The organism is Bradyrhizobium huanghuaihaiense (genome assembly GCF_025200885.1).
Lineage (GTDB): Bacteria > Pseudomonadota > Alphaproteobacteria > Rhizobiales > Xanthobacteraceae > Bradyrhizobium > Bradyrhizobium huanghuaihaiense.
Genome location: NZ_CP104172.1, coordinates 6,693,656 through 7,146,651, shown reverse-complemented (window position 1 = coordinate 7,146,651; position 452,996 = coordinate 6,693,656). Strand labels below are relative to the sequence as shown.

At 64.4% G+C, this 452,996-nt stretch carries 424 protein-coding genes, 2 tRNA genes, 8 pseudogenes and 1 riboswitch (2 of these 435 running past the window's edge); of the genes and pseudogenes, 239 read left to right on the top strand and 195 right to left on the bottom strand.

Features of this window, described 5'->3' with window-relative positions; translation table 11 throughout:
• From N2603_RS33775 to N2603_RS33740, 8 genes are all read left to right on the top strand, one after another.
• On the top strand, positions 1 to 422 hold the 3' end of the coding sequence (locus N2603_RS33775) for an MFS transporter (protein ID WP_260385529.1). 832 nt of this gene lie to the left of the window's left edge; the window shows 422 of its 1,254 coding nt (coding positions 833–1,254); its start codon lies beyond the left edge, outside the window; its stop codon occupies positions 420 to 422.
• Between the two features lie 42 nt (positions 423 to 464).
• Complete coding sequence (acuI, locus tag N2603_RS33770) at positions 465 to 1,451, top strand: acrylyl-CoA reductase (NADPH) (RefSeq protein WP_260385528.1); 987 nt, start codon at positions 465 to 467, stop codon at positions 1,449 to 1,451.
• Positions 1,452 to 1,564: 113 nt separating this feature from the next.
• Complete coding sequence (locus N2603_RS33765; protein ID WP_018648777.1) at positions 1,565 to 2,164, top strand: hypothetical protein; 600 nt, start codon at positions 1,565 to 1,567, stop codon at positions 2,162 to 2,164.
• Between the two features lie 163 nt (positions 2,165 to 2,327).
• Complete coding sequence (locus N2603_RS33760) at positions 2,328 to 2,561, top strand: DUF6894 family protein (protein ID WP_018648776.1); 234 nt, start codon at positions 2,328 to 2,330, stop codon at positions 2,559 to 2,561.
• A gap of 229 nt (positions 2,562 to 2,790) precedes the next feature.
• Positions 2,791 to 4,533 carry a methyl-accepting chemotaxis protein gene (locus tag N2603_RS33755; protein WP_260385527.1) on the top strand — a complete coding sequence of 581 codons (1,743 nt, stop codon included), beginning with the start codon at positions 2,791 to 2,793 and terminating at the stop codon, positions 4,531 to 4,533.
• Between the two features lie 201 nt (positions 4,534 to 4,734).
• The gene (locus tag N2603_RS33750) at positions 4,735 to 6,468 is read left to right on the top strand and encodes a methyl-accepting chemotaxis protein (RefSeq protein ID WP_260385526.1); all 1,734 of its coding nucleotides are present in this window, start codon (positions 4,735 to 4,737) and stop codon (positions 6,466 to 6,468) included.
• Between the two features lie 198 nt (positions 6,469 to 6,666).
• Positions 6,667 to 8,637, top strand: coding sequence for a methyl-accepting chemotaxis protein (locus N2603_RS33745; protein WP_260385525.1), 1,971 nt, complete (start codon positions 6,667 to 6,669; stop codon positions 8,635 to 8,637).
• Between the two features lie 283 nt (positions 8,638 to 8,920).
• Positions 8,921 to 10,609, top strand: a complete 1,689-nt coding sequence (locus N2603_RS33740; RefSeq protein WP_260385524.1) for a methyl-accepting chemotaxis protein — start codon at positions 8,921 to 8,923, stop codon at positions 10,607 to 10,609.
• A gap of 63 nt (positions 10,610 to 10,672) precedes the next feature.
• Here the strand turns inward: N2603_RS33740 and N2603_RS33735 are convergent, their stop codons facing one another.
• The 6 genes from N2603_RS33735 to ygfZ all read right to left on the bottom strand — a co-directional run bounded on the left by N2603_RS33735 (position 10,673) and on the right by ygfZ (position 17,393).
• Complete coding sequence (locus tag N2603_RS33735; protein WP_260385523.1) at positions 10,673 to 13,390, bottom strand: DUF2339 domain-containing protein; 2,718 nt, start codon at positions 13,388 to 13,390, stop codon at positions 10,673 to 10,675.
• Positions 13,391 to 13,441: 51 nt separating this feature from the next.
• A complete protein-coding gene (locus N2603_RS33730) occupies positions 13,442 to 14,410 on the bottom strand; it encodes an NUDIX hydrolase (protein ID WP_260385522.1) in 969 nt (322 codons plus the stop codon).
• Positions 14,411 to 14,630: 220 nt separating this feature from the next.
• The gene (locus N2603_RS33725) at positions 14,631 to 15,137 is read right to left on the bottom strand and encodes a tyrosine phosphatase family protein (RefSeq protein ID WP_260385521.1); all 507 of its coding nucleotides are present in this window, start codon (positions 15,135 to 15,137) and stop codon (positions 14,631 to 14,633) included.
• A 146-nt stretch (positions 15,138 to 15,283) separates the two neighbouring features.
• Positions 15,284 to 15,898, bottom strand: a complete 615-nt coding sequence (locus N2603_RS33720) for an HD family hydrolase (protein ID WP_260385520.1) — start codon at positions 15,896 to 15,898, stop codon at positions 15,284 to 15,286.
• The gene (locus N2603_RS33715) at positions 15,895 to 16,521 is read right to left on the bottom strand and encodes a DNA-3-methyladenine glycosylase I (RefSeq protein ID WP_260385519.1); all 627 of its coding nucleotides are present in this window, start codon (positions 16,519 to 16,521) and stop codon (positions 15,895 to 15,897) included. Before N2603_RS33715 ends, N2603_RS33720 begins: the two co-directional genes overlap by 4 nt.
• Positions 16,518 to 17,393 (bottom strand): CAF17-like 4Fe-4S cluster assembly/insertion protein YgfZ, encoded by an 876-nt coding sequence (gene ygfZ / locus N2603_RS33710; protein ID WP_260385518.1) that lies wholly within the window; start codon positions 17,391 to 17,393, stop codon positions 16,518 to 16,520. Before ygfZ ends, N2603_RS33715 begins: the two co-directional genes overlap by 4 nt.
• A 96-nt stretch (positions 17,394 to 17,489) precedes the next feature.
• On the opposite strand from ygfZ, the gene N2603_RS33705 reads away from it, so the two are divergent.
• The 5 genes from N2603_RS33705 to N2603_RS33685 all read left to right on the top strand — a co-directional run bounded on the left by N2603_RS33705 (position 17,490) and on the right by N2603_RS33685 (position 21,737).
• Positions 17,490 to 18,824: a dihydroorotase gene (locus tag N2603_RS33705; RefSeq protein ID WP_260385517.1), complete on the top strand. Its 1,335-nt coding sequence runs from the start codon at positions 17,490 to 17,492 to the stop codon at positions 18,822 to 18,824.
• A 302-nt stretch (positions 18,825 to 19,126) separates the two neighbouring features.
• Positions 19,127 to 19,996, top strand: coding sequence for a sulfurtransferase (locus tag N2603_RS33700; RefSeq protein WP_260385516.1), 870 nt, complete (start codon positions 19,127 to 19,129; stop codon positions 19,994 to 19,996).
• Positions 19,997 to 20,096: 100 nt separating this feature from the next.
• On the top strand, positions 20,097 to 20,786 hold the full coding sequence (locus N2603_RS33695) for an RNA polymerase sigma factor (RefSeq protein ID WP_260385515.1): 690 nt from the start codon (positions 20,097 to 20,099) through the stop codon (positions 20,784 to 20,786).
• Positions 20,787 to 20,876: 90 nt separating this feature from the next.
• Positions 20,877 to 21,407 carry a DUF4142 domain-containing protein gene (locus N2603_RS33690; protein WP_260385514.1) on the top strand — a complete coding sequence of 177 codons (531 nt, stop codon included), beginning with the start codon at positions 20,877 to 20,879 and terminating at the stop codon, positions 21,405 to 21,407.
• A 9-nt stretch (positions 21,408 to 21,416) separates the two neighbouring features.
• A complete protein-coding gene (locus tag N2603_RS33685) occupies positions 21,417 to 21,737 on the top strand; it encodes a cupredoxin domain-containing protein (protein ID WP_260385513.1) in 321 nt (106 codons plus the stop codon).
• 208 nt (positions 21,738 to 21,945) lie between these two features.
• On the opposite strand, the gene N2603_RS33680 is transcribed toward N2603_RS33685, so the two are convergent.
• From N2603_RS33680 to N2603_RS33660, 5 genes are all read right to left on the bottom strand, one after another.
• A complete protein-coding gene (locus N2603_RS33680) occupies positions 21,946 to 22,212 on the bottom strand; it encodes a hypothetical protein (RefSeq protein ID WP_018648760.1) in 267 nt (88 codons plus the stop codon).
• 277 nt (positions 22,213 to 22,489) lie between these two features.
• Positions 22,490 to 23,422: an IS110 family RNA-guided transposase gene (locus N2603_RS33675; RefSeq protein WP_260384990.1), complete on the bottom strand. Its 933-nt coding sequence runs from the start codon at positions 23,420 to 23,422 to the stop codon at positions 22,490 to 22,492.
• 192 nt (positions 23,423 to 23,614) lie between these two features.
• The gene (locus tag N2603_RS33670; RefSeq protein WP_018648759.1) at positions 23,615 to 23,992 is read right to left on the bottom strand and encodes a TIGR02301 family protein; all 378 of its coding nucleotides are present in this window, start codon (positions 23,990 to 23,992) and stop codon (positions 23,615 to 23,617) included.
• Between the two features lie 44 nt (positions 23,993 to 24,036).
• Positions 24,037 to 24,471: an NUDIX hydrolase gene (locus N2603_RS33665; RefSeq protein ID WP_260385512.1), complete on the bottom strand. Its 435-nt coding sequence runs from the start codon at positions 24,469 to 24,471 to the stop codon at positions 24,037 to 24,039.
• Positions 24,472 to 24,475: 4 nt separating this feature from the next.
• Positions 24,476 to 24,976 carry a hypothetical protein gene (locus N2603_RS33660; protein WP_018648757.1) on the bottom strand — a complete coding sequence of 167 codons (501 nt, stop codon included), beginning with the start codon at positions 24,974 to 24,976 and terminating at the stop codon, positions 24,476 to 24,478.
• Positions 24,977 to 25,039: 63 nt separating this feature from the next.
• Here N2603_RS33660 and N2603_RS33655 point away from each other — a divergent pair, with 63 nt between their 5' ends.
• Entirely contained in the window at positions 25,040 to 25,804 is a 765-nt protein-coding gene (locus tag N2603_RS33655) for an SOS response-associated peptidase (protein ID WP_260385511.1), read from the top strand.
• Positions 25,805 to 25,914: 110 nt separating this feature from the next.
• Here N2603_RS33655 and N2603_RS33650 read toward each other — a convergent pair whose 3' ends face one another.
• The 6 genes from N2603_RS33650 to N2603_RS33625 all read right to left on the bottom strand — a co-directional run bounded on the left by N2603_RS33650 (position 25,915) and on the right by N2603_RS33625 (position 31,838).
• Positions 25,915 to 27,108, bottom strand: a complete 1,194-nt coding sequence (locus N2603_RS33650) for a CaiB/BaiF CoA transferase family protein (protein WP_260385510.1) — start codon at positions 27,106 to 27,108, stop codon at positions 25,915 to 25,917.
• A 36-nt stretch (positions 27,109 to 27,144) separates the two neighbouring features.
• The gene (locus N2603_RS33645; protein WP_260385509.1) at positions 27,145 to 28,074 is read right to left on the bottom strand and encodes a glycine/sarcosine/betaine reductase selenoprotein B family protein; all 930 of its coding nucleotides are present in this window, start codon (positions 28,072 to 28,074) and stop codon (positions 27,145 to 27,147) included.
• Between the two features lie 296 nt (positions 28,075 to 28,370).
• Complete coding sequence (locus N2603_RS33640) at positions 28,371 to 28,952, bottom strand: NUDIX hydrolase (protein ID WP_260385508.1); 582 nt, start codon at positions 28,950 to 28,952, stop codon at positions 28,371 to 28,373.
• A gap of 10 nt (positions 28,953 to 28,962) precedes the next feature.
• Positions 28,963 to 29,409: a GNAT family acetyltransferase gene (locus N2603_RS33635; protein ID WP_260385507.1), complete on the bottom strand. Its 447-nt coding sequence runs from the start codon at positions 29,407 to 29,409 to the stop codon at positions 28,963 to 28,965.
• Entirely contained in the window at positions 29,406 to 30,833 is a 1,428-nt protein-coding gene (locus tag N2603_RS33630) for an FAD-binding oxidoreductase (RefSeq protein ID WP_018648751.1), read from the bottom strand. Before N2603_RS33630 ends, N2603_RS33635 begins: the two co-directional genes overlap by 4 nt.
• A gap of 15 nt (positions 30,834 to 30,848) precedes the next feature.
• Entirely contained in the window at positions 30,849 to 31,838 is a 990-nt protein-coding gene (locus tag N2603_RS33625) for an L-threonylcarbamoyladenylate synthase (protein ID WP_026312969.1), read from the bottom strand.
• A 68-nt stretch (positions 31,839 to 31,906) separates the two neighbouring features.
• On the opposite strand from N2603_RS33625, the gene N2603_RS33620 reads away from it, so the two are divergent.
• From N2603_RS33620 to N2603_RS33605, 4 genes are all read left to right on the top strand, one after another.
• A tRNA-Pro gene (locus N2603_RS33620) sits at positions 31,907 to 31,983 on the top strand.
• A 268-nt stretch (positions 31,984 to 32,251) separates the two neighbouring features.
• Positions 32,252 to 34,039, top strand: a complete 1,788-nt coding sequence (locus tag N2603_RS33615; RefSeq protein ID WP_260385506.1) for a sensor histidine kinase — start codon at positions 32,252 to 32,254, stop codon at positions 34,037 to 34,039.
• Positions 34,036 to 35,394, top strand: coding sequence for a sigma-54-dependent transcriptional regulator (locus N2603_RS33610; RefSeq protein WP_260385505.1), 1,359 nt, complete (start codon positions 34,036 to 34,038; stop codon positions 35,392 to 35,394). Before N2603_RS33615 ends, N2603_RS33610 begins: the two co-directional genes overlap by 4 nt.
• A 283-nt stretch (positions 35,395 to 35,677) precedes the next feature.
• Positions 35,678 to 36,949: an MFS transporter gene (locus N2603_RS33605; protein WP_260424320.1), complete on the top strand. Its 1,272-nt coding sequence runs from the start codon at positions 35,678 to 35,680 to the stop codon at positions 36,947 to 36,949.
• Positions 36,950 to 36,983: 34 nt separating this feature from the next.
• On the opposite strand, the gene N2603_RS33600 is transcribed toward N2603_RS33605, so the two are convergent.
• Positions 36,984 to 37,310, bottom strand: coding sequence for a hypothetical protein (locus tag N2603_RS33600; RefSeq protein ID WP_260385504.1), 327 nt, complete (start codon positions 37,308 to 37,310; stop codon positions 36,984 to 36,986).
• Between the two features lie 203 nt (positions 37,311 to 37,513).
• Positions 37,514 to 37,738: a hypothetical protein gene (locus tag N2603_RS33595; RefSeq protein ID WP_018648745.1), complete on the bottom strand. Its 225-nt coding sequence runs from the start codon at positions 37,736 to 37,738 to the stop codon at positions 37,514 to 37,516.
• A 235-nt stretch (positions 37,739 to 37,973) separates the two neighbouring features.
• On the opposite strand from N2603_RS33595, the gene N2603_RS33590 reads away from it, so the two are divergent.
• From N2603_RS33590 to N2603_RS33570, 5 genes are all read left to right on the top strand, one after another.
• Positions 37,974 to 38,927, top strand: coding sequence for an N-carbamoyl-D-amino-acid hydrolase (locus N2603_RS33590; RefSeq protein ID WP_260385503.1), 954 nt, complete (start codon positions 37,974 to 37,976; stop codon positions 38,925 to 38,927).
• A 555-nt stretch (positions 38,928 to 39,482) separates the two neighbouring features.
• Positions 39,483 to 40,103: a TetR/AcrR family transcriptional regulator gene (locus N2603_RS33585; RefSeq protein WP_425248936.1), complete on the top strand. Its 621-nt coding sequence runs from the start codon at positions 39,483 to 39,485 to the stop codon at positions 40,101 to 40,103.
• Between the two features lie 52 nt (positions 40,104 to 40,155).
• Positions 40,156 to 41,349, top strand: a complete 1,194-nt coding sequence (locus N2603_RS33580; protein ID WP_260385501.1) for an MFS transporter — start codon at positions 40,156 to 40,158, stop codon at positions 41,347 to 41,349.
• Between the two features lie 162 nt (positions 41,350 to 41,511).
• Positions 41,512 to 41,931 carry a hypothetical protein gene (locus N2603_RS33575; protein ID WP_026312966.1) on the top strand — a complete coding sequence of 140 codons (420 nt, stop codon included), beginning with the start codon at positions 41,512 to 41,514 and terminating at the stop codon, positions 41,929 to 41,931.
• A 138-nt stretch (positions 41,932 to 42,069) separates the two neighbouring features.
• Positions 42,070 to 42,279 carry a hypothetical protein gene (locus N2603_RS33570; RefSeq protein ID WP_018648741.1) on the top strand — a complete coding sequence of 70 codons (210 nt, stop codon included), beginning with the start codon at positions 42,070 to 42,072 and terminating at the stop codon, positions 42,277 to 42,279.
• Positions 42,280 to 42,521: 242 nt separating this feature from the next.
• Here N2603_RS33570 and N2603_RS33565 read toward each other — a convergent pair whose 3' ends face one another.
• Positions 42,522 to 43,499, bottom strand: coding sequence for a LysR family transcriptional regulator (locus N2603_RS33565; RefSeq protein WP_260385500.1), 978 nt, complete (start codon positions 43,497 to 43,499; stop codon positions 42,522 to 42,524).
• Positions 43,500 to 43,619: 120 nt separating this feature from the next.
• Between N2603_RS33565 and N2603_RS33560 the strand changes: the two genes are divergently transcribed.
• The 9 genes from N2603_RS33560 (at position 43,620) to N2603_RS33520 (ending at position 52,801) form a co-directional block, all read left to right on the top strand.
• Positions 43,620 to 44,657, top strand: coding sequence for a class 1 fructose-bisphosphatase (locus N2603_RS33560; protein ID WP_260385499.1), 1,038 nt, complete (start codon positions 43,620 to 43,622; stop codon positions 44,655 to 44,657).
• A gap of 13 nt (positions 44,658 to 44,670) precedes the next feature.
• On the top strand, positions 44,671 to 45,546 hold the full coding sequence (locus N2603_RS33555) for a phosphoribulokinase (protein WP_211401688.1): 876 nt from the start codon (positions 44,671 to 44,673) through the stop codon (positions 45,544 to 45,546).
• Positions 45,547 to 45,562: 16 nt separating this feature from the next.
• Positions 45,563 to 47,581 carry a transketolase gene (tkt, locus tag N2603_RS33550; RefSeq protein ID WP_260385498.1) on the top strand — a complete coding sequence of 673 codons (2,019 nt, stop codon included), beginning with the start codon at positions 45,563 to 45,565 and terminating at the stop codon, positions 47,579 to 47,581.
• Between the two features lie 12 nt (positions 47,582 to 47,593).
• Positions 47,594 to 48,679, top strand: coding sequence for a class II fructose-bisphosphate aldolase (fba, locus tag N2603_RS33545; protein WP_260385497.1), 1,086 nt, complete (start codon positions 47,594 to 47,596; stop codon positions 48,677 to 48,679).
• Positions 48,680 to 48,715: 36 nt separating this feature from the next.
• The gene (locus N2603_RS33540) at positions 48,716 to 50,176 is read left to right on the top strand and encodes a form I ribulose bisphosphate carboxylase large subunit (protein WP_260385496.1); all 1,461 of its coding nucleotides are present in this window, start codon (positions 48,716 to 48,718) and stop codon (positions 50,174 to 50,176) included.
• Between the two features lie 12 nt (positions 50,177 to 50,188).
• A complete protein-coding gene (locus N2603_RS33535; protein WP_260385495.1) occupies positions 50,189 to 50,596 on the top strand; it encodes a ribulose bisphosphate carboxylase small subunit in 408 nt (135 codons plus the stop codon).
• Positions 50,597 to 50,695: 99 nt separating this feature from the next.
• Positions 50,696 to 51,631: a CbbX protein gene (gene cbbX, locus N2603_RS33530; protein WP_260385494.1), complete on the top strand. Its 936-nt coding sequence runs from the start codon at positions 50,696 to 50,698 to the stop codon at positions 51,629 to 51,631.
• Entirely contained in the window at positions 51,628 to 52,365 is a 738-nt protein-coding gene (gene rpe, locus N2603_RS33525; protein ID WP_260385493.1) for a ribulose-phosphate 3-epimerase, read from the top strand. The genes cbbX and rpe overlap by 4 nt, the downstream gene beginning before the upstream one ends.
• Positions 52,366 to 52,606: 241 nt before the next feature.
• The gene (locus tag N2603_RS33520; protein ID WP_260385492.1) at positions 52,607 to 52,801 is read left to right on the top strand and encodes a hypothetical protein; all 195 of its coding nucleotides are present in this window, start codon (positions 52,607 to 52,609) and stop codon (positions 52,799 to 52,801) included.
• A gap of 19 nt (positions 52,802 to 52,820) precedes the next feature.
• Here the strand turns inward: N2603_RS33520 and N2603_RS33510 are convergent.
• Positions 52,821 to 53,656 (bottom strand): annotated as a pseudogene (locus N2603_RS33510) (universal stress protein).
• A 206-nt stretch (positions 53,657 to 53,862) separates the two neighbouring features.
• On the opposite strand from N2603_RS33510, the gene N2603_RS33505 reads away from it, so the two are divergent.
• The gene (locus N2603_RS33505) at positions 53,863 to 55,404 is read left to right on the top strand and encodes a Do family serine endopeptidase (RefSeq protein ID WP_260385489.1); all 1,542 of its coding nucleotides are present in this window, start codon (positions 53,863 to 53,865) and stop codon (positions 55,402 to 55,404) included.
• Positions 55,405 to 55,648: 244 nt separating this feature from the next.
• Complete coding sequence (locus N2603_RS33500) at positions 55,649 to 56,011, top strand: hypothetical protein (RefSeq protein WP_026312964.1); 363 nt, start codon at positions 55,649 to 55,651, stop codon at positions 56,009 to 56,011.
• 12 nt (positions 56,012 to 56,023) lie between these two features.
• Here the strand turns inward: N2603_RS33500 and N2603_RS33495 are convergent, their stop codons facing one another.
• Positions 56,024 to 56,299: a DUF6496 domain-containing protein gene (locus N2603_RS33495; protein WP_260385488.1), complete on the bottom strand. Its 276-nt coding sequence runs from the start codon at positions 56,297 to 56,299 to the stop codon at positions 56,024 to 56,026.
• 90 nt (positions 56,300 to 56,389) lie between these two features.
• Complete coding sequence (locus tag N2603_RS33490; RefSeq protein WP_018648725.1) at positions 56,390 to 56,584, bottom strand: DUF3072 domain-containing protein; 195 nt, start codon at positions 56,582 to 56,584, stop codon at positions 56,390 to 56,392.
• Between the two features lie 115 nt (positions 56,585 to 56,699).
• Here N2603_RS33490 and N2603_RS33485 point away from each other — a divergent pair, with 115 nt between their 5' ends.
• Both N2603_RS33485 and N2603_RS33480 read left to right on the top strand, forming a co-directional pair.
• A complete protein-coding gene (locus tag N2603_RS33485; protein ID WP_260385487.1) occupies positions 56,700 to 56,921 on the top strand; it encodes a hypothetical protein in 222 nt (73 codons plus the stop codon).
• A gap of 18 nt (positions 56,922 to 56,939) precedes the next feature.
• Positions 56,940 to 57,116, top strand: a complete 177-nt coding sequence (locus tag N2603_RS33480) for a hypothetical protein (RefSeq protein WP_260385486.1) — start codon at positions 56,940 to 56,942, stop codon at positions 57,114 to 57,116.
• A 120-nt stretch (positions 57,117 to 57,236) separates the two neighbouring features.
• On the opposite strand, the gene N2603_RS33475 is transcribed toward N2603_RS33480, so the two are convergent.
• Both N2603_RS33475 and N2603_RS33470 read right to left on the bottom strand, forming a co-directional pair.
• On the bottom strand, positions 57,237 to 57,464 hold the full coding sequence (locus N2603_RS33475; RefSeq protein ID WP_260385485.1) for a hypothetical protein: 228 nt from the start codon (positions 57,462 to 57,464) through the stop codon (positions 57,237 to 57,239).
• 95 nt (positions 57,465 to 57,559) lie between these two features.
• The gene (locus tag N2603_RS33470) at positions 57,560 to 57,829 is read right to left on the bottom strand and encodes a hypothetical protein (RefSeq protein WP_018648721.1); all 270 of its coding nucleotides are present in this window, start codon (positions 57,827 to 57,829) and stop codon (positions 57,560 to 57,562) included.
• Between the two features lie 139 nt (positions 57,830 to 57,968).
• On the opposite strand from N2603_RS33470, the gene N2603_RS33465 reads away from it, so the two are divergent.
• Positions 57,969 to 58,190 (top strand): hypothetical protein, encoded by a 222-nt coding sequence (locus tag N2603_RS33465; RefSeq protein ID WP_260385484.1) that lies wholly within the window; start codon positions 57,969 to 57,971, stop codon positions 58,188 to 58,190.
• Here N2603_RS33465 and N2603_RS33460 read toward each other — a convergent pair.
• Positions 58,187 to 59,677, bottom strand: a complete 1,491-nt coding sequence (locus N2603_RS33460) for an HWE histidine kinase domain-containing protein (RefSeq protein ID WP_260385483.1) — start codon at positions 59,675 to 59,677, stop codon at positions 58,187 to 58,189. The two genes, N2603_RS33465 and N2603_RS33460, sit on opposite strands and share 4 nt — an antisense overlap.
• Before the next feature lie 13 nt (positions 59,678 to 59,690).
• Positions 59,691 to 65,987: a HAMP domain-containing protein gene (locus N2603_RS33455; protein ID WP_260385482.1), complete on the bottom strand. Its 6,297-nt coding sequence runs from the start codon at positions 65,985 to 65,987 to the stop codon at positions 59,691 to 59,693.
• A gap of 278 nt (positions 65,988 to 66,265) precedes the next feature.
• On the opposite strand from N2603_RS33455, the gene N2603_RS33450 reads away from it, so the two are divergent.
• The gene (locus tag N2603_RS33450) at positions 66,266 to 66,565 is read left to right on the top strand and encodes a hypothetical protein (protein ID WP_260385481.1); all 300 of its coding nucleotides are present in this window, start codon (positions 66,266 to 66,268) and stop codon (positions 66,563 to 66,565) included.
• Positions 66,566 to 66,571: 6 nt separating this feature from the next.
• Here N2603_RS33450 and N2603_RS33445 read toward each other — a convergent pair whose 3' ends face one another.
• Positions 66,572 to 67,078, bottom strand: coding sequence for a DUF4142 domain-containing protein (locus tag N2603_RS33445; protein ID WP_260424319.1), 507 nt, complete (start codon positions 67,076 to 67,078; stop codon positions 66,572 to 66,574).
• A gap of 93 nt (positions 67,079 to 67,171) precedes the next feature.
• On the opposite strand from N2603_RS33445, the gene N2603_RS33440 reads away from it, so the two are divergent.
• From N2603_RS33440 to N2603_RS33430, 3 genes are all read left to right on the top strand, one after another.
• A complete protein-coding gene (locus N2603_RS33440) occupies positions 67,172 to 67,366 on the top strand; it encodes a hypothetical protein (RefSeq protein ID WP_260385480.1) in 195 nt (64 codons plus the stop codon).
• Between the two features lie 118 nt (positions 67,367 to 67,484).
• On the top strand, positions 67,485 to 67,616 hold the full coding sequence (locus tag N2603_RS33435; RefSeq protein ID WP_018648714.1) for a hypothetical protein: 132 nt from the start codon (positions 67,485 to 67,487) through the stop codon (positions 67,614 to 67,616).
• Positions 67,617 to 67,696: 80 nt separating this feature from the next.
• Complete coding sequence (locus N2603_RS33430) at positions 67,697 to 67,903, top strand: hypothetical protein (RefSeq protein ID WP_260385479.1); 207 nt, start codon at positions 67,697 to 67,699, stop codon at positions 67,901 to 67,903.
• A gap of 159 nt (positions 67,904 to 68,062) precedes the next feature.
• Here N2603_RS33430 and N2603_RS33425 read toward each other — a convergent pair whose 3' ends face one another.
• Complete coding sequence (locus tag N2603_RS33425) at positions 68,063 to 68,311, bottom strand: hypothetical protein (protein ID WP_260385478.1); 249 nt, start codon at positions 68,309 to 68,311, stop codon at positions 68,063 to 68,065.
• Between the two features lie 172 nt (positions 68,312 to 68,483).
• On the opposite strand from N2603_RS33425, the gene N2603_RS33420 reads away from it, so the two are divergent.
• On the top strand, positions 68,484 to 68,642 hold the full coding sequence (locus tag N2603_RS33420; protein ID WP_018648711.1) for a hypothetical protein: 159 nt from the start codon (positions 68,484 to 68,486) through the stop codon (positions 68,640 to 68,642).
• 148 nt (positions 68,643 to 68,790) lie between these two features.
• Here N2603_RS33420 and N2603_RS33415 read toward each other — a convergent pair whose 3' ends face one another.
• The 7 genes from N2603_RS33415 to N2603_RS33385 all read right to left on the bottom strand — a co-directional run bounded on the left by N2603_RS33415 (position 68,791) and on the right by N2603_RS33385 (position 73,908).
• Positions 68,791 to 69,273 carry a DUF3147 family protein gene (locus tag N2603_RS33415; RefSeq protein ID WP_260385477.1) on the bottom strand — a complete coding sequence of 161 codons (483 nt, stop codon included), beginning with the start codon at positions 69,271 to 69,273 and terminating at the stop codon, positions 68,791 to 68,793.
• Positions 69,273 to 69,620 (bottom strand): DUF3147 family protein, encoded by a 348-nt coding sequence (locus N2603_RS33410; protein ID WP_260385476.1) that lies wholly within the window; start codon positions 69,618 to 69,620, stop codon positions 69,273 to 69,275. The genes N2603_RS33415 and N2603_RS33410 overlap by 1 nt, the downstream gene beginning before the upstream one ends.
• Complete coding sequence (locus N2603_RS33405; RefSeq protein ID WP_260385475.1) at positions 69,617 to 70,192, bottom strand: phosphatase PAP2 family protein; 576 nt, start codon at positions 70,190 to 70,192, stop codon at positions 69,617 to 69,619. Before N2603_RS33405 ends, N2603_RS33410 begins: the two co-directional genes overlap by 4 nt.
• 71 nt (positions 70,193 to 70,263) lie before the next feature.
• Positions 70,264 to 71,154, bottom strand: a complete 891-nt coding sequence (locus N2603_RS33400) for an SDR family oxidoreductase (protein ID WP_018648707.1) — start codon at positions 71,152 to 71,154, stop codon at positions 70,264 to 70,266.
• A 103-nt stretch (positions 71,155 to 71,257) separates the two neighbouring features.
• The gene (locus tag N2603_RS33395; protein ID WP_260385474.1) at positions 71,258 to 71,809 is read right to left on the bottom strand and encodes a DUF4142 domain-containing protein; all 552 of its coding nucleotides are present in this window, start codon (positions 71,807 to 71,809) and stop codon (positions 71,258 to 71,260) included.
• A gap of 80 nt (positions 71,810 to 71,889) precedes the next feature.
• The gene (locus N2603_RS33390; protein WP_260385473.1) at positions 71,890 to 72,117 is read right to left on the bottom strand and encodes a hypothetical protein; all 228 of its coding nucleotides are present in this window, start codon (positions 72,115 to 72,117) and stop codon (positions 71,890 to 71,892) included.
• Between the two features lie 3 nt (positions 72,118 to 72,120).
• Complete coding sequence (locus N2603_RS33385; RefSeq protein WP_260385472.1) at positions 72,121 to 73,908, bottom strand: thiamine pyrophosphate-requiring protein; 1,788 nt, start codon at positions 73,906 to 73,908, stop codon at positions 72,121 to 72,123.
• Between the two features lie 133 nt (positions 73,909 to 74,041).
• On the opposite strand from N2603_RS33385, the gene N2603_RS33380 reads away from it, so the two are divergent.
• The 4 genes from N2603_RS33380 to N2603_RS33365 all read left to right on the top strand — a co-directional run bounded on the left by N2603_RS33380 (position 74,042) and on the right by N2603_RS33365 (position 77,580).
• The gene (locus N2603_RS33380; protein ID WP_018648700.1) at positions 74,042 to 74,416 is read left to right on the top strand and encodes a PRC-barrel domain-containing protein; all 375 of its coding nucleotides are present in this window, start codon (positions 74,042 to 74,044) and stop codon (positions 74,414 to 74,416) included.
• 23 nt (positions 74,417 to 74,439) lie between these two features.
• Positions 74,440 to 74,598 (top strand): hypothetical protein, encoded by a 159-nt coding sequence (locus N2603_RS33375; RefSeq protein ID WP_167526369.1) that lies wholly within the window; start codon positions 74,440 to 74,442, stop codon positions 74,596 to 74,598.
• Between the two features lie 193 nt (positions 74,599 to 74,791).
• Entirely contained in the window at positions 74,792 to 75,970 is a 1,179-nt protein-coding gene (locus tag N2603_RS33370) for an HlyD family secretion protein (RefSeq protein ID WP_260385471.1), read from the top strand.
• Complete coding sequence (locus N2603_RS33365; RefSeq protein ID WP_260385470.1) at positions 75,967 to 77,580, top strand: DHA2 family efflux MFS transporter permease subunit; 1,614 nt, start codon at positions 75,967 to 75,969, stop codon at positions 77,578 to 77,580. Before N2603_RS33370 ends, N2603_RS33365 begins: the two co-directional genes overlap by 4 nt.
• Before the next feature lie 146 nt (positions 77,581 to 77,726).
• Here N2603_RS33365 and N2603_RS33360 read toward each other — a convergent pair whose 3' ends face one another.
• Positions 77,727 to 78,191: a winged helix-turn-helix transcriptional regulator gene (locus N2603_RS33360; protein WP_018648696.1), complete on the bottom strand. Its 465-nt coding sequence runs from the start codon at positions 78,189 to 78,191 to the stop codon at positions 77,727 to 77,729.
• 161 nt (positions 78,192 to 78,352) lie between these two features.
• Between N2603_RS33360 and N2603_RS33355 the strand changes: the two genes are divergently transcribed.
• From N2603_RS33355 to N2603_RS33335, 5 genes are all read left to right on the top strand, one after another.
• On the top strand, positions 78,353 to 79,090 hold the full coding sequence (locus N2603_RS33355; RefSeq protein ID WP_260385469.1) for an SDR family oxidoreductase: 738 nt from the start codon (positions 78,353 to 78,355) through the stop codon (positions 79,088 to 79,090).
• Positions 79,091 to 79,153: 63 nt separating this feature from the next.
• Positions 79,154 to 80,155: an NAD(P)H-dependent flavin oxidoreductase gene (locus N2603_RS33350; RefSeq protein ID WP_260385468.1), complete on the top strand. Its 1,002-nt coding sequence runs from the start codon at positions 79,154 to 79,156 to the stop codon at positions 80,153 to 80,155.
• Positions 80,156 to 80,262: 107 nt separating this feature from the next.
• Positions 80,263 to 80,685, top strand: a complete 423-nt coding sequence (locus N2603_RS33345) for a hypothetical protein (RefSeq protein ID WP_260385467.1) — start codon at positions 80,263 to 80,265, stop codon at positions 80,683 to 80,685.
• 308 nt (positions 80,686 to 80,993) lie between these two features.
• Entirely contained in the window at positions 80,994 to 82,568 is a 1,575-nt protein-coding gene (locus tag N2603_RS33340) for an alkaline phosphatase D family protein (RefSeq protein WP_260385466.1), read from the top strand.
• 147 nt (positions 82,569 to 82,715) lie between these two features.
• Positions 82,716 to 83,534 carry an aldo/keto reductase gene (locus N2603_RS33335; protein WP_260385465.1) on the top strand — a complete coding sequence of 273 codons (819 nt, stop codon included), beginning with the start codon at positions 82,716 to 82,718 and terminating at the stop codon, positions 83,532 to 83,534.
• Between the two features lie 70 nt (positions 83,535 to 83,604).
• Here the strand turns inward: N2603_RS33335 and N2603_RS33330 are convergent, their stop codons facing one another.
• Together N2603_RS33330 and N2603_RS33325 are read right to left on the bottom strand one after the other, a co-directional pair.
• Positions 83,605 to 83,835, bottom strand: coding sequence for a hypothetical protein (locus N2603_RS33330; RefSeq protein ID WP_026312958.1), 231 nt, complete (start codon positions 83,833 to 83,835; stop codon positions 83,605 to 83,607).
• Positions 83,836 to 83,988: 153 nt separating this feature from the next.
• On the bottom strand, positions 83,989 to 84,441 hold the full coding sequence (locus N2603_RS33325; protein WP_260385464.1) for a hypothetical protein: 453 nt from the start codon (positions 84,439 to 84,441) through the stop codon (positions 83,989 to 83,991).
• 157 nt (positions 84,442 to 84,598) lie between these two features.
• On the opposite strand from N2603_RS33325, the gene N2603_RS33320 reads away from it, so the two are divergent.
• Entirely contained in the window at positions 84,599 to 84,871 is a 273-nt protein-coding gene (locus N2603_RS33320; protein ID WP_018648688.1) for a helix-turn-helix domain-containing protein, read from the top strand.
• Positions 84,872 to 84,879: 8 nt separating this feature from the next.
• Here the strand turns inward: N2603_RS33320 and N2603_RS33315 are convergent, their stop codons facing one another.
• Together N2603_RS33315 and N2603_RS33310 are read right to left on the bottom strand one after the other, a co-directional pair.
• On the bottom strand, positions 84,880 to 86,112 hold the full coding sequence (locus tag N2603_RS33315) for an aminotransferase-like domain-containing protein (RefSeq protein ID WP_260385463.1): 1,233 nt from the start codon (positions 86,110 to 86,112) through the stop codon (positions 84,880 to 84,882).
• A gap of 86 nt (positions 86,113 to 86,198) precedes the next feature.
• A complete protein-coding gene (locus tag N2603_RS33310; RefSeq protein WP_018648686.1) occupies positions 86,199 to 86,726 on the bottom strand; it encodes a DUF3124 domain-containing protein in 528 nt (175 codons plus the stop codon).
• 67 nt (positions 86,727 to 86,793) lie between these two features.
• Here N2603_RS33310 and N2603_RS33305 point away from each other — a divergent pair, with 67 nt between their 5' ends.
• The 4 genes from N2603_RS33305 (at position 86,794) to N2603_RS33290 (ending at position 92,225) form a co-directional block, all read left to right on the top strand.
• The gene (locus N2603_RS33305; protein WP_260385462.1) at positions 86,794 to 88,524 is read left to right on the top strand and encodes a cation:proton antiporter; all 1,731 of its coding nucleotides are present in this window, start codon (positions 86,794 to 86,796) and stop codon (positions 88,522 to 88,524) included.
• A 189-nt stretch (positions 88,525 to 88,713) separates the two neighbouring features.
• Entirely contained in the window at positions 88,714 to 89,790 is a 1,077-nt protein-coding gene (gene ribB / locus N2603_RS33300) for a 3,4-dihydroxy-2-butanone-4-phosphate synthase (RefSeq protein WP_018648684.1), read from the top strand.
• 130 nt (positions 89,791 to 89,920) lie between these two features.
• Complete coding sequence (locus tag N2603_RS33295; protein ID WP_018648683.1) at positions 89,921 to 91,135, top strand: acyl-CoA dehydrogenase; 1,215 nt, start codon at positions 89,921 to 89,923, stop codon at positions 91,133 to 91,135.
• Between the two features lie 166 nt (positions 91,136 to 91,301).
• The gene (locus N2603_RS33290; protein ID WP_260385461.1) at positions 91,302 to 92,225 is read left to right on the top strand and encodes an MBL fold metallo-hydrolase; all 924 of its coding nucleotides are present in this window, start codon (positions 91,302 to 91,304) and stop codon (positions 92,223 to 92,225) included.
• Positions 92,226 to 92,361: 136 nt separating this feature from the next.
• Here the strand turns inward: N2603_RS33290 and N2603_RS33285 are convergent, their stop codons facing one another.
• Positions 92,362 to 93,216, bottom strand: a complete 855-nt coding sequence (locus N2603_RS33285) for a DUF1499 domain-containing protein (RefSeq protein ID WP_260385460.1) — start codon at positions 93,214 to 93,216, stop codon at positions 92,362 to 92,364.
• Between the two features lie 212 nt (positions 93,217 to 93,428).
• Positions 93,429 to 95,057: a fatty-acid--CoA ligase gene (locus N2603_RS33280; RefSeq protein WP_260385459.1), complete on the bottom strand. Its 1,629-nt coding sequence runs from the start codon at positions 95,055 to 95,057 to the stop codon at positions 93,429 to 93,431.
• A gap of 65 nt (positions 95,058 to 95,122) precedes the next feature.
• Between N2603_RS33280 and N2603_RS33275 the strand changes: the two genes are divergently transcribed.
• The gene (locus N2603_RS33275) at positions 95,123 to 96,205 is read left to right on the top strand and encodes an extensin family protein (RefSeq protein ID WP_260385458.1); all 1,083 of its coding nucleotides are present in this window, start codon (positions 95,123 to 95,125) and stop codon (positions 96,203 to 96,205) included.
• Positions 96,206 to 96,241: 36 nt separating this feature from the next.
• On the opposite strand, the gene N2603_RS33270 is transcribed toward N2603_RS33275, so the two are convergent.
• Positions 96,242 to 96,928 (bottom strand): L,D-transpeptidase, encoded by a 687-nt coding sequence (locus N2603_RS33270; RefSeq protein WP_018648678.1) that lies wholly within the window; start codon positions 96,926 to 96,928, stop codon positions 96,242 to 96,244.
• Positions 96,929 to 97,254: 326 nt separating this feature from the next.
• Between N2603_RS33270 and N2603_RS33265 the strand changes: the two genes are divergently transcribed.
• Positions 97,255 to 98,232 (top strand): magnesium transporter CorA family protein, encoded by a 978-nt coding sequence (locus tag N2603_RS33265; protein ID WP_018648677.1) that lies wholly within the window; start codon positions 97,255 to 97,257, stop codon positions 98,230 to 98,232.
• 205 nt (positions 98,233 to 98,437) lie between these two features.
• Entirely contained in the window at positions 98,438 to 98,671 is a 234-nt protein-coding gene (locus tag N2603_RS33260; protein ID WP_080648185.1) for a hypothetical protein, read from the top strand.
• Between the two features lie 277 nt (positions 98,672 to 98,948).
• Here N2603_RS33260 and N2603_RS33255 read toward each other — a convergent pair whose 3' ends face one another.
• The 3 genes from N2603_RS33255 to pdxH form a co-directional block, all read right to left on the bottom strand.
• Positions 98,949 to 99,218 carry a hypothetical protein gene (locus N2603_RS33255; protein WP_260385457.1) on the bottom strand — a complete coding sequence of 90 codons (270 nt, stop codon included), beginning with the start codon at positions 99,216 to 99,218 and terminating at the stop codon, positions 98,949 to 98,951.
• A 217-nt stretch (positions 99,219 to 99,435) separates the two neighbouring features.
• Positions 99,436 to 100,188, bottom strand: a complete 753-nt coding sequence (locus N2603_RS33250) for an SDR family NAD(P)-dependent oxidoreductase (RefSeq protein WP_026312957.1) — start codon at positions 100,186 to 100,188, stop codon at positions 99,436 to 99,438.
• Between the two features lie 50 nt (positions 100,189 to 100,238).
• On the bottom strand, positions 100,239 to 100,880 hold the full coding sequence (gene pdxH / locus N2603_RS33245) for a pyridoxamine 5'-phosphate oxidase (RefSeq protein WP_130370227.1): 642 nt from the start codon (positions 100,878 to 100,880) through the stop codon (positions 100,239 to 100,241).
• A 113-nt stretch (positions 100,881 to 100,993) separates the two neighbouring features.
• Here pdxH and N2603_RS33240 point away from each other — a divergent pair, with 113 nt between their 5' ends.
• Together N2603_RS33240 and N2603_RS33235 are read left to right on the top strand one after the other, a co-directional pair.
• On the top strand, positions 100,994 to 101,401 hold the full coding sequence (locus N2603_RS33240; protein WP_018648671.1) for an RT0821/Lpp0805 family surface protein: 408 nt from the start codon (positions 100,994 to 100,996) through the stop codon (positions 101,399 to 101,401).
• 108 nt (positions 101,402 to 101,509) lie between these two features.
• The gene (locus tag N2603_RS33235; protein WP_260385456.1) at positions 101,510 to 102,472 is read left to right on the top strand and encodes a J domain-containing protein; all 963 of its coding nucleotides are present in this window, start codon (positions 101,510 to 101,512) and stop codon (positions 102,470 to 102,472) included.
• A gap of 324 nt (positions 102,473 to 102,796) precedes the next feature.
• On the opposite strand, the gene N2603_RS33230 is transcribed toward N2603_RS33235, so the two are convergent.
• Positions 102,797 to 103,567 carry an anti-sigma factor family protein gene (locus N2603_RS33230; protein WP_260385455.1) on the bottom strand — a complete coding sequence of 257 codons (771 nt, stop codon included), beginning with the start codon at positions 103,565 to 103,567 and terminating at the stop codon, positions 102,797 to 102,799.
• A 100-nt stretch (positions 103,568 to 103,667) separates the two neighbouring features.
• Positions 103,668 to 104,156, bottom strand: coding sequence for a sigma-70 family RNA polymerase sigma factor (locus N2603_RS33225; protein ID WP_011085414.1), 489 nt, complete (start codon positions 104,154 to 104,156; stop codon positions 103,668 to 103,670).
• A gap of 172 nt (positions 104,157 to 104,328) precedes the next feature.
• Between N2603_RS33225 and fabI the strand changes: the two genes are divergently transcribed.
• The 4 genes from fabI to N2603_RS33205 all read left to right on the top strand — a co-directional run bounded on the left by fabI (position 104,329) and on the right by N2603_RS33205 (position 108,282).
• A complete protein-coding gene (fabI, locus tag N2603_RS33220; protein WP_018648668.1) occupies positions 104,329 to 105,144 on the top strand; it encodes an enoyl-ACP reductase FabI in 816 nt (271 codons plus the stop codon).
• A 12-nt stretch (positions 105,145 to 105,156) separates the two neighbouring features.
• Positions 105,157 to 105,756 (top strand): histidine phosphatase family protein, encoded by a 600-nt coding sequence (locus N2603_RS33215; RefSeq protein ID WP_260385454.1) that lies wholly within the window; start codon positions 105,157 to 105,159, stop codon positions 105,754 to 105,756.
• Positions 105,757 to 105,923: 167 nt separating this feature from the next.
• Complete coding sequence (aroC, locus tag N2603_RS33210) at positions 105,924 to 107,012, top strand: chorismate synthase (protein ID WP_260385453.1); 1,089 nt, start codon at positions 105,924 to 105,926, stop codon at positions 107,010 to 107,012.
• A gap of 79 nt (positions 107,013 to 107,091) precedes the next feature.
• A complete protein-coding gene (locus N2603_RS33205; RefSeq protein ID WP_260385452.1) occupies positions 107,092 to 108,282 on the top strand; it encodes an adenylate/guanylate cyclase domain-containing protein in 1,191 nt (396 codons plus the stop codon).
• A 74-nt stretch (positions 108,283 to 108,356) separates the two neighbouring features.
• On the opposite strand, the gene N2603_RS33200 is transcribed toward N2603_RS33205, so the two are convergent.
• Genes N2603_RS33200 through N2603_RS33170 form a run of 7 tightly spaced genes read right to left on the bottom strand, consistent with a single transcriptional unit; the run spans position 108,357 to position 113,574 of the window.
• The gene (locus N2603_RS33200; protein ID WP_260385451.1) at positions 108,357 to 109,661 is read right to left on the bottom strand and encodes an FAD-dependent oxidoreductase; all 1,305 of its coding nucleotides are present in this window, start codon (positions 109,659 to 109,661) and stop codon (positions 108,357 to 108,359) included.
• A gap of 35 nt (positions 109,662 to 109,696) precedes the next feature.
• Positions 109,697 to 110,785 (bottom strand): ABC transporter substrate-binding protein, encoded by a 1,089-nt coding sequence (locus tag N2603_RS33195; RefSeq protein ID WP_260385450.1) that lies wholly within the window; start codon positions 110,783 to 110,785, stop codon positions 109,697 to 109,699.
• Positions 110,786 to 110,832: 47 nt separating this feature from the next.
• Positions 110,833 to 111,138 (bottom strand): ATP-dependent Clp protease adapter ClpS, encoded by a 306-nt coding sequence (gene clpS, locus N2603_RS33190; RefSeq protein ID WP_018648662.1) that lies wholly within the window; start codon positions 111,136 to 111,138, stop codon positions 110,833 to 110,835.
• 45 nt (positions 111,139 to 111,183) lie between these two features.
• Positions 111,184 to 111,525 carry a DUF190 domain-containing protein gene (locus N2603_RS33185; RefSeq protein ID WP_018648661.1) on the bottom strand — a complete coding sequence of 114 codons (342 nt, stop codon included), beginning with the start codon at positions 111,523 to 111,525 and terminating at the stop codon, positions 111,184 to 111,186.
• Positions 111,526 to 111,527: 2 nt separating this feature from the next.
• The gene (gene crcB / locus N2603_RS33180) at positions 111,528 to 111,953 is read right to left on the bottom strand and encodes a fluoride efflux transporter CrcB (RefSeq protein ID WP_018648660.1); all 426 of its coding nucleotides are present in this window, start codon (positions 111,951 to 111,953) and stop codon (positions 111,528 to 111,530) included.
• 6 nt (positions 111,954 to 111,959) lie between these two features.
• Positions 111,960 to 112,349, bottom strand: coding sequence for a fluoride efflux transporter CrcB (crcB, locus tag N2603_RS33175; protein ID WP_026312954.1), 390 nt, complete (start codon positions 112,347 to 112,349; stop codon positions 111,960 to 111,962).
• A gap of 16 nt (positions 112,350 to 112,365) precedes the next feature.
• Positions 112,366 to 113,574 carry an MFS transporter gene (locus N2603_RS33170; protein ID WP_260385449.1) on the bottom strand — a complete coding sequence of 403 codons (1,209 nt, stop codon included), beginning with the start codon at positions 113,572 to 113,574 and terminating at the stop codon, positions 112,366 to 112,368.
• A 95-nt stretch (positions 113,575 to 113,669) separates the two neighbouring features.
• Positions 113,670 to 113,745, bottom strand: a riboswitch (Fluoride riboswitch).
• 328 nt (positions 113,746 to 114,073) lie between these two features.
• On the opposite strand from N2603_RS33170, the gene N2603_RS33165 reads away from it, so the two are divergent.
• Both N2603_RS33165 and N2603_RS33160 read left to right on the top strand, forming a co-directional pair.
• On the top strand, positions 114,074 to 114,943 hold the full coding sequence (locus N2603_RS33165; RefSeq protein ID WP_260385448.1) for a DUF1194 domain-containing protein: 870 nt from the start codon (positions 114,074 to 114,076) through the stop codon (positions 114,941 to 114,943).
• Between the two features lie 171 nt (positions 114,944 to 115,114).
• Positions 115,115 to 115,750: a hypothetical protein gene (locus tag N2603_RS33160; RefSeq protein ID WP_260385447.1), complete on the top strand. Its 636-nt coding sequence runs from the start codon at positions 115,115 to 115,117 to the stop codon at positions 115,748 to 115,750.
• 37 nt (positions 115,751 to 115,787) lie between these two features.
• Here the strand turns inward: N2603_RS33160 and N2603_RS33155 are convergent, their stop codons facing one another.
• Entirely contained in the window at positions 115,788 to 116,561 is a 774-nt protein-coding gene (locus N2603_RS33155) for an enoyl-CoA hydratase/isomerase family protein (protein ID WP_260385446.1), read from the bottom strand.
• A gap of 148 nt (positions 116,562 to 116,709) precedes the next feature.
• Entirely contained in the window at positions 116,710 to 117,351 is a 642-nt protein-coding gene (locus N2603_RS33150; RefSeq protein ID WP_260385445.1) for a carboxymuconolactone decarboxylase family protein, read from the bottom strand.
• 132 nt (positions 117,352 to 117,483) lie between these two features.
• Here N2603_RS33150 and N2603_RS33145 point away from each other — a divergent pair, with 132 nt between their 5' ends.
• Positions 117,484 to 117,867 (top strand): bleomycin resistance protein, encoded by a 384-nt coding sequence (locus N2603_RS33145; protein WP_260385444.1) that lies wholly within the window; start codon positions 117,484 to 117,486, stop codon positions 117,865 to 117,867.
• Positions 117,868 to 117,897: 30 nt separating this feature from the next.
• Here N2603_RS33145 and N2603_RS33140 read toward each other — a convergent pair whose 3' ends face one another.
• On the bottom strand, positions 117,898 to 118,956 hold the full coding sequence (locus N2603_RS33140) for a class I SAM-dependent methyltransferase (protein WP_260385443.1): 1,059 nt from the start codon (positions 118,954 to 118,956) through the stop codon (positions 117,898 to 117,900).
• Between the two features lie 221 nt (positions 118,957 to 119,177).
• Between N2603_RS33140 and N2603_RS33135 the strand changes: the two genes are divergently transcribed.
• Positions 119,178 to 119,777 (top strand): hypothetical protein, encoded by a 600-nt coding sequence (locus tag N2603_RS33135; RefSeq protein WP_260385442.1) that lies wholly within the window; start codon positions 119,178 to 119,180, stop codon positions 119,775 to 119,777.
• Positions 119,778 to 119,782: 5 nt separating this feature from the next.
• Here N2603_RS33135 and N2603_RS33130 read toward each other — a convergent pair whose 3' ends face one another.
• From N2603_RS33130 to N2603_RS33095, 8 genes are all read right to left on the bottom strand, one after another.
• Positions 119,783 to 121,030, bottom strand: a complete 1,248-nt coding sequence (locus tag N2603_RS33130; protein ID WP_260385441.1) for a class I SAM-dependent RNA methyltransferase — start codon at positions 121,028 to 121,030, stop codon at positions 119,783 to 119,785.
• A complete protein-coding gene (locus N2603_RS33125; protein WP_260385440.1) occupies positions 121,023 to 121,757 on the bottom strand; it encodes a TlyA family RNA methyltransferase in 735 nt (244 codons plus the stop codon). Before N2603_RS33125 ends, N2603_RS33130 begins: the two co-directional genes overlap by 8 nt.
• A gap of 27 nt (positions 121,758 to 121,784) precedes the next feature.
• Positions 121,785 to 122,339 (bottom strand): nucleoside 2-deoxyribosyltransferase, encoded by a 555-nt coding sequence (locus N2603_RS33120; protein ID WP_260385439.1) that lies wholly within the window; start codon positions 122,337 to 122,339, stop codon positions 121,785 to 121,787.
• A gap of 184 nt (positions 122,340 to 122,523) precedes the next feature.
• A complete protein-coding gene (gene dxs, locus N2603_RS33115; protein WP_260385438.1) occupies positions 122,524 to 124,452 on the bottom strand; it encodes a 1-deoxy-D-xylulose-5-phosphate synthase in 1,929 nt (642 codons plus the stop codon).
• A 584-nt stretch (positions 124,453 to 125,036) separates the two neighbouring features.
• Complete coding sequence (locus N2603_RS33110; RefSeq protein WP_061021206.1) at positions 125,037 to 125,288, bottom strand: exodeoxyribonuclease VII small subunit; 252 nt, start codon at positions 125,286 to 125,288, stop codon at positions 125,037 to 125,039.
• 74 nt (positions 125,289 to 125,362) lie between these two features.
• Positions 125,363 to 126,292 carry a histone deacetylase family protein gene (locus N2603_RS33105; protein ID WP_260385437.1) on the bottom strand — a complete coding sequence of 310 codons (930 nt, stop codon included), beginning with the start codon at positions 126,290 to 126,292 and terminating at the stop codon, positions 125,363 to 125,365.
• A gap of 134 nt (positions 126,293 to 126,426) precedes the next feature.
• Positions 126,427 to 128,082: a bifunctional metallophosphatase/5'-nucleotidase gene (locus tag N2603_RS33100; protein ID WP_260385436.1), complete on the bottom strand. Its 1,656-nt coding sequence runs from the start codon at positions 128,080 to 128,082 to the stop codon at positions 126,427 to 126,429.
• A gap of 273 nt (positions 128,083 to 128,355) precedes the next feature.
• Complete coding sequence (locus tag N2603_RS33095) at positions 128,356 to 129,114, bottom strand: enoyl-CoA hydratase-related protein (protein ID WP_018648643.1); 759 nt, start codon at positions 129,112 to 129,114, stop codon at positions 128,356 to 128,358.
• Between the two features lie 306 nt (positions 129,115 to 129,420).
• On the opposite strand from N2603_RS33095, the gene N2603_RS33090 reads away from it, so the two are divergent.
• Entirely contained in the window at positions 129,421 to 130,659 is a 1,239-nt protein-coding gene (locus N2603_RS33090; RefSeq protein ID WP_260385435.1) for an MFS transporter, read from the top strand.
• A 106-nt stretch (positions 130,660 to 130,765) separates the two neighbouring features.
• Here N2603_RS33090 and N2603_RS33085 read toward each other — a convergent pair whose 3' ends face one another.
• Entirely contained in the window at positions 130,766 to 132,544 is a 1,779-nt protein-coding gene (locus N2603_RS33085; protein ID WP_260385434.1) for an acyl-CoA dehydrogenase family protein, read from the bottom strand.
• A 261-nt stretch (positions 132,545 to 132,805) separates the two neighbouring features.
• Between N2603_RS33085 and N2603_RS33080 the strand changes: the two genes are divergently transcribed.
• Positions 132,806 to 132,880 (top strand) — tRNA-Gln (locus tag N2603_RS33080).
• Positions 132,881 to 133,388: 508 nt separating this feature from the next.
• On the opposite strand, the gene N2603_RS33075 is transcribed toward N2603_RS33080, so the two are convergent.
• From N2603_RS33075 to N2603_RS33040, 8 genes are read right to left on the bottom strand one after another with little or no spacing between them, the layout of a single operon-like run.
• Positions 133,389 to 134,177, bottom strand: a complete 789-nt coding sequence (locus N2603_RS33075; RefSeq protein WP_260385433.1) for a 3-hydroxybutyrate dehydrogenase — start codon at positions 134,175 to 134,177, stop codon at positions 133,389 to 133,391.
• A gap of 60 nt (positions 134,178 to 134,237) precedes the next feature.
• A complete protein-coding gene (locus N2603_RS33070; protein ID WP_260385432.1) occupies positions 134,238 to 135,029 on the bottom strand; it encodes an acetoacetate decarboxylase in 792 nt (263 codons plus the stop codon).
• Between the two features lie 29 nt (positions 135,030 to 135,058).
• The gene (locus N2603_RS33065) at positions 135,059 to 136,231 is read right to left on the bottom strand and encodes a DUF3734 domain-containing protein (RefSeq protein WP_260385431.1); all 1,173 of its coding nucleotides are present in this window, start codon (positions 136,229 to 136,231) and stop codon (positions 135,059 to 135,061) included.
• 39 nt (positions 136,232 to 136,270) lie between these two features.
• Entirely contained in the window at positions 136,271 to 136,870 is a 600-nt protein-coding gene (locus N2603_RS33060) for a PepSY domain-containing protein (protein WP_260385430.1), read from the bottom strand.
• Positions 136,871 to 136,893: 23 nt separating this feature from the next.
• Entirely contained in the window at positions 136,894 to 137,193 is a 300-nt protein-coding gene (locus tag N2603_RS33055) for a hypothetical protein (RefSeq protein WP_260385429.1), read from the bottom strand.
• 40 nt (positions 137,194 to 137,233) lie between these two features.
• Positions 137,234 to 137,452 (bottom strand): hypothetical protein, encoded by a 219-nt coding sequence (locus N2603_RS33050; RefSeq protein WP_260385428.1) that lies wholly within the window; start codon positions 137,450 to 137,452, stop codon positions 137,234 to 137,236.
• A 19-nt stretch (positions 137,453 to 137,471) separates the two neighbouring features.
• Complete coding sequence (locus N2603_RS33045) at positions 137,472 to 137,627, bottom strand: hypothetical protein (protein ID WP_260385427.1); 156 nt, start codon at positions 137,625 to 137,627, stop codon at positions 137,472 to 137,474.
• Positions 137,624 to 137,824: a hypothetical protein gene (locus N2603_RS33040; protein WP_260385426.1), complete on the bottom strand. Its 201-nt coding sequence runs from the start codon at positions 137,822 to 137,824 to the stop codon at positions 137,624 to 137,626. The genes N2603_RS33045 and N2603_RS33040 overlap by 4 nt, the downstream gene beginning before the upstream one ends.
• A gap of 150 nt (positions 137,825 to 137,974) precedes the next feature.
• On the opposite strand from N2603_RS33040, the gene N2603_RS33035 reads away from it, so the two are divergent.
• Genes N2603_RS33035 through N2603_RS33025 form a run of 3 tightly spaced genes read left to right on the top strand, consistent with a single transcriptional unit; the run spans position 137,975 to position 139,397 of the window.
• A complete protein-coding gene (locus tag N2603_RS33035; protein WP_260385425.1) occupies positions 137,975 to 138,229 on the top strand; it encodes a hypothetical protein in 255 nt (84 codons plus the stop codon).
• Positions 138,226 to 138,744, top strand: a complete 519-nt coding sequence (locus tag N2603_RS33030; RefSeq protein ID WP_260385424.1) for a hypothetical protein — start codon at positions 138,226 to 138,228, stop codon at positions 138,742 to 138,744. Before N2603_RS33035 ends, N2603_RS33030 begins: the two co-directional genes overlap by 4 nt.
• Positions 138,745 to 138,752: 8 nt before the next feature.
• Entirely contained in the window at positions 138,753 to 139,397 is a 645-nt protein-coding gene (locus N2603_RS33025) for a TetR/AcrR family transcriptional regulator (protein WP_260385423.1), read from the top strand.
• Positions 139,398 to 139,432: 35 nt separating this feature from the next.
• Here N2603_RS33025 and N2603_RS33020 read toward each other — a convergent pair whose 3' ends face one another.
• Positions 139,433 to 140,086: a TetR/AcrR family transcriptional regulator gene (locus N2603_RS33020; RefSeq protein WP_260385422.1), complete on the bottom strand. Its 654-nt coding sequence runs from the start codon at positions 140,084 to 140,086 to the stop codon at positions 139,433 to 139,435.
• 208 nt (positions 140,087 to 140,294) lie between these two features.
• Here N2603_RS33020 and N2603_RS33015 point away from each other — a divergent pair, with 208 nt between their 5' ends.
• The 5 genes from N2603_RS33015 to N2603_RS32995 all read left to right on the top strand — a co-directional run bounded on the left by N2603_RS33015 (position 140,295) and on the right by N2603_RS32995 (position 147,519).
• The gene (locus N2603_RS33015; RefSeq protein ID WP_260385421.1) at positions 140,295 to 141,164 is read left to right on the top strand and encodes an ATP-binding protein; all 870 of its coding nucleotides are present in this window, start codon (positions 140,295 to 140,297) and stop codon (positions 141,162 to 141,164) included.
• Positions 141,161 to 142,282 carry an efflux RND transporter periplasmic adaptor subunit gene (locus tag N2603_RS33010; protein ID WP_260385420.1) on the top strand — a complete coding sequence of 374 codons (1,122 nt, stop codon included), beginning with the start codon at positions 141,161 to 141,163 and terminating at the stop codon, positions 142,280 to 142,282. Before N2603_RS33015 ends, N2603_RS33010 begins: the two co-directional genes overlap by 4 nt.
• Entirely contained in the window at positions 142,279 to 143,355 is a 1,077-nt protein-coding gene (locus N2603_RS33005; RefSeq protein ID WP_260385419.1) for an efflux RND transporter periplasmic adaptor subunit, read from the top strand. The genes N2603_RS33010 and N2603_RS33005 overlap by 4 nt, the downstream gene beginning before the upstream one ends.
• Positions 143,352 to 146,501, top strand: a complete 3,150-nt coding sequence (locus N2603_RS33000; protein ID WP_260385418.1) for an efflux RND transporter permease subunit — start codon at positions 143,352 to 143,354, stop codon at positions 146,499 to 146,501. The genes N2603_RS33005 and N2603_RS33000 overlap by 4 nt, the downstream gene beginning before the upstream one ends.
• A gap of 841 nt (positions 146,502 to 147,342) precedes the next feature.
• Entirely contained in the window at positions 147,343 to 147,519 is a 177-nt protein-coding gene (locus N2603_RS32995; RefSeq protein ID WP_018645227.1) for a hypothetical protein, read from the top strand.
• Positions 147,520 to 147,527: 8 nt separating this feature from the next.
• On the opposite strand, the gene N2603_RS32990 is transcribed toward N2603_RS32995, so the two are convergent.
• Together N2603_RS32990 and N2603_RS32985 are read right to left on the bottom strand one after the other, a co-directional pair.
• Positions 147,528 to 147,917, bottom strand: coding sequence for a hypothetical protein (locus N2603_RS32990; RefSeq protein WP_260385417.1), 390 nt, complete (start codon positions 147,915 to 147,917; stop codon positions 147,528 to 147,530).
• Positions 147,918 to 148,297: 380 nt separating this feature from the next.
• A complete protein-coding gene (locus N2603_RS32985) occupies positions 148,298 to 149,107 on the bottom strand; it encodes a LuxR C-terminal-related transcriptional regulator (protein WP_260385416.1) in 810 nt (269 codons plus the stop codon).
• A gap of 545 nt (positions 149,108 to 149,652) precedes the next feature.
• Here N2603_RS32985 and galE point away from each other — a divergent pair.
• Both galE and N2603_RS32975 read left to right on the top strand, forming a co-directional pair.
• The gene (gene galE, locus N2603_RS32980) at positions 149,653 to 150,729 is read left to right on the top strand and encodes a UDP-glucose 4-epimerase GalE (protein ID WP_260385415.1); all 1,077 of its coding nucleotides are present in this window, start codon (positions 149,653 to 149,655) and stop codon (positions 150,727 to 150,729) included.
• A gap of 238 nt (positions 150,730 to 150,967) precedes the next feature.
• On the top strand, positions 150,968 to 151,906 hold the full coding sequence (locus N2603_RS32975; protein WP_260385414.1) for a glycosyltransferase family 2 protein: 939 nt from the start codon (positions 150,968 to 150,970) through the stop codon (positions 151,904 to 151,906).
• Between the two features lie 16 nt (positions 151,907 to 151,922).
• On the opposite strand, the gene N2603_RS32970 is transcribed toward N2603_RS32975, so the two are convergent.
• Together N2603_RS32970 and N2603_RS32965 are read right to left on the bottom strand one after the other, a co-directional pair.
• A complete protein-coding gene (locus N2603_RS32970; RefSeq protein ID WP_260385413.1) occupies positions 151,923 to 153,143 on the bottom strand; it encodes a glycosyltransferase family 2 protein in 1,221 nt (406 codons plus the stop codon).
• A gap of 9 nt (positions 153,144 to 153,152) precedes the next feature.
• Complete coding sequence (locus N2603_RS32965; protein ID WP_260385412.1) at positions 153,153 to 154,433, bottom strand: WecB/TagA/CpsF family glycosyltransferase; 1,281 nt, start codon at positions 154,431 to 154,433, stop codon at positions 153,153 to 153,155.
• A gap of 525 nt (positions 154,434 to 154,958) precedes the next feature.
• On the opposite strand from N2603_RS32965, the gene N2603_RS32960 reads away from it, so the two are divergent.
• From N2603_RS32960 to N2603_RS32950, 3 genes are all read left to right on the top strand, one after another.
• Entirely contained in the window at positions 154,959 to 155,951 is a 993-nt protein-coding gene (locus N2603_RS32960) for a hypothetical protein (RefSeq protein WP_260385411.1), read from the top strand.
• A gap of 67 nt (positions 155,952 to 156,018) precedes the next feature.
• Positions 156,019 to 157,638 carry a tyrosine-protein kinase domain-containing protein gene (locus tag N2603_RS32955; protein ID WP_260385410.1) on the top strand — a complete coding sequence of 540 codons (1,620 nt, stop codon included), beginning with the start codon at positions 156,019 to 156,021 and terminating at the stop codon, positions 157,636 to 157,638.
• Positions 157,635 to 158,912 (top strand): polysaccharide biosynthesis/export family protein, encoded by a 1,278-nt coding sequence (locus N2603_RS32950; protein WP_260385409.1) that lies wholly within the window; start codon positions 157,635 to 157,637, stop codon positions 158,910 to 158,912. The genes N2603_RS32955 and N2603_RS32950 overlap by 4 nt, the downstream gene beginning before the upstream one ends.
• A gap of 102 nt (positions 158,913 to 159,014) precedes the next feature.
• Here N2603_RS32950 and N2603_RS32945 read toward each other — a convergent pair whose 3' ends face one another.
• Together N2603_RS32945 and N2603_RS32940 are read right to left on the bottom strand one after the other, a co-directional pair.
• The gene (locus N2603_RS32945) at positions 159,015 to 160,055 is read right to left on the bottom strand and encodes an acyltransferase family protein (protein WP_260385408.1); all 1,041 of its coding nucleotides are present in this window, start codon (positions 160,053 to 160,055) and stop codon (positions 159,015 to 159,017) included.
• Positions 160,056 to 160,171: 116 nt separating this feature from the next.
• Positions 160,172 to 161,665 (bottom strand): oligosaccharide flippase family protein, encoded by a 1,494-nt coding sequence (locus tag N2603_RS32940; RefSeq protein ID WP_260385407.1) that lies wholly within the window; start codon positions 161,663 to 161,665, stop codon positions 160,172 to 160,174.
• Positions 161,666 to 162,051: 386 nt separating this feature from the next.
• On the opposite strand from N2603_RS32940, the gene N2603_RS32935 reads away from it, so the two are divergent.
• Positions 162,052 to 162,717, top strand: a complete 666-nt coding sequence (locus N2603_RS32935) for a class I SAM-dependent methyltransferase (RefSeq protein ID WP_260385406.1) — start codon at positions 162,052 to 162,054, stop codon at positions 162,715 to 162,717.
• Positions 162,714 to 164,054 carry a glycosyltransferase family 4 protein gene (locus N2603_RS32930; protein WP_260385405.1) on the top strand — a complete coding sequence of 447 codons (1,341 nt, stop codon included), beginning with the start codon at positions 162,714 to 162,716 and terminating at the stop codon, positions 164,052 to 164,054. Before N2603_RS32935 ends, N2603_RS32930 begins: the two co-directional genes overlap by 4 nt.
• A gap of 69 nt (positions 164,055 to 164,123) precedes the next feature.
• On the opposite strand, the gene N2603_RS32925 is transcribed toward N2603_RS32930, so the two are convergent.
• Entirely contained in the window at positions 164,124 to 165,398 is a 1,275-nt protein-coding gene (locus N2603_RS32925; protein WP_260385404.1) for an O-antigen ligase family protein, read from the bottom strand.
• Positions 165,399 to 165,731: 333 nt separating this feature from the next.
• On the opposite strand from N2603_RS32925, the gene N2603_RS32920 reads away from it, so the two are divergent.
• Both N2603_RS32920 and N2603_RS32915 read left to right on the top strand, forming a co-directional pair.
• Complete coding sequence (locus tag N2603_RS32920) at positions 165,732 to 166,580, top strand: exopolysaccharide biosynthesis polyprenyl glycosylphosphotransferase (protein ID WP_260385403.1); 849 nt, start codon at positions 165,732 to 165,734, stop codon at positions 166,578 to 166,580.
• Positions 166,581 to 166,880: 300 nt separating this feature from the next.
• Positions 166,881 to 167,597 carry a hypothetical protein gene (locus N2603_RS32915; RefSeq protein ID WP_260385402.1) on the top strand — a complete coding sequence of 239 codons (717 nt, stop codon included), beginning with the start codon at positions 166,881 to 166,883 and terminating at the stop codon, positions 167,595 to 167,597.
• A gap of 224 nt (positions 167,598 to 167,821) precedes the next feature.
• On the opposite strand, the gene N2603_RS32910 is transcribed toward N2603_RS32915, so the two are convergent.
• The gene (locus N2603_RS32910) at positions 167,822 to 168,133 is read right to left on the bottom strand and encodes an inorganic diphosphatase (RefSeq protein WP_260385401.1); all 312 of its coding nucleotides are present in this window, start codon (positions 168,131 to 168,133) and stop codon (positions 167,822 to 167,824) included.
• Positions 168,134 to 168,360: 227 nt separating this feature from the next.
• On the opposite strand from N2603_RS32910, the gene N2603_RS32905 reads away from it, so the two are divergent.
• The 4 genes from N2603_RS32905 (at position 168,361) to N2603_RS32890 (ending at position 170,011) form a co-directional block, all read left to right on the top strand.
• The gene (locus N2603_RS32905; protein WP_260385400.1) at positions 168,361 to 168,636 is read left to right on the top strand and encodes a DUF305 domain-containing protein; all 276 of its coding nucleotides are present in this window, start codon (positions 168,361 to 168,363) and stop codon (positions 168,634 to 168,636) included.
• Between the two features lie 84 nt (positions 168,637 to 168,720).
• A complete protein-coding gene (locus tag N2603_RS44990; RefSeq protein ID WP_018645204.1) occupies positions 168,721 to 168,948 on the top strand; it encodes a con-10 family general stress protein in 228 nt (75 codons plus the stop codon).
• A gap of 439 nt (positions 168,949 to 169,387) precedes the next feature.
• A complete protein-coding gene (locus tag N2603_RS32895) occupies positions 169,388 to 169,588 on the top strand; it encodes a hypothetical protein (RefSeq protein WP_260385399.1) in 201 nt (66 codons plus the stop codon).
• Positions 169,589 to 169,603: 15 nt separating this feature from the next.
• A complete protein-coding gene (locus tag N2603_RS32890; RefSeq protein WP_260385398.1) occupies positions 169,604 to 170,011 on the top strand; it encodes a hypothetical protein in 408 nt (135 codons plus the stop codon).
• A 238-nt stretch (positions 170,012 to 170,249) separates the two neighbouring features.
• Here the strand turns inward: N2603_RS32890 and N2603_RS32885 are convergent, their stop codons facing one another.
• Positions 170,250 to 171,233: an AraC family transcriptional regulator gene (locus N2603_RS32885; RefSeq protein WP_260385397.1), complete on the bottom strand. Its 984-nt coding sequence runs from the start codon at positions 171,231 to 171,233 to the stop codon at positions 170,250 to 170,252.
• A gap of 798 nt (positions 171,234 to 172,031) precedes the next feature.
• Here N2603_RS32885 and N2603_RS32880 point away from each other — a divergent pair.
• Together N2603_RS32880 and N2603_RS32875 are read left to right on the top strand one after the other, a co-directional pair.
• Positions 172,032 to 173,207: an OpgC family protein gene (locus tag N2603_RS32880; RefSeq protein ID WP_260385396.1), complete on the top strand. Its 1,176-nt coding sequence runs from the start codon at positions 172,032 to 172,034 to the stop codon at positions 173,205 to 173,207.
• 202 nt (positions 173,208 to 173,409) lie between these two features.
• Positions 173,410 to 173,631: a hypothetical protein gene (locus N2603_RS32875; RefSeq protein ID WP_260424318.1), complete on the top strand. Its 222-nt coding sequence runs from the start codon at positions 173,410 to 173,412 to the stop codon at positions 173,629 to 173,631.
• Between the two features lie 173 nt (positions 173,632 to 173,804).
• Here the strand turns inward: N2603_RS32875 and N2603_RS32870 are convergent, their stop codons facing one another.
• The 4 genes from N2603_RS32870 to N2603_RS32855 all read right to left on the bottom strand — a co-directional run bounded on the left by N2603_RS32870 (position 173,805) and on the right by N2603_RS32855 (position 177,137).
• Complete coding sequence (locus N2603_RS32870) at positions 173,805 to 174,668, bottom strand: aldo/keto reductase (protein ID WP_260385395.1); 864 nt, start codon at positions 174,666 to 174,668, stop codon at positions 173,805 to 173,807.
• 86 nt (positions 174,669 to 174,754) lie between these two features.
• On the bottom strand, positions 174,755 to 175,573 hold the full coding sequence (locus tag N2603_RS32865; RefSeq protein WP_260385394.1) for a DUF3108 domain-containing protein: 819 nt from the start codon (positions 175,571 to 175,573) through the stop codon (positions 174,755 to 174,757).
• Complete coding sequence (locus N2603_RS32860) at positions 175,573 to 176,502, bottom strand: NAD(P)-dependent alcohol dehydrogenase (RefSeq protein WP_260385393.1); 930 nt, start codon at positions 176,500 to 176,502, stop codon at positions 175,573 to 175,575. Before N2603_RS32860 ends, N2603_RS32865 begins: the two co-directional genes overlap by 1 nt.
• A gap of 20 nt (positions 176,503 to 176,522) precedes the next feature.
• Positions 176,523 to 177,137 (bottom strand): FMN-dependent NADH-azoreductase, encoded by a 615-nt coding sequence (locus tag N2603_RS32855; RefSeq protein WP_260385392.1) that lies wholly within the window; start codon positions 177,135 to 177,137, stop codon positions 176,523 to 176,525.
• Between the two features lie 121 nt (positions 177,138 to 177,258).
• Here N2603_RS32855 and N2603_RS32850 point away from each other — a divergent pair, with 121 nt between their 5' ends.
• Positions 177,259 to 177,852, top strand: coding sequence for a TetR/AcrR family transcriptional regulator (locus tag N2603_RS32850; RefSeq protein WP_260385391.1), 594 nt, complete (start codon positions 177,259 to 177,261; stop codon positions 177,850 to 177,852).
• Between the two features lie 77 nt (positions 177,853 to 177,929).
• Here N2603_RS32850 and acnA read toward each other — a convergent pair whose 3' ends face one another.
• The 3 genes from acnA to N2603_RS32835 all read right to left on the bottom strand — a co-directional run bounded on the left by acnA (position 177,930) and on the right by N2603_RS32835 (position 182,942).
• Positions 177,930 to 180,599, bottom strand: coding sequence for an aconitate hydratase AcnA (gene acnA / locus N2603_RS32845; RefSeq protein WP_260385390.1), 2,670 nt, complete (start codon positions 180,597 to 180,599; stop codon positions 177,930 to 177,932).
• A 21-nt stretch (positions 180,600 to 180,620) separates the two neighbouring features.
• Entirely contained in the window at positions 180,621 to 181,940 is a 1,320-nt protein-coding gene (locus tag N2603_RS32840; RefSeq protein ID WP_260385389.1) for an MFS transporter, read from the bottom strand.
• 117 nt (positions 181,941 to 182,057) lie between these two features.
• Positions 182,058 to 182,942 (bottom strand): GntR family transcriptional regulator, encoded by an 885-nt coding sequence (locus N2603_RS32835; protein ID WP_018645191.1) that lies wholly within the window; start codon positions 182,940 to 182,942, stop codon positions 182,058 to 182,060.
• A gap of 301 nt (positions 182,943 to 183,243) precedes the next feature.
• Here N2603_RS32835 and N2603_RS32830 point away from each other — a divergent pair, with 301 nt between their 5' ends.
• From N2603_RS32830 to N2603_RS32765, 14 genes are all read left to right on the top strand, one after another.
• Positions 183,244 to 184,314: a lactonase family protein gene (locus tag N2603_RS32830; protein WP_260385388.1), complete on the top strand. Its 1,071-nt coding sequence runs from the start codon at positions 183,244 to 183,246 to the stop codon at positions 184,312 to 184,314.
• A 321-nt stretch (positions 184,315 to 184,635) separates the two neighbouring features.
• The gene (locus N2603_RS32825; RefSeq protein WP_026312337.1) at positions 184,636 to 185,286 is read left to right on the top strand and encodes a response regulator; all 651 of its coding nucleotides are present in this window, start codon (positions 184,636 to 184,638) and stop codon (positions 185,284 to 185,286) included.
• 155 nt (positions 185,287 to 185,441) lie between these two features.
• Complete coding sequence (locus N2603_RS32820; RefSeq protein ID WP_260385387.1) at positions 185,442 to 187,211, top strand: hybrid sensor histidine kinase/response regulator; 1,770 nt, start codon at positions 185,442 to 185,444, stop codon at positions 187,209 to 187,211.
• A gap of 552 nt (positions 187,212 to 187,763) precedes the next feature.
• Complete coding sequence (locus N2603_RS32815; RefSeq protein ID WP_018645186.1) at positions 187,764 to 188,495, top strand: sulfite exporter TauE/SafE family protein; 732 nt, start codon at positions 187,764 to 187,766, stop codon at positions 188,493 to 188,495.
• 293 nt (positions 188,496 to 188,788) lie between these two features.
• Positions 188,789 to 188,977 (top strand): hypothetical protein, encoded by a 189-nt coding sequence (locus N2603_RS32810; protein ID WP_260385386.1) that lies wholly within the window; start codon positions 188,789 to 188,791, stop codon positions 188,975 to 188,977.
• Positions 188,978 to 189,087: 110 nt separating this feature from the next.
• Positions 189,088 to 190,356 carry an NHLP bacteriocin system secretion protein gene (locus tag N2603_RS32805; protein ID WP_260385385.1) on the top strand — a complete coding sequence of 423 codons (1,269 nt, stop codon included), beginning with the start codon at positions 189,088 to 189,090 and terminating at the stop codon, positions 190,354 to 190,356.
• Positions 190,357 to 190,368: 12 nt separating this feature from the next.
• The gene (locus N2603_RS32800; protein WP_260385384.1) at positions 190,369 to 192,594 is read left to right on the top strand and encodes an NHLP family bacteriocin export ABC transporter peptidase/permease/ATPase subunit; all 2,226 of its coding nucleotides are present in this window, start codon (positions 190,369 to 190,371) and stop codon (positions 192,592 to 192,594) included.
• The gene (locus tag N2603_RS32795) at positions 192,591 to 195,497 is read left to right on the top strand and encodes an NHLP bacteriocin export ABC transporter permease/ATPase subunit (protein WP_260385383.1); all 2,907 of its coding nucleotides are present in this window, start codon (positions 192,591 to 192,593) and stop codon (positions 195,495 to 195,497) included. Before N2603_RS32800 ends, N2603_RS32795 begins: the two co-directional genes overlap by 4 nt.
• A 12-nt stretch (positions 195,498 to 195,509) precedes the next feature.
• Complete coding sequence (locus N2603_RS32790; RefSeq protein ID WP_260385382.1) at positions 195,510 to 196,073, top strand: cyclic nucleotide-binding domain-containing protein; 564 nt, start codon at positions 195,510 to 195,512, stop codon at positions 196,071 to 196,073.
• A 278-nt stretch (positions 196,074 to 196,351) separates the two neighbouring features.
• Positions 196,352 to 197,767, top strand: a complete 1,416-nt coding sequence (locus tag N2603_RS32785; protein WP_260385381.1) for a radical SAM family RiPP maturation amino acid epimerase — start codon at positions 196,352 to 196,354, stop codon at positions 197,765 to 197,767.
• Between the two features lie 22 nt (positions 197,768 to 197,789).
• Positions 197,790 to 198,035 (top strand): hypothetical protein, encoded by a 246-nt coding sequence (locus tag N2603_RS32780; RefSeq protein WP_018645179.1) that lies wholly within the window; start codon positions 197,790 to 197,792, stop codon positions 198,033 to 198,035.
• A gap of 179 nt (positions 198,036 to 198,214) precedes the next feature.
• Positions 198,215 to 198,418, top strand: coding sequence for a hypothetical protein (locus tag N2603_RS32775; protein ID WP_260385380.1), 204 nt, complete (start codon positions 198,215 to 198,217; stop codon positions 198,416 to 198,418).
• A 77-nt stretch (positions 198,419 to 198,495) separates the two neighbouring features.
• Positions 198,496 to 198,669 carry a hypothetical protein gene (locus tag N2603_RS32770; RefSeq protein WP_260385379.1) on the top strand — a complete coding sequence of 58 codons (174 nt, stop codon included), beginning with the start codon at positions 198,496 to 198,498 and terminating at the stop codon, positions 198,667 to 198,669.
• 50 nt (positions 198,670 to 198,719) lie between these two features.
• Positions 198,720 to 198,908, top strand: coding sequence for a hypothetical protein (locus tag N2603_RS32765; RefSeq protein WP_260385378.1), 189 nt, complete (start codon positions 198,720 to 198,722; stop codon positions 198,906 to 198,908).
• Between the two features lie 186 nt (positions 198,909 to 199,094).
• On the opposite strand, the gene N2603_RS32760 is transcribed toward N2603_RS32765, so the two are convergent.
• Positions 199,095 to 200,678: a winged helix-turn-helix domain-containing tetratricopeptide repeat protein gene (locus N2603_RS32760; protein WP_260385377.1), complete on the bottom strand. Its 1,584-nt coding sequence runs from the start codon at positions 200,676 to 200,678 to the stop codon at positions 199,095 to 199,097.
• A gap of 113 nt (positions 200,679 to 200,791) precedes the next feature.
• Here N2603_RS32760 and N2603_RS32755 point away from each other — a divergent pair, with 113 nt between their 5' ends.
• Positions 200,792 to 202,177 (top strand): FAD-binding oxidoreductase, encoded by a 1,386-nt coding sequence (locus tag N2603_RS32755; protein WP_260385376.1) that lies wholly within the window; start codon positions 200,792 to 200,794, stop codon positions 202,175 to 202,177.
• Positions 202,178 to 202,201: 24 nt separating this feature from the next.
• Positions 202,202 to 203,386 carry an MFS transporter gene (locus tag N2603_RS32750; protein ID WP_260385375.1) on the top strand — a complete coding sequence of 395 codons (1,185 nt, stop codon included), beginning with the start codon at positions 202,202 to 202,204 and terminating at the stop codon, positions 203,384 to 203,386.
• Here N2603_RS32750 and N2603_RS32745 read toward each other — a convergent pair.
• The 5 genes from N2603_RS32745 to N2603_RS32725 form a co-directional block, all read right to left on the bottom strand.
• Positions 203,383 to 204,063 (bottom strand): SDR family NAD(P)-dependent oxidoreductase, encoded by a 681-nt coding sequence (locus N2603_RS32745; protein WP_260385374.1) that lies wholly within the window; start codon positions 204,061 to 204,063, stop codon positions 203,383 to 203,385. The two genes, N2603_RS32750 and N2603_RS32745, sit on opposite strands and share 4 nt — an antisense overlap.
• Positions 204,064 to 204,067: 4 nt before the next feature.
• Positions 204,068 to 205,282: a sialidase family protein gene (locus N2603_RS32740; RefSeq protein WP_425249014.1), complete on the bottom strand. Its 1,215-nt coding sequence runs from the start codon at positions 205,280 to 205,282 to the stop codon at positions 204,068 to 204,070.
• Complete coding sequence (locus N2603_RS32735) at positions 205,279 to 206,715, bottom strand: sodium:solute symporter family protein (protein ID WP_260385372.1); 1,437 nt, start codon at positions 206,713 to 206,715, stop codon at positions 205,279 to 205,281. Before N2603_RS32735 ends, N2603_RS32740 begins: the two co-directional genes overlap by 4 nt.
• 251 nt (positions 206,716 to 206,966) lie before the next feature.
• Positions 206,967 to 208,217 carry a multidrug effflux MFS transporter gene (locus N2603_RS32730; protein WP_260385371.1) on the bottom strand — a complete coding sequence of 417 codons (1,251 nt, stop codon included), beginning with the start codon at positions 208,215 to 208,217 and terminating at the stop codon, positions 206,967 to 206,969.
• A gap of 103 nt (positions 208,218 to 208,320) precedes the next feature.
• Entirely contained in the window at positions 208,321 to 209,673 is a 1,353-nt protein-coding gene (locus N2603_RS32725) for a glycosyltransferase (RefSeq protein ID WP_260385370.1), read from the bottom strand.
• Positions 209,674 to 210,052: 379 nt separating this feature from the next.
• On the opposite strand from N2603_RS32725, the gene N2603_RS32720 reads away from it, so the two are divergent.
• From N2603_RS32720 to N2603_RS32690, 7 genes are all read left to right on the top strand, one after another.
• Positions 210,053 to 211,003 carry a c-type cytochrome gene (locus N2603_RS32720; RefSeq protein WP_260385369.1) on the top strand — a complete coding sequence of 317 codons (951 nt, stop codon included), beginning with the start codon at positions 210,053 to 210,055 and terminating at the stop codon, positions 211,001 to 211,003.
• 431 nt (positions 211,004 to 211,434) lie between these two features.
• Positions 211,435 to 212,160 carry a response regulator gene (locus N2603_RS32715; protein ID WP_260385368.1) on the top strand — a complete coding sequence of 242 codons (726 nt, stop codon included), beginning with the start codon at positions 211,435 to 211,437 and terminating at the stop codon, positions 212,158 to 212,160.
• Positions 212,161 to 212,344: 184 nt separating this feature from the next.
• Positions 212,345 to 212,965, top strand: a complete 621-nt coding sequence (locus N2603_RS32710) for a DUF1127 domain-containing protein (protein ID WP_260385367.1) — start codon at positions 212,345 to 212,347, stop codon at positions 212,963 to 212,965.
• Positions 212,955 to 213,122, top strand: a complete 168-nt coding sequence (locus N2603_RS32705; protein ID WP_260385366.1) for a hypothetical protein — start codon at positions 212,955 to 212,957, stop codon at positions 213,120 to 213,122. The genes N2603_RS32710 and N2603_RS32705 overlap by 11 nt, the downstream gene beginning before the upstream one ends.
• A gap of 42 nt (positions 213,123 to 213,164) precedes the next feature.
• Positions 213,165 to 214,148, top strand: coding sequence for a cytochrome-c peroxidase (locus tag N2603_RS32700; protein ID WP_260385365.1), 984 nt, complete (start codon positions 213,165 to 213,167; stop codon positions 214,146 to 214,148).
• Complete coding sequence (locus N2603_RS32695; RefSeq protein ID WP_260385364.1) at positions 214,145 to 216,646, top strand: two-component system VirA-like sensor kinase; 2,502 nt, start codon at positions 214,145 to 214,147, stop codon at positions 216,644 to 216,646. The genes N2603_RS32700 and N2603_RS32695 overlap by 4 nt, the downstream gene beginning before the upstream one ends.
• Before the next feature lie 125 nt (positions 216,647 to 216,771).
• Complete coding sequence (locus N2603_RS32690; protein ID WP_145831959.1) at positions 216,772 to 217,062, top strand: hypothetical protein; 291 nt, start codon at positions 216,772 to 216,774, stop codon at positions 217,060 to 217,062.
• Positions 217,063 to 217,107: 45 nt separating this feature from the next.
• Here the strand turns inward: N2603_RS32690 and N2603_RS32685 are convergent, their stop codons facing one another.
• From N2603_RS32685 to N2603_RS32670, 4 genes and pseudogenes are all read right to left on the bottom strand, one after another.
• Positions 217,108 to 218,256, bottom strand: coding sequence for an amidohydrolase (locus N2603_RS32685; RefSeq protein ID WP_260385363.1), 1,149 nt, complete (start codon positions 218,254 to 218,256; stop codon positions 217,108 to 217,110).
• 285 nt (positions 218,257 to 218,541) lie between these two features.
• Positions 218,542 to 219,629 (bottom strand): annotated as a pseudogene (locus N2603_RS32680) (mandelate racemase/muconate lactonizing enzyme family protein).
• Positions 219,630 to 219,776: 147 nt separating this feature from the next.
• Positions 219,777 to 220,970 (bottom strand): M20/M25/M40 family metallo-hydrolase, encoded by a 1,194-nt coding sequence (locus N2603_RS32675; protein ID WP_018645162.1) that lies wholly within the window; start codon positions 220,968 to 220,970, stop codon positions 219,777 to 219,779.
• 105 nt (positions 220,971 to 221,075) lie between these two features.
• Positions 221,076 to 222,323 (bottom strand): MFS transporter, encoded by a 1,248-nt coding sequence (locus N2603_RS32670; RefSeq protein ID WP_260385362.1) that lies wholly within the window; start codon positions 222,321 to 222,323, stop codon positions 221,076 to 221,078.
• Positions 222,324 to 222,509: 186 nt separating this feature from the next.
• Here N2603_RS32670 and N2603_RS32665 point away from each other — a divergent pair, with 186 nt between their 5' ends.
• A complete protein-coding gene (locus N2603_RS32665) occupies positions 222,510 to 222,848 on the top strand; it encodes a hypothetical protein (RefSeq protein WP_018646125.1) in 339 nt (112 codons plus the stop codon).
• 109 nt (positions 222,849 to 222,957) lie between these two features.
• On the opposite strand, the gene N2603_RS32660 is transcribed toward N2603_RS32665, so the two are convergent.
• From N2603_RS32660 to N2603_RS32640, 5 genes are all read right to left on the bottom strand, one after another.
• Entirely contained in the window at positions 222,958 to 223,497 is a 540-nt protein-coding gene (locus tag N2603_RS32660; protein ID WP_260385361.1) for a hypothetical protein, read from the bottom strand.
• A 182-nt stretch (positions 223,498 to 223,679) separates the two neighbouring features.
• Entirely contained in the window at positions 223,680 to 224,048 is a 369-nt protein-coding gene (locus tag N2603_RS32655) for an avidin/streptavidin family protein (protein ID WP_018646127.1), read from the bottom strand.
• Positions 224,049 to 224,063: 15 nt separating this feature from the next.
• On the bottom strand, positions 224,064 to 225,578 hold the full coding sequence (locus N2603_RS32650; protein ID WP_260385360.1) for a CYTH and CHAD domain-containing protein: 1,515 nt from the start codon (positions 225,576 to 225,578) through the stop codon (positions 224,064 to 224,066).
• Between the two features lie 111 nt (positions 225,579 to 225,689).
• Positions 225,690 to 225,959, bottom strand: a complete 270-nt coding sequence (locus tag N2603_RS32645) for an HGGxSTG domain-containing protein (RefSeq protein ID WP_260385359.1) — start codon at positions 225,957 to 225,959, stop codon at positions 225,690 to 225,692.
• Positions 225,956 to 226,558: a hypothetical protein gene (locus N2603_RS32640; protein WP_260385358.1), complete on the bottom strand. Its 603-nt coding sequence runs from the start codon at positions 226,556 to 226,558 to the stop codon at positions 225,956 to 225,958. Before N2603_RS32640 ends, N2603_RS32645 begins: the two co-directional genes overlap by 4 nt.
• Before the next feature lie 454 nt (positions 226,559 to 227,012).
• Here N2603_RS32640 and N2603_RS32635 point away from each other — a divergent pair, with 454 nt between their 5' ends.
• Positions 227,013 to 227,996 carry a Bug family tripartite tricarboxylate transporter substrate binding protein gene (locus N2603_RS32635; RefSeq protein ID WP_260385357.1) on the top strand — a complete coding sequence of 328 codons (984 nt, stop codon included), beginning with the start codon at positions 227,013 to 227,015 and terminating at the stop codon, positions 227,994 to 227,996.
• A 303-nt stretch (positions 227,997 to 228,299) separates the two neighbouring features.
• Here N2603_RS32635 and N2603_RS32630 read toward each other — a convergent pair whose 3' ends face one another.
• Together N2603_RS32630 and N2603_RS32625 are read right to left on the bottom strand one after the other, a co-directional pair.
• Complete coding sequence (locus tag N2603_RS32630) at positions 228,300 to 229,208, bottom strand: IclR family transcriptional regulator (RefSeq protein ID WP_018646132.1); 909 nt, start codon at positions 229,206 to 229,208, stop codon at positions 228,300 to 228,302.
• 191 nt (positions 229,209 to 229,399) lie between these two features.
• Positions 229,400 to 229,861, bottom strand: a complete 462-nt coding sequence (locus N2603_RS32625) for an NUDIX hydrolase (protein ID WP_260385356.1) — start codon at positions 229,859 to 229,861, stop codon at positions 229,400 to 229,402.
• A gap of 96 nt (positions 229,862 to 229,957) precedes the next feature.
• Between N2603_RS32625 and N2603_RS32620 the strand changes: the two genes are divergently transcribed.
• Positions 229,958 to 231,052: a DUF1236 domain-containing protein gene (locus N2603_RS32620; RefSeq protein WP_260385355.1), complete on the top strand. Its 1,095-nt coding sequence runs from the start codon at positions 229,958 to 229,960 to the stop codon at positions 231,050 to 231,052.
• A gap of 48 nt (positions 231,053 to 231,100) precedes the next feature.
• Here the strand turns inward: N2603_RS32620 and N2603_RS32615 are convergent, their stop codons facing one another.
• The 4 genes from N2603_RS32615 to N2603_RS32600 form a co-directional block, all read right to left on the bottom strand.
• On the bottom strand, positions 231,101 to 232,063 hold the full coding sequence (locus N2603_RS32615) for a lytic transglycosylase domain-containing protein (RefSeq protein ID WP_260385354.1): 963 nt from the start codon (positions 232,061 to 232,063) through the stop codon (positions 231,101 to 231,103).
• Between the two features lie 200 nt (positions 232,064 to 232,263).
• On the bottom strand, positions 232,264 to 232,539 hold the full coding sequence (locus N2603_RS32610; RefSeq protein ID WP_018646136.1) for a hypothetical protein: 276 nt from the start codon (positions 232,537 to 232,539) through the stop codon (positions 232,264 to 232,266).
• Positions 232,540 to 232,616: 77 nt separating this feature from the next.
• Positions 232,617 to 233,474: a VOC family protein gene (locus N2603_RS32605; protein ID WP_260385353.1), complete on the bottom strand. Its 858-nt coding sequence runs from the start codon at positions 233,472 to 233,474 to the stop codon at positions 232,617 to 232,619.
• 146 nt (positions 233,475 to 233,620) lie between these two features.
• Entirely contained in the window at positions 233,621 to 234,811 is a 1,191-nt protein-coding gene (locus N2603_RS32600) for a urate hydroxylase PuuD (protein WP_260385352.1), read from the bottom strand.
• A gap of 237 nt (positions 234,812 to 235,048) precedes the next feature.
• Here N2603_RS32600 and N2603_RS32595 point away from each other — a divergent pair, with 237 nt between their 5' ends.
• Positions 235,049 to 236,380, top strand: a complete 1,332-nt coding sequence (locus N2603_RS32595) for a PQQ-dependent sugar dehydrogenase (RefSeq protein ID WP_260385351.1) — start codon at positions 235,049 to 235,051, stop codon at positions 236,378 to 236,380.
• Between the two features lie 182 nt (positions 236,381 to 236,562).
• On the opposite strand, the gene N2603_RS32590 is transcribed toward N2603_RS32595, so the two are convergent.
• Positions 236,563 to 237,363: an SDR family NAD(P)-dependent oxidoreductase gene (locus tag N2603_RS32590; RefSeq protein ID WP_260385350.1), complete on the bottom strand. Its 801-nt coding sequence runs from the start codon at positions 237,361 to 237,363 to the stop codon at positions 236,563 to 236,565.
• A gap of 249 nt (positions 237,364 to 237,612) precedes the next feature.
• Between N2603_RS32590 and N2603_RS32585 the strand changes: the two genes are divergently transcribed.
• Genes N2603_RS32585 through cyoD form a run of 4 tightly spaced genes read left to right on the top strand, consistent with a single transcriptional unit; the run spans position 237,613 to position 241,463 of the window.
• Entirely contained in the window at positions 237,613 to 238,446 is an 834-nt protein-coding gene (locus tag N2603_RS32585) for a cytochrome ubiquinol oxidase subunit II family protein (protein WP_260385349.1), read from the top strand.
• On the top strand, positions 238,436 to 240,436 hold the full coding sequence (gene cyoB, locus N2603_RS32580; protein ID WP_026312478.1) for a cytochrome o ubiquinol oxidase subunit I: 2,001 nt from the start codon (positions 238,436 to 238,438) through the stop codon (positions 240,434 to 240,436). Before N2603_RS32585 ends, cyoB begins: the two co-directional genes overlap by 11 nt.
• Positions 240,436 to 241,077 (top strand): cytochrome (ubi)quinol oxidase subunit III, encoded by a 642-nt coding sequence (locus N2603_RS32575; RefSeq protein WP_260385348.1) that lies wholly within the window; start codon positions 240,436 to 240,438, stop codon positions 241,075 to 241,077. The genes cyoB and N2603_RS32575 overlap by 1 nt, the downstream gene beginning before the upstream one ends.
• The gene (cyoD, locus tag N2603_RS32570; RefSeq protein ID WP_260385347.1) at positions 241,074 to 241,463 is read left to right on the top strand and encodes a cytochrome o ubiquinol oxidase subunit IV; all 390 of its coding nucleotides are present in this window, start codon (positions 241,074 to 241,076) and stop codon (positions 241,461 to 241,463) included. Before N2603_RS32575 ends, cyoD begins: the two co-directional genes overlap by 4 nt.
• Before the next feature lie 213 nt (positions 241,464 to 241,676).
• On the opposite strand, the gene N2603_RS32565 is transcribed toward cyoD, so the two are convergent.
• Complete coding sequence (locus N2603_RS32565; protein WP_260385346.1) at positions 241,677 to 242,465, bottom strand: thermonuclease family protein; 789 nt, start codon at positions 242,463 to 242,465, stop codon at positions 241,677 to 241,679.
• Between the two features lie 202 nt (positions 242,466 to 242,667).
• Here N2603_RS32565 and N2603_RS32560 point away from each other — a divergent pair, with 202 nt between their 5' ends.
• From N2603_RS32560 to N2603_RS32545, 4 genes are all read left to right on the top strand, one after another.
• The gene (locus N2603_RS32560) at positions 242,668 to 244,266 is read left to right on the top strand and encodes a GMC family oxidoreductase (protein ID WP_260385345.1); all 1,599 of its coding nucleotides are present in this window, start codon (positions 242,668 to 242,670) and stop codon (positions 244,264 to 244,266) included.
• A gap of 197 nt (positions 244,267 to 244,463) precedes the next feature.
• Positions 244,464 to 244,913: a hypothetical protein gene (locus tag N2603_RS32555; RefSeq protein ID WP_260385344.1), complete on the top strand. Its 450-nt coding sequence runs from the start codon at positions 244,464 to 244,466 to the stop codon at positions 244,911 to 244,913.
• A gap of 103 nt (positions 244,914 to 245,016) precedes the next feature.
• Positions 245,017 to 246,036 (top strand): S1C family serine protease, encoded by a 1,020-nt coding sequence (locus tag N2603_RS32550; RefSeq protein ID WP_260385343.1) that lies wholly within the window; start codon positions 245,017 to 245,019, stop codon positions 246,034 to 246,036.
• A 58-nt stretch (positions 246,037 to 246,094) separates the two neighbouring features.
• Positions 246,095 to 247,819 (top strand): FAD-dependent oxidoreductase, encoded by a 1,725-nt coding sequence (locus N2603_RS32545; protein WP_311740720.1) that lies wholly within the window; start codon positions 246,095 to 246,097, stop codon positions 247,817 to 247,819.
• A gap of 255 nt (positions 247,820 to 248,074) precedes the next feature.
• Here the strand turns inward: N2603_RS32545 and N2603_RS32540 are convergent, their stop codons facing one another.
• Complete coding sequence (locus N2603_RS32540) at positions 248,075 to 251,551, bottom strand: indolepyruvate ferredoxin oxidoreductase family protein (protein ID WP_260385342.1); 3,477 nt, start codon at positions 251,549 to 251,551, stop codon at positions 248,075 to 248,077.
• A 166-nt stretch (positions 251,552 to 251,717) separates the two neighbouring features.
• Here N2603_RS32540 and N2603_RS32535 point away from each other — a divergent pair, with 166 nt between their 5' ends.
• From N2603_RS32535 to N2603_RS32525, 3 genes are all read left to right on the top strand, one after another.
• A complete protein-coding gene (locus N2603_RS32535) occupies positions 251,718 to 252,683 on the top strand; it encodes a hypothetical protein (RefSeq protein WP_260385341.1) in 966 nt (321 codons plus the stop codon).
• A gap of 320 nt (positions 252,684 to 253,003) precedes the next feature.
• Positions 253,004 to 253,702, top strand: coding sequence for a cysteine hydrolase family protein (locus N2603_RS32530; protein ID WP_260385340.1), 699 nt, complete (start codon positions 253,004 to 253,006; stop codon positions 253,700 to 253,702).
• 10 nt (positions 253,703 to 253,712) lie between these two features.
• The gene (locus N2603_RS32525; RefSeq protein WP_260385339.1) at positions 253,713 to 255,365 is read left to right on the top strand and encodes a regulator; all 1,653 of its coding nucleotides are present in this window, start codon (positions 253,713 to 253,715) and stop codon (positions 255,363 to 255,365) included.
• A 53-nt stretch (positions 255,366 to 255,418) separates the two neighbouring features.
• Here the strand turns inward: N2603_RS32525 and N2603_RS32520 are convergent, their stop codons facing one another.
• The 10 genes and pseudogenes from N2603_RS32520 to N2603_RS32475 all read right to left on the bottom strand — a co-directional run bounded on the left by N2603_RS32520 (position 255,419) and on the right by N2603_RS32475 (position 264,758).
• Positions 255,419 to 256,243, bottom strand: a complete 825-nt coding sequence (locus N2603_RS32520; RefSeq protein ID WP_260385338.1) for a carbohydrate ABC transporter permease — start codon at positions 256,241 to 256,243, stop codon at positions 255,419 to 255,421.
• Positions 256,240 to 257,178, bottom strand: a complete 939-nt coding sequence (locus N2603_RS32515; protein WP_260385337.1) for a carbohydrate ABC transporter permease — start codon at positions 257,176 to 257,178, stop codon at positions 256,240 to 256,242. Before N2603_RS32515 ends, N2603_RS32520 begins: the two co-directional genes overlap by 4 nt.
• On the bottom strand, positions 257,175 to 258,500 hold the full coding sequence (locus N2603_RS32510; RefSeq protein ID WP_260385336.1) for an ABC transporter substrate-binding protein: 1,326 nt from the start codon (positions 258,498 to 258,500) through the stop codon (positions 257,175 to 257,177). The genes N2603_RS32515 and N2603_RS32510 overlap by 4 nt, the downstream gene beginning before the upstream one ends.
• 79 nt (positions 258,501 to 258,579) lie before the next feature.
• A complete protein-coding gene (gene soxA, locus N2603_RS32505; RefSeq protein WP_260385335.1) occupies positions 258,580 to 259,359 on the bottom strand; it encodes a sulfur oxidation c-type cytochrome SoxA in 780 nt (259 codons plus the stop codon).
• Positions 259,356 to 259,673, bottom strand: coding sequence for a thiosulfate oxidation carrier complex protein SoxZ (gene soxZ / locus N2603_RS32500; protein WP_260385334.1), 318 nt, complete (start codon positions 259,671 to 259,673; stop codon positions 259,356 to 259,358). Before soxZ ends, soxA begins: the two co-directional genes overlap by 4 nt.
• Positions 259,673 to 260,140 (bottom strand): SoxY-related AACIE arm protein, encoded by a 468-nt coding sequence (locus N2603_RS32495; protein WP_260385333.1) that lies wholly within the window; start codon positions 260,138 to 260,140, stop codon positions 259,673 to 259,675. The genes soxZ and N2603_RS32495 overlap by 1 nt, the downstream gene beginning before the upstream one ends.
• Positions 260,141 to 260,147: 7 nt before the next feature.
• Positions 260,148 to 260,543, bottom strand: coding sequence for a sulfur oxidation c-type cytochrome SoxX (gene soxX / locus N2603_RS32490; protein ID WP_260385332.1), 396 nt, complete (start codon positions 260,541 to 260,543; stop codon positions 260,148 to 260,150).
• A gap of 234 nt (positions 260,544 to 260,777) precedes the next feature.
• On the bottom strand, positions 260,778 to 262,061 hold the full coding sequence (locus tag N2603_RS32485) for an NAD(P)/FAD-dependent oxidoreductase (RefSeq protein WP_260424316.1): 1,284 nt from the start codon (positions 262,059 to 262,061) through the stop codon (positions 260,778 to 260,780).
• A gap of 48 nt (positions 262,062 to 262,109) precedes the next feature.
• On the bottom strand, positions 262,110 to 264,296 hold the full coding sequence (locus N2603_RS32480; protein ID WP_260385331.1) for a xanthine dehydrogenase family protein molybdopterin-binding subunit: 2,187 nt from the start codon (positions 264,294 to 264,296) through the stop codon (positions 262,110 to 262,112).
• Positions 264,297 to 264,307: 11 nt separating this feature from the next.
• Positions 264,308 to 264,758 (bottom strand): annotated as a pseudogene (locus tag N2603_RS32475) ((2Fe-2S)-binding protein).
• Between the two features lie 268 nt (positions 264,759 to 265,026).
• Between N2603_RS32475 and N2603_RS32470 the strand changes: the two are divergent.
• The gene (locus N2603_RS32470; protein WP_018646167.1) at positions 265,027 to 265,281 is read left to right on the top strand and encodes a hypothetical protein; all 255 of its coding nucleotides are present in this window, start codon (positions 265,027 to 265,029) and stop codon (positions 265,279 to 265,281) included.
• Positions 265,282 to 265,309: 28 nt separating this feature from the next.
• On the opposite strand, the gene N2603_RS32465 is transcribed toward N2603_RS32470, so the two are convergent.
• Positions 265,310 to 265,489, bottom strand: a complete 180-nt coding sequence (locus N2603_RS32465; protein WP_260424450.1) for a hypothetical protein — start codon at positions 265,487 to 265,489, stop codon at positions 265,310 to 265,312.
• Between N2603_RS32465 and N2603_RS32460 the strand changes: the two genes are divergently transcribed.
• From N2603_RS32460 to N2603_RS32435, 6 genes are all read left to right on the top strand, one after another.
• Complete coding sequence (locus N2603_RS32460; RefSeq protein ID WP_260424315.1) at positions 265,488 to 266,369, top strand: radical SAM/SPASM domain-containing protein; 882 nt, start codon at positions 265,488 to 265,490, stop codon at positions 266,367 to 266,369. The genes N2603_RS32465 and N2603_RS32460 overlap by 2 nt on opposite strands.
• A 48-nt stretch (positions 266,370 to 266,417) precedes the next feature.
• Positions 266,418 to 268,364 carry a RiPP maturation radical SAM C-methyltransferase gene (locus N2603_RS32455; RefSeq protein WP_260385330.1) on the top strand — a complete coding sequence of 649 codons (1,947 nt, stop codon included), beginning with the start codon at positions 266,418 to 266,420 and terminating at the stop codon, positions 268,362 to 268,364.
• On the top strand, positions 268,361 to 269,521 hold the full coding sequence (locus N2603_RS32450) for a radical SAM protein (protein WP_260385329.1): 1,161 nt from the start codon (positions 268,361 to 268,363) through the stop codon (positions 269,519 to 269,521). The genes N2603_RS32455 and N2603_RS32450 overlap by 4 nt, the downstream gene beginning before the upstream one ends.
• Positions 269,518 to 270,933: a hypothetical protein gene (locus N2603_RS32445; RefSeq protein ID WP_260385328.1), complete on the top strand. Its 1,416-nt coding sequence runs from the start codon at positions 269,518 to 269,520 to the stop codon at positions 270,931 to 270,933. The genes N2603_RS32450 and N2603_RS32445 overlap by 4 nt, the downstream gene beginning before the upstream one ends.
• A 22-nt stretch (positions 270,934 to 270,955) precedes the next feature.
• Positions 270,956 to 271,795: an aKG-HExxH-type peptide beta-hydroxylase gene (locus tag N2603_RS32440; protein WP_260385327.1), complete on the top strand. Its 840-nt coding sequence runs from the start codon at positions 270,956 to 270,958 to the stop codon at positions 271,793 to 271,795.
• 188 nt (positions 271,796 to 271,983) lie between these two features.
• A complete protein-coding gene (locus N2603_RS32435) occupies positions 271,984 to 273,600 on the top strand; it encodes a B12-binding domain-containing radical SAM protein (protein WP_260385326.1) in 1,617 nt (538 codons plus the stop codon).
• A 4-nt stretch (positions 273,601 to 273,604) separates the two neighbouring features.
• Here N2603_RS32435 and N2603_RS32430 read toward each other — a convergent pair whose 3' ends face one another.
• Entirely contained in the window at positions 273,605 to 274,993 is a 1,389-nt protein-coding gene (locus N2603_RS32430) for an MFS transporter (RefSeq protein WP_260385325.1), read from the bottom strand.
• Positions 274,994 to 275,158: 165 nt separating this feature from the next.
• Between N2603_RS32430 and N2603_RS32425 the strand changes: the two genes are divergently transcribed.
• Positions 275,159 to 276,220, top strand: a complete 1,062-nt coding sequence (locus tag N2603_RS32425; RefSeq protein WP_260385324.1) for an isocitrate/isopropylmalate dehydrogenase family protein — start codon at positions 275,159 to 275,161, stop codon at positions 276,218 to 276,220.
• A gap of 233 nt (positions 276,221 to 276,453) precedes the next feature.
• Positions 276,454 to 276,807: a UBP-type zinc finger domain-containing protein gene (locus N2603_RS32420; protein ID WP_260385323.1), complete on the top strand. Its 354-nt coding sequence runs from the start codon at positions 276,454 to 276,456 to the stop codon at positions 276,805 to 276,807.
• A 346-nt stretch (positions 276,808 to 277,153) separates the two neighbouring features.
• Here N2603_RS32420 and N2603_RS32415 read toward each other — a convergent pair whose 3' ends face one another.
• On the bottom strand, positions 277,154 to 277,606 hold the full coding sequence (locus tag N2603_RS32415) for a hypothetical protein (protein WP_260385322.1): 453 nt from the start codon (positions 277,604 to 277,606) through the stop codon (positions 277,154 to 277,156).
• Between the two features lie 227 nt (positions 277,607 to 277,833).
• On the opposite strand from N2603_RS32415, the gene N2603_RS32410 reads away from it, so the two are divergent.
• Entirely contained in the window at positions 277,834 to 278,835 is a 1,002-nt protein-coding gene (locus N2603_RS32410; protein ID WP_260385321.1) for an ABC transporter substrate-binding protein, read from the top strand.
• Between the two features lie 175 nt (positions 278,836 to 279,010).
• On the opposite strand, the gene N2603_RS32405 is transcribed toward N2603_RS32410, so the two are convergent.
• Positions 279,011 to 279,934: a LysR family transcriptional regulator gene (locus N2603_RS32405; protein ID WP_260385320.1), complete on the bottom strand. Its 924-nt coding sequence runs from the start codon at positions 279,932 to 279,934 to the stop codon at positions 279,011 to 279,013.
• A gap of 106 nt (positions 279,935 to 280,040) precedes the next feature.
• Here N2603_RS32405 and N2603_RS32400 point away from each other — a divergent pair, with 106 nt between their 5' ends.
• Entirely contained in the window at positions 280,041 to 280,736 is a 696-nt protein-coding gene (locus N2603_RS32400) for an alpha/beta fold hydrolase (RefSeq protein ID WP_260385319.1), read from the top strand.
• A gap of 64 nt (positions 280,737 to 280,800) precedes the next feature.
• Here N2603_RS32400 and N2603_RS32395 read toward each other — a convergent pair whose 3' ends face one another.
• Both N2603_RS32395 and N2603_RS32390 read right to left on the bottom strand, forming a co-directional pair.
• Positions 280,801 to 281,073, bottom strand: a complete 273-nt coding sequence (locus tag N2603_RS32395) for a hypothetical protein (RefSeq protein ID WP_260385318.1) — start codon at positions 281,071 to 281,073, stop codon at positions 280,801 to 280,803.
• Positions 281,074 to 281,666: 593 nt separating this feature from the next.
• The gene (locus N2603_RS32390) at positions 281,667 to 281,831 is read right to left on the bottom strand and encodes a hypothetical protein (RefSeq protein ID WP_260385317.1); all 165 of its coding nucleotides are present in this window, start codon (positions 281,829 to 281,831) and stop codon (positions 281,667 to 281,669) included.
• Positions 281,832 to 282,181: 350 nt separating this feature from the next.
• Here N2603_RS32390 and N2603_RS32385 point away from each other — a divergent pair, with 350 nt between their 5' ends.
• The gene (locus tag N2603_RS32385; protein ID WP_018646837.1) at positions 282,182 to 282,415 is read left to right on the top strand and encodes a DUF3551 domain-containing protein; all 234 of its coding nucleotides are present in this window, start codon (positions 282,182 to 282,184) and stop codon (positions 282,413 to 282,415) included.
• A gap of 348 nt (positions 282,416 to 282,763) precedes the next feature.
• Here N2603_RS32385 and N2603_RS32380 read toward each other — a convergent pair whose 3' ends face one another.
• A complete protein-coding gene (locus tag N2603_RS32380; protein ID WP_260385316.1) occupies positions 282,764 to 283,171 on the bottom strand; it encodes a hypothetical protein in 408 nt (135 codons plus the stop codon).
• 494 nt (positions 283,172 to 283,665) lie between these two features.
• Here N2603_RS32380 and N2603_RS32375 point away from each other — a divergent pair, with 494 nt between their 5' ends.
• Positions 283,666 to 284,010: a hypothetical protein gene (locus N2603_RS32375; RefSeq protein ID WP_260385315.1), complete on the top strand. Its 345-nt coding sequence runs from the start codon at positions 283,666 to 283,668 to the stop codon at positions 284,008 to 284,010.
• 79 nt (positions 284,011 to 284,089) lie between these two features.
• Here the strand turns inward: N2603_RS32375 and N2603_RS32370 are convergent, their stop codons facing one another.
• A complete protein-coding gene (locus N2603_RS32370) occupies positions 284,090 to 285,133 on the bottom strand; it encodes a medium chain dehydrogenase/reductase family protein (protein WP_260385314.1) in 1,044 nt (347 codons plus the stop codon).
• A gap of 177 nt (positions 285,134 to 285,310) precedes the next feature.
• On the opposite strand from N2603_RS32370, the gene N2603_RS32365 reads away from it, so the two are divergent.
• The gene (locus tag N2603_RS32365; protein ID WP_260385313.1) at positions 285,311 to 285,622 is read left to right on the top strand and encodes a hypothetical protein; all 312 of its coding nucleotides are present in this window, start codon (positions 285,311 to 285,313) and stop codon (positions 285,620 to 285,622) included.
• Between the two features lie 158 nt (positions 285,623 to 285,780).
• Here the strand turns inward: N2603_RS32365 and N2603_RS32360 are convergent, their stop codons facing one another.
• On the bottom strand, positions 285,781 to 286,023 hold the full coding sequence (locus N2603_RS32360; protein ID WP_260385312.1) for a DUF1127 domain-containing protein: 243 nt from the start codon (positions 286,021 to 286,023) through the stop codon (positions 285,781 to 285,783).
• Positions 286,024 to 286,194: 171 nt separating this feature from the next.
• Between N2603_RS32360 and N2603_RS32355 the strand changes: the two are divergent.
• The 5 genes and pseudogenes from N2603_RS32355 (at position 286,195) to N2603_RS32335 (ending at position 295,250) form a co-directional block, all read left to right on the top strand.
• A pseudogene (locus tag N2603_RS32355) lies at positions 286,195 to 287,761 on the top strand (winged helix-turn-helix domain-containing tetratricopeptide repeat protein).
• Positions 287,762 to 287,888: 127 nt separating this feature from the next.
• Positions 287,889 to 289,742: a caspase family protein gene (locus N2603_RS32350; RefSeq protein ID WP_260385311.1), complete on the top strand. Its 1,854-nt coding sequence runs from the start codon at positions 287,889 to 287,891 to the stop codon at positions 289,740 to 289,742.
• Positions 289,743 to 290,187: 445 nt separating this feature from the next.
• Positions 290,188 to 291,822 (top strand): flavin-containing monooxygenase, encoded by a 1,635-nt coding sequence (locus tag N2603_RS32345; RefSeq protein WP_260385310.1) that lies wholly within the window; start codon positions 290,188 to 290,190, stop codon positions 291,820 to 291,822.
• Positions 291,823 to 291,891: 69 nt separating this feature from the next.
• The gene (gene acmB / locus N2603_RS32340; RefSeq protein ID WP_260385309.1) at positions 291,892 to 293,085 is read left to right on the top strand and encodes a methyl acetate hydrolase AcmB; all 1,194 of its coding nucleotides are present in this window, start codon (positions 291,892 to 291,894) and stop codon (positions 293,083 to 293,085) included.
• 200 nt (positions 293,086 to 293,285) lie between these two features.
• Positions 293,286 to 295,250: a sigma-54-dependent Fis family transcriptional regulator gene (locus N2603_RS32335; protein ID WP_260385308.1), complete on the top strand. Its 1,965-nt coding sequence runs from the start codon at positions 293,286 to 293,288 to the stop codon at positions 295,248 to 295,250.
• A gap of 40 nt (positions 295,251 to 295,290) precedes the next feature.
• Here the strand turns inward: N2603_RS32335 and N2603_RS32330 are convergent, their stop codons facing one another.
• Complete coding sequence (locus N2603_RS32330) at positions 295,291 to 296,034, bottom strand: SDR family NAD(P)-dependent oxidoreductase (RefSeq protein WP_260385307.1); 744 nt, start codon at positions 296,032 to 296,034, stop codon at positions 295,291 to 295,293.
• A 138-nt stretch (positions 296,035 to 296,172) separates the two neighbouring features.
• Between N2603_RS32330 and N2603_RS32325 the strand changes: the two genes are divergently transcribed.
• The 5 genes and pseudogenes from N2603_RS32325 (at position 296,173) to N2603_RS32305 (ending at position 302,399) form a co-directional block, all read left to right on the top strand.
• A complete protein-coding gene (locus N2603_RS32325) occupies positions 296,173 to 296,943 on the top strand; it encodes a methyltransferase domain-containing protein (protein ID WP_260385306.1) in 771 nt (256 codons plus the stop codon).
• Between the two features lie 209 nt (positions 296,944 to 297,152).
• Positions 297,153 to 298,154, top strand: a complete 1,002-nt coding sequence (locus N2603_RS32320; RefSeq protein ID WP_260385305.1) for a DctP family TRAP transporter solute-binding subunit — start codon at positions 297,153 to 297,155, stop codon at positions 298,152 to 298,154.
• Positions 298,155 to 298,308: 154 nt separating this feature from the next.
• Positions 298,309 to 298,740, top strand: a pseudogene (locus tag N2603_RS44765) (TRAP transporter small permease); the annotation flags it as partial.
• Between the two features lie 303 nt (positions 298,741 to 299,043).
• A complete protein-coding gene (locus N2603_RS32310) occupies positions 299,044 to 300,285 on the top strand; it encodes a TRAP transporter large permease (protein WP_425249013.1) in 1,242 nt (413 codons plus the stop codon).
• 185 nt (positions 300,286 to 300,470) lie between these two features.
• On the top strand, positions 300,471 to 302,399 hold the full coding sequence (locus N2603_RS32305) for an alkyl/aryl-sulfatase (protein ID WP_260385304.1): 1,929 nt from the start codon (positions 300,471 to 300,473) through the stop codon (positions 302,397 to 302,399).
• Between the two features lie 177 nt (positions 302,400 to 302,576).
• Here N2603_RS32305 and N2603_RS32300 read toward each other — a convergent pair whose 3' ends face one another.
• The gene (locus N2603_RS32300; protein WP_018646853.1) at positions 302,577 to 303,647 is read right to left on the bottom strand and encodes a glycosyltransferase family 4 protein; all 1,071 of its coding nucleotides are present in this window, start codon (positions 303,645 to 303,647) and stop codon (positions 302,577 to 302,579) included.
• A gap of 272 nt (positions 303,648 to 303,919) precedes the next feature.
• On the opposite strand from N2603_RS32300, the gene N2603_RS32295 reads away from it, so the two are divergent.
• From N2603_RS32295 to N2603_RS32280, 4 genes are read left to right on the top strand one after another with little or no spacing between them, the layout of a single operon-like run.
• The gene (locus N2603_RS32295) at positions 303,920 to 305,683 is read left to right on the top strand and encodes an ABC transporter ATP-binding protein (protein ID WP_260385303.1); all 1,764 of its coding nucleotides are present in this window, start codon (positions 303,920 to 303,922) and stop codon (positions 305,681 to 305,683) included.
• Between the two features lie 57 nt (positions 305,684 to 305,740).
• Positions 305,741 to 307,945 (top strand): amylo-alpha-1,6-glucosidase, encoded by a 2,205-nt coding sequence (locus N2603_RS32290; RefSeq protein ID WP_018646855.1) that lies wholly within the window; start codon positions 305,741 to 305,743, stop codon positions 307,943 to 307,945.
• 23 nt (positions 307,946 to 307,968) lie between these two features.
• On the top strand, positions 307,969 to 308,502 hold the full coding sequence (locus N2603_RS32285; RefSeq protein ID WP_260385302.1) for a PRC-barrel domain-containing protein: 534 nt from the start codon (positions 307,969 to 307,971) through the stop codon (positions 308,500 to 308,502).
• A gap of 23 nt (positions 308,503 to 308,525) precedes the next feature.
• Positions 308,526 to 309,839, top strand: a complete 1,314-nt coding sequence (locus N2603_RS32280; protein ID WP_260385301.1) for an MFS transporter — start codon at positions 308,526 to 308,528, stop codon at positions 309,837 to 309,839.
• Between the two features lie 39 nt (positions 309,840 to 309,878).
• On the opposite strand, the gene N2603_RS32275 is transcribed toward N2603_RS32280, so the two are convergent.
• The 4 genes from N2603_RS32275 to fixL form a co-directional block, all read right to left on the bottom strand.
• A complete protein-coding gene (locus tag N2603_RS32275; RefSeq protein ID WP_260385300.1) occupies positions 309,879 to 310,574 on the bottom strand; it encodes a helix-turn-helix domain-containing protein in 696 nt (231 codons plus the stop codon).
• A 103-nt stretch (positions 310,575 to 310,677) separates the two neighbouring features.
• Positions 310,678 to 311,100 carry a response regulator gene (locus N2603_RS32270; RefSeq protein ID WP_018646859.1) on the bottom strand — a complete coding sequence of 141 codons (423 nt, stop codon included), beginning with the start codon at positions 311,098 to 311,100 and terminating at the stop codon, positions 310,678 to 310,680.
• A gap of 73 nt (positions 311,101 to 311,173) precedes the next feature.
• Positions 311,174 to 311,791 (bottom strand): response regulator FixJ, encoded by a 618-nt coding sequence (gene fixJ, locus N2603_RS32265; protein ID WP_018646860.1) that lies wholly within the window; start codon positions 311,789 to 311,791, stop codon positions 311,174 to 311,176.
• 3 nt (positions 311,792 to 311,794) lie between these two features.
• A complete protein-coding gene (gene fixL / locus N2603_RS32260) occupies positions 311,795 to 313,312 on the bottom strand; it encodes a sensor protein FixL (RefSeq protein ID WP_260385299.1) in 1,518 nt (505 codons plus the stop codon).
• 208 nt (positions 313,313 to 313,520) lie between these two features.
• On the opposite strand from fixL, the gene N2603_RS32255 reads away from it, so the two are divergent.
• The 10 genes from N2603_RS32255 to ccoS all read left to right on the top strand — a co-directional run bounded on the left by N2603_RS32255 (position 313,521) and on the right by ccoS (position 323,194).
• Positions 313,521 to 314,354, top strand: a complete 834-nt coding sequence (locus N2603_RS32255; RefSeq protein ID WP_260385298.1) for a universal stress protein — start codon at positions 313,521 to 313,523, stop codon at positions 314,352 to 314,354.
• Between the two features lie 37 nt (positions 314,355 to 314,391).
• Positions 314,392 to 314,817: a CBS domain-containing protein gene (locus tag N2603_RS32250; RefSeq protein WP_018646863.1), complete on the top strand. Its 426-nt coding sequence runs from the start codon at positions 314,392 to 314,394 to the stop codon at positions 314,815 to 314,817.
• 475 nt (positions 314,818 to 315,292) lie between these two features.
• Positions 315,293 to 316,942: a cytochrome-c oxidase, cbb3-type subunit I gene (ccoN, locus tag N2603_RS32245; RefSeq protein ID WP_018646864.1), complete on the top strand. Its 1,650-nt coding sequence runs from the start codon at positions 315,293 to 315,295 to the stop codon at positions 316,940 to 316,942.
• A 12-nt stretch (positions 316,943 to 316,954) separates the two neighbouring features.
• Entirely contained in the window at positions 316,955 to 317,689 is a 735-nt protein-coding gene (ccoO, locus tag N2603_RS32240) for a cytochrome-c oxidase, cbb3-type subunit II (RefSeq protein WP_018646865.1), read from the top strand.
• 13 nt (positions 317,690 to 317,702) lie between these two features.
• Positions 317,703 to 317,867, top strand: a complete 165-nt coding sequence (locus tag N2603_RS32235; protein WP_018646866.1) for a cbb3-type cytochrome oxidase subunit 3 — start codon at positions 317,703 to 317,705, stop codon at positions 317,865 to 317,867.
• Positions 317,868 to 317,873: 6 nt separating this feature from the next.
• Positions 317,874 to 318,746, top strand: coding sequence for a cytochrome-c oxidase, cbb3-type subunit III (ccoP, locus tag N2603_RS32230; protein ID WP_260385297.1), 873 nt, complete (start codon positions 317,874 to 317,876; stop codon positions 318,744 to 318,746).
• A gap of 111 nt (positions 318,747 to 318,857) precedes the next feature.
• Positions 318,858 to 320,324, top strand: a complete 1,467-nt coding sequence (gene ccoG, locus N2603_RS32225; protein ID WP_260385296.1) for a cytochrome c oxidase accessory protein CcoG — start codon at positions 318,858 to 318,860, stop codon at positions 320,322 to 320,324.
• A gap of 13 nt (positions 320,325 to 320,337) precedes the next feature.
• Entirely contained in the window at positions 320,338 to 320,823 is a 486-nt protein-coding gene (locus N2603_RS32220) for a FixH family protein (protein WP_018648250.1), read from the top strand.
• Between the two features lie 11 nt (positions 320,824 to 320,834).
• A complete protein-coding gene (locus tag N2603_RS32215; RefSeq protein WP_260385295.1) occupies positions 320,835 to 323,027 on the top strand; it encodes a cation-translocating P-type ATPase in 2,193 nt (730 codons plus the stop codon).
• On the top strand, positions 323,027 to 323,194 hold the full coding sequence (gene ccoS / locus N2603_RS32210; protein WP_008138466.1) for a cbb3-type cytochrome oxidase assembly protein CcoS: 168 nt from the start codon (positions 323,027 to 323,029) through the stop codon (positions 323,192 to 323,194). The genes N2603_RS32215 and ccoS overlap by 1 nt, the downstream gene beginning before the upstream one ends.
• On the opposite strand, the gene N2603_RS32205 is transcribed toward ccoS, so the two are convergent.
• Complete coding sequence (locus tag N2603_RS32205; RefSeq protein ID WP_260385294.1) at positions 323,184 to 324,392, bottom strand: MFS transporter; 1,209 nt, start codon at positions 324,390 to 324,392, stop codon at positions 323,184 to 323,186. The genes ccoS and N2603_RS32205 overlap by 11 nt on opposite strands.
• Positions 324,393 to 324,507: 115 nt before the next feature.
• The gene (locus tag N2603_RS32200; protein ID WP_260385293.1) at positions 324,508 to 324,990 is read right to left on the bottom strand and encodes a cupin domain-containing protein; all 483 of its coding nucleotides are present in this window, start codon (positions 324,988 to 324,990) and stop codon (positions 324,508 to 324,510) included.
• 15 nt (positions 324,991 to 325,005) lie between these two features.
• Between N2603_RS32200 and N2603_RS32195 the strand changes: the two genes are divergently transcribed.
• The 3 genes from N2603_RS32195 (at position 325,006) to N2603_RS32185 (ending at position 326,309) form a co-directional block, all read left to right on the top strand.
• Entirely contained in the window at positions 325,006 to 325,179 is a 174-nt protein-coding gene (locus tag N2603_RS32195; RefSeq protein WP_158646912.1) for a hypothetical protein, read from the top strand.
• Positions 325,180 to 325,226: 47 nt separating this feature from the next.
• Positions 325,227 to 325,511, top strand: a complete 285-nt coding sequence (locus N2603_RS32190; RefSeq protein WP_260385292.1) for a hypothetical protein — start codon at positions 325,227 to 325,229, stop codon at positions 325,509 to 325,511.
• 81 nt (positions 325,512 to 325,592) lie between these two features.
• A complete protein-coding gene (locus N2603_RS32185; RefSeq protein ID WP_260385291.1) occupies positions 325,593 to 326,309 on the top strand; it encodes a peroxiredoxin-like family protein in 717 nt (238 codons plus the stop codon).
• A 24-nt stretch (positions 326,310 to 326,333) separates the two neighbouring features.
• Here N2603_RS32185 and N2603_RS32180 read toward each other — a convergent pair whose 3' ends face one another.
• Complete coding sequence (locus tag N2603_RS32180) at positions 326,334 to 327,221, bottom strand: LysR family transcriptional regulator (RefSeq protein ID WP_026312855.1); 888 nt, start codon at positions 327,219 to 327,221, stop codon at positions 326,334 to 326,336.
• A gap of 181 nt (positions 327,222 to 327,402) precedes the next feature.
• On the opposite strand from N2603_RS32180, the gene N2603_RS32175 reads away from it, so the two are divergent.
• From N2603_RS32175 to N2603_RS32165, 3 genes are all read left to right on the top strand, one after another.
• Positions 327,403 to 328,227, top strand: coding sequence for a 3-hydroxybutyrate dehydrogenase (locus N2603_RS32175; RefSeq protein ID WP_260385290.1), 825 nt, complete (start codon positions 327,403 to 327,405; stop codon positions 328,225 to 328,227).
• Between the two features lie 70 nt (positions 328,228 to 328,297).
• Positions 328,298 to 329,440 (top strand): patatin-like phospholipase family protein, encoded by a 1,143-nt coding sequence (locus N2603_RS32170; RefSeq protein WP_260385289.1) that lies wholly within the window; start codon positions 328,298 to 328,300, stop codon positions 329,438 to 329,440.
• 93 nt (positions 329,441 to 329,533) lie between these two features.
• Entirely contained in the window at positions 329,534 to 330,478 is a 945-nt protein-coding gene (locus N2603_RS32165; protein WP_260385288.1) for an oxygenase MpaB family protein, read from the top strand.
• A gap of 280 nt (positions 330,479 to 330,758) precedes the next feature.
• Here N2603_RS32165 and glgA read toward each other — a convergent pair whose 3' ends face one another.
• Entirely contained in the window at positions 330,759 to 332,174 is a 1,416-nt protein-coding gene (gene glgA, locus N2603_RS32160) for a glycogen synthase GlgA (RefSeq protein WP_260385287.1), read from the bottom strand.
• Between the two features lie 196 nt (positions 332,175 to 332,370).
• Between glgA and N2603_RS32155 the strand changes: the two are divergent.
• From N2603_RS32155 to N2603_RS32115, 9 genes and pseudogenes are all read left to right on the top strand, one after another.
• Positions 332,371 to 333,565: pseudogene (locus N2603_RS32155) on the top strand (CaiB/BaiF CoA transferase family protein).
• 134 nt (positions 333,566 to 333,699) lie between these two features.
• Complete coding sequence (locus N2603_RS32150; protein ID WP_260385286.1) at positions 333,700 to 335,235, top strand: ABC transporter substrate-binding protein; 1,536 nt, start codon at positions 333,700 to 333,702, stop codon at positions 335,233 to 335,235.
• 7 nt (positions 335,236 to 335,242) lie between these two features.
• On the top strand, positions 335,243 to 336,193 hold the full coding sequence (locus tag N2603_RS32145) for an ABC transporter permease (protein WP_018648238.1): 951 nt from the start codon (positions 335,243 to 335,245) through the stop codon (positions 336,191 to 336,193).
• The gene (locus N2603_RS32140; protein ID WP_260385285.1) at positions 336,180 to 337,052 is read left to right on the top strand and encodes an ABC transporter permease; all 873 of its coding nucleotides are present in this window, start codon (positions 336,180 to 336,182) and stop codon (positions 337,050 to 337,052) included. Before N2603_RS32145 ends, N2603_RS32140 begins: the two co-directional genes overlap by 14 nt.
• A complete protein-coding gene (locus tag N2603_RS32135) occupies positions 337,049 to 338,041 on the top strand; it encodes an ABC transporter ATP-binding protein (RefSeq protein ID WP_260385284.1) in 993 nt (330 codons plus the stop codon). Before N2603_RS32140 ends, N2603_RS32135 begins: the two co-directional genes overlap by 4 nt.
• Positions 338,038 to 339,009: an ABC transporter ATP-binding protein gene (locus N2603_RS32130; RefSeq protein WP_260385283.1), complete on the top strand. Its 972-nt coding sequence runs from the start codon at positions 338,038 to 338,040 to the stop codon at positions 339,007 to 339,009. The genes N2603_RS32135 and N2603_RS32130 overlap by 4 nt, the downstream gene beginning before the upstream one ends.
• Positions 339,010 to 339,086: 77 nt before the next feature.
• Positions 339,087 to 340,154 carry an alcohol dehydrogenase gene (locus N2603_RS32125; protein WP_260385282.1) on the top strand — a complete coding sequence of 356 codons (1,068 nt, stop codon included), beginning with the start codon at positions 339,087 to 339,089 and terminating at the stop codon, positions 340,152 to 340,154.
• 114 nt (positions 340,155 to 340,268) lie between these two features.
• The gene (locus N2603_RS32120) at positions 340,269 to 341,348 is read left to right on the top strand and encodes an isocitrate/isopropylmalate dehydrogenase family protein (RefSeq protein WP_260385281.1); all 1,080 of its coding nucleotides are present in this window, start codon (positions 340,269 to 340,271) and stop codon (positions 341,346 to 341,348) included.
• A gap of 10 nt (positions 341,349 to 341,358) precedes the next feature.
• Complete coding sequence (locus N2603_RS32115) at positions 341,359 to 341,775, top strand: ASCH domain-containing protein (RefSeq protein ID WP_260385280.1); 417 nt, start codon at positions 341,359 to 341,361, stop codon at positions 341,773 to 341,775.
• A gap of 92 nt (positions 341,776 to 341,867) precedes the next feature.
• On the opposite strand, the gene N2603_RS32110 is transcribed toward N2603_RS32115, so the two are convergent.
• The 5 genes from N2603_RS32110 to N2603_RS32090 form a co-directional block, all read right to left on the bottom strand.
• A complete protein-coding gene (locus N2603_RS32110; RefSeq protein WP_260385279.1) occupies positions 341,868 to 342,155 on the bottom strand; it encodes a hypothetical protein in 288 nt (95 codons plus the stop codon).
• Between the two features lie 175 nt (positions 342,156 to 342,330).
• Positions 342,331 to 343,146 carry an enoyl-CoA hydratase gene (locus tag N2603_RS32105; protein WP_018648231.1) on the bottom strand — a complete coding sequence of 272 codons (816 nt, stop codon included), beginning with the start codon at positions 343,144 to 343,146 and terminating at the stop codon, positions 342,331 to 342,333.
• A gap of 121 nt (positions 343,147 to 343,267) precedes the next feature.
• Positions 343,268 to 344,617 carry a L,D-transpeptidase family protein gene (locus N2603_RS32100; RefSeq protein ID WP_260385278.1) on the bottom strand — a complete coding sequence of 450 codons (1,350 nt, stop codon included), beginning with the start codon at positions 344,615 to 344,617 and terminating at the stop codon, positions 343,268 to 343,270.
• Between the two features lie 404 nt (positions 344,618 to 345,021).
• Positions 345,022 to 345,393, bottom strand: coding sequence for a helix-turn-helix domain-containing protein (locus N2603_RS32095; RefSeq protein ID WP_020608151.1), 372 nt, complete (start codon positions 345,391 to 345,393; stop codon positions 345,022 to 345,024).
• 30 nt (positions 345,394 to 345,423) lie between these two features.
• Complete coding sequence (locus tag N2603_RS32090; RefSeq protein WP_018648228.1) at positions 345,424 to 346,470, bottom strand: LysR family transcriptional regulator; 1,047 nt, start codon at positions 346,468 to 346,470, stop codon at positions 345,424 to 345,426.
• A 484-nt stretch (positions 346,471 to 346,954) separates the two neighbouring features.
• Here N2603_RS32090 and N2603_RS32085 point away from each other — a divergent pair, with 484 nt between their 5' ends.
• Both N2603_RS32085 and N2603_RS32080 read left to right on the top strand, forming a co-directional pair.
• Positions 346,955 to 347,221, top strand: a complete 267-nt coding sequence (locus tag N2603_RS32085) for a hypothetical protein (RefSeq protein WP_018648227.1) — start codon at positions 346,955 to 346,957, stop codon at positions 347,219 to 347,221.
• Between the two features lie 203 nt (positions 347,222 to 347,424).
• The gene (locus tag N2603_RS32080; RefSeq protein WP_260385277.1) at positions 347,425 to 348,156 is read left to right on the top strand and encodes a cytochrome c biogenesis CcdA family protein; all 732 of its coding nucleotides are present in this window, start codon (positions 347,425 to 347,427) and stop codon (positions 348,154 to 348,156) included.
• Between the two features lie 48 nt (positions 348,157 to 348,204).
• Here N2603_RS32080 and N2603_RS32075 read toward each other — a convergent pair whose 3' ends face one another.
• The 7 genes from N2603_RS32075 to N2603_RS32045 all read right to left on the bottom strand — a co-directional run bounded on the left by N2603_RS32075 (position 348,205) and on the right by N2603_RS32045 (position 355,216).
• Positions 348,205 to 348,891, bottom strand: coding sequence for an HAD family hydrolase (locus N2603_RS32075; RefSeq protein WP_260385276.1), 687 nt, complete (start codon positions 348,889 to 348,891; stop codon positions 348,205 to 348,207).
• Positions 348,892 to 349,091: 200 nt separating this feature from the next.
• Complete coding sequence (locus N2603_RS32070) at positions 349,092 to 350,009, bottom strand: MBL fold metallo-hydrolase (protein ID WP_260385275.1); 918 nt, start codon at positions 350,007 to 350,009, stop codon at positions 349,092 to 349,094.
• Between the two features lie 90 nt (positions 350,010 to 350,099).
• A complete protein-coding gene (locus N2603_RS32065) occupies positions 350,100 to 351,305 on the bottom strand; it encodes an NAD(P)/FAD-dependent oxidoreductase (RefSeq protein WP_260385274.1) in 1,206 nt (401 codons plus the stop codon).
• 121 nt (positions 351,306 to 351,426) lie between these two features.
• Entirely contained in the window at positions 351,427 to 351,708 is a 282-nt protein-coding gene (locus tag N2603_RS32060; RefSeq protein WP_018648222.1) for a hypothetical protein, read from the bottom strand.
• A 97-nt stretch (positions 351,709 to 351,805) separates the two neighbouring features.
• Entirely contained in the window at positions 351,806 to 352,765 is a 960-nt protein-coding gene (locus tag N2603_RS32055) for a helix-turn-helix domain-containing protein (protein ID WP_035668320.1), read from the bottom strand.
• Between the two features lie 304 nt (positions 352,766 to 353,069).
• The gene (locus tag N2603_RS32050) at positions 353,070 to 354,527 is read right to left on the bottom strand and encodes a sensor histidine kinase (RefSeq protein WP_260424313.1); all 1,458 of its coding nucleotides are present in this window, start codon (positions 354,525 to 354,527) and stop codon (positions 353,070 to 353,072) included.
• 347 nt (positions 354,528 to 354,874) lie between these two features.
• Positions 354,875 to 355,216: a DUF1236 domain-containing protein gene (locus tag N2603_RS32045; RefSeq protein WP_018648219.1), complete on the bottom strand. Its 342-nt coding sequence runs from the start codon at positions 355,214 to 355,216 to the stop codon at positions 354,875 to 354,877.
• A gap of 138 nt (positions 355,217 to 355,354) precedes the next feature.
• Between N2603_RS32045 and N2603_RS32040 the strand changes: the two genes are divergently transcribed.
• The 4 genes from N2603_RS32040 (at position 355,355) to N2603_RS32025 (ending at position 358,875) form a co-directional block, all read left to right on the top strand.
• Entirely contained in the window at positions 355,355 to 355,588 is a 234-nt protein-coding gene (locus N2603_RS32040; RefSeq protein WP_018648218.1) for a hypothetical protein, read from the top strand.
• 372 nt (positions 355,589 to 355,960) lie between these two features.
• Entirely contained in the window at positions 355,961 to 356,959 is a 999-nt protein-coding gene (locus N2603_RS32035) for a TRAP transporter substrate-binding protein (protein WP_260385273.1), read from the top strand.
• Between the two features lie 84 nt (positions 356,960 to 357,043).
• Positions 357,044 to 357,559, top strand: coding sequence for a TRAP transporter small permease (locus tag N2603_RS32030; protein ID WP_260385272.1), 516 nt, complete (start codon positions 357,044 to 357,046; stop codon positions 357,557 to 357,559).
• Positions 357,556 to 358,875 (top strand): TRAP transporter large permease, encoded by a 1,320-nt coding sequence (locus tag N2603_RS32025; protein ID WP_260385271.1) that lies wholly within the window; start codon positions 357,556 to 357,558, stop codon positions 358,873 to 358,875. Before N2603_RS32030 ends, N2603_RS32025 begins: the two co-directional genes overlap by 4 nt.
• Positions 358,876 to 358,922: 47 nt before the next feature.
• On the opposite strand, the gene N2603_RS32020 is transcribed toward N2603_RS32025, so the two are convergent.
• A complete protein-coding gene (locus N2603_RS32020) occupies positions 358,923 to 360,197 on the bottom strand; it encodes a serine hydrolase domain-containing protein (RefSeq protein ID WP_260385270.1) in 1,275 nt (424 codons plus the stop codon).
• 162 nt (positions 360,198 to 360,359) lie between these two features.
• On the opposite strand from N2603_RS32020, the gene N2603_RS32015 reads away from it, so the two are divergent.
• The 4 genes from N2603_RS32015 (at position 360,360) to N2603_RS44985 (ending at position 362,553) form a co-directional block, all read left to right on the top strand.
• Entirely contained in the window at positions 360,360 to 361,277 is a 918-nt protein-coding gene (locus N2603_RS32015; RefSeq protein ID WP_260385269.1) for a dioxygenase family protein, read from the top strand.
• 79 nt (positions 361,278 to 361,356) lie between these two features.
• Positions 361,357 to 362,049 carry a helix-turn-helix transcriptional regulator gene (locus N2603_RS32010; RefSeq protein ID WP_260385268.1) on the top strand — a complete coding sequence of 231 codons (693 nt, stop codon included), beginning with the start codon at positions 361,357 to 361,359 and terminating at the stop codon, positions 362,047 to 362,049.
• Positions 362,050 to 362,134: 85 nt separating this feature from the next.
• Positions 362,135 to 362,389, top strand: a complete 255-nt coding sequence (locus tag N2603_RS32005; protein ID WP_260385267.1) for a hypothetical protein — start codon at positions 362,135 to 362,137, stop codon at positions 362,387 to 362,389.
• Positions 362,317 to 362,553, top strand: coding sequence for a nuclear transport factor 2-like protein (locus tag N2603_RS44985; RefSeq protein WP_425249012.1), 237 nt, complete (start codon positions 362,317 to 362,319; stop codon positions 362,551 to 362,553). Before N2603_RS32005 ends, N2603_RS44985 begins: the two co-directional genes overlap by 73 nt.
• A 41-nt stretch (positions 362,554 to 362,594) precedes the next feature.
• Here the strand turns inward: N2603_RS44985 and N2603_RS32000 are convergent, their stop codons facing one another.
• Positions 362,595 to 364,328, bottom strand: coding sequence for a bifunctional protein-serine/threonine kinase/phosphatase (locus N2603_RS32000; RefSeq protein ID WP_260424312.1), 1,734 nt, complete (start codon positions 364,326 to 364,328; stop codon positions 362,595 to 362,597).
• A 60-nt stretch (positions 364,329 to 364,388) separates the two neighbouring features.
• On the bottom strand, positions 364,389 to 365,228 hold the full coding sequence (locus N2603_RS31995) for a formate/nitrite transporter family protein (protein WP_260385266.1): 840 nt from the start codon (positions 365,226 to 365,228) through the stop codon (positions 364,389 to 364,391).
• A gap of 677 nt (positions 365,229 to 365,905) precedes the next feature.
• Here N2603_RS31995 and N2603_RS31990 point away from each other — a divergent pair.
• The 11 genes from N2603_RS31990 (at position 365,906) to N2603_RS31940 (ending at position 379,651) form a co-directional block, all read left to right on the top strand.
• Positions 365,906 to 367,225: a CmpA/NrtA family ABC transporter substrate-binding protein gene (locus N2603_RS31990; RefSeq protein ID WP_260385265.1), complete on the top strand. Its 1,320-nt coding sequence runs from the start codon at positions 365,906 to 365,908 to the stop codon at positions 367,223 to 367,225.
• A 61-nt stretch (positions 367,226 to 367,286) separates the two neighbouring features.
• Positions 367,287 to 368,183, top strand: a complete 897-nt coding sequence (gene ntrB / locus N2603_RS31985; RefSeq protein ID WP_260385264.1) for a nitrate ABC transporter permease — start codon at positions 367,287 to 367,289, stop codon at positions 368,181 to 368,183.
• A 13-nt stretch (positions 368,184 to 368,196) separates the two neighbouring features.
• Complete coding sequence (locus tag N2603_RS31980; protein ID WP_018648209.1) at positions 368,197 to 368,991, top strand: ABC transporter ATP-binding protein; 795 nt, start codon at positions 368,197 to 368,199, stop codon at positions 368,989 to 368,991.
• 337 nt (positions 368,992 to 369,328) lie between these two features.
• Positions 369,329 to 370,720 (top strand): MFS transporter, encoded by a 1,392-nt coding sequence (locus N2603_RS31975; protein ID WP_260385263.1) that lies wholly within the window; start codon positions 369,329 to 369,331, stop codon positions 370,718 to 370,720.
• A gap of 178 nt (positions 370,721 to 370,898) precedes the next feature.
• Complete coding sequence (locus N2603_RS31970; RefSeq protein ID WP_026312849.1) at positions 370,899 to 371,327, top strand: globin family protein; 429 nt, start codon at positions 370,899 to 370,901, stop codon at positions 371,325 to 371,327.
• 10 nt (positions 371,328 to 371,337) lie between these two features.
• The gene (locus N2603_RS31965; RefSeq protein ID WP_260385262.1) at positions 371,338 to 372,555 is read left to right on the top strand and encodes an NAD(P)/FAD-dependent oxidoreductase; all 1,218 of its coding nucleotides are present in this window, start codon (positions 371,338 to 371,340) and stop codon (positions 372,553 to 372,555) included.
• 1 nt (position 372,556) lies between these two features.
• The gene (locus tag N2603_RS31960) at positions 372,557 to 375,262 is read left to right on the top strand and encodes a nitrate reductase (protein ID WP_260385261.1); all 2,706 of its coding nucleotides are present in this window, start codon (positions 372,557 to 372,559) and stop codon (positions 375,260 to 375,262) included.
• 364 nt (positions 375,263 to 375,626) lie between these two features.
• On the top strand, positions 375,627 to 376,523 hold the full coding sequence (locus N2603_RS31955; protein ID WP_260424311.1) for an SMP-30/gluconolactonase/LRE family protein: 897 nt from the start codon (positions 375,627 to 375,629) through the stop codon (positions 376,521 to 376,523).
• 19 nt (positions 376,524 to 376,542) lie between these two features.
• Positions 376,543 to 377,382: an aldo/keto reductase gene (locus tag N2603_RS31950; protein WP_260385260.1), complete on the top strand. Its 840-nt coding sequence runs from the start codon at positions 376,543 to 376,545 to the stop codon at positions 377,380 to 377,382.
• A 188-nt stretch (positions 377,383 to 377,570) separates the two neighbouring features.
• Positions 377,571 to 378,512, top strand: a complete 942-nt coding sequence (locus tag N2603_RS31945; RefSeq protein ID WP_260424310.1) for a DMT family transporter — start codon at positions 377,571 to 377,573, stop codon at positions 378,510 to 378,512.
• Between the two features lie 59 nt (positions 378,513 to 378,571).
• Positions 378,572 to 379,651 (top strand): zinc-binding dehydrogenase, encoded by a 1,080-nt coding sequence (locus N2603_RS31940; RefSeq protein WP_260385259.1) that lies wholly within the window; start codon positions 378,572 to 378,574, stop codon positions 379,649 to 379,651.
• 165 nt (positions 379,652 to 379,816) lie between these two features.
• On the opposite strand, the pseudogene ppk2 reads toward N2603_RS31940, so the two are convergent.
• Both ppk2 and N2603_RS31930 read right to left on the bottom strand, forming a co-directional pair.
• Positions 379,817 to 380,736 (bottom strand): annotated as a pseudogene (gene ppk2, locus N2603_RS31935) (polyphosphate kinase 2).
• 276 nt (positions 380,737 to 381,012) lie between these two features.
• A complete protein-coding gene (locus tag N2603_RS31930) occupies positions 381,013 to 381,474 on the bottom strand; it encodes an Lrp/AsnC family transcriptional regulator (protein ID WP_018648199.1) in 462 nt (153 codons plus the stop codon).
• Positions 381,475 to 381,607: 133 nt separating this feature from the next.
• On the opposite strand from N2603_RS31930, the gene N2603_RS31925 reads away from it, so the two are divergent.
• Together N2603_RS31925 and N2603_RS31920 are read left to right on the top strand one after the other, a co-directional pair.
• Positions 381,608 to 383,971 (top strand): transketolase, encoded by a 2,364-nt coding sequence (locus N2603_RS31925; protein WP_260385258.1) that lies wholly within the window; start codon positions 381,608 to 381,610, stop codon positions 383,969 to 383,971.
• Positions 383,972 to 384,274: 303 nt separating this feature from the next.
• Positions 384,275 to 385,705 (top strand): aldehyde dehydrogenase family protein, encoded by a 1,431-nt coding sequence (locus N2603_RS31920; protein WP_026312847.1) that lies wholly within the window; start codon positions 384,275 to 384,277, stop codon positions 385,703 to 385,705.
• Positions 385,706 to 386,060: 355 nt separating this feature from the next.
• Here the strand turns inward: N2603_RS31920 and N2603_RS31915 are convergent, their stop codons facing one another.
• Entirely contained in the window at positions 386,061 to 387,038 is a 978-nt protein-coding gene (locus N2603_RS31915; RefSeq protein ID WP_260385257.1) for an SMP-30/gluconolactonase/LRE family protein, read from the bottom strand.
• Positions 387,039 to 387,127: 89 nt separating this feature from the next.
• Between N2603_RS31915 and N2603_RS31910 the strand changes: the two genes are divergently transcribed.
• From N2603_RS31910 to N2603_RS31900, 3 genes are all read left to right on the top strand, one after another.
• Entirely contained in the window at positions 387,128 to 387,952 is an 825-nt protein-coding gene (locus tag N2603_RS31910; protein ID WP_260385256.1) for an NAD-dependent epimerase/dehydratase family protein, read from the top strand.
• A gap of 242 nt (positions 387,953 to 388,194) precedes the next feature.
• Complete coding sequence (locus N2603_RS31905) at positions 388,195 to 388,491, top strand: hypothetical protein (protein WP_260385255.1); 297 nt, start codon at positions 388,195 to 388,197, stop codon at positions 388,489 to 388,491.
• Positions 388,492 to 388,686: 195 nt separating this feature from the next.
• Positions 388,687 to 389,301, top strand: coding sequence for a hypothetical protein (locus tag N2603_RS31900; protein ID WP_051123066.1), 615 nt, complete (start codon positions 388,687 to 388,689; stop codon positions 389,299 to 389,301).
• 107 nt (positions 389,302 to 389,408) lie between these two features.
• On the opposite strand, the gene N2603_RS31895 is transcribed toward N2603_RS31900, so the two are convergent.
• On the bottom strand, positions 389,409 to 390,239 hold the full coding sequence (locus N2603_RS31895) for a potassium channel family protein (RefSeq protein ID WP_260385254.1): 831 nt from the start codon (positions 390,237 to 390,239) through the stop codon (positions 389,409 to 389,411).
• 25 nt (positions 390,240 to 390,264) lie between these two features.
• Positions 390,265 to 391,170: a transglutaminase family protein gene (locus tag N2603_RS31890; RefSeq protein WP_260385253.1), complete on the bottom strand. Its 906-nt coding sequence runs from the start codon at positions 391,168 to 391,170 to the stop codon at positions 390,265 to 390,267.
• A gap of 187 nt (positions 391,171 to 391,357) precedes the next feature.
• On the opposite strand from N2603_RS31890, the gene N2603_RS31885 reads away from it, so the two are divergent.
• The gene (locus N2603_RS31885) at positions 391,358 to 391,621 is read left to right on the top strand and encodes a GlsB/YeaQ/YmgE family stress response membrane protein (protein WP_026312844.1); all 264 of its coding nucleotides are present in this window, start codon (positions 391,358 to 391,360) and stop codon (positions 391,619 to 391,621) included.
• A 22-nt stretch (positions 391,622 to 391,643) separates the two neighbouring features.
• Positions 391,644 to 391,898: a hypothetical protein gene (locus N2603_RS31880; RefSeq protein ID WP_260385252.1), complete on the top strand. Its 255-nt coding sequence runs from the start codon at positions 391,644 to 391,646 to the stop codon at positions 391,896 to 391,898.
• 176 nt (positions 391,899 to 392,074) lie between these two features.
• Here the strand turns inward: N2603_RS31880 and N2603_RS31875 are convergent, their stop codons facing one another.
• The 4 genes from N2603_RS31875 to N2603_RS31860 all read right to left on the bottom strand — a co-directional run bounded on the left by N2603_RS31875 (position 392,075) and on the right by N2603_RS31860 (position 395,910).
• Entirely contained in the window at positions 392,075 to 393,010 is a 936-nt protein-coding gene (locus N2603_RS31875; RefSeq protein ID WP_260424309.1) for a hypothetical protein, read from the bottom strand.
• Between the two features lie 267 nt (positions 393,011 to 393,277).
• Complete coding sequence (locus N2603_RS31870; protein WP_260385251.1) at positions 393,278 to 393,841, bottom strand: hypothetical protein; 564 nt, start codon at positions 393,839 to 393,841, stop codon at positions 393,278 to 393,280.
• A 36-nt stretch (positions 393,842 to 393,877) separates the two neighbouring features.
• Positions 393,878 to 395,053, bottom strand: coding sequence for a TAXI family TRAP transporter solute-binding subunit (locus N2603_RS31865; protein WP_260385250.1), 1,176 nt, complete (start codon positions 395,051 to 395,053; stop codon positions 393,878 to 393,880).
• A 173-nt stretch (positions 395,054 to 395,226) separates the two neighbouring features.
• Positions 395,227 to 395,910: a GntR family transcriptional regulator gene (locus N2603_RS31860; RefSeq protein ID WP_260385249.1), complete on the bottom strand. Its 684-nt coding sequence runs from the start codon at positions 395,908 to 395,910 to the stop codon at positions 395,227 to 395,229.
• Positions 395,911 to 396,084: 174 nt separating this feature from the next.
• On the opposite strand from N2603_RS31860, the gene N2603_RS31855 reads away from it, so the two are divergent.
• The 4 genes from N2603_RS31855 to N2603_RS31840 all read left to right on the top strand — a co-directional run bounded on the left by N2603_RS31855 (position 396,085) and on the right by N2603_RS31840 (position 400,904).
• On the top strand, positions 396,085 to 397,800 hold the full coding sequence (locus N2603_RS31855; protein ID WP_260385248.1) for an IlvD/Edd family dehydratase: 1,716 nt from the start codon (positions 396,085 to 396,087) through the stop codon (positions 397,798 to 397,800).
• 55 nt (positions 397,801 to 397,855) lie between these two features.
• Complete coding sequence (locus tag N2603_RS31850; protein ID WP_260385247.1) at positions 397,856 to 398,851, top strand: TRAP transporter substrate-binding protein; 996 nt, start codon at positions 397,856 to 397,858, stop codon at positions 398,849 to 398,851.
• A 137-nt stretch (positions 398,852 to 398,988) separates the two neighbouring features.
• The gene (locus N2603_RS31845) at positions 398,989 to 399,567 is read left to right on the top strand and encodes a TRAP transporter small permease (protein WP_260385246.1); all 579 of its coding nucleotides are present in this window, start codon (positions 398,989 to 398,991) and stop codon (positions 399,565 to 399,567) included.
• The gene (locus N2603_RS31840; protein WP_260385245.1) at positions 399,564 to 400,904 is read left to right on the top strand and encodes a TRAP transporter large permease; all 1,341 of its coding nucleotides are present in this window, start codon (positions 399,564 to 399,566) and stop codon (positions 400,902 to 400,904) included. Before N2603_RS31845 ends, N2603_RS31840 begins: the two co-directional genes overlap by 4 nt.
• On the opposite strand, the gene N2603_RS31835 is transcribed toward N2603_RS31840, so the two are convergent.
• Both N2603_RS31835 and N2603_RS31830 read right to left on the bottom strand, forming a co-directional pair.
• Positions 400,864 to 401,406, bottom strand: a complete 543-nt coding sequence (locus tag N2603_RS31835) for a histidine phosphatase family protein (protein ID WP_260424308.1) — start codon at positions 401,404 to 401,406, stop codon at positions 400,864 to 400,866. The two genes, N2603_RS31840 and N2603_RS31835, sit on opposite strands and share 41 nt — an antisense overlap.
• 57 nt (positions 401,407 to 401,463) lie before the next feature.
• Positions 401,464 to 402,258: an enoyl-CoA hydratase/isomerase family protein gene (locus N2603_RS31830; RefSeq protein ID WP_260385244.1), complete on the bottom strand. Its 795-nt coding sequence runs from the start codon at positions 402,256 to 402,258 to the stop codon at positions 401,464 to 401,466.
• Positions 402,259 to 402,487: 229 nt separating this feature from the next.
• Between N2603_RS31830 and N2603_RS31825 the strand changes: the two genes are divergently transcribed.
• Positions 402,488 to 403,708: an NAD(P)/FAD-dependent oxidoreductase gene (locus N2603_RS31825; RefSeq protein ID WP_260385243.1), complete on the top strand. Its 1,221-nt coding sequence runs from the start codon at positions 402,488 to 402,490 to the stop codon at positions 403,706 to 403,708.
• Positions 403,709 to 404,012: 304 nt separating this feature from the next.
• Here N2603_RS31825 and N2603_RS31820 read toward each other — a convergent pair whose 3' ends face one another.
• Both N2603_RS31820 and N2603_RS31815 read right to left on the bottom strand, forming a co-directional pair.
• Complete coding sequence (locus N2603_RS31820) at positions 404,013 to 404,918, bottom strand: ribokinase (protein WP_260385242.1); 906 nt, start codon at positions 404,916 to 404,918, stop codon at positions 404,013 to 404,015.
• Positions 404,919 to 404,936: 18 nt separating this feature from the next.
• Positions 404,937 to 405,830 (bottom strand): sugar kinase, encoded by an 894-nt coding sequence (locus tag N2603_RS31815; protein WP_260385241.1) that lies wholly within the window; start codon positions 405,828 to 405,830, stop codon positions 404,937 to 404,939.
• 205 nt (positions 405,831 to 406,035) lie between these two features.
• Here N2603_RS31815 and N2603_RS31810 point away from each other — a divergent pair, with 205 nt between their 5' ends.
• The 9 genes and pseudogenes from N2603_RS31810 to N2603_RS31770 all read left to right on the top strand — a co-directional run bounded on the left by N2603_RS31810 (position 406,036) and on the right by N2603_RS31770 (position 415,683).
• The gene (locus tag N2603_RS31810; protein ID WP_260385240.1) at positions 406,036 to 406,884 is read left to right on the top strand and encodes a VOC family protein; all 849 of its coding nucleotides are present in this window, start codon (positions 406,036 to 406,038) and stop codon (positions 406,882 to 406,884) included.
• Between the two features lie 153 nt (positions 406,885 to 407,037).
• Positions 407,038 to 407,745, top strand: a complete 708-nt coding sequence (locus tag N2603_RS31805) for a TetR/AcrR family transcriptional regulator (RefSeq protein ID WP_260385239.1) — start codon at positions 407,038 to 407,040, stop codon at positions 407,743 to 407,745.
• Between the two features lie 354 nt (positions 407,746 to 408,099).
• Positions 408,100 to 408,909 (top strand): ABC transporter permease, encoded by an 810-nt coding sequence (locus tag N2603_RS31800; RefSeq protein ID WP_260385238.1) that lies wholly within the window; start codon positions 408,100 to 408,102, stop codon positions 408,907 to 408,909.
• A gap of 52 nt (positions 408,910 to 408,961) precedes the next feature.
• Positions 408,962 to 409,954 (top strand): ABC transporter substrate-binding protein, encoded by a 993-nt coding sequence (locus tag N2603_RS31795; RefSeq protein ID WP_026312842.1) that lies wholly within the window; start codon positions 408,962 to 408,964, stop codon positions 409,952 to 409,954.
• A 151-nt stretch (positions 409,955 to 410,105) separates the two neighbouring features.
• Positions 410,106 to 410,948 (top strand): ABC transporter ATP-binding protein, encoded by an 843-nt coding sequence (locus N2603_RS31790; RefSeq protein ID WP_260385237.1) that lies wholly within the window; start codon positions 410,106 to 410,108, stop codon positions 410,946 to 410,948.
• 4 nt (positions 410,949 to 410,952) lie between these two features.
• Positions 410,953 to 412,351 (top strand): annotated as a pseudogene (locus tag N2603_RS31785) (hypothetical protein).
• Positions 412,348 to 413,499: a Gfo/Idh/MocA family protein gene (locus N2603_RS31780; RefSeq protein WP_260385236.1), complete on the top strand. Its 1,152-nt coding sequence runs from the start codon at positions 412,348 to 412,350 to the stop codon at positions 413,497 to 413,499. Before N2603_RS31785 ends, N2603_RS31780 begins: the two are co-directional and overlap by 4 nt.
• A 130-nt stretch (positions 413,500 to 413,629) precedes the next feature.
• Entirely contained in the window at positions 413,630 to 414,820 is a 1,191-nt protein-coding gene (locus tag N2603_RS31775; RefSeq protein ID WP_260385235.1) for a dihydrodipicolinate synthase family protein, read from the top strand.
• On the top strand, positions 414,820 to 415,683 hold the full coding sequence (locus N2603_RS31770) for a sugar phosphate isomerase/epimerase family protein (protein WP_260385234.1): 864 nt from the start codon (positions 414,820 to 414,822) through the stop codon (positions 415,681 to 415,683). Before N2603_RS31775 ends, N2603_RS31770 begins: the two co-directional genes overlap by 1 nt.
• 107 nt (positions 415,684 to 415,790) lie before the next feature.
• On the opposite strand, the gene N2603_RS31765 is transcribed toward N2603_RS31770, so the two are convergent.
• Together N2603_RS31765 and N2603_RS31760 are read right to left on the bottom strand one after the other, a co-directional pair.
• Positions 415,791 to 417,296: an adenylate/guanylate cyclase domain-containing protein gene (locus tag N2603_RS31765; RefSeq protein WP_260385233.1), complete on the bottom strand. Its 1,506-nt coding sequence runs from the start codon at positions 417,294 to 417,296 to the stop codon at positions 415,791 to 415,793.
• 101 nt (positions 417,297 to 417,397) lie between these two features.
• A complete protein-coding gene (locus N2603_RS31760) occupies positions 417,398 to 418,153 on the bottom strand; it encodes a hypothetical protein (protein WP_260385232.1) in 756 nt (251 codons plus the stop codon).
• Between the two features lie 360 nt (positions 418,154 to 418,513).
• On the opposite strand from N2603_RS31760, the gene N2603_RS31755 reads away from it, so the two are divergent.
• Entirely contained in the window at positions 418,514 to 418,834 is a 321-nt protein-coding gene (locus tag N2603_RS31755) for a hypothetical protein (protein WP_260385231.1), read from the top strand.
• Positions 418,827 to 419,060, top strand: a complete 234-nt coding sequence (locus N2603_RS31750) for a hypothetical protein (RefSeq protein WP_260385230.1) — start codon at positions 418,827 to 418,829, stop codon at positions 419,058 to 419,060. The genes N2603_RS31755 and N2603_RS31750 overlap by 8 nt, the downstream gene beginning before the upstream one ends.
• A 75-nt stretch (positions 419,061 to 419,135) precedes the next feature.
• On the opposite strand, the gene N2603_RS31745 is transcribed toward N2603_RS31750, so the two are convergent.
• The 7 genes from N2603_RS31745 to N2603_RS31715 all read right to left on the bottom strand — a co-directional run bounded on the left by N2603_RS31745 (position 419,136) and on the right by N2603_RS31715 (position 427,597).
• On the bottom strand, positions 419,136 to 419,357 hold the full coding sequence (locus tag N2603_RS31745) for a hypothetical protein (protein WP_145831289.1): 222 nt from the start codon (positions 419,355 to 419,357) through the stop codon (positions 419,136 to 419,138).
• Between the two features lie 143 nt (positions 419,358 to 419,500).
• Positions 419,501 to 420,064, bottom strand: coding sequence for a hemerythrin domain-containing protein (locus tag N2603_RS31740; protein WP_260385229.1), 564 nt, complete (start codon positions 420,062 to 420,064; stop codon positions 419,501 to 419,503).
• 228 nt (positions 420,065 to 420,292) lie between these two features.
• The gene (locus tag N2603_RS31735; RefSeq protein ID WP_260385228.1) at positions 420,293 to 421,789 is read right to left on the bottom strand and encodes a Spy/CpxP family protein refolding chaperone; all 1,497 of its coding nucleotides are present in this window, start codon (positions 421,787 to 421,789) and stop codon (positions 420,293 to 420,295) included.
• 597 nt (positions 421,790 to 422,386) lie between these two features.
• Complete coding sequence (locus tag N2603_RS31730) at positions 422,387 to 423,574, bottom strand: 6-phosphofructokinase (RefSeq protein ID WP_260385227.1); 1,188 nt, start codon at positions 423,572 to 423,574, stop codon at positions 422,387 to 422,389.
• A 90-nt stretch (positions 423,575 to 423,664) separates the two neighbouring features.
• Entirely contained in the window at positions 423,665 to 424,810 is a 1,146-nt protein-coding gene (locus N2603_RS31725; RefSeq protein WP_018648161.1) for a fructose-1,6-bisphosphatase, read from the bottom strand.
• Between the two features lie 123 nt (positions 424,811 to 424,933).
• Entirely contained in the window at positions 424,934 to 426,148 is a 1,215-nt protein-coding gene (gene rocD / locus N2603_RS31720; protein WP_260385226.1) for an ornithine--oxo-acid transaminase, read from the bottom strand.
• A 228-nt stretch (positions 426,149 to 426,376) separates the two neighbouring features.
• Positions 426,377 to 427,597 (bottom strand): cytochrome P450, encoded by a 1,221-nt coding sequence (locus N2603_RS31715; protein ID WP_260385225.1) that lies wholly within the window; start codon positions 427,595 to 427,597, stop codon positions 426,377 to 426,379.
• Between the two features lie 105 nt (positions 427,598 to 427,702).
• Between N2603_RS31715 and N2603_RS31710 the strand changes: the two genes are divergently transcribed.
• From N2603_RS31710 to cnbZ, 9 genes are all read left to right on the top strand, one after another.
• Entirely contained in the window at positions 427,703 to 428,245 is a 543-nt protein-coding gene (locus tag N2603_RS31710; protein WP_211401435.1) for a phosphonopyruvate decarboxylase, read from the top strand.
• Positions 428,242 to 428,832 (top strand): thiamine pyrophosphate-dependent enzyme, encoded by a 591-nt coding sequence (locus N2603_RS31705; protein WP_260385224.1) that lies wholly within the window; start codon positions 428,242 to 428,244, stop codon positions 428,830 to 428,832. The genes N2603_RS31710 and N2603_RS31705 overlap by 4 nt, the downstream gene beginning before the upstream one ends.
• Positions 428,833 to 428,973: 141 nt before the next feature.
• Positions 428,974 to 429,675 carry a TetR/AcrR family transcriptional regulator gene (locus N2603_RS31700; protein WP_260424307.1) on the top strand — a complete coding sequence of 234 codons (702 nt, stop codon included), beginning with the start codon at positions 428,974 to 428,976 and terminating at the stop codon, positions 429,673 to 429,675.
• 1 nt (position 429,676) lies between these two features.
• Positions 429,677 to 430,870 (top strand): efflux RND transporter periplasmic adaptor subunit, encoded by a 1,194-nt coding sequence (locus tag N2603_RS31695; RefSeq protein ID WP_026312835.1) that lies wholly within the window; start codon positions 429,677 to 429,679, stop codon positions 430,868 to 430,870.
• Between the two features lie 68 nt (positions 430,871 to 430,938).
• On the top strand, positions 430,939 to 434,034 hold the full coding sequence (locus N2603_RS31690) for a MexW/MexI family multidrug efflux RND transporter permease subunit (RefSeq protein WP_018648154.1): 3,096 nt from the start codon (positions 430,939 to 430,941) through the stop codon (positions 434,032 to 434,034).
• A 150-nt stretch (positions 434,035 to 434,184) separates the two neighbouring features.
• Positions 434,185 to 436,767 carry a sensor histidine kinase gene (locus N2603_RS31685; RefSeq protein ID WP_260385223.1) on the top strand — a complete coding sequence of 861 codons (2,583 nt, stop codon included), beginning with the start codon at positions 434,185 to 434,187 and terminating at the stop codon, positions 436,765 to 436,767.
• On the top strand, positions 436,764 to 437,153 hold the full coding sequence (locus N2603_RS31680; protein WP_018648152.1) for a response regulator: 390 nt from the start codon (positions 436,764 to 436,766) through the stop codon (positions 437,151 to 437,153). The genes N2603_RS31685 and N2603_RS31680 overlap by 4 nt, the downstream gene beginning before the upstream one ends.
• Positions 437,150 to 438,400 carry an adenylate/guanylate cyclase domain-containing protein gene (locus tag N2603_RS31675; protein WP_260385222.1) on the top strand — a complete coding sequence of 417 codons (1,251 nt, stop codon included), beginning with the start codon at positions 437,150 to 437,152 and terminating at the stop codon, positions 438,398 to 438,400. Before N2603_RS31680 ends, N2603_RS31675 begins: the two co-directional genes overlap by 4 nt.
• Before the next feature lie 9 nt (positions 438,401 to 438,409).
• Positions 438,410 to 439,156, top strand: coding sequence for a 2-amino-5-chloromuconate deaminase CnbZ (gene cnbZ / locus N2603_RS31670; protein WP_260385221.1), 747 nt, complete (start codon positions 438,410 to 438,412; stop codon positions 439,154 to 439,156).
• A gap of 137 nt (positions 439,157 to 439,293) precedes the next feature.
• Here the strand turns inward: cnbZ and N2603_RS31665 are convergent, their stop codons facing one another.
• The 12 genes from N2603_RS31665 to N2603_RS31610 form a co-directional block, all read right to left on the bottom strand.
• The gene (locus tag N2603_RS31665; RefSeq protein WP_018648149.1) at positions 439,294 to 440,184 is read right to left on the bottom strand and encodes an ABC transporter permease; all 891 of its coding nucleotides are present in this window, start codon (positions 440,182 to 440,184) and stop codon (positions 439,294 to 439,296) included.
• Positions 440,185 to 440,188: 4 nt separating this feature from the next.
• On the bottom strand, positions 440,189 to 441,130 hold the full coding sequence (locus N2603_RS31660) for an ABC transporter permease (RefSeq protein ID WP_018648148.1): 942 nt from the start codon (positions 441,128 to 441,130) through the stop codon (positions 440,189 to 440,191).
• A gap of 157 nt (positions 441,131 to 441,287) precedes the next feature.
• Positions 441,288 to 442,799, bottom strand: a complete 1,512-nt coding sequence (locus N2603_RS31655) for an ABC transporter substrate-binding protein (RefSeq protein ID WP_260385220.1) — start codon at positions 442,797 to 442,799, stop codon at positions 441,288 to 441,290.
• A gap of 24 nt (positions 442,800 to 442,823) precedes the next feature.
• Positions 442,824 to 443,924: an ABC transporter ATP-binding protein gene (locus N2603_RS31650; protein WP_260385219.1), complete on the bottom strand. Its 1,101-nt coding sequence runs from the start codon at positions 443,922 to 443,924 to the stop codon at positions 442,824 to 442,826.
• A complete protein-coding gene (locus N2603_RS31645) occupies positions 443,924 to 444,913 on the bottom strand; it encodes an ABC transporter ATP-binding protein (protein ID WP_260385218.1) in 990 nt (329 codons plus the stop codon). The genes N2603_RS31650 and N2603_RS31645 overlap by 1 nt, the downstream gene beginning before the upstream one ends.
• Positions 444,910 to 445,620 carry a DUF1028 domain-containing protein gene (locus N2603_RS31640; protein ID WP_260385217.1) on the bottom strand — a complete coding sequence of 237 codons (711 nt, stop codon included), beginning with the start codon at positions 445,618 to 445,620 and terminating at the stop codon, positions 444,910 to 444,912. Before N2603_RS31640 ends, N2603_RS31645 begins: the two co-directional genes overlap by 4 nt.
• A 9-nt stretch (positions 445,621 to 445,629) precedes the next feature.
• Positions 445,630 to 447,435: a gamma-glutamyltransferase family protein gene (locus N2603_RS31635; protein ID WP_260385216.1), complete on the bottom strand. Its 1,806-nt coding sequence runs from the start codon at positions 447,433 to 447,435 to the stop codon at positions 445,630 to 445,632.
• Between the two features lie 87 nt (positions 447,436 to 447,522).
• Entirely contained in the window at positions 447,523 to 448,512 is a 990-nt protein-coding gene (locus N2603_RS31630; RefSeq protein ID WP_018648142.1) for an ABC transporter ATP-binding protein, read from the bottom strand.
• Entirely contained in the window at positions 448,509 to 449,495 is a 987-nt protein-coding gene (locus N2603_RS31625; RefSeq protein ID WP_260385215.1) for an ABC transporter ATP-binding protein, read from the bottom strand. The genes N2603_RS31630 and N2603_RS31625 overlap by 4 nt, the downstream gene beginning before the upstream one ends.
• A 13-nt stretch (positions 449,496 to 449,508) precedes the next feature.
• Entirely contained in the window at positions 449,509 to 450,477 is a 969-nt protein-coding gene (locus tag N2603_RS31620; RefSeq protein ID WP_260385214.1) for an ABC transporter permease, read from the bottom strand.
• Between the two features lie 10 nt (positions 450,478 to 450,487).
• Complete coding sequence (locus N2603_RS31615; protein ID WP_026312834.1) at positions 450,488 to 451,468, bottom strand: ABC transporter permease; 981 nt, start codon at positions 451,466 to 451,468, stop codon at positions 450,488 to 450,490.
• A gap of 104 nt (positions 451,469 to 451,572) precedes the next feature.
• A protein-coding gene (locus tag N2603_RS31610; RefSeq protein WP_260385213.1) for an ABC transporter substrate-binding protein crosses the window boundary here: on the bottom strand, positions 451,573 to 452,996 show its 3' portion. Its footprint extends 172 nt past the window's final position; the window shows 1,424 of its 1,596 coding nt (coding positions 173–1,596); the start codon falls outside the window, past its right edge — the gene reads right to left on this strand; it ends in the stop codon at positions 451,573 to 451,575.

Below are 452,996 nucleotides of genomic sequence, written 5' to 3'. Positions count from 1 at the left end.
TCGGCTCGCTCAGCGTCGGCTATCTCCAGAACAATCTGCCCAAGCGCTACATCCTCTCGACCATCTATTTCACGCGTGCGCTTGCGACGCTTGCCTTCATCTCGTTCCCGATCACGCCGTTCTCGGCGATTGCGTTCGGCGCGATCTCCGGCCTGACCTGGCTGTCGACGGTGCCGCCGACCTCGGCGCTGGTGGCGCTGATGTTCGGCACGCGCTGGCTTGCGACGCTCTATGGCTTCGCCTTCGTCAGCCATCAGGTCGGCGGCTTCCTCGGCGTCTGGCTCGGCGGTATCGTGTTCGAAAAGTTCGGTTCCTATACGCCGATCTGGTGGCTCTCGATCCTGTTCGGCGTGCTCTCGGCGCTGATCAATCTTCCGATCGTGGAGAAACCCGTTCAGCGGGCGGTTGCGCAGCCAGCCTGATCGGCTAAACATCCCCGACAAACAAAGTCAGGGAGTTCAGTCGTGGCCACATTCAAGGCGATCCGGATCGACAAGGCGGACAAGGGCACCACCGCGCAGCTCGCGCAGTTCGACGAAGCCGAGCTGATGGACGGCGACGTCACCGTGCGCGTCGAATGGTCGACGCTGAACTACAAGGACGGCCTCGCGCTGACGGGCAAGGCGCCGGTGGTGCGCCGCTTCCCGATGATCGCCGGCATCGACTTCGCCGGTACGGTCGAAGCATCCTCGCATCCGCAATGGAAGGCCGGCGACAAGGTCGTCTGCACCGGCTGGGGCATGGGCGAGACGCATCTCGGTGCCTATGCCGAGAAGGCGCGGGTGAAGGGCGACTGGCTGGTCGCCCTGCCGCAGGGCCTGTCGGCACGCGACGCCATGGCGATCGGCACGGCCGGCTTCACCGCGATGCTCTCGGTGCTGGCGCTGGAGAAGCACGGTCTGTCGCCGAAGAGCGGTCCCGTGGTGGTGACGGGCGCAGCCGGCGGCGTCGGCTCGGTCGCCACCGCCGTGCTGTCCAAGCTCGGCTACCACGTCATCGCCTCGACTGGCCGCGCGGCGGAAGCCGACTACCTGAAAGAGATCGGCGCGGCGGAGGTCATCGACCGCAACGAGCTATCGGCCCCGGCCAAGCCTCTCGCCAAGGAGCGCTGGGCGGGCGGCGTCGACAGTGTCGGCTCGACCACGCTGGCGAATCTCCTGTCGATGACGAAGTACGGTGGCGCGATCGCCGCCTGCGGCCTGGCGGCCGGCATGGACCTGCCGTCTTCCGTCGCGCCTTTCATTTTGCGCGGAGTGTGCCTTCTCGGCATCGATTCCGTGATGTGCCCGATCGAGCCGCGAAAAGCTGCCTGGCAGCGTCTGGCTTCGGATCTGGACCGGACGAAACTATCTGAAATCACTCAGGAAATTTCGCTCGACGAGGTCCCGGGATGGGGTGCGAAAATCCTGGCCGGCCAGGTCCGCGGCCGCGTCGTGGTAAAAATTCTCTAACGGCGTTCAGACTTTACCAACCAAGCTGCTTCAATGTTGCCTTGGTTGGTATGGTAAGCAGCGGGTAAAGAGATAAGGCATCGCCCGCTGCGGGGGTTGGTTCGGAGTAGAGCATGCTTGCGCGTATTGTGTTGGGGGCTGTCACGGCGGCAGCGACGTTTGCGCCGGCCATTGCTGGAAGCATGAACGCCGACGAGGCGCGCCGCTTCGTCGCCGGCAAGGTATTCGCCTTCACCTGTTTCGACGGCACCCGCGGCGCGGGCCGCATCCTCGATGACCTCGGTGCTGCCGGCGCCGTGCAGTTCTCGGGCTCAGGCCCGGTGAAACATCTCCGCCTGCCCGGCAACACCCTCCAGATCCGCGGCCAGAACGTCTGCGCCTCGATCAAGGGCATTCCGTTCGAGCCCTGCTTCAACCTGGAAAAGACCGACGAGCGCAGCTTCCGCGGCTCGGTATCGGGCATGGGCTTCGCCTATTGCGACTTCCATCACCAGGGCGGCAATCAGATGCTGATGGCGCGCGCGGTGGCGCGTCCGCGTTCGCTGCGCTCGTCGGAGCACACTGGTTCGGTCGCCTCCTCGAGCACCGAGGTTGCCGCGCGCGTCGAGACGCCGCGTGTCGAGAGCAGCCGGCTCGAGCCGGTGAAGGCCGAAGCGAAGTCGGAGCCCGCCAGGAACGAAGGCCCGCTGGAGCTGCGTCGCTCCACCCAGTGAGCCGGCGGCGCGGGCCAATCCGCGTCTTGCCGTTGCATATGTCGATCGAACATCAAGCCGCGCGCGCCGTAGTCATACGGACGGCGGCTTTCATGCGTTGGTAGCTGTTCGCGTCCCAGTTTGCGTACGGCCGGGGGACGCGGCCCTAGACAAGGGTTCAACGATGTCGCTGTACTTCTTCCGCATCAGTACCGGTCGCTACTCCGGCGCCGCCGATCAACCCTACGAGTTCGACGATCGCGCCGCCGCGTGGACCGAGATGACCGAGGTTTGCGCCAATCTGCTCGGCGGGATCGCGCGCAGCATGAAGCCGAATGCGAAGTGGAGCATGGAGCTGCTCGACGAGAACAAGGAGCCGGTGTTCCGCATCAGCATCGTGGGCGAGACGGTGAGCTGACGAGACTCAACAACGGGAGGGTCCGTTAACGGACGTATTGTCCGCAAATCCGCGAAGTGCAAATTCACTGCACGCGAAAAGTGTGCAGGTCCCGTGGTTTGAGTAGTTTTTTCAGTATTTCTACCCAGCGCCGGGCGCTCTCACTTAACGTTAATGAGGAACCTCGCGGTTAGCCTTCCCGGGCTGTTCACGCGCATCGGCGTGGCAATGCGTATCCGGGATTGCTTCAATGTCGTTCATTCAGAACCTGCGAATTGGCACCAAGCTCGCCGTCACCTCCGCGCTGACCATCGCCCTCGTCGCGCTGATGATCTTCCTCCAGACGAGCGGAGGCACTGAAGTCCAGAGGCTCAGCAACGCCGCATCGGGACAGCAGGCGATCGCGCAAAACGCCGCTGAGGCGAAGGCGTCGGTGCGCGGGATGCAGATCGGCATTCGCGACATCCTGACCTCGTCCTCGCCGGCCGAGATGCAGAAGGCCGTCACCTATTTCGGCGATCGCCAGACGGCGGCGCTGAAATTCGCTGGCGAGATGGCAAAGCTGTCGCACTCGCCTGAGAACCAGAAGCGGATCGATCGCCTGACCGTGCTGATCGGCAATTTCGGCAAGGGCGAGCAGCAGATCGAAGCCATCCGCAAGCAGGAGCTCGCGCTCGACGGCAAGAAGGACGGCGAAGCAGCGGCGGAGCACGCCAGGCTCGCGGCCGAGGTCAACCGCATCCGCAAGGAAACCCTGGCGCCGATCAACGAAGAGATTTCGGAACTGACCAACGAGATCATCAATCTTGCCAAGCAGAGCAGCGCCGCAGCGCGTGCGGAGGCGGAAGCCGAGGCCGCCTCCGTTGCCCGGGTGTCGCTCGTCACGGGCGTGCTGGTCGCGCTGGTTCTGATCGGAGCGTGCATCTTCTCCGTCTTCAGCATCGCCCGGCCCATGCGCGCGCTGACGTCGGCGATGGAGAAGCTCGCCGGAGGTGATTTCTCGGTGATTCTGCCGGGCCTCGGCCGCAAGGACGAGGTCGGCGAGGTCGCGGGCGCCGTCGAGAAATTCAAGATCGTGTCCGAGCAGAAGGCGCGCGAGGAAGCCGAAGCCAAGATGCGGCAGGATCAGGTCGCAGCCGAGCAGCGCAAATCGGAGATGCGCAGGCTCGCCGACAGTTTCGAGGGCGCCGTCGGCGAGATCGTCGGGACGGTGTCATCGGCCTCGACCGAGCTCGAGGCGTCCGCCACGACGCTCACCTCGACCGCCGAGCGCACGCAGCAGCTCACGACCGTGGTCGCGGCAGCCTCGGAGGAAGCCTCCACCAACGTGCAGTCGGTGGCCTCGGCCACGGAAGAGCTGTCGTCCTCGATCACGGAGATCAGCCGGCAGGTGCAGGAATCCGCACGTGTCGCGAGCGAAGCCGTCGGGCAGGCGCGCACCACGACCGAGCGCGTCAGCGAACTGTCCAAGGCGGCAACGCGCATCGGCGATGTCGTCGAGCTGATCAACACCATCGCGGGCCAGACCAATTTGCTGGCGCTCAATGCGACGATCGAGGCGGCGCGCGCCGGCGAGGCCGGCAAGGGGTTTGCGGTGGTTGCATCGGAGGTGAAGGCGCTCGCAGAGCAGACCGCGAAGGCAACCGGCGAGATCGGTCATCAGATTGCAAGCATCCAGACCGCGACCGAGCATTCGGTCGGCGCCATCAGGGACATCAGCGACACCATCGAAAAGCTGTCGGAGATTTCCTCGACGATCGCGGCCGCGGTGGAAGAGCAGGGCGCGGCAACGCAGGAAATCTCCCGCAACGTGCAGCAGGCCGCGCATGGCACCCAGCAGGTGTCGTCCAACATCACCGACGTGCAGCGCGGCGCGAGCGAGACCGGATCGGCGTCCTCGCAGGTGCTGTCCGCGGCGCAGATGCTGTCCGGCGACAGCAACCGTCTGAAGCTGGAGGTCGGCAGATTCCTGCAGACCGTGCGGGCCGCCTGACCTTCCCATCTTCGCGTGTGGTTAACTTGTTAAGCTCGCATTCCGTGCTGAATCTCAAGGGGTTTTCGCACTAATTCAGTATTTGGACGGTGGCCGTGTTAACCAATTTGGAATGGCTAAGGCCCACCTTTTTGGCAAGAGCGATCAACGCCAGTGACCGCCGACAATGATTCGGCTGCGCATTCCTCTGAGGAAACACCAATGTTGAGCCTCGTTCGGAATTTGCGGATCGGGACCAAGCTGGCGATCGCGTCGACGCTCGGCATCCTCCTGGTCCTTTGCATCATCGCAAGTCAACTCGTCGGCAACGGCAATGTGCGAAATTCCAACAAGGCCGCGGTCGCGCAGCTCGAGCTGGCTCGCGAGGCGGTGGAAGCCAAGCTTGCGGCGCGCAGCATGCAGCTCGCCGTCCGCGATATCCGGCTCGCCAGCAAAGCGGCCGAGCTGCAGAAGGCCGGCGATGCTCTGGTCGACCGATCAAAATCGCTGAACGACATCGCCGATTCAATGCTCAAGCTGTCTCACTCCGAGGAGAACGGCGCGCGGATCCAGAAGCTGAAAAGCCTGTCTGCGGGCTATCTCAAGGGCGCGCAGCAGAACGCCGCCATTCGCGGCGAGGCGATTGCCCTCGCGGCGACGGACGCCGCCGGCGCTGCCAAGCTCTCCGAGGAAGGTGTGCGCCTGGCGCGCGAGGTGACGCTGCCGATTGCCGCCCAGCTCGACACGATCACGAGCGAGATTGCGGATCTTGCCAGGCACAAGAGCGAGGAAGAACTTGCCGCCGCGGCGCAGGAGATGTCCGCAAGCGAACGTCTCGGCACCGCGGTCGGCATCTGCACGATGCTCATCCTCATCGGCTCCTGGCTGATGTCATTCTTCACCATCGCGCGGCCGATCCGCGCGCTGACTGTTGCGATGGACAAGCTCGCCGGCGGCGACTTCTCCGTGGTGCTGCCCGGGCTCGGCCGCAGGGACGAGGTCGGCGGCGTCGCCGCGGCCGTCGAGAAGTTCAAGATCGTGTCGGAGCAGAAGGCGCGCGAGGAATCCGAGGCGAAGGTCAGGCAGGACCAGGCCGCAGCCGCGCAGCGCAAGGCAGAGATGCACAAGCTCGCCGACGGTTTCGAGGCCGCGATCGGCGAGATCGTTGATACGGTGTCATCGGCTGCGACCGAGCTGGAAGCTTCGGCATCGACGCTCACCTCGACCGCGGAACGCGGCCAGCAGCTCACCACAATGGTTGCCGCGGCTTCCGAGGAGGCGTCCACCAACGTGCAGTCGGTGGCTTCGGCCACGGAAGAATTGTCGTCGTCGATCACCGAGATCAGCCGGCAGGTGCAGGAATCCGCACGCGTGGCGAGCGAAGCCGTCGGCCAGGCGCGCACCACGACCGAGCGCGTCAGCGAACTGTCCAAGGCGGCGACGCGCATCGGCGATGTCGTCGAGCTGATCAACACCATCGCAGGCCAGACCAATTTGCTGGCGCTCAATGCGACGATCGAGGCGGCGCGCGCCGGCGAGGCCGGCAAGGGGTTTGCGGTGGTCGCATCGGAGGTGAAGGCGCTCGCAGAGCAGACCGCGAAGGCAACCGGCGAGATCGGTCATCAGATTGCAAGCATCCAGACCGCGACCGAGCATTCGGTCGGCGTCATCAGGGACATCAGCGACACCATCGAAAAGCTGTCGGAGATCTCCTCGACGATCGCGGCCGCGGTGGAAGAGCAGGGCGCGGCAACGCAGGAAATTTCCCGCAATGTGCAGCAGGCGGCGGAGGGCACCCATCAGGTGTCGTCCAACATCACCGACGTGCAGCGCGGCGCGACCGAGACCGGCTCGGCATCCTCCCAGGTGCTGGCGGCGGCGCAGTCGCTCTCCGGCGACAGCAACCGTCTCAAGCTCGAGGTCGGGAAATTTCTCGGGACGGTGCGGGCCGCCTGAGGGCGGCGTCCAAGCAGAAACAGGCTACAACCGCCGCGCGTGGCAGCGCGGCTGCTTGCGCGTACGCATGCTGCGGCGCCACGACGAATGCGGCGCAGGGTTAACTTTCCGGAAAAGCGACGCAGTCATGATGCCCGCGATTTTCCGGGGCTGAGTCGCCCTGCCTGTATTGCGTCCCGAGCGTATTGGAGCACATTGATGAGCGGCCTCTCCATCCGCCTGACCCACAAGGTCATGGCGATCGGACTATTCGGTCTTGTCGGACTTGCCGCCTTCGGCGCGATCTACGAGATCGGCAGCCTCTCCCAGGATGCCTCCCGCGCCGTCGCAAGCCGCGCCCGCGCGATCGCCGACCTCGACAAGCAGCTCTCGATCGACATGCTGGAGGCCCGTCGTAACGAGAAGAATTTCCAGCAGCGCCGCACCGAGAACCACGCCAAGGCGCATGCCGAGCTGATCGGGCCGATCAACCGCGATTTCGACGAGGTGGAGCGGCTGATGGCGGCCGCCGGCATCGGCGCACTGTCCGAGAAGATGAAACAGGCCCAGGACGGCTTCAAGCGTTACGCGTCCGACTTCGCCGCACTGGTGGCAGCCGAGACCAGGCTCGGGCTGAACGAGACGCTCGGCCTGTCCGGCTCGCTTCGCGGCGCGGTGCACGACATCGAGGCCAAGCTGAAGGAGATCGATGATCCCAGGACGACGACCTGGATGCTGATGATGCGCCGGCACGAGAAGGACTTCATGCTGCGGCGCGACCCCAAATACATTGCCGAGGTGAAGAAGGCCAGGGTTGAATTTTCCAAGGCGATAGAGGTCGTCGCAATTCCCACAGTGGTGATGAACGACATCACGGCCAAGCTTCAGAAATACCAGTCCGAGTTCGCGGCCTGGGCCGAGACCGCACAGCAGAGTGCGGCTCTCGACGCCGCCATGATGAAGACCTTCCGCGAAATCGAGCCTGCGATGGTCGAGGTGCGGACCGCCGTCGATGCCATGTACAGGCAGGCTGACGCGGCCGAGGCCGCGACCCGCGAGGCCGTGCGCTTGTGGATGGCCGTGGCCTTCGGCATCACCGTCGTCGTGCTCGCCGTGACCGGCCTTCTGCTCGGACGTTCGATCTCGAAGGCACTCGGTGCCATGGTCGGTGCGATGACGCGGCTTGCGCGCGGCGAGCTCTCGATCTCCGTTCCCGGCGTCGGGCGCAGGGACGAGATCGGCGAAATGGCCGGCGCCGTCGAGGTGTTCAGGACCACCATGGCGGAGGCCGAGCGGCTGCGCGTTGAACAATCGGAAGCGGATGCGCGCGGACGCGAACAGCGCAAGGCCGACATGCGGCGGCTTGCCGACACGTTCGAAGGCGCGGTCGGCGAGATCATCGAGACCGTGTCGTCGGCGGCAACCGAGCTCGAGGCCTCCTCCGACACGCTGACGCAGGCCGCCGAACGCGGCAACGGGCTCGCAACCGCCGTGGCGGCGGCCTCGGAGGAGGCGTCAGCCAACGTGCAGTCGGTGTCGTCGGCGAGCGAGGAGATGACCTCCTCGATCTCGGAGATCAGCCGCCAGGTTCAGGAATCGGCGCGTGTCGCCGACGTCGCGGTCGGACAGGCCGAGCGGACCAACGCACGCGTCGCCGAGTTGACGAAGGCGGCGAGCCGCATCGGCGACGTGGTCGAGTTGATCAACACCATCGCCGCCCAGACCAACCTCCTGGCGCTGAACGCGACGATCGAGGCGGCGCGTGCCGGCGAAGCCGGCAAGGGATTTGCCGTGGTCGCGACCGAAGTGAAGGCGCTGGCCGAGCAGACGGCGAAAGCCACGGGCGAGATCAGTCAGCACATCGGCGCGATCCAGACCGCGACGGAAGACTCCGTCGGCGCGATCAAGGAGATTGGCGACACCATCGCGCGGATGTCGGAGATCTCGTCGACCATCGCCGCCGCGGTGGAGGAGCGGGGCGCGGCGACGCAGGAGATCTCTCGCAACATCCAGCATGCCGCGCACGGCACGTCCGAAGTCTCGGCGAATATCGGCGACGTCCAGCGCGGTGCCGGCGAGACCGGAGCCGCCTCGGCGCAGGTGCATTCGGCCGCCCAGTCGCTATCGCGGGAGAGCAACCGGTTGAAGGGCGAGGTCGCGCGTTTCCTGGAGTCGGTACGGGCGGCTTGACGATGTCGGCGCTGCCGTTCCGATGTTGCATTGCGGTGTGCTGGTGCGGCGCCGCGGGATATCTGCGCGGCCGCAACAACTGGTTGCGGAAAAAATAACGCGGACGGGATCGCCCCGTAGTTTCACGTAGGTTCCTGTTAACGCCTGTTTGCGACTATGTGCGCAATCCTACCGGATAAGAACCAGCCAGCATTGTTGGAATGACTTCCGTCCTGTCGTCGGTCGTGACGATGGCGGCGCGGGGTGGTTTGCGCGTTGCTAGGTCTCATCGGGATTTGTCGTGATGTCGAAGTTGTCGATCGTCTTCAAGCTTCTGACCGTGTTGTCAGTCCTCGTGCTCTCGCTCGCCGGCGTCGGCGTGACGGCGATCGGCACCATGCAGAACATCAATGCCCACACGGTCGAGATCGCGGAAAGCTGGCTGCCGAGCGTGCGTGCGCTCGGCTCGCTCCGCGCCGACATCAACGAGCTGCGCGTCGCGCTTCGCCTGCACCTGATGCAGGAGAGCGCCGAGGGCAAGGAGGCCGCCGAGAAGCGGCTCGCCTCGCTGCAGGGACGCATCGAGAAGACCCGCAAGGTCTACGAGCCCTTGATCACCTCGTCCGAAGAGCGTTCGCTCTATGAGCAGTGGACCAAGGCCTGGGCCGAATATCTGAACGGCGTGCAGGAGGTGATGGCGCTGTCGCGCAAGAGCATCGGCCGCTTCCCGACCGATGCCAATGAGATGTTGCAGACCAAGGTCGCGAAGATGGCCCAGGCGGCCGATCCGCTGCTGCAGAAGGGCATCGAGCTCAACAACAGCGGCGCCGAGCTGGAGACCAAGCAGGCGGCGGACAGCTATGCGCTGATCTTCCGGGTCCTGGTCGGCATCATCGTGTTCTCGGTCGTGGTTGCGATCGGCGCGGCCTATTATCTCGTGCGCGACGTCTCGCGTGGCATTGCTTCGATCATCAAGCCGATGCAGTCGCTCGGCGAGGGCGATCTCTCGGCCGAGGTGCCGCATCGCGGCGAGAAGACCGAGATCGGATCGATGGCGGATGCACTGCAAATCTTCAAGGAAGCGCTGATCGCCAAGCGCGCCGCCGACGAAGCAGCCCGGCTCGACGCCGAGGCCAAGATCGAGCGCGGCCGCCGGGTCGATGCCATCACGAGCAAGTTCGAGGCGATGATCGGCGAAGTCGTCGGCACCGTCTCCTCTGCCTCGACCGAGCTCGAGGCGTCGGCATCGACGCTCACCAGCACCGCGCAGCGCGGCCAGGAACTCGCCACCGTCGTCGCGGCGGCCTCCGAGGAGGCCTCCACCAACGTCCAGGCGGTCGCCTCCGCGTCGGAAGAGCTGTCGTCCTCCATCACCGAGATCAGCCGCCGCGTGCAGGATTCGGCGCGGATGGCGGCGGAAGCGGTCGAGCAGGCGGGGCGGACCAACGAGCGCGTCAACGCGCTGTCGCAGGCGGCCTCCCGCATCGGCGACGTCGTCGAGCTCATCAACACCATTGCGGGCCAGACTAACCTGCTGGCGCTGAACGCCACCATCGAGGCGGCGCGGGCGGGCGAAGCCGGCCGCGGCTTCGCGGTCGTGGCGTCCGAGGTCAAGGCGCTCGCCGAGCAAACCGCGAAGGCGACCGGCGAGATCGGCGCGCAGGTGTCCGGCATCCAGGCCGCGACGCAGGAATCCGTCAGCGCGATCCAGGAGATCGGCGGCACCATCGAGCGGCTGTCCGAAGTGTCCGCGGCGATCGCCGCCGCCGTCGAGGAGCAGGGCGCCGCGACGCAGGAGATCTCGCGCAACGTCCAGCAGGCCTCGCTCGGCACGCAGGAGGTCTCCTCCAACATCACCGACGTGCAGCGCGGCGCGATCGAGACTGGCGAGGCCTCGGTCGAGGTGCTGTCGGCAGCGAAATCGCTGGCGACCGACAGCACGCGTCTCAAGGTCGAGGTCGCGCAGTTCCTGGAATCGGTCCGCGCGGCCTGATCCTCATGAGCATGATCCGGAAAAGTGTGAAGCGGTTTTCCGAAAAGATCATGCTCAAGCGATTTAGCTGCCCGTCTGCGGAGCCGGCGGCGGTGCGACCTGCCGCCGGAACAGGATGCGCTGGTAGAGCCAGCCGATCGCGACCAGCACGACGCCGAGGCACATGAACGACAGCGCGCGGTAGACGCCCGTCAGCGTCGACATGTCGATGACGAAGGCCTTCAGGATCGTCAGCGCGATGACGGCGGCGGACGCCAGCCGTGCCCGTTCCGAGTTGACGAGAATGCCGACCCCGAGCAGCACCACGCCGAAGGCGAGCCAGCCGATCGAATAGGTGTATTGCTCGGCGCCGGTCGTCGGGCCGCTGGAGAGGATCGGGCCGTGATAGAAGCGGCGGATCTCCAGCGTGACATAGGCGAGTGCGAATACCAGTGCGCCGCCGGCAATCGTGTTGGCGTAGACCTTGCCGCGCTCGCCAACCACTGCATAGGACAATAGCAGCATCAGCACCGCCGGCAGCGCATAGCCGAGCAGCAGCAGGTTGAACACCGCACCGCCGACGTCGATGCGCCAGATCAGCGGGTTCTCCAGGATGAAGAGGCCGAACACGCTGATGAGGCCGGCGATCGCCGTCAGCACGATCGCGCCGACATTGTGCACGATGCTGCGGCTGCGCAGCCGCAGGCGCTCCAGCCCGATCGCCATGGCGAGCGCGATGCAGACCTGCAGCGCGCATTCGAGCAGCGACGGCGCCGACGTCATCTGGCCGCCGGTGGCGAAATGACGGATTTCCACGAAGGCGAGCAGCGCCGTGAACAGGATCGCGGCCGCCTCGACCACGCGCAACGGCGCATCGTCGGCGCGGCGACGCAGAAAGATGCTCGCGCCCCAGAACGAGGCCGCCGGCAGGCCATAGCCCCACAGCAGCCAGTTGAAGATCGGCGTCGTGCCGACCGCATCGCCGACGATGCGCGGATCGTAGACGATGCGTGCGGTGACGATCGCGGCGAAGATCGCAGCTAACCGGCGCAGCACCGGGATCGGCCGCTGCAACGAGATCCAGGCGGTGCCGAGCGACATCAGCGCAAGCGCGATCGTGAGCCAGCCCTTCTCCAGGGCGAAGGTCAGCGCCAGCGCCAGCGCGCCGAGCGTACCGGTTGCGAACAATGCGATCGAGGTGGCAACACCCGGTCGTTCTTCGCGGCGCATCAGCGCTTCGGTCGCAGCGCCAAAGGCCGCGGCGAGCAGGACGGCGAGGATCGCAAACGGGATCGAGCGGTCGAGATGGGCGATGCGCGCATAGAGCGCAACAAGGAGCGCGATCGGCGTGGCGACGCCCGCCGCCGACCACACCACCGGAATGATCGCCGAGTTCGACCGGCCCTGCGCGAAGAAGCCCGCGACGCCGAAGCCGGCGGCGAAGATCGCGGCCGTCACCAGATGCAGCGTCACGGAGCTGTCGGTCGCGACAGGGCCGACGCCCGGCATGGGGCCGCCCGGCAGCACCAGCATGTCAGGGTTGGCGCGCACCGCCCATTCGGCGAACACGATGAACACGGTCGCAGCAGCTGCGCCCAGCGAACCGGTCGCCGCAGGCGCGCGCCAGGCGACGAACAGCGTCCCGCCGACCAGGAGCGCGAAGGCGATCAGCGCGAGATCCGCATGCGCGCTCGACAGCACGACCAGCATCGCGCCGAACAGATAGGCGCCGAGCGCGCCCGACGACACCGGCTCGATCTCGCCGTCCTCGATGGTCGGGCCGAACATGAGGCCGCAGACGACGAGCAGCGCGGCAAGCACGAAGCCGGCGATGACATGGAAGGCGTGCGGCGCGACCTGCACCTGTTCGGTATCGAGCCCCGGGAAGATCCAGAGCACCGCGAAGGCGATTGTCGTGACGGCAAGCCAGCGCCACAGCCGGATACGGGCGAGGCCGAAGCTCGCGGCGGTGACGATGGCGAGATAGATGTAGAGCGCCCAATAGTCCGGCTTGCCGCTGGAGACGAGGATCGGCGTCACGAAGGCGCCGACCACGCCGAGGCCGGCGAGCGCGGGCCCGTGCAGGAGCGCGGCGGCAAGCGTGCCCATCGCAACGATGCCGAGCAGCACGAAGGCGGTTGCCGGCACCAGGAAGCCATAAAGCGCATAGGCCGCATAGATGGTGGCGAACGCCACCGCCGTTCCGGCCGCGGTGAGGATCGCCGGGATGTTGGCGATCGGCAGAGCCGCGATGGTGGAGATGCTCTCCTTGCGCCGCGTCCATTCACCAGCGCCGAGCAGCGCGAGTGCGAACAGGCCGCCAAGGAAGACGCGCACGCCGGGGCCGACGAGGCCGGCCTCGATCGAATAGCGCACCATGAAGAAGCCGCCGAGCGCCAGCGCGAGGCCGCCGATCCACACCACCCAGCGCGTGCCGAGGCGCTCTTCGAACCCGGGCGCGGCCTCCGGCATCGGAGGCGGCGCATCAGTGGCCGTGCCCGGTTCGAGCGGGGGCGGTGCAGCCTCCTCGGTGACGAGCGGAGACGGCGTGGGTTCGGCTTCCGGCGCAAGCGGCGGCGGCTCGGCGGTGGGCGTGGAGGCGGGCGTTGCGGGCGTTTCAGCCTGCACCTGCGCGGGCATCAGCGGCGGCGGTTGTACAACAGGCCGCTGCGCATAAAACTTCTCTTCGAGCAAGTTCAGCCGGCGGCGCAACTCGGTCGCCTGGCTGGACGCCTTGATCGCGATTAGGAAGGCGATGATCGCAATGATCAGCGCAAAGACGTCGAACGGGCCGTCGAGCATGAAGCCTCCAGGCAACCGGCGGGCAGGGGCCGGTACCACTGATATCAGGATCTAGCGCCGGGAGCGCACACGCAAGCCCGGCGCGGGCCGCTCCTGGAGCACCTCGCGGCGGAAGCGGTAGAGCGCTGCCGGCCGTCCGCCCGTCTGTGTCGACATCACCCCGGTCGGTTCGACCAGGGCTTCCGCTTCGACCAGGCGGCGGAAATTCTGTTTGTGCAGATGCCGGCCGGAGATTGCCTCCACCGTATGCTGCAATTCCGTGAGTGTGAACTCGGCGGGCAAAAGTTCAAAGACCACAGGACGATACTTCAGTTTCGCGCGCAGCCGCGCGATTCCCGTGGCGAGAATCCGGCGGTGGTCGAACCGCATCGAGGTCCCGAGCGCCGGCAGCGACTTGCGCGCTAATGCCGCAGGACGGCCGTCGCGCCGCGCCTCCTCGATCAGCCCGGCCTCGTAGAGCAGCTCATAGCGGTCGAGCACGCGCTCCTCGTCCCAAGGCGCGCCGTCGAGGCCGAAATAGAACCGCACGCGATCCTTGCGCGGCAATGCGCGGGTCGTCTCCGGCGTCTCCTGCTCCGCCCAAGCTGTCAGCGCGGGGATGATGTCGCGGGCGATGATCGCGGGCGGCTCCTCGCGCCAGTCCTCCCAGGGCAGGAAGCGGTACCAGGGCTCGAAGCTCGCGCCGTTGGCTGCGAGCTCGCCGCCCGCGGCGCGCGTGAGTGCGAGATAGCCGATCGAGACCATGTGTGCGCCGGTGTCGCCGGCCTCGGCATGACGGCCGCGATCGCCGAAGGTGTAGAGCTGCTCGACATAGCCGAGCCGCAGGCCCGCCTGCTCCTCGACCCAGGCGCGCAGGCCGATCTCGAAGGTGCGATGGCTCAGCGCATCGAACGGTCCGAACGGCAGGCCGGCCAGCCCATCGCTGCTGTGCGCGGTGAGGATCAGCGGCTCATGATCCTCGATCGCGACGATCGCAGCGGTCAGGCCGATCTCGATCGGCGTCAGCAGCGTCTCGCTCATGCGGCTATTGTCGCGGCTGTTGCGAGAAGAATGTCTTCGTTGGTTGAGCCGGTCGCTCCGCGGGCTCGCTGCGACCTCTCCCGCTTGCGGGAGAGGTCGGCGCGTAGCGCCGGGTGAGGGTTTTCTCCTCTAAGGGATTGTCCCGTTGCCGAGACACCCTCTCCCCAACCCTCTCCCGCAAGCGGGAGAGGGGGCGCACCCGCATTGTGGCGCGCAGCCGTCATTCGAGCTCGATCACGAACGGGCGGCCCTCGATCATCATCGCGCCCGGGCCCATCTCGTCGAGCGCGCGCAGCATGCGGCCGTTGCGCCCCAGCGCGCGGTCGGCGAGGCCGACGATGCGCCGGTTCGGCGAGGCGATCGGCGAGGCGGCGCGGATCTTCTTCGCGATCTCGATTTCGTCGCGGTGCGGATTGAGCGCGCAGACGGCGGCGAAGGCGCTCGCGGTGGAGCGGCTGATGCCGGCATAGCAATGCACCACCAGCGGCGCGCTGCGGTCCCAGCCGCGCACGAAGTTCAGCACCTGCTCGATGTGCGTCTCCGACGGCGCGACGAAGCCGTCCATTTCCTCAGTGATGTCGTCCATCGACACCTTGAGATGGTTGGCCGGCAGCACGGATACCGGACGCGCCACCTGCTCGACATTGGCCATCACGGTCAGCACGTGGCTGGCCCTGGTGAGGCGGACGGTTTCGGGAAGCGCAGCGAGGGAACAGACGTGGATCATGGCGGACCTTTTTGCCGGCGATTATAGCGAGCGCTTGTAGGGTGGGCAAAGGCGCATCGCGCCGTGCCCACCATCTCGCAGTTGCGCGCATCGCGCCTGGTTTGGTGGGCACGCTTCCGCTTTGCCCACCCTACGAAGGGATGACGCTACGCAAACACCGCGCCAAACCGCTCCAGAAACTGCTTCTCCGCCCGCGCCGCGGTCCAGGGCGTGAGGTAGTCGCGCCGGACGCTGTCGGAGAGGCCCGGATCCTTGCCGAACAGGCGCCGCGCCTCGCTCTCGCTGAAGCCGGCAAGCTCGGTCGCCTCGAGGTAAGCCGCGCCGCGGTCGGCGGCCTTGATGGCCTGCGTGATCTCGTCCGCCAGCACCGGCGGCAGGCCGAAGCGGATGTGGATGGCGCCGAGCAGGCGTTTCTCCACCGCCTTGTAATGGCCGTCGAGCACCGCCTTGAATGGCGAGATCATGTCGCCGATGACATATTCGGGCGCATCGTGCAGTAGCGCAGCGAGCCGCATGCGCTGGTCCACGCGCGGCATTTCGTGCCGCATCACGGTTTCCACCAGCAGCGTATGTTGTGCGACCGAGAAGATGTGTGCGCCGGTGGTCTGCCCGTTCCAGCGCGCCACGCGCGCCAGTCCATGGGCGATGTCGGCGATCTCGACATCGAGTGGCGAGGGATCGAGCAGGTCGAGCCGGCGGCCCGACAGCATGCGCTGCCAGGCGCGGGACTCTGCGCCGCGTGAAGTTTTCTTGGCCGTCATTTGGCCTTGAGGCGCGGCTTGCGCTGCGTCTTGCCGCAGATTGCGTGGCAATGGCAGTCGACCAGGTGGTCGTTGACCATGCCGGTCGCCTGCATGAACGCGTAGACGATGGTCGGGCCGACGAATTTGAAGCCGCGCGCGGACAGCTCCTTGGAGATCTGTACCGACAGCGGCGTCGAGGCCGGCACGCTTCCCGTGGTCTTGAAATGGTTGACCTTGGGCTTGCCGCCCATGAAGTCCCACAGCAGTTTTGAGAAGCCCGGGCCCTTCTCCATGATGTCGAGATAGGACTTCGCGCTGAGGATGGCGCCGTCGATCTTGGCGCGGTTGCGCACGATGCCGGCATCGTTCATCAGCGCGTGGACCTTCTTGGCATTGTAGCGCGCGATCTTCTCCGGCTGGAAATCGTCAAAAGCTTTGCGGAAATTGTCGCGCTTGCGCAGGATCGTGATCCAGGAGAGGCCGGCCTGAAAGCCGTCGAGGATCAGTTTCTCGTAGAGCGCGCGGTCATCATACTCAGGCACGCCCCATTCAGTGTCGTGATAGGCGACATAGAGCGGATCTTCGCCGGGCCAGGGGCAGCGGGTCTTTCCGTCGGGATGCAGGCGGGGGGCTCGACTCATGCTGTGGGCTGCTTGGAGGGAAGGCGGACGATTTCGGGTTCGGCAAGCGTCAGGGTAAGGCCGCCGGCGGTGAGCGGCTGGCCGGCATCGAGCGCGTCGGCGACGCGGTCGATGCGCACCAGCGCAATGCCCTTGCCTTGTGCCGATGAGCCCATGGTGCCGACCGGCTTGTCCCCGGCCATCACGCTGACGCCGACTTCCGGCGAGATATCATCGAGCAGCACCTTGACGCTGCGCGTGCGCGCGGTGCCGCGATGCTGCATGCGCGAGACGACCTCCTGGCCGACATAGCAGCCCTTGTCGAAATCGACGCCGGCAAGCCGGTCCATGTTGGTCTCATGCGGGAACGCATCGCTATACATGAAATCGAGCCCGCCGCGGGGCACGCCGAGCGCGATGCGGTGCGCCTCGTAGTCGGTCGCATCGACCAGTTCGGCGCCGATCAGGTCGGACAGCTTTTGCGTGAGATCCTCGGGGATCAGGATGCGAAGGCCGAGCGCATCGTTGCGCGGATCGGCGAAGGCGAGGTCTGGCTGCGCCGCAAGCTGGCCGTCCCAGGCCGCGAGCACGCCGAGATCGAGGTTTTCCACCGTGACCTTGGCGCGCAGCTTGTAGAATTTCAGCTTGGTGGCGAGGGTGTCCGCCAGCGCCTTCGGGCAATCGATCAGGAACCCGCCGCCATGACCGGCCGGCGCCTCCGTGATCAGGAAATCGGCGATGATCTTGCCCTGCGGCGTCAGCAGTGCGCCGAATCGCCCCAGCCCCGGTTTCAGCCTGTCGACATCGGTCGTGATCAGGCCGTTGAGGAAGTTGCGCGCATCCTCGCCCGCGACCTTGACCACGCCTCGGTCGGGAAGAAACGCTGATTTCATGCGAAAATCTCTTGCGACATGTTGCTCCGGAACGTAAGCCCGCAAGGCATAAACGACAAGACCTCGAGCCCTGCGCTTGGGGATGAGAGAGGCCCCATGACCCAGCGTTTCGATGTGATCTTGAAGGGCGGCACCGTTGTCAACCAGGACGGCGAGGGTGTTCGCGATATCGGCATCACCAATGGCCGCATCGCGGAGCTGGGCCCGCTGTCGCAAGGCTCCGCCGCCGAGGTGATCGACTGCAAGGGCCTGCACATCCTGCCCGGCGTGATGGACACGCAGGTGCATTTCCGCGAGCCTGGGCTGGAGCAGAAGGAAGACCTCGAGACCGGCTCGCGCAGCGCCGTGATGGGCGGCGTCACCGCCGTGTTCGAGATGCCGAACACCTCGCCGCTGACGGTGACCGAGGCCACCTTCACCGACAAGGTGAAGCGCGCCCATCACCGCATGCATTGCGATTTCGCCTTCTTCATCGGCGGCACCCGCGAGAACGTGCAGGACCTGCCGGTGCTGGAACGCGCGCCGGGCTGCGCCGGCGTCAAGGTGTTCATCGGCTCCTCGACCGGCGCGCTGCTGGTCGAGGACGACGAAAGCCTGCGCCGCATCTTCCAGGTGATCCGTCGCCGCGCCGCCTTCCACGCCGAGGATGAATACCGCCTCAACGAGCGCAAGTCGCTGCGCATCGAGGGCGATCCGCGCTCGCATCCGGTCTGGCGCGACGAGACCGCGGCGCTGATGGCGACGCAGCGCCTGGTCAAGCTCGCGCGCGAGACGGGCAAGCGCATCCATGTGCTGCACATCTCGACCAAGGAAGAGATCGAGTTCCTGCGCGACCACAAGGATGTCGCATCCTGCGAGGCGACGCCGCATCACCTCACCCTGGTCGCGCCCGAATGCTACGAGCGGCTCGGCACGCTCGCGCAGATGAACCCGCCGGTGCGCGGCGCCGATCACCGCGCCGGCATCTGGCGTGGCATCGACCAGGGCATCATCGACGTGCTCGGCTCCGATCACGCGCCGCATACGCTGGAAGAGAAGCAGAAGACCTACCCGGCCTCGCCCTCCGGCATGACCGGCGTGCAGACGCTGGTGCCGCTGATGCTCGACCACGTCAACGCCGGCCGTTTGTCGCTGGCACGGTTCGTCGACCTCACCAGCGCTGGCCCCGCGCGTCTCTACAACATGGCCTGCAAGGGCCGCATCGCCGCGGGCTACGACGCCGACTTCACCATCGTCGATTTGAAGCGCAGCGAGACCATCACCAACAAATGGGTGGCGTCCAAGGCCGGCTGGACGCCCTATGACGGGGTCCGCGTGACGGGCTGGCCCGTCGGCACCTTCATCCGCGGCCGGCGCGTGATGTGGCAGGGCGAGCTGGTGACGCCGTCGCTAGGCGAGCCGGTGCGGTTTTTGGAGACGTTGAAACAGTAGGGGGTAGAAGCCCATTCGATCCGTCATCCTGAGGTGCGAGGCACGGGACGCAACGCGTCCCGTGGAGAGCCTCGAAGGATGCACGGCCACGCTGCGACCACGCGGAGAGAGCCGGGCCGTCGCCCTTCGAGGGCCGCTGAAGAAGCGGCCACCTCAGGGTGACGGATTGAGTTTTGAGTGTTCGCTTGCAAGTGCAGCAGGCCGTAGCCCGCATGAGCGCAGCGACATGCGGGTTTTCACTTTGCGAGGTTCCCGGGTTTCGCTACGCTCACCCGGGCTACGCTTTGCAGCGCGAGGTGACAATGTCCCAACCGACACCCCTCATCACCACCGAGCAGCTCGCCGCCATGCTCGGCGATCCCAATCTCCGCCTCTACGACTGCACGACCTACAACCAGCCCGTCCCGCCCGGCAGCGATGTGCCCTATCGCGCGGTGCCCGGCGACAAGACGTTCGCAGCCGGCCACATTCCCGGTGCCGATTTCCTCGACCTGCAGGGCGAATTCTCCGACACCTCCGCGCGGCCGCTCTACATGATGCCTGACGTGGCCCAGCTCGAGGCCGCCTTCGGCCGCCATGGTCTGGATGCATCCAAGACCATCGTGCTCTACAGCATCGGCAGCATGATGTGGTCGACGCGGTTCTGGTGGATGCTGCGCGCCCTCGGCGTCGATGCTCGCGTGCTCGACGGCGGCCTCGACAAATGGAAGGAGGAAGGGCGGCCGATCGAGACGGGCGTACCGAAGGGCTACCCGGCCACGACCTTCAAGGCCACGCCGCGCGCGGGCTTTTTCGTCGACAAGGACACCGTGAAGGCGCGGATCGGTGATCCCTCGACGGCAATCGTCAACGCGCTTTTACCGCAATATCACCAAGGCCTTGAGCCGAGCCGCTACGGCCGGTCCGGCCGCGTGCCGGGCAGCGTCAACGTACCCGCCCCAACGCTCGTCAATGCCGACAAGACGCTGACGAGCCTTGCAGATGCAGAAGCAAAGTTCGCGGCCCAGGGCGTCACGCGCGACAAGACTGTGATCGTGTATTGCGGCGGCGGCATCTCCGCGACGATCGACCTCTTGCTGCTGACGCAGCTCGGCTACGACAAGCTGACGCTGTACGACGGTTCGATGGGCGAATGGGCGAGGGACCCGTCGCTGCCGATCGAGACGGATTAGGGCCTTTCTTACCCTCCAGGGGAGGGTAAGAAAGTCAGGAACCTTTCGCCCTAGCCTGCATCGAATGTCCGGAACGAACCGAAACAAGCAGGTGACCGCCATGCCACGGACCGCAGCCGGCCTGTCCGCCGGCGCCAGAACATCGGAAGCCGTACTGATCGACCGCGCGAGGGGCCATGACGAGGCCGCGCTGCGCGAGATCATGCAGGTCAACAACCGCAGGCTATACCGCCTCGCGCGCGCAATTCTGCGTAGCGACAGCGAAGCCGAGGATGTGGTGCAGGAAACCTATGTGCGCGCCTTCACCCATCTCGACGGCTTCCGCGGTGAGTCCGGCCTGTCGACCTGGCTGTCGCGCATCGCCATCAACGAGGCGCTTGGCCGATCGCGAAGCGCGAGGCCGCATGTCGAGCTCGGTTCGGTGTCCGAAGCCGCGCTCGAGGCGCAGATCATCAAATTTCCCGTCTCTCCCGCAGGCGATCCGGAAAGGACCATGGCCCAACGTGAAATCCAGCGCGTCGTCGAACGCGCCATCGACGAGTTGCCGGATGTTTTTCGCATGGTGTTCGTCGCACGCGTCATGGAGGGCATGAACATCGAGGAGACGGCCAAGTTGCTCGGCGTGAAGCCCGAGACCGTGAAGACGCGGCTGCACCGCGCCCGCACCATGCTGCGTGACAACGTCGAGAAGGAGATCGGCCCGGTGATGATGGATGCCTTCCCGTTTGCCGGCTGGCGCTGCGAGCGCCTGACCGAAGCGGTGCTGAAGCGGCTCGGTGTCGGCGGCTGAAATTTTCCGGGAACGTTTGCGCGAAACGCCCATCCAATTCCTGTGAAGCAACGCACCGGCAAAACGTCCGGCAGCACAGGAGGTCAAACCATGTTCATCCGTTGGAGCGCGGCGGTCGCCGCGGCAATTCTGCTGTCGAGTCCCGCGCTGCACGGCGCCAAGGCCGCCGACAAGCCGACCGATCCGCAGATCGCCCATATCGCCTACACCGCCGGCGTGATCGATATCAACGCCGCCAAGCAGGCGCAGAAGAAGGCGAAGAACAAGGACGTCAAGGCGTTTGCCGAGGACATGCTGCGCGACCATGAGGCGGTCAACAAGCAGGCGCTGGCGCTGGTCAAGAAGCTGAACGTCACCCCTGAAGACAACGACACCAGCAAGGCGCTGTCGAAGCAGGCCAGCGACAAGCTGGCCGAGCTGGACAAGCTGAGCGGCCCTGCCTTCGACAAGGCCTATGTCGCCAACGAGGTTGCCTACCACAAGGCGGTCAACAGCGCGCTGGAGACCCAGCTGATTCCGTCCGCCAGTAACGCTGAGCTGAAGAGCCTGTTGCAGACCGGCCTGAAGATCTTTCAAGGCCATCAGCAGCACGCCGAGCATGTCGCGGCCGAGCTGAAATAGGGACATCGGATGATGCCGGGACGCCTCGCTTCGATCGCGCTTGCGGTCATCTTCCTGTCGATATCAGTCCCGGCGCGCGCCGCGACGATAGAGATCACGATGGAGAATCTCGTGATCGCTCCGGCTGAGGTATCGGCGAAGGTCGGCGATACCATCATCTGGATCAACAAGGACGTCTTCGCCCACACCGCCACCGCGAAGAACGGCGATTTCGACGTGACCCTGCCGCCGAAGAAGTCGGCGACATCAGTCGCGAAGAAGGCGGGAACGGTCGAGTATTACTGTCGCTATCATCCCAACATGAAAGCGACGCTCAAGATCGAGCCCTGACGCAGGAGGGAGCATATTCCCGGCTCTGTCGGGAACATCTCCCGCTCATCGCGAGACTAATGCTTGTCCGCGGCAGACGGCTTCCGTGCGATAAAGGCGGCAGACTTCGCGACCTTGTCGCCAAGATCTTGTCGCCAAGACCTCGTCGCAAAGTCATTCATCCGTCAACTGGCCCCGCCTGCGTGGCGGGGTCATTTTTGGAGTGTGCTTATTGCCGGGATATGTCGACGGAGAATTCGCCGTTGCGGATACGGCCCGGAAAACCCTCGACGAATTTTGCCACCGCATCCTCGCCATAGGTGCCGACGAGCTCGGCGAATGCGGCGAACAGGCTCGCCTGCGCCAGGCAGTCGCCGTCGACGCCGTCATGGCGCGCTTCGGCCCAGGCCTCGTTGAGATAGCTCAGGGCTGCCTGCTTCTGCTCGTGATCGGGCAGCGGCGCGCGGTCGGGGGCGTATGAAATCGGCTGGCTCATGAAACTCGATCAGGGCTGGGGCGCGTCCACGGCGATGCGCTGCACGAGAGGTGTAGCACGCGCATTAACGTCCGCTAGGCCACATCTTTAGGAACGGTTAACGGCTGTGAACAAAGTCGATGACAGGGTTCCGGGTCGGATGCTCCGAAGCCAAACCCTCACGGTGAGGAGCGTGCGACGCACGCGTCTCGAACCATGGAGGCCCCGCTGCTGCAGCCGGGCCTTCATCCTTCGAGACGCGCGCAAAGGGCGCGCTCCTCAGCGACTGTGTTCTTCGTCAAGCGGTTTGCCATGGTTTTCGGTCCCTGAGCATGGCGTTGAGGGTGGTCAGGAGCTTGCGGGCAACGGCGATGAGGGCGACCATTTTCGGCTTACCGGCGCTGACCAGGCGGCGATAGAAGACCTTGAGCTGCGGATGGCACCGGATCGCCGAAAGAGCGGCCATGTAGAGGGCCGCCCGCAGGGCGGATCGGCCTCCGCCGATCTTGCTCCTGCCCTTCCATCGGCCGGACTGGCGGACGAACGGGGCAAGTCCGGCGAGGCTTGCGATCTGGCGCCGATTGAGCGCGCCAAGCTCGGGGACTTCGGCAAGGAGGGTGCGCGCGAGTGTGTTGCCAACACCGGGAAAGCTGATCAGCAAATCCTCCTTGTCCCGCCAGACCGGCGAACCGCGCACCAGTGTGTCGATGTCGTTGTCGATATCCGGCAGTTCCTTCTCGAGCAGCTTGATGTGGCGAGCAAGGCCCTTGCGGATGCGGACGTTCTCAACCCGTTGCTCGCGCTGGCGTTCGGCGACGATCATCTCAATGATCTGCCGTCGGCGAGCGACCAACTCGGCCAGCAGCCGCGCCTGCTGATCCGGGACGGGGCGCAAGGCCGGCTTCACCGCCTCGACGAACCTTGCGATCACTGCCGCATCGATCGGATCCGATTTGGCGCGCTGACCGATGGCCTGTGCGAAATGCCGGATCTGGGCCGGATTGATCACCACCAGCGGCAGCTGGGCGCCGGCCAGTGCCGCGGCGACGACGGTCTCGAAGCCTCCCGTCGCCTCCACCCCAACCAGCGTCGGCGAACAGCTCAGAAGGCGCGCAACAAGTTCTTCCAGGCCCTTGCCATCGCGCGCTACGGCAAACACTTCTCCGATCGGACGGACATGCACGTCCAGCCGGTCCTTCGACACATCAATGCCAACATAGATCGCGTCCATCTGCACCCATCCTTGCGCAACCGGGCTCGCCAGGCGGCCCCCGCGACTGTTCGGGTTCAATGGAACAACGGACGGGGCGCCGCGCTGAGGAACGGGCTTCAAGGCCCTTGGATGAAGCGGTCTCCCGTCCGTTACCGCATCGGACACTCTATCCGATCCAGTGAGTCGTGACTTACAAGGATGAGGAGACACTCAGTTCGCGTAGCGCGCGGTGAGATCGCGCGAGATCTTCGAGCCTTCCTCGATATAGCGGCGGATCGCCACCGTCGCGGCGGGCGTGCAGCTCCGGTAGGTCTGCTGGAAACCGTTATAGCCGCGGTTGAAGCCGGCGATCATGCGGGTGCGGCGCTCTCCGGATGGGGTTTCGGCGTCGATCAGCGCCTGCATCTCGGTGCGCCATTTGTTGCCCTCGTTGGACCCGCAGATGCCGCGCAGATAGTGCAGCCCGCCGAGGATCTCGGCCAGCCGCTGCAGTTCGCCGTCAAACGGCGCCGCCACGTCCTGGGCCCGGGCGGGCGGGCAGGCACAGGCGAGAATCAGGGCGAAAATGGCCAGAAATCGCGTCGACATCGACGGTGTATGCCCCCTCGGGACGGCGGGCGCAAGGCGGGCCGTCAGGCCCCGATCAGCCGGTGGGCGGACTGGATGACCTCCTCCAGCCCCCCGGTCAGCTTGAGGTCGCGGAGGCTCGCCAGGGAGTCCGGGGCGATCCAGCGGTAATCGTCGAGCTCGTCGTTCAGGACCGGCTCCCGGGCCGCCCAGCGGGCGGCAAAGGACATGATCAGATAGTGGCCGGCGCCGGGTGCGGCCGGCAGCACCTCGCGCCATCCGGCTAGCCCAATGATCTCGATACCGAGCCCGGTCTCCTCGTCGACCTCGCGCTTGACCGCCTGGTGCAGCGATTCGCCGAACTCGACCCGGCCGCCGGGCAGCGAATAGAAGCCTTTTGCGGGCGAGCGGGCGCGGCGGGTCAGCAGCACCTTGCCGTCGCGAAAAATCGCGGCACTGACCGCGATCTGGGGATGGCTGGGCTGGACGACCGCGGACATGGCACTAGTTCGCCATGATCGTATCGACGTCGGCCTCGGCGCCGCCATTGATGATGCCGCCGCAGGCCGCGATCAGCGGCTTGACCCAAAGGGTGGCCTGCTCGGCGAGGCGCACGCGGGTCGTGTCCTTCTCGACCTCACGCATGGCCGAGCCGACCGCGGTCAGGATCGAGGTCATGGTGTCAGTGATATGGTCGAACTGGGCGCGCACGTTGGGATCGGCCTTCTCATAGGCCTCGATCGCGAGGTCCCGTGCCTTGAAATTGGACGCGGTGAAATGTTCAGCATAGGACAGCGGCGACCAGGTCAAAAAATCTTCGGCGCATTCCGGCATATCAGGGACCATTTCGAGCAGCATCACGGCTTCATTGAAATGGTTGAGATAGTCAGTGGCAAGCCCGGTCCGCGGGTTGATGTTGGCCACGCGCAGCCGTTCGGCCCAGGCCGCAGCCTCGGGGCCCGTCTGTACATGCGTCCGCGCGGGTTGGGTGGCCGTTGAGCTCATCTGCCGCAGTGTTAACGTTCGGGGTTAAAAGGACCTGAACGGACCCTATATAGGCCCTCAAGGATGTGTGGACGCTTCGTCATAACTTCGGCCCCCGCGGCTTTGCGGCAACTGTTCGGCTATGTCGAGCAGCCGAATTTCCCGCCCCGGTACAATGTCGCCCCGACGCAACCGATTCCGGTCGTTTTGGTCGAGAACGGCGCGCGCCATTTCCGCCTGATGCGCTGGGGCCTGCTGCCGTCCTGGGTCAAGGAACCCCGCGGATTTACGTTGCTGATCAACGCCCGGTCCGAGACCGTGCTGGAGAAGCCGGCGTTCAAGAAAGCTATACGCCGGCGCCGCGGCCTGATCCCGGCGGACGGCTATTACGAGTGGAAATCGGAGGGCGGCCGCAAGCAGCCGTTCTTCATCCACCGCGCCGACGGCGAGCCGCTCGGCTTTGCCGCGGTGTTCGAGACCTGGGTCGGGCCGAACGGCGAGGAGCTCGACACGGTCGCGATCGTCACGGCCGCAGCGGGCGAGGACTTGGCGGCACTGCATGACCGTGTGCCCGTCACCATCAGCCCGCGCGATTTCGAGCGCTGGCTCGATCATCGCGGCGACGAGGTTGATGCGATCCTGCCGCTGATGAGGCCCCCACGCATCGGCGAATTCGCCTGGCACCCCGTCTCCACCCGCGTCAACCGCGTCGCCAATGACGACGAGCAGCTGCTCTTGCCGATCAGTGCGGAGGAGATGGAGGCGGAAGCCGGGGCCGTGAAGCCGAAGAAGACGGTGCGAAAGGTTGCCGCGGCGTCGTCAGATGACGGGCAGGGGTCGTTGTTCTAGCTGCGGTGCCGTAGGGTGGGCAAAGGCGCAACGCGCCGTGCCCACGATCTCTCTCCTCAATGCGCAATGGTGGGCACGCTTCGCTTTGCCCACCCTACGGCAGCGGAGTTCTAGACAACCTCCCTTGCCCTCAGTGCCCCAATCTCCGCTGCATCGAACCCCAGCTCGCCCAGCACCGCATCCGTATCCGCGCCCAGCTCCGGCGCCATGCGATCGAGCCTGCCGCCGCCATGCGCGAGCTTGAACCCGCTGCCCGCAAAGCGCAGGCGGCCATAGGGTGTGTCGAGCTCCTGGATCGCGCCGCGCGCCTTGATTTGCGGATGGTCGATCACCTCCTCGACCTTCCAGATGCTGGCGCAGGGGGCGCCGGCGTCTTCCAGGATCGTCTCCCATTCGCGCGCCGGCCGTTTCGCCAGCGCCTCCTCGATGATGGCGCGCAGGGCCGGCTCGTTCTCGTTGCGCGAGAACCAGTCCGAAAAGCGCGGATCACTCAGCGTGTCCTCGCGTCCGAGCGTGGACATCAGCGCGCGGTACTGCTTCTCGTTGTTGACGGCGAGCAGGAGGTGGCCGTCGCCGCATCTGAACAAATTCGCCGTGGTCCTGCGGCTCACCGCCTGGTTGCCCGAAAGCTGCTGGCGATGGCCGGCGACCGACCAGTCGGCGATCTGGCCCGAGAGGAACGCCATCGTTGCCTCCAGCATGGAGACGTCGATGAGCTGTCCCTTGCCGGTGCGGTCGCGCTGATACAGCGCGCTCGACACGCCGAACGCGGCGGTGGCGCCCGAGAGCACGTCGCACACGGCAAAGCCGGCGCGGGTCGGCCCCGTTTCAGGATGGCCGGTGATCGCCATGATGCCGGACAGCGCCTGCATCTTGCCGTCATAGCCGGGCCGCAAACGGTCCGGGCCGGTCTGGCCGAAGCCTGACACCGCGCAATAGATCAGTTTTGGATTGATCGCGGAGAGCGCCTCATAACCGATGCCGAGCTTGTCCATCACGCCCGGGCGGAAGTTTTCCATGACGACATCGACCTGAGCGGCAAGCTTCTTCACGATGGCGATGGCATCGGGCTTCTGCAGGTCGAGCGTCAGGCTGCGCTTGTTGCCGTTGATCGCCTGGAACGCCGGCGCCAGCCCGCGCTCGGCCCATTCGCGGGAGAGCGGCGTCCGGCGCATGTCCTCGCCCTCGCGCCGCTCGACCTTGATGACGTCCGCGCCCAACAGCGCGAGCTGGTAGCTCGCATAGGGGCCGGCCAGCACTTGCGTGAAATCCAGGATCTTCACGCCCTCGAACGGTCGCGTCACGTCGCTCTCCCTTGGCTTGTTTCTTGTCGGAGGACGTCAGGCGGCGCGGTTGCCGCGCGCGATCTCCTTCTGCTTGTCGAATTCGGCGCGGCGGCGTGCGAGCTCTTCCGGGGAGAGCTGCGCGACGTTGTTGTAGTCGAGCTTCCAGGCGGCGTCCTCGCTCCAGCGCAGCGGCGACTGCATGGTGGTTTGCGGCCCGCTCGCGGTCTCCAGAAGCTTCAGCGCGAGCTCCAGCGTCTGTGCCTGCGAGGCGACGTCGTGCGGCTTGCCGGCGGAATTGCCGAGCGGGAAGTCCGAGAACAGGAAGCGTGGCACGGCGGCGTGCTCGATGATGTCCTTGGCGCAGCCCATGATCACGGTCGGAATGCCGTTCCGCTCCAGGTGCCGCGCCACCAGCGCGGTGGTCTGGTGGCACACCGGGCAGTTCGGCACCAGCACGGCGCCATCGACCTTGTCGGCGAGGCAGCGCGAAAGAATCTCCGGCGCGTCGGTGTCTAGCGTGACGCGATGGCTGCGGTTGGTCGGTGCGCCGAAGAAGCGTGGTGCCACGTCACCGATGCGTCCGGCGGCGGACGCTTTCAACAGCTGTGGCAGCGGAAACCAGGTGCCGCTGTCGGTTGCCGAGGTGTGCTTGCGGTCGTAGCCGATGTGGGAGATGCGCAGGTCGTGCTGTTGCGACGTGTCGCCGTCATAGACCTGATAAAACTTCGCGCTGCCGTTATAGGCTGCGCCCGGCCCCTGGTCGCCCTTGGTGGGATCGTAAGGTGCAGCGGTGGTGATGATGGTGACGCGCGATTTTGCCAGCGGCTTCTTCAGCGGCTGGAACGGCGCCTCGGTGTAATGCGCCCAGCGATACGGCGTGGTGTAGCCGATCGCCGCATAATAATCGCGCGTGCGCTGCATGTAAGGGACGGGGGAGTCATAGTCGGGCGCAAAGCCGAATTCGTCGTCGCGCGGAGCGGACATGGGGCGCGTCTCCTGGTTCTTGGTTGGCGATAGACTAGAGATAGTTTTGGGGTTGCTCAACGGGGGGAGCGGCGGCGCAGGTCAGAATTGCAGATGAGGATGGTGCGGCGAGGACGGTGCCGCTTACCCTCCCCTGGAGGGGGAGGGTCGGCTCACATGGAGCGTTAGCGAAATGTGAGACGGGGTGGGTGACGGTCTCTCCACATCCAACAGTGTCCGAGTGGAGAGATCACCCCACCCCGCTCGCGCTGCGCGCGATCGACCCTCCCCCTCCAGGGGAGGGTGAAGAGCGTCATCTACCGGAACACATGCAGCGCCACGTATTGCAACAGCATGATCGCCTTGGCGTCGATGATGCGGCCGTCGGCTATCATCGCCAGCGCCTCGTCGATGGACAGCTCGAGCACCTCGATGTCCTCGCCCTCGTGTTCCAGGCCGCCGCCGTCGCTGACCCGCATCTCCGGCTCGTACTCGGCGACGAAGAAATGCAGCTTCTCGGTCACGGCGCCGGGGCTCATGAAGGCCTCGAACACCTTGTGGACGTGGTGCAGGCGATAGCCGGTTTCCTCCTCGGCCTCGGCGCGGATGCGCTCTTCGGGCGAGGCATTGTCCAGCACGCCGGCCGCGGCCTCGATCAGGAGGTCGTCGTAACCGCGGATGAAGGCCGGCAGGCGGAACTGGCGCACCAGGATCACAGTGCACCGGGCAAGGTTGTAGGGCAGCACGGCGGCGGCGTTGTCGCGCTCATAGGTCTCGCGGTGCTGCGTCTGCCACGCGCCATTGGCGCGGCGGTACTCGAACGTCGTGGTCTTCAGCGGCGTCCAGTTGTCCGAGAGCACGCGGACGTCCTTGATGCGGACGCGGTCGGAAATGGTCATTGGCCCGATCTCAGTTGCTTGGCGTGGTCGCGCGGCCGTCGAGCCACTTCTGGAACATCACGGAGGTGGACAGCTCGAAGCCGAGCGAGCCATAGAATGCATTGGCTTGCGCGTTCTCGCGCCGGACCAGGAGCTGCAGCTTCGAGATTCCAGCCGCGCGCAGCCAGTCCTCCGCTGCAGCCATGACCACGCGTCCATAGCCGCGCTTCTGGCTGTCAGGATCGACCGCAACATAATAGACCCAGCCGCGATGGCCGTCATGGCCGACCATGACGGTCGCGACGATCCCGTCAGCCTCGCGGCCGACCAGCACAGTCGAATTCTCCCGCCGCCGCGCCAGCGCGATGTCGGCATGCGGGTCGTTCCAGGGCCGCGTCAGGCCGCAGCGCTGCCACAGCGCAACCACCTTCTCGACGTCGGCTTCCTTGATTGCATCGATGGTAAGAGACACGCTCACAGCACCTTCCCCGGATTCATGATGCCGAGCGGATCGAGCATCGCCTTGATCGACCGCATCAGCTCGATCGCGGTCTTGTCCTTCACCTCGGGCAGCTCGTCGCGCTTGAGCACGCCGATGCCATGCTCGGCCGAGATCGAGCCGCCCATGCGCAGCACGATCTCGAACACCACGGCGTTCATCTCGTGCCAGCGCGCCAGATAATCGGCCGTGTTGGCGCCGATCGGCTGGCTGATATTGTAGTGCAGATTGCCGTCGCCGAGATGGCCGAACGGCACCGGCCGCGCGCCGGGGATCAGCTTGACGACGGCGGCATCGGCCTCCGCGATGAAGGCAGGCACGGCGGCGACGGGCACGGAGATGTCGTGCTTGATCGAGCCACCCTCCGGCTTCTGCGCCGCCGACATCTCCTCGCGCAGCTTCCAGAAATTGTTGCGCTGGGCGAGGCTGGCCGCGATCACGGCGTCGTCGACGATCTCCTCTTCCATGGCGCGGCCGAGGATCGTCTCCAGCGGCGTGCGGGCATCGTCGCCGGGAGAGGACAATTCCATCAGCACGTACCAGGGATGCTTCTCGGCAAGCGGATCGCGCACGTCGATGCCGTGGCGGACCGAGAAATCGACCGCCATCTCCGACAGCAATTCAAAGCTCGTCAGCGCGTTGGCGGCTTCGCCTTGCGCGATCGTCAGCAGCTTCAAGGCCGCCGCCGGCGATTTCAGTCCGACATAGGCGGTCTCGACCGCCCGCGGCTTCGGAAACAGCTTCAGCGTCGCCGCCGTGATGATGCCGAGCGTGCCTTCCGCACCGATGAAGAGGTTGTGCAGATTGTAGCCGGTGTTGTCCTTCTTCAGCTTCGACAGCACGTTGAGCACGCGCCCGTCGGCGAGAACCACTTCCAGCCCCAGCGCCATCTCGCGCGCGACACCATAGGCGAGCGCGGCGGTGCCGCCGGCGTTAGTCGACAAATTCCCGCCGATGGTGCAGCTGCCTTCGGCGCCGAGCGACAGCGGAAACAGCCGGTCGACGTCGGACGCCTTCTGCTGCGCGATTTGCAGCACCACGCCGGCCTCGCAGGTCATGGTGTTGGAGGCGGTATCGACCTCGCGGATCTTGTCGAGGCGCCGCAGCGACACCACCACCTCGCCATTGTGCGGCGTCTGGCCGCCGACGAGCCCGGTGTTGCCGCCCTGCGGCACCAGCGCAATTCTGTGTTCAGAGGCGAGCTTGCAGATCGCGGCGACTTCCGCGGTCGAGCCCGGGCGCAGCACCAGCGGCGAGCGGCCGTGGAACAAGTTGCGCTCCTCGGTGACGTAAGGCTCGATGTCGGTCGCATCGGTGATGGCGTGGCGCTCGCCGACGATCTTGCGGAATTGTTCGATCAGCTCGGGCGCGAGCGGAGGTGGGGCAGTTTTGTTGATGTTCATCTCGTCTCTTCGCTCTTATCGTGCCACCGCAGCGCGCCGCAGTCGGTCATTGATCGCTTCCCCCAGCCCTTCCTCGGGGATCGACATGACGGCGATCGCCTTCGGCGCCTTCGCATCCAGGCTGCGAAGATAGCCGAACAGATTGGCGGCGGCTTCATCGAGATCACCGGCGGGCGACAAATTCATGACAGCCGCGGCAGCATCAATGCCGGGCAGGCGCGAAGGTCCGAACGCGAGCAGCGCTTCATCAGGCGCAACGTCCTGCGCGCGGAGCCGCACATTGGCGCGTGGCGCGTAATGCGAGGCCAGCATGCCCGGCGCCAGCGGCTGGCTGTCGTCGCTGCCGGCCTCCACAGGCGGTCGCGCCAGGGCTGCGCCGAGCACCGCCTCGATCCGCTCACGCGACAATCCTCCGGGCCGAAGCAGCATCGGCGCATCGAAGCAGCCGACAATCGTCGATTCGACGCCGACGTCGACCGGCCCGCCGTCGACGATGAGGTCGATCCGCCCCGCAAGGTCGCTTTCAACATGGGCGGCCAGCGTCGGTGAGACGTGGCCGGAGATGTTGGCGGACGGCGCCACCACCGCTCCGCCAAAGGCGCGCAGGATCGCCTGCGCCACCGGGTGGGCGGGAATGCGGATCGCGACGGTGTCGAGACCTGCAGTGGCGAGATCCGCCACCGGACAGTCGTCCGTCTTCGGCACCACCAGGGTCAGCGGCCCCGGCCAGAATGCCTCCGCAAGCTTCAGCGCGCGGGCGTCGAACCGGCCGATCCGGCGCGCAGCGGCGATGTCCGCGACATGCGCGATCAGCGGATTGAAGGCGGGCCGCCCCTTGGCGCCGTAGATATGGGCGACCGCACTGGCATTGGCGGCGTCCGCGCCGAGCCCGTAGACCGTCTCGGTCGGGAACGCGACCAGCCCGCCGGCCGCGAGCGTCCGGGCGGCGGCCCCGGCGGCGGCCTCGCCGGCCGGTAAAATCAGCGTTTCAAGACCCGTTTTCACAGGGACAAAATTCCTCATCTCGGCCGCTTGCGGTGCGCCAAACCCGACGCTATAAGCCGCCTTCTTGTCGGAGTGTGGCTCAGCCCGGTAGAGCACTGCGTTCGGGACGCAGGGGTCGCAGGTTCGAATCCTGCCACTCCGACCATTCTTCCAAAAGTCGACGTTTTCCAGAGACTTGGCGGACCGGCCGCCGGCGCCTCGGAGCGCCTTTTTGCAACGATTTTCGGGACGGGTCCACGGCCGATTTGGGTCGGCAGGGCCGCTTGCCGATGCGGCATGGCTCCGCAAGGCGATTAGGGTGCAAGGCGGCCGAGTGGCCGGCTCGGCGATCCGCCGGAGCCCCCTCGTGTTCGCAGCCGCGCCACAGGCCCTGCCTGTGCTACCTAGCGATATCGCCTCGATCCGGAGCCCCGATGCAACGCCCCCGTCCAGCCCTGCCGCGATACGTGCTGATCGGCATAGCCGCGCTTGCGGCCATCGCGGCGGCGGGCTGGCTGGCCTACGTCCTCGCGCTGGATGCCGCCTTTGCGCGCATGGAGCGGGAGGCCAATGACCGGCTTGCGCTGATTGCCAGTACCTTCGATGCGACTGTTGCGCGCTATCGCTATTTGCCGGCGGTTCTGTCGCTCGCCGATCCCATCCGCGAGCTCTATCGCGACCCCCATGACGCATCGGCGTCCGCCGCCGCCAACCGCTACCTTAAATCGCTCAATCAGGGAGCCCGGTCCGCCGAGCTCTATGTTCTCGACAGCACCGGCCTTGCGCTCGCGGCAAGCAATTTCGACCTGGATTCGAGTTTCGTCGGACACAATTACGGGTTCCGCGCCTATTTCATGGACGCCATGCGAACCGGCGAAGGCCATTACTACGCCGTCGGCGCCACCACGGGACAGCCCGGCTATTTCCTGTCGCATCGGATCATGGAGGGCGGCAAGACCCTCGGCGTCGCCGTGGTCAAGATCGATCTCAGTGCGCTCGAGGCGGACTGGGCAAGTGCCGGCGATCTCGTCGCGATGGAGGATGAGAATGGCGTGATCTTCCTCGCCAGCCGCGAGGACTGGAAATACCGTCCGCTGCTTCCGATCCCCGCGCAGCGGCTCGCAGAACTGAATGCCGCGCAGCAATTCGGTCAGGCGATCGACCCAGCTCCGGTCTTCGTGCCCAAAGGCGACCGGGAACGCGTTCAGATCGGTCGCGCGCGCGGCCGAGGCAATGTCGAGCTCGGGGACTACGCCCTTCAGGTCCGGCCGCACGATCAGGGCTGGCGGCTGCTCCTGTTCTCGGACGTCGCGGATGCTCGGCGCAATGCGTCGACCGTCGCGATCGCGAGCGTCTTCGCCCTGATCGCCTCTCTGCTGGTCGTGCTGGTGGCCTATCAGCGGCGGCAGGTCGTCCGGGCGAAGCTCGATGCGCATGACGTGCTCGAGCGGCGCGTGGCCGAACGCACGGAAGAGCTGCGCCGGACCATGGAAAGCCTGGTGCAGAGCGCCAAGCTTGCCAGCCTCGGTCAGGCGCTCGCCGGCGTCGCGCACGAGATCAACCAGCCGCTCGCGGCGCTGATCACCTATGTCGCGAGCAGCCGCGTTCTGCTCCGCCGCAACGAGGTCGATCGTGCCGCCGCCAATCTCGACCTGATGTCCTCGATCGCCGAGCGCATGATGGCGCTGATCGATCACCTCAGGATGTTCGCGCGGAAGGAGACCGGCACGCGCAGCGCCGTCGCGCTCGCGCCCGTCATCGACAATGCGATCCGCCTGCTGCAATACCGGATCGACAACGAGCATATCGAGGTGGTGCGCTCCGCGCCTGCCGAGCCGCTTCATGGTCTCGCCAATCCGATCCGGCTCGAGCAGGTCGTCGTCAACCTCCTGTCGAACGCGATCGATGCGATGCGCGATCGCGAGCGGCGGGTCCTCGGCGTCACACTCGGCCGCCACGACGACAGCGCCGTGATCGAGGTCAGCGACACCGGTGCGGGCATCCCACCCGAGCATATCAAGTCTCTGTTCGACCCGTTCTTCACGACCAAGGAGATCGGCGAGGGGCTTGGTCTCGGGCTCTCGATCTCGTACGGAATTGTCAGGGAATTCGGAGGAGATATCCTGGTGGACAGCACGCCGGGCAGGGGCTCGACTTTCAAGGTCGTCATTCCGGTCATGGACGTCGCGCTAGCCTCGCCACATCAGGAATTGCACGCATGAGCGGGTCCGTGCTCGTCGTCGACGACGAGGAGATCGTCCGCAATTCGGTGCGGCAATGGCTGGAGCTGGGCGGCTTCACGGTCCGGGCCGCCGCCGGCGCGGATGAGGCCATTCGCCTCGTGACAGAAAGCCCGCCCGATGCCGTGCTGACCGATTTTCGCATGCCGCACCGATCCGGACTCGATTTGATGCGCGACGTTCACCGCGCCGATCCTGACATTCCCGTCGTGCTGCTGACCGCGCATGGCGATGTGCCCCTGGCGGTCGCTGCGATGCGCGAGGGCGCCTACGACTTCCTGCAGAAGCCTCATGATCCCGAGCTCCTCTCCGCCGTCATGACGCGCGCCATCGAGCGGCGGCAGCTGAAGCTGCAGCTTCGCCAGCTCTCGGATCGCCTTGCCGCCCCCGGCGCGATCGATGCCCGCCTGGTCGGGCTGTCGAAGGCGATGGTGGCGGTACGGGCCAGCATCCTCGAGCTTGCCGGTCACGATCGCGACGTGATCGTCACCGGCGAGACCGGAACCGGCAAGGAGGTGGTGGCGCGGGCCCTGCACGATTTCGGTCCGCGTGCGAAGGCGCCCTTCGTCGCCGTGAACTGTGCCGCGATCCCGGCCGAGCTGTTCGAGAGCGAATTGTTCGGCCATGAGGCCGGCGCCTTCACCGGGGCACGGGGCGCCCGCATCGGGAAGTTCGAGCACGCCAGCGGCGGCACGCTCCTGCTCGACGAGATCGAGAGCATGCCGCTGCCGTTCCAGGCCAAGATCCTGCGCGCCCTCCAGGAGCGTACGATCGAGCGCGTCGGCTCCAACAAGCTCCTGCCGGTCGACGTTCGCGTCATCGCGGCGGCGAAGGGTGATCTTGCGACCGAAAGCCGCCAGGGGCGCTTCCGTTCCGATCTCTACTTCCGCCTCGCGGCAGCGGAGATCAACCTGCCGCCGCTGCGCGAGCGCGGCAACGACGTCCTGCTGCTGTTCGAGCATTTCGCCGCCGCCGCCGCCAAGGGCGCGGGCCGCACCATGTCGTCGCTGCGAGCGAACGATCTCGATGCGCTGCTCGCCCATGACTGGCCAGGCAATGTGCGCGAGCTGAAGAACGTTGCCGAACGCTACGCGCTGGGGCTCGCGGCGACCGGCCGCAGCGTGGCCGAGATCCTGCGGCGTGGCGAACCGGGGGCGCCGCAGCGGACGCTCGCCGACCGCGTTGCGGCCTATGAGCGCGCGCTGATCGAGGCCGCCTTGCGCGAGCACGATTGGTCGATTGCCGCCGTCACCGAGGAGCTCGGCGTTCCGCGCCGGACCCTGAACGAGAAAATGGCGAAATACGCCCTGGCGCGGCCCGGCCGCAAGGAATCCTGAGCCGTCGGCGATCGGCGGAAATCCGCCGATGTCGGCATTCGCGTCGGCGGATTCCTGCCGACGTTTTGGCCCTCGCGAGGCCGTCCTCCTCGAAAATCTGCGCAATTCCCGGCAATTCTCCGCGTTTCCGCGCGCCGCTCGCGATTGGCACAGCCGTTGCTGAAGGAGCGCCGAAACCATCCGGTTTTCCAATAAATCTGCGGAGGACGTCGTGAGTTCACAGGAAGCCTCAATTCAAACCATCGGCGCACCCGTCACGGAGACGCGCGCGGATAGCCTCGACATGAAGCGCCGGCTGCGGGCGATCTTCGTCGGCTCCGTCGGCAATCTCGTCGAGTGGTACGATTTCTACGCCTATGCGGCGTTTTCGCTCTATTTCGCCAAGGCGTTTTTTCCAGACGGCGATGAAGTGGTGCAACAGCTCAACGCGGCCCTGCTGTTTGCGGCGGGCTTCCTGGTGCGTCCCCTCGGCGGCTGGCTGTTCGGCCATCTCGCCGATCGCTACGGGCGGCGCAACGCGCTGACGCTGTCCGTCGTGATGATGTGCTTCGGGTCGCTGATCATCGCGGTGACGCCGACCTACGCGTCGATCGGGCTGGCCGCTCCCGTCATCCTCGGCCTTGCGCGCGTCCTGCAGGGCCTGAGCCTCGGCGGCGAGTACGGCACCAGCGCCACCTATCTCAGCGAGGTCGCGGACGAGAAGAATCGCGGCTTCTATTCCAGCTTCCAGTATGTGACGCTGATCGGCGGTCAGCTCTGCGCCATCCTCGTGCTGCTCCTGCTGCAGAAGGTGTTTCTCTCGACCGAGGAGATCCGCGCCTGGGGCTGGCGCGTGCCGTTTGCGTTCGGCGCCGTGCTCGCGGTCGTCGCCGCGCTGATGCGCAGCAACCTTCATGAGACCGATGCCTTCAAGAGCAGCCAGGCGACGGTCAAGAAATCCAGCTCGATCCGTATGCTGCTGAACTATCCGCGCGAGCTGATGCTGGTGGTGGGACTGACCATGGGCGGCACGGCGGCCTTCTACACCTACACCACCTATATGCAGAAATTCCTTCGCCTCTCGGTGAAGCTGACGGACGACCAGACCACCATGGTGACGGCAGGAAGCCTCGTCTTCGCGATGATGCTCCAGCCGATCTACGGCGCGATCTCCGACCGCATCGGGCGGAAATGGCTCCTGATCGGATTCGGCGTGTCTGGCACGCTGTTCACCATTCCGCTGTTGACGACGCTCCAGACGACGCATGATGCGTTCTCGGCCTTCCTCCTCATCGCCGCGGCCTGGATGATCGTGTCGGGCTACACGGCGATCAATGCGGTGGTGAAAGCCGAATTGTTTCCGACCAGCGTGCGGGCGACCGGCGTCGGGGTGCCCTATGCGCTGACCGTCTCGATCTTCGGCGGCACCGCGGAATCGATTGCGCTCTGGTTCAAGTCCATCGGTCACGAAAGCTGGTTCTACTGGTATCTGACCGGCTGCATCGCGGTGTCGCTGCTGGTCTATCTGACCATGCGTGACACCAAGACCATGTCCGCAATGGATCGCCACGAATAGGGCCTAGGCGCTGGTGCCGGCGGTGTGGACGTCCTCATCGCCGCGCCACCAGCACGCCCAGCAGGAATGCCACCATCAGCGACGGCAGTGGTGCCTCGCGCACCATGCCGCGCACGATGTCCGTCCAGTGCTGCTCCGGGACGAGTCTTGGCGACCTGACTTCGGGCATCGGCGGGATGTCCCAGTGTGATGCGAGCTCAGCGATCTCGCTTTGCGCGAGCTGGACGCCGTCGCGGATGCGGAAGATGGCGGCTTCCGATCGCTCGCGCGGGCCGAGCGACATCAGCGTCGCGATCGCGGTGCGCAACGTCATCTCGCCGAAACCCTGCAGCCTTACCGACTCCTCGGGGTCCGACGTCATGTGATCATCCCTCACAGCGCGAAGTGGCGCGCGATGGTGAAGGCCGCCGTCGCGCACAGGATCAGCGTGGATACCGCGCCGGCCACGCCGCGCGCGAGATGGGCTCGCGTCAGGTGCCTGGTCATGATCTTGCTCCATGCTCAGCATGGAAATGACGGCGAGCAAGGTTGGTTCCCTGCGCAACGCGCGAATCGCCAGGCCGCCTACTTCCGCAGCAGTTCGCTCAGCGCCGCCGTCGCCTCTGCGCAGCGGATGTCGTCGATCTCGCGCGACAGGCTGAGCGCGCTCGATCTCAGCTCTTCGAGCTTCCAATTCTCCGGATTCTGGTTTTCGAGCTGGCTGAGACGCTTGTTGAGGTCGTCCAGCCTGGATTGGAGCTGCCCGATGCTGGCGGCCCCATTCACTTTCCAAACGCGTTGTGCGCGCATCGTTATTCCCCTGATCGTCTCACGGCGTTGTGAGAGCGGTTCGTGGCCGCAATGGGAGTTTCTTTTGTCGGGCTTCAGACGGTGGGGAACCGTTGCAGATTGGCAACGGAAGTTCCTCGATTGGTCGGCCGGGCCGACTTGCTCTTGCGCGGCGCGCGTCGCAGGCGCGGAATCTGCATGTGTGCGGGCACGACGGCGCGGGCAGCGCACGTCCGAAAGAACGAAGGACAGACGTGTGGCGAGATTTGTGAATGTGGCGGCCGGCCAACTCGGCCCGATTGCGCGAGCCGAGACCAGGACGGAGGTGGTGGCGCGGCTGATCGCGTTGATGCGCCAGGCAAAGGCCAATGGCTGCGACCTGATCGTCTATCCCGAGCTCGCGCTGACCACCTTCTTTCCGCGCTGGTATTTCGAGGATCAGGCCGAGATCGACAGCTTTTTCGAGCGCGAGATGCCGGGGCCGGAGACGCGAGCCCTGTTCGATCTCGCCAGTGAGCTCGGCATCGGATTCTACCTCGGCTATGCCGAGCTGACGGCAGAGGCCGGTATCGTCAGGCGCTACAACACCTCCATTCTCGTCGACAAGAGCGGCGCGATCGTCGCGAAGTACCGCAAGGTCCATTTGCCCGGCCATGCCGAGCACGAGCCGTGGCGCGAATTCCAGCATCTGGAGAAGCGCTATTTCGAGCCCGGCAGCGGCTTTGGCGTCGTCGGTGCATTCGGCGGTATGATGGGAATGGCGATCTGCAACGACCGCCGCTGGAGCGAGACCTATCGCGTGATGGGCCTGCAGGGCGTCGAGATGGTGATGATCGGCTACAACACGCCGGTACACAATCCGCCCGCGCCGGAGCATGACGACCTCTCGCTGTTCCACAATCACCTGGTGATGCAGTCCGGCGCCTACCAGAACGGCACCTTCGTGGTCGGCGTCGCCAAGGCCGGGGTCGAGGAGGGCGTCGACCACATCGGCGGCAGCTGCATCATCGCGCCCTCGGGCGAGATCATCGCGCGCTGCACGACCAAGGGTGACGAGCTCGCGCTCGCCCGCTGCGATCTCGATCTCTGCAATTCTTACAAGCGCACCACGTTCAATTTCGACGTTCATCGCCAGCCGCGGGCCTACGGGATGATCGTGGAGCGCAAGGGCGTGACGACCATGGCGGACGGGACGCCGGTGAAGGGGTGATGCGCTCTCTCTTGTAGCCCGGATGAGCGCAGCGAAATCCGGGGCCGCTCGCCCGGCATTTGGCACTGTCATCGCCCGGCTTGACCGGGCGATCCAGTACGCCGAGACAGTTGTGGCCTACCCGAAAGGCCACGGCGTACTGGATTCCCCGCCTTCGCGGGGAATGACGGCGGTATTTCGAGGACGAAGCCGTTGCCACACACTCCGTCATTGCGAGCGCAGCGAAGCAATCCAGAGTCTTTCCGCGGAGAGATTCTGGATTGCTTCGCTGCGCTCGCAATGACGATGAACCAGTGAGTGCACTCTATGACCGTCACTCTGAGGTGCGCGCTCCGCGGCGCACGCGCCGTGGAGCAAGCCTCGAAGGGCGACGGCCCGGCTGTATCTCGGCCGCTCATCCTTCGAGGCTCCTGATGGGGCGCTCCGCGCCTCATCAGTCGCGCCTCAGGGCGACGGGGTTGGCGGTTCCCAGGCTGCAAACCGGCCGCTCCGTACTTCTACCCAATCACAACCACGTGTCTTTATTCGGAAACGATCATTCCCTATTATGCCGCAATGCAAAAAGCCGTCCGCCGATCGCAAGCCAGCGTCCGTCCGCCAGGTCGTCCCCGGGAGTTCGACATGGATACCGCGCTCGACCGCGCCCTTCGGGTGTTTCGCGAGCGCGGCTATCACGCCACCTCGATCGGCGATCTCACCTCGGCGATGCGGCTTGCCACCGGCAGCGTCTACAAGGCGTTTCGCGACAAGCATGCCGTGTTCCTCGCCGCCTTCGAGCGTTACACCGGCTTGCGCCAGGAGCAGACCCGCAGCGCCGCGGCGCGCGGGGAGAATGGCCGCGAGCGGCTGCGCAACGTGCTCCTATCCTATGTCGAACATTCCCAGGGCATCGAGGGGCGGCGCGGCTGCCTCGTGGTCGGAAGCGCGGTGGAATTGTCGGCGGTCGATCCGGCGATCCGGGCACGCGTCGAGGCCCAGCTCAAGACTAATGAAGATTTCATCGCCTGCCTCATCCACGAGGGCCAGGCCGACGGCTCGATTCCGGGCCATGTCGATGCCGGCGACACCGCGCGGCTGATGATCTGCATCACGCAGGGCATGCGCGTCGTCGGCAAGGCGCGCCTGCCGCTCGACGGGCCCCGCCTCGTCGGCGTCGCGATGAAGCTGCTTGCCTGAATTCAGATCCTATTAGGGAATGATTGTTCCCGATTATCGGAGACCCACGTAAATGACGATGAATGCCACGATCGAGACCGCGCCCGAGCCGGATGCAGTGTCGCAGCGCCTGACCTTCGTGCTTGCCGCGGCCTGTGGCATGATCGCCGCCAACATCTATTATGCGCAGCCGCTGATCGCCCCGATCAGCGCCGCGCTCGGCCTGTCGCATGCGGCGGCGGGGCTGATCGTGACCATGACCCAGATCGGCTATGGCGTGGGGCTGCTCTTCATCGTGCCGCTCGGCGATCTCGTCGAGAACCGCGCGCTGATCTGCTCGGTCATCATGCTCGGCGCCGCGGCGCTGCTCGCCGCCGCGTTTTCGATCCATGCGCTGCCCTTCCTGATCGCGGCGCTGTTCATCGGCCTCGGCTCGGTCGCGGTGCAGATCATCATTCCCTATGCCGCGCATCTCGCGCCCGAGGCCATCCGCGGCCGCGTCGTCGGCAACGTCTCGACCGGCCTGATGCTCGGCATCATGTTGGCGCGTCCGGTGTCGAGCTTCGTCACCGCGGCCTCGTCCTGGCATGCGGTGTTCTTCGCCTCCGCCGCCCTTATGATCGTGCTCGCCACCGTGCTGTGGATGACGCTGCCGAAGCGCAAGCCGGTCGTGCGCATGCATTACGGCACGCTGCTGCTGTCGATGCCGCACCTCGCCCTGCACACGCCGCTGCTCCGGCGCCGCGCGCTCTACCAGGCCAGCCTGTTCGGCTGCTTCACCCTGTTCTGGACGGTCGCGCCGCTGCAACTTGCCGGCGCGTTCGGCTTTACCCAGACCGGCATTGCACTGTTCGCGCTTGCCGGCGTCGCCGGGGTGTTCGCAGCTCCCATCGCGGGCCGGCTCGCCGATCGCGGCCATAGCCGCATCGCGACGCTGGTTGCGATGCTGCTCGCGGCCGCGGGCTTCCTCGCGACCTATATCGGCGCGCCCGGCTCGATGCTGAACCTCGCTGGCCTGGTCGTGGCCGCGATTGCCATCGATATCGGCGTGCAGGGCAACGTCGTGCTCGGTTTCCGCGCCATCTTCGCGCTCGGGCACGAGCATCGCAGCCGCCTCAACGGCCTCTATATGGCGACGTTCTTCGCGGCCGGCGCTGCCGGCTCCGCGGTCGGCGCCTGGGCCTTCGCGCAAGGCGGCTGGCCGCTCGCATCGGCCATTGGCCTCGCTCTGCCTGTCGCGGGCCTGCTCTATGCGGCCACCGAGTAGCGGCCGGCCGGGACGGACATTGTGCGATGCCGGTGTTTACCAAGCCGCGGACATGCGGCCCTGCCATGCCGTGTGTGCCGCAATTTCCATCTCGCGGATGGGTTGCAGTTGTAGTACTTTCGTCGCAATCGGACCTGGTTAACGGGCGGCAGGGGGAGGCTGATGAGGCGTGCGGGGCTGTTTGGCGTACCGCGGGTACGGTCATGGTCGTGGCAGGCGTTTCTGCTGGGACTCGTCGTGGTCGCAGCGTCGGCCCTGCTTCAGGGCATCTGCGTCGCGCTCGGCGCAAAGCTCTATTTCGCCGCGTTCGTGCCCAGCCTGTTCGTGCTCGCGCTCGTCGCGGGCGTGCCGGCGGCGACATTCGCCGCGCTGCTCACCATTCCGCTGGTGTGGTGGGCGTTCATACCGCCGTTCTTCGAGTTCACCCCCCTGACCAGCGCGAATGCCGATTCCATCAACCTGTTCTGCCTGCTCGCCGTGCTCCTGATCGGCCTTGCCGATCTCTGTCGCAAGACGATGATGATCAACAGCCGCGGCGGGCTGAAGCCTTCGGGCAAGAGCGCGGCAACGAATTCGCAATAAATCGGCGTTGCGAGAGCGGGTACGTTGCGCACGCGCAACAGTCCGGCAACCATGCGCGAGCTTGCCGGGCGCCGCTAACTTTTCGAAAAAGATTTGGCCGCAATTTCTCCCCCGGGAATGACGAGGGAGTTTTTGGACATGAACGGCCAGATCAACGGACACGCCATCTTGGAGAACGTGCGCCGCTATCGCGGCATCGCATCGCTCTATCGCCAGACCGCCGCATTCCGCCCGGGCCAGAGCTGGTCGCTGCTGGAGCAGGCGAGGGAGTGGGAGGCACGGGCGCTGTCGGAGCTGGAAGCCTATTTCGCCGCGCGCATCGACTACGCCGCTCCGCTTGCGGCCTGATCGTTCACCGCGCAGGACGGGGCGCGATCGGCCCGGCTGGGGGCGGGCGACCCGGGGCGACCACGGAGTTGTCTCGATGCCCGCTTGTGCTAGCAACATCCCGATCGAGATCTCCTCTAGGGAGGGCGGGGGCGAGCGATGACCACATTCAACCGCATCTTCACCACAGAGCGCCTGCTGCAGATCATCGTCATTCTGGCGGCGACGATCGCGATGAAGCTGATGGCATAGCCATCGGCGGGCTACGGCCCGCCAAGCTCGGGCACGACGGGCAGATAGTTCGACCCTTCGGAACCAAGAAAATCGAACATAGCCTGCGCCGGCGGCAGCAGCACCTTGTCGCTGCGGCGGATCACGTACCACTGGCGGACGATCGGCAGTCCGGCGACATCGAGCACGATGAGCCGGCCCTCGGCGAGCTCATGCGCGACCGTGTGGGCCGAGATGAAGGCGATGCCGAGCCCGGCGATCACCGCCTGCTTGATGGTCTCGTTGCTGCTCATCTCCATGCCGATGATCGGCTCGAGGTCCGACCTCTGGAACATGCCCTCCATCAGCGTCCGCGTGCCCGAGCCGGGCTCGCGGGTGAGGAAGGTCTCGTGCACGAGGTCGGTCAGGCTGAGGCCGGAATCCTTCTCCAGCCAGTGCCCCTTGCGCGCGACGATGACGTGCGGATTGCGTCCGAGCTGACGGACGTCGACGCTGACGTCGGCCGGTGGCCTACCCATCACCGCGAAATCGAGGTCGTAGCCGTGCATGGCCTCGCGGATCTCCTCGCGATTGCCGATGGTGAGCTTGATCTCGATCTTGGGATGCCGCTTCGAGAACGCCGCGATGGCATGCGGCACGAAATATTTCGCGGTCGAGACCGCGCCGAGCTGCACCGTGCCGCCGGTCCGCCCCGCCAGCAGGTCGAGCGCGCCCTGGCAATCCATGATCGCGGCTTCGACCCGCTCGGCCAGCGCCAGCACCTCCTTGCCCGCCTCGGTCAGCAGCATGCCGTCGCCGGTCCGCTGCACCAGCGGCAGGCCGGCGAGGTCCTGAAGCTGCCGCAGCTGCTGGGTCACGGCGGGCTGCGTCAGCCCGAGATGGCCGGAGGCCGCCGTCACGCTGCCCTTGGCCGACAATGCCGCGAGCGAGCGAAGCTGCCGGATCGTCAGATGCCGGAGCTGGGCTGCCGCATGGCCGGAGCCATTATAAGAAAATTCTTTGGCGCTCATTATGAATAGAAATTTTCCTTATTAAGCCGCCCCTGTCAATCTCCTGATGCCGGGACTGACCGCACCGACCTCCAGCGTGGAGGGCAATGGATGCGGCGCCGGCCCAGGGGATGGACGCAGATGACCGGGCAACTCAGGCTGGACGACCACCTTCAACGGTATTCAGAGACCGCACCGCACGCGCTGGCCGTGGCGGCCGCGGTCGATGCCATCGCGGCGGCGGCGATCGAGATCGCCGACCTCATCGCCACCGGCGATCTCGCGGACGCATCGGGCCTGACGACGGGCCGCAACAGCGACGGCGACGTCCAGCGTGATCTCGACGTGCAGGCCGATGCGATCCTGCGCCGCTGCCTCGGCAGGCTGCCGGTCGCGGCGCTGGCGTCGGAGGAGATGCGCGAGCCGCAGATCGGCGACCGCGACGGCCGCATCTGCGTCGCGATTGATCCGCTCGACGGCTCCTCCAACATCGACATCAACATGACCGTCGGCACGATCTTCTCGATCCTGCCTGCACCTGATGATCTCACGCTCGCCTTCCATCAGCGCGGCTCGGCGCAGCTCGCGGCCGGCTTCGTCACCTACGGGCCGCAGACCTCGCTGGTGCTGACGCTCGGCGATGGCGTCGACATCTTCACGCTCGACCGCAAGGCGGGCTGCTTCCGCCTCGCGCGCAGCGCCGTGCAGATCTCCGAGGCCTGCGAGGAGTTCGCGATCAACATGTCGAATCGCCGTCACTGGGACTCGCCGGTGCGCGCCTTCATCGACGAATGCCTTGCCGGCGTCGAGGGGCCCGCCAACCATAATTTCAACATGCGCTGGATCGGCTCGCTGGTCGCGGAAGCCTACCGCATCCTCACCCGCGGCGGCGTGTTCCTCTATCCCTCCGATGCGCGGCCCGGCTATGGCGACGGCCGCCTGCGCCTCACCTACGAGGCACACCCGATGGCGATGATCATCGAGCAGGCCGGCGGCTCGGCCTCGACCGGGCGCGAGCGCATCCTCGACCTCTCCGCGCAGAGCCTGCACCAGCGTGTGCCGCTGATCATGGGCTCGAGCAACGAGGTGCGGCGCGTCGAGGAACTGCATTGCGATCCGCTGCTGGTTGCCAGCGTCTCGGCGCCGCTGTTCGCGCGGCGCGGATTCTTCCGACTCTGAGCGAGGTGAACGCATGTCCAGGAAGCACCCGATCATCTCGATCACCGGCTCCTCCGGTGCCGGCACCACCTCGGTCAAGAAGACGTTCGAGCAGATCTTCTTCCGCGAGAAGGTCAACGCCGCCTACATCGAGGGCGACGCCTTCCACCGCTATGACCGCGCCGAGATGCGCACGCAGATGGCGAAGGAGGCCGAGCGCGGCAACAAGCACTTCAGCCATTTCAGCCCCGAGACCAATCTGTTCGAGGAGCTGGAACGTGCCTTCCGCGACTACGGCGAGACCGGCACCGCGGTGACGCGGCACTACGTCCACGACGCCGAGGAATCGGCGCTGCATGGCGCCGCGCCCGGCACCTTCACCGACTGGAAGCAGCTGCCGGAGAACTCCGACCTGCTGTTCTATGAGGGTCTGCACGGCGCCGTCGTCACCGACAAGGTCAACGTCGCGCGCTATGCCGATCTCAAGATCGGCGTCGTGCCGGTCATCAATCTCGAATGGATCCAGAAGCTGCACCGCGACCGCAGCGCGCGGGGCTATTCGACCGAGGCCGTCACCGACACCATCCTGCGGCGGATGCCCGACTACATCCATTACATCTGCCCGCAATTCACCGAGACCGACATCAACTTCCAGCGCGTGCCGACGGTGGACACCTCCAACCCGTTCATCGCGCGCTGGATCCCGACGCCGGATGAATCGATGGTCGTGATCCGCTTCAAGAACCCGCGCGGCATCGACTTCCCCTATCTGCTGTCGATGTTGCCGCAGAGCTGGATGTCGCGCGCCAATTCGATCGTGTGCCCCGGCGCGAAGCTCGATCTGGCGATGCAGCTCATCCTGACGCCGCTGATCATGCAGCTGATCGAGCGCAAGCGCAGCCTGAAGTGAACGAGGAGAAAATCCGATGAACATCTCCGTCCACGCCGAAGCCGACCTCACGGCGGTTACGCACAACGATCTCGCCAATGCCGTCCGCTTCCTCGCGGTCGACGCCATCGAGACCTCGCAGTCGGGCCATCCCGGCCTGCCCATGGGCATGGCCGATGTCGCAACCGTGCTGTTCTCGCGCTTCCTCAAGTTCGACTCGGCGCATCCGAACTGGCCGGACCGCGACCGTTTTGTCCTCTCGGCCGGCCACGGCTCGATGCTGCTTTATGCACTGCTGCACCTGACCGGTGGCGATGTCAGCATCGACGACATCAAGGCGTTCCGCCAATGGGGCTCGAAGACGCCGGGCCATCCCGAATACGGCCACACGCCGGGCGTCGAGACCACGACGGGACCGCTGGGGCAGGGGATCGCGACCGCGGTCGGCATGGCGCTCGCCGAACGCATGGCCAATGCGCGGCATGGCGACGGGCTCGTCGATCACTACACCTATGTCATCGCGGGCGATGGCTGCCTGATGGAGGGCATCAGCCAGGAGGCGATCTCGCTTGCAGGCCATCTCGGACTCGGCCGGCTGATCGTGCTGTTCGATGACAACGGCATCTCCATCGACGGTCCCACCTCGCTTGCAACGTCGGACGATCAGCTCGCGCGTTTCGCTGCCTCCGGCTGGTCGGTGCGCCGCGTCGACGGGCATGATCCCGAGGCCGTTGCGCAGGCGATTGCGGAGGAGCGGGAGACCGCAAAGCCGTCGTTGATCGCCTGCCGCACCATCATCGGCTATGGCGCGCCTGATCGGCAGGGCACCGAGAAGGCGCACGGCGCGCCGCTCGGCACCGAGCAGACGACCGCGGCGCGCCGCACGCTTGGCTGGGACTATCAGCCCTTCGTGGTGCCTGTCACGATCCAGAAGGCCTGGCGGATGATCGGGCAGCGCGGGCAGGTCGATCGGCTCGCCTGGCTCGATCGCTACGAAGACGCGACGCCAGAGCAGCGTGACCTGTTCGTCGAGGGCAAGGCCGTCGCGCTGCCGGCCGCCTATGCACTGGCCGCGGCGAAATTGCGCGAACGCTTTGCAAGCGAGCGGCCGAAGCTTGCGACGCGGCAGGCCTCGCAACAGGTGCTCGACGGCATCGCCGGAACGATTCCCGGCCTGGTCGGCGGCTCCGCGGACCTGACCCATTCGAACCTGACGCATGTCAAAGCGCAGGCCCCGGTCAAGAGTGGTGCGTTTGCCGGCGACTACATCCATTACGGCATTCGCGAGCACGGCATGGCTGCGGCGATGAACGGCCTCGCGCTGCATGGCGGCTTCATCCCCTATGGCGGCACGTTCCTCGCGTTCTCCGATTACAGCCGGCCCGCGATCCGCCTTGCGGCCCTGATGCGGCTGCGCGTCATCCATGTGATGACCCACGACTCCATCGGCCTCGGCGAGGATGGCCCGACGCATCAGCCGGTCGAGCATCTCGCGGCGCTGCGGGTCATTCCCAACCTGCTGGTGTTTCGCCCGGCCGACGCAGTCGAAACGCTGGAGGCCTGGGACTGCGCGCTCGAAGCGGAAGATCGCCCCTCGGTGCTGTGCCTGTCGCGGCAGGCGCTGCCGACCTTCCGCAGCGACGTTCGCGGCAGGAATCGCGTCGCACGTGGCGCCTATCTCATCGTTTCGCCTGACGGCGGCCGCGACGTGACGCTGATAGCGACCGGCTCGGAAGTATCGATCGCCCTGGAAGCTGCGCGTCTGCTGGCGACCGAACACATCCGCGCGGCCGTGGTCTCGGCGCCGTGCTTTGCGCTGTTCGAGGAGCAGCCCGAGGATTACCGCGCCTGCGTGCTCGGCACTGCGCCGCGCGTCGGCATCGAGGCAGCCGTGGCCGGCGATTGGCATCGCTGGATCGGCGCCGACGGTGAATTCGTCGGCATGCGCGGTTTCGGCGCCTCGGCGCCGGCGCCGGTGCTGTACCGCGAATTCGGCATCACACCGCAAAGCACTGCGGAAGCGGCCCGCCGGGCGATCGCCCGCAAGAGCCAATAAGGAGGACGACCCTTGGCCCGTATCACCCTTCGCCAACTGCTCGATCACGCCGCGAACCACGGTTACGCCGTGCCGGCGTTCAACATCAACAACATGGAGCAGGGCATCGCGATCATGCAGGCGGCGGCCGAGGTCGACGCGCCCGTCATCATCCAGGCCTCGCGCGGCGCGCGCAGCTATGCCGGCGATCTCATGCTCTCGCACATGATCGACGCGCTGGAGCGGACCTATCCGGACATCCCGCTCTGCATGCACCAGGACCACGGCAATGACGAGGCGACCTGCGCCTCGGCCATCGCCCACGGTTTCACGTCGGTCATGATGGACGGCTCGCTCAAGGCCGACGCCAAGACCGCGGCTGACTATGACTACAACGTCGCGATCACGCGCCGCGTCGTCGATCTCGCCCATTGGGTCGGGGCCTCCGTCGAAGGCGAGCTCGGCGTGCTTGGCTCGCTGGAGCATGGCGGCGGCGAACAGGAGGATGGTCATGGCGTCGAGGGCAAGGTCAGCCACGACCAGCTGTTGACCGATCCCGATCAGGCCGTCGATTTCGTTCGCGCAACGAAAGTCGACGCGCTGGCGATCGCGATGGGCACCTCGCACGGCGCCTACAAGTTCAGCCGCAAGCCTGATGGCGACATCCTGGCGATGCGGGTGGTCGAGGAGATCCATCGCCGGCTGCCGAATACGCATCTCGTCATGCACGGCTCCTCCTCGGTGCCGCAGCCACTCCAGGACATGTTCAACCAGTTCGGCGGCGAGATGCCGCAGACCTGGGGCGTACCGGTGGAAGAAATCGTCCGCGGCATCAAGAGTGGCGTGCGCAAGGTCAATATCGACACTGACTGCCGGCTGGCGATGACCGCGGTGTTCCGGAAAGTCGCCGCGCAATCACGCTCGGAGTTCGATCCGCGCAAATTCCTCAAGCCGGCGATGGATGCGATGCGCGAGCTGTGCCGGGAACGGTTCGAGCAGTTCGGCACCGCAGGCCACGCCAGCAAGATCAAGGTGGTCCCGATGAGCGAGATGGCGCGCCGCTATCGCGCCGGCGAGCTCGATCCACGCGTCGACGCCCGCGAGTCCGTAGCAGCCTAATCAATCAGAGAGCAGAGAAAAGAGCAGGAGAGAGACATGAACGCACATGCAGGCACAGTCCGCGGCAAGGAACGCTATCGCTCCGGCGTGATGGAGTACAAGCGCATGGGCTATTGGGAGCCTGACTACACGCCAAAGGACACCGACGTCATCGCGCTGTTCCGCGTCACGCCGCAGGAGGGCGTCGACCCGATCGAGGCGTCAGCCGCCGTCGCGGGCGAATCCTCGACCGCGACCTGGACGGTGGTCTGGACAGACCGCCTGACAGCCGCGGAAAAGTATCGCGCAAAATGCTATCGCGTCGATCCGGTGCCGGGCACGCCAGGCTCGTACTTCGCCTACATCGCCTATGATCTCGACCTGTTCGAGCCAGGTTCGATCGCCAACCTTTCGGCCTCGATCATCGGCAACGTGTTCGGCTTCAAGCCGCTGAAGGCGCTGCGCCTCGAGGACATGCGCTTTCCCGTCGCCTATGTGAAGACGTTCCAGGGACCGGCGACCGGCATCGTGGTCGAACGCGAGCGGCTCGACAAGTTCGGCCGGCCGCTGCTGGGCGCAACGGTGAAGCCCAAGCTCGGTCTGTCCGGCCGCAACTACGGCCGCGTGGTCTACGAGGCGCTCAAGGGCGGGCTCGACTTCACCAAGGACGACGAGAACATCAACTCGCAGCCCTTCATGCATTGGCGTGATCGCTTCCTCTATTGCATGGAGGCGGTGAACCGCGCGCAGGCCGCTTCCGGCGAGGTGAAGGGCACCTACCTGAACGTCACCGCGGGGACGATGGAGGACATGTACGAGCGCGCGGAGTTCGCGAAAGAGCTCGGATCGTGCATCGTCATGATCGACCTCGTGATCGGCTACACCGCGATTCAGTCCATGGCCAAATGGGCGCGGCGCAACGACATGATCCTGCATCTGCATCGCGCCGGTCACTCGACCTATACGCGGCAGAAGAGCCACGGCGTGTCGTTCCGCGTCATCGCCAAATGGATGCGGCTTGCCGGCGTCGACCACATCCATGCCGGCACGGTGGTCGGCAAGCTCGAAGGCGATCCCAACACCACGCGCGGCTATTACGATGTCTGCCGCGAGGAGTTCAATCCGACCAGGCTCGAGCACGGCATCTTCTTCGACCAGTCCTGGGCGAGCCTGAACAAGATGATGCCGGTCGCCTCCGGCGGCATCCATGCCGGCCAGATGCATCAGTTGCTCGATCTGTTAGGAGAGGACGTCGTGCTGCAGTTCGGCGGCGGCACCATCGGCCATCCCATGGGGATCGCGGCCGGTGCGATCGCCAATCGTGTGGCGCTGGAAGCGATGATCCTCGCCCGCAACGAGGGCCGCGACTACGTCCACGAAGGTCCGGAGATCCTGGCGAAGGCAGCGCAAACCTGCACACCGCTGAAGTCCGCGCTCGATGTCTGGAAGGACGTCACCTTCAACTACCAATCCACGGACACGCCGGACTTCGTGCCGACGGCGCTGGAAACCGTCTGAGGAGTTTTGACAATGAAACTAACCCAGGGCTGCTTCTCGTTCCTGCCCGATCTGACCGACGACCAGATCACCAAGCAGGTGCAGTATTGCCTCAGCAACGGCTGGGCGGTGAACATCGAGTTCACCGACGACCCGCATCCCCGCAACACCTATTGGGAGATGTGGGGCCTGCCTATGTTCGACCTCCAGGACGCCGCCGGCGTGATGATGGAGCTCGCCGAGTGCCGCCGGGTGTATGGCGACCGCTATATCCGTATCAGCGGCTTCGATTCCAGTCATGGCTGGGAATCGGTGCGGATCTCCTTCCTCGTCAACCGGCCGCCGCAGGAAGCGGAATTCGAGTTGGTGCGGCAGGAAGTTGGCGGTCGCGCGATCCGCTACACCACGGTGCGGAAGCCCGCCGCCCACGCCGCGCAATAGCCATTCTCCCTCCGCGCGGAGCACTCCCTGCTCCGTTTCCTTGGCGGACCACTGCTTCGCCGCTCCCCTCGCGGCGAAGCCCTTTTATTCGAGGTGCCGATGCTCGATGTCCCCCATGCAACGACGACCGATCCAAGCGAGACCCATTTCGATCTCCGCAAGGAGGCCGAAGCCGCCGGGATCACCGATACGCTGCAGCAGCTCGATCAGGAGCTGATCGGGCTCAAGCCGGTGAAGAACCGCGTGCGCCAGATCGCCTCGCTGCTGCTGATCGAGCGCATCCGGCAGCGCGCAGGCCTTGCCGCCGCGCCGCCGACGCTGCACATGTCGTTCACGGGCAATCCCGGCACCGGCAAGACAACCGTGGCGCTGCGCATGGCCAAGATCCTGCACGGCCTCGGCTTCGTCCGGCGGGGGCAGGTGATCTCGGTGACGCGCGATGACCTCGTCGGCCAGTATATCGGCCACACCGCGCCGAAGACGAAGGAGATCCTGAAGAAGGCGATGGGCGGCGTGCTGTTCATCGACGAGGCCTACTATCTGCATCGTCCCGACAACGAGCGCGACTACGGTCAGGAATCGATCGAGATCCTGCTCCAGGTGATGGAAAATCAGCGCGAGGATTTGGTCGTGATCCTCGCCGGTTACGGCGAACGGATGACGAGCTTCTTCGCCTCCAATCCCGGCTTCCGCTCGCGCATCGCGCACCACATCGACTTCCCCGACTATGCAGAGGCCGAGCTGCTCGTCATTGCCGAGTTGATGCTGAAGGAGCGAGGCTATCGCTTCTCGGCAGCGGCACGCGAGGCGTTCGAGAAATACATCGCCCTGCGCCGGACCCAGCCGTTCTTCTCCAACGCCCGCTCGATCCGCAATGCGGTCGATCGCATCCGCCTGCGGCAGGCCGACCGCCTGGTGTCCGACCTCAACCGCATGCTCGATGTCGCCGATCTCGAGACCATCGATCCGGCGGATGTCCTTGCAAGCCGCGTCTTCAGCGGTGGTCCGGTTGCGGAAAGGAGCGTGAAGGCATGACCAGCGAGATCCTTATTGCGCCCTCGATCCTGGCTGCGGATTTCGCGCGTCTCGGCGAAGAGATCGCGGCCATCGATGCGGCCGGCGCCGACTGGATCCATTGCGATGTCATGGACGGACATTTCGTCCCGAACATCAGCTTCGGGGCCGACGTCATCAGGGCGATCCGGCCGGTGACCAAGAAGGTCTTCGACGTGCATCTCATGATCGCACCGGTCGATCTCTATCTCGAGGCGTTCGCAAAAGCCGGCGCTGACGTCATCACTGTTCACGCCGAAGCGGGGCCGCATCTCGACCGCTCGCTCCAGGCGATCCGCGCGCTCGGCAAGAAGGCCGGCGTCAGCCTGTGTCCCTCGACACCGGAGAGCACGATCGAATATGTGCTCGATCGTCTCGACCTTGTGCTGGTGATGACGGTCAATCCGGGCTTCGGCGGCCAGGCCTTCCTCGAATCCCAGCTGGAAAAGATCCGGCGCATTCGAAGCATGATCGGCGACCGGCCGATCCGGCTCGAGGTCGATGGCGGCATCACGCGGGACAATGCTGCCGCGGTTGCCGCCGCCGGTGTCGATACGCTGGTGGCGGGCTCCGCCGTGTTCCGCGGCAAGGGCGGCGCCGATTATGCCGCCAACATCGCCGCCATTCGCGCAGCTGCTGAGGCGGGATGGGGTCCGAAGCTGCAACATAGTTCCGCGCAGTCGAAGCGCGTGAGCGAAGCAGGTCGTATCCGGTAGACTACGGGAGGCGCAAGCATCGAAAGCTTCGCCGTTCCGGTTGTCCCAAGGCGCCGCCTCTACGCCTAGCGCATTGAGGCGAGAGATCCGCGCGGGCGTTTGGAACTAAAAATCTTGCCGGAGCTTCTCGAAGATTAATCTAGGTTAAGCGCGTTCTGCACGCAGCAAATGTTTTGCATAAACGCCATCGGCCTGACGCAAATCAGGCCCAATAAGCCCAGTGAATGCGAGGGAGGGTCTCATGGAGAACGTACGTCGCTACCGGGCGTTGGCGTCCCTCTGTCGTCAGCAGGCCGCCTACAGGCCGCTTCAAAACTGGGAACTCCTCGGCCAGGCCGAACATTTCGAATATCTCGCCGAGGTCGCGCTGAAGGCGCATTTCGACGCATGCAATGCACACCGTGACGAGGATGCAGAGGCCCCCGTCGCGGCGTGAGAGCGTCGGGCCGGCTTCGCTAATGCGACATCAGCGTCGGCACCGTCATGGCCTCCAGCATGGCGCGGGTAACGCCGCCGAGAAAGCGCTCCTGCCAACGCGAATGGCCGTAGCCGCCCATCACCAGCAGATCGAGGTTCTCGTCGGCGCCAGCGACAGGATGGTCGGCTGAATCTGGGAGCGGGCGGCTGAGAGGCCGACCGTGCGGGTCGACAGGCCCCGCCGGCCGAGATGCCTCGCCAGTTTGCTGGCCGACACCTCGCTCGGCACTGCGTCGGCTTCGTTGATCGTGATGAGCACGATCCCTTCGGCGCGCGCCAGGAATGGTGCTGCGTCGCGCATCGCGCGGGCGGCGACGCGGCTGCCGTCCCAGCAAATGCCGATCCGCCGCGCCTTGAAGGCGCCACGGAAGGTGTAGGGCAGGAACAGCACCGGGCCGCCGGCCTGGAACAGGATTTCGCCAGGCACGTCGTTGTCGAACGAGCCTTGCGCCGGATCGGGCTGGAGCACGATGCTGAGGTCGTGCAGCCGCGCCATTTCGCCGAGCGAGCTGGCTGCATCCGCGGGGATCGCGCCGAGCGGATGGCAGGTGCAGGAAATGCCGGCGTTGGCCGCTTCGCTTTTGAACACCTCGAGCGCGGCCTCGGCCCGCTCCAGGGCGCGCTCGCGCTCCAGCTCGAACACGGCCGCCACGGCGGCACCGCCGTCCAGGACGTAGGCTGCGCTGCTCGCGACATAGCCGACCGCGACCGCGTCGAGATGGGCGTTGAGATGCGCCGCGAGCGAGATCGAGCCGTCGATCACGGCGCGCATCGGCCGCTCGGTCGGGATATGGACGAGAATGTCTTTGTACATGGCGCGCCTCCGATCGACATCGTTCGACAGCGCAGTCTTCCACTGCGCGGTGGGGCGGCCTTGAGCTGCATCAACGTGCCGCCGCGATTTTGGTCGGCCGGCCGTAACACCTTTGCCAAGATTTAATCACGTGGACGGAACGCCGTAAGGTGGCAACGACCATGTTGGGGGCAAGGCGACATCTGACCCAACATGGACATTTCGACATGAACGATCGCGTCAATTCCGACACCACCACGACCGGGAAGATCCTGAGGCCGCGCCGGCTTGCGCTGCTCGGCACCGTGGCCGCGCTTGGCGTGGCCGTGCTGGCCGGCTCTCCCGGTTTCACGCAGTTCGGCGTGACCTCCCTGGTCTCGCCCGCGCACGCCGCGGAAAGCGCTACGACCCCGCCGGGCTTCGCCGACCTCGTCGCCAAGGTCAAGCCCGCCGTGATCTCGGTGCGGGTCAAGATCGACCGCGACAACGACAAGAACGCGATGCTGCAACAGAACCGGATGGATTCCGACGAGGACTCGCCGTTCGACCAGTTCTCGCGGCAGTTCGGCTTCCGCGGCCCGGGTGGCATGAACGGCATGCCGCGCCAGCGTCACCAGATGGTCACGGGCGAAGGCTCCGGCTTCTTCATCTCCGCCGATGGTTACGCCGTGACCAACAATCACGTCGTCGATCACGCCGAGTCTGTGCAGGTCACCATGGACGACGGCACGACCTACACCGCGAAGGTGGTCGGCACCGATCCGAAGACCGATCTCGCGCTGATCAAGGTCGACGGCAAGAAGGACTTTCCCTTCGTCAAATTCGCCGAGCAGAAGCCGCGGATCGGCGACTGGGTAGTGGCGGTCGGCAATCCCTTCGGCCTCGGCGGTACCGTGACCGCCGGCATCGTCTCGGCCAGCGGCCGCGACATCGGCAACGGGCCCTATGACGACTTCATCCAGATCGACGCGCCGATCAACAAGGGCAATTCCGGCGGCCCGGCTTTCGACATGAACGGCAACGTGATCGGCGTGAACACCGCGATCTTCTCGCCGTCGGGCGGCTCGGTCGGTATCGGCTTCGACATCCCGGCGACGACCGCAAAGCTCGTCGTCGCGCAGTTGAAGGACAAGGGTGCTGTGACGCGCGGCTGGCTCGGCGTGCAGGTGCAGCCGGTGACCGCCGACATCGCCGACAGTCTCGGCCTGAAGGAGGCACGCGGTGCGATCGTCGACAATCCGCAGGACGGCAGCCCGGCGGCCAAGGCCGGGATCGAGGCGGGCGACGTCATCACCGGCGTCAACGGCACCGCGATCAAGGACTCCCGCGATCTCGCCCGCACCATCGCGACGCTGGCACCGGGCACGTCCGTGAAGCTCGATGTCTTCCACAAGGGCGGAAGCAAGACGGTGACGCTCACACTCGGCGAGTTGCCGAAGGAGCGGCAGGCGAACGGTAAAGCCGATGAGGGCAAGGTGCAGCCGGAGAAGGGCACGCCGCGCCTCGGGCTTAGCCTCGCGCCGGCCGGCGAGGTGCAGGGCGCCGGCCAGAAGGGCGTCGTCGTCACCGAGGTCGATCCGCAAGGGCCGGCAGCGCAGCGCGGCATCCAGACCGGCGACGTCATCCTCAATGTCGGCGGCAAGCCCGTCGCCAATGTCGGTGACGTCCGCGCTGAATTGGCGCAGGCAAAATCGTCCGGCAAGAACAGCGTGCTGCTTCAGGTGAAGGGCGCGGAGGCGACCCGGTTCGTCGCCGTGCCGCTCGCGTAAGCCTCTCGTTCTGAACGGCAATTCAAAAGGCGGCCCGCGGGCCGCCTTTTTTCGTACCGGCGTGAAAGATACCCACAGGTCGACGATAACATTCTCGTTAACGGCAGTATTGGTGACGGATTCGTCCGAAAAAGCCGCGTTCGCTCGTCAGACTTTGGAGTCCATATTACCTGCAGGGGGTGGAGTTCCGAACGTCCGGCTGCTTTGTGGAACCGGCCGGTGTTCGCATTTGATCGGTGCCGACATGGATCGATTGAAGCTCTCGCTGAGACGTGCGCTGCTCGTGGCGCCGCTCGTGCTGTCGGCTGGAAGCGCCCTCGGGCGCGATGACGGCCGCTACGCGGATTCACCGCTCAAGCCCTGGTTCGACAGTCTGCGCAGCCATCTCGGCCCGTGCTGCTCGGATGCAGATGGATTTGCCGTCTCGGATCCCGATTGGGAATCGCACGACGGGCATTATCGCGTGCGTCTCGACGGTCAATGGGTGGATGTGCCGGATGAAGCCGTCATCACCGAACCGAACCGGGCGGGGCGCACCATGGTCTGGCCGGTGAAGACGGCGTTCGGGATTTCGATTCGGTGCTTCATGCCGGGCAGCATGATCTGACGGGCGACAGCGTCACCGCTTGCTGGATTTGCGCTTCGATTTCTTTGCCGCTTTCTTGGCCGTCTTCTTCTTGGACGTCTTTCGTTTGGACGCTTTCTTCGGGACTTTTTTGCCCTTCTTGCGGGCCTTCGAGAGTCCAATCGCGATCGCCTGCTTGCGACTCTTCGCGCGTCCGCCGCGACCACCGCGTCCGCTCTTCGCGGTGCCCTTCTTGTAGCGGCGCATTTCGCTTTCGACATCGCTGCCGGAGCTGCGTGAGTAACGTCGTTTCTTTGCCTTGCGTGCCATGCGTTTTCTCCCTTGGCCGGGGAAAACCGCTCGACACAGGCATGGTTCCGAAAGCGCGTCGGCAACGCTCCGGATGATGAATGACGCAGGCTAGAATGAGTTTGCGAGCTCGATCTCCGCTTCGAGCACCTGGATGCGCCGCGCGGCTTCGGCGAAGGATAGATCTCGCGCATATTGCGCAGGCTGATACGCCTCTTCGCTCAGCCGCTTCAGCTTCAATCCCTGCGCCCGGGACATTTGCTCCATGAGAAACGCCTTGGCGTCGTATTTACCCTGAACCTGCATGTCCGCTCTCCATTCTGAAATCGCGACTTGACTATATGTTCTTATTTTGTTCTAACAAGCCATGGACAACAGAATTAATGAAATTCGACGTAAAATCAGCGCCTTGAGGTTGGAGATGGCCAACGTTGAGGCATCCGTGCGCGACCTCGTCGATCGGGGGCGCGACTGCACGGAAAAGGCCCTGGCGCAGATGGACCTGCGCCGGAAAATCAACCTGTTGATCGGCGAATGGAGAGCTGCTGGCGGTGGCCACGTCCTGCCGGATGTCCGCGATCGTGTACGGCTTCGTCCGCTGAAGAAAGCCGCAGATCCCGCGCGGACGATCGCGCGCGGCTGAGAGCTTTAGGAGCGCGTCATGGAGGAAGACCCGGACACGTACCGGATCCTGAAACTGCGCGCCGAGATTCTCGAACTGGGCTCCGCGATCCGGCAATTGCAGCGCGAGGGTCTCGACGACGCCGCGGCCCAGCTCCTGATTGCGCGCAAGCGGGCGCAGCTCGACCATCTCGTGAAGACGCGGGCGGCGAGCTGAATATCGTTGACACCGGACGCAGCTAACGCGTCTGCCAGCGTGTGGCTTGAGAGAGATCGTATCGAACAACCAAAGCGAGAAGGCCCCGCGAACGCGAGGCCTTCGATGCACGACTGCGCCTTACTTGGCGGTGCCTGTGCCCTTGGTCATCGTGCCGCCCTGATCGGAGCCGGGGCCAGAGCCGCCCTGGCCGGAGGCATCGGGACTCTTGCTCTTCGTGTTGGCGCCAGTCGTCTGAGAGGTCGACGATTCATGTTTCGCCTTATGCGACTTGGCCTGCGCGGCAAACGGTGCAGCGGCGAGGCCGCTTGCCAACATCACGGCGAGAGCGAGCTTGGTCGTCTTCATGTGCGGGAACTCCCTGAGTTAAATTGACGCAGGCAGCCAACTGCCGTTGGTCACAGGAGTTCCCGACAAAGTAGACCCGCGTTTTCACGCGCGCTTCAAAATTCCTTGTCCTCGTCGATGATGAACACGACGCCCGTGAGCGTCGCACCGATCGCGAACGTCGTCACCAATGTGAGGGCGAAGACCAGAATTGCTTGGCTTCCGCCGTGATTGAGTAGATTGGCGACCGCCGGATTGGACAGAGTGAGCGCGAGACCGAATGCGAGCCCGAGAGCTGCGCCCATCATCGCATGCGTCACGAGCTTGATGACGCCAGTGGGAGAGAGCAGGCTCGGTGGCTTCTTGGGTGTCTTGTTCGCACGCATGGAACCAACCCTCGATTGCACATGCAACGCGCGCGATGATCGCGGGTTCCACTCGCATGAAGGAATTGTCATCCGCCGCTTCATCCGGCGTTCATGCCGGGCTTGCGAGGATGAAGTCCATCAACATGGGACACTCGATATGGGTAAGGTCGTCTATCTCTATCGCTCGCTGGCCTATCGGAATGCGGCCGCCGACATGTTGCGCAAGGCGCGCAAGTTGCCGCGCGGTGCGGAACGAAGCGCAGCCCGCCGCTATGCGACGGCGCTGCGCGATCTCGCGCAAACGGAAGCCTGGCTCGAAGGACGCGTCGCCGACGAGCCTCGCTCGATCCTGCGCACGAAGATCGCCGCGTCCGGTTAGCCCGACGCGCGCTGCAGCTCGGGGGAGGTGTCGGCGTCGAACTTGCCCTGCGCTACCGAGGCAGGGGTCTTGCGGGTCAGCGGCACGTCCAGGCGGCACAACAGGCCCTCGGCCCGCCAATCGAATTGTGCCCGTCCACCGAGCTGGGACTCGACGCTCGCAAGCAGGCTTCGCGTACCGAAACCGCGAGACTTCGGTGTCCTCACCAGCGGGCCGCCGGATTCCTCCCAGGTCAGCGTGAGGTGGTCTTCCTCGACCTGCCAGCCGATCAAGAGCCGGCCCGATCGCGTCGAGAGCGCGCCATATTTGGCGGAGTTGGTGAAGAGCTCGTGCAACGCCAGCGCCAGCGTCTGTGCCGTCGCAGGGACCAGCTGAACCTCGGGACCAGCCAATCGGATCTGGTCGCCGAGCGAATAGGGTGCAAGCTCCTCGTCGATCAGCTTGGAAAGCTCGGCGCCCTGCCAGCTCGACAGCGACAGGATCGTGTGCACGCGCGCCAGCGCATTGATGCGTCCCTCGACGGCGTTGACATAGGCCTTGACCTCGTCGGCACGGGTGAGGCGCACGATCGATTGCGCCAGCGCCAGCGCATTCTTGGCGCGATGATCGACTTCCCGCGCCAGCAGGTTCTGCCGCTCCTCGGCACGCTTGCGTTCGGTGATGTCAACGGTGACGCCGCTCACGCGGACCACGCGGCCGGCCTGATCCACCGTCGCGGCCGCTGTGCCGACGCACCAGCGCACCTCACCGTCGGGGCGGCTGACGCGAAATTCCCCTTCATAGGCGCGCGCGCCGCTATTGAAGGCGGCAATGGCCTGGCCGAACCGGTCGACATCATCCGGGTGCAGCAGTGCCTGGATGTTCGCCGAGGTGACGTTGAAGGTCTCCGGCGTCACGCCGAAGATGCGGTACTGGCCTTCGTCCCACATCCAGTCGCCGTTGATCCAGTCCCAGTCCCAGGATCCCATCTTGCCGGCGGCGATCGCCATGCTGCGGCGCTGCTCGCTCTCGCGCAGCTTGGCGGTGGAGTTCTCCAGTTCCGCCGTGCGGGCGCGGACACGGTCCTCGAGTTCCTGGTTCAGCCGTTCGAGCTCGCGGGTCTTGCGGTAGAGTTCGGAAAACACCTTGATCTTGGCGCGCAGCACCTCCGGCACCACGGGCACCGGCACGTAGTCGACCGCACCCATCTCGTAGCCGCGCAACCGGTCGATGTCGCTCACTTGAATGGCCGAGATGAAGATCATCGCGGTCTTCTGGAAGCGCGGATGTTCCCGGATCATCGCCGCGAGCTCGAAGCCGTCGAGCTCGGGCATGCAGACGTCGACCAGGATCACCGCGATCTCGGTCTTGAGCAGCACCTCCAGTGCCTCGCGACCGGACGATGCGATCACGAGGTTCTCACCGAGATCCTTCAAGATCACCTCATAGGCGAGCAGCTTGGCCGGCTGGTCGTCGACGAGGAGGATATTGACCTTTTCGTGGTCCATTCGCGGATCCAGCTCAGCGGTGCAGCCACATGCGGATCGCAAGCAGCAATTGATCGGTGTTGACGGGTTTTGCGAGGTAGTCGGAGGCACCGGCTTCCAGGCATTTCTCGCGGTCGCCTTTCATCGCCTTGGCGGTCAGTGCGATGATCGGAAGGCGGGCGAAGGCCGGGTTCTCGCGGATCACGCCGATGGTCTGATAGCCATCCATCTGCGGCATCATGATGTCCATCAGCACGATGGCGATTTCCGGATTGGATTCGACCAGCGTCACGGCTTCGCTGCCTGTGGTCGCCGTCAGCACCTTCATGCCGCGCCGTTCCAGCACGCTCGACAGCGCGAAGATGTTGCGGGCGTCGTCGTCGACGAGCAGCGCGGTCTTGCCGATCAGGTCCTCGTCGGAACTGTTCAGCTTCTCCAGCATGCGCTGCTTCTCGACCGGAAGTTCCGTGATCACGCGGTGCAGGAACAGCGCGGTTTCGTCGAGCAGACGTTCCGGCGATTCCACGCCCTTGACCACGATGCTGCGCGCCATGGTGTGCAACTCGGCGTCTTCCTCCGCCGAAAGCTCGCGGCCGGTGAAGACCACCACCGGCACGTTCGAGAGCGCCTCGTCGTTGCGGATCTGGTCCAGCACCTCGAAGCCGCTCATGTCGGGTAGGCGGAGGTCGAGCACCACGCAATCGCAGGGCGCTTCGCGCAGCATCGAGAGTGCGCCGGCGCCGGTGTCGGTCGCCACGATCTCGATGTCGTCGTGATGCAGCAGCTCGCGGATCGAGAGCTGCTCGGCCTCGTTGTCCTCGACGATCAGGAGCCGCTTGCGCCGCGGCCGCGCATATTCCTTGATCTGCGTCAGCGCCGCCGCGACGCCTTCGGTCGTCGTCGGCTTGTTGACGAACGAGAAGGCGCCGCGCGCCAGCGCATGCTGGCGGTCCTCGTCGAGCGTAATGATCTGCACGGGGATGTGGCGGGTCAGCGGATTGTGCTTGAGCTGGCTCAGCACCGTCCAGCCGAGCATGTCGGGCAGGAACACGTCGAGCGAGACCGCGCGGGGCTGGTACTGCTTGGCAAGTTCCAGCGCCTCCGCACCGCGCGCGGCGACTAGCACCTTGAAGCCCTTATCGCGTGCGAGATCGACCAGCACCCGCGCATAATGCGGATCGTCCTCGACGATCAAGAGGATGCTGTCGCCGGGCTCGAGGTTGAGACGGTCGTCGGGCAGCTGCTCGATGACGCGCTGCTGCTCCGGCGCGGCCGGCTGCAGCGCCGGTGGCTGACTGTATTGCTGCGGCGACGGGGCGGCGCGCGGCGCCAGCGTCGGTCCGGAATATTTCAGCGGCAGATAGAGCGTGAAGGTCGAGCCCTTGCCCGGCGCGCTGCGCAAATGGATTTCGCCGCCGAGCAGGCTCGCGAGCTCGCGGCTGATGGCAAGGCCAAGGCCGGTGCCGCCATATTTGCGGCTGGTGCCGGCGTCGGCCTGCTGGAACGCCTCGAAGATCAGCTTCTGCTTCTCCAGGGGAATGCCGATGCCGGTATCCGACACCTCGAAAGCGATCACGGCCGGCGCGGAGTTCAGCACCGGGTGATCGGTTCCCCAGCCGCCGAGGGCGGCCTCGACCTTCAGGCGCACTTCGCCGTCGGCGGTGAACTTGAAGGCGTTGGAGAGCAGGTTCTTCAGAACCTGCTGCAGGCGCTTGGAGTCGGTGACGATGCTGCGCGCGAGGTTCGGATCGACGTCGATCTTGAACGAGAGGCCGCGGTTCTCCGCCTCGTGCCGGAACGGACGGCCGACGGTCTCGAGCAGGTTGGCGGTCAGGATCTCCTCGGCATCCACCGTGACCGTGCCGGACTCGATCTTGGAGAGATCGAGGATGTCGCTGATGAGGTTGAGCAGGTCGGTGCCGGCGCCGTGGATGGTGCGGGCGAACTCGACCTGCTTGGCCGTGAGGTTGCCGTCCGGATTGTCGGTGAGCTGCTGACCGAGGATCAGGATCGAGTTCAACGGCGTGCGCAGCTCGTGACTCATATTGGCGAGGAATTCGGACTTGTACTTCGAGGTCAGCGCGAGCTCGGTCGCCTTTTCCTCGAGCGCACGGCGGGCCTGCTCGATCTCCTGGTTCTTGCGCTCGACCTCGACGTTGCGCTCGGCGAGCTGCTGCGCCTTCTGCTCGAGCTGGTCGTTGGTCTGCTGCAATTCGCGCTGCTGGGTCTGGAGCTCGCCGGCGAGCTGCTGCGACTGCTTCAGCAGGCCTTCGGTCTGCATCGTCGCCTCGATCGAGTTGAGCACGATGCCGATGGAGTCGGTGAGCTGTTCGAGGAAGGTCATCTGCGAGGTCGTGAAGGAGGCGAGCGAGGCGAGCTCGATCACCGCCTTGACCTGGCCTTCGAACAGCACCGGCAGCACCACGAGGTTCTTCGGGGCGACGCGGAACAGCGCTGAATTGATCGGCACCACGTCGCTCGGAATGTCCGCAACGACCCGCGGGCGCCTGTCGAGCGCGCACTGGCCGATCAGGCCCTCGCCGAATTGCAGTACGCGTTGATAGGGATAGACGCCGTCGCCGGCGTAGGAGGCGAGCAGCAGCAGCTGCGGATTGTCCTCGCTCTCGATCTGGTAGATCACGCCGGTGTGGGCGTTCACCAGCGGCGACAGCTCGGTCAGCAGCAACCGGCCCACGGTGGCGAGGTCGCGCTGGCCCTGCAGCATGTTGGTGAATTTCGCGAGGTTGGTCTTCAGCCAGTCCTGCTCGGTGTTCACGTCCGTCGTCAGACGGAGGTTCGTGATCATCGTGTTGATGTTGTCTTTCAGCTCGGCCACTTCGCCGCGGGCATCGACCTGGATCGACCGCGTCAGGTCGCCCTTGGTCACGGCGGTCGCCACTTCCGCGATCGCGCGGACCTGCGAGGTGAGGTTCGCGGCCAACAGATTGACGTTGCCGGTGAGGTCCTTCCAGGTGCCGGCAGCGCCTGGCACGTCGGCCTGGCCGCCGAGGCGCCCTTCGACGCCCACCTCGCGCGCCACCGACGTCACCTGATCGGCGAAAGTCGCGAGCGTTTCGGTCATGTTGTTGATGGTATCGGCGAGCGCGGCGACCTCGCCCTTCGATTTCACCGTGAGGTTCTGCTTGAGGTCGCCGTTGGCGACTGCCGTCACCACCTTGACGATGCCGCGGACCTGCTCGGTCAGGTTCGCCGCCATGAAGTTCACGGTGTCGGTGAGATCCTTCCAGGTGCCGGCGACGCCGGGCACCTGGGCCTGGCCGCCGAGCTCGCCCTCGGTGCCGACTTCACGGGCGACGCGCGTAACTTCGCCGGCGAAGGCGTTGAGCTGGTCCACCATGGTGTTGATGGTGTTCTTCAGCTCGAGGATTTCGCCCTTCACGTCCACGGTGATCTTGCGGGACAAGTCGCCGCGCGCCACGGCGGTGGTCACTTCGGCGATGTTGCGGACCTGCGTGGTGAGGTTCGCAGCGAGCAGGTTGACGTTGTCGGTGAGGTCCTTCCAGGTGCCGCCGACGCCAGGCACGACGGCCTGGCCGCCGAGCCGGCCCTCGGTGCCGACCTCGCGCGCGACGCGCGTCACTTCGGCGGCGAAGGAGCGGAGCTGCTCGACCATGGTGTTCAGCGTATCCTTCAGCAGCAGGATCTCGCCGCGTACGTCCACCGTGATCTTCTTCGAGAGGTCGCCGCCGGCAATCGCGGTTGCGACCTCGGCGATGTTGCGGACCTGAGCCGTCAGGTTCGACGCCATGAAGTTGACGTTGTCGGTAAGGTCCTTCCAGGTGCCGGCGACGCCGGGCACCTCGGCCTGACCGCCGAGCTTGCCTTCGGTGCCGACCTCGCGCGCGACGCGGGTGACTTCGCCGGCGAAGCCGTTGAGCTGGTCCACCATGGTGTTGATGGTGTTCTTGAGCTCGAGGATCTCGCCCTTCACGTCCACGGTGATCTTGCGGGACAAGTCGCCGCGCGCCACGGCGGTGGTCACTTCGGCGATGTTGCGGACCTGCGCGGTGAGGTTGCCCGCCATCGAGTTGACGCTGTCGGTGAGGTCCTTCCAGGTGCCGGCGACGCCGGGCACGTTGGCCTGGCCGCCGAGGCGGCCTTCGGTGCCGACCTCGCGCGCCACGCGCGTCACCTCGCCCGCGAAGCGGTTGAGCTGGTCGACCATCGTGTTCAGCGTGTCCTTGAGCTGAAGGATCTCGCCGCGGACGTCCACCGTGATCTTGCGCGACAGGTCGCCGCCGGCGATGGCGGTTGCGACCTCGGCGATGTTGCGGACCTGGGCGGTGAGGTTGCCCGCCATCGAGTTGACGTTGTCGGTGAGGTCTTTCCAGGTGCCGGCCACGCCCGTCACCTGGGCCTGGCCGCCGAGCTTGCCTTCGGTGCCGACCTCGCGCGCGACGCGCGTGACTTCGCCGGCGAAGGCGTTGAGCTGGTCGACCATGGTGTTGAGCGTTTCCTTCAGCTGAAGGATTTCGCCCGACACGTTCACGGTGATCTTCTTCGACAGGTCGCCCTTCGCGACGGCGGTCGCGACCTCGGCGATGTTGCGGACCTGGCCGGTCAGGTTGGAGGCCATCGAGTTGACGGAGTCCGTCAGGTCCTTCCAGGTGCCGGCAACGCCGCGCACCTGCGCCTGGCCGCCGAGCTTGCCTTCAGTGCCGACCTCGCGCGCGACGCGCGTCACTTCCCCGGCGAAGGCGTTGAGCTGGTCCACCATGGTGTTGATGGTGTCCTTCAGCTCCAGGATCTCGCCGCGGACGTCCACGGTGATCTTCTTGGACAGGTCGCCGCCGGCGACCGCCGTCGTCACCTCGGCGATGTTGCGAACCTGTGCGGTCAGGTTCGACGCCATCGAGTTGACGCTTTCCGTGAGGTCCTTCCAGGTGCCGGCGACGCCGAGCACGTTGGCCTGGCCGCCGAGCCGCCCTTCGGTGCCGACCTCGCGCGCCACGCGCGTGACTTCGCCGGCGAAGGCGTTGAGCTGGTCGACCATGGTGTTGAGCGTTTCCTTCAACTGAAGGATTTCGCCCGAGACGTTCACGGTGATCTTCTTCGACAGGTCGCCGCCGGCGATGGCGGTCGCGACGTCGGCGATGTTGCGGACCTGCGCGGTCAGGTTCGACGCCATGAAGTTGACGTTATCGGTCAAGTCCTTCCAGGTGCCGGCGACACCGGGCACCTGGGCCTGGCCGCCGAGCTTGCCTTCGGTGCCGACCTCGCGCGCGACGCGCGTCACTTCCGAGGCGAAGGAGTTGAGCTGGTCCACCATGGTGTTGATGGTGTCCTTCAGCTCCAGGATTTCGCCGCGCACGTCCACCGTGATCTTGCGCGACAGGTCGCCGCGCGCCACGGCGGTGGTGACGTTGGCGATATTGCGGACCTGCGCGGTGAGGTTACCGCACATCGCGTTGACGGAGTCGGTCAAGTCCTTCCAGGTGCCGGCGACGCCGGGCACAATCGCCTGACCGCCGAGCTTGCCGTCGGTACCGACCTCGCGCGCCACGCGCGTCACTTCGGAGGCGAAGGAGCGGAGCTGGTCCACCATCGTGTTGATGGCTTCCTTGAGCTGAAGGATCTCGCCGCGGACGTCGACCGTGATCTTCTTCGACAAGTCGCCGTTGGCGACCGCGATCGTCACCTCGGCGATGTTGCGAACCTGGTTGGTCAGGTTGTTCGCCATCGAGTTGACGCTCTCGGTCAGATCCTTCCAGACGCCGGTCACCTCCGGCACCTGGGCCTGGCCGCCGAGCTTGCCCTCGGTGCCGACCTCGCGCGCCACGCGCGTCACCTCGGAGGTGAACACGCCGAGCTGCTTGATCATGGTGTTGACGATGTTCGCCGACTGCAGGAACTCGCCGCGGAGCGGACGGCCGTCGACGTCGAGCTTGACGGTCTGCAGCAGGTCGCCTTGCGCCACCGCCGCAACCGCCCGCGTCACCTCGCGGGTCGGCCACAACAGGTCGTCGATCAGCGTGTTGACGGAGCCTTCCATGTCCGCCCAGGATCCGGAGGCGAGGCCGAACTTCACGCGCTGCCGGGTCTTGCCCTCGCGCCCGACCACCTGGCCGACCAGCTCCAGCTGCTGCGCCATGCGCTGGTTGGCGGCGATGATTTCATTAAAAGTGTCGGCAATCTTGCCATCGATGCCGAGATAGTCGCCGCTCATGCGCACCGAGAAATCGCCGCTGCGCATCGCTTGCAGCGCGAGCAGCAATTCCGGCCGGGAGTCCGGATCCGACATTCCGTTGGTTTTGGGTTTTGGGACGCGACGACCGGAGCGTGATGCAGTTCCGGGATCGAGGTCGCTCATTCTGATTCCCCCGCAGGCGTCGGCCGAATCTGCGGCAAGACGCAATTGATCAAACTAGAGCGTCAGCCAAATTCGAAATCAAGCGCCAAGGTTGCGGCGCCCGGAAAATGGAACCTGCTCTGCTCAGCCCGGCCAAAATAACGACGGTTGATGGCATTGGTTCCATTTCGGTTCCTGAAAAGATTTCGCGCTTTCGGGGACGTGGAGCGGGCTGCTGCTGGCGCCTCTTCGGAACGGAGCGCCAACCTTTCCGGTTAGCGGGGACAGGGAGAGAGCAGATGCAGATCAAAGCAGGATTCACCGCGGTCGCTGTCACCATATTGCTCGCCGGTTCGGCCTTCGCGCAGGGTGAACCCAGCGGCCGCGGGTCAGTGACCGGCGATCCCGCCGCAAGCTCCGCCGCCCCGCAGGCGGATCCGCAGACCACGGGAAGCGCGGCCAGGTCCAACCCCAGCGGCAGCGGCACGTCGACATCGGGCGGCAAGGACGACAATGGGGATGCGGGCAGGGACAAGATGCCGGAGAGCGACCGCACGGTGCGACCGGAAAGCCAGCAGCATCATCCGAACGACAAGTGAGGGCGGCTACTTGTCCGCCATGGTGCGCCCGGCGTCCTTGACCTGCGAGCGCAGCCTGGGCAGCTGTTCGCGCGCGAACGCCGCAAGCGCCGCATTGTCGGGCGCCGTGAGATAGCGTTCGAGCAGGGCGATGGTGGATTCATATTGAGGGATCTGCGCGGCATAGAAAGTCCGGACATAGGCCGGCCCATCCGAGCTGTCGGGCTCGGCGAGGCCGGCGCTCGCGGTCTTGCCGATACGGGGCTCGGCGCCGATCGCCGCCTGAATATCCTTGAGGGTCTTGTCGCGTTTGGCAGCTTCTTCGGCGCGCAGGGCGGCAAGGTTCTTCACCTCCGCATTGCCCTTCAGGTCGGTGCTCTCCAGAAGGCTCTGCTGAAAGCGGCCGAACGCGTAGAGGCCGCTGATGACGTCAATGGCCGTCGGCGCGCGGTTATCAGGCTTTTGCTCGCCGGTGCTGTCGGCCAGCGCTGCGCTGCCAATGAACACCAGGGTGATCGCGACAAGAACTCGCATCCATGACAATGACCGGTGCCGTGCGAAGTTCCCGCTCGTTAAGATCCGGCAAGGACAGTTGCGATGCAGGAGTTCCGTCCCCACGTCTTCCCCATGAAACAGTCTGACGTTTTCAGGGATAACGCCGAGAACTGCCTGCAGCTCGCAGAGCGCGCGGAAGGGCAACCCGCCTACAAGCGCTATTCGCGGATGGCGGATGCCTGGACGGCGCTCGCAAGGGAGCAGGACTGGCTCGATGGCGAAATCCCGCCCGTGACGGTCCGCATCCCCCAAAACGAGGAGGCATAGGCGGCTCACGTCTTCGTTTATCCGCGTGTGAGACGCCGCACGGAACGCAAGCGATCAATCCGGGATCATCCGGGAACAGTCGATCGCGTGGATTTTGATTCCAGAAGGAGTTTTCGCAATGGCTCCACGTCTTGCCCTTCTTTCACTCATTCTCGCCTTTGGCGTCTCGGTCGCGTTCGCGACGGTGACGACGGTACGGCAGGTGCAGCTCGAGAAGGCGTCCGCTGCGGTTCATGCCGCGCATAGCTAGCACTGTTGCTCGCGCCCGGAACATTCGGCGCTGACCTGCGTAGCCGCTTCGATACATCAAGAGAGAAGCGGGAGCATATCATGGCCCATTCCGACCACGGCATCGTCAAGGACAAGCGCGCGGAGGAGCAGCCGCGCGACAAGCAGCGCGCCCAGACGGTGCACAAGACGGACCCGAAGGGCTCGCCGTCGCGCGAGGCGACGCGTGATCCCAAACTCACCGACAAGAACAAGACGCCGGGCTCCGGCGTGATGCCGGACGATTCCGGCGACGCGCCGACGGGCTAGAGGATGGTCCGCTAGAGCGTTCTCGCAAGGAACGAATCCGCGCGCGAAGAGTCGACCGATTGCTTCCGGTTGGCATGCCCCCGGTGCGCCGGAAGCAATCTCCAAGGACGGCCCTGGCACCCACCGTGCCGGGGCCGTTTTGCCTTGCGAGGGCTGTGATCAATCTTCCTTGCTGCCTTCCGGGTCGGTTTGAGTGTGGCCTTCTGGCCCGCGGCCGAACACGCCGAAATTGCTTGACTTCGCACCGGCAGCCGCGTCGACGCCCACTGCTGCCAGCCCAAACTTGAGCAGCTCGCGGACCGCTGCAGCGCGTGTCGGCATGCGGTGCTTGAACCGGAAATCGTCAACTGCGGCCAGCTCTTCCGGCGAGAGCATGACCTGAAGGCGCTCGGCGCGAAGATCTTTCATGGTCGATCACGCAAAATGAGTAAGTTGAGTAGTCTGCTCAACAAACGAACTTGACGACAGTTCCACAAGAGTCGGCGAACTTGCCAAATGAGTAGAAATAATCAATAAAATCAATAAGTTATATTGAAACGAGTCGCGTGCTGGCGCATTCTCCTGCAAAGGGAGATTGGCCATGACGGATGAGGTCAGGTTACCCCGCAAGCTTTCCGAAGAGCCAGAAGCGCCCAAGCCGGTGCGGCCGAGCCATCAGAAGGTCATCGATCAAGTCGAGCGCTGGGCCAACAGCCCGGGCCTGCAACCCCCGAGGACGGACGATGCGAAGACGGTCTGAACCCCACACATTCGAACAACGTCTCGACGCGCAGAGGCTGCGGCTCGAGCACGAGCTTGCAAGCCTGCCGGTCGGCGTTCAGCGGGATTTCGTTGCCGCGCGCATCGAGCAGCTTCATGCCGCCGCCGAGATGTTTGAATTCCTGAAGCTAAGGGACGCTTCGACGCCGCGCTGATCGCGACCAGGATTCGGACGACCGGCGACGCGAGACGGTGCGAAATTTCCGTCTCATCCACCACGCCGAGACTGAAACCACGGCCCAGGCGAAGATGGCGGCAATGAAGGCCGCCGCGCTGCTCACGGGGACCGTGACGTAGAAGACGGCGGCGAACGCAGCAAGGCCGATGCTTCCCAAGCCGGCGCCGGCGGCGTCGAGCGCTGCGGCCTCTTGCCCACGCCGGCGGCCGTCGAAACCTGCCTTCTCCTTGGCCCGGCGCTCATGACTTTCGATCAGCGTTGCACTTGCGCAGAAGATGGCGGGAAGGGCAAGGAAGAGCCCGCCTATGGAGGTGCCGAAGCTCGCGCCCATGATGCCCGCCAGCACTGTCGCCAGTCCGCCGAGCACGAAGCGGATGGCGTATTCGTACCAGCGCGTCTGCTTCAGCGCTGATGGGGACAGCGTGACCAGCATCAGGCGGCACCTCCGAAGCTTGCGAGCAGGCCGAAGGCGACGACCAACCATACCGCGAAGGCGAGAATGGTGGCGGGCAGCGCGGCAAGACGAAACCGCATCAGCAGATGGCACACGGCGACGCCGTAGCAGGCAAGCGCGATCGCGCCGTAGATCATGGTCCAGCTTTCGGACGCGGCATAAGGTCCGCCATGCTGCACGATCGCAATAGCGAGCGTGGCGAGTGCGACCGACGGCGCGGCGCCGAGAAGGCCGGCAAAACTCTTTGGCCGCAGCATGTCGCCAAGGATTGCGAAAGCTGAAACGATTACGCCGCCGGCGATGAAGCGCACGATGTATTCGGTCATGGCTGCACCCGCTTGTGGTGCCGGCGCCTTGTCAGTGTGAGCGGCCTGAGAAGTCGTTCGACGACAATGCCGAGCGAGAAGCCTGCCAGCACATCGCTTGCCCAGTGCGCCAGCAGCACGACGCGCGTCAGCGAAAGCACAACCGTGATGACGCGTACCGTGCGGCGCGGACCCGTCGGCAGCAGTCCGGCGGCCGAGGCGAGTGCACCCATGTGCATGGCGTGGCCGGAGGGGAAGGCATCCCGCGCTCGCCCGGAGAAGGGAACGCCATTCCGATGACCGCGAACGGTCATGCGGTCAGGTCTTGTCTGGTCGAATATGGATTTCAGCGCGTGCGGAATCATGGCAGTCACCAACGTCACTGCCAGAATGTGATTGGCGGCAGGACGTGCCTGCGGACGCCGCAATTGGGCGTAGAGCCATCCTGCAGCGGCAAGTGCCAGAAGCACGTGCTCGTCGGCCGCCCAGGTCAGCGTCTGCGCTGCCTGCTCCAGCCCTGAATTGGTGTGGTCGGCGATCTCATTCGCGATCGCTGTATCGATCCGAGTGGGTTTGACTGTTACGACTGCCATCGGTCCGCGGTTGGTGCAATGTCCTCCATGACACGATTGTAAAGCTTGGGTGACGATGATCGTTCCTGCGGCTAGGGCTGTCCCGATCCGCCTGCAGCGCCATAGACCTGACCGGTCGCGTAGCTCGCATCGGCTGCGGCAAGCTGCACGTAGATGGAAGCGAGTTCGGCAGGCTGGCCGGGGCGGCCGAGCGGCGTCATGCCGCCGAACTTTTCGAGCTTCTCCATCGTCGCGCCGCCGGAGACCTGGAGCGGCGTCCAGATCGGACCGGGTGCGACGCCGTTGACGCGAATGCCCTTCGGACCCAGCTGCTTGGCGAGCGATTTCACGTAGTTCATCGTCGCGGCCTTGGTCTGCGCGTAGTCGTAGAGTTCCGGGGACGGGTCGTAGGCCTGCTCGGACGTCGTGCCGATGATGCACGAGCCCGGCTTCAGGTGCGGCAACGCCGCCTTGATGATCCAGAAGGGGGCATAGATGTTCGTCTTCATCGTCGCATCGAAGTCCTCGGACGAGACGTCGAGGATCGACTCGCGGGTCTGCTGCCGTGCGGCGTTGCAAACGACGATGTCCAGGCCGCCGAGGCCCTGCACGGCTTGCTCAACCAGCTTCCTGCAGAAATCCTCGTTGCGGAGGTCGCCGGGGATGGCGAGCCCGATGCGTCCCTCCTTCTTGATCAGCGCGATCACGTCCTGTGCATCGGGTTCTTCGTTCGGGACATAGTTGATGGCGACGTCGGCGCCTTCGCGTGCATAGGCGATCGCAGCGGCACGGCCCATGCCGGAATCGCCGCCGGTGATGAGGGCCTTGCGGCCGGCGAGGCGGCCGGAGCCCTTGTAGCTGGTCTCGCCATGGTCCGGCCGCGGCTCCATCTTGCCGGCAAGGCCGGGCCAGGGTTGCGACTGCTTCTTGAACGGCGGTTTCGGGTAGCGGCTGACGGGATTTGTCGACTTTTGCTCGGCCATGGGGCGGGTTTCCTGGTCTCCGCGGTTTTGCGCTCTCAACGTGCGGAGACCAGGCATCGTTGCAAAACGAGAGGGCGCCGGCAGAGCTGGCGCCCTCGAGGTATTACTTCGACTGGCCGACGCTCGGTGCCTTGCCGAGTTCCTTCGCCATCTGGAGATGGTGCTTGAGCGCAAGCAGCGTCTTGCCGGCCCAATCCTTCAGCTCGGCGTTGTCGCCGCCTTTGGCGTACCGCTCGAACAGCGACACTGCGTCTTCGTGCGCGCTGACCTGGTAGGAATTGTAGTCGGAGCTGAAGTCCTTGCCGTTCGCGCCCTTGAGCTTGTCGAGCTTGCTCTGGTGCGAGCTGTCGAGCGCCGTCGGCAGCGTCGCCTGGACCTTGCCGTTGCCGACCAGACCCTTGAGTTCGCTGCTGGTCTTGGTGTGGTCGGTCACCATCTGCTGCGCGAAGGATTTCTCCTGCGCGTTGCCCTTTTGCTCGGCGAGCTTGCTCGACTCGATCTCGAACATGTCGCTGATCGCGACTTCCTTGACGAAGTCGGCGGTTGCAGGCGCGACGCCGAGCGCCGAATTGACGCCGGTCTTCTCGCCGAGCGACTGGGCGAGCGCAGGGCCTGCGAGAAGCACGCAAGCAAGGGCAATGGCGGTTCGCTTCATGGTCCGGTCCTCTGAATTGGCGGCACGGCCGCTCGCCGCGCACGTTTGCGCCGATCAACCCGGGATCGGGACCGAGGTTCCTAATCGGTCGGATTGCGGCCGGTGCGCGGGTTGATCGGATCGGTCGGCTTGCGCCGCAGCCTTTCCGGCAGGAACGGCTCGCCTGGTGCAGCCGACGGCTCTGCGCGCACGTCCGCATGATGCTGTGCGCGCTCGTGCGGCGTCTTGTTGTCGTTGAAGTGCTGTTTCACGTCGACGCCGTCGACGGGGTCGTTGACGCCGTGCTGGATGTCGCGAAAGTCGCTCATGGTTCACTCCTTTCCGGGCAGGATCGTCTCGAGCACCTGCCTTGCTGCACCCTTGATGACGCTGCTTTCGTTCGGATCGCCCTTCATCAGCGCCAGCGAGAAGTTCTTGGCCTGCTGCAGGGTGATGTGCGGCGGCAGTGGCGGCACCTCAGGATCGGTCTTCACCTCCAGCACCACGGGCATCTCGCTCGCCAGCGCCTGCTCCCAGGCAGAGCCCAGCAGCTGCGGGCTGTCGACGTAGATGCCGCGCAGCCCGATCAGCTCCGCAAAGCGCGAGTAGGACACATTTGGAATCTGTTGCGATGCCTCGAACTTGGGATCGCCGTTGATGATGCGCTGCTCCCATGTGACCTGATTGAGGTCTTCGTTGTTGAAGACGCAGACGATGAAGCGGGGATCGCGCCATGAACGCCAGTATTTGGCCGCGGTGATCAGCTCGGCCATGTTGTTCATCTGCATGGCGCCGTCGCCGACCAGCGCGATCACGGGACGGTCGGGATGGGCGTATTTCGCGGCCAGTGCATAAGGAACTGCCGCGCCCATCGAGGCGAGGCCGCCGGACAGCGAGGCCGTCATGCCGCGTCGCATCTTCAGGTCCCGCGCGAACCAGTTGGCACATGAGCCGGAATCGCTGGTGATGATGGCGCGGTCGGGCAGGCGCGGGGACAACTCCCAGGCAACGAGTTGCGGATTGACCGGCGTGGCGGGCTGATGCGCACGATCGTCCAGCGTCTTCCACCATCTGGCGACGTCGTCCTCGATACCCCCGCGCCAGGCACCATCGGTCTTGGGCGCGAGTCGCGGCAGCAGCGCGCGAAGCGTCTCGGCAGCATCGCCGACGAGGCCGACTTCCATCGGAAAGCGGATCGACATCATGGTGGCGTCGATGTCGATCTGCACGCCGCGGCAGCTGCCTTCTTTCGGCAGGAATTCGGCATAGGGAAAGGCGGAGCCGACCATCAGCAGCGTGTCGCAGTCCGTCATCATGTTGTAGCTGGGCTCGGTACCGAGCAGGCCGATCGAGCCCGTGACCCACGGCAAATCGTCGGGCAACGCGGCCTTGCCGAGCAGGGCCTTGGCGCAGCCCGCTGACAGACGGTCGGCAACCGCGATCACCTCGTCGGTGGCGTGAAGCGCGCCAGCGCCGATGAGCATCGCGACCTTCTTGCCGGCGTTGAGCACCTCCGCGGCACGGTCGAGCTCGTCCTCGCGCGGCGTGACACGCGGCGCACTGTAGCCGACACCGGAATGCAGCGTGCCATGCGCACGGGGCGGACCTTCGTAGGGTTCTTCCTGGAGATCGTTGGGCAGGATGAGCGCGGTCGGGGTCCGCCGGGCGAGCGCGGTCCGCATCGATCGATCAACCAGATGGCGCACTTGCGCAGGCGAAGATGCCTGCATGACGTAGGCGCCGGCGACATCCTTGAACATCGAAACGAGATCGAGTTCCTGCTGGTAGCTGCCGCCGAGCGCGTTGCGCGCCTGCTGGCCGACGATTGCGAGCACCGGCTGGTGATCGAGCAGCGCATCGTAGAGCCCGGTGATGAGATGCGAGGCACCGGGCCCCGAGGTTGCGATGCAGACGCCGAGCTGGCCCGAGAATTTCGCGTATGCGGTCGCCATGAACGCCGCCATCTCTTCGTGCCGCGCCTGCACGAAGCCGATCTTGCCTTCCGCGCGGTTCGTCGCGCCGAAGACGCCGTTGATGCCATCGCCGGGATAGCCAAAGATATGACGCACGCCCCATTGATGCAGGCGCTGGACGATGAAGTCGGAAACGGTCTGGGACATCGCGCATGGCCCTCTGTGAAGCTCAGAGAACCGCCGGTTTTCTGCGATGTTCCTGACCTGCCGGAGGAACATGAGCCGGAACGATCGCACGCCTGTCCGGTTGGTTCTCACATTGGCTGAGTGGAGAATTGCAATGTTGAATCAAGGCGAGCTGGACCGCAGCGAGATGGGTCGGCTGATCGGCAGTGACAAGGTCGAGGGAACATCGGTCTACGGTGCCGATCGCAACAAGATCGGTTCGATCGAGCGCGTGATGATCGACAAGATCAGCGGCAAGGTTTCGTACGCCGTGCTCGGGTTCGGCGGATTTCTCGGCCTCGGCAACGATCACTATCCGTTGCCCTGGCAGTCGCTGAAATACGACACGGAGCTCGGCGGCTACGTCACCGGCATCACGGCCAAGGAACTGGAAGGCGCGCCGAAATACGGCGCGAGGAGCGATTGGAACTGGAGCGATGAATCCGCCGTTCGCGGTATCAACTCGTACTACGGTGTTCCGTTCGCGTAAGGCGGTTCACGGAAGGAGATCCGATGAGCAAGGAACGGCCCAACGACGATCCCCGGCAGCAGACTGACTGGGGATCCCACGCCCAGACGGACAAGCCCTGGAAGGGGAATCCGGAGAAGGAGCAGGGATCGGGCAAGGAGAAGCCCGATCTCGAGAAATGGCACGAGACGAAGACGCACTAAGTGCTCTTCCTATGGGACATTCGCGACGAGCGCGGCACGGTGAGTGCCGCGCTTGTTATTTGACTCCTTGCAATCACGAATGGCGATGACGCTCTCGGGTTGCGGAACCATGCCTCAGTGCCAAGGTTAGGCTGGCGGCGCGAAAGCTCGCTTTGCCGTTCCGCGCCGCTCAATCCCGAGAAAGGTGTGCACCGTGGATGCTCAAACCCGGGAGCGTGGGGCGCGCGCGGAGCAGCCGTTGCCGCCCCGGACCGAGGAAGCTCCGAAGCACTCTCCGGATCAGGGGAGTGAAGCCAAAGGTCAGTCGACGGAACAGTCGGGCAAGCCGGCGAATTCGCCATCGCTGCGCGAGCGGCTCCGCGCGCACTGGCTGGTTGCCACTGTCGGCACGATCGTGTTGATCGCCGCACTCGTCGGCGGTCTGCTCTACTGGCTTGACGTGCGTCACTATGAGTCGACGGACGACGCCTTCGTGGCCGCGCGCAGCTTTTCCGTGGCCTCCAAGGTCGGTGGTTACGTGACCGATATCCCGGTCACGGACAACCAGCACGTCAATGCGGGCGATCTGCTGGCCAAGATCGACGAGCGCGATTACCGCATCGCAGTCGACCAGGCCACGGCGCAGGTTGCGGCCTCTAGGGCCAACATCGCCAATGTCGAAGCGCAGATCGATTCGCAGCAAGAGCAGATCAAGCAGGCTCAGGCGCAGCTCGAACAGGCCCAGGCCCAGCTCCAGTTCTCGCAGGAAGAGTTCAAGCGCGCGGAAGATCTGGTCGAGAAGGGCGCCGGCACGGTGCAACGCCAGCAGCAGACTCGCTCCGATCTTCAGGCGCAGCAGGCCAATACCGAACGTGCCAAGACCGCGGTGACGGCCGCGCAGCTCGGGATCAAAACGCTGCAAGCCCAGCTCGAAGGCGCCAAGGCGCAGCTCGAGCAGTCGCAGGCGCAGCTCGATCAGGCCAAGCTGAATTTGCAATACACCAGCGTCGTCGCGGCGCAGTCCGGCCGCGTGGTCAAGCTCTCGGGCACCAGAGGCACCTTCGTCACGGCGGGCCAAAGCCTGATGATGTTCGTTCCCGACCAGGTCTGGATCGTCGCAAACTACAAGGAGACCCAGCTCAACGACATGCGGCCCGGCCAGCCGGTCGAGATCCGCATCGACGCCTATCCGGGCCGCAAGCTGGCCGGTCGTGTCGACTCCGTGCAGCCCGGTTCGGGCACCGCGTTCAGTCTGCTGCCTGCGGAGAACGCCACCGGCAACTACGTCAAGGTGGTGCAGCGCGTGCCTGTGAAGATCATGGTCGACAACTGGCCGGCCGATCTGCCCGTCGGTCCCGGCATGTCGGTCGTGCCCTGGACCAGGGTGCGATGAGCGACGTCGCGCAAGGTGGCGCGTCCGGCTGGTCACCGGAGCGCTCGGCGGCCGGCGGGCACAATCCCTACCTGATCGCTTTCGTGGTCTCGATCGCGACCTTCATGGAGGTGCTCGACACCACCATCGCCAACGTCGCGCTGCGGCACATAGCCGGCGGGCTTGCGGTGGGCATCGACGAGAGCACCTACGTCATCACCAGCTATCTCGTCGCCAATGCCATCGTGCTGTCGATCTCTGGCTGGCTCTCGACCGTTATCGGGCGCAAGCGCTTCTACATGATATGCGTGGCGACGTTCTCGGTTGCCTCGCTTCTGTGCGGCTTCGCCTGGAATTTGCAGTCGCTGGTGCTGTTCCGCATCCTGCAGGGCCTCGGCGGCGGCGGCATGGCCACCAGCGAGCAGGCGATCCTCGCCGACTCCTTCCCGCCGCACAAACGCGGCCAGGCTTTTGCCATCTACGGCGTCGCCGTGGTGGTTGCGCCGGTGATCGGCCCGACGCTCGGCGGCTGGATCACCGACACCTATAGCTGGCACTGGGTGTTTCTGATCAACGTGCCGATGGGGCTGCTCTCCCTGTTCCTGGTCGGCACGCTGATCAAGGAGCCGTCGGGGGCGGAGGCGGAGAGGGAGAAGCTGCTGAGCAAGGGTCTGCGCGTCGACTATATCGGCTTCCTGCTCGTCGCGATCGGGCTCGGCTCGCTCGAGTTCGTGCTCGACGAAGGCCAGCGCAACGACTGGTTCGGATCGACCATGATCGTCGTCTTCGCGCTGCTCGCCGTCGTCTGCCTGCTCGCGCTGATTCCGTGGGAGCTGACGCGCGAGGATCCCATTGTCGACATTCGCCTGCTCGGTCGGCGCCAGTTCGGCGCCTGCTTTCTGGTGATGCTGGGAACCGGCGCGGTGCTGATCTCGACGACCCAGCTGCTGCCGCAACTGCTCCAGACCGAGCTGAACTACACGGCAATGCTGGCCGGCCTTGCCTTGTCACCCGGCGGCATCGCAACCCTGGTGCTGATGCCCGTGGTGGGCCGCCTCGTCAGTGTGGTGCAGCCGAAATACCTGATCATGTTCGGTGCCGCCATCGCCGCCTTCTCGATGTGGCATCTCACCGGCCTGACCGGCGACATCACCTATGGCTACGCGGCACTGTCGCGCATCTTCCTCGCGCTGGGGCTGCCGTTCCTGTTCCTGCCGGTGACGACTGCATCCTATGACGGCGTGCCGCCCGACAAGACCAACCAGGCCTCCGCGCTGATCAACGTCGCCCGCAACCTCGGCGGCTCCATGGGCGTCGCACTGGCGCAGACGATCTTGGCGCAGCGCCAGCAATTCCATCAGAGCCGCCTCGTCGAGCACGCCGCGCCGTCCGATCTCGGCTACCAGCAGACCATCGACGCCATGACGCGCTACTTCCAGGCGCAGGGCTCGAATGCGAGCGATGCGGCAGCGCAGGCGGTCGCATGGGTCGGCAAGACGCTACAGCAGCAGGTCGACCTGCTTGCCTATATCGATGTGTTCTGGACGCTCGCGATCGTCGCGGTGCTGATGATCCCCACGGCGGCAGTATTGCGCCCGATCGACTTGAGGGCGCCGGCAAGGGGGCATTGAGGCCCCCACTGTCGTCCTGGCGAAAGCCAGGACCCATACCGCGGAATCTATCGATGGCGCATGGTCTTCGTACCGAACACCCGGTCTTCGCCAAAGTTCTCCCTGGGGTAATGGGTCCTGGCTTTCGCCAGGACGACATCGAGAGTTCACCCCACCGCTTCCCTCTGCCCCGGACCCGCATGCACATGAACCTGCTTGGCATGCAGTACCTCGCCGCATTCCGAGCACACCATCACGGGGTCGAACAGCTTGCCGCAATTCTTGTGCTCATGCAGCAGGGGGCGGCCGCGCTCGTCGCCCATGTGGGTGTCGCCCCAATGCACCATGGCCATGATGATCGGGTAGAGGTCGAGGCCTTTCTGGGTGAGGATGTATTCGTAGCGCTTGGGCGCCTCGGAATAGGGGACGCGGCGCAGGATGCCGAAGCGGACCAGCTTCTTCAGCCGCTCCGAGAGCAGGTGTCGTGTGATCTGGAGCGAGGACTGAAACGCCTCGAACCGGCGCACGCGCAAAAAGCATTCGCGGAGGATCAACAGAGTCCAGCGATCGCCGACCACCGCGATGGTGCGGGACAGCGAGCAGGGCTCCTCGTCCAGCGTATCCCACTTCATGATCCGGTCTCCGGCGCAGGGCTAGTCAGTCAGAAAAAGGAACTGACTTGAACGATCAGCGAAATTTCCAGATCAGGCTAGCATCCAGTTGGGAAATTTGACAGTTCTATTTTAGAACTATAGCCTCCTATCCAATCACACGCTCAGCGGAGGAGGCGACCTTGCCCAAGCGAAACGCGACAGCCGCCGTGATCGGGGCCGGCGATTTCATCGGCTCCGAGATCGCGAAAAAATTCGCCGCCGAAGGATTTTCGATCTTCGCCGGCCGCCGCAACGGCGACAAGTTGGCGCCGCTGGTGCAGGACGTCGAGGCGTCAGGCGGCGAGATCCACGCGCGCTCGCTCGATGCGCGCAAAGAGGATGAGGTCATCTCGTTCCTCGAGGACTCCGACAAGCACGCGCCACTTGAAGTGTGCATCTTCAACGTCGGGGCCAACGTCAATTTCCCGATCCTCGACACCACCGAGCGCGTGTTCCGGAAAGTGTGGGAGATGGCCTGCTATTCCGGCTTCCTCGCCGGGCGAGAGGCGGCGCGGCTGATGCTGCCGCGCGGCGGCGGCAACATCTTCTTCACCGGTGCGACGGCCTCTTTGCGCGGCGGCAGCGGCTTTGCCGCCTTCGCGAGCGCCAAGTTTGGCCTCCGCGCGGTGGCGCAGGCGATGGCGCGCGAGCTCGGGCCGAAGAACATTCACGTGGCCCATCTCATCATCGATTCCGGCGTCGACACCGAATGGGTGCGGCAGCGCCGGCTCGAGGCGCTCGGGCCGAACGCGCTCGACAATCCCGATCTCCTGATGCCGCCGGCGTCGGTCGCGGACGCGTATTGGCAGCTCTACCAGCAGCCGAAGAGCGCCTGGACCTTCGAGATGGAGATCAGGCCGTTCGGAGAGAAATGGTGACCGCGACGCAGAAGTCCGGCTAGACTGATCCCAATCCAAGCAAAATTCCGGGAGGAGCTTTACGTGAAGACCGCGATTACCGAACTGTTCGGCATCGAGCACCCCATCATCCAGGGCGGCATGCATTTCGTCGGCTTTGCCGAGCTGGCGGCCGCAGTCTCGAATGCCGGCGGGCTCGGTATCATCACGGGTCTCACACAGAAGACGCCGGAATTGCTGGCCACGGAGATCGCGCGCTGCCGCGATATGACCGACAAGCCGTTCGGCGTGAACCTCACCTTCTTGCCGACCTTCTCGGCGCCGCCTTATCCGGAATATATTGCGGCCATCGTCGAAGGCGGAATCAAGGCGGTGGAGACCGCGGGCCGCAGCCCCGAACAATACATGCCGGCGCTGAAAGCGGCCGGCATCAAGGTGATCCACAAATGCACGTCGGTCCGCCACTCGCTGAAGGCCGAACGCATCGGCTGCGACGCCGTCAGCGTCGACGGCTTCGAGTGCGGCGGCCATCCCGGCGAGGACGACATCCCCAACATGATCCTGCTGCCGCGCGCGGCGGAGGAATTGAAGATCCCGTTCGTCGCTTCGGGCGGCATGGCCGACGGACGCAGCCTCGTCGCGACGCTGTCGCTGGGCGCGGCCGGCATGAACATGGGCACGCGCTTTATCGCGACCAAGGAAGCCCCGGTGCATCAGAACGTGAAGAATGCGCTTGTCGCGGCCACCGAGCTCGACACGCGCCTGATCATGCGCGCTCTGCGCAACACCGAGCGCGTGCTGAAGAACGCCAATGTCGATCGCCTGCTCGAGATCGAGCGCGAGAAAGGCGCCAAGCTCACCATCGACGACATTCACGACCAGGTCGCGGGCGTCTATCCCAGGATCATGCTGGACGGGCAGATGGACGCGGGTGCCTGGAGCTGCGGCATGGTCGCCGGCCTCATCCACGACATCCCCTCCTGCAAGGAACTCATCGATCGCATCATGGACGAGGCGGAAACCATCATCCGAGGCCGCCTGATGGGGTTCCTGGATGGGACGGGTGCGACGCGAAAAGTCGCCTGACACCGTCAAACTTCTTAACCACGGCGGCAACCGGCCGCTGGAATTGCGCGCGACGCCTCCTAAATAGGGGTAAATTACCCCTTAATAATCAATTTCAGGAGGCGTCCGTGGTCCTGAAAAGCGTTCCTTTTGCGGTTGCCGTAGCCCTCGCCGTCGTTGCGTGGGGCGGCATCGCGCGCGCTGACGACTACAAGCCTGACGAATATCTCGGTCTCGATCTCTCCAAGGCCGTGCTGTCGCCGAAGCGGCTCGGGCCCGAGACGCAATTCGCACCGGTCGCGCTCGAGGCGAAGGGCGGCAACGAGGCGCAGGCGCGTGTCGAGCCGATGGACGTGCCGAAGAAGATCGCAGCCGAACGCGTGCATGCGCCCGAGCCGAAGGTCGCGCATACCAGGAGCACGCAGCCCCGTGGCGCCGCCCGCGCCAAGCTCGCGCATCGCCGCGGCAATCCGCTCGACGCCCAGGCGATGGACACGCGCATTCAGACTTGGCCGTGCCGTACCGGCGGCATCTGCAACTGGAAGCGGTAGGCGCGACAGCGCGCCCTCTTCACCTCGCCCCGCCTGCGGGGAGAGGTCGGATTGCATCGAAGATGCAATCCGGGTGAGGGGGACTCTCCGCGAGTCCAACTCTCACCGTCCGCGCGGCGACTCCCCCTCACCCCAACCCTCTCCCCGCAAGCGGGGCGAGGGAGCGCACCTGCACGCGGCTGCGCTATTCGCGCTCAATGCACCGTCATCCCCGCGTCGCAAAACCGTAGGCGCGGAGTCAAGAAACCGTAAGCTGGGAGTCAAGGAGCGCAGGCACCTTCCGTCGCGATTCGACGAAAGTCTCCTGAATGGCAACGCTCCGCGCCCCGCGCGCATGGACCCGGCGGCAATTCCTGGTCCGCTCGACTTCAAGCCTCGCCGTCGCCGCGCTCGGCACGCTCGCAACGCCCCGCATCAGCCGCGCCGCCGACCGCCCCCAGATCGCGGGCGGCATCCAGTCTGGCGACGTCTCGGATGGCTCTGCCGTGGTCTGGGCGCGCGCGGATCGGGCCGCACGGATGCATGTGGAGTGCTCGACCACAGAGAGCTTCAAGGCCATCATTGCGTCGGCCTCGCGCGACGCTCTGCCGGATGCAGATTTCACCTCAAAACTGCTGCTGGATGACCTGCCGCCCGGGCAGGACATCTTCTATCGCGTCCGCTTCGACGACATCGCCACCGGTATCGCCGGTGAAAGCCGCACCGGCCATTTCGGCACCGCGCCGGCCTCAGGCCGGTCGATCTCGTTCCTGTGGTCCGGCGACACCGCGGGGCAGGGCTGGGGCATCGACGTCGCGCGCGGTGGCTATCGCAGCTACCGCACCATGCTCGACAATCGCCCCGATTTCTTCATTCACTCCGGCGACCACATCTACGCCGACTGCACGATTCCTTCCGAGCAGAAGCTGCCGAACGGCCAGATCTGGCGCAACATCGTCACGGAGGAAAAGGCCGAGGTCGCGCACACGCTGGTGCAGTTCCGCGGCAATTACAAATACAACCACCTCGATGAGCACTTTCGCGCCTTCCACGCGCACGTGCCGATGTTCGCGCAGTGGGACGATCACGAGGTCACCAACGACTGGTCGCCGTCCGGCAGCTACGACGATGCGGGCTTCGAGGACGACGGCACGCCGCGCCTGGTCGCGAGCGCCCGCCGCGCATTTTTCGACTTCATGCCGATCCGCGACATCGGCGCGCGGCAGGGCCGGGTCTATCGCAAGATCGCCTACGGCCCGCTGCTCGACGTCTTCATGATCGACATGCGCAGCTATCGCGACGACAGCTGGAACAAGGGCGAGGATCGCCGCGGTTGGATTCTCGGCGCCGAGCAGCTCGCCTGGCTGAAGCGCGAGCTTGCCGCCTCACGCGCGACCTGGAAGGTGATCGCGGCCGATTTGCCGATCGGCCTGATCAGCCTCGACGCGGTCGCGCTCGGCGATGGTCCACCGGACCGGCGCGAGCACGAGATTGCCGATCTGCTCTCTTCCATCAAACGCGACGGCATCCGCAACATCGTCTGGCTCACCGCCGACATGCACTACACCGCCGCGCATTATTACGATCCCAACAAGGCGCAGTTTCAGGACTTCGAGCCGTTCTGGGAGTTCGTCTCCGGCCCGCTGCATGCCGGCACCTGGGGTCCGAGCGAGCTCGACAACACCTTTGGTCCTGTGGCGATGTACCAGAACGGCTGTAGCGCGGCGCAGGGCGAGAATCTCGCGCCGTGCTTCGGCCTGCAATTCTTCGGCCGTGTCGACATCGACGGCCGCAGCGGCGTGATGACCGTGACCCTGAAGGACGTCGACAATCGCGACCTCTGGTCGGTCGACATCGTGCCGCAGCCACAGGCGCGTCCGGCGGTGGTTGCGCAGCACTCCTGAGGTGCGCTAACCCGATCTTGATTGGCCGCCCCGCGTCGTCCGCGCTATGCTGGCCGTTCCCGCCACCTCTTTTCCATCACCGAAGAGTCTGCTCACGCGGTATCGCCGCGTGCATCCGGCGGGTTGAAATACGTCAGGAGCCTGTTCATGGATTATCTGAAGACACAGGGCATCAGCATGCCCAAGCTCGGCCTCGGTACCTTCCGCATGCAGGGCGATGCCTGCCGGGCGGCGGTCGAGAGCGCGCTCGCGATCGGCTATCGCCACATCGACACCGCCGAGATGTACGCCAACGAAGAGGCGATCGGCGCCGCGCTTGCCGCAGCCCGCCTGCCGCGCGCCGAGCTGCACGTCACGACAAAGGTCTGGCACGAGAACCTCAATCCCGACGCGATCCGCCGTGCCTTCGACGCCAGCCTGACGAAGCTGCGGCTCGATCATGTCGATCTCTATCTCGTGCACTGGCCGTCGAAATCCGCGAACTGGGGCGCGGTGTTCGAGACCTTGATGAAGCTGAAGGAGGAGGGACGCACGCGAGCGATCGGCGTTGCCAACTTCACCACCGCACTGCTCAAAACAGCGGTCGAGGACATCAAGGCGCCGATCGCCTGCAACCAGATCGAATATCACGCGATGCTCGATCAATCGAAGGTGCTGGCCTATCTCAAGCCCAAGTCGATCCCGCTGGTCGCCTATTGCCCGCTCGCGCAGGGGCGTATCGCGTCGGACCCGGTGCTGGCCGAGATCGGCGCCAAACACAATGCGACTGCGGCACAAGTCGCGCTGAAATGGCTGCTCGACCAGGACGGCGTCGCCGCGATCCCGAAGGCCTCGCGCCGCGAGAGCCAGCAGGCCAATCTCGATGCGCTGAAGATCACGCTCGACGCGGCCGACCGCAAGAAAATCGCGGCGCTGGCGAAGGACAGGCGCTGCGTCAATCCGGGTTTTGCGCCGGCGTGGGATTGATTCCGCCGAACGTTTCGAGCACGCAAAGAAATGGCCCCGTGAGGGGCCATTTCCACGTTTGCGTTGCGCATTAGTCCCAGTGGTGATGGCGATGGCTGCGCTTGATCACGACGACCCGATCGCCATGATGACGCCAGCCACGATGCCAGCCGTGGTCACGATGCATGCCGTATTCGGCACGTGCGGCGTACGGGCCGTGGTGATGACCACGCTTGATCACCACCGTCTCCGCGCTCGCCAGCGTCGGCGCTGCGATCGCGAGCACGCCAAGAGCGGCAACCACATAACCAAGCTTCTTCATGATGTCCTCCTCCAATCGAATGCCCATTTAAACTGCGCATTCGGGTGAACGTTCCGGAGGAATCGCAGGAGAATTCTGAACGGATGTTCAGACAGAGCACGGTTTGGAAAAGTGTGGAGCGGCTTTCCGAAAGATCATGCTCAAACGGAATGCTCAATCGCAGCGCTGCTGCGCGGGCGTCGGCACGCCCGTGGCGACGTATTTGCCGTCCCTGATCGTGTACTCGCCGCGCTCACTGCGATTGTAGATCGCGCGCAGGCTGCCGTCCTTGCCCAGCAGCAGCCCGAATTCGCGGGCCTGATGCAGCGAGGGGAAGTACACCATCACATTGAGCAGACCTTCGGCATTGACGGTGGCGGACACGACCTCGTTCTCGTCCCTGGCATCGCCGAAATTGCGCCGATACATCACCCGGCCGTCCGTCCGGATCTCGTAGGTCAGGAGCGCGCCTTTGTCGCGGTCTGGCCGGGCCGCGCAATCGACCGCCCATGAGCCGAGCAGGCCCCATTGCTCGACAGTCGCCGCAAGCGTATCCGCGCGCGCCAGGGGTATGAAAGCAACCCATAGCAATGCAGCCGTGGTCCAGCGGCTCAAACAACGCATCATGTCCCGAAAAGCCCCGCCTCGAAGAATTCCAAAGTTTAGCATCCCGGGCGCGGCCGTCCACGCCAGCTGCCGATCGCGCGCGAATTTGATCCGCGTCAATGAGGCCGGCCGTGGCGGGGGTAGGATGGCAGCTCCGAAGGCGAACGTGGATACACCAATGCTGAATCAAGTCATGGATTTTGCGGGCGAAGTGCTGCCGGGGAGCTGCGCCGTGCCGCCCTATTCGGAGACCGCGTTTCTGGCCGAGCTGGGCGATCGCCTGAGGTCCTCGCGCACCCGCTGCGACCTTTCGCGCCGTGAGCTGGCCCGCCGCTCCGGGATTTCCGAGCGCTACATCGCCCAGATCGAGGCCGGCAAGGGTAACGTCTCGATCGTCCTGCTGCTGCGGCTGGCCTCCGCGATCCACAGCAGCCAGCCACAGGCGGCCTGACGCTCCCTTCAGGCCCGCTTCTCTACATTGGCGCTGCGCGCCGGCACGCCGAACTCCCTGCGGCAGACCTCGGCCAGCACGGCGATGCCTTCGCGGATCTGCTGATGCGTGGGGCTTGCAAAGCAGAGCCTGAGGCGTGAGCTCGAATGGCTCTTGTTGGTCGACCATTCCGGTCCGGGATTGATCGAGACGCCGGCGGCCAGTGCAGCCTGATAGAGTTTGAGCGTATCGACCTGCTCGGGCAGCTTCACCCAGAGGAAGATGCCGCCCTTGGGCTCCTCGAACTCGGCGGCCGTGCCGAACTGCTCGTTCAGGGCTTCCATCAGCGTGTCGAGCTTGGTGCGCAGCGCCTTGGTCAGGGCCGGCACGTGGGTCGAGAAATGCGGCCTGCAATAGGCCGCCAGCACCATCTGCTCGAGCGCCCCCGAGCCGGCATCCGTCTTCAGTGACAGCATCCGCGACATCACACCCCAGGGTGCGACGATGAAACCGACGCGCAGCGCCGGCGCGATCGATTTCGAGAACGAGCCGATATGGATCACCCCGCCGTTCGGGCTCATCGCGTGGATCGCCGGCGGCCGCTGGCCCGACCAGACCAGGTCGGCATAGCAATCGTCCTCGAAGATCGGAACGCCGTATTCGGCCGCGAGCCGCACCAGCTCCGCGCGGCGGCTCTCCGGCATGATGCTGCCGGTCGGGTTCTGCACCGTCGGGATGGTGTAGATGTATTTCGGGCGGATGCCGCGGCTTTTCAGATCGGCCAGAGCCGTCGCCAGCGCGTCCATGCGCATGCCGTCGCTGTCGAGGGGAATGCCGACGACGTTGACGCCGAGCCGCGCCAGGCGTGTCAGCGAGCCCTGATAGCTGTCCTGCTCGAAGATCACGGTGTCGCCGCGCGTCAGCAGCGTGTTGTTGACGAGGTCGAGTGCCTGGAGTGATCCCGAGACGATCAGGAGATCGTCGACCGTGCAGTTGATGCCGGCATCGCGCTTCAGTTTTGTCACCAGGAATTCGCGCAAGGGAAGGTAGCCCTGCGGGCCGTGCGCCAGACCGTAAGTGGCGAGCGAGCGGCCTTCGCGCCGCAGCACCGTGTTGGTCGCCTCGATCAATTCGTCGAGCGGCACTTGCTCGGAATCATTGTTACCCCCGACAAAGCTGTATTTGGCAAGGCCCGTCCAGCGCGCAGTCGGGGCCGGCAGCCCTGCGGGAAACAGGGGGGCGAAATCGAAGCTGGACGTCATGGGAGCGTTCCTCGTCTTGTTTTTGTTGAGCCGGCCGGCGTTGCGCCGGCGGCCTTACGTCTTGCGGCCGTCCGGGGCGGACGGTCTTATTTCTTTCCAACCGTCCGGGTCGGACGGCCCTGGCTGATGAAAGCGTAATGCGCATTGGCGACGCCGCCAACCATCAAGGCCTCGACCGCCGGCTCGGCGATCTCGCCGGTTGAGGCCCAGTCGACGATGAAATTGGCGCCGGTGCCGCCGCGCACGTCGTCGGTCGGGATGAAGATCGAGACGGTGGCGAGGGGCCTCAAGGCCACCGGCGCCTTCAGATAGCTCTCGACCTGCTTGCCTGCGGTGTCGAAATAGGCGATGCGTTTGAGCACCAGGGCTTGCGTCTCGGAGGCGTTGTGGACGCTCAATGTCACCGAGAAATCGACGCGCAGCTTGCCCTGGCTCATCGCAACGCTGGAATAGGCCGGCACGTAGAACCCGCCGGAGACGGCGAGTTCCTCCTTCGGCAGCGCAGTGAGCGAATCGGCAAAACTCTGCTCGATATTGACCTTGGGTTGCGCCGCGGCCGGCAAGACGGACGCGAATGGACCCAGCAGGGCTATCAACCAGAGCACGAACCGCATGTGACGAATTGCTCGCTTGCCGCGCTGCACTCGGTCACTAGGGTGCGGCAAAACGGACCAATTTGGCATGCATGAGCTTATTCGCGACATCACTCTCTGTATCCTGTTTGCCTGGATGCTGGGCCTGCTGGCCCATTTCTCGCGGCAACCACTGATCCTGGCCTACCTTATCGCTGGCTTCTGCATAGGTCCATTCGGTGCTGGCTGGGTCAAGTCGCAGGAATCGATCAGCGTCATCTCCGAGCTCGGCCTGATCTTCATGCTCTTCATGATCGGCCTGGAGATCGACCTGAAGAAGATCGTGCGGGCGGGAAAGGTGATCCTGTTCGCGGCGGGAGGCCAGCTCCTCGGCGGCTGCCTGCTCGGCGTGCTGTTCTTCATCGGCATCGGCCTGTCGCTTGGTGGCGGGCATTTCGACGCGATCTATCTCTGCGTCGCCTGCGCGCTGTCGAGCACGGTCATCATCGTCAAGGTGCTCTACGAGAAGCGCGAGCTCGACACGCTGCCGGGGCGAATCACGCTCGGCGTGCTGGTGCTCCAGGACATCTTCGCGATCCTGTTCCTGGCGGTGCAGCCGAGCCTTGCCAATCTGGAAGTCACCGTCATCCTGCTGTCGATCGGCCGCGTCGCGGTGCTGGTCGCCGCCGCCCTGCTGATCAGCCGTTATGTGCTGCCGCGCCTGTTCCATCAGATCGCCCGCCGTCCCGAGCTGATCCTGCTGGGTGCGCTGGCCTGGTGCTTCCTCGTGGCCGAGACCGCCGAGCGGCTGTCGCTGTCGCGCGAGATGGGCGCCCTGATTGCCGGCGTCTCGCTTTCGACCTTTCCTTACGCGCTCGACGTCACCGCCAAGGTCACCACGCTGCGGGACTTCTTCATCACGCTGTTCTTCGTTGCGCTCGGCATGACCATTCCGGTGCCCGGCCTCTCGGTGATCGGTATGGCGCTGATGATCGCGGCGTTCACGGTGGTGAGCCGGCTCGTCACCACCTTTACGCCGCTCTACCTGATGAAGCAGGGGCTGCGCGCGAGCCTGCTGCCGGCGCTCAACCTCGCCCAGATCTCCGAATTCTCGCTGGTGGTGATCCAGACCGGCGTCTCCGACCACCATATCGCAGCCGAGACGGCGAACGCGGCCTCCTTCGCCTTCGTGGTGCTGGCTGTGCTCTCAACCTTCGTGATGACCCGCAGTGACGAGATCACCCGCTGGGCGATCGGCCCGTTGAAGCGGATCGGCCTGCGCGATCTCGATCACGGCAACGGCCACGCCGAGGAGAGCCACGAGGCCGGGCATGGCGAGGCCCGCCGCATCGTCATCCTCGGCTTTTTCCGCGCGGCGAGCGCGCTGCTGGCGGAGATCGAGCGGCAGGCGCCGGTGCTGCTGGAGCAGATCACGGTGGTTGATTTCAACCCCAATGTGTACCAGACGCTGCTGTCACGCGGCCTGCACGTGATCTATGGCGACATCAGCAGCGCCGACACGCTGCTCCATGCCGGCGTCGGCAAGTCCGAGATGATCATCCTCAGCGTGCCGGACGCGCTTCTGAAGGGCGCCAGCAACGAGAAGCTGGTCCGTCACGTCCGCACTCTCAATCCGACTGCCATGATCGTTGCCACGGCCGACCTGTTGTCCGATGTGGGCGAGCTCTATGCGGCCGGCGCCAGCTACGTCACCGTGACCCGGCTCAGCGATGCTCATGAGCTGTTTACCGTGATCGAGGCCGCCCAGGCCGGCCTGCTCGCCGACAAGCGCGCCGAGCTCGATCTGCGGCTCGGCGAGCGGCGCGAGGTGCTGCCCTGACGGCGCCCGGCCGTCTTCCGTCCGGGCTTGGTGCGCCTATATCCCTGGTATCTTCGGTGCAAGCCTGAGGCTCGCGGGCCGGCCCGCCGTCAGGCATATGCGGTTGCGTCCAGGACACTAGCGCTTGGAGCCAAGTCCGGCTAAGGCGTCCGGCAAGCCTCCGGCCCCATAACCGATAGAGATTGGGACATGCCCGATACCGTCCAGGAAGTCTTGCAGGCCTTTGCCAGGGGCGAGCTCGTCGTCGTCACCGACGACGAGGACCGCGAGGGCGAGGGCGATCTGATCGTCGCCGCCTCGCTCTGCACGGCCGAGAAGATGGCGTTCATCATCCGCCATACCTCCGGCATCGTCTGCGCCCCCGTGACCACCGAGGACGCCCGCCGCCTGCGGCTCGATCCGATGGTCGCCCACAACGATTCCGCGCACACCACAGCGTTCACGGTCTCGATCGACTACAAGCCCGACGGCGGCACCGGCATCTCGGCCGAGGAGCGCGCCTCGTGCTGCCGGGCGCTCGCCAATCCCAATGTCGGCGCGCATGACTTCGCCCGGCCGGGCCACATCTTCCCGCTGATCGCCAAGGATGGCGGCGTGCTGCTGCGCTCCGGCCATACCGAGGCCGCCGTCGATCTCTGCAAGCTCTCCGGCCTGCCGCCGGTCGGCGTCATCAGCGAGCTGATGAACGACGACGGCAGCGTCATGAAGGGCGAGCAGGTCGCGCAGTTCGCCGCCAGGCACAAGCTCAGGCACGTCACCATCGCGGACATGATCGCCTACCGCCAGGCGCGCGAAAAGCTGATCGAGCGGGTCTCGACCTTCGTCATCGACAGCCCGATCGGCCCCTTGCAGGGTTATGCCTACCGTTCGCCGTTCGATTCCATCGCCCACGTCGCCTTCGTCTACAACGGCGTCGGCGACGGCAAGAACGTGCTGACGCGCTTCCACAAGCCGAACATCGTCAAGGACACCTTCACCGGCCACAAGCGCATGGCCGCCGTGCTCGAGCATTTCAAGAAGACCGGCCGCGGCGTGCTGGTCTATTTGCGCGACGGCGCCGCCGGTGTGCCCGTGTCCCCGCTTCCGGACGAGACCTCGACCGAGGCGGACCGCAACCGCCAGTGGCGCGAAATCGGCGTCGGCGCGCAGATCCTGCGCGATCTCGGCGTCACCTCGATCCGGCATCTCACCTCATCGGTCCACGACTACAAGGGCCTGTCGGGCTTCGGCATCGAGATCGTCGCCAACGAGCAGCTCGAGACCTGACACGCCGTTTCCGGGTCCGCAGCGTTGCGTGACCCGGAATGACGAAGCAAGGATGCAATTGCACTTGTTGCCGCGGCGCTTTAATTTGTCGGGCAATTTCTAGACGGAACCAGACGCGAAAGGACGTTTCATGAGCGTGCGCCCTCAGGCCAAGGACAAGCCGGCTGCGGCTTCTTTCCAGTGGGACGATCCGTTCCTGCTCGACGAGCAACTGACCGAAGACGAGCGCATGGTGCGCGACACCGCGCGCGCCTACGCTCAGGACAAGCTGCTGCCCCGCGTCTCCAAGGCCTATCTGGAAGAGACGACGGACCGCGAGATCTTCAACGAGATGGGCGAGCTTGGCCTGATCGGCATCACGCTGCCCGAGGAATATGGCTGCGCCAATGCGAGCTACGTCGCCTACGGGCTCGTCGCGCGCGAGATCGAGCGGGTCGATTCCGGCTACCGCTCGATGAACTCGGTGCAGTCCTCGCTGGTGATGTACCCGATCTACGCCTATGGCGACGAGAACCAGCGCAAGAAGTATCTGCCGAAGCTCGCCAGCGGCGAGTGGGTCGGCTGCTTCGGCCTGACCGAGCCGGACGCCGGCTCCGATCCGGCCGGCATGAAGACCCGCGCCGAGAAGGTCTCGGACGGCTATCGCCTGACCGGCAGCAAGATGTGGATCTCGAATGCGCCGATCGCCGACGTGTTCGTGGTCTGGGCCAAGTCGGCGGCGCACGACAACCAGATCCGCGGTTTCGTGCTGGAGAAGGGCATGAAGGGCCTCTCCGCGCCGAAGATCGGCGGCAAGCTCTCGCTTCGCGCCTCCATCACCGGCGAGGTCGTGATGGACGGGGTCGTGGTTCCCGAAGATGCGCTGCTGCCCAACGTCTCCGGCCTGAAAGGCCCGTTCGGCTGCCTCAACCGCGCCCGTTACGGCATCTCCTGGGGCGCGCTCGGCGCGGCCGAGGACTGCATGCATCGCGCCCGCCAGTACACGCTCGACCGCAAGCAGTTCGGCAAGCCGCTGGCGGCGACCCAGCTGGTGCAGAAGAAGCTCGCCGACATGGAGACCGAAATCGCGCTCGGCCTGCAGGGTTCGCTTCGCGTCGGCCGCCTGATGGACGAGGGCAAGTTCGCGCCCGAGATGATCTCGATCATGAAGCGCAACAATTGCGGCAAGGCGCTCGACATCGCCCGCGTCGCGCGCGACATGCATGGCGGCAACGGCATCTCGATCGAGTACCACGTGATGCGCCATGTCCATAACCTCGAGACGGTCAACACCTACGAGGGCACCCACGACGTCCACGCCCTGATCCTGGGACGCGCCATCACGGGCATCCAGGCGTTCTTCTGAGCCCGCGCTCTTCGGCTGTGGCTAGTTTGCTCCCCTGTCATCGCCCGCGAAGGCGGGCGATCCAGTATCCCAGAGACCTCGCCTTCGCCACAGACGCCGCGACGTACTGGATACCCCGCCTTCGCGAGGTATGACGAAGAGTGTGGCGGTACGTACAGGAAGTCTCATGTCCGACAACGACGACGTCCCGTTCAACCGGAACTTTCCACTTCAGCCTGGCGTCGTCGAGGAAGTCCGTCCCGGCGTGCGGCGCGTGCTCTGTAACAATCCGAGCCCCTTCACCTTCACCGGCACAGTCAGCTACATCGTCGGCACCGGCAACGTCGCGATCATCGATCCCGGCCCTGATGATGCGGCGCATGCGGCCGCGCTGCTCGATGCCGTGCGCGGCGAGACGGTGAGCCACATCTTCGTCACCCACACCCATCGCGACCATTCACCGAACACTGCGCGGATCAAGCAGGCGACCGGCGCGCCGGTCTATGCCGAAGGCCCGCACCGCGCCTCGCGCCCGCGCTTCGAGAGCGAGAAGCACAATCCGGAATCCGGCGTCGATCGCGATTTCGCGCCCGACATCAGGATCGCGCATGGCGATGTGGTTGAGGGTGCCGGCTGGCGCCTCGAGGCGGTGGCGACGCCCGGCCACACCGCCAACCACCTCGCCTTCGCCTGGCCGGAGCGGAAATTCAATTTCGTCGGCGACCATGTGATGGGCTGGTCGACCTCGATCGTGGCGCCGCCCGACGGCTCGATGATCGACTACATGGACTCGCTCGACCGTCTCGCCGCGCGCGAGGAGGATCTCTATTTCTCCGGCCACGGCCCCGAGATCCCCGACGGCCCGCGCTTCGTGCGTTTCCTGATCCGCCACCGCAAGGCGCGCGAGGCCTCGATCCTGCACCGCCTCGCCAAGGGCGAAGCCGATATCCCGACCATGGTGCGCGCGATCTATATCGGCATCGATCCGAGGCTGACGACGGCCGCCGGCTATTCCGTGCTGGCGCATCTGGAAGATCTCGTCGCCCGCGGTGTGGTGGCAACCGACGGCGATCCCGTGATCACCGGGACGTACCGGATGGCGGGCGCCTAGCCCTCGTTATTCCGGGGCGCGCACCAGCGCGAACCCGGAATCCACGGGCCGCAGTGTTGGTGGATGAATGGATTCTCTGATGCGCAAATGCGCATCATAGTTCGATGCTGCGCATCACCCCGGAATGACACCAGGGCTATTTCTTCACCGTCTTCGCCGGGGCCTTCGGCGGCGCGACCGGGGTCTTCTTCACCGGCTTGAGCGCGTCCGCATCGGCGGCGGTGTTGAGATCCTCGATGAATTTTTTCACGCGTGCGGCATTGCTGCCGAGATCGCTATCGAAATAGCGCGAGGCGGAGCGGATATCGACGCGGGAATCCTCGCCGTCGGGCACGACCCTGATGGAAATGTCCTCGCGCAAGCCCATGATGGGCGTGCGGGCCACCGCCTCGATGCGACCCATGCGGCGCGGCGGCTGCGGCGCGCGCTCGTCGATGACGAGCCATTTGCGCTTGTTGACCAGCTGCAGCGCGATCGCATAGGCGCGATCGACCGGGATCTCGAGCTCGATCGGCTCGATATCAGGATAAAAATGGCGCTGCTGCTCGGCCGAATAGAGGCCGGCATAGACGGCCGTATTGGCGCCGTCACCGGCGCGCAGCCGCGCCAAAGCGTCGAAGCGGGGCGGGTCGATCGGGTCGGTGGTGATGTCGTGGATCGCCGGCAGCTTGCGGTATTGCAGGGCGAGATAGGCGGGGTAGGCGAGGATCGCGCCATCGATCAGGAACGCGAGCAGGATGCGCGCCATGCCGCGCGAGCCGTTCTGCCAGATCGCGGCGAAGCCCGCGAGCCCGAACAGGATCGAGAGCCCGGCGATCGCGAGGCCCCCGAAGAAGGTGACGAGCGCCGGCTTCGGCTCCAGGAAGCCGAAGCGGACGACGAGGATCGACACCAGGACGGCCACCACCGCGAACACAGCGAGATTTCGCGCCCAGCTGGCGAGGCTGGACACGGGCTCCGTCTGGTAGGGAGCGGAAAACCTGCGGGCCATCGGGTGAAGCTCTGCCGGGGTCTTGGAGGCGGTGCCGGCCGATCTGGCGCGACGATGGGCCGTTGAGACCACGGCCCGGCGGCAAATTCAAGGGAGACCGGACTGTTACGGCCCGTCATTCCGGGCGCCCGAAGGGCGAACCCGGAATCTCGAGATTCCGGGTCTGGTCCTTCGGACCATCCCGGAATGACGGTGCGTGGTGCTTCGCCCGGCTACGCCGCCGCGTTCGGGAAGCGGTAATCCTTGAACTGGTCGCGCAGCGCCGTCTTCAGGATCTTGCCGGTCGCGGTATGCGGGATGCCGTCGACGAAGGCGACGTCGTCCGGCATCCACCATTTGGCGATCTTGCCGTCCATGAATTTCAGGATGTCCTCGCGGCTCGCCTGCTGGCCCTGCTTGAGCTGCACGATCAGGAGCGGCCGCTCGTCCCATTTGGGGTGGAACACGCCGATCACGGCGGCTTCCGCCACGGCCGGATGGCCGACCGCGAGGTTTTCGAGGTCGATCGAGGAGATCCACTCGCCGCCGGACTTGATCACGTCCTTGGAACGGTCGGTGATCCGCATATAGCCGTCCTCGTCGATGGTCGAGACGTCGCCGGTGTCGAAGAAGCCTTCCTCGTCGAGGATGTTGGCGTCGACGCGGTAATAGGCCTTGGCGACGGCGGGCCCGGAGACCTTGAGGCGGCCGAAAGTCTTGCCGTCCCAGGGCAGCTCCTTGCCGGCATCGTCGGTGATCTTCATCTGCACGGCGAAGGGGGCATAGCCCTGCATCTGCAGGACGTCGAGCTTGGCATCGCCGGTTGCGTTCTGGAACGGCGGCTTCAGCGCCGCGACGCTGCCGATCGGGCTCATCTCGGTCATGCCCCAGGCGTGGCGGACGCTCGAGCCCATGTCGAGGAAGGCCTTGATCATCGAGCGCGGCATCGCCGAGCCGCCGCAGATCACCATCTTCAGCTCCGGCAGCTTCAGATTATTGGCGGCCATGTGCTGGAGCAGCATCAGCCACACCGTGGGCACGCCGGCGGTGTGCGTCACCTTCTCGGTCGAGAGCAGCTCGTACACCGAGGCGCCGTCGAGCTTGGCGCCGGGCATCACCAGCTTGGTGCCCTGCGAGGGCGCCGAGAACGCGATGCCCCAGCTGTTGGCGTGGAACAGCGGCACCACCGGCAGCATCGTCTCGGAGGCGCTGGTGCCGAGCGCGTCGACATTGTTGGCCATCAGCGCGTGCAGCACGTTGGAGCGATGCGAGTACAGCACGCCCTTCGGGTCGCCCGTGGTGCCCGACGTGTAGCACATCGCGGCCGCCGTGTTCTCGTCAAAGTCCTTCCATTTGAATTTGCCGTCGGCCTGCGCAATCCAGTCCTCGTAGGCCACCGCATTCTTCAGCGTGGTCTGCGGCATATGCGCCTTGTCCGTGAGCACGATGTAGCGCTCCACGCTTGGCAGCTTGTCGGCGATCTTCTCCAGGATCGGAACGAAGGTGATGTCGGTCATCACGATGCGGTCCTGCGCATGGTTGATGATCCAGGCGATCTGCTCGGGGAAAAGGCGGGGATTGACGGTATGGCAGATGGCGCCGATGCCCATGATGCCGTACCACACCTCGAGATGGCGCCAGGTGTTCCAGGCGATCGTAGCGACGCGGTCGCCGAGCTTGATGCCGTCGCGCTCCAGCATCTGGGAGACCTTGAGCGCGCGCTTGTGGATCTCGGCATAGTTGGTGCGGTGGATCGGTCCCTCGACCGATCGCGTGACCACCTCCTGCTTGCCATGAATCCTGGCGGCGTGTTCGATGATCCGGTGGCAGAGCAGGGGCCAGTCTTGCATCAAACCAAGCATTCCGACGTTCCTCCGAGAAGTCGCTGGGCGCGTTTTTGCTCTCAGCGTTGGGCCAATGAATTGTCATGAATTTTAGCCTGCCGGACTTTCGCCGCAAATGGTCTTGTCGCGGCTATATGTCCGCCGGCGCGGCAATGGTTACCGTCGCGCTGGGGCTGACGCTTGTGCTGACGGAGCGGGCAGAGGCGCGAAAATATGCTTCCCCGCTGGATATCTTTGGCATTGCTGCACCACGGCCGCGTGCGAAGGTTCATTCCGCCAGGATCCCGCTCCCGAAACCACGCCCTGAGGAGGCCCCGAAAGCGTCGGACGAGGCCCCGCCGCAGGTGGAGGGCAAGCCGTCCCCGGACAAGCCGGGTGACACCAGGCCCGCCGAAGCCGCGCGACCGCCCGAGAAGCAGGTCTCCGCCTGCCGCCTTGCGCTGACCGAGGAGATCGCGATCGCACCTTCCATCCCGGATATCCGCGGCCCCGGCGCCTGTGGCGGCGAGGATCTGGTGCGGCTCGAGGCCATCGTGCTGCCGGACAAGCGCAAGGTGACGGTGAAGCCGGCGGCGATCCTCCGCTGTACCATGGCCTCCGCGATCGCCGACTGGGTGCGCAAGGACATGGTGCCGCTGGCCGCGAGCCTCGGCACGACCATCAGCGATCTCGACAATTTCGACAGCTTCGAATGCCGGGGCCGCAACCGCATCGCCGGCGCGATGCTGTCCGAGCACGGCAAGGCCAACGCGCTCGACGTCCGCGCCATCAAGCTCGCCAATGGGCAGTCGATCGGCCTCACCGACCGCACCATGTCGCGCGACGTTCGCGAGCGCGTGCTGCATTCGGTCTGCACACGCTTCTCCACCGTGCTCGGGCCGGGCTCGGACTGGTACCACGAGGACCATATCCATCTCGATCTCGCCCAGCGGCGCAACGATTACCGGATCTGCCAGTGGAACGTCTGGGATCCCCTGCCGCAGGTCGCGCCGCTCTTGCCGGCGGAGCGTCCCGAGGAGGCGCCGCCGCGCGAGGTCGCGGCCAAGCCCGGGGCAAAGGAAGGCGCTGATGACGAGGCCGCGGAGAAATCCCCCGCGCCTGAGGACAAGACGGCACCCGAGAAGAAGGCTCAGCCGCACAAGCCGGCAACAAAAAAGCGCCGGTAAGACCGGCGCTTTTGGATGTCAGAGGTCAGGAGGCGATCAGTAGCTGCCCGCCTGGCCGGTTCCGCCGGCGCCGAGCGCCAGCCGGGAATTGTAGGGCGAGTCGCCGTGCTTCGGCTCGAGCACGACCACGATCGTGCCGACCTTGACGCGATCATAGAGATCGATCGCGTCCTCGTTGGTCAGGCGGATGCAGCCTGACGAAATCGAGGCGCCGATATATTCCGGCTGGTTGGTGCCGTGGATGCGGAACAATGTGTCTTTCCCGCCGGAATAGAGGTAAATCGCGCGAGAGCCCATCGGATTGTCCGGGCCGGGTGCGACATAGGTCGGCACGCCCAGGCGCGAAATTTCGCCGGGGGTGGGGTGCCAGGCCGGCCACTCGGTCTTGCTGCCGACCTTGGCGATGCCCGACCAGGCCATGGCCTCTTCGCCGACGGTGATGCCGTAACGGATCGCCTTGCCGCCATCCTGCACGTAATAAAGATAGTGATTGTCGGAATCGACCACGATCGAGCCCGGCGATTCCTTGCGGTGGTACTCGACGATGGCGCGGCGGAACGGCTCCGCGACCGGGGTGTTCTCGTACCGGACCTTGGCGAGCAGTTCCTTGTCCTTCGGCTTGAATGCCTTGGTGTCGGTCGCCTCGAAATGCGTGGCCTGCATGCAGCCCGACAGCATCAGGCCCGCGGCCAAAATTCCCAACTTAACTTTCAGCGACGACATGATTTGGTTCCAATCAAAACAATACCGTGCGGAAGGCCCAAGCTTACCGCCCAAGTTCCTCGACTCCGTTAAGCCCATTATCGTTGAAATCTGCCACAATTCCAGCGCTGAAGGCCTTTTCCCGCGCTGCGAGACCCAAGCTGTGGCTTTTCTGCCGCAAGTTTTGCGACGCTGTGGGGGATTTTTGGCAAAGGAGGTCCGAACTGTCGATTTCGCGCCACAGTAGCGCCACAAATGCAAACCCTCCGTTAATGTTGTTGTCATCGTGAACCTGTCAGAATCGCGCTAAAGGCTGTCATTCTGTCGCAGGTTCTCTGGAGTTGTTCATGTTTTCGGTGTTTGTTCCCTCCGAGTCCTCCCTCAAGAAGGCGGTGATCGAGGATCTGACGGTGCTGCCGGAGAACGCGGTCTGGATCGACCTCGTCAACCCCTCAGCCGCCGAGGACAAGGCCGTGGAGCGGCTGGCGGGCATCGCCATCCCGACTCGAGAAGACATGCAGGAGATCGAGATCTCCAGCCGGCTCTATATCGAGAACGGCGCGCGCTACATGACCGCGACGCTGATGTGCCACTCCGATACCGACATGCCCCGGACCACCGCGGTGACCTTCATCCTCGGCGACCATCGCCTGGTGACGGTGCGCTACGACCTGCCGAAGCCGTTTGCGCTGGTCGAGGCCAAGCTCGCCCGCTCCTGCACGCCGTCCATCACCGGCGAGATGGTACTGATGGAACTGCTGGATGCCGTGATCGACCGCTGCGCCGACATTCTGGAGCGCTGCGGCGCCGAGATCGACCAGGTCTCGCACGACATCTTCGAGCCCGAAAGCGAGCGCCACGGTCACGCCAAGCAATATTCCCAGATCCTGATCTCGATCGGCCGCAAGGGGGATTTGACCTCCAAGGTCCGCGAGAGCCTGGTCTCGATCGGCCGTGTCGCCGCATTCCTCTCGGCGGTGGTGGAAGGCGTCAAATGGTCGAAGGACATGCGCGAGCAGCTCAAGACCATGCAGCGCGACGTCGTCTCGCTGACCGACCATGCCTCCTATCTCTCCAACAAGATCACCTTCGTGCTCGACGCCATGCTCGGTGTCGTCAATCTCGAGCAGAACAACATCATCAAGCTGTTTTCGGTCATGGCCGTTGTCCTGATGCCGCCGACGCTGATCGCCTCGATCTACGGCATGAACTTCAAGGCAATGCCGGAACTCGAATGGGTGCACGGCTATCCGATGGCGCTGGTGATGATGTTGATCGCCGCCATCGTCCCGTACTGGATCTTCAAATGGAAGAAGTGGCTGTGATCTCGTCCGCTCTCGGAAAATAGCTACCGAGACCTTACGCTGGTCGCAGAGACACGGCGCATCGTGTCGCAGAATAGAGCGGGTTTGCGGCGTCGCGGTGATGCGTGTTTGCTGCCCCAATTCCTCCGGTAAAATTTGAGCGGTGGGCTGAACGTTTGCGCGAAACTTGTCTGCGATAAGTAGTGCGTAGCCGCGAGGAACAGCCATGGTTGAAAAACACATAACGTCGCCCCGCAACGTCATCGATCTGGCGAACTATCGTCAGGTCCTGGCGAGCGGCAAGGCGTCGTCGATGTCGGCACGCCTGTGCCGGCACTGTGGTGCTCCGCTGCTCGATGGCGAGAACGACGACGACTGCTCGACTGCATTCAATGCCGCAGCTCCAAGTGCTGCAGCTCCAAGGCTGCGCGATCGGTCGCGTCGGATTCGAGTCGATTGAGGAACGGAAGGAAGGGCGGGCGATCCAGGTCTTGCGGCGGCGTTGTCTGGATCGCCTCGCTTTCCGCCTTTCGCGGCAAATCACCTAGCGCTGTATGATCTGCGCCGTCGAGACGATGGTCTCGGCGATGGCGCCGTCGCGGCTGAAGGGAGCCAAGTGCCTTTCGGCATCACGCAGCACGACCTCGACGTTGTCGCTCATGCGTCCTCATCATGGCGTTTGCTGCACTCTACCCATTCGCGAGCTGTCGTAAGCCCATCAGTCCTTGAATACGGACTTATGCCAACATCTGCTCGTCTGCGAACCATGCTTCGTTCTGCTGCGTGCGGAGTCCCCGCAAGCACCTCATGTCGAGGCCGTACCGAGTCAATAGTCCAATTAGCTCCCGAAGACTGAGGTCTTCGACGGGGTCTTCTAATGTCACCTCCAAGCCTCTTGGACTTCCGACAAAGTCCTTCACTGCATCAATGGATTTCAGCCAGTGAAAGAAGCTGTCTTCATCACCGTTCGAAAAGAACGGGGCCGGTTCCCTAATTGCGATCTTCATCGTCGATCCTACAAAAGCTGCCGAGATCGGAGAACGACGCTGCCGCCTCTTACTCCGTCATTGCGAGGAGCGAAGCGACGAAGCAATCCAGCGTCTTTCGGCGGCGGCAATCTGGATTGCTTCGCTGCGCTCGCAATGACGAGTGGAGCCTGCGCGCATCACACTTCGCTCTCGTGCCCGGACGTAGCGCAGCGCTCCAGTCGCCGCGAAGCATCGCCTACACGTGCTGGCCGCCGTTGATGTGGATCTCGGCGCCGTTGACGTACGAGCTGGTGTCCGTGCACAGCACATAGATGATCTTGGCCACTTCGTCCGGTGTGCCGAGCCGGTGCATCGGGATCTGCTGATCGACGATCTTCTCGGTGCCCGGCGACAGGATCGAGGTGTCGATCTCGCCCGGCGCGATCGCGTTGACGCGCACGCCGACGCGGCCGAAGTCGGATGCCATCTCGCGCGTCAGCGCGGCGAGAGCTGCCTTCGAGGTGGCATAGGCAGCGCCCGCGAAGGGATGCACGCGCGAGCCCGCGATCGAGGTGACGTTCACGACCGACCCCTTGGCCGCCTTCAACTCCTCGATCAGTCCGCGCGCGATCATGATCGGTGCGAAGAAGTTGACGTGGAAGACATGCGTCCAAGTGTCGAGATCGGTGTCGACCGAGCCGAGCCGCGAGCCGCCGGGGCCCTTCGGCGAGATCGCGGCGTTGTTGACCAGCGCATGCAGCGCGCCGCCTTCGAGCCGGTTGCGGATCTCGTTGATCGCGCGTGCAGTGTCCTCGGGGTCGCCGAGGTCGACCTGGATGTGGTCTTCAGGGCCCGCGTCCCACGGGCAATCCTCCGGAAACGCATGCCGCGAGCAGGTGATGACGCGCCAGCCCGCCGAGGAGAAGCGGATCACGGTGGCGTGGCCGATGCCGCGGCTCGCTCCGGTCAGGAGCAGCGTACGACGCGGCAGGTTGGACGAATGCGGCATGGACATCTTTCAGGTCGGCCCAAAGCTCGAGATGAGGCTCAGGACAAGGCTCAAGGATACATCCGCGTCTTGGACCATGGCTGGCCGGCGGCGTCACGACGAAATTCGATGCGGTCGTGCAGACGGAATGGGCGGTCGTGCCAGAACTCGATGCGCACCGGCGTGATGCGCCAGCCGCTCCAGCCCGGCGGCCGCGGCACTTCGCCGATCACGTACCTGGCCGCCACTTTCGCGATGGCTTGCTCGAAAGCGAAGCGGCTCTCCAGCGCTTCGGATTGCTTGCTCGCCCAGGCGCCGATCTGCGCCTGCTTCGGCCGCGTCGCGAAATAGGCGTCCGCCTCGGCATCGGTGACTGGCGTCACGTTGCCGCGGATGCGGACCTGACGGCGCAGCGACTTCCAGTGAAAAAGTAACGCTGCCTTAGGATTTGCGGCGAGTTCACGGCCTTTCTGGCTGGCGATGTGGCTGTAGAAGACAAAACCCTCGGTATCGAAGCCCTTCATCAGCACCATGCGCACATCGGGCAGCCCGTCGGGATCGACGGTTGCGAGCGCCATGGCGTTCGGATCGTTCGGCTCGCTCTTGATCGCCTCGTTCAGCCAGGCCTCGAACAGCGCAAATGGCTCGTCGGCGGCGGTGAAATCACCGGATGTTAAGGGTGTCTGGTGTTTCATCGAGGTCGTGTCGGTCATGTCTGGAGTCCGAGTTGCGTCCCGCGGCCCAAAACGCGTTGTTGTCCGCTACCGCCCTATATAGGACATGGGGACGCGTTGGCCTATCGGCGATCCGCCCGTCCAGCCTTGTCATGACGATCATTCTGATCGGGCTGGGTGCCGGCGGCTGCAGCTTCTCCCGCGGTGACAAGAGTGCCTATGCCAAGGCCGACGACAGCGACCTCACCGGCTCGATCATGCGGTCGGCGAAAGACACCGCGCCGACGGAGACCGATCTCGCCTTCGCCCGCAACGCCGCCTCGGACGTGCTGAGCAAGGGCGACAAGGATTCCAGCCAGCACTGGGAGAACCCGGAGACTGGGGCGCGAGGCTCGGTGACGCCGATCGCGCAGTCCTATGCCGCCGAGGATGGCCGCAAGTGCCGAGATTTCCTGGCGAGCTACGTCAACGGGAACACGGAAAGCTGGCTCCAGGGCGCCGGTTGCCAAAGCAGTCGTGGCCGTTGGGAGATTCATACGCTAAAGCCGTGGCGGAGCTAGGAATCGGCGCGCGCCCCTAGTTGCAAAAATGCCACTCTCTCCCCACATCACCCGGAGTGGGGCGGGGAGCCCTTTGAACAATTCGAATTCTTGAAGGAGACGTGACGGATGCGCGACCCCTATGAGGTCTTGGGGGTGCCGCGGAGCGCCAATGCTGCCGCGATCAAGAGCGCCTATCGCAAGCTTGCCAAGAAGCACCATCCCGACAGCAACAAGGACGATCCGAAGGCGGCCGAGCGCTTCTCCGAAATCAACTCGGCGAACGAGATCATCGGCGACGAGGACAAGCGCAAGCAGTTCGACCGCGGTGAGATCGACGCCGAGGGCAAGCCACGCTTCCAGGGCTTTCCGGGTGGCGGCGGGCCGCGCGGCCGCGCGGGTCCCGGCGGGTTCGAGAGCTATACGTTCCGCTCCGGCGGCGGACCCGGCCAAGGCGGCGGCGCCTTCGAGGACATCCTCAACAGCATGTTCGGCGGCGGGATGCGCGGTGCGCGACCCGGGGCCGGCGGCGGTGCCCAGTTCGAATTCGACACCGGCGGGGTCGGGCTCGATCTCGACGTCAACGTCGCCATGTCCGTTTCGCTGGAAGAATCCGTCAAGGGTGGCGAGAAGCGGGTGCGGCTGCCGACCGGCAAGGAGCTCAACGTCAAGATTCCGGCCGGCGTCACCGAAGGCCAGCAGATCCGGCTGCGGGGGCAGGGCGAGAGCGCCCAGGGCCATCCGCCCGGCGATCTCCTGATCACCATCAGCATCGCGCCGCACCCGTTCTTCAAGGTCGAGGGCGCGGACCTCAGGATCGACCTGCCGGTCACGCTCTACGAGGCGGTGCTCGGGGCCAAGGTCCGCGTGCCCACCCTCGGCAATGCGGTGGAGCTTTCGGTCCCGAAAAACACCTCCAGCGGCCGAACCTTCCGTCTCAAAGGTAAGGGCTTGCCGAAATCTGGCGGAACCGGGGATCTCTTCGTCACCATCAGGATTATGCTACCGGACGGGAACGACGCCGAGCTTGAAGCATTGATGGAAAAGTGGCGGGACCAGCACCCCTACAATCCACGTAGCGGGCTCGGTTAGGGCGCGATCGAACTGAAGGGGTTTTCCTGGAAGCCGAAAGCATCGTCCACGAGATGATGCTCATCATACGCCTGAGGCGTGATAGCGCTTCTCGGCTCGCATGCTCGACGTGTCGGCTGTCCGGCGGGGCAGCCGATAAAAAGGTGCGGCCTCGAGAGGGGGACCAGCGCGGTACCAAAAACCCCAATCGAGGCCGCCCGCGTCGATCGGCGGATCGAACGCTACTCATAATCGCGTGAACACCCGGTGCGATAATGAGACACGCCCGTGTCTTGATTCCAAATTTTCAATGACGGAATCGAGGCACCGCGCCTGTGCAGTTGTCTAGGTGCCGTTCTTCTCTGCTTGGTCGTAGACGGCCTGCGCCACCTTGGTCAGCCGGTCGCGATCACCGCCGCCGCTGACGACATAGCCGACGCCGCGCTCAGCCCAGAACAGCGCGCCGTCCTTGTCCGTCCTGGCATAGCGCATTTGCGTCGCACCATTCTCGGTCTTGGCCGAGTAGATCGTGTACCGCTCGCCCGAGGCGCCCTCATACATCAGGAACGACGCCGGCCCGTTCGGCCCCGGCAGCAGCCGGCCGCCGACCAGCTTCAGCCCGCTCGCCTCCAAATTCGGCGCGAACACGGTCCAGCCGCAGCGCCTGGTCAGCCAGGCCTGCAAATGATCGCGCTCGTTGCCGCCGACTTCGACGGGGTGACGGACCTCGACGACATAGAGGCGGTGGGCGTCGAGCGCGTCCGCCGTAAAGCTCTGGAAGGTCGAAGGCGCGTTGGCTGCACCATGCGCCACCCAGCCGGCGGTGCCGCCGGCGACGAAGGCCACCAGCACAGCCGCGGCGGCGCCATAGAGCCATTGCCGGGGACGGCGCTCCAGCCGCTCGAGCTCCAGCCGTGCCGGCACCGGCTCTTGGGCGACCGAGTCGTAACGCGCGTGCAGCATCTCGGCCATGGTCCGCCAGGACTGCACCCGCTCGGCGTCCTCCGGGTGGGCGGCAAGCCAGGCCTCGACATCGGCGCTTCGCTCGGCCGGCAGCTCGCCGTCGACATAGGCGTGGAGCTCGTCCTCGGTGATGGGAATGTTGCGGTCGTTCATATCGGTCGTCTCTGGCTCTGCGGCCCAAAAAATCCTTCGTGGCTCAACTTCGTCCGCTTCGCCCTGCGGGCGGATATTAAGCGATGCATCAACCCGGCCATCATTTCACCCGCCTGAGCGCCGGGCGCTCACCCTCCAGCGAAGCTTTCACGTGGGCTCTCGCCCTTGCCAGGCGCGACATCACGGTGCCGATCGGCACGCCCTGGATGTCGGCGACCTCGCGGTAGCTCATGCCCTCCAGCATCACCAGCAGCAGCACCGAACGTTGCTCCTCGACCAGCGTTGCCAGCGCCTTCTCGATGTCGCGGCCCTCGGCTTCGGTCCCGCTGGCGTCGGGGTTGTTCTCCGTCAGCTGCATGAATTGCGGCCGCCTCGCCAGCGAGCGCCGCCGGTTCTTGTTGAGGTTGGTCAGGATCGTATAGAGCCAGCTCCTGACGTCGCCTCCGAGAAACAATCGCTCCGAACGGAGCGCGCGCACCAACGTGTCCTGCACCAGATCGTCGGCCGCATCCGCATCGCGCGTCAGCGCGCGGGCGTAGCGGCGCAACGCCGGGATCATGGCTTCCACACTCTGGCGAAACGCACTCATGCCGTCTTTGATGTCCTGCCGTTCGGCGCAAGCGCCACAATCATCATAACACCCGAATGGAACGGCTATTCCGGCGCTCGAAACAGCGTTAACGCCGCGTATTAGGGCTGTACCGCAGGGGAGGGCTGGTGTACCTCCAGACCTCAACGAGAGCTCGACGGGACGTTCAAAAATGGCGCAGAATTCAGGTCTGATGCAAGGCAAGCGCGGGGTGATCCTCGGCGTTGCCAACAACCGCTCGATCGCCTGGGGCATTGCCAAGGCATGCCACGCCGCCGGCGCCGAGCTCGCCTTCACCTATCAGGGCGATGCGCTGAAGAAGCGCGTCGAGCCGCTTGCCGCCGAGATCGGCGGCCTCGTGCTCGGCCATTGCGACGTCACCGACGCCGCGACCATCGACGCGGTCTTCGCGGTGCTGAAGGAGAAGTGGGGCAAGATCGACTTCCTGGTGCACGCGATCGCTTATGGCGAGCAGCTCGACGGCCGCTACGTGGACACCACGCAGGAGAATTTTTCGAAGTCGATGCTGATCTCCTGCTATTCGTTCACGGCAGTGGCGCAGCGTGCCGAGAAGCTGATGACCGATGGCGGCTCGCTGATCACGCTCTCTTATTACGGCGCCGAGAAGTGGATGCCGCATTACAACGTGATGGGCGTGGCGAAAGCGGCGCTGGAAGCCAGCGTGCGCTATCTCGCCGCCGATCTCGGCGAGAAGAACATCCGCGTCAACGCGATCTCGGCAGGTCCGATCAAGACGCTCGCCGCGTCCGGCATCGGCGATTTCCGCTATATCCTAAAGTGGAACGAGACCAACGCGCCGATGCGGCGCAACGTCTCCACCGAAGACGTCGGCGGCAGCGCGCTGTATTTCCTCTCCGACCTCTCGCGTGGCGTCACCGGCGAGGTGCATCACGTCGATTCCGGCTACCACGTGCTCGGAATGAAGCGCCCGGACGCGCCGGACATTTCGCTCGGTGGGAAGGACTAGTTCTTATCTGCAATGCCCGGGCCTACGATCTATTATCTTCGCCACGGCGAGACCGAGTGGAATGCGCTCGGGCGGCTTCAGGGCACCAGGGACATTCCGCTGAATGTGCGCGGCCGCAATCAGGCCGTGCAGGCCGGCGGCGTTTTGGCCGATCTGTTCAGGCGTGACGGGCGCGACAAGGCCGCGCTGCCTTACGTGTCGAGCCCGCTCGGCCGTGCGCGCCAGACCATGGAACTCGCGCGCGGCAAGCTCGAGCTGCCGGTGGCCGGCTATACGCTCGACGATCGTCTGCGCGAGATCGGCTACGGCGCCTGGGAAGGGCTGACGTTGGCCGAGAGCGAGGCGAAGGATCCAGACATCTATGCAAGGCGCCTCGCCGACAAATGGACCGTGGGGCCTGCGGGCGGGGAAACCTATGCCGACGTGCAGGTCCGCGTGCGGGCCTGGTACGACCAGCTCCGGACCGATACGGTCGCGGTGGCCCATGGCGGGACCTGCAGGGCCCTGATGGTGTCCCTGGGGCTGGAGACCCCCGCCAGCGCCGCCGAGCTCTATATCGAGCAAGGCGCCGTCTACGTGTTCCGCGACGGGCGGCTGGAGAAGTTTAGTTAGGCCGCTCCCCCGTCATGCCGGGGCGGTGCGTAGCACCGAACCCGGAATCTCGAGATTCCGGGTCTGGTCCTGCGGACCATCCCGGAATGACGGGAACATCGTTTGACCGGTTCTGCCTTGCGCGCTACCACGCAATGTAATTTGTCAACGCTAGGCGGCAGTTCGGGATGTCCTTCAACACCTTCGGCCACATGTTCCGCGTCACCACCTTCGGCGAGAGCCACGGGGTGGCGATCGGCTGCGTGGTTGACGGCTGCCCGCCGATGATCCCGCTCAGCGAGGCCGACATCCAGCGGGATCTCGACCGCCGCCGTCCCGGCCAGTCACGCTTCACCACCCAGCGCCAGGAGCCGGACCAGGTCAAGATTCTGTCCGGCGTGATGGCGCATCCGGAGACCGGCGTGCAGGTGACGACGGGCACGCCGATCGGTCTGCTGATCGAGAACACCGATCAGCGCTCGAAGGACTATTCCGAGATCAAGGACAAGTTTCGTCCCGGTCACGCCGACTTCACCTATGAGGCGAAGTACGGCCTGCGCGACTATCGCGGCGGCGGCCGCTCCTCGGCGCGCGAGACCGCGATGCGCGTTGCCGCCGGTGCGATCGCGCGAAAGGTGCTGCCCGACATCAAGGTGCGCGGCGCGCTGGTGCAGATCGGCCCGCACAAGATCGACCGCGAGAAGTGGGACTGGGACGAGATCGCAAAGAATCCGTTCTTCTGCCCGGACAAGGACAAGGCTGCGTTCTTCGAGACCTATCTCGACGGTATCCGCAAAAGCGGCTCCTCGATCGGCGCGGTGATCGAGATCGTCGCCGAAGGCGTACCTGCAGGTCTTGGCGCACCGATCTACGCCAAGCTCGATTCCGATCTGGCAGGTGCGATGATGTCCATCAACGCGGTCAAGGGCGTCGAGATCGGCGCCGGTTTCGGCGCGGCCGAGCTCACCGGCGAGGAGAACGCCGACGAGATGCGCACCGGCAATGACGGCACGCGCTTCCTCTCCAACCATGCCGGCGGCGTTCTGGGCGGCATCTCCACGGGACAGCCGATCGTGGTGCGTTTCGCGGTGAAGCCGACCTCGTCGATCCTCCAGCCGCGTCTCACCGTCGACCGCAAGGGCGCCGACACCGAGATCTTCACCAAGGGCCGCCACGACCCCTGCGTCGGCATCCGCGCCGTCCCCGTCGGCGAAGCCATGATGGCCTGCGTGCTGGCCGATCATTTCATCCGGGACCGCGGGCAGGTCGGCCGCTAGCGCCGGTAGGGCCTTCACGCCGCGGTACCAGCCCACCGCGCAGCTTGACGTCCGCACAACTTCGTCCGCAAATGCGGACATGGAAACCTCCGAGCTCCACCGCATCACCGACTGGCTGATCGACGGCGCGAGGTCGTCCGGAACCCCGGCCGAGATGATCGCCGACGTCTGTGAGCATCTGGTCGAGGCCGGCCTGCCGCTGTGGCGGTTCGGCATCTTTATCCGCACGCTCCATCCGGAGATCTTTGGCCGCAACTTCATCTGGCGGCAGGGCGAGGAGGTCGAGATCGGCTCCGTCGATTTCGAGATCCTGGAGACGCCCGAATTCGCCAAGAGCCCGCTGCGGATCGTGTTCGAGCAGGGGCTGGAGGTCCGCGGACGCATCGACGGTCGCGACAACGAGCGGTTTCCGTTTCTCGACGACATGCGGGCCGAAGGGGCGACCGACTATATCGCAGTGCCCATGCCTTTTCTCGACGGCTCGGTCCATGCGACCAGCTGGGTGACACGGCATCCCGGCGGTTTCAGCGATGACCACGTCGCGGCAATCCGCTCCATCGTGACGCCGCTCGCGCGCGTCGCCGAGATCATCAGCCTGCGCCGTACCGCCGAGATGCTGCTCGACACCTATGTCGGCAACCGCGCCGGCGCGCGCATCCTCGGCGGCCAGATCCGCCGCGGCCACAACGACACCATGCAAGCCGCGATCTGGCTCTCGGATCTGCGCGGTTTCACCGCGCTGTCGGACCGCCTGCCCGCCGAGACCGTGGTCGAGATCCTCAACCAGTATTTCGATTGCCAGGTCACCGCGATCCGCGGCCATGGCGGCGAGGTGCTCAAATTCATGGGCGACGGCCTGCTCGCGGTGTTCCCGATCGACGAATATGTAGGCGATGCCGCCCATGTCTGCACGCGCGTGCTGGAGGCTGCGCGCGAATCCCGCGCCAGCGTCGAGGCGCTCGCCTTTCCGGTCGGCGACATCGTCGAGCGCTTCCGCTTCGGCGTTGCGCTGCACGTCGGCAACATCCTCTATGGCAATATCGGCGGCGGCAACCGGCTCGACTTCACCTGCATCGGCCCCGCCGTCAATCTCGCCGCACGGCTCGAGAAGATCGCAGGGAGGCTCGGCCGCACCGTCGTGGTCTCGGAAGTCTTCGCCAATGCCTGCCGCCACGACTGGCGCGCGCTCGGCGAATTTCCGATCGCCGGATTCTCAAAGGCGCAGCGCGTCTACGGGCTCGGCGAAGAGACGCCGGTGGTGATGGCGTGAAGGCGTTCAGGCCGACGATCGCGCCGGTCGGCTGAGCAGAGAGCTACACTCACCGCTCTTGGCTGCTGCGCACCTCAGTCCGTCCGCTCCAGATTGTCGCGCACGCGCCACTTCAGCGCTTCGATGTTGATCTGATGCACGCTGCCGCTGCCGGCGAGGTCGAGCGCGTGCGCAGCGGCAGCGCCCATCGCCATGCAGGGGCCCATCACCCGAACGCTGGAGAGTGCCGCCTTGTCGGCATCGATGCAGCGGCCGGCGGCGACGATGTTGTCGGCTTCCTGCGGCGTCAGGCTGCCGAAAGGGACATAGTGGACGTGGTCCTTGTCGAAGACGTGCCAGTGATGGCCGGAGCCGTGGTCGTGCAGTTCGATTGGCCACGCCGTGCGGCCGATGGCGTCTTCGAATTTGGTGCCGGCGCGGACGTCGTCGACCGACAATTGCTGGCGGCCGACGATCCACCGCGTCTGTCGGATCCCGGGAAAGCCATAGGCGCGGATACGCGCCTTGCCGAAGCAGGCGGAGAATTCGTTCTTGAGGAAGGCGAAGGCGCGGTCGGCCTGGTCCTTGCCCTCGATGCCCTTGCGGCTCGCCTCCAGCGGCTCCAGTGGCGTCTCGACATGGGTCATGTTCATGGCGGCAACGCCGCGTCCGGGAATGACGAAGGACAGGCCCTCGCGCCGCAACAGGCCGTAGTCGCCGGCCTTCTCTCGCATGCGCGCCGGCAATTCCTCCCGGCTCGGCACCTTGCTCTCGTCGATATTCTCCACGATCAGCATTTGCGTGCCGTAGATCGGGCCGTCATCCGGCTCGCGGCAGGCAAAGCCCGCCTGCCACACCAGCGCGGCGTCGCCGGAGGCGTCAACGAAGCCGTTCGCCTCGACCTCGACGTCACCGTAGCGGGTGGAGAGATCGATCCCGGTCACGCGCCGGCCGGCGACGCGGACGTTGCGCATGACGGCGCCGACGATCACGGTGACGCCGGCGGCAAGCATCGCCTTCTCGACCCAGCGTCCGAGCGCGACCTCGTCGTAATAGACAACGGTGGTGTGCGGCCCGCGGCGGTAGAACAGCGCGTTCTCCTGCGCACCGAGGTCGCCCAGCAGATCGTCCGCGATGCCGTGGGTGAACTGGTAGCCGTCGCTGCCGTTCGAGAACAGGCCGCAGAACGTGCCGATAATGGAGTTGACCGCCTGGCCGCCGAGCGCGGGCAAGCTGTCGACCAGCACCACCTTGCGCCCGGCACGCGCGCCCTCGATCGCCGCCGACATGCCGGCCGCACCCGAGCCGACTACGCAGATGTCGGCGACGACGCGCGACGGCTTTTGGCTCGCGGCACGCCGGACGATTTTGGTGCCCGCGGTGACTTCGCTCGCGCTCATGGGTAGCTCCGTGTTCTTGTTGTCGTTGTCATCAGTCATTTCGACGCCGTCGGCCGGTCCGGGACGAAGGATTTGTCGATGATCTTCTCGGCATCGATATCGGGTTCGACCATCTTCTGGCGCTTGAACCAGGCGATCTGACGAGCGATGTCGGCGCTGTCGAGCGCGGGATCGACGACCGACAGCCCGATGCGGAGCTGCTCGACCTTCTGCTCGGTGTATTTGGAGATGATCGCAAGCATCGCGTCACCTTCCTCGCTGCGGACGAATTTGCCGTCCGCATCGCGTTTCAACAGTACGCGCGCATAGTCGTCGGCGCCGCGACGATAGACGGCCAGCACCTTCTCGACCAGCTTGCGGTTCTTCTCGATCGTCGCGGTCGAAGCCACGACGCAGCCGAGCATCCAGGGCGTCTCGTCGCCGACGAAGCCGAGCACGATCGCGTCGCCGGAGGCGACCACCGGGCTGATCGTGGTCGCGGCGGTGAGCGCCGCGTCGAGCTGGCCGCCCTTGATGGCCGCGGCGACATTCGGCAGCGATTGCAGTGGAACGACCCGGACGGATGTTACTTCGAATTTCAGCTTGTCGGCGATCAGGCCGAGCGAATAATGGAAAGTCGAACCGACTTGCGTGATGCCGACGGAATGGCCGGGCAAGTCCTTCAGCGTCTTCAGGCCCGAATCATAGGCGCGCTTGGAGGCGACGTAGGCCGTGTTCTGGAAGCCGGATGCCTCGCGCGCCGTGCCGGCAACCACCTTCAGTCCGCCCTTGCCCGCGAGGTTGTAGAACGCGGCCGTGAAGCCGGTGAAACCGATGTCGATATCGCCGGAGATGCTGGCTACCGCGATCGGCACGGCGGCATCGAAGAATTTCAGATCAGCCTCGATCCCTTCCTGCTCGAAATAGCCGCGCTCCTTAGCGAGGAACAACGGGGCTGCCGAGGAGAGCTTCAACAGCCCGATGCGGACTCGTTCGGCCGCTTGCGCCGTGCCAGTGGCGAAGAAGGTGATCGTTGCCAGCGTCAGGACCAGTCGGCCTCTTGTCACGAAGCTTCTTATTGATATGCCCACTTCCGTCGTTTCCCCGCTTTGCTTGTTGTCCGGCCTGCGCCGGTTTTGCGGCATTGTCGGCGATCTCCGGCGGGAATGCAAAGTCGGGAAGCGCGGGCGGCCTACTCCTCCGGCTCGGTCGTGAACAGCAGCGGATAGCCCTTGGCGCGGCCGGCGTCGGTGGCGCGGGTGGCCTTGGTCTCGGCGACGTCCTTGGTGAACACGGCGACCACGCAGGTGCCCAGCTTGTGCGCGGTGATCATCACCTTGTAGGCCTGATCCTCCGTCATGCGGAATTCGGCCTTCAGCACCATGGTGACGAATTCGCGCGGCGTGTAGTCGTCGTTGATCAGGATGACCTTGTGCAGCTTCGGCCGCTCGACCTTGGTCTTGGTCCTGGTTTTCGGCTTGGTGACGGTGTCGTTCATTCCGCCTCCTGGACACGGCGGGCTCGGGTTTCCGGCCGGAAGCGATCAGCTCGCGGCCTTCTCACCATATTGCAGGACCTGCACCTTCTCCAAGGTGATCAGCCCGCTCGACATCATGCTGTCAAGGATGGGCAGGAATGCGTTGATGTTGTCCTCGCTGTCGACGATCTCGATCAGCAGCGGCAGGTCTTCCGAGAGGCGCAGGATTTTCGAGGTGTGCAGCCGGCTCGACTTGCCGAATCCCATGGGGCCACGCAGCACGGTCGCGCCGGCGAGGTGCAGCTCGCGCGCCCTCATCACGATCATTTCATAAAGCGGTTTGCCGTCATAATGGTCGCTCTCGCCGATGAAGATGCGGAGCGAAACTGCCTGATTGGGAATTTGCATGGTCAGCTCCTTTTCAAGCGGTTGTAGCGGCTCGCCAGCATATGCCCGGCCCATACCGACACCAGCCAGCAGACGACGGAGGACGCGACATAGGCGAGCGCGGTGTATTTCATGCCGCCATGGAACAGACGGAAGGTTTCCAGGCTGAAGGCCGAGAAGGTGGTGTAGCCGCCGCAGAACCCGGTCATGACGAATTGCCGGTGCTCGGGCCGCGCCAGCACACGGCCATCCGGGCCGGTCAGCGTTGCGTAGAAGCCGATGATCAGCGAGCCCGTGGCATTGATGAACAGCGTCGCGGTGGGGAAGGCGGGCCCGGTGTCGAGCAGAAGGGACACGAAATAGCGCGCCAGTCCGCCAAGGATGCTGCCGAAGGAAACCCAGGCATAGAGCACCGCACTGCGCCAGCGTTCGGTGGAAGGGGAGCCCATCAGCCTCTAGCCTCCCAGACGATCGGCAAGCAGGAAGCCGCAAGTCACGGCAGTGAGGCACAGCCCGACCGAGAAGACGACATTGCCGAGCGCATGCAGGGCCTCGCCGTTGCGGGCGAGCGTCAGCGTTTGCAGGCTGAACGAGGACACCGTGGTGTAGCAGCCGAGGAACCCGGTCACCGCGAACAGCCAGGGGTTGGGCGCGGCGAAGACCGAGTCCGGATGCGTTGCCAGCGCGCCGAAAATGCCGATCAGGAAGGCGCCAGTGACGTTGATGGTCATGGTGCCCCACGGAAACGTCTCACCCAGGCGCCGTGCGATTGCGCCGGAGACGAAGTAGCGCGCGCAGCCGCCCAGCACGCTGCCGATCATGATCGCGAGCACTCCACTCAGCACGATGAACCGCCTCCCGTCATTGCTTGCCCTCCGTTGCGAGACCGTTGCCGATGGCGAGCAGCCCCGCGAGCGACACCAGTACGAAGCCGAGCCCGGCCAGGAACGTACCGGCCGGGCCATAGGCATCCCACAGTGCGCCCGCGATCACGCTCGCCGCCAGCAGCGCAAGGCCGGTGAACAGGTTGAAATAGCCGAATGCGGTGCCGCGCAGGCTGGGCGGTGCGGCATCGGCGACGAGCGCCGAGAGCAGGCCCTGCGTCAATCCCATATGCAGTCCCCACAGCACGACGCCGAGCGCGAGGCCACCAAGGCTCGGCAGCAGTGCGAGTGCGAGATCGGCGCCGGCGAGGAAGACGAGGCCGAGCGCGAGCAGGCCGGTGCGGTTGATGCGGTCCGACAGCACGCCGGCCGGATAGGCCGAGAGCGCGTAGGCGATGTTCATCAGCACCAGCACCGCCGGCACCCACATCGCATTGAGGCCGATGTTCTGCGCGCGCAGGATCAGGAAGGCCTCGCTGAAGCGCGCGAGCGTGAACACGACGCCGACCGCGACGACGCGCCAGTACACCGATCCGAGCTGCCGCATCGCGGCGGTGTTGAGCGGGTTCTTCGCGGGCTCCCGGCTCGGGTCCGGCTCCGGCTCGTTCACGGCAAAGGCGATCAGGCCGAACGAGAGGAAGGCCGGCAGCACGGCGAACCAGAACACGAGGGCAAAATTGTCCGCCGTCCACCACATCAGGCCGATCGCGACGAGCGGCCCGACGAAGGCGCCGATGGTGTCGAGCGATTGCCGCAGGCCGAAGCTCGCGCCGCGCAGGCCGCGAGGGGCGATATCGGCGATCAGTGCATCGCGCGGCGCGCCGCGGATGCCCTTGCCGACGCGGTCGATGAAACGCGCCGCCACCAGCCATCCGACGCTGGGCGCGAGCGGGAACAGCGGCTTGGTGAACGCGGCGAGCCCGTAGCCGAGCGCGGCGAGCAGCTTGCGGCGGCCGAGCCAGTCCGACAGCGCACCGGAGAAGATCTTGGTGATCGAGGCGGTGGCCTCCGCAATGCCCTCGATGAAGCCGACCGTGAGCGTGGACGCCCCGAGCACGGTGACGAGATAGACCGGCAGCAGCGCGTGGATCATCTCGGAGGAGATGTCCATCAGCATCGAGACGAAGCCGAGCACCCAGATTCCCCTGGGCAACCCGCTGGGCGCAGCCTTCGGAGTCGTCGTCACGCCTTCTCCTTCTTCCGCTTTCAGGCAACAAAAAACCCGCCATCGGCGGGTTTGTCCATGCTCCCGCCAAAGGCGGAGGCTCAATGATTGCCCCACCTCAAGCAGGAGTCATCAGCCCACTACGGTCAAGCCGCCGGGCGGTTGTCGGGGGACTCCATCCCCATCTGTGCGGCCAGCCTAGCATGGAAATCGCGCCGGACAAGTGGGCGGGGTGCGTGTCTCCACGCTCGCCACTGTCATTCCGGGGCTCGCGAAGCGAGAACTCTGGCGCGCCCTTGCGCGCCTGAGAATCTCGAGATTCCGGGTTCGGCTCTTCGAGCCGCCCCGGAATGACGGAGCCTGTGGTCGCACGTGTTCCGGTGACGCAAGCGCGGCAACACGGCGGCAGCTTTGCGTAGCGCACACAAATTCCTAACTCGAATGTGAAGCGCAGGCGATCTTCGCACTTTGCGGCAAGGCGATTGCATGTCACCATCGCATCATACGACGGGAGACTGCGATGCGCTTGCTGTTCTCGATCGGGGCTGTGCTGGTGGCCGGCGTGCTTGCCGGGGGGGACGTCGCGGGCATAGCGGCACCAGGGCCAAAGTTTGAACCGCCCAGGAGCGAGCCGCAGCGGCTGGCAGCCGACAAGGATGCGCAGGCGGTCGATGTCGAGCTCATCCTCGCCGTCGACGTGTCCTACTCCATGGACATGGACGAGCTGGCGATCCAGCGCGAAGGCTACGCGCAGGCGATCCAGTCGAAAGAGTTTCTCCAGGCGCTGAAGATGGGTCCGAACGGGCGGATCGCGGTGACCTATTTCGAGTGGGCCGCCTCCACCGACCAGAAGATCATCATTCCCTGGCGGCTGGTCGACGGACCGGAGACCGCGGACGCGGTTGCCGCCGAAATCATGAAGACGCCGATCCGGCGCGCCTCGCGCACCTCGATCTCCGGCGCAATCACCTTCGCGATGCCGCTGTTCGACGAGGATCCCTATCGGGGCTTGCGCCGCGTCATCGACATCTCGGGCGACGGTCCCAACAACAATGGCAGCCCGGTCACGGTGGCGCGCGACGCCGCGCTCGAGAAGGGCATCGTCATCAACGGCCTGCCCATCATGGTCAAGGAGCCGTCCTATTCGACCATGGATATCGACAATCTCGACTACTATTACGAGGACTGCGTCGTCGGCGGTCCCGGCTCCTTCGTCATCGCGATCAAGGACCGCGACAAGTTCAAGGAGGCGATCCGCACCAAGTTGCTGATGGAGGTTGCCGGCCGCACGCCGGAGCGCCCCGTGGTGCGCGTTGCCGACAAGGACAAGGAGCCGCGCGTCAACTGCCTGATCGGCGAGAAGATCTGGTCGGACCGCTGGGGACGCTAGATGCCCACCCCAGGTGAGACTTTTTGCCCGTCTCATCCGGCGGTTGAATTTAACCGCTCGTTAACCGGCGCGCGGGCCTAATCGGATTGTTTCTGCTTGTTTCCGGCCGTCTTCCTGGCTGGTCGGCAAGTGAACGTAAGCGGGGTGTCAGACCCGTATCCGAGCAACCCGATGGCCATCGTCACCTCGAGCACCAGCCAGATCTCGCCTGCCAACGAGCGGGTCTTCCACCAGAGCAGGCTGCTCGGTGAGTGGAAGGGCAATTGGGTCGGCAACAACCAGGATGTCAGCTTCAAGGTCGTGAACATCCGCGGTGCCCGGGCGCAGGTCGAGTACACCCATAACGGCCACACCGAGCGCGGCTTTGGCGAGGTCCAGGGCTCGCTTATCACCTTTGGCGGGGTCACGGTCGGCACCAAGGACGGCAAGAACATGGTGCTGTTGTTCTCGGTGGGCGGTGCCGGCAAGCAGACCGCGAATCTCGAGAAGCAGGACCCGCCGGCGTCCGACAGCCGCCTGATGGGCAGCTGGGGCGGCTATTCCAGCGATAACGGCAAGAGCGCGAGCTTCAAGGTGCTCTCCGTCAACGGCAAGGAGGCGCAGGTCAGCGTCACCACCGACGGCATCACCCGCCAGGGCACCGGCTACGTCTACAAGAACGTCATCATGTTCGGGCAGGCGCAGATCGCGACCGACGACGGCAAGAACGGCAAGGTCATCTACCAGGTCGGCTCCAAGTCCTTCATGGTGCCCGTGACGAAATATCCGCCGGCGGATTCATCGTCGTCTGTCGACAAGACCGCCTGAACGCGCCGCCCTCGCGAGGCGCGGCGACGGGCGCCCCTCACCAGTTTGGCGCCCGCTTCTCCACGAACGCCCTCAGGCCCTCCTGCGCCTCGTCCGACGTCGCGACGTTGCAGAAATCGTCCACGGCACTTGCAATGCTGCGCCGATAGTCGAGATCGATCTGGCGCATGAAGGCGGCGCGTCCCATACGCAGCACCGCGGCCGATTTCGCCGCGAATTGCGCCGCGAGCCTCTCGGTTTCCGCCTCGAGTTCGGCATCGGCGACGACGCGGTTCACCACGCCGAGCTCGCGCGCCTCCGCGGCGCTGAAGACGTGCCCGGTGAACAGCAGCTCGAAGGCGCGGTGGCGTCCGACGATGCGCGGCAGATGCGCATAGTGGATGGCGGGAATCACCCCGACATCGATCTCGGGATAGCCGAACGTCGCACTCTCGGATGCCAGCACCACGTCGCAGGACACCGCCATGGTCATGCCGCCGCCGCGCGCAGCGCCTCCGACCGCGGCGATCGACGGCTTTCCGAGGCTGTACTGGGCGTCGTAGAGGTCGATGTAAAGCGCCTGAAGGAATTCGCGGATCTGGGCGCCTGATTTGCCAAGCAGGATGTCGAGGTCGAGCCCCGCCGAAAAGCGTTTTGCGATCGCGCTCGCCAGCACGACAACGCGCGCATCGCTATCGTCGGCAGCGCGGCGGAGCGCCGCCACCACCGCACGGATGACCTCGAGGCTCAGCGCGTTGACAGGTGGCCGGCGCAGCGTGATGCGCGCGATGTTGCCGACGCGTTCGTAAGTGACGGGAGTGTCTGATGTCACAAGGGGACTCCGTATTCAAGATGAACAGTGTCTGCGTCCACATCGTCATTGCGAGCGCAGCGAAGCAATCCAGGGTCTTTCCGCAGAACCAGTCTGGATTGCTTCGCTACGCTCGCAATGACGGCACTGGAAAGAGTGGCGCGAGCCGCTACTTCGCAGCCAGCGGCGGCAGCGGCGGCACGCTGTCGTTCGGCGCTTCGGCCTGCATGGTGATCAGCGTCATAGAGACCAGGTCGTAATAGCCGATCAGGCCGATGATATCCATGATGCCGCGCTCGCCGAATTTCTGCTGCGCGGCGCGGTAGATCTCGTCGGACACGTTCTTGTCGCGATAGAGCGCCATCGCAAGATCGTAGAGCGCGGCCTCGTCGTCCTTCATCGCCGTCGGCCGCACGCCGTTGGCGACGTCCTTGGCGACCGCAGGATCGAGGCCGGCCTTCATCGCCAGCGGATAATGCGCGAACCATTCGTATTGCGCCGTCCATTGCCTTGCGGTGATCAGGATTGCGAATTCGCTGAGTCGCGCCGGCAGCGACGAATTCCAGCGCAGATAGTCCGACATCGCCGAGAGCTTTGGCGCGAGCTCGGGGTTGCGGATATAGGCGCGGTAGGGCGGGTTGGTGAACTTGGCATTGCGCGGCGGCACCGCGATCGCGTCCGCCCATTCCTTCTGCGGCGGCGTCAGCTCGTCCGCCTTCAACGGCACGAAGCGGGTCGGCTCGGCGGCATGGCCGGCTTCCGGGATTGCCGTAGTGACCAGGACAGCCAGTGCCAGGCCAAGATATCGCATCGTCATCCTCCCATTCCGGCGGACTCGCTCCGCCTTGTTCGACCGCCAGCTTACGTTGCGGTTCGGCCCGTGCAAGACCTCGGCACGCATGCTAGGTTGCGCGCTGGAGATCGCTCGCGAGATGGAGGATTGATGACCAACGAACATCCGATGATGGCCGGCGCCGCCACCGTATTCGTCGTCTCCGACATCGCAGCCAGCCTCGCCTTTTACCGCGACGTACTCGGCTTCGAGGTCACCTTCGAATACGGCCAGCCGCTGTCCTATGTCTGCCTTTGCTGCGACGAGGTCGGCCTGCATCTGCTCGCGGCATCCAGAACGAAACGATTAGCCGGGCAGGGCGGTCTCTGCATTTTCGTTCGGGATGTCGACCAGCTCTATGCCGAAGTGTCAGCGCGCGGCGCCAGGCTGCTCAACCGGCCGGAGGACCGCGACTACGGCATGCGCGATTTCGACGTCGTCGATGCCGACGGCAATCAGCTGACATTCGGTATGGGGACGGACGCCGCGGCCTGACGTCGTCGGCCGCGCGCGCCCGGCGTTGAATCAGATCCGCGCCTCGAGGATCAGATTGAACGGCGTCTCGGCGGCGCGGCGGAAGCGCGACAGGCCGCCTTCGCGCGCGACCTTGCGCAACCGCGCTTCGCCCGCCTGTGCACCCAGCGCGAGGCCCACCTCCTGGTCGAGCGAGGCCGGCGTGCAGATCATGGTCGAGGCCGCATAATAGACGCGCCCCACCGGATTGAGGTTGTCTTCGAGGCGATCGCCCGCGAACGGCTCGACCAGCATGCAGGTGCCGTCCTTGGCCATGGTCTCGCGCACGTGGCTGATGGCGCCGACGGGATCGCCCATGTCATGCAGGCAATCGAAGAAGCAGACGAGATCGTACCCCTCGGCGGGATAGCTCTTGGCCGAGTGAACGGCGAAGGAGACCCGGTCGCCCAGCTTTGCCTCGTTGGCCGCCTTCCGTGCCGCCTCGATCGAGCCCTCGTGATAGTCGAAGCCGTAGAAGCGCGAGTTCGGGAAGGCCTCCGCCATCAGCCGCGTCGAGACGCCGTGGCCGCAACCGACATCGGCGACCTTGGCGCCGCGCTTCAGCTTGTCCACGACGCCGTCGAGCGCAGGCAACCACTCCTGCACCAGATGATGCATGTAGCCGGTGCGGAAGAAGCGGGCGGTGCCGCAGAACAGGCACTCGCTGCGCCGGTTCCAGCCGACGCCCTTGCCGGTCTTGAACGCGTCCGTGATCTTCGGCTCGTCGAGAAACGCCGCGGCAATGACATTGCCGACCGCGCCGAGGAAGACTGGGCTGTCCTGGTCGGCAAGCGCCATCGCCTGCTCGGGCAGCATCGAGAATTTTCCCGAAGCGGCATCATATTCGACGTAGCCGGACGCCGCCTGGCTCGAGAGCCATTCGCGGACATAACGCTCTGTCGTTCCGGTGGCGCTGGCGAGCTCGGCGGAGTTCATCGGCCCCTTGGCGGCGAGGGCGCGGTAGAGGCCGAGCTTGTCGCCCAGCAGGACCAGCGAGGCGTTCATCGCCGCCCCCACCTCGGTGATCATCTTGCCCATAAAGGCATTCAACCTGTCGGAATTGACCTCCATGATAGCCTCCATGCAATGACGGGCATTTTCAAAGGTCTGCGCAATCAAAGCGCGGGCGCGAGCTTGCGCGCGTCCCTTAAATGGGTCAATCCGACGCGGAGGAGGTTCAACGCGTCAGGAAGAGGTGATCGGGAACTGGATGAGGGCATCACTGGCACCGCGTTGCTGGTATTCGCACGCTCCTGGGCGTATAATTTACGAACTTTTTGACGGTCGCCTGAATGCCCAGCCTTGCACGTTCCTGTGGTCTTGCAACTCTCTTGATGCTCTGCTTCGGTGGAGCCCCCACTCATGCGCAGGTCGCACCCCTGAGATATTGGATCCCGGGTGGGGCCTTCGGCTATGGCGGCAGCGATGGCCAGAGCTCCGACACCTACGGCAATTTTCCGAGCTTCAATGCCGCCGACGCAGGCGGGCGTGCCAACTTTGCCAACGGCTTCTTCGTCGGCAGCCAGCGTGGCAACCTGAATTGGAGCGGCCTCAGTCAGACTGGCCTGGCCGGTAATTTCAGCGCGCTCTCCTATGACAGCACGCAGTTCGGCTACAACACCAAGACTGCGGGCGGCATGCCCGTCACGTTCTTTGCCGGTTTCGACACGCTGAAATATGGCAACGGCATCGGCAGCTCGATTGCGCCGCTGACATCCAGCACAGCACCGGGATACAGCGGGTTCGCTGGCGTCGAGTTCAAGCCGACCTCCAACCTCAGCCTGTCGTTCGGGGCCGGGTTCATCCAGCAGGACTCGGGCCGCATGGACAGCGATATCAGGTCGAACATGCTGCCCGGTGAGTCACCGGCGCTGAGTGGACTTCGGCGCTAAGAAAATTATCGCGTGAACTTCGCGACCAATTCCACATGCGGCGTGTGGCGGAACTGGTCGACCGGCACGACGCTCTCGATCTTGTAGCCGCTGTCGATCAAGAGCCGCGCGTCGCGGGCGAAGGTCGCGACGTTGCAGGACACCGCCACCACGACGGGAACCTTGCTGGCGGCGAGCTTCAGCGCCTGCGCCTGTGCGCCCTGGCGCGGGGGATCGAACACCACGGCGTCGAAGTCGCGCAGCTCCGGCGGCATCAGGGGACGACGGAACAGGTCGCGCGGCTCGCACCTGATCGGCTTGAGCCCCGGCGTGCGCGCAGCCTTTGCGAGCGCTGCAATCGCGCCGGCATCGCTGTCATAGGCGGTGATGCGCGCCTTTTCGGCGAGCCGTAGCGCAAACGGTCCGACGCCGCAGAAGAGGTCAAGAACCTCCTTGGCCTTGCCGATGCGCTCGGCGACCAGCGCGGCCAGCGTCTCTTCGCCGGCGACGGTGGCTTGCAGGAACGAGCCCGGCGGCAGCGTCACCTCGGCGCGGCCCATTCGCACGGTCGGGGCGAGACGCTGCAGCACCAGCTCGCCATGCCGTGTCAGCCGCGCCAGGCGATGCTGCTCGGCGATGCGCGACAATGCCGTGACGAGCGGCGTCGGCAGCGGGCCGGAGCCGCGCACGTCGACGTCGAGGCCGTTGAGGGTGGCAGTGACCTGGATGTCGAGCGGCTTGGTCACCGGCATTTTGGACGTCAGCGGCTCTGCGATCGCCCAGGCGGCATCGAGCGCGCCCTCGAGTGCGGGATCGAGGATCGGGCAGCGATGGATCGGGATGACGTCGTGCGAGCTCGTCGCGGAAAAGCCGACCTTGAGGACGTCATGCGTGCCGAACCGGCCATGCAGCGTGATGCGCCTGCGCCCCGCACCATGGGCGTCGACCAGCGGCGCCACCTTGCAATCGAGGCCGGCCTGCGCCAGCGTCTCCACCACGGTGCCGCGCTTCCAGGCGTGATAAGGCTCCGCGGCCCAGTGCTGGATGGCGCAGCCACCGCAGACCCCGAAATGCGGACAGAACGGTTCGATGCGCTCGGGGCTGGCGACGTCCACCGCCAGCAGCTTGCGGCGGTCGGGATGGTGTCCCGCGACGTGATCGACCTCGACGGTCTCGCCTCGAAGCGTGTAGGGCACATAAACCGCATCGCCCGTGGTGAGCGAGACGCCGTCGCCGCGATGGCCGACATGATCTATGGTCAAGCGCTCAACCACGGCGCGCGCCCAGGAAGAATTCGATATTGCCATCGCCGCCCGCGATCGAGGAGGGAAACACCTCGATGTCGGTGCAGCCGAGCGAGGCTGCAAACGCAGCGATGTCGTCGCAGATCTCCCGATGCACGGCGGCATCGCGGATGATGCCCTTCTTGTTGTGCTTCCTGTCAGCCTCGAATTGCGGCTTGATCAGCGCCAGCAGGCTCATGGGCGCGGCCGCAAGCGACAGCGCCACGGGCAGCACTGTCTTGAGCGAGATGAAGCTGACGTCGATGACGACGACGTCCGGCCGCGCCGGTAGGCGCTTGCCGTCATAACTGCGGACGTCGGTCTCCTCCATCGACACGATTTTGGGATGACCGCGCAGCGAGGGATGCAGCTGGCTGGTGCCGACATCGATCGCGAACACCAGGCTCGCGCCGTTGGCCAGCAGCACTTCGGTGAAGCCGCCGGTGGAGGCACCGACATCGAGGCAGACGTGGTCCTCGATCTCGATCGGGTAGCGCTCCAGCGCGCCGGCGAGCTTGACGCCGCCGCGCGAGACGTAGGGGTGTGCGGGCTCGGCCTGGATCACCGCGTCCTCGGCGATCGTCTCCGACGGTTTTGTCACCTGCTTGTCGTCGGCGGTGACGAGCCCGGCCTCGATGGCCGCGCGTGCCCGTGCCCGGCTCTCGAACAGGCCGCGCTCGACCAGCAGAACATCCGCGCGCTTGCGGGCAGGGGGCATAATCTCTCCGAGGGGCGACTGAAGCGCTTATGTAGCGATCAATCGCGCGGCCGCCATCCGGACGCAAGTCTCGAACGCGGCAAGATCGTGCCAGACGTCGATGGGCATCGTGGCCGGCGTCACCAGCGGGCAGCCGTGCAGCTCCAGCGCATGGATCATCATGAGGTTCTCGACGAGGCCGAAGTCCTCGACCGTCAACCCCTGGGCATCGACCAGCCGCCCGTCCTCGGAGGTGACCTCCATGAAGCGACCGACACGGTCGGCATAGACGGCCCCATCGTTGGAATAGGCCAGGCAGAATTTGCGGCGGCCGGCCATGTAGCCAAGCTCGTAGACGGTGCCGGGATCGGCGCCCGCGCCGCGGAACGGAGTAAGGTTGGCGATGATGGCATCGGCCGCATCCATCATGGCCTCGTTGCCACAAAAGATCTGCCGCGAGGCGTCGGGCGCGGTGAGGTCGATGGCGTTGTCGAGGGGATAAAGGCCGGTAAGCCCGTGCGCCGCACAGATCGCAGCCTTGCGGCGGCCGATGTCGACTGCATCCGGCAGGAACACGTCGGGACCTGCCAGATAGATTTTCATGGAGAGAGAACCGGAAAATTTGGGTCGAGGTGCAAGCCACAGCGTGCGGTCTGCTCCCTCTCCCGCTTGCGGGGGAGGGTTTGGGGAGGGGGTGTCTCGGCAATCGAGAACCCCCGAGGGGCGAAAACCCTCCCCCGACGCTTCGCGTCGACCTCTCCCGCGAGCGGGAGAGGTGAACTCACGATCAAGCCAGCTTGACCGTCTCGGCCTTCACGTCCTTGCCGAGCGCTTCGAACACCTTGGCAACGATGCCCTTGGCGTCGAGACCGGCGCGACCGTACATCGCGGCGGGCGTGTCGTGGTCCTGGAACACGTCGGGCAGCACCATCGAACGGAACTTGACCATGCCGCTGTCGAGCGCGCCCTGGTCGGTCAGGAACTGCGCCACATGCGAGCCGAAGCCGCCGACCGATCCTTCCTCGATCGTGATCAGGATCTCGTGGTCGCGGGCGAGCTTGAGCACCAGCTCGGTGTCGAGCGGCTTCATGAAGCGCGCATCCGCGATCGTGGTCGACAGGCCATGGGCGGCGAGCTCGTCGGCCGCCTTCTCGCATTCGGCGAGGCGTGTGCCGAAGGAGAGCAGGGCGATCTTGCTGCCCTGGCGGATCATGCGGCCCTTGCCGACCTCGAGCGGAATGCCGACTTCGGGCATCTCGATGCCGCGGCCTTCGCCGCGCGGATAGCGCAGCGAGCTCGGGCGGTCGTCGATCGCGACCTGGGTCGCCACCATGTGCACGAGCTCGGCTTCGTCCGCCGCCGCCATGATCACCATGTTGGGCAGACAGCCGAGATAGGCGTTGTCGAACGAGCCGGCATGCGTTGCGCCGTCGGCGCCGACGAGGCCGGCGCGGTCGATGGCGAAGCGCACGGGCAGGTTCTGGATCGCGACGTCATGCACGATCTGGTCGTAGCCGCGTTGCAGGAAGGTCGAGTAGATCGCGCAGAACGGCTTGTAGCCTTCGCTGGCAAGACCTGCGGCGAAGGTCACCGCGTGCTGCTCGGCGATGCCGACGTCGAAGGTGCGGTCCGGGAAGGCCTTGTTGAAGATGTCGACGCCAGTGCCCGACGGCATCGCCGCGGTGATGGCGACGATCTTTTCGTCCTTCTGCGCTTCCTTGACGAGGCTCGCGCCGAACACGTTCTGATAGGCCGGCGCATTCGGCTTGGCCTTGGCTTGCGTGCCGGTCGCGACGTCGAACTTGACGACGGCATGGTACTTGTCGGCGGAAGCTTCCGCCGGGCCGTAGCCCTTGCCCTTCTGGGTCACGACGTGGACCAGGATCGGGCCTTCCTCCATGTCGCGCACGTTCTTCAGCACAGGCAGGAGGTGGTCGAGGTTGTGGCCGTCGATCGGGCCGACGTAATAGAAGCCGAGCTCCTCGAACAGCGTGCCGCCGTCCATCATGAAGCCGCGCGAATATTCCTCGACGCGGTTGGCGCGGTTGGCGATGATCTTGGGCAGGCGCTTGTTGATCTGCTTGGCCGCCTCGCGCAGGGTGCGGTAGGTCTTGCCGGAGTAGAGCCGCGACAGATAGGCGCTCATGGCGCCGACCGGCGGCGCGATCGACATGTCGTTGTCGTTGAGGATGACGATCAGGCGCGAGTTCATCGCACCGGCATTGTTCATGGCCTCATAGGCCATGCCGGCCGACATCGCACCGTCACCGATCACGGCAATAACGTTGTTCTTGCCGCCGGAGAGGTCGCGCGCCACGGCCATGCCGAGGCCGGCGGAGATCGAGGTCGAGGAATGCGCCGCGCCGAACGGATCGTAGTCGCTCTCGCTGCGCTTGGTGAAGCCGGACAGGCCGCCGCCGGTGCGCAGCGTGCGAATGCGGTCGCGCCGGCCGGTGAGGATCTTGTGCGGATAGGCCTGGTGGCCGACGTCCCAGATCAGGCGGTCGCGCGGCGTATCGAAGACATAATGGATCGCGGTGGTGAGCTCGACCACGCCGAGGCCCGCGCCGAAGTGACCGCCGGTCACCGAGACGGCGTCGATGGTCTCCTGCCGCAGCTCGTCGGCGACCTGGCGAACCTGCTCGATCTTGAGCTTGCGCAGGTCTTCCGGCGTCCGGATGGTGTCGAGAAGCGGCGTCTTACTGTATGCGTTCACGGCGATTTCCAATTTGTCAGCGCCGGAAGATCGTTCCGGTGCGCGATGGGTTTGCACAATATCGGCGCAGCGCGAGTCCTTAAACCGTCGGAGCCACCTGCATGGGGCAAGGCCCCGTCTTCAAGCTTAGGTGAGCTTAGGTGCGCTCCGGTTCAGTCTCTGTGATCCCTGTCACTTAGATCGGCTTCGTCCGTCCCAGCCAATTTCATTAGCAATTTGAAGCGCTTGTCGTTGGTAATCAGTGCCCACGCAAGGCTTACAAAAAGCCACACTCCGCGCAGCTTTACACCAAAGCTTGGGCCAAAGCCAACCCGCTGGGCCGATTACGGGCATGCACGTGCAACCCCCGGGCCAGAGTGGTTAATCGCGGCGCTGACAGGGGGTTCCAGACTTGCCCGGTTCCGGGGCAGTATTTTTGAGCGGAAGCAACCGCTTTTTCGTCGGATTCGAGGGCCGGGTGGCCCTCCGGAGACGGTTCCCAGATCCTTATCCCGGGTCGGCCTGCCGCGCCCGAGGAATCCAGCGGCGTGCGATCATGAAAAAATGCAGGCTTCAGATGCCCGAACGCGGGCTCGACGTCTGCCTTACTGGACGTCGAGCGGTGCGGTTCCGGTGGGCTGGCCGCTGGCATCGGTGGTGATCTTGTCGACTCGGGCCTCGGCCTGGCGCAACAGTTCCTCGCAGCGGCGCTTCAGGGCCTCGCCGCGCTCGTAGATCGTCACGGATTCCTCGAGCGGCACCTTGCCGTCCTCGAGCCGCTTCACGATCGTTTCGAGTTCCTCGATCGCGCGCTCGAAGGTGAGCCTGGAGACGTCGACTTGGGTGTTTTCGGCCATATCCGTTTCCGATTGCCCGATTTGCATGCCCCACAGTGAAGGCGGGTTTTGCGGGCTTAATGTGGCGAGTGCTTTCAGGCGCCCATCAGGGCGCCGACATGCGCCGTAACAGATTCTTTCAGTCCTTGCAGGTCATAGCCGCCCTCGAGCACCGAGACAACGCGGCCCCCGGCAGACTTGTCGGCAAGGTCCATCAGCTTGCGCGTCACCCAGGCGTAGTCTTCGGCGCGCAGGTTCAGCGAGGCCAGCGGGTCGCGGTAATGCGCATCGAAGCCGGCCGAGATGATGAGCAGCTCGGGGCTGAATTTTTCGAGCTGCGGCAGGATCAGATTCTCGAATGCGGAACGGAATTCCGGCCCGCCGTCTTCTGACGCCAGCGGCGCGTTGACGATGGTGTCGTGGTCGCCGCGCTCGCTCTTCGCACCTGTGCCCGGAAACAGCGGCATTTGGTGCGTCGAGCAGTACATCACGGTCGGGTCCGACCAGAAGATGTCCTGCGTGCCGTTGCCGTGGTGCACGTCGAAATCGACGATGGCCGCGCGCTCGATGCCGTATTTGCGCTGCGCATGGCGCGCGGCGATCGCGACATTGTCGAAGAAGCAGAAGCCCATCGGCTTGCCGATCTCGGCGTGATGGCCTGGCGGGCGCACTGCGACGAAAGCGTTGCGGTGCTCGCCATTCATCACCGCTTCGGTCGCCGCCACCGCGCCGCCGACGCCGCGCATCACCGCTTCCCACGTGCCCGGGGACATCGAGGTGTCGCCGTCGATATAGACCTGGCCGCTGGTCGGCGCGATGTGGCGCAGCTCGGTGACGTAATGCTCGTTGTGGCACAGCGTGACGAGATCGAGATCGCCCTCCGGCGCCTGGTCGCGTACCAGGAACTGGAAGCGCTCATGCGACAGCGCTTCCTCCACCGCGCGCAGGCGGTCGGGCCGTTCGGGGTGTCCCGGCGGCGTGACGTGGTCGAGGCAGGCCTTGTGGGAAAGAAGAAGCGTGCTCATCAGGTCGGGCTCACTGGGAATGGGCTCTTGACGTCGCTTGGCCCATCCGGCGCCAAAACGCAATGCCAAACCCAATCTATGTGCTTGGATGGGAATGGCAAAGGGTTGTCCCGTTCCGGCCCGTTTGATCCGGATCAATTCACGCGCAGGATGCGGCTCAGTGGCAGCGGTCCAATCGGCCCGTGCGCCCGGAAAAAGGCGAACAGCGCATCGGCGTCGTAGCCGCCATATTGCGGCGCCGCGCCCTGCTTGGCGACCGCGAATCCGTCACCGCCGACGGCGAGGTAGTCGTTGAGGGTGACGCGGTAGCCGCTGGCCTGCTCGATCGGCCTGCCGCTGAGCGTCATCTTCTCAGCCATCACGCGTTCGCCGAACGGCTTCGAGCCGTCCCAGGTGTAACTGAACCCGTTCGAGACCTGAAGAATCCGCGGCCGCTTCGGGTCGAGCCATTGTTGTTCCAGCATATCCTTGAGCTGGCTGCCCGTGAGCGTCATGGTGACGAGGCGATTGCGAAACGGCTGGCTGGCGAAGACATCGCCGAACGTTATCGCGCCGTTCTCCTTCGGAACGATATCGGTGCGGATTCCGCCGGGATTGGTGAGCGCGATGACGGCGCCGCCATCCTTGGCGTCCCTGGTCGCTGCGAGCTGCGCATCTGCAATGATGTCGCCGAGCGCGCTTTCGCCGGCCTCGTTCGGAACGCGCGAGAGCGTCTGCGTCACCGACCCCGCCGGCCGGTTGGCGATCGGCGCGGACAGCTTGTCATAGGCGTCGATCAATGCGGTCTGTTCCGGGTCCTTCGCGAGCGAGGCATTGGCGACGATGACGTTCTCGCCCCTCGCGCTGACGATGTCGCGGGTTACAGGATCGAGCTTGAGGTCGATCGCCGTGACCAGCGTGCCGTATTTGTCGCCGCTGGTGACGAGCCGGCCGTCGATATCGCAGACATAGGCGCGATGGGTGTGGCCGCTGACGACGACGTCGACCGCGCGATCGAATTTTTTCACGATGTCGACGATGGGCCCCGTAATGGCGGGACATTCGTTGTAGTCGCCTGCGGGCTCGCCGCCCTGGTGGATCAGCACCACGATCGCCTCGACGCCGCGCGCCTTCAGTTGGGGCACCAGCGCGTTCACCGTCTCGGCCTCGTCGCGGAATTCGAGCCCGGCAATGCCTGATGGCGAGACGATGCCCGCGGTCTCCTTCAGGGTCAGCCCGATGAAGGCGACGGGGATGCCGTCGAACTCCCTGATCTCGTAGGGCGGCAGCACGGTCTTGCCGGTCGCGGTCTCGATTGTGGAGGCCGCGAGATAATGGAATTTGGCGCCCGTGAACGGATGCGGTCCCTGGCAGCCGTCAAGCGGATGGCAGCCGCCGTTCTGCATCCGCAAGAGCTCTGTCTTGCCCTCGTCGAATTCGTGATTGCCGACCGAGGTGATCGCAAGCCCCATCATCGAGAGCGACTCGATCGAGGGCTCGTCGTGGAACATCGCCGACAGGAACGGGCTCGCCCCGATCAAATCGCCGGCGGCAACGAAGATCGTGTTCTTGTGCCCTTCGCGCAACTGCTTGACCAGCGTCGCCATGTACTCGGCGCCGCCGGCCGTGACCATCACCTTCCTGCTCTTGTCTTCGGGATCATTGATGCGGATGCCGCCGGGCGGCGGCCGCAGATTGCCGTGGAAATCATTGATCGCGAGAATGCGCAGCTCGACGGGGGCGGCGGTCTGGGCAGAGGCGGGAAGGGCGCAGGTCAGCGCGAGTGCGGCAAGGATGGATCGGTATTGCATGGAGCCAGACTAGTCGTTCGACACGAAGATTTCACGAAGCATTGTCGTGAGCGTACCGGCCTTCTTCCCGGATGACGGATTCTGTCCCGACCGCACTATCGTAGGGTGGGCAAAGCGAAGCGTGCCCACGGCTTCTATTGCGGTTTGCGGATAGATGGTGGGCACGGCGCAAGGGCGCCTTTGCCCACCCTAACGAGCTTTTTGTTGAAGCCCGCGCGTGCCGCACACTCCCACCCGCCCCTTGAGGGAGGGTGACAGCCGCGCCGCTACACCTCACCGCTTCTTCCTGTTCGCAAACGCGTTGAACGCAGCCACGGCGTCGTCCGATTTCAACCGCTCGCCGAACAGATGGGCCTCCTGGTCGATGCGGCGGGTCAAACCCTCCGGCGGGGTGCGCAGCAGTTTGCGCGAGGTCGCGACTGCGTCGGCCGGAAGCCGGCAGATCTCGCGCGCCACCTTGCGCGCCTCGACTTCCGTGTGTCCCGGCGAGACCACGCTGTTGACGAAGCCCGCGGCTTCGGCTTCCGCGGCGGTGAAGGTCCGCCCCATCACCAGCATCGCGAAGGCGCGCTGGTACCCCATCGTGTTCGGCATCAGGAGGCTGGCCGCGCCGACCGGCACGAGCCCGAGCTTGATGTAGGGCGCGGAGAACGTCGCGGCTGTCGAGGCGAGCACGTAGTCGCAATGAAACAGCATCACGGTGCCCATGCCGATCGACGCACCGTCAACGGCTGCGATGATCGGCTTGGTGTTGAGGGCGAGCGAATAGAGAAACTTGGCGCCGTTCGACAGCGTCTCCGGCCGCGCCGTGTCGGCATGGAGAAAATCGTCGATATCATCGCCGGCGGTAAACACGCCGGAACCGCCGGTGATGATCATGCAGCGAATATCGGGATTGTTCTGCGCGGTGTCGATCGCGTGGCTCATCTCCCGGTACATGTCCTGGGTGATCGCGTTCTTCTTGCCCGGACGGCGCAGCGTGATCACGCGCGTTCCACGCTCTTCGGTGACGACGATATTGCCATTCGGCATAAGGACCCCCTGGGCTCGCCGCGACGCGTGACTTTGGCGAGTCTCGCAAACATCAGCCTACATCATCTTGCAGGCGTGCCAATCCGCCCGCGCGACCTTTTCGAAAGCGATTCCGTGAGACCGGCGGATGACACCGCTGTCATGACTGTCTTCCGTCCGGGAGCCGCAGCGCGTCGCGCCGGTTGTATTGTCTTGCACGCTCCATTGCGCATTGCAACAATTGGCTACAATGTTTTGTTTGAAAAACCAGTGGTTGTGAGGCACGATCGTGCCTTCTGCCGTTCCACTTGGCCGACTGCGCGATTGATGGTTGCCGCAACGAGCGTTGACGAATCTTCGCTGTCCTACCGTGGCTGGCGCGTCGTGCTGGCCTGCTTCCTGATGGCCTTCTTCATGTTCGGCTTCGGCCTCTACGGCCAGGGCGTCTATCTCGCCGAGCTTCAGCGCGCCCATGGCTGGCCGGGCACGCTGGTCTCCGCGGCCAGCACCTTCTCGTTTCTGTTGACCTCCGTCCTCGTCATTTTCACCGACGATCTGCTTGCACGCATCGGGCTGCGCTCGCTGATCCTGTGCGGGCTTTCCGCGCTGGGCGCCTCGACCGTGCTGCTGGCGCTGATGCAGACGCCCTGGCAGCTCTATCTCGCCTATGCGCTGATGTCGGTCGGCTGGACCGGGATGGGCACCGTGGTGATCGCGACCGTGCTGAATTCCTGGTTCGACCGGCGCCGCGGCCTTGCGCTCAGCCTCGCCTTCAACGGCGCGACCTGCGGCGGCATCATCCTCGTTCCGCTGCTGCTCTCGCTGACCGGCAGCATCGGCTTCCGTTCGGCGATGCTGGTGGCAACGATCGTGATGGTGGTGCTGGTGCTGCCGGTGGTCGTCGGCTTCATCGGTTGGCCTGCCGGAATCTCGCGGGCATCGGATGGACGACCATCCGGTGCCGGCACAGGCGCGCCGGCCCAGTCGCGCAAGGCACTGCTCGCCAATGCGGCGTTCTGGACCATGGTGCTGCCGATCGCGATCGCGCTGCTGGCGCAGATGGGATTCATCATCCACCAGGTGACGTTCCTCGAACCGCTGATCGGTCGCGCCAATGCTGGCCTTGCGGTGACCATCATGGCCGCGATGGCGGTGGTCGGGCGCCTGTCGCTCGGCCTGTTCGTCGACCGGCTCGATCCGCGGCTTGCCTGTGCGGCGTCGATGACGAGCCAGGCCGCCGCCCTCTTCGTGCTTTTGCAAAGCACGAATCCGACCGTGCTGCTGGCGTGCTGCGCCGTCTACGGCTTCTCGATCGGCAACATGATCACGTTCCCGCCTTTGATCATCCAGCGAGAGCTCGGCTCCGCCGCCTTTGCCGCCGCGATGGGATTGGGCACCTCGATCAGCGGCGTCGTCAGCGCCTTCGGCCCGGGCATCGTCGGCCTCGTGCGCAGCTTTACCGGCACCTATACGACGGCGTTTGCGATGTGTGTGGTGCTGGATCTGGTGGCGGCGGGAATCGTGCTGTGGCGGCCGGGGAAAAGAGCCGATGTCACAGCTTCGTAGCCCGGATGGAGCGCAGCGCAATCCGGGACCATTGTATCCGCGGTGAAGCTTTCCCGGATTTCGCTACGCTCCATCCGGGCTACGATGTCGCGTTTGCCGCGCCCCCTTACCCCAGCAACACCGCATCCGCCGCCGCGACCGAGTCCGCGCTTTCCGTCACGGTGCGCTCGAGCGCGCCGGCCTGCACACTGATGTTCTCGGCGAAGAAACGCGCGAGCGAGACGTAGCGCGCGGCGTCGGTATTGCCGTCGGCTTTCGCGGCAAGCGCCTCGGACGCCAGCATGCAGCCGCCGAGCGTCGAGCCGAACTGCTGCAGATAAGGCGTCGCGCCGGCCAATGCCTCGTTCGGTGCCGAGGTGACGCGCTCCAGCAGCCACTTGCTGGTGCGCGTCAAGGCCTCCAGCGCCTCGCGCAGCTTGGTGCCGGTGGTGCCGAAGGCGGGATCGTTGGAGGCTTCGACCCGCTTCACGACGGCCGAGAGCTCGTCGAGCAGCGCCCACACGGCAGCACCGCCATTGGCCGCCAGCTTGCGCGTGACCAGGTCGATCGCCTGGATGCCGTTGGTGCCTTCATAGATCGCGGTGATACGCGCGTCGCGATAATGCTGCGCGGCGCCCGTTTCCTCGATGAAGCCCATGCCGCCATGCACCTGCACGCCGAGATAGGCGACCTCGTTGCCGATGTCGGTGGAATAGCCCTTGGCCATCGGTGTGAGCAGCGCCGCGCGCGCGGCGGCGTCGGCGCGCACCTTCGGATCCTTGGCGCGCAGGGAGACGTCGAGCGCGACGGCGGTGGCGTAGCAGATGGTGCGCGCGGCGGCGGTCTGCGCCCGCATCCGCATCAGCATGCGCTTGACGTCGGGATGCACGAAGATCGCGTCCGAGCCTTCGCCCTTCTTGCCGACCGCGCGGCCCTGCTTACGCTCCTGCGCATAGGCGAGCGCCTGCTGATAGGCGCGATCGGCGACACCGACGCCCTCGAGGCCGACGCCGAGGCGGGCCTGGTTCATCATCGTGAACATGCAGCGCATGCCCTGGTTCTCTTCGCCGATCAGGAAACCGATCGCGCCGCCATGATCGCCCATGGTCATGGTGCAGGTGGGCGAGGCATGCATGCCGAGCTTGTGCTCGACGCCAGAGGCAAAGATGTCGTTGCGTGCTCCGAGCGAGCCGTCTGCATTGACCATGAATTTCGGCACGAGGAAGAGCGAGATCCCCTTGGTCCCCGCGGGCGCGTCGGGCAGGCGCGCGAGCACGAAATGCACGATGTTGTCGGTCATGTCGTGCTCGCCATAGGTGATGAAGATCTTCGTCCCCTTGATGCGATAGGTGCCGTCGGTCTGCTTTTCGGCGCGGGTGCGCAGCGCGCCGACATCGGAGCCGGCCTGCGGCTCGGTCAGCTGCATGGTGCCGGTCCATTCGCCGGTGACGAGCTTTTCGAGATAGATCGTCTTCAGTTCGTCGCTGCCGTGGTCATCCAGCGCCTCCATCGCCGAGGCCGTCAGCAGCGGGCAGAGGCCGAAGGCGACGTTGGCGGCGCTCCAGATCTCGGTGCAGGCGGCGTTGATCGCCATCGGCAGGCCCTGGCCGCCGAAATCCTCGGGTCCCGACACCGCGTTCCAGCCGCCCTCGGTCCAGCGCTTGTAGGCATCGGGCCAGCCCGGCGCGGTCGTGACCTTGCCGTCGTCGAGCTTGATACCGTGCTCGTCGCCGATCTTGTTGAGCGGTGCCAGCACGTCGGTTGCGAACTTGCCGGCCTCCTCGAGCACGGCGGCCGCAATGTCGGCGTCGAAATCGCCGTAATGGCCGGCTTCCACCGCCGCCTTCAGGCCGGCGCCATGATTGAGCGACAGCAGCATGTCAGAGATCGGCGCGCGGTAGGTCATGGTTCACTCCCCGGGGACTGGTCTTGGCCGCGGTATTCCCATGAATTGCCGACGGTCTCAACTGCCCCGAGGCTGAACGGATCGGCTCCGGAACAGCGCCTCCGCCCGGACTCTATTATATAGAGTGTGGCGCCGCCGATCCCGTGGCTGTGGTATTTTGCCCCTCCAGGCGGTTGAAATGCCGTGCCGCACCCTATAGACCGACTGCGACCCGAGGGAATCTGCGGTAGCCGGTTCTTCCGCCGTCTCGAGGTCGCCTGATGGGGCGTAGCCAAGCGGTAAGGCAGCGGATTTTGATTCCGCCATTCGGAGGTTCGATCCCTCCCGCCCCAGCCAGATCTCCTGCCCAGCCTGAAATTGCTCACGAAACCGGCCTGGCTGGGGAGCTGATGTCGGTGAGCGACCGTGCTGGACGCGCTGCTAGCCTACACCCGTGACAATTGGCGCCTGTCGCTAACAAGGGCCTGCGCGCGGACTGGCTTCCAGGCTCGGCGAGAGCCACACGCTGTCCATCCCGACGCTCGCCGCCGTGTCGGCGATGGAGCAGGGCGGGCCGTCGGACCCGCATCTCGCGGCGCAGGTCCTTTCCCCGGCCCTGCGCACCTCGCCGTTTCATCGCCTGCCGGCGCGCGGGACCGGAAGCGATCGCTGCATAGAGGTCGCTCGGGACAATCAGCTCGGCACCGCAGGGCAGCACATCCGCATTGAAGATCTCCCCGCATACGCGCAGGACCTTGGCCAGGTGTTATCTTCCGCAGGATTGAGCTGGAAGCGGCGCTTGGTCGTTGAACCGGCTGACTTCTTTGAGAGGAGAGATGATTGAAAGGTCCGTGATTGCAAGCGGCTACGCAGCCGTCCAGCCTCCATCCATCGGGAGGTTGGCGCCCGTGATCTGGGCGGCGTCGTCGCTGCACAGGAACAGGGCGAGCGAAGCGACCTGCTCGACAGTGACGAACTCCTTGGTCGGCTGCGCTGCGAGCAGGACATCGCTGATCACCTCATCTCTTCGCATGCGGCGGGCGGCCATCGTGTTCGGAATCTGCTTCTCCACGAGCGGCGTCCAGACGTAGCCGGGGCTAATGCAGTTGCAGGTGATCTTCGACCGGGCGAGCTCCAGCGCCACGGTCTTGGTGAGTCCTGCGATGCCGTGCTTGGCTGCGACATAGGCCGATTTGAAGGGCGAGGCGACCAGCGAATGCGCCGAGGCCATGGTGATGATGCGGCCCCAGCCGCGCTTCTTCATGGCTGGTACCGCCGCACGGATGGCATGGAAGGCGGCGGACAAGTTGATGGCGATGATCGCATCCCACTTCTCGGCGGGAAAGTCCTCGATCGGCGAAACGTGCTGGATGCCGGCGTTGTTGACCAAGATGTCAACGCTGCCGAAGCTTGCCTCTGCGAGTGCGATGAGCCCGGCGACCTCACTAGGCTTCATCATGTCCGCAGGCGAGTAGATCGCTTTGACAGCGAAGTCGCGCGTGATCGCGGCGCGCGCCGCCTCGATGTCTGCGAGCGCTCCCATGCCGTTGATCACGACGTTAGCGCCCGCACTGGCGAACGCCCGCGCGCAGGCGAGGCCGATGCCGCTCGTCGAGCCAGTGACGACAGCCGTCTTACCGTTCAGAATTCCCATCTCGTGCACTTTCCTTGTAACATAGCAACCAGAACCGAGCTGCGCGGTGCGCATTATGACTTAGAAGACCAGCGCTCTCTCGCCGGCTCGTATCGAGCCGCGAGCCGGCTGGCGTAGATAGTCGTGCACCACCGTCCCGAGACCGAGCGTGAGGTCGGCGCGGATGTGGACGGCTGAGACGATCTCCAGAACCGGCAGTTCGGCGACGGGCGCCAAGGCGTGTGGCGTCAGGTCCAGGGCCGCCGGCCCGGTCCATGCACCTTTCAGCACGATATCCTCGAGATGATATTGAACGAGCTCGCAGATCCGGGGGCTGCCGTCGACGTGCGGAATGATCTTGAGCAGGAAGTTCGGCTCGTTAAGCGTAGCCTTGACCTTCGCGAGATCGGCCTCGCAATGCTTGTAGCCCATCGTCCCCGTGGCGACCCGGAGCGGGCCGTAATCCAGCGTGCCGATCAGCGTGTCGATCTCGGTTCGCAACGTCGGCTGCGCGAGCTTTTTCGGGAAGCCCCATAGCTCGCGACCGCCCGCAATGGGTCCTTCGTCGTTGAGGAACATGCAATGAGTATAGCCGCCCTTGCGTCCGCGGAAGGAGACGGGAATGACCTGTCCGCTTTCCGTATAGTCGCCAAAGCCGTTGGAATCGGGCATCCGGATGAACTCGTATTTGACGAGAGCTTCTCGCTCGTCGACCTCGAGCGGCCCCGGAACGACGGCTCGAAGCTTGGCCGGATCGGTGCGGTAGGTGATGATCAGGTATTCGCGATCGACGAACCGGTAGGGCCCGGGCGGATAGGCCGGGCTGGTCAGCGGCATGGCGAAAGCACGTTGTTTCACATCAGTCTCGCGCATTTGCGTTCTCTCCAGGCGATGAGATTGGGCTACTCGCGGCCGTCATGTTCGAGATCGAAGGTGAAGACCCCGTCGGGGCTCGAAGGTCGAGCGAGCACCTCGGGATGGCGCAGGGTGCGCAGTGCATCGTGATAGCCGGCTTGCCAATGGTCCTGCATCGACAGGCGCGAGAACTCGTAATCCTTAGAGTGCCCCTCGTGATTACGCGCGCGATAGATCAGGTGGACGATGCTGTAGACGTTCCGCGAGACAGCCGTGCTGAGCAGTTTCACGGTCTCATGCTGACTGAGATCGTCGGGCAGCCTCCCCAATAGATCCGTGAGTGCGCGCCGCAGGCGCTGCACATGCTTGAACTGGTCGGTGCTGGCGCGCGTGCGGCTCGAATACTGGATTTCCTTGTGCCGCGTGACGACCTCAGCCATGTTGCGGGGAAGTTGACCGCGGGCGCTCCAGAGGTCGACCTGGAATGCGAGTATGTCTTGCGGGGCATCCGATTCGATCACCCATTGCAGCGGCGTGTTGGAAACGAGACCGCCGTCCCAATAGTGCTCGCCCTCGATCTCCACCGCCGGAAAGCCCGGCGGCAGCGCGCCGCTCGCCATGATGTGCTCCGGCCGGATCGTATGCGTGGTATTGTCGAAATAGACGAAATTTCCGGTTCGGACGTTGACCGCGCCGGCGCTGAAGCGCGTCAGCCCGGCATTGATACGATCGAAGTCGACCAGGCGCTCCAGCGTGGTCTTGAGCGCGCGCGTGTCATAGATGCTGGTCGCATCGCTGGCGCCGCCGGGCTGCAGCCAGGGCAGGACGGGACGGGCGGAAAAGAATCCCGTGGCGCCGCACGTGGCCGCCAGACCGGCGCTCATCTGGTTGATGAGGTTGCGCGTATTGTCGCTCCGCGTCCAATCCAGGAAAGGATTGCCGGACCAATCCCAGGGCGCGGTCGAGGTGACCTGGGTCCAAAAATCGCGCAGGCGGTCAACACGGGACTCGGGCGGATTGCCGGCGATGATGGCGGCATTGATGGCTCCGATCGAGATGCCAGCAACCCAGTCGGGATGAATGCTGGCTTCGGCCAGGGCTTCGTACACGCCCGCCTGGTACGCGCCAAGCGCACCGCCGCCTTGCAATAGCAGCGCGATGCAGTCGAAAGGAAGCTGCCGTTGTGCGGAAGAAAGCTGTGATCGAGGCTGGAAGTTCATGGCGAGTGTGCTCTTTGGTTGCTGATGAACATGCTCGTGTTAATGGCGACTGGTGTCTTGCTTTCCGACCTTCGGAGGCTCGAGCAGCACCTCTTTCAAATTGTCCCCGGAGGCGACGACGATCACGAAGTTGAGTTTGCCGTCCTGTCGGATCAGTCCGCCGGCCAGCGCGCTGCCGGCTGCCGCTTTCTCGGCGACCTCTACGGCATCGGACAATTCCGGCTTGATCCATTTCAAGGCGACAATGTTGGCGAGGTCTTCCCGATCGAGCTCCTTCAGCGACGACGTCGTCTCTTTGCCCGTGATACTTCCGGTATTTGCGTCGATGGCGTTCTCCCACACGTGCTCATTCCGGATCGTGCGAACGCGGTAGACGGGCGGGCCGTCCACCTCGAAGCTGATGTCGGCCGTCTTCGAGCCGTCATGCAGGCGCTCTGCGATCGTCATCGCCCGGCTGAGCGGGATGCGGGTGGCGCGGAACTCTGTGAGCACGCGTTGGATAGCGGCCGCTTCGGTCTGGCCCTGCGCGCTCGCGCTTCGGCTGTCTGCATCCGCAGATTTTTGAACGTCGGCGACGGCGGCGGTCGCGGTGAGCGTGGCGGACCACATGATCAGGGCAAACAAATGCTGCTTCGACATTGGATTAATCTCGGTCTGGTTGGTCAATCGCCTGCGAGGGCCGTGTGAGCGACAAAGATCTCCTTGTCGGAGAGCGTGGGCGGCGACTGGTTGGTATCGATCACGACGCGCTCCGGCCCCTTCACGTCAGAGTGGATGCGGATCGGAGGCCGCGCAGGATCCGGCTCCGCGAAGCGGCTTGGCAGTTGGGCCGGGAGCGCCCAACTGGTCACCCAAAGCAAGCAGAGCAGGGCGCCGCCGACCGACAGAAAATAGCCGCGCAAGGGAAGGGTGGTGTCGGTCGATCGGCTCGCGCGCATGAACATTGCGGATCGTCGGCTCATGACGTGCGGCTCCTGAAAACGGAATCTGTCCGTATCATCGTCAGATACTCCACGGGCGCGGATGCCGACGCGCACGTTCGGCATCGAGATAGCCGCGCTCGTCGAGCCATTCGGTCGGACAATAGGCTGCGGCCTTCGGATTAATCGTGAGTCCGTCACGCTGGAGCGCTGTTCGTGTTCCGGTCACACCAGTCCACACGACCTCGCCGCTGGTCGGGTCCACTTCCATCCCATCAAAGACTTCGATGAAGTTCAGCATCTCAGACACCGGTGCTCGCTCACGCCGTGTGCGTGAGGCGGTCGACTTCGTCGGGCGTAACGCCTCTGCGCGCGAGTTCGGACTCGATCACGTCGAACACGCATTCGACCGGCGCGATCCAGACGTTGACCCAGTAGATGATGCAGTCGCGGGCGATCAGCAGGGCCGGTGTCATGCGACCGTCCTCCGATCCAGTTGAACAGTGCCGGTCTGGCCTGTGACGAGCGTATGAGCCCACGCGATCATCGCGATCGTGATGCCAAGCAGGAGGCTCAGGGCCACGAGGCACAAGGCGACAATCGCGTTCAGCGATGCGGCGGCGAGGCCGGGCAACGGATTTTCGCGCATCAACGCGAACAGCAGTGTTGACATTCCGCGTCTCCTTAATAAAATACACCGTATAGTTCATATAAATCACGCGATGGCCGGAGTCAAGACGAGTGCGTCACAAGCGCGTGTGCAGACCGAGGGGCGAGGCCCCGCCAGGTTCACCAGAAGTCTCGAGCAGAGAAAGGATCTGACATGACGAAATCGATGCCGGCGTTGTTCGCAGCGGCCGTAGTCGCGCTTGGCAGCGCAGCAGCTTTTGCCCAGGAGAACCGGGGGACACCGGAGCAGCGGGCGGCCTGCACGCCCGACGCCTTTCGTCTGTGCAGTGCCTACATTCCCGACCCATCGGGAGTCGAAGCCTGTCTGCGGCTAAGGAAGTCGGATCTGAGCGAAGGCTGTAAAGCGGTCTTCGAGCAGGCATCCACCGGATCAAGCAAGGGCAAATGAAGAGCGAAGTTGCGGCTGATGTGCCCGGCGCTGCCCTGAACCACATCCGCACTGCGACAGGAGACAGGAGCGAACTTATGAGCACGGTGTACATACCGGCCCTGGCTGCCTTCGGCGGCTCTGCGGTCGGTGCGGTCTCGACCATCGTCAGTGGATGGTTTAGCGGACGACGAAGGCGTCGCGAGCGTCATCATGCCCGCTCGTTCACGAAGCGCGAACAATTGTACCATAGCTTCATCGAGGAGGCGTCGCGGCTCTATGCCGATGCCCTGGTCAATGATCAGGCCGAAATCCCGCAACTGGTCAGCCTCTATACGCTGGTCGGACGCATGCGGATCTTGTCGAGCAACGACGTCGTTCAGGCCGCCGAGAGAGCCGGGCACCTGATCATCGAAGCGTATCTGTCGCCAAATCGCACATTCGTCGATCTCCCCAGATTCATCGAGGAAATGGATCCCTTGCGCGATTTCGGAGAAGCCTGCCGCCGCGAGCTGATGAACCTTCCGGCGCACTGAGAGACGTTATGCGCGAGCAGATTGACGACCGAATGACGAGCGCCCGCCGCAAGATCGTGCAGGCCGCCATCCATCTCTATAACGAGATGGGCCACACCAAGACCACCGTCGCCGACATCGCGCGGAGCTTGTCGATGTCCTCAACCAACGTCTATCGATTCTTTCCCTCAAGACGGGCGATCGAGGAAGCTGTGGTGGAGGAGGTGCTCGAGGAGACAGTCAGTGTGGCGGCTGAAGCGGCCCGCGGCAGTGGGCCAGCGTTACGGCGCCTGGCCGCAATCCTGAAGGCCATCGCCGACTGCAATGAAGGTCGACCGGCGAAGCATCGACGACTGCAAGACCTGATAACTCTGGCCGTCCGTCAGAACTGGACGGTCGTCCTCACCTACGACGACAGGATCCGAGGGCTGGTGCGACCGATCATCGGCGCTGGGCAAGCACGCGGAGAACTGCAGGGCGGCAGTCCGATGGCGCTGACCTGCTGCCTGCTGGAAGCCATGGATGTCCATCTCAATCCTTCGCGGGTCGGGGCCGCGACGCTGCGGCCAAGCTTCGACGAGATGTTGAGATTTTGTACGGGCGCTTTACGTCGCGCGCCATTCCTGCAGCCGGCCGAGATGACAGCCCACGTGCAGCTCAAGGCTGCCGGCTAATGCGAATGCTTCCAAGCCACGTCTAAAGAAGACAGCTAGTACGACCAGTCTGTCTCGCAGGCTGCCAGGAAAAAGCCGACGCGCTCGCGCACGAAGCCGGGAAGCTCCTTCTTCAGGTCTTTCGGCGTCTCGCCGACGAGCGACCGGAACAGCATCGGTAGCAGAATCAGGTCGAGAAAGATCTGCGCGGTAGCGCGGCTTCGCTTGGCGCTGAAAGGGCCCCTCGGGGTGCGAGCGAGCTTCTGCGTGGCGTCGTCCAGCAACTGGGACACTGCGGCCAGGGAGCGATCACGCGCAGCGTCGTGAACGTTGCGGCTCAGGTCGGGGAACCGCTGCGATTCCGCGATCGTCGCGCGCACCATCCCGAGCGATTCCTCGACCACTCTCTCGACGATGGCTGTCCCAAGGCTCATCAACTTGTCCTCGATGGTGCGGCCCTCGGGCGAGAAGCCCTCGAAGTCCGTCAAGCCGTCGATGGTGCGGGCCACCACCGCCGCGAACAGCGCTTCCTTGCCGGGGAAGTGGGCGTAGATCGTCGGCTTGCTCGCAGGAGCGAGCTCGGAAATGTCGTCGATGCTGGCGCTGCGGTAGCCCTTCTCCAGAAACAGCTGCTGGGCCGCATCGAGAATGCGCTCCTGTGCGTCGCCGGCAAGATCCTTGGGCGGTCTGCCTCGCTTCGTCTTCTTCATTCTTGAACCTCCGAAATCACGAGTCTGTGCGCGTTGCTTTCCCACTTGACATGGCTCGCGAAGAAAGGCAACAAAAAGAAAATATACGGTATAGTTTATTATTGCGTCAGGCTGCACGTTCCCGAGCTTGGCGAGCGCCCCCAAACAATCGGGGTCGCACAGGTGAAGCCTTCTACCCCGATCGTCCGAGCCCAATGAGGAGAATGTCGTGACTGTTTTGAGCCCAGCCCCGTCCGGCTTGCAGGAGGGCGTGCTGCTACGCGAGCTGAATCGCAGGGTCACCAACGGCGTTGCCTTCGCCATCGACCTGATCTCCGCCGCCGCCATCCGGGTCGAGGGGGCGGAAGCCAAGTGCGCGCTCAGCGATGTCGTCGAGCTGCTGCATGGCTACGCCGATCTGCATCGTGCGTTGGCCATGCCTCCGGGTGAAACGCTGATCCAGGCCGCGACCTACATTCGCAAACTGGGCTGTGCCACGCGCCGGGCACTCCTGGACCGGATGAACATTCAGCTGGCATTCGCGACCCAGTCCCTCGCGCTTGAGCCGGAGCGCTGTTGGCATCTGGGGCTGATCGTCCATGAGCTCGTGATGCACGCGGCAAGACACGCCTGTTTCGACGCCCGGGCCGGGCAGATCAGGATCAAGCTGACGCGTACCGGTGCGCTGGTGAACTGCGTGATCCTGGACAACGGCTCGCGTCCCGCGCGGGAGACTTCCGACCGCGAGTTGCGAATTGCCAGGGATATCGCGCGGGCGCTCGGCGGCCGGATCGAGCAGGGTTTCGGCGCCGAATTCACCTCGATTGTCCTCTCGTTCCCGCTGACCGAGCGCGAACGGGGCGCAAACTGTTCAATCGCAACGCGCCAGATGAGGGCTCCGCGCCGCACGAGAGCCACCGCTTCGAACGAAGCAGTGCTCACGGCAAGCGCAGAGGCCGATCAACGTGGGCCCCCCGTTGAGACAGATGCCTTTGCGGGACTACTGCGCCAACAAGAACGCGAAATGGTCGTCCCCCGCCAATCCGCCGATGCGCTTGGCGGGCTGTTGTCACCTTCCCATCATACGGACGCGCCATGACAAACCGATCTCCCAATCCGATCCGTCTTCTTCGAACGCCACATGCAGCGAAGTGCGTCGCAGCGGCCGTGCTTGTCAGCATTGCGCTGGCCGGTTGCAACGATCACGCGGCGCAGACGACCACACGGGCCACGCTGGTCCGAACCACGATCGTACAGCCGCGCGACCGGCAAGCCTCCCTCACGTTGACAGGAGAAGTCCAGGCGCGCTTCCGTGCCGATCTTTCCTTCCGCGTCAGCGGACGGGTGATCGCTCGCACCGTGGACGTTGGTGCTCACGTCAACAAGGGCGACGTCCTCGCCCGGCTCGATCCGGCCGAGCAACAGGCCGATGTCGATGCTGCGACGGCGGCAGTGGCCTCGGCCGAAGCCCAGCTGCGCGTGGCGAAGGCAACGTTCGAGCGGCAGAAAGCGCTGATCGCAAGCGGCTTCACCACCCGGACCGTTTACGACCAGGCCCAGGAAGGTTTACGAACCGCAGAGGGCGTGCTGGAAGCGGCCAAGGCGCAGCTTGGCACTTCGCGGGATGCGCTTGGCAATACCGTCCTGCGCGCTGAAGCCGATGGTGTCATTACCGCACGAAATCTCGAGGTCGGCCAGGTCGTTCCGGCTGCCCAACCCGTGTTCTCGCTTGCTCAGGACGGGGAGCGGGATGCCATCTTCGAGCTCTACGAATCCGTCTTCTTTGGCCAGACCGACAGCCCCCGCGTGATGCTCGCGCTGGTCTCCGATCCCGGCGTGGCAGCAGCGGGTGAGGTCAGAGAGATTTCACCGGCCATCGACGCGAAGAGCTCCACGATCCGCGTCAAAGTGTCCATCGAGAACCCGCCGGCTGCGATGACGCTGGGCAGCGCCGTCGCGGGAACGGTGAAGGCGACAGCTCAGAAGGAGATCACCTTGCCTTGGAGCGCGCTGATGGCCGCGGGCACGAAGCCTGCCGTCTGGACCGTCGACCCGAAAACGCAGACAGCGTCGCTGAAGCCCGTCACGGTCGGCGCTTATGAAGCCGGTCAGGTGCTGATCAAGGCAGGCCTCGAGCCCGGCGAGCGCGTCGTCGTCGACGGCGGCAAGCTTCTGAGCGTCGGCCAGTCAGTCACTGAAGAGGGAGGTCAGTCATGAAGCGACAGGTCATGATGATCGCTGGCACGCTCGCGGCGGCCTCGTTGTTCACCGGATGTCAGCAGGAGACGAACGCGCCGGAGCCCATGCGCCCCGTGCTCTCGATGGTGGCCAGGCCGAACAGCGGTGACAGCACGGTTGCCGTCGGCGCCGTCGAGCCGCGCTACAAGACCAACCTTGGCTTTCGCGTGCTCGGACGGCTGACTTCGCGTCCGGTCTACGTTGGCGACATCGTCAGCGAAGGACAAATCATCGGGACGATTGACCCCGCCGCACTCGATCTCGCCGTTCGCGCGGCCAAAGCTCAGCTTGCGAAGGCCGAGGCGCAGCTTGCGACGGCCAAGGCCACGGAGGAGCGGCAACGAACGCTCATCACGAGCGATGCGACTACGAGGCAGTCGCTGGACAATGCGGAGCAGGCCCGCGCCGGCGCCGAAGCAAGCGTTGCGCAAGAGCAGGCGAACCTGACCAAGGCGATCGAGCAACTCGGCTATGCCCAGATCAAGGCCGACTTCGGCGGCGTCGTCACCGCCGTCGGCGCGGAAGTCGGCCAGGTGGTCTCGCCCGGTCAAACCGTGGTGACGGTTGCGCGGCCGGACATTCGGGAGGCGGTCGTCGATATCGGGGAAGACCTCCCTGTCCCCCTCGAAGCCGGTCTTCCGTTCAGCGTCAGTCTGCAGCTTCTTCCCGCCGTTCAGGTCGAAGGCAGGATTCGCGAAATCGCGCCGCAAGCCGATGCGGTGACACGGCTGCGGCGCGTCCGGATTGCGCTCGACAATCCGCCCGAAAGCTTCCGTCTCGGCGCGACCGTCATGGCAAAGCTCGGCAAGCACCAGCGCAAGGACTTGCGCCTGCCCGCATCAGCTGTGCTCGCCAGGGATGGCGTCGATTTCGTCTGGGTGGTCGATCCGTCCGCCGGCACCGTCTCTCTGCAGAAGATCGATGGTGTCGCCGACCCGGCGGGCATCCGCGTCACCGGCGGGCTTGCTGCAGGCACCCGCGTCGTCACCGCCGGAATTCACAGCCTCAAGCCGGGACAGCACGTCCGCTTCGAACAGGATCAAGAGCCATGAAGTCGTTCAACCTCTCCGACTGGGCGCTCGGCCATCGCTCGCTCGTCTGGTATTTCATGATCGCCTTCATGGCGGCCGGCCTGTTTGCCTATCTCCAGCTTGGGCGACAGGAGGACCCTGACTTCACCATCAAGACCATGGTGATCCAGGCGCAGTGGCCAGGCGCCTCGCCCGAGGAGATGACGCGCCAGGTTACCGACCGGATTGAGAAGAAGCTGGAGGAGCTGGAATCGCTCGACTACACCAAGAGCGTGACGGTCGCGGGTCAGGCCACCGTCTTCGTCTACTTGCGCGATTCGACCAAGGCGGCCGACGTCAAGCCGACCTGGGTGCGCGTCCGCAACATGATCGCGGACATCAGGGGCGATTTTCCACAAGGGGTGATCGGGCCAGGCTTCAACGATCGCTTCGGCGATGTCTTCGGCAATGTCTATGCCTTCACCAGCGACGGCTTGAGCCAGCGACAGCTCCGCGACCAGGTCGAGGACATAAGGGCCAAGGTGCTGACGGTGCCCGATGTCGGCAAGGTCGACATTCTCGGCGCACAGGACGAGGTCATCTATCTCGAATTTTCTACCCGCAAGATCGCAGCCCTCGGCCTCGATGTCCACGCCATCATGAATTCGCTCCAAGGCCAGAATGCGGTTGCGCCCTCCGGCGTGTTCCAGGAGGGGCCGGAGCGGATCAGCGTTCGCGTAAATGGTCAGTTCACGTCGGAGGCCAGCCTTAAGGCAGTCAATCTCCGCATCAATGATCGCTTCTTCCCGCTGACCGATGTTGCCACCATCACGCGCGGCTACGCCGATCCGCCGTCGACCCTGTTTCGATACAACGGTCAGCCCGCCATCGCGCTCGCGATCGGCATGAAATCCGGTGCCAATTTGCTCCAGTTCGGCGAGGCGCTGAAGGAGGAGATGACCAGGATCATCGCCGACCTTCCGATCGGCGTCGGTGTCCACCTCGTTGCCGACCAGCCGGTCGTGGTCGAACATGCTGTATCGGGCTTCACCGAAGCGCTATTCGAGGCCGTGATCATCGTGCTCGGCATCAGCTTCCTGAGCCTGGGCTTGCGCGCGGGGCTCGTGGTCGCCATCGCTATTCCGCTCGTGCTCGCGATCACCTTCGTCGTGATGGCCTATTGCGGCATCTCGCTGCAACGCATTTCGCTGGGGGCCCTGATCATCGCGCTTGGCCTGCTGGTCGACGACGCCATGATCGCGGTCGAGATGATGGTGGCGCGGCTCGAGATCGGCGATCCCCTCGAAAAGGCGGCAACCCACGTCTATACGTCGACCGCATTTCCGATGCTGACGGGAACGCTTGTCACCGTGGCCGGCTTCATCCCGATCGGGCTCAACAGCAGCAACGCCGGCGAGTTCACCTTCACCTTGTTTGTGGTGATCGCGGTATCTCTGATCGTCTCTTGGATCGTGGCCGTATTGTTCACGCCGCTTCTCGGTGTCACCATCCTGCCGGCCAGGATGAAAGGACATCACGAGCAGAAGGGCCGCCTGGCGCAGATGTTCGCGCGCCTGCTCCTATTCTGTATGCATCACCGCTGGAGCACTGTCGCCGTGACGGCTGGCGCTTTCTTTCTCGCCCTGTTCGGGTTGCAGTTCGTGCAACAGCAGTTCTTCCCCTCGTCCGACCGTGCCGAGCTCGTGATCGATTGGAACCTGCCGCAGAACGCTTCGATCACGGAGACCAATACGCAGATGGCTCGCTTCGAGCGCGAGCAGCTGCAGGGCAATGTTTCGGTCGAGCACTGGTCCACCTTTGTCGGCACCGGTGCGCCGCGCTTCGTGCTGTCGTTCGACCTGCAGACTGCCAACACCTGGTTCGGCCAGCAGGTGATCGTGACCAAAGGCGGCATCGCCGCGCGCGACCGTCTCAAGTCGCAGTTCGAGGACTATCTGAGGACGACGTTCCCGGGCACCGACACCTACGTCAAGCTGCTCGAGGTCGGCCCTCCCGTGGGACGTCCGGTGCAATACCGCCTGAGCGGCCCCGACATCGCTGGGGTCCGCGACCTCTCGCAGAAGCTTGCAGGCGTCATTCGCAGCAGTCCTGACCTCGGCAACGTGGTGTTCGACTGGATGGAGCCGGCGCGCGTCGTCAAGGTCGATGTGCTCCAGGACAAGGCGCGCCAGCTCGGCGTGACCTCGGAAGACATCGCCACCACCCTGAACTCGGTGCTCCAGGGCTCGCCGATCACGCAGGTACGTGACAGCATCTATCTCGTCAATGTCACGGGACGAGCGACCGCGCCGGAACGCGCCTCGATCGACACGCTGCGCGACCTGCAGATGACCGGGCTCGGCGGCCAATCGGTGCCGCTGGGGGCCGTCGCCAATCTGCGCTACGAGCTGGAGCAGCCCGCGATCTGGCGCCGCGCGCGGATTCCGACGATCACGCTGAAGGCCGCCGTCGTCAGCAACGTTCAGCCGAAAACGGTCGTCGACCAGCTGGCGCCGAAAGTAGCGGAATTTGCAAAGCAGCTGCCCGCGGGCTACGCGATCAAGATCGGCGGCTCGGTGGAGGAGAGTGCAAAGAGCCAAGGGCCGATCATCGCCGTCGTTCCGCTGATGCTGTTCGTCATGGCGACCGTGCTGATGGTGCAGCTGCAGAGCTTTTCGCGCCTGTTCCTGGTGTTCGCGGTCGCGCCGCTCGCCCTGATCGGCGTCGTCATGGCCATGCTGCCGAGCGGGTCGCCGCTGGGCTTCGTTGCGATCCTCGGCGTGCTCGCCCTCATTGGCATCCTGGTCCGAAACTCCGTGATCCTGATCGTGCAGATCGAGGATCTAAAGAAGGAGGGGAGGCCGGCCTGGGATGCGGTCGTGGAAGCAACCGAGCACCGCATGCGGCCGATCCTGCTCACGGCCGCCGCCGCAAGTCTGGCGCTCATTCCAATCGCGCACGAGATTTTCTGGGGCCCGATGGCCTATGCCATGATGGGCGGCATCATCGTCGGCACGCTCCTGACGCTCCTGTTTCTGCCGGCGCTCTATGTGGCGTGGTTCAGAATCCGTCCTGACCGTGCAAGTGGATCGCCTGCCCATGAACCCGAAGCTGATGCGCAGGAAGCGCCTGCCGAACAGACCGCCACTCACCACGCACCTGAGCCTGAGCTCGAGGTCCAGATCTAGCACGGAGACGACGATGCTTTCGAAGACGCTATCAACCTTTGCGGTCGCTGTGACTGTCGCAGCGAGTCCGCTCGTCCCCACTACTGCGTTTGCGCAATTTCCGCCGCCGCCACCGATGGCACCGCCCGGGCCGCCTCCGATGGCGCCCGCGAATCCGCCAACATTTGCAGGTCCCCCTCAGCCCGGCCCTGTCGCAGGCCCGGGCCCCCGGCTCGGTCCGGCAGCTGGGCCGCGCGCGGATCTCGCCGCGCGAGATGTCGGCGGCGGGCCGACAGTCTTGAACGCACCGCGGACGATGGCAGTCAACATCGGCAGTGCCGGCGCCTATCGCTATGGTGGAGCGCACGGATATGGATATGGCGCGCGTGCGGCATCATATGCCGGCGCATACGCGGCCGGCGCTTACGCCGGATACGCCTATGGCGGCGCGCGCTCCAGCTACTACTCGAGTAGTGACTGCTATTATGCCTATAGAGGACATCGCAGATATCGCGTCTGCGATTAGCCTAGTTTCTTTCAAGATTCCTCTTCACTGCGTAACGACGGGCTATTGATCCAGATCGCGTTAAGCACACGGTGGGTCGGGCTGTTGCTATTGCGCGGCCCGACTTCGTTTCTGGGCCGCCCTGGATGATTTGCTTGGTCATGCCAACAGGACAGCGAAACTGACCGACATCATCTCCTTTCGTTAGCGCCAGCCGTTGCGGCCTTTTCGTCTGCGTCGTAAATCGAACGCCGCGGCAAGTTTGGACCGGCATGATTATATTCGATAACAATGATCGCCATGAACTAATCCGGCAAATATCTTCGCCTTCCTTTTTGTAAAGAGTAGGGGCGTCCAATGATCGGTTTCCAAGCTAAGCTGGAACGTTTTGAAAGCCTCGCTGCCGAATGCGAGTTGATCGCCAAACGAGTGCAGGGAAGTAAACGCGAGCTGTATCTGCGTGCAGGTCAACACTACCGTGATCTGGCAAACGACGTGCGTGCCTTGATTGCGTCATTCGACATCGCCGCGTAGGAGGAAGATCACCCGACGCGACTTTTGCGCGGCCCCATCCATTTTGCTTGGACTTGGTAGAGTTCTTTGGTCGCAAGCGTAAACACCTTCGCTTCATAGGTCTTGATCGTCTTGCTCGGATCGCGCGTGGCGACCAGCTCCATTAACCAACTCAGACGAGGTGCTACGGAAAGCTCGTCAGGATGAAACAGCTCTCCACGTCGCGGAGGGGCTAAAATCGCTTGGCCTGAAGCCGCCGAGCTAGCGTGCTTATTGGGCGCAAACCCTCGCCTGAGATATGCCGCGAAAGAGCGGAGCAATGCCGCATAAATGCGGAGAACGTCCGAAGGGAGTTCGATGAAGCTGCATGGCTGGACATCGCGGCCGACTGGTTGAAGCTGACGGAAGCCATCGAACAAGAGGACCGTCCGAAATCGCAGCAGTCGGGTCGCCTCGGTGATCAGCGGAAACCGTCCTGGTGGCCGTAGCGTGTCAGGAGCCGATGCGCTTGGCCTCACGATGCACCATTCGCCGTATCTTTAGTGCTTGATTCATGCGGTCCGTCGGAGTCGGCCCGGGACTGTTCGTGGCGGGTGAGGGGATGCAAGGGCCCGAACGGCCGCGCCGGCATCAAATCCGCCCCGGCCGTTCACGGCCGGTTCCGGCCCGTAATGTCGGATATTCCGTTCTAGCGCTTCGCTCGTGCCTTCAGGAGGGGAAAGGAAGAGAGCGGTAGCCTCCCTCGAATCCTCGCTCGGACCACGGTTCAGTCCGTTCCTATAATTCATCAGCTTACGGTTCAACAGGCGCGACGCTGAACGGGATTGTTGCCATCCGGCGAGAGCAAGTCGGAAACATCACTTGGCAAACCGTCCAGGCTGTCGAAAATTCGGTGATTAAGCGCCCAGAACGCTGCCTGAGTGCGATTGCTCGCTCCAATCTTCCGAAAGATAGTCTTCACATGCGCCTTGACCGTCGGTTCGGCAATTCTGAACAATCGTGCAACGTGTTTGTTAGAATCTCCCCGAACAATCCGCGCGAGGATTGCAACTTCCCGCGCTGAAAACAGCTTGCCGGGATCCGTTCCATTTTGAGCATGCAGCGGCGCGTCATTGTGGATATCATTGTGACCGTGCATGTCGTTTTGGACAGAAGCCGTTCTTGGCTCTTCAGACTTGGGCCGGAGATCCAGGGACGCGAGACGGGCGTCGACGACGATAAGAACCCCGCTGACGACCGCGTGCAGCGCGCCCACGAGCCCGCTTGGTGTGATCGAATTGAACAGCGCACCATTTGCACCATCGTCGAGCGCATCAGATAAGCACTCCGAGCTATTTTCGTCGCCAACAGCCACAATAAGGGCGGACGGATACTGAGCTCGAATTCTTCTGCAGAGAGAATCGTGCCTGTGCCCAACGCCGACAATGAACAGAAGCGGCCCGTCGGACGGGATTTCGGCAAGATCGTTCAGTTCTACTTCGCATCCTTGTGGTCGAAAACGAGTCCTCGATAGGATGAGCCGGAGGCCCTCGCGGAAGAGGCCGTCGCTCTGGAGAATAAAGGTAGGAACAATCGGCTCACTCGACATATTCGGTACCTGGTTAGTCACCGGTCTTTCACCAAGCTTTCCAGCTACGAATGCGCGCGGCCTTCCTACTGCTGATTGCTGCCGTCGCTATAAATTCCTTCTGCCAAAATGACTCTGGCACAGTCGGCTGTTGCTAGAGCGGCACAAATAACTTAAGTTAAAAGCACTTAAATTCGTTCAAAGACCACGAATAAAGTGAGATGGGGCAGATTGTTCCAATCAAACGAACTAGTCCTTTCGGACTGCCAAGCCTGGCCTAACAGCGCACTAAGGTTACGCAGCCTGCGCCAAACGATCTTAAGTCGTGTCGCCCCGCCGCTGGTGTTCTCGTCGAGTTGCCACCATTGCGTGACCGATCGACTTCCGATCCAGACGGATCATCCACAACATCCAATCTATCCTTACGGCTGCTCGAAGCTTGATGTCGAGCGGATGCTTGGAGATCTCGGGCGGACTCACCCCGTGCAGTCCATCAGAAGTAGCTCATAAAGCCCAAAATCTCCACGCCCCGTGGGCGCGACTTGCAAGTAACGTGGTGTCGCATTGCACGGAGGCCGGTTGAGCGAATGCCGAAGCTGTCCGAGACGGTCTTGGTGACTGGAGGTGCCGGTTACATCGGGGCCCACGTCTGTATCGCATTGCTGGACGCCGGGCTCGACGTCGTCGTGCTCGACAACCTCTCCAACAGCAACAAGGCCTCGCTCGAGCGGGTGCAGTCTATCTGTGGGCGTTCGCTCGTCTTTCGGCACGCCGATATCCGCCATGAAGAAGTGATTTGCGATGTCCTTCGCTCCTGCGGAGTGACCGCGGTCATTCACCTTGCAGGATTGAAGGCCGTCGGCGATTCCAACGTACGGCCCCTGAGCTATTACGAGACCAACGTTTTGGGAACGATGCGGCTGGTGTCGGCAATGAAGAGGGCGAATGTAAAGACGCTCGTCTTCAGTTCGTCCGCGACCGTTTACGGGATACCTAAATACTTGCCGCTCGACGAGAAGCATCCCCTCTGTCCGACCAATCCGTATGGCCGCACAAAGCTCGTTATCGAAGAGATGCTGAAGGATCTCTGCGGGTCCGACGACGATTGGCGGATCGCCAATCTGCGCTACTTCAATCCGGTTGGCGCACACGAAAGCGGGCTGGTCGGAGAAGCCCCGCTGGGCCTTCCCAACAACCCGCTCCCGTTTGTGGCGCAGGTGGCGATTGGACGGAGGGAGAAGCTGCAGATCTGGGGAAACGACTATGACACGCCTGATGGCACCGGAGTCCGCGACTTCATTCATGTGGTCGATCTCGCATCCGGGCATTTGAGCGCCTTGCGCCACCTGAGACAGCCTGGTGTGCTCACGGTCAATCTTGGCACGGGGAACGGCAGCAGCGTTCTGGACATCGTTCGTACATTTGAAGCAGCGAGCGGGCGTTCAGTTCCCTATGAAGTCAAGGAGCGTCGGGCTGGCGATGTCGCCGCCTGCTATGCCGACCCGACCTTTGCGATGGAGGCTTTGGGCTGGAAGTCGATCCGATCGTTGGAACAGATGTGCGCGGACCATTGGCGTTGGCAATTGCAGAATCCGGACGGTTACCTTGGCAGCGAACTCCCCAAGGTCCGGGAGCGATCCAAGCATCTCCGCCGTCACGGCTGAGGTGTGCGCGCCTGAGGTATTCGAAAGGCTGACGCCTGTTCGCGTACATAAAAACGTAGAAGGATCTGAGCGGCCGGTCGTCGCGCGGCGCAATTTGTCCCTGAGAACTAGTGCGACGTGAGGAGGACATCGCTGCTTGTTCTGGCAACGGCATGCCCTAATGTACCATGGGTTATTCGACGTGGCCTAGGCGGTGCTTTCGTTGCAGGCTTGAACGTAGAGGCATGTGGGGTCGGTGATGACACGGCAGACGCCGTTGGTATCCATCGTAATTCCTTTGTACAACAAGGCTGACTTCATCTTGAGGACGGTCGCTTCGGCGGCGAGTCAGCTAGATGTCGCTTTTGAGATCATAGTTGTCGACGACGGATCGACGGATGATGGTGCCAAGCTGGTTCACAACGCGGGCCTCGAGGGCCTATTTCTCATCGCGCAGGAGAATGCGGGGGTTTCCGCAGCCCGAAACCGTGGAATGACTGCCGCGCGCGGGAAGTGGATCGCATTTCTTGATGCCGACGATGTGTGGTCATGCGACCATCTTGCCACCCTGTTGAAGGCAATTGATGGCAGCGATGCGATTGCCGCTTTCAGCAATGTTCGGCTCCAAAGTCACGCCAGCTGCCCATTGATTCATCCGAGCCTCGCGGCCCAGAGAGTAGAGAATTACTTCTCCTTCGCGCTCCGCAGCGGTGGCTATCCGATCAGCTCTAGCTCGATCATCGCTCTCAAGGACGAGTTGGTTGCGGCCGGGCTGTTCGCTGAGGGAATCTCAACGGGCGAAGATATCGATATGTGGTGCAGGCTTGCGTGCCAAGGTGCCTTTTTCTACACCGCCAAGCTTACGGCGACCTACAACGACGCTCGCTCGCATACGCGCTGCAGTACGGCAGGCACGGTCGTGCGGCCGTTCCCGGTTCGGAGGCTGCACGACTTGATAGCAAGCGACGAGTTGGATCCTCGATTGGCCGAAAGCGGCAAACGTTATGCGAATTTCCTCATGCTTGAGTATGCGCGCCAGTTGCTTGACAGCGGCCAGTATGGCGATGCTCGAGCAGTCCTGCTCGGGGAATGCGTGCCTCGCTACGATCCAAAACGATTTCTGAAGCGCTTGATCAGAACTACGTCGTTTGGACAGACCCTTTTTGGGTTAGGTCAAACCCACGCTCGACAGGCCTGAGAGACCACCGATCCAACTATCGATGAGTATAGTGTGTATCTCGAACAGTCGTCTGCGACCGATCAGCCCTGAGCCACTTGGTCTTGTGACCGCAGGCCAAATCCACGGCAGAGCGAAGCACCATCACGACGTGCCGTGGCACTTGCTTGATTTCCTCCATGCCGATGAGATCGCGTCCGCAGAGGCACCACGCTATTGCGAGAGGAAACGAGAAAAGGACCATGTCGACGGCTGCAAGACCAAGCGGAACAGTCGATCCGATACCAATCATGCAGCTGAAGCACAGCACTGCGAGAGCCACGTTGGCGACAGCAAGCAGGCCGAGAGGTGGAACGGCGAGATCGGCAGCAAGTGCCAACAAGCCGATATCCCGCCGCCGTAGGCCGTGATACACCAGTCGCGGCAAGTGGCTGTTCATGAGCCCAAAATGCCCGTGCATCCAGCGCTGCTTTTGCTGGTCGTGAGCGCGTTGCGCGTCGGGAAAGTAGCTTGTCACGCGGACTCCTGGGAAGAACCGAGGAGCGTATCCCTTTATCGCGAGTTCCAGTCCGAAATACTTGTCCTCAGTCAGATGCCCGGTTGCGAGAAGCTCGGGCTCTGCCATGCGCCAGGGCAGGGCCATGCCCGTTCCGAGCAGATGGTAAGGCAGGCCAAGCCGTGCATAACCGCGCGGCCGGAGATCGTTCCTGACGCGCCATGCGAACTCCGCCAAGCGCGGTGGAGCGGGTCTGTCAGGGTTCGGAATCATGAAGTCCAGGCATTGCAGCGGGGCGTCTGCGGCGGCACATGCTCGGGCCAGCACCTCAACGCCATGAGGGCTGATCTCGCAGTCCGCATCGATGAATACGATGACTTCGGGGGGGCTTGCGTTCAAGTAGCGAAGACCGGCGGCGAGGGCAAAGCCCTTGCCACAGCACCATGGCTCGTCTCGAACCAGAACCTCGGCACCGGCAGCTGCAGCGATTGCCGCCGTGGCATCGGTACAATTGTCGGCCACGACCAGGAGGCGATCGTTCCGCGTCAAATGCATCTTGATCCGAAGAAGAGTTGCTTCGATATCCTGCTCTTCGTTGTGCGCTGGGATCAATACCGCGATCGTCGGGCGGCGCGACGACAGAACGTATGAAGGGTCGCGCGGGAAGAGCCCAGCGGCTGCCTGGATCGCGAACGCGATAGTGGCAAGAGCCAAAGCGGCGGCAGCAAAGCCAAGAGTATAGGTCACAATTACAGCAAGCACGACCACATCTCAGTGACGGTGAGGATTGATCCAGGCTGCGCCACAGGCGTCTAAAGTCGACTGCCAAAGCCTTCGGACGGCTGGCTTACCTGCCGGGTGCAGCCGGCGCGCGGTTTGTCGAAGTTCAATCTGGCGGTCGCCGGCATGAAGCAGGTAGCCGCAACCATGCAGACGCAGAATTCTTTGGATTGGTTTATTGGATGCACGAAGCACGAAGCCTGCACGCATTCGTCGTTGATATCCATATGCGAGGAGAATCTGTCCGAGGAAGCCGGCGTCGGCATACGTCACGCCATCCAGATCAATCTCGAGATTGCCTCGCGTTCGTGTAGCCTCCGACAGAGCCTCGCGAACCGGGGCGATGTTGTCGTTGGTCCAGGCGCCGATAAACTCGATAGTATAGGTCGCGTCTCGTTGACGACGTCGCAAGCAGGCGGCCGAGAGTTGTGCGGGTGAGGGTTTGTGCAGGCGGTATTCGGCGAGGCAAGGCAAAATGTGACCAAATAGCACCGAGGTCAGGACCATGAGGTCTTGAGCATACCGTGTCCAAAGAGCCGGTTCTTCCTTCACCCGCCATAGCCATTCGAGGCCATGCTTCCTAAAGAAGATGGGTGCACGCGTGATACTTCCAGCGACAAAATTGACCGTGGCGCCCAGGTTGCAGATGATCGGCGGCGCAAGCGAACCCTCGTTACGACTGGTCCATAGGAGGCCCTTCCGAGCTCCAATACTGATGATCAGTAAGTCAGCACCGGCTCCATTGATGACGTCGAGAATTCCCTGATCGCTCATTGATTCAACGGAGCCGAACCCGGGCGCGTAAACGCCGGCGCAACGTACGCCAGAGGTGCCCTCATTAAGTCGCCGGCGAACTCGCTGACCGATGTCATGGGTTGCACCAAGGAAGAACGCGTTAAATCGCTCGTCGGTTTGGCGCATCAATGAATCGAACAGGTCCGATCCGCATGCGCGATCGGGAACGGAGATGCCGAGAGCGCGTGCAAACCAGACAAGAGGCATTCCATCGATCATCGAAAGATCGCTGGCGAGCACAGCATCTCTAAAGTCCGGATCGGACCGTGCCAGTCGCAGAAAGTTCGCATTGGGCGTGACGATGTTGCAACTGCGGGCCGCCTTGATGGACGCAGCAACCTTTTGCGTGACCTCCTCGATTGTCACCACATCGCATAACAATCCCTGGATACAAAAAGCACGCCGCGAAAAGTCGGGCTCAAGCGATCTTGGCGAATGAAGGCTTGCCCTCCCGCCCGTCTGAACGGCAATCGGCATGCTACCTCGCACATCGCAGCCCGCCCCGAACAACACGAACCATTCCGTCGGCCAAGTGCGGATCAGCCGCCCCGTACCTGCTCTCGGTTACGAGACGAGCGTTGGATCCGAATTCGGTTGGTTAGAGTAGGCGAGGCCAGCTGAAGCAGAAGTGCCCGCACGGATATGACAGCGACACATGGTGAGTAGTTCACAGCGATGTCGACTAGCCGTATTACGTTGACGCATCAGCCGGACAATGGGTGAGCTGTTGAGGTGAGCCGGTTGCCACCTTAAGCGATCTTCGAACGAACTAGTCAATTTGGACCGGTTGCCCTTATTCGGCCAGTCGGCATGATTGCCCCAACTGCGCGCGGGCGGAGGCAACGGAAGTCGCGTCGAGAGAGCCTGGTCATGCATGGCCTAACATCGCGCCTCTATTTCTTCGCAAGCGCTTTACTCATTGTTGCTGTCTGCGCTTGTGCGTTGGCGGGCATGGCAGGTTGGAGCCGAGCGACGCTGCCCACGTCAAAGGATCGTCCATCCTTGATCATGGTGCCGGATCGCGAATTCGCCGCCGAGAGCTACGTCCACCGGCGACTGGCGACGGATGCTCCTCGTGATGCCCATTCGGACGCCTGGGTGGCTGATCTACAGCGACAGATCACGAGGCACTACGGTGTCGCGTCGGTGAACATTGATCGATATGCGCCCCCGCTCTACGTTGTCGGCGCCGGTCAACCTACGGTTCGTGTCAGGGCGGAGCGAGTTGATGATCCGGCATGGCGATTCGAGCCGCTTCAACAGCAATGGGAACAGGTTCCGCTTCCCGATCATTTCCAGCCATCAGCCGGCACCGACCAGGAAGCGATTGTGTATCAGCCTTCGACAGGTCGGTACTGGGAGTTCTGGGTGATGGAAAAAAGCGGCCGCAAGACCGTTGATTCCATCGGACGAACTGTCGATGAGTGGCGGGCCGCATGGGGAGGCAAGATCGACGACCTTGCAAGAAATCCCGGCTATTTTCCAACGACGGTTCAAGGCTACAAGTTCGGCACGACCGCAACGGGACTAGCCTTGCTCTCGGGTCTGATCACGATTGCTGAGCAGCGCCAAGGCGCAATCGATCATGCGGTTCACTTCGCCCTGCCGCAGACGCGCCGATTGGTGTGGGCGCATCCAGCTCAGCGAACGGACGGCGGAGAGGTCGATCCCAACGCGATTCCTCAGGGAACGACGTTCCGTCTTCCTGACACCCTCAATCTCGATCAAATCGACATGGATCCGTACGCGCGTATGGTGGCTCGCGCAGTGCAGCGATACGGAATGGTGGTGCGCGACACGGCTGGCACAGTGGTGCTTTACGCTGAGAACCCGCTGGCGACGGGGCCCGATCATCCATACTTCGGCGCTGGCGGCATTCTGCGGTGTCCATCGGAGCAGGCCCAAGCATCGTGCTATCCCGACAGCAATAACCGGCTTCGCGGGTTCCCCTGGGACAAATTGGAGGCCGTCCAGGCGACACTGCATGAGCAATAGTGCCGTGCCAGGCGACCCTCCGCGGGATATCGGGAGCACGCTCGACGCGGAGTTTCGAAGACGTCAAATGGAGTTTCGATCGATGCTCGATTCGACCAACAGCAGACGTTCTATCTTCGATGCAGGCGAGGATCGATCAGCCATGGGTGAGCCATGGCGCGATGGAGTTGATCTCAGGATCCTCCTGACCAAGGTTCGCCAGCAAAAGCGGAGAATGCGTCGCTCTGTGCTGGTCGGCTCCATTATAGGATTGGTCGGGGGTATGTCTTACGACCTGGTTCGAATTCCCGCGTACTCGGCCTCTTCCGAACTGCTGATTTCGAATACGACGCTGCAACTGTCGGGGCCGGACGCAGTCGTAACGCAGGTTCTTGTCGAGAACTCGCTCATTCAAAGCGCGATCGAGATGTTGAAGGCCAGCAAAGTCCTTGACAGAGTGATCGACAGGATGGGGGTGGACAATATCGAGCAGGTGTTGCCAAAATCGGGCTCGATTCGTCGTTTTGCATCATGGTTGACATCTGCCTCCGATCGGGAGTCCTCACGAAGGCAAGCCGCGGCCGCGCTCGTGAGATACAACACGAGCGTCAATCGCGTCGGTGCCAGCCAAGTCATTTCTGTTCAAGGAAGGGCCTTAAACGCAGAGGATGCCGCCAGGCTTGCCAACGAGCTGGCGGCAGCGTTTGTCCAGGAGCAGAACGACACAAACGCGGTTGTAACGACAAGCGCGGCATTACGAGAGCGAATTAGGGTGTTGGGCCCGACAGCTCGGATCATCAGCGAGGCGGTGGCACCGAACTCAAGGGATGGACCGGCCTTAGGCATCGTGTTGGGATTGGCGGCTGCCTTGGGCGGTGTTCTGGGCATGACGATCCAGCTTGCGTTGATATCATTTGGTAGACGCGTGTGCAGCGCCGAGCAGCTCGTTGCCGCTACAGGCGTTGAATGCTTCGGGTACCTGCCTCGAAGAAGGCGCGGCGGAACTATCCCGCGCTATGGCGGAGGAGCTGATTTGGCCTCTGTCTTGGGCGGGTCGATCTTGCGTCGCGCGCGCTTGGCGATCCTTGAACGGTCCGAGAGGAATCCTCATTTCGTCGGCGTCACTTCGGTTGGGTCCGGTGAGGGCAAGACGTTCCTTGCCCGGAGCTGGGCCAGGTTGATCGCACACGATGGCTCGCGCGTTCTTCTTGTTGACGCATCTCACGGCGCGGCGGTTTCTGCCAAGAGCGTTCGTCCAGCTAAGGGCAAAGGCCTCCATGAATTGCTCCGGGGCGAGGCCAATCTGGTCGACGTGGTCCAGGGAGACAGCGGTCACAATTTGCACTTCTTGCCAAGTGGAGGAGCCGTCTGCAGTCTCGACATGCTGTGGCTCGGTTTCGTCGAACTCATCAATGGCGGTCACGATCCCCTTTACGATTGGATCGTTATCGATCTACCCCCACTCGCAACCCCCGCTGACGTGCGCTCCGCTGGCCAAATCGTCGATGACTTCCTGATCGTGGTGGAATGGGACCGCACGTCGGAGCGGCAGCTCGAACAGGCTTTTCGTGACCTCGGACCCATGCGCGAGAGAATTCGTGGAACTGTTATCAACAAGACGCCGTGGAGTTCGTTCGATTCCGTGACGCTGGAGCAGGCGGCTCGTCGAGCGTCGAGGCCGAAATGGAACGATCAGAGTGTGCCATGACCATGAGAACATTCGGTTCGATCACGTTGCTTCTTTGCGCCGCGATGACGGGTGCCGTGACATCTGCTGTTGCACAAGAGTATCGGCTTGGAGTCTCCGATCGACTGAAAATCAAGGTGCAGGAATGGCCCGATCTGAGTGGGGAATACATAATAACGCCGGACGGCGTCGTCTCCTTGCCGCTGATTGGAAACGTCAACGTTGTAGGTCTGCGTCTCGACGATCTCGCACAGCAGATATCTGACCGCCTGCAACGTCGCTCGGAGAAGGCGGAACGGCCCTTCGCTGCAGTTGAAATCATCCAGTATCGTCCATTCTCCATTCTCGGAGATGTTCAGCGACCCGGCGAGTACCCATTTCGTCCGGGGCTTACCGTTATTCAGGCGATCAGCGTCGCTGGCGGATACTATAGACCCGAAGTCGGCCTTTTGCGGCTGGATCGCGACATTGCCCTCGCCAAAGGCGATATCCGAACGCTTGTACAGAAGCAGAATCGTCTCCTGGCCCGGGAGGCTCGCCTGACGTCCGTAATTGCGGGGCGCGAGGATATCTCTCTGCCTGCAGAACTTCGGGACCAGCAGGATAATCCGGCCATCGCGGCCATCGCGGAAAGCGAGCACGCGGCCCTTGCCGTCGAATACGGCACCATACGTTCGGAAACGGCAGCGCTCGAAGAAGTCAAGACGCTCTATCAGCAGGAGATTCGTTCACTCCGCGGCCAGATCGAGGCATTGAGCCAAGAGGATAGCACCATCCAAACGCAATTGAGGGATATGCGCTCGCTCTCGGCGAGGGGGCTAGCGCTCATGCCGACCCTGTTCAATCTGGAACGAGCGGCCGCGCAGATATCGAACGAGAAAATGAACATGCAGACTGCGATCGTGAGGGCTGAGGAAAATATTGCACTGGCGGAGCAGCGGCTTCGTGAACGCACCTTTGAGAGGAGCCGCTCCAACACACGTGATCTGCAACAAACCAGGGATGAGATCGCAGATGTTCGGGCACGGATCAGGACGGCAGGAGACCTGCTGACTGAAGCGCAAATCAGCGCGCCGGCCGAGGCGCGCGAGCGTCTCGCGGAGAAAACGCAGCGGTCCGGCTTCATTTTGATTCGAAAGGATGGCGAAACGACGCGAGCGCTGATAGCGGAAGAAACCACTCCGTTAATGCCGAACGACATCGTCAAGATCCCAATGGGCGGATCCAAACTGTATGATTTGAGCGGGTCCATCAATCTGACCCGGGTCGAAAGCGGAGAACAGCCGGACAAGTGAGGCTGCGACTGGAGAGGGCTGTGCGGCCTATTCGTCCAAAGAAAACATCGACCACTGCAGGCGAGTGCTCCCATCCGACCCGGCGAGAGCTACGACGCAAGATCACGGTGCCGGGAAATTGTGCGGCTGCCCTATGGGCTGTGCCGTCTGTGCGCGCCTTGAACGAAGCCAGCGCCGCGTGGTTTGTAGCCATGCGCGTTCCCAATAGAAGGTCGACATGTGGGCCGCGACCACCGTGAAGATGACGCCGACAGGCCTTTTCAGCAGATATCGCTCCCAGATGCTTCCGTCGTTCCACCATCCGTGAGCCGTCAGCGGATGGATCACGTAGAGCGCATAGGAGGTAGCTGCAACGTAGCGAAGCCCTCGGCTGCCCAGGATCGCCATCAGACGATTGGGCGGCTGGGATATTGTTGCCCAGAGCAGGAGGCCCGTCGCATAGGGTCGAACATATTGCAGCCATTCGCTCTGCGGATGTGAAGTGGAGGCCCAGGCCCCCGCTGCCAGGATCCAGACGAGGAGGGAATAGGTGGAGGTGCCAAAACGGACTATCGGCAATGTTGCAACGCACGCACCAACAAGAATTTCGTCAATGCGCAGATGCGTTGCCACGGCAATGTGAGCGCCTTCCGCGATGCGGATCGCGGTGATTGCGGCACAGCAGGGCCAAACGAGCAACAGTGCCCGCCGACCGCCCGCAGCCGTAAGGATTGTCACAAGCGCGTAGAAATGAACCTCGACGCAAAGCGACCATAGATGCTCGGTGACCGGCAGCATCTGGTCCAGTCTGTAGTTGATGATGAAGCTCAGGTGGGAGAGAAGCGCCCCTTTGCTTAAGCCGAACAGGATGACAACCAGCAGAATATAGAGATAGGCGAGTGGCAGGATACGGGCGATCCGCTTTACGACGAATTCAAGGATCGTGGCGGTTCGAAGTGTGCTGACGATCAGATAGCCAGAAAGGGCAAAGAACAGGCTCATCCCCATGGGACCGGCGGTCGAATTCAGATTGAGAGACTTGGGCCCGAGCGGAAGCAGATGCGTTGCCAAGACGAGCAGGATGCTGATTGCACGAAGGCCATCGAGGGCCGGAATGCCCTCAACCGGTTCGGCATGTCGCTCGGCCGGAACGTGGGCCTTCATCTTTGACGCCTGCCGGCGGCCTGCAGACGGTCTAGGCTGCAACAGGCGTAATCGTGATCTGTCGGATTCGTCGGAAATTTCGCGGTTGAGTGGTTGATCTCTTTGCGGTCGCATGATCAACCACGTTCGGTTTGGTGTGGCTGCGGCCATGATCGGGGAAAAGTGCCCAGCCGTGATGGAAACAGGAGGCTCTGGCGGAGGCCGCCGAGGTGAAGTGACAATTCGTGCCGCACGAGGAAAACTGCGGCTACCCAGATCAGTCCCGACACCATGCTGGATGCAATAAAGCCGAGTATGATTTCGACGGGCCGATCGGGAATTAGATGCCTAAAAGCGAGCGGGACCGGCATGGTGACCAAAGTGACTGCCAAGCTTCGGCCCCAGGCCCCGAACAGTAAGCCTGGCAAAACGCCGATCGCGGATTTGATAGCGCTGAAGTAGCAGATTACAAAAAAGATGCTGCTCAAAACCAGGCTCCAGACGGCGGCGCCGAGTCCCAGTGTCAGGCCGATCGCAACCGCTACTATCGTGAATACACATATCGCGGCTTCGGAAGTGAAAAGCAGCTGTTGACGGCGTTTGACGACAAGTATGTCATACTGGGGAGCAACGGCCAGTGTGAGCGCGTGAGCGACGGCGACAGGCAGCATCAAAGTCCCGGCTGTTGTCCAAGCGGCGCCATAAATCGCTCGCACAAGCGGTTCGGACCATATCGCGAGCACCGCATAGACGGGCCACGCCAGGCCTGTAATCGTTTCAACAAGTCGACGGTAGATCGGCGCTAGACTAATGCCCTTGCCTGCGCGGTCGCCGAGGCTCGGAAGCAGCGGCCGGGCAAGGCCGAGGACCAGCCCATTTCGAACGAAAGAAACCAGATTTTGGGCACGAGCAAACAGGGCGGCGTCGGCGAGGCCCAGCGCGCGCCCGATCAGCAGTTCCGGGGCAGACGTTGCGGTGCAACCGACGAAGAGTGCCGCCGAAGTCCAGCTAGCGAAAGCAAGCAGACGTCGAGTGCCTCTCAGCATCGGCCGAAGGCGTATGGCATCGGGCCGGAATGCGAACGTGGCCAATGCTGTGATGAGAGCAGCCGCGAAATAGCCCCATGCCAACGCGGCTGCGCCGTATCCGAGTGCGGCAAGGGTGATGGAGATCAAGCTTTGCGAGATGGCCGCGGTGATCCCGACCACGAGGAGGGCGCCGAAGCGCATCGCGCGCATCAGGCGCATGGTCGCTGGAAAGGCGAAGGCCGGACCAAGCTGCGCGATAGCCACGATCCTCAAAGTTTCGCCGAGAGCCGGATCGCGATAGAAGTCCGCGAGTGGACCGCTTAGCCCGATGAATAGCAGCATTAGACAAGTGGCGATCGTCAGCGTTAAACCATAGGCTGTCTTCAAGAGGTCGTCGTCAAGTTCGGGCGCACTGACAACATATGATCCGATCGCAGACTCTTTGAGTCCGGTAACCACGCCAATGGCGGCTATTGCGACGGTGTAAGACCCTGCCTCCCGGGGCGTGAGCAGGTGCGCAATCACGACGCCGGTCGCAAAGTAGACCAGCACCGTCGTATTCTGCTGCAACGTTGAACTGAGCATCGCCTCGCGCAGACGCATGATCGAGGTGCCCTCATCCTGCCTCTCGCAAACTCACTGAGCCGCTTGACGGGTGACGCGCGGCAAAGTGATTGCGAAGTCTGAAATGGAGGACAGTTCCGATAAAAGAATAGAGCAATTGCCGGGCCACATCGAGCGAACGCCTTAGCCTCGCCGATCGCGTCTCTTCGAGCGTGCCGCAACCCGCGCTCGGAAAGTTTGCTTGCGTCATCTCCACAGCCGGTCCCGGGTCACTGCCACATTGTGCACGATAGTCGGCGCTGGAGGTGAGGGGTCAATGACCTATCGGAACTAGTCCGTATTTCCGCTGAGCGAGGCGTGTGCCTCAGCGAGACGAGTGTTACGGTTCAACGCCCCCGGTAGCGATCGGACGACCGAAACGCCACATGCAGCCGCCTCAAGTCATCCAGCGCGTATTTCCCTCGCGATTGCGCAAAGGCGTTCGCGACATGGTCAAAGCGGCGCTTCCGAAGCAACTCGCGCCAGGCGTCTGCCGTGTGTCGCCGCGGCTCATGGACGAAGAATATACCTGCGGACGATGGGAGTATCTCAACGATCTCGAGGAAATGGCACGCTATGCGGTGATCGCGGGATATTGCAGGCACATTGGAGACATCTCGAGCGTGCTCGATCTCGGATGCGGTATCGGCTTGCTGCGTGCTTGGCTTCGACCAGCAGAAGTTATCGATTACGTCGGCGTTGACTTTTCCACTGTCGCAATCGAGATGGCGAGGATTCGGTGGACGGACGAGTCCACGAAATTCATCGCGACGGATATCGCGACGTTTGTGCCGGATCGCAAATTCGACGTGATAGTCCTCAACGAGGTTCTCTATTACTTCGAACGGCCGGACTGGATCCTGAGGCGGGTTGCGGCGTTCCTGAAAGAGAATGGAAGGCTTGTCATCTCCCTTTGGGAGTCACCGGAGTCCCGACTGGCATGGCGACGCTCGCGCAACAGCGTGCATATTCTCGATGAAGTGCAGGTTCGGCACCGGTCGGGGCTGTCCTGGGAAATCCGCCTTTGTCGGCCGCGCCTCGTGGCGACATGAGCAACTCGATCAACGCGGAGTTCAACATGCAGTTAATATCGGGCCCGTCGAAGAAGCCGTCGCCCAGCGTCTCGAACCGCATGCCGACTGTCCTCTACCTGATCAATCAATATCCGGCGATCAGCCACACTTTCATCAAGCGCGAGGTTCTTGCGCTCGAACGTCTGGGAGTCGCCGTGGTCCGTGTGGCCGCCAGGGGTGGCAAGGAGTTGGTCGATCCCGGTGACCTAGCTGAGGAGAAGCGCACGATCTATCTGCTGCAACGCCCGTTCGCCTTGCTTCGGGCCACGATTTCATCGCTCCTCTTGCGGCCCCGCGGCTTCGGCAAGGCGCTGCTGACGACGTTGCGCATGATGCGCAGGAGTGATCGCGGGCCCTTGCTGCATGCGTTCTATTTTGTGGAAGCGTGCGGCGTCGCTTCCATTGCTCGCGACGCGGGGGCGACCCATCTTCACGCGCATTTTGGAACCAATCCCGCCGAGCTCGCGCTGATTGCGTCCCACCTCTCGGGTCTTTCATATAGCTTCACGGTCCATGGCTGCGGCGAATTTGACAAGCCGGAGTTCCTAGCGCTGGAGGCCAAGATCGAGGCGGCTGCATTCGTCGTTGCGGTGAGCTACTACGGGCGCGCTCAACTTTATCGGTGGTGTAAACTCTCGGATTGCTGGAAAATCAAGCTAATCCGATGTGGCATAGACGAACAGTTTCAGGCCATGTCCGAGGTGGAGCGCTGCGAAGCGCCGCGCTTTGTTTGCGTCGCGCGGTTCTCTCGCGAAAAGGGCCTCGATATTCTGATCAAGGCCGCCGCGGCCATGGTAGCCAATGGGCACAAATTCGAGGTGATCATCGTTGGTGATGGCGAAGGCCGCAAGGAATTTGAAATACTGGTCGCTGCTCTCGGGCTCAGCGGGACCGTACGCCTGCGCGGCTGGCTGAACAATGCTGATGTTCGGCGCGAAATCATCGGTGCTCGCGCGCTCGTCGTTTCAAGCCTCGCTGAAAACCTTCCGATCGTCATAATGGAGGCCATGGCGCTGCGACGCCCGGTGGTGGCGACGCAAATCGCCGGCATTCCGGAGCTGGTCATCCCGCGCGAGACCGGTTGGCTGGCTGCGGCGGGGGCACCAGAGGCGCTCGCTGCGGCCATGACGGAGTGTCTCCTGGCGCCGCGCGAGCAACTGGAAGCGATGGGACGGAAGGGACGCGAACGGGTTCTCGCATTGCACGACGTTGACCGAGAGGCTGCGGGCCTGGCCGATCTGTTTGCAACGAGCGTATCGCAACAGAACGATATCGTGATTGCGGAGGACCGACATCTCTCAGCTGCGGTGCGGTAGCGAACGAGAGTGTACGATGCGCTCGTGAGACCGCCGCCTGCACTGCGCCCTCTGGCCGCAAACGATCGATCAGGCGACTGCGAACCGTGCCTGCGATGTGTGAGCCGCTAGTCGTGCGGAAGCAGCAATAGTGCCCATTATGAACCAGAAGAACCATTGGAATTGGAGGTAATCGAGAAGATTGTCAGAGTAGCACATGACTATGTATCCAGCGCACAACAACGACATCGTCAGAGCGCCTCGAAAGTCTCTGCTCCATGTGGACAATACCTCGAGCACCACCGTCCCCCAAAGAAGACCGAAGCTCGCCAGGCCCGCCATACCCATCTCGAAATAGATCTGCAGGATTGCATTGTGGGGGCCGATTCTGACCTCCCCATCGCCGCGGGAGAAGAACAAGGGGACGTAGGCTTTATACGAGTTCAGCCCATAGCCATTGAGACCCGGTGGATTGGCCGTCAACCATTCAAGGGTGTCATTCCATAGTACTTCGCGCCAAGCAAGGGAGTTGAGCTGCTCGAAGCCGACTGCAACCGTGCCCGATTTCAGATCGGATAGGCGTTCACCAACGGCAGGAAAAAGAAGCAGGACAGGGAGACAGAGAATCGCAAGAAGCCAGCGTCTGTCCACCAAGACTGCGTATCCCGCCGTGATGATCACCATCGAGAGCCATGCGCTACGAGCCTTCGTCAGAAGCAACAGAAACAGCAGGAAGCCGGCGTAGGCAAGAACTGCGCGGCGCCTGATCGGAGAAAGTGTAAAGTTTGCGGAACAAAGCATATAGAGGATCACGGTCACGACGCTGACAATGTAGAAGGCGTAAATATTCGGATGGGTGAACGTGCTTTGCAGGCGTTGCTCGCCGGTCAAGATGTCCGGTTGCATCGCCAGTTCCAGCAATGCGAAGATCGACGGTACGGCGGACGAACATAGCGCCACGACGAGGCATTGGGTGGCCATCTTTTTGGTTCTGACGAGCGCATATGGAAGCGTAAACACGGCTGCGTAGGTGAACAACGCCAGGAGGTCTCGCAATCCGCCGCTTGGATCTGGAGCGTGGACGAGCGACGCGGCGGCTGTGAGAAGAACACTTGCCCAAGCCAGGAGGGGGGCCGACAGGACAATCCCGGGAACATGAATGATGGTGACAATCGCAATTGCGATCACCAGAGCGTTGATCGCCGCACCAGGCCCGGTCTGTTGTTCGGATGCCGCTTTCAGCCAGTCGAAGGCTCGGTCACAAGCGGGACGAACGAGCATGACGGCCAGCATCATTTGGCGGACACCCAGAATACGCGTCAAGGAGAGCAGAAGGCCGGTTAGGGCCAGGATGATACCGGTCAAAGTATTTCCTCCGGCTGGTATCGGGGGTCCACGGAACGGTGTCCGAAGACCCTGCATATCCTGTTGGGCGGATCAGCATTCATCATTAGGCGCTGCGTCGCCTCCGGCCCGCAATCACTCGAAAGTATCGGCAACAGCGCATCGGATTTAGCGCCGATGAATTCTGGCGAGTCCTGCGGCCCGTATGTATCGTGCATTCGCATGGCTACACGAGGTACGGTCAACTGTAGCGGGTGGTCGCGCAGCAATTTTGCATGAAGAGTTCACTCGGCGACAGAGTGGGGATAGCTTCCCGGAGCAGGACTCGGTATCGCCTCTCGAATGAGAAGCACGATGCCAGAACTCGGTGTTCATCGCTCTCGCGCGCCTCTCAGCGTGCCGTTCGTGGACGATAGCGCGGCTGATGATCGCGCGGTTGATATTGTGTATCGCGCGGGTGCGATCGAGGCGGTCGCCGAAGATCTTGGGTTGGTTTCAATTGTCGAACTGCGGTCCGCGAGGTCGGACGCTACTCTGCGCTCAGAAAGCAGAGTCAGACAAGATCGAACGAGTCGCGCCAGTCCCTCTGCAGCGCGGGCAGGGTGGAGTGATCCAAATTGTAGAACTAAGAGAATATTCGACGTTGTTGTTACTTTGATCGCAATTATTGCGTTGATCGCGGTCTTCGTTGTCGTCGCGATGGCGGTAACCCTGGATAGGCCCGGTCCGGTGTTCTTCCGTCAGTGGCGCGGTGGGCGCGATGGTCAGCGCTTTCAAATCTGGAAGTTTCGAACGATGACATGTCTGGAGGACGGGAACGATGTTCGACAGGCTAGTCCGAACGATGCCCGTGTTACGCGGGTTGGACGTGTCCTTCGGAAGACCAGTATCGACGAGCTGCCGCAACTTCTCAATGTGCTCCGTGGTGACATGTCCCTCGTTGGGCCGCGTCCCCACGCACTGGCTCATGACGCGATCTATTCGAGATTGATAACCGAATATGCGGAACGACAGTCGGTGAAGCCAGGGATCACCGGTTGGGCGCAAGTCAACGGATGTAGGGGGGAGACGCGAGACATCGCTGCCATGGAAAGGCGCGTCAAGCGAGATCTCCAGTACGTCCGACACTGGTCGCTGCGGTTCGATATCGTCATCATGTTGAAGACCGTGAGAGTGCTGCTGCGACCCAGCAATGCCTATTAAGTCTTAAGGTTGGCTGCTTCGGTCGGGAAGGCAGGTAGTGGCTTGGTGCGCCTTGCCGTGCGCGAACCGTCTGGATTCCCACCTATCCCGCAACTCGTCGACGGAGATGGTCGCCTTGTCGCCGCACCTGCAGATGCGCGCCCCGCACGGTCCCACCGCTCTGGTTAGAGCCCCCGTCGCGAGACATCATGGCCTTTGATTTCCTTTGCGCTGCCCGCCCTTATTTTGCTGAGTGCACCGGCCGTTAACGGTTGGTTTAGTTCCCGGCATGATCATTTGGCGACCACAAGGGACCCGAGCATGCAATTGCACCATGCGAATACCTTGGAGAGGATCGAGACGGCCGCGGATCACGACACTGGCGAGATCGCGATGTGGCCTGTCACTCTTGACCGCTTGGATTTCTCGACGTCCGATCGAGATGAGGTCCTGGCGCTCCTTCGGCAAGGCAATTGTTCAAAAGGCACTCTTTCGGTCGTCTTGGTCGCGTTGGCTGGCGGCGTTGGACTGGGTTGGGCTGGTGCTTTGTTCGCTCCTGCAGCTATCTCAGCTCTCAATCCAATTGCTTCGATGGAAGCGGCTTCGCGCCGCATGCCGAGCATTAAGCCAGTCAGCAAGGTCGAAAGCAACCGAAAGACGGCATCAGCATCAAGCTCGCGAACGCCGCCTGGTTTTGGTGGATCCTCCACGTTCACCTCAAGCCTTGGCCCGAAGCCTCTGGCCAAGGCATCGAGTGTTGCGCAACTGGCGGATGGGCTCGAGCAGGACATGTCGATAACAGGCTCGGTCCAGCCTACGGGGCCTCTCCTGCCGGTCCCCGAGACAAGGCCGACGACTATTGTGGGATGGGCAGTCCTCGATGTTCGCGCCGGAACGGCCGTGCTCGAAGGGCCCGATGGGATTCGAATGGCAGCACGGGGCGATGAAGTCCCGGGCATCGGGCGAATCGACTCCATCGTGCGCTGGGGCAATCGTTGGATCGTTGCTACGCCAAGTGGGTTGATCTCGACGCCGTAGGCGTGAAGGCTTGCAACGAAAAGCATGACATAGATTCGGCCGCCACTCACCAAGTCCGAAGCGGCTATCTCATTCCGGGCGGCCAGTTCTTCGACTGCCGAACTCATCCTGTTAAGCGCAGCGACGTTGCCATGAAGGGCGATGGTCCAAGACCCTGAGGTCCTGACCCAGTTGGGCCCCCAGTGACGGCCCGAATGTCTGCCAATGATGCCCGGTCTGTCGGCTCAGCGGGCCAGCCGTTTGATGGTCTTGGTCGCTCGGTTGGGGCCATGCCATCCAAGAAACTTCAGCTCCTTGTTTTCCAACGCGTTCGTCGCACGAAAGAACTGTTCAAGATCATCGCGCGCATGGGAAGGGAGATCGCGGATATCCTTGAGATTGGTTTCGAGCGGTGATCGGTCGGGCACAGCAAAAATGCGATCGTTTCGCTCCGACTTGCCCTTCTTCTTCTCGACTTCGAGAATGCCAACCGGACGGCGTCTTCGCTCGCCATTTTGATCCTCCTCCAGGTGCCCCACAATGAATGTATTGGGCATCCATCCGTTCCTGCAAATGGCGGCGCGCGGTTCGTTGCAGCCCAACGGCGGGACAGCTTCTCAGGTGCTGATGTCGTGATCTTTGGTGCGCCGGACGCGACGCCGCATGTGCCAAGCCGCGCCAGCCATGCCGCCAGCGCTCCCTCGGCTCTTCGCGAGAGCCCGCAGAAAATTGCGAAAGATCCGTCGATTTGGGACCGGTCTGCTCCAGCGCGGAGCGTGCGGCGATGCCGGGCTATTTGACGACGGCACAAATGGCGGAGGTGCGGCAAGCGGACGATGGGACGTTTGACGCCGTCTTTATCCATCTGATGAGCCTGCATCATGCGGGGGCCGTCCAGATGGCGGAAGATGAGTGGCATTCTTCCGGCGATCCACGCTTGCGTCTGATGGCGCACGCCATCCGACATGAGCAACAGGGCGAGATCGCCTTGATGAAGAATGTTGGCGGCATCGAAGCCGTGCGCCAGGCAACACGCAATATGCTGGCGAATAATCTCTGACCAACCTTCATCTTTGTCCGAGGAACGAGCCGCGGGTGTTGCGATTAGCCTCCATGGGCCGGGCAACAATGAAGGAGAAAACAGATGGCAGATGAACAGCGCGGTGGCTCCGGAAATTTCGCCAACGATCCGCAGCGTGCCTCGGAAGCCGGCAAGAAGGGTGGCGAGCACAGCCGCGGCCAGCAGGGTCAGCAGACGCAGGGCGGACAAAAGCCCGGTCAGCAAGGCGGCAGCTCGTCGGACAATCCCGGCAACTTCGCCAATGATCGCGACAAAGCCAGTGAAGCCGGGCGCAAAGGCGGTCAATCCTGAGAACGTTCCGCAATGAACCAGCGAGGCCAGGACGTCGACAGGATGTCCTGGCCTCATTTCTTTCACAGCTCTTCTTCAAGGCCTTCGCCCGCCCCGCTGCTACGCACCGAACTTCAAAGGTCGCTTGGCCGCCATCTGCCGAAGCTGATCCATGCGGCACTGCGCCGGCTTCTTGTCAGGTCGCCGGCGGATGATCTTCGTGCAGGGCCGAAGCCGATCGCCGTTATGTGATCGTAGGACACGTCAACGACGTAGGTTGAGAAGTTCTGAAGGTTGTGCCGGGAGGCCCGTGAATAGCCGATCTTCCAGGGCCGTCGACAATCACAACGTCTTCCAAAGAAGGCTAGACTAACCGACCTCCGGCGATCGTTAACATTTTTGAATCGCATTGCGCGAGAACGCGGTTATAGTGAGACTTTCCCTGCTTTGGGGGCAATTCATGTTTGATACGGCAACCACCGCGCTTTTGCGCGCGGTCCTCGACGAAGTCTGTGAAAGCGTTTCGCATTGCGAGATCGGAGCGCGTACCCATGTCGCCTCGAAGATTTTGGAGGCGGCTACCAGAGGCGAGGTGTCGCCCGACGAGCTCAGGCAGGTGGGTCGGGACGCCCTTTCACACGCGCCTACGATGTGGCGCTGATAGGTCGAGGCGCGCGTGAATTTCCAGGTCACGGTGCTGAAGATCCTGGTGAGCTATCCGGATGGCTTCGCCGTGATGGAGGATCTCAAGCGCGACATGGCAATCCTGGCAACCAGCGGCCGGGATTGGGCCGATCGGACCAGGCGACTGGCGGCGCGCGTGCCGGACCTCGACATCTTCTCCCAAGGGCTGGTGGACCGGGAAAGCGGCGGCTGGAAGATTACCGCGAAGGGGCGGGCTGTGCTGGAATTCATGGAATCCCGTCTAGCGGCGCCGGAACCGATCCAGGCGCCTTCGGTCGAGGAGGTAGTGCCAGCGGCGGTTCCTCCGCTGCGGCAGCCCGCGGATCGTGCCATGAGGCGCCGCGAACGCCGCGAACGTCGTCGCGAGGCGCGCGAACGGGCGAGGGCGAACGCCTCCTGAGACGAAATTGAAGAAAAGCCGCCAGCGGAGCTCGGCGGCTTAGCCGCTGACCTGTGCACCACATCCTAACACCAGGCAGCGGCGAAGAGAGGAGGGCGCGAGCAGAACCCACCCGGTATAGCTAGCCGCGACCGCTCCGCCGCCCAAACTACACGCGAGCACCTCGCATTTGAATGGGGGCCATTTTTCTCCGGCGAGAGTGCCGTTCAGGACGCAGGGTGCCCGGGGCCTGTCAGTTCTATGCTCGGCCGTGATCCCTGCCGGCGTAACGAACCCCACGCGGCGAATCGCCGAAGCGAGCTCGGAACAGGCGATTGAAATGCGAAACATCCGAGAAGCCTACCTCCAGCGCGATATCGGAAATTAGCTGCGCGCTGACGCGCGCCTCGGTTAACAGTTTGAACGCAAGTTGGAGACGTAGCTCATTCACGTGCCCGGTGAACGATGATCCTGATAACGCCATCAGGCGCTGCAGATACCGAGGTGAAATGCCTTGGCGATGAGCGACCTCCTCGACGCTAAGCCCAGGCTTCTGAAAGTGTGCCGCGATGTAGTCGAGTACGGCGCTGTGGCGCGCGGTCACGACCGCACTCGTATCGCTGTCGCCCAAGGGAGCGCACTCGCTGACCGCGAGCGCAACAAGATCACAGGTGTGGGCTACGACCGCATCACGCAGCTTGGGGGCCGCCAGAGCCCCCTCCTTAAATGCTGACTTCAGATAGGCCATGAGGAGGCGGAGTGGTTCATTTCGCTGAGGAATCGGCCGCATGGCGAGGCTCTCGATATCTGTCACGCGCTGCGCAAGCGCCTCGCGGGGTACCGCCAGACCAAATAGCATTCCGTCGATATAGGTGACGGTAGCGGGCTCCGAATGCAGAATCGAGGTTGCGTCGCCCGCGAAAAGATCGATGTCCCGGCCGCGCTGCGACAAACGACTTTTGCCGGGTAAGCAGACGATGAGGCCGATCGAGTCGTCGCCGTCAGCAACGCTCGCCCGCAAGCGCTTGAAGCGCATGGGAGAGCCTTTCAGTGCGAGCGTGCGTAGACCCTGGAGCGCCTGCAATGTTGCGTCGGCTTGAAACGGAACGTTCGTTAGAGGTTCGATATCGACGTGAACTATTCCCCGCACAAACCTCTCGCGCCATAGTGGAAGTCGCATCCGCTCCGGATGCTCGCGCGTCGAGAATCGATGCGATACGAAATTGGCTGCGTCCGTAGACATGGGGACCTCCAGCCTTGATAAGCCACTGGGTCAAAACGCTGCGGCGGTCAGCTGCCGGTATCCGTCTTTTGCAATTCGCGCACCGACCGTCTCCTCAGGTACGCAGGATTCCAAGAAGCTACTTCATTTGTCTGCTAGTCTCATTCACCTGTGATTGATGCTGATGTGAACTGGATCACGTGGCGACCAGAAAATTACGGCAATTTTTGATTGCAAATGCCGCGTGCAAATATCTCCTTTAAAGGAAGATGATTGTAATGGCTCTATTTCAAATTGCTGCCATCGGATCCGGTTTGAACGTCCCTGGCAGGCTGCAAGGCCAGATCCAACTTTATTACACTGCTCGCGACTGATCGGGTTCATCGGCCCCGCGGGCAGAAGTTCCGCAGAACAACACTGTCCTCTGATCCGATTTCCTATCGTGCCTTGATCGCCGCATCACCTTTAAGGTTCGTCGGACCCAAATTACTTCCCGGCACTGTTCCTTTTTGGCTGCCGATGAACTGGTCGAAATCTGTCGCATGGGACGTCGACCGTGGTGATCAGGAAGAGGTTCGATCATGTCCACCATACTCGACATGCTTTATCGCGAGTACTGCCGGGCCCGCCTCACCGAAATGCGAAAGCAGCTTTTGATACGGGGCGTTGACGACAAAATCCTGGCAGCGCCTTGGGAGGACGATGATCCTCCCGACCCTGGCGCTCGAAGGAGTAGCCGGGCGACGAAGGAGTCTCCATCATCCATCGGGTAGCTGGAGCGCGTTGTCGACCCCATGAGGCGCGAGCGCGGGCCAACAGATGGACGATCGAACTCAAACCTCGACACGATTGTTCGGCGAAACTCCGCCGGAGTTCAGAGCGGACGGCCGCGATCTGCGCATCGATGTCTGCCGCGGGATCGCGTTATGGTGGATCTTTCTCGATCATGTTCCCAATAACATCGGGAGCTGGCTGACACCGCGCAACTACGGCTTCTGCGATGCCGCCGAGATCTTCATGTTCCTCTCGGGCGTGACCTGCGCGCTGGCCTACGGCAGGGCGCGTGAGCGCGAGGGCTGGAGCGGCATGATCGGCCGTTCGCTGCGCCGGGGATGGGACATCTACGCGGCGTTTCTGCTGCTTACACTCGCTTGCGCCATCCTGGTCTACCTTGCGGGCAGCGATGATCTCGCCGACGGGAGCAATACGCGAATTCTGCTCGAACGTCCGGGCGCGACGCTTGCGCACGCCGCAATCCTGCAATACCGGCCTGTCAACACTGACATCCTGCCGGTTTTTGTGATTTTTCACGTGCTGTTCGCGCCGCTGCTGTGGCTGCTGCTGCGAGCGCCGAACGTCACGCTTGGGGTGTCCTTGTTGCTCTACGCGGTCGTGCACGTCTTTGGTTGGAGAGTTCCCGCCTGGCCCAACGGCGTCTGGTTCTTTAATCCGCTGGCTTGGCAGTTTCTGATTGTGTTGGGCGCATGGTGCGTCATTGAGGGAGAGAGATTCCGGCCGTGGGTGATGTCGCGCTTGACGCTTGTTCTGGCCGTTCTCTATCTAGTTTTCGGCCTGGTCCTTGCACAGAGTTGGAGCATCGAGCCGCTGGTCTCGCAAAGTTTGAGGGACCTGCCATTTCCACTGGATAAATCGAATCTCAGTCCGATACGGCTGCTGCATTTTGTGGCTCTTGCAATGGTGGCGCTACGATTCATTCCGCGGAATTGGGAGGGGCTTTCGACGCCGGTGCTGAGCTGCGCGAAGTGCTGTGGCGAGAATTCGCTGCCGATCTATTGTCTCGGCGTCCTTCTGGCGCTCGCCAGCCAGCTTACGCTGCTCGATTTCTCGGAGGGGCTTGCGATGCAGATCGTGGTTAGTGTTGCCGGAGTGCTGACGATGATCGGCGTCGCGCGGTTACTGAACGCGATCGGCATCCAGTGCGAACGGAAGTCAGCGGGGACGCAGTCGATCGGGAAAGGTCCCCCGGTTCGCTGAACTGGTAGAGCAGCCGAAGAGGCTTCTGACTCGCATTTTCGCTACCAGCTTCAGATGCTGGCGGACAGTTACATGACGTTGGCAAAGAGTACTTCGTCTTGGAGCGATCCGGCAAGGTCCTTGAGATATTGGAGCGATCCCGAAAGAAGTCTGACATGTCGGTAAAGCGCCAGCCTTCACCTTTGGTTCTACCATCGGAAAACTGAAGGAAGGCCCAACTCGCGACGCCGCGCCCGCGTGGCTGACCTCCGGAGGTGCGGAGGCGAAAGGATGCATCAAGGGAGCTATCGTCGGGGGTGTCGCCGGCCACATGGCCGGCCGCGGCAAGCTTGGTGCTGCGGCCGGCTGCGTGATCGGCCATCACGAAGCGAACAAGTCGGATCCGAACAAGGCCAACGCACAGCAGCCGGCCCGCCAGAAGTGAACGGTTCAACCGGTCGATGCTCGAACAGGCGGGTATCGCGACGTTTGTTCGGTTGAGCCGCGATGCCTCCCCGGCTGGGGAGCTGCTGCACAGCTCTGCCAGCCGAGCCGGAAGAGGGGTGGTTGAGCCGCCTCGACCGGAGCGGATTGACCGAATGTGACGCGCTGATTGTATCAGGCGAGATCGGCAAGGTCTTCCTCGGTGAGGAAGATATCGCCGGCGCCCATGTTTTCTTCCAGATGAGCAATGGACCCGGTGCCCGGGATCGCGAGCATCATCGGCGATAGGGCCAGCAGCCATGCCAGGGCGATCTGGTTGGTGGTCGCCTTGTGCCGGGCCGCGATCCGGGCGAGCCGATCATCGTCAATTTTCGTCGTCCCGCCGCCAAGCGGGAAGAAGGGACTGAAGGCGATATTTTCGGCTTCGCACGACTTCAAGAGGGCAACGTCTCCTCGCTGGGCGATGTGAAAGTTGTTCTGCACGGCGACAACGGGGGCGATCTTGCGCGCCTCCTGCAGATGGTCCTCGTCGATATTGCTAAGACCCAGGTGACGGATCAGCCCTTCTTCGCGCAGGGCAGCGAGAGCTTCGAACCGTTCAGCAACGGACTCTCCGTGGGGTGGGGCCATCGCGCCGATGCGGAGATAGACGATATCGAGCCGATCCAGTCCGAGGGTCTCAAGATTCTCCTCGACCAGTTGTCGCATCTCGGCGCCGGTGCCTGCCCGGAAGCTGCCGTCCGCGCCGAAGACAGGCCCCACCTTGGTCGCGATCACCAGATCCGAGGGATAAGGATGAAGCGCTTCGCGGATCAGGCTGTTCGCGCGAACCGTCTTGTCGCTGCTGTAGTAGAACGCGGCGGTGTCGATGAGGTTGACTCCAAGTTCGACGGCACGACGCAGCACGGCGCGGCCCGTGGCAGGATCTCGGGCTGGCCCTCGGAATCCGTTGGCAGAAAGGCGCATGGCGCCAAAGCCGATCCGGTTGACGGTCGTGTCACCGCCGATGAGGAAATTCGTCGTTTTGGTTGATGGCATTTTTTACTCTCTCGATATTTGTCCGACGACGCAGTCGTCGCGAACGTTGCGTTTGATGGATTCCGGCGTTGTCAGTTCCCAGCGGGTCAACGTCCGTCGATGCTGTATTCATCGAGCTGGACGCTGCCCGTTCCCAGGGGCAGCGGCACCGTCGCGGATATCAGCAGGGCATAGGGAATGCCCTGCAAAGCAGCCAACCGGACCGTGATCCCCGTGTTGGACATCATAAACCTCGTCGTGGTCGCGTCCGGATTGTGACCTGCGAGCGGCTTGTAGCGAACCGAGCAAACCGTAACGGGACCCTTGTACGCGCGAGACTTGACCTGCTCCGATCCTGCATAAGTAAACTCCAGGTCCGAGCGTGCCGCTCCCGTGAAAAGGCGCACGGTCCGTCTGCACATCGACGGGTCAAGATCTCCTCCGTTCTGTTGCACCGGCATGATGAGTGCACTGAGGGGATCGACGACGTTCCTTCTGTGCTCTTCCGTCAGCGGAATCCTCGGACCATCGGTCTCGATCGGCGGGTCGATTTCGGCAGCTGTGATGTTGCCGGCAGCTGATGCCACGCGGATCGTGCGTGTCTCGGCTCCAGCCTGGCTGAGCGAAAAAGACGACGGCAGGATCTGTCCGTCCTTCAATATTCCATCAGCTTTCATGCTCAAACGGTACGGCCTTGCGACGGCTGCAATGCCGCTCAGATGCGCGGTGAGATCGGCCTCGTAGCTCGTGGGACCGATGTTGCTTGTCGTCATGAGCTCGCCAACCCGGACTCCGAGATACGACAAGGAATATTTGGCGCGAACCGTGGCCGCATCCGATGCCGGTATCTGGATTGTCAGACTTGATGCCACCAGAAGCGCGCGGAACGCGCTTCGTTTGGCGGGCAAGGCGAGCCGCTTCGCCATCATAGCGCGAGGACAATTCGGCCGGGCCCGCGAAAGCCGGACTCCGCGTTTGCAATCGCGGTGAGGGCCTCGCTGAATGGCTTCTCGAGGCCGATCGTCGGCCGCAACACACCCTCATGCGCAAACTGGGCGATCTCCGGGAGATGCTCGGTTCCCATGGTCGCGAAAGCCATCTTGTAATGCCCGGACAGCATTCCACGGAGGACTCGTCCTGGAGTGGGATTGATGTCGACGAACACGCCTCCACGGTTGAGCATGGCAAGCCCTTCACTCACGGACATCGTTCCCGCCGTATCGAAGATCGCATCGAACTTCCCGGCGCTTCGGTAGGAGGAGCTGTCAGCGTAATTGAAGACCGGGTCGACGCCCGCGGCCCTGGTCTTTGGCATGGCGGCCTTGCCACACGAGCCAGACACCGTCGCGCCGCGCGCCAGCGCCAATTGCACCGCGAACGCGCCGACGGCTCCGCTACAGCCGTTGATGAATAGGCGCGATCCGCTGCGGGCTTGTGCCTTGTCGATGATTGCAGCCCAGGCCGTCGTCGCCGGGATCGGAAGGCAAGCAGCTTCGCCGAAAGAGAGCTGCGGCGGCTTTCTTGTCAAATATCGGGAGTCGACCACGATGGACTCGGCAAAAGCGCCGGCGTTCTTGAAGTCCATCGTGCCGAAGACGTCGTCTCCAAATTTTACGTTCGTCACGTCATCGCCGACCGCCTCAACGGTGCCGGCGTAGTCAGACCCGACCCCTTTCGGAAACGTTCTGCCGATGATCAGTTTCATGGCACCCTGACGGAGCTTCCAGTCGAGGGGATTGATGGCGACTGCCTTCACCTTGACGCGCACCTGGTGGCGTTCGAGCGGCGGCGGAACGTAGTTGCCGAAATACATTTGTTCCGGACCGCCGAAGCGATCGTACTGAACTCTCTTCATGGCGGGCTCTCGGTTCTGCATCAGTGTGAGGCCACAAGGCTTTCGATCTCGGCCGAGGCCGCCGCCATGGCGGCATTGCGGCTTTCCGGGCTGATGCCGAGACCTTCCGCACGGATCGCGGTAACGTCGCTGACGCCGAGGAAGGTGAAGAACCCTTTGAGATACTTCTCCTGATGATCGAGCCCGGCGGCCGGCTGACCCTCGCGATAGAAGTTGCCGCGCGAGGACGCGATGATCACGCGTTTGCCCTTTGCAAGCCCTTCGACACCGTTGGGGGTGTAACGGAAGGTCTTGCCCGCGACCGCCACGCGATCGAGCCAAGCCTTGAGCTGCGAGGGCAGGGAGAAATTGTACATCGGCGCGCCGACAACGACGACATCGGCGTCAAGGAAGTCGTCGAGAGCTTTCGCATTTCGCGCCGCGTTCTCTTTTGTGGCGGCATCCTCGGGTGTTGAGCCTCGCTGAGCCAGCAACTCCGCACCGGTCAGATGCCCGATTGGCTCGGCCGCAAGATCGTAGCGGATGACCTCGGTGGCGGGATTGAGAGCGGTCAATCGCTTGACGATGGAGTCGGAGAGCCGCCGGCTGGCCGAATGATCGCCAAGGATGCTGGCGTCGACATGCAGAAGTTTCATAGTCCGTGTCCTTTCAAATGGTCCCGCGATGGAGCTTCCGGAAATTTACAGTCTGTGTAATTTAAAATATTACAGTGACTGCGAATTTACAAGGGGTGTGGTTTTTGGTATTCGAAATGCCATGGAAAACGAATCGACGGCTCCGGAGGGATGGCGCGAGCAGAAGCGTCGTGAGACGCGGCAGCGCATTGCCGAAACCGGGCTTAATCTCTTTATCGCCAATGGATATGAGGCGACGACGCTGGAAGCGATCGCGGCGGCTTCCGGCATATCTGCGCGAACATTCTTCTATTATTTCAGGTCGAAGGAAGACATTCTGCTCGCCTGGCAGCAGGGATTGCCGGATGCCGTCCGCGCGGCGATCCTTGCAGAATCGCCGGAGCAGCGACCCCTTCACCTCGTGCGCAACGCCTTCTTGAAGCTGGCGGTGCAGTTCAGCTCCGAACAAGCCGTGGCCATCGATCGCATTTTGCGTTCGACCGAGCAGCTTCGGGCGAGCAATCAGGCGAAGTTCTTGTTGATGGAGAAAGCGGTTCTTGAAGCTCTATCCGAACACTGGCCGCAGGCGCGCCGACGCAAGGCGCTCCAAGTCGTTGCGATGGCCTCTGTCGGGGCGATGCGTCTTTCCGTTGACGCATGGGGCGACGAAGCAGGTCAAAAGCCGCTCGCAAGCTTCATCAAACAGATGTTTTCCGCGTTGGAGACCGAGCTCTAGCAATTGCGCAAGCACGCGTCGTACGAGACGTCGTGTTATTCCGAGACATCGATAGGCTCGTCGGGAGGACCACAAACTCAGCCGACGATACCATCCGCAAGAAGCCGCTCGATGCAGACCCGCTTGCCGGAATGAGACATGGCATTGCGCAGGATGAGCGGCAGCAAGCCGCCTGCACGAAGAATTGCGCATTCCAGATTGGTTTCGATCGCAGCCGTCGCGACAAACCGTCCGGTTTCCACGCCGTTCCGCAGGATACGCACGGCGACGATTGCGCGTGGGGCGATCGTCTCCGCCGAAGCCTCGATCTCGATGCCGTCGTCCGGCCGGAGGTCCAGGTCCTGCGGACGACGATCGGCAGGCAGGCGAAGCGGCAGGATTCCCATGCCGATCAGGTTGGAGCGGTGGATGCGCTCGAAGCTCACGGCAAGGACCGCACGGACACCGAGCAGCGCAACGCCCTTGGCGGCCCAATCGCGGGAGGAGCCCATACCGTAGCGCTCGCCGGCCACGATGACGACGGAGCGGCCTTCGTCCGCGTAACGCTCCGCCGCGCCCCGCAGAGACACACGCTCGCCTGAGCCGGCGTGAATCGTTGTTCCCGGAGCGATATTCGGGCCAAGCAGGTTGCCTACGCTCTTGTTCGTGAACAGTCCGCGGAGCATCACCTCCCAATTGCCTCGGCGGGAGGCGAAAACGTTGAGGTCGCGGGAGTCCTCGCCGCGAGCGACGAGATACTCGGCCGCTTCACTGTCCGCCGCGATCGCGCCAGCTGGCGAGATATGATCGGTGGTGATGTCGTCTCCAAGCACCAGCAAAGGCGCCGCCTGGTAGCGACCCAGCCGCGTGCCGGTACCGAGCCCCGCAAAAGGCGGTCGCCGGATATAGGTGGACGCGTCATTCCATGGAAATAGCGCTGTGCCGGGAGCTTCGAAAGCCGCCCACTCGGCGCTTGCTTCGGCTGCATCATAGGCATCCGCGTAATCGCCGGCGTTCTGTGCCAGCGTCAAGGCCTCGTCGATCTCCTGGCCCGTAGGCCAGATATCGGCGAGGCGGATGTCTAACCCGGCGGCATTGCGGGCGATGGGATCATGCAGGATGTCGCGACCAACGTCTCCGGCGAGTGCAAAGGCAATCACGAGCGGGGGCGATGCCAGGAACGCAAGTTCGATCTGGCCGTGCACGCGGCCGGGAAAATTGCGATTTCCTGACAGCACCGCGACGGGAGCGAACTCGCGGGCCTGCATGGCCTTGGCCATGGCGGGCGCGAGCGGTCCCGAATTGCCGATGCAGGTCGTGCAACCATAGCCGACAATGCCGAAGCCGAGCGCTTCCAGATCGGCGAGCAGGCCGGCACGTTGCAGATAGTGCTCTGCTGCGGGCGATCCCGGCGCAAGCGACGTCTTGACCCATGCCGGAGGTTTCAGTCCCAGTCGTCGCGCCTTGCGCGCAACGAGCCCTGCGGCGATCAGGAGCCGTGGATCGGACGTGTTGGTGCAGCTAGTGATCGCGGCAATCGCCACGGCGCCGTCGGCCGGCTCATCCGTGTCGGACCGATCCGGCACGGGCGTGCCGGCCTTGTTCGTCAGCACAGGCGCCAGCGCGTCGGCCGCCTTGCCGGCGGAAATACGGTCCTGCGGTCGGCGGGGCCCGGCCAGGCTGATCTCGATCTCGCCGAGATCGATCGAGACAGTCTCGGTGTAGCGAGGCATCGCGTCCGGATCGAGCCAGAGCCGCTGGCGACGTGCATAGGCCTCGATCAGCTCGAGCTGAGCAGGCGAGCGGCCCGTTTGCGCCAGATATTCGAGCGTGCGCGCATCGATGGGGAAGTAGCCGGAATTGGCGCCGAACTCCGGCGTCATGTTGGCGACGACGGCGCGCTCGCCGGCGGAGAGGCTCGACACGCCCGGTCCATGGAATTCGACGAAGCGATCCGCAAGATCGATCCGCCGCAGCCGCTCCGTGACGGTGAGGGCAAGATCGGTCGCAAGCACACCCTCGCGCAGCCGCCCCGTGAGGCGGACGCCGACCACGTCGGGCACGCGCATCGTGACCGGCATGCCGAACATCACACTCTCGGCTTCCAGTCCGCCAACGCCCCAGGCCAGCACGCCGATTCCGTTGATCATCGGCGTGTGGCTGTCGGTGCCGATCAACGTGTCCGGGACAGCCCATGCCGTCCCATCGCGCTCGAACGTCGTGACCACGCTTGCAAGCCGCTCGAGGTTGAGCGTGTGCATGATGCCGGTGCCCGGCGGATGGATGCGGACATTGTCGAGCGCGGCGCTCGCCCACTTCATGAACCGATACCGCTCGCCGTTGCGCTTCATCTCATGCGCCATGTTGAGTTTCACCGCGTCGGGGCGAGCGAATACGTCGACGCCGATCGAGTGATCGGTCGAGACGTCGACCGGCAGCACCGGATTGAGCCGCCGGGGATCGCCCCCGGCTTCCGCGAGCGATGCGCGCAGGCCCGCGATGTCGACCAGCGCCGGGCCGCAGGTGGTATCGTGCATCAGGACGCGCGAGGGCTGGAATGCGATCTCACGGTCGCTGCGGCCATGCGCCAGCCAGCCCAGGATGGCATCGATTGCCGATTGCCGATCCTCACGGCCGTTGCGCAGCACGTTCTCGAGCAGGATGCGCAGGATCACGGGCAGGCGAGGGAGCTCGTCGCGTGCAACAGTCGCGATATCGGCGATGCAATAGGCTCGTGCGCCACTGACGAACGTCGCGAATTCAGTCATCCCTGTATCCTGTCTGTCCGGTCAAGCAGGTTGCTCGGCCGGTTGCGTCTGCGCCTTGCCCTGGTTCTCCATCCTTGCGAACCAGGTCATCAAGAACGAGACGAACAGCAGAGCGCTGAGGAGCAGAAGCCCGCCATAGGTGCTGCCGGTCGCGTCCTTGATGGCGCCGATCGCGTAGGGCCCGGCGAAGCCGCCGAGATTGCCGATCGAGTTGATCGCCGCGATGGAGACGGCGGCGGTCGAGCGCGTGAGAAACAGGCCGGGCAGCGACCAGAACGGCGACTTGAAGGCGTAGATCCCGGCCAGCGATAGCGAGATCAGCGCCATCGCGATGGCCGGCTGAACCACCAGTCCCGAGAGCGCGAGCGCCACGGCGCCGAGCAGCAGCGGAATGGCCGAGTGCTTCTGCCGCTCGCCGGTGCGGTCGGAATTGCGTGACCACAACACCATCGCGACCGTGGCGAAGGCGTAAGGCAGCATCGCGACAAGGCCGACCTCGAAATTGGTCAGCGATGCGGACAGCCCCTTGATGATCTGCGGCATCCACAGGCCGATGCCGAGATTGCCGACCTGATAGATGAAGTAGATCACCGACAGGAACAGCACCTTGGGATTGGTGATCGCCGCAATGATTCCGAGATGTTGCACGTTGCCTCTCGCGGCGTGATCCTTGCGCAGCTCCTCGCTGAGCCAATCGCGCTCTTCCTTGGAGAGCCATTTGGCCTGCTCGGGGCGATCGGTCATGACGAAGTAGTTGATGACGCCGGCAATGACGGCGGGGCCGCCTTCCAGTAGCAGCATCCAGCGCCAGCCGCTGAGGCCGAAGCCGCCCACATGATCCATGATCCAGGTGCTGAGCGGCGCGCCGATCAGGTACGATACGGGAATGGCCGCCGTGAACAGCGCCACCATCGTCGCCTGCTCCTTGGCGCGGAACCAGTAGGTCAGATAGATGATGATGCCGGGAAAGAACCCGGCTTCGGCAACGCCGAGCAGGAAGCGCAGGACGTAAAGCTGCATCGCGCTCTGCACGAAAGCGCTCGCGGTTGCCACGAGGCCCCAGCTGATCAGGATCCGCGAGATCCAGATGCGCGCGCCGTATTTGTTGAGGGCGACGTTGCTCGGCACCTCGAACAGGAAATAGCCGATGAAGAAGATGCCGGCGGCAAAGCCGAAGGCCTCGCTCGACAGCGCGAGCTCCTTGTTCATCTGAAGTGCCGCATAGCCGATATTGGCGCGGTCGAGATAGGAGATGACGTAAAGGCCGAAGCAATAGGGCACGATGCGCCAGAACACCTTGCGCATGGTGGATTGCTCGACCGTCGCTGCGGTTGCGGACATTTGGCGTTCCCTTGCTGCGTTTCCGTGGGGCTTGTCGGGCAACGCCAACCTCCCCGAAAGGCGGGCGCCTTGCGGGCAGTTATGCATTTTATAATATAAAATGCAATACGGCCGAGTTTAGACCTTCGGCACCTTGATCAGGCCGGCGCCTTCGATGTGCACGCGAAGGAAGTCCGAGGCCTCCTGCCGCAGGCCTTTTTCCAGCAATGTCAGGATGTTGATGTGCTCGCGGCACTGGATGGGAAGGCGGCTGCGGTCCACGGTGATGCGGTACTCCACCAGCCGCCGCAGGCGGTTCACGCGCTTGACCGCATCGACGAAAAACGGATTTCGTGCACAGCCGACCAGCATTTCGTGGAACTCGGAGTTGGCGGCGAATATCTCGGAGCGCGAGGCGCGTTTGTAGCCGCCGTCGAGCAGCCATTGCTGCTGCTCGCGCGCCGCTGCGAATGCCGCCGGGTCGATTTCGAAGCTCGGCAGCAGCAGGGCTTGCGGCTCAAGAGCGACGCGCAGCTGATAGCCCTGCTGATAGCTTTCGCGCGACGTGAGAAGAGGGCCAAAGGCCCAGCCATTGCCGGGCAGGCGCTCGATCCAGCCTTCATCCGCGATTTTCGTGAGAATCTTCAGGAGCCGCGTGCGGGAGAGGCCATAGCGGCGCATCAGCTCGTTCTCGCTGACCTTGTCCGGAAGCTTTCCGGCAAGCCGGTCTTCGGCAATGGCAAAGTACCACTCGTCCTCGCGCTCCGGCTCGGCATCTTCCGCATCCGGCAGGTCGGGAAGCTCGGCTGCGCTCTTGACCAAAAAGAAGCCGCGATTGGGCTCGGAACGGACGACCTTCATCTCTTCCAGGATTTGCAGTGCCGCGTTGATCGGGGCGCGCGACACCCGGAGCGCGTCCGCCAGCGTCTGGCTCGGCAGATGCTGCTCGGCCTGCAAGCCGTTGGCGCGGATGTAATCGAGGATCCGTGCGGTCATCTGGGTCGCGAGATTGGGACGTGGCATGGGGGGCGACTCGGGTTGCTCCTGACCTGACGAGATGTCGCGCACCGGCGCGGCCTGCACAAGCGGGGCGCGGTCCTTGCGTCTCGTCCATAATTGTGTTTTAAAAAATAAAAAGCAATAATGGGAGGGAGCCGTGACGCCTGGAAATTCTGTTGCGCATCGCGCGCGATCGCTCCGTATCGATGGCGCGCGCCTGTCGCGGCGCATGTTCGCGCGCCTCATCGCCGCCGGCGCCCTGACGACCGCATGGCCCGGCGCATCGGCATTATCTCAGACACCGAAGTCTCACCCGGAGGACCGCATGCCCGAAGGCACTCGCTCATTCGTCTATGTCGGGGCGCGCACCACGAAGGAACGCAACGCCCGCGGCGACGGGCTCAACGTCTATGCGATGGATAATGCAACGGGCGCCTGGCGGCACATCCAGCTGCTGGGTGACCTCGTCAATCCGTCGTTCCTCGCCTTCGATCGGACGCGTCGCTTCCTCTACACGGTGCATGGCGATCTCAGCGACATCACGGCGATGGCGATCGATCCTGTGAGCGGCAAGCTCACGGTGATCAACCGCCGGAGCACGGAAGGAAAGAATCCCGTCCATCTCGCCATCGACCCGAGCAACCGGTTCGTGGTGGTGGCCAATCACATCACCTCCACGCTTGCGCTGCTGCCGCGAAACGAGGACGGCTCGCTCGGCGCCGTGATCGATCTCGTCAAGCTGGAAGGCAAGATTGGGCCACATCGCGTCGAGCAGCCCTTTGCCAAGCCGCATCAGGTCGAGTTCGACCCCTCGGGTGCTTTCATCGTGGTGCCCGACAAGGGGCTCGATCTCGTCTTCACCTACAGGATCGATGGCGAGAAAGGGAAGCTCGTGCTGGCCACCAAGCCGGTGCCGACGCGCGAAGGCGCGGGTCCCCGTCACGTGGCGTTTCACCCCGGCGGGCGGTTCGCCTATGTCGTCAACGAGCTGGACTCGTCCGTCACGGCCTATCACTTCGATGCCGCAACCGGCGCGCTTGCACCGTTCCAGATCGTGTCGGTGGTGCCGGACACCTACGCCGGAAATAGCCGGGCGGCAGAGATCACGGTGTCGGCAGACGGACGCTTTGTCTATGCGTCCAATCGCGGCGATGACAGCATTGCAGCCTTCACGATCGAGCCGGCGAGTGGCAGGCTTTCGCCCATTGGCTGGACGCCGAGTGGTGGCAAGACGCCGAGGTTCTTCGCGCTGGCGTCATCGGATGAATTCCTGTTCGCGGCCAACGAGGACACTAACACGATCAAGTTGTTCAAGCGCGACGGCGCCAGCGGCCGCCTGGTTGCGACGGAGCAGTCTGTCCAGGTGGGAAGCCCGGTTTGCATTCTCTTCCGGTAAGATCGATCCGGCACTCAACCCCAATACACGGCCCAAGCCGCGCATCCCCGAGTGCTGCGATCATAGCGGTTAATTGCCTGCTCGCCGTAGAATAAGGATATCGGGGCGTGGCGGGCCCTTGTGCTGCGAGGATGCGCGCCGCCACTTCGCCGCGCAATCCGGCTACCACACCTCGCACATCGCGTACAACCAGGGGTGGCGCGATCACCGCAGAATTGCCCAGGCGATCACATCCGGCAAATGGATTTGTGGACCCGATCCTTGATCGGAGTTGATTGATGCCCTAATACTGTTACTGACGGGCAACACAGGTGCGGACCGGTGCGGACGATCATTGCTGACGATCACGCGATCATGCGGGAAGGTCTGAAGCAGCTTCTGTCGACCGTGGACGAACTCATTGTCAGTGGAGAAGCAGCGGACGCAGAGGCTGTTCACCGGCTGCTGAACGAAAGCCCCGCCGATCTTCTCATCCTCGATCTCGGCATGCCGGGTGTGAGCGGTTTTCAATTCATAGCTCACCTGAGAACCGCTTGGCCGGAGCTGCGGGTACTTGTCCTCACCGCCAATATCGAGCCGCGTTCCGTTCGAGCAGCCTTTTCCGCGGGCGCAAACGGCTATCTGACCAAGAGCGGCGATCCATCCGAGCTCATCGCTGCGATCGATGCCATCAGAAAAGGCCATGCCTATGTGGCGGAGGAGGTTCGCTTTGCGGTGGACCACCATGACGGCCCGAGCGAAATCCCGGAGCCCTCGGCAGCGATCATATCTCCGGTCACGCTGACGAGACGTGAGCGGCAAATCCTGGCGATGATCCCTCACGGCGTCACCAACCGCGACATCGCCAGCCGTCTCGGCATCAGCCTGCTCACCGCGAGAAAACATCGCGAGAATCTTATGCGGAAGCTCGACCTGCACAATGGTGCAGAACTGACCGCCTACGCGGTCCGTCTCGGCCTTCCGGCGGGCTAGAGCATGATCCGGAAAAGTGGGCGCCGGTTTTCAGAACTATTTCATGCTTAGATGAAGCGACATGGCCGGATGACGATCAGGAAAAGCCATCACGCTCCAGCGCAGTGAAAGTTGTGAGCGGAGCCGCCGCACTTGCCGGCGCGCGGAGAGTTTCGATGCAGGAAGACAAGATACGCGAGGCGCTCGTAGAGCTTCTGTATCGCAATGCCTATGGAGTAGTGGCTTCCAACGTCCTCATCTCCCTGGCGGCGGCATACGTGATGAGGAGCACCGTACCGCCGAGCTGGTTGGTCGGATGGCTCGGTGCGCTCTATCTGCTCACCGCCATACGCGTCTTTGCGGCGCGCCGGTTCTTCAGCCGGAATCGAGAGCCAGCGTCTGTGTCGCGATGGGCGTGGCTCGCGGCCGGGTTTTCCTGCGTGTCGGGACTGCTGTGGGGAATGCTCGGCTGGGTTGGGTTCGTTCCCGAACAGCCCGCTCCTTTCTTATTCACCATTGTTGCCTTGACCGGTCTGGTCTGCGGCACGGTTCCGTCGCTCTCGGCCTTTCCGCCGGCTCTCGTCGGCTCGATCATCGCGACGGTGCTGCCGGTGATGGTGCGCTCCGTTATCAGTGGAGGTGATAATTCCGGCGCATATCTCGCCCTGCTTACGGGGCTTGTGGCCATCAATCTCTATTATTGCCGCACGACGCACCGCATGCTGCGTGAGTCCATCAGGTTGCGCTTGGAAAATGTCGAGCTGGTTGGCCACCTCCAGGAAGAACGCGACCGCGCGCAAGCCGCCGATCATGCGAAAACGCGCTTCCTCGCGGCCGCCAGTCATGATCTGCGCCAGCCGATCCACGCCTTGAGTTTGCTGATCGCCACGCTCGCGACGCTGGGTCGCCGCGGCGCCGTCCAATCCGGCGATGCGCGCGATCTCGCCGGCAAGGCAAAGTCCATCGTCGGAAACCTCAGCGCCCTTCTGAACGGACTGCTCGACATCTCGCGGCTCGATGCCGGCGTCGTCACTGTTGCGAAGGAGACGGTGAATCTCTCCCAGCTGTTCAACCAGCTCAGCACCGAATTCGCCCCGGAGGCGAAGGATCGCGGCCTTGACTGGCGGGTCGTTGAAAGCCGCCTTCACGTGGACAGCGATCCCATGATGCTGAAACGGGTCCTGGGCAATCTGCTGTCGAACGCCTTTCGATACACGGGATCCGGTGGCGTCCTGCTCGGTTGCCGCAGGCGCGGTGCTGCGGTGGAAATCCAGATTTGGGATACCGGCCCCGGCATCCCCGCAGATCAGCAAGCGATGATCTTCGAGGAATTCGTGCAGTTGCAGAACCCGGCGAGGGATCGCACACAAGGCCTTGGCCTCGGCCTCGCCATCGTTCGCCGCACTTCCGCACTGCTGCACCATCCGCTGAAGCTGGCCTCCATCGTCGGCCGCGGCTCGATGTTTTCCGTGACGGTTCCGCAAGCCAGTGCCGTGGCGCCTCCCTCGCCCGATCAACGCGCGCCCCCCGCAGACATCACCATCAGCATCATGGTCGTGGAAGACGAGGGGGATGTTCTCGATATCATGGTGCAGTTGCTCACGCTGCAGGGACATCGGGTCTATGCCGGCCGATCTGCCGCCGAGGTGCAGCGGATTCATGCGGAGGCGATGGCGGCCGGCGATGCGCCCGTCGATCTGATCGTCGCCGACTACCGCCTCGGAGATGGCGCGACTGGTCAGGACGCAATCGAGGCTCTTTGCGGCTATATCGGCCGGTCCTTGCCTGCCGTTATCGTGACCGGCGATACCTCGCCGGCGCGGATCAAGGAAGCCACCGCCAGCGGTCATCGTATTCTTCACAAGCCGATCACCGGCGAGCAATTGCACGAAGCGATCATTGCAGCCTGTGTAGATCGCAAGCAATCAATCGATAGCGACTGCTGAAAGCATGTGCAGCTGCCGCCAGATTGGCGATGATGCGGCCGCGGTTGAGATTGTGTCGCGGCGCTGGTCTCACACCGTGCCGCCACCTGCAGTAGGCTGGGCCTTTTCGACATCAACCTCCTGACCGACACCGAAATACGACATCTGCCGTATCGCTCGCGAATCAACCCGGCGATATCTTTCTCCTCAATTGAACGCGTTTGCGCACCCGCCGATCTTGAATCCGGCAGGTGGGAGCACGGCTGCGCCATCAACAGAGCCTGTCAAGACGAGCAGCTTCGCTTCGAACGGTTACAGGAAGGTCATTTGGATATGGCAATTGCCGATAGCTGCCACGCCCGGCGACCATCGTCGCCCCTCAAGGCGTGGACAATCGCTGTCCTCGCGGGCTTCGGCATTTTGCACGTCGTCGCAGGAGACATGCTGCATCACGCGCCGAGTGTTCGCCCCGCCGAAACGGCAACAATGGCGATCCACTACGACTAGATGGACTGGCTGTTGTCACGCGCGTGAGCATAGACGCCCTCACGTTGTTTTCCAGAAAGCAATGCCATGTCGGACATAGCGGTTTATTTGGTGCTAAGCGGGGCGGTTTTTGCAGGTGCGTTCGTTTCCGGCCTTTCCGGATTTGCGTTCTCGGCGGTCGCCGGCGCCATCCTGCTGCACGTGTTTCCGCCCATGGAAGCCGTGCCTTTGATGATGGCCTGCAGCATCACCGTGCAAGCGGCCAATCTGTATGCGCTACGCAAGAGCATGCAATGGAAAACCAGCCTGGTTTTCATCGCTGGTGGACTATTGGGCATTCCGATCGCGATCTATCTCCTGCAGAACGTGGATACAGGCGTTTTCAGACTTGGGTTTGGAACGCTCGTATCGCTTTACGCGGCATATGCCTTGGTGCGGCCGACGGCTGCCTACTTGCGTCAGATGGACAGCCGGAGCAGGAACGCGCTGGTCGGATTTGGTGGCGGGCTGGTCGGCGGCTTGACAGCGATGCCCGGGGCACTTCCTGCGATCTGGTGCGACATCCACGGTCTCCCGAAAAATCAGCAGCGCGGTCTGGTTCAGCCCTACATCGGCGTCATGCAACTTTTCGCCCTCGCTCTCATGCTTTCGCACCAAAGCCTCTCGTTGAAGGTCTTGATCGACTTTGGCATTTCTCTGCCCGCCTTGGCTGCGGGAACGGCTGTAGGCATCGTGCTGTTCGGACGGGTCAACGAGGCGGCCTTCAAACGAATTATCCTGGGCTTGTTGCTGTTTTCGGGACTTTGCCTCGTGATCTAGACGGGGCCCTCGTGATCTCACACCGCGCCGCCACCTGTGGCGGCGCAGGTCGTTTCGACATTGGCCTCCTGACCGACGACAAAATACGACATCTGCCGTATCGCCCAGCGAAGCAGATAAAGATATGAAGCCTGGTCGTGGTGCGAATTTCGTCTCGGGCATTTGCGTGAGTGGATAGTAGGTGAACCGCCGAAACGGTTTTCCGTAGCGCTCGAAGCATTCTCGAGAAAGACTCGAGCGCAATGTTGGAACGTCATTGTGAAGCTTGGCATTGATGAAACTGGAGATGGAATATGAGCAATACGCAGGACACCAATTCGCAAGGGCAGGCCGAGTCCAGCGAGAGCCTCAAGGACGCTGTGCAGAACAAGATCGCCTCCACGCCGGCGAAGGATGCACTCGGCGACGGCTCGCTGGACGATGTGTCGGGCGGCCTTTGGCCATACGTTATGAGCTCCACTACATACAATAAAGCCATCTGACCACGACCGATGGTCCCGCGGGCGGGTGTCGCCGGCAAGATCTGCTTGAAAAAGCGCAACTATTCCTGCCAAATCCAGCGGAGCAGGGGTCCGCGCTGGCGGGGGGCTGTATGAAACGGGGGACGGAACGAATCTTTCGGGAAGCGGCGATCGAGCGGCTTTCGAATCCCGAGCAGCTTGATCATGTCGTCGGCGTGACGCGCCCGTTCGACTGCGTAGCCGCGGCGGCGCTGGCGCTCGGCCTTGTCGTGCTCATCGCCTGGAGCGTGCTGGGCCGCATTCCGACCCGCGTGTCCGGCGACGGCATCTTGCTCAGCAGCGGCGGTCGCCTGGTCGACGCGGTATCCGCGGTCAGCGGCAAGCTCGCCGCCCTCGAGATAGGCATCGGCGACACGGTGCGCCGCGATCAGGTGATCGCCCGCGTCGCTCAGACCGAGACCGAGCAGCGGCTGCAGCAGGCGAGGGACGTGCTGCGCGAGCGCGAGCGCGAGCATGCCGAGCTCGTCGGTGCGATCTCGCGCGAGATCGACGCCAAGCTTGCAAATTACACGGCTCAGGAAGCGGGCCTCGCCAACGTGATCGCCGCCGCCGAGAAGCGCTCGGTCTACCTCACCGACGAGGTGGCCAAGCTCGAGCCTGCCGCGGCGAGCGGAATCGTGACGCGCAAATATCTCGAGGACCGTCGCGTCGAGCTGAACAACGCGCGCGAGCGTATCACCGACGCCAGGAACGACATTCTCAAGCTCAATGCGCAGCGGCTGGATCTGCAGAGCCAGCGCGAGCGCGACCGCCTGCTGTCCGAGTTCAAGATCAACGATGCGAAGCGGACGGTCGAGCATCTTGGGGCCGAGCTGGAACGGGGATCGCGGATCCTCAGTCCCGCCGACGGCCGTGTCGTCGAGCTCAAGGTGTCCGCCGGCGCCGTGCTTGCCGTGGGCACGTCAGTCATCGAGATCGAGACCGCAGGGCAGGTCCTGGAGGCAACCGTCTACATGCCAGCGGACCGCGGCAAGACCATCAGGCCGGGCATGGAGGTTCGTATCGAGCCGAACACCATCAAGCGCGAGGAGTACGGTGCGATCGTCGGCAATGTGGTTGCGGTCTCGGATTTCCCCGTGACGCCGCAAGGCATGCTTGCGGACCTGCACAACGATGCGTTGGTCAAGCGCTTCTCGCAGGACGGCGCGCCCTATGCGGCGAAGGTCGCGCTGGCGCGCGATCCCTCGACCTTCAGCGGGTATCGCTGGACCTCGGGCAAGGGGCCACCGATCCCGCTCTCGAGCGGTACGCTGACCCGCGCCGAAGTCACGACGCGCGAGCAGCCGCCGATCGATCTGGTGATCCCGTTGATGAAGCGGCTGAGCGGAATCGGCGGTTAGGATCGCCAGCACATGACCGCATCGCGCCAAACCGACGCCCAGCCGCCGCTCCTCGATCGCCTCGGCAACTGGATCGGGCGTATCCCGCTGCCAGGGCGGCGGCGCTGGGTGACGCCCACGGTATTCCAGATGGAAGCGCTGGAATGCGGCGCCGCCTCGCTTGCGATGATCCTGGCCTATCACGGTCGGTGGGTGCCGCTGGAAAAGTTGCGCGAGGCATGCGGCGTCTCCCGCGACGGCAGCAAGGCCAGTAACGTTCTGAAGGCCGCGAGAGCCTTCGGATTGACGGCTAAGGGCTTCAGGAAAGAGCCCGCAACACTCCACGAGTTGCCGATGCCGTCGATCATCCATTGGAACTTCAACCACTTCGTGGTGCTGGAGAGGCTGGATTCGAACTACGCTTATGTCAACGATCCCTCGACGGGACGCCGCAAGGTCGGTCACGACGAGTTCGACGCCGCCTTCACCGGCGTCGTGCTGGCGATCGAGCCGGGACCCGAATTCGAGCCGGGCGGGCGCGAGCCGGATTTTCTTCCGCTGCTGGTACGGCGGCTGGCGAATTCGTTGTGGGCGGTGCTGCTGCTGGTTGGGCTCAGCATGGCGCTCGTGGTGCCCACCATCCTGGTCCCGACATTCGCGAAGATCTTCGTCGATGACGTCCTGATCCGGCATGTCGAGGGCTGGTTCACGCCCTTGCTGATCGGCATGGCGATCACGGCCGCGGCGCGGGCGCTGATCACGGCGTTTCAACAGTCGCTGCTGCTGCGCATCCAGACCAAGCTGACGGTGACGATGGTCAGCCAGTTGCTGTGGCACGTCCTGACGCTGCCGATGGAGTTCTTCACCCAGCGTCATTCGGGTGATCTCGCCAACCGCATCGCCGCCAGCGAGCAGATCGCCCAGCTGCTTTCCAACGGCGTGGCTGCCAATGCGCTGAACCTGATCTCGATCGTCTTCATCGCCGTCACGATGGCGTTCTACGACGGTCTCTTGGCCGCGATCAGCATCGCTATGGCCCTGCTCAACGTCGTCGTCCTCAGGCTGGTCGCCCGCCAGCGCGAGGATCTCAACCGCAAGCTGGTCATCGAGCGCGCCAAGCTGAACGGCAGCACCATCGAGATCATCCGCACCATCGAAACGATCAAGGCCGGCGGCCTGGAAGACGATGCCTTCGCGCGCTGGGCTGGGTTTCAGGCCAAGGTGCTGAACGCCGAGCGCGAGCTCGGCGTCTACGCCACCTTCCTCGACGTCTGCCCGATCTTCCTGACCGGATTGACCACCGCGATCGTGCTCGGTGTCGGCGGCTTGCGCATCGTCGACGGCGCGCTGACCATCGGCGGCCTCGTTGCCCTGCAGGCGCTGCTCGCGAGCCTGGTCGAGCCGGTCAACGCGCTTGTGCAGCAGGCCTCGGCCTTCCTGGCGATCAAGGGCAATCTGTTCCGGATCGAGGATGTCTTCAACTATCCCACGCGTCCGCTGGTGCCAATCGAGCGCGCGCCTGCGCGCATGCCCGCGAAATTGTCGGGACGGGTCGAGCTGAAGGACGTCTCGTTCGGCTATTCCGCGCTCGAGCCGCCGTTGATCGAGGATTTCTCGCTGCTCGTCGAGCCCGGCCGCCGGGTGGCGCTGGTCGGCGGATCGGGCAGCGGCAAATCCACCATCGGCCGGCTGATCAGCGGCCTCTACCGGCCGTGGTCCGGCGACATCCGCATCGACGGCTGGTCGCTGGCCGAGATCCCTCAGGAGATCTTCACCAACTCCGTCGCCTATGTCGATCAGGAGATCCTGCTGTTCGAAGGCACGGCCCGCGACAACCTCACGCTCTGGGACGACACCGTGGCGGAGGCGGGCGTGTCCCGGGCGCTCAAGGATGCGCTGGTCCACGAGGAGGTGGCGGTCCGCGCCGGCAATTACGATTGCCACGTCGCCGAGGACGGCAGGAATTTCAGCGGCGGCCAGCGCCAGCGGCTCGAGATCGCACGCGCGCTGGCCGGCAATCCCTCCGTGGTGATCCTCGACGAGGCGACCTCGGCGCTGGACCCGATCGTCGAGAAGGCGATCGACGACAATCTCCGGCGCCGGGGAAGCACCTGCATCATCGTCGCGCACCGGCTCAGCACGATCCGCGACTGTGACGAGATCCTGGTGATGAGCAACGGACGCGTGGTGCAGCGGGGCACGCATCAGGAGCTGCTCGCCGAGGGCGGTGAATATGTCCAGCTGGTGTCGGGCGAATGAGCAGCGCCTACCAGCCGCCGTCGCTCGAAGCCGTGCCTCGCCACCGGATCACGGCGTCCACGCCAGTGGCGCTCGAGAGCCATCGGCCGTTGCCGGTCGACGACGTCGATCTCGTCCTGCATGTCGTGCGCGGCTATGTCGACCTGTTCGCCGTCAGGCAGGGCGCAAACGGCGAGCCGAGCCGGCGGCACCATCTGTTCCGGATCGAGCAGGGCGGCGTGGTTTTCGGCCTGCCCGCGATCAGCGATCCGAGCGGGGCACCAGCGGCGGTGGTGGCGGTCGGCGGTCTCGACACCGAGATCGTGATCGACCACCGTGGCCGTTTCGGCGATCGCAACGCCATCGACGCCTGGGCCGCGCGCGTGTCGGACATCATCGCGGCGTCTCCTCCGGGCGCGGTCGTGCAGCAGGCGGCGATCGGCTCGCGCCATGCCCTGGCATCCGGCGACGTTCTGCGGCTCGCCGGCCGGCATGTCGGCTGGATCGAAATCGTGCATGGCACCTTCGGCGTGATGGAGATGCCGGAGTCCCATGGCGCGCGAGAATGTCCCATTCCGATGCCGCCGGGAACGTGGATCGTCGCCCGCGAGGAGGCGACGCTGGAGGTTCGGGAGAGCGCGGCGTTTCCGTTCGACGAGATCTGGGCCGCGCTCGATCGATTTCACGCAGGCGTCATGGCGAGCCTGTGTCGCAAGCTCGACGAGGAGGCTCGTGCCGAGGCTGAGCGCCTGCGCCTGCGATCGGATCTCAACCGGCTGCGGACCACCGGCATCGTCAGCCGCCTCGCCGGCATCATCGCTGCCGGACCCGGATCGTTGCAGGCCGGTGCGGTCGGCGCGAGCGGTCTGCTCACCGCCTGCCGTGAGGTCGCGGACGTCATGGGCATTTCGCTGAAGGCTCCGCCCGGCATGCTGACCGACCGCGACGATCTCGCCGACGCCATGCGGATCGCGCGGGCCTCGCGGGTGCGCGCACGACGCCTGTTGCTGCGGGCCGACTGGTGGACCAACAGCTCCGGCCCGTTCGTCGCATGCCTCGGCGAAGAGCGGCGGGCGGTCGCTGTATTGCCGGCGGCGGGCGGCCGCCACATCATCGTCGATCCCGCGACCGGAGCGCGCCGCGAGCTGACGCGCGCGATCGCCGCCGAACTCGCCCCCGAGGCGGTGATGTTCTATCGCCCGCTGCCGTCGCGCGCCCTGGGGATCCGCGATCTCCTGACGTTCGTCGCCGCGACCGTCCGGGCCGATGTCCTGCGGATCACGCTTGCCGCCCTCTGCCTCGGCCTGCTCGCATTGGCGAGCCCGCTGGTCGTCAAGCTGCTGATCGATTCCGTGCTCCCGCACGCCGAGGCTGACCAGGTCCTGATCTGCACCATCGCACTCATTGTCGTCACGCTGGTGTCAGGCGGGTTTCAGTTGATGCAGGGCATCGCCATGCTCCGGCTGGAGAGCCGGCTGGACTTTGCCTTGCAGTCGGCGATCGTCGACCGCCTGCTGCGGATGCCGGCCGCCTTCTTCCGTGACTTCTCCGTCGGCGATCTCGCGGACCGGGCGCTCGGCATCGAAGCCGTACGCAGCATCGTCACCGGCCGGGCGGTTCGCGGCTTTCTGGCGCTGATCTCCTGCGCCTTCAGCTTCGCCGTGATGCTGTACCTCGATCTCAGGCTGGGCATGGTCGCCGCTGTCCTCGCAGGGCTGCGCGTTGCCATGGTAGTGGCGATCAACCTCGCCCGGCTGCCGAAGGAGCGCGCCAGCCTTTATCTGCAGGGGCGGCTGGAGGGACTGGTCCTGCAGTTTCTCACCGGCGTCGGGAAACTGCGGATCGCCAATGCGACCATGCACGCGCTCGCGATCTGGGTCGAACGCTTCTGCGAGCAGAAGCGCAACTTCATCGCCTCGCAGCGGCTGGGAAACCTCCAGAAGAGCCTCGAGGCAGCGTTTCCCGCGCTGGCGACGCTGCTCATCTTTGCCCTCGCCGAGAACGTGTCGAGCCTCAGGCTGCAGCATGATCTCGGCACGTTCCTGGCGTTTTACGCGGCGTTCGGGCTTGCGCTCGCTGCGATCGGCGAGTGGGCGGCGGCGATCGGGGAGCTGCTGGTCGCAATCCCCCGGATCGAGCGGCTGAAGCCGATCATCGCGGCGGCGACCGAGATCGGCGACGACCGCAAGTCGGTCGGCGAGATCAGCGGCGCGATCGAGTTTGCCAACGTCTCGTTCCGCTACGGCGACAGCGGGCCGCTGATCCTCGACGATGTCAGCCTCAGCGTGCGCAAGGGCGAATATCTCGCCATTGTCGGCCCCTCGGGCAGCGGGAAGTCGACGCTGTTCCGGCTGCTGCTCGGATTCGAGAAGCCGGCGTCCGGCGTCATCTTCGTCGACGGCAAGTCGCTCGAGACCATCGACCTTGGACTGCTGCGCCGCGATGTCGGCGTCGTCCTGCAGAACTCCAGGCTCGCCTCCGGCAGCATCTATGACAACATCTGCGGCGCGGCCCAGCTGTCGATCGACCGGGCCTGGGAGATCGCGCGGCTGGCGGGACTCGACCGCGACCTCGAGGCCATGCCCATGGGCATGCAGACCCTGGTCGCGGAGGGCGTCAGCACGCTGTCGGGCGGCCAGCGCCAGCGATTGCTGATCGCGCGGGCGCTCGCGCATCGGCCGCGGCTCCTGCTGATGGACGAGGCCACCAGCGCGCTCGACAACCAGTCCCAGGCCATCGTCAGCGATTCGATATCGCGGCTCAATCTGACCCGCATCGTCATCGCGCACCGGCTCAGCACGGTTCAGTCGGCGGATCGCATCGTCGTGCTCGACGGCGGCAGGATCGCGCAGACCGGCACCTTTGCCGAGCTGATGGCGCAGCCGGGCCTGTTTGCGGATTTCGCGGAACGTCAACTGGTCTAGGGGGCACCGATCATGCGCAAGGTCCTTTTCATCTTCGGCGTGCTGAACGATTCCGACATCGACTGGATGGCCCGCGCCGGCGCCCGCCGGAGCATCAGGCAACGGGAGGTGCTGATCCAGGAAGGCGTGGCAACCGATGCGATCGTCCTGGTGCTGCAGGGACGCATGGCCGTCAGCGTCGCCGGGGCCGGCGAGATCGCCCAGGTCGGCGCGGGCGACTTCGTCGGCGAGATGTCGCTGGTTGATTCAGCGCTACCGTCCGCGACCGTGGCGGCAAAGGTCGAGTCGGTTGCACTGTTCCTGGACAAGCAGATGCTGCTGCGCAAGCTCGTGGCCGACAACGCCTTCGCCAGCCGCTTTTATCGCGCGCTCGCCATCCTGCTGTCGGACCGCCTGCGTGCCACCGAGCGCCGGATCGCCTACGGTGAGCAGGACAGCGGTCTCGGTGACGAGACGACGCGTTTGAAGGACGAGCTTGATCCTGCGGTGCTCGACCAGGTGTCGATCGCGGGGGAGAGATTTGACCGTCTGCTCAAGCTTGTCGAGCACGTCGCGATGAAAGACGCCAGATCCTGAGGTCGAAGGCTGGGCCTTTTCGAGATTTCCCCCTTGCCCACGACGAAATACGACATCTGCCGTATCGCCCGCAAATGAATGCAGCGGTACCTTTCACGTTCAAGCGCATGAGCCAAAGAGCAACTCGAGAAACCATTTTCCCACTACCCGCATGCACCTTATAGTTTAGTTAATATAAACTGAAAGCGTAGATTGTTTAGTGGCGGACGGTGCTCATGAACTCTTCGGCCGTATTGATCCCAACTGATTTTCAGGCGCCAGACGAGACGTCCGAGAGGATGAAGCAGCTGTTTGAATTGGCCGGCCTGCAGCCTCCGGCGACCGATGACGTCACCCCGTTCAGCGATATCAAGCGTTTCGAGGAACGCTGGCATGCGGACCCGAAGTTCAGGTCCGCCTATGCCCAGAACCCGGACTGCGTTGGCGCGACATTCGGTTTGCGAGTCGATCCCGAGGTCGTGCGCCCGATATGGGACCCGGAGTATTCCGGCCGCGATGAATCTGCTTCTCTGCAAGTTTGGGTCCGGTACCGCGACTTCCAAAGGCGAGGATCGAAACATCTCCTGGATGCATGCGCTGCGGGCCAGCCGGCCGATCCGCGCTTTGTCCGCTGGCGTCAACGCCAGATTTATCGGGCGAACCTGGAGATCGGCGTGTCACTTACGCCCAACCCGCACATTCCGGCGAGCTTCGAACTGTCGCGCGGTTGCTCTGTCGGATGCTGGTTCTGCTCGTTGTCGCCGCCAAAGCTCGACGATGTATTCCAATACACGCCTGAGCACGCCCGGCTTTGGCGCGAAATCCTCAAGGTTATCGGCGTGTTGGCCGGCCCAGCGGCCCGGCGGACCATCTGCTATAGCGGTACGGAGCCTTTCGACAACCCACATTACGAACGCTTCGTCGCCGATTTCGTCTCTGCCTTTGGTGACGTGCCATTCACAAGCACGGCGATTCCAACGCGAGATGTCGAGCGCACCAGGCGCCTGCTCGCGACCTCACCGGCCTATCGGGTGCGCTTTTCGGTCCTGAGCGTTGGCGCACTTGCGAAGATTCACGCCGCCTTCTCGCCGGAGGAGACACTTCCTGTTCTGTTCGGCCTGCGCAACGAGGGAGCAACGGACGCTCGATACGTGAATTTTGCGGGCCGGGCCCGTGACAACGTGGCCAGGTATCGCAAGTATCAGCCCGGCCCGCCCGTGATCAGCACGCCGTCCTGCGAGTCTGGCTTCAAGTTCAACCTGACGGAGCGCACCATCAGGCTGGTCAGCCCATGCGCGCCTGATCATCGCTGGCCGATGGGATACCGTGTTTACGACGAGGCAAGCTTCGAGACGGGCGGCGATGTGGCGCGGATCGTCGAAGGTATGATGTCTCGTCACATGACGAGGACAGTAAGCGATTTGCCCGTTCTGCGCTTTCCGAGCCATCTGCGATGCGAATCGATCAGTACGGGATTTGCTCTGATCGGACGGCGTTTGCGACAACGTTTCGAAGATACATCCGACATGCCCTCAATGGCACGGCTTGGAGAATTGATTGCTTCGGGAAGGCACAACGCAAGCGCCATTGTAACCCTTCTCGATCGGGAGTGCGGCGTCACGCGAGAGACGGCTACGGCTACGCTGGAAGAACTATTCCATCTTGGTGTGCTGGAGGAGGACCCGCGAGAACCAGACAGGCTTTTGTCAAATTGAACCGGAAGCCACGGAGAAGATCATGAAAATCGACCAATGGACCAAATTTCTAATGAGTGTTGCCGGTGATGCATCCGCGGAAGCCATCATTCGCAGTGGCGACACCAGGCAGATCATCGGCCTCGCGAAAATGAAGGGGTTCGAATTCACCGAGATGGATATCGACGACGTTCGCGGTGGGGATGTGTCCGGGGGGCTCACCGACGAGACTCTTGAAGAGATTACGGGTGCGATGCTGGTCAATGGCGGAAAATTGATGGTGCGGTAGTTGGACCAGGGGTTCAGAGCGGAGGTCTCGGGCGATTGCGCTTTAGTGCGTGGAGAGCGACCAGAGACGGGGCTACGAAACCGTTTTTGGTACCTGTCGAAATGTTCCAGAAATGAGCTGAGCGTACGGTTTCAACCCAGGGTATAGCCGATCAGCATTTGCGAAGGTGGAGATTGAATATGACAGGCGGGCAGGACACCAATTCGAACGCGCAAGCCGAACCGGGCGAGAGCCTCAAGGACAGAGCGCAGAACCAGGCGTCCCAAATCTCGGCGACTTCTGACGCACTCGGCGACAGCTCGCTGGAGGATGTGTCAGGCGGCACTTGGCCGTTCAGCAGCACTGCGACTGCCGCCAATAGCGTCTACGGCAAGGGGGGCTGACCTGGAAAGCACCTGAATCCAACGGCGGCTTGAAGTAGCAGCGGCTAGCAATCAACATTGATGAAAGTGGGTTGAACATGACCAGCAAGCAGGATGCGCATTCGAAGGTGGGGGCAGAAGCTCGCGACAGCCTCGGGGACAACGATCAGAGCAAGCCGTCCCGGATTTCGTCTCAAAAGGATTCTCTCAGCGACAGCTCGCTGGACGAGGTGTCCGGCGGTCGCGTGCCGCCGCGCAACGACGGCGGCTGAGAAGCGTTCGCGTAAAATTGCATGGTTTTGTCTGGAAACGGAGATTGAATATGACGGGCAAGCAGGACGCGACCGCCAAACAGGACGCCATACCCGGCGAGAGCCTCAAGGACGCCGTGCAGAACACCATCTCTTCGACGCCGGAGAAGGATGCCGTCGCCGATGGCGCGCTGGACGACGTGTCGGGCGGCCTTTGGCCGGCCGTCATGACCGGCAGCACATACAACAAGACGATCTGATCTTGGCCTGGCCGCAGCGCAGCTAAGCCCTATGATTGTGCGACGATGCTCATTTTCGGGACGGGCTACGCCGAAAAATGCGCGCATCGCGCGACAGCTCAGCAGTTCGTTGTGTGAGTACGGGTTGGCCGCCCATCAACAGATGGCGGCGCACACGTGACCCGAGTTTCAGGACGTTCCGCGCCGCTATGCGACATCGGCGCGCCCGTCACTCAGGCCGGCCTTGCGTAAGCCGTCGAGGAAATGGTCGCGGTCGATGGGGTCTCGATACCTGGCGGCGCGCGTCCGGGCGAGTTCGAGCGTGTTGACCGGCAGCGCTTCACCGCGCTCAGTCAATTCCAGACCTCGCTCACGAATGAAGGCACGCACCTGGACGTCCGCCTCACTCGGTCGATCGGTTTGCGCGTAGCACGCTGCAAGGAGCGCGTGGGACCAGCGATCGCTAGATCGCGCCTCCCTGAGCACCTTGATCGCCTGTTCGTAGTCGCGCGCCGAATAGAGCGCCAGCGCGTGATACCAGTGGTAGATATTGGGTGGAAACGGGTTGAGGCGTTTGGCCGATCTGATCCATGTGAGCGCGTCCCGCCAATGTCCCCAATAGACCAGGATGTTGGCAAACGCGGCGGCGACGTCGGCATCGTTCGGGTTCAGCGCCAGAGCCCGCTTGAAATGAGTTTCGGCCTCCTGGTCACGGTTTTGCAGGAAAAGAAGCTGGGCGAAGACGCCGTGCGACCAGGCATCGTTCTCATCGAGATCGAGCGCGATCTCGATCTCGCGACGCGCATCATCCAGCGAAGGCGCGGCGGGTGATTCCAGAAACGCGGCGCAGACGATCGTCCAGGCGATATTGGTGTGAGCCCGGGCATAGGCTGGATCGAGCCCGACGGCTCTTGTGAAGCAACCTCTCGCATCGTCCATGCTCGTCACGGTCAACTGACGCCAGCGCTCGTTCCCCAACAGGACGAGATCATAGGCCGTGATGTTCGAGGTCTGTTTGCCCCTTGCGATCTCGCGGCCTGCGTCCTCGACGCGGCCGGGCAGCGCCGAGACGATCCTGCCGACGATTTCGTCCTGGATGGCGAAGATGTCTTCGAGCTCGCGGTCGTAGCGCTCCGTCCAAAGGGAGAAGCCGCTCGCGGCGTCCAGAAGCTGGACGGTCACCCGCACCCGTTTCTCGATCCGGCGTGCGCTCCCTTCCACCACATAGCGTACGCCGAGTTGGCGGCCGACCTCCCTGATGTCGGACGACCGTGCGCGGTAGACGAAGCTGGAATGGCGGGCCACGACGAACAGCGAGCGGAAACGCGACAATTCCGTAATGACGTCTTCCGTGACTCCGTCGGAAAAGTAATCCTGTGCCGGATCGCCGCTCAGGTTCGAGAACGGCAGCACGGCGATCGACGGTTTGTCGGAGGGAGCAGACGGGAGCAGCGTTTGCCGGCTGCCATCGAACAGGGCCGCTGCCGGCGGGCCGACATAGCGGTAACCGCGGCGCGGCAGGGTCTCGATCCAGCCACTGCCGCCTTCGAAGTCTGCGAACGTCCGGCGCAGCGCCGCGATCTGTACGGTCAGATTGCTTTCCTCGACAGCAAGCCCCGGCCAGGCCGCCTCCATCAGCGCGTCCTTGGCAACCGGTTTTCCAGCCTGCTCCAGCAGCAGCCGAAGCAGTGAGACCGCTCGCCCGCCGAGAGCCAGCGGTTCGGCGTCGCGAAACAGCGTGCCGGCGTCTGTCTCGAGACGAAAGGGACCAAACTCGTAGATCGTCGCCATGGCCTAGAGACACCATTTTTGGCGAAATTTGCAACTTTTTCCGGTTCGATTCAGGAAACGACCCGGCGCTCCGTGAGATGATCGCAGGGCATCAGCGGCGAGGAGCAAATCGGATGGAGCAGCCGGACAGCGATCTGATGGGCCAATCGCACGCCGAACCCTGGTCCGCCCTACAGCTGCGGCTCAAAGGCAAGGTGGTCCTCAAGGGGGACGCCGGCTACGACGAGGCGCGCAAGGTCTGGAATGGCGCCATCGACAAGAAGCCGGCCGTGATCGCCTACTGCGCGGATGCGCAGGATGTGGTTGAGGCCGTGACGTTCGCGAGATCCCACCGTTTCCGGGTGGCCGTTCGTAGCGGAGGCCACAATGTCGCTGGTCTCTCGGTCTGTGATGGCGGCATGGTCATCGACCTGTCGCGGATGAAACGCATCGACGTCGATCCGGTCCGTCGCACCGCGCGCGCAGAGGCAGGCCTCGATCTCGGCGAGTTCGATCGTGCCACGCAGGCGCACGGTCTGGCGACGACCATGGGGGTCAACAGCGACACCGGCATCGCCGGGCTCACGCTCGGCGGCGGCTTCGGCAAGCTCGGGCGAAAATACGGGCTGACCTGCGACAACCTGATCGCAGCTGAAGTGGTGACAGCCGAAGGGAAGATCTTGAGGGCCAGCGCGACCGAACATTCCGACCTGTTCTGGGGCCTCCGAGGCGGCGGCGGCAACTTCGGCATCGTGACTGCGTTCGAATACCGACTGCATTCCATCGGCACGTCATTGCTCGTCGCGTCGGCGCTTCATCCCTACGATCAGGCGCGCGAGGCCATGCGATTCTACGATGAGTTCGCCAGAAACGCTGCCGACGAGGTCAACGTCGATGCGGCCCTCGTCACGCTGCCGTCGGGCGAGCGTTTCTTCAGTATCGCCGGTTGCCATGTCGGCTCGCTTCTTGACGGCGAGCAAGCCCTTTCACCGATCGTCGAGTTCGGCTCGCCCGTCGAGACGCGCCTCGCAACTGTGCCCTATCTCGAGATCCAGTCGGGCGGCGATGCCTTGTTTCCGCGGGGACGTCGCTATTATTGGAAGGCGCAGTTTCTGCGCGAGATCGGTGCGGGTGCAATCGATGCGCTGCTCGACGCCTATGCGAGAGCGCCCAACACGTCGTCGCTATTGGTCTTCCAGCACGTCGGCGGCGCAATCGCGCGCGTTCCAGCGTCCGACTCGCCCTATGCAAACCGCGATGCAGCGTTCGACTGCTTTCCGGTCGCGATCTGGGACGATCCGGCCGGCGACGACGCGAATATGCGTTGGGCGCGGGAGCTGTGGAGCGCCGTCAGGCCCTATTCGACCGGCGGCGTCTACGCCAACAATCTCGGCGATGAGGGCGAGGATCGCGTCCGCGACGCCTATGGCGAGAATTATGCACGCTTGGCCGCGCTCAAAGCCAAATACGACCCGACCAATTTCTTCCGCTTGAACCAGAATATCCCGCCGACGACATAATTGAGGGCATCGGAGCGATCCCAAATGCGAAGCCGCTGGACCATTCTTGCTGCTCTGTTCGTCGCTCGTGCCACCATCGCCTTTCAGTTCCAGAGCGTCGCCGCCGTCGCGCCACAGCTCAGCCAAAGCCTGAGCGCGAGCCTGGCCGATATCGGCGTTCTGATCGGGCTCTATTTTGCGCCGGGCGCCGCGCTGGCCCTGCCTGGCGGCGCGATCGGCCGTCGCTATGGCGACAAGGTGACGGTCCTCGCCGGGCTCCTGATGATGCTGGCCGGTGAACTGCTGATGACCACGTCGACGTCCTGGAGCGTGCAGATCGCGGGTCGGCTGACTGCCGGCGTTGGCGGTGTTCTCCTGAACGTTCTGATGACCAAGATGGTCGCGGACTGGTTTGCCGGCCGGGAAATCGCCACCGCGATGGCCATTTTCATCAACTCCTGGCCGGCCGGCATCGCGCTCTCTCTGATGCTTCTGCCAGCAATCGGCACAGCGCTCGGGCTCCATGCCGTCAATCTTGCCGTCGCAGGGCTGATCCTGATCGGGCTCTGCGTCATCGCCTTGGTCTATCGCGCGCCTGATGCGGCCGTCGCGGCGGACGGCGAGCGCGGCAGCCTGACTGCCGACACGATCTGCGCCGTGATTGCCGCTGGCTTGGTCTGGTGCCTCTACAATATCGGCTTTGCGATGATCTTCAGTTTCGGTCCGTCGATGCTTGTCGAGCAGGGCTGGTCCGGTGCCGCGGCCGGATCGACCGTCAGTATCGTGCTCTGGCTCGCCGCCCTCTCGGTTCCGCTCGGCGGCTTCCTCGCCGATCGGACCAGGCGCGGCGAGGCCATCCTCGTGACGGGCTGCATTGCCTTCGCCGTCCTGACGCTTCTTCTGTCGCGAAGCGGCATGGTGCTTCCCATCATCGTTGCGCTTGGAATTCTCTGCGGCCTGCCTGCCGGGCCGATCATGAGCCTGCCCGCGCGCGTGCTCGACCAGACAATGCGGCCGATCGGAATGGGACTATTCTACACGGTCTTCTACGCCGGCATGCTGGCCGGACCGGCCATCGGAGGCAAGCTCTCGACGTCGTTCGGCTCCGCGGGCGCCGCGCTCGACTTCGGCGCCGTAGCGCTCCTGGCTTGTCCCGTCGTGCTGTGGCTCTTCCGCCGTATCGTCGCCGGTCGCTATCGGTCGGCCGGGAGCGTTCGAGCTCCAACTTAGAGCGAGCTGCCGCCGCAGATGACGAGTTGCTGTCCGGTGATGGCGGCCGCTTCCGTCGAGAGCAGGAAGGCGACGGCGCTGGCGACTTCCTCCGGGCGAATGAAGCGGCCGATCGGCGGCAGTCTCGGCGTGACATTGGCGCGCGAGGGATCCTTCAGCATCGGCGTCTCGGTTGCGGCAGGGGCGACGACGTTGACCGTGATGCCGCGAGGCGCGAGCTCGAGCGCCCAGGACCGCGCCAGCGCCACCAGCGCCGCCTTGGTCGCGGCATATTGCCCGCGGCCCGCGGCGCCCGACGCGGTGCGGCTGCCGATGAAGACGATGCGTCCTCCGTCCGGCAGGCGCGGCGCCAGCGCGTCGGCGAGGCGCCCGGCGACGTCGACATGCAGCCGCCACATCGCCGCGCCGTCGTCATGGTCGAGCGATCCGAGCGGGCCGACCTTGAGCAGCCCCGCGGCATGAACCAGCGCAGTCGGCGCGATGCCTGCCAAGGCGTCGGCAATACTGTCGACATCATCGAGGTCGAGCGACAGATGATCGAACGCCGGATGGTCGAACGTCGCAAGACGGCGGCTGATCCCGGTGACGCGCCAGCCGTCGCGCAGCAGCTGCTCGACGATTGCGGCACCAATCCCCGAGCTTGCGCCCGTCACCAGCGCGTGAGGCCTCTCGTCCATGGCCTCAGCCCCGTGCGGCGCGCGTCACCCATGGCTCGGTCACGCGGACATATTTGATGGCGCGGCGGTGGAAGGTGAAGGCCATGTGGATCGCGCCGTCGGCGGTCTGTTTGACGGACGGGTAGGACAGCTCGCGATTGGTCTGGTCGCGCGAATTGTTGGTCATGCAATAGCCGTCGCCGGTCTCGACATCGCGCCTGGTCCAGCTCCGTCCGCGATCGGCGGAGACCGCCAGCGTCATCGGCGCCCGCGGCGCGCCCCAGAACGCGGTGCGGCCGTCTGCCTTGCTGCCGTCGCCGGCGAGCACCGGTGGAAGATCATCCTCGATCTCGTCGTACAGCGAAAGGCGGCGCCCGGTCGCGTCCCTGGCGCTGGAATCGTTGAAGACGAGCGCGAGATGGCCGTTGCCGAGCCGCGTGAGCTGGATCGAGGAATTGTTGTTGGGAAGCACGGTCGGCGTTGGCGCCGACCAGGTGCGGCCGTGATCGGAGGACCTGCTCTGGTAGATGTTGTCCGCCCAGCGGCTGCGGAACATCGCCAGCAGCGAGCCGTCGTCGAGCCGCGCGATGCTCATATGCACGCAGCCGCGGCTGCCGGGCACGTCGACATCGCGCCAGGTCTTGCCGGCATCCGACGAGATCTTCACCGCGCTGGTGTCCTCGTCGCCGTTCCACTTCCGGCCCGGCGTGCTGTGACAGTAGAACACGGGCAGCAGCCAGTCGCCATTGTCGAGCACCACGATCGGCTGGCGGATGAAGGTGCCGCGGCCGCGATGCTCGGGAAACAGCGTCTCGATCGGGCCCCATGTCTTGCCATCGTCGCGGGAGATGCGGCGGCGGATCAGGGCGGTGTCTTGGTTGCCCGCGAGCTGCGCCGTCCACATCAGCCACAGCGCGCCGTCGGGGGCGGGAAACAGCACCGGGTTCTGCTCCGAACGTCCCGCATCGTCCGAGAGCTTTTCGGCCCGAGACCATTGCGTGGCGCCGCGGGGCAGGCGCGAAAAATAGACCGAGATGTCCGACATGCCCTCCTGCGTGCCGCCGAACCAGACGCAGGCGAGATCGCCGTTGGCGAGCGGCATCAGATTGGCGGCGTGGTTCTGCACGCAAGGCGAGGGAATGAAGGCGTCGAACCGGTCGGGATCGCCGGCGGCCTGGCGAAGGATGCCGTCGGCGGCGATCTCGATGTCGGTGCTCACGATCTCGGTCGCGACGGTCAGGTCGAAGTCCTTTCCACGAATGCATTGGGTTGCGCCGCCTGCGGCGCCTGGTTAGCGGCAGGAGCGCGGCCCAGCACCATGCGCTCGATCGCCATCACCGCCAGCGGCGTTGCGGCCGCGACGTACATGTTGTCGATGCCGAAGGGGTTGCCGAGCATGTACCAGACCGTGGTCGAAACCGCCGCGCCGATCAGGCCGGCGGTGGCGCCGCGGTTGCTGGCAAACAGCGGCAGGTAGAAGCCCATCATCGCAACGATGGTGATCGACAGCCGCAGCGCGCGCGTGAAGAACGACAGTTTCAGGATCTCCGGAATGAAGAACACGAACACCAGCGGCACGATGCCGATCACCACCGAGAACACCCGCGTCATCTTCAATTCGCGTTCCGGCGTGGGCTTCCAATAGGGGACATAGAAGTCGCGCACCACCAGCGAGGCGATCGCGAGCGCGACGGTGCAGACGCTGACGAAGATCGAGGCGACCAGCGAGGTCGTCACGAAGGCGGAGGCGAGCGGCGGCATCTTCTCCAAAAACACCGGCAGCGCGTAGAGGCTGTTCATGTCGGGGTAGAGATATTTCGCGGCCACCCCGATCAGCGCGAGCAGGAAGCCCAGCGGCAGGCAGAACGCCGCCGCATAGAACGTCGCCCTGCGGGCGTCGTCCGCGCTCGGGGTCGAGGAGATCGCCTGCACGATGAACTGCGTCGAGAAGATCGCGCCGACCGTGCCGAAGGTCCAGGCGAAGATGGTTGTGAAGCCGATCTTGCCGTCCCAGGTGAAGTAATAGGCCGGCAGCTTGGCCTGGATCGGCGCGATGCCACCGGTCAGCGACATCGCGACCGCGAAGATGATGAGGATGCCGACGACCTTGAAGGCGCTGTGCAGGATCGTCACCCAGGCGACGCCCTTCAATCCGCCGAACACGTAGTAGAAGGTCGAGACCACCGCGATGATGCACATCGCGACCGGCAGGCTGACATGCAGCGCGGTGGCGATCGCGGCGGCGCCGCTGACGTAATTGCCGACATTCACCAGCAGCAGCGCGTAGATCATGATCACGGACACCGTGAGCATGGTCGACTTGCCGTATTTCTGCGCGATCGCGGCGGAGATGGTGTATTCGCCGGAATTGTAGAGCTTCTTCACCATCACGAGGCCGAACAGCAGGAAGCCGATCGAGGCGCCGAGCACGGCCCACCCGGCCGCCATGCCGGACTGGAACGCTTCCTGCGCCGTGCCGACGGTCGACTTGGCGCCGACGAACTCGGACATCATCAGCACGCCGACGACCACGGCCGGCATGGCGCGGGCGGCGGTCATGAACTGGTCGCTGGTTCGGCTGCGCAGCTTGAGCGTGAGCCAGGATGTGAATGCGATGTAGACGACGATCATCGCGACGATGAGCGTGCTGTCGCCATTGAGGATGGCTTGCATCGGTGACGTTTCCTCCGGTGACGCGGATGCGGTGTTGTGAGCCCGCCTTGCGCAGATTTGCGTTGTTCGGAATGCGAACAATTGTTCTATAAGCTCATTAGACCTGCGCGGACGCGATGCGTCAAGCGCACGTGCCAAGCATGGCGGCGGATGCGCCCCATTGGGAGTGCATTGCCGCAGCATGTTCAAAGGGTTGCAGAGAGCAGACCAGGGACTTGCCGGAACCGGGAATGCGCCGCCAGTCGAACGGCTCAGGAGTGCGTCGGGCTTCGGATTGCCGCGCCGGCATCGATCGTCCGGGATTGCAGACGACGGTCGGCGGGACGCGCGACCAGAAGATAAAGACCCAGGGCGAGGAGCGACGACGCAGCCATGACCGCCGTCATCGACAGCGCGGTCCGTCCGTCGAACCGCGCCGCCACCAGTCCGCTCGATACGGCACCTGCGATCAGTTGAATGCTCCCGGCTGCCGCGCTGACGGCGCCGGCGATGTCGGGGAGGTGCTGCATCGTCGCGCTCATCACGTTCGGCACGCTCAGTCCGAAGCCGAGCGCCACCGCCATCAGCAGCACGACGACGAAGGCCGTCGGCATCCAGCCGGCCAATGTCATCGCGAGCAGGGCGACGCTGGCCCCCGACGACAGTGTCAGCCCGGTCGCGAGCATGTGGTGCGAGGATATCCCGCGCCGGCCGAGCTGGCCGTCGAGGAAGGCGCCACCCATCACGGACGCCGAGCAGGCACTGAAGATCAGTCCGTATTGCGCGGGCGAGAGCCCGACGGCGCCGACGAAGAACAGCGAGGCGCCGGTGACGTAGGCAAACACCGTCGCGCCGCCGGCGGCGCCGACCAGGATATAGGCGAACGACACCGGATGGGTCAGCACCCGGCGGTAGCTGTCGGTCACGGCGGACGGAACGAGGCGCGCGGAAGCTGCGAACGTCGCGGTCTCGGCGAAGCGAAACATCACCGCCACCAGCAGCATGAAGCCGATCGCGGCCTGGATCGCATAGATCGATCGCCAGCCGGCCGCGGCCAGCAGGGCGGCGCCGGCCGTCGGTGCAATGACTGTCGCGACGTTGACCGCGACCATGACGTTGGCGATCTTGCCGCGCGCGGCGTTGCCGTCGAACAGATCGCGAATGATGGCAAAGGTCGTAGCCGTCGCGGCGGCGCCGATCCCCTGGAAGAAGCGGCACACCAGCAGAAGCGGCAGCGAGGTGGCAAGCGCGCAACTGATGCTGGCGGCGACGAACAATGCGAGTCCGAATGCCAGGACCGGCTTGCGTCCGAGGCGGTCGGAGACCGGTCCGTAGATCAGCGGCGCCGTGGCGAGGCTGAGCATGAAGGCACTCATCGTCAGCCCGACGTCCGAGGCGCTCGTGCCCAGCGTGGCGCCGGTGGCTGCCAGTGCCGGCAGATTGATGTCGATGCCGGAATACGGCACGGCCGCGAGAGCGCCGAGCAGCACCGTGAATGCAAAGGTATCTGGTTCGATCCGCATGGACGACGATCCCAAGGCGACTATCCGAAGGCGTGAGGCGAAGTTTCACGAGGCAATGGAGCGCGGTCGCGCCGCGCTCCATCATTCCCTCGAGCGGCAGCGATCAGGCGCGCCGGCCGGCACGCCGCCCCTGGCTCGCAGCGGTCGCGCGCAGGCGTGAGACCTCGGTCTCGTCGGTCACGAGCTCGTTGATGATCCGGACGATCTCCGCGCGCGTATCGATCTCGGCGAATTCGTCCGCGATCCGCGTCGCGCGCCGCTGATAGCGCGGCTGGTCGAGCACCGCCCGCACCGCATTGCGTATGGCTTCCGGCGTCGGCTCGTTGGTCCCGAGGTCGATGCCGACGCCGGACCATGCGACCCGCGCGTTGACGTCGGCCTTGTCCTCGGTCAATCCCGCTGTGACCAGCGGGATGCCGAAGCTCATGGCCTGGTTTACGCTGCCATAGCCGCCATTGGTGACGAGCACGTCGACGTTCGGCAGCAGCCATTCGAACGGCAGATAGCGGGCGAGACGCGCGTTGGACGGCACCTTGCCGGGGATGGCGTTGACCGGACGGCCGCCTGCGGTCGCGATCACCAGGATGTCGGGCTCGTCGGCAAGCGCTGCCAGCGTCGGGGCGACCAGCAGGTTGAAATTGTGGTTGGCCACCGTTCCCTGCGTCACCAGGACGACCTTGCGCGAACCGTCGAGATCCTCGGCCCATGGCGGCGGCGGGACCTGGTTGGCAATGATCGGCGGCGTGCCGACGAAATGCACGGACGACGGAATCTCGCGGGGAAATTCGAAGCTCGGCACGGACAATTGCAGATAGGCATCGGCAAGGGCGACCACCGAATGGAACAGCGGCATCGATATCGGCCCGACGCCGAGGGACTTCAGGGCCCGGTTCAGCCGCAGCGACACCGGTTGATCGACGGCCGCATCGAACTCCCGTGCCTTGGCAGCGTATTGATCGCGCTGTTCGATGGTCTGTGCCGGCGGCAGGCCGAGGAAATTCGGCGCGCCGTCCTCGCGTGCCCAGTGCAGGAACGAGGTTCCGCAGAGCGCGATCGGCGGCCGCTGCGAGCGCGGTCCGAGCAGCATCGGCAGCACGCCGAACAGCATGTCGTCGCCGACGATGATGTCGGCGGGAAATTGCCGTAGCGCCTGCAGCAGGCCCTCGTGCTGGGCGGGGACGGCGTCGACGAAAAAGCGCTCGCAGGCAATGCGGAACCACTCGAGTCCCGGCGGGATGGACTTGAGCTCGGGGACCAGGGCGAAGACGTCGTTCGGATCGAAATCCGCCCCCTCCGGAAGCGGAAAGAACTTGACGCCGCTGGCCTCGACGCGGGCACGAAAGGCGGTGCCCGTCATGAAGGCAACCTCGTGGCCTTCGGCGACGAGGACCTGCGTGATCGCCAGCATCGGATTGAGATGACCCGTCGCAGGCGTCGAAGCGATAAGAATCTTCATGGGAGATGACCTCTTGATGATCGATGCTCGGTCGCCAACAGGGCGGCCGCTCGATGAGCAGAGGCAATTGAGGGTATCGCCGTTACACCGAGGCTTCCGATGATCGTCAAATGGTTACGCCGGAAACGCATCGTGGCGCGGCCAAGGCCGACGCCGAGCGGCAGGGATGGTGCCGTCGCGCAAGCGTTACAGTTGTAACGCGAGCGGTCGCTCGTGAAACGGGGCGGTAATGCCGCGCTCGTAATCCGGCAAGGCGCCGTTTGGCGCGCCGCGGGCATTCAGCGGCGGTCTGAGTCGAAGTTGATTATCGACGGTCGGGATATCGCGCGAATTTGACCGCGCCGAATTCGTTGAGGCAGCATTTTTTGAGGAGAACGCCATGCAGAATATTGTCGCCCTGGCTGCAATGGTCGCTGTCGTTGTGCTCCTGGTCTGGTCGGGCGTTCGCGCCTGGCAGACGAAGAATTCTCTGTTGAAATGGTGCGGCGTGGTTCTGGCGGCACTGCCGGCCATTGCGCTGTCCGGCGTGAGCGCGCTGATGGCTGCCGGCATTGTCAGGCAGCACTCGCGTTCCGCGCCGGTCCCCTATCTCGAGGTCGGGGCGACACCGGAGCGGATTGCCCGCGGCAAGGCGGTCGCCGACAGCTTCTGCGCCGGATGTCACTCGAACAGCGGCGTGCTGTCGGGTGGCGGCGACGTCGGCAGGGACCTCCCGCTTCCCATCGGCTCCTTCGTGCCCGCGAACCTGACCCCTGCAGGAGCGTTGAAGCATTGGTCCGACGGCCAGATCTTTCGCGCCATTCGCAATGGCGTCGACGCGCGCGGGCGATGGCTCGCGATCATGTCCTTCACCAATGCCGGCCGGCTCAGTGACGAGGACACCCATGCCGTGATCGCCTATATCCGCAGCCTGCCCGCGAGCGGCGTGCAGACGCCGGAGCCTCCGGATCGCTTCAGCCTGCTGGGTCTGGCAATGCTCGGCGCCGGACTGCTGCCGGATGCCAAGCCGGTGTTCACCGGTGTGATCATTGCGCCGCCGAAGGGGCCGACGGCCCGTTACGGCAGGTACCTGCTGTCCTATCAGGATTGCCGTGAATGTCACGGCAAGGATCTCGCAGGCGGCGTGCCCGGACAATTGCCGCCGCTCGGGCCCGACCTCGGTGTCGTCAGGGAGTGGAGCCAGGCGCAGTTCATCGCCACCATGCGCACGGGTGTCGATCCGAACGGACACCGGCTCAGCGAGCAAATGCCGTGGCGACCGATCGGGCGGATGGACGACGACGAGCTCGCTGCGATCTATCAGTATCTCGTGGGTCTGACCCGCTCCTGACGCATCCCGGCGAATGATCCGTGCGGCCGGTCTCGCCCGGCTGCACGTTCGCGACTTGCGTGCACGCTGAACGCACGCGGGCATGGCGCGCGGCTGCAGGCCAACGCCGCGCCCCGGGAAGGTGCACGCGGGTCGAGTTGCCGTCAGCGACGCGGCCCGTCGTCAAGGTCAAACAGTCCCTTCGTCACCGGCGAACAGTCATGCAGGCGCAGAGACTGGAATCGCTCAAAAGTAGCATTAGCTAGGATCACAATGCTTCACGTCTGCGATATCCAGCGCACTTGGCCGCAGAAATACCGGGTTACAGCGTCATCAAGGCGCTATGGACGCCGTCGCGCACAGCGAGGTTTTGGCAGTCCCCTGTACTATTCGAGTGATTGCAAATCTTATGATGCGACTCTGTTGGTGACGACAGATTTTGAGAGAGAAGTATGCTTGCAGATGTTGGCCACATCGTCGTCGTCGACGACGATCCCACCTTGCGACAGATGGTGATCAGATATCTGGAGGAACACAACGTCCCGACCAGGGCGGCGTCCAGCAGGTCTGAACTGAATCACTATCTCGAAGCCAGTCAGCCCAGCCTGATCATTCTCGACCTTCGCCTCGGTCAAGAGGACGGTCTGGATCTGCTGCGGGAAATCCGCTCGCATTCAGACGTGCCCGTCATCATCACGACCGGTCACCGCCCCGATGAGATCGACCGCATCGTCGGGCTCGAGCTCGGCGCCGACGACTACATCATCAAGCCGTTCTCGCTGCGGGAACTGCTGGCGCGTGTCCGGGCGGTGTTGCGGCGACAGGAGATGGGCCGGGCCGCGCGCGCCCGCGACCCCGAGCGCGGAGGCTATCGCTTCGGCGGATGGAAGCTGGAACGCCGCGGCCGCAAGCTCATCGATCCCAGCGAAGCGCCGGTTGCGCTCAGCAAGGGGGAGTACGCCCTGTTGCTGGCCTTTCTCGAGGCGCCGCAACGCCCGCTGACCCGCGAGCATCTGCTTCAGGCGACCCGTATCCATGAGGACAACTTCGATCGCAGCATCGACGTTCAGGTGCTGCGGCTGCGGCGCAAGCTGGAGGCTGATCCGAGTACGCCGCGCGTTATCCAGACCGAGCGCGGCGTCGGCTATGTCTTCGCGGTTCCCGTAGAACCGTTCTAGAGCATGATCCGGACCCGAAGGGGCGCGCCCGCGCAAAGGACGCAGCGACTTTCCGAAAAGGTCACGCTCAGGCAGAAGCGCGGCCGCCGGATTGCAACTGTAACCCCTTTGCCGATGACGGTGATTTCGCTGTAACGCCGGCCTTGCACATTGCCTCCCACGAACAGCGTGTGGGAGATTTACGATGAAGACGCATTCTCGCAGTGTGGTCCGTTCCGTTCGGCCGGATGACGCGGAGCCCGGCGGGCAGGGGCGGGTCGCCTGGTCCGATGGCCGCGGCATGGCTCGTCTCGGTCCTGACCGTACCACGAGGCTGGGCCACGCGGAGACCCGTTCGCCCCCGACGCTGCAAGCTGCAGCGCCGGGCTCGCAGGTCAGCCTGTTCCGCTCGGTGGCCTTTGCCTTCATGGAAGGGTTTGCCCTCTATGGCGCCGCATTGCATCCGTCCGCTTCCATGCCGGTTCACGCAATCCTCGCGGCCCGGCGGGAGTGGGAGCCGTACCCGGAAGCCGACGAGCCGGCGAAGCCGGTGCAGAACGGCGATGGCCGCGGAACCTGCAGCAGCGGCAACGTCGTCAAGTTCGATCGCGTCCTGCCGCCCGACGTACAGCCGGAGCGGCGCTGGAGCTGGCTGCGGTCGGCCGGTGAAACGCTGACGGTTCTGCTGGCGCATTTGCGCCGGGAGCGCGAGATCAGGAGGGCCGTTGCGGCCTTGACGGAACTCGACGACCGGACATTGCGCGATCTCGGCATCCGCGGCCGATCGGACGTCGAGCGGATGGTGAGGTACTGTCGTGATTGCTGACGTGGTCTACCTCGCCTTCGCCGGGCTGGGCGTGTGCCACGCTGCCTGCCGCTCGATGGTGTCGGACGGCTTCAAGGCCGGCATGTTCGGCCTGCGTCCCCTCGTCTGGCGATGGTCACGTTCACGAAATCATCGCGCTTCCATCAAAAGCCGTTGAGCGGACGCCGTCGCTTCCGCTCCCACCCCCATATGACTGGCAGTGCGACTATTGGCTGGATTTCGTGGAGCCGGGCCAGGCGCCGGCTATCGGGGCGGGGTGATCGCGATCTGCGCGGTCTTGCTGTGCTGCCTGGAAGTCACGCCCGCGCCGTCGCAGTCGCCGCCGGCACCGGTGCTCGACCGCGGCGAGCCGATCACGCCGATTCCGCCGCCCCCCGCCGTCGATCCGCTGAAGGCGGCGCTCGGCGAGAGGCTGTTCGGCGATCGCCGGCTCTCGCACGATAATTCCCGCTCCTGCCAGTATTGTCACGATATCGCGACCAACGGCGCGAGCCAGAGGCGGCACGATGTCGATCTCGACGGGGTGGAGCTCGCGCTCAACACGCTCACCGTCTTCAATTCGACGCTCAGCTTTCGTTTCAGCTGGGAAGGAAAATTCCGCACCGTCGAGGCTGATATCAAGGCATCGCTGGAAAGCCGGCACACGATGGGCAGCAGCGCGGCGGAGATCTCCGCAAAGCTCGATGCCGATCCCGACATGCGCGATCGTTTCGTGGTGGCCTATGGTCGGCGCCCCGACGGCCGCGACGTTGTCGACGCGCTCGCAAGCTATCAGCGCACGCTGCTCACGCCGGGCGGCAGGTTCGATCGCTGGCTGGAGGGCGATGATGCAGCCTTGTCGGCCGAAGAACTGGACGGCTACCGCCTGTTCAAATCGCTGGGGTGCTCGGCCTGCCACCAAGGCGTCAACGTCGGCGGCAATCTGTTCGAGCGGCACGGCATATTCCACCCGCTGGCGTCGCCCGAGCCGAAAATCCTGCGCGTGCCGAGCCTGCGCAACGTCGCGACGACGGCCCCCTATTTTCATGACGGAAGCGCGCCGACGCTGGAGGACGCGGTTCGCAAGATGGCGCTGGCGCAGTTGAACGCAACGCTGACGGACCGGCAGGCCAGGGCGCTCGTCGCCTTCCTCAACAGCCTGACCGGTACCTGGCGCGGTGCGCCCGTCGGTGGCTCGCCATGAGATCAGCTCCTGCCGTTGTCAGTGTCGCGTTCGTGCTCGCGCTTCTCACCTGGCTCTTGTTGAACGGGCTGAACGTCAATTCGGCGCGTTATGACAGCCAGCTGGAGGCGCTCGGGGATTTCACCCGGTTCGAACGCGGGATGACCAGGGAAGTCCTCACCGCGCGCGCCGGCCTGTCGCGCAATTACGACGCGCTGGTGCAGATGGTGAATGCCTATGACGATGCCTTGACGCGGCTGCGCGACACGGCGGGCCTCGACGCCGAGCAGACGAGGGCCATCGACGTCCTGTCGGCGCGGGCCGGCCGGCAGGAGAGCCTGATCGAGCGGTTCAAGAGCAGGAATGCGCTGCTGCAGAACTCCTTTGCCTATTTCGGCCTGTTCAGCGACAAGCTGGCCGAATCGGACTCCCGGCCGCTGGTGACGGCCGCCTCCGCGCTGGCGGCCGCCATGCTGCGCCTGACGCTCGATACCTCGGACGCCGCTGCGCGCCAGGTCGAGGACCGGCTGGAAGAGCTGGCGCAATTGCAGCCGCCGCCGGTGGAGAAGGATTCGGTCCGGGCGCTGCTGACCCACGGACAGATGCTGCATGATTTGCTGCCCGATATCGACACCATCCTGAAGACGCTCGTCGCCGATTCCAGCAACCGCGAGCAGGATGCCATGCTGGCGGTCATCCTGAAACGCCAGCACGCCGCGCGCGCCTCGGCGCGCAAGACGCGTTTGCTGCAATACATCACCTCGCTGCTGCTGCTCTCCGGCATCATCTATTTCGGCATGCTGCTCCGCAAACGGGCCATGACGCTGCGCCGCCGCGCCGCGTTCGAGCATGTGATCGCCAACATCTCGATGCTGTTCATCAATTCGAGCAGCGAGCGGATCGCCGCGGATGTCGAGATGGCGCTCCACCAGCTGGCCGGATGTATCGGCGCGGACCGTGCCTATTTTGTCTGCGAGGTCGGCGCGACGACGCACAGCTATCGGTGGTCCCGCGACGGCGTCGGGTTCGAACAGGGCTGGCCGCAACGGGTGCTGAGCCTCGCGGCGCGATCCGACGGCGGCGACGACGGCATCGTCTACATCCCCAAGGTGAGCGCATCGCATCCCCACGAGGCGATGAACCTGCTCGCCGAAGCCGGCGTGAGCGGCTGGCTCTGCATCATGTCGGCCCAGAAAAGCCGCGATGGCATTCTCGGCTTCGACGCCCTGCATGGAGGCGCACTCAGATACTGGTCTGAGGTCTCGCTGTTTCGCATGGCTTTCGATGCGATTCGCAACGCGATCAGGCGGGCCCGGCTCGAGGGCGAGAAGGAGCGTCTCCAGGCGAGCCTGCAGCAGGCGCGCCGCATGGAGACCATCGGAACCTTTGCCAGCGGCATCGCCCACAACTTCAACAACATCGTCGGTGCAATTCTCGGCTACGCCGAAATGGCCGACGCGCGGATCCCGTCGGGAAGCCGGCCCGCCGCGAGCCTCGCCGAGATCCGCCGGGCCGGCGAGCGGGCGCGCGAGCTGGTCGAGCAGATTCTCAGCTTCGGCCGCCGCGGCGAAGGCCGGCGGGAGAGCGTATGCGTCAAGACCCTGATCGACGAAACCAGGTCGCTGCTCGCCGCGTCACTGCCTTCGTATGTCAGGCTCGAGGTGAGCGAGGTGGCCGAAGCGTCCGTCGTGACCGGGGAGCCTGGCCAATTGCAGCAGGTGATCCTGAATCTCTGCAACAACGCGGCGCAGGCGATGAAGGAGCCCGGCCGCATCGAGCTCCGCATCAAGACATGCGATCTCGCAAGTCCGCTGCCCGTCGGGCGCAGCGACGTCGGCCCTGGCCGCTTCATCGTCATTTCCGTCACTGATCCCGGGCCCGGCATGGACGAGGCGACGCTGGAGCGGATCTTCGAGCCGTTCTTCACCACCCGCCCGGACGGCAACGGCCTTGGGCTCGCGACGGTGCGCGAGATCGTCGAGCAACATGGCGGCGCGATCGCGGTGCGGAGCCGGCCGGGCGCCGGCACGCGTTTCGACGTCTGGCTGCCATCGGGCGAGTCCGACGAGCCGCAGCCGCCTTCGCACGGCTCCGATCCGGCGCTCCTTGGCGCCGGCGAAACCGTGCTCGTGATCGACACCGATCGCCACCGCCTGTTGCGCTATGAGGAGATCCTCGCGGCGCTGGGTTATGAGCCCGTCGGCTTCACCAGGCTGGCGGAAGCCATCACCGCCTGCCGGGCCGCGCACGCCCGCTTCGACGCGGCACTGGTGTGTCATCTGCCCGGAGGCTCCTCGCTCGATGTCGCGGCGGCGTTGCATGATGCCGCGCCGGCTCTGCCGATCATCCTGGCGGCGCCCTCGACACGCGATCTGGCGATGCCCTCGCTCGAGACGTCGGGCATCACCGAGCTCGTGCATCATCCGCTGGTGTCGGCGGAGCTCGCCGGCGTGCTGGCGCGGAGCCTTGCCTCGTCCGCGACGGGCGGCAGATCGAGGCGAATAGCCGGAGTTTCCTGAAGCATGATCCGCAGGCGGTTTCAGCCGTAACGCGATAGCGTCGCGGGCGACATGGCCGGGTAGCCGGCATCTCCTATCCAGCACAGGCGCGGCTTCGCAAATGTCACCGCGATAGGAGAAGAATGATGTCGATCAGACTTGGTGTGACCATCGTCGCAGCTACGGTATTGTTCTGGCCGGTTTCGAGCCTCAGGGCGGGAGAAGGCGCGCGCGCAGGCGCTCGCTCGACGATCGTCCCGCCCGGCAGTCTCGCCCCGACAAGGTTCGCGGACCTGTTCCGGCAAGCTCCCGTCGGACACCGGCAGCCGCGGCCCAGCGACTTGCTCGCGCCTGTGCAGGCCTTGCCCGTCGACGCCGAGCTGCGACGTCTCGACGAGGAGATCGATCGCAAGCTGGTCATCTGTCGCGGCTGTTGATCATGCGGAAGGGCGGCGAGCATCAGGCCCGCCGCCCTCCGCATGCTAGTTCGCGCTCAGCGCCGTCTTGGCGACCTCGGCCATCCAGCTGGAGGCGACGGGAAGGATGGCGTCGTTGAAATCGTAGCGCGGGCCGTGCAGCTCGGCGCCGTCGCGCAATTCGCCGTTGCCGATCCAGACGAAGGCGCCGGGGCGGTGCTTGAGGTAGAAGGCGAAGTCCTCGCCGGCCATGCTCGGTGCGAGGTCGCGGCGAACGCGCGCCTGCACCTTCTCCGCGGCGAGGCGCGCCAGATCGGCCTCGGCCGGCGTGTTGATCACCACGCCGACGCCCATGACGATCTCGGGCGTGACCTTGACGCCGAAGCTCGTGGCAATGCCGGCGCAGGCCCGTTCGATCCCGCCCAGGATGGTGTCCTTGATCTCCTCGCGATGAAACCGCAGGGTGCCGCGGATCACCACTTTGCCCGCGATCTGGTTCGGCGCGGTGCCGCCCTCGATCGTGCACAGCGAGAGCACCGCGGTGTCGAGCGGATCGACGCTGCGCGACACGATCGACTGCAGCGCCACGATCAGATGGCCCGCCGCCATCACCGGATCGCGCGTCAGATGCGGCATGCCGGCGTGTCCCGCATGGCCTTCGATGGTGATGGTGACGCGTCCGCCGGAGGCCATGACGACGCCGTCATGGACCGCGATGCTGCCGGCCTGAAGGCCCGGCCAGTTGTGAAAGCCGAACACCCGCTGCATCGGAAAGCGCTCGAGCAGCCCGTCTGCGACCATCGTGCGCGCGCCGCCATAACCTTCCTCGGCCGGCTGGAAGATGAAGTGGACCGTGCCGCTCCAGTCGGTATCGGCGGCGAGCAGCGCGGCTGCGCCGAGCAGCGAAGCGGTGTGCCCGTCATGGCCGCAGGCATGCATCACGCCGGGACTGGTCGAGGCGTAGGGCAGGCCGGTGTCCTCGGTGATCGGCAGCGCATCCATGTCGGCGCGCAGGCCGACGCGGCCCTGCGCCGATCCGCGCGTCAAGGTCGCGACGATGCCGTGGCCGCCGACATCAGCCTCGAAGGGAATGCCGAGCTCGGTGAGCTTGTCCTGCACGAAGGCGGCGGTCGCCTTCTCCTGGAGGGACAGTTCGGGGTGGGCATGCAGATGCCGGCGCCACGCGGTCAGTTTCTGGTGCAGTTCGGGTGTCAAGGCAGGGGATCTTTCGCTGGGAGGGCCGGCTTGCAGCCAGCATAGCCGAATATCGGGCCGCCGCATCAGGCGCCAGCGAATGCCCCGCGTGCAGCAATGCGCGTTTGCTTGGCGTGCGCGATCAAGCCGGACAGCTTGCAGCAAAGGCGCTGCGCTCCCTCCCCCGCTTGCGGGGGAGGGTTGGGGAGAGGGTGTCTCCGCATCGGGATTGTCCCACTGCGGAAAGAGCCCTCACCCGCGCCTTCGGTGCGACCTCTCCCGCAAGCGGGAGAGGTGAGCCCACTCCTACGCCGCCAGCTTCGCCAGCCCCTTCCAGTCGAAGCCGATGCCGTGGCCCGGACGGTCCGGCGCCAGTGCCTTGCCGTCCTCGAGCACCAGCGGGTGCTCGATATATTTGTCGAGGCCAAAACCATGCGCCTCCAGATACGACCGGTTCGGGCACGCCGCGAGCAGATGCACCGTGATGTCGTGCGCGCCGTGGCTGGTGACGGGCAGGTTGAAGGCCTCCGCCAGCCGCGCGATCTTCATGAAGGCGGTGACACCGCCGCAATTGGTGACGTCGGGCTCGGGATACGACACCGCGCCACTGGCGATGTAGTTCTTGAACTCCCACAGCGAGCGCAGATTCTCGCCCGCCGCGATCGGCACAAGCCCTCCTGCATGATGCGGGCATGGCCCGCGACGTCGTCAGGAATGATCGGCTCCTCGAGCCAGGTGAGATCGTAGGGCTGGAAGGCGCGGGCGGCGCGGATGGCTTCCTCGACCGTCCATTTCATGTTGGCGTCCGCCATCAGCGGAAAGCCGTCGCCGAGATGCTGTCGCATGGCGGCGACGCGCCCCACGTCGGATTTCAGGTCGGGCCGGCCGACCTTCATCTTGATGGCGCGAAACCCCTTCGCGAGATTGCCGTCGGTCTGCTTCAGGAGCGCCTCGACGGAGAGATCGAGGTCGATGCCGCCGGCATAGCAGGGCACGCGCGCATCGAAGCCGCCGAGCAATTGGTACAGCGGCAGCTTCGCGCGCCGCGCCTTCAAATCCCACAGCGCGATGTCGAGCGCGGAGAGCGCCAGCACGGTCGGCCCGCCGCGCCCGCCGTAATGCAGCGCCCACCAGACATGATGCCAGATCGCTTCGGTATCGTCGGCCTCGCGCCCTTCGACCAGCGGCGGAATCTCGCGTCCGAGGATGTCGGCGACAGCCCCGCCATTGCGCCCGACCGTATAAGTGTAGCCGACGCCTTCAGCGCCATCGGCATCGCGGATGCGGCAGGTGATCAGCTCGAACGCCGCGATCTCGCCATGCGTGGAGTCGGACAGCGTGACGGGGAGGGGGATCCGGTAGAGTCCGGTCTCGATGCTTGCGATGCGTGCCATGTGGCCTCCCTTTCTTTTTTCGTAGGGTGGGTTAGCCGAAGGCGTAACCCACCTCTTTACTTTCCGCGCGGGCAGAGAAGTGGTGGGTTACCCTGGCGGTTTGCGCTTCGCGCAATCCGCGGCGCTAACCCACCCTACGAATCCAGCTCACCGCATCGTCGCGACCTGCAGCGCCAGCGCACACGCCCGGTCGTATTCGTCGAGATTGATCCATTCGTCGACCGTGTGCGCCTCGTTCTGGCCGGCGCCGAAGGTCACGGTCGGAATGCCGTGGCGGACCATCCAGTTGGCGTCGAGGCCGCCATTGGCGGCGCGCACGTTCGGGGTGCCGCCGACGGCAGCCACCGCCTCGATCGCGCGTTTGACGACCGGCAGGTTCTCCTTCATGCGGAACGGATAATAGTCGGTCTCGGCCTTGAACTTGACCTTGCCGGACTTGCCTTGTGCGTTCGTCACCTTCTTGGCCGCCTTCTCGAACGCGGCCTTGTAGGCCTTGGTGATCTCCTTGAAGAATTTTCCGTCATGGCTGCGGCATTCGCCGCGCACATGGACGTAGTCGGTGACGACGTTGGTGGCATCACCTGCGGGGCGGCCTTCGCCGCCGGTGACGGGGCCGACATTGCTGGTGCCTTGCTGCTTGCCCTTCACCACCTTGCCGAACCAGCCGCCGGCCTTCACCTCGGCGAGCGCGAGGGCCATGATCATGGTCGAGGAGATGCCGCGCTCGGGCGCGACGCCCGCATGCGAGGCGCGGCCGAAGATCTCGACGGTCCAGCGGTCGGCGCCGACGGCGCCGATCACGACGTTGGAGGCCGAGCCGCCATCATAGTTGAACGCCATCACCGGCGAGCCGAGCTCGTCCAGCTTGACGTGGCGCGCGCCATAGAGCCCGCTCTCCTCGCGCACGCAGAACAGCAGCGTGATCGGCGGATGATCGAGCTTCTGTTTTGCCAGTTCGGCGGCCAGCGTCACCAGCACGCCGCAGCCGCAGCGATTGTCGCCGCCGAGCGCGGTCCTGGCCTCGTTGACGATCTTGCGTCCGGATTTCTTGGGCTTGGCGCCGGCGCACAGCGGCACCGTGTCCATGTGGGTCATGAACATGATCCGCGGCTGGTTGTGCAGTGCGCCGCGGCCGGGAAGGTCGACGATGAGGTTGCCGGTCTCTGTCGGCACGGGAATGCGCGTGTTGGCATCGTCGAGCCGGATCGCCTTTGCCGGCACGCCGGCCTGCTTCAGCGCGGCGGTGAGCTCACGCCCGATCGCCGCCTCCTGTCCGGTGACGCCCTCGACGGCGAGGAAGCGCATGAGACGATCGGTGGCGGCTTTGTGGTCGACAGGCATGGACTGGAATTCCCTTGATGCGCGAATGCGTAGGATGGGTAGAGCGCAGCGAAACCCATCAACTCAACGAACGCCGCTGATGGGTTTCGCTTCGCTCTACCCATCCTACGAATGCGACGAGGTATAAGTCAAAAAGATCAGCACGCCGAACGCCAGCGCGGCCGCCATGAACAGCAGCACGGCCGGCAGCCCCGCGAGCGCCGCCACCGCGCCGGTGACGGATTGCATCAGCGCGGTGCCGAGAAAGAACGCGAGGTTGACGGCCGCGAGTGCCTTGCCTGCGACCTGCGCGTCGACGAGCTGCCTGGACATGCCGAACAGCAGCGGCTGGGCGGAGGTGAAGAGGCCGATCAGCACGAACAGTGCCAGATCGTAGGACGGCGGCATGACGTTCACGCCGAACAGCCATGCAACGGGAAAGTGCGGCGCTCCCAGTGCCATCAGCGCGAGCAGCAGCGCCGCGACCGCGTGCGTACCGGCAACCAGTTCGCGACGGCGGCCGAGCCTGCGGTCGATCATGCCGACCAGCAACGGGCCCACGATCATCGCCAGCGTGAACGCACCGAGCTGGTTGCCGGCCTCGATCCGCGTCAGTCCCTTGATCTCCATCAGCCATGGCCCGCCCCACAGGCCGCGGAGCACCAGCGTGCTCGCCAGCGACACCAGCGCCAGCGCGATCACGCCGCGCAGCGGCCGCGACAGGCCGAGCCTGACCACCTCGATCATCTGCGACAGCGGCGAGGAGTCGTCCTTGTGCTCGGCCGGCTGGCTCGGCACCAGCACGAACACCGCGAGCGCGACGAGAATGCCGCCGAGAGCTGAGATCCAGAACCCGGCGCGCCAGCCGAAATTGTCGATCACGAAGGCGAGCGGGCTCGATGACAGCAGCATGCCGATATTGCCGATCGACAGGATCGCGCCCGACCACAATCCGAACCGCGCGGCGGACAATTGCTTGGCCGCGAGCGTCATCGGGCACATCAGCATGCCCGAGGTCGCGACGCCCAGCATGAACTGCCCGACCGCAAAGCTCGCAGGTCCCGTCGCAAACCCCGAGGCCACCGCGCCGAACACGGTTCCCGCCAGCAGGCCGAGCGACACCGGCCGCACGCCGAACCGGTCCATCGCCGCGCCGACCGGGATCTGCGAGGCCGCGAAGGCGAAATGATAGACGGAGGTCAGGCTCGCCAGCGCCTGCGGCTCGATGCGGAAATCCGCCGCCATCAGGTCGAGGCTGACAGCCGGAATCGTGCGCAGCAAGGTCGAGAGCATGTGCCCGCAGGCGAGCGCTACCAGCGCGAAGATCAGCGCGCGGCTGGCATCGCCCGCGTCGTCGGTCGCAGCAGTCCCCATCAGCGTTCCGTCCCGGCAATTTTACTGTGGCGTTACACGATCGGAACGGCCGTGCCAAGCCGGGGCGATGGCCTGGACACGCCTCTGGCGCTCTGCGTGATCAAATGTCTCGCGAGGGCGCGCAACAGCCGCTTGCCTCGGTTACCCCTTTGTGTTGGCATGCCGAGATCGACCGGGAGAAGCGTCATGCAAGGATATGTCGCTCGCGCCAACATCGACCACTATATTGGCCTTCTGAACGGGAACGATCTGCCGCCTCATAACCGGGACACGATCCTCAAGCTGCTGATCGCGGAAGAAGACACGCTCAGCCATGACCTCGAGCATCTCGAATTTGCGGAAAGCCGGGCGGCGAGCGGCCGCCAGCGGCTGAACCATCTGATGGGCCTGCGCAGCGCTTTCGCGCCCGGCACGACCGAGCGTGCGCAAGCCGACCGGCTGCTGGTCAACTTCGAAAGGCTCCAGACGCTGCTGGACGAGCTCTGTCATCGCCTGCGCGACAAGGTGAGCTCGCGGGGCGTCTAGAGCATGATCCGGAAAAGTGTGAAGCGGTTTTCCGAAAAGATCATGCTCAAACAATAACCTAGAGCGCGATGACGAATCGTCGCAATCTCATCGCGCTGTAGGCGCCCGCTCACCCGACCCGCGGATTCACCACCGCATAGCCGCGCAACGATCGCGCGTGAATGCGGGTGGCACGGCCTCCTGAATTGCCGTCATACGCCATCCACACGTCTCCGCCGACATGCTGCTCCAGAACGAAGACGTGTCCGTGCCGCGCGGCGACCATCCCGGGCGCCGGCGAGGTCCGCGGAAAGCGCAGCCAGTTCGCAGCCAGATTCAATCCCGGCACGATGTGGCCAAACACGCGGATCGACGCCGCGCAACCGCAGAAGGAGCGCGGGCAGCCGGATGGACGGCCGCCGACGACCTGGGCTGCGCCTTCCGTTGTCGCAACCCGCATGACGGCAACGCGACCCGTCACCTCTTGCGGCGCGCGAAGGCGCGATGCCGTCGTGCGCATGTTCGAGCCGGCGAAGTCGCAGGGCATGATGACGTTGCACTCGGGCGGCGGCGCCGCGCGGAGGGATCGCGCGGGGCGCGCATCGGCAGCGCCCGATGAAATCGCGACAATACAAGTAAAAGCAAACGCAAACGCAACATGACGGCGCATCGCAGGTCTCCAGGTTCATGAAGCCTGCCCCGCCGCAGAGAAGGAACAAAATCCTGGACCAAAATACGACGGCGAACCCGGGTGAAATGAGGCTCTTTTGTGACCCCAGAACGCAAGTTAAGTGAAGGCCGGGCGGACGCTATCACGTCAGCTCGCGCAGCAGCTCCAGGGGAAGGCGAACGCTATGCCCGCTCGAAAGTGTCGACGTTGGTTGTCACGGCGCGCCACCAGTTCAACGGCTTGAGCTTGGCGGGATCACCCTCGCTGGCGGCACTCAGCGCCTGGTCGGCGACCACGAACCAGGCGGTCTCCATTTTCCCGTGACGCAACAATCCCGTGTACGAAACGACGCGGTCGCCCGTCGCAGACGAGCCCACGGCGACAAAGCCGATGCAATTGCCCCGATGAAACCCGGTGACCTGCACCGTTTGTCCGTAGAAGCCGCTGTCTTCGAGCGCCGTCTCGAACGTGCCTTCGATGCGCTCCTCCGTCTCGCTGATGATGCGAAGGAGGGAGCCGAACTGATTTCGCCAACTGCCGACCCATGACATCCCGGTTCTCCCGCGTCACTTGCCCGGCGCGACGCGCAGCCGGTGCAGTCGATGCAGCTCGCCGGCGGCGTCCTTCATCAGGCCGTGCGCCGCCTCGCGCTCCCGGCCGACGATGAACCCCGACGCGAAGGCCTGGGCGCGCCGGTTGGCCGGCGGCGCCGCCAACGCCGTCTCCGTCGCCAGCTCGCGATGCGTCATGAAGTCGTTGAGCGATCCCAGCGCGGACTGAATCGCCTTCAGCTGGCCGGAGAGGTTTGCGAGCTGCCCCTGGTCGCGATCGCTGTAGAGACTCCCAAAGAAGTCGACGGCGTAACGGATCTTCTTGATCCTGATCCGCAGCTTGTGACGCTGCATCGGGTCGAGATCGTCCAGATGCTTGCCCTGCTTGCGCGCCGTCCTGATCCGGCGGTCGAGCACCGCGGCGGCGTAAGCAGCAATCGACCGATTATCGTCGGCGGGGGACTGTCCGGTCTCGATCCACTCGATCACGTCGATCAGCAGGCGGCGGTAGCGGGGCGATTCGACCGCCTCGCGGGCGCGCGCAAAGGCGGCCCTCCGCTCCGCGGAAAACTTCTTGGCGATCGCGCGAGCGCCGCGTTTCGGGACGCCTTGGCCCGCGATCGGCAGAATGCTTTCCGTGAGGAAGACGTCGACCTCGCGCGCCGGCGCCAGCTCGCCCGTGAGCCATTTGAGCTCGGTCTTGATCCGCTCCGTGCTGGCGCGCGGCAGGGTGTCGGAGAACAGCGAGATCGCGGCCCGCAGGCGCCGCAGGCCGACGCGCATCTGGTGGACACCTTCCGAATCCATGTCCCGCACCGGATCGGCATTCGCCGTGATCTGGCGAAGCGTCGAATGCGCGATCACGCCGAAGGCATTGCGCGGCGAGAGCTCGCATTTGAGCTCGATCGGCTCGGCGTGCTGCGCGCCCGCGCTGTTTCCCGTCACGAGTTGGAAGCCTCGCTCGGCTTTCGAGCGCAGATCGAGCTCGGCGCCCGTCCTGCGTTCGAGATTGCGCGCCAGCCGAAACAGATCGGCGACCTGCCCGGATTTCAATTCCAGCTCGAACTCGGCAACCGGCCGCGAGCGCCGCCCGGCGCCGATGCGGCCACGGTCGACGGCGAGCTCGATCTGGCTCTTTCGCACCCGCCTCGCCTCGGTGGTGCGATGGACCTCGGTCCGAAACACCGGCCGCAGCCTGCGCGGAAGTTTTTTGGATGCGAGGTCCGCAAGAGGGGTGTTCTTGATCTTCTTGAAGTCGGGCCTTGCGCCCGCGACCTCATGCTCCCATTCGCCGCGCGTCACGGTTCCGGAGCCGCCCGCCTTCACGGTCTGGACGTAGCGATCGCCAATCTTGCGGACGCGGAGCGTGAGACCATGTCGCTTGAGCTTCTGCTTGCTCGTGTCGTAATAGGTCGACACCAGATCCTGCTCCGACCGGTCGCCGCGTCGTCCGCTCGAAGCGGCGGCGCGCAAGACGGATGACAGCTTTCGCGGCGCAAGGCGGAATTTGAGTTCCGTTTCGGCATTCATCGGGCATGCTTCCGTTGCCCATTCAAGTGGCGCCAGTGCGAGAAGTTCCGTTTGCAACGGGCATTTCGAATCCCGCGACGTCCGCCCGTGATCCACGCCGGCCGGACGCCATCACGTCAAGTTCCGCAGCAGCTTCAGCGCGTCATCCAGCAAAGAACCGATCTGCTTTCGCTCATCGATCGCTTCCCCAGTGAATAGTCCATGCTTGCGCGCATTGCGGTTTCCGAGCGGCGCGCCACATCCCGGTGTGCCGCCGTGCATGCGGCATCGCGCCTTGCCGTGCGCGGCCGGCGAGCGGCACGCGGCGCCATCGCGCGTCCTGGCGCCGCAGCGGGGGCTGGCCCGCATCGGGATGGTGTTGCGCGTGTGGCCGCCGGTCATGCGACTGCACCCTGCCTTCCGTCGTTCGAGCCGGCTTCCGCGACGATCATGTTCGCATGCTGGGTGAGGTTGCCGACGATCGCCTTGCCGCCGTCCTGGACCGACAGGTTCTGCACGGTGATCGCGCGCTCGCCGCTGTTGCGATGGCGGCTCAGGGCCTCGGTCTGCGCAGCGAAGGTGCGGGCCAGCCGGGTCAGGGCGCGCGTGGCGCTTTCCTGTTGCGCAAGGTCGTCGATGAAGGCCAGGCGGCAGGCGGAGCGCATCGCCATGGCGTGGACTGCCACCATCTGCGCCGCGAGCATCGCCTCGATGGAATCCCTGGGGGCGATGCTCTTCATCATCGAGACCATGAAGGCGAGATTGGCCTCGTCCGGCTTCTGCCCGATCGCGCTCGCCTTCATGAGCTGCTTCAGGATGCCGTGCAGCGCGTCGCGGTCGACCGCGCCGAGGGCATCGGCGAGCAGGCGCTCGCCGGCCTGCTGATCGGGGTGGTCGATCGCAATGCGCCGTCGATGCAGCCTGATCCGCGGGCTTGCAGGTCTGCCGTAGCCGTTCGCCGCGATGGATGTCGTGCCGTTGCGTTCCGGAGCTGTCGTCATGTCGATGTGTCCCTTGCCGGCGCAGGCGCGTGGGCCCGCCGTGAGCGGAGCCCATCGCGCTTTGCGCGGCAGTTGCGATTTTCAGATGTGGATGAGGGGTTTACGCGGAGCCGCGGCCTGGCGCCCATGTCGGGGCGGGATGGAGGCTTGCGGTTATCGCGATCATGCCATTCTGCCACTGTTTTGCCCGACGGGTCAAATCGATTTCGAAAAATCAGAAAGCGTGGGTCTGCCTCGCAAGTCCTTGATGCGACTGGGGCCGGCTACTGTGCATGGGGTTGTTTTCGCACTTTTTTTGTTGAGACCGCTCCTCACGTGCCGCGCGGCGGAATTGCCTGGCATCGGGCGGATGCAAACGCGATTGCGAAATCCGGTGTGGCCGCTCATCATGGTCCTCGCATGCGCCGCACCAACAAACATGCACAAGCGGCGCACGAGGTTGGGGAGAGAACGAATGCAACGAACGGCCCGCCTGCTGGCGCTCATCGCCGGACTCTGCGCCGCGGCGCTGACGACCGAGGCCCTCGCGCAGAAATATCCGTCGCGGCCGGTGAAGATCTTGGTCGGCTTCAGCGCCGGCGGCCCGGTCGACGTGGTCGCGCGCATCGTCGGCGATCGTCTCGCCAACAAGCTTGGACAGCCCTTCGTGGTCGAGAACCGTGCCGGCGCCAACGGCATGATCGCGGCCGAAGGCGTCGCGCGCGCCGACGCGGACGGCTACACCATGCTTGCCTGCAACTCCTCGACCATCACGCTGAACAAGACGCTGTTCAAAGACATCCGCTACGATCCGGAAAAGGACTTCGCGCCGCTCACCACCGTCGTGTCGGCACCGCTGGTGCTGGTGGTCAATCCGGAGAATCCAAAGACCGCCGACATCAAGACCGTCGCCGATCTCGTCGCGGCGGCGAAGGCGGCCCCCGGCGCGCTCGCCTATGGCTCGGGCGGCAACGGCAACCTCGCCCATCTCGCCATGGAGCTGCTCGCCCAGAAGGCCGGCATCAAGCTGATCCACGTGCCCTATCGCGGCGGCGCGGCGTCCGAGGTCGGCATCCTCGCGCAGGAGGTCTTGGCGGTGTTCGATCCGCTCTCCGCCGTGCCACTGGTGAAGGCCGGCAAGCTGCGCGCGCTCGCGGTGTCCTCGGCCGAGCGGTTGCCGGCGCTGCTCGACGTGCCGACCGTCGCGGAGGCAGGCTATCCCGGCTTCGACATCTCGTTCTGGGTCGGCTTCTTCATGCCGAAGGCGACGCCTGCGCCGATCCTGCAGACGCTGCACCAGGAGATCGTCACGGCTGCCAAGGATCCGGCGGTCGAAGAGAAGCTCGGCTCGCAGGGCGTCGTCAGCGTGCTGAGCCCTGCCGACTACGCCGCCAAGATCGCAAAGGAGACGAAGGAGCTTGCCGAGGTCGTCGCTGCCGCGAACATCAAGGCGGAGTAGGGCGCCGGTGGCGCTGCGGGCTCACCTCTCCCGCTTGCGGGAGAGGTCGGCGCGTCCCGGGCGATGCGAAGCATCGTCCCACGCGCCGGGTGAGGGTTCTTTCCTCCTGGGGGGATTGCCCCGTTGTGGAGACACCCTCTCCCCAATCCTCTCGGCGCGAGCGAAGCTCGTCGCGTCCCGCAAGCGGGAGAGGGAGCCCAGCTCCTTCGCGGCAACGATCACAGCCACAAAATCTGCTTGCTGGAGGATGATCCCGAACGCCATTGCCAGTGTCGACCGGCAAAATCGCCGCCTGCGCGGGGTTCAGACTTTTTTGGCGAACGCCTTCTGCGCACGATCCTTGGCGCCGAACTCGACCGAGAGGCGGTCGGCGGCGGCTTGCACGATCTGCGCGCCGTCGTGCAGCGCCTGGTTGGAGAGGCGCCAGATCGGGCCCGAAATCCCGAGTGCGCCGATCACCTGTCCGGTGAAGTCGGTGACCGGCACGGCAACGCAGCGCACTTCCGGATTGAACTCGCCGTCGTCGAAGGCGACGCCGGTGCGCTGCACCTCGGCGATCTCGCGCATCAGCACGGCGGCATCGGTGATGGACTTTGGCGTCGACGGTTTCAGCTCGGCATGATCGAGGAATCGCTTCAGTTGTTCGGGACGGAGCGAGGCCAGGATGATCTTGCCGAGCGCGGTGCAGTGTGCCGGGCGCACCACGCCGACGCGGTCGGTCAGCTGGAACGCGCCGGGGCCGCTGGTGCGCGCGATGACGACGACGGCATCGCCCATCCGCACGGCAAAATGGCTGCTTTCGCTGGTCTGGCGCGACAGCTCCTCCAGCACCGGCGTTGCGACATTGACCATCTCGATCTCGTCGAGCGCGGATGCGGCGAGCGCGAACAAGGGGCGCCCGATGCGGTAGCGCTTGTTGTCTTTCTCCTGGCGCAGATAGCCGAGCGAGACCAGCGTCTTTGCCAGATGGAAGGTGGTGGAGTTGTGCAGGCCGACGAGCTTGCTGAGTTCTGCGAGGCCAATGCCCTCGCGATGCCGCGCGACCTCTTCGAGGATCGAGAAGGCGCGTCCAAGCGACTGCACGCCGCCGCCGCGCTGCTTGTCGTCGGACTCGACATCGCCCTCGGCGCGCGGAGCAGGGACCAGTTTGGCAATCGCCGCCTTGCGCGGGCTTGCAGGCTTCTCGGTCGTGGGCTTGGTGCGCGATTTCAAGGACAGGCCCCCTTCTCGTGAATCGTCGTGACTCCGTTGTTGCTACACTAGCACGCAGCCGGCGCGACCGTCGGCACGGCGCCCGGTGTTTCCTCGGGACGTAGGCTATCACAGTATAAATTGACGTACAGCATCACGAGATGACCTCGACGGTGACGGACGACGACAAGCCGGTGTGAGCGGCGCGCGGCCTATCCGTCGCCGACCAGCTGCGCAAGGCGTTCGAGCAATGGGCGTTGTCCTGCGTTGATCTTTTGCTGCGCATCTTCGACCGTGAACCATTCGGCGCGGTCGACTTCCGGAAAGTGCTGCCGCTTGCCGCTGCGCGGCGGCCATTCGATCTCGAACGTGTTGCTGCGAATGCTGCCGACGTCGATATCGAGCTCGGCCGCGAACGCGGTGACGATCTTGCCGCCGCGCTGCCTGATCTGACCAAGCGCGATCAGCGGATTCGTCACCTCGAGTCCCAGCTCCTCGGCAAACTCCCGCCGGGCGGTGATCTCGGCGTCCTCTCCGTCCGCGTACTCGCCCTTCGGGATCGACCATGCGCCGAGGTCCTTGTTGCGCCAGAACGGCCCTCCGGGATGCACGAGCAGAACCTCGATATGGTGGCGCTTGCGGTAGGCGATGATCCCGGCGCTCTTCGATGGCATCGCAAGTTCCCTGCAGCCTTGGGTCGGGAAAAACTGGAACCGAGCTTCCCAGCGCCGGTTAGTAGCCAAAGTTGAACCGGACAAAGGGAGACAAGCATGATCCGACTGTTGGCAACAACCGCACTGGGGCTGGTGCTGGCAAGCGCCGCCTTTGCGCAATCGCCGAGTACGAACACGAAGCCCGAGCAGACGCCGCAATCCCAATCGAATTCCGCCGCTCCGTCCACCGCCGCGCCGTCAGGCGCTGCTGGCCCGCAGCAGTCCACATCGCAGCCGCAGCAATCACCGACATCGGCGCAGAACGCACAGAGCGCCACACCGCCTGCCAACACCGGCTCCGGCACCTCAAACGCTGCCAACAGCACCGACACGTCCTCGCGGCCGCAAAGTGGGGCCGCAAACTCAAGCACGACCGGAAACCAGCCTGCGACCCAGCAGAGTGCCAATCCACCGGCAACGAACCAAGCGCAGGATCGCTCCAATCCGCCGTCGGCCAACAGCAACCAGGCGCAGCAGGCGCCCGGCGGGACCGGAACCAACCAGGCTCAGCAAGCGCCGAATGCACCAGCGAGCAACCAGGCCCAGGGCGAGCGGTCGGGAACCAGTTCACAGGCTGCCGCCGACGTCAATCTCAACCGCCAGCAGGAAACCAAGATCAGCGCTTCGATCTCGCACCTGAACGTGCGGCCGCTGACGAATGTCAATTTCTCACTGAACGTCGGCACGGTGGTGCCTCGTGACGTGCACCTGTCGACGCTGCCGCCTGATGTCGTCGAGATCGTGCCGCAATATCGCGGCTACAGCTTCGCGCTGGTGAAGGATCAGATCGTGGTGGTCGATCCTGCGAGCTACAAGATCGTGACGGTCCTTCCGTATTCCGGACAGTCCACGGCGACGACGACCACGCGCGAGCGCAGCGCCAGCAAGTTCTCGGATCGCGATCGCGAGGCGATCCGCAAGCATGCGAAGACCCGCACCGAGGGGCGCAGCGAGGCGCGGACCACCGGCAGCACGGCACGCACCGAGATCCATGTCGGCGACCGCGTCCCCGAGACTGTCGAGGTCGAGGAATTCCCGAGCACGGTCTATCGCGACGCGCCAGACCTGCGGGAATATCGCTATATCCATCGCGATACGCGCACCTACGTCATCGAGCCTCGCGAACGTCGCGTGATCGAGGAGATCGACTAGTCTGAAAAATCCCGGGAAGCCGCTCAACCGAGCGGCTTCCGGCTCGCATCAGCTCGAGGAACGCTCGCGCGATGCTACACGGATGGCTCGGGCCTTGGCGCTCTTTCCGGCCGCGCGCGCCGCAATCATGCTTCGCGCCTTGCCGTGGACTGAGGCGCTCTTGCGCAGCAGGGACGCAAACCGCTTGCGCGCACGGTTTGCCGAGAGGCGCGCCGCCAGGTGCTCGGCCCTGCGCATGATGGTGACGACGGACGGCGTCAGGTTCACCGGAACCCAGGCAACGTCCTTCGTCTTGGAGAGGCTGCCGATGCCTTCGCATGGCGCCTCGCGCGGCAGGTCGATCCTGATTGCGAGGGCCTCCGAGCGTTCGGTCCAGTCCTCAGCCCGGGTGCCGGTGATGATGCGGACATAGTCACGCGTCTCGCGCGGCAGCTCGCTCTCCCTGGCGAGCCATTTCTGGATGCGACCAGGCCCAGCGTTGTAGGCGGCCGCGGCGAGACCGAGATTGCCGAAATCGTCGCGGAGCTTGCGCAGAAACTTTGCCGATGCCGGCAGCGCCTTCATGGCATCGAAGGGATCATCGAGTCCGACTTCGGCGGCCGTGTCCGGCATGAACTGCGCGACGCCCTGCGCGCCGGCCGAGCTGACCTCGCTGGAACGAAAGCGGCTCTCCTGCCAGAGCAGGCGCGCGAAGAACGGCACGGGAATGCCGCTGGCCTCAGCCGCTTCCCTCAGCGCGTGACAGAATCGGTCGGTTGGCGAAGGCGGGGCCTGCACGACGGTCTCGACGGTGTGCGCCGGTTCGATCGTCTCCTCGTAAGCCGCGCGTGCATTCGCCAGCTCAATGGCCTGCACGCTCGCGAGGAAGAGGTCGACGAGGGGAACCAGCGAAGGCGCGCGATCCTCCTTGGGAGCTGCGTGGTCGAGGCTTGGCGTTTGCCAGGACGGCGACGAGCCGACGTCGCACATCAGAATCAGGAACGCAGCGCAAGCCGCGACGAGAAATCGCATCTCGGTAAGAGTCCTCGAACTGTGGGGGAACGACCGGCGCCTGCGCCGGTGACGAGGACTTCATTAACCGTAATTGCGGCGAAGCTGCGATTCCGAAGGGCGCACGGTGTTAGTACGGTGTTCCCGCCGCAGACCGATGCACCATCGGCCCGCGGATCTACGGGAACCGCGACGCTGTCACGCTAGTGTGCGCAGAGCGCTTACGCCTTGGGGAAATCCTTGCGCATCGCGATCTCGGCGGCATCGCCGGGCGACAGCACGGTCTGGTCGAAGGCGGCCTGCGGCTTCGTCATGATGTCATAGAGCGAGATGCCCTTGATCGGCTTGTCCATGAGCTCGCGGACGCAGTCGGCGAGCGTGCCATTGTAGACGAGATAGGGCGGGCCCCGATCCTTCTGCCGCTCGCCCTTCAGCGACGGCCACTTCTTCAGCTCGGCCGGCGCGTCGTAGGCGATCGGCGATCCCTCTTTGAACATGCGTCTGGTCCCGGCGACTTGGATGGCCTGGAATCCTAGAGCCGCCGGGTAAACACACGTTAAAGAATTAGTTCAAATCAGCCGGCAATGAAGGCGAGCAGGGTGCCGTTGGCTTTGGCCGGCGGCACGCAGATCGCGGTCCCGCTGCGCACCGCGGCTGACCCCAGCGCTTTCTCGGTCGCTGCGAGATCGCCGCTGACCAGCACCAGGGCCGCACCGCCGCGCTCGGAGAGCCCCGCGAGCGGGACGCCGGGATAGCGCTTTCCGAGCTGGTCCAGCGTCAGATAGACGAAATCGGCGCGCTCGCCACCGGAGGGCACGGTCACGGCGCCGTCGGCCTCGGCCTTCGGCTCGCGGTCGATCAGCCGGCCGAGATGGGCGGCGTCCTTCGCCGGCTCCGGCGTTGCGATCAGCGTCTGCTTGATTCGCGTGGCCGCATTGGCGTGCTTCATCAGCTCGGGGATCCACACGGTCTCGCGGGTCTTGTGCTGGCAGGCGAAGATGCGCACGCCGCCCGGCGCCTCCGCGGTCGGCCACATGAAGGTGCGGAATTTCGCCGCCGAGATCGTACCGTCAGGCAGCGTGACGGGGCGTTCGAAATCGGTCGGGCCGATCGGCGTCAGGCCGCGGGCGCGGATCTCCTCCGCGCCGGCTGCGGAATCGATCGCAGTGAAGGCGATGCGCTCGATGCCCTCGCCATGCCGCTCGACGAAGGCGCGGGCGGGTGCATTGTGCTCGGTCGCCACCAGCACGCCGAGCAGCTCCATATAGTCGGGGTCGAACATGATGGTGTAGTTGCCAGTGCCCATATGTGCGCTGTGCGTGCCGCGCGGGGAGATGGTGAAGCCGAGCTGGCGATAGTTCTCGGCGGCCTTGTCGAGATCCTTCACCATGACCACGGCGTGGTCGATACCGATGACGTTTTTGAGGGCCACTGTTCTTTCCCCGAATGCAAACTGACTTGGACAGCGACCCAGGGCCGCTGGTCCTGTCTACGCCGGATAGGCGGTCAAGTCATTTTCAATTCCGTGGGAGATGCGGAATTTCATTTCGCGAAATGCGCGATCGACGCATGACGGCCTCAGCGCGCCTGCTCGATATAGGCTGCGAGGACGGCGCGCTCCTCGCTGGTCATCTCGGTGATGTTGCCCGGCGGCATTGCATTGGACCAGGCGGCGACGCGGCCGATCAGGCGAATGTTGCGCTGGATGTGCTCGGGCGCATCGAGCAAAATGCCTTTTGGCGCGGTGACGATGCCGGCCCAGACCGGTTCGGCCGCGTGGCACATGCTGCAGCGGGACATCACGATCTCCTCGACATTGGCGACCGTGACCGGCGTCGACAATGCGCCCGTCTTCACCTCGCGCGGACCGGCGGCGGACAGGAAGAGGATCGCGATCACGCCCACGGCGGCCACGCCCCACACCCACCATGGCGATTTGCGCCCGGCATGCCCCTCGTTGAAGAAGTGACGGATCACCGGGCCCAGCGCCAGGATGAGCGCGACGATGATCCAGTTGAATTTTGTCGCGTAGAGCAGGGGATAGTGGTTGCTGATCATCAGCACGACCACGGGCAGCGTCAGATAGTTGTTGTGGACCGAGCGCTCCTTGCTGGCCTTGCCGAGCTTCGGATCGGGCGCCTGTCCCGCGACCAGCGCCGCCACGATCTTCTTCTGGTTCGGGATGATCAGCGTGAAGACGTTGGCGACCATGATGGTGCCGATGATCGCTCCGATCTGGTTGAAGGCGCCGCGGCCGCTCAGCACATGGGTGAAGGCATAGGTGAGTGCGACCAGGAACAGATAACCGCCAATGGCGAAAGGCAGCTCGCGCTGTGCCAGTCCGCTGCGGCAGGCGGCCTCGTAGAGCAGCCACGCCAGCGCCAGGCTGCAGAAGCTGAACAGGCCGGCCTGGAACGGCGTGAGATCGAGGATCGACTTGTCGACCAGGAACAAATCGGCCTCGAGATAATACACCACGACCATCAGCGCGAAGCCGGATAGCCAGGTGGTGTAGGCTTCCCATTTGAACCAGGTCAGCTCGTCGGGCATCTGGGTGGGCGCCACCAGATATTTCATGATCCGGTAGAAGCCGCCGCCATGGACCTGCCAGGCCTCGCCCTGCACGCCGTCCGGCAGGTCAGACCTCGGCTTCAGGCTGAGATCGAGGGCGATGAAGTAGAAGGAGCTGCCGATCCAGGCGATCGCCGCCACCACGTGCAGCCAGCGGAGCAGCAGGCTCGCCCATTCCGATATGATGGATCCCCACATGATCACCCCATCAGGTGCGACATTGACGCCGCAGCTTTGATGACCGCAACCGGCGGCCGTCGCCCCTGCAATGTGTCGCACCGATCAGCCGCATTTTCCAGTATGATGGGCTGCGGCTGATGCACATCGTGCGGGCATGAGCTGATGTGGGATTCGGCAGGCGTTTGACCTGCCGCAGAACGTTTGCGGGTCGACCAACGTTGACGTTGGCGACGTGCAGGCCGGGAGGATGGCGACGTGAAGAACAGGATTTCGTCCGTGGCGATGTCCGCGGGGTTGCTGGTCGTTGTTGCGTCTGGCGTGCAGGCCGACCCGGTGCTGCAGGGCAAGGACGCCTATGGCGATTGGCGGGCCGACAAGCCCGGCGCGGTCAGGCTAATCCGGCCGCAGGACCTCGCCAGGCCCAATGCGACGCCGTCGGTTGCCAGCTTCTCGCGCGTGGTGCCGCGGCCTTCGCAGGCATCGCTCCTGGTGCCGGCCGGCTTCAAGATCGAGCTGTTCGCCGAAGGCTTGCGCGCGCCGCGCATCATCAGGGTCGCGCCGAACGGCGATGTCTTCGTCGCGGAAACGCGGGCCGGCACCATTCGCGTGCTGCGCACTGGGGAGGGCGGCAAGGTCGCGACCAACGAGGTGTTTGCGAGCGGCTTGAAGCAGCCGTTCGGCATCGCCTTCTTTCCAAATGGCGACAACCCGCAATGGGTCTATGTCGCCAACACCGACAGCGTCGTCCGCTTTCCCTATCAGGCCGGCGATCTCAAGGCGCGTGGCAAGGCGCAGACGATCGTGGCAAGCCTGCCGCATGACGGCGGCCATTCCACGCGCGATATCGTCTTCACGCGGGACGACAAGCGCATGCTGGTGTCGGTGGGTTCGCTCAGCAATGTCGCCGAGGGCATGGGAACGCCGCCGGGCGGAATGGGTGCCTGGTCGAAAGCGCAGCCGCTCGGCGCGGCCTGGGCGAGCGAGACGGAGCGCGCCACCGTGCTGGCCTTCAATCCCGATGGCAAGGAGCGGAAGATCTACGCCACCGGCATCCGCAACTGCGTCGGGCTCGCGGTCCAGCCGCAGACCGGTCTGCCCTGGTGCTCGACCAACGAGCGCGACGGCCTCGGCGACGATCTCGTGCCCGACTATGTGACGAGTGTGAAGGAAGGCGCGTTCTACGGCTGGCCGTGGTTCTATATCGGCGGCAATGAAGACCCGCGCCATGCCGGCGCGCGGCCTGATATCAAGGACAAGGTGACGGTCCCCGACGTGCTGATTCAGCCGCACTCGGCCTCGCTCGGCATGACGTTCTACCAGGGCTCGCAGTTTCCGACTGAATACCAGAACGATGCTTTCGCCGCCGAGCACGGCTCCTGGAACCGCTCCAAGCGTACCGGCTACAAGGTGATCCGCATCCGGATGAAGGACGGCAAGCCGACCGGCGAGTATGAGGATTTCGTCACGGGGTTTGTGCTGAGCGACACGGAGGTGTGGGGGAGGCCGGTCGGTGTTGCCGTGGCGAAGGATGGATCGCTGCTGGTGTCGGAGGATGGCAACGGCACGATCTGGCGGGTGACGCACTGATCTTACCCTCCCCTGGAGGGGGAGGGTCGATCGCGCGCAGCGCGAGCGGGGTGGGGTGATCTCTCCGCACGGAAACTGTTGGACGGGGAGGGACCTTCACCCCACCCCGCTACGCATTGCGCTACGCTTCATGCGTAGCGACCCTCCCCCTCCAGGGGAGGGTAAGAGCAGCATGCTCGCTTCTACCCCCGCCTCACGCTGGCGCCGCCATCCACCGGCAGCGTCACGCCCGTGATGAAGCCCGCCTCGTCCGACGCCAGAAACAGCGCGGCGTTCGCGACGTCCCAACCCGTTCCCATCTTCTTGCGCAGCGGCACCTTGCTGTCGCGCTCGGCTTCGACCTCGGCGCGGGTCTTGTGCCATTCGCGGGCGCGGGTATCAACCGCCATCGGCGTGTTCATCAGGCCGGGAAGGATGACGTTGGCGCGGATGCCGTATTCGGCGTTCTGGTAGGCGAGCTGTTCGGTGAAGGCAATCATCGCCGATTTGGTCGCCTTGTAGGCGACATAAGGATACGTCGTGATCGCCGCCATCGAGGAGATGTTGATGATGGCGCCGCTCCTTTGCGCGCGCATGATCGGGATCACCTCTTTCGCTGCGAGGATGCAGCTCTTCAGGTTGATGGCGACGACGCGGTCGAAGGCCTCCTCGGTGAGTTGAAGCAGCTCGGCATCGCCGCCGGACAGGCTGACGCCGACATTGTTGTGCAGCACGTCAATCCGGCCCCAGCGCATTTGCGCGTCCGCGACCATTGACTTGATGTCGGCTGACTTGGTCACGTCGGCCTTGAAGGCCGCGGCGGTACCGCCTTTTGCGGTGATCATCGCAACCGTTTCCTGCACCGACTCCAGGTGGTGATCGACGCACAGCACCTTGGCGCCTTCGCGCGCGAAGGTCAGCGCGGTGGCGCGGCCATTGCCCATGCCTTCGCCCGGGCTCTGGCCGGCGCCGACGACGATGGCAACCTTGTCCTTCAAGCGCATTTCAGCTCACTCCCTGGATCGGTACATCTCATTATTTTCGTGCAGATTAGCAATCGACCAGACCGGCGAGAAGGGCGCCGCTCCTGCGTTCATGTCATTGACATCACATGGAATTGCATGCTGCGGCCGGCTCAACGGGCATGGCTCCCCTTGCGGTTCAGGAACCGTTCCGAAGTCGCGGCGTTTGTTGCGGAGCCTTTTCCGCGCTAGGCTCCCTCCCGGGGCTTCCCAATCGCCAGTGGCTTGCCGATGAATCTGCTCGACCCACAAGGGCCCGTGGCTGCGGCCAACAGCACCATCCTGGGCGATTCCGTCTTCATCATGCTCGTGATCGTGGTGCCGACCATTGTCGCGATCCTGGCCTTTGCGTTCTGGTTTCGCGCATCCAATACAAAAGCGCGCTTCCAGCCGGACTTCGTCTATTCGGGCCGCGTCGAAATGGTGGTGTGGTCGATACCTGCGCTGACCGTCATCCTGCTCGGCGGCGTCGCCTGGATCGGCTCGCACCAGCTCGATCCCGCAGCGCCCGTGCCGGGGACCGGCAGTCCGGTTCGCATCCAGGCCGTCTCGCTCGACTGGAAATGGCTGTTCATCTATCCGGACCAGCGCATCGCCACCGTCAACACGCTGACGGTGCCGGCCGGCGCCGAGCTGAATTTCCAGCTGACGTCGTCGAGCGTGATGAACACGTTCTTCATCCCGCAGCTCGGCAGCATGATCTACACCATGAACGGCATGGTGACGCGGCTGAACCTGCGCGCGGACAACGAGGGCAAGTTGCAAGGGCTGTCGGCGCATTTCTCCGGCGACGGTTTTCCCGACATGATGTTCGACGTCAACGTGATCTCGCCGCTGGCGTTTCCCGACTGGGTCGCGACCACGGCGAAGAGCGATGCCGTGCTGAACGAGGCCAGCTACAAGGCATTGATGCAGCAGGGCATCGAGCGGGGCCGGCCGACCTACCGCCTGGAAGACCCGCGTCTGTTCGACCTGATCGCAACCCAGCACATTCCGCCAGGGCCCGGCCCCGAGCTGATATCGGCTGCCGGCCGCGCACATAGTGGAGGTCACGATGCTCGGTAAGCTCGACTGGTCGGCCATTCCGTTCGACCAGCCGATCCCGCTCGTCGCGGGCGCGGTGGTGCTGGTTGCGATCCTCGCCGTGCTGATCTGGGTCGTGGTGAAGGGACATCTGCCTTATCTCTGGGATGAATGGATCACCAGCGTCGATCACAAGCGCATCGGCGTCATGTACATCCTGCTGGCCTCGGTGATGCTGCTGCGCGGCGGCAGCGACGCCATCATGATGCGGATCCAGCAGGCGGTCGCCTATCAGTCGCAGGGCTATCTGCCGCCGGAGCACTACAACCAGATCTTCTCGGCGCACGGCACCATCATGATCTTCTTCGTGGCGATGCCGTTCGTGATCGGGTTGATGAACCTCGTCGTGCCGCTCCAGCTCGGCGTCCGCGACGTCGCGTTTCCGACGCTCAATTCGGTCGGCTTCTGGCTGACCGCGACCGGTGCGCTGCTGGTCAATATCTCGCTGGTGGTCGGCGAGTTCGCACGCACCGGCTGGCTCGCGTTTCCGCCACTCTCCGGACTGTCCTATTCACCCGGCGTCGGCGTCGACTATTACGCCTGGTCATTGCAGATCTCCGGCGTCGGCACGCTGGTCGCCGGCATCAACCTTGTCACGACGGTGCTGAAGCTGCGCACCAGGGGCATGAACTATCTGCGCATGCCAATGTTCTGCTGGACCACGCTGGCCTCGAACCTCTTGATTGTCTCAGCGTTCCCGATCCTCACCGCGACGCTGGCGATGCTCTTGCTCGACCGTTACCTCGGCTTCCACTTCTTCACGAACGAAGCCGGCGGCAACGTCATGATGTTCATGAACCTGATCTGGGCCTGGGGACATCCGGAGGTCTACATCCTCGTGCTGCCGGCCTTCGGCATCTTCTCCGAGGTGGTGTCGACCTTCTCGGGCAAGGCGCTATTCGGCTATCGCTCGATGGTACTCGCGACCATGGCGATCTGCGTCGTCTCCTTCATGGTCTGGCTGCACCATTTCTTCACCATGGGCGCGGGCCCGGATGTGAATGCCATCTTCGGCATCGCCAGCATGATCATCGCGATACCGACCGGCGTGAAGATCTACAACTGGCTGTTCACGATGTATGGCGGCCGCATTCGGTTCGCGACGCCCATGCTGTGGTCGGTCGGCTTCATGGTTACCTTCATCATCGGCGGCTTGACGGGCGTGCTGGTCGCGGTGCCGCCGGCGGACTTCATGCTCCACAACAGCATGTTCCTGGTCGCCCACTTCCACAACGTCATCATCGGCGGCGTGCTGTTCGGGGCCTTTGCCGGCTTCGAATACTGGTTCCCGAAGGCATTCGGCTTCCGCCTCGACGAGCGCTGGGGCAAGGCCGCATTCTGGTTCACCTTCACAGGCTTCTACGTGACCTTCATGCCGCTCTACATCGCCGGCATGCTCGGCATGACCAGGCGCCTGCAGCATTACGACGTCGCGGCCTGGCGGCCGTGGATGATCGTCGCGGCAATCGGAATGGCCGTGCTGTCGATCGGGGTGATCTGCCAGATCATGCAGCTCGTGGTCAGCATCCGCAATCGCGAGGCGCTACGCGATCGCACCGGCGATCCCTGGGACGGCCGCTCGCTGGAGTGGGCGACCTCGTCGCCGCCGCCGGTGTTCAATTTTGCCTTCCATCCGGATGTTCGCGGTGAGGATGCCTATTGGGATATGAAGACCCGCGCACAGCAGCAATCGTTCGAGCACGACGTGCCCGAATATCAGGACATCGAGATGCCCCGGAACTCGCCGACTGGATTCATCTGCGCGTTCTTTGCCTCGATCATGGGCTTTGCGCTGATCTGGCATATCTGGTGGATGGTGATCCTGGGCGGCCTCGGCGCGTTCGCGACATTTGTCGTGTTCGCCTGGCGCGACCATGACGAATACGTCATTCCGGCCGAAGAGGTCGCCCGCATCGATCGGATCAATCTCGAGGAGCGGCGCAGCCTCGTCAGCATGGCGGGAGCGGTCTGATGTCTATGACAGCAGCCGTTGGCCGTGCGCACGCCGATCCCCATCACATCGGGGTCGTCATCGAGCATCCCGGGCCCGCATCGAAGCGGATCGTCACTGCCTACGGTTTCTGGGTCTTCCTGCTCTCCGACATCGTGATGTTTTCCTGCTTCTTCGCGGCCTATGCGGTGCTGTCCGGCCAGACCGCCGGCGGCCCCAGCGGGGCGGAGATCTTCGAGCAGCGGAACGTCGCGATCGAGACGGTGTGCCTGCTGCTGTCGAGCTTCACATGCGGCATGGCCAGCATTGCCGCCGACGTGCGCAACCGGTTCTGGTTCTATCTCGGCATGGCCGTGACCTGCGTGCTCGGCGTGATCTTTCTCGTCATCGAGTTCCGCGAATTCGCCGATCTCGTCGCGCGCGGCTATGGCCCCTCGCGCAGCGCCTTCCTGACGTCGTTCTTCTCGCTGGTCGGCTGCCACGGCCTGCACGTCTCCGCCGGCGTGCTCTGGCTGCTCACCATGATGGCCCAGGTCTTCGCGAAAGGCTTTCGCGCCGACGTGTTGCGGCGGATGATGTGCTTTGCGCTGTTCTGGCACGCACTCGACATCATCTGGGTCGGGGTGTTTTCCGTCGTCTACCTGCTTGGGGGTGCCCCATGAGCGATCAGACGCATATTCCAACCGGGCACGATCTCGCGCCGGGCGAGGAAGAGCAGCACAGTGTCGGTGAGCGGATTCTGGGCTACGTCGTCGGTCTTGTTCTGGCGCTGTTGCTCACGGCGACCTCGTTCTTCATCGCCGGCACCGACCTGGTCTGGCAGCCTTCGATCCCGGTTGCGCTGATCGTGCTGGCGATCGCGCAGATGGGCGTGCACCTGGTGTTCTTCCTGCACATCACCACGGGCCCTGACAACACCAACAACGTGCTGGCGCTGGCGTTCGGACTGCTGGTCGTCTTCCTGTTGGTCGGCGGCACCGTCTGGATCATGTCGCATCTGAACGGGAACATGCCGCCGATGGACCAGATCATGCGGATGCGGACGTAGGGACCCCCAAAAAGAAGAGCCGCTTGTTGTGACAAGCGGCCCAAGTCTAGGGAGGAAACGCCCGAGCAAAGACAATCCGATGAGGATCGTCTGCCAAGGAAGCGCTCGCGCAAAGCGCGTGCGCACTTTGATAAGTGCAGCAACTCCCGCCGAAGTTCAATTCCGGATCAATACGGTCTCGGACTACCACTCACGCGTGCGTGAAGGAATTTTTCACTTTGGCCGGCGGCAATTATAGGCCTTGCGGAACCCGGCGGCCTGGGCGTCGTCCTCGGAGCAGAACCAGCGGTCCGGCTTGGTGGTTGCGGGATAGCTCGGGCAGCCCCGCAAATGATAGATGCCGATATTGCCGGTGACGCGGGCGCGCACCGCGAGCTTGCCCTTGATGCTGCAGCTCGGCGGCATCGTCAGCTCGTCCGGGAACAGCACGGCGCGGATCTCCTTGTCGCGGTCGGAGCGGCAGGCGGCGCCCAGCAGCGCACCGTCCTTCTTGCCGCTGCGGAATTCTTGCGGCGCAACAAAGCAGCCCTTCCAGATCCCGGCAGAGGCGGTCTTCGCCTCGGCCGCCGCCGGCTTGACGTTCGCCTTGATCGGCTCGCGAGCGATGGCATAGCCGAGCTTGACCAGCTGCTCGTTCAAGGTCGCCTTGTCGCCCTCGGCCGTGCAGATGGCGCGGTGGCGTTTGCCAAAACTCTTTTCCGGCCCGACATCGTCGCAACGCACGGAGCGCTTGTTGATCAGCTTCGCCAGCTGGTCGCGGGCCTCGATGCCGCAGGTCCAGGGATCGGCGTGATCGTCGATGCAGACCTGGTCCAGTTCGGGCGCGTCGACGCCGTCGAGCCGGTAAGTGACGTCGCCGAGCTGGATGGAGTTGCCGTCGCGGGCCGTCGCGGCAGCGGTCAGGGCGGAGGCCGGCTCGGAAGACGCCAGAACTCCGGACAAGACAAAAAACAAAACGAGCGCAAAAGCGCGGGCGGCGGCAAAGAAATTTCGAAAGGACATGCGGTCTCGCTATCGATGGCTCGTGCGTCCTGTTCCTAGCATCCGGACGTGGCGATACCAATGGTCTGCGCCCTGCGAAGTGCGACATTCCGGGCCGGCGGCTTTACTCGGCCGCAGCTCTGACCCTATCGTTTGCCGGCCTCGCGGAGCGCGAAAGGCCGAATCGCCCGGTAAGCGGCGAGGGGGGGAGGACAAGGTTGCGATGAAAGACTCCGTGGACGTCCTGATCATCGGCGCCGGCGCATCGGGCGCGGCGGTGGCGTGGTCGCTGGCCGAAACCAAGATGCACATCGTCTGCCTGGAGCAGGGCGGCTGGATGAACCCGGCGGAATATCCCAGCACGGGCCGGGACTGGGAGGCCAAGTTCTACGGGGAGTGGTCGTCGAGCCCCAACGTCCGTGGCCGGCCCGAGGACTATCCGATCAATGACGACGATTCGCCGATTAAGGTCGTCAACTACAATGCGGTCGGCGGCTCGACGGTGATGTACACCGCGCACTGGCCGCGGCTGCATCCCTCCGATTTCAAGGTGAAGACGCTCGACGGCGTCGCCGACGACTGGCCGATCGACTACGACGCGCTGACGCCGTTCTTCGAAGAGAACGACCGCATCATGGGCACGTCGGGTCTATCCGGCGATCCGCTCTCGCCACTGACGCACCCGCCGATGCCGCAGCAGCCGATGGGATTGTCCGGCGCCATCATCGGCAAGGCCATGAACGAGCTCGGCTGGCACTGGTGGCCGTCGGACACGACGGTCGCGACCATGGACTATGAGGGCCGGGCGCGGTGCATCAATCTCGGCCATTGCACGCCGGCCTGCGCGCAAGGCGCAAAGTCCTCCACCGACATCACCTATTGGCCGCATGCGATCCGCGCTGGCGTCGAGCTGCGCACCCATTGCCGGGTGCGCGAGATCACCACCGACGAGAATGGCATGGCCTCGGGCGTGGTCTATTACGACAAGGACGGTGTCGAGCAGTTTCAGCCCGCGCATGTCGTTATCATCGCCTGCAACGGCGTCGGTACGCCGCGGCTGCTGCTGAACTCGGCGTCCGGCCGCTTCCCGAACGGCCTTGCCAATTCGTCCGGCCTCGTCGGCAAGAATTTGATGTTCCACCCCTATGCGCAGATCTACGGCTATGTGAAGGAGCCGACCGACTCTAACCGCGCGCCGCCGACCTGCCTGTGGAGCAAGGAATGGTATGACACCGACCTGTCGCGCGGCTTCGTGCGCGGCTACGGCGTCCAGTTCGTGCGCGGGGCAGGGCCGGTGTTCGAGGCCGTCGTTAGCGAGCAGAAGGGCATTCTGCCCTGGGGCGAGGATCATCATCGCGTCTTCCGCAAGCTCAACGGCCATCGCCTAGGCTTCTCCGCGATCTGCGAGGACCTGCCGGAGGAGCACAATCGCGTCACGCTCGATCCGGTTCTGAAGGACAGCCACGGCATTCCCGCGCCGAAGATCGACTACACGATCAGCGAGAACAGCCGGAAGATGATGGAGCATGCGCTGGCGCGCGGCCGCGAGTTTCTCGAGACGGCGGGAGCGAGTGACATCTGTGTCAACTCGCCGATCCCGTGGGGCGGCTGGCATTTGCTCGGCACGGCGCGGATGGGCACCGACCCCGAGTGCTCCGTCGTCAACGAATGGGGCCGCTCGCACGACGTGAAAAACCTCTTCATCGTCGACGGCAGCATCTTCGTCACCTCCGGCGGGGTGAACCCGACCTCCACCATCCAGGCCCTCGCGCTCTACATCGCCGACCAGATGAAGCAGCGCCTCGCCAATTTGTTCGATTGATCATGATTGCATTCAAACGCAGCCGCGCGCTCCCTGCACCTCTCCCGCTTGCGGGAGAGGTCGGCACGAAGTGCCGGGTGAGGGCCTCTCCTCTGGGGGAGCCCCTCTGTGGAGACACCCTCTCCCCAACCCTCCCCCGCGAGCGGGAGAGGGAGCGCACCGTCTTTGCGGCGGGAAAGAACCAATGAGAGCACGCCATGACTGATCAGTTCACCCTCACGCCGCGGCAGCGCCAGAACTTGCGCGCCATCGCCGCGATGATCATTCCACCGAGCGAGGAATATCGCGTCCCCGGCGCGGATGACGAGATCATTCAAGCCGACATCCTCGCAACGCTTGGCCGGGACACCAGGCCGGTCGCGGCGGCGCTCGACCATCTGGCGCGGCTTGCGGGGATGCCGCTCGCCGACCTCGCGCCCGACGCGCGCGACGGCGTCGCGCAGCAGTTCCGCAGCTCGGGCAGCGTGCCGGCCGCAACTCTCGTCCGCGTCGTCCTGCAATGCTACTACCGCGACGACCGCGTGCTGCGTTCGCTCGGGCTGGAGCTGCGCGCGCCATTCCCGAAGGGCCATGTGCTGCCGGACGGCGACTGGTCCCTGCTCGACCCGGTCAAGGCGCGGGCGGGCACGTTGCGGCGGGCGCCCTAGCCAGTTGGGCAGTCCACTGGGCAGCCCAGCCCTGCGCTCCAGACGGATCCCTTGCGCTGGAGGGAACAGGCCACCATCTGTGTGAGCCTCAAGGACTCCTACCATGCTGGATTTCACATCAGATATCGCCGGTGACGCCCCGTCATCGCGAACGGCGGCGGCTGCCCCGGCTGACGACCGGGCGCTGCTGGACGCCTATTCCAATGCCGTGATCGACGTCACCGACCGCGTCGGCCCTGCCGTCGTGCGCGTCGAGACCGGACCAAAAGTGCCGAACGGCCGCGAGCGCGGCGGGCTGGGCTCGGGCATCGTGATCTCGCCTGACGGGCTCGTGCTCACCAACAGCCACGTGGTCGGCACGTCGAAGGAGATCCGGCTGCGGGATGTCGAGGGCCATGTCGGCGATGCCCGGGTGCTCGGCGTCGATCCCGACACCGATCTTGCGCTGCTGCGTGCCAATGGCGTGCGCGATCTGCCCTATGCCGCGCTCGGCAATTCCAAGACCTTGCGGCGTGGCCAGCTCGTGATCGCGATCGGCAACCCGCTCGGCTTCGAGTCGACCGTGACCGCCGGCGTGGTTTCGGCGCTCGGGCGCTCGATCCGTTCAGTGAGCGGGCGCACCATCGAGGACGTGATCCAGACCGATGCCGCGCTCAATCCCGGCAATTCCGGCGGGCCGCTGGTCTCCTCGAAAGCCGAGGTGATCGGCATCAACACGGCCATCATCAACGGCGCGCAGGGCATCTGCTTTGCGGTCGCCAGCAACACCGCGCAATTCGTGCTGTCGGAGATCATCCGCCACGGCTATGTCCGCCGCGCCTATATCGGCGTCGCCGGGCAGACCGCGCCGGTCCCGCGGCGCCACGCGGTCGTGGCCGGCGTCGAGAACAAGATGGGCGCGCTGTTGATGCAGATCGAGCCGGACGGCCCCGCGGCGAAGGCGGGCCTGTTGCCCGGCGACGTCGTGATCAGGCTCGATGGCGTCGAGATCAACGGCGTTGACGATCTGATCCGCGTGCTCGACCGCGACCGGATCGGCCGGCGGCTTGCCATGGACGTGCTGCGGCTCGGCCGTCTGCGGGCGATCGACATCGACCCGGTCGAGCGCAAGCCAGCCCGCTAGCTGCCGGCCGGTCGGCGGGGTATGACGGTGTCATGCCCAGCTTTCGGACACTTGCCGCATGATGCCGGCGCACGAGATCTACGACGTCATTGTCGTCGGCGCCGGTGCCGGTGGCATGACGGCGGCGGCCGTTGCGGCCGCAGAAGGCCTGCGCGTGCTGGTCATCGAGAAGACCGCTTTTGTCGGTGGTACTACCGCGTGGTCCGGCGGCATGGTCTGGATTCCCGCCAATCCCAAGATGAAAGAGGCAGGGCTCTCGGACAGCATCACAGACGCCGTCCGGTATCTGTCGAGCACGGTGCCTGAAGCTGCCAATGCCGGGCTGCGCGCGGCCTTTCTCGCGCGCGGGCCGGAGGCGGTCGCCTGGCTCGAAGCCAACACCGAGGTGCGGCTCCAGCCCGTGAAGGTCTATCCGGACTATTATCCGGAACGGCTGGGTGCAACATCGGGCGGCCGCGTGCTCGAGCCGGTGGCTTTCGACGGCACGCGGCTTGGTCGGGCTTTCGCGCGGCTACGACCGCCGCTGCCGGAGTTCACGCTGTTCGGCGGGATGATGGTCAACCGGCTCGACATTCCGCATCTGCGGCGTGTCGGAAAATCGCTGCGCTCGACCCTGCGCGCGGCGCGGCTTGTTTCTGCATACGCGTTGCAGCGGCTGCGCAGCCCGCGCGGCACGACGCTGCATCTCGGCAATGCGCTTGCCGCGCGGCTATACGTCTCGCTGCTGGCGCGGCAGGTCGAGATCCTTTTCAGCGCCGATGTCGAAGATCTGTCGATGCAAGGCGATCGCGTCGCGGGCGTGGTGATCCGCCACGGCGCCCGTGATCGTCTGATCGCAGCGCGACGCGGCGTGGTGCTGGCGACCGGTGGCTTCTCGCATGACGCGACGTTGCGCAAACGCTTCTTCCCGCCTGCCGCCGGATTCGTCTCGGCGACCAACACAGCAGGCACTGGTGATGGGCTTCGGCTTGCGTCGACGGCCGGTGCTGCCCTCAACACGGACGTGACCAGCCCGGCCTATTGGGTGCCCGCCTCGCTGTTCCGCCGCGCCGACGGCAGCCGCGGCGTGTTTTCGCACACGGTGACCGACCGCGCCAAGCCCGGCGTGATCGCCGTGAATGCGGCGGGCCGCCGCTTCGTCAACGAGGCGCTGTCCTACCACGAGTTCGTGCTCGCGATGCTGCGTGATGGCAATGGCGAGCCGGACCGGCCGTTTTACCTGATCTGCGACCGCGCGTTCCTGTGGGCTTATGGTCTCGGTCGCATCAAGCCGTTCAAGCGCAGTGTTCGGCGCTATGTGGCGAGCGGCGAGTTGGTCGAGGCGCCTGACATCGCGCGGCTGGCGGCGGAGATTGGCATCAAGCCGTCGACGCTCTCGGCGACGATTGCGAGCTACAACGAAGCTGCTAAGGAAGGGCGCGATCCCGAATTCGGCCGCGGCAGCACCGCCTATCAGCGCCACCTCGGCGATGCCGCGCACAAACCGAACCCCTGTGTTGCGCCGATCGTGCGCGCGCCGCTCTTCGCGATGCGCATCTATCCGGCCGATCTGGGCACGGCGATCGGCATGAAGGTGGATGCGCAGGCCCGCGTGCTGCGCGAGGACGGCACGCCGATCGCGGGCCTCTACGCCTGCGGCAACGACATGGGCTCGATCATGAACGGCAATTGTCCGGGGCCGGGGATTACGCTGGGACCGGCACTCACGTTCGGATACATCGCGGGACGGCATCTGGCGGAGGGGGCGGTGATAGCGCCGAGTGCCGCGAAGGCGTCGCTCTAGCAATTATCACCGCTGTCATGCCCTGCGAAGGCGGTGCATCCAGTACGCCGCGGCTTCTCGATTCAATCACAACCGTCTCGGAGTACTGGATCGGCCGCTTCGCGGGCGATGACAGCGCGTGTGAGGCGAGCGCGTGCCACAATCTCCGTCATTGCGAGCGCAGCGAAGCAATCCAGATTTTGGCCGCAGTGGCAGTCTGGATTGCTTCGCCGCAAGAGCTCCTCGCAATGACGCGGACAGAGTGCGTCCGATCCGCTACTCCGCCGCCGCCGCAAAGCGGCTGTTCTCCAGCTCCGCTTCCAGCCGCGCCGTTTCGGCCGCCGCCAGCTTGATGTTGGCTTCCTTGACGTGGCCGAAGCCGCGGATCGTCTCGGGCACGCGCGCGAGCCGTGCCAGCAGCGGGATCTGCTCCGCCTTCAGCCCGGCGACCCGCCCATCGATCATCGCCAGATAATCCTCGATCAGCTTGCGCTCGGTTCGCCTCTCCTCGGTGCGGCCGAACGGATCGAACGCGCCGCCGCGCAGGAATTTCAGCTTCGCCAGCACGCGGAAGCCATGGACCATCCAGCCGCCGAACTCCTGCTTCTGAAGATGCCCCGTCGCCTTGTCGCGCTTGGCGAAGATCGGCGGTGCGAGGTGGTACTTCAACGTGAAGTCGCCGTCGAATTTTTCGGACACCTTCTTCGCAAAGCTGCCGTCGGTATAGAGCCGCGCGACCTCGTACTCGTCCTTGTAGGACATCAGCTTGAACAGGTTCTTCGCGACCGCCTCGGTCAGTTCCGTCGAAGCCGGCGCGGCGGCTGTCTCCGCCTTGCGCACCTTGGCAACCGCGGCGAGATAGCGATCGGCGTAGGCCTTGTCCTGATACCCGGTCAGGAACTCCGCGCGCGTCGCGATGATGTCGTCGAGCGATTTCCCCGGCGCTGCGGCCCGGGCCTTGAACTGCAGCACGCTGCGCACCCGCGACATGTCGTGGGCGGCAAGGCGGCCCCAGGTGAAGGCGAGCTTGTTCATCTCGATCGCGGCGCCGTTGATCTCGATGGCGCGGTGCAGGGCCTCCAGCGACAGCGGGATCGCGCCCTTCTGGAAGGCGAAGCCGAGCATGAAGGGATTGGTCGCGATGCTGTCGCCCATCAGCGCGGCGGCGATGCCCGTGGCGTCGATGATGTCGAGGTTCTTGTCGCCGACGGCGTCGCGCAGCACGGTCTGCATCGTGCCCATCTCGAAATCGAGGTCGGGATTCTGCACGAAGCTCGCGGTCGGCTGCAAATCGGCGTTGATATAGGCCTTGGTCACGCCGCGCTCGGCGCGGCTCAGCGCAGTCGGCCCGGCCGAGACGATCATGTCGCAGCCGAGGATGACGTCGGCGCCGCCAGTGGTGATGCGGACCGCCGAGATGTCCTCCGGCTTCGGCGCGATGCGCACGTGGCTCATCACCGCGCCGTTCTTCTGCGACAGGCCGGTGAAGTCCAGCGCCGAGCAGCCGCGGCCGTCGACATGGGCGGCCATGCCGAGCAGGGCGCCGATGGTGATGACGCCGGTGCCGCCGATGCCGGTGACGAGAATGTTGTAGGGTCCGTCGAGCTCACGCGCGGGCGGCAGCGGCAGATCGGCGAACAGCTGCCCGGAATCGACCGCCGAAGTCCTCATGCGCTTGAGCGAACCGCCATGGACGGTGACGAAGCTCGGGCAGAAACCTTCGACGCAGGAAAAGTCCTTGTTGCAGTTCGACTGGTCGATCTGGCGCTTGCGGCCGAATTCGGTTTCGAGCGGCTGTACCGAAACGCAGTTGGAGGCCTGCGAGCAGTCGCCGCAGCCTTCGCAGACCAGCTCGTTGATGAAGGCGCGCTTGGCGGGATCGGGATAAAGGCCGCGCTTGCGGCGGCGGCGCTTTTCCGCCGCACAGGTCTGGTCGTAGATGATGACCGTGAGACCCTTGATGTCGCGCAGCTCGCGCTGCACGGCGTCGAGCTCGCGGCGGTGATGGATGGTTGCGCCTTGCGGGAAGTAGTTGCCTTCAGGGTATTTGCCGGGATCGTCCGAGACGATCGCGAGGCGCTTGACGCCCTCGGCCCAGACCTGATGCGCGATCTGCGCGACGTTGAAGGCGCCTTCGGCCGGCTGTCCGCCGGTCATCGCGACGGCGTCGTTGTAGAGGATCTTGTAGGTGATGCTGATGCCGGCGGCGGAGGCGGCACGGAGCGCCAGCAGGCCCGAATGCGTATAGGTGCCGTCGCCGAGATTCTGGAAAATGTGCGTCTCGGTGGTGAAGGGCGACTGGCCGATCCAGTTCACGCCCTCGGCGCCCATGTGCGAGATCAGATCGGTGCGGCGGGTCGGCATGCTCAGGGCCATGCCGTGGCAGCCGATGCCGGCCATCGCGCGGCTGCCCTCGGGCACGCGCGTCGAGGAATTGTGCGGGCAGCCCGAGCAGAAGAAGGGCGTGCGCGCCAGCTTGATCGGCGCGCTCGTGGTGACGGGATTGTCGAATGCTTCGAGCCGCGCCAGGCGCTGCTCCAGCACCGGGCTGTGATGGCCGAGCTTGCGCAGCCGCGCGACGAGGGCGGAGGCAACGATCGTCGGCGTCAGTTCGCCTTCGCTCGGCAACAGCGGCGCGCCGCGCTCGTCGCGCTTGCCCGTGACCGTCGGACGCTTTGAAGCGTCGATGTTGTAGAGGATGCGCATCAGCTGGTCTTCGATGAAGCCACGCTTCTCCTCGACCACCAGCACGTCCTGCAGACCTTCGGCGAAACGCCTGGCGCCGCTTTCCTCCAGCGGCCAGGTCAGCGCGACCTTGTAGATGCGAAGGCCGAGGTCTTGCGCGTCCTTGTCGGTGATGCCGAGATCGGCGAGGGCCTGGCGCAGATCGAGATAGGCCTTGCCGGTCGCGACGATGCCGAGCCGCGCAGGTTTTGAATCGAGCACGATGCGGTCGAGCTGGTTGGTGCGGGCGAAGGCCTGCACCGCTTCCATCTTCGGCCCGAATAGGCGCCTCTCGGCGTCCAGCGGCGGATCGGGCCAGCGGATGTTGAGGCCGCCGGGCGGCATCTCGAAATCGTCCGGCAGCTTGATCTGGATACGCTCGGGATCACTATAGATCGACGCCGAACTCTCGACGGTCTCGCTGATCGCCTTGAAGCCGACCCAACAGCCGGAGAAGCGCGACAGCGCGAAACCGTAGAGGCCGAGGTCGAGATAGTCCTGCAGCGTGGCGGGATTGATCACGGGGATCATCGCCGCCGCGAACACCTGCTCGCTCTGGTGTGCCAGCGTCGAGGATTGGCAACCATGGTCGTCGCCGGCGAGCGCGAGCACGCCGCCATTGAGAGAGGTGCCGGCCGCATTGGCGTGCTTGAGCGCATCGACCGAGCGGTCGACGCCGGGGCCCTTGCCGTACCAGATGCCGAACACCCCATCGACCTTGGCACCGGGGAACAGGCCGACCTGCTGGCTGCCCCAGACCGCGGTCGCCGCGAGGTCCTCGTTCAGGCCGGGGACGAAGGCGATGTCCTGCTGTTGCAGGAATGACTTCGCGCGCCACAGCGCATGGTCGTACATGCCGAGCGGGGAACCGCGATAGCCGGAGATGAAGCCGCCGGTGTTGAGGCCTTGGAGCCGGTCGCGTTCGCGCTGCAACATGGGCAGGCGGACCAGGGCCTGCGTGCCGGACAGGAAGATCCGCTTCGATTCGAGCCGGTATTTGTCGTCCAGCTCGACCTGCATCAGCGTCATTTCGGAGGTCCTTGTTCTTCTTGGTTTGGCGGGGATTTTGCGCCGCGGAAAGAGAGGCGGCTTGCGAAGCGGGTGTTGCCAGTCAAAAGCATGGACAGGCGAAGTCAATATCGCTGGCCGCATCCGTGGCGGTCCTGTTAGTCATGGCTGCCTGTGGAGAAAAGCCATGACCGCAAATGCATTCGAGACCGAGATCACCGAGACCGCGGAGACGCTGATCGGCCCGTGGCGCAAGCCGCGCCAGATGCTGCAGGCGCAAACTTACGATGCGCACGCCTCCATCCATGACGATGCCACCGCCCAGAAGCTCGGCTTCAAGGGCGGCACCATCGAAGGCCCGACGCATTTCAGCCAGTTTGCCCCGCTCGGCGCGCGGCTCTGGGGGCAGGCCTGGTTCGAGAGCGGCTGTCTCTCCGCGCACTACCGCAGCGTCTGCTACGAGGGCGAGGAGGTGCAGGCGATCCTGTCAAAGCCATTGCCGGGCACAAGCCAATGCCAGGTTCAGATGGTCAAGCGCGACGGCACCGAGGTGCTGCGCGGCACGGCCTCAATCGGCGACGCGACGGTCGCGACTGCGCTCGAGACCCGCCTCGGCGAGCTCAAGCCGCTGGCCGATCCCGTCATCCTGCGCGACGTCAAGGTGGCGCAGACGAGCAAGCGGCAGACGGTGAGGATGGCGTTCGACCAGAACATGGGCGACCTCTATCCGTTCTCCCTGAGGCAGAAGCTCGCCGTCATCACCGAGAGCTCGCCGTACTATTCGGGCGCGGACAATGCTTCTTCGAATCCTTGGCGCAAACCGATCATCCCGATGGAGATGCTGAGCGTGCTGTTCCAGTACCGCTCCAAGGAGGATCCGCTGCCGGCCAGGGGACCGGCCGTCGGCCTGTTTGCCGACCAGGAGATCCGTCTGGTGAAGGGACCGCTCTTCGTCGACGAGGAATACGAAGTCGAGCGCGAAGTGGTCGCGCTCTCCGGCAGCCGTCGCACCGAAAGCGCCTGGGTGAAGACGCGCGTGTTCGACAAGGCGGGGACGGTGGTTGCGACGATGCTGCTCAACATGGCGACGCTGAAGGATTCTTATGCGCCGTATGAGGAGGAGCATCGGCGGCTGTATGGGGCGGGGCGGTAGTCTCTGCTCGTCATTCCGGGGCGCGCGTAGCGCGAGCCCGGAATCCATTTCACCTCATACATTTCGGTCAGATGGATTCCGGGTTCGACGCTTCGCATCGCCCCGGAATGACGGCGGAGAGAGTGTCCACGTCCGCTCATCCCTTGGGCAAATGCACGTCGCAAAGCCGTCGCATAGAGAATAAGCAGGCCTCGATCGCCGACGTAACCGTCTGACTAAACAGCAAATTCGTTCACCGCCCGCGCTCTCCCGCAATTGTACACAATGGCACGGCGCTTGCAGAACTCCTGGCAAAGGGAGTTCTCGCGGGGGCCTGCGTCATGTTGAACTCAGCCAAGCCGACACCGGGCGTCATCAACGCCGAGCCCGAGCCGATCAGGCTCGACTGGCCCGCCACCGCGCTTCTCATCATCGACATGCAGCGCGACTTCATGGAGCCCGGCGGCTTCGGCGAGACGCTCGGCAATGACGTCAGCCAGCTCGCGCGCGCGGTGAAGCCGATCGGCGCGGTGCTGAAGGCGGCGCGCGACACCGGCATGCTGGTGATCCACACCCGCGAGGGCCATCTGCCCGATCTCTCCGATGCGCCGCCTGCGAAAGTCGAGCGCGGCGCACCGTCCTTGCGCATCGGCGATCCCGGCCCGATGGGCCGCATCCTCATTCGCGGCGAGGCCGGCCACGACATCATCCCCGAGCTCTATCCGCTCGACAGCGAGGTCGTGATCGACAAGCCGGGCAAGGGCGCGTTCTACGCCACCGAGCTCACGGACGTGCTGGAGAAATACGGGATCGAGAATCTGCTCGTGTGCGGCGTCACCACCGAGGTGTGCGTCAACACCACGGTGCGCGAGGCCAATGACCGCGGCTATCGCTGCGTCGTCATCTCCGACGGCTGCGCATCCTACTTTCCCGAGTTTCACGAGATGGGCCTGAAGATGATCAAGGCCCAGGGCGGCATCTTCGGCTGGGTCGCGGACTCAGCCGCAGTTCTGGAGGCAATGAAGGTTTCGACCACATAGGGGTATTATCATGAGCACATTGACGGGGACGGCAGGCAAGTCTGAGTTCAAGCCGGCACTATGGACATCGGGCGACTGGAACGCGTTCTTCGGCTTCGGCACCAACATCCTCGTCAACATGCTGGTGCTCACGGGCCTGTTGCGCTTCGTCTTGAAGATGCCGGACAGCCTCGTGTTCGGCCGCATCCTGCCCGCGCTCGGGCTGATGATGTGCCTGTCCACCTTCTATTACGCGTATCTCGCCTATCGTCTCGCCCAGAAGACCGGCCGCAACGACGTCTGCGCGCTGCCGTCGGGCGTCAGCGTGCCGCACATGTTCATCGTCACCTTCGTGATCATGCTGCCGATCACGCTGAAGACCGGCGATCCGCTCAAGGGCTGGTCGGCCGGCCTCGTCTGGGTGTTCTTCCAGAGTTTTATTCTGATGATCGGTGGCTTCATTGCGCCGTTCATTCGTAAGATCACGCCGCGCGCGGCGCTGCTCGGCACGCTCGCCGGCGTCTCCGTCACCTTCATCTCGATGCGGCCGGCGCTCGAGATGTACATGACGCCGCAGATCGGCCTCGTCTGCTTCGCCATCATCCTGGTGAGCTGGTTCGGCGGCGTGAAATACTGGCGCGGCATTCCCGCAGGCCTCGTCGCCATCGCAGCCGGCATGATCATCGCCTGGGGCTCCAACCTGTTCGGGCTCGGCCTCGGCGGCTTGAGCATTGCAGGCGTCGGCGCGGCCTTCGCCAATTTCGGCTTCTCGGTGCCGATTCCCGCCGTGGGCTACGTCTTCTCCGGCTTCGAATTCCTCGGCATCATCCTCGTCACCGCTATTCCCTTCGGCATCTATGACCTCGTCGAGGCCATGGACAATGTCGAGAGCGCGGAAGCGGCCGGCGACGAATATCCGACCACGCGCGTCTTGACCGCCGACGGCGTCGTCAGCCTGATCGGCTGCCTGATGGGCAATCCCTTCATCAACGCCGTCTATATCGGCCATCCCGGCTGGAAGGCGATGGGCGGCCGCATCGGCTACTCGGCTGCGACCGGCATCATGGTGGTGGTGCTGGCCTGGTTCGGCATCATCTCGGTGCTGCTGGCGCTGGTGCCTGTCGTCGCGATCTCGCCGATCCTGCTCTACATCGGCATGCTGATCGGTGCGCAGGCGTTCCAGACCACGCCGGTCAAGCACGCGCCCGCGATCGTGCTGGCGCTGACGCCGCATCTGGCCGCCTGGGCCAAGCTCCAGATCGACACCATGCTGGCCTCGACCATGACGGCGGCGGCAACCGTCGGCGGCATGGCGGCCGACAAGGCCGACGCGGTCAAGACCGCTGCGGTCGCAGCGCTGCCGCAGCAGGGCGTGTTCTATCACGGCCTCGAGGTGATGGGCGGCGGCTCCATCCTCGGCGGCCTCATCCTCGGTGCGATCGGTGTCTTCATCATCGAACGCGACTTCGAGAAGGCATCAAGCTTTGCGCTGGTCGGTGCGGTGCTGACCTATTTCGGCTTCATGCATGGCGAAGCCGTCGGCATCGGCGGCGGCTTTGGCGTCACGCCCGCGGTCGCGCTCGCCTACGCAGTGATGGCCGCCGGCCTGTTCGCGGCCAGCAAGCTCGGCACCGCCGAGCACTATGCCGCGCATCCGGAGATGCACGCCGCGCCGGCGGAGTAGGGCACACGCATTCGTGGCGGCCGGGCGACGTCGTGTCGCCCGGCCGCTTCATTTTACCCGCCCTTCACCGCTCCCGCCGTCAGCCCGGCGACGATCTGCCGCTGCGCCAGCACCGTCAGCAGCAGCACCGGGAAGGTGACGATCAGCGCGGCGGCGGCCAGCGGGCCCCAGCTGAGCTGGTCGAACGAGATCATGTTGTAGACCGCAACCGGCAGGGTGCGCGTCTCGCGCCCCGCCAGCACGATGCCGAACACAAAATTGTTCCAGGAGAAGATCACGGCGAGGATGAACGCGACGGCGACGCCGGGTTTTGCGATCGGCAGCGCGACGTGGCGGAACACCTGCCAGCGCCCGGCACCGTCGATCAGGGCTGCTTCCTCCAGCTCCATCGGCGTCGTCTCGAAATAGCCGATCATGATCCAGATCACGATCGGCACGGTCACGACGAGATGGATGATGATCTGCGGCACCAGCGTGCCGAGCAGACCAAGCCACTGGAACAGCAGGAACAGCGGGATCAGATAGGACAGGCCCGGCGTGATGCGGGCGATCAGGATCACGATCGCGGATTTGTGCGCGGCCATGCGGGCGATGCCGTAGCCGGCGGGGACGCCGACGATGAGCGCCAGCAGCGTCGAGCTGCCGGTGACGATCAGGCTGTTCGTGAAATAGGTCAGGAAGCGGTTGGAGGCGAGCACGTCGGCATAGTTCTTCCAGGCGATGCGATCCGGAAAGAACACCGGCGGGTAGGCGGCATTGTCGACCTCGAACTTGAGCGACAACGAGATCATCCAGAGGAAGAACAGGATCGCCGGCGAGACGATGACGAAGACGGAGAGCCACAGGCCGATTTTGCCGATGATCTGACGGGGTGTCATGCGCCGCTCGCGATTTCGGTCCACAGCATGCGCTGACGAGCGTAGAGCATCACCGCCGCAAGCAGGACAATCAGCAGGAAGAACACGACCGCGATCGCTGAGCCGTAGCCGAGGTCGTAATAGGTGAAGGCGACGCTGTAGAGATAGATGTTGATCGTCTCCGAGGCCGAGCCCGGTCCGCCCTGCGTGATCGCGAAGATGATGTCGAAGCTCTTCACCGCGTCGATCATGCGGATCATGCCCGCGATGAACAGGAACGGCATGATCAGCGGCAGCGTGATGAAGCGGAATACCTGCCAGAAGCTGGCGCCGTCGATCTGCGCGCTCTCGTAAGGCTCGGTCGGGATTGCGGCAAGGCCCCCGAGCACGATCAGCATCACCAGCGGCGTCCATTGCCAGGTCTCGACCAGCACCAGCGAGGGAATCACGGTTGCGGGGTGGAAGACCCAGAGCTGTGCGGGGATCCCGACCAGCGACAGCAGATAGTTCAGCACGCCGAGCTGCGGGTGGAACATCATGGTCCATACCAGCGCGATCGCCACCGGCGTTGCCATCATCGGCATGATGAAGACGCCGCGCAGAAATCCGCGGCCGGCGAAGTTCTGGTGAAACACCACGGCCGAGAGTGTGCCGAGGATCAGCGGCAGCGCCACCGACAGCACGGTGTAGACCAGCGTATGGCCGACCGCCTCGAGAAAGCGCGGATCGCTGGTGAGCCGCAGATAGTTGGAGAACCCGACGAAGGTGGTCGGCGAGCCGACCTTCCACTCATTCAGGCTCATCCAGATCGTGAAGACCCACGGGAAGATGATGATCGCGAGCACGACGACCAGCGCCGGCACCACGAAGGGCCAGTAGGATGGCGGCCGCAGCTCCTTCTCCGGCGCGGCATCGGACCGTGCCGCGGCCGGAGTCGATTGTGTCAACGCACTCACGCCTTTTCGCTGCGCTCCAGGATCGGCCGGAATTGATCGTGAGCCTTTTTCAGCTCTGTGGCGGGGTCGGTACCTGTGATGGTCGAGGTAATTGCGGCGCCGACAAGATCGCGGAATTCGGCGACCGGGATGATCACGGGCAGGCCCAGCTTGCTGATCTTGGCGGAATCAATCACCGACTGCAGCCATTCCTTGGGCATCTTTACGCCGCTCTGGACCTCGGGGTCATTCAGGATTGAGTTGCGGAACGGCACGCCGCCGCCGGCCTGCAACAGCCGCGCGCCTTGCTTCTTGGAAACCACCCACTGGCAGAGCAGATAAGCGGCTTCCTTGTTCTTGCTCGCCGCGGCAATGCCGATGCCGTCACCATAGGTGGCCGAATATTGTCCCTTCGGTCCGGCGGGAACGACGGTGTAGCCGACCTTGCCGACGACGCGCGAGGCGGCAGGATCTTCCAGCGGCGGCGCCCAGCCAACGCCGTCGATCCACATTGCGGAACGTCCTTGCGTGAACGAAGCCATCGACTCCATCCAGTTGAAGCCGACGACGCCGGGCGGAGCGACCTTCGTCAGCAGCGTCTGGTAGATTTTTGTTGCCTCGATCGCTTCCGGACCGTCGGTCAGGATGTTACCTTTGGCGTCGAGGAATTCCCCGCCGCAATTGAGGAAGAAGTTCGTCCACAACGTCATGTTGGCATTGCGCAGGCCTCGTCCGACGAAGCCGAAGGTGCCTTCCTTGGGGTCGGTGAGCTTCTCGGCAGCCGCGATCATCTCGTCGAAGGTCTTGGGCACCGCGACGCCCTTCTTCTGGAACAGCTCCTTGTTGTAGTAGAGGATGAAATAGTCGACCGACCAGGGCAGCGACAGCATCTGGCCCTTGTCGTTCTTGGCGTATTGCAGGCCGGCGGCCGAGAAATCGCTCTCGACGAGATCGGGCGCGGTCAGCGTTGGATCCTTCATGAAGGGCGTTATGTCGGCGAGCCAGCCGGCTTTCTCGAACTGCCGCTTCTGCACGTGATAGCTGAGATGCACGACGTCGAAGCTCGGCCGTCCCGAGGTGAGCTCGATCACGACCTTCTGGCGCTGCTGCTGCTCGGGAATCTGCTCGGATTCCACTTGGATGCCGGTGAGCTCGGTGAACTCCTTGATGTTCTTTTGCAGGTTGTCGCCGCGTGGACCCTTGGCGAGGATCACCTCCAGCTTGGTCCCGGCGTATTTCTTCCAGTTGACCTCGGCGCGTGCCGGCAGCCCGGTCAGGCTGAGCGCGCCGGCCGCGGCGGTGCCCTTCAGCAGCGTGCGGCGCGAGATGTTGTGGTTGGCCAATGCAGTCCCTCCCTCTGATTCATCTTCTTTGGGAGGGATACTAGCGGCCGTACCACGCCTGCCTAGTCCTAATCTACGATCAGGGACGTACGGCCGGCGTCTCCATCGGCAGGCCGCGCGCTCGCGACATCAGGTAAAGCTCGAGCGCGACCAGCTCGGGCGAGCCGTAATCATAGGCCTGGGCTCGGACACCGCTCATGCAGCTGCGCAACCGGCGCTCGATCGACCCCAGCGTTTGCCACTCCAGGCGGTAGAGCGGATAGCCGGTCGGCTGCGCTTGCGTGATCGGGGCGCCCGCGAGGCGCTTGTCGAAATTATCGTCGTGGCAATTGGTGCAGGCGAGGTTGAGCTGCCCTTCACGTTGCATGAAGAGGTCGCGGCCCTGGTCGACGAACGGCTTGAGCTGCGGATCGTCGCCGGCCGTGATCGCGACGCCGCGCGACTGGTGCGCGACATAGGCCGACAGCGCCAGCAGGTCGCGGCTCTCGTAAGGCAGCGGCGTTGCCTGCTGATGATTGGCACGGCAGAGATTGATGCGTTGGTCGAGCGTGACGGGGCGCGCCAGCGCCTTGTCGAAGGCGGGATAGCGCGCCGCGACGCCTTTCATGCTGGTCGCAGCATCGCCGTGGCAATCTGCGCAGGCTTTGCCGGCGTCGCCCGTCTTCTTGCCCCAGAGCGCCTCGCCGTCGAGCACGAACAGCATGCCCGGATTGGACGTATCGTCATCCTGCATGGCGCGCGTGTCCGGCCCCATGAAGGAATAGCCGGAGCGACGCGCATCGGGCGGGATCTCTCCGGCGAGCAGGGCGGGGCCCGTGACGAGCAGCATCGCCGCCGCTATCGCGCGCCAAAAAATCATTCGACCGTGATCGATGCAGAGGCGGTGGATGAATAGCCGTTGTCGCCGGTCCATTCGAACTCGAACTTGCCGCTCTCCTTCGCGACGGTGAAGAAGGACAGGTATGGGTTCGCGGCGATCGCCGGAAACAGGTCGGCGCGAAAGATCTCGGCGCCGTTGTAGCGGCAGGTGAAGCTCGTGATGATGTCGCGCGGCACCAACTTGCCGTCGGCGGTGTGGCGGAAGCCGGTCTCCATGATGTGCGAGGTCAGGGTGCGGATCTCGATGACGTCGCCGCGTTTGGCCTTGGCCGGGACGTTGATGAGCGCGGCCATCAGTTCATCTCCTCGGTGCAGGCGGCCAGCGTCACGACGATATCGGCCGCGACCTGCCAGAACGTGTCGTCGGAGAGCCGCGCGACCGCCACGACCTTCTGGGTGTCGGCCAGCCGGATCCTCGTCGAGACCTGGGCGCGGCCGGAGGAAGGATTGAGATAGAAGTTGCCGATGTTCGGCTGCGGGTTCTTCTCGTTGAAGACATGGATGCTCTTGACGTAGTCGTTTGCCGTCATCGGGCTGGCGACGCTCACGGTCATCGGCACCGTGTTGCCGTTCTCGACCAGGGGCGGAATGTCGAGCTTGACCCTGCCGGTGCGGATCTGTGCTTCACCAACGACGTTGCGGATCGCGGCGGTGAGCATCGCCGGCGTCGCCTCCAGCGGCCGTATCGTGACGATCGGGATCGTCCCGGCAACCGTGGCGCCACCGGCAAGGCTCAAAAATTGTCGTCGCGTGGTGGGCATGAACGGTCTAGTCCCGAAGCGTTGCAAGAAAGGTCACGATGTCCTCGATCTCCGCAGCCGACAAGATCGGCTTGCCGGCAAAATTGCGCCCGACGCGGACGAGGCCATCGTTGCGATAATAGGACGGCATGATGGTCTCCGGGTTGAAGCGCGCTGCGTCGACCAGACGAAGCCGCAACTGGCTCACCGACCACCGGTTCCCGGCGCCGCTGAGATCGGGCGCGAGGTCGCCCTGGAACCGCGTTTCCGGAAACGGGCCGGAATGGCAGAGGATACAGGTGGTCGTGCGCGCCAGCACCAGCGCGCGCCCGCGCGCGGCATCGCCGGGCGCGCCGGTGAGCGATTGTGGAATGCCGTCGCCGGCGATCCTGTAGGGCACGAGCTCGTCGGCTCGTGCGGGCAAGGCCAAGATCGACACGAACAATGCTGAAATCGCCAGTGCTCGATGGAGTGACTGAGATTGCCACGAGCTCTGCTCACCTCTCCCGCTTGCGCGAGAGGTCGCCGCGCAGCGGCGGGTGAGGGCTCTATCCTCTTGGGGGTTCTCGCGTGCGGAGACACCCTCTCCCCAACTCTCCCCCGCAAGCGGGGGAGGGGGCGCACTATGGTCGTGGCGGCGGCTTCGTCTCAGCATGTCTTAGCCAAAGGTGTCCGCCGTGATGGTTTGAAACCAGCGTTCCGCCTCGGCCGCTTCGCGGGCACGCAACTCGCGCGGCGCATCGACCGGGCTCGTCGTGCCGCCCTCGACCTCGGCGAAGATATCGCCCCTGGGCTGGTAGTTGCCGGCGAGCGAGAAGCCGTCGCCCGGCGCGACGGTGTTGTAGCAGACGCCGGTCAATCGCGGCGCCTCCGGCGCGCGGCCCGCGAGGAGGCCGATGATCGCGCTCGCGCACGCCTTGCCCTGAGCGCTCGCGGCTGATGCCGATTTCGGGATGCCGCCGCCAAGGCAGGCATCGCCGATGACGTGGATGTTCGGAACGAGTTTTGACTCGAAGGTGACAGGATCGATCGGGCACCAGCCGGTGTGGTCCGCCGCGCCTGCGATATCGGCAATGCGACCGGCGCGTTGCGGCGGGATGACGTTGGCGACGTCAGGCGTGTAATTGCCAAACTCGGTGACGATGGTTCTGGTTGAAGGATCGACCGAGGTCACGCGGCCGCCTTGCGACAGACCAATGCGTTCGATCATGTCGCCGTAGAGCTCCTTCCACGCCTTCTCGAACAGCCGCTGTTGGGAGAAACTGTCCTTGGCGTCGAGGACCAGCACTTTCGAGCGCGGTTTTTTCGTCTTCAGATAATGCGCGATCAGGCTGGCGCGCTCGTAAGGCGCCGGCGGACAGCGCGACGGATTGGCGGGGATCGCAATGGCGACCGTGCCGCCGTCTTCCATCGCCTCCAACTGTCGGCGCAGCAACAGCGTTTGCGCGCCGGCCTTCCAGGCATGCGGCATCTTTTCCGATGCGGCGTTGTCATAGCCGGGCAGGGCCTCGACGTGGAAGTCGATGCCGGGCGACAGCACGAGACGGTCGTAAGGCAGCGCGACGCCGTCAGTCGTCATGATGCTGCGCCGTTCCGGCTTGATCGCGGTTACGGCCTGGCCGATCACCGTGACGCCCTCGGCGGCGAGCTTGTCGTAGCCGAACTGCTGCGCGTCGATGTCGCGCAGGGCCGCAATCACCTCGTTGCTGAAGGGACAGGCGGTGTAGACCGCGTTGGGTTCGATCAGGATGACCTGCAAATCTCCCTGCGCATGCTTCAGCGCGCGGGCGCAAGCCGCGCCGCCGAAGCCGCCGCCGACCACGACGACACGTCCCGTGGACTGCGCGCGCGCAATCGATGGCCGCGCCAACGCTGCGGCCGCCAAGGTGATGCCGAACACGGCATTCCGCCGTGTCACCGGGCGCGTGGTCATCAGGGGCATCTGGAAAAGGGCTGCGGCGGCAATCTCTCGCCGCCGCAGCATGTTGCTCTAGGCGAAGGTGATGTTCTGGTCGCGCAGCGGCACAGAGCGGATGCGCTTGCCGGTCGCCGCGAAGTAGGCATTGAGCACCGCCGGCGCCGCAACGCCGATGGTCGGCTCGCCGACGCCGCCCCAGAACCCGCCGCTCGGCACCATCACCGACTCCACCTTCGGCATCTCGTTGATGCGCATCGAATTGTAGGTGTCGAAGTTGCTCTGCTCGATCTTGCCGTCCTTGACGGTGCAGCCGCCGTAGAACAGCGCCGAGAGGCCATAGACGAAGGAGCCGGCGATCTGCCGCTCCACCTGCGCCGGGTTGACGACGTAGCCGGGATCGGTGGAGGCGACGATACGATGCACCTTGATCTTGCTGCCGTCGGTCACCGAGATTTCGGCGGCGCCGGCGACATAGCTGCCATAGCCCATCACCTGCGCGATACCGCGATAGACGCCTTGCGGCGCCGGCGTGGTCCAGCCGATCTTCTCGGCGACCGCATTGAGCACCGCCAGATGCTTGGGATGGTTGCCCATCAGCTTGCGGCGGAACTCTAGGGGGTCCTGGCCTGCGGCATGGGCGAGCTCGTCCATGAAGCATTCCATATAGATCGCGTTGTGATTGACGTTGACGCCGCGCCAGAAGCCCGGCGGAACGTGCGGGTTGCGCATCGCATGCTCGACCAGCAGGTTCGGCACCGAATAGCCGAACGCGGCTTCGCCGGATTGGGCGACGCCCTGGAATGCCGCCGGATCCATGCCGTTCTGCAGCGCTTCGGGGCGCAGCGAGAACAGGATCGATTGCCCGGACAGGCGGTAGTGCAGCGCGACCAGGTTGTTGTTGGCATCGAACGCGCCGGTCATCTTGCACTGGGTGATCGGGTGATACCGGCCGTGCGCCATGTCCTCTTCGCGCGACCACAGCAGCTTGACCGGTGTGCCCGGCATCTGCTTGGCAATCATGACCGCCTGGCGGACATAGTCGGTCTGGCCGCGCCGGCCGAAGCCGCCGCCGAGCATGACCTTGTGCACGTCGCACTTCTCCGCCGGCAGGCCTGACGCCTCCAGCACCGCCGCGAAGGCGGCTTCGCCGTTCTGGGTGCCGCACCAGACCTCGCACTTGTCCGCCGTGTAGACCGCCGTGGCGTTCATCGGCTCCATGGTGGCGTGGTTCTGGTAGGGATAGGAGTAGACGGCCTCGACCTTCTTGGCGGCGCCGGCGATCGCCGCCTTGGCGTCGCCGTTCTTGTTGCCGACATAGGCCGGCTGGTCATTGTCGAGACCTTCCGCCAGCCACTTTGCTATCGACTCGCTGGAGACCTTGGCGTTGTCGCCTTCGTCCCAGACGATCGGCAGCGCTTCCAGCGCGGTCTTGGCGTGCCACCAGGTGTCGGCCACGACCGCAACCGCGGTATCGCCGACCTTGACGACCTTCTTGACGCCTTTCATCCCGGCGACCTTGGCCTCGTCATAGCTCTTCAGCTTGCCGCCGAACACCGGGCAGTCCTTGATCGCGGCGTTCAGCATGCCCGGCAGCTTGACGTCGATGCCGTAGATCATCGCGCCGGTGGTCTTGTCGGCGGTGTCGAGCCGCAGCAGGCCTTTGCCGACGATGGTCCAGTCCTTGGGATCCTTGAGCTTGACGTCGGCTGGCGGCGTCAGCCTTGCGGCGGCCTCGGCGACCTTGCCATAGGTCGTGGTCCGGCCTGATCCCTTATGGGTGATGACGCCCCTGGCCACGGTGCATTCGGACGCCGGCACCTTCCACTCATTGGCGGCGGCCTCGATCAGCATCACGCGCGCGGTGGCGCCGCCCTTGCGGACATAGTCCTGCGAGGAGCGGATGCCGCGGCTGCCGCCGGTGGAGAAATCGCCCCAGACGCGTTTGCGGGCAACGCTCTGGCCGGGGGTCGGATATTCGGTGGTGACCTTCGACCAGTCGCATTCGAGCTCCTCGGCGACGAGCTGGGCAAGGCCGGTGAGCGAGCCCTGGCCCATCTCGGAGCGGGCGATGCGGATCACGACGGTGTCGTCGGGCCTGACCACGACCCAGGCGCCGATCTCGGGCGAGCCGTCGGCGGCGCGCACCACGGCGGGGCCGCCGAAGGGGATGTCGAGGCCGACTGCGAGGCCTGCGCCGACAGCAGCGCTGCCGATGACGAAGGCACGACGGTTCATCTTGGGAGAGACGTGCTTGTTCATGGGGCAGCTCCTTACGCGGCTGCGATCGTGTGGATCGCCTCGCGCACCTGCTGGAAGGTGCCGCAGCGGCAGATGTTGGTGATGGCCTCGTCGATATCGGCGTCGGTCGGCTTCGGCTTCTCGTTCAGCAGCGCCGCGACCGCCATGATCATGCCGCTCTGGCAATAGCCGCATTGCGGAACATCCTTCGCGATCCAGGCTTCCTGCACCTTGTGCAGCGTGGCTCCGGAGGCGAGCCCCTCGATCGTGGTGATCTTCTTGCCCTCGGCCTCGGCGACCGAGACGCCGCAGGAGCGGGTGGCGACACCGTCGATGTGAACCGTGCAGGCGCCGCATTGTGCGATGCCGCAGCCATACTTGGTGCCGGTCAGACCGACATTCTCGCGGATCGCCCAGAGCAGCGGGGTGTCCGGCTCGACGTCGAGTGTGAGGTTTTTTTCCGTTGATTGTTAGGTTTGCCATCGCAGTCCCCTGATTGGCCCAATCCACCGATTGGACTCAGGGGCGCAATGTGTCCGGCAAATTGGAACTGTTCAAATCAAGAGTCCGCGGGTGGCCGTCAAAGAGATCGAAACGCGCGGGGAAGTATGTCGGGTGCGCGGTGTCGCGGCGTGTGAACGGCCGTGCATGGCCGCAGCCCTTGGCCGCACAGAATTAATTTGACTAACCCAAGGCGTTGTACAACCTTTGCGTTTGATGGACCATTAGTCCATCCTAAGGGAGAAGTGCCATGGGCCGCATCGTCACGATTGATCTCGAAAAAGTTCTCGCGTCAGGTAACGATCTCAAAGCCAAGTCGCCTTCTGGACTCACGACACACGCAGACCTGCTCGGCCTTGCCAGCGACGTCAGCAAGGATCCCGTCTCGTATCTGAGCAGCGTCGGCGTTCAGCTCGACGACCAGACGGCAACGATGTTGCGGAGCAAGCTCGCCACGCGAAGCGGCGGCGTGCAGGCCGGAACGATCCATATCGACATCCTCTGATTCCGCGTCGGCATATCTCGTCGGCAGATCATGATGGCCGGCTGACCGGCTCGCCGGGCAGCCGGGATATGAGGTCGTCGGCCATGGCGCTCGGCGCACAATTCTTATCCGATTTTCGCGCGGCCAGGGTGACGCCCAGCAATCTCGTTCTCAACGTCACCTTGAAATGCCCGCTCAGATGTTCGCACTGCTGCTTTTCGTCTGACATGTTTCACGGCGGCCATTTGTCCGCCGCGGACGTCCACCGCTGCATCCGGCAAGCGGCGCAGATCCCGTCAATGGAGATCGTCCATTTCGTCGGGGGCGATCCGATGCTGCATGCGGACATCGTGGCCGAGGCCGTGGCGCTGGCGGCATCGCTGGGCTTGCGCGCCGGCATCACCACGAGTGCGTTCTGGGCCAAGTCGCCCGAGCGCGCGACGGCGGCCGTCCGGCGATTGCGCACGGCCGGCCTCACCGAAATGACGTTGTCGTACGACGATCCCCATGCCGAGTTCGTACCGCTGAACTTCATTGCCAACGCGGTGACGGCGGCGCGCGAGTGCGGCCTGATGCTGCGGATCGCGGTGGTGGTTGAAGCAGGCTCGAAGATCACCGCCGCCAGCCTGCGCGCCGATCTCGGCCTTCAGGACGAGTCCGGCATCAACATCTATGAGACCGTCGCCAACTCGACCGGCCGCGGCGAGGGCACGGATGAAAAAACGCAGGCCGGGCGCGTTCAGCACGCGTCGGCCTATCGCGGTCCCTGCGAGTCCGTTCTCCACACGGTTTCGATCGATCACGAGGGCGGCATCCGGCCGTGCTGCGGCGTGCTGCCTCATTACGATTCACTGAAGGTCGGGCACATCGCGAAGGAGGGGATCGAGGCCGCCATGCGGGCGGCCGCCGACGATCCTCTCTACCGATGGATCAGGCTCGAAGGGCCCATCGCCATCCTGGCCGCTGTCACGGCCGATGACCCCGTGCCGATGCGCGCAGGATTTCGACGGCATCTGCACCGCATGCGATCGCATCTTCCGCTCGCCGGACCTGTTGGCACGCGTGCGCGAAGCTGCCGAAACGCGTCGCAGCCAGATCGAGACCTGTGAGGTCCTGCTGGACGGGCAAGCCGCGCCTGCCAACATGGCGGCCGTCCCATGAGCACCGATGTCCTCTTCTGCTCGGCACCGGTGATGTCCGTGGTCCGGCCGTCGGCGGCGCTCGGTCTGTTGCAGGCGCTGCTGCGGCAGAAGGGTATTCGTGCCGAGACGCTCTACCTCAATCTGCTCTTCGCCGATCGTATCGGGCTCGATCTGAACGAACAGCTTGCGGAGAAGCTGCCGAGCCATCTCCTGGCCGGCGACTGGTTGTTTGGTGATTGCCTGGGTACGCGGCCCGACCGGCCGCAGGTGCAGCGCCACAGCCACGAGCTCGGCGCCGCCATCGCGCGCAAGGGGCTGGAGCAGCTCTACGAGATCCGCCGCAACCTGATCCCATCTTTCGTAGCCGAGGCAGCCGACCGCCTGCTCGAACGAAAGCCCAAGATCATTGGCTTCACCTCGATGTTCGAGCAGACGGTCGCTTCGCTCGCGATCGCGGCTGCGGTCAAGGTGCGGGATCCCTCCGTCGTGATCTGCTTCGGCGGCGCCAATTGCCACGGGCCGATGGGCGCGGTGCTGCTGAAGAACTTTTCGCAGATCGACTACGTCTTCAATGGCGAGGCCGATACCGTGTTCGGCCCGGCCGTGGAGGCGATCCTGCGCGGCGAGCAGCCCCGCGGCCTGCCGGGATGCGTGTCGCGCGACCAGCCCGCAACGGATGCAGCGGCCGGTCCGACCGCGATGGATGCGCTGCCGATTCCCGACTACGCCGATTATTTCGTGCAACTGGCCGAACTGTCCGACGCCGCGCGCGTGCGCCCCTCGATTCCGTTCGAGTCCTCGCGCGGCTGCTGGTGGGGCCAAAAACACCATTGCACGTTCTGCGGCCTGAACGGGCAGGGCATGGCGTTCAGGGCCAAGTCGGCGCCGCGCGTGCTCGAGGAAATCGAGACGCTGCATGCGCAGTTCGGAATCATCAGGTTTGCCGCGACCGACAATATCCTGGGCATGTCCCACATCGACGGCGTACTCGGAAAGCTCGCGGAACGCCCGGTGGGTGGCTTTCGCTTCTTCTACGAGATCAAGGCCAACATGGACGAGGCGCAGCTCGAGACGCTGGCGCTTGCGGGGACGGTCTGGTTGCAGCCCGGCATCGAGAGCTTGTCGGATCCGGTGCTGCATCTCATGCGCAAGGGCGTGAGCGCTCTGCTCAACCTGCGTCTATTGCGCAATTGCCGCGAGCTCGGCGTCGGACTGGTCTGGTCGATCCTCTATGGTTTCCCCGGAGAGCCGCGCGAGGCCTACGACACCGTCGCCAAGATGGTCCCGCTGCTGGAACATCTTCAGCCGCCGGTCGGCTGCGGCCGGATTCGCCTCGACCGCTTCAGCCCCAATTTCGAACGCGCCGCGGAGATCGGTTTTCGCAATGTCACGCCGATGCCGGCCTATGGCGCGATCTACGACGTCCCGGACGAGGATATCGCGAGCCTCGCTTATTTCTTCGAGGGCGATGCACCCGATGCCGCATGCGAGCAGGACTTGGTGTTGCTCAAGGACGCGAGCGCGGCATGGCGCGCGCGCTGGTTCGACCAGCCCTTCGCGCCGCAACTGACGATGACGGCCGTGGGCACCGCGCATCTTGTCAGCGATACGCGGGCCTGCGCGCTCCAGCCGTTCTATTGCCCGGCACCGGCCGAGATTGCCGTGCTCAATCTGCTGCGCAATCCCTGCACGCGGCCAAGCGCCGTTGCGCAGCTCGCAGATCGCTTCGACACTGTAACGGTCGAGGCTGCAATGGACGCAATCTTGACGCGGCGGCTTGCGGTCGAGATCGACGGCAGGATGCTGTCGCTCGTCACGGAGGCCGGCCGCGAGATCTTTGACGCCGATGCGCGCGCCGAGTTTCCGCTCGGATTCGTCCTGCCGCGCGAGCGCGCGACAGCTCGTGCGGCGTTGACTGAAGTTCGCGAAGAGCCGGCTGGCCTGGAACGGGTGCAGCCATGACCGTCGAAGTCCGCCCGCTCGGCGACAAGTGCAACATCAAGTGCCGCTACTGCTATCAGGAGGGCATTCGCACCGCCGGCAACGTTCCGACGCGCTACGATCTCGACGCGATCATGGCGACGCTGGACAGGCTGGCGGAGCCGTTCAGCCTGTTCGGCGGCGAGATCATGATGACCCGCCGGTCCGATCTCGAGCGCCTGATGCAGCTCGGCTTCGACCGTCACGGCGGCGTCGGCATGCAGACCAACGGCACGCTGATCGAGGAGCGCGACATCGAGCTGTTCAGGAAATATCGCGTGCGCATCGGCATTTCGATCGACGGCCCGGGACCGCTCAACGATGCCCGCTGGGCCGGCAGCCTGCCGGCAACGCGGCGCGCGACCGCGCGGATCGAGGCGGTGATCGAGACGCTGTGCCGCGAGGGCATGCCGCCGAACGTGATCGTGACGCTCAACCGGATGAACGCTGCGCCGGAACGGCTGGGCGTGCTGTGCGATTGGATCGGATTCTTGGGCGGGCTCGGTGTGTGCAAGCTGCGCCTGCATTTGCTGGAGCAGGACGAAACGGAAGGCGGCGAGGGGCTCGCACTTACCGCGCAGGAGAACCTGGCGGCCCTGCGGCGATTGCGCCGGCTCGAACAGGAGCTGCCGTCAATCCAGTTCGACATTTTCGCCGAGATGGCCGCGATGCTCCGGGGCGACGACGCGCGCACCTCGTGCGTCTTCCACGCCTGCGATCCCTATGCGACCCGCGCCGTGGTGGGCGTCGAGAGCGATGGCCGGCTCGGCAATTGCGGTCGTACCAACAAGGATGGCGTGACCCATCTGCGCGCGGGCCGCGAGGCGTTCGAGCGTCAGCTCTCGCTCTACCGGACGCCACAGGCCGAGGGCGGATGCCAGGGCTGCCGGTTCTTCCTGGCGTGCAAGGGCAATTGTCCGGGTACTGCGATCGGCGGCGACTGGCGGATGCGCTCGGTCGACTGCCCGGTATGGTTCGGCCTGTTCGAGGACATCGAGACCGAGCTTCAAGCGAAGGGAGAAACCGCAATCAGCCGGTCGGAGCGCCGGTCCGACCTTGAAGCGAAGATGATCGCGGCTTGGTCGATCGGTGACAATCCGACCTTGCATTCGCTGATCGAGCAGGTGGACGCACCATGACGTCCGCTTGGTTGACCTGGCCGCGCCCTCCGCTTGCGGCGACCCCGCGCGAGCCTGTTGTCGCCAAGGCGGCTACGCAGCGCATCAGCTTCAGCGGCCCGCAAGCCCGTAGCCTCTGGCAGCCGCGTCTGGAGCGTCTTCGGCATGCGGCGCTCGCGATCGAATTCGAGAAGGTACGCCAAGGGCGCATCCCGGCGACGCTGGTGTGGACCGACTATGATGGCGTCGACGCCTTGACGGAACGGGCGCGCGCGATCGCTCTCGACGCAAAGCCGGTCAAGGCCTCGCTCGGCTATGCCGCAGACTGGCCGCCTGAGGCGTCGATGGACGAACCGAAGCGGCTGCTCGACTATGCGTTCCTGATCGGTGCTCGGCCGCTCGATGCATCGATCGCGGAGCCTGCGGCGGATGGCCTGGCGCAGGCGGCGATGCGGTTCGGCTATCCCGCATGCTGCGCAAAGTCCTGGGCGAATGACCTCCGGCACGGCGGAAGCGATCCGCTGGCGAGCCTCCTCGCGCGCGATGACAAGGCGGCGATGCCAGCCCACGTCGCGCTCGCGGTTCTGGGACTGGGGCCGCTGCGGCACGCGCCGTGTTCGGCGGATTGTCTCGCCTCGCGGGAAGGCTCGCGCGCGTTCCTCGATCTCGGCCGCGAACTCGGATTTGTCGAAGAGATGGCGTGGCTCGAGGAGATCGCTGATTGGGCGGTCGATGCGTCGCTGGTCAATGGCATCGCCGAGATCACGACGGCGGCCTTCCGCTGCACGTGGCTCTCGGACGAGGGGGCGGCGCGGGCTCGGCCGCTGCGTCGCGCAGTGATGCGCCCCGAGAAACGAAAGGCCGCGCCGGTCGAGCCCGCGGACAGCGCCAACATCCTCGCCGAATTCGGCAATGGTTTTGAAGCGGCTGGATTCGAAAGCCCCTTCGCCATGCGCTCGCGCTTCAGCACGGTGGTGTGGGAGCAGACCGCTGCGTTGCGCCGCGCCACATCAGCCGTGCATGTCGGGTGCCGCGAAGGGCTCCTGCTGGAGCTGATCGCGCAAACGAAGCCCAAGCTGAAACTGTACGGCACCGAGGAAGATGCTGCGGCAGCGGAGGCCGCGCGCCGGCGCCTCGGCGCGTCCTTGCCGGTGCTCGGCGGGGCCGGCCTCGAGGCGCTTGCGGCGCTGGCGCGCCTCGTACCCGAAGGACTGGACCTCGCCTTCGTCGATCCGGAGCAGCTTGGCGGTCCCGACGCGCTGGCCGCCGTCCGCGCGGTCGCAAGAACGGTGATCCTGATTGGCACCGACCGCTCGCTGCACCGGTTCAAGGACATGAATGCGTATGCCGCGGCGATGGGGCTCGCCTTGTTGCCTGGACGGGCAGCGAGAGTCTCTGCGGCGCTCTCGACGGCGAATGATCGCCTGCACTGACCGGTTCGAAGGAGTACGCGCCATGAATGCGACGTCGATTGACTGGGAACGCACGGCACGCCCGCAGGCCGACGGCTACGACACCGCCGTCGCACTCGGCCTGATCGAAACCGAGCCGACGCCGTGGCGCCCGCTGCCGCCGCAGCGGCCTGCGGTGAACGGCGCGCCGTCGATTGCGGAGGGCAGGGTCGCCCTGCGCACCGAGGATCCGTTGCTTCCCGCGCCGCGGTTCGTCCCCGACGCGCAAGCGGTCCCGGCGATGGAGCAGGCGCTCCACTACGTCCGCCGCTGGCCGCTCGCTGCGAAACAATGGCCTGATATCGTGCATACGATCCAGTGCTATCACGACACCGAGCAGCCGACCGAGGGACCCGGCCGCCTCGGTTCGGCCAGCCACTCGGTCGATGCGCGCTTCGGCGTCATCGGTCTGACGGTGAACTGCCCGCTCGCGACCGCGCAGGCGATCGTCCATGAGATGGCGCATCACAAGCTGAGGGCGTTCGGCGTCGCCAACGAGAATGCGATCCGGATCATCAGCAATCCGCAGGAGGAGCTCTATCCGAGCCCCATCGTGGTCGACCGGCCGCGCCCGATGACGGCGGTGCTGCACGCGCAATATTCGTTCATCCACGTCACCCAGCTCGACGTGCACATGCTGGAGCAGGAGGAGGATCGGCACGTGCGCAGCGACATCCGCCAGCTGCTCGCGCGCAACGCATCGCGGATGGAGAAGGGGTTCGAGACCTTGCGGCAGCACGCCCGCACCGACGGGCCGGGCCGCGAGTTCCTCGGCGCGTTCTTCGCCTGGTGCAGTGATGTCCTGGCGACCAGCCGAAAGATGCTTGCGACCGAGCGCGCCTGATCGGCTCGGTCCGCGGCAGGCCGGGTTCCAGCCCGAAATGCCAGATAATGCGGCCTGAAGCGACGCCCGGCGGTGAACGCGGGTTCCAGGCCCCGACCACCGCTGCGTTGCGGCGACAGTTTGTCCCTTTTGCAGGGGTGCAAGACGGAAATGCTTTGCTACACTGCACCCGAGTCAAAAGGAGTTCCATGAACGTGCCGGGTCCCAACGTGCTAATGCTCTATCCGCTGTTCTCGGCAGAGTCCTTCTGGAGCTTTGGCGAATCCTGCAAGGTGATGGGCGTCAAGCGCCCTGCGGCCCCTTTGGGCCTGATCACGGTCGCCGCGATGTTGCCCAAGGACTGGACGGTCCGGCTGATCGACTGCAACACGCAAGCTTTCGGCGACGAGGATCTCGCCTGGGCCGATGTCGTCTTCACCGGCGGCATGTTGCCGCAGCAGGCCGACACGCTGCACCTGATCGAGCTCTGCCGCGCCGCCGGCAAGCCGGTGGTCGTGGGCGGGCCCGATCCCACCTCCAGCCCCCACATCTACGAGAAGGCCGACTTCCGGGTGCTCGGCGAGGCCGAAAGTGTCATTGACGAGTTCATCGCAGCCTGGGAGGGCGGGGCCCGCGCCGGTGTGTTCACCGCGCCGAAATTCCAGGCCGACGTCACCAAGACGCCGGTGCCGCGCTTCGACCTGCTCAAATTCGAGGACTATCTCTATATCGGTGTGCAGTATTCGCGCGGCTGCCCGTTCACCTGCGAGTTCTGCGACATCATCGAGCTCTACGGCCGCGTGCCCAGGACCAAGACGACCGAGCAGATGTTCGTCGAGCTCCAGACGCTCTACAACATGGGCTATCGCGGCCATCTCGACTTCGTCGACGACAATTTCATCGGCAACAAGAAATCGCTGCGGCAGTTCCTGCCCCAGCTCGCCGAATGGCAGCGCGCTCACAACTATCCCTTCGAGCTGTCGACCGAAGCTTCGGTCAACCTCGCCGACGATCCTGAACTGCTGGAGCTGATGGGAGCCGCAAATTTCTTCGGCATCTTCGTCGGCATCGAAAGCCCGGACCCCGCGACGCTGGTCGCGATGCGCAAGAAGCAGAACACGCGGCGCAACATTGCCGAGAGCATCCACAAGATCTACGCCGCCGGCATGCTGGTCACCGCGGGCTTCATCGTCGGCTTCGACAACGAGAAGGTCTCGATGGCGGAGGCGATGATCGATTTCATCGAGGAGGCCGCGATTCCGGTCGCCATGGTCGGCCTGCTCTATGCGTTGCCGAACACGCAGCTGACGCGCCGCCTCGAGCGCGAAGGCCGGCTGCATACGGGCCACGATGTGGCGCCGACCATCGGTGCCGATCAGTGCACGGCCGGCATCAACTTCGATCCGGTCCGCCCGTTGCGCGACATCCTGATGGACTACAAGCGGGTGCTGGAGCACATCTATAGCCCGGCGGCGTATGCGAGGCGCGTCGACCGCCTGATGACGCTGCTCGACCGTTCCAGGCAGCGCCCCGAACTCGCCGAAGGAGACATCCGCGCCAGGCTCGGGGCGATGGAGACGGTGCACCGCGTCGTCACCGCGCTTCCCGAGGCGCGCGGGCCGCTGTGGCAGACCTTCATGAACTGCGCCAAGCGCGACACGTCATCGGCGCGCATTGCGGTGCAGATGATTGCCGCCTATGCGCATCTCGGGCCGTTCTCGCGCAAGGTCATCGAAGCCATCGACACGCGCCTCGCTGCGCTCGATGACGAGTCGGTCGTCCCCGCAGCGACGATCGACGTGACTGCGGCGCGGCACCTGGCCTGAAGCCTTACTTCACCGCGAGCCGCAAAAAGCTCATGACGCTGCCGAGCGCGGCAAAGCCCGCGCCGAGGGCCAGCGCGACGGTTGCGCCGTCGTGGCCGGCAAGGGCAAAGCAGAGGGCGGCGAGCGCCGCGCCCGTGGTCTGCCCGGTCAGGCGTGCGGTGGCGACGATGCCGGAGGCGCTGCCGCTGCGATGGGGCGGGGCGCTCGACATCACCGCCTTCATGTTCGGCGCCTGAAAGAAGCCGAACCCCATGCCGCAGATCACCATCCGCCAGATGATGTCGGGGATGGCAGGGTTGGACGGAAGCATCGCGAGCAATGCCATGCCCAGGCCAAGCAGCACGAGGCCGATGCCGCCGAGCAGGCCGACCGCGTGGCGGTCGGACAGGCGTCCTGCGATCGGCGCCATGATGCCGACCACCAGCGGCCATGGCGTCATGAAGAAGCCGGTCTCGACCTGCGAGCGCCCGAGCACGTCCTCGAAATAGAACGGCAGCGAGACGAAGGCGAGGCCCTGGACGGCAAAGGAGCACACCGCGGTTGCCGCCGACAGCGCGAACATCGGCCGGGCGAACAGGTCGATTGGCAGCATCGGCGCGGGATGGTCGGCATGGCGGCGCGTCAGGATGAAGCCGAACGCGATGGCCGCGACCAGCTCGATGCCCACGACAACCGGCGACAAATTGTGCGCGGCGCTGCCGATGCCGGTGATGAACAGGCCGAGGCAGGCCGATGCGAGGATCGCGCCGAGGAAATCAAAACCGTGATCGGCGCGCGGGGTCTTCGGCAACATCGCAAAGCCGATGCCGATCGCGACCAGGCCGAACGGAATGTTGACGGCGAACAGCCAGGGCCACGGGCCGAGCGCGAGGATGGCGGAGGCGATCGAGGGGCCGAAGGTGAAGGCGGTCGCGACAACAAGCGCGTTGTGGCCGAAGCCGCGGCCGAGCATGCGGCCGGGATAGACGAAGCGCACCAGCGCCGTGTTGACGCTCATGATGCCGCTGGCGCCAAGGCCCTGCAGCGTGCGCGCGACCAGGAGGCTGTCCAGCGACCACGCGACCGCACAGAACAGCGAGGCGATGGTGAACAGGATCAGGCCGCCGAGATAGATGCGCTGATGCCCGACGATCTCGCCGAGCGCCCCGAGCGGCAGCAGGGTCGCCACCAGCGCAATCTGATAGACGTTGACCACCCACACCGACTGCTCCGGCGTGACGTGCAGATCGGCGGCAATGGCGGGCAGTGCGATGTTGGCGATCGCGGTGTCGAGCGAGGCCATCGCCAGTGCGGTGAAGATCGCAGCGATGGCCCAGCGCCGCTGCGCTGCCGGAAGGCCATCGGCGGTGATGTGGTCGGGCTCGCGCGTGGCGGCAGGTAACGTGATTGTCATTGCGTGAGCGCGTTGCTCCGGCGGCCGAGGGGACATTTGGCATGTACTACGCCGAAGGCAGCTTCCACAGGCATATGCTTGCATGCTGTGTATGCGCGAAGATGAGGCGATGTTGCCTTGCGCCGGCGTATGATCGCGCCGGCTGCCGCAATATGGGGAAACGCCATGCAAATCGTCGTTCTGCCCGGTGACGGCATTGGTCCGGAGATCACGACCGCGACATCGGGCGTGTTGCGCGCGGCCTCCGAACGCTTCCAGCTCAATCTCCGCCTCGAGGAGCATGCGGTCGGGCATGCGAGCCTGAAGCTATCGGGCACGACGGTGCGCCCCGAGCTGCTCGACATCGCCCGCGCCGCCGACGGCCTGATCCTGGGGCCGACCGCGACCTTCGACTTCAAGGACGAGGCGCATGGCGAGATCAATCCATCCCGGCATTTCCGCAAGAATCTCGATCTCTATGCCAATGTCCGGCCCGCGCGCACCTATGAGGGGCGGCCCGGCCGCATCGGTGATTTCGACCTCGTCGTGGTGCGTGAGAACACTGAAGGGTTTTATGCCGACCGCAACATGGAGCACGGCAATGGCGAGATGCTGGTCACGCCCGACGTCGCGATCTCGCTGCGCCGGATCACGCGCCTGTGCTGCGAGCGCATCGCGCATGCCGCCTGCCGCCTCGCGATGAAGCGGCGCAGGCATCTCACCATCGTGCACAAGGCCAATGTGCTCAAGATCGGCGACGGCATGTTCCTCGAGATCTGCCGCGCGGCGGCGAAGGGCTATCCCGGCCTCGCGGTCGACGACATCCTGGTCGACGCCATGATGGCGCATGTGGTGCGGAGCCCCGACCGTTTCGACGTGATCGTCTCGACCAACATGTTCGGCGACATCCTGTCCGATCTCACGGCGGAGCTGTCAGGCAGTCTCGGGCTCGGCGGCTCGCTCAATGTCGGCGACCGCTACGCGATGGCGCAGGCCGCGCACGGCTCGGCGCCTGACATCGCAGGCCAGGACGTCGCCAACCCGGTCTCGCTGATCCTGTCGACGGCGCTGCTGCTGGCCTGGCACGGCGAGAAGACCAGCGCCGTGCGCTATGAAGAAGCCGCGCGTGCGATTGAGTCGGCGGTGGCGAAGGCGCTTCGCGAGGGCAGGGCGACGCGCGACGTCGGCGGCAAGCTCGGTACCATCGCGATGGGGGCGGCGATCGCGGAGATCCTGCAGGCGGAGTGAGAGGCCTCTTCGCTTGTTCTTGGGGCCCAAACAAAAAAGTCGAAAAACAACCCCATGCACAGTAGAACGGCCCTTGATCGATAAGAGATTTTCGCGATACGTCGCGACGGCATCTGCAGCTGCAGCTGCGATCAAGTTGACCCGTCGGGCAAAACACTGGCAGGATGCGATCGTGGCGGATCGCGGCGCAAATGCATCTGCGGCGACGGCACGTACTTCCAGCGGGTTGACCTATGAAGTCTGAGACGGATGGCATCAACCTCGCAGCCAAGCCAAGTGGAACGGGTTGCGTGGAATGCTCGGCTGCAGGCGGGTGGTGGCTGCATCTTCGCCGATGCGTCGAATGCGGTCACATCGGCTGCTGTGATGCTTCACCCAATCAGCATGCATCGAAGCACAACGCGGCGACAGGGCACCCGATCATCACGAGCTTCGAGCCGGGCGAACGATGGTTTTACGACTATCGCACAGGAGAGGCTTTCGCCGGCCCGAAGCTTCAAGGCCCGCAATCGCATCCGTTGGATCAGCCGGTGCCCGGACCCGCCGGAGCGGTGCCTCCGGACTGGCAAACACGGCTGCATGAATAGGCGATAGGCGGCCCCCGGCGACATGGCCCCCGCCCAGGTACCGCGGGATGGCGGCATCCGAACAAGCGCAGCCTCGGGATGAGCCCGGCCCACGTCGTGGGACCGAAGCCGATGGACCTGCAGTTCTGGCCGGGTGTCGTCACCATGGTGATGATTGCAACGGACGCTCGGCATGGTTCGTCGGCGCGCTGATGATCTTCATCTACGCGGTCTTCGCGCTGACGCTGTATGTGGTCCCGCCGGCGGGCCAGGGATGAAGTGCTGCTGCCCGTCGGCGCGTGCATTGGCTCATCGGCGGACGGCGGCCAGTGAATAGCCATCTTCCGAAGACGCGAATACGTTTCCGCTAGTAAGCCCAGTAGCTGCCGGAGGGCGCGCAATAATCGCCGCCGTAACCATAGCCATAGTCGCCGCCATACCCGTAATAGGACGCGGCCGGATAGCCGTAGGCGGGATAACCGCCATAGTAGCCGCCATAGCTTCCATAATAGGCGCTTCGCGCGATCGCGCCGCCGACGACCGCGCCGGCGACGCCGTAACCGAGGCCGCGATATCCGTAGCCGCGATAGCCCCAGCCTCCACGATAGCCGTAACCGCCACGGTAACCCCAGCCGACGCCGCGATAGCCGTAGCCGCCACGCCAGCCGCCGACCCAGCGCACTTCGGTCGCGGCCTGATCGACCATCGATTTCATCGTCGAAAGATGCGTCGGGATCGGCCCGGCCTGGGCGCCCGTACCGAGCAGCACGGCGCTCGCAGCTGCGAGAACGAGGCTACGCAGGGAATTCGAGGAGGTCATGGTCGATCATCTCCTGGGCTAGGGCGGCGCGTTCTGCGCGGCCATCGAGCTTATTCCGTTGTGGCGCTGCCGTGGCGGCGTTGATCTGGATCAAGCATCTGAGTGACGCATCAGTGCGACTTCGGCACGTAGGATGGGTAGAGCACTTGCGAAACCCATCAGGCTCTATGGCGGACATGGTCGATGGGTTTCGCTGCGTTCTACCCATCCTACGGGCTGAGGGCCCCATGAAACGGCGCAAGTTCATCACTGTCATTGGGGGGCTGGCTGCCACGTGGCCGTTCGCAGTTCATGCTCAGCAATCGAGCAGGCTTCGCCAGATTGGTATGCTTTCACTCGGCCGCGGCGACAAATCCGACGCCAGTCTGAAGACGCTCGATGCGTTTGTCCCGGCATTGCGTGAGCTCGGCTATGCCGAAGGAAAGGATGTCGCATTTCATCGCAGATTCGCGGACGGCGATGCCGACAAGCTCAGCGAGCTCGCGCAGGAATTCGTGGCGCAACGGGTCGATGCAATCGTTGCTTTGGCTACACCGGCCGTCCGCGCCGCCAAGAAAGCGACTTCCACCGTTCCTATTGTCGGCATAGGCATGGCCGACCCCGTCGAGGACGAACTCGCTTCCAGCCTGGCGCGACCGGGCGGCAATGTGACCGGGACGACATTTCTTGGCCCGGAGCTGGTGTCCAAACGGCTTCAATTGCTCAAGGTGATCGTTCCCGGTCTTTCGCGCGTCGTCGTACTGTGGCACCCCCGGGCATACGGTGAGCGCACGATGAAGGGGATGCTGAACGAGATCGAGCGTGCCGCTCAATCTCTCGCAGTCAAGCTTCAACTTGTGCCGGCGGAAGGTCCTGCCGATCTCGAAGGCGCGTTCGCGGACCTGGCCAAAGCGCGCGCCGATGGCCTCGTCCTGTTTCCCAGCCCGATGCTGTACAGCCAGTACACGCGGATTGTGCCATTTGCCGAGAAGAACCGACTGCCGGCCATCTACGCCGCCAGGGAAGCAGTGGATCTCGGGGGCCTGGTCTCCTACGGCGTCAACCTGCCTGACTTGTCGCGTGCCACCGCCGGCTATCTGGCCAGAATTCTCAAAGGTGCAAGGCCGGCCGAATTGCCGATACAGCAGCCGACCAAGTTCGAGCTGGTCATAAACCTTGCAACGGCCAAAACGCTTGGCTTGTCGATTGGTCGGGACTTTCTCCTGGTCGCCGACGAGGTGATCGAATGAGCAGCCCGCAGAATGGGTAGGCCCGCAGGAAGGGTAGAGCCCTTGCGAAACCCATCTCGCTTCATGTCGGATACTGTCGATGGGTTTCGCTGCGCTCTACCCATCCTGCGGGCTACCTTGCTTTCGTTCACCTTGCCTCGATCAGGTTGTGGCTTCGCACTAATGAGTCCACGTCCTAGTCAGCCTCAACGTAGCGAATGATGCTCTGATCTTGAACGCTTGCAACCAATTCATCCGCGCGGGACAAAAGCCGGTAGAGCAAAGGAGAGGAATTTGCCTGGTTGTAGCCGAGAGTGAGATCGACGGTTGGTGGGACGCCCTCGAGCGCTCTAGCAACAACGTTTGGCGCCAGCATATTTTGCGCATAGAGCGGAACGAGAGTCACTCCGCCCGTGGATGCGACCAGCGACATGGCCGACGATATGTTCTCGCCTTCATACTTTGCCTTGAGCACGATCCCAACCTTCGACGCATAATCCTGAATCACAGCGTGCAATACCGGAGACGTTCTCGCCGAGCTGACATAGATCTCGCGGACAAGATCCTGTGGGCGAATCCTTTTGCGCGAGGCCAAGCGATGGTCTGCCGGCAGCACTGCGATCAAGGGCTCCTTCGCCAACAACTTGAAGGTCAGGCCTGCGTTCTGTTTCTCAGGGCGGAGAAAGGCTATGTCCAGCTTCCCGCGCGTTAATGCGAGGGCGAGTTCTGGCGAGGACTGACTACACAGGGTAACTTCGACCTCGGGCTCTTCCTCGCGGAGGATACGCAATAAGTGGGGGAGCCACATCACCTCCAGCCCGACCATGAACCCCATGGAAAGTGCGGGCTTTTGCGGCTGCGCGGTCCGCCGCGCACCATCTGTCGCCGCTTCGACTTGCGACAGCGCCAGCCGCGCGTGATCGAGAAAAACTCTTCCGGCATCGGTAAGCGTCACCCCACGCGCCTGGCGCTCCAGCAACTGCACGCCAACTTCGGATTCCAAATCACGAATCTGCCGGCTCAGCGACGGCTGCGAAGTGTTCAGGCGCCGTTGGGCAGCGGTCAAAAAGCTACCTTCCTCTGCGACTGCAATGAAATAGCGCAAATGCCGAAGTTCCATCCGTCCCTCGATATGCTTCCGAGGCATACATCGCAGCCTACTAGGTCTTTGTTTTTACCGGAAGCAAGACCTACCTTCGCGGCTCAACCAAAAGGGGATAACAGCCATGCCTTCAACTTCCAAGCCGGCAATCGTTTTTTGCCATGGCCTTTGGGCCGACGGATCATGCTTCAGCAAAGTCATTCCGGCCTTGCAGGCGGATGGGCACGAAGTGCTCGCCGTCCAGTACGGGCTCAACAACTACGCGGATGACGTGGCCACAGTGAAGCGCACGCTGGGTCGGGTCAACAGCCCCGCGATCCTTGTCGGTCACTCCTACGGCGGAGCCACCATCACGGGAGCGGGGACCGACGACCGCGTAGCGGGACTGGTTTACATCGCCGCCGTTGCCCCGGATGTGCAGGAGACCGTGCAAAGCGAACTGAACAAATACCCCACCGAAATCTTCTCCCAGATCGAGGTCGCCGGCGGACGTGTCTGGATCAAACCGGAAGGCGTCAAGTACTTCGCGGGAGACCTTTCCGAGCAGGAGCAGAAGCTGGTCTGGGCAACCCACTACCCACCCGCTGCCGACCTGCTCGAGCAGCAGAAGCTCGACGAGGTTGCCTGGAAGTCGAAGCCGAGCTGGTTCATCCTCGCGCAGAAGGACCAGACGGTGCATCCGGAACTTCAGCGTTTTCTGGCGAAGCGCATGAACGCGACGACAATCGAAACCAACAGCAGCCACGTCATCATGCTCTCACAGCCTGATCTCGTTATCGAGGTCATCCGCAAGGCCGTTGCCGCGGTTCAAAAAGGTTAGTCGAAGTAAGTTTACGTTTCTGCGCGAAGGAGATGCCGTTTGCAAGGCGGCCTCTCCTTCCAGTTCAAGAGACGGCAGCGCGCACGGCCTCGCCCAACTCTATACTCAAGCGTGCCCTTGCTTCGAATGGGTCCTGAGCTTGCGCAACGAACGGCACCATCGGCAGAACGATGGTAAGTACGCGCACGATGGCTCCTTGCTCCATTTCTTGTTCGTCATCGTGCGGATCGCCCGGGGTCAAGGCCATCTTCTTCATTCTCTCCCAAATACCGGGAGTATGGTCCTCCAACGCCGCAATCGCTTCCTGCATCTGCTCGTCGGTAAAGAACGTGCCCATGAGAAACTCGCGGCGCAGTTTAGACGGGATAACGGCACTTCAGAGCACGCCGCATGACAAGCAAGGCCACGATGACTGCAACAACGGTGAACCAAACCAAGGGCGGAACCGGCGATTGATGGTGGATGTGGGCAATGTATATCACAAGCGCCAACAAAACGAGCACGAGCGCGTTCGACAACCAATAAAGGGGCGAGCGTAACAGTCCGGTTGGCGCGAGTTCTGTCGCGCGTTCAGTCGCCCGCCTAGTGAGCCACCAGCAAAAGCCGAAAGAGGCGAGGGCAATGATCCAGGACATTCTCAAGCTTTCTCATGCAGCTTTATAGATGGCCCTACCGCGAATACTCAAATTGAATGGATGAGCTTAACGCAACCGACCTCGCCCAGCATTTCGCCTTCTGGCCCTTGGCTGACTTCCGCTCTTCGCCTGGCACGGTCCGCTTCAGAGAGCTGAGCGGACCACCGTCGTGGAGCTGCCGAGGGCAGCCTTTGACCCAAGCGGACCTTGCAGGGCCAGTTTAATTCGGTCGGCGATCGTCAGGCACTTGGCTTGCTGCCGATGAGGCATCCAGGGCCACGACAATGTGTGCTCGTTAGTCTTCCGACCTGATCGAGGCACTGCTCTTGCGCAGCGCCTCTAGTGCGATGCGGGTGTGGTGGACAGCTTCTTGGCTGCCGGCCTTTTCGAGCGCTTCGAGAGCCCAGATCAAATACTGCATAGCGGTTTCAGCGTCAGCATTCGGGTTGGTGGTGGTCATGCAACCAGTTCGTAGCGCATTCCATTCTGTTCGTCCCCGGCATCCGCGCATGGACAGCATGCAACTGCGATCGGCCGATGAGTGCAAAAGTGAACGGTCCTTGGATTGTGGAAGCAAGCAGCCGGTCAGTGGCCCGAGGCTGCCTCTCGGCGCTCGTCCAGGCGTCGGGTGTCGAGTGTAGACGGGAAGCGGCTTGCAGGGATCTCGGGAAATTCACCGCGAACTCTAAGGGTATGATCGGATCATCATTCGGAGCGCTGAAGTTATAGTCGATCCTGGTCTTGGCGCCTTTCCAACTCAAGTGGAGCACGGGTGAGCACTCACCCAACGAGTAATACAGGAGGACTCCGATGCGCCGTATTCTGTTTGCTGCGGTTTCCGCCATTTTGATCTTGGTCACGGTCGGATCGCTCTCGCCCGCAGTCGCAGATCGCTACTGCCTGCAAGGCCGCCGCTGGGGCCATCCCGGCAACTGCCAGTTCGAGACTCTCCAGCAGTGCAGGGCAGCTGCCGCCGGCACCCATGCGTCCTGCGGGATCAATCCGCGCTATGCATTCGGACGCTCGCGGCAGGGCAGACAGTAATCGAGCGCCGCGCGGGCTCGTGGTCCTTGGTGGACTTGCGTCAGTTTCGGCGGAGGTACTGCTCTTGCGCGAAAGTCGCGCAGGCGGTGCAGCGATACGCTGCCCCTGTGATCGACGAAGGGCGTGATGTCGCCTGTTGGCCCATAGCAGGCAAGCTCGTGGGAAGGGTAGAGCACTTGCGAAACCATCAGCTCCATGTCGGATGCTGCGGATGGGTTTCGCTGCGCTCCACCCATCCTACTGGCTACGGGCCTGCTCCCCGGTAACCACTGGCGGCTTACATTCCGCGGATCACGCGTCGTCGAATACGCCATCCGCATCTGCAAATCGGCCTCGCATAAACGAGCCTTAAGCTTTTAGATCCGTGATCCTCATAATTGCGACCACGTTTCCGTCATTGTACGCCTGCTCTTTCGTGTCCTTGTTGCAGGTCCAGACAAAGTTCTTCTTGCCCGTAAAGACCTTTCCGTCCTGATCGAGCCGAAGCTCCCCTTCGGTGATGTGGCAAACCATGGCATTCATCATCGGGGGGCCCATGGTCTTCGACCCCGGCTGCATGATGACGTCGCGCATCGAGACGGTCTTGAAACCGGGGATGAGGGATGGTGTCTCGCCCTCGTATTCGCGCACCACCACTCCTGGCCACGGCGTCGTATCCTTGTAGCCCGCGGTTTGAGCGGAGGCGGGCTTCATCACGGCTGCGGCAGCCGCTGCCAACCCGATTCCCAATGCAGACCTTCGATTGATCTTGCTCATCGCTTTCTCCTGAAGTTACTGCAACGCCGCCGCAAAAGCGGCTCACGCATTCGTGGACTGTGAATGGTCATGCGAGACCGAAAAAGGGGCGGTCTCTCAAGGATGCATACCTGCCGACAGCATTAGCTCTGCTCGTTCGTCCCGAACGGCGACTTCGGCACATCCCGCTTCAACGGCAACTGCATTCTACGCCACCTGAGGTGCTTGAGAAACAGGTGGTTTCGTCTGAAGACGCCGATTGGCGTACCGTCAAGAGCAGGGGACTGCGGCTCCAGGGAATGCCCGGAGTTGGGCTGAGCTGAACAGCGCAGAGCCCTTGCGAAACCCATCACGATTTACGTCGGCCGTATCGATGGGTTTCGCTGCGCTCTACCCATCCTACGCGCGCTGAGGTTTGCGACGAGGCAAGCGCCAGTTTGGCGCCCCTTCCCAGCCTGGAACTTTGCCGATGCTTTGTCGTTCCCGGTGAGCGGGCGCAAATGTAGGCGGAAGCCATGAAATGGATGCTTGTGGTCCTGGTTGGCGGCGTCTCGCCCGTCAATACCGATCTGGTGTTCGACAAGTTCAGCGAATGCCTCGCCGCTGAGGAACAGATGCGGCAGCACTACGCCGATGCGTTCGATGCGTGGGATCGTATGGCTGCGACAAGAATTGACCGGCGCAGGGACTACAAGAAAGCGCGCGAGATTGAGGCCAAACGGCTGTTGAGCAACGTGGGGACGTGTGTCCCGCATGGTGGCGGTGAGCAGCAGCCCGTTACCTCGCAGCAGCAGCCTCCCGCCACACCATCGCAACAGCCTGCTACGCCATCCCCGTCGCAGCCGGTACCGCGAACTTAGCAGCAGTGATGGACTGACACCTCGGACGCCAGACGTCGAAGGTCTCATCGTACGACTTATCGCCAGCCGGCGCGCCGCGTCAGGCGGCGCGCTGGTTGCGTCGCGAGGAGAGATCCGGGCACAGCACGAGCTTGCCCTCGAGACCGCCAGCCTCGAGGCGGCGGTGAGCATCGGCCACCTCCTCGAAGGAGATCCGCCCGGCGATGCGCGGCCGGATGGCACCACTTGCCAGAAGCTCGAACAGTTGCTCCAGGTCCTCCTTGAACCAGGCGGGATGTCGCGCCCGCATGGCATTGACCGAGTAAAAGCGGGCTCGCTTGCCGCCGGGCAACAATCTCCACAAGTACAGGCGCGCGATCTCCATCACGATAGGAAGCATTCGACGCTGTGCCTGCACGCTCGCCGAGAAGCCGATGGCGCAGAGCAGGCCACCTGGCTTGAGCGCTGCGTATGAGCGGCGATAGCCGTCTTCGCCGACGCCGTCGACAATGACGTCGAACCCGCCCGGCAGAATCCGCGTGAAGTCCTCGTGCTGGTAGTCGATCGGCGCTGCCCCCAGGTTTTGGACGAGCGCCATGTGCTCGCTGCGCACAGTGCCCCACAGCTCGAGGCCGGCCAGTCTCCCGAGCACGAGCAGCGCCTGGCCGACCGCGCCGGCGGCTCCGTGAACGAGAACGCGCTGGCCCTGCAGAACCTTGGCCGCGCGGTGCAGAAGCTGGTAAGCGGTCGTCCAGCTCAAGATCAGCGCGGCCGCTTCAGCGGCGTCCACGCCCACCGGCACGCGGGTGAGGTCGTTCGCGCGAAGCGTGCGATACTCGGCGTTCGACCCGACCACCGTCATGTCGGCCACGCGGTCGCCGATCTGAAAGTCGTGCACGCCTTCGCCGAGCTGATCGATGACGCCCACCACGTCGTAGCCCATCACGAACGGCGGCCGGAGGCGCATCGTTTGCGGGTAGAGATGCCGCCTGATCAACACCTCGGTGTAGTTGAGGCTCGACGCAAGGACGCGAACGCGCACCTCGCCGCGGCCGGCGGTCGGCAGGCGAGCGTCGACGATCTCCAGTGCCTCGGGATCACCGAAGCGGCTGACCTGAACAACCCGATTGCGCTGCTCCATCATGGGCGATCTCCACGCAATGCCGTCATTCAGCGCAAGGGCGGCAGACTGCCGTCCGGCTCGAAAAATTGAATTGATCCAGATCAAGCTTGAGCGTGCACCGCTTGGAATTCTCCTCGGGCCAAATGACCAGCCGGGTCATCTGGCGCCATCATTCATATTTTTTTATTGGAGGAGAAAATGCCTGCAGTCATTATGCAGTTCGTTTCGCATCCAAGACCCGGTAGCGATCTTGCGACCGTCCTACAGCTGGCAAAAGAGGGTGCGACACTCTGGAAGAAACACGGGGCCGATGTCAGCTATTGGTCGGTGATCGGCGGCGAGGTCGGAAACTATGCCTTCGTTGCTCGCTTCGATAACGTGGAAGCTTATGGTCGTACCTTGGCATCGCTGGGCGCCGATCCGGCTTTCGTTGAATTTCAAGCCAAGCGGCTGAAGGCCGGGCAATCGGATTGGGTGCGCTCCAACGTGGCCATCCAGGTTGATCTCTGACCGAGCGCCTTCTCTCCCGCGTGCGAGACCGCCTTCGGGCGGTCTCCTGCTGTGCGGCCGATGTCGCCTGCCAGGCCCGATACTGACGTCAAGGACATACTTGTTGAAGGCCGGTCAGCAGGTCGTGCCGGACCGTCCACCGCTGGCGGAGGTCGGCATCATCCGGGCGATCGTATGCCTCGCGGGTCGGTATCCCGGTGCGAGGCCACGTAGTCGATCTCGCCATACGTAATCCCGATATCCATCAGCTCCCGATCACTCAGGTTGCAAAGATCGCGCCGCAGCCGCTCCCATTTGCGCCACTCCTGAAAAGCCGTCCAACAATTCTTGAAGGCGCTGACACTGCGCCGCTGCGATACGCCCGTCTGGACCAAGCCCGTTGTCTGGTAAATCGTGCTCATGGCAGCATCCTCGGGTGCCTGTTTCCACCCCGGACAAGCTGCCAGGATCCGGCCCAGCACGCTTGACCGGCAACTTACATTTTCCTCACCGCCAGCTTATTCTTGCGATTTCCACCGGGGCCAAAGCGCTGGCCGGTGACCGGGACCTCTGAATTCAGGGAGTTTCGCAGCTTGCGCTATCTCTTCGAGGACTATGCTCTGGATCCCGACCGTCGCGAGCTGTATCGCGGCGCGAATGTCGTCCCCGTGGCGCCGCAAGTCTTTGACCTGCTGGACTACCTCATCCGCAACCGGGAGCGGGTCGTCAGCAAGGACGACCTCATCAACGCCATCTGGAATGGGCGCAGCGTCTCGGATGCGGCGTTGACGACGCGCCTGAACGTTGCCCGGAGCGCGGTGAGCGACACCGGAGACGAGCAGCGTCTGATCAAGACGTTGCCGCGGAAGGGCTTCCGCTTCATCGGACCAGTGCGGGAGGAAGGGCGCGATGGTCGGGCGCTCGCCGACAGCGGGGGCGAACCAGAAAAACCGGCCCTCGCGCTCCCCGATAAACCCTCGATCGCCGTGCTCCCGTTCGCCAATTTGAGCTCCGATCCGGAGCAGGAGTATTTCGCAGATGGCGTCGTGGAGGATATCACCATGGCGCTGTCTCTCTTTCGCTGGCTGTTTGTGATCGCACGCAATTCGAGCTTCACCTACAAGGGCCGGGCCGTGGACGTGAAGCAGGTCGGCCGCGAGCTTGGCGTGCGTTATGTGCTCGAAGGCAGCGTGCGCAAAGCCGGAAACCGCGTTCGTATCGCGGGTCAGCTCATCGATGCCGAAACTGGAGCGCATCTCTGGGCGGACCGCTTCGAAGGGCCGATCGAGGACATGTTCGATCTGCAGGACGACGTGACGTCCAGCGTCGTGGGCGCAATCGCCCCGAAGCTGCAGCATGAGGAGATCAAGCGGGCCAGGCGCAAGCCGACCGAAAATCTGGATGCGTACGACTATTACCTGCGCGGGCTGGCGAAAGCGCGTTGGACCAAGGGCGCGAACAGCGAGGCGCTCCAGCTCTTTTACAAGGCGATCGAGCTGGACCCTCATCTTGCCTGTGCCTATGGGATGGCCGCCTGGTGCCACGTTCGGCGCAAGGCGCTGGGTTGCATGAACGATCACGCTGGAAAGTGCGGAGGCCACGCGGCTGGCTCGGAAGGCCGTGGATCTGGGGGCGGATGATCCATTCGCGCTATGTATGGGTGGATACGCACTCGCGTTTCTGGCCCATGAGTTCGATGACGCCGCGGCCTTCATGGATCGGGCACTGGCCGTCAATCCAAACCTGGCCAGAGCCTGGATGCTCAGTGCCTGGTTGCGCGTCTGGAGAGGCGAGCCGGACCTCGCGCTCGAGCACGCTGCGCATGCCATGCGCCTGAGCCCGCGCGATCCGTCCATGTACTACACCACGTACGGAGCCATGGCCTATGCTCATTTCCTGGCGAGCCGCTACGATCTTGCGTTGGCATGCGCCGAACAGGCCGTGCGCGACAATCCGGGTTTTCTGCTGTCGGTCTGCATTTTTGCGGCCAGCAATGCGATCGCCGGACGGCGTGAGCAGGCGCAAAGAGCCATGTCACGCGCGCTCGAATTCAATCCCGATCTGCACCTCTCCAACCTAAGAGATTTGGCGCCATTTCGCCGCACGGAGGACTTCGCGATCTTTGCCAAGGCTCTCCGTGACGCGGGCCTGCCACAGTGACGCGCTCTGCCGCACGCGGCAGGGCGACGGCCGTCAACTTGGACGGCTTGTGTGACTGATATCACTTACGCCGCGCTTGCCTTTCATCAGGCTCCGCATAGGCTGCGCACATATATTCGGGGCTGCAATGGGCGCTTTTCGCTGGTTTTCATTGATCTTTTTCATCTGGTTTGGTTGCGGTCCGGCCCATGCCGAGCGCCGGGTTGCGCTGGTGATCGGCAATTCCGCCTACAAGAGCGTGGCGAAGCTCGCCAACCCCGCGAACGATGCCGTCCTGGTCGGCGGCATGTTCAGGAAGGCCGGGTTCGACTGGATCGATACCCGGACCGATCTCAATGCCGCGGACATGCGAAAAGCGTTGCGTGAATTCGGCGCGCGGGCCAGGGACGCCGAGGTTGCCGTCATCTACTACGCCGGGCACGGCATCGAGCTGGACGGGACCAACTACCTGATTCCGGTCGACGCGGCGCTGGAGACGGACAGTGACGTTCTCGACGAGACCGTGGGGCTCGACCGTGCGCTGTTCGCCGTCGAGCCGGCCAAGCAGCTTCGGCTCATCATTCTGGATGCGTGCCGCGACAATCCCTTCGCCAAGACCATGAAGCGGACAGTGGCGGCCCGCGCCATCGGACGCGGCCTTGCCAAGGTCGAGCCGACCAGCCCGAACACGATGATCGCTTATGCAGCGAAGGCGGGCTCGACGGCCTCCGACGGCGACTCCAGAAACAGCCCGTTTGCCGCGGCCCTCGTCGAGCGGCTGCCGACCCCCGGCCTCGATCTGCGCAAGGCCTTTGGTTTCGTCCGCGACGATGTGCTCAAGACCACCGGCTACAAGCAGGAGCCTTATGTCTACGGCTCCCTTGGCGGAGATGACGTGCCGCTGGTCGCGGCGAAGCCGGTCGTCACCGCGCCGCAGGCAAATCCGCAGGACGCGGTCCGCCGCGATTACGAGCTGGCGCTCCAGATCGGCACGAGGGAAGTCTGGACCGCGTTCCTGGCTGAATATCCCGAAGGCTTTTACGCCAGCCTCGCCAAGGGCCAGCTCAACCGGATCGCGGCCGAGGAGACGCGTGCGGCGGCTGCGGAGAAGGCGCGGCGGGCCGAGGACGAGAAGGCTCGGCTCGCAGCGGATCGGGCGCAGAAGGCAGAGCAGGACAAGGCCGCCGCTGCGGCGAAGGCCGCCGAGGATGCGCGGATCGCCGCGGAGAAGGCCAAGCAGATCGAGGAGGCCAGGGCTGCCGCGGCAGAGCAACGGCGCAAGGAGGCGGAAGCCGCGGTGGCAAAGGCTTTGGCCGACAAGGCGGCTGCGGAGAAAGCGCTCGCCGACAAGATCGCCAATGAGAAGGCCGCCGCCGAAATGGCCGCAAGGGATGCGGCCGCGACGAAGGCGCAGGACGGCGGCGAGCTGAAGGTCGCGGCCGCTGCGCCGACGTCGTCACAGCCGAGCCTGTCGCCGCAAGAGGCGGCGAAGGCGGTGCAGTCGGAATTGCGGCGGGTCGGATGCCTCTCCGCACCTGCCGACGGCGACTGGAAGGTGTCCTCGCAGCGATCGCTCGCGATGTTCAACAAGTATGCGGGCACCAGGCTCGACCCGACCGCCGCCGGCCTCGACGCGCTGGACGCGATCAAGGCGAAGCCCGGCCGGGTTTGCCCCCTGGTCTGCGACCGCGGTTTCAGGGCCGACGGCGATGCTTGCGTCAAGATCGCCTGCCGTGCCGGCTACCGCGTCAATGACGACAACGAGTGCGAGAAGATCCAGGACAAAAAGCCAACCGCGAGCCGCGAGCAGTCCAGGGCTCGCGATGCCGAGCGCAAGAGCGACGAGGCTGCACCCGCCAAGCAGCAATCATCCGGCCAGATGATCTGCAATCAGGCCGGCTGCCGTCCCGTCGCTCGCGGGTGCAGGCTCGTCGCCGACACCTCGGCCGGCATCGGCAACGCCGCCGGGATCAACGGACGAACGCGCGAAGTGTGCAACTGATGCGGCGACGGGGCGTTCTCAGATCTGACGAGAGCAGCAAGATAGAGTCGAGCGCTACGTAACCGTGCGAGTTCGCAGGACGGGTAGGGCGCCTGCGGAACACATCACGTTGAAGCTATCGATGGGTTTCGCTGCGCGCGGTCTGTCCTGCCCGCTGAGCGATGCAAGCCCCGGAAGCCTCCGCCAAGGACTCGAAGAGAGGCTGGTCCAACTGCCGTCGTCCTGGCTTGAAATTCCGGTTTCGGAGACCGAAATTCGATCTGGCCGCACGCTCCCCGTTTGAATTTCGAACGGACGGCAAACTGGCTTGCGCGGCCAACACTTCAATGACTGCAAGCGCTTAAATCCAGAAATCCGGTCTGGCACGCAATCTGCGTTTCTCCCCTTGCGTCTCCCACGCTCTGCGGCGGGGAGCAGAACAAAGTCTGACATTGGGAGGGAATGCATGAGTGAGTCCAAGAGTAACGGCGCGGGCAGGCACGAAAGCCTCGACGCAGTGGTGATCGGCACGGGCGTTGCCGGCCTCTACCAGCTCTACAAGCTGCGCGACGAGCAGGGCCTGAGGGTCAAGGCCGTCGATACGGCCACTGGCGTCGGCGGCACCTGGTACTGGAATCGCTATCCCGGAGCGCGCTTCGACTCCGAGGCCTATATCTACCAGTATCTGTTCTCGGAGGAGCTCTACAAGGGCTGGAGCTGGAGCGAGCGTTTCCCGGGCCAGCCAGAGATCGAAAAGTGGCTCAACTACGTCGCCGACAAGCTCGATCTGCGCAAGGACATCCGGTTCTCGACGACGATCACGAGTGCCGTCTTCAACGAGGCAACGCAGCGCTGGACGATCACGACCGACAAGGGCGACACCATCGATGCGCAGTTCCTGATCACCTGCTGCGGCATGCTGTCCGCACCGCTGACCTCGGTGTTTCCCGGACAGGAGACGTTCAAGGGCGTGCTCGTCCACACCGGCCGCTATCCGAAGGAGAAGCTCGACCTTGCCGGCAAGCGCGTCGCCGTCGTCGGCAACGGCGCCACGGGCATTCAGGTGATCCAGACCATCGCCGGCGAGGTCGGCAGCCTGAAGGTGTTTGTGCGCACGCCGCAATACATCATTCCGATGAAGAACCCGAAATACGGGCCGACGGAGGTCGAGGCCTACAAGGCGCGGTTCGAGGAATTCCGAAAGACCCTGCCTCGCTCGTTCACCGGCTTCGAATACGACTTCACCAACGGCGCCTGGAAGGATCTCACGCCGGAGCAGCGTCACGCCGTGCTGGAGAAGATCTGGGATGAAGGTTCGCTGCGGCTGTGGCTCGCCTCATTCGTCGAAATGTTCTTCGAGGAGGATGTCAGCGAGGAGATCTCCGAGTTCGTTCGCAAGAAGATGCGCGCGCGCCTGAAGGACCCCAAGCTCTGCGAGGCGCTGATCCCGACCGATTACGGCTTCGGCACGCATCGTGTCCCGCTCGAGACCAACTATCTGGAGGCTTTTCACCAGGCGAACGTCGAGCTGGTCAGCGTCAAGAACAACCCGATCAAGCGAATCACGCCGCAAGGTATCGAGCTCAGCGACGGAACTTCGTATGGGCTGGACGTGATCATTCTTGCGACGGGCTTCGATGCCGGCTCGGGCGCGCTCACCCGCATCGATATCCGCGGGCGCGACGGCCGCTCCCTGAAGGACGAATGGAGCCGCGATATCCGCACCACGATGGGACTGCAGGTCCATGGCTATCCCAACATGTTCACGACCGGAGCGCCGCTGGCGCCCTCGACGGCGCTTTGCAACATGACGACATGTCTTCAGCAGCAGGTCGAATGGATCAGCGACTGTATCGCCTATCTCAAGAAGAATCACCTGAGCGTCATCGAGCCCACCAAAGAGACGCAGGACGCCTGGGTCGCGCATCACGACGAGATCGCGAACACGACCCTCGTGACCAAGACGAACTCCTGGTACATGGGCTCGAACGTCGAGGGGAAGCCGCGCCGTCTGCTCTCCTATATCGGTGGGGTCGGGACCTACCGCCAGAAGTGCGATGAAGTCGCCTCTTCGGCCTATCCCGGCTTTGCCAAGCAGTGAACGACGCAAGGGGCACGCAAACGCGGCCCCCTTCTTTTTCGCAATTCCAAAATTCGACGGAGGAAACACATGTGCAGAGAATTTGCCGTAGACGCCGACGCAATCCTCAACGAGACCGTCGCGACGGGGACAGGTGTCCCGGGCGTCGTCGCCATGGTGACTGATCGCAACGGCAATATCTATGAAGGTGCTGCCGGCAAGCGTCGGACCGACCGGCCGGAGGCGATGACGACGGATACGAACTTTGCGATCTTCTCGACCACCAAGGCGATCACCGGCACCGCCGCTCTTCAACTGATCGAAGAGGGCCGGCTCGACCTCGATGCTCCAGCGAAGAGATATGCGCCCGACATCGGCAAGCTGCAAGTGATCGACGGCTTCGACGCCGACGGCCGGCCGAAGCTTCGCGCGCCGAAGCGCGACGTGACGACACGCATGCTGCTGCTGCACACCGGCGGCTTCGGCTACGACTTCTTCAACGAGAACTATCTGCGCCTGGCGACCGACCACGGACAGCCGAGTGTCATCACGTCGTCGAAGGCTGCGATCATGACGCCGCTTCTGTTCGATCCCGGTTCGAAATGGGAGTACGGCACGAACATCGATTGGGTCGGGCAGGTCGTCGAGGGCATCACCGGCAAACGGCTCGGCGACGTCTTCACCGATCGCATCTTCAAGCCGCTCGGCATGGCGAACACGACGTTCGAGATCAACGACACGGTGCGCAGCAGGCTCGCCGGCGTGCACGCCCGTAACGCCGACGGCTCCCTCACGCCGATGGACTTCGAATTGCCGTCAAATCCGGAGGTTCATATGGGGGGACATGGCCTCTACAGCACGGTCGGCGACTACATGCGCTTCATTCGGATGTGGCTGAACGACGGGAATGGCCCGCACGGCCGGGTGCTCAAGGCGGAGACCGTGAGGATGGCGGAAAAGAACCATCTCGGCGATCTCAAGATCACGGCATTGCCGGGGGTGATCAAGTCGCTCTCTAATGATGCCGAGTTCTTCCCGGGCCAGTCGAAATCCTGGTCGTTCACGTTCATGGTCAATGACGAGGAGGCCCCGACGGGGCGGCCGGCCGGAGCGCTCGGCTGGGCTGGCCTCGCAAACCTGTTCTACTGGATCGACCGGCAGAACGGCTTCGGCGGCTATTGGGCAACCCAGATCCTGCCGTTTGGCGATCCGGCTTCGTTCACCGGGTATTTGCGCTTCGAGACGGCCTTCTATGACACCCTGCACCGCCGCAAGGCAGCGTAGGGACCTGGCAGGTCCAGACATCAGGCGCGCCTTTCGGCTTCACGGCTTTCGCAGTGCGGCCGGAGGCGCGCCAAAGTTGCGCCGCGATCCGATTGTCAGTTGCGCGTTGGCATGGAATGATCTCAAGATCGGCCGATCAAGCTCGGGGTCCCTCAACAACAAGAAGATCTTGGACCGCTCAGCGCGTCAAAGGAGGAAGCGTGTTGGGTCAGACGCCAGAGGAAGCTTTTGCGAATCCAGGCATTGAACGCGACGTCCTGACGAGCTGGGAGCACTTCCTGTCCGGGACCGGCGCCGGCGGCCGGGTCGTTCGGCCCGCGATCAACGATTCCTGGCTGCGGAGCCGGAAATCGGCCGTGGACTACCGACGCAGCCAGGCTCCAATGCCGATGAACGACGAACGGCTGCACTGCCTGCTCGACAAGCGCACCCGCCTGGTCCACGCCGGCGCCTCGACCATGGCCCTGGCGCGCGACTACATGCGCGAAACAGGCACGGTCATGGTCCTGACCGACGTCGACGGCATCGTGTTGCGCCTGGAAGGCGATACCAAGCTCGCGCTGCGCAATGCCGTGGAGAAGACGCACCTGCTGCCCGGCAGCAATTGGAGCGAGGCGACCTGCGGCACCAACGCGATCGGCACGGCGCTGGAAACCGGCCAGGCCATCCAGGTGCATGCCACCGAACATTTTTGCTCGGGCATCCAGCGCTGGACTTGCTCGGCTTCCGTCGTCCACGATCCCATCGACGGCGCGGTCATCGGAGCCATCGACATTTCCGGGCTGTCGGATTCCTACGGACGACAGGCACTCGCATTGGCGATCTCGGCGGCTGCGCGCATCGAGGCGCATCTGCTCCAGATGGAGCTGGACGCCCGTTACCGGCTTCTCGATCAATGCTTTTGGATGCTGCCTCCTTCGGACCGCCACCATGCCGTGTTGTTCGATAGCGCCGGGCGGCCCTTCAAGGCGAATGGCGAGATGGCGCAGATCTTACGCGACCTCGGTGCGCCGCAGAGCCAGTCGAATTTCCCGCTCCTTGGAAGCAGCGAGGATCGTCCCGGGACCAATCTGCGGCCGGCCTGGATCAAGGAAGAATGGCTGAGACCGGTGGCCTATCAGGGCGAACATCTTGGAACGGTCATGGTGGCGCCGAAGCCATGGGTTTCGAGCAGGTCCGTTTTGCCATCCGCTCAAGGTGAAGCCAAGGCATTCACCAACATCATCCATGCAGAGCCCAAGATGCACGCGGTGGTCGAAAAATGCCGCCGTGTCGGCACGACCGCAGCTCCCGTCCTGTTGCTTGGTGAGACCGGTGTCGGCAAGGAGGTTTTCGCTCAAGCCATCCATTCGGCATCTCCGCGCCGCGGCGGCCCGTTGGTCGTCGTGAATTGTGGCTCCGTCTCGCGCGAGCTGCTGGCGAGCGAGCTGTTCGGCTATGTCGACGGCGCGTTCACTGGCGCACGGCGTGGCGGCATGGCCGGAAAGATCGAGGCTGCGTCCCGCGGCACCCTTTTCCTCGACGAAATCGGCGAATTGCCGCTCGATCTCCAGCCCATGTTGCTGCGGGCTCTGGAGAATGGCGAGATCAGCCGGGTCGGCGACGCCGTGGCCCGCAAGGTGGACTTCCGCCTCGTCGCCGCGACCAACCGCGATCTGCAAGCCGAGGTTGACGCACAGCGCTTCCGCAGGGATCTGTACTACCGTCTCGCGGTCGTGCCCGTCGTCATACCGCCGCTGCGGGAGCGCTGCGATGACATTCCGCTGCTGGTCGATTATTTCGTCGCCCAGGCAAGGTCACGCTACGGCCTTGCCGATCGCCGTTTTGCGCCGGAGGTGCTCGAGCGCCTGCGCCGGTATGGCTGGCCCGGCAACGTTCGCGAACTGCGAAACTTGATCGAGAGCCTGATGCTGACCAGTGACGGCGACCCGATCGAACCGTCGGATCTGCCTGACAGCATCCGGCGGACGGAAGATGCATGCGAACCGGGCCTGTCTCTGGCTGAGTCAGCCGAACGTGACTTGATATCGCGCACGCTGCGGTCGTGTAGCGGCAATGTGACGGCGACCGCGTCCGCGCTCGGTCTCGCCAAAAGCACTGTCTATGCAAAGCTGCATCGTTACAACATCCGCTTGGACCCGAGCTCTGCAAACCCCGCACGTTGATGTCGCCGCAACGTCCGCCGCGGCGTCGGGCGTTGCGCTCCTAAAACTGATACCTCCGCAAGCCCCCATCCACCGGGATCACCGTGCCCGTGATGTAGCGCGCCACCGGCGAGGCCAGGAACACCGCGAGTGCGGCGAGGTCCTCCGGCTCGCCCCAATAGCCGACCGGGATCTCCTCTTCCGCAAAGCGCTCGCGATAGTCAGGCGGATAGTTGCGGCGGATCTGCTCGCTCATGATGCGGCCGGGCGGGATGCAGTTGATGGTGATGCCGTGCTCGCCGATCTCGCGCGACAGGCCCTTGGCCCAGGCGTGCACGGCGGCCTTCGCGGCGAAGGCGGCGTTGAGGCCTTCGGGCTCTGACTTGCCGGTGATGTTGACGATGCGGCCCCATTTGCGCGCGATCATCTGCGGCAGCAGCGCATGCGCGATGCGACGGTAGCTCGTGAAGTTCAGCGCGATCGCCTCGTCCCATTTGCTGTCGGGCGCATCGACGGGCAGGGGACGGCTGCCGCCGGCATTGTTGACGAGGATGTCGACATGGCCGAGCTCCTTCACCGCGCAGGCGGCGATCCTCTCGGCCGCGTCGCTGGTCATCACATCCTGCTCGAACGGCGTGATCAGCCCGGAGCCAACTTCCTTCACCAGCTCGGCGAGCAGGTCGGTGCGTCGCGCCACGCCTAGGACACGGACGCCTTCGGCGGCGAGGCCCTTGGCGATGGCGCGGCCGATGCCGATGCTCGCACCCGTGACGACAGCGGTTTTCGATTTGAGTCCGAGGTCCATGGTCGCACGCCCTCTTGTCTGTTTTTTGCTTGTTCGTTTCCTGCCCTGTCCCCGCCGGGTCATTTGCCCGACCGGGACGAGCAGTGGTAACCAAGAGCCTCTGTGAAGGAAACACGAAAAAGAAAAAGGCGTTGAGCGATGGTCTGGGATCCGCAGCAATATCTGAAATTCTCCGGCCACCGGCTCCGGCCCGCCCTCGACCTCCTGATGCGGATTCCGGATTTCGCGCCGCGCGAGATCGCCGATCTCGGGGCGGGCGCGGGCAACGTCACCAAGCTCATCAAGGAGCGCTGGCCGGATGCGACCGTGACCGGCGTCGAGGGTTCGGCCGAGATGGTTGCCGCCGGCCGCAAGGCGGCGCCTGACGTGGAGTGGTCACATGAAGACCTCGGCCGGTGGCGCCCGACGAAGCCATATGACTTGATCTATTCCAATGCCGCACTGCACTGGCTGCCCAATCATGCGGCACTGTTTGCGTCGGTGATGGAGAAGGTGAAGCCCGGCGGCATGCTCGCGGTGCAGATGCCGCGCAATTTTCTCGCGCCCTCGCATGTGCTGATCGGCGAGACCGCGCTTGATGGTCCCTGGCGCTCCAAGGTCGAGCATCTCGTCACCCCGCCGCCGGTCGAGGGGCCGGCCTTCTATCACGATGTTCTTGCTCCGATGTCCGCCAATATCGACATCTGGGAGACCGAATATCTGCAGGTACTCGAAGGCGAGAATCCCGTGAAGGAGTGGACCAAGGGGACGTGGCTGACGCGCTATCTCGACGTCCTGCAGGGCGACGAGAAGGCCGCGTTCGAGGCGGCGTATGGGATGCGGGTCGCGAAGGCGTATCCGAAGAATGCGGCGGGGCAGACGCTGTTCCCGTTCCGGCGTCTGTTCATCGTTGCCCAGCGCAAGAGCTGATGGCATTGCCGCAATGCGGCATAAAGTTCGCTTCGTCGTAGCGGAGCGGGTGCCGGGTTGCGCATGCAGCTCTCGTCAAGATAGCTTGGCCGCAGAAAATTGGGCTTAGGTCTAGTTGTTCGGGTGGCGGATTGCTGCCACTACTAATGTGCCAAACCGGACTGCAAAACAAAAAAGACCCGGTTTTAGAGGTTGTTGGGAGGTTCTTCATGCGCAAGCTGCTCCTTGCGGTTGCCGCCGCGGCCATTCTCATGATGCCAGCGATCGGCCAGGCCCAGAACCCTATCGTCATCAAGTTCAGCCACGTCGTCGCCAACGACACGCCGAAGGGGAAGGGCGCACTGAAGTTCAAGGAGCTTGCGGAGAAGTACACCGACGGCAAGGTCAAGGTCGAGGTCTACCCCAACTCCACGCTCTACAAGGACAAGGAGGAGATCGAGGCGCTCCAGCTCGGCTCGGTGCAGATGCTCGCGCCCTCGACCGCGAAATTCGCGCCGCTCGGGATCAAGGAATTCGAGGCGCTCGACTTGCCCTGGCTGTTCAAGGACGACATCACCTATTCCAACGCGATGAAGGGCACGATCGGCAAGTGGCTGTTCCAGAAGCTGGAGGCCAAGGGCATCACCGGGCTCGCTTATTGGGACAACGGCTTCCATATGGTCTCCGCCAATCGTCCGCTGACGAAGCCGACGGATTTCCAGGGGCTCAAGTTCCGCATCTCAGGATCGAAGGTTGCCGATCAGTATTTCCGCCTGGTCGGCTCGATCCCGCAGATCATGGCGTTCTCGGAAGTCTACCAGGCACTGCAGACCGGCGTCGTCGACGGCTGCGAGAACACCGCGTCGAACTACCTGACGCAGAAGTTCTACGAGGTGCAGAAGGACATCACCGTGTCCTATCACGCCCATCTGCAATATGCCGTCATCGTCAACTCGAAATTCTGGTCGGGCCTGCCGCCTGACATCCGCCCCCAGCTCGACAAGGCGATGGCGGAGGCGACCGAATACACCAACTCGATCGCGCGCCAGGAGAACGAGGACGCGCTGGCCGAGATCAAGAAGACGGGCAAGACCAATCTGCATTATCTGACCGACGCCGATCGCAAGGCGTGGCAGGAAGCGATGCAGCCGACTTATAAGTGGGCAAAGGGCCGGGTCGGGCAGGAAGTGCTCGATCTCGTTGCCAAGGAACTCGACGTCAAGATGAACTGACGGTTGCGTTCGAACAAGAACAACATGAACGGTCGGGAGTGATCGCACTCCCGACCGTTTCGCTCTTGAAAGACTGGCTAATTCCGGGGGGCTGAAGTTGCTGCGCGTGCTGAATCGTTTCCTCGATCATCTCGAGGAGTGGCTGATCGCGACGATGATCGCGGCCGCAACGTCGCTCATCTTCGTCGCCGTGCTGCACCGCTACGGTGCCGGGCTGTCGATCGACATCGCCAAATGGGCGGAGGCCCGCAGCCTGAGCTTCATTGCCGTGCCCGCGCGCGCGACGTTCGTCTGGCTTGCCGCCCTCGACCTGTCCTGGGCGCAGGAGCTTTGCATCTACATGTTCATCTGGATGGCGAAGTTCGGCGCGGCCTATGGCGTGCGCACCGGCATCCATGTCGGCGTCGACGTGCTCGTCAACGTCCTTCCCGGCGGCTCGCGCCGCCGCGTCATCACCTTCGGCCTGCTGTGCGGCGCGCTGTTTACCGCGATCGTTGCCTATTTCGGCGGCGCCTTCGTCAGCCAGATGTGGCAGACCGGCCAGCAGTCCAACGACCTCGAAGCGCCGATGTGGATTGTGTATCTCACGATCCCGCTCGGCTCCGGTTTGATGTGCTTCCGCTTCCTGCAGGTCGCATGGTCGTTCTACCGCACCGGTGAGCTGCCGCATCACGACATGGCGGGTGTCGAAGGCGTCGAGCCGGACCCGGTGCACCCGGCGCCGGTCACGCGCAGCCAGGTCGTCCGCGACGAGCGCAGCCCGCTCGGTTGGATCCTGATGCTGCTGCCGGTCCTGATCGTCGCGGTATGTTTCGCTCATGCGGGCCACGTCATCACGCTGCCGCAAGGTCTGCGCGTCGCCATCGTGTTCGCGCTCCTGCTCTCGTTGATGCTCACGGGCATGCCGATCTCGATCGCGCTCGGCCTGACCGTGCTCAGCTTCATGTTCACGCTGACCGACGTGCGAACGGAATCGGTGGCACTGAAGCTGTTCACCGGCATCGAGAATTTCGAGATCATGGCGATCCCGTTCTTCATTCTCGCCGGCAACTTCCTGACCCATGGCGGCGTCGCGCGCCGGATGATCGCATTCGCGACCGCGCTGGTCGGCCACTGGTACGGCGGTCTGGCCTTGTCGGGCGTGGTGGCCTGCGCGCTGTTTGCCGCGATCTCCGGCTCCTCGCCCGCCACCGTTGTGGCGATCGGCTCAGTGATCCTGCCCGCCATGATCACGCAGGGGTTCCCGCGGCGGTTCGGCGCGGGCGTGATCACGACCTCCGGCTCGCTCGGTATCCTCATTCCGCCGTCGATCCCGATGGTTCTCTATGCCGTCTCGACCAACAGCTCGGTGGGCAAGCTGTTCATCGCCGGCATCGTGCCGGGCCTAGTGCTCGCGTTCCTGCTCGGAGCTACGACCTTCTACCGCGCCTGGCGCAACGACTATCCGAGGATGCGCAAGGCGACGTTCGCGGAGCGCTTCGACGCGTTCCGCAAGTCGATCTGGGGCATCCTGCTGATCGTGATCGTGATCGGCGGCATCTACAGCGGCCTGTTCACGCCGACCGAGGCCGCCGCCGTCAGCGCGGTCTACGCCTTCATCGTCGCGGTGTTCATCTACAAGGACCTGAAGCTGCGCGACGTGCCGCGGGTGCTGCTGTCGTCGGCGAATCTCTCCGCGATGCTGCTCTACATCATCACCAACGCCGTGCTGTTCTCGTTCCTGATGACCTACGAGAACGTGCCGCAGGCGCTGGCGCAATGGATGATCGACCAGGGCCTCGGCTGGATCGGCTTCCTGCTCGTCGTCAACCTCCTGCTGCTGCTGGCCGGCAACGTGATGGAGCCGTCCTCGATCATCCTGATCATGGCGCCGATCCTGTTTCCGGTCGCGATCAAGCTCGGCATCGACCCCATTCATTTCGGCATCCTGATGACGGTCAACATGGAGGTCGGGCTGTGCCATCCGCCCGTGGGCCTCAACCTCTATGTCGCCTCGGGCATCGCCAAGATGGGAATCACAGAGCTCACGGTCGCGGTGTGGCCGTGGCTGCTGACGATGCTGGGATTCCTCGTGGTGGTGACGTACTGGCCGGGCCTGTCGCTGTGGTTGCCGCGGCTGCTGGGGATGTAGAGCCAGCATGTTCAAGTGAGCGTCGGAGCCCGGATGGAGCGAAGCGTAATCCGGGGCCGATTCGCTTGTGGCACGATTCCCGGATTGCGCTTCGCTCCATCCGGGCTACGCACCTCTTCTCCCGGCGATGGCAATCACGCGCAAGATGCGGTTAGATGCCTGCAACCGGCCGGGAGGACATAGGCATGACCGACATCAGCAACGAGCCCAAGGACGCGTCGCCGTCCGTTGTCGCGCAGCATGATGCGATGCTGAACGCGCTGCCGTTTTCCGACACGCAGGATTTCGACGATGCCGCGCGCGGCTTCCTCGGCACCATCGACAACGCGGAGATCACGAACGCGCAGGGGCGGACGGTCTGGAGCCTGAAGCCCTACGGCTTCCTGTCGGAAGAAGCGGCGCCGCCCACGGTCAATCCCAGCCTGTGGCGGCAGGCGCGGCTCAATATGCATCATGGGCTGTTCGAGGTGGTGCCCGGCGTCTACCAGGTGCGCGGGCTCGACATCGCCAACATGACGCTGATCGAGGGCGACAGCGGCGTCATCGTCGTGGACACGCTGACCTCGATCGAAGGCGCGCGCGCCGCGCTCGATCTCTACTTCAGGCATCGGGGCCCGAAGCCGGTCGCGGCCGTCATCTTCACGCACACCCACACCGATCACTGGGGCGGCGCGCGCGGCGTGCTGGAGGAGGACGCACTCGCCACCGGCGGCGTGCCGATCATCGCGCCGAACCTGTTCATGGAGCATGCGGTCTCCGAGAACATCATCGCGGGACCTGCGATGCTGCGCCGGGCGCAATATCAGTTCGGCCCGTTCCTCGCCAAGGGGGCGCGGGGGCAGGTCGACAACGGGCTCGGCAAGTCGATGGCGGCAGGCGGGGTTGCGCTGCTGCGCCCGACCGATCTGATCATGGCGACCGGCGACAAGCGTGTGATCGACGGCGTCGAGTTCGAATTCCAGATGGCGCCGAACAGCGAAGCGCCGGCGGAGATGCACTTCTTCATCCCGCGCCACAAGCTCTTGAACTTGGCTGAGAACTGCACCCACAATTTCCACAATCTGCTGCCGTTCCGCGGCGCCGACGTGCGCGATGCGCTGGCGTGGTCGAAGTATCTGGGCGAGGCCCTGCAGCTGTGGGACGGCAAGGCGGAGGCGATGTGCGGCCAGCATCACTGGCCGGTGTGGGGACGCGAGCGCATCGGCGCGATGATCCGCCAGCAGCGCGATCTCTACAAATTCGCGCATGACCAGACCATTCGGCTGATGAACCATGGTCTCAACGCCGCCGAGATCGCCGAGACGATCCAGCTGCCGAAGAGCCTCGAGGGCGCCTGGCACGGCCGCGGCTATTACGGCCACATCCGGCACAATGTGAAGGCGATCTACCAAAAGTATCTCGGCTGGTACGACGCCAATCCGGTCAATCTCGATCCGCTGCCGCCGGTGGCGTCGGGCAAGAAGTACGTCGAGTATATGGGCGGCGCGGACGCCATCCTCGCACGGGCGCGCGCGGATTTTGACAAGGGCGAATTCCGCTTCGTCGCGCAGGCACTCGGCCATCTCGTCTTCGCCGAGCCCGACAATGCGGCGGCGCGTCACCTGCTGGCCGATACGCTGGAGCAGCTCGGCTATGCCGCCGAGAGCTCGACCTGGCGTAACACCTATCTGTTCGGCGCGCAGGAATTACGCCAGGGCATGCCCAAAACCCCGCCGCGCCCGCCGATGCTGCGCGAGACGCTGGCGGCACTGCGCACCTCGCAGCTCTGGGACGTGCTCGGCATCCGCCTCAACGGGCCCAAGGCGGAAGGCAAGCACATCGTGCTGAACTGGAGCTTTTCCGATACCGGCGAGACCTTCGTGCTCAATCTGGAGAATTCGGCGCTGACCTACACCGAGGGCGTGCAGGCGGAAGCCGCGGATGCCAGCTTCACGCTGGCGCGTGCGACGCTGGACGAGGTGATCGCGAAGCTGACGAGCTTTCCGGAGGCGGTGGCGGCCGGCAAGGTCAAGCTGTCGGGCAATCCGATGAAGCTCGCCGAGCTGATGGGCCTGATGGACGAGTTTCCGAGGATGTTCGAGATCGTGGAGCCGAAGCGGGTGGCGGTGGGGTAGCCATCGCCGCTGCGTCACACTCCGTCATTGCGAGCGCAGCGAAGCAATCCAGGATCTTTCCGCGGAGGCAGCCTGGATTGCTTCGCTGCGCTCGCAATGACGAGTTGATAGAGTAGGGCGCAACATACTGGGTGTCGTCCCGGCCTGCGCCGGGACGACGACTGAGATTGTAGCTGCTTACTCCGCGCTGCTCACCAGCTTGATCCGCGGCGCTTGCTCTTCGGTCAGGCTGCGATAGGCCGCGAGATAGTCCAGGGCCATGCGCCGCGCGGTGAAGCGCGTCTCGAACTGCTTGCGGATCGCGGCGCGGTTCAGTTGCGGAAGGCGCTTGACGACGCCGGCGGCGCTGATGACGTCCTCGACCACGAAGCCGGTCAGGCCCTCGTCGATGATCTCCGGCACCGAGCCGCGGTTGAAGGCGATCACCGGCGTTCCGCAGGCCATGGCCTCGATCATCACGAGGCCGAACGGCTCCGGCCAATCGATCGGCAGCAGAAGTGCAAGCGCGCCGCTCAGGAAGTCGGACTTCTCGTGATCGCTGATCTCACCGATGAACTCCACCAGCGGATTGTTCTCGATCATCGGCTTGATCAATTCGTCATAGTAATCCTGGTCGGCGCGATCGACCTTGGCCGCGATCTTCAGCGGGATGCCGCAATGAGTCGCGATCTTGATGGCGCGGTCGACGCCTTTCTCCGGCGCGATGCGGCCGAGCACGGCGAGGTATTCCTGCTTCACCGGTTTCGGCATCAGCAGGTTCTCCGGCAAGCCGTGGTGGATCGTCGTCACCCAGTTCGCCTGCGGCACCGGCCGCCGCTGTGCGTTCGAGATCGAGATCACCGGCATCTTGGAGAAGGTGTTGAAGACGGGCTGATGCTCCGGCAGGTCGAGCCGGCCGTGCAGCGTGGTCACGAACGGCGTCGGCTGACGGTAGAACAGCGACCACGGATAGTAGTCGAGATGGAAGTGGAGGAAGTCGAACTCCTCGTCGTCACATTTCTGCCGCACGCGCTCCAGGAGCACCATATGCAGTGCATTGGGATCTCGTACGGAACCGTCGAGGCGAAGCGCCCGCGGCCATAATGCATCGAGCTTTGCAGATGTCTGCGAGTCGCCACTGGCGAACAGCGTCACGTCATGCCCCAGGGCCACCAACTCTTCCGTCAACCAATGCACCACCCGCTCAGTGCCGCCATACAGCTTGGGTGGAACAGCCTCCGTCAACGGAGCTACCTGCGCGATGCGCATCTCACCATCTCCTCTGCGATCATGAATGTTGAAACCCCCACCTATGCGGCACTGGCAATGCCAGCCAAGGGAACGTTCCCGCAGTTGCGAAGTTCCTTCTCCCGAACGTTACTTATTCGACACGTTGGGGAATGGTCGCGATGCTGCCATCACATCTTCGCAGATCGTCCGCATCCGCATGTCGTGATCACCGCGCCCGGGAACCGGGACGGAGCGGTCGATGTTCAATCGATCAACACCAAAATCGAAAATCACGATGGGGCGACAGCCATATGGATCAGCTTTCTGGATACGCGCGCAGACCATTTGCCTTTGTCTTGCGCTATCTCCGGCGTCGCCTCACATCACATCTGGTGATCCTGACCGCCGTCGTGGCGGCCGTTGCCTGCTCCGTGGGCACGCAGTACGGCGTCAAATCCCTGGTCGACAGTTTGTCGGCGGGAACCGCGCATGGTGGCAGCGTATGGCTGGCATTCATTCTGCTCATGTCACTGATCGCCGCCGACAACTTCCTGTGGCGGATCGCGAGCTGGACGGCGAGCTTCACCTTCGTTCGCGTCACCGGCGATCTCAGGCGTGACATCTTTCGCCATCTGACCGGGCACGCGCCGAGCTATTTCTCCGATCGCATGCCCGGCATGCTGACGAGCCGTATCACCGCGACCTCGAATGCGGTGTTCACGGTCGAGAACATGTTCGTCTGGAATGTCCTGCCGCCGTGCATTGCCACAATTGCGGCAATCATGCTGATTGGAACCGTCAGTCCCTATATGGCGCTCGGCCTGATCGTGATCGCCGGCGGCATGGTGATCGCGATGTTCCATTTGGCTGCCGCCGGCAAGCCGCTGCACGACGACTTCGCCGACAAGGCCGCTGTCGTCGACGGCGAGATGATCGACGTCATCAGCAACATGCCGCTGGTCCGTGCCTTCTGCGGCATCAGCCATGAGCACGAGCGGTTCGATGCGACCGTCAATCGCGAGCTCACCGCGCGCGGCCGCAGCCTGCGCTATCTCGAGAAGCTGCGGCTGACCCATGCCGGCGTGACCGTGCTCCTGACGGTGGCGCTGATGGCCTGGGCCATCACGCTCTGGCAGCAGGGCGAGGCGACCACCGGCGACGTCGTGCTGGTCTGCACGCTCGGCCTCTCCATCCTCAATGCGACGCGCGATCTGGCGGTGGCGCTGGTCGACGTCACCCAGCACGTCGCCCGTCTGACCGAGGCGATTGCGACACTGCTGGTGCCGCACGAATTGCGCGACCATCCCGAGGCCGAACCCCTGGTCAAGAGCGGCGCCGCGATCGCATTCAACAACGTCACCTTCGGCTATCCCGGGGGTGAGAAGATCTTCGAGCGCTTCAGCCTGCGGCTGCAGCCCGGCCAGCGCGTTGGTCTGGTCGGCCATTCCGGCGGCGGCAAGTCGACGCTGTTTACCCTGCTTCAGCGCTTCTACGATGTCGACGAGGGCAGCGTCACCATCGACGGTCAGGACATCTCCAAGGTGATCCAGCTGAGCCTGCGCGAGGCGATCTCGGTGGTGCCGCAAGATATTTCCTTGTTTCATCGCTCGATCCGCGAGAATATCCGCTATGGGCGGCCGAACGCGACCGACGACGAGGTGCTGCGCGCGGCGATTGCGGCGCGCTGCGACTTCGTCGAGAGCCTGCCTGAGGGCCTCGACACCATGGTCGGCGACCGCGGTGTCAAGATGTCCGGCGGCCAGCGCCAGCGCATTGCCATCGCGCGCGCCTTCCTGAAGGACGCGCCGATCCTGCTGCTCGACGAGGCCACGGCCGCGCTCGACAGCGAGTCCGAGGAGGCGATCCGCGAGGCGCTGACACGCCTGATGCGCGGCCGCACCGTGGTTGCGATCGCGCATCGCCTGGCGACGCTGCGCAATTTCGATCGCGTGGTGGTGCTCAAGGCCGGCAGGATCATCGAGGACGGCGCGCCCGACCGGCTGATGCAGGGCCACGGCCCCTACCGTGAGCTGGTGACGCAGGAGATGAGCCGGCTCGCGAAAGTCGCCGCGTAAGCCCGACAGTCGCGTTCGCGTTGGTTGCGTCTCGAAACAAGCGCAGGGGAGCAGCTCATGGCAGGCGAAGTCATCACCAAGTTCGTCTCAGTGACGCGGACCGTGGAGCAGGTCGTCGAGCAGCCCTTCTATATCCCGATGACGGGGCCGTCGGCGCGCCCGCGACGCTCGCTCAAGCACGATGACACCTTCATCGTGCTCGACAGTCATGGCGACATCGGCGCATCGGCCGGCGGGCCGGACGGGCTGTTTCACCACGACACCCGCTATCTCGCGCGGCTGGAGCTGGTGCTCGACGATCTCCAGCCCCTGCTGCTCGGCTCCAACCTGCGCGACGACAATTCGGCGCTGACCGTCGATCTCACCAACCCCGACATCTACCGCGAGGGCAGCCTCGTGCTGCAAAAGGACCTGCTGCACATCGTGCGCACGGTGTTCCTGTGGCGCGGCACGGCCTATCAGCGCATCGGCGTGCAGAACCACGGCGACCGGCCTGCCGGCTTCGAGCTGACGCTGCTGTTCGACAACGACTTCGCCGATCTGTTCGAGGTCCGCGGCGAGCGGCGGCCGCGCCGCGGGACGGGTACGAGCCGGCTGCTCGGGCCGACCGACGTGCTGTTCGAATATCGCGGGCTCGACGATCGCGAGCGCACCACCGGCCTGCATTTCGATCCGCGTCCGACGCGGCTCTCCGTCAATGCCGCCACCTGGCAGCTCGAGCTGGATCCGCACCAGTCGAAATCGCTGTTCGTGGCAGCGTTGTGCAACCGGCCGGTCACCGAGAAGCCGGCGCGCTTCTTCAGGGGCCTGCTCGCACACCGCCGCGAGATGCGGCAATCGACCATGGGCGCGGCCAGCATCGAGACCTCCAACAACATCTTCAACGAGGTGCTGTGCCAGGCCATGGCCGACCTCAACATGCTGATGACGGAGACGCCGCAGGGCCGCTATCCCTATGCCGGCATTCCCTGGTACTCGACGACCTTCGGGCGCGACGGACTGATCACCGCGCTGCAGATGCTGTGGATCGATCCGCGGATCGCCAAGGGCGTGCTGAGGCGGCTCTCGCATTTCCAGGCCAAGGCGATCGATCCACTGGCCGATGCCGCGCCCGGAAAGATCCTGCACGAGATGCGCGGCGGCGAGATGGCGGCGCTGCGCGAGGTGCCGTTCGCGCAATATTACGGCAGCGTCGATTCGACCGCGCTGTTCGTGCTGCTCGCCGGAAGCTATTTCGAGCGCACCGGTGACGAGAAGACGCTGATCGAGCTGTGGCCCGCGATCGAGGCGGGGCTCGCCTGGATCGACGGTCCCGGCGATCCCGACCACGACGGCTTCGTCGAATACCAGCGCGCGACGGAGAAGGGGCTCGCCAACCAGGGCTGGAAGGATTCCTACGACGCCATCTTCCATGCCGACGGCCAGCTCGCGGAAGGCAATATCGCGCTCGCGGAGGTCCAGGGCTACGTCTATATGGCAAAGCAGCTGGCGGCGCGCTGCGCGCTGCGCCTCGGCAAGCCGGACCTCGTGCGCAAGTTCGAGGCCGAGGCCAAGGCACTGGCCGAGCGCTTCGAGCAGGCGTTCTGGTGCGAGGAGCTCGGCACCTACGCCCTGGCCCTCGACGGCAAGAAGCGGCCCTGCAAGGTGCGGACCTCCAATGCCGGGCAGGTGCTGTTCAGCGGCATGATCCGGGAGGACCGCGCCCGTCTCGTCGCCGCCGACCTGATGCGGCCGCATTTCTTCTCGGGCTGGGGCATCCGCACCGTCGCCGTCGGCGAGGTGCGCTACAACCCGATGTCCTATCACGACGGATCGATCTGGCCGCACGACAACGCGCTGATCGCGCTGGGCCTCGCGCGCTACGGCCTCAAGCATTCGGTGGCGCATGTCTTCAAGGGGCTGTTCGATGCCGCCACCTATATGGACCTGCGCCGGCTGCCCGAATTGTTCTGCGGCTTCCGGCGCGAGAAGCGGCGCGGGCCGACGCTCTATCCGGTCGCCTGCGCGCCGCAGGCCTGGGCCAGTGCGACGCCGTTCACGCTGCTGGAGGCGGCGCTGGGCATCGAGTTCGACGTGGCGCGCGGCGAGATTCGCCTGCGCAATCCGCATCTGCCGGCGTTCCTGAACGAGGTCATCCTGCGCGATCTGCGCCTCGGCGATTCCAGCGTGGATCTGCGCGTCAGCCGCCACGGCGACGACGTGGCGCTGGAGGTGTTGCGCACGCGCGGCCAGATCCAGGTCTCGATCGTGCTGGCGCGCTAGCGGCGCGCCGTGAGGAGGGTGTTATGCGTGCGATCGGAGCGCTAACCCGAGCGCTAATCTTGGGCGTGGCCGTCGTGGCGGGCCTGGCGGTCGCCGCCACGCGCGCCGCCGACGGGCCGCCCGCGGGCCAGACTGAAGCAAACGCGCCGCCGACGGCCCAGCCGCCGGCTTCGACCGTTCCCGTCACGCCGAAGGACGCCGCGCCGCCGCCGTCGGTCACCATCATCGGCGCGAGCGATGCACATGGCGTGCTCGGTCGCGACGTGCGCAGCGCCGCCGACGAGGACATGGGCCGCATCGTCGATGTCATCGTCGACCGGGACGGGCACGTGCGCGCGGCGGTGATCGATTTCGGCGGGTTCCTCGGCGTCGGCAGCCGCAAGATCGTGGTGGACTGGAACGCGATGCGGTTCGGCAAGATTGCCAACAAGAAGGACAGCATCACGCTGGAACTGACCAAGGCGCAGGTCGCGGCTGCGCCGGAATACAAGGAAGACACGCCGATGGTCGTGCTCGGCGCGTCCGGCAGCCTTCAACCGCTGCAAGCGATCCAGTGAGGTGCCGGGAGGGCTGACCGCCTGTGCTGTTGTCCAGGAAGCCGAACCATGCAGATCGCGATGGCCACGTTGAACGGGACAACGTCGCCGCGCTGCCGCCTGCGGGCATTCCGGCGCCATCGCGTCAGAGCCTGCGCGGCCTCGACTGGTTCATCTTCTTCCTCGCCGACGTGCAGACCGGCTTCGGTCCCTTCATCGCGGTCTACCTGACGACGCAGAAATGGACCCAGGTCGAGATCGGCCTCGTGCTGTCGATCGGCGGCATCGTCGCCCTGATCGGACAGATGCCGGGCGGCGCGATCATCGATGCGGCGAAGTCCGAACGGCTGGTCGCGGCGCTCGCGATCGCGACCATCGGCGCCTGCGCGCTCGCCTATGCCGCGATGCCGGTCTTTCCCGTGGTGGTGATGGCCGCCACCCTGCATGCGATGGCGAGCTGCGTGCTGGGGCCGGCGATTGCGGCGATCAGCCTCGGCCTGGTCGGCCCGCTCGCGATCGGCGAGCGGCTCGGCCGCAACGCGCGCTTCGCCTCGCTCGGCAACGGGGTCGCCGCTGCCGTGATGGGCACGGCCGGATATCTGCTGTCGAGCCGCTCGGTGTTCCTGGTCACCTTCCTGCTCGCGATCCCGACCCTGATCGCGCTGTCGCGGATCCGCGAGGAGGAGGTCGACATCAGGCGCTGTCACGGCGAGATGCCGCCGGAAGCCGCCGACCGCGGCGACACCAATGTCTGGCATCTGATCCGGCAGCGTCCGCTCATCGTCTTCGCGCTCAGCGTGCTGCTGTTGCAGCTCGCGAACGCAGCGATGATGCCGCTGATGGCAAGCGCGGTGACGGCGCGGTCGAGCCAGTGGGCGACGGTGCTGGTCGCGGCCTGCATCATCGTGCCGCAGGCGATCGTGGCGCTGCTGTCGCCGACCGTCGGGCGCAAGGCGCAAGCCTGGGGCCGGCGGCCGCTGCTGTTGATCGGATTCGGCGCACTGACGATTCGCGGTCTGCTGTTCGCGACCGTGCGCGATCCCTATCTGCTGGTTGCGGTGCAGGTGTTCGACGGCATCACCGCGGCGGTGTTCGCGGTGATGATTCCGCTGATCGTCGCCGACGTCGCCTTCGGAAGCGGTCATTTCAACCTGGCGCAGGGCATCGTCGGCACCGCGACCGGCATCGGCGCGTCGCTGAGCACGGCGCTTGGCGGCTATGTCAGCGACAAGTTCGGCAACGCCACCGCCTTCATCGGGCTGTCCGGCGTCGCCGCGACGGGGCTGTTGCTGATCCTGCTCGTGATGCCGGAGACCCGGCGCACCGGCATGGCCGTGACGAAAGAAATGGCCGGCTGAAGAATTTCAGCCGGCCAAAGTAGGCAGGGAGGAAGAATATCAGGCGTCGAGATTGTGCAGGCGCTGGCGGTTGCGCAGCACGATCTGGCGGGCGCCGGAGAAGCCGAGAATGCCCTGGGTGTGCAGCTGGGACAGCGCACGCGAGACGGTTTCGAGCGTGAGGCCGAGATAGTCGCCGATGTCGCGGCGGCACATCGGCAGCGCCATCATGCCGGCAACCGCGAGGCGGCGGTCCATTTCGAGCAGGAAGGTCGCAACGCGCTCCATCGCGGTCTTGCGGCCGAGCAGCAGCATGTGGTCTTCGGCGTGACGCAGCTCGGAGGCCGTCATGGCCCAGAGCTTGCGGGCGACCTGCACGTCGGTGCCGGCCGCCTTCTCGAGGCTGGCGCGCTTCACGAGGCGCACATTGGTGTCGATGATGGCCTCGGCGGCGAGGCGGTGGGTGGCGCCGGATTCGAGGCCGAACACGTCGCCGGGAAGATGGAAGGCGCCGATCTGGCGGCGACCGTCTGAGAGAAGCTTGTAGCTGCGCACCGCGCCCGACACGACCTGGTAGACATATTCGGCGGGCTCGTCCTCGCCATAGATCTCCTCGTCCTTGCGATAGGAGAACTCGGTGGCGACGAGGCCGACATGGCCGGTGACCGCGCCGAACTGGTCGGAAACGGGGTGGGCAGGAGCAATGCCACCGATCTGGGTGTTGATCGCCTGGGTCTTGAGTGTCTGGGTCAGCATCTGCGCCATCTCCGTTGTGATGGAACATCGCTACCCGGGTTTGCGCAATCCGGAAATTTCGCGCGTTATCTTAAGGACGTTTACCTACGTAGAATCCCGTAGGTCAATTACCGCGGCGGTCCTGGATGGCGTGGCGGATGCACTTGACCAGGTTTTCATCGAGAAGCGGCTTCAAAACCACGTCCTTGACGCCCACTGCAGCCGCCCGGGTCGAGATGTTCTCGTCCGGATAGCCGGTGATCAGGATCACGGGCGTGTCGCTGTCGGACTTGCGCAGGCGGCCGGCGAGGTCGATCCCGTTGATATCGGGCATCTTGTAGTCGATCACATAGCAGTCCGCGCCCGGCGCTCCGGCGGCATTGAGCAGCGCCGTCGCATTCTTGAAGGTCCGCACGGCGAAGCCGTCGGTTTCCAGCAGGAAGCGCAGGGAGCCCAGCACGGCGGCATCGTCGTCGACCACGTAGACAGTGGGCTTTGCCGATGACGCCATCGGGACACGCTGAGGGTGCGAGCCAATCTCGATCATTCTGACTGGCTAGCACAGGTGGCCACAACCGCCTTGACTTGCCTCAAGCCGATTTGCCTCAAGCCGGTTCGGCTCAATCGTTGAGCATGCCGGCGCGCATCGCGAGGCGGACCAGCTCCGAGAGAGAGTTGGCCTGCATCTTGGTCATGACGTTGGCCCGGTACACCTCGATGGTGCGCGGGCTGATGTCGTATTCGCGGGCGATCAGCTTGTTGGAAAGACCTGCGATCAGTCCCTCCATGACCTGGCGCTCCCGGGGACTCAAGGATGCGACCCGGGCCGCGATGTCCTGCGCCACGGCCTCGTTCTTGGCGGCCGGCTCGGCCTGGCGGATCGCCGTCTCGATCATCGCGGTGAGACGATCGTCCTCGAACGGCTTCTCCAGGAAGTCGACCGCCCCGAGCTTCATCGCCTCGACCGCGAGCGGCACGTCGCCGTGCCCGGTCATGATCAGGATCGGAAACGGGCTTTGCTGCGCCTTCATGCGCTTCAGGAGCTCGATGCCGTCGAGGCCCGGCATGCGTACGTCGGAGACGACGCAGCCGAAGGCAAGGCCGGGCAGGGCGTCGATGAAGCTCTGCGCGTTGTCGAACAGCGTGACGCCGAAGCCGGAGGAATCCAGCAGAAAGTTCAGCGAGTCCCGCATCGCGTCGTCGTCATCGATGACGTAGACATGTCCCTTGGTCGTCATGCATCAATTCTCGTCGGCTGCCGGGAGGGTGAAGCGGAATGTCGCCCCGCCCGATGCGTTGCTCTCGGCCCACATGCGCCCGCCGTGAGCCTCGATGATCGAGCGGCTGATGGACAGTCCCACGCCCATGCCGGTGTCCTTGGTGGTGAAGAAAGTCTGAAACAGGTTTGGAATGACGTCGTCCTGGAAGCCGGAGCCGGTGTCGGACACCTCGATCTCGATCATGTCGTCGGCGACGGGCGTGTTGGTGACGACAAGCTCGCGCCGCGGCGACTGCGCCATCGCCTCCAGCGCGTTGCGGAACAGGTTGACCAGGACCTGCTGGACCTGCACCCGGTCGGCGAGAACGAGGTCGGCTTCCGGATCGAGGCTGAAGCGGAGCTGCACGTTCTGCTCGCGCGCGCCGGCGAGGCCGAGCGCGCCGGCCTCCTCGATCAGCTTGGACAGGCTCTCGACCCGCTTCTCCGATTCGCCGCGGGCGACGAAGTCGCGCAGGCGCCGGATGATCTGGCCGGCGCGCAGCGCCTGCTCGGCAGCACGGTCCAGCGCGCTCTCGATCTTCGGTGTGTTGGGGTCGACGCTACCCGCGAGCAGCCGCCGCGAGCCCTTCATGTAGTTGCTGATCGCCGCCAGCGGCTGGTTGAGCTCGTGCGCGAGCGCGGACGCCATCTCGCCCATGGCGCTCAGCCGCGAGACGTGGACCAGTTCGGATTGCAGCTCCTGGAGCCGCGCCTGAGTCTGCTGGTGCTCGGTGAGGTCGCGGACGAAGCCGGTGAAATAGGGCTCGCCGCCGGACTGCATTTCGCCGATCGACAGGTGCATCGGGAAGGTGGTGCCGTCGCGTCGCTTGCCGGTCACGATGCGGCCGATGCCGATGATGTGGGGATCGCTGGTAGTGCGGTAGCGTGCAATGTAGCTGTCATGCCGGGAGCGGTCCGGCTCCGGCATCAGGATGCTGACATTCTGGCCGATCGCCTCATGCTCGGACCAGCCGAACAGGCGCTCGGCCGCCGTGCTGAACAGCTGGATGATGCCGTGGCCGTCGATGACGATCATGGCGTCGGGGATCGTGTGGAGGATCGAGCGGAGGTGCGTCTCGCGGGTCCGCAGCGCACTCTCGACCTGCTTCTCCTGGTCGATATCGAGGAAGATGCCGCTGAGATGGCGGGCCGAGCCGGCTTCGTCGCGAATGACGCCCGCCCGGGCGCGGATCCATTGTCCTCCGTTGGAGGCGCCCGCGACCTTGAAGGATACGTCGAAGCCGCCGCCGCGTTCGCTGACGTGCTCGATCGCGCTTTCCACGCTGTCGCGATCCCGGGGCTCGAGCTGCGACAGGAAGAGGTCGTAGCTCGCCGGCTGGCCCTGGGCGATACCAAGCAGGGTCCTGGCGGTGTCCGACCAGTCCAGTTCCCGCGTTGCGAGGTCGAGATCCCAGGTGCCGACGCCGAATCCCTCGATCCGGACCCGGAAATGCTCGCCGCGACCATCGTCCGGCGGATGCGTTACGCGGGTCGGCGACAATCGATGGCTCCCATTCTGGTGCGGCGGGCACGGTGCCGCCAGACATGAGGGCAATTTCGCCCATGGGCGGGCCGGAGGCAAGTTCGGATGTCTGATTCCATTGCGGGATTTCCCGCAAGCTGGCACCCGGCAATTTGATCTACCTCATCCTGCCTTGCAGCGGCGAGGCTAGATTTCGCGCCAGTTCACAGCCGTGCGGAGAAGCCCGATGACATACGCGACCGTGATGGTCAGCCTGGCGCTCGATCAATCCAACGAGGCGCGTCTTCAGGTCGCGGGCGAGCTCGCCGAGCGATTCGAAGCGGCCATCGTCGGGGTCGCCGCGGCGCGGTTCGCGCCGCCGCTCTATTTCACTGACGGCGCCGAGGCCCAGGGGCTGATCGACGAGGGCGAAGCTTCCATCAAGCGGCGCCTGGCGGGTCTGGAGGCGCAATTCCGCGCCGCGACGAAGAATCGTGGCGGGCTCGCGGAGTGGCGCAGCGCCCAGGATTTTCCGACGCGCTTCGTCCTGGCGCAGGCGCGCTGCGCCGACATCGTCGTCAGCGGCGGCCAGAGCCCGGCCTTCTCCGACGCTTTCGCGCTGGCAAGCCCCAAGGATCTGGTGATGCAGCTCGGTCGTCCGCTTCTCGCCGTGCCCGACCGGACCAACTGGCTCGATCTGCGCAGCGTGCTGGTGGCGTGGAAGGATACGCCGGAGGCGCGGCGGGCGGTGGCGGACGCGCTACCGATGCTGCGCAAGGCGAGGGACGTCACCATCGTCGAAGTTCCGGAGCCGGACGACGACCGTTCGCGCGTGATGGCCGGCGTCACCGACGTCGCCGCCTGGCTCGCCCGTCACGGCGTCACCGCGGCCGCGCGCGCCTCGGAGGCCGCGCGGAACGAACCCGCCGCCGTGCAATTGGAGAAGGTCGCCGGCGACGTCGGAGCCGGCCTGATCGTGGCGGGCGCCTACGGGCATTCGAGGTTCCGTGAGCTGGTCCTGGGCGGCGTCACCCAGTATCTTGTCACGCAATCCACGCGTTGCGTGCTGCTGTCGCACTGACGGCCGGTCGGCCATAGCGAGTTGAGGAGGACGCGCCGTGTACAGATTTCTCGAGCAGACCGCCAGTGGCTACATGACGCGCAGCGTCAAGACGGTACAGCGCGACCGCAACATGCTCGAGCTCAGCGAGATGTTCGAGCGCGACGATTTCAACTCCTATCCGGTCGAGGACGACGGACAGGTGGTCGGCATCGTCACCAAGTTCGACATCCTGAAATGCTTCGCCTTCACCCCAAACCAGATGCTGCCGCGCTATCATGACCTGATGAGCCGCAAGATCGGCGACGTCATGACGGCGGAGTTCATCTATGTCAGCCCCGACACGCGCCTGACGCGCGTGCTCCAGATCATGGTCGAGCACCGCATCAGGAGCATCATCGTGCTCGACGGCGCGCAGAAGCTGGTCGGAATCATCGCCCGCGAAGACGTCATCAAGGCGCTCAAGGCAACCGCGGGGGATTGATGCTGCCTTGAAGTCGGCAAGTGCTCGGCCTGCATGGTTCGAGACGCCCGCAAGGGCGGGCTCCTCACCATGAGGGTGTAAGACTTCGCCGGGAAACAAGACCTCATCCTGCGGAGCCCGCCCTTGCGGGCGTCTCGAAGGATGGCCACAGGCACGCTGCCTGCCACGTGACTTCCCCGCAGTCGTAGGGTGGGCAAAGCGAAGCGTGCCCACCGTTTCTGTTGCGGTGTTGGATGGATGGTGGGCACGGCGCAAGTGCGCCTTTGCCTACCCTACGATTTCTGGGCTCGCGGAGCCAACCCCTCACCCAAGTGAGTTTGACGTGCTGTCCTCGCTGCCCTCTCCCGCAAGGGGAGAGGGCGCATCAACTGGCAGCCGTCCCACATTAGCAGAAATCCATTTGTCTTGATTTCAATCAATTCCCCGCGAGGGTCAATGTGGTTTCTGGCTCCGTGTTCTTTCAGAGAGAATCCGCATGAGCCAGCCCTCCATCTCCAAATCCATGACCATCGGTGAAAGCGGCCTGGCTGTCGTGTTCGCAGCCACCGCCTTCCTCTGCGTGATCGCCTCGGCCAAGGCGCTCGACGCGCCGTTCGCCTTCCATGCGGCGCTCAGCGCGGCGGCGAGCCTGGCCGCGGTGTTCGTCATCATCAACCGCTACTTCGAGCGCCCGGCGGCGCTGCCGCCGGCGGAGATCAACGGCCGTCCCAACTACAACATGGGGCCGATCAAGTTCAGCTCCTTCATGGCGATGTTCTGGGGCATCGCCGGCTTCCTCGTCGGTCTCATCATCGCCTCGCAACTGGCCTGGCCTGCGCTGAACTTCGATCTGCCCTGGATCCAGTTCGGCCGGTTGCGGCCGCTGCACACCTCGGCCGTGATCTTCGCCTTCGGCGGCAACGTGCTGATCGCGAGCTCCTTCTACGTCGTGCAGAAGTCCTGTCGCGTTCGCCTCGCCGGCGATCTCGCGCCCTGGTTCGTCGTGATCGGCTACAACTTCTTCATCCTGGTCGCGGGCACGGGCTATCTGCTCGGCGTCACCCAGTCGAAGGAATATGCCGAGCCGGAATGGTACGCGGACCTGTGGCTGACCATCGTCTGGGTGGTCTATCTGCTCGTCTTCCTCGTCACCGTCATCAAGCGCAAGGAACCGCACATCTTCGTCGCGAACTGGTTCTACCTCGCCTTCATCGTGACGATCGCGGTGCTGCATCTCGGCAACAACCCGGCGCTTCCCGTCTCGGCGTTCGGCTCGAAGTCCTACGTCGCCTGGGGCGGCATCCAGGATGCGATGTTCCAGTGGTGGTACGGCCATAACGCGGTCGGTTTCTTCCTGACCGCCGGCTTCCTCGCCATCATGTACTACTTCATTCCGAAGCGCGCCGACCGGCCGATCTATTCCTACCGCCTGTCGATCATCCACTTCTGGGCGCTGATCTTCCTCTACATCTGGGCCGGTCCCCATCATCTGCACTACACGGCGCTGCCCGACTGGACGCAGACGCTCGGCATGACCTTCTCGATCATGCTGTGGATGCCCTCCTGGGGCGGCATGATCAACGGCCTGATGACGCTGTCGGGCGCCTGGGACAAGCTGCGCACCGACCCCGTGCTGCGCATGCTGGTGGTCTCCGTCGCCTTCTACGGCATGTCGACCTTCGAAGGCCCGATGATGTCGATCAAGGTGGTCAATTCGCTCAGCCACTACACCGACTGGACCATCGGCCACGTCCACTCCGGCGCGCTCGGCTGGGTCGGCTTCGTCTCCTTCGGCGCACTGTACTGCCTGGTGCCGTGGGCCTGGAATCGCAAGGGCCTCTACAGCCTGAAGCTCGTCAACTGGCACTTCTGGGTCGCCACGCTCGGCATCGTTCTCTACATCTCGGCGATGTGGGTGTCCGGCATCCTCCAGGGCCTGATGTGGCGCGCCTACACCTCGCTCGGCTTCCTCGAATATTCCTTCATCGAAACCGTCGAGGCGATGCATCCCTTCTACATCATCCGCGCCGCAGGCGGCGGCCTGTTCCTGATCGGCTCGCTGATCATGGCCTACAATCTCTGGATGACGGTTCGCGTCGGCGAACGGGAAGTCCAGATGCCCGTCGCTCTTCAGCCGGCGGAATGAGGAGCTCAAGCAATGTCGTTCTGGACACGCCACCAAATCTTCGAAAAGAATTCGATCATCCTGATCGTCGGCATCCTCCTGGTGATCTCGATCGGCGGTCTCGTCGAGATCACCCCGCTGTTCTACCTCAAGAGCACGATCGAGAAGGTCGACGGCGTGCGGCCCTACACGCCGCTGGAGCTGGCGGGGCGCAACGTCTACGTCCGCGAGGGCTGCTATCTCTGCCACTCGCAGATGATCCGGCCGCTGCGGGACGAGGTCGAGCGCTACGGCCACTTCTCGCTCGCCGCCGAGAGCATGTTCGACCACCCGTTCCAGTGGGGCTCCAAGCGCACCGGTCCGGACCTTGCCCGCGTCGGCGCCAAATATTCCGACGACTGGCACGTCACCCACCTGATCAATCCGCGCGCGATCGTGCCGCAGTCGGTGATGCCGGGCTATCCGTTCCTCAGCCAGGCCGAGGTCGATCCCGACACGATCGCCGACCACATGCGTACGTTGAGAGCCGTGGGCGTGCCCTACACCGACGAGCAGATCGCCAACGCAGGCGCCGATTTGAAGGCCCAGGCTGATCCCGACAATGCCGGCTCCGACGCTTTCACCAAGCGCTACGCCAAGGCGGTGGTGCGCAACTTCGACGGCAAGACCGGCACGCCGACCGAGATGGACGCACTGATCGCGTACCTGCAGATGCTCGGCACGCTGGTCGACTTCAAGATCTACAACGAGAAAGCCAATCTTCGCTGAGAAGGCATCAACGATGAAAGCCATCCTGACAGCCCACAATCTTGCGTCCGAGCTGGTGACGACGATCTGGACGCCGGTGTTCGTCGCGATCTTTCTCGCGATCATCGCCTACGCATTTTGGCCCCGTAACAAGGCCGCGTTCGACGAAGCGGCACGCCTGCCGTTGCGGGAGGAGTGAGAGACCATGACCGATCATAGCGAAGTCGATACCGTCACCGGCAAGTCCACGACCGGACATGAATGGGACGGCATCAAGGAGCTCAACACGCCGCTGCCGCGCTGGTGGGTGATCAGCTTCTACCTCACCATCATCTGGTCGATCGGCTACTGGATCGTGTATCCGGCCTGGCCGCTGATCTCGAGCCATACGACTGGGCTGCTCGGCTATTCGACGCGCGCCAGCCTCGCGGTGGAGCTCGCCAATCTCGAGACGCTGCGCGGCGAGAAGATGGCGGCGTTGGCGGCGGCGCCGCTCGCCGACATCGAGAAGGACCCGGCCCTGCTGGCGCTCGCGCGCGCCAAGGGCAGGACCGTGTTCGGCGACAATTGCGCGCCGTGCCACGGCTCCGGCGGCGCCGGCGCCAAGGGCTACCCGAACCTGAACGACGACGACTGGCTGTGGGGCGGCACGCTCGACCAGATCATGCAGACCATCCAGTTTGGCGCGCGTTCCGGCCATGCCAAGACGCATGAGGGCCAGATGCTCGCCTTCGGCAAGGACGGCGTGCTGAAGGCCGACGAGATCGTCACGGTCGCCAATTACGTGCGCTCGCTATCGGGCCTTCCAACCCGCAAGGGCTTTGATGCGGCCAAGGGCGAGAAGATCTTCACTGAAAACTGCGTCGCCTGCCACGGCGACGGCGGCAAGGGCAACCAGGAGCTCGGCGCGCCTGATCTGACCGACAAGATCTGGCTCTATGGCTCGGACGAGGCCGCCCTGATCGAGACCATCAGCCAGGGCCGCGCCGGCGTGATGCCGGCCTGGGAAGGGCGGCTCGATCCCGCCACCATCAAGGCTATGGCGGTTTACGTGCATTCGCTGGGCGGCGGAAAATAGCAGGTATGGAGGAAACGGGGGCGAACAAAAGCGCCCTCGTTTGAGCTGGATCAAGCGATGCGGCGGCGTCGGCTCTAGGTTTAATCGCACCTTTTCGAGACAAACTTCGCGATGAACAAGACCGTGAACCCGAACGAGCTCACATCGGACGACGATTACGGGCCGCTCTACGCAGCCCACAAGAAGGTCTATCCCCAGAGCGTCTCCGGCACGTTCCGCCGGATCAAATGGGGTCTGATGGCGTTCTGCCTCGGCGTCTACTACTTCCTGCCCTTCGTGCGCTGGAATCGCGGCCTCGGCGCACCCAGCCAGGCGGTGCTGATCGATCTTCCCAACAGCCGCTTCTATTTCTTCTTCATCGAGCTGTGGCCGCAGGAGGTCTACTACTTCACCGGCCTCTTGATCGTCGCCGCGGTGGCGCTGTTCCTGATGAACTCCATCGGCGGCCGCATCTGGTGCGGCTATCTCTGTCCGCAGACCGTCTGGACCGACCTGTTCTATGCCGTCGAGCGCCTGATCGAGGGCGACCGGCGCGAGCGCATGAAGAAGGACGCCTCGTCCGACCCGATGAAGCTCGAGCGCATCTCCGAGATCGTGCTCAAGCATTCGATCTGGCTGCTGATCGCCTGGTGGACCGGCGGCGCCTGGGTGCTCTACTTCAACGACGCGCCGACCCTGGTGAAGCAGCTCGTCACCTTCCAGGGGCCGATGATCGCCTATGTCTGGATCGGCATCCTCACCGCAACGACCTATCTGCTCGCCGGCTACATGCGCGAGCAGGTCTGCACCTATATGTGCCCGTGGCCGCGCATCCAGGCGGCGCTCACCGACGAATGGGCGCTCAACGTCACCTACCGCTACGATCGCGGCGAGAAGCGCACGTCGGTGAAGAAGGCGGCCGAGCTGCGCGCGCTCGGCCAGCAGGTCGGCGACTGCGTCGACTGCTACCAGTGTGTCGCGGTCTGCCCGACCGGCATCGACATCCGCAACGGACCGCAGATGGAATGCATCCAGTGCGGACTCTGCATCGACGCCTGCGACAACGTGATGGCCAAGATCGGCCGGCCGAAGCGGCTGATCGGCTACGACAACGACATCAACATCCATCGCCGCCAGGAAGGCAAGGCGCCGATCTACCGCATCGTGCGGCCTCGCACCATCGTCTACAGCGCGATCATCGCCGCGGTCGGCGGCATCATGATCTACACGCTGGCGACCCGCAGCCTGCTCGACGTCAACGTGCTGCACGACCGCAATCCGGTCGCGGTCAAGCTCAGCGACGGCTCGATCCGCAACGCCTATACGGTGCGGCTGCTGAACAAGAGCGGCTACGACCGCGTCGTCGCGATCGACGCGGACGGCCCGGCCAACTTGACCGTCCATGTCGTCGGCGTGGATTCCGTGACGCCCGACCGGCCGATGGTCGTGATCCCCCGCGATTCCACCAGCGAGCTGCGGCTGCTCGTCACGGCGCCGGCGGAAAGCAATCCGGAGAAGTCGGTCCCGGTGCGCTTCCACGTCACCGATATCGGCCTCGGCGAGGTCGCCTCCGCCACCGACAATTTCGTCGCGCCGTAGGAAGGAGACTGCCATGGCATCCAAGCCGCTGACCGGAACCAAGGTGCTCCTGATGCTGGTCGCTTTCTTCGGGCTCGTGATCGGCGTCAACGTCACCATGATGAAGCTCGCGATCGCGACGCTACCCGGAACCGATGTCGACAGCCCCTATGCCGCGGGCCTGACCTATGACCGCGAGATCTCGGCGGCGCAGGATCAGGCCGCGCGCAAATGGCAGGTCAGCGCCCATATCGAGCGCCGTACCGACGGTGGTGCCGCGATCCAGGTCGAGGCGCGTGATGCGAGCGGCCAGCCGCTCGCCGGATTGAAGTTCGGCGGACGCCTGGAGCGGCCGACCGACAAGCGCGCCGATCTCCAGGTCGAGCTCGCGGAAGCCGGCATCGGCGTCTATCGCGGCAATGCCGCGTCCGTCGCGCCGGGGCAGTGGGATCTGGTGATCGAGGGTGAGGCGCGAGGGGCGCGTGTGTTCCTCTCGCGCAACCGCGTGATCCTGAACTGAGGGATCTCGTCATGCAGGTCACACGCGATTTCTCTCACTATGTTCGCGACGCCGGCGCGGGCCTCCGGCATATCGACCTCGCGGTCGAGGGCGTTCACTGCGCCGGCTGCATGGCCAAGATCGAGCGCGGGCTTTCGGCCATTCCTGACGTCACGCTGGCGCGCGTGAACCTGACCGACCGCCGTGTCGCACTGGAATGGAAGGCGGGCACGCTCGACCCCGGCCGCTTCATCGACCGGCTCGAAGAGCTCGGCTACAAGGCCTATCCGTTCGAGACCGAGAGTGCGGAAGCCGCCGAGGTCGCCGAATCCGGCTTCCTGCTGCGCTGCCTCGGGGTCGCCGCGTTCGCCACCATGAACGTGATGATGCTGTCGATCCCGGTATGGTCGGGCAACGTCTCGGACATGCTGCCGGAGCAGCGCGACTTCTTCCACTGGCTGTCGGCGCTGATCGCGCTGCCGACGGCGGCCTATGCCGGCCAGCCGTTCTTCCGCTCGGCCTGGCGCGCGCTGTCGGCGAAGACCACCAACATGGATGTGCCGATTTCGATCGGCGTGATCCTGGCGCTCGGCATGTCCGTGGTCGAGACCATCCACCACGCCGAGCATGCCTATTTCGACGCGGCGATCATGCTGCTGACCTTCCTGCTGGTCGGCCGCTTCCTCGACCAGAACATGCGGCGGCGGACCCGCGCGGTGGCCGGCAATCTCGCCGCGCTGAAGGCGGAGACCGCGGCCAAGTTCGTCGGGCCCGACGAGATATCGCAAGTGCCGGTGGCGGCGATCCATCCCGGCGATATCGTGCTGCTGCGGCCCGGCGAGCGCTGCGCGGTCGACGGCACCGTGATCGAGGGCCGCTCCGAGATCGACCAGAGCCTGATCACCGGCGAGACGCTCTATGTCACGGCGGAGCAGGGCACGCCGGTCTATGCGGGATCGATGAACATCTCCGGCACGCTGCGGGTGCGGGTCTCGGCGGCCTCCGAGGCGACGCTGCTCGCCGAGATCACGCGGCTATTGGATAACGCGCTGCAGGCGCGCTCGCGCTACATGCGGCTCGCCGACCGCGCCTCGCGGCTCTATGCGCCGGTGGTGCATGCCACAGCACTGCTGACCATTCTCGGCTGGGTCATCGCGGGTGCGTCCTGGCATGATGCGATCGTGACCGGCGTCGCCGTGCTGATCATCACCTGTCCCTGCGCGCTCGGGCTCGCGATCCCGACCGTGCAGACGGTGGCCTCGGGCGCGATGTTCAGGGCGGGTGTGCTGCTCAATGCGGGCGATGCGATCGAGCGGCTGGCGGAAGCCGACCATGTCATCTTCGACAAGACCGGCACGCTGACGCTGCCCGATCTCGAAGTGATGAACGCGGGCGATATCCCTGCCGACATCTTCGAGCTCGCCGGGCGCCTGGCGCTGTCGAGTCATCATCCGGTGGCCGCCGCGGTGGCGCAGGCGGCCGGTGCCAGATCGCCCATCGTCGGTGCGGTCGAGGAAGCCGGGCAGGGCGTGCGTGCGGTGATCGACGATGTCGAGATCCGTCTTGGGCGGCCGTCCTTTTGCGGAGCCGAGGGCCTCGTCGGCCTGACCGACGACCTCGATCCCGAAGCGTCCATCGTCGCGTTCAGCAAGGGGACCGCAAAATTCATCCTCTCGGTGCGCCAGGGCCTGCGTCCGGACGCGCAGGCCGTGATCGCGGCGCTGAAAGCGCGTGGCATCGGCATGGAGATCCTCTCCGGCGATCGCGAGCCGGCCGTGACGGCGGCGGCGCACGCGCTGTCCATTCCCGAATGGCGCGCCGGCGTCACGCCGGCCGACAAGATCGCGCGGATCGAGGAGCTGAAGCGGCGCGGAGTAAAGGTGCTGATGGTCGGCGACGGCATGAACGATGCGCCCTCGTTGGCGGCAGCCCATGTCTCGATGTCGCCGATCTCGGCCGCCCATCTCAGCCAGGCTACCGCCGACCTCGTCTTCCTCGGCCGGCCGCTGGCCCCCGTGGTCGCCGCCATCGACGCCTCGCGCAAGGCGCTGCATCTGATGCGGCAGAATCTCTGGCTCGCGATCGGCTATAATGTGCTCGCCGTGCCGGTTGCGATCAGCGGCGTCGTGACGCCCCTGATTGCGGCGGCCGCCATGAGCGGATCGTCGATCCTGGTGATGCTGAACTCGCTGCGCGCCCGCAGCGCCGAGCGGGAGATTGTGTGATGGAGATCCTGGTCATCCTGGTGCCGCTGGCCTTGATGCTCGGAGGAGCCGGTCTCGTCGCCTTCCTCTGGTCGCTCAGAAGCGGCCAGTACGACGATCTCGACGGCGCTGCCTGGCGCGCCATCGCCGACGACGAGCCGCCGCAGGAAGCGCCGGTCAAGCGCTAGGCTTCAGGGCGAAGGTGAGCAGGGCCGCCAATGCGAGGGCGGCGCCGACGCCGGCGACGCAGGCGTGCCAACCGAATGCGTCGAACAATCGCCCGAGCACGGCCGTGCCGACCAGCCCGCCGCAGAAGTAGCAGGCAAGATAGGTCCCGCTGGCGATGCCGCGGTTGTCGGTTGCCGCCTGTCCGACGAAGCCGGTCGCGGCGGCCTGCGCGAAGAACGTGCCGACGCCGACCAGAACCATGCCGGCGAGCACTTCGCCCAGATGCGGCGCCAGCATCAAGGGCAGGCCGAGCCCGGCGACCGCGAGCGATAACCAGATCGTGGCGCGCGTTCCCAGTCGCGCGGCCACCTTGCCGGCCAGAAGCGTCGTGACGACCGAGGGCAGGAAGACGAAATAGACGAGGCCCAGATCCATCATGCCGAGCGACAGCGGAGGCTGCACCAGCACGAAATTGACGAATGTGAAGGTGCCGATGAAGGCGAACAGGATGCAGAAGCCGATGCCGAAGGCCGCGCGCAGGTGCGGATTGCGCCAATGCGCAATGGTGGCGGCGAGCGGCGAAGCCGTCGGCATGATCGCCTGCATCGGCTGCACGCGTCGAATCGTGAAATACACCAGCACCGCGCCGGCCAGATTGAGCGCCGCAAAGAAGTAGAAATTCCAGGCGAGGCCGAGGCCGTCGGCGACCGCCGCCGAGATCAGCCGGCCGACAAGGTTGCTGGCGACATTGCCGGTGATGTAGGCGGCAAAGGCGCCGCCGGCGTCCGTGGCGCTGCATTGCTCGCCGAGATAAGCGAGGGTGAGCGCGAAGGCGGAGGCCATGCAAAGGCCCTGCGCGACCCGCAAGGCGGTGAAGACGGCAAGATTGGGCGCCGACGCCAGCAGGCCGGTTGGGATCGCCAGCAGCGTCAGGCTGAGCAGGATACCGGTCCGCCGGTTGATGTGCGGGCTGAAGAAGCCGACGACGAGGCTGGCTACGGCCATGCCGAAGGTGCTGGCGTTGACGGCAAAGCCCATCGCTGCCGGTGTGACGCCGTAGTGCCGCGTCAGCGAGGGCAGGATCGCCTGCGTTGCGAAGAGATCGACGACGGTCAGGAATGCGGTGAGGCCGATCACGAGCGAGCGCAGCACGAGGCCAGGCGAGTGCGCCTCCATCGTCATCGCGGCCGGTTTGATCGACGCGGAAAGATCGGTCATGGCGTGCATCTCCCGAACGGTGGTTGTCATTCCGGGGTGGTGCGCGAGCACCAGACCCGGAATCTCGAGGTTCTCAGGTGCGCAACTGCGCACCGGAGTTCGCTTGATGCGCTCGTTACATGTGATGGTCGTTGGGATCCTTGCGGACGTCGCCGACATAGAGGATGACCGTCTCCCTGCCGAGGTTCTTCCACCAATGCGAGGTGCCGTAGACTTCGGGGCGGATGTCGCCGGCCTTGTGCACGATCGGATCGACGCAGTTGGAGGCGTATTCGACGATCTCGCCCTGCTGCACGAAGATCAGCGCGGGGCGGTCATCATGGCTGTGCCAGGGCACGATGCCGCCGGGCGCGATGGTCAGCTTGCGGAAGCGCAGCTCGCGGCCCTCGATATGAGCGGGCTGCTTGCCGAGATCGATTGCGCCGAGCGTGACGTCGGTGACGCCGACGGGCTTATAGTCGACCATCTGCTGCGCGTTCGGCTTGATCTTGTCGGCGGGACATTCGCCCGCGAGCGCCGGCTGCGCCGCAAATGTCAGTGCACCGAGAACGGCTGCGCCCGACCAGACCAGGCGCGACAACATGTGCTGCTTGAACATGGGAAGTCTCCTCTGTTGGCCGCAACCTCGCTGGTCGCCGGCTATGGCAGGAGCTTCGTCGAGACGGCGTCGATATTGAAATGCCGGCTTGCTTTCGATGCGATAGCCCTGCGCTATCTTGATGCGCGGCGGCTATCGAACCGATTGGGCAACGGCATTTCCGCTTCCGGGGGATATGGCGTCCGATGACGGGCGCCCGATTGGCGGGCGTTCACGTCAATCCGGAGGAGCATCTCATGACGAAAGTGTCAAGAACCCTGATCTTTTCCGCCGCCTTCGCGGTGATCGCCACATCGGCCTTCTCGGAAGCGGCCTGGGATTTGAAGGCCGGCATGGCCTATGTCTATGGCGGGCCTGGCAAGATGTCGGCGATGGCCATGGCCCCGGCCGAGAAGAACCACGAGTCCATGATGAAGAACGCCAAGAAGGTGCCCGCCAACACCGTCTTCTTCATGGACAACGGCACGCTGTACTCCACCTCGGGACGGCTCGATCCCACCGGCAATTTCTACGTGAATTGAACCGGCCCTCGCGCAACGGCCGCCCCTTGCGGGCGGCCGGACCTGGAACCTAAGATCGCCCTTCTAACGCCGGAGTGGAAGATGACGTCTCTCTCACCAGCCGACGCCGATCGACTGAGGCTCGCCTTCCAGCGCTGCCGCGACATGGAGGGGACGCTGAACGAGCAGCTTCGGGCCTATGCGGATGCGAGCCGTAAGGTTTTTCCGGCCTATGGCGAGGCGGTCGACCGGCTGGTGGCGAGACTGAACGGCAACGGCGGCGGCGAGACCGCGCCGCTCCCTGGCGATGCGATGCCGCCATTCATGCTGCCGGATGAAAGTGGAAGTCTGGTCGCGCTGCCCGCGCTCCTGCAGCAAGGCCCCGTCGCGGTGATGTTCTTCCGCGGACACTGGTGCCCTTATTGCCGGCTCAATGTCCGCGCCGTGGTGCAGGCGCAGGAGCGCATCAAGGCGATGGGCGCACAGGTCGTCGCGATCATGCCGGAGACGCAAGAATACACGAGGCAGGTCAAGGCCGACTCCGGCGCGCCGTTTCCGATTCTCACCGATCTCGACAACGGCTATGCGCTGTCGCTCAATCTCGCGATCTGGCTCGGCACCGAGATCCAGAGCCTGTTGTCCTATCAGGACATGGCGAAATTCCACGGCAATGATGGCTGGATGCTGCCGATCCCCGCGGTGTTCGTCGTCGGCCGTGACGGGATCGTCAAGGCGCGCTTCGTCGACCCGGATTTCCGCAAGCGCATGGAGATCGACGATCTGATCGAAGCGCTGGAGAGCGCGAGCCGGGAGAACTGAGTTTCGGGCCCGGCAGTAGTGCAGCTACCCCGCGATCTCCCGCCAGTCCGCGCCGCGTAGCATCCGCATCACCGCATTGGCGACGGCCGTGCGCTGCCGGCCGGCGACGCCGTAGAGGCTGACGGTGCGGCGTGCGTCGAGCCCTGCGACTGCCGCGCGTTTGACGCTCTCCGGCACCGGCGAGGTGTGGGGCATCATGGCGATGCCGATGTCGGCCTCGACCAGCTCGATCAAATCGCGCTCGCTCGAAATCTCGTGGCCGTGATCGACGTCGATGCCGTGTTCGCGCAGGCTCGCGGAGATACGCCTGGAATGCTCGCAGTAATTCCGGCCGAGCAATTGCTCCGCGCGCAAATCATCCGGCTCGACCGTGTCGTGTCCGGCAAGACGGTGCTTCCTGCTGACGACGAGATCGAAGTCTTCCGTGAACAGCGGCCAGACGTCGAGCCGCTCCCAGGCCTCGTCGATCTCGGCGGCGATGCCGAGCTCGGCTTCGCCTTTCTTGAGGAATTCGCCGACCTCGCGGCTGGTCCCGCGCAGAAAGCGGAATTCCAGCCGGTTGAACTGGCGTCTGATCGCGTTCAGGTGTGGGATGAGCAGTGCCAGGTCGATCGAATGCGTCAGCGCGATGCGCAGCGCGCCGATCTCGCCGCTCCTGAACGAGGAGGCGAGCGAGCGCGCGCCGGTGGCGGCGTCATAGCACTGCTTCAAGAGCGGATGCATGCGCTGGCCGAGCTCGGTCAGTTGCGCGGCCGGTCGTTCGCGGCGGAACAGGTCGCCGCCCAGCTCGGCCTCGAGCTGCTTGATCGCGCGCGTCAGCGACGGCTGCGTCACGTTGCATTCCTCGGCGGCGCGCGTAAAATTCAACAGCTGCGCCACCGCGAGGAAATAGCGAACCTGGTGCATTTCCATGGATCGGCTCCCCAGCTGGATCGGCCTCAAATCTAGCCGATCAGGGCGGGAAATGACATCCCGCCAGCGATAGCGCGGACGTATGGACTCGGAAGCCAACCGGCATTTCCGCAAACCCCGGTGATCCCGCACATTTCGCTCCAGCCACGGCGCGGCGTCGCGCCCAGAAGAGGTCAGGATCATGAATATCCCCATCAAGACGCAGACGTCCGCTTCGTCACGCGTGCTGGCCGGCAAGGTGGCTCTCGTCACCGGGTCGACCAGCGGCATCGGCCTCGGCATCGCGCGGGCGCTGGCCGCTTCAGGCGCCGACATCGTGCTCAACGGCCTTGGTGTCGCCAGCGAGATCGGCCGGACACGCGAACAGCTCGCCGCGGAATTCGGCATCAAGGCAAGCTATTCGCCGGCGGACATGACGAAGCCGAAATCGATCGCCGAGATGATCGCGGCGACGGTGGCCCAATCCGGCCGGCTGGACATCCTGGTCAACAACGCTGGCATCCAGCATGTTGCGCCGCTCGACCAGTTTCCGGTCGAGAAGTGGGACCAGATCCTCGCGATCAACCTGTCCTCGGCGTTCCACACCACGCGGCTCGCGTTGCCGGCCATGCGGCAGAACGGCTTTGGCCGGATCGTCAACATTGCCTCGGCGCATGGCTTGGTGGGCTCGCCGTTCAAGGCGGCCTATGTTGCGGCCAAGCACGGGATCGTCGGTCTGACCAAGGTGACGGCGCTGGAAACCGCGGAAGAAGGCATCACCTGCAATGCGATCTGCCCAGGTTATGTCTACACGCCGCTGGTCGAGGCACAGATCGACGGGCAGGCCAAGGCGCACGGCATCTCGCGCGATCAGGTCATCCGCGACGTCCTGCTGGCGCAGCAGCCGAACAAGCGATTTGTCACCGTCGAGGAGCTCGGCGCGCTCGCGGTGTTCCTGTCGACGGAGGCTGCCGCCTCGATCACCGGCGTCGCGCTGCCGGTCGACGGCGGCTGGACCGCGCATTAACATGAGCCGGCGTAACAAGCCGCAGCCGGCAGCGAATATCCGAGCAGTGCAGGCTGATCAGGAGCGAACCATGAACGGCACGCAGAACAACATACAGCGCAAGGACCTGCCGGGGCAGGTCGTCCTCGTGCTCCAGGGCGGCGGCGCGCTCGGCTCGTACCAGGCCGGGGTCTACCAGGCCTTGCACGAAGCCGGCATCGAGCCGGACTGGATCATCGGTACCTCGATCGGCGCGATCAATGCGAGCCTCATTGCGGGTAACTCGCCCGAGCACCGGCTCGCGCGCTTGCGGGAGTTCTGGAAGCGGATGGAGCAGCAGCCGGTCTGGGACTGGCGCGCCGCGTTTCCCGGCTTCAACGAGAAGCTGGCCTATTGGTCGACCGTGACCCACGGCATTCCCGGTTTCTTCCGGCCCAATCCGCTGGCGCATGCCGGCGATTCCTATCCGCTGGGTGCCGATCACGCCGGCTTCTATTCGACCACTCCGCTGGAGAAGACGCTGAGCGAGCTGGTCGATTTCGATCTGGCCAATCGCTGCGCGCCGCGCCTGACGGTCGGTGCGGCCCATGTCGGCACCAGCGAGATGCGTTATTTCGACAGCCGTGACGGCGAGCTGACGGTGAAGCATGTGATGGCGTCGGGCGCGCTGCCGCCGGCTTTCCCGGCCGTGCGCATCGACGGCGAGCTCTATTGGGACGGCGGCATTCTCTCGAACACGCCGACGGAGGCGGTGTTCGACGACAATCCGCGCCGGGATTCGCTGATCTTCTCCGTTCATCTGTGGAATCCCGTCGGGCCGGAGCCGACCACGATGGCGGAGGTGCTGAACCGGCACAAGGACGTGCAATATTCCAGCCGCATCGCGAGCCAGATCGTGCGGCAGCAGCAGGCGCATCGCCTGCGCCATGTCATCAACCAGCTCGCGGCGCGGCTGCCCGAGAGCGAGCGCAGCGATCCCGCGGTGAGGGAGCTGACGAGCTACGGCTGTCCGACCCGCATGCATGTGGTGCGGCTGCTGGCGCCGCAGCTCGAGCACGAGACCCATACCAAGGATATCGACTTCAGTCCGTCGGGGATCACGCGGCGCTGGCATGCCGGCTACGCTCACACGCGATCGGTGCTGGCGCGCAGGCCCTGGATCGGCGAGTTCGATCCGCTCGCCGGCGTGGTGCTGCACGAGCATACGGACGAGATGCCGATTGCGGCGGAGTGAGGGCTCTGTCCGTCATTTGTTTCGGGCCGTGACGATGTCAAGAGCACGCGGTCTGGGCTATGATCGCGGCGTCTTCGTCGCGAGACTCGCAAAGTGGTCGTTGAGAAAGATCTGGAAGCGGCACTCGATCAGGTCCGCGCTGACGCGGCGGGCCCGGTTGCCGGCGTGTTCGGCCCCGCCTCGGTGACCTGGCAAATCGACCGGGAAGCCCTGAACTTCCTCGGCGCCGGTCGCGCACTGCTGCTGCAACTCTCCCATCCCTGGGTCGCCGCCGCCATCGCCGAGCATTCCACAACCTTTGCCGATCCGATCGGTCGCTTCCATCGCACCTTCGACATCGTCTTCGCCATGGTGTTCGGCTCGCTCGACCGTGCCATGCTGTCGTCGCGGCAATTGCACCGGCGCCACGGCATGATCGTCGGGCGGATGCCGGAGACGGTCGGTCCCTTCGCGGCGGGCTCGCGCTACTGCGCCAACGACATTCCATCGCTGCGCTGGGTTCACGCCACACTGGTCGACACCGCGCTGATGGCGCATGATCTCGTTCTGCCACCGCTCTCGGCGGAGGAGCGCGAGCGCTATTGGGCCGAGAGCCGGACGTTCGGTGCGCTGTTCGGGCTGACGGCGGACGACCTGCCGGCGGATTGGTTCGGCTTCGCCGCTTACACCGCGGCGATGGCGCAATCGGACACGCTGACGGTCAGCACCGCGGCACGCGAGATCGCAACGCAGATCTTCACGGGTGCGCGTCCGTGGTTGCGTCCGCCTCGATGGTACCGCGCACTCACGGCGAGCATGCTGCCTGAACGTCTGCGCGCGGGTTTTGGTTTTGAGCTCGACGAGGGCGAAGCCAGATCCGCCGACAATGCGCTGCGATGGATCAGGCGCGTCTATCCGAAACTGCCGGACAGGCTGCGCTATGTCGGCCCCTATCAGGAAGCGCAGGCGCGGCTGCGAGGCGAGGCGCAGCCGGACTGGATGACGCGCTGCCTCAACCGCGCCTGGATCGGCCGGTCGCAGATGGACGTGCGTCGCTAGGAATCATGTCCCGGACAAGCTGCAACGCGTGAGCGTTGCGGCGCCGAGCCGGGACCCAGAGACCACGAACTCCTGTTCAGAATGGGCCCCGGCTCAGCAGCGCACCACGTCGCAAGGGCGACGCGCTGCGCCGCGTCCGGGGCACGAGACGGGAGCGAGGCGATACTCTCTCCTCCTCGTCATTGCGAGCGTAGCGAAGCAATCCAGAATCCCGCCGCGGAAAGGCTCTGGATTGCTTCGCTTCGCTCGCAATGACGGAGAACCTAGCAACGCCTCGCCCTCACACCGACGCCAGCTTCCGATACAGCGCGCTGTAGCTGCCGGCCGAGATGCTCCACGAGAACGAGCGTCCCATGGCGCTGCGGCGCATGGTGTCGAGCTGGTCTTGCGCCATGAAGGCCGAGAAGGCGCGGCGGACGCCGCCGAGGAAGGATTCGTGCGACGGTTTCGAGAACAAGAAGCCGGTCTCGCCGTCGCTGATGGTCTCGGCAAGGCCGCCGGTCTGGTGACCGATCGGCAATGAGCCGAAACGCTGGGCGTACATCTGGCTGAGGCCGCAGGGCTCGAACCGTGACGGCATCAGGGTGAAGTCGCTGCCGGCAAAGATGCGCCGCGCCTGGGCGTCGTTGAAGCCGATCGCGACACCGATGGCATCGGGACGGCGACGATGGGCGTTGATCAGCGCCTGCTCGAGCGCGGGCTCGCCGGAGCCGGTGACCACGATCTGCCCGCCGGCATCGATGATCTCGTCGGCCGCCGCCAGCACGAGGTCGATGCCCTTCTGGTGCACGAGGCGGGCGACGATGCCGAACATCGGTCCGCGCGACACCGCAAGCCCGAACTGCTTGCGCACGTAATCCGCATTGGCCTTCTTGCCGACCCAGTCGCCGGCGCCGAACTGCTGGGCGAGCTGCGCGCAATAGCGCGGGTCCCAGCTCTCGTCGATGCCGTTGAGAATGCCGGTGAGCTCGGCTGCGTCCGAGCGCAGGCGGAGCAGGCCCTCGAGGCCGCAGCCGAATTCGGCCGTGGTGATCTCCCGCGCATAGGTGCCGCTGACGGTGGTGAGGTGCGAAGCGTAGACGAGGCCCGCCTTGAGGAAGGAAACCTGGTCGTAGAACTCGACGCCGTCGATGTGGAAGGAGCTTTCCGGTGCGCCGATCCGCCGCAGCGCCTCCTTCGGGAAGAGACCCTGATAGGCGAGGTTGTGGATGGTCAGGATCGACGGCAGCCTGGCGCCGCGCCAGGCGAGATAGGCCGGCACGAGGGAAGCCTGCCAATCGTTGGCATGGATCAGGTCCGCTGCCCAATTCTTGTCCAGCTTGCCCATGGCCAGCTCAGCGGCTGCCGAGGCGAAGCGCGCGAAGCGGATGTCGTTGTCGGGCCAGTCGTGCCCGGACTCATCGCCATAGGGATTGCCGGGCCGGTCATAGAGCTGCGAGCACAACAGTACATAGACCGGCAGGCCGTCCTTGGTCGCGGCACGGCCGAGCGAGCAGGCCGGCATCTCCGCGAACGGCGGGCAGCGGCCGACAATCTGGATATGCGTGAGTTGCTCGATGATGTCGCGGTAGCCGGGCAGCATGATCCGGATATCGGCAAAGGGGCGTAGCGCTCGGGGCAGGGCGGCGGAAACGGCTCCGAGCCCGCCGACGCGGACGAAGTCGTCCATCTCTGTCGTGACGAACAAGACCCTCAAGAACTGCTGCCCTCATCCGATCCCGTTTGCTGCTATGCAAGAACGGGTCCAGTTGTCCCGGAAATTCTCAAGCCCGCCGCAAGACGCGTCTGCTCGGTAAAGACTTTCCTACTCAGCCGCCGCCCTCTAGGGTCGCCGCACCAACAAGAGAGAACATCCATGGTTCCTGAGGGGGCCCCAGGGAGACGCGGCACGCATGCAGCTACCAGACAAGCATGAGGGGACGACGACGAAGGCTTTCGCGGGCCTGCGGGTCCTGGATTTTTCGACCACGATCGCCGGTCCCCACTGCGCGCGCATGCTAGCCGACATGGGCGCCGAGGTCATCAAGATCGAGACCGACGGCGGGGAGACGATGCGGACCCGGCCGCCCCTGCGCAAGGGGTGCAGCACCGCGTTCGGCCAGCAATGTCGGCAAGAAGAGCCTGGTGCTCGACCTCAAGTCCGACGACGGCAGGGACGCCGTCTACCGGCTGGCCGCGACCGCCGACATCCTGGTCGAGAACTTCCGTCCCGGCGTGATGCACCGGCTGCGGCTCGACTATGACAGGCTGCGTGCGGTCAACGAGAGGCTGATCTACTGCTCGATCTCCGGCTATGGCCAGACCGGCCCCTCGGCCGAGCTGCCGGCCTATGCGCCGGTGATCCACGCCGCCTCCGGCTACGACATGGCGCATCTCGCCTATCAGCCCGGCCGTAACAGGCCCGACTATTGCGGCATCTATCACGCCGACGTCGTCACCGGCACCTACGGTTTTGGTGCGATCGCGTCCGCACTCTATCAGCGCAGCGTGACCGGGCTCGGCCAGCACATCGACGTCTCCATGCTGGAATCGATGCTGACCTTGACCCTGACCGAGTTGCAGAGCTCGCAATTCGCGGTGGCGCCGCCGCCGCGCCCGATGTTCGGTCCGACCGAGACGGCCAGCGGCTATGTCACGATCACGGTCGCCAGCGAGAAGACGTTCCAGGCCCTGATGGGGGTGATCGGCCGCCCCGAATGGGTCTCCGATCCACGCTTCGCCACCTACGCCCCGCGCCGCGAGAATTGGGCGGCGTTGATGGACGGCGTCGAGGTCTGGTCGCGGCAGCTCTCGACCGATGCGTGTCTGCTCGCGCTTAGCGCTGCCGGCGTCCCGGCCTCGGCCTATCGCACCGTGTCGGATGCGTTGGCCGATCCGCAGCTTGCGCATCGCCAGGCACTCTCCGAGGTGCGGGACGAGGGCGGTTCGTTTAGGGTGCTCAACCTGCCGTTCCGGATGTCGGGGGCCGACACCACGCCGGCCAGGACGGTGTCCGTGCTCGGCGCGCACACGGACGCATTGCGCGACGAGATTGGCCTTGCCGACAAGGCGCCAATTCCGTCAGGCAAAACGGCCGCGACATCCTGAGCAACATGACGCCGCGCGCATGCGGCGTTTGATCTCTCGTGTGTTCCTCTTGCCGTGGCGAGCATTTGTCGCCAAGCTCGCTTTCCGAGTCATCAACGATCCGAAACATCGGACGAGGGATCCCGGGAGGAACCATGACGAAGACTGCTGCCGCGGCGCGCAAGCACGTGCCGATTTTCCTTGTTGCGGCATTTGCGCTTGTCTCGCCTGCGCAGGCGCAAAAATCGGGCGGCAGCATCACCGTCGGTCAGGAGCTCGACATTCCCGGCTTCGATCCGCTCAAGGTCGGCGTCTACGACACCTCGACCAACACCGCCGCGGCCGCGATCTTCGACACGCTCACCACACTCGATGAAAAAGGCGAGGTCGCGCCGAAGCTCGCGGTGTCATGGACCCATTCCGACGACTACATGATCTGGACCTTCAAGCTGCGCGAGGGCGTGAAATTCCACGACGGCACGCCGTTCAACGCACAGGCCTTCAAGGAGAATTTCGACCGGCAGAAGGACCCCGCCAACAAGTGCCGCTGCGCGTTCTACATCACCAACGTCAAGGAGGTGCTGGCGCCGGACGACTACACCGTCGTCTATAAGCTCACCGATCCTTCCGTGAACCTGCCGGCGGTGATCACCATCCAGAGCCAGAACAACGTCATTCACTCGCCGACCGCCTGGAAGACCAAGGGCGACGACTACAATCGCAATCCCGTCGGCACCGGCCCGTACATCCTGAAATCATGGACCGCCGGCGACCGCATGGTGCTGGAGAAGAATCCCAATTACTGGGACAAGAGCCGTCCCTATCTCGATCGCATCATCCTGAAGCCGCTGCCCGACGCGCAGTCGCGCTTCGCCTCGCTGCAATCGGGTGAGGCCGACATCATCTGGGACGACGAGAACGACGCCGACAACATCATGAAGGCGCAGAAGGACTCCAAGCTCACCGTGCACACCTACAAGGGCTCGGGCGCGCAGGTCTACGCCTTCAACACCAAGGTCGCGCCGTTCGACGACGTCCGCGTGCGCCAGGCGCTGGTGATGGCGATCGACCGCCCGAAGATGTCGCAGGCGATCAGCAACGGCCTGAGCCGGCCCGCGACCAATCCTTATGGCGACGGCTCCTGGGTCAAGTGCAAGGACGACGGCCCGCTGCCGTTCGACGTCGAGAAGGCCAAGGCGCTGATCAAGGATTATGGCAAGCCGGTCGAGTTCAAGATGCTGGTGAGCGCGACACCGCGCGGCCGCATGATCGGCCAGGTGCTGCAGCAGTTCTGGAAGCGCGCCGGCGCCAACATGGAGATCGAGCAGGTCGACCAGGCCACCATTCCGTCGCGCGCCTTCACCCGCCAGTTCCAGCTGACGCCGTGGCGCATCGTCGACCTCGCCGATCCCGATCCGCAGATGTACGCGAATTTCCGCAGCGGCAGCCCGCTGGCGCTCTCCAGCTTCTCAAATCCCGAGCTCGACAAGCTTCTGGACCACGCGCGCGTCACCGCCGATCTCGGCCAGCGCACCGAGGATTACTGCGCCATCAGCCGCCTGATCAACAAGGAGGCGATCTGGTTCTGGACCTTCCAGAACACGTACTACGCGCTGTCGAGCGCAAGGCTGAAGGGCTTTCCAAAGATCTACAACGGCGTGATCGACGTCTCGACCACTTGGCTGGAATGAAAACGCGATGCTGAACTTCGTCGTTCGGCGGCTCCTTGCCATCCTGCCGGTGCTGCTTGCCGTCTCGCTGCTCACCTTCCTGATCGCCTCGCTGCTCCCCGGCGATCTCGCCTTCGTCATCCTCGGTGACCAGGCGACGCCGGAGAATGTCGCGGCGCTGCGCCGTGACATGGGGCTCGACCAGCCATTGTGGTGGCGCTACCTGAGCTGGCTCGGTCACGTGCTGCAAGGCGATCTCGGCCGCTCGTTCCGCACCGGGCAGACCGTGCTGCAGGCGGTCGCCGAGCGCATTCCGGTCTCGCTCCAGCTGATGCTGATGGCCGAGTTCATCGGGCTGCTGATCGGCGTTCCCGTCGCGATCGCCTGCGCCGCGCGCGCCGGCGGCGCCTTCGACCGCTTCATGACCGGCAGTGCCTTCGCGATGCTGTCGATGCCGTCCTTCCTGATGGCGATCCTCCTGATCTACCTGTTCGCGGTCGAGCTGCATTGGCTGCCGGCGACCGGCTATGTGCCGTTCACCGAGGAGCCGTTGGCCAATTTGCGCTTCTTCGTGCTGCCAGCGTTGACGCTGGCGCTGGCGGAATGGCCCGGCATCATGCGGGTGCTGCGCTCCGACATGATCGCGACCTTGCAGGAGGACTATATCGCGCTGGCCAAGGCCAAGGGGCTCAAGCCATCACGCATCCTGTTCGTGCATGCGCTCAAGCCTTCGTCGCTGACCCTGGTGACGGTGACCGGCATCAATATCGGCCGCCTGCTCGGCGGCACGCTGATCGTGGAATCGATCTTCGCGCTGCCCGGCATCGGCCGGCTGCTGGTCGGGGCGATCTACACCCGCGACCTCGTCATCCTCCAGGGCGTGGTGCTGCTGGTGGCCTGCGGCTTCGTCATCGTCAATTTCATCGTCGACATGCTCTACGCCGTGCTCGATCCGAGGATCCGCCATGGCCACGCTTGAGCTGTCGATGCAGGACGAGGCCGTATCTACGCCGGTGCGACGCGGGCGCAAGCTCGGGTTGCTGTTCTGGCTCGCGAGCGGCTGGCTCGCGATCATCCTGACATTGGCGATCCTGGCGCCGGTGCTGCCGCTGCAGAACCCTGTAGATATGGACATGCTGGAGCGCCGCGCCGCGTTTTCGACCGAGCACTGGCTCGGCACCGACGGGCTCGGCCGCGACGAGCTCGCCCGACTGATTTTTGGCGCGCGCGTTTCGCTGACGGTCGGACTGATCGCGCCGATGATTGGCCTCGTGTTCGGCGGCGCGCTCGGCCTGCTCGCGGGCTATTTCCGAGGGCGGTTCGAGACGCTGGTGGTCGGCAGCATGGACGTGCTGCTGGCGTTTCCGCCGCTGATCTTCGCGCTCGCGGTGACCGCCTATCTCGGCCAGTCCATTCCCAATCTCACATTGATCCTCGGCGTGCTCGGCATTCCCGCCTTCATGCGGGTGGCGCGCGCGGCGACACTGACGCTGGCGCGGCGCGAGTTCGTGATCGCAGCCGAGGCGCTGGGTGCGAGCCATGCACGCATCCTCTTGCGCGAGTTGCTACCGAACGTGATCCTGCCACTGCTGGCCTTCTTCCTGCTCGGCGTCGCCGTCACCATCGTGGTCGAGGGCGCGCTGTCCTTCCTCGGCCTCGGCGTGCCGCCGCCGATGGCGAGCTGGGGCAGCATGATCGGCGAGGGGCGCGAAAGTCTCGACGTCGCGCCACGGCTCGCCTTCCTGCCGGCAGCGGGCCTGTTCCTGACCGTGCTGGCCTTCAACCTCGTCGGCGACACCTTGCGGGCGCTGACCGACCCGCGTCAGGGGGCGCTGTGAGCATGCCGCTCCTGACCATCGAGGACGTCGCAGTCGAGCTGCCGACCCCGCGTGGAAACTTGCGCGCTGTCGATCACGTGGATCTGTCACTGGATGCGGGGCGCACACTCGGCATCGTCGGCGAGTCCGGCTGCGGCAAGACCATGCTGTCGCGCGCGGTGCTTCAGCTGCTGCCGAGGAAGGCGAAGCTGACGGGACGCGTGATGTTCGACGGCCAGGATCTGGTGCGGCTCGATCGCGAGAGCCTGCGACAGCTGCGCGGGCGCGATCTCGCGGTCGTGTTCCAGGATCCCATGACCTCGCTCAACCCGGTGCTCACCATCGGCACGCAACTGATGGAGACGATCCAGGAGCATCTCGAGCTCGATGCGCCCGCGGCGAAGGCGCGCAGCATCGAGCTGCTGGCTGCCGTCGGCATTCCGGCGCCGGAGCAGCGGCTCGCGCAATATCCGCATCAATGCTCCGGCGGCATGCGCCAGCGCATCGCGATCGCGATCGCGCTGTCCTGCGAGCCGAAGCTCCTGATCGCGGACGAGCCGACCACGGCGCTCGACGTGACCATCCAGGCGCAGATCCTCGATCTGCTCGCGCGCGAGCAGCAGCGCCGTCACATGGCGATGATCATCATCACCCACGATCTCGGCGTCGTCGCCGGCCGCGCCGACGAGGTCGCGGTGATGTATGCGGGTAGGGTGGTGGAGCGCGCGCCGACGCCAGCATTGTTCAAGCGCATGCACATGCCCTACACCGAGGCGCTGCTGGCGGCGATCCCGAAGCTGGAAACCACGCCGCACACGCCGCTGCCTGCGATATCCGGTCGTCCACCCGATCCGACGCGGCCGCTGCAGGGCTGCTCTTTCGCGCCGCGCTGCCGCTATGCCACCGGCCACTGTCGCGAAACCAAGCCCGGGCTGAAGGGCGCGGAGATGCCTGATCATCTCTACGCCTGCTTCCATCCGATCCGGATGACTGAGGGGATCGGCGCATGATGCAGCTGGCGGTGCGCAACGAGGCGCTTCTCAACGTCGACAATCTCGTCGTCGAGTATGGCCTCGGCAACAAGACGGTTCATGCCGTCTCCGGCGTCAGCCTCCAGGTCGCGCGCGGCGAGACGCTGGGGCTGGTCGGCGAATCCGGCTGCGGCAAGTCGACGCTCGGGCGCGCGGTGCTGCAATTGCGCCGCGCCAAATCCGGCCGGGTGCTGTTCGACGGCGAAGACCTCACCGCGATGGAGGGCGAGGCGCTGCGCAGGATGCGGCGCCGCGTGCAGCTGATCTTCCAGGATCCGATCGCCTCGCTCAATCCGCGCCGGCGCATCGGCGACATCGTCGCCGAGCCGCTGATCATCGCCGGCGTCAAGAATGCTGCGGAGCGCAAGCGTAGGGTTCACGAGGTGCTCGCGGCGGTCGGGCTCGATCCTGATCTCGTCGTGGGCCGCCTGCCGCACGAATTCTCCGGCGGCCAGTGCCAGCGCATCTGCATCGCGCGGTCGCTGGTGCTCAACCCCGAGTTCATCGTCTGCGACGAGCCGGTCTCGGCGCTCGACGTCTCCATCCGCGCACAGATCCTCAACCTGCTGGAGGAGATGAAGGCGCGCTTCGGCCTCACGCTGCTGTTCATCGCGCATGACCTCGCGGTGGTCAAAGCCGTCAGCGACCGCGTCGCAGTGATGTATCTCGGTCGGCTCTGCGAGGTCGGGCCCTCGGAGCAATTGTTCGCGCGGCCGGCGCATCCCTACACCAGCCTGTTGCTGCAGGCGATCCCGGTGCCCGATCCGGATGTGCGTCCCGCCGAGAGTGTGGCGACCGGCGAGCCGCCATCGCCGATTGCACCGCCGTCAGGCTGCCGCTTCCGCACCCGCTGCCCACGCGCCGATCAGCGATGCAGCGCGGAGATACCGGAGTTGCGCGAGGTCGCCCCCGGCCAGTTCGCCGCTTGCCACCATCCGCTGGCCTGAACTAAGACCGGTTTGTCTCGTCTCGCCGGCCATGGCATGGTGAGGCCGAGAACGACAAGCATGCCGGGAGGATTCCAATGAAGAGTTTCAAGGTTGCCGATTTCAAGGCGCCGCTGCAGGAGTTCGACGAGGCGACGCCGCAGCCCTCGGGCACGCAGGTGCTGATCAAGGTGAAGGCCGCCGGCGTCTGCCACAGCGACCTCCACATCTGGGAAGGCGGCTACGATCTCGGCCACGGCCGCAAGCCGCTATCGCTGAAGGACCGCGGCATCAACCTGCCGCTGACCATGGGCCACGAGACCGTCGGCGAAGTCCTGGCCTTCGGCCCGGACGTGAAGCCGACCGACCAGGGCGATCTCAAGCTGGGTGATGTCGGCCTCGTCTATCCCTGGATCGGCTGCGGCAAGTGCGCGACCTGCCTTGGCGGCGACGAGAACATGTGCCTGACGCCGCGCTCGCTCGGCGTCTATTGCGACGGCGGCTATTCCGATCACATGCTGGTGCCGCATCCACGCTATCTGCTCAATCTGAAGGGCCTCGATCCCGCGACCACAGCGCCCTATGCCTGCTCGGGCGTCACCACCTACAGCGCGCTGAAGAAGGTCGAGCAGCATTTCGACACGCCGATCGTGATGTTCGGCGCCGGCGGCCTCGGCCTGATGGCGCTGTCGCTGCTCAAGGCGATGGGCGGCAAGGGCGCGATCATGGTCGACATCGACGCCAGGAAGCGCGAAGCGGCCGAAAAGGCCGGCACGCTCGCAACCGTCGATCCCAAGGCGCCGGATGCGCTGGAGCAGCTTGCGAAGAAGGCGGGCGGGCCGATCCGCGCCGTGATCGACCTCGTCGGCAACTCCGCCACGACGCAGCTCGGCTTCGACTGTCTGACCAAGGGCGGCAAGCTCATCATCGTCGGCCTGTTCGGCGGCGGCGCGACCTGGGCGCTGCCGCTGATCCCGATCAAGGCGGTGACGATCCAGGGCAGCTATGTCGGCAACCTGCGCGAAACGCAGGAGCTGCTCGACCTCGTGCGGGCGAAGAACGTGGCGCCGATCCCGGTGACAAAGGCCCCGCTCAGCAAGGCCAACGACGCGCTGGTGCAATTGCAACAGGGCGCGGTGGTCGGCCGCACGGTGCTGACGCCGTAGTTTCTCTTTACGTCATTCCGGGGCGATGCAAAGCATCGAACCCGGAATCTCGAGATCCCGGGTTCGGCTCTTCGCGCCGCCCCGGGATGACACCTCCTCCTCTCAGGAACCCCCATGTCCGCAAACAACGCCTTCCACATTGCCGTGCTCGCCGGTGACGGCATCGGTCCCGAAGTCATGGCGCCGGCGCTCGAGGTGCTGCGCAAGGTCGGCGACAAATCCGGCCTCAGCTTCCGCTTCACCGAGGCGCCGGCCGGCGCCAACAATTATCTCGCCACCGGCAAGTCGATGCCTGATACGACGATCAAGCTGTGCGAGGAGGCGGATGCGATCCTGCTGGGCGCCTGCGGCCTGCCGTCGGTGCGCTACCCCGACAATACCGAGATCGCGCCGCAGATCGAGCTGCGCTTCATCTTCGATCTCTATGCCGGCGTGCGGCCGGCGCGCCTCATTCCCGGCGTGCCGAGCCCGATCGTCGGCGCGGACAAGCGCGGCATCGATCTCGTCGTGATCCGCGAATCCACCGAGGGCCTGTTCGCCTCGATGGGCAAGGGCGTCGTCACCCACGAGGACGCGCGCGAGACCATGGTGATCACGCGCCGGACCTCCGAGCGTCTGTTCGAGTTCTCGTTCCGTCTTGCCGAGCGGCGCAAGGCGCGCGGCAAGCCCGGGATGCTCACCTGCGTCGACAAGGCGAACGTGTTCAAGGCCTTTGCGTTCTTCCGCGGCATCTTCGACGAGATCGAGAAGAAGCATCCCGGCGTAAAGACCGACCGGCTCTATGTCGATGCCTGCTCGGCGATGCTGGTCAAGCGTCCCTGGGATTTCGACGTGATGGTGATGGAGAACATGTTCGGCGACATCGTCTCCGACATCACCGCGAGCCTGATCGGCGGTCTCGGCATGGCGCCGTCCGCCGACGTCGGCGACAAATATGCGGTGTTCCAGCCCTGCCACGGCACCGCGCCTGATATCATGGGGCAGGGCAAGGCCAACCCCACCGGCATGATCCTGTCGGCCGCGATGATGCTGGACTGGCTCGCCGACAAGCATGGTGTCGAAAGCGCCGCCGAGGCCGGCGAGCAGATCGAGCGCGCGGTCGACCAGATCTATGCCGGCGGCATCAAGCCGATGGAATTTGGCGGCAGCAACGGCACGGCCGACATCACGAAGGCAGTGATCGCCGCACTCTGAAAGGAAGCGGATGAGCAGGCAGGTCCCCGAACGCTATCGACATCTCCGGACGTTTGCTTTCGGCGACAGCCCCGGGCTCGCGGACGAATTGCTCGATCTCGTCGTCAGGGGCATCAAGACCGCGACCTGCAGCACGGAAGACGAGCCGAACACATCTACGCCCGGCGAGCGCTGGGTCGTGCTCGATGGACGGGGAGAGCCGCGCTGCGTCATCGAAAGCACCGAGGTCACATATCGGCGCTTCCATGACGTCGACGCCGCCTTTGCCTTTGACGAGGGCGAAGGCGACCGAAGCCTGGACTATTGGCGCAGCGCTCATCGCACCTATTTCGGCCGGCTCGGACGATTCAGCGAAGACATGATGCTCATGTGTGAGCGCTTTCGCCTGATCGAGGTGTTTGGGGAGCTGCCGGTCGCGAGATCATAGCCGAGCGGCGCAGAAGCAGTCGCACCGCGTCCGCGCCTTTTGTGAGTACAAAGCGTTGCGCAAGAAAAGGGGCCTCACGGCCCCTTCATCATTTACCAGCGGTGCCAGTGGCGGTGGCCGTAGCCCCATGGACGGGGGCCGTAACCGTAGAAGCGGCGCGGGCCGCCATAGTAGCCGTAGGCGCCATAATAGTTCGGACGCCACCAGCAGCGGCCCCAGGCGTTGCAGACCATACGCACCTGATCGACGTCGGCAGCCGGGCCTTTTGCAATCTGGTCCGCCTGCGGAATGCCGTTCGGCATTGCCGCAAGGGCCGGTCCCGAAGCGAGCGCCATACCGCCCATGGTAGCCAGGCCAAGAACAGCAAGTTTGAGTTTCATCGCAGTCTCCCTCGTTGGTTCCGGGAGAACTAGCGCCAGATCAATTGGTTGCTACCGCAACGCAGGCGGGAGAGGAATTTAATCTTCCTGAACGTTGGTTCACCTCGCTCTGCTTCGTCGCAAGAGCTCCTCGCAATGACGGCGGTGAGAGAGGCGTGTTTGCAACGACAGCCGTTCACTTGCCCTGAAACTGCGGCTTGCGCTTCTCCATGAACGCCTGTCGGCCCTCGCGGAAATCCGCCGAGTCCATGCATGCGGTGCCGATCGCCTTGATCGCGTCCATGTCGCGTGCGCTCTCGTCCTTCAAGACCTGCGCGATGGTGATCTTGGCCGCCTTGATCGCGAGCGGGGCGTTCTGCGAGATCGTCTCGGCAATCGCCATGGTCTCGCCCCAGAGCTGGTCCTCCGGGAACACGCGCTCGACGAGGCCGATGCGCAGCGCCTCGGCGGAATCGATGCGCATGCCGGTGTACATCAGAAGCCGCGCCCAGGACGGGCCGACCAGCGACACCAGGTGCTTCAAGCCGTCATAGCCATAGGCGATGCCGAGCCGGGCCGCGGGGATGCCGAACTGGCTGTCCTGCGAGGCGAGGCGGATGTCGGCAAGCATCGCGACCTGCATGCCGCCACCGAGGCAAAAGCCCTGGATGCAGGCGATGGTCGGCTTCGGATAGTCGGCAAGCAGCGCGCGTTGGGCGACGCTGCGCCTGGCGTATTCCTCGGACGCCGCGGCGTTGTGACGAGTCTTCTCGAACTGGCTGATGTCGGCTCCCGACACGAACGCCTTGCCGCCGGCACCGCGCAGGATCACGACCCGCACGGCGTCGTCATCGCGCAAGGCCGTCAGCGCCTCGCCAAAACCCTCCCACATCTCCAGCGACATCGCGTTGCGCTTGTCGGGATTGTTGAAGGTGATCACGCCGACGCCGTCGCCGGCGTGCTGGAGGATCTTGCCGTCGGCGTAGGATTTTTCGTTGGAGATCTCGGGCATCGCGCGCTCGCGTGTTGGTTGGCGAGGCGCAATGTGCGGCCGGTCCGAGGCCGCGGTCAACCGCGGCAGGGGACGCGGCTTTGCATCGGCCCGTGCCGCGATTGCATGGCGCGAGAAGCGCCTATTGCGTCACATGCATGTGCGCGGTCAGCGGATGGCCGGCGGCCTTGCCGAAGAACGCCGCCTCTTCGGCCGTCGCCTCCAGCAGCTGCTCGTCCTGGTTATAGACGTCGTTGCGGAACTGGATGGTCTGGTCCTTGGTCATCCACGCCGTGAGATAGATCCAGGCCACCGGCACCTTCTTCGCCATGGCGACCTCGAGATGCTGGCCGCTGGCGATTTCCGCGTCGATCGCGGCGCGGCTCCATTTCGGCTGGTCCTTGAGCAGCCAGGCGGCGAGATCGCGCACATTGTCGACGCGCGAGCAGCCGTGGGAATCGAACCGGTAGTCGTCGCTGAACAGATTGCGCTGGTTGGTGTCGTGCATGTAGACCGAATAGGAATTCGGCATGTCGATCTTGACCGCGCCGAGCGCATTGAAGGTGCCGTTGTGCTGGCGCACCGTGAAGTTCGGCGTGCGCGTGCCCGACCAGTCGACCGAATGCGGATCGATCGGATTGTCGTGGGCGTCGAGCACCTCCATGTGCATGCGCGACAGATAGGTCGGGTCTTTGCGCATATGCGCCGAGATCTCGGTCTTGGCGATCGAGGCCGGCACCGTCCAGGTCGGATTGAGGACGACGCTGGTGATCTGGGCGGTCAGCGTCGGCGAGGGCTTTTCGGTCTTGCCGACGATGACGCGATAGCGCCGCACCACGACGTCGTTCTCGACCGCTTCGGCAAAGGCGGCGGGAATGTTGACCACGATATAGCGCTGGCCGAAGCCGAAATTCATGTTCTCGAGCCGCTCGAGCGAAGCCTCGAGCTGGCGGATGCGCTTCTGCACGGAGACGTTCATCGCCGCGAGCGTGCGCGGCGTCACCGTGCCGGTCGGCGCGAGGCCGTGACGTGCCTGGAAGCGCTTCACCGCGTCGGCGAGATCCTGGTCGAAGGCGCCGCTGGTCTTGTCGGCGGAAAGATCGCCGGAGAGGATCAGCCGCTTGCGCAGGAGATCGTCGCTCGCGCCCTGGACGCCAAGCGCGAATTTGGCATCCGCGGGGATCGTCGGCCAGCCGCCGCGTACGGCGAGTGCGGAATAGCTGAACGCGGCCTCCTTGATGCGCTGGGCGGAGCCTTCGTCATAGGTCGGCTCGTGCGTCAGCGCGAGCGCCGCGGCCGAGCGGCTTTCGGGCGTCGAGGCGGGCGTCGTTGCGGTTTTCGGCGCAGCTGCGTGGGCCGGATTGGCCGCAGCCGGCACCGTCCCGGCCGTTGCCGGCTTGGGCGTGGCCTGTCCGACGGTCTCGGTTTGTGCCAGCGCAGAGGCGCTGGCGAGCACGCCGACGGCAACGATCATCGCATGGCGTTTCGACATGTGTCCCATCTTCCCCCAGGAGAGCGAGGCCCGGACGGGCGCTCGCATTGGCAATGTTCGGCCGCCGCGCTGCGTACGCCGATTCGTGAAATCGGCGGAAAATTAGGGTGCCGGTGTTGAGGTCCCATTAAGCACGGCAGTCGAAAGCTCAGCGCGTCCGCCCGCGGAGTCTCTCGATTGGGTCGCGGCAAGGGCGGAATGGGTTCGCGAAAACCGGGATGGGGAGGGGAAAAGGACAAGAAAAAAGGGCGGTCAGGCCGCCCCGAAATACGAAGTCCGCGCGCGGATGGCGCACGTCAAATCTGGTTCAGAAGATCCGATCCAGCCGATCTCGTCCAATCCGGCCGCGCCCCCGTGACGCGGCGGATTGAACGTCGGCCGTCAAGGCCAGACCGTCGATCGGCTCAGCTTTCGTTGGCCGCGATCGATTCCATCAGCGAGACGAGCTGACGCTGCACCGTCTGATCCTTGATCTTGCTGTAGGCGCGCAGCAGGCGGAGGCTGAAAGCCGAATCGAGGAAGAGCAGGCTTTCGACTTCGCGCGCCTTGTTGTCGCCGTCATAGAAGAAGGTCACGGGCACGTCGAGGGCGGACGCGATCTGCTGCAGGCGGGCTGCGCCGACGCGATTGACGCCCTTCTCGTATTTCTGGACCTGCTGGAAGCTCACGCCGAGCTTTTCGCCAAGCTCGGCCTGCGAGATCTTCATCTCGACGCGCCGCAGACGGATCCGCTTGCCAAGCTCAATGTCCGGCTTGCCGGCACTGCGCTGCTTCATTCTTTTCGCCGCTGTTTTCATAGTCGTTTCTCACCGTTCTTCGGTTGAAAATCCCCCGAAGAGCTGGGTCAGGGGTTCGCCCATATACGAGTCCTTGAATTCATGCGGGTGCACGAACTCTTCCTTAAACCACGGGAAGCGAGCTGGATTGAAAGCCTCGATCAGCCAATCAATCATGTGCCGAACGCGCGGGATGCGGCCGCTACCGGGATGGTAGGACAACCAGATATCCAGCGGTCGGTTCAATTCGACCTCCAGTGGAATCAACTTCCCGCCAAGCGCAATGGCGTAACTCGGGAATACGCCGATTCCGGCGCCATTCGCGACAGCCCAGTAATTGGCGCTTGAGACGTTCGTCTTCATGACCAGAAGGTCACGTTCCTGAACGCCCGGGAAGAAGCTCTCAAAAGTCTCCTTGGCGGCGAGCTGGTCGGCGAATTGCAGCACCAGGCGGTGCTTGATCAATTCATGGGCCGAGCGCGGCGTGCCGTGTTTCTCGAGGTATTTCTCCGAAGCCCAGAACATCAGATGCATGCGGCCGAGCCGCACCAGCTTGACGTCGAGCGCAGAAGGCCGTGACAGGTGGATGGCGACGTCGGCCTCGTGGCGCGAGACGTCGGCCGAGCGCATGGCGCAATGCAGGTCGACCAGGATCTTCGGATAGGCCTGCTGGAATTCGACCAGGCGCGGCGCGAGCCAGAACGTGCCGAGACCCTCGGTGACGGCGACACGGACCTCGCCGGACAGGGCGTTGCCGGTCGAATCGCTGGTGCGCAACACGTCGAACGCGGCTGCTTCCATCCGCTCGACGGCGGAGACGACGAGCGCGCCCTCGTCCGTCAGATGCGTGCCATGGACGTCGCGGGTGAACAGAGTGGTGCCGGTCTGGCGCTCGAAATCGTCAATGCGGCGGCGGACAGCGTTGATCGACAACGACAGCCGTTCGGCTGCCGAACGGAAACTTCCGCAGCGGACGACTTCCAGGAAGATGCGCGCCGCATCCCAATCTGAGAGGCCGCTGAGATTTGTTTTTAGGCGTTCCTCTGGAGGAACGCCCCTTTCCGCCAAGGAGTGCATACAAGTCCCTTCAGGCGGCTAAACTGGCAGAATCTGGCGCAAACCACAACCACGGCGGGTTGCGGGGTGACGAGTTTTGAACGTCATCCTTACTACCTCGCGGCTGGTATCATGGTGCGGCCACGGGCTGGGAATCGGGCAGACGATCGCCTGAATTGAGGGGTGTCGCGTGAGTTCCGTTGCGAGCCTTCAGATGGCTGCGGGATTGTCGGCGCTGTCCGCAATGGACATCCTTGCGCAACTGGCGCTTCCAACTCCCTGCATGGATCAATCACAACGCAACAGACGTTCTCTCCCCGGCTGTCTCGACGATGGCCGACGGTGCGGCGGGCCGATGTTCGTCGGAACCGCGAAATCAACGCAGAAACACATTGAAATCATGTTCAGAGGCGTCGCGGCCTCGTGTTATCCTTGGTCTCCCATGGGGGCCAAAGGGGTCGTCGCAAATACGTCTCGCAGGCCGAATTAACGGAAAGAACGCCCGGTGTCGCATTCAGACGAACAGTTGCAGTCGGTGCTGGAGACGCTCGAGGAGTGCCGCAGGGCTCTCAACGAGATGAACAGTCGCGAGTCGGCCGAGCTGCTGTCGATTGTCATCCTCGACGTGCGGATGAAACTCAAAGGAATTGACAGCGCCGATCTCAAGGCGCTGTGCGACGAAATGCTGCGGAACGCCGGAAGCGAACCGCCGCCCTCTTCCAAGCAGACGCAGGACCAGCCCCGGCGTCCGCTGCTCCGCGTGGTGAAGTAGCCGCGCCGCCTGGTCTCGCTTTTTGGCGAGGTTTGTGCGCGTCCCGATGCCGCATCTGTGATCACGGACGGCATCGGGAGGAGCCCTGGTTTTGTGCGCCTCTGTTGCGCATTCTCCGGCATCGGCTACACCAGAGCCGGTGCTCCGGGCCGCGCGCGTTTCCCGCGTGCCGCACCGGCGCCTGAGATGGCTCCGACTGCATCATGCAAAATGTTTCGATCCCGGCGGCGCTGATTGCCGGCCTCGTCAGCTTCCTCTCCCCTTGCGTCCTGCCGCTGGTTCCGCCCTACCTGATCTATCTCACGGGCGCGACGATCGAGCATGTCGAGAGCGAGGAGCCGGCCTCGACCTCCAAGCGCGCGATCATGATGTCGGCACTGCTGTTCGTGCTCGGCTTCTCCACGGTGTTCGTGGCGCTCGGGGCCAGCGCCTCGCTGATCGGCGGGCTGATCCGGGCCTGGTCGGCCGAGCTGTCGATCCTTGCCGGCATCGTCATCATCATCATGGGCCTGCACTTCCTCGGCCTGACGCGCATCGGCCTGTTGATGCGCGAGGGCCGGCTGCCGATCCCCAGGCCCGTCGGCCTCTGGGGCGCCTACATCATGGGGCTGGCCTTCGCCTTTGGCTGGACGCCCTGCATCGGCCCGATCCTGGCTGCGATCCTCTCGATTGCCGCGGCCGAAGCCACGGTGACGAAGGGCGCGGGGCTGCTCGCGGTCTATTCGGCCGGCCTCGGCATTCCCTTCCTGATCGCAGCGCTGATGATCGAGCAGTTCTCCACGCTGTTCGCGCGCATGAAGGGCCAGCTCGTCAACGTCGAACGCGCCATGGGCGTGTTGATGGTGATCACCGGCATCGGCTTCCTCACCGGCGCGGTCTCCAATGTGAGCATCTGGCTGCTCGAGACCTTCCCAGCGCTGCAGACGATCGGGTAGGGCTGTGCTATGGCGGCCCTCCGTGCGTGAGGCTTGGGAGTGCTGCGATCATTCCATGCGTAGCAAAGCCGGAAGGTCGCTCATTCGATGACAGAGGTCGTCACAGATCTCCGCTAATTCTCGCTCAGCTCCCGAATCTCCTCCGGTAAAGCCGAGGACTCTCATTCCTGCGGCCTTTGCCGCGCGGACTCCGGACAACGAGTCCTCAACAACGACGCAACGTGAGGGGCGAACGCCCAACGTACGTGCGGCATGCAGGAACAGGCCGGGGTCCGGCTTCCACGAACCAACCTCATACGCACTGAAGATGCGGCCTTCGAAATGCTCCAGCAGTTTGGTCAATCCGAGTGCATGTGTCAGCTTCGACATGGGGCCGTTGGATGCTACGCAAACCGGAACGTCGATTTCGGCCAATGCCGCATGGATTCCTTCGATGGGCTTCAGTTCGGCATCAAACGCCAGCGCGGTTGCTCGCCGAACGTCGTCGATGAAACTGTCTCGGACGCGGCGGCCTAGCCGGTGCTCGATTTCGCGCACGCAATCGGCCATCTTGACCCCACGGAAAGAACGTATGGCGTCTTCGACGCTGATCGATATGCCTTCCTCGGATGCCGTTTGAACCAGCACGGTCAGTGCAATGATCTCGCTATCGACCAGGACGCCGTCCGAATCGAAAATGACAAGTTCGGGACTAGCAGAGGTCATTCTTGCGAGGGCTCCAAGCACGTCGTTCACCGGAATGTCTCGCTATATCCGGGACAACGGACGGAGGCCATACTGGCCGTCTGGAATCGTCGCAGGCAGGTCCTTGAGGCTCTGAGGCGGGTCCTCGGATGTGTCGCGGATGCCGAGGGCGTCACTGATGATTTGAATCAGGGCGCGCACTCACGAAGGTCATGAGCACGCGCCCCGGTTTGGCCTCGCCTGACCAGCCGTCAGTAATCCCAGAACACCGGCACCCAGCGGAAGGCGTCGCCGTCGACCGCGACCCGTCCGACGGACGGGAACGGCAAATGCGTGGCGACCAGCATCTCGCCGGTCTCGGCAAGCTCTCGCAGCAGGCGGATACGAACGCGCGCCGCCTCCTCGGGGTCGTGCTCGAAGCCGTTGTGCCAGTCGGGCTGTTCGAACCCGACCGCAAACACGGCATCGCCCGCGAATGTCAGTGCGTCGCTGCCGGACGCTACGCGAACGACGCTGTGTCCGGGGGTGTGACCGCCGGTCCGACGGGCGATGACGCCGGGCGCGATCTCCTGCGTCTCGTCGAATGTCCGCAGCTGACTGCCGTACTCCTTCACGAACCGCTTGGCGGTGGCCCGAAGCGCGTCCGGGAAGCCTTGCGGCATGTTGGTGTGGGAGAAATCGGGCGCCTCCCAGAACTTGACCTCGGCGGCCGCCACGTGAATGCGCAGGTCCTTGCGCAGCCGCTGCTTCACGCCGTCGACGAGCAGCCCGCCGATGTGGTCCATGTGCAAATGGGTCAGCACCAGATCGGTCACGGCCGAAAGATCGATGCCGGCGGCCTCCAGTCGCTTGATCAACTGCCCGGCTCGCGGCAGGTGCAAGTTCGGATCGGAGCCGAGGCCGGCGTCGATCAGGATGGTCTTGTCGCCGCTGCGCACCATGACCGCATTCAGCGCCCAGTCGAACGCGTCCTGCGGCAGGAACATGTCGTGCAGCCAGGCCGCCCGCTCGGCCGGGGCCGCGTTGTGCGCCAGCATCGTGGTCGGCAGCGGCAGCACGCCGTCGCTGACCACCAGCACGTCGATGTCGCCGATCTTCAGCGCGTAGCGTGACGGCACCAGTTCTTCGGGGCCCGATGACACGGGATATGAGGTGTTGTGCAGGTTCATGTTCGTCTCCTGTTTCATGGAAGGATTCTGGCTGGTCTTGGTTGAACGGTCCGCGCAGCCAGGACGCGCGGCCGCCATCGCTTCGCGCGTCTAGAGATCGGTCACACGCTCCGGATCGGCCGAGGCGAGCGCGGCGGCGCGCTCGGCCTTCGGCGGATAGATCCAGACGGTGTTGATCTCCCGCTTCGTCTTCTTGGCGACGTCGCCGACCATCTCGACCTTGCGCTCCCAGCCGCGCGTGAACAGCGCGCCGGCTTCGCCGAGGTCGAGGCAGGTGACATAGGCCTTCTGGTGATAGGGCCTGGTCGGAACGCCGAGCAGCTCTGCGGCGGCGTTGTTGCCGGCAAAGGCGCCCATCCGCGTGGCGTGCTGGCACGACATCAGCGCATAATTGCCCTCGTCGTCGCACGCGGCCCGGGCGGCATCGCCGGTGGCGAACACGCCGGCGACACCGGGCACGCGCAGATCGCGATCCACCAGAAGCCGGCCAAAATTGTCGCGCTCGGCAGGAATCTGTGCCGTCAATGGAGCGGCGCGGATGCCGGCAGCCCAGACCACCGTCTCGGTCTCGATATGCTCGCCGGTCGAGAGCGTCACACCGGATTTGTCGAGCGAGGCGACGCAGGCCCCGAGCCGGGTCTCAACGCCGAGCTTGCGCAGGGCGTCCTCGATGAGCGGACGGGGGCCTTCACCCATATCAGGGGCGATCGCGCCGTTGCGCTCGACGATGATCACGCGCGACTTCGAATCCTTGCCGAGGATCTTGCGCAGGCGCGCGGGCAGCTCGGTTGCGGCTTCGATGCCCGTAAAACCGCCGCCGGCGACGACGACCGTGTCGCGTCCGTTGACGGCCGGCCGGTCGGCAAGGCCATGCAGGTGCTTGTCCAGCGCCACGGCGTCATCGAGCGAATCGACGCTGAAACCGTGCTCGGCAAGGCCGGGAATGTTGGGGCGGAACAGGCGGCTGCCGGTGGCGATCGCGAGACGGTCGTAGGACAGCGTTTTCTTCGTGCCCCCCGCAGTCGTGATCTGCACCGTCCGCGCCTCGGTGTTGACGGTCTCGGCGCTGCCCTTGATGTAGTTGACGTCGATCGCCTTGAGGACGTCGAGCAACGGCGCCGTCAGGGTTTCCGGCTTCGGCTCATAGAGCCGTGGGCGGACCACCAGCGTCGGCTCCGGTGCGATCAGCGCGATCTCGAGATCGTCGGGCGAGGCGCCCTGGATGTCGCGCAAACGGGCGGCGGAGAGGGCGGCGTACATGCCGGCGAAGCCGGCGCCGATGATGAGCAGTCGCATGTGGTTCACTCCTGGATTGGGTTGATCGGGACAGACGTGCGTCATCGCGGCCGCACGAGGTCGGCGGAGCCTGCTGCGATCGGCGATGACGCGAAGAGGTGAAGCGGTGGACGCTGTACCCTTACGGGGCGGTGCAGCTCGGCAGTGACGACAGCAGCGCGGGGCTTCCACAGGCCGCCTGGCAGCTTCTCGGGCTCGAGGGCCAGCCGCGCAGGGCGACCGGCACTGCAGCTTTCCTCGGCCAATCATGATTGACCAGGATTGACGCCAGGGGACTGGCGTTCTGCGCCGGCGCCTCCTCGGCTGTCGGCGAGGTGAGACGCACGGTCAGCGAGAGCCCGTAGAGGAGCGCTGTTGCGATGGCTTTGCGGCGCGGTGCAATTGCAAGGCGTTTCCAGTCCATTGTTCGTCTCCGTCCGCGTGGTCCGTTCCTGAGATATTTAGCGAACCAGATGCTCGACTGCCCCAGAGCGATTGCCGTCGCTGTCGCGGGATTGCTGCTAACGCGTCCGTCTGCGCCAATCGCTCGGCGTTTCACCCGTCAGCTTCTTGAATGCGGCGGCGAAGGCGGTCTGCGTGGAATAGCCGAGCGCTGCGGCGATCGAGACGACCGGTTCGTCGGTCTCCCGCAGCATGTTCATGGCCTGCTCGAGCCGGTGCTGGCGCAGCCAGGCATGCGGCGAGAGTCCGGTGCTCTCCTTGAAGGACCGGCAGAAATGGAAACGCGACAGACCGGCGTCGGAGGCCAGCGCAGCCAGCGAGACGTCCGCATCGCTGTCCGAGCGGAGACGTTCGATGGACCGGCGCAGGACCATTGGCGAGAGGCCGCCGATGATCGGCTGCGGCGCGGCCGGCACGCCGGCGTGGGCCGCGAGCACGCGCGTGGCGAGGAGATCGGTCAGTTGCTGCCTGAACAGCGTGTCGAGGGTGGCGCTGCCTTCGAGCGAGTCGGCTGCGCTCAGCAGCAGGCGGGACGTGATGGCGTCGGGATGCCCGGTTCTTTCCAGGAGGTCGCCGGGGCTCACCGTGCCGGCTTCATCGGCGATACGCAGCAGCGTTCGCTGCGGAAGATAGAGCTGAACGACATGCATCGAACGGTGGATGTCCCATCGCGAGGTCGATCCGGCCGGAATGATCGTGACGACGCCGGGGCGCGCCGTGCTGATCGCAGCCGATTTTCCGCTGCGCCGCTCCAGTGCCTGTGAGCCGGCGGGATAGGTCATGATGACGTGATCGGCCATGGGCTCGACCACGTCGTGCAGCGGCTCGTGCTTCCAATAGGCAATCGTGCCGCTCTGGGAATCGGAGGCCATGCGAAGTGGCTTCGTCTTGAGCACGCGCGCCATCTCCGTATCGGCAGCGCGCAGCTGGGGCGTCGCGCCATCGTCAGGCTGTGCGCCGGGTGGGGGTGGCAAGCCCTTGGGCGAGGGATTGCGCATGAGTGCGGTGCTCCCGATCATTGTGCGGCTCCTCCTGATCGTGTCAGGCTGCACATCAGTCGTCCGTATTTGTACGGGTCGGTGCGCGTTCTATGCGGGTGACGGAACAGCGTCTTTCCTGAAGCGGTCGTGATTTGTCCGATCCTGCTCAGGGCAGGCGCGCGTTTTCGCGAACGCACGCCGGGCGGCGCCGAGCTGTCGCGGTGTAGGATGGAGATTCGCGCGAGAGACGGTTAGATGCCGTCGAAATGGCTTGTGAAAGAGCGGCAAGCCGTCACACGGCGAGCTGACCAGCAGGTCTGCACCACTGCTCGATGATCCCTGTTCAGCGCGCCTCGTCCAGCGTGCAAGTGACCGTGCAGACGACGCCGCGCGGCAGGAAGTCGACGGTTGCCTCGCCGCCGAGCTGGTCGCGGGCGCTGCGCTCGATCAGGCGCGAGCCGAAGCCGCGCCGCACCGGCGCGGTCACCGGCGGTCCGCCGATCTCGGTCCAGATCAGGCGCAGCCGCGGCTTCGGTGTATCGGCGATGACCTCCCAGTCGAGCGTCACCCGGCCGGTCTCGTTCGACAGCGCGCCGTATTTCGCCGCGTTGGTGGCGATCTCGTGCACGATCATCGACAGCACCACCGCAAGCCGCGGCGACAGCGGCACCGTAGGGCCGGCCATCCGGATGCGCTCGGCGCTGCTCAGCAGGAACGGTTGAAGCGCACGGGCGATCACCTCCCTCAGCTCCGAGCCCACCCATTTCTCCTGGCTGAGCAGATTATGCGCCTCGGCGAGCGCGCCGAGCCGTCCCTCGAACTTGGCCCGCTCGTCACGACTGGCGCTGCGGAAGGTCTGCACCGCGATCGCCTGCATCAAGGCCAGCGTGTTCTTGACGCGGTGGTTGAGCTCCTCGATCAGGAGATTGTGCAGCATCTCGCCGCGCGCGATCGTGGTTGCCATCCGCACCGCGAAGGTGAGGCCGATCAGCAGCAGGATGCCGCCGATCAGGCCGGTGATCGCAATGTTGCGCCAGAGCGGGGCGATCAACGAGCTTTCGGGGACGCCCGCGGCCACCGTCCATCCCGTGAGCCGGGATCGGGTGTAGGCGGAGGCGAGCGCGACGCCGTCGAGCGAGACCGACGACAGCGTTGCCTCGGGAGCGCGAAACATTTCCCCGTGCAGCGAAGGCGATGCGCGCTTGCCGAAGTTTTCAGCGGGATTAGGCACGCGGGCGAATACCGTGCCTGTGGTGTCGAGCAGGGACACTGTCCACTTCTGGTCGGGCCGCTGCTTCTCGACCAGCTCCTGGAATATGCCGATCGGCGGGCTGAAGCAGAGGTCGTAGATCACCTCGCCGTTCCGGAACACCGGCACCTCGACGGTCAGCACCTGACGTCCATTGATCGCGCCGGTGAACAGGTCGGAATATTGCGGCGTTCTGGTCGCGAACACGTTCTCGACGATAGCGAGATTGCCACGCAGCGGCAGGCTCGCAGTATCCTCCGAGGCGGTGGAGAACAACAGCCGGCCCTTGCGGTCGGAGATCAGCAGCAGGCCGCCCTTGCCGTACTGGTCGAGGAAGCCGAGCGCGATGCGGCGAAAGTTCTGGAAGTCGTCGTTGCGCAGCGAGTTCGTCAGCGCCAGCACCTGCAAGCTGCCGGTCATGCGCTGCACCTCGGAATCCAGCACGAGGCGCATGCTGCGGACATTCTCCAGCACCCGGCGCGTCGCGTCGCTGCGGTCCTGCTTGTAATGGTAGAAGGCGATGCCGACCGCGAAGACGATCATCGGCAGCATCGTTCCCGCGACCAGGAGAGCGAGCCGGACCGGCAGGGTGAGCTTTGACAAACGCGCTTGTCCCGCTTCCGGCGCGGCGGCGCCGGCTTATGATTTTGGCGAGAACCATACGGGCAGGACTGGCAGGGCGCCACGATTTTCGCATGTGACGAGCGGTCCGGAAGGATTTTGCAGCGCAGTGCGGGGAGCCCTGCGCCTCAGCTCATGCTGATCGCGGTCAGCAGCAGACACACGACGTAGATGGCCGCCAGACTGAGCCCGGCGATCCGCGCCTCTCGATGCGGTTTCATGCGGTCAACTCCGGCAGGCGGCCGCCTTCATGGCGGCCGCTCGTCCGTCAGTCCTGATCAATCGATTTCCTGAACGACGGTCCGCGTGCCCGGATCCACCAGCATCACGCGTTCGCCGGAATAGACGTAGCGATATTTGGTGAGGGACGGGCCCCAATCGGCCGGAACCGCTTCGAGCTCCACCTCGCTCGGCACCGTTGCGCCGACGATGATCTTCTCCTTCGTCGTAACCGGACGCACCCGGTGCTCGGTGACGTAGGATTTGATCTTGGTGCGGTATTGCGGCTCGATCTGAACGACCGCGGCGTGACCGGTTCCGGTCGTGGTCACGGTGGATTGTGCGAATGCGCCGGTCGAAATCAGAACGGCCGCGGCGGATAACAGGAACAGCTTCTTCATCTTGTCCTCCTCACAAGCATAAGCGCCGCAACAACCTTTCGCCGCGAGCGACGTTCCCCGAGGATAGGAACAAAATACCATTTTTTCCCGTTTCTGAATCGACCGGACCGAAATCCGGCAATTGGAGGAGGAGACAAGATGATGCTGAAGATGGCGACTGCAGCACTGATGGTTGCTGCGCTTTCCCTGCCGGCGTTCGCGGCCGACGAGTTCTACGTGGTCCAGGACGTCAAGACCAAGAAGTGCACCATCGTCGACAAGAAGCCGATGGACGCGTCCATGACCGTCGTCAGCCCGTCGGGCACGATCTACAAGACGCGCACCGAAGCCGAGAGCGGCATGAAGACCGTCAAGGTCTGCACATCCAATTGAGGAGGACGTGATGCCAGTACTCATTCTGCCGGCGATCATCGTGATCGGCGGCGGCATCTATCTGATTGGTCATATGCACTAGGTCAGCCGTGGAAGACGCGCTGGTCGCTGCGTGCAGCGCACAGGTCCGCGCGTCTTCCCGTGTCCCAGGGAGTGAGGGGCCGCTGATGCGGCGTGCCGCGCGCCGGCAGCAACGCGAGTTGCAGTGCAGCAGGTCGTACAGGCGCAGGTCCTGCGACGAAGAGTACCTCCAGCGCGCGCGAAATGACTTCCGTCCCGCCGAGGTTTTTCATACGCTTCCCCTCGCAAGCCGCATACCGGCTGCACGCACGGCCCGGCGACAGGGCCGGAGCATCAAAGGGAGGGGAGACGATGAAGCGACGATCATTTCTCGCTGGTATCGGTGCAACCACTGCGGCGGCCGCGATCGGCATGCCGTCGATCCTCAGGGCGCAGGCGCCGATCACGCTGAACGGCGCGGTGCAGTTCAACGACGACCATGCCTTCAACCGGGCGCTGATCCGGTTCGAGGAGCTGGTGAAGAAATATTACGGCAAGCCCGTCAATTTCACTTTGCACAAGAACTCCTCGCTCGGCCTCGAGAAGCAGTATTTCGAGTACATGTCGCAGGGCAAGGCGGTCGATTACGGCATCGTCTCGCCGGCCCACATGTCGACCTTCGCCAAGGCGGCTCCGTTCATCGATGCGCCCTTCGTGTTCAAGGGCATCGAGCACATGAACAAGGTGGTCGAAGCCAATATCCTGGCGCCGATCGCCGACGAGGTCGCGGCCAAGGCCGAGGTCGTCCTGATCGGCTATTCCGGCGGCGGCATCCGCAACATCTTCGCCAACAAGCCGCTCAAGAACCTCGCCGATCTCAAGGGCCTCAAGGTTCGCGTGCAGGGCGCACCGATCTGGTCCAAGACCTTTGCGGCCGTCGGCATGAGCCCGACCGTGATCGCCTATAACGAGATCTACAACGCGATCCAGAACGGCGTGATATCGGCCGGCGAGAACGAGGCGGCGGGCGTCGAGGCGATGAAGTTCTACGAAGTGGCCCCGCATCTCAGCCTCACCCAGCACGCCGTGTCGATCCGGCCGATCTGCTTCTCGGTGAAGACGCTGAAGACGTTGCCGAAGGATCTGCAGGACGCGATCATGAAGGCCGGCAAGGAGGCCGGCGACTACGGCCGTCAGCTCGAATCGAGCGAGGAGGTCGTCAAGCTCGACACGCTCGAGAAGGCCGGCAAGCTCAAGCGCGTTCCCTTCGAGGAGCGGGACGCCATGAAGAAGCTCGCCGACCCCGTGATGGCCACCTACGCCAAGGAGATCGGCGCGGAGGGCATTTTCGAGAAGATCAACGTCGCCTGAGCTCGTTGCATCCGCCGACGGCATGTCCGGGCAAGCCCCGCTTCTTGCCCGGCCGTGGCGGATGAGCTGCCGCTGGGAGTCCCAATGTCTGACATGCCCGTCCCGTCCACACCGTCGCTGTGGCGCCGCGTCACGGCGGCCTATGCGAAACTGCTGGAAATCCTGCTCGCGGCCTGTGTCGCCATCATCATCATCCCGGTGACGCTGCAGATCATCTCGCGCTACACGCCCTTCATTCCCTCCTACATCTGGACGGAGGAAATGGCCCGCTTCCTGTTCGTCTGGACGATCATGATCGGCGCCATGGTGGGCGTGCGGGAAGCGCAGCATTTCGAGGTCGACGTGTGGCCGGACCTGTCGCGGCGGTCGGAGGCTGCGGTGCGGATCCTCGCGCGGCTCGGCGTGCTGGCGCTGGCGCTGGTGTTCGTCTTCGCCGGCCTGGAGTTCACCCGCTTTGCCTGGAACAGGACCTCGGAGCTGGCCGATCTGCCGCTTTGGCTGATTCACGTTGCCTGGCCCGTGACCGGTGCGACGTGGATCGTCTTTGCCGGCGAACAGATCGTCGATGAAATGCACATTCTGGTCGGGGCACGGCGATGAGCGGCAATGTACTCTCTGCCGGACAGGCTGCGATGGTGCTGTTCGGGGTCTTCATCGGCCTGCTCATCGTGCGCGTGCCGGTCGCTTTCGCGCTCGGCCTTGCCTGCGTGCCGATCCTGCTGATCGAGCCGCGTCTGTCGCTGATGACGCTCGCGCAGGAGACCTTCAACGCCTACAATTCATTCATCCTGCTGGCGGTGCCCTTCTTCCTGCTGACGGCGAATCTCATGAGCATCGGCGGCATCACCGACCGCCTGGTGGCGTTGTCGCGCTCCATGGTCGGGCACTGGCCGGGGTCCCTGGCGCAGATCAACGTCGTGCTGTCGGTGTTCTTCGCCGGCATCTCGGGCTCCTCCACGGCTGATGCGGCGAGCCAATCAAAAATCTTCATCGATGCGCAGACCAAGGAGGGCTACGACCTCTCGTTCTCCATCGCCATCACGGCGGTGTCGGCGGTTCTGGCGGTGATCATCCCGCCGTCGATCCTGATGATCGTGTGGGGCGGGCTGATCTCGACCTCGATTGCGGCGATGTATCTGGCCGGCATCGTGCCGGGCCTGCTGATCGCCGGCGCGCAGATGGCGACGGTGCACATCTATGCGGTGCGCCGCGGCTATCCGACCTATCCGAAGGCGACCTGGGTTGAGATGCGATGCGCCATCTGGCAGTCGATCCCGGCCCTGATGACGCCGTTCATCATCGTCGGCGGCATCCTGCTCGGATGGTTCACCGCGACCGAGTCCGCCTGCGTCGCGGTGCTCTATTCCGTGGCGCTCTCGACGTTCTTCTATCGCGAGACGGGGCTGCGCGAGCTTTACAGGGCCTTGCTCGACACCGGGCGTCTTGCCGGCGTCGCGCTGTTCTGTGTCGGCACGGCAAGCGCGTTCGGCTGGCTGCTCGCCTATTACAAGATCCCGCAGGAGCTGCTGGCCAACGTCTCGACTTGGGGCATGGGCCCGATCGCGGCCGGCTTCTTCATCGCCTTCTGTTTCCTGGTGGTCGGCTGCTTCCTCGATGCCATCCCGGCCATCATCATCGTCGGCACCGTGCTGGAGCCGCTGGCCAAGTCCGTCGAGCTCCATCCGGTCCAGTTCGCGATCATATCGATCGTATCGCTGGCCTTCGGGCTGGTGACGCCGCCTTACGGCCTGTGCTTGATGATCGCCTGTTCGGTCGCCGGCGTGCGGCTGCGCTATGCGCTGAAGGACACGGTGATCATGCTGGTGCCGATGCTGCTCGTGCTGGCGGCGCTCATCGTCTGGCCGAGCGTGTCGTTGTTCCTGCCGCGTCTGATCGTGCCGGAGATGCTCAAATGAGCGCGCCTGGTCCCGCGACCGAGCGGCCGCGGGATCGGCCTTGCTGGTTACAGATTGCTCTCGGTAATCGCGGCATACACCATGCTGCGCAGCTCGCGGCGGAGCGGATAGGCGCTCGACGGCAGCACCTGCGTCATGAAGATGGTGATCAGCTCCTCGGCCGGGTCGATCCAGAACGAGGTCGTGGCCGCGCCGCCCCAGTTATATTCGCCGGGACTGCCGGCGATCAGCGTCTCGGCCGGGCGCATGGTCACGGCGAAGCCGAGGCCGAAGCCGATGCCGTTATAGGTCGCTTCCGAGAACAGCGAGCGCGACACTTCCGGCAGCGCGCGGCCGCCCGGAATGTGGTTGGTGGTCATCAGCGCCAGCGTCTTCGGCCCGATCAGCCTGACGCCGCCGAGCTCGCCGCCGTTGAGCAGCGCGCGGCAGAAGCTGAGATAGTCGGCGGCCGTCGAGCACAGGCCGCCGCCGCCGGAGATGAACGAGGGCGGTGACAGGAACGAGCTCGTCGTCGGATCGTCCTGAAGCGTCAGCCCCTCGCGGCGCTGGCCGGCATGGAAGGTCATGCCGCCGCCCGGGTCCGCCGAATAGCAGGCCGCGAAGCGGTGCGCCTTGGAAGCCGGCACGTGGAAATCGGTGTCGGTCATGCCGAGCGGATCGAGAATGCGTGTTTTGAGGAACTGCTCGAACGGTATGCCCGAGATCTTGCCGATGAGGTAGCCGATCACGTCGGTCGCGACCGAATAGTTCCAGGATTCGCCCGGCGAGAACTCCAGCGGGATTTTCGCCAGTCCCTCGATCATGGTCTGGAGCGTGCCCGACTTCTCGACCTCGCCGAGTTTCTCGGCGCGATAGGCGGCATCGACATTGGAGCGCTGCTGGAAGCCGTAGGTGAGGCCGGACGTGTGGCGCAAGAGGTCGACGATCAGCATCGGCCGCGACGGCGGCCGGGTCAGGAAGGACGGCGCGGTGCCGGCGACGAACACGCCGAGATCCTTCCATTCCGGAATGTATTTGGCGACGGGCTCGTCGATCGCGACGAGGCCTTCCTCGACCAGCATCATGAAGGCGACGCTGGTGAGCGGCTTGGTCATGGAATAGATGCGATAGATGGTGTCGTCCTTCACCGGCACGTTGCGCTCGACATCGGCCCGGCCCAGCACGGAGCTGTGGGCGATCTTGCCGCGGCGATAGACCAGGAGCTGCGTGCCCGGGAAACGGCCGGCATCGATGTACCGCTTCTTCAGATGCGCATCGACGCGGTCGAGCGCGGCCTTGGACATGCCGACGGATTCGGGCGAGGCGGGGGTAGGGGCGAGCATCAGTTCCTCCGGGCAGTTTCTGAAGGACGGTGATAGCCAAATGGCGGGTCCATTCCAAGCCGGTCGCGCTTAACGCGGGGCGGCCGACTGGTGTAGTGTCCAGCCTGGAACACCTCCAAGGAGCCCGCCGGGCCAACGAAAAAACGCGAGGGCAAACGTACCATGACCCAGTTCAACGAGACCGAACTCACCGAAGCCGTCGTCAAGAGCTTCGACCAGACGCCTGATACGCGGGCAAAATTCCTGCTCCAGGAATTGGTGAAGTCGCTGCACGATTACGTGAGCAAGACCGGTCTCACCTTCGAAGAATGGGAATATGCCATCGATTTCCTGACCCGCACGGGGCAGAAATGCACCGACACCCGCCAGGAATTCATTCTGCTGTCCGACGTGCTCGGCGTCTCCATGCTGGTCGACGCCGTCAACCACAGGGATCGCGAGGGCGCTACCCAAACGACGGTGCTCGGGCCGTTCTATGTCGGCGAGCACAAGGTGACCGCGCATGGCACCGACATCTCGCCGAACAATCAGACGGGCGAGCGGATGTTCGTGCAGAGCCGCGTCACCGACCTCAAGGGCAAGCCGCTTGCGAACGTCCCCGTCGACGTCTGGCATGCCGACGACGACGGCTTCTACGATTCACAGAAGGCGAACTATGACGAGGTCGGCGCCTCCGCGCGTGCGCGCTTCATCACCGATCATGACGGCCGCTTCTTCTTCCGCACCATTTTGCCGTGCAGCTATCCGATCCCGACCGATGGCCCTGTCGGCGAGATGATCCTGCAGACCAATCGCCATCCGATGCGGCCGGCGCATGTGCACTTCCTGGTCAATGCGAAGGGCTACGAGCCGCTGATCACCCACGTCTTCATGGACGGCGACAAATATCTCGATTCCGACGTCGTGTTCGGGGTGAAGGACGACCTCGTCGCCAAGGTCGAGCCGCGCAACGATCCCGCGATGCCCGACGGCACCAAGGCGAACGGGCGGTGGCATCTGATGAGCTACGAATTCCACCTCAAGCCCGGAGGCGGCATGGCGCCGAAGCCGCTGGGGACGAAGGCCGCGGAGCCGGCGTGATCCGTCGGCGCTCCTGAGGCTCGCGATCTGCGCTATTGGCGTGTCGGCATAGTTCGGCCGACCTGGAGGATTGTCCAAAATGTCCCGGTCCGACAGGCTCCTCGAGCTCATACAGTTTCTTCGAACCCGGCGACGTCCGGTTGCGGGAGCGCAACTCGCCGACGAATTCGGCGTCTCGCTGCGAACCATCTATCGCGACATACAAACGCTGATCGCCAGAGGCGCGCCAATCGATGGTGAGGCCGGCGTCGGGTATGTGCTTCGGCCCGGCTTCACGGTGCCACCGCTCATGTTCTCGCGTGAGGAAATCGAGGCACTGGCGCTCGGCTCGCAGATGGTGGCGCGGAGCGCGGACGCAGCGCTTACGAAGGCCGCGCGCAACGCATTGGCGAAGATAACAGCGGTCTTGCCTGCGGAGAGAAGCGATGAGGCCAACGCCTCCGGCGTTCTTGCAGGTCCCGTCAGATGGATCGGAGCCGAGATCGTCGACATGGCACCCGTTCGGGACGCCATCCGGCAGGAGAGCAAGCTGTGGATCCATTACCGCGACGAAGCGGGCGTGCTGACCGAACGCAGGATATGGCCCATCCTTCTTACCTTTTGCGCAACAGTGCGACTGCTTGCCGCGTGGTGCGAACTGCGCGAGGGCTATCGGCAATTTCGTACCGACCGGATCGTGGCGTTCACCGAGACCGGAGAAGCATATCCGAGACGCCGCCACGCACTGGTGAAGGAATGGCGGGAAATCGAGGGATTGCCCGAACCCGCCTGATCTGCTGCTGACGGAATCTGTCAGTTTGGCTCCGCTAGGATTGCGCTGCCATCCGGCCGCATCGGCCGCGATACGGAGAGCGCACATGCCGACAGAACCTCAATACAGCCAGCTTACCCTTCAGGACGCCGAAGCAGTGCTCGATCGTGCCCAGCAATTGATGAGCGTGGGCGATATCGCTGCAGTGATGAAGACCTTTGCCGCGGATGTCGTCGTCAGGTTGCGGACTTTCCCGAAACCCGCGGCAGGCCGCCGCTCGAGAAGTTTCTGCTCGCGCGTTTTGCGCGTCAGAAGAATTACCGGCTGCAAAAACAACTGCGCGCCGTATCGGGCAATGTGATTGCATGCTCCTGGGTGGGGGAATGGGACGACGGGCGAAACGGCTGCAAGATGCAGGGGCGTGGAATTGAGCTCCTCACCATGCGCGGCGGCGAAATCGCCGAATGGGAAGCGACGTTCAACGTCTGGGCAAAAGGCAGCGCGCCGTCGTTGCCCATCGTCTAGCCGGCCGGAAGCTACGTCAGCGCCTTGATGAGCACGTGCAGCTACCGCGCGTGCAACAGCGCCAGCAGCACGACGACGGCGCAGGCGAGCGCCGCCGAAATCAGCTTCCAGAACATCAGTGGGTTGCGCTCTAGGAGAGGCGTGATACGCGTGCTCAAATAGGCCGGGTTGGGCGTACGAAGCTCGAACACGAACTCGGACATGTCTTCGTGGCGCTTGTAGGGATCGGGATGGAGCGCCTTCCTGAGCGCGCCGTCGATCCAGCCCGGGATACCCCGCTCGGCGTCGATCGCGGGGCGGTATCTCAATTTCCACGCGTCCGATCGTCCCCGGATCTTGGCCAGCTGGGCGCCGTAGGGCAGATGCCCGGTGAGCATCTGGTAGCAGATGGCGGCCAGCGAAAACATGTCGGACCGGGGCGATCCGCCCTCGCCGAGAAAATACTCCGGCGCCGTGTATTGGACCGTGCCGAGAATTTCCGCGTCGGCCGATCTCGGCGCAGCTTCAGCGACGCCCGCGACCCTGACCGATCCGAAGTCGATGATCTTTGCGGTGCCGGTCTTGTCGATCAGCACGTTGTCGGGCCTGAGATCCTGATGCAGCATCTCCATCCGGTGGAAGGCGCGAAGCCCGGTGGCGATCTGCTCGATGATCCTGCGCACGGTCTCCAGATCGGGACGCGGGTTGTCGAGCATCCACTGCCGCAGCGTCTGTCCCTCGACGAATTCGGTCGCGACGTAAAGATAGTTGCGCCGCGTCGATCGCGATCGCGGCTTGAGCACGTACGGACTGTCGATCCGCCGCGCGATCCATTCCTCCATCAGGAAGCGTTTCAGATAGGCCTGGTTGTCGCGCAGGTCGATCGACGGAATCTTGAGCGCGACCGTCTCCTCGGTGTCCGCATCGACGGCGAGATAGATGTGGCTGCGGCTGCTGCCGTGGATCTCCCGGATGATCCGGTAGCCATCGAACATCGCCCGCGGCTCCAGCAGGGGCGGCAGGGGCAGCGCCGAGCTCTGATCGAAGACGCCGGATTCCTCCGGCACCGCATCGATGCGCAGGATCTGCACGGTGATGTTGTCGTCGCTGCCGCGCCGATAGGCTTCCTCGACGATCGCCTTCGCCGCGCCGTCGAGCTCGGCTGCATGCTCGTTGATCGCGTTCGTGACGAAACGCGGGTCGACGAATTCGTACGCACCGTCGGTTGCCAGCAGGAAGGTGTCGCCGGCCTGGACCTCGACCGTCTGGTAGTCGATCTCGAGCTGCGGATTGATGCCGAGCGCGCGGCCGAGATAGGTCTGCTCCGACGACACGATGATGCGATGATCGTCGGTCAGCTGCTCCAGCGCCTTGCCGGCAACGCGGTAGATACGGCAGTCGCCGACATGGAAGATGTGCGCGGTGGCTGCCTTGATGACCATGGCGCTGAGGGTGCAGACATAGCCCTTGTCGCGGTCATAGGCATATTGGCTCTTGCGCGTCTGCGCATGCAGCCAGGAATTGGTCGCCTCCAGCACGCGGCGGGCGGAGGTCTTCACCGTCCAGGATTCCGACGTGCAGTAATAGTCCATCAGGAAGCTCTTGACCGCCGACTCGCTGGCGATCTGGCTCACGCTGCTGCTGGAGATGCCGTCGGCGAGAACCGCCGCGATGCCCTTCAGGCTGAGCAGCGGCTCTTCCGGAATGAGGACGCCGTGAAAATCCTGGTTGATGGGCTTGCGACCCCTGTCGGAGTGCTGGCCGATCGAAATCTGGAGTCCGCGGGACATCGTCATCACCGGCAAGGGGGAGCCTCACCCTGATCGGGCGAGGCTCCCCTGTCGAGACGTATTCGATCAGGCCGCGACGCGGGGCTTCGCAGCCTTGTCGGCCTGGCGCTTCGGCAGGGTCATGACGTGCGTGGTGTAGAGGGTCATGCCGGTGAAGGCGAGGCCGCCGACGAGGTTGCCGAGCACGGTCGGGATCTCGTTCCAGATCAGATAGTCCATGATCGAGAACTTCGCGTGCAGCATCAGGCCCGACGGGAAAAGGAACATGTTCACGACGGAATGCTCGAACACCATGTAGAAGAACACCAGGATCGGCATCCACATCGCGATGACCTTGCCGGGAACCGAGGTCGAGATCATGGCGCCGACGACGCCGGTCGAGACCATCCAGTTGCAGAGCATGCCGCGCATGAACAGCGTCGCCATGCCGGCGGCGCCATGGGCGGCATAGCCGAGCGTGCGGCCTTCGCCGATGTTGCCGATCGCCGCGCCAACCTTGTCGGGCGCCTGGGTGAAGCCGAAGGTCGTCACGAAGGCCATCATGAAGGCCACCGTGAAGGCACCGGCGAAGTTGCCGACGAAGACGAGGCCCCAGTTGCGCAGGACGCCACCGATGGTGACGCCCGGGCGCTTGTCGATCAAGGCGAGCGGCGAGAGCACGAACACGCCGGTGAGCAGGTCGAAGCCCAGCAGATAGAGCATGACGAAGCCGACCGGGAACAGCAGCGCGCCGACCAGCGGCTGGCCTGTGTTCACGTTGATGGTGACGGCGAACCAGGCGGCGAGGGCGAGGATCGCGCCGGCCATGTAGGCCCGGATGATGGTATCCCGGGTGGACATGAAGATCTTGGACTCGCCCGCATCCACCATCTTGGTGACGAATTCCGAAGGCGCGAGATACGACATCAATGGTTCCTTTTGCTTCGTAAGTGAGATCGACACGCCCCCTCAGAGGACGCGGCTGAACGTCTTGGCCGTGCGGACGGTTCTGCCGCGCACGAGGGCTATGGAATGTCTGGAAGCTTTGGGAATCGCGTCACGAGGACTGAGCCGGAAGGGCCGCGAAGCAGATGAGCTTCCAAAATGCAGCCGCCAGAGGCTGCAACGATGCGGCAAGCCGCAGTCTTCGTTGACGCCCATAAAGAAGCAAATTGCGTGCCGTCGAGAGGCGCAAGAAAAGTAACGTTATATCAAGCTGATACGTCCCTCGCCGAATTCGGCCCGAGGCGCTTGGCAGCCTCCTGCTTAAGCGACTGCACAAGTTTTGTGCGCCGCACAAGGATTGGGCAGCGCGCAAATTTCGCAAGCGGGGCCTGCCTGCGACAGTCTGGCGCGGACTAGCTAAGTCACTAAAATTCTTGGTGTTTTGGCAGTGTCGAGCTTGGCATGAAGCTTGAATAGTTCCATGCCGACGCCATTGAAGCCGTCCCGCGAGACTTCTCATCCGATTTGCTGACGCCACCAGACGGGGGTCTCCCCCGTCGTGCGTTCGCATGCGCCAAAGACGGCGCCGCCGGACGGACGGGCTGCTCGTGTGCACTGACGCCATCAATTCTGCAACGACGCAAAGGACGACACCAACGATGACCAAGCGCATTCGCCGGCCCGCCGAGACTGGCCTCAGCCGCCGTCAACTATTGAAAGCCGCCGGCTCTACTGCAGCTCTCCTCGCCGCCGCCAAGCTCAATTTCCCCGCCGGCGCCTTCGCGCAGGATTCAGGCCCCGAGGTCAAGGGCGCCAAGCTCGGCTTCATCGCGCTCTCCGATGCCGGGCCGCTGTTCGTCGCCAAGGACAAGGGCCTGTTCGCCAAATACGGCATGCCTGACACTGACGTGCAGAAGCAGGCGTCCTGGGGCACGACGCGCGACAACCTCGTGCTCGGCTCCGAAGGCAACGGCATCGACGGCGCGCATATCCTCACCCCGATGCCGTACCTGATCTCGGCCGGCAAGGTGACGCAGAACAACCAGCCGACGCCGATGTACATCCTGGCGCGGCTCAATCTCGACAGCCAGTGCATCTCGGTCGCCAACGAATATGCCGACCTCAAGCTCGGCGTCGATGCCGCGCCGTTCAAGGCGGCGCTGGAGAAGAAGAAGGCCTCGGGCAAGGCGGTGAAGGCCGCCATGACCTTCCCCGGCGGCACCCATGACCTCTGGATCCGTTACTGGCTCGCCGCGGGCGGCATCGACCCCGACAAGGATATCGAGACCATCGTCGTGCCGCCGCCGCAGATGGTGGCCAACATGAAGGTCGGCACCATGGACTGCTTCTGCGTCGGCGAGCCCTGGAACCTGCAGCTGATCCACCAGAACATCGGCTACACCGCCGTCAACACCGGCGAGCTCTGGAACAAGCATCCGGAAAAATCCTTCGGCATGCGGGCGGCCTTCGTCGACAAATATCCGAAGGCTGCCAAGGCGCTGCTGATGGCCGTGATGGAAGCCCAGCAGTGGTCGGACAAGGCCGAGAACAAGGCCGAGCTTGCCGCCATCATGGGCAAGCGGCAGTGGATGAACTGCCCGGTCGAGGACGTGCTCGACCGCACTGCGGGCAAGTTCGACTACGGCATTCCCGGCAAGGTGGTCGAGAACTCGCCGCACATCATGAAGTACTGGCGTGATCACGCCTCCTATCCGTTCCAGAGCCACGATCTCTGGTTCCTCACCGAGGACATCCGCTGGGGCAAGTATGAGGCGAATTTCGACACCAAGGCGCTGATCGCCAAGGTCAACCGCGAGGACATGTGGCGCGATGCGGCCAAGACGCTCGGCGTCGCTGCCGCGGAAATTCCCACCTCCACTTCGCGCGGCAAGGAGACCTTCTTCGACGGCAAGGTGTTCGATCCCGAAAATCCGGCTGCCTATCTGAAGTCGCTCGCGATCAAGCGGGTCGAAGTCTGATGGAGCCTCGCGGCCGCCCACGGGCGGCCGCATCCTCTTTTGCAGCCGGAGAGATATTGCGATGAATATGCCTGCCACGAAGATTGAGGTTGAGACCGCGACGCCGGCGGCCACCGCCGCGCCTGTCGTCGCGATGACGCCGAAGCGCCCGCCGCGCAGTGAGGCCTACGCACGCATGGCAAGGGAAACCGCGGTGCGTGTCATCCCGCCGCTGGTCGTGCTCGCGCTGCTGACGCTGGTGTGGGAGCTGGTTTGCCGGAGAGCCGGCTCGGCGCTGCCGCCGCCGTCAAAGGTCTTCAAGGACACCAAGGAGCTGATCGTCGATCCGTTCTTCGACCATGGCGGCATCGACAAGGGCCTGTTCTGGCATCTCTCCGCCAGTCTCCAGCGCGTCGCGCTCGGCTATTCGCTCTCGGCGATCGCCGGCATCGCGCTTGGCGTGCTGGTCGGGCAATCGGTCTGGGCGATGCGCGGGCTCGATCCGCTGTTCCAGGTGCTGCGCACCATTCCGCCGCTCGCCTGGCTGCCGCTCTCGCTCGCCGCGTTCCGCGACGGCCAGCCCTCGGCCATCTTCGTCATCTTCATCACCTCGATCTGGCCGATCATCATCAACACCGCGGTCGGCATCCGCAACATTCCGCAGGACTACCGCAACGTCGCCGCGGTGGTGCAGCTCAACCCGCTCGAGTTCTTCTCCAAGATCATGATCCCGGCGGCCGCACCCTACATCTTCACGGGCCTGCGCATCGGCATCGGCCTGTCCTGGCTCGCGATCGTCGCGGCGGAAATGCTGATCGGCGGCGTCGGCATCGGCTTCTTCATCTGGGACGCCTGGAACTCCTCGCATATCAGCGAGATCATCCTGGCGCTGTTCTATGTCGGCATCGTCGGCTTCGTGCTGGACCGCCTGATCGCGAGCCTCGGCAAGATCGTTACCCGCGGCACCGCGACAAGCTAAGGGGAAGGGACACATGACCGCCTATCTGAAGCTCGACCACATCGACAAGATCTTCACCCGCGGCGCTGCGACGACCGAGGTGCTGAAGGACATCAACCTGACCATCGAGAAAGGCCAGTACGTCTCGATCATCGGTCATTCCGGCTGCGGCAAGTCGACCCTGCTCAACATCATCGCCGGGCTCACGACCGCCACCACCGGCGGCGTGCTGCTGGAGAACCGCGAGGTCAACTCGCCGGGGCCCGATCGTGCGGTGGTGTTCCAGAACCACAGCCTGCTGCCGTGGCTCACCGTCTACGAGAACGTCAGGCTCGGCGTCGACAAGGTGTTCGCCAGGACCAAGACGAGGGCCGAGCGCGACGCCTGGGTGATGCACAATCTCAACCTGGTGCAGATGGCCCATGCCAGGGACAAGCGTCCCTCGGAAATCTCCGGCGGCATGAAGCAGCGCGTCGGCATCGCGCGGGCGCTGGCGATGGAGCCGAAGGTGCTGCTGCTGGATGAGCCCTTCGGCGCCCTTGATGCGTTGACCCGCGCGCATCTGCAGGACTCGGTGATGGCGCTGCATCAGAAGCTCGGCAACACGATCCTGATGATCACCCACGACGTGGACGAGGCCGTGCTGTTGTCCGACCGCATCGTGATGATGACCAACGGGCCGAGCGCTCGCATCGGTGAGGTGCTGGAGGTGCCGCTGGCGCGTCCCCGCAAGCGGCTCGAGCTCGCGACCAACACCACGTATCTGAAGTGCCGGCAGCGCGTGCTCGAATTCCTCTACGAGCGTCATCGTTTCGTTGAGGCCGCGTAAACCAAAGTTTAATGCGCGAAACGTTCGCGCCTAAATAATCGACATCACGCTCAATCCTTGTGCGCCGCACAAGGATTGAGCGGATCGCAAATTTTGCGAGCGAAAAAGCCCTGCAAAAATTTCGGGCGATGCGAATAACGTGCTGAAATCCCTGTATTTCCAGCATGCGCGCAACTGGCACGGAAATTGAAGTGTACTTGCGCGACGCCAACGACGACGTCCCTCAACATCATCAATCAGCATCGTGAACTCGCCACCGGGGTGAAGCCTCGGAGCGCGCCTCCACGCGGAGGCTGAGCCTGCAACGACGCAGCGGTGAGCCTGGAAGGGATAATGTATGACCAAGAATTCGACTCTAAGTCAGACTTGGATTTCTGACTGGCGCCCCGAAGATGAGGCGTTCTGGAATGCGGGCGGCAAGACCATCGCCCGGCGTAACCTGATCTGGTCGATCGTCGCCGAACATATCGGCTTCTCGGTGTGGCTGATCTGGAGCATCGTCACCACCAAGCTGCCGCAGGCGGGCTTCCACTACACCACCGACCAGCTGTTCCAGCTCGTCGCGGTGCCGGGGCTGATCGGCGCCTTCATGCGCTTTCCTTATACATTCGCGGTCACGACCTTCGGCGGCCGCAACTGGACCATCTTCAGCGCGGCGATCCTGTTCATCCCGACGCTGTCGCTGGCCTATTTCGTCAGCCAGCCCGACACGCCGTTCTGGCTGATGCTGCTGGTCGCCTCGACGGCCGGTCTCGGCGGCGGCAATTTTGCCTCCAGCATGACCAACATCTCCTTCTTCTTCCCCGACCGGATGAAGGGGTGGGCGCTCGGCCTCAATGCCGCCGGCGGCAATATCGGCGTCTCCAGCGTGCAGCTTCTGACCCCGATCCTGATGACGCTCGCCGTCATCAACCTGTTCCAGGCAAGCCCGGTCGACGGCATCTTCCTGCAGAATGCCGGTCTGATGTGGGTGCTGCCGATCGCGATCGCGGTGTTCGGCGCGGTGTTCTTCATGAACAACCTGACCACGGCCAAGTCGTCGATCAGGAACCAGCTCGCGGTGGTCAAGCGCAAGCACACCTGGATCATGGCGTACCTCTACATCGGCACGTTCGGATCCTTCATCGGCTACTCCGCGGCGTTCCCGCTGCTGCTCAAGACGCAGTTTCCGTCGGTGACGATCTCGATCGCCTTCCTCGGCCCCCTGGTCGGCTCGCTGTCGCGCCCGTTCGGCGGCTGGCTCGCCGACCGGATCGGCGGCTCGGTCATCACCTTCTGGAATTTCATCGCGATGGCGGCGGCGACGGTCGGTGCGCTCTACTTCGTCGGGCACAAGGACTTCATCGGCTTCCTGTCGATGTTCCTGATCCTGTTCGTGACGACGGGCATCGGCAACGGCTCGACCTACCGCATGATCCCCTCGATCTTCCGTGAGCAGAACCTGTTCAAGGTGCGCGGCAAGGGCGATGCGGCACGTAGCGCCGCCCTGAAGACGGCGAGCATCGAGAGCGGTGCGGCGGTGGGCTTCATCGGCGCGATCGGTGCCGTCGGCGGCTATCTGATCCCGAGCGGCTTCGGCAAGTCGATCGCCCTGACCGGCGGTCCGCAGCTCGCGCTCGCGATCTATCTCGGCTTCTACGCCTCGTGCCTGGCTTTGACCTGGTGGTTCTATCTGCGTCGCAGCCCGCAGGGCGAAGGCGCGGCAGGCCTCGCCGAAGCGCGTGTCTGAGCATGATCCGGAAAAGTGTGAAGCGGTTTTCCGACCAGATCATGCTCAAAAAATAAGACTTGGTACGAATCTCGCTTCTCCCCGTACGCGGGGAGAAGACTCTCTGATGACGTTTGACCCATGAACCTTGTCCGCAACGGCGCGGACAAAGGCAGACCGAAACAGACAGGAGAACATCATGACGCCCGAACAGATTACCCTCATTCAGCAGAGCTTCGCCAAGGTCGCGCCGATCTCGGAGCAGGCCGCTGTGCTGTTCTACGATCGCCTGTTCGAGGTGGCGCCGCCGGTGCGCGCGATGTTTCCCGAGGACATGACCGAGCAGCGCAAGAAGCTGATGGGCATGCTCGCCGCCGTGGTCGGCGGCCTGTCGAACCTGGAGACGATCCTTCCCGCGGCCTCGGCGCTCGCCAAGCGCCACGTCGCCTATGGCGCCAAGGCCGAGCACTACCCCGTGGTCGGTGCGACCTTGCTGTGGACCCTGGAGAAGGGCCTTGGCGAAGCCTGGACGCCCGAACTCGCTGCCGCCTGGACCGACGCCTACGGCGTGCTGTCCGGCTACATGATGTCCGAGGCCTACGGCGCACAAGCGCAGGCCGCCGAATAGGAGATGCCTTGTGAGTGAACCGCTGGTCATCGTCGGTAACGGTATGGCGGCCGCGCGTCTGGTCGACGAGCTCGCCAAGACCGCGCTCGGCCGCTACGCGGTCGCCGTGATCGGCGAAGAGCCGCGGCTCGCTTACAATCGCGTGCTGCTCTCTTCCGTGCTGGCCGGCGAGACCGGCTCGCACGAGATCGAGCTCAGGCCGGCCGACTGGTGGCGCCATCGCGGCGTCACGGTGCGCTACGGCTATCGCGTCACCGAGATCGACACCGGCCGCCGCGAGCTCAAGATCGCGGGCGAAGAGAGCATGGAATATTCCAAGCTCGTGCTCGCCACGGGATCGACACCGCTGCGGCTGAATGTGCCCGGCGCCGATCTCGCCGGCGTGCACACGTTTCGCGACACGCGCGATGTCGACCTGCTGCTGACGCTGGCGGCGGCGAAGAAGCGCGTCGTCGTGGTCGGCGGCGGGCTGCTCGGCTTGGAGGCCGCCTACGGCCTCGCCAAGGCCGGCGCGCCGGTGACGCTGCTGCATCTGATGGATCGGCTGATGGAGCGTCAGCTCGATGCGCCCGCGGCCGACCTGCTCAAGACGCTGGTCGAGCGCAAGGGCATCCGCGTCCTGCTCAATGCCAGCACGAAGTGCATCCATGGCGACGGCCAGGTCGAGGCCGTCGAGCTTGCCGACGGCAGCCGCATCGAGGCCGATGCGGTGATCTTCGCCGCCGGCATCAAGCCCAACGTCGCGCTGGCGAAAGAGGCGGGGATCGCGGTTAATCGCGGCGTCGTCGTCAACGATGTGATGCAGACCTCCTCGTCCGACATTTTCGCGCTCGGCGAATGCGCCGAGCATCGCGGCACCTGCTATGGCCTGGTCGAGCCCGCTTATGAGCAGGCGCGCGTGCTGGCGCGGCATCTCGCCGGCCGGCCCGCCGCCTATCAGGGCAGCGTGGTCTCGACCAATCTGAAAGTCTCCGGCGTGAGCGTGTTCTCCGCCGGCGACTTCATGGGCGGGGAGGGCAGCGAGAGCCTCGTGCTGTCGGACCGCAGGCGCGGCACCTACAAGAAGCTTGTCATCGCCGACGGCCGGCTGACCGGCGCGGTGCTGATCGGCGATACCGTCGATGCGCTCTGGTATCTCGAGCTGATCCGCAATCGCGACAAGGTCGCGGCGATCCGCACCGACATGATGTTCGGCCGCGCGCTCGTGCAGCCTTCGAAAGCGGCTTGATATGACGGCGATCGACCCAAACCTCCGCACCACCAAAACGACATGCCCCTATTGCGGCGTCGGCTGCGGCGTGCTGGCGACACCCGATGGCAAGGGCGGTGCGGCGATCGCGGGCGATCCTGACCATCCCGCCAATTTCGGCCGGCTGTGCTCGAAGGGCTCGGCGCTCGGCGAGACCGTGGGGCTCGAGAGCCGGCTGCTCTATCCCATGATCCGCTGCAAGGGCGTGCTGGAGCGCGTCGCCTGGAGCGATGCGCTCGACCACGTCGCCCACCGCATGCAGCACATCGTGGCCCGCGATGGCGCCGATGCGGTCGCGTTCTATCTCTCCGGCCAGCTCCTCACCGAGGACTATTACGTCGCCAACAAGCTGATGAAGGGCTTTGTCGGCACGGCGAACGTCGACACCAATTCGCGGCTCTGCATGTCGTCCTCGGTCGCCGGCCATCGCCGCGCCTTCGGCGCCGACACCGTGCCCGGCTGTTACGAGGATCTCGACCAGGCCGATCTCTTGGTCTTCGTGGGCTCTAACGCGGCCTGGTGCCATCCCGTGCTGTTCCAGCGCATGCTGAAGAACCGTGGGGAGCGCGGCGCGCGCATGATCGTGATCGATCCGCGCCGCACCGATACCGCCAGCGACGTCGATCTGTTCCTCGGTCTCAAGCCCGGCACCGACACCGCGCTGTTCTCCGGCCTGTTCGTGCATCTCGCCGACAATGGCGCGCTGGACCGGGACTACATCGCGCAGAATACCAGCGGTTTCGATGACGCGCTGGCGCGCGCGCGCAACATCGCCGGCAGCGTGACTGCGACCGCGCTTGCCACGGGCCTCTCCGAGCAGGACGTCGCCACCTTCTTCAAGATGTTCCGCGACACTGAGAAGGTCGTCACGCTCTATTCGCAAGGGGTGAACCAGTCGGCGCAGGGCACCGACAAGGTCAATGCGATTCTGAACTGCCATCTCGCGACGGGCCGCATCGGCAAGCCCGGTGCCTCGCCGTTCTCGCTCACCGGCCAGCCCAACGCGATGGGCGGCCGCGAGGTCGGCGGCCTCGCCAACATGCTCGCCGCGCATATGGGCTTTACGCCGCCCGACATCGACCGTGTCAGGCGATTCTGGAAGGCGCCGCGCATCGCCACCCATGAGGGGCTGAAGGCGGTGCAGCTGTTCGAGGCCATCAACCGCGGCGAGGTCAAGGCTCTCTGGGTGATGGGCACCAATCCCGCGGTGTCGCTGCCCGATGCCGACTTCGTGCGCGAGGCGCTGAAGAAGCTCGAATTGTTCGTGGTGTCCGAGAACGTGCTCTCCAACGACACCGTCGAGGCCGGCCCGCACGTGCTGCTGCCGGCGCTCGCCTGGGGCGAGAAGTCGGGCACGGTGACCAATTCCGAGCGGCGCATCTCACGCCAGCGTTCGTTCCTGCCGGCTCCGGGCGAGGCGCGCCCCGATTGGTGGATCCTGAGCGAAACCGCAAAGCGCCTCGGCTTCGGCGACAGCTTTAACTACAAATCCGCGGCTGACATTTTCCGCGAGCATGCCGCGCTCTCCGCTTTCGAGAATGACGGCAGCCGCGATTTCGACATCGGCGCGCTGACCACGCTGTCGGATGACGCGTTCGACGCGTTGAATCCGGTGCAGTGGCCGGTGCGCGAAGGCGGGACGCCTGGCGAACGTTTCTTTGCGCAAGGCGGCTTCTTCACCAATGACGGCAAGGGCCGCTTCATTGCGCCGGAGGTGCCGACGCTGCGCGGTGAGACCGGTCCGTCGCGTCCCCTTAGGCTCAACACCGGGCGCATCCGCGACCAGTGGCACACCATGACGCGCACCGGCCTCAGCCAACGGCTGGGTGCGCATCTGCCCGAGCCGTTCGTCGAGATTCATCCCGATGACGCCGGCAAATACGGCATCGCCCACGACAGCTTTGCCCGCATCACCACCGATTACGGGCAGTGCATCCTGAAGGCCGTCGTCAGCGAAGGGCAGCAGCGCGGCACCCTGTTCGTGCCGATCCACTGGAGCGCGATGAATGCCTCGCACGGCCGCGTCGGCGCGCTGGTGCAGTCCTTCACCGATCCGTTCTCGGGGCAGCCGGAATCCAAAGCCACGCCGGCCGCGATCGCGCCCTATGAATTCGTCTTCCGCGGCTTCGCGCTGTCGCGCAAGCCGCTCGACCTGCCGCAGAACCTGTTGTGGACCCGCGTCACGGTGGCCGGCGGCTTCGGCTCCCTCTTTGCCGACAATGCGGACCTCGCGCGCTGGCCGGCCTGGCTCGATGGTGTTGCCGGTGAGGACGTTGCCGAGTACCGCGATTTCGGCGGCGGCGTTTATCGTGCCGCCTCGTTTGCAGGCGACCGCATCGAGACCTGCCTGTTCGTCGGCCCCGCACATGACGCCGGCGACTGGGAGGTGGTGAAGAGCCTGTTCGTGGCCGACCACGTCACCGACGATCAGCGGCGCATGCTGCTGTCGGGCAAGTCCAGCGAGGGCGCCGCTTCGACCGGCCCGATCGTCTGCGCCTGCTTCGGCGTCGGCCGCGGCACCATCTGCGACACCATCGCTGGCGGCGCACGCACCGCCGCCGAAATCGGCGCCAAGCTCAATGCCGGCACCAATTGCGGCTCGTGCATCCCCGAGCTGAAGCGCCTGATCGCGACGACGGAGGTCGTGCCGGCGAAGCAGGCAAAGGTCGCGAGCGCGGCGGGGTAGGTCCGGCTCTTTCCATCGTCATTGCGAGCGTAGCGAAGCAATCCAGAGTCTTTCCGCGACGGGATTCTGGATTGCTTCGCTGCGCTCGCAATGACCGTGTTGATGCAGGCGTGCCAAAACCATGGTCTCGTGCCCCGGACGCAGCGCAGCGTCCCTTCGACGGTGCGCTGCAGAGCCGGGGCCCATCCAACAGCGGAGTGTTTGGCTTTTCTGGGTCCCGGCTCTGCGCAGCAGCGTTTCACGCTGCAGCGCGTCCGGGACACGAGAGAGGTGGGGACGCAGCCATGCACTCCGCCTAATCGACGCGACGTCGATTGTCGCCTATGCTGCCGCGCGCTCCCCCTCAACAACCATAACAACAATGATGTACCTGGAAACGCCGCCGCGCCTGATCGAGACCAGGCTGTTCTCCGCGATGCCCGACAAATTCCGCCGCAACGGCGAGCGGACCGATTGGGCTGACGCCAATCGGCCGGGTGTGCCGACGGACTCCTTCATCGAAGGCCCGTCGTTCGACACGGACGGTAATCTCTACATCGTCGACATTCCCTTCGGCCGCATCTTCCGTATCGCGCCGGACGGCGAATGGTCGCTCGTGATCGAATATGAGGGCTGGCCGAACGGGCTGAAGATCGCAGCCGACGGCCGCATTCTTGTCGCCGACTACATGCATGGCATCATGGAGCTCGATGCGAAGGCCGGGCGCATCAAGTCGATCCTGACCGCGCGCAATTCGGAGTCGTTCCGCGGCTGCAACGATCTGCATCTCGCCTCCAACGGCGACATCTATTTCACCGATCAGGGCCAGACCGGCCTGCACGATCCGAGCGGCCGCGTCTATCGGCTGGCACCGAGCGGCCGGCTTGATTGCCTGCTCGACACCGGCATCAGCCCGAACGGTCTCGTGCTCGATCCAACCGAGACGGTGCTGTTCGTTGCGATGACGCGCGACAACGCGGTGTGGCGGCTGCCGTTCATGAACGACGGCAGCGTGTCGAAAGTCGGCCGCTTCTGCGCGCTGTTCGGCACCAGCGGTCCTGACGGCATGACCATGGATGCGAAGGGGCGCCTGTTCGTCGGCCATGCCTCGCTCGGACACGTCTTCGTGTTCGCGCCGAACGGGGAGCTGATCGCGCGGATCAAGTCGTGCGCAGGCCCGAACTGCACCAATGTCGCCATCGGTGGCGAAAACAGGGATCGACTCTATATCACGGAGTCTGCGACCGGCAGCGTTCTGGTGGCGGATATCGGCGGTCTCTAGAGCATCTGAAGGAATAAACATGAACACAAAACCCTTCGGCAAAACCAACGCCAACGTCTCCGTCATCGGGCAGGGCACCTGGTATCTCGACCATGGCGACCGCAAGCGCGCGATCGCGGCGCTTCAGCGTGGGCTCGATCTCGGCATGACCCACATCGACACCGCCGAGATGTATGGCGATGCCGAGCTCGTCATTGCGGATGCGATCGCGGGCCGCCGCGATGAAGTCTTCCTCGTCTCTAAGGTGCTGCCGAGCAACGCCTCGCGCCGTGGAACCATCACGGCGTGCGAGCGCTCGCTGAAGCGGCTCAAGACCGATCGGCTCGACTGTTATCTCTTGCACTGGCGCGGGTCCTATCCGCTCGAAGACACCGTCGCCGCGTTCGAGGATCTGGTGACATCGGGCAAGATCAAATCCTGGGGCGTCTCGAATTTCGATGCCGATGATCTCGACGAGATTCTCGATGTCTCGGGCGAAGGGCGGATCGCCTGCAATCAGGTGCTCTATCATCTGAAGGAACGCGCCATCGAGCATGCAGTGATTCCGTGGTGCGAGCAGCATGGCGTTGCCGTCGTCGCTTATTCGCCGTTCGGCCACGATGATTTCCCGGCGAGCAACAGCAAGGGCGGCGCCGTGCTCGCGCGCATCGCGGAGGCGCGTCGTGCGACACCGCGTCAGGTCGCGCTGAGCTTCCTCACCCGTGCGACTACGGTGTTCGCGATTCCGAAGGCCTCGTCCGCGGAACACGCCGGCGAGAATGCGGCGGCTGGTAATCTCGTGCTGACGAAAGAGGAGATTTCGGCGCTCGATGCGGCGTTTCCGCGCGGTCCGAAGCCGCGCAGCCTGCCCATGCTGTAGTGCACAAACGCCCATTATTAATGGAGTATTGACGCGCGCGGCGATCAGCGCATATCGGCATCCTGTTTTCGGAAGTTGTGAAAGCGGCACATTTGTCGTTTTTTACAAGCGCACTCGATTCGCATTTTTCCCGAGTTCCAGCCGTGACCCCGCCGCCAGCCGCAGCCGCAAGGCTCGATAGTATTTCCGTGCCTATGCCCGAGAAGAAGCATGTTGGTCGCCGCGCGCCCGCGCGCGTCGATCATCCCTTCAAGGGCATCGCACTGATCCTGCTGTCGACGGTATTCCTCGGCTGCTCCGACACCGCCGCGAAATATCTCTCGACCAGCCTGCCGTCGATCGAGATCACCTGGATCCGCTTTCTCACCTTCGCGCTGATCTTCACGCCGGTGATGCTGCGGTCCTCGCCGTATTACGCGATGCGTACCGATCGTCTCGGATTGCACGTGATGCGCGGCGCGGTGCTGCTCGGCTCCTCGCTGTTCTTCATCACCGGCCTCGGCTTCCTCCCGATCGCGGAGGCGTCGGCCACAGGCTTCGTCGCGCCGCTGTTCGTCACTGCGCTCTCGATCGTCTTCCTCGGCGAGAAGGTCGGCATGCGCCGCTGGTTCGCCACCGCGCTCGGCCTCGTCGGCGTGCTGATCATCCTGCGCCCGGGCACCAGCGCGTTTCATCCGGCGGCGTTCTTCCCCGTCGTCTCGGCGGCCTGCTGGGCCGGCACGCTGATCCTGACGCGGATGATGAGCGGCCGCGAGGCCGTCGTCACCACCATGGCCTATTCCTCGCTGACCGGCCTTGCGATCCTCACCGCAATCGTGCCGTTCGTCTGGGTGACGCCGTCCTGGACCGCGATCGCGCTCGGCATCTTCATCGGCGTCGCCTCGACCGCGGGCCAGTGGATCGTCGTGCTGGCCTATCGCTACGGCGATGCCTCGGTGCTGGCGCCGTTCTCCTACTCGCAATTGTTGTGGGTCAGCATTCTCGGCTTCTTCATCTTCGGCGAGGTGCCGAGCATCTGGACCATCGTCGGCGCGGCCTTCATCGTCGCCAGCGGGCTCTACATCGCCCATCGCGAGCGCGTCCGCCGCGCCCAGCTCCTGGTGCTGGAAGAGCGCTCCCCGAACGCCTGACACAATACGCGCCTGCCGCTTCGTGCTATCAACGGCTCCAACAACACGGGAGGAGCCGGATGCGCGCCGCGATTTTCAGGGATGGTGAGATTGTCGTTGGCCAGATGGCGGATCCGAGGCCCGGTCCCGGCCAGGTTCTGGTCAGGACGCTCGCCTGCGGCATCTGCGGCTCCGACCTGCATGCCCGCCAGCACGCTCCCCGCATGGTGGAGATGGCGAAGAAGACCGGACGCACGCCGATGGATTTGTCGCGCGATGTCGTGTTTGGTCACGAGTTCTGCTGCGAGATCGTCGATTACGGCCCGGGCACTGAACGTCGGCTCCAGCCGGGGACGCATGTCTGCTCGCTGCCCGCGCTGCTGACGCCGGAGGGCATCAAGGGCATCGGTTATTCCAATGAATTCGTCGGCGGCTATGCGGAAGCGATGCTGCTGAGCGAGCCGTTGTTGCTCGAGGTGCCCAATGGTCTTGCGCCGGAACACGCCGCGCTGACGGAGCCGCTTGCGGTCGGCGTTCACGCCGTGGCCAAAGCCAACATAAGCGGCGGCGAGGTGCCGCTGGTGATCGGCTGCGGGCCGGTCGGGCTCGCGGTGATCGCGGCGCTGAAGATCCGGGGCCTGCATCCGATCGTTGCCGCCGACTATTCGCCGGCGCGGCGCGCGCTCGCGGCAAAGCTCGGTGCCGACGTCGTCGTCGATCCCAGGGTGTCGCAGCCCTATACGACCTGGGCCGAGCATGCGCAGATGTCGAACGCGGAGAAGGCGGCGCGGCCGCCGTTCCAGGCCATGCTGCCGGCGCTGAAACCAGCGATCATCTTCGAATGCGTCGGAGTGCCCGGCCTGTTGCAGCAGGTGTTCGAAGGCGCTCCGCGCGATGCGCGCATCGTCGTGGTCGGCGTCTGCATGGAGAGCGACAGAAGCGAGCCCATGCTCGGCATCATGAAGGAGCTGAACGTCCAATACGTGCTTGGTTACACGCCGGAGGAGTTCGCGGCCTCACTGCGCCTGATCGCGGAAGGGCAGGTGGATGCCGCGGCGATGGTCACGGCCGAAGTCGGCATCGACGGCGTCGCAAAGGCGTTTGCCGATCTCGCCAATCCGGAAGTCCACACCAAGATCATCGTGCAGCCGTGGCGATGATGGTGCCGTAAGCTTCGTAGGGTGGGTTAGCCTTGCGGCTGCGCGAAGCGCAGTCCGCATGGCGTAACCCACCACTTTTCTTGCCGCGGTGACAGAAGAGGTGGGTTACGCCGATCAGATGCGCTTCGCGCATCTGCCCGGCTAACCCACCCTACGAGACCTCCCTCAATACTTCGCCGGCACGTACATCTCCGGCGGGACCGGGCCGCGGTGGTAGTCGGGGTTGCGCACGCGCGCCGGCAGCACCACCGGGACGTGCGCGACCTCCTGGTAGGGGATCTGGGTCAAGAGATGCGAGATGCAGTTGAGCCGGGCGCGCTTCTTGTCGACGGCATCGACGATCCACCAGGGCGAGTCCTGTAGGTGGTGTACTCCAGCATCGTCTCCTTGGCCTTGGTGTAGGCCTCCCAGCGGCTGCGCGCCTCGACGTCCATCGGGCTCAGCTTCCACTGCTTGAGCGGATCCTTGATGCGCATGGTGAAGCGGAACTGCTGCTCGTCGTCGGTGATCGAGAACCAGTACTTGACCAGGATGATGCCGGAGCGGATCAGCATCCGCTCGAACTCCGGCACGGTCTTGAAGAACTCCTGGTATTGCTCCTCGGTGCAGAAGCCCATCACGCGCTCGACGCCGGCGCGGTTGTACCAGCTGCGGTCGAACAGCACGATCTCGCCGCCGGCGGGCAGGTGCGCCACGTAGCGCTGGAAGTACCATTGCGACCGCTCGCGCTCGCTCGGCGCGGGCAGCGCGGCGACGCGGCAGACGCGCGGATTGAGACGCTGCGTGATGCGCTTGATCACGCCGCCCTTGCCGGCGGAATCGCGGCCCTCGAACAGCACCACGACCTTCTTCTTCTCGGTCTGCACCCAGTCCTGGAGCTTGACCAGTTCGCCCTGGAGGCGGAGCAGCTCCCGGAAATAGAGCCTGCGATCGACCGTCGGGCTCAGTGTGTCGGTCTCGTCGAGCAGTTCGTCGAGACGGGCATCATCCAGCTCCATCTCCAGTTCCTCGTCGAGATCGTCGGCCATCTCCTGGATGATGCGCTCGCGCTTGGCGGTCTGGGCGGTGCGGTCGGATGCGGTCATGGCTGCGGCTCTCGGGTGGGAACGGTTGTCAAATGACCATCGGTGCCCTTTGTTTCATCCATGTGACAACGTCGGCTTCTGCTACCTCGGATGAGGTGTCGGGAACTGCTCCCTCCGCCGTCATTGCGAGCCAACGGGTCCGCGCGGAGCGCGGCCCGATGACAGGCTCCGCGAAGCAATCCAATGTCCCTCCGTTGAGGCAGTCTGGATTGCTTCGTCGCATCAGCGCAAAATTGCTACGCAATTTTGTCGCGAGCTCCTCGCAATGACAATCCGTCACACTGGCAGCGCGATCGAATATTTCACCTGGCTCAGTGCAAAGCTGGACTCGATGGAGGCGATGCCGTCGAGCCGGGTCAGCTTGGTCTTCAGGAACGTCTCGTATGAGGCGAGGTCGGCGGCCACCACGCGCAGCAGATAGTCACGGTTGCCGGTCATCAAGTAGCATTCCAGCACCTCATCCCATTTCGAGATGGCGCGGGCAAAGCGGTTGAGGTCCTCCTCCTTCTGCCGCGCCAGCTTGATCGAGATGAACACGCTGACGTGGAGGCCGAGCGCCTTCTGGTCGACGGTTGCGACATAGCGCGAGATGACGCCGCGCTCCTCCAGCAGCTTGACCCGGCGATGGCAGGGCGAGACCGACAGCCCGACCTTGTCGGCGAGCTCCTGCATGGTCAAACGGCTGTCGTTCTGGAGGTAGCTGAGGATCTTGCGGTCGATGGCGTCGAGCTCGGGCATTGGGATGGAACCTGTTCTCAGCGGGCTATGTTGGTAAAATATCCCAATTCTTTGGGGTATGGCGCGAAAAATTGAGAAGTTTGGCCCCGCTCGCAGGCGTATGATCCCGGAATCAGATTTCCGGAGCATTGCCATGCCCGTCGATTCCGCTCGCCTCGACACGTTGACCGCTCTCAGCCGCAAGGCGCTGTGGCTGTCGTCCTGGACCATCCACCACGCCAACCACATCCGCCCCAATGCGGACGGCCTCAAGGTCGGGGGACACCAGGCCTCGTCCGCCTCGCTCGCCACCATCATGTCGGCGCTGTATTTCCATGTGCTGCGGCCCGAGGACCGCGTCGCGGTGAAGCCGCATGCGAGTCCGGTGTTCCACGCCATCCAGTATCTGTTCGGCCGGCAGAGCCGCGAGAAGCTCGAGAACTTTCGCGGCTTCAAGGGCGCGCAGTCCTATCCCTCGCGCACCAAGGACGTCGACGACGTCGATTTCTCCACCGGCTCGGTCGGCCTCGGCGTCGCGCAGACGCTGTTCGCTTCGCTGGTGCAGGACTACGTCAAGGCGCATGGCTGGATGAAGGACCGCCGCGAAGGGCGGATGATTGCCCTCGTCGGCGATGCCGAGATGGACGAGGGCAACATCTTCGAAGCCCTGGCAGAAGGGTGGAAGCACGGCCTGCGCAACACCTGGTGGGTGGTCGACTATAACCGCCAGTCGCTCGATGCCGTGGTGCGCGAGGGTCTGTGGGAAAAGTTCGAGACCATGTTCCGCAATTTCGGCTGGGACGTCGTCATCGTGAAATACGGCCGGCTGATGCGCGAAGCCTTTGCCGAGCCCGGCGGCGAGGCGCTGAAGCGCTGGATCGACAATTGCCCGAACGCGCTCTACGCGGCGCTGTGTTTCCAGGGCGGTGCGGCCTTCAGAAAACATCTGCACGACGAGATCGGCGATCAGGGGCCGATCACCAAGCTGATCGACAAGCGCAGCGACGAGGAGCTGCTCGCGCTGATGTCGAATCTCGGCGGTCACGACATGGCGAGCATGCTGGAGGCGTTCGAATCCATCGACCACGACCGCCCAGTCTGCTTCATCGCCTACACCATCAAGGGCGTCGGCCTGCCGTTCCAGGGCCACAAGGACAACCACGCCGGCCTGATGACGGTCGCGCAGATGGAGAAATATCGCGACAGCCAGAACATCCGTCCCGGGCACGAATGGGACAGATACGAGGGCCTCGCGCAATCCGCCGCCGAACTCGATGCCTTCCTCGCGCGCGTGCCGTTCAACCAGGACGGCCGCCGTCTCACCGCGCCTGTCATCGAGGTGCCGCCGCAGCTCAGCTTCAAGCCGTCGCCGCAGATGTCGACCCAGCAGGGCTTTGGCCTCGTGCTGAACGAGATCGCCCGCGGCGACAGCGAGCTCGCAAAACGCATCGTCACGACCTCGCCGGACGTCACCGTCTCGACCAATCTCGGTCCCTGGGTGAACCGGCGCGGCCTGTTCGCGCGCGCCGAGAAGGCGGATTTATTCCGCAGCGAGAAAATTCCCTCCACCTTCAACTGGGATTTTTCACCCAAGGGCCAGCATCTCGAGCTCGGCATTGCCGAGATGAACCTGTTCATCATGCTCTCCGCGCTCGGCCTGTCGCACCAGATCAACGGCGCGCGGCTGCTGCCGGTCGGCACGCTCTACGATCCCTTCATCGAGCGCGGGCTCGATGCGCTGAACTATGCCTGCTACCAGGATGCGCGTTTCATGGTGGCGGCGACGCCGTCGGGCATCACGCTCGCGCCCGAGGGCGGCGCGCACCAGTCGATCGCAACGCCGCTGATCGGCATGGCGCAGGACGGGCTCGCCTCATTCGAGCCGGCCTTCGTCGACGAGCTCGCCGTGATCATGGGCTGGGGCTTTGACCACATGCAGCGCGATCCGGGCGAAGGCGGTTCCGTTTATCTGCGGCTCTCCACGCGCAGCATCGAGCAGGCGCAGCGGATCATGACGCCTGAACTGCAGCAGGGCATCACCGACGGCGCCTATTGGCTGCGCAAGCCCGGTCCGAATGCCGAGGTCGTGATCGCCTATACCGGCGCAGTCGCGCCCGAGGCGATCGAGGCGACCGGCTTCATCGGCGAAAGCCGCCGCGACGTCGGCCTGCTCGCGATCACCTCGGCCGACCGCCTCCATGCGGGCTGGACCGCCGCACGGAAATTGCGCCGCGACCGGCGCGGCGTGCAGCATCTCAGCCACATCGAGAAGCTGCTGGCGCCGCTGCCGCGCGACTGCGGCATCGTGACCGTGATCGACGGCCATCCTTCCGCGCTCGGCTGGCTCGGCAGCGTCCGCGGCCACCGCGTCGAGGCGCTCGGCGTCGAGCAGTTCGGCCAGACCGGCAGCATCGCGGACCTTTATCGCCACTACGGCATCGACGCGAATGCGATCATCGATGCGGCCGAAAGCCTCACCACCGGCGCGCCGGTGCTGCACCGGAAGATGGCGGTGTAGTCGGGGTAACCGGCCGCATGGGCCCCGGCTCTGCAGCGCACCGCTGAAGAAGCGCTGCGCTGCGTCCGGGGCACGAGAGTGTTTGCATCCGTTCTAATCTCGTGTCCCGGGCGCACTGCGGCGCGAAGTGCCGCGGTGCTGAACCGGGACCCATGGCCGCGCTTGCCTCAGTTCAAACCACGCCCCATATTCCGCGCGTCCGCCGCAACGCTGGCCCCGCATATGGCGGGTTCAATTGCCGGCGCTTTCGTGCAAGGATGCCTGCCGAAACGCCCCCTCCAAGCCCCCAAGAAGAGGTTAACGATGGTCAATCGCATGCAATTCTACATCGACGGCGCCTGGGTCGATCCCGCCGTCAAGAAGTCCACCGCCGTGGTCAATCCCGCGACGGAAGAGGCGATGTACGAGGTTGCGCTCGGCTCCAAGGCCGATGTCGACAAGGCCGTTGCCGCCGCCAAGCGCGCCTTCGCAACGTTCTCCCAGACCAGCCGCGAGGAGCGCGTCGCGCTGCTCTCGAAGGTCATCGAGGTCTACAAGGGTCGTCTCAAGGAGATCGGCGCCGCCGTCTCCGACGAGATGGGCGCACCGCTGCCGATGGCGGAAAAGCTGCAGGCCGGCGCCGGCCTCGGCCATCTCATGACCACGCTCGACGTGCTCAAGAACTATCATTTCGAGGAGCCGGTCGGCACCGCCATGGTGCTGCGCGAGCCGGTCGGCGTGGTCGGCATGATCACGCCCTGGAACTGGCCGCTCAACCAGATCGCCTGCAAGGTCGCGCCCGCGCTCGCCGCCGGCTGCACCATGATCCTGAAGCCCTCGGAGTTCACGCCGACCTCGGCGCTGATCTTCGCGGAAATCCTCCATGAAGCCGGCGTGCCGAAGGGCGTGTTCAACCTCGTCAACGGCCTCGGCCCCGAGGTCGGCGCCGCCATGAGCGAGCATCCCGACATCGACATGATCTCCTTCACCGGCTCGACCCGCGCCGGCATCGATGTGGCCAAGCGCGCGGCACCGACCGTGAAGCGCGTCAGCCAGGAGCTCGGCGGCAAGTCGCCGAACGTCATCCTCGACGGCGCCGACCTCACGAAGGCGGTGACCGGCGGCGTGATGCACATGTTCAACAACTCCGGCCAGTCCTGCAACGCGCCCTCGCGCATGATCGTGCCGCTGTCGAAGATGAAGGAGGTCGCTGCGATCGCGAAGGCGGTCGCCGACAAGACCAAGGCCGGTGATCCGCGCGGCGAAGGCACCACCATCGGCCCGGTCGTCAACCGCGGCCAGTGGGACAAGATCCAGGCGCTGATCAAGAAGGGCATCGACGAGGGCGCAACGCTCGTCGCCGGCGGCCCGGGCCTGCCCGAAGGCGTCAACAAGGGCTTCTACGTCCGCCCGACCATCTTCGCCGACGTCACCCCCGAGATGACGATCGCCCGCGAAGAGATCTTCGGACCGGTGCTGACCATCCTCGGCGCCAAGGACGAAGCCGAGGCCGTGCACATCGCCAACGACACGCCGTATGGCCTCGCGGGCTATGTCTCGGGCGCGACGGTCGAGGACGCCAAGCGCGTCGGCCGTCAGATCCGCGCCGGCAACGTCAACCTCCAGGGCGTGCCCAACGACCGCACCGCGCCGTTCGGCGGCTACAAGCAGTCGGGCAACGGCCGCGAGTGGGGCAAGTACGGCCTCGAGGATTTCCTCGAGGTGAAGGCCGTCGCCGGCTTCAACGCGGCGTAGGCTTTATCGCTTGAACGAATGTGACGCCGGAGCGGGCAACCGCTCCGGCGTTTTTTCGTCATTGCGAGGAGCGCTTGCGACGAAGCAATCCAGGCTGCCTCCGCAGAGACAGTCTGGATTGCTTCGCTTCGCTCGCAATGACGGAGGAGAGACCTCGTAGGGTGGGCAAAGGAGCGTAGCGACGTGCCCACCATCGCGAGCCGAGCAAGAAGTGGTGGGCACGCTTTCGCTTTGCCCACCCTACGAGACCGTGCTCACGCGGGAAGAGAATCGTAGCCCGCATGGAGCGAAGCGAAATGCGGGGACACTTTCCCGGATTACGCTGCGCTCCATCCGGGCTACGGGAAAGCAGCGCCTATCCCCCCAGCGCGCCCTGCGTGTTCACATACAGCGCGTAGATCGACTGGCTCGCAGCCATGAACAAGCGGTTGCGCTTGACGCCGCCGAAGCAGAGATTGGCGCAGCGCTCGGGCAGTGCGATGCGGCCGATCATGACGCCGTCGGGCGCGAACACCACGACGCCGTCGAGTTCGGGATCGCCCATGCCCCAGCCGCACCAGAGGTTGCCGTCGATGTCGCAGCGCATGCCATCGGGCGTGCCGGGGCCGGCATCGATGTGAACGCGCTTGTTGGAGATCGCAGTGCCCTCAGGCGAGACGTCATAGGCGAGGATCTTGCGGTTCGGTTGCCCACGCGATTCCACGACGTACAGAATCTTCTCGTCCGGCGAGAAGCACAGCCCGTTCGGTCCGAACACGCCCTCCGCGACGATGGTTGCCTTGCCGGTCGCGGGGTCGAGCCGATAGACGTTCGGCTCGATCTCGGGCTCGGCCTTGTAGCCCTCGTAATTGCCGAGCAGGCCGAAGATCGGATCGGTGAACCAGATTGAGCCGTCGGATTTCACCACGACGTCGTTCGGCGAGTTCAACTGTTTGCCGTTGAATTGATCCATCAGCACCGTGATGCTGCCGTCATATTCGGTACGGGTCACGCGGCGCCCGCCATGCTCGCAGGTCACGAGCCGGCCCTGGCGATCCCTGGTGTTGCCGTTGGCGAAATTGGAAGGTTTCCGGAACACGCTGACCGCGCCGGTCTCCTCCTCCCATTTGATGATGCGCTGGTTCGGGATGTCGCTGCACAAGAGATAGCGCCCGTCGCCGAACCAGACCGGCCCCTCGGCCCAGCGCAGCCCGGTCGCAATCCGCTCCACCGCCGACAATTTCAGCCAGTATTTCTCGAAGCGCGGGTCCAATGCCCTAATCGCCGGATCCGGATAATAGCTCGCCGGCCGCCAGCCTGGCCGCTCCTGGGAGTGGGACGATGCCTCATTCATGTCGGTTCTCTCGTTTCGTTCCCTCTGGACAATTCTGCTATCATTAGAGACACGTGACCGCAAATCGGTCACTAACGGCGAGGGACAACATGCCGCGTATTTTGATGACGGGAGCTTCGGGCGGAATCGGCACGAGCCTGCGAAAACTGCTGCCGCCGATCTATCCGGATCTCCTGCTCTCCGACATCAAGCCGCCGGCCGATCTCGGCGCGAACGAAAAGTTCAAGGCGGCGGACCTCGCCGATCTCGCGCAATGCGAGGCGATCTGCGAGGGGGTCGACGGCATCATCCATTTCGGCGGCTATTCGGTCGAAGGTAGTTGGGACCAAATCCTTCAGGCCAACATCATCGGCGGCTACAATCTGTTCGAGGCGGCGTACCGCAAGGGCGTCAAGCGCGTGGTGTTCGCCTCGTCGAACCACGCCGTCGGCTTCTATCCGCGTCACCACAAGATCGGCACCGACGTCACCCCGCGGCCCGACGGGCGCTACGGCGTCAGCAAGGTGTTCGGCGAAGCGGTCGGCGCGCTCTATGCGGACAAGCACGGGCTGAAGGTGACGTGCCTGCGCATCGGCAATTTCGGCGACATGCCGCTCGACCAGCGCCGGCTCGCGATCTGGCTCAAGCCCGACGACCTCGTGCAGCTCTGCTGCATCGGGCTCGAGCATCCCGACATCCATTTCGAAATCTTCTACGGCGCCTCCCTCAACGAGCGCGCCTGGTGGGACAACCATCGCGCCTATGAGCTCGGCTATCGTCCCACCGGGCGCGCCGAGGATTTCCGCGAGCACGCGATGGCCGAGCAGGCCAAGCTGAAGCCGGATCCGGTCGGCGATTATTTCCAGGGCGGTACGTTCTGCAGCATGGAGTTCGACGCCGATCCGAGCCGCATCATCGATTGGAAGAAGCGGTAGCGTCGACAATGCAGGCGCGCCCTCCCGGCCCGGCTTGCGGGGCCGGGAGAGGGCGCACGATCGCGATGACGGCGGAGCTTTTTGAACGGCCCCTTGCGTCTAACGTCTGAATTCACACCGTAGAGTTCCGGATTTCCGTTTTCGGAAATAGGCGTTCTATTGTCGGAACACGTGAAGCGTTTCTTCTATGCATTGCGTCGCGGACGTGACCGCCTTTTCATTCTAGCGATTGTGGAAGCAAGATGCGCAAGATGGTTCTCTCAGGGGCCGCGGTGTTGACCGTCGTCCTCGTCGCCGCGGTATCCTGGCCCACGCCGCGCCCGGACGTGGAGCGTTTCGGGGACAGTGTCTACGAAACGATCTGGTTCTGGCGCATCCCGGCCTACGCCCACAATTCAGCCTGGAGCGTGCGCTGGATGTGGAACGATCCGCTGCGCGCACAGGCAAGATGCTGCCGGGCCACGCCGCAGCCGATCTCCGAACCGGGCTCGCAGGTTCCTCCGGCCAGTCAGGCGATCGCGCGCCTGGCAGGCAGGTAAAACGGCCGCGTAGTTTCTGGTTGAAGTGCTGCATCACGCGCTGTGCCAGCTGGACGCACATGGTTCCGCAGATAGTTCGCATTTCTCTCAAATGAGTTCCTTGCTTTAAGCTTAACCAGAAACCTAATCCTCGATTTACAGCTGCAATCTACAGTTTACCTTGTTCTTGAATCGGTCATTCAAGGACGCCAAACAATGCGCCGCTTAGCGCTCAACTCATGTCTCGTGATTGTTCTGGCGGCATCGGGTTTCAGCGCGTCCGCCGACGAGAAGGCCGATGGCGGCAGCTCGGCGTCGCTGGCTCCGCGTACGAAGATCGAATGTTCGCTCAAGCGCAAGCCTGGCGAACCGCTCGATCCCCCGTCAACGGCTGCCATCCCCTCGGCCGAATCCTTCGTTGCCGGCGAGTATTTCAGGGAGGACATTACGCCGACCGCGCGCGTCAAGATTTCGTGGCTCGGCGCGACCTTCGCGCGCCGGTTCGCCGTCAAGGTCGAAACCACGGACGACACGTCTCTGCAGACTCATGTCTTGAACAATCCTGCAAATGCCGCGCAGATCGTCGATGAGCTGGGCGCTCGCGCCGAGAGCAAGCTTGCCGATGTCTGGTGTCTGTTGAAGCTGCAGGCCAACGGCGAAAGCGGGGCGCTGCAGACCAGCTCCGCTCCGAACCTCTTCTTTGTCCGTGACGGCACGGGCGATCTCGGCGTGGTTGACGCCCTGTGGGGTGGCGCGGGCTGGGAAATTGGAGCCAGTCCCATCAGAAACCCGCGGGCATGGACTCCCGGCACGCGCGTTTTCTCTCACTGAGACGAGACGTCCTCGGTCTTCGCAGGCGGGGCGCGGCGGCCGATCCTTCTCGGCCTGCTGCATCCGTGGTGATGCCTTGCGCGCGCTTCAGCGCGCCGTCATGTGGCCTAGTCCATGCCTTCGTCGGGAATATTCAGGATGGTCCCGCAGGCCTTGCAATGCACCGCGTCCACGTCATGGCGCTGCAGGCCGCAGACCGGGCAGGGAAAGCGCACCTTGGACGGCGCGAGCAGGGCCTTGGCGAGATTCAGGAACAGGGTCACGCCAAAGATCATGATCACGACGGTGATCAGGCGTCCGACCGTGCCGGGCAAGGTGATGTCGCCGAAGCCGGTCGTGGTCAGTGCGGTGACCGTGAAGTAGAGCGCGTCGGCATAGTTGGTGATCTGTTGGTTATGGGACCTCTGGGTCTCGTAGACGACCCCTGTCATCACGAAAATGAACACGCCGAGGTTGGCGACGGCAAAGACGACTTCCTCGTTTCGCCGAAAGAAGGCGCTGTCGATCCGCAAGCGCGCCACCATCTGGTAGTCGCGCAACAGCCGCAACGTTCGAAACGCGCGCAGGAATCCGCCGGCTTCGCCGGCAAGCGGCGCGAGGAACGAAATGATGACGACGATGTCGGTCCAGGTCGAAAGCCGCACGAGCTCATGCAGCGGCCGGCGGCTGATAATCATCCGGGCAGCGAAATCCGCGAGGATCAAGATGCCGAACACGACGTCGAGTGCCTCGATCGTCCTGGTGCGGGGCAGAAACGAGGTCGCGATGATGAACAGAACCGTGACGATATCGAGCGCGAGCAGGACGTAGCGAAATCTGACGCACCCGAACGTGTCGCCTTCGTAAAGCTGCCGGATCCTGCCCTTCAGGCGCTCGAATGGGACAGCGACGGCGTTGAGCAGCCCATGTCCCTTTGTGTTGTTGCGATGAACCTCCATGGTCAGCGACCGCCGGGCTTGTGGCCTATCCCTCCGAAGGATCGAGCATTTCGCCGAGCTTGCGAACGGCGACATTGATCGACATGCCCAAGTAGTCGCCGGAATCGCCGAACCACGAGCCGGCCAGCGGCACGGCCTGCCCCGGATGCCGCGCTATGGCCACCGGGATGAGGTCGAAGCCGTCGCTCAGGCTGTTGGTCGGATCGTAATCGAGCCAGCCGGCGCCGGGCAGGAACACCTGCACCCATGCATGGGTGGCGCCGGAGCCGGTCATCCCCACGGCGCCGCCATCGAGCGCGGCGTCATAGAGATAGCCGCTGACGAAGCGCGCGGCAAAGCCGAGGCGGCGCAACGTCTCGATCATGAGCCAGGCGAAGTCCCGGCAGGTGCCGGATTTCGTACGCAGCGTCTCGCCGGGGGACTGGGTGCCTTCCGCATCTCTTCCGCGATAGCTGAACTCGCTGCGAAACAGGCCCTGCATCCGGCGCAGCACGTCGGCGGTCCGGTCCTGATCGCCGGCAACGAAGCTCTTGGTCCACGCCGCATGGCTGCCGTCCGGATCGTCGGCATGCGGACGCAAATATCCTGCAAGATCGGTCCACTCATCCGGCGTGTACTGCACGGGGACTTCCTCGGCCCGCGGCTCCAGCGGAAACGTCTCCAATCCCTTGATGCCGAAATAGATGCCGCGAACCTTGAACGTGAAGGTCAGCTCGCTGCCGGGCTCGCTGAAGTCCATCACGGTGACGGCATTCGAGCGGGCGTCGGTGACCCAATGCACCTTTGATGGCAGACTGGTCGAGGCGGACCAGCGAAGCAGCCGGGTGGAGGCGCCGCGCTGCGGCAGGAACATGGCCCGGTGCGTGCCGAACGTCACCGGCTTTGCATAGCGATAGGTCGTCGTGTGCGTGATCTCGCCGATGATCGCCATGCATCGATCCGATTCGCGTTGCGGGGCTCGTTGAGCGCCTTCCGCACAAGAAAGAGCAGGCTCCAGCTTTCGGCTCGGCCGCTTCCGCCCATTGATCTAGATCAACGTCGCTCCGGGGATCGTCTGGCCCATCAAACGACATTCCTTCAGACGTTGATGTGCGAATTGACCGAATGGAGCGATGGACATGGGCATCCTTTGGACGATCATCATCGGATTTATCGTAGGACTGGTCGCGAAATTCATCATGCCCGGCGACAAATCCGAGCCCAAAGGGTTCATCTTGACGACGGTCCTGGGAATTATCGGCGCCTTTGTTGCGACCTGGCTCGGTCAGGCCGTGGGATGGTACCGGTTCGGTGAGGGCGCGGGCTTCATCGGAAGCGTGGTCGGTGCCATCATCCTCCTGTTTCTGTACGGCCTTGTCATGGGTCGTCAGGGGCGCGCCTGATCGATCACATGATCGGCTGAGCATGAACGTCAGGCTGCCAGCTGTCGCACTGCTCGCGATGATCGTGCCAGGGCCGGCGCAGGCCGCAGCGCTCAGCGAGGCCGAAGCGACGTTCCTCGACCAGCTCGTCACCGCATCCGCGGTTCTGGAGCAGCGATGCACCGGCTATGAGGTCGACGGTAGCGGCAGCGTTCAGCTCGGCGCCCGGCTGCTCGGCAGCCCTGATGCGGCGATGGCGATGATCGATGCCTATGCTGCGGCCATCAAGGCCTTTTGATGGCGAGAGCTACGATCCGGGAAAATTCCGCCCAGAGGTGGCCGAGGCCGCCAGAAGGACATTCCGGCAGGTCCGGACGGACTTGATCAGGAACCCGACACGGGCCTGCGCCGATCATGGCGAGACCAGCGTGGCGCGCGGCCTGCTGAGACGGTACTGAACGGACTTGCGTGACATCAGCCGCGGGCGATGTCCTGACTCATCTTTTGCAGTCGCGTGAAGGCAGCCCACGCTTTTGGATAGTCGGCGTCCTTGGAATCGATCGTGAGCAGCGCGCGGCAGGCTTCGTTGATCTCTTCCGGCGAAGGACGCATCGAGCTGCCGGCCGATGACTCCGCCTTCTTCCAGCGGTCCTCGACGTCTTTCGCCAGGGCCAGCGCTTCGGACGGAGTTCGTTTCCGGGTTGATCGCGCCAATGCGTGATCCGGAGGGAATGTGGGCCAGGCGGCCGGAGGCCGATCGGCTTGCCACTCACTCTCCTTCTCCTTGGCAGCCCCACGGGCCGCGGACGAATTTGACCCCTGTCTATTTGCAGCATCAGGCGGAACGGTCTTGGCGGCGAGGTCGCGGACCTGCTGCTCCATCGTGCCGCCGGACGACGATCCGCCCGCTGAAGCTGCAGGCTTCGTCAGGCCGGGGGCGACCGACGTCTGCACGTCGGGGGCGACCTTCTGAACGGTCTTGACGACCGCCGCCACGCCGGGTGACACACCCGGCCGCTGCTGCGCGACCTTGTCCTCCTCAGTGGGGCAGGGTCTGTATCCCGAACGCTGATGCGTGATCCGTCCGTCGTCATCGATGCGGGCAAAATCAATGGCCACGGTGTAGACGAAAGCGACATCGACAGACTGGCCGAACTTGTCCCTCGCTTTGACGCCGCCGCAAACATACCTCGCCGCACCGGCCTCGACCGAACGCAATGTGCTGAACTTGGCCGAGTCCGGATCGATCAGCGCATGCTTGACGGCTGCGCGCGCTTTCGAATGTTCAGAGGAGAACGTGCTGAACAGGACGTCCGGGTCGAGGAAAGCGGGTTGGTAGTACCACACATACTCCGCGGCGAAGAATGCTCCGCCGAAGGCCACTGCGATCAGGAAACCAGGTACATTCATGGGATTGCTCCGGGCAATGCAACCCGGCATGGTTGTTATGTATTTCTGAAACCATTTGGGATAGAGTCCTCTAACAACCGGTTAATCGGTTGAGTGACTGGACGTCATCTACCAGAAGATTATTTGTCTGATTGGATGAGTTCCGCGGGGTTCCATGACCCGGCGAATTCTGCGCATCGCTGTCGCCGATGCGGCCCGCAACGCCAAGCGATGCCGAGGCCACGTTCCTCGACCAGTTCGTCACCGCATCGGCGGTGCTGTCGTACGTCATTTTGCAACGCGCGCTTCCTGTTTCTTGGTCACATGCCAGAGCACCACATGGTAATGCGGCATATCCACGCCGGGGTGACCCGGGTTGAAGTAGAGGCTGACGTGGTCAACTGGTCCTGCTGACCCCGCCGCCTCCAATGTCTTGTGATCGTCGATGTCCTTGTTCGGGACCATGTACACGGTCGCGACCAGACGGTCCCTGCGATCGAAGCTCAGGAACGGCCCCAGTGGCAAAGTGTCGGGCTTGACGAAGATTATGCCGAGGCCTGGAAAGAACCTCGGGAAGTTCACGAGATCGCTGACCCGCTTGTATCCGTTTTTTTCCGCGACCTCCCGCTGATTTGGCGGCGGCCGAACGACTTCGTGCTTCCTGTGCGCCTTGCTCTTTCGGTGAGGGGCGGCCCTGGTTTGCTTGACCTCATCGGTCGGTGGCGCGGTGGCCGGGGGGAGCAGCTGCGGCGCTTGTGGCCAGAAGGGAGCAAATTGGGCGGCGGGGCGCCTCACATCGGCGATCAAGGCGAGCAAAGCAACCAGGGCTGCCGTCACCACGGCTTTGCGCATCGACAACTCCCGAGGTTTGTGTTTGCCAAAGTTTGCTCACTTGACCGGATTGCGTTCTCTCCAGCGCAGGAAATCCCGGAACAATTCTTCGTGGTCGGGTAGATCGGCGGTGGGCTTTCCCTCGAGGAACCGGCCGAACGCCTTGCGAAGCGCGGCTTCGCCTCCCGATTGCTGCTGGAGCCAGCGCTCTGCCGGTCGGAATCGTCGCCATCCGGGGAGCTGCGCGGCCAGGTTTACCTCGCGCCATTTAGGGTGATGGGCGTCGCTCAGAAATTCGGGAAAGCGCGTGAACAATGTCTGGACGAAGAATTCCAGCAACCGAAATCGCTCGTTGCCCCTCGGCCAGTTGTAGGCGAAGAGAGCTGATTTGATCGCAATCGTGTCGACGCTCGCTTCGGCGGCGATCAAATTCGGGTAGTCCTTGTGGCGGAGCGTCGATGGCAGATAATCCTGTTGCAGCAGCTCCTTGAAGTAGGGGATCGGCACTATGTGAATACGATCGAGTTGCGAGACCTGCGTCAGGAAGCTGACCGGTTTTCCCGAGACCAGCAGAGCGGCGGAGAGATCTCCCTTCCTGAGACCATCCAGCGCGGCCTCCGGCCCCAGGTTCGACTCGATGATCTTGACGCCCAGATGGTTCAACACTTCCCGGCCGAGAATGGCGCCGGCACTGCCCTCGTCCCCAAGATTGACCCTCTTTCCCGACAGCTCCGCCAAGCTTCTGATATCCGCCCGCGCGAGAAGATGGAACTCCTCGATATGGAGCGGGACAATGTAGGTCAGCCTGTCAGAGATATCCCCGAAGGTCCTTGTCTCCCGGAGCCGGTCGACCAGGACGACGGGCGCGATCGCCACGTCGGCACCCGCGAGGGTGAGTACATCAAGGACGTTGCGGACACCGCCGTTTCCCACGATGGGCAGGACCCTCAATGCGACCTGGCCACGAGGACCGGTCTCCTGGCCGCTGGCGAGGGTGGTCGCAATGTCCTGAGCGATCGCGAATTCAGTGCATTGCGGCGAACCGGTTACGAATCCCACCGTATACGGGTCCGCAGGTCGTCCCGTTTCCTTCTTGGGGGTGTCTTCCTTTCTCGGAGACACCTTCGTGGATTCGCTCGGAGAAGCAGGCGGCCGCTTTTGCGCCAAAGAATCCTCGACCTGTCCGCCGAGCCAGGCTGCTGCAATCAATGCGATGAACAAACCGGTCCGCATCGCTCCGCAGACCCTCATTGTTCAACCCGCCCGGTCAGTCCTCCCTTGGGGCGACATGCTTCGAGAAACTGCCACCTACCGCGTCCGAAGTAAGACCGAGGCCAATGCTTGGCCTTCCAACGCGGCCGGGGCAGCGGCGTTCCGTGATGGATGCCTGCAGCAGAAGTTGCCGACTAGCGCCCGGCCTCACCCGCGATCCTTGCCAGATAATCCGACTTGCTGAACTGCATGTGATCGACGCAGAGCTGGGCCAGCGCCCAGCTGTCGCGGCCTTTGAGCAACTCGATCATCAGCTCGTGCTGGCGGCGCGATTGCGCGAGGCCCTCGCGGTCGGCGAGGTTTTTTGCGCGCATCGGCAGCGTCAGGTTCATGTAGTCCTGCAGCGAGCGCACCAGATAGGGATTGCCGCAGGCGGAGAACAGCGCGAGGTGGAAGGCGTCGTTGGCCTCGTGGATGCCGCGCAAATCCTGCACGTCGGCCTTGACGCAATATTGACGTTGCAGCGCGCTCAGCTCGTCGATCAGGCCTTGCGGTGCGGGCAGGGGGATCATCAGCGCGGCCTGCCGCGTCAGCATCTCCCTGACCTCGTAGATCTGCCGCACCTCCTCGGCCGAGTAGAACCGTACGGTGGCGCCGACATTCTTCTCGCGGCGGACGATGCCGCGCCGCTCCGCGTCCACCAGCGCCTGGCGGACGAAGTGCCGCGACGTGCCATAGCGCGACATCAGCGCGTCCTCGGTGAGGCGCGCGCCGGGCGCGAGGCGGCCGAAGATGATGTCTTCCTCCAGCCGCGCGACCACGTCATCCGGATCGTCGCGCCGGACCGTCATGGCGTCTGCGGTGTGTATGTCGGACATGCCCTCAGCCTCCCGGCCTCGAGCCGGTCCCGACTGTGGAGCAGGGAAGGCGAGGATTGTCAATAATCTGGTTGTTTGGCGGTGCCGCGGTCCAGAAAATGGCAATGCTGGCGCCTGTCTTATTGACAATCAGGGGGCAGGCTGTACCACAATGGCAACTTCAGGAGTGGCATGATGACGAGTGGTTTGCGCAAGGGTCTGACGAGCTACGGCGATGCCGGCTTTTCGCTGTTCCTGCGCAAGGCGTTCATCAAGGCCATGGGCTATTCCGACGACGCGCTGGAGCGCCCGATCGTCGGCATCACCAACACATATAGCGACTACAATCCCTGCCACGGCAACGTCCCGCAGATCATCGAAGCCGCCAAGCGCGGCGTCATGCTGTCGGGCGCCATGCCGTTCGTGTTCCCGACCATCTCGATTGCCGAGAGCTTTGCGCATCCGACCTCGATGTACCTGCGCAACCTGATGGCGATGGACACCGAGGAGATGATCCGCGCCCAGCCGATGGATGCGGTGATCGTGATCGGCGGCTGCGACAAGACGCTTCCCGCACAGGTGATGGCGGCGATCAGCGCCGACCTGCCGACCGTGGTCATCCCCGTCGGACCCATGGTGGTCGGCCATCACAAGGGCGAGGTGCTGGGCGCCTGCACCGACTGCCGCCGGCTGTGGGCGAAATATCGCGCCGGCGACATGGACGATGCCGAGATCGAAGCGGTGAATGGGCGCCTCGCGCCATCCGTCGGCACCTGCATGGTGATGGGCACCGCTTCGACCATGGCCTGCATGATCGAGGCCATGGGCCTGTCGCTGCCGATGAGCGCGACGATTCCCGCGCCGCATGCCGAGCGTTTTCGTCTGGCGGAAGCCAGCGGCAAGGTCGCCGCCGAGATGGCCAAGACCAAGGGCCCCAAGCCGAGCGAATTGCTCACACCCGCGTCTTTCAAGAACGCGCAGGTCGTGCTCCAGGCCATCGGCGGCTCGACCAACGGCTTGATCCATCTGACCGCGATGGCGCATCGCTCGCCGCACCGGCTCGACCTCGAAGCGTTCGACCAGATCGGCCGCGAGGTGCCGGTGCTGGTCGACCTCAAGCCATCCGGCGAGCACTATATGGAGCATTTCCATCATGCCGGCGGCGTGCCGAAATTGCTGGCGCAACTCGGCGACCTCGTCGATCTCGATGCCAAGACCGTCAGCGGCCAGACGCTGCGCGAGGTCGTGGCGAATGCCGAGGACGTGCCCGGTCAGGACGCCATCCGTCCGCGCGACAATCCGATCAAGAAGGAAGGCGGTCTTGCCGTCCTGCACGGCAACCTTGCGCCGCGCGGTGCCGTCATCAAGCAGTCCGCGGCGAGCCCAAAACTGTTGAAGCACACCGGGCGCGCGGTGGTGTTCGAATCCGTCGAGGACATGACGTTGCGGGTCGACGATCCCGACCTCGACGTGAACTCCGATGACGTCCTGGTGCTGCGCAATGCTGGCCCGAAGGGCGCGCCGGGCATGCCCGAGGCAGGCTACCTGCCCATCCCGAAGAAGCTCGCGCGCGGCGGCACCAAGGACATGGTGCGCATTTCCGATGCGCGCATGAGCGGCACCGCGTTCGGCACCATCGTGCTGCACATCACCCCGGAATCCGCCGTTGGCGGGCCGCTGGCGCTGGTGAAGAACGGCGACATGATCAGCCTCGATGTGGCCAAGCGCAGCATCGAGCTGCTGGTCGACGCCGCCGAGCTGGAGCGCCGCCGCGCCGCCTTGAAGCCGGCCGCTGCACCCGAGGAGGCGCGGCGCGGCTACGCCTGGCTGTTCAACGAGACCATCATGCAGGCCGATGAGGGCTGCGATTTCGACTTCATGCAGAGGACTGGGAAGACCGAGAAGGGCTGATAGCAAGCGAACGCTCAGACTGCACAAGCGGCGGGCGATAAAACAGGGGGAAACGATGATTGCACGATCCATGCGTGGGTTGGTGGCTGTGGCCGCCGTACTTTTCGTCACGGGGGCCGGGGCACAGGAGGTGAAGCATTATCGCTTCGCCTATGACCAGCCGCGCAACACCGGCTATTCCATCGCGGGTGACCTCTTCGCCGAGAAGCTCAAGGAACTGAGCAAAGGCACCATGATCATCGACCAGTATCCCGGCGCGCAGCTCGGGCAGGAGCCGCAGGTGCTCCAACTGGTGAAAGCCGGCGACGTCGAATTCGCCATCATCTCCTCCGCCAACACCGCGACGATCTCGCCGCAGGCCGGCGTGATGTCGCTGCACTTCCTGTTCCGCGACGAGAACCATGTCATCAAGGGCCTCGCCGATCCCCGCGTGTTCGAAGCGCTCAAGACCATGATCGACGAGACCACGCAGGGCCTGCACGTGATCGCAACCGGCTCGCAGGGCGTGCGCCACATGTACTCCAAGAAGGAGATCCACAATGTCGGCGACGTCAAGAGCCTGAAGGTCCGCGTGCAGGCGACCGCGACCGAGGACACCATGTTCCCGGCCTACGGCGCCCAGACCGTGCACATGCCGTTCGGCAGCGTCTACACCAGCTTGCAGACCGGCGTGGTCGACGTCGCCGAGAACAGCATCAACGTCTACCTCGTCAACAAGCACTACGAGGTCGCGCCCGTCCTCAACATCACCGAGCACGAAGCCAACAATGCGCTGGTGTTCATCTCCGACAAGCTCTGGCAGAGCCTGTCGGCCGAGCAGAAGCAGTGGGTGCAGGCCGCGGCCAACGAGATCAGCACCAAGGAGCCTGCAAAGGCATTCGAGCTGGAGCGTACGGCGGCCGACAAGCTTAAGAAGATGGGCGTGAAGATCGTCGACAACGTCGACAAGAAGACCTTCACGGCGATCGCCGATCCCTATCTCGACAAGCTCGCCAAGGATCTCGGCCCGCACGCCGAGAAGATCAAGAATTTGATCCGGTCGATTAATTAGGCCTCTTGCTCCGAGTCGTCCCGGCGAAAGCCGGGACCCATACGCCGCAGCGGAGCTTGGGGCACGACAACAGTCAGCTTGCTTTCATCATAACGGCCTGGGGTTATGGGTCCCGGCCTTCGCCGGGACGACATTGAATGGCCATCGCCGACAAACTGCTCGTTCAACGCCAACGCCACCTGAAATGGCGCGCGCTCGATTGGCTCGAGCTTGCGTTGATGATCCTCTGCGGCGTGCTGTGCTTCGGCTTCTCGCTGTCGGTGACCGCCGACATCGTCACCCGCACCATCGGCCATCCCTGGCTGTGGCTGCAGGAGGTGACCTCGACGCTCTTCATCTACGCGATCTTCGTCGGCACGGCGGCCGCGACCCGGCGCAACGACCACCTCTATCTCACCGCCATCTCCGAGGCGATGCATGGAACGCCGCGGCTGATCGTCGAGGTGATCATCCGCCTCGTCGTGCTCGGCGTTGCCTTCTGCCTGATCTGGTACGGCTATCAGAACTATCTGCGCGGCTTCGGCAGCTTCCGTCTGCCCTCGGGTACGCCGATCGCCTCGCTTTACGCGATCATTCCGCTCTCGGGCGTGCTGATCGGCCTGTTCACCATCGAGCAGCTCGTCAACGGCCTGCGCAACGGCTTTGACCACCCCGAGCCGCCCGAGGAAGATGCTGCGCCAGGTCTCACCGAGGCACAGATGAGGGCGCAGCCGTGAGCGCACCTGTCGTCCTGGCTTTGATGTCGATCTGCTTCCTGTCGTTCGGCTATCTCGGCGTGCCCGTGCCGTTCTCGCTGATGGCCGGCGTCTTCATCGGCGCGATCCTGTCCGACGTCTCGCTCGCCGCCATCATCCAGAAGATTTTTGACGGCGTCGATTCCGAGGCGCTGCTGGCCATTCCGTTCTTCCTCTTGGTCGGCGAGCTCATGAGCTCGGCCAACGTGGTGGTACGAATAGCTAATCTGTCGGTGTCGCTGGTCGGGCATATCAGGGGCGGGCTGTCGCAGGTCGTGGTCGTCTTCAGCATGTTCTTCTCGGAAATGTCGGGCTCGACCACCGCCGACGTCGCGGTGATGAGCCGCGCGCTGGGCGGCCCGATGAAGCGCGAGGGCTACGAGCCGGCCTTCATCGCCGCGATCATCGCCTCCGCCTCGACCATCGCGGCGCTGGTGCCGCCGAGCATAACGGCGGTGGTCTACGGTGCCGTCGGCAACGTCTCGATCGCCGGCCTGTTCATGGCGGGCGTGGTGCCCGGCCTGATGATCGGCTTCGGCCTGATGATCTATTGCTATTTCTTCGGCCCGTCGGGCCTGCGCAAGCCGCGCGCGCCGCTGCGGCAGGTGGTGTTCGCGGCGGGCGACGCGGCCCTGCCGCTGATGATCCCGGTCATCCTGTTAGGCGGCATCCTCACCGGCTGGTTCACGCCGACGGAGGCGGGCGTCGTCGCCGTGGTCTGGATCATCCTGGTCGTGATCCCCGCGCTCAACCGCGGGCATATCAGGAAGATTCCTTACGATTTCTGCCTCGCCGGCCTGATCTTCTCGCTGCCGCTGATCACGATCGGCGCCGCCAATGCCTTCGGCTGGATGCTCGCTTACTTGCGCGGCGCGACCTACATCGCCGAGTGGATCACCTCCATTGCCGGCAACGATCCGCATCTGATCATGCTGCTGATGGTGCTGCTGTTCACCGTGGTCGGCGACTTCATCGAGCCGGTCCCGACCATCATCATCTTCATGCCGCTGGTCAACGCCCTGACGGAGGCCGGCGACATCAACGCCGTGCACATGGGCGTGGTGCTGATCGCAACTCTCGCCTTCGGCCTGATTACGCCGCCTTATGGGCTCGTCTTGCTGATGGCCTCGAAATTCGTCGGCATCAGCTTCGCCAAGGCGCTACGTGCGGCATTGCCGATCTACGTGGTGTTCCTGGCAACGATCGCGTTTGCGATCTATTTCCCGAGCGTGGTGCTGTGGCTGCCGCGGCACGTGCTCCCTGAATCGGTCGGCTGCTTCAAGTCGCCGGCGGGGACGGGCTATATCTGTCCGCAATAGCGACCTGCTCGACACGCCATTGCGCCTGCTCGTGCACGTAGCGGAACGGCGTGCCGTGGCTGTTCTTGAAGTAGCTGCCGCACAGCGCGTTCGCCATGCCCTGCATCACCGCGTCGTGGCAGACGAACAGGAGGTTGTCGTCAGGATGACGCGCGAGCCACGTCGAGACGCAGGCCAGCGAGCGTCCGGTCATGGCGTCCCAGTTTTCGCCGTCGGCCGGCAGGATCGAGACGAGGCCCGTCGCCGAGGTGACGCCGTGCTTGATCATGAGGTCGCGGACGGGCAGGCCCTCGAAGCTGCCGAAATCGAACTCGATGATGCCGTCGTCGATCGCGAGCGGAACCGAGATCGCGGCCGCGATGATCTCGGCCGTTCGCGCCGCGCGCACCAGCGGGCTTGCGACGATGCGGCTGATGCCGGCCCCGCGCAGCATCTCCGCGGCCTCGTGCGCCTGCCGCAGGCCGTCCTTGTTCAGCGGATTGTCGGTGCGGCCCTGGAACAGACCCTTGCGATTCCAGTCGGTCGCGCCGTGACGCAGGCCGTAGAAACTGCGCGCGGGTCACTTCGACTTGCTCGTGAACTTCTTCACGGCGGTGCGGAACGCTTCCGTGTTCATCGCCATGATGATCTTGTGCTCCTCGGCATCGAGCTGCTGTTTTACGGGCGTGGTGGTGGCCGCATGGACCAGCGACTTCGTGCCGGCGATTGCCGCCGGCGGATTCTGCGCCAGCCGCTCGGCGAGTTGTCGCGTCGCCGCCTTCAATTCCGCGGCGGGAACGGTCTTGGCGACGAGGCCCCATTCATAGGCCTGCTGCGCGGTAAAGTTGTCCTCGGCGAGAAAGATCTGCAGCGCGCGGCGGGAGCCGACCGTGCCGACGATCCCGACTGTGGAGCCGCCATCCGGCGACACGCCGATCTTGGCATAGGCCGGCGTGAACTTGGCATCGTCAGCGGCGATGCAGAGATCGGTGACGAAGGCGAGGCCCATGCCGGCGCCGGCGGCTGAGCCGTGCACGCTCGACAGCGAGATTTTTGGCATGCGCCTGACGATCTCGATGAAGGCATGATAGTGCTTGAGCAGCTCGCCGACGACAGGCGTCACCGTGCCCGCTTCGGCAGCGGCGCCGATCGTTTGCAGATCGCCGCCGGCTGAGAAAGCGCGGCCCTCGCCCTCGATCACCAGGACCCTGATGGCATCGTCGCCTTCGATATAGGCCGCGAGCTGCTCGAGCTTCTCCGCGATCGGAAGATTGATCGAGTTGAACGCTGTGGGGCGGTTGAGCGTGATGGTTGCAATCGGGCCGTCGATCCGCAGCAGGGCGGGATCGTCGGGCTTTGAGACGGGAGCTGGCATCTGGAATATCCCCGGCATGAGGTTCGTTGCTGCAACTAAATCGCAGAAGGGGAGGGGTGACAATCCCCGGCCGCCGCTCTTGCGCCGGGCGGAACGATAGGCTCAAATGGGCTTGCCTTCGCCAAGGGACGGACACGAGCGCCGGCTCCTCGAAAGGCCCGCAAACCAAAATCAGTGAGAGAGGAGACGACATGGGTCACGCTCGTGTCTCCGGAAGTGGGCTGCTGCAATGACTGGCGGTCCGGTGATCATCGTCGGTGCCGGCCATGGCGGCTACCAGGTCGCGGCATCCCTGCGCCAGGCGGGCTTTTCCGAGCGCATCTGCCTGATCAATGACGAGGCGCATCTGCCTTATCAGCGGCCGCCGCTGTCCAAGGGCTACATCAAGGGGGCGGCCGGGCCGGAAAGCCTGATGTTCCGTCCCGAAAAATTCTACCAGGACCAGAAGATCGAGCTGATCGCGGGCCGCGCCGTGTCGATCGACCGCGCCGGGCACAAGGTGCTGCTCGCGTCCGGCGAGACGCTGCCTTACGGCCATCTCGTGCTGGCCACCGGCGCGCGCAACCGGTTGCTCGATCTGCCCAATGCCAATCTGCCCGATGTGAAATATCTGCGGATCCTCGACGACAGCGAGGCGCTGCGGGCGATCATGCCGTCGAAGACGCGCGTCGTGATCATCGGCGCCGGTTTCATCGGGCTCGAATTCGCCGCCACCGCGCGGATCAAGGGGCTCGAGGTTGACGTGCTCGAGCTCGCCCCGCGCGTGATGGCGCGCGCGGTGACATCAGAGGTCTCCGAGTATTTCCAGGAGCGCCATCGCGAGGCCGGCATCCGCATCCATCTCGGTGTGCAGGCCACCTCCATCGAAGCGGAGGGCGGCAAGGTCACCGGCGTCTCCTTGAGCGACGGCCGGCATCTGCCCGCCGACCTCGTCGTGGTCGGCGTCGGTGTGCTGCCGAACATCGAGCTCGCGGCCGAGGCGGGGCTCCCCGTCGCCGCCGGCATCATCGTCGACGAATATCTGTCGACGACCGATCCGAACATTTCTGCCATTGGCGATTGCGCGCTGTTCGCAAGCCCCCGCTTCGGTAGCTCGCTGCGGCTGGAATCGGTGCAGAACGCCACCGACCACGCCCGCTGCCTCGCCGCGCGGCTGACTGGCGACAAGAAACCGTACGACAGCCATCCCTGGTTCTGGAGCGACCAGGGCGACGACAAGCTCCAGATCGCCGGCCTCACCACCGGCTACGACCGCGTCGTGCTGCGCGGCGATCCCGCCAGGAAGGCGTTTTCCGCATTCTGCTATCACGGCGACAGGCTGCTCGGCATCGAATCCATCAACCGCGCCGGCGATCACATGTTCGGCCGCCGGCTGCAGGCCATGGACCGCTCGATCACGCCGGAACAGGCCGCGGACGAAAGCTTTGATTTGAAGAGCGCGCTGGCGTGAGATTTTCTCCCTCTCTCCGCAGGCGGCAGGGCAATCGCATCTGACGCGCACGATGCTGCGGCATCGGCGCTGGGCTCCCTCTCCCGCTTGCGGGGGAGGGCTGGGGTGGGGGTGTCTCCGCGTTGGGATTGTTGAATTGAGGAGGGCGTCTCCGCGTGGCGAGAGCCCTTACCCGCCGCGCTCTGCGAGCGCGTCGGCCTCTCCCGCAAGCGGGAGAGGCGGAGCTAGCTCGCGGCCAATCTTCGTGAAATCCATATGCGATAGCCCTGCCGCAGGCGGGGAGAGGCGAAGAAAGTGCCGCGATCTACAGAACAGCCGCAACCTCCGCGGCCGTCGGCATCGACGGCCCGGCGCCCATGCGCTGCACGGAGATCGAGGCGGCGGCGTTGGCGAAGGTGAGCGCGGCACGTAAAGGCACGCCATCCGCCAGTTGCGCCGCCAGCGCGCCCACAAAGCAGTCGCCGGCGCCGGTGGTGTCGACCGCCTTCACCGCGCGGCCTGCCACTGAAAGCTCCTCGCTGGCAGCGAGCGCCAGCACGCCGCGCTTGCCGAGCGTGATGCAGATAGTCTGGTCTTCGCGTGCCTGAAGTTTTCTTGCGACGTCCATGATCCGCGCCGCGGTATCGTCTTCAGTCAACTCGGCGCCTGCGAGGAGGCCGAGCTCGGTCTCGTTCAGCACGAGGGTGTCGACGAGCGCGAGCAGCCCGCTCGACATCTTCTGTGCGGGAGCCGGGTTGAGCACGGTCACGGCGCCCGCCTCACGCGCCCGCGCAAAGAACGCGGCAATCGTCGGCAGCGGGATCTCGAACTGGCTGACGGCAACATCGCCCTTCGCCAGCGGAACGGTCGCGACGTCCTCCGCGCGGACCAGCGCGTTGCTGCCGGGAATGACGACGATAGTGTTGTCGGACTCGGCGACCGTGATGATCGCGGTACCGGTATGCGTGTCGGCCTCGCGCACCGAGCCGAGATCGACGCCCTGAGCACCCAGGAATGTCCTCAGCTCTGCCCCGAACGAATCCTTCCCCAGTCGCCCGATCAGCGTGGTCTTCGCACCCAGCCGTGCCGCCGCTACCGCCTGGTTTGCGCCCTTGCCGCCCGGAAAATACAGCACCTCGCGGCCGGCGATGGTCTCGCCGACTTTCGGGTGGCGATCGGCCGTCGCCACCACGTCCATGTTGATGCTGCCGGCCACGAAGACGCGCCCCATAACGTCCCCTCGCGAAATCTAGACCCGAACCTCGAACTCGTGCCTGACCTTGGCGATGTCGACAAGGGTCGGCAGGCCCGCCTCGTTGCCGAGGCGCTGGATCTTGAAGGTGGAGGCGGCGCGCGCAAAGTCAAAATGCTCGCGCCAGCTTTTGCCGGGATGGGCGAGGTAGGAATAGACATAGGCGCCGTGGAACACGTCGCCGGCGCCGTTGGTGTCGATCACGCGCTCGCGCGGGATCGGCATCGCCGGCATGGTCTCGACCGCGCCGGTCTCGTTGTACCAGAGCAGGCCCTTCTCACCCATGGTGACGCCGCCGATCTTGCAGCCGCGGCTCTTCAAATAGTCCAGCATCTTCTCCGGCGTCAGGTCCATCTGCTCGCACAGGCGCTCGGCGACGATGGCGACGTCGATATATTCCAGCAGCTCATGCGTGTTGGTGCGCAAGCCGCCGCCGTCGAGCGAGGTCAGGATGCCGGCCTCGCGGCACACCTTGGCGTAGTGGATCGCCGCATCGGGCTGGTGCCCGTCGACATGCAGCGCGCGGCAGCCGCCGAGATTGAGCATCGGGAAGGGGTGAATGTGGTGGTCGTCGCGGCAGCGGACGATGGCGCGCTTGCCGTCCTTGGGCATGATGAAGGACAGCGAAGACTGGTTCACCTTCCGCGCATGCAGCGAGATCGCGTATTTCGCGCACATGTCCTGGAACATGCGCCCCAGCCAGTCATTGGCGGCGGTGGCGATCAGATCCGGCACGATGCCGAGCTTGGCGCAGCAGAACGCCGCCGTCACAGCATTGCCGCCGAAGGAAACCGCGTAATCCGAGGCCACGTGCTTTTCGTCGCCGGTCGGCATGTGGTCGGTGATGAAGACGACGTCGATATAGGTCTGTCCGATAAAGAGAGCCTGCATTGTTTGTCCGTGATGCGCTGGGTGGTCCCGACCGGCTACTTACCTTAGCACCGCTTCGGCGGGAGCCAAAATATTCGCAAAGTCATGGCGGTAGACGCTTGAGGTCGGCCTGGGGGCGGAATACGACCGTGGCTGGGCGAGCTGCCCGGGCAGAGCCAACGACCTCGCGGGCGCTTCGGTTCCGGCCCGTTGCGGAGGAGGGAACATGATCAGCGGCCTCGATCACATCGTCGTTCTGGTCAGGGATATCGGTGCGGCCAGGGCGGCCTATCAGACGCTGCTCGCCCGCGCGCCGGCCTGGCAGAACTCGGGCGAGGGCGCCGACCGGGTGCTGTTCACTCTCGAGAACATGACGATTGAGCTGATGGCGCCGAGCGGCTTCAGCGTTACCGCCGACCGCATGCGCACGCTGCTGGACGACCAGGAGGGCGTGCTCGCCAGCCTGTGCTTTCGTGTCGCGGACATCGGCAAGATGCATCGCCGGCTGGAGCGGGTGGCGCTCAAGCCCGATCCGGTCGCCGAGGTCGAGAGCAGCGATGCCGCGACCGACGCCGTCCTGCACTGGAAGCGCACCCGCGCCGCCACGGAGCTGACGCGCGGCGTGCGCATGTTCTTCCTCGAGCTTGCCGAGGAGCGCCCCAAATCGGTTGCGACCGACATCGCGCCGATCGACGGGCTCGATCATGTCGTCATCACCACGGAGGATTCCGAGCGCGCCGCCGCGCTCTATGGCGCGCGGCTCGGGCTCGATCTCGCGCTCGACCGCTCGCACCAGGATTGGGGCCAGCTGATGTTCTTCCGCTGCGGCGACCTCATCGTCGAGGTGGTGCGCCGGCCTGTTGCGGGCGGCGATGCCGCGCGCGACCGTCTCTGGGGCCTGAGCTGGCGCGTCGCCGACATCGACGCCACCCGCGCCCGCCTGATCGCGGCCGGCCTCGACGTCACCGAGGTCCGCAACGGCCGCAAGCCCGGCACGCGGATCATGACGGTGCGGAGCGGGACGTGCGGGATCCAGACGGTGCTGCTGGAGCGCTCGCCGAAGCCGGTGGAGTGAGCGCAGGTCCGTCCACCCGTCATTGCGAGCGAAGCGAAGCAATCCAGAATCCCTCCGGGGTGACAATCTGGATTGCTTCGTCGCAAGGGCTCCTCGCAATGACGGCTTCCTCGTGCTACACGCTGACCCGAGACCACCCAGCGAGCACCCGGTTTGGCAAAGGCAAAGCGAACTCTGAAATGGCAGCGCGATCCCGAGGGGATGCGGCTGCGCATTCTCGAAGCCGCCAAGCAGGAGTTTTCCGCCCACGGGCTCGCCGGCGCGCGCGTCGACCGCATCGCGGCCAAGGCCGGCGCCAACAAGCGCATGCTGTACTACCACGTCGGCAACAAGGACGAGCTGTATCTGGCGGTGCTCGAAGGCGCCTATGACAAGATCCGCAGCGAGGAGCGCGGGCTCGATCTTGAGCATCTCGATCCGCCCGAGGCGATCCGCCGCCTGATCGAGTTCACCTGGAATTACTTCCTGCGCAACCCCGAATTCCTGTCGCTGCTGCAGACCGAAAACCTCGCGCGCGCAAAGCACCTGAAGAAATCGACCAAGGTCAAGTCGATGCATTCGCCCTTCGTCGAGATGATCCGCACCGTGGTGCGGCGCGGCGTCGACAGCGGCGACTTCCAGGTCGCGGTCGACCCGGTCCAGCTCTACATCTCCATTGCCGCGCTCAGCTTCTTCTATCTCTCCAACTCGGCGACCCTCAGCGTGATCTTCGGCCGCGACCTGCTCGACAAGAAGGCCAAGGACGAGCGGCTCGCCCACATGGCCGGCCTCGTGCTCGCTGCGCTGACCGGGCGTTCGGTGGAGCTGTTCGAGATCGCGAAAGCGCCGAAATCGCGCAGCGCGGTGGCGCAGACGGTGTAGTCCGTAGCCCGGATGGAGCGCAGCGCAATCCGGGACTCCTGTCGCTGGTGGCACCGACCCCGGATTACGCTTCGCTCCATCCGGGCTACGAGGCAATGACCTCGCACCTTGCTCCGTCATTGCGAGCGTAGCGAAGCAATCCAGAATCTTTCCGCAGCGGCAGTCTGGATTGCTTCGCTGCGCTCGCAATGAGGTGGCGGCGGCGGGCCCAAATCGTGCTCTCGTGCTCCCGACGTAGCGCTGCCGCCACAAACGCCGGAACCCGGCGCAAAACGTCACAGGGAGACCCCTAGACAGTATTTATCCAACGGGTTAATTTCTCCCCACAACGAAGAAGACTGCCGGGAGTGAAAATTGGCCGAGCCGAAGCCACAGGGTGCGATCTCCAAATTGCTGAATGCGGCCTGGGTTCGGCCGTTCTTGTTCCTCGTCTTCATCGTCGTCGCCTGGGATCTCGCGATCCGGCTGTTCAGGATCCCCGCCTACCAGATCCCGTCGCCGGGCGATGTTCTCGCCGTGCTGCGCACGGAATGGCCGGAACTGCTGCGGCAGTCCTGGCCGACCACCTATGCGACCGTCTGCGGCTTCCTGCTATCGGCGCTGTTCGGCATTCCCGTCGCGATGCTGATCGCGGGCTCGAAGACGGTGGAGAGCTACGTCTATCCGCTGCTGGTGTTCTCCCAATCCGTGCCGAAGATCGCGATCGCGCCGCTGTTCGTGGTGTGGTTCGGCTTCGGCATCATTCCCAAAGTCATTTCCGCCTTCCTGCTCGGCTTCTTCCCGGTGGTCGTCTCCGCCGTGCAGGGTTTCAAGTCGGTCGACCCCGACATGGTCGATCTTGCCCGCGCCATGCAGGGCAGCCGCCTGCAGGTGTTCCGTGCGGTGAACCTGCCGCATGCGCTGCCGGCGATCTTCTCCGGTCTGAAAGTCTCCGTGACGCTCGCCGTGGTCGGCGCCGTCGTCGGCGAGTTCGTCGGCTCCAATTCCGGCATCGGCTACGTCATGCAGCGCTCGATCGGCACCTTCGACCTGCCGACCATGTTCGCAGCGCTGGTGATCCTGGCGCTGCTCGGCGTGATCCTGTTCTGGATCGTGGACCGGATCGAGAAGCTGGTCATTCCCTGGCATGTGAGCCAGCGCGAGGACGTGATTTTCGCCTCTTAACTCAAGCAACGGCCATTAACGGCCGAAACATAACGACAAAGGGAGAGTGACGATGAAGCGGTGGATTGGGGCTGCATCTTTGGCGCTGATGGCGTTCGCGGTGTCGCCGGCGCAGGCGGCCGACAAGGTCGTGCTGATGCTGAACTGGTACGTCTATGGCGAGCACGCGCCGTTCTACTACGGCAAGGCCAAGGGCATCTATGCCGCCGAGGGCATCGACCTCGAGATCCAGGAGGGCCGCGGCTCGGCCGCGACCACGCAGGCCGTCGCCGCCAAGACCGCGGACTTCGGCTATGTCGACGTCCCCACCATGATGCGCGCCGCCATCAAGGGCGCGCCCGTGGTTGCGACCGGCGTGCTGCTGCAAACGAGCCCGATGTCCGCCATGGGCTTCGTCGACAAGAACATCAAGAAGCCCGAGGACATCAAGGGCAAGACGGTGGCGATCACGCCGGCGGACTCCATGACCCAGATCTGGCCGCTGTTCCTGAAGAAGACCGGCCTGAAGGAGAGCGACTTCCAGACCGTCGCCGGCGACGGCCAGACCAAGCTCAACGCCGTCATCAACGGCCAGGCCGATCTGCTGCTCGGCTACGTCATGGACCAGTCGATGAAGATCAAGGATGCCACCGGCAAGGACGTCTATCCGATCAAGTTCGCCGACTACGGCATCAACATGGTCTCCTCGGGCATCATCGCCAACGCCGACTATGTGAAGGCCAATGCCGATCTCGTCCGCCGCTTCATGTCGGCGACGACCAAGGCGGTCGAGGCCGCCGAGAAGGAGCCGAAGGCCGCGGCGCAGGCGATCCTCGATGCCAATCCCAAGGGCGGCAAGATCGACACGCTGACGCAGGGCTTTGAGCTGACCATTCCGCTGTACCGGACCGCGGAGACCAAGGCCAAGCGGCCGTTTCAGGTCACCGACCAGAACATGACCGAGACCGTCAACCTGCTGGTCGAATATGGCGGCCTCGACGCCAAGGCCAAGGACAACCCGAAGGCCTTCTACACCAACGACTATCTGCCGAAGAGTGGCTCGTGAGCGACAAATTTCCGCTGTCGTCCCGGCGAAAGCCGGGACCCATAACCACCGGCTTTGATTGTTGCGGAAGGTCTCTCCCCGCGTGCTCGGACGCGCCGGCACGGCGTATGGGTCCCGGCCTTCGCCGGGACGACGGGCGGAGAGGGCTGTGATGAACCCTGCAACCAAACCGATCGACGTGCAGCCGGCCGCGCATCTGAGACTGGTGAGCGACCGGGCCGGCGATGCGTCGGGCATCAAATTGTCCGGCGTGTCGAAAACCTACCGGACGCGCGACGGCGACGTGCCGTCGCTGCGGCCGCTCGATTTCCACATCAATGACGGCGAGTTCTTCGTCGTGGTCGGCCCTTCCGGCTGCGGCAAGTCCACGCTGCTCAAGCTGATCTCGGGCCTCTTGCCGCCGACATCGGGCGAGATCCTGGTCGAGGGCGAGAAGGTGACGACGCCGCACGGCAATGTCGGCATCGTGTTCCAGAACGCGCTGCTGCTGCCATGGCGCAACATCCTCAACAACGTGATGCTGCCGATCGACATGAAGCGGCTGCCGCGGCAGGAATATCTCGATCGCGCCAGGTCGCTGTTGAAGCTGGTCGGCCTCGAAGGTTTTGAGAAGAAGCTGCCCTGGCAGCTCTCCGGCGGCATGCAGCAACGCGCCTCGATCTGCCGCGCGCTGGTGCACGATCCCAGGATCATGCTGATGGACGAGCCGTTCGGCGCACTCGATGCGCTGACGCGCGAGCGCATGAATGTCGAGCTGATGCGGATCCAGCGCGAGACGAAGAAGACCGTGCTGCTGATCACGCATTCGATTCCCGAGGCCGTGTTCCTCGCCGACCGCGTGCTGGTCATGACCGAGCGCCCCGGCGCGGTCGCCGCGATCTACGACGTGCCGCTGCCGCGCCCGCGTTCGCTCGACGTGATGGCCGATCCGGTCTTCACCGAGCTCGTGCAACGCATCCGCAAGCATTTCTTCTCGCAAGGTTCGCTGGACTAAAACCATGGCGCCGCGCCTGAAGCTGCGAGACATCGCCTTCTTCGAACGCCCCGTGCATTTCGCGCGACCGTTCCGCTTTGGCGCGATCACGATCAACGCGACGCCGCAGCTGTTCGTGCGGGTCGAGATCGAGGTCGAGGGCAGGGGCGTTGCGGTCGGCGCCAGCGCCGAGCTGCTGGTGCCGAAATGGTTCGACAAGCGGCCTGAGCTGTCGCCGGCGCAGACGGTCGATGGCCTGCGACGGTCGCTGCAGATCGCGCGCGGACTTTATCTTGCGCGGACCGGATTCCAGACGGCGTTCGATCTGCATGCCTCGTGCATCGGAGCCCAGATCGCGACGTGCGCGAAAAAGAACATTCCGGCACTTGCTGCGGCTTATGGTCCCGCAGAGATCGACAAGGCGATCCTCGATGCGCTCTTGCGCGGCGTTGAAGCCAACTTCTTCGACGGCATGGCGGGCAACATCGCCGGCATCGATGCGCGACTTTCGCCGGATCTGAAGGACGCGGATCTCACGACGTTTCTCGCCGTGCGCAAACCGCTGCCGCGCGTTGCGATCAGGCATACCGTTGGCCTCGACGACACCGTCGAAGGTACGGGCGGTGTTGCCGATCCACATGAGAACGCCGGCGCGAGCCATTTCAAGCTGAAGCTGTCGGGCGATCCCGCAGCCGATGCGGCGCGGCTGGTACGTGTCGGCAAGGAGCTCGACACGCTCGGCCGCCATTACAAGGTCACGCTCGACGCCAACGAGCAGTATGCTGATCTCGCTGGGCTGCAGGCGCTGATGGATCGGCTCGACCGTGATTCGGCGCTGCGTCCGATCGCCTCGCACCTGCTCTATGTCGAGCAGCCGATGCCGCGCGACATTACGCGGCAATCGCCACTGGGTTCGCTGGCGGCGCGTGGCTTGATCATCGACGAGGCCGACGATTCCTACGATGCTTTCCCCGCAGCGCGGGCGCTCGGCTATCGCGGCATTTTCCTCAAAGTCCTGCAAGGGACTCTACAAGTCCATCGTCAACGCAACGCGCGCGGCGAAGTGGAGCACGGGCGGCGAAACCTTCTTCGTCACCGGCGAGGACCTGACCTGCCAGGTCGGCCTTGCCGTGCAGCAGGATCTCGCGCTCGGCGCCTTCATCGGTGTGACCCACGCCGAACGCAACGGCCACCACTATGTCGACGGTTTTGGCGAGACGCCCGCCGCCGAAGCCGCGGCCTTCGCCGCCGCGCACCCCGATCTCTACGCCGATGCCGGGCAGGGCATCCGCCTCAAGATTCACAACGGCGATCTCCTGACGGGATCGCTTCATGCAACGGGCTTTGCGACTTCGGTCCATCCGGACTGGTCGGCGCTCCGCCCGCTCGAACAGCCAGGATCACTTCAGGAGCAATTGGCATGACCACCCAACGCCTCGGCCTCATCATGAACGGCGTCACCGGCCGCATGGGGCTCAACCAGCATCTGATCCGCTCGATCGTCGCGATCCGCGAGCAGGGCGGCGTCCGCCTCAAGAACGGCGACCGCGTCATGCCCGATCCGATCCTGGTCGGCCGCAGCGCCGAGAAGGTCGAGGCGCTCGCCAAGCGCTACAATATCACCCGCTGGACCACCGATCTCGACGCCGCACTCGCCGACAAGAACGACACCATGTTCTTCGACGCCGCGACCACGCAAGCCCGGCCCGGTCTGCTGACCCAGGCCATCAACGCCGGCAAGCATGTCTATTGCGAGAAGCCGATCGCGACGAATTTCGAGGAAGCCGTCGAGGTCGTGAAGCTCGCCAACGCCAGTGGCGTCAAGCACGGCACGGTGCAGGACAAGCTGTTCCTGCCCGGTCTGAAGAAGATCGCCTTCCTGCGCGATTCCGGCTTCTTCGGCCGCATCCTCTCGGTGCGCGGCGAGTTCGGCTATTGGGTGTTCGAAGGCGGCTGGCAGGAGGCGCAGCGGCCGTCCTGGAACTACCGCGACGAGGACGGTGGCGGCATCATCCTCGACATGGTCTGCCACTGGCGCTACGTGCTCGACAACCTCTTCGGCAATGTCCAGAGCGTGGTCTGCATCGGCAACACCGACATCCCCGAGCGTTTTGACGAGCAGGGCAAGAAGTACAAGGCGACCGCCGACGATTCCGCCTACGCGACCTTCCAGCTCGAGGGCGGCGTCATCGCCCACATCAACATGTCCTGGGTGACGCGCGTCTATCGCGACGACCTCGTCACCTTCCAGGTCGACGGCACGCTCGGCTCGGCGGTCGCGGGACTTTCCGACTGCATGATCCAGGCGCGGCAGGCGACCCCGAGGCCGGTGTGGAATCCCGACGAGAAGCGGCTGCACGATTTCTACGGCGACTGGCAGAAGCTGCCCGACAACGTCACCTACGACAACGGCTTCAAGGAGCAGTGGGAGATGTTCATCCGCCACGTCTACGAGGATGCGCCCTACAAGTTCACGCTGCTCGAAGGCGCCAAGGGCGTGCAGCTCGCCGAATGCGCGCTGAAGAGCTGGAAGGAGCGGCGCTGGATCGACGTCGCTCCAATCAAGGTCTGAGGTTGATTGGATAAATGTCTGCTGAGCCGTCATTGCGAGCGAAGCAAAGCAATCCAGAGTCTTTCCGCAGAGGCAGTCTGGATTGCTTCGTCGCTTCGCCCCTCGCAATGACGGGGAGAGGTTCGAAATCATGAACAAGCCCGTCCCACCCATGTCGTCACTGTCACTCAAGCTGCCGAAGACCGATCGCTCGATCGAGACCTATCGTCTCGCGGCCTCGCGCACCTTTCCCGCAAAGCTCGAGGGACCGCTGAACCGCATTGCCTTCTCGGCCGTGCACACCGTCGCCGATCCCTTCGCGGACAACGATCCCTGGCTCTCGGTCGCGGTCGACTGGGACAAGACCATCGCCTTCCGCGAACACGTCTGGGACCTTGGTCTGGGCGTCGCCGAAGCCATGGACACCGCGCAGCGCGGCATGGGGCTGGACTGGCCGACCTCGCTCGAGCTGATCACGCGCTCGGTCGGCGCCGCCAAGCGCCGCAATGCGCTGGTGTTCTCCGGAGCCGGCACCGACCACCTCGCGGTCGAGGATGCCAGAACCATCGACGACGTCATCCGCGCCTATGAGGAGCAGATCTCGGCAGTCGAGAAGATCGGCGGCCGCATCATCCTGATGGCCTCGCGCGCACTGGCCAAGCTTGGCCGCAACGCTGACGATTACGCAAAAGTCTATGACCGCGTGTTGTCGCAGGTCCGCGAGCCCGTGATCATCCACTGGCTCGGCGACATGTTCGATCCGGCGCTGACGGGCTATTGGGGCACCAAAGACCTCGACAAGGCGATGGACACGGCGGTCGCCATCATCAACGGCAACGCCGCCAAGGTCGACGGCGTCAAGGTCTCGCTGCTGGACAAGCAGCGCGAGATCGATATGCGCCGGCGCCTCGACAAGCGCATCAAGATGTACACCGGCGACGACTTCAATTACGCGGAGCTGATCGCCGGCGACGAGAAGGGCTTTTCGCACGCGCTGCTCGGTATCTTCGATGCCATCGCGCCGGCAGCGTCCTACGCGCTGTCGCGGCTGGCGGCGGGTGACGAGGCCGGATTCCACGACGTGCTGGGGCCGACGGTGCCGCTGTCGCGCCACATCTTCAAGGCGCCGACGCGCTTCTACAAGACCGGCGTCGTGTTCATGGCTTACCTCAACGGCCACCAGGACCATTTCACCATGGTCGGCGGTCAGGAGAGCACGCGCTCCACGTTGCATCTGGCCGAACTGTTCCGTCTCGCCGACAAGGCCGGCCTGCTCGCCAATCCCGAACTCGCGACGCAACGGATGAAGACCGTGCTCGCCACCCACGGTATCGAATCCTGATGCGCGATTTCTCGTCTGACCACAGCTGGATGTCGCTGAACACGGCGACCGTCCGCAAGCAGGGTGACCTCGTCGAAATCATCGATGCCTGTGCGAGGCACGGCATCCGCGCCATCGATCCCTGGCGCGACCAGGTCGCTGCCGTCGGTCTCGACCGCGCCGCGCGCGCGGTGCGCGATGCCGGTCTCGATCTCTCAGGCTATTGCCGCGGCGGCATGTTCACCTCCGACACCTCGCGCCGGGGCGAGGTGCGCGACGACAACCGGCGCTGCGTCGATGAGGCCAAGGCGCTGGGTGCGTCCTGCATCGTGCTGGTCGTCGGCGGCCTGCCGCAATATTCGCGGCCGGGCAGCGAGGTCTCGAAAGATATCGCGGGAGCGCGCGGGCAGGTCGAGGAAGCCCTCGCCGAGATGCTCGACTACGCCAAACAGGCCAACCTGCCGCTGGCCATCGAGCCGCTGCATCCGGCCTATGCGGCCGACCGTGCCTGCGTGAACACCACAAAGCAGGCGCTCGACATCTGCGACCGGCTCGACCCCGGCCGCACCGGCATGCTCGGCGTCGCGCTCGATGTCTATCACATCTGGTGGGACCCGGAGCTGATGGGACAGATCGCGCGGGCCGGCAAGGATCGCCTGCTCGCCTTCCACGTCTGCGACTGGCTGGTGCCGACCAAAGACATCCTCAACGATCGCGGCATGATGGGCGACGGCGTCATCGACATCAAATCGGTGCGTCAAGCGGTCGAAGCGCAGGGCTTTGCCGGCTATTCGGAGATCGAGATCTTCTCCAATGACTGGTGGGGCAAGCCGATGGACGAAGTGCTTCGCACCTGCATCGCGCGGCACAAGACGGTGGTTTAGGCTCCGCGAGCGCGGCCCTGACGGACTGCGGCCCGTTGCAGCGTGCCTTCAGCTCACCCAGCGAGGCATGGAACTGGTCCAAGGCACCTCGGCAGGATTGCGCTCGTTCACGTCTGCGTCGGCGGGATTGTCATGCGATGGACTTCCATCTTTTGACCGATACCCTTCAGGTTCTCGTAGTCGCGCGACACCGAGCGCGAATTGACGATATCACCGACGCCAGGCGCCTCCATCGCGGTTGCACTGATGCAAACTTCGTTGACATCGGCGAGACCTTGCACGCGTGCGGCGATATTCACGTCCTGTCCGAAATAGTCGATCCGGTCGTTGAGCGTCACCGCAATCGCCCGACCCTTGTGGACGCCGACCTTGAGGCCCAGCGGCCGTGAAGCGGTCCGGTTGAATCGCGACAGTTCTTCGATCATCTCGACTGAGGCGCAAACGGCGTCCTGGGGACGCTCGAACCCGGCCATGACTGCATCGCCGATCGTCTTGATAATGGTGCCGGATCGTTCCCGGATGATCCTGTTCAAGATCTCAAAGTGCTGACGGACCAGGAAATACGCGTTCACGTCACCAACGCTTTCATACAGCGGGGTCGACTGCTTCAGATCGGTGAACAGGAAAGTCATGTCCGAGACCTTGATGCTCTCGCCCTCATCCACCACCTGCGCCTTGTACAGTTCGCGGAAGCTCGGGGTGAGCAGCAACCGCTTGCCGGACAGAAACGGTTCATATTCGACCCGATGGGGCTCGAAACCGAAGGGGTACTGGACGAACCAGAAGCGGCCGCGATCGCCAGTACGGTTCTCGATCCGGATGGTGTGCTTGCCCGGGCTGAGATCGGCCGTCTGCCGGAACGAAAACCGTCCGTCGCCGAGGACGATGTCTCGCGGTGCCGTTGGCCGGTCCGGTAGCAGAAAGCGACCCGACTCGAGCTGGACCAGCGTCTCCTGCGGCTCTGCTGGCGCCCCGTTCGCGAAGAAGACCAGAAGGAGTTTGTGGCTCAAATCCAGCACCTCGAAGCGGCCAGGCGTGACCTCGAAGTCGAAGCTGCGGTGCTCATGCGCCTCGATATCGGCGAATCCCCGTGAGAGCGCGGCAACGAGCTGCTGGTGCGTCATTCCGTGCGGAGCGATGAAGCCTTTGGAAAAGTTGTAGCGCAGGTAAAAATCCTCGACAGACAGCCTTTCGGGATGGCGGAATATGATGTCGCGGACGCCGCTCGAGACTGTAAATGCGACCTGGATGTAGTCGTCCAGCGCCACATCGTTGATCGCGTTGCAGAACGCGCACTGAAAGCGTGGATGGACCTGGTCGAGCTCGCGGAAGCTGCCGGCGACCTGCGGGCAATAGGCGCAGATCAGCAACCAGTCCATATCGAACAGGCCCACCTTGGCAGCGTGCACGAACAGCCCGATCGCGTCTGCCTCGGACATGCCGACGGCGCGGCCGTATTGGATGGGATTGACGCGAAGAAGATCGTAGTCGCCGGCGGTCCGGATGAAGCGCTCGAGCTCCGGCAGAACATTCGGTGCCCAGCTTCTTGCCGCTCCGAGCGCGGCGAGCCGCTGGCTCAGGAGACTCTCGTTGACTGGAGACGGGACATTCATCTCACGCTCCCTACCTGATGGGCTGACGACGCTATTGGTGTCTCCGGGTGCGGCTATACCTTCGCGAAGTCCTGGCTGTGTCGCTGCGCACACCTGGAAATTCAGCGATCGATACGTGCTACGGCCTCCTGTGTCTCGGCAGGTGCGGCTTCATTGGTCCGCACGAATACAAAACGGGATGCCATGGAGATCTGTGCGTCGGGGCTGCCATCCTGGCCGATGAGAATTAGTCCCGCTCCGCCATTGGCTACATTCAAGATGACGGGAGCACCCTTCCACGTTCTGATTGGCTCCATTCCGATGATGAGAAATTCACCGATCGGCTGGTCAAAATATTGAAGCCTCAGCTGTGGCCCGACTTCTGCCGCCGCAAGTCCGAAACCCAGCTGCTTGGCGCGCGCATAAATGTCCGCCAGCGACGCAGTATCGGTCTGAAAGCCGAGTTCGGCTGCCGACACCGCAAATAGCTCTACGTTTGCTTTCGCGCGGCGAAGGGTAAAGCTCGGTCGTGCGAGGATTTCGCCAGCCGAGCTTCCGATACCGCAACCCGCCGTATCCAATGCGTTACTGAGGGCAAAGAAACTTGCGAACGTCCCGATTGTGATCGTCTTCCACACCTGGACTTCGACGGCGGATTTGATCGGGATTTGCGGCCTGTCGGCTGACGAGGCTTTCTTGAGCCTTAGCTGGTTCTGCAGGACATCTCGCGCCGTGCATTGAGCGCTGGCTTCGCTGGCAAACAGGAGAGTGCAAGCGGTGCAGAGCACCGCAACAATATGAATTCCACAGCGGCGCCATCCTGGGGAATGACACCGTATGGTATGGCAACTGACTTTCTTGCCAGCTGTAAGGTCCATAACGGACCTCTCTTGCGCTATTGCAGCGCCAAAAAAATCAAACTGTCACTTCGCAATGGTCGGGCCGGTTCACGGCAGAAAAGCCGTCGTTCGCGCAGCTTATAGAGTTTGGTCCCGGAAATCCCGAAAAGGTTCAGCGGCGATGACGCCGGATGACGAAGCGTGGGTGCACGTTTTGCGAAGCGACCAGCTCGTGCGGGTCAGCGAGCTTGTGGGAGTACCACCAATGATGAGGTGGACTGCCATCAGCTTTCAGGCAGAATATCATCATCCCGATGCCGCAGCCTCGCCACAGTCTGTGCCAGATCGGATGTGGTAATAAGTGGCATCAACGATCAGCAGGTAGGGCGGATGTACCCATTGCCTGTTGATCTTGAATGGCCCCGACGTGCAAACGTCGGGGCCATTGCTGTGATCGGCGCGACAAGGCTGGCGAGCTTCGCCGAAGTCGCCGGCGCGCTTTATTGCGGAGCGCCAGGGACGATCCTGCAATTCAATGCGCCGGCCAAATTGGTTTCGAGGTCAAATTTTTTCGGGCTGGCGGTGAAAAGTCAGACGATTGCGCTATCATCGATCACCGTCAAACACCGGGCTATCACTCGTCAATTCGATCTGCGAAGCTGTGACAACACAAATGCGCTTGCAAGCAAGCAAGCGCGAAGGGAGGTTCGCAGTGGATAAGGTGCGACGCTTGCGTGCGATGAGCTCACTTTGCCGCCAACAGGCCGCGTACAACAGCATGAACAAGTGGAAGCTGCTCGCAGAAGCAGAATACTGGGATCATCTGGCCGAGCTTGCGTTGTCTTCGCACTTCCAGCAATGCAACGCCATTGGCTCGAATGAGATAGATCAGCCTCAAGCGGTCGCTAACACGAATGATGCTGGGCGGAAGACGATTTCCGCGTGAGTTCTGAAATGGGGCTGTAGCTGCGTTACGTGCCGCTGCACCCATGCAGAGAGTGCGCGGCAGCGACATCCATGTTTAGGACCACGGCGGCTCTTCGCCCGCCGCGGCTGCCTCGTGGTTGATCGTGACACCCGCCGAACGCAATCCAGTCAGAAATACAGTTCTTACAGAGGCAGTATCAAATCCAATATCCTTGGCGTTTGGTGGATGGGCCTCGCTGTCCTTCAATCGGAGCGCCAAATGCAATTGCTCGCAAAGGTGCCGAACGACGAGATTGACTTGATCGTCAGTCATCATTGTCTTCTCCTGCTATCCCAACCCTACGCTCATGGTTGCGGGGCTGGTCCGTCTGGCACACCGGAAGTGACCAAGCGGCGATTGGGGCGACGCTTTGACCTTTCGGACATTGAATCCGATCAGCACAATGCGGATGAGCTTGACTAGTGACGTTCGGCTTCGGCTTCTTGTTCCAACTGCGAGATGCGTACCCGTAGCGCGTCGAACGTCTCTTCGGCCGCCTCGCTAAACAGCGGATCCTCAGGATTGGACATAGCTGAAGCGATCTCCGTCCAATCTTGAGGCTCGAGAGCCTTCACGGCAGCGGGAAAGAAATCGCGATCTTCCATCGTGATGTGGCGTCGCTCGTGCTCGATGAAATCGTGAACGATGGCATGCACATCTTGCCGAAGGAGTTCGCGGCCCGCAAGAACATTGCCAATCTCCTGAGCGACTCGGCGCAAAAGTTCGGCCCCTCTCTGGTGCTCGCGAGCGAGATCACCGATCTTCGCAGCCGCACCGGGATCGCGAATTTTTAACTTGGCGAAGACCAGGTCTTCCTGAGGGTGGTGGTAAATCTCGGGGTAAAGTTCGAAATAGCTAATGACCGCGCCAATAACCTCATAATCGGGGCGGTCGCCCAGGTCGAAAACCTGAAGCTCCCGCTCAAGGATCGCGAGCAGTTTCTCGATATTGCGGTGCTCTTGGCTTAAGCGCTCAATGATCATTGCTGTGATCCACAAAGTGACCGATTGAGAAGCTTTGAAAGCTTAGCCCGAAGTCGCCTCAGCTTCTTGCGCTAAATCAAGTCCCGGGCACATGGTGCGCCATCCGCTCTTGGGCCGCCGTTGGGAGTTACCGGACACCAGTCGGCCAGCCGCTTAATGAGTACACGCCCGAGTCACCCCCGCTTCGTTCGACCGCTGCGCAAATCGCAACGAGAGAACGCGACGCCCTCATTGGCCTGCGACCTGTTGCAGCGTGTTGAAGCGCGCCTTCTGCTCGCTGCTCAGCGTGGCATAGAACTCGTCCAGCGCAGGTTCGACCAGCTTGGCGGCCGTGAGCATCGCCTCGAGCCGGCGCTGCATCGCCTCCAGTCGTCCGACCGGCGTCTGCGGTACATCGTTCGGGCAAGCCGCCTGCAGGCCTTCAACGCCCTTGGCTGTCGCTTCACTGAGGCGGTCGAGCGCCTCCTTCTGCTTGCCGGCGGGGTGCAGCACAGCTTCGATCCTTTGGATCGGCAACTGGGTCAGGCCGGATTTCGGATCGCCACAGCCGTCGGTATTGGCTTGGGCGTTGGCCTGCTGCTGCTGCGGCGAGCGCTCGCCGACATTGGGACCGAGCGCATTGAAGCTGGCCTGCTGCTCGTCACTGAGCGAGTTGTAGAAATTCTCCAGCGCCGGCCGCACGATCTTGACGGCTTCCAGCGTCGCGCTGACGCGGTTCATCATCGCGCGCAGGCGGCCAGGCGGAGTGAGTGCATAGGTCTCCGCGCAGGAGTCCTTGAACACACCGGCAGCGTTGGCCGCCGCGGTCTTCAATTCGTCGAGCAGCGCGCGTTGCTCCGGTGTCGGCCGCACGGCCCGCGCGATATCGGCAAGCGGCCAGGCGGTCACGCCCTTGTCCGGCGTGCCGCACAATTGCTGCAGCGTTTGCTGACTAGCGCTGGCGCGCGGACGGCCGCGGCCGCCGGCTCGTGGGTAGTCATACGGGTTGACGCTGGCATAGGCGGAATAGGGGCCGTCACCACCCCAGAACACGGTGTCGACGAAGTCGTCATACGCGTACGCCCAATAGCCGGGCTCGTAGGCATAGGACCAGAACGTGTAGTCGAAAATGTCGGAATAGGCATAAGGCCAGAACACGGGCCCGAGCCAGGCCACGAACACCGCGGGATGGCGATGACGCCAGGCCTGCCGGGGAGCCCAGCCGCTCTGGCGGGTGGTGAGCGCCGCCTGGGCTTGTTGCGCAGGGGTCTGTTCGCGGAAGCGCTCGGCAAACCGCCCGCTCCGGGCGGCCTGCACAGCGGCTGCGGCCGCGGCTGTCGTCGCTGCCGCCCGCCCGGCCGGAGCCTGGAGGCCAAGCCGCTGCTGGCGCGCCAGGTCGCTTTGCTGAGCGCGCTGCTCACGCTGAAGCAGGCGGTTCTGGGTCTGGAGCGTCCGTTGCTGCTCGCGCAACGCCCGCGCGCCTTCCGGTTTCTGCGACTGGAGCTGCTGCACGCGCTGCTGCAGGCGATCGATGCGGGTCTGGCGTTCCGTGGTCTGGCGCGACAGCGTCTCGCGCTGCCGCTGCTGCACCATCTCCTGGCGCTGCTGGACTTGCTGCTGGCGCTGTTGCGCGCGCTGTTCGATCTGATCCCGCCGCGACAGCCGCTCGCTTGCGGCCGGCGGTCCGCTGGGCCGCGCCGGAGCGGCCGAGGGAGCGGCGATGTGCGGCGTCGGCCGGGGTGCCATGGCCGGGCGTTGCGGGGATGTCGGCGCCCGATGGAATTCAGGCCGCGGTGCCGCCACGTGCGGAGCCGCTCGCGGCGGCGGTGCAGCGAAATGTGGGGTCGGGCGGGGTGGCGGTGCGGCAATGCGCGGTGCAGGATGTGGTGCCATGGCCGGTCGCTGCGGCATGGCCGGGGGATGGAATGCCGGTGCGGCGGGACGTGCCATGGCTGGCGGCGCCGCCGGCCGGGCCATGGCCGGTGGTGCTGCAGGCCGTGCTGCCGGCGCTGCGGCTGGGCCGGGTGGCCCGCCCCTGCCATGTCCCTGGCCGGGTCCTTGGGCGAACGCACTGATGCTCGTCGCCAGCACCGAGGCACCAACTAAAACCGCCGTCAGGCAAACGCCACGCGGAAGCATGTTTGTCGCTCCCAGCTCGTAATCGCCCACGACGTTCCAACGCACGGCTGGCGGAATCGTTCGTTGTTGACCACCGTCGGCATTGCGATCTTCCGACGCAGGCGCCTCAGGAGAAATCCTGCGTCAGGGGTGGCCAGCCGCTCCAGCGCCCAGTCGATTTCACTGACATTGGTCGGACTTACTGCTGGCTCCCGGTCCGGCACGCTAGGACGCGCGGTTGAGAAAGATCGGCAGCCCCTGCTTGTTGGCGTAGATGGGGCGGTAGCGCTCCGTGTTGTAGCTGCTCGCAACGTCCAATTTGCGCGGACCGAGCTTGGCGTCAGGGATGGGCACGAGGTCGTAGCGGCCCTCGACCAGCGCCGACATGAGGCCGGTCTTGCTTTCCAGCATGGCATCGTAGGCCATGTTACCGAAAGTCAGGGCCACAAGCTTGTCGATGAAGTCCGGATCGCCCGATCGTAAATCGTAGGTGAGATCGGAGGTGATCGTCTCCTCGCCGGTGCGCTGCTTGATCTCGTCGGCAAGCGATTCCGCCACGTTGGCCTTCTTGCGGTGACCGTAGGCGTCAGGCTCGCCGTATTCCCGCAGCTTGTAGCCTTCCCACTGAGCTCCCTCGCTGAGCACGATCAGCGCGTAGTTGCTTGGATTGGCGCGCTTGTCCTCGATGAGCAACTGGATCAGCTTGTTGAGGTCGACCTTATACTCCGGTATGACGCATCGTATCGAGGTCGCATACGCGGTGTACAGTGCCGTAAATCCGGCATCGCGACCAAAGACGCGGAAAATGCCAATTCGCTCATGCGAGCCGACGGTGGTGCGCTGCCGCTGGATGGCATCGCTGGCGCGGGTGATCGCGGTCGAGAAGCCGATGCAGTACTCGGTGTTGCGGACGTCATTATCCATCGTCTTCGGGATGGCGATGATCTTGACGCCGAGTTCGTTGAGGTTGGCCGCATAACTGAGCGTGTCGTCGCCGCCGATGGCGATCAGGTGTTCGATGCCAAGTCCCGAAAGGTTGGCGAGCACCCGGCTGGTGAGGTCCCACGTCTTTGTCGCGATGCCGCCGTTGGTGCTCAGCGAGACTGGAACATCATTCCCGACGAGATGATCGGGCAGCTTTTTTATTTTGGAGGGATTGACGCGGCTCGAGTGCAGCACAGTGCCGCCGCGCCGGTCGATGGTTCGAGTGTTTTCACGGTTCAGCGGGATGACGTAGTGGGACCTGCAGTTTGGGTCGTCGAGGTTCAGGTGCGTGAGGGCCTCCCAACCACGGCGCAGACCGACAACCTCGATGTCGTCCTCGCTGCCGCGATAAGTCACGCTCTTGATGACTGCATTGAGGCCGGGGACGTCGCCGCCGCCCGTGAGAATGCCGATGCGTTTTTTGGCCATATCCACCTCCCGGATCGGCATGTCGTCATAGCGCCTGCATCTGTCGATTGAACGATGAACGTCGCTCCAGCTTCTGATTGGAGACGGTCGCTACTCGGCCGCTTCCGGCTTGCGGTCGTCGCGTAGTCGAAAACGCTTCAGCAGTCCGGACACGGTGTCGCGGAAGCCGCCATATTCCAGTTCGGAATAGGGCAGCATGGCGGCGCCAGACCAGCCTTGGCTGCGCATCTCAATGGCCTTGCGCTGGGCGCGCCGGCGGACCTCATCCCATGCCGGGTTGTCGAAGAAATCGGTGTAGGACTCGGCAAAGCGGCCTTCCCTGTCGATCGAAAAGCCGACGCAAGAAACGATCGGCAGGCAGTACATGCCGGTAACGGGCGTGTTGAGTGGCACCGGCATGAGCGGCATCACATGTGAGCCGCGTGCATCGCCGCCCACGAAGTGCGCCTTGGCGAACGGTGAGACTATTTCCTCCGGAGCTGGGAAAATTCCCTGGTTCCTGACGATCGCGACTGGATCATCCTTGCCGGTGTACTTGCCTGCGATCGCGTGGAGGCGCTGTGCCGAAACGGCCACGACGACCTCGCCATGGGTTCGAGAAATGATGCGATCGATGCCGAAGCGCTCGTTGTCGCGAAGCAGGGCGGCAATGTGGTAGCAGTCGGCGGGTGCGTCGAGCTCGATCAGGCTGTCGCCGGCTGTGTTGTCCATGTCGATGACATGGAAACGGAATCCCTTGATCATCGGAGGCAGCATCAGCCCGGCGCAGTACATGGGGTCGGCAAAGGCGAGATAGAGCGGCAGGTTGTAGGCGCCGGGGCCGCATTTGTCGGCCGCGAACACCATGAAGGACTCCGCGGGCCGCACGCCGGAGAGGCTGTGGTCGAAGCTGAGCTCGGCGACGCCTGGGCCGGCGCCGCGAATGTTCCCGGAAGGCGCGTCGGCGAGAAGATCCTGGCCAGCGCCATAGAGCCCGGAGGTTTTCGCGACCGAGGTGGCCGCGAGGAACGTCCTCCAGGCGAGTTGATGGACCTCGGAGCTTCCTTCGCCCCGTGTGTGCGTCATGATGATCGCAATGTCGTCGCCGGTGTGGCAGATGAAACCGTCGATCAACAGACCATTGCAGATCGCCTTGGCAACCTCGCCCTCGACAGTCGCGATCATGCGTGAAGACGGTTTCGTATGCCCGCCAACGGAGCCAACGTCAGCTTTGATGACTGAAAGAGTGAGTCTCATGAGCATTTCTCCCGCGCAGCTCAGCGCCTCCGGCCTCGGCGCTTGCTGCGCCGGGCACGGCGCTGCTCATTCGCGGACCCAAACGTCCGTCGCTCCGATAAGTTCCTTCCGACGCAGGCAGGCTCAGGAGAAATCCTGCGTCAGGGTGGTGGCGAGCCGCTCCAGCGCCCAGTCGACCTGGTCGCTGGTGATCACCAGCGGTGGCGCGATGCGGATCGTTTGCTCATGGGTATCCTTGGCGAGGATGCCCTTGCCCTGAAGCGCCTCGCAGTAGCGGCGCGCGCGGCCGGCCTCGGGATGCAGCTCGACCGCCAGCATCAGGCCGCGCCCGCGCACCTCGCGGATCGTGTTGGCGCGAATGTCCTTCAAGCCTTCCAGAAAGCGCGCGCCTTGCCTCGCCGCGTTCTCGATCATGCCTTCCTCGACCAGCACCCGCATCGCCGCCCGCGCCACCGCGCAGGCAAGCGGGTTGCCCCCGAAGGTCGAACCATGCTGCCCGGGTCTCAAGGTCCCGAGCACGTCGTTGTTCGAGAGCACGGCCGACACCGGATAGAAGCCGCCGGACAGGGCCTTGCCGAGCAGCGTCACGTCCGCCTCTATCCCCTCGTGCTGTTCGGCGAGCAGCTTGCCGGTGCGGCCGAGCCCGGTCTGGATCTCGTCGAGGACCAGCATCACGTTGTTGGCGGTGCAGAGCTCCCGGACTTTCGTGAAATAGCCGGCGGGAGGAATCACGACACCGGCTTCGCCCTGGATCGGCTCGACCAGGAAGGCAACCGTGTTTGGTGTGATGGCCTGCTCCAGCGCCGCGGCGTCGCCGAACGGGATGATCTTGAAGCCCGGCGCGAACGGCCCGAAGTGCCCGTGTGTCTCGGGGTCGGTTGAAAAGCCGACGATGCCCAGCGTGCGTCCGTGGAAATTGTTGGCGCAGACGATGATCTCCGCCTGGCCGTCCGGCACACCCTTCACCTCGTAGCCCCATTTGCGGACCGACTTGATCGCGCTTTCGACCGCCTCCGCGCCGCTGTTCATCGGCAGCACCTTGTGGGACCCGGTGAGCGCCGCGATCTCCTCGTAGAACAGGGCGAGCTGGTCGTTGTGGAAGGCGCGCGAGGTGAGCGTCAACCTGTGCGCCTGTTCGACCATCGCCGCCAGGATCTTGGGGTGGCAGTGGCCCTGGCTGACCGCCGAATAGGCCGAGAGGCAATCGAGATAGCGGTTGCCGTCGGTATCCCAGACCCAGACACCTTCGCCGCGCGACAGGACGACCCCGATCGGCGCGTAATTTTGGGCCCCAAAGCGTGCTTCCGTTGCGATGAAATCAATGATCGACGAGCTCATCTGTCGTCACTCCATTGCTGCGCGCGGGGGCGTCAACCGACTGCACCGGCGGCCTTCAGCTTGATTTGGGGATCAGCCGGCCGCCTTGGAAGCCTTCCCGCGCCAATGGCGTGGCGCGGCCCGATTTGCCCGAAAGGTCAGATGGTTCTGTGGAATCACATGATGTCGTCCGCCGATCCGGCTTCTACTGTGCATGGGGTTGTTTTCGACATTTTTTGTTTGGGGCCCTCAGCCAAGCGCGCACGGCACGCTCAAGAACCCGCGGAACCGCACCCGTCCGCCCCGCACCGGCTGGCCGCTGACGGCATAGTTCGGGAAGCGCGCCAGGAAGCGGGAGATCGCAATCGCCCCTTCCAGCCGCGCCAGCGCCATGCCGGCGCATTGATGCGCGCCGGTGGCGAAGGCGAGGTGCCGGTTCGGCGTGCGCGCGATATCGAAGCGTTCGGGGTCGGCAAACTGCGCGGGATCGCGGTTGGCCGCCCCGATGCACAGCGTTACCGACGTGCCGGCCGCGAGCATGACACCGCCGAGCTCGACCTTCTCGGTGGTCATGCGGTTGCCGAGCTGGTTCGAGCTCTCGTAGCGCAGCATTTCCTCCACCGCGGTCTTGATCAGGTCGGGCGTGTCGATCAGACGCTGCTGCTGGTCCGGATTGCGGTCGAGCGCGACGAGGCCGTTGCCGATCAGATTGGTCGTGGTCTCGTGGCCGGCATTGAGCAGGAAGATGCAATTGTGCAGCAACTCCTTCTCGGTCAGCCGCTCGCCGTTCTCCTCGCCTTGAATGAGGCGCGTCAGCACGTCGCGCTCGGGATTGCCCGGCTTTTCGCGCCGCCGTGCGACCAGCGTTTCGAGATAGGCGAGGAAGTCCGTCACCGCCTTGTTGCCGCGCGCGGCCACGTCAGGCGACACCACGGGTTCGAGTGCGCCGAGGATCGCCAGCGACCAGTCGCGCAGCGGTCCGCGCTCGTCATGGGGCACGTCGAGCAGATTGCCGATCACCTCGATGGGTATAGATGCGGCGAAATCCTCGATCAGCTCGCAATGGCCCTTGGCGGCGATGGCATCGAGCAGGCCGTCGACCAGCTTGATGAGATCGCCTTCCATCCCCGCGATCGCACGCGGCGACAGCGCGCCCATGATCAGGCGGCGCACGCGGGTGTGGGACGGCGGATCGTTGAAGACGAGGCTGGTGGTGTGGTGCTCGTAGAGCGGGGTGTCGCCGTATTTCGGCGCGAACTCGCGCTTCTTGTCCGAGCTGAACGACTTGGTGTTCTTGTAGGTGGTGACGAGATCGTCGTAGCGGGTCAGGAACACGGTGCCGTTCGGCAGGCGCTTGACCGGCTCGTTCTCCCGCAGTGCACGATAAGTCGGATAGGGGTTGTCGTAGAATTCCGGCGTCAGCTTCTCGAGGTCGAAGCTTGCCGCCAGCGCCTTCGCATCTGCGTTCATCCCGTTATACTCGCCGGTTAAAGCCGTTATGCCGTTTTTGTTGTTCTGGTCGGCGCATGCATGCGTCTACAGTCTTTGCATCTTGCTAGCCGACCGGACAGGAAAATGCACGCACGCGCTGACGCTGCCGACACGGTGCCGAACTGGCCCGACGATATTTTCGCGACCTTGCAACGCTTCGACGTCCGGCAGGTGCCGTACGTGCCCGATGCCGGTCATTCGAAACTGATCCAGCGGGTGCTGGACTCCTCCACCATGCGCGGCATTCCGCTGACGACGGAGGAGGAGGGCGTGGCGCTGCTCGCCGGCGCCTGGGCAGGCGGCCAGCGCGGCGTGCTGCTGATGCAGTCGAGCGGCGTCGGCAATTGCATCAACATGCTGTCGCTGATCCCGATCCTGCGCTTTCCCTTCCTCACGCTCGTGACCATGCGCGGCGAGTGGGGCGAGTTCAATCCGTGGCAGGTGCCGATGGGTTCGACCACGCAAGGCGTGTTCGAGCTCTCGGGCGTCCAGGTGCTGCGCGCCTCCAGCGCGGCTGAAGTTCCTGCGGTGCTCGAAGCTGCTGCATCGCAAGCCTACAACGCGCTCACGCCCACCGCCGTCCTTCTGTCGCAGCGCCTGATCGGCGCCAAGGTTTTCACCAAATGAGCAAGGCCAATCTCCTCGACCGCCGCCAGGTGGTGTCCACCCTGCTGGCGAACCGCAAGGACGTGGTCGCGATCGGCGGCCTCGGTGCCTCCACCAACGACATGTGCGCCGCCGGCGACCATGCCCGCAACTTCTATCTTTGGGGCGGCATGGGCGGCGCGGCGATGATCGGCCTCGGGCTTGCCCTGGCGCAGCCGAAGCTGCCGGTGCTGGTCATCACCGGCGACGGCGAGATGCTGATGGGCCTCGGCAGCCTTGCCACCATCGGCCTGCAGAAGCCGGCCAACCTCTCGATCGCCGTGCTCGACAACGAGGCCTATGGCGAGACCGGCGGCCAGACCAGCCACACCTCGGCCGCTGCCGACCTGGTCGGCGTCGCCAGGGCCTGCGGCATCAAGGACAGCCAGTCGATCTCGACCATGGCCGAGGTCGAGGCCTTCGCCAAAGCCGTCCATGACGTGTCGGCGGGCCCGCGATTTGCCAATGTGAAGATCGACAGCGCCAATCTGGAGCGAATTCTGCCGATTCGGGATGGGACCTACATCGTCAACCAGATCCGCGGGGACCTCGGCTTCCAACCCATCTAGGCGCCGGGTCTGCCCCATTCTGTCGACGCTCTGCACGCAGGCCGTGTAGACTGGATCAATTTCCACTAAATTAATGCCGCATGCAGGTTGCGGTGCAGTATAGTGCTTGACTTTTGCGTGGGTGAGTGCTTACTCACTAAAATGAGCTCATTGCGTATGACGAGCGACCTGAGGCGTCAATTGATCCTCGGTGCCGCGAAACGCTGCTTTGCCCGCCACGGATATAACGGCACCACGACGAAGAGCGTGGCGGCCGCCGCTGCCATTTCCGAGGCGCTGCTGTTCAAGCATTTCCCGTCCAAGGCGGCGCTGTACGCCGAAATCCTCAGCGACGAATGCGAGGCGGATCCGGCCTTGATGGAGCTGCTCGAGCGCGAGCCGTCGACGGCGGCTCTGGTCGAGCTGATCCGAGGCATGGTCCAGCACTTCCTCCACATCGCCGACGGTCCCGACCAGGAAGAAGCGCAGCGCCTGCGACTGATGGCCACGAGTCATTTGGATGATGGCGAATTCGCCCGTCTGCTATATGCCAAAATCGAGAAGCTGATCGGGGCGGTCTTCGTCGCCTCGCTCGAGCGTGCGGTTGCCAGCGGTGAGGCGCGGCCTTTCAGCGGCGATCCGCTCAACCTGTTCTGGTTTGCGCATCACACGGTGATGATGGCTGCGCTGACCAGGCTGCCGGCTGCGCCCTGTCTCGCTTACGGCAAGGCGAACGATCTGGAGCGGCAGCTCTGTGAGTTTCTCCTGAGGGGTATCGGACTTAACGACGCCGCAATTGCTTCGCATTTGGGCCGCGATCAGGCCGCGGATGCGGGCAAGACGGCGATTGCAGAAAGTGCATGACATGAACATCGTAGCCGAACACAAGATTTCGGGCGAACCGATCGACAACAAGGCTCCCAAGCGTCCGGTCCGGCCGGTGCGCTGGTTCATCATCGTCGGCACGCTGCTTGCCGTGCTCGTTGGTGGTCTCGTCTGGTTCAATAATTTCCGCGGCCAGATGATCAAGCAGTTCTTCGCCAACAACAAGCCGCCGCCGACGGCCGTCAGCGCAGCCGAGGCGAAGTCGGAGGTGGTGCCGAACCTGCTCACGGCGGTCGGCAGCCTCGTCGCCGTGCATCAGGTCGACGTCAGCGCCGACGTCAACGGCCGCGTCACCGAGATCAAGTTCGAGCCGGGTACGCGTGTCGAAGCCGGCACGCCGCTGGTGCAGCTGTTCGACGCGCCGGATCAAGGTGACCTCGCCAACTACAAGGCGCAGGCGACCGTCGCGCAGCTCTCGCTCGACCGCGCCAAGCAGCTGGCCTCGCGCCAGTTCGGCCCGCAGGCGACCGTCGATACCGCGCAGGCTGCCTACGACCAGGCGCAAGCGGGGATCGCAAAGACCGAGGCGCTGATTTCGCAGAAGCTCGTGCGCGCGCCGTTCTCGGGTGATCTCGGCATGCGCAAGGTGGAGGTCGGCCAGTATCTGACGGCCGGCACCGCGATCGTCTCGTTGACCGACCTGTCGGAGCTGTGGGCCAACTTCACCGTCACCGAAAAGGATTCCGCCAGCCTCAAGGTCGGCCAGACCGTTCGGCTGAAGGTCGACGCCTATCCCGGCCGCACCTTCGAGGGCAAGATCACCACGATCGAGCCGCAGATCGCGACCGATACCCGCAACATCCGCGTGCAGGCCACGATCGCCAATCCCGAGAAGATCCTGAAGCCCGGCATGTTCGTGACCACGACGGTGGTGTTGCCGGAGAAGCCGGCGGTGATCACCGTTCCGGAAACGGCGGTCGACTACACTCTGTATGGCGACTCCGTGTTCGTGATCACCGAGAAGAAAGAAGAGGACGGCAAGACCAGCCTCTCCGCGGTGCGCACCTTCGTGCAGACCGGCAGCCGGGTCGAGGGCCGCGTCGAGATCGTCAAGGGTCTGAAGGCGGGCGACAAGGTCGTCGCCGTCGGCCAGCTCAAGCTGCAATCGGGCGCGGCGGTCGCGATTTCGACCGACCCGGCTCCGCAGATCCCGGCGCAGCCGCCGCGCTACTGACAACATCCTCGCGTGATCCGGCTCGGCCGGATCACGCTTCTTGAGACAAAGAAATCGAGATCGCCGCGATGGCCTTTACCGATATTTTCATCAAGCGCCCGGTTCTGTCGGTCGTCGTCAGCCTGCTGATCCTGCTGATCGGCCTGCGTGCGGCCATGGTGCTGCCGATCCGGCAATATCCGAAACTGTCGAACACGGTCATCAACATCACGACCGTCTATCCCGGCGCGTCCGCGGACCTGATCCAGGGCTTCATCACCACGCCGATCGAGCAGGCGGTCGCCTCCGCCGAGGGCGTCGACTACATCACCTCGTCCTCGGTGCTCGGCACCTCGACGATCCAGGTCTACATCAAGCTCAACTTCGATCCGAACCAGGCGCTCACCGAGGTGTTGGCGAAGACGAACTCGGTGAAGTACCTGATCCCGAAGGAGTCGAACGACCCGATCGTCACCAAGACCACGGGCCAGACCACGGCCGTGATGTATCTCGGCTTCTCGTCGGAGGAGCTGTCGGGTTCGGCGATCTCCGACTATCTGACGCGCGTGGTGCAGCCGGTGCTGTCGACGGTCGACGGCGTCGCCTCGGCCGACATCCTGGGCGGCCAGACCTTCGCGATGCGGCTGTGGCTTGATCCCGTGAAGATGGCCGGCCGCAACGTGTCGCCGGCCGACGTTGCCGCTGCCATCCAGGCCAACAACTTCCAGTCCGCGGCGGGCCAGACCAAGGGCTACCTCATCGTCTCGAACGTGTCGACGAATACGGGCCTGACCGACGTCAACCAGTTCAGGAAGATGATCGTCAAGGCCAAGGACGGCGGCTTCGTGCGGATGGAGGACATCGCCACCGTCGAGCTTGCCGCCCAGAGCACGGACGCCAGCGTCGCCTTCAACGGCGAGCACGCGATCTTCATCGGTGTGCAGGCAACGCCGCAAGGCAACCCGCTGACCCTGGTCAAGGGCGTGCGCGCGCTGTTCCCCGAACTCGAACGCAATCTGCCGCCGTCGATGAAGATGAAGGTCGCCTACGACTCGACCAAATTCATCCAGTCCTCGATCGACGAGGTGGAGAAGACGCTGGGCGAAGCCGTGATCATCGTGATCGTGGTGATCTTCCTGTTCCTGGCCTCGCTCCGCTCGGTCATCATTCCCGTCGTCACCATCCCGCTGTCGATGATCGGCGTCTGCACCCTGATGCTGGCGCTCGGCTTCAGCTTCAACCTGTTGACGCTGCTCGCGATGGTGCTGGCGATCGGTCTCGTCGTCGACGACGCGATCGTCGTGGTGGAGAACATCCATCGCCATCTGGAGGAGGGTAAGACGCCGGTCCAGGCGTCGCTACAGGGCGCACGCGAGATCGTCGGGCCAGTCATCTCGATGACCATCACGCTCGCGGCGGTGTACGCGCCGATCGGCTTCCTCGGCGGCCTCACCGGTTCGCTGTTCCGCGAATTCGCCTTCACGCTCGCCGGCTCGGTGATCGTGTCGGGCGTGATCGCGCTGACGCTGTCGCCGATGATGTGCTCGGTGCTGCTCAAGAACACCGAAGAAGGCCGTTTCGCCAAGCTCGTGAACCGGGTGTTCGGCGCCCTGACGCGCTGGTACGGGCGCAAGCTCGACCGCACGCTCGACTACAAGGCGATCACCGGCCTGTTCGCGATCACGATCCTCGGCCTCGTCGGCTTCCTCTACATGCACACCTCGAAGGAGCTGGCGCCTGAGGAAGACCAGGGCATCGTGTTCGCGGTGACCAAGGCGCCGAAATACGCCAACATCGACTATGTCGATTTCTACGGCGAGAAGCTCGACGAGAAATTCCAGAAATTCCCCGAGACCGATCTGCGCTTCGTGCTGAACGGCATCAACGGTCCGCAGGGCGGCATCGCCGGCATGCTCCTGAAGCCCTGGGACGAGCGCAAGCGCTCGTCGATCCAGCTGAAGCCGCTGGTGCAGGCCGAGCTCTCCAAGATCGAGGGCGTGCAGGCCTTCGCGTTCAACCTGCCGCCGCTGCCGGGCGGGCCGGGCGGCCTTCCGGTGCAGATGGTCATCAACTCCACGGCCGGTTTCCAGACGGTCTATGAGCAGATGGAGAAGCTGAAGGACGCCGCGCGCAAGAGCGGCATGTTCATCGTCTCCGACAGCGACCTCGCCTACAACCAGCCGAACGTGAAGGTGACGATCAACCGCACCAAGGCGCAGGATCTCGGCGTCAACATGCAGAACCTCGGCTCGACGCTCGCGGTGCTGCTCGGCGGCAACTACATCAACCGCTTCAATCTCGAGGGCCGCTCCTATCAGGTGATCCCGCAGGTTCCGCGCGGCCAGCGGCTCTCGCCGGAATCGCTCGGCGGCTACTATGTGACGACCAACACCGGCCAGCAGCTGCCGCTGTCGACCGTGGTGTCGATCGAGACCAGGACCGACCCGAATTCGCTGACCCACTACAACCAGCTCAACTCGGCGACGTTCTCGGCCGTGCCGATGCCCGGCGTGACCGTCGGTGCTGCAGTCGACTTCCTCGAAGGCGAGGCCAAGAAGCTGCCGCAGGGTTTCAGCCACGACTACCTGGCCGACTCCCGGCAGTATGTGCAGGAAGGCAACCAGCTCGCGATCACCTTCGGCTTCGCGCTGATCATCATCTTCCTGGTGCTGGCGGCGCAGTTCGAGAGCCTGCGTGACCCGTTCGTGATCATGATCTCGGTGCCGATGGCGATCGTCGGCGCGCTGATCCCGCTGTTCTTCGGCGTGGCGACCATGAACATCTACACCCAGGTCGGTCTGCTCACCCTGGTCGGCCTGATCACCAAGCACGGCATCCTGATGGTGGAGTTCGCCAACGAGCTCCAGGTCAAGGAGCGGCTCGACCGCCGCTCGGCCATCGAGATGTCGGCGCGCATCCGCCTGCGGCCGATCCTGATGACGACGGCCGCGATGGTGACCGGTCTGATCCCGCTGCTGACCGCGACCGGCGCGGGCGCGGCCAGCCGCTTCTCGATCGGTCTGGTCGTCGTCGCCGGCATGTCGATCGGAACGCTGTTCACGCTGTTCGTGCTGCCCGCGGTCTACGTGGTGCTGGCGACCGACCATCGTGCGGCGGCCGATTCCGAGCGGAACAAGCAGGTCAACGAACTCGACCTCGGCGCCAAGGCGCTGCGCCCGACCTGAGGCCGGAAGCAAGCAAATCGGAGGGCGGCAGCGGCGAGTCCGCTGCCGCCCTTTTTCGTTGGGTCCCGCTGCGGCGGCCGCAACCTTGGGGCTGGCCCTTGGCCGCGCTGGCGAGAGACAAGGTCCGGTCTTCTTGCTAGGTTCCGCGGGATGAGCCTTTCCCTCCATCCCGACACACCGCAAGCCAGGACGCTGCCGAGTGCGGCGCAGGATGGCGTCGCGCCCGGCGCGGCGGCGGGGAAGGGAATCAGGACCCGGCTGTTCGCCAAATACGTCGCACTGTTCGTGGCGGTCGTCGCCATCGCGTTGCTTGTCAACGGCCTGTTCGAGGTCTTTTTCTATTACCGCGAGCACAAGGCTTCGCTGATCCGGGTCCAGCATGAGCAGGCCGAGGCGGCTGCGGCCAAGATCGGGCAGTTCGTCAAGGAGATCGAGAGCCAGCTCGGCTGGACCACGCAGCTGCCATGGTCAGCGGGCTCGATCGAGCAGCGTCGGTTCGACGCGCTGCGGCTGCTGCGCCAAGTGCCGGCGATCACGGAACTCGCCCAGGTCGATGCGAGCGGCAGGGAGCGGCTGCGCGTGTCGCGGCTGGCGATGGACGCGATCGACAGCGGGATCGATCTGTCTGACGACCCCAAATTCACCGAGGCGGTCGCGCACAAGGTGTTCTACGGGCCGGTCTACTTTCGCAGGGACTCCGAGCCCTACATGACGCTGGCGCAGGCCGGGTCGCGCAAGGACGCCGGCGTCAGCATCGCGGAAGTCAATCTGAAGCTGATCTGGGACGTCGTCTCCCAGATCAAGGTCGGCCAGCACGGGCACGCGTACGTCGTCGGCCCGGAGGGGCGGCTGATCGCGCATCCCGATATCAGCCTCGTCCTGCGCAACACCGACATGTCGAACCTTGCGCAGGTGCGCGCCGCGCTGGCCGGGGGCGGGGGGACTGCTGACGCGCTCTCCGAGGCGCGCAACATCCAGGGCCAGAAGGTGCTGACCGCATCGGCCCCGATCGAGCCGATGCACTGGACCATGTTCGTCGAGCTGCCGGTCGAGGAGGCCTATGCGGCGCTCTATGCCGCGCTGGAACGGCTCGCATTCGTGCTGCTCGCGGCCTCGGTCTTCGCGGTGCTGGCCGGGATCTTCCTGGCGCGCCGCATGGTCGGGCCGATCCAGGCGCTGCGCATCGGCGCCGAGCGCATCGGCGGGGGCGATTTCGCCCAGCGTATCTCGATCAAAACCGGCGATGAGCTGGAGGGGCTCGCGGACCAATTCAACCACATGGGCGAGCGCTTGCAGGAATCCTATGCCGGCCTCGAGAACAAGGTCGAGCAGCGGACCGCCGAATTGCGGGAAGCGCTGCAGCAGCAGACCGCGACCGCCGATGTGCTGAAGGTGATCAGCCGCTCGACCTTCGATTTGCAGACCGTGCTCGACACGCTGGTCGGTTCGGCCGCCCGCCTGTGCGACGCCGATGAAGGAACGATCTTCCGGCCGCGCGATGGCGTCTTCTACCTGGCGGCAAGCTGCGGCCTCGATGCGGAGCAGGAGACAAAGCTTCGGACATTCGCGTCCGTGCCGGAGCGGGGAAGTGTCGTTGGACGTACCTTGCTCGATTGCAGGACAGTTCATGTCCCGGACGTGCAGGCCGACCCGGAATTCGCCCCTTCGTCCGCGCGAAGACGTTCCAACGTCCGCACGATGCTGGGTGTCCCGCTGCTTCGAGAGGGGACGCCCATCGGCGTGTTCGTCCTGACGCGGCATGTCGTGCGTCCCTTCAGCGAAAAACAGATCGAGCTCGCAACGACCTTCGCGGACCAGGCCCTCATTGCGATCGAGAATGTCCGGCTGTTCGAGGAAGTCCAGGAGCGCACCAGAGAACTGTCGCGGTCCCTGAACGAATTGCGCACCGCCCAGGATCGCCTGGTGCAGACCGAGAAACTGGCCTCGCTCGGCCAGCTCACCGCCGGGATCGCCCACGAAATCAAGAACCCGCTCAACTTCGTCAACAATTTCTCCTCGGTCTCGACCGAGCTGATCGACGAGCTCAACGAGGTCCTGCAATCGGCCTCGCTCGACGACAAGTCCAGGGAAGAGGTCGGCGAGCTGACCGCAATGCTCAAGGGCAACCTCGAGAAGGTGGTGCAGCACGGCAAGCGCGCCGACTCCATCGTCAGGAACATGCTGCTGCACTCGCGCCAGGGCTCCGGCGAGCATCGGCCCGTCGATATCAATGCGGTGGTGGAGGAGAGCCTCAATCTCGCCTATCACGGCGCGCGCGCCGAACGACCCGCATTCAACGTCACGCTTGAGCGCGCCTTCGATCCCGCCGCCGGCTTGGCCGACATCTATCCGCAGGAGATCACGCGCGTTCTTCTCAACCTGATCTCGAACGGCTTCTATGCCGCGGCCAAGCGCAAGGCGAGCGCAGCGGGAGGTTTCGAGCCGACCCTGAGCGCGACAACCAGGAGCCTCGGCGACAGGGTCGAGATCCGGATCCGCGACAACGGCACCGGAATTCCGCCCGAGGTGCAGGAGAAGCTGTTCAACCCGTTCTTCACGACCAAGCCGGCCGGCGAAGGCACCGGGCTCGGCCTGTCCATGAGCCACGACATCGTCGTGAAGCAGCATGGTGGCACGATCGACGTGAAGACCGACCCCGGTGTATTCACCGAATTCATCATCACGCTGCCGCGGACGATGGCAGCGGGCGACACCCCCGGAGGCAAGACTTGAACGTTTACATTCTGGTCGTCGACGACGAACCCGACGTCGAGCCGCTGTTCAGGCAACACTTCCGGCGCGACCTGCGCGCCGGCCGTTTCCAGATGGAGTTCGCGCCCTCCGCGGCCGATGCACTGAGGCGTGCCGCCGAGGTCCGCGATCCCTCGCTGATCCTGATCCTGTCCGACATCAACATGCCCGGCATGAGCGGGCTCGACCTGCTGCCGAAGGTGCGCGCCGACTATCCGCATGTCCCCGTCATCATGATCACGGCCTATGGCGACGCCGAGACGCGCCGGAAGGCGATCGAGCGAGGCGCCCACGGGCTCCTGACCAAGCCGATCGACTTTGCGCTGCTGCGCCAGGAGATCGATACGAGGCTCGAGCAAGCCGCATGACTGCGACAATCCTCTTCGTCGACGACGAGCCGGATCTCGAAGCGCTGATCCTGCAGAAGTTCCGCAGGCAGATTCGCGATGGGCAGTTCGCCCTGATGTTCGCCCGCGACGGCCTCGAGGCGCTGGAGTCGCTGGAGCAGAATCCGCATGTCGACATGGTGGTCTCCGACATCAACATGCCGCGGATGGACGGGCTGTCGCTGCTGGCGAAGCTCCAGGAAGCCGAGGACAAGAAGTCGACCATCATCGTCTCGGCCTATGGCGACATGAGCAACATCCGTACCGCCATGAACCGCGGCGCATTCGACTTCCTGACCAAGCCCATCGACTTCGCCGACCTGGAAACCACGATCCAGAAGACCATCCGCCATGTGGAGATGCTGCGCGACGTGCGGCGGCGCCAGATGGAAGCCGAGCGCGCCCATGCCTCGCTGTCGCGCTTCTTCTCGCCGGAGATCGCAAGACGCCTGGCGGCGGATGTCGAAGGCGACGGCATGGAGGTGCAGTGGCGCGATGTCGCCACCCTCTTCACCGACATCACCGGCTTCACCTCGCTGGTCGAGAGCGCGCCTCCGCAGACACTCGGTCAGCTCCTCAACGAATATGTCGGCGGGATGACCGAGATCGTGTTCGCGCATGAGGGGACGGTCGCCAAGATCATCGGCGATGCGATCCAGGTGCTGTTCAATGCCCCCGGCGACCAGCCGGATTATGCGACGCGTGCGGTCGCCTGCGCGCATGCTCTCGACGCCTGGGCGCAGGATTTTTCGGCGCGCTGGCAGGCGAAGGGCGTGAATTTCGGCACGACCCGCATCGGTGCCCATGCAGGTCCCGCGCTGGTGGGCAATTTCGGCGGCAATCGTTTCTTCGACTACACGGCCTATGGCGACTCGATCAACATCGCGGCGCGGCTGGAAGCCGCCAACAAACACCTGGGCACGCGCATCTGCGTCAGCGCCAACGTCGCCAAGGCGGCTGAGAATTTTCAAGGACGTCCCGTCGGCGAGCTGATGCTGCGCGGACGCAGCGAGCCGCTGCGCGCGTTCGAGCCGTTGTCGCCGAACAAATTCGAAGCGCCGGAGACGGCGATCTATTCGGAGGCTTTCGCCAAGATGGAGGCTGGCGACGCCGCAGCCATGCCGGCCTTCGCCGCGCTGGTCGGCATGCATGCCGATGATCCGCTGGCCGGTTTTCACCTGAAGCGCCTGCTCAACGGCGCCAAGGGCATTCGCATGCAACTGGAATAGGAGCCCGTCATGACGCGTGAATTCTCCGCCGGCAATTATCGTTTCATTCCCTCCGTGTTCCAGTACTCGGCCGGCGCGGCCGCGGATGACGGCTACGAGATCGAGCGTGTCCGTTTCGATCGCCTGGTGCCGCTCGCGGGGGGCTTCGCGCTTGCGGCGAAATTCATCCAGGAGGCGGGGCGTCCGCTGACGGCGTTCTGCGCCTGCGAGCTGCGCTCGCCGGCGGCCTTCAGCGAGGAAGGGTTCCGCGCCTTCAACCTGCATTATGTGAAGACGCTATCGGAATGGGGCATCTTCGACGGCACCACCAATCCGGTGGCGCGCAGCAACGTCTGTCCCGAGATCGATCCGCCGTCCGAGCCGTCGTTCTACGCGTTCTCCTTCACGCGCCCGACGCGGTCAAGCGCACCGAGCTTCGTCATTGCCGGCGGTGCGGAGGCACGCGAGGGCAGCGGCACCTATGTCGAGCGCACGGTGCGCTACCGCGATCTCAGCCCGGAGGGTCTGCGCGAGAAGGTGCGCTTCACCACGACCTCGCAGATGGAAAACCGGATGACGGCGTTCGGCTTCGGCTGGAAGGACACGACCGGCGTGCAGGCCTATTCGGTGCACGACTTCCACCATGTCCTCGTCGATGAGCTGGTCCGCCGCGGCGCGCTGCGCTCCGGCCTAACCTGGCATTTTGCCCGGCCGCCGGTGGTCGATCTCGAATACGAGATGGATTGCCGCCGCGTGATGCGGGAGGTGGTGATCTGAGGTCCTCATCCTGAGGCCGTCAGGCTGCGTCTCGAAGGATGGCCGCGGGTTGCAGTGGGGCCTTCTTGGTTCGCCCGGCGATGCAAAGCATCGTCCGGAGACGCGCGTAAGAACGCGCTCCTCACCATGAGGAATAACTAGCGCTGCCTGGGGTCGAGCGCGTCGCGCAGGCCGTCGCCGAGCAGATTCAGCGACAGCACCACGAGGAAGATCGCAAGGCCCGGCCAGATCGCCATCCACGGCGCCTGGGTCAGGAAGCGTTGTGCCGCGTTGAGCATGCTGCCCCAGGACGGCGCCGGCGGCTGCTGGCCGAGGCCGAGGAAGGACAACGCGGCCTCGGCGATGATGGCCGCGGCGATCGACAGCGTCGCCTGCACCAATAGCGAGGGCAGGATGTTCGGCAGGATATGCGAGAACGCGATCCGCCAGGGCGGGTTGCCGAGTGCACGCGCGGCCTCGACATAGTCCTCGGCCTTGACGCTCAGCACCTGGCCGCGGGTCAGCCGAATGAAGATCGGCGTGGCCGAGATGCCGATCGCGATCATGGCGTTGCCGAGACTCGGACCGAGGAATGCGGCGAGCGCGATCGCCAGGATCAGGAACGGGCAGGCCAGCATCGCATCGGTGATCCGGCTGATCAGCGCATCGACAAAACCGCCGCGATAGCCGGCGAGGAGGCCGAGCGGCACGCCGATGCCGAGCGCGATCGCGACCGAGATCAGGCCCGCGAGCAGGGAGGCGCGCGCGCCGTAAACGACGCGGCTGAGGATGTCGCGGCCGAGCTCGTCGGTGCCGAACCAGTGCGCCGCGGTCGGCGGCTTGCGCACCAGGCTCCAGCTCGTCGCGATGGGATCGTAGGGCACGACGATGGGCGCAAGGACCGCCAGCGCGATGAACAAGGTGATCACGACAAGCCCGAACACGGCGGCCTTGCGTTTGAACAGCCGCCGCCGCGCGCGGCGCGCGGGGCTGTCGAGCTCATAGCTCTGCGTGGCGGAGGGGGCGGCGGGCAGCGCGGCGTCGGTCATGGCGCTAGCTCCGCAGCCGCGGATTGACGAGGATATAGGCGATGTCGGCAACGAGGTTCAGCGTGATGTAGACGGTGGCCGTCACCAGCACGACGCCCTGCACGACCGCGTAGTCGCGATTGAACACTGCATCGACGATCAGCTTGCCGAAGCCGGGAATGGAGAAGATCTGCTCGGTCAGCACGGCGCCCGACAAGAGCGTGCCGAGCTCGAGCGCGCCGAGCGTAATGACGGGCGTCAGCGCATTGCGCATCGCGTGCTTGAGGATCACCGAGCGCTCCGACAGGCCCTTGGCGCGCGCGGTGCGGACATAGTCGCTTTCCAGCACCTGGAGCATCGCGCTGCGCGTATGCCGCATCAGGATCGCGGAGATCGCGTTGCCGAGCACGAAGGCGGGCATGATGGTGGCGGCCAAGCTCGCGCGCCAATTCTCGGTCAGCGGGACGTAGCCAGAGGCCGGCAGCCAGCCGAGCTCGATCGAGAACAGGAAGATGAGGAGAATTCCGAGCCAGAAATTCGGTGTCGAGATGCCCCACAGCGCGAACAGATTGGCGCCATAGTCCCAGGCCGTGCCCTTCTTCACCGCGGAGACGATGCCGGCGGGAATGCCGATGAAGAACGCGATCAGGATGGCCATCGAGCCGAGCTGCAGCGTCACCGGCAGCTTCTGCGCGATCAGCTCGCGCACCGGCATCTTGTTGCGCAGGGACTCGCCGAAATTGCCCGTCAGCACGCCCTTGAGCCAGTAGACGTATTGCACCGGAATCGGCTGATCGAGCTTGTATTGCTGGCGGATCTGCTCGATCACGGCGGGATCGCGCTCCTCGCCGGCCATCACCAGCGCGGGATCGCCCGGGAGCAGTTGTTGCAGCGAGAAGATCAGCACCGACACGAAGAACAGTGTCGGCACGATCTGCGCGATGCGGCGGGCGAGGAAGTTCAGCATGGTTCGACCCGTGTCCCGGACGCTGCGCAACATGCAATGTTGCGCTGCTGAACCGGGACCCATCTATCCTGATGAGCAGTTGTCATGGGTTCCGGCTCTGCGGTGCAGCGCTTACGCGCTGCGCCGCGTCCGGAACACGCACTCATCGTCAGCTTTGTCACTTGAACTTCAGCCCGACCACGCGCACCAGCCCGTCGGGCATCTGCCGGTAACCCTCGAGCTTCTTCGTGTGCGCGATCAGCAGCGTGCGGTGATAGATGTAGATGATCGGCAGGTCGTCGAGCAGGATCTTGGTCAGCTTGGCGTAGATCGCCTTGCGCTCGTCGACGTTGGATGTCGCCCGGCCCTCTTCCAGCAGCTTGTCGGCCTCGGGGTTCGAATAGCCTCCGTCGTTCTGCGGCGCCTTGCTGCGCATGAAGATGTAGGAATTGCCGTCGGGATCGATGCGGCCGCTCCAGGGGATCTGGAACGCCTGGAATTCGCCGGCCTGGGCCTGCTTGAAGGTGGTCGCGAATTCGACGGCGCGGATCTTGATCTCGAAGCCGGCTTCCGCGGCCATGGACTGCACGACCTGGGCGACGGCCTCGTACTCGGTGCCCTTGGGGACCATGTAGTCGACGGTGATGGGGAGGCTGACGCCGGCTTCCTTCAGCAACGCCTTGGCCTTGGCGACGTCGCGGCCCGGAATGGGAAACGCCTTCTGGTAATAGGGATGCGTCGGGCTGACCCACTGATTGCCCGGCGTGAACTCGCCGTTGAACACGACCTGGTTGATGGCCTCGCGATCGATCGACAGGCTGAGCGCCTGGCGCACCTTCGCCGACTGGCTGAGCGGCCCCTTGGCCTTGTCGTTGCCGATATTGATGGTCAGGCCCTGATAGCCGAGCTCGGGTGCGGTCGACAGCACCAGCTTGGGATCGGTGCGGACATCCTTGATGTCGGTCGCGAGCACGCGTTCGATCAGGTCGAGCGCACCGGATTTCAGGTTCGCAAGCCGCACTGTCGAATCGATGATCGGCTGGAACACGACGCGGTCGATGTGAACGTTGTCCTTGTTCCAGTAGTCGGCGAACTTCTCGAACACCATGCGGTCCTGCTGGACGCGCTCGACGAACTTGTAGGGGCCGGCGCAGACCGGATGCAGGCCGAACTTGTCGCCTGCTTCCTTGGCCGCCTTGGGCGACACCATCATGCCGGAACGATCGGTGAGCTGGGCGATCAGGGGCGAGTAGGGAGTCTTGAGCACCAGCTTGATGGTGAGGGGATCGACCACCTCGACGTGGTCGACGCTGGCAAGCTCGGATTTCCGGAACGAAGTCGGCAGCGTCATGTGACGCTCGATCGAGAATTTTGCGGCCTCCGCATCCAGCGGCTCGCCGTCGTGGAATTTGACGCCCGGCCGGAGCTTGATCGTCATCTCCTTGCCGTCGGCCGACGTCTCGTGGGACAGCGCCAGCTGCGGCACGATGTTGAGCTTCTCGTCGATGTCGAACAGCTTGTCGCAGAAGGCGGAGAACACGATGCGGCCGACATAGGTGCGGCCGATGCTGGGATCGAGAATGTCGGGGTCTTCGGCGATCCCGATGCGAAGTGTGGTCTGAGCCTGGGCGGTGCCCACGAGCGACGTCAGCAGGGCCGACGCCAGGATTGTCAAACGCATGAAACTCATCGCTCTCAACCTCTGTTTCGCGGGCTAGGCCAGGTCCGTTCCCAATGAACTAACCCCGCTGCCGCGGACTGCTTCCGGGCCCCCGCTGAAGGCGGCGACCAATTTTTCAAGGACCGGCGAAAAGCCGCCGTCGGACGGGACGATCGCCGCGGAGGACGGCAGTTCCGACGCTCGGTGGCAGGCCGTTGCATGTCCGATGCCATCCGCCACGAGCCGGGGCATTTCGCTGCGGCAGCGGTCGACCACATAGGGGCAGCGGGTGTGGAAGCGGCATCCCGCGGGCGGATTGAGCGCGCTGGGGATCTCTCCCTGCAGCACAATCCGGCTGCGCTTTGCCCGCGGTTTGGGCACGGGGATCGCGGACAGCAGCGCGCGGCTATAGGGATGGCGCGGCGCGGCGAACAGCGCGTCGGCCTCTGCGGTCTCGACGATCTGGCCGAGATTCATCACCGCGACGTGGTCGGCGATGTGCTTGACCACGGCGAGATCGTGCGAGACGAAGATATAGGCGAGACCGAGCCGGTCCTGCAGCTCGCGCAGCAGGTTGAGAATCTGCGAGCGGATCGAGACGTCGAGCGCCGAGACCGGCTCGTCGCAGATGATCAGCTTCGGTTCGACCGCGAGCGCGCGGGCAATGGCGATGCGCTGGCGCTGGCCGCCGGAGAACTCGTGCGGATAGCGCCGGGCGAGGCGCGGCTCCAGCCCCACCAGCCGCAGCAACTCCGCGACGCGCTCGGGCCGCCGCGCCGCCGGAACGAGACCGTGCAGCACCAGCGGCTCGGTCAGGATCTGACCGACCGTCATGCGCGGATTGAGCGAGGCGTAAGGATCCTGGAAGATGATCTGCGCCTCGCGGCGGAAGGCGCGCAAGCCGCCGGCATCGAGCGAGAGCAGGTCGCGTCCGTCGAAGCGCACCGTGCCGGCATCCGGCTCGATCAGCCGCAGCACGAGGCGGCTGACGGTGGACTTGCCGCAACCGGATTCGCCGACGAGCGCCAGCGTCTTGCCGGATTCCAGCGAGAAGGACACGCCATCGACGGCTTTGACATGCGCCAGCGCCCGGCCGAACAGCGAGCGCTGGGCGACGAAATGCTTGACCAGGCCGTTGACCTCGAGCAGCGCCATCAAGACACCAGCAGTTCGAGCGGCGCGCGGATGCAGCGCGAGAGGTGGCCGGGGCTGACTTCGACGAGCGGCGGCGGCGCCATGGTGCAGGCGTCCAGCACGAAGGGACAGCGCGCGGCGAAGCGGCAACCGGCGGGCGGCTGTGCCATGTTCGGGACCATGCCTTCGATCGTCGCCAGCTGCTCGGCGCGGTGGTCGAGCCGCGGGATCGAGCCGAGCAGGCCGACGGTGTAGGGATGCTGCGGCTTGGCGAACAATTCGTCCACCGGCGCGCGCTCGACGATCTCGCCGGCATACATCACTGCGACCTCGTCGCAGACCTCGGCGACGACGCCGAGATCGTGGGTGATCAGGATGATCGCGGCGCCGCTCGCCGCCTTCAGCTCGCGCATCAGCTCCAGGATCTGGGCCTGCAGGGTGACGTCGAGCGCCGTGGTCGGCTCGTCCGCGATCAGGAGCCGCGGATCGCAGGCGAGTGCCATCGCGATCATCACGCGCTGGCGCATGCCGCCGGAGAGCTTGTGCGGATATTCATCGATGCGCCGCTCGGGCGAGGGGATGTGGACCCGGCGCAGGAGCTCGATCGCCCGCTCGCGCGCGCTCTTCCGCGAGCCGCCACGGTGACGCAGGATCGTCTCGATGATTTGGTCGCCGATCGTAAAGCTCGGATTGAGCGAGGTCATCGGCTCCTGGAAGATCATCGCCAGCCGATTGCCGCGCAGATCGCGCAACGTCTGGTCCGGGGTCTTCAGCAGGTCAAAACCGTCGAAGCGGATCGCGCCAGTGATCTCCGCGCTCTGCTTCGGCAGCAGGCCCATGATCGCCAGCGAGGTCACGCTCTTGCCGCAGCCGGATTCGCCGACGAGGCCGAGCGTTGCGCCGTTTGCGACGCTGAGATCGACGCTGTCGACGGCGTGGGTGACGCGGCCATCGTCGCCGTGGAAGCGGATGCGCAGATCGCTGATCTCGATGAGGGGGCTCGCGCTCATGATCGTCTCGTGCGCGCCGCAGCGATGCTGGCGTCGATGACACTCCGATCGGTGTTGCCGGCCGGGTTCTGCCGCGTCGGCATGGAGGGGCGGAAGTGAACCCAGAGCTCGTGGCTGACGCGCTCGAGCCGTTCGAGTTCGCCGAGCGGATCGGGATGGTCGTCGGCGCGAATGTCGAGCGCCGGCCATTCTTCCTCGCCGTGGATCAGCAGCGCGGCCGACTGCTTGCCGCGCTTGTCGCCGCCGGCGGCTTCGCCTGCGCGCATCGCGGCGAGCAGGCGGCGCGGGAAGGGCAGGCTGTCATTGGCGATAAAAGTCTTGGCGGTCTCGTCGAGCACGTCGGCCCCGGCGAGCATGTTGCCGGCGATCGAGAAGCCGCTGCCGGCGATGTGGCCGCACCAGTCGACGCAGTCGCGCCCCGTATGCGCCGCGATCTCGCCGCTGGCGTCCATGATGTGCATCTGACGGCTTTCGCGCCCGTCGTCCGTCGCGAGCAGGGTGGCGAGCACGTCGTGGACGTTTAAACCTTCGCGCAGCAGCTTCACGCCGTCGATGCCATAGTAGGGATTGACGAAAGCCTGCGTCGCGATGGCGCCGACGCCGGCGGCGATATAGGGCACGCGTGCGCCGACGGCGAAGAAGCGGGTCGCAACCGCGATGCCGAACTGGCCGGTGGCAGGATCGCGTGCGATGATCGACCAGGTCATGTGCTGCCTTCAGCGTCCTGCGGCGTAGCCCTGCATGCCGCGCGGATTGGCGGCGGCGCGCCGGCGTACGCCGACGCGCGAGGCCGCGGTGAGGCGGCCTTCCGACCAGTCTGGGCCGACCTCGACGATGTGCCCGCGTTCGCGCAAATTCTCGATCGTCGCCTTCGGCACGCGGTTCTCGACCACGAGCACGCCGGGCCGCGCGGTGCGGGGCCAGAACGAGATCGGGAAATGCTCGGAATGCCAGGCCGGCGCGTCGATCGCCTCCTGGAGATTGAGATTGCAGTGGACGTGGCGCAGGAAGAACTGCGTGATCCACTGGTCCTGCTGATCGCCGCCGGGCGAGCCCCAGGCGAGGTAGGGCTCGCCGTCGCGCAACGCCATGGTCGGCGACAGCGTCGTGCGCGGCCGCTTGCCCGGGGCGAGCGAGCCCGGCTGGTTCTCCTCCAAATCGAACATTTGTGCGCGGCTGCCGAGGCAGAAGCCCAGTTCGGGAATGACCGGCGAGGATTGCAGCCAGCCCCCTGAAGGCGTCGAGGACACCATGTTGCCAGCCTTATCGATGATGTCGAAATGCACAGTGTCGCCGCGCACCTCGCCGAAGCGCCCGACGGTTGGTTCACCGGCGCCGAGCGCGCCAACGGCCTCACGTTGGCCCTCAGCGCGGCGCAGCTTGACCACGCCGCCGAAGCCCTCGACCGTGCCGGGCCGGAGATCGAGCGAAGCCTTCTCGGTGACCAGCTTGCGGCGCTCGTCGTTGTAGGCATCCGACAGCAGCGTCGCGATCGGGATCTCGCCGAATTTGGGATCGCCGTAGAATTTTTCGCGGTCGGCGAAGGCGAGCTTGGCGCATTCGATCTGGAGATGGATGAACTCCGGCCCGGTCGGATCGAGCCCGTCGAGCGCAAAGCCCTTCAAGAGTGCAAGCTGCTGCAGCGTCACCGGGCCCTGGCTCCAGACGCCGGCCTTGCAGACGGTGTAGCGGCCGTAATCATAGGTGAGGGGTTCTTCGACCGTCGGCTGCCAGCGTGCCATGTCGTCGGCGGAGAGCACGCCGCGATGCGGCGAGCCGCTGACGTCCATCACCTCCTGCGTCCGGCAGAACTTGTCGATAGCTTCGGCGACGAAGCCCTGCGACCACGCCTTTCGCGCGCGCTCGATTTCGGCATCGCGGCCACCGCCGCCGCTTTCGGCTTCGCTCAGGATCCGGGCGTAGGTCGCAGCAAGCGTCTTGTTGGTGAAGAGCGTGCCGGGCTTCGGCACTTCACCGTTCGGAAGATAGACCGCGGCCGATGTCGGCCAGTGCTTGCGGAAGAGCTGCTCGACGGTCTGGATCGTGGCGCAGGCGCGCTCGACCAGCGGATAGCCGTCGCGGGCGTAGGAGATCGCGGGCTCCAGCACATCGCGCACGCGCATCGTGCCGTAGTCGCGCAGCAGCATCATCCAGGATTCGAAGGTGCCGGGGACGCAGGCGGCGAGCAGGCCGGTGCCCGGCACCATGTCGAGGCCTTCGCTCTTGTAATGCGCGATGGTCGCACGCGCCGGCGCCGGACCCTGGCCACAGATCACCTCGGTGCGGCCGCGCTTGACGTCGTGCACGATAACAGGGACATCGCCACCGGGACCGTTCAGATGCGGCTCGACCACCTGAAGCGTGAAGGCCGTCGCAACGCCGGCATCGAAGGCGTTACCGCCCTTTTCCAGAATACCCATGCCGACGGCGGTCGCGATCCAGTGCGTGGTGGCGACGACCCCGAACGTGCCCTCGATCTCGGGCCTCGTCGTGAACGGATCGGGATTGATATTGCTGCCCATGGGACTTCACCACCTTATTTCCGGCGCGCGCAATTGATCACAGCCGATGCCGCGCCGCCAATGCGCAGGCTGCATGGCACGCGCGCGTCACGCCGGGACCGGCGCGGTGTTGACTGCGTGGCAGGCGACGCCGTCGATCAGTTCCGGCGTTTCCTTGCGGCAGAGATCGAACGCCAGCGGGCAGCGCGGATTGAAGGCGCAGCCGGGCGGCGGATTGATCGGGTTCGGGATCTCGCCCTTCACCGGAATGCGCTGACGGCCGCTCATCGCGAGGTCAGGCACGGCCCCCAGCAGCATCTTGGTGTAGGGCATGCGCGGCCGGGAAAACAGCTCGCGTCCCTCCGCGATCTCGACGATACGACCGAGATACATCACGCCGACGCGGCTCGCCATGTGGCGGACCACGGCGAGGTTGTGGCTGATGAACATGTAGGTCAGGCCGAACTTGTCCTGGAGATCGCGCATCAGATTGAGGATCTGCGCCTGCACGGAGACGTCGAGCGCCGAGGTCGGCTCGTCGCAAACGATGAATTCGGCGTCGGATGCGAGCGCGCGCGCAATTGCGATGCGCTGGCGCTGGCCGCCGGAGAACTCGTGCGGAAATTTCAGCCGGTCGTCGGGATGCAGGCCGACGAGGCTGAGCAACTCGCCGACGCGGGCCTGGATGTCGCGCTCGCCCTGGATCAGGTCGAAGGCGCGGATCGGCTCGGAGATGATGGCATCGACGCGGAAGCGCGGGTTCAGGCTCGCATAGGGGTCCTGGAAGATCATCTGGATGCGGCGGCGCAGCTTGCGCCGCGCGAGGGCCTGCCTGGGATCGCCCATCGAGACGCCGTCGATCAGCACGTCGCCGGAAGTCGGCGGCAACAGGCCGACCACCATCCGCGCCACCGTGGTCTTGCCCGAGCCGGATTCGCCGACCAGGGCAAAGGTCTCGCCCTTCCTGATCTCGAAGGAGACGTGATCGACCGCCTTGAGATATTCGAGATGCCCGCCCTCGAGCACGCGGTTGAGCCAAGGTTTTGAGACGTCGAAGACGCGACGCAGATTTGTGGCCTGGACGAATGGCGTGCTCATGCCGCGCTCTCCGCCGGCATGGTGTCGTAGAGATGGCAGGCGACCGATTGCGCGCCGCGCGGCAGCGGCTCCGGCCGCTCGACACGGCAACGATCGAACGCGAAGGCGCAGCGCGGGTTGAACGAGCAGCCGCGCGGAATCGCCGACAGGCGCGGCATCGAGCCCGGAATCTGCACCAGGCGCTTGTCTTCGCCGGCAAGCGTCGGGATCGCGCCCATCAGGCCCTTGGCATAGGGATGCAACGGGTTCTTCACGACGTCCTGCACCGGGCCGATCTCGGCGACGCGTCCGGCATACATCACCGCGACGCGGTCCGAGGTTTCCGCGATCACGCCCATGTCGTGGGTCACCAGCATCACGGCGGTGCCGTGGTCGCGGCCGAGCCGCTTGATCAGCGAGATGATCTGCGCCTGCACGGAAACGTCGAGCGCGGTGGTCGGTTCGTCCGCGATGATCAACTCGGGCTCCGCGCAGATCGCGAGCGCAATCACCACGCGCTGGCGCATGCCGCCGGAGAATTCGTGGGGATAGCCGTCGATACGCTTTTCCGGCGCGGGAATGCCGACCTCGGCGAGCAGGTCGATGGCGCGGCGGCGGGCGGCGGATTCGGACAGATTGAGATGGGTCCGGATCGTCTCCACGATCTGGTCGCCGACCTTGTACAGCGGATTGAGCGATGTCAGGGGATCCTGGAAGATCATGCCGATGCGCTTGCCGCGGACGCGGCGCATCTCCTCCGGCGGCAGATTGTCGATGCGCATGCCTGCGAGGCGGATCTCGCCGCCGGCAATACGGCCGGGCGGATCGATCAGGCCGATCACCGCGAGGCCGGTGACGGATTTGCCGGCGCCGGATTCGCCGACCACACCGAGCACCTCGCCCTTGGCAATGTCGAAGGAGACGTCGTCGATGGCGCGCAGCGTGCCGCGGCGGGAGGCGAACTCGACCTGGAGATTACGCACGGAGAGAACGGGTTCGGTCATGGGCGAGGCGTACTCATCGAAGCTTCGGGTTGAGCGCGTCGCGCAGCCAGTCGCCGAGCAGGTTGATCGACAGGATCAGCGCGGCCAGCGCGAGCCCGGGGAAGGCGACGATCCACCATTCGCCGGCGAACAGATAGTTGTTGCCGATCCGAATCAGCGTGCCGAGCGAGGGCATGGTATCGGGCAGGCCGACGCCCAGGAAGGACAGCGTCGCCTCCGTGATGATGGCGAGCGCGAGGTTGATCGTGGCGATGACCAGGATCGGGCCCATCGTGTTCGGCAGCACGTGGCGCAGCATGATCTTCGGCGCGGGCAGGCCGATCAGCTGCGCGGCGGCGACGTAGTCCTTGTTCTTCTCGACCATCACTGAGCCGCGCACGGTCCGGGCATATCCGACCCAGAAGCTGAGGCCGATCGAGATCACCAGCACGAACAGCATGCTGGTGGCGTCCAGCCGGTTGCCGAGGATCGACTTCGCGATGCCATTGACCAGCAGCGCGATCAGGATGGCGGGGAAGGTGAGCTGCACGTCGGCAATCCGCATGATGACGCCGTCGACGGCGCCGCCGAAATAGCCGGCGATCAGGCCGAGCGCGATCCCGAGGGCGCCGGCGAAGATCACGCCGGCAACGCCCACGGCGAGCGAGATGCGCATGCCGTAAAGGATCGCGGAGAACACGTCGCGGCCCTGCTCGTCGGTGCCAAGCAGGAACGGGCTCTGGCCATCGGCGGTCCACAGCGGCGAGATCCGCGAGTTGATCAACTGGAGCTGCGCCGGATCGAACGGGTTCTGCACCGCAAGCACGGATGCAAAGATCGCAAGCAGGAAGAACACGACCGTGATGGCGGCCGCAACCATGGTGAGCTTGGAGCGGCGGAACGAATAGAACACGTCGCTGTCGAGCGCGCGGCTGAGCCAGCTGCGGGCGTGGGGCGGCTGCGTGCTCTGCCGATCGGAATTGGAGACGACTGCGTCGGACATGCAGGCTGCCTTACGTGGCGCGGCCAACCGTCGCGCGCAGGCGCGGGTCGACCACGGTGTAGAGGATATCGACCACCAGGTTGATGGTGACGAAGATCAGCGAGACCATCAGCAAATAGGCGGCCATGATCGGGATATCGACGTTTTGCACGGCCTGGACGAACAGAAGTCCCATGCCCGGCCACTGGAACACGGTTTCGGTGATGATTGAAAATGCAATAACCGAGCCAAACTGCAGTCCGGCCACGGTGATCACGGGAATGAGGGTGTTCTTCAGCGCGTGGCCGAAATGGATCGCACGGGTGGTCAGCCCCCGCGCGCGGGCGAAGCGGATATAGTCGGTCCGCAGCACCTCCAGCATCTCCGCGCGCACCAGCCGCATGATCAGGGTCATCTGGAACAGGCCGAGCGTGATCGAGGGCATGATCAGCGCCTTCAGGCCCGACAGCGTGAGCAGGCCCGTCGTCCACCAGCCGAGCTTCACCACCTCGCCGCGGCCGAACGAGGGCAGCCAGCCCAGCGTCACCGCGAACAGATAGATCAGCAGGATGCCGATCAGGAAGGTCGGCAGCGAGATGCCGATCAACGAGACCGCTTGGAATAATTTGGCGAGCACGGTGTCGCGCTTGAGCGCGGAATAAACGCCCATCAGGATGCCGAACACCATCGCAAACACGGTCGCGCAGATCGCCAGTTCCAGCGTCGCGGGCATGCGCTCGCTGAGCAGCGCCGAGACCGGCTGGCGGAACTGGTAGGAGACGCCGAACTTGAACTGCGCGGCATCGGCGAAATAGCGCACGAACTGCACCGGCACGGGATCGTCGAGGCCGAGCGACTTGCGCACGATCGCGCGCTCCGCCGCCGAGGTGTCGATCGAGACGATCTGGTTGACGGGGTCGCCGGCGAAACGGAACATCGAGAACGCGATGATGCCGACGGCGAACATGACGCCGATGGCCTGAACGGCGCGGCGAAGCGTGAAAGCGAGCATGCCTTCCACTTTCCTTGGGTGTGCGTACGGCCGACGTCCTTGTCAGCCGGAAGAGGAAAGGTCCCGGAAGCCTGACGCTGCCGGGACCTCGTGTTCAAATAACGCTATTCCTTCTTGGTCGCCCAGTGGAACATGACGAGATTGTCGGCGCGCTGCGGCAGGTTGACCTTCTTCGATACGCCCCAGGCCAGAGCCTGCTGGTGCAGCGGGATGTAGGACCAGTCCTTGATGCCGATCTCGTAGGCCTCCTTGATCAGCTGGTTGCGCTTCTCGGTGTCGGTTTCGACCAGCACCTTGTCGGTGAGGGCGTCGAACTCCTTGTTGCAGTAGCCGCCGAGATTGGCCTCGCCGCGCGAGGATTTCGCATCGTCGCGGCAGCCCATGATGTCGTAGAGCACGTTGTGGGAATCCATCGTGCTCGGGGTCCAGCCCAGCAGGTAGAACGAGGTCTGGTAGCCGCCCTGCTTGAGCACCTTGGCGAAGTACTGCGCCTTCGGCTGCGCCAGCAGGTTGATCTTGACGCCGATGCGGGCAAGCATGCCGACCACGGCCTGGCAGATCGCGGCGTCGTTGACGTAACGATCGTTCGGGCAGTCCATGGTGACTTCGAAGCCGTCGGGGTAGCCGGCCTCGGTCAGCAGCTTTTTGGCGCCGTCAGGATCGAATTTCGGCCGCGTGAAGCTCTTGGACAGTGCGAACAGCTCCGGCGCGATCATCAGTGCCGACGGCGTCGACAGCCCGCGCATCACGCGCGTCTTGATCAGCTCGATGTCGATCGCCTTGTAGAAGGCCTCGCGGACACGGGCGTCCTTGAACGGGTTCTTGCCCTTGATGTTGGAGTAGAGCAGCTCATCGCGCATCTGGTCGAAGCCGATGAAGATGGTGCGCAGCTCCGGCCCCTTCAGCACCTGGGCATTCGGGCTGGAGTCGACGCGGGAGATGTCCTGGATCGGAACCGGCTCGATGACGTCGACTTCGCCCGAGAGCAGGGCGGCGACGCGGGTGGCGTCGGAGGAGATCGGGGTGAAGATGATCTCCTTCAGATTGCCTTCAACCTTGCCCCAGTAGTTGGGATTGGCCTTGAACACCGTCTTCACACCGGGCTGATGGCTCTCGATGATGAAGGGACCGGTGCCGTTCTCATGGAGCGAGGCGTAGCTCGGCGTGGTCGCCGCCACCGGCGTCGGATCGACGACGTTGTTCTCCTCGGCCCATTTCTTGTCCATGATGTACCAGACATCCCACGAGTTAAGCAGGATGGGATTGGGCGAGGACAGGACGAAATCGACGGTGTAGTCGTCGACCTTGATCACCTTGACGTCGGGCGCAAGGCGGGTCTGCATGTTCGACCCCTTCTTGCGGACGCGATCGGCGGAGAACACCACGTCGTCGGCGGTGAATGGATCGCCGTTGTGGAACTTCACGCCCTTGCGCAAATGGAAGCGCCAGCGGGTCGGCTCCGGAGTTTCCCAGCTTTCTGCCAGCGCCGGGATGATCTTGAGGTCCTTGTCGCGCGCGGTGAGGCCTT

Excerpts from the sequence above, each read along its gene's own strand:
- N2603_RS32045 (WP_018648219.1), bottom strand. The coding sequence starts at position 355,216 with ATGAAGAAGCTGTTCCTGTTATCCGCCGCGGCCGTTCTGATTTCGACC.
- N2603_RS32360 (WP_260385312.1), bottom strand. The coding sequence starts at position 286,023 with ATGAGCACGATTTACCAGACAACGGGCTTGGTCCAGACGGGCGTATCG.
- N2603_RS33325 (WP_260385464.1), bottom strand. The coding sequence starts at position 84,441 with ATGATGCGTTGTTTGAGCCGCTGGACCACGGCTGCATTGCTATGGGTT.
- N2603_RS33520 (WP_260385492.1), top strand. The coding sequence starts at position 52,607 with ATGGAGAACGTACGTCGCTACCGGGCGTTGGCGTCCCTCTGTCGTCAG.
- N2603_RS33605 (WP_260424320.1), top strand. The coding sequence starts at position 35,678 with ATGAAGCGCCGGCTGCGGGCGATCTTCGTCGGCTCCGTCGGCAATCTC.
- N2603_RS33070 (WP_260385432.1), bottom strand. The coding sequence starts at position 135,029 with ATGCGCGAGACTGATGTGAAACAACGTGCTTTCGCCATGCCGCTGACC.
- N2603_RS33120 (WP_260385439.1), bottom strand. The coding sequence starts at position 122,339 with ATGAAAATCTATCTGGCAGGTCCCGACGTGTTCCTGCCGGATGCAGTC.
- N2603_RS31775 (WP_260385235.1), top strand. The coding sequence starts at position 413,630 with ATGAACAAGCCCGTCCCACCCATGTCGTCACTGTCACTCAAGCTGCCG.
- N2603_RS33390 (WP_260385473.1), bottom strand. The coding sequence starts at position 72,117 with ATGAGCGACTTTCGCGACATCCAGCACGGCGTCAACGACCCCGTCGAC.
- N2603_RS32395 (WP_260385318.1), bottom strand. The coding sequence starts at position 281,073 with ATGGGCACGTTCTTTACCGACGAGCAGATGCAGGAAGCGATTGCGGCG.
- N2603_RS33310 (WP_018648686.1), bottom strand. The coding sequence starts at position 86,726 with ATGCGGTTCGTGCTCTGGTTGATAGCCCTGCTGGGTCCATTCGCGTCC.
- N2603_RS33240 (WP_018648671.1), top strand. The coding sequence starts at position 100,994 with ATGACGATCATTCTGATCGGGCTGGGTGCCGGCGGCTGCAGCTTCTCC.
- N2603_RS32930 (WP_260385405.1), top strand. The coding sequence starts at position 162,714 with ATGAGCAACTCGATCAACGCGGAGTTCAACATGCAGTTAATATCGGGC.
- N2603_RS32365 (WP_260385313.1), top strand. The coding sequence starts at position 285,311 with ATGCCTGCAGTCATTATGCAGTTCGTTTCGCATCCAAGACCCGGTAGC.
- N2603_RS33085 (WP_260385434.1), bottom strand. The coding sequence starts at position 132,544 with ATGACCTACCGCGCGCCGATCTCTGACATGCTGCTGTCGCTCAATCAT.
- N2603_RS31810 (WP_260385240.1), top strand. The coding sequence starts at position 406,036 with ATGATCAGCGGCCTCGATCACATCGTCGTTCTGGTCAGGGATATCGGT.
- N2603_RS32445 (WP_260385328.1), top strand. The coding sequence starts at position 269,518 with ATGACGTCCGCTTGGTTGACCTGGCCGCGCCCTCCGCTTGCGGCGACC.
- N2603_RS32400 (WP_260385319.1), top strand. The coding sequence starts at position 280,041 with ATGCCTTCAACTTCCAAGCCGGCAATCGTTTTTTGCCATGGCCTTTGG.
- N2603_RS33320 (WP_018648688.1), top strand. The coding sequence starts at position 84,599 with ATGCTGAATCAAGTCATGGATTTTGCGGGCGAAGTGCTGCCGGGGAGC.
- N2603_RS33475 (WP_260385485.1), bottom strand. The coding sequence starts at position 57,464 with ATGAAGACGACCAAGCTCGCTCTCGCCGTGATGTTGGCAAGCGGCCTC.
- N2603_RS32345 (WP_260385310.1), top strand. The coding sequence starts at position 290,188 with ATGAGTGAGTCCAAGAGTAACGGCGCGGGCAGGCACGAAAGCCTCGAC.
- cnbZ (WP_260385221.1), top strand. The coding sequence starts at position 438,410 with ATGACGCGTGAATTCTCCGCCGGCAATTATCGTTTCATTCCCTCCGTG.
- N2603_RS31770 (WP_260385234.1), top strand. The coding sequence starts at position 414,820 with ATGCGCGATTTCTCGTCTGACCACAGCTGGATGTCGCTGAACACGGCG.
- N2603_RS33495 (WP_260385488.1), bottom strand. The coding sequence starts at position 56,299 with ATGGCACGCAAGGCAAAGAAACGACGTTACTCACGCAGCTCCGGCAGC.
- N2603_RS33720 (WP_260385520.1), bottom strand. The coding sequence starts at position 15,898 with ATGACGGCCAAGAAAACTTCACGCGGCGCAGAGTCCCGCGCCTGGCAG.
- fixJ (WP_018646860.1), bottom strand. The coding sequence starts at position 311,791 with ATGACGACCAAGGGACATGTCTACGTCATCGATGACGACGACGCGATG.
- N2603_RS32635 (WP_260385357.1), top strand. The coding sequence starts at position 227,013 with ATGCAACGAACGGCCCGCCTGCTGGCGCTCATCGCCGGACTCTGCGCC.
- N2603_RS33585 (WP_425248936.1), top strand. The coding sequence starts at position 39,483 with ATGCAAAAAGCCGTCCGCCGATCGCAAGCCAGCGTCCGTCCGCCAGGT.
- N2603_RS32955 (WP_260385410.1), top strand. The coding sequence starts at position 156,019 with ATGGAGTTTCGATCGATGCTCGATTCGACCAACAGCAGACGTTCTATC.
- N2603_RS33365 (WP_260385470.1), top strand. The coding sequence starts at position 75,967 with ATGAGCGACGTCGCGCAAGGTGGCGCGTCCGGCTGGTCACCGGAGCGC.
- N2603_RS32295 (WP_260385303.1), top strand. The coding sequence starts at position 303,920 with ATGGATCAGCTTTCTGGATACGCGCGCAGACCATTTGCCTTTGTCTTG.
- N2603_RS31700 (WP_260424307.1), top strand. The coding sequence starts at position 428,974 with ATGAGCTCATTGCGTATGACGAGCGACCTGAGGCGTCAATTGATCCTC.
- N2603_RS31920 (WP_026312847.1), top strand. The coding sequence starts at position 384,275 with ATGGTCAATCGCATGCAATTCTACATCGACGGCGCCTGGGTCGATCCC.
- N2603_RS33100 (WP_260385436.1), bottom strand. The coding sequence starts at position 128,082 with ATGCAATACCGATCCATCCTTGCCGCACTCGCGCTGACCTGCGCCCTT.
- N2603_RS32180 (WP_026312855.1), bottom strand. The coding sequence starts at position 327,221 with ATGGAAATGCACCAGGTTCGCTATTTCCTCGCGGTGGCGCAGCTGTTG.
- N2603_RS31725 (WP_018648161.1), bottom strand. The coding sequence starts at position 424,810 with ATGAGACTCACTCTTTCAGTCATCAAAGCTGACGTTGGCTCCGTTGGC.
- N2603_RS33050 (WP_260385428.1), bottom strand. The coding sequence starts at position 137,452 with ATGCTGAACTTCATCGAAGTCTTTGATGGGATGGAAGTGGACCCGACC.
- N2603_RS33135 (WP_260385442.1), top strand. The coding sequence starts at position 119,178 with ATGCCCAGCCTTGCACGTTCCTGTGGTCTTGCAACTCTCTTGATGCTC.
- N2603_RS31900 (WP_051123066.1), top strand. The coding sequence starts at position 388,687 with ATGCGCCGCTTAGCGCTCAACTCATGTCTCGTGATTGTTCTGGCGGCA.
- N2603_RS31655 (WP_260385220.1), bottom strand. The coding sequence starts at position 442,799 with ATGAGTTTCATGCGTTTGACAATCCTGGCGTCGGCCCTGCTGACGTCG.
- N2603_RS31815 (WP_260385241.1), bottom strand. The coding sequence starts at position 405,830 with ATGCAGGCTCTCTTTATCGGACAGACCTATATCGACGTCGTCTTCATC.
- N2603_RS33630 (WP_018648751.1), bottom strand. The coding sequence starts at position 30,833 with ATGAACATCAACAAAACTGCCCCACCTCCGCTCGCGCCCGAGCTGATC.
- N2603_RS32100 (WP_260385278.1), bottom strand. The coding sequence starts at position 344,617 with ATGTCGAAACGCCATGCGATGATCGTTGCCGTCGGCGTGCTCGCCAGC.
- N2603_RS32220 (WP_018648250.1), top strand. The coding sequence starts at position 320,338 with ATGGCATCCAAGCCGCTGACCGGAACCAAGGTGCTCCTGATGCTGGTC.
- N2603_RS33150 (WP_260385445.1), bottom strand. The coding sequence starts at position 117,351 with ATGCGATATCTTGGCCTGGCACTGGCTGTCCTGGTCACTACGGCAATC.
- N2603_RS32745 (WP_260385374.1), bottom strand. The coding sequence starts at position 204,063 with ATGGACGAGAGGCCTCACGCGCTGGTGACGGGCGCAAGCTCGGGGATT.
- N2603_RS32485 (WP_260424316.1), bottom strand. The coding sequence starts at position 262,061 with ATGCCCCTGATGACCACGCGCCCGGTGACACGGCGGAATGCCGTGTTC.
- N2603_RS32435 (WP_260385326.1), top strand. The coding sequence starts at position 271,984 with ATGAACGTGCCGGGTCCCAACGTGCTAATGCTCTATCCGCTGTTCTCG.
- N2603_RS33250 (WP_026312957.1), bottom strand. The coding sequence starts at position 100,188 with ATGCCGCATTCGTCCAACCTGCCGCGTCGTACGCTGCTCCTGACCGGA.
- N2603_RS32830 (WP_260385388.1), top strand. The coding sequence starts at position 183,244 with ATGCCCGAAGGCACTCGCTCATTCGTCTATGTCGGGGCGCGCACCACG.
- N2603_RS31790 (WP_260385237.1), top strand. The coding sequence starts at position 410,106 with ATGAACCCTGCAACCAAACCGATCGACGTGCAGCCGGCCGCGCATCTG.
- N2603_RS33380 (WP_018648700.1), top strand. The coding sequence starts at position 74,042 with ATGTTGAATCAAGGCGAGCTGGACCGCAGCGAGATGGGTCGGCTGATC.
- N2603_RS33560 (WP_260385499.1), top strand. The coding sequence starts at position 43,620 with ATGACCGGGCAACTCAGGCTGGACGACCACCTTCAACGGTATTCAGAG.
- N2603_RS32765 (WP_260385378.1), top strand. The coding sequence starts at position 198,720 with ATGACGGGCAAGCAGGACGCGACCGCCAAACAGGACGCCATACCCGGC.
- N2603_RS31780 (WP_260385236.1), top strand. The coding sequence starts at position 412,348 with ATGACCACCCAACGCCTCGGCCTCATCATGAACGGCGTCACCGGCCGC.
- N2603_RS32145 (WP_018648238.1), top strand. The coding sequence starts at position 335,243 with ATGCTGAACTTCGTCGTTCGGCGGCTCCTTGCCATCCTGCCGGTGCTG.
- N2603_RS31860 (WP_260385249.1), bottom strand. The coding sequence starts at position 395,910 with ATGTCCGACATACACACCGCAGACGCCATGACGGTCCGGCGCGACGAT.
- N2603_RS31855 (WP_260385248.1), top strand. The coding sequence starts at position 396,085 with ATGACGAGTGGTTTGCGCAAGGGTCTGACGAGCTACGGCGATGCCGGC.
- N2603_RS32105 (WP_018648231.1), bottom strand. The coding sequence starts at position 343,146 with ATGCCCGAGATCTCCAACGAAAAATCCTACGCCGACGGCAAGATCCTC.
- N2603_RS33445 (WP_260424319.1), bottom strand. The coding sequence starts at position 67,078 with ATGCGAGTTCTTGTCGCGATCACCCTGGTGTTCATTGGCAGCGCAGCG.
- N2603_RS33755 (WP_260385527.1), top strand. The coding sequence starts at position 2,791 with ATGTCGTTCATTCAGAACCTGCGAATTGGCACCAAGCTCGCCGTCACC.
- N2603_RS32010 (WP_260385268.1), top strand. The coding sequence starts at position 361,357 with ATGTCCCGGTCCGACAGGCTCCTCGAGCTCATACAGTTTCTTCGAACC.
- N2603_RS31830 (WP_260385244.1), bottom strand. The coding sequence starts at position 402,258 with ATGCCAGCTCCCGTCTCAAAGCCCGACGATCCCGCCCTGCTGCGGATC.
- N2603_RS31925 (WP_260385258.1), top strand. The coding sequence starts at position 381,608 with ATGCCCGTCGATTCCGCTCGCCTCGACACGTTGACCGCTCTCAGCCGC.
- N2603_RS31650 (WP_260385219.1), bottom strand. The coding sequence starts at position 443,924 with ATGGCGCTGCTCGAGGTCAACGGCCTGGTCAAGCATTTCGTCGCCCAG.
- N2603_RS32215 (WP_260385295.1), top strand. The coding sequence starts at position 320,835 with ATGCAGGTCACACGCGATTTCTCTCACTATGTTCGCGACGCCGGCGCG.
- N2603_RS31990 (WP_260385265.1), top strand. The coding sequence starts at position 365,906 with ATGACCAAGCGCATTCGCCGGCCCGCCGAGACTGGCCTCAGCCGCCGT.
- N2603_RS31760 (WP_260385232.1), bottom strand. The coding sequence starts at position 418,153 with ATGGACCTTACAGCTGGCAAGAAAGTCAGTTGCCATACCATACGGTGT.
- N2603_RS33420 (WP_018648711.1), top strand. The coding sequence starts at position 68,484 with ATGACGGATGAGGTCAGGTTACCCCGCAAGCTTTCCGAAGAGCCAGAA.
- soxZ (WP_260385334.1), bottom strand. The coding sequence starts at position 259,673 with ATGGCCGCGCTCATCAACGTCCCGGCCAAGGCCAAACGCGGCGACGTC.
- N2603_RS33705 (WP_260385517.1), top strand. The coding sequence starts at position 17,490 with ATGACCCAGCGTTTCGATGTGATCTTGAAGGGCGGCACCGTTGTCAAC.
- N2603_RS32150 (WP_260385286.1), top strand. The coding sequence starts at position 333,700 with ATGACGAAGACTGCTGCCGCGGCGCGCAAGCACGTGCCGATTTTCCTT.
- N2603_RS31685 (WP_260385223.1), top strand. The coding sequence starts at position 434,185 with ATGAGCCTTTCCCTCCATCCCGACACACCGCAAGCCAGGACGCTGCCG.
- N2603_RS33125 (WP_260385440.1), bottom strand. The coding sequence starts at position 121,757 with ATGCCCCCTGCCCGCAAGCGCGCGGATGTTCTGCTGGTCGAGCGCGGC.
- N2603_RS31620 (WP_260385214.1), bottom strand. The coding sequence starts at position 450,477 with ATGTCCGACGCAGTCGTCTCCAATTCCGATCGGCAGAGCACGCAGCCG.
- N2603_RS33020 (WP_260385422.1), bottom strand. The coding sequence starts at position 140,086 with ATGAAGAAGACGAAGCGAGGCAGACCGCCCAAGGATCTTGCCGGCGAC.
- N2603_RS32125 (WP_260385282.1), top strand. The coding sequence starts at position 339,087 with ATGAAGAGTTTCAAGGTTGCCGATTTCAAGGCGCCGCTGCAGGAGTTC.
- N2603_RS32415 (WP_260385322.1), bottom strand. The coding sequence starts at position 277,606 with ATGACCTCCTCGAATTCCCTGCGTAGCCTCGTTCTCGCAGCTGCGAGC.
- N2603_RS31645 (WP_260385218.1), bottom strand. The coding sequence starts at position 444,913 with ATGAGCGCGAGCCCCCTCATCGAGATCAGCGATCTGCGCATCCGCTTC.
- N2603_RS32865 (WP_260385394.1), bottom strand. The coding sequence starts at position 175,573 with ATGGCGAAGCGGCTCGCCTTGCCCGCCAAACGAAGCGCGTTCCGCGCG.
- N2603_RS32015 (WP_260385269.1), top strand. The coding sequence starts at position 360,360 with ATGACCCAGTTCAACGAGACCGAACTCACCGAAGCCGTCGTCAAGAGC.
- ccoO (WP_018646865.1), top strand. The coding sequence starts at position 316,955 with ATGTCGTTCTGGACACGCCACCAAATCTTCGAAAAGAATTCGATCATC.
- N2603_RS33685 (WP_260385513.1), top strand. The coding sequence starts at position 21,417 with ATGATGCCGGGACGCCTCGCTTCGATCGCGCTTGCGGTCATCTTCCTG.
- N2603_RS32545 (WP_311740720.1), top strand. The coding sequence starts at position 246,095 with ATGATGCCGGCGCACGAGATCTACGACGTCATTGTCGTCGGCGCCGGT.
- N2603_RS32820 (WP_260385387.1), top strand. The coding sequence starts at position 185,442 with ATGCAGGAAGACAAGATACGCGAGGCGCTCGTAGAGCTTCTGTATCGC.
- N2603_RS32935 (WP_260385406.1), top strand. The coding sequence starts at position 162,052 with ATGCAGCCGCCTCAAGTCATCCAGCGCGTATTTCCCTCGCGATTGCGC.
- ccoS (WP_008138466.1), top strand. The coding sequence starts at position 323,027 with ATGGAGATCCTGGTCATCCTGGTGCCGCTGGCCTTGATGCTCGGAGGA.
- N2603_RS31640 (WP_260385217.1), bottom strand. The coding sequence starts at position 445,620 with ATGACCTGGTCGATCATCGCACGCGATCCTGCCACCGGCCAGTTCGGC.
- N2603_RS32455 (WP_260385330.1), top strand. The coding sequence starts at position 266,418 with ATGAGCACCGATGTCCTCTTCTGCTCGGCACCGGTGATGTCCGTGGTC.
- N2603_RS31820 (WP_260385242.1), bottom strand. The coding sequence starts at position 404,918 with ATGGGGCGCGTCTTCGTGGCCGGCAGCATCAACATGGACGTGGTGGCG.
- ccoP (WP_260385297.1), top strand. The coding sequence starts at position 317,874 with ATGACCGATCATAGCGAAGTCGATACCGTCACCGGCAAGTCCACGACC.
- tkt (WP_260385498.1), top strand. The coding sequence starts at position 45,563 with ATGAACATCTCCGTCCACGCCGAAGCCGACCTCACGGCGGTTACGCAC.
- N2603_RS32780 (WP_018645179.1), top strand. The coding sequence starts at position 197,790 with ATGAAAATCGACCAATGGACCAAATTTCTAATGAGTGTTGCCGGTGAT.
- N2603_RS31630 (WP_018648142.1), bottom strand. The coding sequence starts at position 448,512 with ATGAGCACGCCATTCGTCCAGGCCACAAATCTGCGTCGCGTCTTCGAC.
- N2603_RS33280 (WP_260385459.1), bottom strand. The coding sequence starts at position 95,057 with ATGCTTGGTTTGATGCAAGACTGGCCCCTGCTCTGCCACCGGATCATC.
- N2603_RS33145 (WP_260385444.1), top strand. The coding sequence starts at position 117,484 with ATGACCAACGAACATCCGATGATGGCCGGCGCCGCCACCGTATTCGTC.
- N2603_RS32645 (WP_260385359.1), bottom strand. The coding sequence starts at position 225,959 with ATGACCGGCGGCCACACGCGCAACACCATCCCGATGCGGGCCAGCCCC.
- N2603_RS32620 (WP_260385355.1), top strand. The coding sequence starts at position 229,958 with ATGATCCGACTGTTGGCAACAACCGCACTGGGGCTGGTGCTGGCAAGC.
- N2603_RS32440 (WP_260385327.1), top strand. The coding sequence starts at position 270,956 with ATGAATGCGACGTCGATTGACTGGGAACGCACGGCACGCCCGCAGGCC.
- N2603_RS32055 (WP_035668320.1), bottom strand. The coding sequence starts at position 352,765 with ATGATCGGGAGCACCGCACTCATGCGCAATCCCTCGCCCAAGGGCTTG.
- N2603_RS32350 (WP_260385311.1), top strand. The coding sequence starts at position 287,889 with ATGGGCGCTTTTCGCTGGTTTTCATTGATCTTTTTCATCTGGTTTGGT.
- N2603_RS31765 (WP_260385233.1), bottom strand. The coding sequence starts at position 417,296 with ATGAATGTCCCGTCTCCAGTCAACGAGAGTCTCCTGAGCCAGCGGCTC.
- N2603_RS31690 (WP_018648154.1), top strand. The coding sequence starts at position 430,939 with ATGGCCTTTACCGATATTTTCATCAAGCGCCCGGTTCTGTCGGTCGTC.
- N2603_RS32460 (WP_260424315.1), top strand. The coding sequence starts at position 265,488 with ATGTTTCACGGCGGCCATTTGTCCGCCGCGGACGTCCACCGCTGCATC.
- N2603_RS32770 (WP_260385379.1), top strand. The coding sequence starts at position 198,496 with ATGACCAGCAAGCAGGATGCGCATTCGAAGGTGGGGGCAGAAGCTCGC.
- N2603_RS33765 (WP_018648777.1), top strand. The coding sequence starts at position 1,565 with ATGCTTGCGCGTATTGTGTTGGGGGCTGTCACGGCGGCAGCGACGTTT.
- N2603_RS32130 (WP_260385283.1), top strand. The coding sequence starts at position 338,038 with ATGATGCAGCTGGCGGTGCGCAACGAGGCGCTTCTCAACGTCGACAAT.
- N2603_RS33670 (WP_018648759.1), bottom strand. The coding sequence starts at position 23,992 with ATGTCGACGCGATTTCTGGCCATTTTCGCCCTGATTCTCGCCTGTGCC.
- N2603_RS32625 (WP_260385356.1), bottom strand. The coding sequence starts at position 229,861 with ATGCCATCGAAGAGCGCCGGGATCATCGCCTACCGCAAGCGCCACCAT.
- N2603_RS32410 (WP_260385321.1), top strand. The coding sequence starts at position 277,834 with ATGAAACGGCGCAAGTTCATCACTGTCATTGGGGGGCTGGCTGCCACG.
- N2603_RS33655 (WP_260385511.1), top strand. The coding sequence starts at position 25,040 with ATGTGTGGACGCTTCGTCATAACTTCGGCCCCCGCGGCTTTGCGGCAA.
- N2603_RS32070 (WP_260385275.1), bottom strand. The coding sequence starts at position 350,009 with ATGAACCTGCACAACACCTCATATCCCGTGTCATCGGGCCCCGAAGAA.
- N2603_RS33000 (WP_260385418.1), top strand. The coding sequence starts at position 143,352 with ATGAAGTCGTTCAACCTCTCCGACTGGGCGCTCGGCCATCGCTCGCTC.
- N2603_RS31625 (WP_260385215.1), bottom strand. The coding sequence starts at position 449,495 with ATGACCGAACCCGTTCTCTCCGTGCGTAATCTCCAGGTCGAGTTCGCC.
- N2603_RS33230 (WP_260385455.1), bottom strand. The coding sequence starts at position 103,567 with ATGAACGACCGCAACATTCCCATCACCGAGGACGAGCTCCACGCCTAT.
- ccoN (WP_018646864.1), top strand. The coding sequence starts at position 315,293 with ATGAGCCAGCCCTCCATCTCCAAATCCATGACCATCGGTGAAAGCGGC.
- N2603_RS31660 (WP_018648148.1), bottom strand. The coding sequence starts at position 441,130 with ATGCTGAACTTCCTCGCCCGCCGCATCGCGCAGATCGTGCCGACACTG.
- N2603_RS32695 (WP_260385364.1), top strand. The coding sequence starts at position 214,145 with ATGAGATCAGCTCCTGCCGTTGTCAGTGTCGCGTTCGTGCTCGCGCTT.
- N2603_RS32175 (WP_260385290.1), top strand. The coding sequence starts at position 327,403 with ATGAATATCCCCATCAAGACGCAGACGTCCGCTTCGTCACGCGTGCTG.
- N2603_RS32675 (WP_018645162.1), bottom strand. The coding sequence starts at position 220,970 with ATGCCTGTCGACCACAAAGCCGCCACCGATCGTCTCATGCGCTTCCTC.
- N2603_RS33260 (WP_080648185.1), top strand. The coding sequence starts at position 98,438 with ATGGTTGAAAAACACATAACGTCGCCCCGCAACGTCATCGATCTGGCG.
- N2603_RS31975 (WP_260385263.1), top strand. The coding sequence starts at position 369,329 with ATGACCAAGAATTCGACTCTAAGTCAGACTTGGATTTCTGACTGGCGC.
- N2603_RS31895 (WP_260385254.1), bottom strand. The coding sequence starts at position 390,239 with ATGGAGGTTCATCGCAACAACACAAAGGGACATGGGCTGCTCAACGCC.
- N2603_RS32790 (WP_260385382.1), top strand. The coding sequence starts at position 195,510 with ATGCGCAAGGTCCTTTTCATCTTCGGCGTGCTGAACGATTCCGACATC.
- galE (WP_260385415.1), top strand. The coding sequence starts at position 149,653 with ATGCCGAAGCTGTCCGAGACGGTCTTGGTGACTGGAGGTGCCGGTTAC.
- N2603_RS32025 (WP_260385271.1), top strand. The coding sequence starts at position 357,556 with ATGAGCGGCAATGTACTCTCTGCCGGACAGGCTGCGATGGTGCTGTTC.
- N2603_RS32575 (WP_260385348.1), top strand. The coding sequence starts at position 240,436 with ATGTCTATGACAGCAGCCGTTGGCCGTGCGCACGCCGATCCCCATCAC.
- N2603_RS33460 (WP_260385483.1), bottom strand. The coding sequence starts at position 59,677 with ATGGACCACGAAAAGGTCAATATCCTCCTCGTCGACGACCAGCCGGCC.
- N2603_RS33075 (WP_260385433.1), bottom strand. The coding sequence starts at position 134,177 with ATGGGAATTCTGAACGGTAAGACGGCTGTCGTCACTGGCTCGACGAGC.
- N2603_RS32670 (WP_260385362.1), bottom strand. The coding sequence starts at position 222,323 with ATGGGGACTGCTGCGACCGACGACGCGGGCGATGCCAGCCGCGCGCTG.
- N2603_RS33600 (WP_260385504.1), bottom strand. The coding sequence starts at position 37,310 with ATGACGTCGGACCCCGAGGAGTCGGTAAGGCTGCAGGGTTTCGGCGAG.
- N2603_RS33035 (WP_260385425.1), top strand. The coding sequence starts at position 137,975 with ATGACGAAATCGATGCCGGCGTTGTTCGCAGCGGCCGTAGTCGCGCTT.
- N2603_RS32330 (WP_260385307.1), bottom strand. The coding sequence starts at position 296,034 with ATGGACCTCGGACTCAAATCGAAAACCGCTGTCGTCACGGGTGCGAGC.
- N2603_RS33725 (WP_260385521.1), bottom strand. The coding sequence starts at position 15,137 with ATGATCCACGTCTGTTCCCTCGCTGCGCTTCCCGAAACCGTCCGCCTC.
- N2603_RS33450 (WP_260385481.1), top strand. The coding sequence starts at position 66,266 with ATGCAGATCAAAGCAGGATTCACCGCGGTCGCTGTCACCATATTGCTC.
- N2603_RS32480 (WP_260385331.1), bottom strand. The coding sequence starts at position 264,296 with ATGAACAAGCACGTCTCTCCCAAGATGAACCGTCGTGCCTTCGTCATC.
- N2603_RS33045 (WP_260385427.1), bottom strand. The coding sequence starts at position 137,627 with ATGACACCGGCCCTGCTGATCGCCCGCGACTGCATCATCTACTGGGTC.
- N2603_RS31745 (WP_145831289.1), bottom strand. The coding sequence starts at position 419,357 with ATGATGACTGACGATCAAGTCAATCTCGTCGTTCGGCACCTTTGCGAG.
- cbbX (WP_260385494.1), top strand. The coding sequence starts at position 50,696 with ATGCTCGATGTCCCCCATGCAACGACGACCGATCCAAGCGAGACCCAT.
- N2603_RS33165 (WP_260385448.1), top strand. The coding sequence starts at position 114,074 with ATGCGCTTGCTGTTCTCGATCGGGGCTGTGCTGGTGGCCGGCGTGCTT.
- N2603_RS32850 (WP_260385391.1), top strand. The coding sequence starts at position 177,259 with ATGGAAAACGAATCGACGGCTCCGGAGGGATGGCGCGAGCAGAAGCGT.
- N2603_RS32200 (WP_260385293.1), bottom strand. The coding sequence starts at position 324,990 with ATGTTCAAGCAGCACATGTTGTCGCGCCTGGTCTGGTCGGGCGCAGCC.
- N2603_RS33005 (WP_260385419.1), top strand. The coding sequence starts at position 142,279 with ATGAAGCGACAGGTCATGATGATCGCTGGCACGCTCGCGGCGGCCTCG.
- N2603_RS32275 (WP_260385300.1), bottom strand. The coding sequence starts at position 310,574 with ATGCTGACCCAGACACTCAAGACCCAGGCGATCAACACCCAGATCGGT.
- N2603_RS32540 (WP_260385342.1), bottom strand. The coding sequence starts at position 251,551 with ATGACGCTGATGCAGGTCGAGCTGGACGACAAATACCGGCTCGAATCG.
- N2603_RS33595 (WP_018648745.1), bottom strand. The coding sequence starts at position 37,738 with ATGCGCGCACAACGCGTTTGGAAAGTGAATGGGGCCGCCAGCATCGGG.
- ribB (WP_018648684.1), top strand. The coding sequence starts at position 88,714 with ATGCCCGATACCGTCCAGGAAGTCTTGCAGGCCTTTGCCAGGGGCGAG.
- N2603_RS33500 (WP_026312964.1), top strand. The coding sequence starts at position 55,649 with ATGGATCGATTGAAGCTCTCGCTGAGACGTGCGCTGCTCGTGGCGCCG.
- N2603_RS31735 (WP_260385228.1), bottom strand. The coding sequence starts at position 421,789 with ATGGCACCCCGGCCGACGCCGCACATCGCCGCTCCCTCGGCCGCTCCG.
- N2603_RS32405 (WP_260385320.1), bottom strand. The coding sequence starts at position 279,934 with ATGGAACTTCGGCATTTGCGCTATTTCATTGCAGTCGCAGAGGAAGGT.
- crcB (WP_018648660.1), bottom strand. The coding sequence starts at position 111,953 with ATGGGCTCCCCTTCCACCGAACGCTGGCGCAGTGCGGTGCTCTATGCC.
- N2603_RS32760 (WP_260385377.1), bottom strand. The coding sequence starts at position 200,678 with ATGGCGACGATCTACGAGTTTGGTCCCTTTCGTCTCGAGACAGACGCC.
- N2603_RS32880 (WP_260385396.1), top strand. The coding sequence starts at position 172,032 with ATGGACGATCGAACTCAAACCTCGACACGATTGTTCGGCGAAACTCCG.
- N2603_RS31615 (WP_026312834.1), bottom strand. The coding sequence starts at position 451,468 with ATGCTCGCTTTCACGCTTCGCCGCGCCGTTCAGGCCATCGGCGTCATG.
- N2603_RS31910 (WP_260385256.1), top strand. The coding sequence starts at position 387,128 with ATGCCGCGTATTTTGATGACGGGAGCTTCGGGCGGAATCGGCACGAGC.
- N2603_RS33110 (WP_061021206.1), bottom strand. The coding sequence starts at position 125,288 with ATGGCCGAAAACACCCAAGTCGACGTCTCCAGGCTCACCTTCGAGCGC.
- N2603_RS32560 (WP_260385345.1), top strand. The coding sequence starts at position 242,668 with ATGAAAGACTCCGTGGACGTCCTGATCATCGGCGCCGGCGCATCGGGC.
- N2603_RS32835 (WP_018645191.1), bottom strand. The coding sequence starts at position 182,942 with ATGCCACGTCCCAATCTCGCGACCCAGATGACCGCACGGATCCTCGAT.
- N2603_RS32905 (WP_260385400.1), top strand. The coding sequence starts at position 168,361 with ATGCCGGGCTATTTGACGACGGCACAAATGGCGGAGGTGCGGCAAGCG.
- N2603_RS32600 (WP_260385352.1), bottom strand. The coding sequence starts at position 234,811 with ATGTGGGGATCCATCATATCGGAATGGGCGAGCCTGCTGCTCCGCTGG.
- N2603_RS33095 (WP_018648643.1), bottom strand. The coding sequence starts at position 129,114 with ATGCCGAATGGCAATATCGTCGTCACCGAAGAGCGTGGAACGCGCGTG.
- N2603_RS32035 (WP_260385273.1), top strand. The coding sequence starts at position 355,961 with ATGAAGCGACGATCATTTCTCGCTGGTATCGGTGCAACCACTGCGGCG.
- N2603_RS33675 (WP_260384990.1), bottom strand. The coding sequence starts at position 23,422 with ATGGACGCGATCTATGTTGGCATTGATGTGTCGAAGGACCGGCTGGAC.
- N2603_RS32290 (WP_018646855.1), top strand. The coding sequence starts at position 305,741 with ATGGCAGGCGAAGTCATCACCAAGTTCGTCTCAGTGACGCGGACCGTG.
- N2603_RS32170 (WP_260385289.1), top strand. The coding sequence starts at position 328,298 with ATGAACGGCACGCAGAACAACATACAGCGCAAGGACCTGCCGGGGCAG.
- N2603_RS32390 (WP_260385317.1), bottom strand. The coding sequence starts at position 281,831 with ATGACCACCACCAACCCGAATGCTGACGCTGAAACCGCTATGCAGTAT.
- N2603_RS33315 (WP_260385463.1), bottom strand. The coding sequence starts at position 86,112 with ATGACGTCCAGCTTCGATTTCGCCCCCCTGTTTCCCGCAGGGCTGCCG.
- N2603_RS32420 (WP_260385323.1), top strand. The coding sequence starts at position 276,454 with ATGAAGTCTGAGACGGATGGCATCAACCTCGCAGCCAAGCCAAGTGGA.
- N2603_RS32525 (WP_260385339.1), top strand. The coding sequence starts at position 253,713 with ATGAGCACATTGACGGGGACGGCAGGCAAGTCTGAGTTCAAGCCGGCA.
- N2603_RS32005 (WP_260385267.1), top strand. The coding sequence starts at position 362,135 with ATGCCGACAGAACCTCAATACAGCCAGCTTACCCTTCAGGACGCCGAA.
- N2603_RS33665 (WP_260385512.1), bottom strand. The coding sequence starts at position 24,471 with ATGTCCGCGGTCGTCCAGCCCAGCCATCCCCAGATCGCGGTCAGTGCC.
- N2603_RS31825 (WP_260385243.1), top strand. The coding sequence starts at position 402,488 with ATGACTGGCGGTCCGGTGATCATCGTCGGTGCCGGCCATGGCGGCTAC.
- N2603_RS32325 (WP_260385306.1), top strand. The coding sequence starts at position 296,173 with ATGGTCTGGGATCCGCAGCAATATCTGAAATTCTCCGGCCACCGGCTC.
- N2603_RS32235 (WP_018646866.1), top strand. The coding sequence starts at position 317,703 with ATGAAAGCCATCCTGACAGCCCACAATCTTGCGTCCGAGCTGGTGACG.
- N2603_RS32285 (WP_260385302.1), top strand. The coding sequence starts at position 307,969 with ATGCGTGCGATCGGAGCGCTAACCCGAGCGCTAATCTTGGGCGTGGCC.
- N2603_RS31730 (WP_260385227.1), bottom strand. The coding sequence starts at position 423,574 with ATGGCCAAAAAACGCATCGGCATTCTCACGGGCGGCGGCGACGTCCCC.
- N2603_RS32800 (WP_260385384.1), top strand. The coding sequence starts at position 190,369 with ATGACCGCATCGCGCCAAACCGACGCCCAGCCGCCGCTCCTCGATCGC.
- N2603_RS33105 (WP_260385437.1), bottom strand. The coding sequence starts at position 126,292 with ATGAGCACGCTTCTTCTTTCCCACAAGGCCTGCCTCGACCACGTCACG.
- N2603_RS32430 (WP_260385325.1), bottom strand. The coding sequence starts at position 274,993 with ATGACAATCACGTTACCTGCCGCCACGCGCGAGCCCGACCACATCACC.
- N2603_RS32375 (WP_260385315.1), top strand. The coding sequence starts at position 283,666 with ATGAAATGGATGCTTGTGGTCCTGGTTGGCGGCGTCTCGCCCGTCAAT.
- N2603_RS32040 (WP_018648218.1), top strand. The coding sequence starts at position 355,355 with ATGATGCTGAAGATGGCGACTGCAGCACTGATGGTTGCTGCGCTTTCC.
- N2603_RS32590 (WP_260385350.1), bottom strand. The coding sequence starts at position 237,363 with ATGCGCTTGAAGGACAAGGTTGCCATCGTCGTCGGCGCCGGCCAGAGC.
- N2603_RS33265 (WP_018648677.1), top strand. The coding sequence starts at position 97,255 with ATGTTTTCGGTGTTTGTTCCCTCCGAGTCCTCCCTCAAGAAGGCGGTG.
- N2603_RS31970 (WP_026312849.1), top strand. The coding sequence starts at position 370,899 with ATGACGCCCGAACAGATTACCCTCATTCAGCAGAGCTTCGCCAAGGTC.
- N2603_RS32305 (WP_260385304.1), top strand. The coding sequence starts at position 300,471 with ATGACCGACATCAGCAACGAGCCCAAGGACGCGTCGCCGTCCGTTGTC.
- N2603_RS32555 (WP_260385344.1), top strand. The coding sequence starts at position 244,464 with ATGACTGATCAGTTCACCCTCACGCCGCGGCAGCGCCAGAACTTGCGC.
- N2603_RS33055 (WP_260385429.1), bottom strand. The coding sequence starts at position 137,193 with ATGAGCCGACGATCCGCAATGTTCATGCGCGCGAGCCGATCGACCGAC.
- N2603_RS31915 (WP_260385257.1), bottom strand. The coding sequence starts at position 387,038 with ATGAATGAGGCATCGTCCCACTCCCAGGAGCGGCCAGGCTGGCGGCCG.
- N2603_RS32115 (WP_260385280.1), top strand. The coding sequence starts at position 341,359 with ATGAGCAGGCAGGTCCCCGAACGCTATCGACATCTCCGGACGTTTGCT.
- cyoB (WP_026312478.1), top strand. The coding sequence starts at position 238,436 with ATGCTCGGTAAGCTCGACTGGTCGGCCATTCCGTTCGACCAGCCGATC.
- N2603_RS32080 (WP_260385277.1), top strand. The coding sequence starts at position 347,425 with ATGCAAAATGTTTCGATCCCGGCGGCGCTGATTGCCGGCCTCGTCAGC.
- N2603_RS33455 (WP_260385482.1), bottom strand. The coding sequence starts at position 65,987 with ATGAGCGACCTCGATCCCGGAACTGCATCACGCTCCGGTCGTCGCGTC.
- N2603_RS31695 (WP_026312835.1), top strand. The coding sequence starts at position 429,677 with ATGAACATCGTAGCCGAACACAAGATTTCGGGCGAACCGATCGACAAC.
- N2603_RS33040 (WP_260385426.1), bottom strand. The coding sequence starts at position 137,824 with ATGTCAACACTGCTGTTCGCGTTGATGCGCGAAAATCCGTTGCCCGGC.
- N2603_RS32710 (WP_260385367.1), top strand. The coding sequence starts at position 212,345 with ATGAAGACGCATTCTCGCAGTGTGGTCCGTTCCGTTCGGCCGGATGAC.
- N2603_RS32810 (WP_260385386.1), top strand. The coding sequence starts at position 188,789 with ATGAGCAATACGCAGGACACCAATTCGCAAGGGCAGGCCGAGTCCAGC.
- N2603_RS32550 (WP_260385343.1), top strand. The coding sequence starts at position 245,017 with ATGCTGGATTTCACATCAGATATCGCCGGTGACGCCCCGTCATCGCGA.
- N2603_RS33215 (WP_260385454.1), top strand. The coding sequence starts at position 105,157 with ATGCCCGGGCCTACGATCTATTATCTTCGCCACGGCGAGACCGAGTGG.
- N2603_RS32650 (WP_260385360.1), bottom strand. The coding sequence starts at position 225,578 with ATGAATGCCGAAACGGAACTCAAATTCCGCCTTGCGCCGCGAAAGCTG.
- N2603_RS33010 (WP_260385420.1), top strand. The coding sequence starts at position 141,161 with ATGACAAACCGATCTCCCAATCCGATCCGTCTTCTTCGAACGCCACAT.
- N2603_RS33205 (WP_260385452.1), top strand. The coding sequence starts at position 107,092 with ATGGAAACCTCCGAGCTCCACCGCATCACCGACTGGCTGATCGACGGC.
- N2603_RS33160 (WP_260385447.1), top strand. The coding sequence starts at position 115,115 with ATGGCCATCGTCACCTCGAGCACCAGCCAGATCTCGCCTGCCAACGAG.
- rpe (WP_260385493.1), top strand. The coding sequence starts at position 51,628 with ATGACCAGCGAGATCCTTATTGCGCCCTCGATCCTGGCTGCGGATTTC.
- rocD (WP_260385226.1), bottom strand. The coding sequence starts at position 426,148 with ATGAGCTCGTCGATCATTGATTTCATCGCAACGGAAGCACGCTTTGGG.
- N2603_RS33285 (WP_260385460.1), bottom strand. The coding sequence starts at position 93,216 with ATGGCCCGCAGGTTTTCCGCTCCCTACCAGACGGAGCCCGTGTCCAGC.
- N2603_RS33440 (WP_260385480.1), top strand. The coding sequence starts at position 67,172 with ATGAAACAGTCTGACGTTTTCAGGGATAACGCCGAGAACTGCCTGCAG.
- N2603_RS32775 (WP_260385380.1), top strand. The coding sequence starts at position 198,215 with ATGACAGGCGGGCAGGACACCAATTCGAACGCGCAAGCCGAACCGGGC.
- N2603_RS32140 (WP_260385285.1), top strand. The coding sequence starts at position 336,180 with ATGGCCACGCTTGAGCTGTCGATGCAGGACGAGGCCGTATCTACGCCG.
- N2603_RS32270 (WP_018646859.1), bottom strand. The coding sequence starts at position 311,100 with ATGATCGAGATTGGCTCGCACCCTCAGCGTGTCCCGATGGCGTCATCG.
- N2603_RS32065 (WP_260385274.1), bottom strand. The coding sequence starts at position 351,305 with ATGCGACTGCTCATCATCGGCGCCGGCTTCGCCGGCATGTACGCCGCC.
- N2603_RS32730 (WP_260385371.1), bottom strand. The coding sequence starts at position 208,217 with ATGCGGATCGAACCAGATACCTTTGCATTCACGGTGCTGCTCGGCGCT.
- N2603_RS32120 (WP_260385281.1), top strand. The coding sequence starts at position 340,269 with ATGTCCGCAAACAACGCCTTCCACATTGCCGTGCTCGCCGGTGACGGC.
- N2603_RS33065 (WP_260385431.1), bottom strand. The coding sequence starts at position 136,231 with ATGAACTTCCAGCCTCGATCACAGCTTTCTTCCGCACAACGGCAGCTT.
- N2603_RS33200 (WP_260385451.1), bottom strand. The coding sequence starts at position 109,661 with ATGAGCGCGAGCGAAGTCACCGCGGGCACCAAAATCGTCCGGCGTGCC.
- N2603_RS31715 (WP_260385225.1), bottom strand. The coding sequence starts at position 427,597 with ATGAACGCAGATGCGAAGGCGCTGGCGGCAAGCTTCGACCTCGAGAAG.
- N2603_RS32975 (WP_260385414.1), top strand. The coding sequence starts at position 150,968 with ATGACACGGCAGACGCCGTTGGTATCCATCGTAATTCCTTTGTACAAC.
- N2603_RS33430 (WP_260385479.1), top strand. The coding sequence starts at position 67,697 with ATGGCCCATTCCGACCACGGCATCGTCAAGGACAAGCGCGCGGAGGAG.
- N2603_RS32020 (WP_260385270.1), bottom strand. The coding sequence starts at position 360,197 with ATGCTCGCCCCTACCCCCGCCTCGCCCGAATCCGTCGGCATGTCCAAG.
- N2603_RS33660 (WP_018648757.1), bottom strand. The coding sequence starts at position 24,976 with ATGAGCTCAACGGCCACCCAACCCGCGCGGACGCATGTACAGACGGGC.
- N2603_RS33505 (WP_260385489.1), top strand. The coding sequence starts at position 53,863 with ATGAACGATCGCGTCAATTCCGACACCACCACGACCGGGAAGATCCTG.
- N2603_RS32565 (WP_260385346.1), bottom strand. The coding sequence starts at position 242,465 with ATGTCCTTTCGAAATTTCTTTGCCGCCGCCCGCGCTTTTGCGCTCGTT.
- N2603_RS31665 (WP_018648149.1), bottom strand. The coding sequence starts at position 440,184 with ATGACCGACGCCGCGCTGCCCGCCGCCCCCTCCGCCACGCAGAGCTAT.
- N2603_RS32660 (WP_260385361.1), bottom strand. The coding sequence starts at position 223,497 with ATGCGCCGTCATGTTGCGTTTGCGTTTGCTTTTACTTGTATTGTCGCG.
- N2603_RS32895 (WP_260385399.1), top strand. The coding sequence starts at position 169,388 with ATGTTTGATACGGCAACCACCGCGCTTTTGCGCGCGGTCCTCGACGAA.
- N2603_RS32465 (WP_260424450.1), bottom strand. The coding sequence starts at position 265,489 with ATGTCAGACGAAAAGCAGCAGTGCGAACATCTGAGCGGGCATTTCAAG.
- N2603_RS32370 (WP_260385314.1), bottom strand. The coding sequence starts at position 285,133 with ATGATGGAGCAGCGCAATCGGGTTGTTCAGGTCAGCCGCTTCGGTGAT.
- N2603_RS33305 (WP_260385462.1), top strand. The coding sequence starts at position 86,794 with ATGCATGAGCTTATTCGCGACATCACTCTCTGTATCCTGTTTGCCTGG.
- N2603_RS32615 (WP_260385354.1), bottom strand. The coding sequence starts at position 232,063 with ATGCGATTTCTCGTCGCGGCTTGCGCTGCGTTCCTGATTCTGATGTGC.
- N2603_RS33745 (WP_260385525.1), top strand. The coding sequence starts at position 6,667 with ATGAGCGGCCTCTCCATCCGCCTGACCCACAAGGTCATGGCGATCGGA.
- ygfZ (WP_260385518.1), bottom strand. The coding sequence starts at position 17,393 with ATGAAATCAGCGTTTCTTCCCGACCGAGGCGTGGTCAAGGTCGCGGGC.
- N2603_RS33415 (WP_260385477.1), bottom strand. The coding sequence starts at position 69,273 with ATGCTGGTCACGCTGTCCCCATCAGCGCTGAAGCAGACGCGCTGGTAC.
- N2603_RS33235 (WP_260385456.1), top strand. The coding sequence starts at position 101,510 with ATGCGCGACCCCTATGAGGTCTTGGGGGTGCCGCGGAGCGCCAATGCT.
- N2603_RS31905 (WP_260385255.1), top strand. The coding sequence starts at position 388,195 with ATGCGCAAGATGGTTCTCTCAGGGGCCGCGGTGTTGACCGTCGTCCTC.
- ntrB (WP_260385264.1), top strand. The coding sequence starts at position 367,287 with ATGAATATGCCTGCCACGAAGATTGAGGTTGAGACCGCGACGCCGGCG.
- N2603_RS31865 (WP_260385250.1), bottom strand. The coding sequence starts at position 395,053 with ATGCGGACCGGTTTGTTCATCGCATTGATTGCAGCAGCCTGGCTCGGC.
- N2603_RS32910 (WP_260385401.1), bottom strand. The coding sequence starts at position 168,133 with ATGCCCAATACATTCATTGTGGGGCACCTGGAGGAGGATCAAAATGGC.
- N2603_RS33435 (WP_018648714.1), top strand. The coding sequence starts at position 67,485 with ATGGCTCCACGTCTTGCCCTTCTTTCACTCATTCTCGCCTTTGGCGTC.
- N2603_RS32950 (WP_260385409.1), top strand. The coding sequence starts at position 157,635 with ATGACCATGAGAACATTCGGTTCGATCACGTTGCTTCTTTGCGCCGCG.
- N2603_RS32450 (WP_260385329.1), top strand. The coding sequence starts at position 268,361 with ATGACCGTCGAAGTCCGCCCGCTCGGCGACAAGTGCAACATCAAGTGC.
- N2603_RS32815 (WP_018645186.1), top strand. The coding sequence starts at position 187,764 with ATGTCGGACATAGCGGTTTATTTGGTGCTAAGCGGGGCGGTTTTTGCA.
- N2603_RS32090 (WP_018648228.1), bottom strand. The coding sequence starts at position 346,470 with ATGCACTCCTTGGCGGAAAGGGGCGTTCCTCCAGAGGAACGCCTAAAA.
- N2603_RS32855 (WP_260385392.1), bottom strand. The coding sequence starts at position 177,137 with ATGAAACTTCTGCATGTCGACGCCAGCATCCTTGGCGATCATTCGGCC.
- N2603_RS33465 (WP_260385484.1), top strand. The coding sequence starts at position 57,969 with ATGGGTAAGGTCGTCTATCTCTATCGCTCGCTGGCCTATCGGAATGCG.
- N2603_RS32385 (WP_018646837.1), top strand. The coding sequence starts at position 282,182 with ATGCGCCGTATTCTGTTTGCTGCGGTTTCCGCCATTTTGATCTTGGTC.
- N2603_RS33030 (WP_260385424.1), top strand. The coding sequence starts at position 138,226 with ATGAAGAGCGAAGTTGCGGCTGATGTGCCCGGCGCTGCCCTGAACCAC.
- N2603_RS31890 (WP_260385253.1), bottom strand. The coding sequence starts at position 391,170 with ATGGCGATCATCGGCGAGATCACGCACACGACGACCTATCGCTATGCA.
- N2603_RS31710 (WP_211401435.1), top strand. The coding sequence starts at position 427,703 with ATGCACGCACGCGCTGACGCTGCCGACACGGTGCCGAACTGGCCCGAC.
- N2603_RS32995 (WP_018645227.1), top strand. The coding sequence starts at position 147,343 with ATGATCGGTTTCCAAGCTAAGCTGGAACGTTTTGAAAGCCTCGCTGCC.
- N2603_RS31995 (WP_260385266.1), bottom strand. The coding sequence starts at position 365,228 with ATGTCGTATCTCGCGCCTTCGGAATTCGTCACCAAGATGGTGGATGCG.
- N2603_RS32585 (WP_260385349.1), top strand. The coding sequence starts at position 237,613 with ATGAATCTGCTCGACCCACAAGGGCCCGTGGCTGCGGCCAACAGCACC.
- acmB (WP_260385309.1), top strand. The coding sequence starts at position 291,892 with ATGTGCAGAGAATTTGCCGTAGACGCCGACGCAATCCTCAACGAGACC.
- N2603_RS33555 (WP_211401688.1), top strand. The coding sequence starts at position 44,671 with ATGTCCAGGAAGCACCCGATCATCTCGATCACCGGCTCCTCCGGTGCC.
- N2603_RS33400 (WP_018648707.1), bottom strand. The coding sequence starts at position 71,154 with ATGGCCGAGCAAAAGTCGACAAATCCCGTCAGCCGCTACCCGAAACCG.
- N2603_RS32690 (WP_145831959.1), top strand. The coding sequence starts at position 216,772 with ATGTCGATCAGACTTGGTGTGACCATCGTCGCAGCTACGGTATTGTTC.
- pdxH (WP_130370227.1), bottom strand. The coding sequence starts at position 100,880 with ATGACCGACACGACCTCGATGAAACACCAGACACCCTTAACATCCGGT.
- N2603_RS33395 (WP_260385474.1), bottom strand. The coding sequence starts at position 71,809 with ATGAAGCGAACCGCCATTGCCCTTGCTTGCGTGCTTCTCGCAGGCCCT.
- N2603_RS32725 (WP_260385370.1), bottom strand. The coding sequence starts at position 209,673 with ATGAAGATTCTTATCGCTTCGACGCCTGCGACGGGTCATCTCAATCCG.
- N2603_RS33295 (WP_018648683.1), top strand. The coding sequence starts at position 89,921 with ATGAGCGTGCGCCCTCAGGCCAAGGACAAGCCGGCTGCGGCTTCTTTC.
- N2603_RS32750 (WP_260385375.1), top strand. The coding sequence starts at position 202,202 with ATGCGAAGCCGCTGGACCATTCTTGCTGCTCTGTTCGTCGCTCGTGCC.
- N2603_RS32665 (WP_018646125.1), top strand. The coding sequence starts at position 222,510 with ATGCAAGGATATGTCGCTCGCGCCAACATCGACCACTATATTGGCCTT.
- N2603_RS33195 (WP_260385450.1), bottom strand. The coding sequence starts at position 110,785 with ATGCCGCAAAACCGGCGCAGGCCGGACAACAAGCAAAGCGGGGAAACG.
- N2603_RS33540 (WP_260385496.1), top strand. The coding sequence starts at position 48,716 with ATGAACGCACATGCAGGCACAGTCCGCGGCAAGGAACGCTATCGCTCC.
- N2603_RS31930 (WP_018648199.1), bottom strand. The coding sequence starts at position 381,474 with ATGCCCGAGCTCGACGCCATCGACCGCAAGATCCTCAGCTACCTCCAG.
- N2603_RS32885 (WP_260385397.1), bottom strand. The coding sequence starts at position 171,233 with ATGTCTACGGACGCAGCCAATTTCGTATCGCATCGATTCTCGACGCGC.
- N2603_RS33140 (WP_260385443.1), bottom strand. The coding sequence starts at position 118,956 with ATGGAGGTCAATTCCGACAGGTTGAATGCCTTTATGGGCAAGATGATC.
- N2603_RS44990 (WP_018645204.1), top strand. The coding sequence starts at position 168,721 with ATGGCAGATGAACAGCGCGGTGGCTCCGGAAATTTCGCCAACGATCCG.
- N2603_RS32870 (WP_260385395.1), bottom strand. The coding sequence starts at position 174,668 with ATGCCATCAACCAAAACGACGAATTTCCTCATCGGCGGTGACACGACC.
- N2603_RS32840 (WP_260385389.1), bottom strand. The coding sequence starts at position 181,940 with ATGTCCGCAACCGCAGCGACGGTCGAGCAATCCACCATGCGCAAGGTG.
- N2603_RS33275 (WP_260385458.1), top strand. The coding sequence starts at position 95,123 with ATGAATTTTAGCCTGCCGGACTTTCGCCGCAAATGGTCTTGTCGCGGC.
- N2603_RS33615 (WP_260385506.1), top strand. The coding sequence starts at position 32,252 with ATGCAACGCCCCCGTCCAGCCCTGCCGCGATACGTGCTGATCGGCATA.
- N2603_RS31875 (WP_260424309.1), bottom strand. The coding sequence starts at position 393,010 with ATGAATGTACCTGGTTTCCTGATCGCAGTGGCCTTCGGCGGAGCATTC.
- N2603_RS32300 (WP_018646853.1), bottom strand. The coding sequence starts at position 303,647 with ATGCGCATCGCGCAGGTAGCTCCGTTGACGGAGGCTGTTCCACCCAAG.
- N2603_RS33255 (WP_260385457.1), bottom strand. The coding sequence starts at position 99,218 with ATGAAGATCGCAATTAGGGAACCGGCCCCGTTCTTTTCGAACGGTGAT.
- N2603_RS32715 (WP_260385368.1), top strand. The coding sequence starts at position 211,435 with ATGCTTGCAGATGTTGGCCACATCGTCGTCGTCGACGACGATCCCACC.
- N2603_RS32610 (WP_018646136.1), bottom strand. The coding sequence starts at position 232,539 with ATGTTCAAAGAGGGATCGCCGATCGCCTACGACGCGCCGGCCGAGCTG.
- N2603_RS32255 (WP_260385298.1), top strand. The coding sequence starts at position 313,521 with ATGACATACGCGACCGTGATGGTCAGCCTGGCGCTCGATCAATCCAAC.
- N2603_RS32530 (WP_260385340.1), top strand. The coding sequence starts at position 253,004 with ATGTTGAACTCAGCCAAGCCGACACCGGGCGTCATCAACGCCGAGCCC.
- N2603_RS32735 (WP_260385372.1), bottom strand. The coding sequence starts at position 206,715 with ATGCAAGCCATCCTCAATGGCGACAGCACGCTCATCGTCGCGATGATC.
- N2603_RS32030 (WP_260385272.1), top strand. The coding sequence starts at position 357,044 with ATGTCTGACATGCCCGTCCCGTCCACACCGTCGCTGTGGCGCCGCGTC.
- N2603_RS33470 (WP_018648721.1), bottom strand. The coding sequence starts at position 57,829 with ATGCGTGCGAACAAGACACCCAAGAAGCCACCGAGCCTGCTCTCTCCC.
- N2603_RS33025 (WP_260385423.1), top strand. The coding sequence starts at position 138,753 with ATGCGCGAGCAGATTGACGACCGAATGACGAGCGCCCGCCGCAAGATC.
- N2603_RS33225 (WP_011085414.1), bottom strand. The coding sequence starts at position 104,156 with ATGAGTGCGTTTCGCCAGAGTGTGGAAGCCATGATCCCGGCGTTGCGC.
- N2603_RS33185 (WP_018648661.1), bottom strand. The coding sequence starts at position 111,525 with ATGCAAATTCCCAATCAGGCAGTTTCGCTCCGCATCTTCATCGGCGAG.
- N2603_RS33730 (WP_260385522.1), bottom strand. The coding sequence starts at position 14,410 with ATGAGCGAGACGCTGCTGACGCCGATCGAGATCGGCCTGACCGCTGCG.
- N2603_RS32060 (WP_018648222.1), bottom strand. The coding sequence starts at position 351,708 with ATGGACTGGAAACGCCTTGCAATTGCACCGCGCCGCAAAGCCATCGCA.
- N2603_RS31705 (WP_260385224.1), top strand. The coding sequence starts at position 428,242 with ATGAGCAAGGCCAATCTCCTCGACCGCCGCCAGGTGGTGTCCACCCTG.
- N2603_RS31980 (WP_018648209.1), top strand. The coding sequence starts at position 368,197 with ATGACCGCCTATCTGAAGCTCGACCACATCGACAAGATCTTCACCCGC.
- N2603_RS32795 (WP_260385383.1), top strand. The coding sequence starts at position 192,591 with ATGAGCAGCGCCTACCAGCCGCCGTCGCTCGAAGCCGTGCCTCGCCAC.
- N2603_RS32205 (WP_260385294.1), bottom strand. The coding sequence starts at position 324,392 with ATGACCGATCTTTCCGCGTCGATCAAACCGGCCGCGATGACGATGGAG.
- N2603_RS32965 (WP_260385412.1), bottom strand. The coding sequence starts at position 154,433 with ATGCCGATTGCCGTTCAGACGGGCGGGAGGGCAAGCCTTCATTCGCCA.
- N2603_RS32785 (WP_260385381.1), top strand. The coding sequence starts at position 196,352 with ATGAAGCAGCTGTTTGAATTGGCCGGCCTGCAGCCTCCGGCGACCGAT.
- N2603_RS33535 (WP_260385495.1), top strand. The coding sequence starts at position 50,189 with ATGAAACTAACCCAGGGCTGCTTCTCGTTCCTGCCCGATCTGACCGAC.
- N2603_RS33760 (WP_018648776.1), top strand. The coding sequence starts at position 2,328 with ATGTCGCTGTACTTCTTCCGCATCAGTACCGGTCGCTACTCCGGCGCC.
- N2603_RS31635 (WP_260385216.1), bottom strand. The coding sequence starts at position 447,435 with ATGGGCAGCAATATCAATCCCGATCCGTTCACGACGAGGCCCGAGATC.
- N2603_RS33645 (WP_260385509.1), bottom strand. The coding sequence starts at position 28,074 with ATGTCCGCTCCGCGCGACGACGAATTCGGCTTTGCGCCCGACTATGAC.
- N2603_RS32805 (WP_260385385.1), top strand. The coding sequence starts at position 189,088 with ATGAAACGGGGGACGGAACGAATCTTTCGGGAAGCGGCGATCGAGCGG.
- N2603_RS33410 (WP_260385476.1), bottom strand. The coding sequence starts at position 69,620 with ATGACCGAATACATCGTGCGCTTCATCGCCGGCGGCGTAATCGTTTCA.
- N2603_RS32940 (WP_260385407.1), bottom strand. The coding sequence starts at position 161,665 with ATGCGTCTGCGCGAGGCGATGCTCAGTTCAACGTTGCAGCAGAATACG.
- N2603_RS33575 (WP_026312966.1), top strand. The coding sequence starts at position 41,512 with ATGAGGCGTGCGGGGCTGTTTGGCGTACCGCGGGTACGGTCATGGTCG.
- N2603_RS32110 (WP_260385279.1), bottom strand. The coding sequence starts at position 342,155 with ATGAAACTCAAACTTGCTGTTCTTGGCCTGGCTACCATGGGCGGTATG.
- N2603_RS33680 (WP_018648760.1), bottom strand. The coding sequence starts at position 22,212 with ATGAGCCAGCCGATTTCATACGCCCCCGACCGCGCGCCGCTGCCCGAT.
- N2603_RS31950 (WP_260385260.1), top strand. The coding sequence starts at position 376,543 with ATGAACACAAAACCCTTCGGCAAAACCAACGCCAACGTCTCCGTCATC.
- N2603_RS33565 (WP_260385500.1), bottom strand. The coding sequence starts at position 43,499 with ATGAGCGCCAAAGAATTTTCTTATAATGGCTCCGGCCATGCGGCAGCC.
- N2603_RS31850 (WP_260385247.1), top strand. The coding sequence starts at position 397,856 with ATGATTGCACGATCCATGCGTGGGTTGGTGGCTGTGGCCGCCGTACTT.
- N2603_RS32185 (WP_260385291.1), top strand. The coding sequence starts at position 325,593 with ATGACGTCTCTCTCACCAGCCGACGCCGATCGACTGAGGCTCGCCTTC.
- N2603_RS33740 (WP_260385524.1), top strand. The coding sequence starts at position 8,921 with ATGTCGAAGTTGTCGATCGTCTTCAAGCTTCTGACCGTGTTGTCAGTC.
- N2603_RS33485 (WP_260385487.1), top strand. The coding sequence starts at position 56,700 with ATGGCCAACGTTGAGGCATCCGTGCGCGACCTCGTCGATCGGGGGCGC.
- N2603_RS33570 (WP_018648741.1), top strand. The coding sequence starts at position 42,070 with ATGAACGGCCAGATCAACGGACACGCCATCTTGGAGAACGTGCGCCGC.
- N2603_RS32755 (WP_260385376.1), top strand. The coding sequence starts at position 200,792 with ATGGAGCAGCCGGACAGCGATCTGATGGGCCAATCGCACGCCGAACCC.
- N2603_RS32050 (WP_260424313.1), bottom strand. The coding sequence starts at position 354,527 with ATGCTGCCGATGATCGTCTTCGCGGTCGGCATCGCCTTCTACCATTAC.
- N2603_RS32535 (WP_260385341.1), top strand. The coding sequence starts at position 251,718 with ATGACCGCAAATGCATTCGAGACCGAGATCACCGAGACCGCGGAGACG.
- ccoG (WP_260385296.1), top strand. The coding sequence starts at position 318,858 with ATGAACAAGACCGTGAACCCGAACGAGCTCACATCGGACGACGATTAC.
- N2603_RS33690 (WP_260385514.1), top strand. The coding sequence starts at position 20,877 with ATGTTCATCCGTTGGAGCGCGGCGGTCGCCGCGGCAATTCTGCTGTCG.
- N2603_RS32915 (WP_260385402.1), top strand. The coding sequence starts at position 166,881 with ATGCAATTGCACCATGCGAATACCTTGGAGAGGATCGAGACGGCCGCG.
- N2603_RS33375 (WP_167526369.1), top strand. The coding sequence starts at position 74,440 with ATGAGCAAGGAACGGCCCAACGACGATCCCCGGCAGCAGACTGACTGG.
- N2603_RS32000 (WP_260424312.1), bottom strand. The coding sequence starts at position 364,328 with ATGACGATGTCCCGCGGACTCCAGATTTCGATCGGCCAGCACTCCGAC.
- N2603_RS33580 (WP_260385501.1), top strand. The coding sequence starts at position 40,156 with ATGACGATGAATGCCACGATCGAGACCGCGCCCGAGCCGGATGCAGTG.
- N2603_RS33750 (WP_260385526.1), top strand. The coding sequence starts at position 4,735 with ATGTTGAGCCTCGTTCGGAATTTGCGGATCGGGACCAAGCTGGCGATC.
- fabI (WP_018648668.1), top strand. The coding sequence starts at position 104,329 with ATGGCGCAGAATTCAGGTCTGATGCAAGGCAAGCGCGGGGTGATCCTC.
- N2603_RS33405 (WP_260385475.1), bottom strand. The coding sequence starts at position 70,192 with ATGGCAGTCGTAACAGTCAAACCCACTCGGATCGATACAGCGATCGCG.
- N2603_RS33425 (WP_260385478.1), bottom strand. The coding sequence starts at position 68,311 with ATGAAAGATCTTCGCGCCGAGCGCCTTCAGGTCATGCTCTCGCCGGAA.
- cyoD (WP_260385347.1), top strand. The coding sequence starts at position 241,074 with ATGAGCGATCAGACGCATATTCCAACCGGGCACGATCTCGCGCCGGGC.
- N2603_RS33335 (WP_260385465.1), top strand. The coding sequence starts at position 82,716 with ATGGATTATCTGAAGACACAGGGCATCAGCATGCCCAAGCTCGGCCTC.
- N2603_RS32380 (WP_260385316.1), bottom strand. The coding sequence starts at position 283,171 with ATGAGCAAGATCAATCGAAGGTCTGCATTGGGAATCGGGTTGGCAGCG.
- N2603_RS31885 (WP_026312844.1), top strand. The coding sequence starts at position 391,358 with ATGGGCATCCTTTGGACGATCATCATCGGATTTATCGTAGGACTGGTC.
- N2603_RS33610 (WP_260385505.1), top strand. The coding sequence starts at position 34,036 with ATGAGCGGGTCCGTGCTCGTCGTCGACGACGAGGAGATCGTCCGCAAT.
- N2603_RS33700 (WP_260385516.1), top strand. The coding sequence starts at position 19,127 with ATGTCCCAACCGACACCCCTCATCACCACCGAGCAGCTCGCCGCCATG.
- N2603_RS32640 (WP_260385358.1), bottom strand. The coding sequence starts at position 226,558 with ATGACGACAGCTCCGGAACGCAACGGCACGACATCCATCGCGGCGAAC.
- N2603_RS32095 (WP_020608151.1), bottom strand. The coding sequence starts at position 345,393 with ATGAAGCAGCGCAGTGCCGGCAAGCCGGACATTGAGCTTGGCAAGCGG.
- N2603_RS33340 (WP_260385466.1), top strand. The coding sequence starts at position 80,994 with ATGGCAACGCTCCGCGCCCCGCGCGCATGGACCCGGCGGCAATTCCTG.
- N2603_RS31940 (WP_260385259.1), top strand. The coding sequence starts at position 378,572 with ATGCGCGCCGCGATTTTCAGGGATGGTGAGATTGTCGTTGGCCAGATG.
- N2603_RS33360 (WP_018648696.1), bottom strand. The coding sequence starts at position 78,191 with ATGAAGTGGGATACGCTGGACGAGGAGCCCTGCTCGCTGTCCCGCACC.
- N2603_RS31960 (WP_260385261.1), top strand. The coding sequence starts at position 372,557 with ATGACGGCGATCGACCCAAACCTCCGCACCACCAAAACGACATGCCCC.
- N2603_RS32655 (WP_018646127.1), bottom strand. The coding sequence starts at position 224,048 with ATGTCATGGGTCGGCAGTTGGCGAAATCAGTTCGGCTCCCTCCTTCGC.
- N2603_RS32470 (WP_018646167.1), top strand. The coding sequence starts at position 265,027 with ATGGGCCGCATCGTCACGATTGATCTCGAAAAAGTTCTCGCGTCAGGT.
- N2603_RS31870 (WP_260385251.1), bottom strand. The coding sequence starts at position 393,841 with ATGCGCAAAGCCGTGGTGACGGCAGCCCTGGTTGCTTTGCTCGCCTTG.
- N2603_RS31795 (WP_026312842.1), top strand. The coding sequence starts at position 408,962 with ATGAAGCGGTGGATTGGGGCTGCATCTTTGGCGCTGATGGCGTTCGCG.
- N2603_RS33695 (WP_260385515.1), top strand. The coding sequence starts at position 20,097 with ATGCCACGGACCGCAGCCGGCCTGTCCGCCGGCGCCAGAACATCGGAA.
- N2603_RS32495 (WP_260385333.1), bottom strand. The coding sequence starts at position 260,140 with ATGCCCACCACGCGACGACAATTTTTGAGCCTTGCCGGTGGCGCCACG.
- N2603_RS33330 (WP_026312958.1), bottom strand. The coding sequence starts at position 83,835 with ATGAAGAAGCTTGGTTATGTGGTTGCCGCTCTTGGCGTGCTCGCGATC.
- N2603_RS31845 (WP_260385246.1), top strand. The coding sequence starts at position 398,989 with ATGGCCATCGCCGACAAACTGCTCGTTCAACGCCAACGCCACCTGAAA.
- N2603_RS32520 (WP_260385338.1), bottom strand. The coding sequence starts at position 256,243 with ATGACACCCCGTCAGATCATCGGCAAAATCGGCCTGTGGCTCTCCGTC.
- N2603_RS33640 (WP_260385508.1), bottom strand. The coding sequence starts at position 28,952 with ATGACCATTTCCGACCGCGTCCGCATCAAGGACGTCCGCGTGCTCTCG.
- N2603_RS33715 (WP_260385519.1), bottom strand. The coding sequence starts at position 16,521 with ATGAGTCGAGCCCCCCGCCTGCATCCCGACGGAAAGACCCGCTGCCCC.
- N2603_RS32945 (WP_260385408.1), bottom strand. The coding sequence starts at position 160,055 with ATGAAGGCCCACGTTCCGGCCGAGCGACATGCCGAACCGGTTGAGGGC.
- soxA (WP_260385335.1), bottom strand. The coding sequence starts at position 259,359 with ATGATTTTTTGGCGCGCGATAGCGGCGGCGATGCTGCTCGTCACGGGC.
- acnA (WP_260385390.1), bottom strand. The coding sequence starts at position 180,599 with ATGACTGAATTCGCGACGTTCGTCAGTGGCGCACGAGCCTATTGCATC.
- N2603_RS32425 (WP_260385324.1), top strand. The coding sequence starts at position 275,159 with ATGCAAATCGTCGTTCTGCCCGGTGACGGCATTGGTCCGGAGATCACG.
- N2603_RS32320 (WP_260385305.1), top strand. The coding sequence starts at position 297,153 with ATGCGCAAGCTGCTCCTTGCGGTTGCCGCCGCGGCCATTCTCATGATG.
- clpS (WP_018648662.1), bottom strand. The coding sequence starts at position 111,138 with ATGAACGACACCGTCACCAAGCCGAAAACCAGGACCAAGACCAAGGTC.
- N2603_RS33060 (WP_260385430.1), bottom strand. The coding sequence starts at position 136,870 with ATGTCGAAGCAGCATTTGTTTGCCCTGATCATGTGGTCCGCCACGCTC.
- N2603_RS33090 (WP_260385435.1), top strand. The coding sequence starts at position 129,421 with ATGGTTGCCGCAACGAGCGTTGACGAATCTTCGCTGTCCTACCGTGGC.
- N2603_RS32720 (WP_260385369.1), top strand. The coding sequence starts at position 210,053 with ATGCAGAATATTGTCGCCCTGGCTGCAATGGTCGCTGTCGTTGTGCTC.
- N2603_RS32860 (WP_260385393.1), bottom strand. The coding sequence starts at position 176,502 with ATGAAGAGAGTTCAGTACGATCGCTTCGGCGGTCCGGAACAAATGTAT.
- N2603_RS33735 (WP_260385523.1), bottom strand. The coding sequence starts at position 13,390 with ATGCTCGACGGCCCGTTCGACGTCTTTGCGCTGATCATTGCGATCATC.
- N2603_RS32920 (WP_260385403.1), top strand. The coding sequence starts at position 165,732 with ATGCCAGAACTCGGTGTTCATCGCTCTCGCGCGCCTCTCAGCGTGCCG.
- N2603_RS33480 (WP_260385486.1), top strand. The coding sequence starts at position 56,940 with ATGGAGGAAGACCCGGACACGTACCGGATCCTGAAACTGCGCGCCGAG.
- aroC (WP_260385453.1), top strand. The coding sequence starts at position 105,924 with ATGTCCTTCAACACCTTCGGCCACATGTTCCGCGTCACCACCTTCGGC.
- N2603_RS33270 (WP_018648678.1), bottom strand. The coding sequence starts at position 96,928 with ATGTCGTCGCTGAAAGTTAAGTTGGGAATTTTGGCCGCGGGCCTGATG.
- N2603_RS32190 (WP_260385292.1), top strand. The coding sequence starts at position 325,227 with ATGACGAAAGTGTCAAGAACCCTGATCTTTTCCGCCGCCTTCGCGGTG.
- N2603_RS33490 (WP_018648725.1), bottom strand. The coding sequence starts at position 56,584 with ATGCAGGTTCAGGGTAAATACGACGCCAAGGCGTTTCTCATGGAGCAA.
- N2603_RS31740 (WP_260385229.1), bottom strand. The coding sequence starts at position 420,064 with ATGATCATTGAGCGCTTAAGCCAAGAGCACCGCAATATCGAGAAACTG.
- N2603_RS33290 (WP_260385461.1), top strand. The coding sequence starts at position 91,302 with ATGTCCGACAACGACGACGTCCCGTTCAACCGGAACTTTCCACTTCAG.
- N2603_RS31880 (WP_260385252.1), top strand. The coding sequence starts at position 391,644 with ATGAACGTCAGGCTGCCAGCTGTCGCACTGCTCGCGATGATCGTGCCA.
- N2603_RS31955 (WP_260424311.1), top strand. The coding sequence starts at position 375,627 with ATGTACCTGGAAACGCCGCCGCGCCTGATCGAGACCAGGCTGTTCTCC.
- N2603_RS32310 (WP_425249013.1), top strand. The coding sequence starts at position 299,044 with ATGCTCACGGGCATGCCGATCTCGATCGCGCTCGGCCTGACCGTGCTC.
- N2603_RS31675 (WP_260385222.1), top strand. The coding sequence starts at position 437,150 with ATGACTGCGACAATCCTCTTCGTCGACGACGAGCCGGATCTCGAAGCG.
- N2603_RS33385 (WP_260385472.1), bottom strand. The coding sequence starts at position 73,908 with ATGTCCCAGACCGTTTCCGACTTCATCGTCCAGCGCCTGCATCAATGG.